Source organism: Litorivivens lipolytica (genome assembly GCF_014191715.1).
GTDB classification, from domain to species: domain Bacteria; phylum Pseudomonadota; class Gammaproteobacteria; order Pseudomonadales; family Spongiibacteraceae; genus Litorivivens; species Litorivivens lipolytica.
Genome location: NZ_JACHWY010000003.1, coordinates 56543 through 514534, shown reverse-complemented (window position 1 = coordinate 514534; position 457992 = coordinate 56543). Strand labels below are relative to the sequence as shown.

Genomic DNA, 457992 nt, shown 5'->3' with positions numbered 1-457992 from the left:
TCCTTTTAAAGGTGCTTGCTGGCACCGAGTGGGATATTGAGGGCCTTGAGCAGCTCAATCCAAAAGACTGGTATCTCGTAACCTGTAACCACCAATCCTGGGCCGATATTCTGGTGGTGCAAAAGGTTTTGCATCGGCGCATACCCATGCTGAAATTCTTTTTAAAACAGCAGCTTATTTGGGTTCCGGTGATAGGTGTTGCGTGGTGGGCGCTGGATTTCCCGTTTATGAAGCGCTACACCGCAGACCAGATTGCCAAAAACCCCTCGCTGCGGGGCAAGGACCTCGAAACCACGCGTCGGGCCTGCGAAAAATTTCGCTATACACCAGTGGCGGTGTTCAACTTTATGGAGGGCACCCGCTTTACGCCGGAAAAGCATGCGGCTCAGCAGTCACCCTACCGCCATCTGCTAAAACCTAAGGCCGGTGGCACCGGGTTTGTACTGGGTGCGATGGGTGAGCAATTGCATACCCTGCTTAATATCACCATCCACTACCCCTGCAAGGATATTGGTTTCTGGGCTTTGTTAAGTGGGCGACTTCAGCGGGTGGTGGTGCGGATAGAAGCGCTGCCGATCCCGGAAGAACTGCGCAACCGCAATTATCAGGAAGACGACGCCTTTCGCCTGCAGATACAGCAATGGGTGGGAGAGTTGTGGCAAGCCAAGGATGCGCAGTTGGACCAACTGCGCGCTGAGGGATAATGCAGAGGGCTGGCCTATCGCTGTCAGCCCTGTTTCGCGAACTGGACTTCTTTGCGGTAAAAATGAAAGCAGTTTCGACCCGCGTTTTTAGCGTCGTACATAGCCAGATCTGAACAGCGAATCAGTTCAGCCATATCGATGTCGGGGTGATCGAATTGGGTAATGCCAATACTGGCACCCACATGTGCGTTTACATCACCCTCTACGGGAATCGGTTCATTGATTGAGGCAATCACTTTCCGTGCGATATTTTCGAGAATGCTCTCTCGCTCTTCCCCATCAATAATCAGCGCAAATTCGTCCCCGCCCAGGCGCGCAACAAAATCGGTCTTGCGCAGGATCTTGCGAATTCTTTCAGTCACAGCAATCAGCACCTGGTCACCCGCCTGATGCCCGAGGGTATCGTTAACCTGTTTAAAGAGATCAAGATCAATCATAAACAGGGTGAAGTTATTCCCTTGATGTCGTCTTCTTGACTCCATCATCCACTGCAGTTTCCGTTCGAAGCCGAGGCGGTTGTTGGCTTGGGTCAGAGGATCGGTAATGGCTTGCTTTTCGGCAGCCGTCTGCGCCATTTTTCGATCGGTAATGTCATTGGCGACGCCCTGAAATTCACCTTCACTGATGGGGTTCAGTATCAGGTTCACCCAGCGCGTCTGGCCGGATTTCTGGTAACTCAGGTCGGCGCGTTGCGCGGTTTGGGTTTCATGCGCCCGTCTCATCAGCCGTGCGACTTCCTTGCGACTGGAATTGAGCAGGAATCCAATGCCACACTCTCCGGACGATGCGTCGCACATACCGTCTTCGAACAAGGTGCTAAAGGCGGGGTTAGCGGACTTGATGAAACCCTGACTATCCAGGACAAAAATACCGGTTTCTGCATTGTCGACGATCGCACGGAATTTTTTCTCGGCCTTCTCGCGTTCTATGCGCAAATGACGCTCTTTACCCAGAATATTAACCAGATAGTCGATCATGGTATTGACGTCGCCAACCAGTCGGCCGATCTCATCTTTCTCGTTACCGCGAGGAAACTCCAGGTGCTCACCGGATTCCACATTCAGTCCGTGTAATCGGCTGGAGATCTGCGAAATGGGCTGCGTGATCAATAAATAAATAACACCGACGATGCTGATGGCGACCGTGACTAGCAGGGCGATAAAGAGTTGCGTCACGAGTTGGGTTGACTGCGCCACCTGTTCGGTAATGGCGGTTTGATTGGGCAGTACGCGAATGGAGCCAACTGTTTCGCCTGCGGAAAAGGGCGATTCGAGAGTGCGTTCAATCCATTCGCCTTTTGAAGAGCTGGCGGCCTTATCTGAGCCAAGCTGTACCAGCTCACTTTCTGTCGTTTTGATTTGTACCGCACTTAAGATTTTATTTCCCAGAAGACCTTGGGCGACTTCGCTGGCTAACTGTTTGTCCCCAAGAAAAACGGCAATTTTGACCGTATTTTCAACGGTGTTAACCAAGCTTTGCAATTGTTGCTGTTGGCGATCGATCTCGTAGTCCGATACCGTGGAGCGGGCGATGGACAGAAACACAATACCGACCGCTGTCATGATAAACATGATCATCACGGTGGTGCGCAGTGCCAATTTGCTCTGAAAAATTTTCATTTCACACTACCTAGAGCTGGTTTTATTCGGCACCCGCATCAAGCACGTGCACCACAATGACATTGTCGGGAACCTGCCCGCCGTTGATGTAACCGATTGCGCCACGATTATTGGCAACAATATCGACCACTTCTGCCGGTTCAGGCACCTGACGGGGCGGCGAGGCGCGCCCGGAAAACATCAGTCTTGCCCAGTAGGAATTAATCTCCGGCAGGCCTTTGTCTACCAGCAGCCGATAAAAGGATTCTCGCTGGTTTTGGAGATCAATGGGAAAGGCTGAAATACCCGAAGGCAATTTCTGATAGCGCCCCATAAAGATATTGACCAACGTCGTCTGATCCAGCTCGTCGACGCCGCTTTCCGGATGGGCAATAACCACTAAATCTGCTCTGGCTGCGTTCAGGCCTAGTAGCAGAGTTAGAGCGCTTGCCCCTAGTAGACGTAACATACTCTGCTCACTCCTGAAAAATCATATCGAGGGCGATACTGAATACGGCGGTATCACCATCCCAGTCGGGTTCAACTTCCCGAAAATACGCATCCTGCGTTTCGTCGGCGTGAATGTACTCCACTTGAACCTTGAGGCTCATATTGTTGCTGATATCGAAGCGCACACCGGTGTGCCAATTTTCCTGCTCGAATAAAGTGCTTCGGAAAGGCGCCATCCCGGGTATCCCCAGTGGTATGAATGAGGCCTGAGCATCGGATTGGGCAAAACCCAGATACGGCATAAATCGCCCGAAGCGATGGCCGAGCAGCGCATAATAGGTATCAGCGTCTGCGAGAACTCGTGATTCAGATTGTCGTCGACCATACAGCAGCTGCAAGTACCAGTCCGAGCCGTTGTACAAGGTGCCAATATTCCAGTTGGTGAGGTGCGTGTCCTTGTTGTCGAGCTGATCCGCGGCAGCCACGGCAGGAGGGAAACCAGTCGCCTTAAGCGCGGCGCGAGAATCCGAGAGAGACGGCACGGTATTATTGAACTTCAAATTCGAGACTCCGGCTCGGACTCGCCAGTCAGACCACTGGTATTCCAGGTAGCCACCGACTACGGGAGTACCTTCAAGCTCCAGGTTTTCACCGTCCTCTAAGGGAACTTCTTCATCGTTATAACCGTAAAATAACTTGGCAACGCCGATTCCCTCACCTATCGGCCGCTGAAATACGACGTCAACACCATCAATATAGGTCATTTCAACGGTGCCGTAGTACTCAATTGGCGGTCGCACGGTCACGGTTGCAAAACCAATATTGCGAGAGTCGCCCTGCATATACGCATCGTAGCCAATGCGCCCGAAACGAACGGAAAAATCCGGGTTGGGTGAATAACGAGCGTAGGCCCAGGTAATTCTTGGTACGTAGTTGGAGGTGTAGTCGTAGGTGCTCACTGCCTGCAGCATGGCATCCCAGTTGGAATCGCCGAAATAGTGAAGCTGGCCACCGACAATGGTATCTGGCAAGGTGCTCCAGCTGCCTTCCGGGCCGCTCGGTTGGCTCAGGTTGCGGATAAATTTAACCTTGTCGTCTTGATTGTAAACCGCGCCCAGCGTCGCAAAGGCACTCCAGCGTAGCTCGGCATTCGCACTCAAGGGTGAGAACAGAGATGCTGCGACAAGCAGCGGGCTGAGTAAAAGGTGTTTTCGCATAATCTATCAACACTGTATTGTGCCGCCCTAGTGGCGGCGGGTTTTGTTAGGCAGCTCGCAGGTGAGCCACGATTTCAAATTGGCCCGCTTGATGGGCAGCGTTCAAAGCTTTCATGGCGATCTCGAGCGCTTCGTCCAGCGAGCTATTGTGATCGGGCGTGCCGACGGCAATGCCAACCGACATAATCAGTTCTACGTTTTTGCCGTCACCGACGGAATAATTCACACCGCGAAAACACTCCAGTAGACGATCCATTGCGATATGAGCGCCATCTTCCGTGGAGCCGACCAGCACAATGCCAAAGACATCGCCGTAGCGTGTTACCAAGTCATTGCCGCGCAAGGTCTTCAGAATGTTCCTGCCCACGACTTTCAACAGCAGCTGGGGGACCTTTTCACCGTAGTCTTCCTGGATCTGACGAATATTGTCGATACGCATCAGAGCGAGGTGCAGGGTCCCGGATTTTTCGGGTGTCTGGTGGGTTTTAATGGCTTTTTCAAATTCGTCTGCCGACAGGACATCCTGAAAATCGGCAGCCGATTTCAAAAAATCGGAGTTCCGGACATCGTCTAAAGTAATTGCACAATCACCGTCAGAGCCGGCGGTGTTGTTGAGTTCTGCTACCGTTTCATCGGACAGGGCCTCTTGCGCCTGAACGCGAAGAGCCTGTATTTCATCGGCATCGGCAACCAGTTTTTCCAGCACCCACGCCAGTGATTTGAGATCTTCCTGTACGGTTTTAAGAATATTTCGGCTGCCATCGCTGTCGATTCCCAGGCCGCGCTTTAAAAAATCGGCCATTCGGGCGGCGTGCTTCGCGCGGTTTTCACTGTCGAGGAAAACGTCGGCGACGATGCCGGAAATGGCGACGCAGGTGTTAAAGGGGTCTATTTCTTGGTTCTCGCCTTCCCGGGAGAAAGCAGGCGTGTGGCTCTGGGCAATGGCATTGACGATCTTGTCTGGCAGCCCCCACTTTTGCAGCATAAAGCCGCCGAACTTTGCGTGATCAATTTTGAGTTGACTGGCTTCGTGTGCGGCTACCAGGCTGTGATCGGTTTGCTTGTCGCTGATTTCCTTATAAATTTCGGGCTTGGCAAAACTGAGCCCGAGCATGCCGATATCCTGCAGCAAGCCTGCCAGAAAAAGCGGTTCCAGTTCACGCTCTCTAGCCTGTCGACCAATGGCCTTGGCGGCAATGGCGGACATTAAGCTACGGCGCCATAAGTAAGGTGCGTTCAACCCGTCATCGGTTCCCCGGCGACGCATGTCCAGCAGCGAAAAGGTTAAGGCGAGATTCGTGACTTCGCGGAAGCCCAGCGAGACGATCGCGCGCTGCACCGAGACAATCTTTTCGACTTGAGCATAGGCCGCAGAATTGACGTAGCGAAGAATGGTACTGGCGATAGCGGGGTCGGCGGATAGCGTAGAAGCCAACTGTTCCGAGCTGGTATTGGGGTTGTTGGCCATCGCCAATACCTGCTGGGCGACAGCTGGAATGCTGGGCAGCTTGGCTTGGCCCTTGAGCAATGCTTCCAGCGATTTATCCATTTAATGACTCCAGCGTTTCGTTTTTCCTTCCTGCCAACTTCTGTGTGTAAAAGCCGCAGGCGGAATGCCACGATCGCATTGTTAAGTGATTTTTGAATATTCGATATCGAGGCTTCTGCGTATACAGATAGTGGTTTATGGAAGCGTAGTCTATTTTTCAGCGTGTAGATTGGCCGCTACTGCGCGTCCGCTCAGAACTGTGTTTTTTGGTGTTGCCTTTAGCCGACAGTGAAGCCAATGGCCCTATTAAAGGTTGCGGGTAATCACATACAACATGCGTACTTATACGACTGCGATTCCCCGGTCGTTAGCTGATAAGGTTGCTAAATTAAAGCAAACCGAGAAGTAGACATGCTGGCGCCAAAATATCCCGAAAACGAAGCCGAACGTCTTGAGGAGTTGCTTGCACTCGAGGTTCTGGACACGCCCAATGAGGATCGCTTCGATCGGATTACGCGGCTGGCTTCTCGCCTGCTTCACAAACCCATTGCGCTAGTGAGCCTTGTGGATGCGGACCGGCAGTGGTTTAAATCCCGTACGGGTTTAAGTGCCACGGAAACATCGCGAGAAATTTCCTTTTGCGGGCATGTTGTTCAGAATGCCGAGCCGCTGATAGTAGAAGATACCTTACTCGACCCCCGCTTTGCTGATAACCCTCTGGTTGTCAGCGGTCTGGAGATGCGGTTTTACGCCGGCTTTCCGCTCTTTTCCAAACAGGGCTGCGTGCTGGGAACCCTTTGTGTTATCGATCAGAAACCTAGCGCTTTGTCGACATCCGACAGACGGGCACTGACTGAGCTCGCCCGTCTGGTGGAGCGAGAACTTTATTGCCAGATGCCCAACTATACAGACCCGGTTACGACCCTCGCCAGTCGCAGTGGCTTTTATGGCTTGGCGGGCAAGGTACTGCAAACGCCCTGCTCTTCGCTGTTGCCTGCAACTATGGTGAGTCTCGATATCAAGGGGTTTCGCGATATTAACGTGATGCAAGGCCGGGCCCAAGGGGACAAGATCTTGCATAGCTTTGGTGACGCGATTAGCCACTTTTTTCGGGGAACGGATCTGATTGGGCGAATCGGCGCGGACGAATTTGGTTTGCTTATGCTCGGTTGCAGTCGGACCTGGGCCAAGCGCCGGGTGCACGCTTTTGAAGAACATATGGTGTCGCGCGGTTTGGATGGCAATGGCTTGTGTCCCATTCACTTTTCACACACGGTGGTCGCCTATAGCCCCGAGACGCACAAATCTGCTGAGCACCTGATGATGGAGGTCAATCGTCAAATGTATTGGCAGCATCCGTCGACCGCGTTGGGCCAGCGGAAGAATGGTCGCCGGGTGTAACTAGAGGCGTCCTGCCCCCACCGTTTGCCTCGCGTATACTGCGCTATTCTTTCGACGAGATTGATGATGCGCAGCCTGCAAACCCACGTTCAAGCCAAGGATGTCGACTGGCGCGTTCTGCGCCAGCTCTGGCCGTATTTATTTGAGTTTCGCTCGCGTATTGCGCTGGCCCTGCTGTGTCTAATCGGGGCTAAGATCGCGAGCGTTGGCCTGCCGTTTATTCTGAAACACCTGGTCGACGATCTGGAAAGTGCCAGTGAGGTGATGATCGCGCTGCCGCTGGGCCTCCTTTTGGCCTACGGCGCGGTTCGCTTTGCCAATGTCTTGTTCGGGGAATTACGCGATACCCTGTTTGGGCGGGTTACCGAGCGCGCCATGCGGCGTATCGGTTTAAAGATCTTCGAACACCTGCATGCACTGGATCTTGAGTTTCATCTGAATCGCCGCACCGGCGGCTTGTCGCGGGATATAGAGCGCGGCACCAATGGCATCAGCTTTCTGCTGCGTTTTATGGTGTTCAATATCGTCCCGACCTTTATTGAGATCGGGCTGGTCATCGTTCTGCTTTGGGTTAATTACAGCATCTGGTTCGCATTGATCGTACTGCTTGCGGTCAGCTGTTACGTGGCCTTTTCCGTCTTTGCAACCGAGTGGCGAACCCGCTATGTGCGCGAAGCCAATGAAGCCGAGTCGCGTACCAGCACACGTGCGGTGGACAGCCTGCTCAATTTTGAAACCGTCAAATACTTTGGAAACGAAGGTTTTGAGGCGCAGCATTATGATCAGGAGCTGGCCGCCTGGGAAATGGCCCGGCGGCGCAACCGATTGAGCTTGTTTGTGCTAAACGGCGGCCAGGCATTTATTATCGCTGCCAGTATGACCGCGGCGATGATTCTTGCGGCGCAACAGGTGTTGGCGGGGCAGATGACGCTGGGTGATTTTGTGCTGATTAACGCCTTTATGATGCAGATATTCATGCCTCTCAATTTTCTCGGTTTTGTCTATCGAGAGATGAAAGGCGCGATGGCCAATATCGAAGCCATGTTTGGATTGCTGTCGCAGTCGCCCGCCATTCAGGACAAACCCGGCGCCCGCGAACTGGTAGTGAGTGAAGGACGCATTGATTTCGAGCAGGTGAGTTTTCACTATCAGCCCGAGCGCAGCATTATTGAAAACCTGAGTTTTTCCGTCATGCCCAAGCGCCGTTTGGCGATTGTGGGTGGCAGCGGCGGCGGCAAATCAACTCTCTTTAAATTATTGTTCCGCTTTTACGATGTCTGCGGCGGCCGCATTCTGATCGATGGCCAGGATATTCGCGAGGTCACTCAGGCCTCCCTGCGCCGCGCCATTGGCGTCGTACCGCAGGACAGTGTGCTGTTCAATATGAGTATCGGTGAAAATATCCGCTACGGCCGGGTTGATGCCAGCGATGAGGAGGTGTGGCAAGCCGTGCGCACCGCCCATCTCGAAGATTTTATCCTCAGTTTGCCACAGGGCCTCGATACGTTGGTGGGTGAGCGCGGACTGAAACTGTCGGGTGGCGAGAAGCAGCGAGTGGCCATTGCGCGTACCCTGCTCAAGCAGCCGCCCATTCTGGTGTTTGATGAAGCAACCTCATCGCTGGACAGCCGCGCCGAGCGCAGCATCGTTGACGCCATGCGGGATATTGCGCGCAATCACACCAGTCTGGTCATTGCCCACCGCCTGTCGACGATTGTCGATGCCGACGAAATTATCGTGCTCGACAAAGGGCGTTTAGTTGAACGCGGCAGCCACACCGAGTTGCTGATGCAGGGCGGTCAGTATGCCGCTCTGTGGGCTTTGCAGCAGGCTGAGCGGCGCGACACAGATCTTAGCCGTTAGCCGCCAAGGTTGTGACATTGCTGGGTTCGGCGCTGACCTCTTCCAGTGCTTCTACCTTGCCCTTGCAGGCCTGCACCAGCAGTTCTTTGTTACGGGCCAGCAAAATACCGAAGTCTTCGGCTTCTTTTTCATTGGCGCTGGGGATGTGTTTCTGTAGCAGCTCGGTCAGGTTTTCCGCCAGCTCGAGCATTTTGTCGTAAGCGTCGGCGTCTTTCTTGTTATCAAACATTGCGTTATCCCGGTCACACATCCACTTGGCAACAACAGCCATGGTCAGTCCCCTTGTCGGTGATTTTTGATAACTGTATATGTATACAGTTTTTGGTGCAAGGGGTTTAGCGCCCGTATTGTGGTGGATTACGCGTTGCGACGCGGCAGGGTCAGCACAAAGCGGCTGCCGCCCTCGGCATTGTCTTCGCACGTCAGGCCGCCGTTGAGGCGGTTTGCATTCTTAAAGGCGATTGCCAGACCGAGACCAGAACCGCTGTATTCACCCTTGCCGTGCAGGCGCGTAAAGGGTTCGAAGATCAGTTCGCGGTGGCGTTCCTCGATACCGATACCGTCGTCGCCCTGTTCGGCGGTCACCTCGATGCGGGGTGTATCGCTTTCGTTGTATTTCAGCGCGTTGCCCAGCAGGTTTTGCAGGATTTGTCTCAGCAGCAAGGGGTTGGAGTTGATCTCTGGCAGCGATTCCACGTCGATTTGAATAATGTCAGGTGCCACATTGATCTGACTGGTGAGCATATCGCGCAGCTCTTCCAGCATGGCTTGCAGCGCTACTGGCTCGAAGGTCAGTTCAATTGAATCGGCGCGCAGAAAATCCGTGAGCAGCCGAACCAGCGCATTGGCGTCACCGGCAGCCCGAACAATAAAGTCGATATAGGTTTCGATGTCTTTTTTATCGCCACCGTTCAGCTCGAGTCGCAGCATGTCGCAAAAATTATTAATCTGGTTCAGGGGCGCGCGCAGATCGTGGGACAGAATATGCGCAAACTGCTCCAGTTCGCGGCGGTTTTCGTCCAGCTTCTGCCGGAATGCCGCCTTGTCCATGGCATTGGTGATGACGTGCTCTAGAATGGGCGGGTCGATCTGGTGTTTGGGCAGGTATTCGTCGGCACCGGCGTGGATTGCCCGGGCCGCGAGCAGTTCGTCGCCGTAGCCGGTAATCAGCACGATAGGGAGAAAGGGTTCGACCCGGCGCATTTGTTCCAGCCCTTCGAGCTCCTCGACACCGGGCATTTGATAATCCAGGAGCACTGCATCAGGGGCACCGAAGCGAATCGCGTTCAAGGCTTCACCGAGCGCAGAGGCTTCTTCGACATCGGCGTTCAGCGTGGTCTTGCCGAGTGCGCGCTTCAGTGTGGCGCGATCCCCGCGATCGTCGTCTACCAATAGAATCTTCATTCAGTTTCCTGTGCGGCCTCAGTCGTCGGGAATCGTACAACCCGCCAGTAACAGTCGAGCAGCTCAATCAAATTGAGAAAGTCCTTGCCGGCATTGTCTTTGAGCACATAGCCCGCCACATTCAGATCATAGGCTGCAATCACGTCTTCGTCACGTGCCGATGTTGTCAGCACAAAGGCGATTGAGCGATTCAATCCGGGAAGGTTGCGAATGTGACGCAGGAACTCTATGCCGTCCATGCGCGGCATGTTGATATCGACCAGCAACAGCACAGGACCATGCACTTTCTCTTTGCCGTTGGTACCCTCGAGCATTTCCAGCGCTTCGACCCCGTCAATGGCGCGCTTGACCGGATTGAGCACTTTGGCTTTGTGCAGGGCGCGTTGAATGGCTTTGGCATCGCCGTCGTCATCCTCCAGCAGCAGGATGGTGACGTCATCGATCTTCATTGCGGTTTGGCTCCTGTGCGCGTTTTCGGCCAGATAATGGTGAAACGACTCCCTTCTCCGACCGTGGAGTGCAATTCGATCCGGCCGCCGTAGAGATCGACGTATTTTTTCACTACTGACAGCCCGATGCCACTCCCCTCCACTTGATCGCGGGGTTTCAGGGTGCGAAAAATTTCAAAGATTTTGCCATGGTAACGCGATTCGATGCCGGGGCCATCGTCTTCGATGCAAAATTCGTAATCGTCACCCAGCGTTCGGGCGCCGACGGTAATCGTGCCTTCTGGTTTGTCATGATGTTTGATGGCATTGCCAATCAGGTTGTACAGAATGAGTTGCAGGGGCATGCGTGGCGTGCTGACCTCAGCGAAGCCGTCATTGACCACAATGGAAAGGTGGTCGGGGGGCGACAGCAATTCCAGAATATTGTTCATCATGTCGCGGCCATTGATCTGTTCCTGAAAGCTGGCGTCGGTGACCCGACCGATACGCGAATACTGCAGCAGGTCATCGAGCAGCCGCTCCATGCGCTTCACCCGACTCTGTAGCAGATCCATATTTTCGCGATCTTCGTCGCGTAGGTGCTCTTCCAGGTCTTCGGCCAGCCACTCGGAGGCGTTGCTGATCACGCGCAGCGGCGCCTTGAGGTCGTGGGAGGCAAGATAGGCAAAACTCTCGAGCTCTTCATTAATGGCCTTGAGCTTGTTTTCCATCAACTTGAGGTCGGAAATATCTCTGAACACAACGACGGCGCCCTGTACCTCGCCGTTTTCGGCGGTGATGGCGGAGGCGGTATATTCCACCGGGAAGCAATGTCCGTTTTTGTGCCAGAACACTTCATCGCGCTCGAAGTGGGCGCCGCCGTGTTGCAGAACGCCGAATATCTTGCAGTCTTTTTGCGGGTAATCAGAACCATCGGCATGGGAGTGATGGATGATCGCGTGTTGTTTTTTCCCCACCATTTCGCTCGCGCTGAAGCCGGTTAATTGCTGAGCCGCTATGTTCAGGAAGGTAGTACGGCCCTCAGTATCGAGACCGTATATTCCCTCGCCGGCACTCTCCAGCAGCAGGCTTAAACGGCGCTCACTTATCGCGAGCTTGCGCGCGCTGAGGGCTGTGCGCTCCAGCAATTGCGAGGTGTACATCAGCAAAGCGACAATGATCAGGCCGGCTATCAGTACCATATCCTGCAAGTTGTCGCGGATATTGCTGTAGTAGTGCCGTGTCGGCCAGACCGTTAATTGCCACTGCCGGCCCATAATGTCCACTGATTGTATAACGGCCCAATAGCGGTAGAACTCAGAGCGTTGATCAGTGCTCTGGAACAGCTTTCGACCGTCTACGTTTAGCTCAAGGTGAAAGTGGCGCAGGTACTGTTCAGGGATAATACCGGTCAGCAGCGCATGACCTTCAAATATCGCTACCACGAAGTGGCGGCGTTGCTGATCGATCGGGGCAACCAGCAGAAAATAGCTGCTGTCTTCGAATACCCGCCCGGGCAGGGACATAATCAGCGGGCCATCGCCCAGATCCACACCACTCAGCAAGGTATTCAGGTCATTGCGACTGGCCAGAATAGTTGATGCGTAATCGTTGTAGATCCACTCCATCGAATCTAGGCCGGTCGTGTGATAACCGATGGCAATCATGCCCGGATGATCCTCCACGTACCAGCGGGCGTCACTGCGCCAGTCGTCGAGATTTGGTTCGTAACTGCGGGTCTGCCTCTGGGCCATCCGTCGAAGCGAGTGCGCCTGTGAGCGCATGGAGCGTTGCAGGCCGCTGGCGGTCATCGCGGTTTCCTGCGTCATGATCTCGCGGATATGGTTAGACTCGGTTTTCGCCAGTTCTGCCCATAACACGATGCTCGCGCCCATAATGAGCGGCACCAGCAGACGAATGACAACCTGCATGGCGCCGTCAAGATCGTCTTCACGGCGCTGCAGCGCAGAGAGGCCAAGACCCGCCGCCGCCAACAACAGGAAACAGAGCAGGCTGAGCGGCGCCATGCGCGCCATATTGCCCCAGCCGTAGTAGCCCTGTTGCTGGTCCAATATTCCCCAGCTGGAACCGGCAACGATTGCGAGTACCGCGAGACTGGCGGCTTGCAGGAGTTTGATGCCGCCCAGCCGGCTGCCGGGTTTGGCGGGGAGAAAAACTAAAGTTGCGTTAAACAGATACAGCGCGACCGCTGCGGTCGGTGCTAGGTTCAGTGCATCGATACTGCGGTCAGGCCCGAGTAGTTGCAGATACCAGAAATCAATATTCCAGCGAGCTTTGGTCAGATACTGCAAGAGGTGGACAGTGCCAATGAGGAGCGGCAGGGCGGCAAAAAAACGCATCAGAAGAATGCGATGAAACTGCAGGCTCAGTAAGGCGAGCCCACTCAGTACTGCGGCGACAGCAACGTTATAGTGCATGAGGATCGGGCTAAGGCCCAGCGTTACCATCGCCTGACTGTCTAGATGCCAGCCGATCAGCACGATCGTGGCGATACTAATCGTCAATGCCGCTGACAAGCTGGTCAGCCATGCCAGAGGTGAAATATGTCGCATCCGTGTCCTTGTTGATTACCCGTGCGTTGTTGCAGCGCTCAATGCCGCGACTGCGGACCCGGGTTAATGATAAGGCCTTCTCGAGACCAATAATGCTCGATGAACTTCAATTGCTCGATAAAACCGGCCGGCCCCAGTGCCTTGTCGATAAAGCCATCGGCACCCAGCTCGTAGGCCAGAGTGACATCCTCCGGATTGGAGGAAGAAGAGATGACCACCAGCGGCAACTGGCGGCAGGCCTCCTGTTGAGAGATCAGCTCCAGTGCCTTAAACCCGTCGAGCCGGGGCATGTTCAGGTCGATTAATACCAGATCCGGAAACGGCAGGCTGTTTTTGCCATCCAGCTTCAGCGCATCTACCAAATGGCTCAGCAGCGCTTCGCCGTGGCTGACCACCGTTAGCTCGAAAGGAACCTCGATGGCTTCAAGCGCCTTGCGCACCAGCACCACATCCCCCAGTGAATCCTCTGCCAGCAGGATCTGCACCGGGCGACGTTGACGTCTGGTCGGGTCTAATGAGTTTCCGGGAGCCATATCCACTGCGCGGGCCGAAGCTGGTTTTCAATGCAACACCCCGCTGTCGGGCCGCTGCTGCCTTGCTTCAGTATAGTTCAGCCCAGAAAAACTGCGCCGCGACGCGATGCCGCACCCGGCTCAAGCTTGTGGATTGGCATAGGCACTGCACTGCTCCAGTACGTGCTCGGCAAAACCGTGGCCGGCTTCTGCGTAGAGGTTAAAGGTGATGCAGCCGGCCTCGCGAATTTCCCGCTCTTCATCCGGGTACCGCGATACCACCGCGAGATCGCCGTAAAACTCTTGCGATTTCAGAAACTTGACTACCGACATATTCTCCTTGTGGTTGGTCAGGCTGACCAGAATCAGCTTGCGCTCGGCGAGGCAGGCGCGATTCCAGAAATCCCGATCGTTACCGTCGGCGTGTACGCAGTTAATTCCCTGGGCTTGCAGGGCGGCAACTTTATCGCCGTTTTCCTCGATACAAATGACATTGTTGGGATAGCGTTCGCTCAAAAAGCGATAGGCGCCTACACCCACGCGGCCCGCCCCGACAATCACAATGTCGCTCTGTCCCAGCGTGGCAATCGCCTCCTCGGTACTGCCAATGCCGCGCTCATTGGCCAGCAGAAAGTCGCCAAAGCGGCCGTAAATATCCCGCGCCCGGTTATTCAGGGGCGTTGCGATAAAGAAGGAGATGGCCAGTGCCAGTGCAATGGTGGTAACCCACTCGTTGCTGATGGTGCCGCCTTTGGCCGCAAGTTGGGCCACGATCAGCCCGAACTCGCTGTAGGTGGCCAGTGATAGAGCGGCCAGCAGCGCGGTTCGCGCCCGCTGCCGCAGCCACAATAGTAGAATCACATAGACGATTGGTCGCAGCAGCACCAGCGCACCCAGTGCCAGCGCTATTAGCAACATATTGCCGCCGGGCAGGCCGTTAAAGCCGATTTGCAGGAAAAAGCCGATCAGGAAAATATCTTTAAACTGAATCAGGTTTTTGTACAGCTCGGTGCTTTTCTTGTGGCTGTTAAGCAGCATGCCGATGACCAGCGCACCGAGGTCGCCCTTCATATTGACGGACTCAAACAGTCCGGCGCCACCGAGCGCCACTAGAAAGCCAAACAGTATCAGCAGTTCACCGTGCCCAACCCACTGCAGAATGCGCCCAAGCACCGGCCGCAGCAGCGGCAGCGCCAGCAGCCAGAGTGCGGAAGGTGTGGGGAATTTGCCTGAGGCGGCCACCAGATAGCCCACCGCGAACAGGTCCTGTACGACCAGAATGCCGATGGCGATGGCGGCGTGGAGGGCCACCGCTTCGCCCCGCTCTTCCAGCGTTTTGGTGGTAAACACCGTGCTTGAAAAAGAGAGTGCGAAAGCCAGCGTCAAGCCCGCTTCGGGCGAGAGCTCGAGCCCCGGGAGCAACTGGGTAAGCAGGATCAGCATGCCCCAGGTGAGCGGCACCACCAGCAGGGTTTGCAGAGTGGCCGTGCCCCAGACCTGGGGGGCAATCAGCTCTTTAAGATTCAGCTTGAGGCCAATGGTAAACAGGAGCAGGGTGATCCCCAGATCGGCGATGACCACGACCCCCGCGCCGTCACCTGCCAGGCCCAGCCCATGGGCAATAAAGCCCGCGAGCAGATAGCCGAGCAGTGGCGGATAGCCCAGCGAACGAAAGCCGAGGCCGGCAAAAAAGGCGAGCAGGATAACCAGAGGTTCCAAGGGGGCTCCTTGCAGCGGTGAATGAAGGCTCGAATGGGGAGTATAGAGGATCAGACCAGAACAGCGGATACCTGTTCGCGAAACCAGCGGTGGGCCGGGTCGTTGTCGAGAACGCGCGGCCAGTACATCTTCAGCGGGATCGGGTCTACACTCAGTGGAAAGGGGTGGCAGCGCAGCGGGTAGGCTCGCTCATACAGCTCTCCCAGTCGCTTGGGCACGGTTGCGAGGCAGTCGGTTTGCGCCACCACGATGGGCATTGAGGCAAAACTCTGCACGCTGGCCTGTACCCGTCGCTCCATCTGAATCTGACCGAGCGCATATTCCAGCGAGGTCTGCTTGCCGTGCCGGCGCGACAGGATGACGTGCGGCTCAGCCAGATAACGCTTGGTCGTTAAGCGCTTAATCCGCGGATGATCGCGGGCTGCAAGTACGACCAACTCCTCGGTTCCGGCGTGGGCCTGATGGATTTGCGGATGCTCATAGTTCACATAATCCAGCAGCAGGTCCGCCTCCAGGTTGATTAGCGTTTTGACAGGATCATTCGGGTGAATCGGCAGTGAGTCGATCCGAAGTTGGGGCGCAATTTCGGCAAAGCGGTTCAGCAAGTTACCCATGACCGCGCTTTCAAACATGACCTCGCCCAGCAGGGTAAAGCGCCGGTCGGCCGTCGTGGGGTCGAAGTGTGGCGCCGCACTGACGGCACGGCGCACCAGTTGCAGCGCTTCGCGAATATCGCCCTGCAATTGGCGAGCGCGTGGGGTGGGTTGCATGCCGCTGCGCTGGCGGAGAAACAGTTCGTCGTCAAAGGTTAGGCGCAAGCGCTGCAGGGCCGCGCTGACGGCCGGCTGACTCATACCCAGCTCGACCGCAGTCGCTGACAGTTTGCCGGTCTCCATCAGGCTGTCGAAGACGGTCAGCAGGTTGAGGTCAATGGAACGTAAATTCAGCTTCATGGATATTACATATACAAAACATTCAGTTTACAAATATCACGCCTGCGCTAGGCTGACAACATCGTCTTTGGAGGTGTGTGATGCCTGAAATCAAACCCGAACATCTGGTTATCGTGTTTATTTTGTTTGCCATGGTCTGGGAAGTGTTGGCCGGCCGCACTCGCGATGGGCGTAAATCCCGCGAAGACTGGAATATGGCTCTGCTCACCGGTGCGGCGATGGTGATTGTGCAGCGCCCGGCGCTGGTGTTGGCCACCGCCTTTATCGGCGGCCTGCTGGTACCCCAGTGGCAGGGGGCGCTAAATGAATTTGCTGCGGCCAACTTCTGGTGGGTGCTGCTGGCCTATATTGCGCTGGAAGAGCTGCTGCACGGCGCCGGCCACTGGTTTGCCCACGCGCGCCGCCCGAAAAGCAAAACTCTGCAGCGCGTGCAGGGGCTGTTCAAGATGGGCCACCGCCCCCACCACCTCTCCGGCGGCAATGATGGCAAGGGTCAGCTGTCGGTCACCCAGACCTTTGTTGAGCACTGGCTGTGGTGGTTCATCATGCCCAACTACTGGTTCCAGTTTTTCTGTGTCTATCTCGGCCTGACCGAAGTGTTTCTGGTGGGGACCGTGTTCAAGGGACTATGGGCGGCGCACAACCACGTGAACTGGAATTACGACCTCTATTTTCTCAACCACCGCTGGGCCTGGGTGCGCAAGACCATGTATGGCCTGTGTCATATCCTGACCTTCCCGACCCAGCACCATCACCACCACGCCCGCGGTAAAAACTCGGGCAGCAATCTGTGCAATCTGCTGGCGATCTATGACTGGCTACTGTTTGATTCGCTGGTGATCGAAAAGGAAAAGCCCAAGGTTTATGGCTGGAAGCAGTCGCCCGAGGAAGAGCACAGTATCTGGCATCGATTCTTTGCGACGGACTTGAAGAAGCTGGCGTAGTCGGAGTCTTTCAGGTTTGGCGGTTGGCAGATTGCTCCAGTCGCTCCGCCAACCACACTTTAATGATCGACTGGCGAGTGACACCGAGGCGGGCCGCTTCGTCGTCCAGGGCTTCTATCATCCACACAGGAAAGTCCACGTTTACTCGTCGCTGCCAGCGCGGTTCGTCTACCGTTCTGGCTCTAACTTCTATTAGGTTTGGGGCTTCCCAAAGTGACTGGGCGTCGATGGAGTCGATGCCATGTTTGTCACGGTTGGTACGACTCTTCCTTGGGTCGAACTCAAACTCATCAATGAGTTATTAATATGCCTTTTTTATACCATTGCCGAGGGTCTACTCCAGTTCAAACTCCACAAACACCTGCGAGCTGATTTTTACCTTGGCGGGTTTAAAATCATGCGGCGGTGGCTCAGGCGCGTCGCCACCCTTGGCGGCGTGGGCGACCATTTCTCGCATCTCAAAATGGCGCTGCACGTCCTGACGACCAATCTGGTGGACCCGCTCTACTTCCGTATCAAACTGGGCGGCAAGGAAATCGGCCTGCTGACGGGCCTTGCGGGCGGCGTCGGCGAGGGCTTTCTGTTTCAGCTCTTCAAGGTTGGAGACTTCCGGCTGAATATGGGTGATCTCGGAGATGCCGCTGTCGACCAGCACCTGCAGGGCGCGACTGTAGTCATTGGGGTTGCGTAAAACCGCTTCGACATTGCGCTGTACGCGGTGGCGGCGAGTGCGGGAACCGTCGTTGCGGTTGTAATCTTCCTGAATGCTGACGTGCAGGGCCGAGGAGGTGATGTCGCTCTCTTCCACACCAAGTTCCATCAGCGCGCGCACCGAGGCTGAAGCAATCTTGTCTACCTCGGCCTTGGCAATGGCCGGGTCACTGTCGTGGAGGCTGGACACGTTATAGTGCAGTCGAACAATGTCGGGCAGCACCTCAAACTCGCCCTGCCCTTCTACCGCAACGATGCGGGGTTTGGGCGGTACCAGCGGCGACTCGTTGAACTGGCTAAACAACACCAGCGCCAGCAGAAGAACCGTAACAATCAGCACAAACTGTCGCATAACAAGCTCCGTGTTCAGAAGGCGACATTATGCCAAAGCTGCGTCGGCGATAACGCTAGCGCTGAGAGGAAATATTGCCGCCGTCCACCACAATTTCCGAGGCTGTGATGTAACTCGCTTCATTGGACAATAAAAAGCGAACGACCCGGCCAATTTCTTCGGGTTCACCAATGCGGCCGAGCAGAATCCGGCGTTCGAATTCTTCTTTCAGGCCTGGTGCGTGGTCGACCGCCTGCTGGATCATGGGGGTAAGGATCTGCCCCGGCGACACGCTGTTGATGCGAATACCGTCGCGCCCAAGATCGTCGGCCAGAGCCCGATTTAGCGCCAGCATGCCGCCTTTGGAGGCGCTGTAGCTGGGGTTCATGGCGTTGCCCAGAGTCGCGTTGATGGAAGCGATGCCAACAATGGCCGAGCCGGGCAGGCTTTTCATATCAGCGCGCAGCGCTTTGGCCAGAAACACCTCGGCGCGCAGGTTAATGTTCAGCACGCTATCCCAGAGTTCAGGTTCCAGCTGATCCAGCATCCCTACACCGGCAATGCCCGCAGCATGCACCAGCCCGCCGATGGGCCCCAGTGCATCGCGTGAGTCACCGACCGCCCGTTGCAGGGCGTCGATATCGGCGACATCCACCGTCAGGCCGATGCAATCGACACCGCTTTGGCGCTGCAATTGCTCTGCGGCCGATATCACGTCCGAGCTGATATCCCAGAGTGCGACGGCGCGTCCCACCTCGGTTAAGGCGCGGGCGCAGGCGAGACCGATGCCGGAGGCAGCGCCGGTGATGATCACCGGGGTGGCGGGGCTGGCAAGTGGATTCATGGGCAATCCTTTTTTCTATCGATAATCATCAAAAGCTGTTTAAAGCTTATACAACCTACTGGTTTGTAGGATATAAAGTAACCTAACTGCCAAATCTATTGCCAGCCACGGTGTTTTCCCGGTGTGCCAGCGAACGTCATAAAAATTCAGCTTGTTAATAAATTACAACGGCTTATGATTGTTATTCCGGGTGACAAAGCCTTTTTACCTCATCTGGACTAGTCTGCATGCCAGTTATGACATGGGCGCCGAATCGTTAGTTTGCCTACTTCTTGGTAGACCAACCATTCGGGAGAATAAAATGCCGACTGCCCTGAACAAACCCCGTGACTCTGGCTTGCTGATTAGCCTCGCCTTGACCCTGCTGCCGAGCGCGGCCGTGGGGAGTGTCGCTCTTGAGGAAGTTGTGGTGACCGCCCAGCGCAAGGCAGAGTCACTGCAGGATGCGCCGATTTCGATCGCTGCCTTTTCGTCAGATGCGCTGGAAAAGAAAGGCATTTCCAATCTGGTGGATCTGCGCGCCAACGTGCCTAACCTCCAGCTCACTCCCCACCCGAACAGTGCGACCACCGCGCGTGTGTATATGCGCGGCGTGGGCAATAACGATGATCAGGTGACTCAGGACCCAAGCGTAGCGGTCTACATGGATGGCGTCTATCTTGCGCGCAACCTCGGTCTCGCCCAGGAAGTCGCTGATATCGAGCGCATTGAAGTGCTGCGCGGTCCCCAGGGTACTCTCTACGGCCGAAACGCCACCGGCGGTGCCATCAATGTGATTACCAAAGCGCCCTCACCGGAAGCGCTGGAGTTCACCCAGAAATTCAGCGCGGGCAATTTCGATTATTTCCGTAGCAAAAGCAGTCTCAACCTGCCGCTGAGCGATAGGTTGGCCGCCAAGCTGGCCTATATGACGATGCAGAAAGAGGGCTTTGTCGACAACGCTGGGACCGGTGTCGAGCGCTTTGGCGATCGCGAGCGCGAAGCCTGGCGGGTTGATGTGTTATGGGATGCCACAGATGCCGTTGAAGTGCGTTACGCCTACGACACCTCCCGCATAGAAGATACGCCAATGTTTGTGGAGCGTGTGCCGCTACACCCAGAGCAGCCGGATCGCCCTGAGCGCGGCTCCGAATCGGTGGAAGGCCTTAAAGCCAATGATGTAACACCCAAGGGCCACAGCCTGACCGTGAAATGATTGTTGAGCGAATCGCTGGAGCTGAAATATATCGGCGCCTATCGCGAGCTGGAAAACTTCACCCACCAGAACTACCACGCCGGTGAGCGCGGTGAGCACGCCACCTTTATTACCGAGTTTGATATCGAGCAGGAACAGACGACCCACGAACTGCAACTGCTAGGCAGTGGTTTTAACGATCGCCTGGACTACGTGGTGGGTGCCTACGCTTTCACGGAACGTGCCGACAGCTATGATCTTACCGTAGTGCCCGAGTTCGATATTGATCTGACCGGCGATGGCGTTAACGATGCCCGCGCCACCATCAACGCGATGCGCGACGTATCGATCGACAACGAGGCTCAGGCAATTTTCGGGCAGGCAACCTATACCCCGGAATGGCTGGACAGCCGCCTGCACGTCACGCTGGGCTGGCGCAGTTCCCGTGACAGCCGGCAAGCAACGCTGAAAAACGTCAATCGCCTGAGCAATATCCAGCCTGCGAGTGGCCTGCCCTTCCCGACGCCCACGGAAGTGGTGCTGGAAGATCCGCAAGGTCGCGGTGACCGGGATTTCAGCGACAGCAGTCCATCCTTGGTGCTGGCCTACGATCTGGCGGAAACCACCAACATCTACGCCAAGTGGGTCAATGGCTATAAAACCGGTGGCTATAACGTGCGCGCGAGTTCGGTGGAGCGGTTTAATGCGGGGTTTGATGCGGAGCAGCTGGTTTCTACCGAGCTGGGTTTGAAAGGGGAATACCTTGATCGACGTCTGCGTTTGAACGTGGCGGTGTTTGCGGCGGACTACGACGACATTCAGGTCAATGTCCAAACCGACCCCAATGACCCGACCGTGACCGACGTGCTGAATGCCGGTGAAGCTATTATCGAGGGGGTAGAGATGGATCTGACCGTCCTGCTCGGCGAGGCGACTACGCTAAGCTTCAGTTACGGTTATCTGGATACAGACTATGAAGTGGTGCGAGACGCCGAAGGGAATGATGTGACCGCAGAATTCCGCTTCGTCAACGCGCCGACGCATAGCGCCACCCTAGGTCTTGATTACACGTTTAGCGGGATTCAGTTTGCGGATGCCCGGCTGTCGATTGATTACAGTTGGCAGGACGACAAATTCACCAGCAGCAATATCAAGGACGGACACTATATCGTCGACAGCTACGGGGTATGGAACGCGCGCTTTTCAATGGCAGATATCCGCGCCTTGGGTGGCGGAATTGACGTTGCGCTTTGGGCACGCAACATCGCCGACGAGGAATACTACATCGCCCACTTCAATGCGCTGTTTCCTTCAGCGGTATTCGGTGATCCGCGCAGCTACGGCTTGGATTTGGCTTATCGTTTTTAAGAATTAAAAAGGCAATAAAAAAGGCCGACATCATGTCGGCCTTTTTGTTTAGCTCCGAAGAATAGTTAGGGCATGGTATGCACAAACTCTTTCCATTTACGCTGTGCCTTGATTACAAAACCCGGTGTGGCCGAGCCGGTGCCGGCGTTTCTCACCTGCGGGTGGCGAGCGATAACGCGTTGCAGGGCTGAGACCTGATTGGGTTCGATGTCGACAAAAAGAACATGCTTTCCGGACTTGAGTTCGTCGCGAAATTGTTTGAAGTCGTGGTGCATTTCCTGAATGCCAAACAATCCGCCTTCCCACGTGCAGAACCCGAGTGCGACGATGGCGAGAAAAATAAAGGGAACCCAGGTTACGGTTTCGGGTAGGCCGCTCATCCAGGCGATGAGTAGAACCAATGCTGCGGCGGCTACGCCAATCAGGGCGCCGAGCTCGGTGCCGTGCACTACGTCTTTCTTTAGCACCGCTTCCACGTTGTGCAGATGTTCGTGTGTGTCCACACCGGTGTCGTCTTCGCTATAGACGTGGATCTGAGGCTTATCTAGGCCCTCGGATTCCAGTTCGGCCTCCACGCGATCGAGTTCGTCCAGATCGTCACTGATGAAATAGTGGCGTTTCATACACCCTCCATTTTCTTTGCGTTTCTGAAACCTTTGCTACGCATTATCTGAAAGATCAGATTGCTCTTTAACTTTACATCAACTGGGGCTGCCCGCTATGAACGATTAAACCTATAAAATCTAATTCTTAGATGGTTTTCGTCTTACGAGTTCGCCGCGCCCATTACGCGCGTTACTACCGACGAGCATCAAAAAGATTTTTTTAAGTGCTTTTGATTATTAAGCGACTGATTCTTTGAACCTAATTGCCGGCCTTATAGGAAATCTGCACATCGGGTCTGTGCAACCTGCGATTTTCGTCTATAGTGACTTGAGCTGGTTCAAGGACAGATCGGCTGACCGTTGTGCTACCCAAACTCGAAGTAGTCATAATGTCAGCCCAATGATAATAACGATCCTGTCGGTATACCTCGCTGTAGTCTGTGCCCCGGTATGCGTCAGGCCAAACGCCATAGGGAAGCGACATGGTTATAGCGCTGATTATTCTGGGGCTGGTTGTCGTTACAATTGTGTTCCATCTGCTCAGTCCCTGGTGGCTCACGCCCATTGCCTCAAATTGGCAGGCCATCGATACCACAATTGAAATTTCATTTTGGGTGACCGGCGCCGTTTTTATTGCGGTTAACCTGTTTCTGGCCTGGGTGGTTTGGCGCTACCGTAAACACGGCAACAACAAAGCCCATTACGAACCAGAAAACAAATCCCTTGAAAGCTGGTTGACGATCATTACGACCATTGGTGTGGTCGCGATGTTAACGCCCGGTTTGATTGCCTGGGGAAAAATTATTCATGCGCCTGACGATGCGCAGGTGGTGGAAGCGATTGGTCAGCAGTGGCAATGGACGTTTCGCTTTCCCGGTGAAGACAATCAGTTGGGTGGTGCCGACGCGCGTTTTGTGACGCCGGAAAATCCCTTTGGTCTCGACCCTGATGACCCAGAGGGTCAGGATGACATTCTCGTTAACAGCCAGCGCCTGCACCTGCCGCTGAACCAACCGATAAAACTGTATCTGCGCTCGAATGATGTACTGCACAACTTTGCGGTACCGCAGTTTCGCGTAAAAATGGATCTGGTGCCGGGCACCGAAACCTATCAGTGGTTTGAGCCGACTCGCGAAGGTGAATTTGACATTCTCTGCGAAGAGCTTTGCGGTCTCGCGCACTACACCATGCGCGGCATGGTGGTGGTTGAGTCACAGGAGAATTTTGCTCAGTGGTTGAGTGAGTATCCAACTTTCGCGGAAACTCAGATAGAGAAAACGGCGGATCTTGCGGCGGGTAAGAAACTTTACGGAAATTGCGCGGCTTGCCACGGCGCCGATGCCGCTGGCAACGAAATGCTGAATGCGCCGAACCTCAGCATTCTTAGCGCAGATTATATGGCGCGTCAGCTTCGCTACTACCGAGACGGTATTCGCGGCGCTCACCCGCAGGACAACATCGGAAAGCAGATGGTGAGCATGGCGGGCATCGTCAGCAAGCCCGAGGACGAGCGCAACTTGCTCGCTTATATTCAATCGCTGCCGGCAATCGCATCGGCTCCTACCCGCGAAGGGGGTAACGCCAAAGCCGGGGCGGCAGTTTATGACGTCTGCGTCGCCTGTCACGGTGCCGAAGCTCAGGGCAAAGGTTTGCTGAGCGCGCCACGTCTTGCCGGTCAGGCCGACTGGTATCTGTATCGCCAGCTCAAGCATTACAGTATGGGGTGGCGAGGAACTCATCCCAAAGACCAGTTCGGCACCCAGATGCGCTTTATGACCCAGACTATTCAGAACCCTGAGCGTCTGGATGATTTGCTGGCTTATATTGCCACGCTGGCGCCGCAAGCATCGACCGAACTTTCCGTTTCATCAACCGGGGATGACCGCCTATGAGTCACGTCGCGATCGCCGATCAGGAAGCCCATCTCCACCATCCGAAAACCTTTATCGGCAAATACATCTGGAGCCAGGACCACAAGGTCATTGCCATTCAGTACGCAAGCACTGCAATCTTTGTGGGTCTGATTGCGCTGGTGCTGTCTGTATTGATGCGGCTGCAGTTGGGCTACCCGGATCAGTTTGATTTTATAAATCCCAATAGCTATCTGCAGTTTGTGACCATGCACGGCATGATCATGGTGATTTATTTGCTGACGGCCTTGCTGTTGGGTGGGTTTGGTAATTACCTGATTCCGTTGATGGTTGGTACACGGGATATGGTTTTTCCCTACCTCAACATGCTCAGTTACTGGTTCTATCTTTTGTCGGTGATTGTATTGCTCGCCAGTTTCTTTGCGCCGGGCGGTCCCACCGGCGCCGGCTGGACGCTGTATCCACCACAGGCGATCTTGGAGGGTACGCCCGGTGTCGGTAGCGGCATTGTGTTGATGTTATTGTCGTTAGCGATTTTTATTGTCGCCTTTACGATGGGTGGCCTGAATTACGTCACTACGGTGTTGCAGGCCCGCACGCGCGGCATGACCTTGATGCGGATGCCGCTTACCATCTGGGGCATTTTCACCGCGACTATCCTGGGTCTGTTTGCATTTCCTGCGCTTCTGGTCAGCGCCATTATGATGTTGTTCGACACGCTGGCGGGCACCAGCTTTTTTATGCCGGCGATTGTGTCACTGGGTGAGCCGCTGGAACACGAGGGCGGAAGTCCGATTCTGTTTCAACATTTGTTCTGGTTCTTTGGTCACCCGGAAGTCTATATCGTCGCCCTGCCCGCTTTCGGCATGATCAGCGATGTGCTGAGCGTCCATGCGCGCAAGAATATTTTCGGTTACCGGATGATGGTGTGGGCGATTGTGATTATCGGTGGCCTGAGTTTTATCGTCTGGGCTCACCATATGTATGTGAGCGGGATGAATCCTTACTTTGGGTTTTTCTTTGCGACCACCACGCTCATCATCGCGGTGCCCACGGCGATTAAAGTCTACAACTGGGTGCTTACCCTGTGGCGCGGCAATATTCATCTCACCGTACCAATGCTGTTCGCCATCGGGTTTATTTTTACCTTTACCCATGGCGGCTTGAGCGGCCTGTTTTTGGGCAATGTGGTGATTGACCTACCCCTGTCCGACACCTTCTTTGTGGTAGCGCACTTTCATATGGTGATGGGTGTTTCCCCCATCATGGTGTTGTTTGCGGCCATTTATCACTGGTTCCCCTTGATCAGTGGCAAGCAGTTGCACACGGGAATGGGCAAGATTCATTTCTGGGGAACCTTCCTTGGCACCTACGCGATCTATCTTCCCATGCACTACCTCGGCTTCCTCGGTGTGCCGCGTCGCTACTACGCGCTGGGTGACTCGTCGTTTATGCCCGACTCGGTGCATTCGATGAACGAGGACATTACCCTCGCTGCGATTATTGTCGCCCTGTTCCAACTGGTCTTCATTTTCAACGTGATCTGGACGCTGCGTAAAGGCCCGAAATCCGAACGCAACCCGTGGGGTGCGGCTTCGCTGGAGTGGCATACGCCGGATGTGCCACCGGATCAGGGTAACTGGGGTGACAAGTTGCCTACCGTGTATCGCTGGGCTTACGACTATAGCGTGCCCGGCGCGCGTCAGGATTTTATTCCCCAGCATGTGCCCGAAGAAGATGTGGATTACGAACCGGGTGGGCGCAAGAGTCACAAAACCTGATTAACAGCCTCGGAAAAAGGATGGCGGTATGAGCTGGACACAGATTTTTACCGATAAACCCTGGTTGCCTGAAGCGGCCGGTGAAGTGCCGGATACCGATACGGGGAAGGCCCCGGGACAAATCGCGCTGCGTATGTTGTTGGGCGCGATCACGATTCTTTTCCTGCTGTTTTTTGTGACCTTTATCGAGCGCTCCCAGTTTCAGGATTTCCACGCGCTGGCCGGTGAGCCGTGGCAACCCTTCACCGATTCTATGCGACTCTGGGTTAATACCGGAGTCCTGCTGCTGGCCAGTCTCTGTCTGCATTGGGCTGTTAGAACCTCGCAGAAACAGCAAGCCATCTTGCTTTTGCTGGGGGGTGGATTTTTTGCGGCCCTGTTTGTCGTGCTGCAGGTTTCGGTCTGGCAGTTTCTCTATAACCTGGGGTATGGCTTGGCGGAAAACCCGGCCAACAGTTACTTCTATATGCTGACCGGCGTGCATGCGACACACATCATTGGCGGGCTCTTTGCACTACTGCTGGTGGGTCGAAAATACCTTGCGGGCGCTGACACCGGTGTCGCACTGCGCGCCTGTGCTACCTATTGGCACTATTTATTTGTGTTGTGGCTGGTGCTGTTTTTCATGCTCACCCGCACACCGGAAACCTACGCAATCATTGCCGCGTTCTGCGGACTGGGGTAAGCCAATGGCCAACACATCTACCCAGGAAAATCTCACTTACTGGAAGCACATGGTCAACGACTGGTCTGCTGACAAGGAGACCTTCAAGCTCTCCTGGGGCAAGTTGATGATGTGGATTTTCCTGCTCTCGGATACCTTTATTTTCAGTATTTTTCTGATCAGTTACATGAATGCGCGCATGGCCAGCACCGATCAGTGGCCCTTGGCGAGTGAGGTGTTTGCCTTGCATGTGGGTGGGGTGAGTGTGCCCCTGCTGCTGATCGCGATTATGACCTTCATTCTGATTACCAGCAGCGGCACCATGGCAATGGCGGTTAACTGTGCCTATCAGAGGAATAAGTCCGCCACGTTTAAACTGATGCTGGCAACAGCCCTGCTCGGCGCCAGCTTTGTGGGTATGCAGGCCTTTGAGTGGAGCAAACTGATCGAAGAAGGTGTTCGGCCCTGGGGCAACCCGATGGGCGCTGCCCAGTTTGGCTCGGTGTTTTTTATGGTGACGGGTTTTCACGGGCTGCACGTGTCGGCGGGGGTAATTTATCTCGCCATTGTCGCCAACAAAGTCAGGCGTGGTGATTACGATCAGCGCGGCTTTCAGATTGTCGAAATAACCGGCTTGTACTGGCACTTTGTGGATCTGGTATGGGTATTTATCTTCGCGTTTTTCTACCTCTGGTAAGGAGCTGGCCATGAGTAATTCGACACAGGCTGCCGAAAGCCATGACGGACAGGAACATCCGATTGGACTGTATTTCAAAGTTTGGACACTGCTGTTTGTGCTCAGTGCCCTGTCTTACATGGTCGACTATTTCCAGTTTCAAGGTCTGCTCCGTTGGTCGCTGATCCTGTTATTTATGTTTCTGAAAGCCGGTTTAATCATTGCGGTGTTTATGCACTTTGCTTGGGAGCCGGCTACGCTCAAGGTTGCGCTTTTGCTGCCGACTTTGGCGATTGTGGTTTTCATAATTTTTATTGCGATTGAAGCCGATTACATCTATCTCAATCGACTGGAATTTCTTGCCGGGGGGAAATGAGCTCCGAGCGAAGCATGATGCGCTGGTGGCTTGCGAGTTTTCTGCTCCTGGGTTTTATCTCGGCGGCACTGCTTTTATGGCCATCCCAGCCGGTTGTGCCGAACATTCAGGGTGCGGTTCTGCCTCAGCCCAAGTTGCTAAAAAATATCGCATTGATCAATCATCACGGCGAAGGGCTAAAGGAAAGTGACTTTACCGGTCGCTGGCATCTGGTCAGCTATGGCTTTACTCATTGCCCTGATATCTGCCCCACCCTGCTGTCTGACCTAAAGCGCTTTCAAACGCTTCTCGAGAGTGAACCGGCCTATCGCGATATTCAGGTCTGGTTTTATACCGTCGATCCCCAGCGCGATAGCGTTGCCGCGCTGAAAAATTACGTGCCGTGGTTTGATCCGCGTTTTATCGGCGTGCGTGCTCGTGATCCAGATGCTGCCAAAGGTTTTGAGGAAAGCCTGGGGATCAATGCCAGCGTAAGCGGCGTTCCGGGTGACGAAGACTACCAGGTTAATCACGGCTTTCTGCTCTTTCTGATCGACGAGCAAGCGCAACTGCGCGCGGCACTGTCTCCCACCCGAACGCGTCAAGGTCAGCAGTTTTTTGAGCCCGAGCAGGTCTTGAAAGACTATCTTGCCCTAAGGGCGTGGGTCGGCGAATAACTCAGGCGAGTTTTGCTTCCGTGGGCGCCGGTTTCATCATGGCGTCCAGTTCCGCTTCTATCCAGCCCTCTACCTTGGCAGTGAGTTCGCGACTGCTGATATTGTCGGTGGCAATGGGCTCGCCGATCACAACCGTAATGGTGCCGGGGTATTTGAGGAATTTTTTGGGCGGCCAACAGACGCCGGCGTTATGGGACACGGGTACCACCGGCACGCCAGCGGCTATTGCCATATTGGCTCCGCTGCGGGCGTAGGTCCCTTTCTGGCCGACGGACGTGCGTGTACCTTCGGGGAAAATCAGCACCCGGCGACCGTCTTTCAGTCGGCGCGTGCCTTCGTCCATGATGTAGCGCAGGGCGGCTTTCGGGTTGCTGCGATCAATAGCGATGGGGTCGACCAGTTTCAAGCCCCAGCCAAAAAACGGCAGCTTTAACAGTTCGCGTTTCAACACAATGCCGATGGGAAAAAAGGCGTGCTGAAGATAAAACGTTTCCCACTGGCTCTGGTGCTTGGCCATGACTACGTAGTGGCCCTCGGGTACGCTGCCGACGACGTTGTATCTGACGCCACAGGTTAACCGCAACCAGATCAGTATCCATTGGTTCCAGGTAATCAGGTAGCGACCTCGAATCGACAGGGGCGTAAACCAGAAAAACAAAATGCCAGTCGTGCTGAACCAACCGGTGAGTAACACGTAGCCAATATAGAACAGCAAAGTTCTAACAAACAGTACCGGTCGTGTGAGTGAGAGATTCATTGTTTGGCCCGTGCGGCTAGCAGGTCATCAGCGAAGTCTGCGAGCGTAGCAAACACCTGCGTGTGGGACAGTGATCCATGTTCCGCTAACTGTGCAAAACTCTTCTCACCCTTGCCGGTTTTGACCAGCACTGGCTGGCAATCGCGGGCAACCGCGGCTTGTAAATCTTTTATGGAATCGCCGACAAAGGGCACGCCTTTAACTTTGGCGTTAAAGGCAGCGGCTGCCTGATCGATCAGCCCCGGCAGCGGTTTGCGGCAGTCGCACTCCGCATCAGGTAAATGGGGGCAGAAAAAGATGCCGTTGATGACGCCACCGTGGGCACCTACCAGCGCACACATTTTGCGGTGCATGGCGCTCAGATCGTCTTCACTGAAATAGCCGCGACCGAGCCCGGATTGATTGGTACACACGCCAATGGTGTAACCGGCCTGACTCAAACGCGCGATGGCCTCGATACTGCCCGGCACAGGAATCCATTCCTCGGCGCTGCGGATATAGTTATCCGAATCTTCATTGATCACGCCGTCGCGGTCGAGCAATATCAGGGGCATCAGTTTTTACCGGGCACCAGCAACGAGATATCGGCTACTTGCAAAAACAGTTCGCGCAATTGGCTGAGCAGGCTGAGGCGGTTTTTCTTCAGTGCGTCGTCGTCGGCATTTACCATCACCTCGTCAAAGAAAGTGTCGACGGGTGCGCGCAGGCTGGCCAGTGATTTCAGCGCGCCTTCGTAGTCGCCCTTATCCATCAGCGGTTGGAAGGCCGCACTCGCGGTGTTCAATGCGTCTGCCAGAGCTTTTTCTGCAATTTCTTGCAGCAGGCTGTCGTCAATCTTGCCGGCAGTGAAACCTTCCGCCTTGGCCAGAATATTGGATACGCGCTTGTTGGCCGCGGCTAGTGCTTCGGCCTCGCTCAAGGCAGTAAAGCTGTTCACGGCCTTGATGCGACGATCGATATCCAGCGGTACGCTCAGGTTTTTGGCGGTGACCGCCATAAACACTTCCGCTGCAATGCCTTGCTCGTCATAGACCGCACGCAGGCGCTCGATCATATAAGCCAGGATGGTGTTGATCAGCTCGTCGTCGGCTTTGACCGCGCTGTGCTGTTTTGCGGCTTGAGCGATCAGTTCGCGCAGATCCAGTTCCAGATTTTGCTCCAGAATAATGCGCAATACACCCAGACAAGCGCGGCGCAGGGCAAAGGGATCTTTCGAACCGCTCGGCGGCTGGCCGATACCGAAGATGCCGGTAATGGTGTCGAGGCGATCCGCCAGCGCAATCACGCTGCCGGTCTGAGTGGTGGGCAGACTGTCACCGGCAAAGCGCGGCAGGTATTGCTCGTCCATCGCTTTGGCAACGTCTGCCGGCTCGCCGTCGTTATTGGCGTAGTACAAACCGGCAATGCCCTGCATATCGGCAAACTCGTACACCATATCGGTCACGAGGTCGCTTTTGCATAAAAGCGCGGCGCGCTCGGCCAGAGCGACATCGGCGCCGATTTTTTCAGCCAGCACTTTACTCAGTGCGGCGATACGTTCGGTCTTGTCGAACAAGGTGCCGAGTTTTTCCTGAAATACGATGGACTTCAGTTTTTCACGGCGATCAAATAGCGAGGTCTTGCAGTCGGTTTCGAAGAAGAAGGCCGCATCGCTCAGGCGTGGGCGAATGACTTTTTCATTGCCATCGATGACTTGCGCGGGATCGAGGCTTTCGATATTGGACACGGTGATAAAGTTCGGCATAAGCCCACCGTTAGCATCCACTACGTGGAAATACTTCTGGTGTTCCTTCATTGAGGAAATCAACGCTTCGGCAGGTACTTTCAAAAAGCGTTCTTCAAAGCTGCCGGCTAGTGCGACGGGCCATTCCACCAGCGCGGTTACTTCGTCGAGCAGGTCGTCGCTGATCACCGCTTCACCGCCGAGTTTCTTACCTTCGGCAGAGACCTGTTCGCGAATCATCTCGCGACGTTTTTCAAAGCTGGCGACTACCTTGCCCTCTTCGAGCAGCAGGCTTTCATAGTCACCGGCGTTTTTGACTGTCAGCTCAGTGTTGGCGTGGAAACGGTGACCGCGAGTGGTATTGCCGGCCTTCAGGTTCAGGGCTTCACCGTTCAGGGTGTCACTGCCATACACGGCGCTGACCCAATGTACCGGGCGTACAAACTCAGCGCGGCTGGCGCCCCAGCGCATGCGCTTGGGAATCGGGAGTGCAGCGAGGGCTTTTTCAATGATATCGAAAATCACATCGCTAGTTTTGGCGCCTGCCTGTTCGTTTTTCACGAACAGTTTGTCCTGCTTGCCGTCGTTGGCGACGTGGTTTTTTAGGTCGGTAACATCGAGTCCGTTTTTCTGGGCGAAGGCTTCTGCAGCACGGGTGGGATTGCCGTCTTTATCAAAAGCGACTTTTGCTGGCGGGCCCCAGGCTTCCAGCGTCTGGCTGGGCGCCTGCTCGTTCAGCGCGCGCAGCAAAACCGCAAGACGGCGCGGGCTGGCAAAGCGCTCGGCACTTTCAAAGCTCAATGCAGCGTCGTTTAGTTGGTTTTCAATGCTATCGGCAAAAGCATCACGTAGACCTTTCAGCGCAACGGGCGGCAGCTCTTCGGTACCGATTTCAATTAACAGATCACGCGCGCTCATGACTTGCCCTCCTCTGCGGCCAATACTTCGTTGCGGAGAGTCTCCGGCGCCAGCGGAAAGCCCAGGGCCTTGCGCGCATCAAAATAAGCCTGCGCTACTGCGCGAGCCAAGGTGCGGACACGGAGAATAAACCGCTGACGCTCGGTTACGGAGATGGCGTGGCGGGCATCCAACAGGTTAAAGGCATGGGAGGCCTTCATCACCATTTCATAGGCAGGCAGCGGCAGGCCTTTTTCAATCAGTTTCTGACTCTGGGCTTCGCAGTGATCGAACTGCTTGAACAGTTCGGGCACGTCAGCTTCTTCAAAGTTAAAGCGCGACATTTCTACTTCGTTTTGGTGGAACACGTCACCGTAGGTCACAGGCCCGTCGGGACCGTTGGTCCAGATCAGGTCATAGATGCTGTCCACGCCCTGCAGGTACATGGCGATGCGCTCAAGGCCGTAGGTAATCTCGCCAGTCACCGGGTAGCACTCCAAACCGCCCACTTGCTGGAAGTAGGTAAATTGGGTGACTTCCATGCCGTTGAGCCACACTTCCCAGCCCAGACCCCAGGCGCCCAAAGTCGGCGATTCCCAGTTGTCTTCCACAAAGCGGATATCGTGGATGGCAGGGTCGATACCGAGGTGGCGCAGGGAATCCAGATACAGCTCCTGAATTTCCAGCGGCGAGGGCTTCATCACCACCTGAAACTGATAGTAGTGCTGCAGGCGGTTGGGGTTTTCGCCGTAGCGGCCGTCGGTTGGGCGGCGGCAGGGCTGCACATAGGCGCTGTTCCAGGTTTCCGGGCCGATGGCGCGCAAGAAGGTGCCGGGGTGGAAAGTACCCGCCCCTACTTCCATATCGAGCGGCTGCAGAATCACGCAACCGCGTTCTGCCCAGAAATGTTGAAGCGCGAGAATCAGCCCCTGAAATGTACTGACGTCTGCCTTGGTCACGTAAAACCCACCTGTCTTTCGCAAAAAGGCGGGAATTATAACGTCTGGCGGGGGCTTACGCGAAGGTGTTCTGTGTCAACACGCACAGGCTCCGGTCATTGCGGGGAACGCCGCTACCGTTGTCGCGATAAAGGGCGTGGAGTCAACCTGGTTGAACCTGCAGGTACTGATCGGCCCAATGGGTAAAACGGTCGGCGGGAATGGCGGGCGTAAAGAGGTAACCTTGCGCCATATCGCAGCCCGCCTCTCTCAGCAGGCGGCGCTGCTCAAGCTGTTCCACACCCTCGCCAACCACCTCCATTTGCAGGGAGTGGGCCATATTGACGATGGCTTGAATCAGTTGGCGACTCTGCTCAGAGTGCTGACAGTCGGCCACAAAGCTGCGGTCTATCTTGAGTACGTCGAAGGGGTATTGTTTGAGGTAACTGAGGGAGGCGTAGCCCGTGCCAAAATCGTCCAGTGAGAGGCGAATGCCCATGTTTTTGAGCCGGTAGAGAATACTCTTGGTCAAACTGTCGTTGCCCATCAGCAGACGCTCGGTGACTTCCAGTTCCAGGGCGCGCGGCGGCAGACCGGTTTTGCTCAAGGCGCGCTCCACCGCCGTAAGGATATGCCCCTTCTCAAATTGTCGGGCACAGACATTGACCGCCACCACAAAGTCCGGATCGTATGCTTGCCAGCGTTTTGCGTGCAGGCAGGCTTCCTCCAGCGCCCAGTCGCCAATCGGGAGAATCAGCCCCGTTTCCTCGGCGATCTGGATGAACTTGTCGGGTGACGGGTTTTTCAGCTCGCTGTTATGCCAGCGCAACAGCGCTTCGGCACCGACCAGGCGGTTGTGCCCAATATCGATGATGGGCTGAAAAGCCAAGGACATTTCATTGCGGGAAATGGCGTGGCGCAAGTGCGATTCAATGGCCAGTCGACTGGCCGCGCCGTTACCGGGTTTATGGCGGTAGCGGTAAAAACCGTCGCCACCCTGCTCGCGCGCATAATACATAGCCGATTCCGCACAGCGCATTAATTCAGGCGCCGAGTTTGCGTCGTCGGGGAAAATGGCGAGCCCGATACTGGCAGACAGGGTCAGTTCGCCCTCTTCCATCAGCAGCGGTTCGTTGACGGCAGATTTCAGTGCCAGCGCTGTGCGAACCGCGTTTTCGTCTCGCTGATTCTGCAAAAGAATCAAGAACTTGTCGCCGCCCAGGTTGCCGAGCAGGTCGCCGTCATACAGGGTGTTGCGAAGGCGCCCGGCGATCTGATTCAGAACCTTGTCGCCAAGACCGTGGCCGCGCGAATCATTGATCAGTTTAAAGCGATCCAGATTCAGGTGAATCAGGGTAAATGTGCTCTCCTTGGATTTCGCTGCGAGTGTGGCCTGCTCCAGCTTCTCAAGACTGTAGCTGCGGTTGGGTAGCCCGGTTACCGCGTCATAGTGAGCGTTTGTATACATGCGCTGGGCGAATACTTTCTCATCGCTGATATCGTCTATCAGGATGAGCATGTACATAAGCTTGTCGCCCTCGTCGTAGATCGGGCTACAGGTCGTGATGGTATGGCGGCCTGTGGGAGGGGCTTTTTCAAAGAACACCTCGCCGTGCCACTCTTCTTTTTTGCCGACGGCTGTCGAAATGTCCTGGAAGAGGCTTGAGGGTATCCCGAGGTCGGTGTATTCGAGCAAGCTGCGGCCGATCAATTTTTTTACCGGGATACCGATTAGCTCGCCCAGATTGCTGTTGGCGTAAGCCACGACGCCGCCGGCCTCTACAAACAGGATCGCCTGTGGGCTTTTCTCTAGGCCAAACAGAAGCTTATTCAGCTCAGACTTGAGGGCAGCAGCGCGAGATTGTGCGGTGTGTAGTTTGCGCAGCAGCAGAAGCGCCAGGGCGCACAGGGGAACAAGGCCGATAATCAGAGCCAGCCAAGCGCCAACCAGCCACAGTGCCAGCCCGCTGACCAGTACGGGCGCGATCACAGCGAAAAGCCACTGCTGGTTTCGCACTATAGACTCCCTTTTTGAAGCTGAGACAGATGCGAGGTCCCAACGCGAGCATGTTGTTATTTCGAGTATAGCTGCTGGTGCTAATACTTAATTCTGGTTTAGGGTTGCTTGAGAATCAAGTGCTTAGCCGGTTCTCGCCGTCAGGCCTTGCTGGGGAGCAAGCCTCTATGAGCGCGATAGCGCTCAGTATTCCGTATATTTTTTTGAGCTCCCGCGCACTTTGTCTGCCGGGTACTTGGCCTCGTTCTTCGCAATCTTCTGGTTGAGGGCGCTGGGGATATCAACATTCAATTTATCCGCCAGACGCACCAGATAGAGCTGGATATCGGCGATTTCGTCGGTGACAGCGGCCAGCTGCTCAGCGGTGAGGTTGCACGACTGCTCTTCGGTCAGCCACTGAAAACACTCTACGAGTTCGCTGGCTTCCACACTGAGGGCCATCGACAGGTTTTTAGGAGAGTGGAACTGATCCCAGTCGCGCTCGGCGGCGAAGTGTCGCAATCTTTGGCGGAGGTCATCCAGTTCTTTCATCGCGATCTCTTGTTATGGCTTGTCCGGTGACTGACCGACATAGAGGGTTTCAAAGCGGTTGCCCTGACCGGTGTTTCCAACCTGTTCATATTCTTGATAAAAGCACAAACGCAAGTTGGAGAAAACCCTTAGCAACTCACCTCGCTCCAGCAAGAAGTCGGGGTTGCTGGGGCCGCCCTCAGGCTTGGCGCGATTAAATGTTTGATAGAACAACAGGCCGCCAGGTTTGAGCGCCGTGGCCAGTGCTGGCAAGGTCGGTCGATGGAGAAAGCGGCTGACAACAATCACGTCGAAAGTGACGGGCTCGGGTGGTTGCTGCTCGACGTTGCGGGTGAGGGTTTCCAGCCTTAGTGATTGCGCTGCGGTGGTTTGCTGGAGCAGGTCTAGCGCGACCTCAGAGATATCCCAGGCTGATACGCGCAGGCCGTGTTCGGCCAAGAGTAGCGCATTCGCGCCGACACCGGAGGCCAAATCCAGCGCGGTACCGGCGGACGGCAGCAGCGCACGGTTGCGCCGAAGGACTTCGCAGGCCTGATCAACGGTGGGCCGTTCCGCGTTGGCGTAGCGCGCATTCCACCGCTCGCGCTGCGACATCAGTGCTTCCAGAAGGCTGGCGTAAACAGCACCAGCAGGGTGAATATTTCCAGACGGCCGAGCAGCATGGCGTAGCAAAGCACCCATTTGGCGCTGCGGCTGACATCGCCGTAGTGCGCCGACACGTCACCCAAACCGGGGCCGAGGTTATTCAGCGTGGCGGACGTGGCAGAAAAGGCAGTGGTGTAATCCATATTGCTCGCCATTAGCGCCAGCAGGATTAACAGAAAGGAAAACATGTAAACCGCGAAGAAACTCCACACGGCACTAACGGTTTTGGCATCCACCCGCTTGTTGCCGACTTTCAGGGGGATGATGGCGTGGGGGTGGATCAATTGCTTGAGTTCGCGAATGCCCTGCTTGGTGATCAGCATCACCCGCACCACCTTCATACCGCCGGCAGTGGAACCGCCGCAGCCGCCCATAAAAGACAGCAGAATCAGCATTACCGGCACAAAGGCGGGCCACACCGCAAAATCCGCCGCCGCAAAGCCAGTGGTGGTGGCGATGGAAATGGTGTGGAAAACTCCAAGTAACACACTTTCCTGCACCGTGTAGGTTTTGGTGTAGGCAAGAAAGCTGACAATGACGACGCAGGACACCAGCACCGCAAACAGGTAAAAGCGGGTCTCGGAGTCGCGCAGGTAGTGGTAGAAACGACGACTGCGCCAGGCAAAAAAGTGCACGCCGAAGTTGATGCCCGCCAACAGCATGAAAACCGACGCAATGATCAGAATCATTGAATTATCGAAATAGCCCAGGCTGGCGTCGTGGGTCGAAAAGCCGCCGATGGCGACGGTGGAAAAGGCGTGGCAAAGGGCATCAAAACCACTCATGCCGGCCAGCCAATAGGCCGCCGTGCAGGCAATGGTCAGGTAGAGGTAGATCAGAAACAGGGCCTTGGCGGTACCGGTGATGCGCGGCGTAAGCTTGCTGTCTTTAACCGGCCCGGGAGTTTCGGCGCGGTAGAGCTGCATACCACCGATCCCAAGTATCGGCAGAATCGCGACCGCGATCACGATGATGCCGATGCCGCCCAGCCATTGCAGAAACTGACGGTAAAACAGGATCGAGACCGGCAATTCGTCGAGGCCGGTGATCACCGTGGCACCGGTGGTGGTCAGCCCGGAAATGGATTCAAAAACGGCGTCACTCAGCGGCAGGTGCAGACCTTCCGCGAGTAGAAAGGGCAGCGAGCCAAAGCAGCCCAGTACCGTCCAGAACAGCGCCACCACCAGAAAACCGTCGCGGATATTGAGTTCGCTGCGTGCGCGCCTGACAAACAGCCAGACAATACCGCCGCAACCAAAACATAGAACAAACGCGATCAGAAAAGCCATCACCGCGCCATCGGCGGCGAGCAGGGAGATGATCGCCGGAATCAGCATGGTGGCACTGAAGACCATCAGCAGAATACCGACAATTCGGGCAATCACCGCAAAATGCATGTTGAGGCCTCGCCCTAGAAGAAAGTGAAACCGACCTGAAACAGGCGTTCCACTTCCTTGATCTTGTTTTTATCGACGAGGAAGAGAATCAGGTGATCCTCTGGTTCCACCACAATATGGCTGTGGGCAATCAATACCTCTTCACCGCGAGTAAGGGCGCCGATGGTTACGCCCTCGGGCAGGTCGATTTCATCGAGGCGGCGGCCCACCACTTTTGAGGAGCGGCTGTCGCCGTGGGCAATCACCTCTAACGCTTCTGCAGCGCCGCGTCGAAGGGAGTGGACGTTGGTAATGTCGCCGCGCCTTACGTGGGCCAGCAGACTACCGATAGTGATTTGCTGAGGCGAGAGAGCGATATCGATCTCGATGCCCTGCACCAAATCTACATAGGCGGGGTTGGTGATCAGGGTGATGACTTTTTTCGCGCCCATGCGCTTGGCCAGCAGCGAGCTCATGATGTTGGCTTCGTCGTCGTTGGTCAGGGCGCAAAACACATCGACATTGTCGATGTTTTCCGAGGTCAGCAATTCGTGGTCCGAGGCCTCGCCGTGCAATACCACCGCCTTGCTGAGTTCTTCCGACAGCACCCGGCAGCGCTGATAACTTTGCTCGATAATTTTTACCGAGTAGCGACTTTCAATCGCTCTCGCCAGGCGTTCGCCGATATTGCCACCACCGGCGATCATGATGCGTTTGTAGGATTCATCCAGCCGGCGCATTTCCGACATGACTGGCAGGATGTGATCCTTGGCCGCGATAAAGAAGACTTCGTCTCCCGCTTCAACAACTGTATCGGCTTTTGGCAGAATGGCTTCGCCGCGCCGGAAGATGGCCGCCACGCGAGTGTCGACCTTGGGCATGTGCTGGCGAATTTCCTGCAGCTCCACACCCACCATCGGGCCGCCGTAATAGGCTTTAACGGCAACCAGCTGCACCTTGCCATCGGCAAAATCCAGTACCTGCAATGAGCCGGGGTATTCCAGCAGGCGCATGATGTAGCGGGTGACCAATTGCTCGGGGCTGATGATGACGTCGATGGGGATGGAGTCGTCGGCAAACAGGCCGTCGTTGAGCAGATAGGCGCGCGAGCGAATGCGAGAAATCTTGGTGGGCGTGCGGAACATGGAGTAGGCGATCTGGCAGGCGACCATATTGATCTCGTCACTGCTGGTCACCGCGATCAGCATGTCCGCGTCGTCGGCGCCCGCCCGGCGCAAGACATCGGGGTGGGAGGCAAGGCCGGTTACCGTGCCGATATCGAGCTTGTCCTGCAATTGTTGCAAGCGCTCGCCGTCGCGATCGACGATGGTGATATCGTTGTGCTCGCTGGCGAGGTTGGCCGCCAGTGTGCCGCCGACCTGCCCTGCCCCCAGAATGATGATTTTCATCAGGAATCCTGACTCAATTTAGCCGCGATTGTAGGCGCATTACCTGAGCTTGTTAACCCGTGTGCCTGATTGCAGGCACATTTTCCTCTCAGGCCTATTAAACGTCTGCCTTGCTAAGTACAGCGTAGTAGAAACCGTCGTGGCCGTCTGTCTGTGGCAGCAGTTGTCGCCCGAAGGGCTGTGCCAGCCCCCAGTCTGCACTAATGGGCTGGTGACGGGCGCTTCCCTCTTCGGCCAAAAAGCGCTCTACGACCTCGGTGTTTTCCGTCGGCAGGATGGAGCAGGTGGCGTACAGCAGGCGACCGCCGGGTTTCAGGGTGGGCCACAGGGCCTTGAGCAAGCGCAATTGCGTGTCGGCCAGCGCGCGAATGTCGGCGCTCTGGCGATGCAGTTTGATATCCGGGTTGCGCCGCACCACCCCGCTGGCGCTGCAGGGAGCGTCGAGCAGAATCTGGTCGAAGGGTTGCTTGTCCCACCACTGCTCCGGGCGCGCCGCATCGCCGGCAATCAGTTCGGCGCTGAGATTGAGGCGCTCCAGATTGTCCTGCACCCGCACCAGGCGAGAATCGTCGATATCGAGGCAGGTCAGGTTCAGGTTGCCGCCGGTGGCTTCCAGCAGGTGGCCGCTCTTGCCGCCCGGAGCGGCGCAGGCATCCAGCACCCGCATGCCCGGTTGTGGTTGCAGCAGGCCGGCGCAGAGTTGGGCAGATTCGTCTTGCACGCTGACCGCGCCGTCGTCGAAATCGGGCAGCTTGCTGACATCGACGGGCTTTGCCAGCCGGATGCCGGTCTCGGCAAAGGCGCAGGCCTTGGCTTCCATGTCGAGTCCCGCCAGCTGTTCCAGGTAATTTTCTCGGGTCTGGTGAAGCACATTGTTGCGCAGGCACAGCGGTGGATGGCTGTTGTTGGCGGCAAAAATCGCCTCGGCCTGTTCCGGCCAGGCCTCGAGAATGGCCTGATGCAGCCACGCCGGGTGGGCGGTTTTCTCGGCCTCGTCCAGTGCGGCCAGCAGGGTTTCGCGCTCGCGCTGAAAACGGCGCAGTACCGCATTGGTGAGCCCCTTGGCCCAGTCCTTTTTCAGCTTGCGCACCGCGTTGACGGTGGTGTTAATGGCGGCGTGATCGGCAATGCGCATGTAGTCGAGCTGATAGATCCCGAGACACAGCAGCATATGCAGGTCGCTGTCCTTGTCCTTCATCGGTTTCTTGATGGACTGGCGCACCACCGCGTCGAGCAGCGGGTAAAAACGCAGGGTGCCATAGCAGAGCTCGCGCAGTAGCGGGCGTTGCTCGAACTTGACCTTCTGTTCCCAGCGCGGCAATTCCCGCGCCAGTGAATGGCCGTTAGCCACGGCCTGCAGACAGCGCGCGGCGGCCGCGCGAACTTCAGGCATGGGCTTCTCCGGCGTTTTCGCCGAGCACGGTGCCGGGAGTAAAGCGATCGGCACGGGCGTTGAGCATATCCTGGGCCGACATCGCGCGGGCGCCGGGCAGCTGCAGCTCGGTGAGCAGCAGTGAGCCTTTACCACAGGCAACCTGAATGCCGTCTTTGCTCGCAGCGAGAATTTCTCCGGGAGCGCCCTCGCCGGTGGCAAGGGTGGCGCGCTGAATTTTCAAGCGCTCATCGCCGAGTTGGGTATAGCTGACCGGGAAGGGGTTAAACGCGCGGATTTTCCGGTGCAGCAGCACGGCGTCTTCGGCCCAATTAATGAGGGCCTCGTCTTTCAGTATTTTCGGTGCGTAGCAGCTCAGGGCGTCGTTCTGCTGCTCGCCCTGCAAGGTACCGGCGGCGAGGTGATTGACTGCATCGATCAGTGCCGGGCCGCCCTGCTCTGCCAGTTTGTCATGGAGGCTGGCGGCGGTGTCATCGCTATTAATCGGGCATGTGGTCTTTAGCAGCATGTCACCGGTGTCCAGACCTGCATCCATTTGCATGATGGTGATGCCGGTTTCCAGATCGCCCGCTTCAATGGCCCGTTGAATGGGCGCGGCACCGCGCCAGCGGGGCAGCAGCGAGGCGTGTACATTGACGCAGCCGAGGCGCGGCGCATCCAGCACCACCTGCGGCAGGATCAAGCCGTAGGCCACCACGATCATCAGGTCGGCCTGATGGCTTTTCAGTTCGCTCACAGCGTCTTCGGTTTTGAAATTCAGCGGTTGATACACCGGCAGGTCGTGGGCGATGGCGAGTTGTTTAACCGGGCTGGCCTGCAGTTTCTTGCCGCGCCCGGCCGGGCGGTCAGGCTGGCTGTAGACGGCGACAATCTCGTGTCGGCCATCCTGAATCAGGGCCTTGAGATGGCTGGCGGCAAAATCGGGGGTGCCCGCAAAGATCAGGCGCAGGGTTTGGCTCACGGTATGTCCTTAACGGGGCTTCAGGAAGCGGCCCGGCGATGCTGTTTTTCCAGCTTGCTGCGGATGCGGTTGCGCTTCAGCGGCGACAGGTAGTCGACAAAGAGCTTGCCCTTGAGGTGATCCATCTCGTGCTGAATACACACCGCGAGCAGACCTTGAGGTTCTTCTTCAAAGCGATTGCCGTCGCGATCCAGCGCGGTAACGCGGATATGGGCCGGGCGCTCGACGGTTTCATAGAAGCCGGGCACCGACAGGCAGCCTTCGTCATAGCTGCCAAGGTCTTGATCCAAAACGGTTATTTCCGGGTTGATATAGACTTTCGGATCACTGTGATCTTCGCTGACGTCGATCACGATAATCTGTTCGTGCACATCGACTTGGGTCGCCGCCAGACCGATGCCAGGGGCGTCGTACATGGTTTCGAACATGTCGTCGATCAGTTTGCGGGTGCGATCGTCCACCTCGGCAACCGGTTTGGCTTCGGTGCGCAGGCGGGGGTCGGGGAATTCGAGTATGTCCAGAATCATGCTGTGTCCGTCGGGCTGCTCTCGGTCGTTGCAGCGGCTACTTGCGAGTGTTTGTGACCGAGTTGTCGTGAAATTTTAACGGTTGCTGCTAAGATTATGATCAACAAGCATTATTGACCCAATCTGTGCTAACGTAAGAGTTACGGTCGATTATACCACAGTGCGCCCTCCCGTCAGTGCGTGCAGGCATGGCAAAAGTCCGGCAAAAACTTCGGTATAACGGCGCGTTCAACACAGTGTGGCAAGGCATTCCGCCACCCGAGGATAACAAGATGAAACGACTGCTGCTTGGTCTGGCGCTCTCTGTAAGCTTTACTGCGGCTGTGCTGGCTGATGTTCTGGCATTGAAAGAGGATCACCCGCAAACCTACGTGGTAAAACGCGGTGATACGCTGTGGAGCATTTCCAATATCTTTCTGGAAGACCCTTGGCTCTGGCCGGAGTTGTGGCACTACAACCAGCAGCTGGATGACCCCCACCTTATTTACCCTGGCGATATTCTTTACCTGATCTGGGTAGACGGTAAGCCTCGGCTGGTTAAGAACATCGTCAAGAAAACCACCGTTAACCGCGACGTTAAGCTGACGCCGCAGATGCGCATTTCCGATGTGACTACGGCCATTCCCGCCATATCGCTGGATGTGATCGGCCCCTTCCTGAGCAATAGCCGGGTGGTCGATAAGGCCCTGCTGGAAGAGGCGCCTTATGTGTTGAGCGGTCGCGAAGGCCATATTGTGACCGGTGCCGGCGATACCCTCTATGCCCGTGGCAAGTTTGAAGATGAGAGCGTCTACGGCATTTACCGGCAGGCGCAGGTCTTTACCGATCCGGATACCGGCGAGCTGTTGGGCATTCAGGCCCGCGATATCGGCGCCGGCAAGCGCCTGTCAGTGGATGGTGACATTGCTACTTTGCAGGTTAACCGCAGCAATCAGGAAATTCGCCGCGGCGATCGCCTGTTGCCGCAGGAAGATCGGACCCTGAAACCGCGCTTTGAGCCGCGTGCACCCAGTGAGGAAATCGAAGGCCAGATCATCGCCGTCGAAGGTGGTGTCAGTCAGGTCGGTAGCATGGATGTGGTGATTCTGAACCGTGGCGAGCGCGACGGTGTGAAATCCGGCGACGTGATGGCGATCTATCAGCGCGGTGTGCTGGTGCGTGATGATATTGCTGAAGAAATTGTGCGCGTGCCCGACGTTGAGGCTGGCCTGCTGATGGTCTTCCGCAGCTACGAAAAGCTGTCTTTCGCGGTGGTATTGTCGGCGACTCAGGCTCTGCGCGTGGGCGACAAAGTCAAAAACCCCACCTGATAATGTAACTAACCCGCAGGCACAGGATGTGCCTGGAGAAAGAACATGGATGTTGCTTCGCTTTCCAGCCTGCAGTGGCTGCTGATCTCCCAGTGGCCCGGCCTTTCCCGCAGTGCCCTGCTGCGCTTGATGCAGCAGGCACCAAACCCAACTGATTTATTGATGCTGAGTGATTCGGCCTGTCTTGAGGCCGGTGCCCGGCAGAGTTGGCTGGCTGCCCGTTCATCTTATCTGAGTGGCCGCGATCACGCCGCGGAATTCCGAGCCGATGCCCAGTTGCAAGCGCTGGCTAGTATGGGCGCCCGCATTCTTCCCTATATGGATGAAGGCTACCCGGCCCTACTGCGGGAAATCCCCGATCCGCCGCCGTTGCTCTATGTGGCCGGGCGCACCGAATTGCTGGCGCAGCCCCAGCTGGCGGTGGTGGGCAGCCGCAATGCTTCGCGTGGCGGTTTGGCTCTGGCGGAAAGTTTTGCCTCGGACTTGGCTGGGCGCGGCCTCTGCATTACCAGCGGACTGGCTTGGGGAGTTGATTCCAGCAGTCATCAGGGCGCGTTGAAAGCCGGTGGCGATACCATTGCGGTATTAGGTACCGGCATTGATGTGCCCTACCCCCGGCGAAATCTCCGGCTTTACCACGACATTCTCGAGCGCGGCCTGCTGGTGTCTGAATTCCCGCCGGGCAGCCCGCCCCGGAGGGAGCAGTTTCCCCAGCGAAATCGTGTGATCAGTGGCCTGAGCTTGGGAGTACTGGTGGTCGAGGCGGCGCCCCGCAGTGGCTCCCTTATTACCGCCCGCTTTGCACTGGAACAGGGGCGGGAGGTGTTTGCCATCCCCGGTTCCATTCACAATCCACTGGCGCGAGGCTGCCACCGCTTGATCCGCGAAGGGGCAGCGCTGGTGGAATCCGCCGCAGATATTCTCGAAGCCTGGGTCGGCTGGCTGCCGCCGGCGCTGGCGGAACTGGAATCGAGCAACGCAAAGCCACCCACTCTTGAGCCCGGCCAGCAGCACCTGCTCAATGCGCTGGGCTTCGACCCCCTGCCCCTCGATCGTTTATCGGATCAGTGTCGAGTTGCCGTAGACGAGCTGTTACCGGAATTGCTGGCGCTGGAGCTGGAGGGTTGGGTCGAGCAGCAGGGCGCGTGTTGGGTGCGTTGTAAATGAAGCACTTGAACAACTTGCTGTACAGGTTAAAATTGTACAATTATCAGTACAAGTGGGTAGCTCCAATGCGAGTGATCAGTTTTTCGGAAGCGCGCAGCAAGCTCAAGAGCTTGCTCGATCAGGTCGTCAACGATGCGGATTATGCCATTATCACGCGCCGTGACGCGGAAGACGCCGTGGTCATGTCGCTGGATCACTTTAATGGCCTGATGGAAACGGTCTACCTCATGAAAAGCCCGGCCAATGCGGCTCACCTGCAGCGATCCATAGATCAGTATCGGGCGGGCGACGCACAGGAGCGCGCGCTCACGGATGATTGAAACGCTTTCATGGACGAAAGAAGCTTGGGCTGACTACCTGTATTGGCAGGGGCAGGACAAAAAAACACTCAAGCGCATCAACCGCCTGATTCGAGATACGCTGCGCTCACCTTTCGAGGGCATCGGCAAGCCAGAGCCACTGAAGGAAAACCTGAGTGGCTTCTGGTCGCGACGTATTGATGACACTCATCGACTGGTCTATGTCGTCGACGACTCACGGCTTACTATCATTGCCTGCCGCTACCACTACTGAGTCAGGCCGCTGCCCTTTTCTTGCATTACCGCCCCCGCTCCGGTATTTTCCGCGCATTTCCTGACCTTGGCCCCGATGGCCCAAGCTGGAGGCTTTTCCGGTGTCATCCCTGTCTGCATTTCGAATCCGGCGCGCCGCAGATATTTTGCTGTCCGGCGGGCTGATTACCCACCCCACCGAGGCGGTGTGGGGCTTGGCCTGTCTGCCGAGCTTTCCCGCGGCGACCGCCCGCCTGCTGGATCTCAAACAGCGCCACCCGGCCAAGGGGCTTATTCTGGTGGCTCACGATGCCAGCTGCTTCGCGCCCTTGATCGATCCGTTGCCGGCTGAAGTGCGTCAACGGATGCTGGATGCCTGGCCCGCCGCGGTGACTTTTGTGGTGCCAGATCCTCATGGCTGGGCGGCCCCGTGGGTACGTGGCAGCCATGATTCCGTGGCGATTCGGGTAAGTGGGCACCCACTCACGTCCGCTTTGAGCCGGGCGGTGGGCGGCCCCTTAATCAGCACCTCAGCCAATCCCTCCGGCGCCAATCCGGCGCGCACGGCCTTAAAAGCCAGACAGTATTTTGGGGAACGTCTGGACTACTATCTGGTCGGAGAAACCGGCGGCGCCAGCCGTCCGAGCCGCATTCTTGATGCCCTGACGGGCGAAGCCTTCCGGGAGTAAGCGTGGATATTCAGGCCGTTAAAGATTACCTGCTTGATCTGCAGGATCGCATCTGCCGGGAACTGGAGGCCGCAGATGGCAAGGCCGAGTTTGTAGAAGATGCCTGGGAGCGCGGTCGCAGTCGTATCCTGACCGATGGTGCAGTGATTGAAAAAGGCGGTGTGAACTTCTCTCACGTGGCGGGTGACAATATGCCCGCGACCGCTACAGCCCGCCGCCCGGAATTGGCCGGCCGCTCCTATCAGGCCATGGGTGTGTCGCTGGTGATTCACCCCCAGAACCCCTATGTGCCCACCAGTCATGCCAATGTGCGCTTCTTTGTGGCTGAAAAACCTGGCGAAGAGCCGGTGTGGTGGTTTGGAGGCGGTTTTGATTTGACGCCCTATTACCCCTTCGAGGAAGACGTGATCCACTGGCATCAGACGGCTTTTGACGCTTGCGCTCCCTTTGGCGATGACGTCTACCCGGCCCTGAAACGATGGTGCGACGAATACTTTTATCTGAAACATCGCGACGAAACCCGCGGTGTTGGCGGCCTGTTCTTCGATGATCTCGACGAAGGCGGCTTTGATCGCTGCTTTGGTCTGATGCGCAGCGTAGGTGATGCCTTTCTTAAGGCCTACGTGCCGATTGTCGAGCGCCGCAAAGCGACCGAGTGGGGCGAGCGTGAGCGCGATTTTCAGCTGTACCGCCGCGGCCGCTATGTGGAGTTCAATTTGGTTTTTGATCGGGGCACCCATTTTGGTTTGCAGAGTGGCGGGCGCACCGAGTCGATTTTGATGTCGCTGCCACCGCTGGTGCGATGGGAGTACAATTGGCAGCCCGAAGCGGGCAGCCCCGAAGCGGACCTCTACGACAACTATCTCAAGCCCCGGGATTGGCTGAAGGTAAACTAATGTCCAGTTCTGATCAGTATGCGGTGTTCGGCAATCCTATCCGGCACAGCAAGTCCCCCGAAATTCACGCCGCCTTTGCCGCCCAAAGCGGGCAGAACATGGTGTATCGCACTCATCTGGTCGATGACGGGATGTTTGCCGAAAGCGCCGGACGTTTTTTCGACAATGGCGGCAAGGGTTTGAATATCACCGTGCCGTGCAAGGTGGACGCCTTTCAGTTTGCCGATTCGCTCTCTGATCGCGCACGGCGGGCCGGTGCGGTCAATACGCTGGCGCTGCAGGACGACGGCACCATTTACGGTGATAACACCGACGGTGCGGGCATCGTTCGCGACATGCTGGAAAATCTGGCTTGGGAAATGACCGATCGCCGGGTGCTGATTCTCGGTGCGGGCGGCGCGGTGCGAGGCATTCTCAGCCCCTTGCTGGCGCGCAACCCTCGTCACATCGTGATTGCCAATCGCACCGTAGAAAAGGCGCGGCTACTGGCTCGTGAGTTCAGCGAGCTGGGCGAAGTCCGCGGTTGTAGCTATGAAGGCCTCGCTGGCAGCCAGTTCGATCTGGTGATTAACGGCACCAGCGCCAGCATGATGGGGGATCTTCCTCCGCTGTCGCCGGAGTTGCTCAGCGAAACTGCCTGCTGCTATGACATGATGTATTCCGCCGAGCCGACCCCCTTTATGCGCTGGGCGGCCAGTGAAGCGGCCTGGGCTGTGTCGGACGGTCTCGGCATGCTGGTTGAACAAGCGGCGGAATCGTTTTGTATCTGGCGCGGCATCCGGCCCAACACCGGGCCGGTCATCGAACAGATTCGCGCCTCGCTGAATAAACCCACGGGATAAGGAAACGCATTTTGCTGTTACAGATTGTTGGCCTGATTGCCGGGTTGCTGGCACTAGTCTGGAGTGCCGACAAATTCGTTTTGGGCGCCTCCGCCACCGCCCGCATTCTCGGCGTGTCCACCCTCGTCATCGGTATTCTGGTGGTGGGCATTGGCACGTCCGCACCGGAGATGCTGGTGTCTGCCATCGCCGCCTTTCAGGGGCAGGCCGGCTTGTCGGTGGGGAACGCGCTGGGTTCCAACATCACCAATATCGGACTGATTCTCGGTATCACCGCGTTGGTGGCGCCCTTGGAGGTTCGCTCCAAAATTCTGTTCCGCGAAATCCCCCTGCTGATTCTGGTAATGATTGGCGGCTGGTTCCTATTGCGCGATGGCGAGTTAAATCTGGTAGACGGCAGCATTTTGCTGGTGGGCTTTGCACTGGTGATACTGCGTCAGTTGTGGGAAGCCAAACACGGCATCGACGATCCGCTGGCGGGTGAGTTTGAAGAGTCGCTGGAAAAAGACCTGACTCTTGGCAAAGCGCTGTTCTGGCTGGCGCTCGGTTTTGCGGTGCTGCTGATTTCTGCCCGCGTCATGGTCTGGGCGGCGGTGGATATTGCGCAGGCGTTGGGAGTGAGCGAGCTGGTTATTGGTTTGACCATTGTCGCCATCGGCACCAGCCTGCCGGAGCTGGCCGCGTCAGTCGCCGCCGTGCGCAAAAACGAACACGATATTGCATTGGGTAACGTGCTCGGTTCTAACCTCTTTAACCTCTTGGGTGTAATGGCTTTGCCGGGTGTGATCTCACCGGGGAAAGTGGATGCCGCCGTACTGAGCCGGGATTATCCCATCATGATTGGCCTGTCGGTGATGCTGTTTATTGTCGCCTACAGCTTCAAAGGCAGCCGGCGCATCGAGCGCTGGGAAGGCGGCCTACTCACCGCCTTGTACTTCTCCTATCTCGGGCTGCTGGTTTACACCGCTTAACCGCGTTTACTTGGATAGCTCCGCAATATGCCGGTCTTTCAACTTGGCGTAATTGTTGGCGCTGTAGGTAAAATATTCTCGCTCCTTGTCGGTTAAGTCCCGAACCGGTTTCGCCGGGCTGCCGACATAGAGCTTGCCGGATTCCAGCGTCTTGCCCGGCGGTACCAAACTGTTCGCCCCCAGAACCACCTCGTCTTCAATCACCGCGCCATCCATCACAATACAGCCCATGCCGATTAACACCCGACTGCCAATCTCGCAACCGTGCAGGGTCACGCTGTGGGCAACAGTCACATCATCGCCAATGGTCAGCGGATAACCGTCCGGGTTAAACGGACCGGCGTGGGTGATGTGAAGAATGGAGTTGTCCTGAATGCTGGTGCGCGCACCAATGCGAATACGATGCATATCGCCGCGAATTGTGGTGTTGGGCCAGACCGAGCTGTCATCGCCCAGCGTTACATCCCCAATCACCGCAGCGCTGGGGTCGATAAAGGCGCCCTTGCCGAGTTGCGGGGTGTTGCCTTCGAAGGTGCGGATGTAATTTTTGGCTTTGTAAGGCATCTAGTTTCCGTGGTCTATTGGGATGCGCCCATGATAGCGAAGTGCGCGAATATATCGAACATCGCCGGCTGAGAGTTGTCCTGCATGACCAAGATAGTGATTGATATTGTTTGTGATTTGCATCACAATTTTTCGTGTAATTGATACCGTGTATTCGTAACTGGTGTTTTTACCAAAAATAATCCGGTAGTTTACGCAGCAGCGTAGTTATACGACTTTGTGGCAAGGAAGCCCGGCAGTGACTCTTCTCCGAGTTGCTGATGCAAAAGGAATTTGCAGCCCTCTCTTTCGGCTTTCTTTCCACGTTGATAACAAAAACCCAAGGACGTGGTGGGATTATGAGTGAGCATGGGCGCCGGTTCCCGGCATTCTCGGTAAAAGCCGTATTGATTGTTTTTTTGCTGGCCATTTTCAATGCCAGCGCACATGAAAGCGCACCCCATCAGGCCTCCGAAAACTCCGAAGCTATCAATCAGGCATTGCAATGGCTTGAAGCCTCCCGTTTGGAAAGCGGTGCAATTGTTACTGCATCGGACGAGGCTTCAGCTTTCCAAGCAACGGCCGAAGCATTTCATGCCGCAATCTCGGTTGGCCGCGATATTTTTGAGAGCAGTGACGTCCTGGCTTTTCTAGATAGCGCCCCCGCAGCGTTACCTACCGAAAACTTGTCCCGACTAATTATTGCCTTGCAGAGTGCTGAGCGCAGCACGACCCGAGCCGTCGAAGAACTGCTAATTCGGCAAGGGCAAGATGGCGGCTTTGGAGATTACCCTGGCTACGATAGCACCCCGCTTGATACGGCTTTTGCGCTGTTGGCCCTGCAAAAAGTACAGCGTGATGCCGCAGTGGCAGGCAGGGCATTAAGTTACCTCTCTTCCGCGCAGCTAACGACCGGCGGTTTCGGTTATTACGCCGATCAGTCTTCCGGAATGGTTACTGCGCTCGTGGTTAAAGCCCTCAAACCCTATCTCTATACCTTCAATATTTCTTCTGTGCTTAGCCGGGCCGCAGACTTTCTGTATGCAATTCAAGAGGAGAGTAATCGCTGGAGCAGTGATTGGGAAAGCGCTCTGATTCTGCAAGCGTTGATTCCCATAACAACCGACGTGTCGCGCTATCAGGAGTCTGTCGCAGTTCTCGAGAGCAACCAACGTGCTACAGGCAGTTGGGTGGACCAAGTTTACTCAACGGCTCTGGCGATTTCGACATTAGACCTGTTGGCCAATCTGGAGGTACCGGCCGACCCCGAAAAGGCGGTTGTGCGAGGCAGACTCATTGATGCAGTGGGTGGCTCGGCGCTGACGAATGCTCGGATTGATGTGAGGGATTTCGATCTTGAAGCGGTTTCCATTGATAGCAGTGGTCAGTTTGTACTATCCAATCTCGATCCGGGTGCCTACATCGTTTCTTACTCAGCCCCCGGCTATTTGTCTGCCTCCCAAAACCTGAATCTTCAGAAAGGCCAGTTTGCTGATGTTGGTACCATTCGCTTAACCGTGGCGCCCACCGCTTCACTGGTTAGCGGTGTGCTCACCGATACGACCACGGGTGAACCCGTGGCGGGTGCGATTGTTTCGGTAATCGTTAGTGGCACTTCTGCCAGCGCCATCAGTAATACGAACGGTGAATACCAGTTGTTGGCGGAATTGGGCGATGCGGTGCTCACCGTTACATCGGATGACTACCATGCCATATCGGCGACGGTGACGCTGACGGCGGGCACCGCAGTCAACTTTTCGCCGGGGCTTTTGCCCATAGCGGAGTCGCAGCCCGCCAATGCATCAATCTCGGGGCTCATCCTAGACGAAAGTAACCAGCCGTTAGAGGGAGTTAGCGTAAGCCTTGCTGGCGCTGGTTCCGTGGTAACCGAGAGCGATGGCTATTTTGTGCTTGAAAACCTGTCGGCCGGTGAAGTGCGAATTGAAATCGCAAAGACGGGGTACGAGACACTCAGCTCGACATTGATTCTTCCCGAAAAAACACGGGTCAATCTGGGTGAGGTCACGCTCAGAGAACAGGTTGTTTTGCCCGCCACGTCGATCAGCGGCCAGGTAATGGATTTAAGTACAGGCGCGCCTGTGGCGGGCGCGTCCGTTACCGTTGGTTCGGCAAGTACGACCACCGACAGCAACGGCTTTTACAGTCTTCGCGACATACCGGTACTTGAATTCACTCTGCAGGTGAATGCCTCGGGTTATCTTTTTACAAACAAGGATATATCCCTAACCGAACATAGCCAGTTATCGCTCAACATCAACATCCGCAAAGCGGATCTGGGCGGCGTTGAAGTCGCGGCCGTTACCAGCAATGCGTTCAGTTATGGTGCTTATGAGCCGGTGTTGATCAGGGCCAGCCTTGAGAACAATACCGCGCTGACGCTGGGCGCGAGGCTGTATGTAAAGGTGAAGAACGTCGCCGGTGAGGAAGTGGCGAGCTTTCCGGCTAGGTATTTGCCGCCGCTGGAGTCGGCTCTGGATGAGGAAGAGCTGGTGCACTACCAGCAGCATCTTGAAGAGTCCGTTGAACACCTTACGCCCGGTGAACAGCGCGATGTGCAACTTGAACAGTGGTGGAATACAGAGAATACAGCACCGGGTGACTACGTAGTGACGGTGCAGGCAGTTGATGCGGCCACCAGCAATCTCGTGTCGGAGAAAAGCCTTGTTGTAACGGTGGAAGATACGAGGGAACTCGCAGCGCTGCGTCTGGCCGCAATCCCCGGATATGTGCTGCTGAATCGTGATGCGGAAGTTGTAGTGAGCGCCGAGTTGCTTAATCGCTCCAACGTGTCATCAGTCCTAGCCTTCGATTATCAGCTGATTGACCCGCGTGGGCAGGTGCTCATTGATGGTCAGGGGAATATCGCGCTCTCGCCAGATCAAACCAATCTCATTGTTGAGTTGGATCGCTTGCTCCATCAATTCACGGCAAGCGGGGACTATGCACTTCAGCTATCCAATATTTCCGGCATGGATATTGTTGAATCGTCCGAGGGCAACGTTTTTGTGCCCCCTTCTATTCGGCTCGACATCCAGCAGTTACTAACACCCAACGAGGTTGTGCCATTAGAAGGTGTCGGTGTGACAAGCAATATTCAGATCAAAGGAGTTGATGGTGAATAGTCTGATGAAAACCGTTGGCGGCTTGAGCTTTTTCCGCATACTCGTTGTCGCCGGCCTGCTGCTGAGTGCGGTGCATACTCAGGCCAGTCACTTCCGCTTTGGTCACTTTACCTATCAGTCAAGGCAGGATGTTGCGCCGGCCGCTGCCGACTTTGCGATGACAGTCGCATTTAGAAGTAGCGCCTTTGGACACCCCGGTATTGGCCAGACCTTTCGGCCCGGCAGATACAATTTTGGTGATGGTCGTTCGGCAAACCTGAACTATCGGGTGATTGCCCGAAACCTTCAGGAAGACTGGATCGTTGGTCGCGCGATTGATTCTTCAGGCAATGACCTAATCAGGCATATCTACCCTTCGGTGGATAACAATGGAAACCCCTGGCTTGGTCAGTTCTCCAGTTGTTGCAAGATTGGAGGCATTCGCAATGCAAGTAATGCAAGTTGGCGCGTCTATACCCGGGTTGATCTCACCAGTGGCAATTCTTCTCCGCTCAGCAATCTGCCGCCGATCGTTAGTTGCTCTAAATATGACTGCCGATTTTTGATTCCGGCTGTTGATCCAGATAGGGACAAAATAACCTGGCGTTTGTCTACCCGTTCAGAGTCTGCAATTCCGTCCATTCCGAGTGGTATGCAGGTTGATCGTGACACCGGCGTATTTACTTGGGCTGGTGCACAGTCGTTTTCAAATGGTCTGTATTCTGTTCAGGTGACGCTTGAAGACCGCGATGACAACGATGTGGTGAAAAGTACGGCGGCAATCGACTTTTTGATTCGACTGCAGGATCAGGGGGCGAATATTGCCCCGGCTTTTGATCACCCGCCGACACCGGAAGCAGGTTCTCGTATCAAAGCTGTCGTGGGGCAAACACTCAGTATTGCGGTACAGGCAAGCGATGCCGACAGCAACGACACCGTTTATCTCAATCATGTTGGCTTACCGAATCGGGCTACCTTCGAGCAAAGCATTTCCGGTGGCCGGATCGGACTTGCACATCTTGAATGGACTCCCACTGAAAGTGACATTGGTGAGCATATCGTCACCTTCCTAGCCAATGACAATCGCGGAGGAGCGTCGTCACCCGTGTCCGTTACCATTGAGGTTATTAAGCCAGCCATCTCTGACGTTCGAGTGAGGAGCAGAATCTCGGCAGATGATGTCGATGTCGACACGTCGTCCTTGTCCAAACCACCATCGTCAATCGGCATTGAAGGTGATCGCACGGTCGTTACGTGGGAGTTCGCCACCTTCAGCGTGGATCAACTTGAGAATCTTTCGAAAAATCTGCGGCTGTACAACGTTGAGCCGGGTGAAATACGTGTTGTCACCGAGCAGCTAGAGGTTTCCTATATCGATATCGACGGAAACCCTGTGCACCAGAGTCTCGGTGAACAGCGAGTCAAGGTAGCGCCCACCTTGACCAGCGTATCGGTTGCCACGGATAAACCAAGCTATACACCCTCCGAGCAAGTGATCGTCAGCTCCACCATCATGAATCTGGCCAGCGTGAAAACCGATGCGCCAGTTTCAATCATCGTTACTGATACGCAACAGAACATTGCCGCTGATCTCGGCAGCTTCAATGTTGAGGCGCTTCAGGCGCAAGAAACGCGTGGCCTGCCCAATTTGAATTTCAGTGCCGCCGATGTTTATGCCGGTAGCTATCTCGCTATCGCGAGAATACTGGACGAGCGCGGCAAGGTGCTGCGTCAAGCCTCAGCCCCCTTTTCTGTTACGACACAGAGCGGTGAGCTGGCGACGATTTCAGCCCTTGTGAGCACAGACAAGCCGGTATATCGGGCGTGGGATCAGGCCATTGTTGATTTGCGAGCGCTTAATAATGCGAGCAATGCAACCTTCAATGGTGGTAACGGCGTGATGACTGTCTATCGCCCTGACGGCTCGCTGTTGGAGTCCGGAACCTATGTCATCAATAGTCTGGCACCGTCTGCGAATGAAGATCGCCAGCACATACTGCGGCTTGAAGACAGAGAGCCGGGAGCCTATCGGGTTGTCTGGCAAATCAAACAGGCGGAAGAAATTCTGGCAGAAAGTGAAACCCAGTTTACGGTTGAGCGCGCAGCGCTGGAATCACTGATTGGTGAGATCGAGGTTGAGCACTATCCGACCGGCGAGCCGAAAAGCTGCCAGTTTGTGGCAACCAACCGCAGCTCATCGGAGCTCGACAACGCGACACTGATATATCAGGTGATTGCGCTTGAAAGTGGCGAGGTGCTTTATCAAACCCGCGAGGGCAATCTGGCACTGGAAGCCGGAGCGAGTCACCCTTACACGCTGATTCTGTCCGACCCACCAGCCTATGGCGATTACGGCTGTATCCTGATGGCTGAGATTGACGAAGAGCTGCGCCAGCTTGCTGCTGCGGGCTTTCAGGTCATACCCCCGAACCTGGAGGTTCAGGTTCAGGCTGCCTCGAAAGGCCGCTTGCTGGTTCTGCTCGATGCGGACGACTATCAGGCACCCCGCGATACGGTGGCACCCGCTTTGCAGCGCGAATACCTCGAAAGGTTGCTCACAGAAAATGGCTGGAACTATACCCTTACCAGCACGCCTGAAAGCTTCGCAAATGAATTCAATAGCGGCGGATACAGCTCAATAGCCATACTGTCAGAAGCGACAACGCTGCATCCTCAAGTGGAGGCCTTGCTGGCTGAAGCGCAGAACAGCGCCACAGGCCTGCTGATTTCAGGTAGCTGGAACCGTCGCAATAGCCAGCTGGAGCGCAGTTTAGGGATAGCGCTCACGGGGAAAAACAACCAGGCACATTCCATCGATGTGATGGAGGGGGTTCTGGCTAATGCTGCAGAAGATAGCCCGCCGGTGAGTGCGGGGCTCGCGTTGGCGCATTGCGGAGCGCAAGTGTGGGCAGCATTTTCCGTCGGGAAAAATGCCAGTCACGAATGCGCCAACCTCGATGGGCCGGCGGCGGTAACAGTGGCTAGCTACGGTCTGGGTCGCCACGCGTACTTCGCCTACGATGCACTCGATTCCGCCGCGGCGCAGCAAGGGTTGCACGAGCAGTTGCTACTGGCCGCCTTGGAGACAATACAGCCCCGGACCTGGCCACTGGCACCCGGTCGCATTGTGCCGTTGGAAATCAGCATTGAGAACCAGAGTCGACGTGCTGCCCTTGATGTGGTGATTACGCTGCCCAATGGCGGGCAGGTGGTAGACACTACCGGCGTGTATAGACATGGCGACGACACCTGGTTATGGCAACAGGATCTTTCCGCGCCCACCGCCGTGCACAAAATTATTTATATCCAGCTACCGGAAAGCTCCTCGGATTCGCTACCTGTACTGGTGGATATCCATGCGGGCATCAATCGCTCCCTGATGGTGAATGACAGTGAATTTGCGCTGTCGCTTGCCCCGATTGACGCCGGACTGTCGTTCGGCAATGCGATCAGTCTTATGCAGTCCTTGTTGGATCAATACCCACAAGACAAGGACTACGATTTCATCGATAAAAAACTCCGCAGTGCCGAGGCAGATATCCACCAAGGGAAAACCGACAACGCCATCAAGTCGCTCCTGCTGGCGACCGACAGGCTGGAAAAGAAAGTCTCAGCGCAAGCGTTGGACTTGAGGCTTGCCGTTGATCGCGTCCTGTATCAGTTGCAGCGCACACGATCGAGCATCTCTTTCGCTAACGAATAACCCTAAAACAGCCGGCTTCTTGCAATTAGCCGATGGAATGATTGAGGAAAAAACAATGATTGGGCTGACACTGGATGTCTTCCGCAATGGCCGGGCCGCGAAGGGAATCTCTTTATTCACGGTCTGCATGTTTACCTTTGTGTTCTACCTCTCTCCCACAGGTGCGGCGGTAGCTAAAGAAGTTGGCAAGGACGACGAAAAGTCCAGACATATAGAGCAGCAGCTTGAAAGTACGCCGGAGAAAAAGCTGACGCATCGCTTGCAGAAACTGCAACAGAAGCTCGCTAGAGAACTGCCGGAATCGCGCGCGCAGCGTGAACAGTCTCGCTCTTGGCTGGAGCGCATGCTGGAGAAACTGGGTTTAGGCGGTGCACCCTTGAGCGCTGATGAACTGGCAGAGCTCTCTGAACTGACTGAGCAGGTCAGAGAAGCCTATGCCGAGGCGATCTTACTCTTGGAGCAGGAAGATCGACCCTTCAAGAAATCCAAAAAGTTGCCGCAGTCCGCCAAACGGCTGGTCGATGAACGCCACGCCAACACACTGAACACGGTCAAACAGAAATATCAGAAATTCGACGACAAGCTACGCCGCCTCACCGCAAGCGACAGCGCAGATGAGCAGGAAGAAATCCTGAACGAACTCGCCGACGAAATATCCGAAGAGCAGTTCAAACCGACGCACACACCGGTAGACCCCCAGAACCTTCCCTGGCGCTCACCATCAGAGCAAGTGCGGGAGCCAAAACTGAGCAAGGGTGAGATTCAGTTGGCGCTGGGCATAGACCCCTTGGAAGGTTATACCCAGATAGCCTCTACCGTCCTGACTCCGGATATGCTGAATCCGATGGGACAGCCCACGGACGCTGATCTGGCGGAAACGCTGGACGCAAATCTCACTGAAGAAATAAAGGCGCTGGCCGCGAGCCTGAATAACAACCCGGTCGAGATTTACACCTGGGTACACAACAACATTCGCTTTATCCCGAGTTATGGATCGATTCAAGGCGCGCAGTACACACTGGAAACCGGTAAAGGCAACGCGGTCGATACGGCCAGTCTCCTTATTGCTCTGTTGCGCGCAGCAGGCATACCGGCGCGCTATGCCTATGGCACGGTAGAGGTTCCCGTCGACAACGTGATGAACTGGGTAGGCGGTGTAACAGCGCCAGAAGCCGCCCAAAGTCTGCTGGGTCAGGGCGGTATTCCCAATGTCGCGCTGATCCAAGGTGGCGCCATAAAGAGCATTCGCCTGGAACATACCTGGGTTGAAGCCTGGGTTGACTTTGAGCCCTCGCGAGGGCTCAAAAACCGCGAGGGTGATCGCTGGATTCCTATGGACGCTTCCTTCAAGCAATACGAATTCACGCAAGACATGAATCTGACGAAGGCAGTGCCTTTCGACGCCGAGGGCCTGGTCACCCAGATAGAACAGAACGCGACTGTCAATGAAGAGCAGGGTTGGATCCAGAATGTACCCCAGGCGGAAATCGAAAACAGCTTGCAGGAATTCCAAAGCCAGCTTGAAGCCTACATCAACAACCAGAACCCGGACGCGACTGTTGGTGACGTACTGGGTCTGCAAGAAGTGAAGATACTGCCGCCCCGTCCCCTCGCCGCCGGATTACCCTATGAGCATATTGTTACCCAGCAATCTTTCACAAAGGTACCAGCATCGCTGCAACATCGATTCAAGTATGAGCTGGCGTCCCAAAATAGCGGCTATCCCGGTTCACCCTTTATTTCAATCAACGAACCCACGGTAAAACTCGCCGGTAAAAAACTCGCTCTGAGCTTTCGGACCGCAACAGAAGACGATCAAGCCATTATCGAAAGCTATATCCCCGAGCCCGACCCGGAAACCGGAGAGATCGACCCGAATGCCATCCCCGATACCCTGCCAGGATACCTGATCCATCTGGTTGCTGATTTCAGTATTGATGGTGTCACCAAGCAGAGTGGTGGCAATCAGACCATGGGCACCGAGCTGCATGAAACGCTGGGTTTGTATAGCCCCTCCCACGGTTGGGGTGTTTCCAATAACCACCCCATCGCGGGGGAATATCGGGCCATTGGCCTTGATTTGCAGGGTATCAGTCCGACGCAGGCCGCCAAACTGAAAACCAATCTCGAAACCACAAAACAAAAACTGGAAAGCGGTGACGACAATCAACTACTCACCTTAACCAAACACGATGTAATAGGTGATTTGATCTACGGCACCATCATGAGCTACTTCGCGCTGAATGATGTGCAGGAAGAAATACAGGCCCAGTCTGCGGACATGGTCACTTACCGCCTGCCCAGCTACGGCATATTCTCTACATCACTGCAGCCTCAGTACTGGTATGGTATTCCGAGGAATACCAGTTTCAGTGGCCTCAATATGGACGTAGACCGCGTTATGTTTCATGGCGCAGCCAAGGACAATAGCAAAGAAACGCGTATTGCCTTCACAAAAGCAAATGGTTCGCGCTTAAGTGCCATGGAGCACTTGGTTCCAGAGCAGATGTTTAGTACACCTGATGCCCCGGCCCATGGTATTTCAGCGGTTAAAGCTCTCGCGATAGCGGCTGCCGAAGGACAAAGAATTTGGACAATAACAAAAGAAAATCTTGACCTGGCTTTAGATAACACGAACCTCGGAACGGAGGTTGAAAATGAGATCAGGAATTCTGTGCTGGCAGGAAATGTTGCCACGGCGCATGAAAATCGACTTAACTACCATGGCTGGGTGGGAAGCGGATACTTGCTGGTTGATCCCTCAACTGGGGCGGGCGCTTATAAGATTTCTGGGGGTGCTAATGGCGGTGAGCTGGTGCTCTCCGTAGTTCAAGGCCTGCTAAACTTCTTGGGCTTTTCGGTGGATGTCGCCGGGCTTGTGAACGCATTAGCTGGGGGGCCATTTGGAGCGTTTCTTAAAGGCTTGGCAAAAGCATTAACTACATTGACTTTTGTTGTCGGAGTAATTGATATCGCTTCGAACGAACGATGTTCGGTTTTCTCTGCAAGGTATTTAATACTTGTGCAAACGGTATTTTCAGTTCTTTTAATTGCGGCGGCAGCAGGAGCAGCCTTACTGGCACTTCCGATTATATTTACATTCCTCTTACTATTAGCTGCGAGTTACGCGGCTGGACAGGCATTGGAACATGCTGAAAATTTAGTTTGTGATGAGTAGGAGGCCCAATGGCAGTCGTTAGTATGAGTGACTTACTTCAGTATATTAAGAAACTATCTTTGATTGTATTTGTAGCTTTACTGTTTTTTTTGGTTACATTTTATTTTTATTTTGAATTTGGAAGATTATATTCGGTGGCGTTCTCTATGCTTTTTTTTGCTTCATCTTCGGGGCTAATAGCTTCTAGGTCGGGCATGGGAACAGTTCGGTGGTTTTTTATTGGATTGGTCTTGGGCTTTGTCGGGCTCGCGCTTTTGCTTGCGTTAAAGTCGACTCCTCAAAGTTGACCCCAAGGAGGCTGGCGATGGAGTATCAGTTGGTCCGCCTTTCATTGCGTGACTACGAGGTTCGCAAGAATGAGTCCTTGCTGAGTAGCTTGAAGTTTCCTGCAAACTTCCCTGTCAGCTATGGATATCAGGCAGAGACAAGCACGGGTGAACTCTACGAGCTTAGATCGACAGGGCTTTTTTTTTGGAAAAAAATCCGGCTCTTTAAGGATGGCGTCAAGTTCGGAGAGTACTCATCGTGCGCAACCAGAATTTCCGGAAGGTTGCTGTACAGAGATCGATCGAACTCTATTTTTTATGATGGAGTGCTTGTCGCGAACGCGAGAAACCGTAATCTCAATTCCGGTCACAGCGGTATTGTCTCTCAGTGGCGCTGCGAAAATCCAGACCTAGAATGGGCTGTAATTACTCTGCTGGTGATGTCGCTTCAAGGAAAGGCGGCCTCGCCAGTTTCTGCAATTCCGTGAGTCAGTCGGGCGGAGAATTTATAGGCCGCCACGGCCATAGTGTTACTTGGAAATATTGATAAGAGTTAGCAGTATCGCTGCAGCATCAATTCAAGTATGAGTGGGCATTCCAAAATAGCGGTTACGTGTTTCTTCATTTATTTCCATCAACGAACACGCGCTAAGACTAGCTATAAGCTTTCAACCTGAAACTGGCGGTCATCAGGCCGTGGGTAGCGAATTATATAAAATTCCTAGTTTTGGGGCTGTTCTCTGGAGTCTTATACTCGATTTTGTTTGTCCTTATTGTATCGCAATAGATAGCATTCGAGATTTATATGGATTCTTGTATTCGGGTGGGAAAGAAATTCTTCATTAGATTTTTTGTTTTATTGCTCTTAATTCCCGGCCCTTTTATATATTCTTTGTATTCGGCAGCTGGCTGGTACTTTATAGGCTCCATTGTAATGATGGTCATATTTTTGTATCCCGCTTATGTCAGGGTGAGGTATCCACTCTATTTTATTGATGAAGGCCGTTTAACTTACACTGGTCATCTAGGGCACAAAATTTCTGTCGGCGATTTAGAGCATCTGGAGATTGAAATTTCATCTAAGATGTTAGTTTTAATAAATTCCGACGGTGATGTTCATACGATATTTCGCAACTCATTTTTTTTGTTCGAATGGATGGAGCTCTGTGATTTTTTAAAGAATAGTGGAGCAAAAATTAGCTGGGTTATGGTCAATGAGTAGAATGTTATTTCAGAATAGAATTAAGGGCCTGATAGCATGTAAGGCCCTCTTATAGTAGGGTCTGCTTCGATAAAATCCTTACTATTCCGAGTTACCAGCAGCGCTCTAAAGCACAGAGCGCTCGCCAATATAGTTGCGTCTGGCAGACGTATTCTATGCTGCCGTCGCAGAACAACGGCGCGCTCTGCAATCTCGGCATCGATAGCTACCTGTTTGAACTGACTCAAAAAGTTGTCGAATCGGTATTTCGTCATCGCCATTTGCACCGGTCATGACTTCCATCCAGATGTTCGGACTGATGTATGGATTCTGGTAACGTTGAATCTCTTCTTCGGCGGCCTCAACCTGTTCGTCCGGCAAGTCGATAATCCGTATCATATTGGCCCAATATATCGTAACTACGTCGTCATATAGCATGGCTCAAAATGTAAGTCAGGCAAAACGCACGATCGGCTCGGCTTGTATGGCTTTGCCGCGTTACAATGCCCCTTTGTCACCAAGACGACGAGGTTTGTATGTCGCTGTGTGTATTGCCGGATTTTGCCGGTGTGGAACTGGATAAGGTCGCTCCCCAGCTGGATGCCCTGCTGGACGAAGCGCGGGCGGAGATTAAGCGGCTGGAGACGGCGGAGCTGTCTGAGCTTTTGAGCAGCCTGGAAGAAATTGATGACTGTATCGACAAGTACTGGTCGGTGATCAGCCATCTCAACGGGGTGATGAACAGCCCGGAGTTGCGTGAGGTCTACGCCCAGTGCCAGCCGAAGTTGATGGCCTATGGCAATGAGGTGGGTCAGAACCGGGCGTTGTTTGAACGGGCCGAGGCGCTGGCCGCGAGTGATATTGAGCTGACGGCGGAGCAGCGTACCGGGCTGGAGCACCTGCTGCGGGATTTCCGTTTGGCGGGGGTGGCGCTGGAGGGCGAGGCCAAGGAGCGCTTTAAGGCGATCCGCTTGCGTTTAAGCGAGCTGTCTACCGACTTTCAAAACCGCCTGTTGGACGCGACTCAGGGCTGGTTCAAGCATGTGACCAATGTGGCCGAGCTGGCCGGTGTGCCGGATTCGGCGTTGGAGGGCTATGCCGAGGCTGCCAAGGCGAAGGAGCTGGCCGGTTACTGTATCTCATTGGATGTACCCGCCTATTTGCCAGTGATGCAATATGCCGAGAACCGCGAACTGCGCCGGGAAATGTACGAGGCCTACAGCACCCGCGCCTCGGATCAGGGCCCAACGGCCGGTGAGTGGGACAACAGCGAGGTCATGGTTGAGATCCTGCAGTTGCGCGCCGAACTTGCCGGTCTTCTCGGCTACAACAACTACGCGGAAGTTTCGCTGGCGCCGAAAATGGCGGACAGCCCGCAGCAGGTGATCGAGTTTCTGCGTGAGCTGGCGGCCAAGAGTCAGCCGCGGGCGAAAGCGGAATTTGCTGAACTGCAGGCCTTTGCTGCCGAGAAAGGCTGCAACGATTTGCAGGCCTGGGATGTGCCCTACTACAGCGAGCAGTTGCGCACCGAACGTTATGCGATTTCACAGGAAGAACTGAAGCCCTACTTCCCGGTCGATGTGGTTCAGGAAGGCCTGTTCAAGGTCACCGGCGAACTGTTTGGCATTACCTTTGAGCGCGACACGGCGGCAGCGTTATGGCATGACGATGCTCGCTGCTATCGACTGCTGCGCGATGGCAAGCAGGTGGCGACGGTGTACACCGATCTTTTCGCCCGCGCCAACAAACGCGGTGGAGCGTGGATGGCGGACTTCTGTGGACGCCGTAAAATACAGGGCGAAACCCAGTTGCCGGTCGCCTTTGTCACTTGTAACTTCACTCCGCCCACCAGCAAGCGCCCTTCCCTGCTGACCCACAATGATGTGACTACCCTCTTTCACGAATTTGGTCACGCTCTCCACCATATGCTCACGGAGGTGGATGTACTGGCAGTCTCGGGCATTAATGGCGTGGCCTGGGATGCGGTAGAGCTGCCCAGCCAGTTGCTGGAAAACTGGTGTTGGCAGCCTAGCGTAGTACCGATGATTTCTGGCCACTATGAAACCGGCGAGCCGCTGCCCGAAGATATGCTGCAGAAACTTCTCGCGGCAAAAAACTTTCAGTCGGGTTTGCAGATGATGCGCCAGCTGGAATTTGCCCTGTTTGATATGTTGCTGCACGCCGAAGCCGCGCCCGCGTCAGCGGCCGATATTCAATCTTTGTTGAATCGTGTGCGCGACGAAGTGGCCGTGTATCCGGTGCCGACCATTAATCGCTTCCAGCACGGTTTTGCCCACATTTTTGCGGGGGGCTATGCGGCCGGTTACTACAGCTACAAGTGGGCTGAGCTGTTGTCGGCGGATGTGTTTTCCCGCTTCGCGGAGGAAGGTGTGATGAACCGCGAGCTGGGGCAGGAATTTGTCGACAAGCTGTTGTCGCGCGGCGGCTCGGACGATCCCATGAAGCTGTTTCGGGATTTTCGTGGTCGCGATCCCCAGCTCGAGCCGCTGCTTCGCGATGCCGGTATTCTGGAGGACGCTGCATGACGACCGAATATCGCCCGCGCCGTTTTATTGCCGGTGCGGTTTGCCCCAAGTGCGCGGAGATGGACAAGACCGTGATGTATCGGGTGAACGACACCGAGCAGGTGCGCGAGTGCGTGCGTTGTGGCTTTAAGGAGACCATCAAGGACGATGTGTCGCCGGAAGAGGTGCAAACCCGCGTGAATCAGCCGCGCATAGGCGAAAAGCCGTTGCCCCATGAAGACGAAGTGCAAGTGGTTAATCTGCTGGACCCGAAAGATGGTCGCGGCCGGCGCGACCATTGAGTGCGCATAAGTCATTGTCGACGCGTGGGCTGGCGGAGTTATACTGAGCTTGAGTAAACGGTTTGGCACAGGTGGGCGAGGTAGTCATGGTGCGTGGTGTGTTGCTCGATATCAGCGGCGTGCTTTATCAGGACGACGAGCCGCTACCCGGCGCAGTGGCGGCGGTTCAGAAACTGCAGCAGGCGGGGATTGATTTTCGGCTGCTGACAAATACCTCACGGCGCACCGCCGAAGCGATCTACTACGATCTCAAGCGCATGGGCTTTGCCATCAGCGAGCAGCAGCTCTATACCGCACCGCGGGCCATGCTCGACTATCTGCAGTTGAAAGACCTGCGCCCCTACTGCCTGATGCACCCTAATCTTGAAACTGAATTTGCCCGTCTCAATCACACCAATCCCAACGCAGTGGTGGTCTGTGATGCGGGGGAGCGCTTCGATTACAAGGGTTTAAACAAGGCCTTTCAGGTGTTGATGAATGACGGCGCGGAGCTGCTGGCCATCGGTGAAAACCGCTATTTCCGCAGTCGCAATCGCTTGCAGCTGGATGCGGGCCCTTTTGTAAAGGCGCTCGAATATGCCAGCGGCAAACAAGCGAAGGTCTTGGGCAAGCCGGCCAAGGCGTTTTTCGACAGTGCCCTGCATTCACTGAATCTGCCTGCCGATGAGGTGCTCATGGTTGGCGATGATGTCGAGTCCGACGTGAGCGGTGCCCAGCGTGCCGGCCTGCGTGCCTGTCTGGTGAAAACCGGCAAGTACCGCGTTGGTGATGAGGCGAGCGCGCCTGACGCGCTGCTGGCCGATGATCTGTTGCAGCTGGTTGAGGAGCAGGTGTTGGCCGCTTGAATCGGCGGTGTTGCGGCGGGTGTCGCTAAGCAGCACATTTCTCGACCTGAAAGGACATTGACCACCGGGGTGCCCCTGCCCCTATGATGTGAGCCTAATTACAGGGGAATTCAGATGCAGGAAGTAGGCTTTGGCAAACTGGGGCTGCGCGATGCCGCGTTGGCGACGCTGGCGATTCTGGGTTGGTGGCTGTTTTCTCATCATTCGGCGGGCGTCGATCCGCTGGCAGATTTCACCGGTGTCGTGCTCGGTGCCGGTTTGGTTTTTTGTGCGCACACGGCCCACGAATGGGGTCACATCTTCGGTGGCTGGCTCGGTCGCAGTGCGATGCGTTCGGGTACCAGTCTCAGCTCTTTTTCCAATTTTATTTACGACTCCAAACGCAATAATCGCCCGCAGTTTTTGCTGATGTCGATTACCGGTTTTATTCCGACGGGTATTGCCGTGTGGCTGTTCTATACCCAATTACCGACAGGCGAATTGGCAACGGATGTGGCGCGCGGTGGGGTGTTGGTGCTCGTCGCTTTGGGGGTATTTCTGGAATTGCCGCTGGTGATCTGGGCGCTGGTGCGCAGGGATCTGCCGCCAGTGGATCGCGGCGCTCAGGCCTGAGCGCCGCTGAACAAACTTACTGAATCACTGCGGGTACCGGCACCACGGGCAGCGCGATATAGGAAGCCCGCAGCGGCTCGCTGTAAATGGTCAGGGCGCCCAGGGCGCTCTCGACCAGATTGGGAGCCGGTGGCAGGCCGTGGGGAAAATCGCTGGCACCTATGCTTACCCGCAGTCGATGCCCCTGCTTGATCACAAAACTGCTGGGGAAGACTTCCACGTTAAGCAGCATTGGGGTCATCTGTGCGACCGGGAGTTCTGACGCTTCAGTGAAGGGGTGCCAGGGCTGCAGCATTTCTGTACCGACAATCCGTGAGCGGGCGCGATTCACGCCGCGCATGGAAGCGGTGAGAATGCCGTTGGTCAGTTCGCGCGAACTGCCGTCCGGAGCCACCTCGGTAATGCGCACCACTACATTGGCATCGAAACTGGTGGTGCTGACCCACAGGTTGGCCTGAATCGGTCCGTTGATCGCCATGTCTGCGGGCATTTCTTCGGTGGTGAAGGTCGCCTCCGGAATTTCATTCAGACTGTTGTCGGCAAGGCAGCCAGGCGCATCGATGGGTGTGGCACCCAGCAGGCCCGCCGTCCATTGGGCGGTGCTGGTTGAGCATATGCCATTGGCCGGATTTTGCAGAATCACGCTGGTGTTGTTTTCGGTGGGCAGGCCGGGTTTCAGCTCGGCATCCGCCACACTGGCATCGCCGTGCAGGTACCAGCGCTGGGGTTGGAGCTGGGGATGGGGCCAGTCACTGGCCGTGGCGTAGCGCTCAGCGCCGTAGTAATACTGGGTCACGTTGGGGAAGTTTTCAGCACCGTTGGGTTCATCTTTCAGCCAGCGATCGAACCACATCAGCGCCAGCGTATTGAGATCCGGCACGCCGTCGCGAGGCAAGCCAATGCCACGGGAGCCTGCCACGTGCTGCCAGGGGCCAATCAGGAGTTTGGCGGTGGTGTGATCTTTCAATTCTTCGTACAGCAACGGTTCGCCGCGCTGGAAGATATCGTTCAGGCCGCCGACGATAAAGGTCGGCACCTTAATGTTTTCAACCTGCTCAATGGGGGAGCGGGTGCGCCAGAAGGCGTTGTCGTAGTTGTTTTCCCGGCCGGTAACAACGTTGGCAATGGTGGGTACCTGAAAATTGTTAACCGCGCTGACGATATGTTCCGCGGTGACGTTCAGGTAGTGCTGAAAGCCCTCCTGGCTGGCGGAATCCTGAGTTGGGACAACTCCCAGCGCGCTGACCAGCCCCATCCACAAGGGGATAAAACCAATATTGACCTGACCACCCGTCATCACGATATCGCGGTAGGCATCCGCCATCGGCACAATCGCAAATATGGCCTTGTGGGCCGGGTGTTGGGGAGCGCCGGTGTAGAGCTGGGTAATGCCCATAAAGGACGCGCCCCAGGTGCCGATGTTGCCGCAGTTGGCTCGGCTTGCTGCCCACTGCATGACCGCTAGGTAGTCGGCCTGTTCCCGATCGCTAAACGCTTCCCAACTGCCTTCGGAGTTGCCGGTACCGCGTACATCCACGGAAATATGGATGTAGCCACGCCTGATCAGAAATTCGTTGCGGGCGGGAATGGCTGGAGCGTTCTTGTTGTATCCGGTCTGCGTCAGCACACAGGGAAAGCGCCCGGCGGCGGGGCTGGTGCCTTCAGTATCGTTGGAGGGTACATAGAGCCTGGCGGATAGGCGTACTCCATCGTCCATCGTAATAAACTGCTCAGGGCCCTCAAAGACGCCGTTGTAATCCTCGGCGCGCGCCTGACCAACGTCGCTCCAGCTGCCTGAGCGAGCAACCGCCGGCCCGCTGTTACCCAGATACTCCGGCGGGCCAACGCTGCGGGTTGCTGTGGGCGTGGTGGTTGTCGAGTCATTGCAGGCAGCGACGAGAAAGCACAATCCGAGTGCGAAAAAAGTCCGTAATTTCATGATTTATCAGCGTGCGGTGTGGTTTGGAGGCCGCTTTATGCCTGAAGCCCGATGCCTCTGCAAGGCGTGGTGGCTGGATTTGCCAAGCAGGCGGCGATTTTTGGCTTCTATGTGTCAATCGTGCTTGTGGTGTAATCTTGAGGGTTGGTGTCGGCGATCCTCGTCCATTTGGCGTAGGCAATCGCACGGATTTGCAAAAAGTGATTAATTGTCGGCAACTTGCCTATATCTGCAGGTAACTGAACAGCGGCATGCGCCCTAACGCCTGCCTTTAGCCTCTGTACAAATTTTAATTTACTGCCAAACTGGGTTACAGGGTTATAGCTCGTTCGATACGCCAAAAATAATAAGTGAGGTCGAGATGAAAAAGCCGTTCTCCTTGCTGGCCGGTGCTGCGTTGTCGCTGGTTGGAAGCCCCGTCTTTGCGCAGAGCGCCGAGTCCGGCGCTGCCCCGTCGTCGGATCAGAAGGCCACCGCACTGGAAGAAGTGATTGTGACCGCCCGGAGGCGGGCGGAGAATATTCAGGAAACGCCCATCGCGGTCACCGCGATCAGCGGTGAAGCACTGCGTGAGCAGGGCATCGTCAACACCAGCGAGCTGACGAAGAGCGTGCCGAGCCTGCAGATCAACGAAGGCCAATCCAACCAGATCTATATTCGCGGTATTGGTGAGCGCTCCGGTTTTGCCCGGGTCGACCCGACGGTCGGCGTTTACCTCGATGACCTGTTTCTGCCGCGCACGGACGGCCAGCTCCTGGACACGGTCGATGTGCGCAGCATTCAGGTGCTGCGCGGGCCGCAAGGCACCCTGTTCGGCAAGAACACCACGGGTGGTGCGCTGGTGCTGACGCTGGAAAAGCCCAATGACACCTACGAAGGCTATGTAGAAGGCACGCTGGGTAACTATAACGCCCGCTCTTTCCGCGCCGGTTTAAATATGCCGATCACAGACAATTTCTACACCCGCCTTGCCATTACCGTGGACAAGGATGACGGCTTTTTTGAGGACAAGTTTCAGGGCTCGACCTATTCCTCCAATGACCGCAAGGCGCTGGTACTGCAGACTCGCTATGAGGGAGAAGAGAGTCTGGTGCTGGATACCCTCTTCTACGCGGGCAAGATTGATGAATCCTTCCCGGCCATCAACTGTGATTTCTCCAGTGAAAACGGTTTGTTTGGTGAGGGGCTCTATGTGATGTGGGCGGGTGATACTGATCCGTCTAACCCAACGGCCTACCGCGAGAACTGTGAAGCCAACTCTCGTACCAAGGGCAGTGTCGGAGATCTGGAAACCAATATGGGGGCCAACCCCATGCTGGATAAACGCCTCGACACCTTTTTATTCGGGCTTACTGCCGAGTGGGATTACAGTGACGATATCACTATGAAGGTGGTGTTCGGTGCGCGCAAGGAAACCGAGGGGCCGATTGCTTCCAGCGATAACGACGGTGGCCCGGAAAACTGGTCCGAAGCGATGAATACCGATGATGGTGAGCGGGATTCCTTCAGTCTGGAATATCAGGTCAACGGCTCAGCCTTCGACAGTCGCCTGAACTATACGGGCGGCCTGTTCTATATGCGCGAAACCAACTTCGAGCCCTTTGGCTTGCTGACCAATTTTGCGGGGGTGGATGCGGTCACCTTGGGTGAGCTCGCGGCGGGTCAGATTCCCAGTCAGCCGCCGCAGGGTGGGACGACACCTTTTGTCGGCATTCTAAGTGGGCCCTTCACCCTGTCCGAGTTCGATCTGGAGAACAATACCTTCGCGTCGTTCTTTCAGGGCTCGTATGACCTGACCGAAAATCTGCAGGTCACGGCGGGCATTCGCTACACGGCTGAAAAACGGGCCTCCGAGCTGGCCATTTTCCAAGCCGACACAGACGCAATTTCTGCGCGGGTGGTGGGGCAACCCTTTATCTCGCCCGCGACGAATAACGTCATCACCTTTGGGCCGAGTGCTGGTGGTTTTCATCAGTGTCTTGGTGGCTGCACCTGGCGTGATGACCCGGTTCGCGTCTTTCAAAACCAGTTCCTCGATAACAATGGCGACGGCATTCCTGATATCCCCATGCGCGATACGCCCACCTTCATAGACAAGAAGGAAAAAACCTTTTCCAAAGTCACGCCCATGGCCTCCGTGTCTTACAACCTGCCACCCGAGTGGCTGGATGACAGCGTGCTCGACAGCATGATGATTTACGGCACCTGGAGCACGGGTTTTAAATCCGGTTTCTTTGAACCGCGTCTGCTCGATGGCCTGCAGGAGGTTGCGGCTGAAGAAGTGGAAAACCGCGAGATTGGTTTCAAGATCGATGCCTTTGAGCGCAGCCTGCGATTTAACGTCGCTTTGTATCATATGGACTTCGACAATATGCAGCTGATTCAGGTCTCCACCGACTCAGCGGGTAACCTCGCGGTGATTTTCCGCAACGCCGGTGCATCGACCATTACCGGTGGTGAGATGGAGCTGACCTGGATGCCCTCGCCCATCGTTATGCTGAATGCTTCTTTCAGTAAAAACGACTACGAGTTTCAGGAATTTAAAGACAACGATCTGCTGACGGCTGCTGCGACCGGCAATTTTGTGCCCGAAGATCGCACCGATGAAACCTTTCCCGCTTCGCCGGAAACAACCGCTTCATTCGGCGCGCAGTTGATGCTGCCAACCGATTTTGGGCTGATCATCCCGCGTGTTGATCTGAGCTATAAAAGCGAGATTTTCTTTGGCTTGGATGAAGGCTCGTACAACGTGTACCAGCGAACCGGTGAGGGCTTGGGCGGTTCGGATGCCTATACGCTGGTGGATGTGCGCCTGTCCTGGCAGAACAACGAAGGCGATACAACCGTAGCGGCCTTTGTGAAAAACGTGACTGATGAGCGCTATGTCATCGGTACCGCATCGGTCTCCGATTCGGTCAGTACCTTTAATCAGACCTACGGCGATCCGCGTCGCTTCGGGCTGATGGTGCGCAAAACGTTCTGAGCATTGGTGTTCGGCTCTAGTCGAGCTTGAAGGTATCGCGACCAGTATTTTTGGCTGCGTAAAGCAGCACATCAGCTTCGTGTAGCAAGGCGGCGGGAGAACTTTGACGCTGGGGTAACAACCAGCGTGCTCCGGCCGACGCTGTGACCCTGTTGGCGCCGGTGCCGGTTTTTGCGTGTGGAATATTCAGGCGCCGAATATCTTCCAGCAGGGCATTGACCATATTGGTTGCGCTGTTTTTTTCCAAGCCAAACCAGACAACCGCAAATTCCTCTCCGCCGACGCGAGCTACGATATCGCTGGCGCGTCGGGTTTGCGTTTGCAGTAGCTCGGTAATTTGCTTCAGGCATCGATCACCTTCCGGGTGACCGTAGTGGTCGTTGTAGGCCTTGAAGTGGTCGAGGTCCAAAAGCACCACGCACAAGGGGCGTTGCTCGCGCTGCGCCAGCGAATAGAGGCGCTGGTATTCACGGTTGAACGCGCGCTTGTTCAAAAGCCCGGTCAGGGGGTCAATGCTCGACAGGCGGCGGAGATAATCACGTCGCAGCCACGTCAGTCGATTCTGTACTTCGACCACCCAGGCGCCACCCGCAAAGGTAATGACAAGCAGTGTGTAGGAGTACAAATACGCGCTCGCTTCCACGGTTGGTTGTCGAATCGCGAGTTCAGTAATAACGGTTAGCAGGTAGGTGCCGACGAGAGACGGAAGCATCATGTTCCAGCGGACGCGACACAGCAGCAAGCCGATAAAGATGGGCAGTGCGATCAGTGCCAGGGGAACGTCCAGCCCGAGCGATGCGCCGATATAGCGTTGAATAATCAACATGAGGCTAGAGGCGGCAACCGTAACGGTAACCAGCATTTCCGAGTGGCGACGAAAGCGCGGCAGATAAGCGCTGGCGGCGGCCAGCAATGGCAAGGGCACCATCACGCCAAAGACTTGGCGTTCGCGCATTTGAAGAAAGTCCGCGGGCAGGCCGGGCAGGAAATAATCAATGGCGAGCAGGCCTAGCGCGAGCGCCGAACCGGCCAGCATAAAGATGATACGGAAAACCGCTCGGCTCTCATCGCAGTAGACTTTAAAACGCTCTTCGTCCTCGGCGTTGAAGCGTGCGCGATAGACTTCGCCCATGCGCCGCCTGACGATGCGGCCCACCGGCGTAGCCCGTCGGTCACCAACACCCTGCATTGTGGGGTCGATGCCCAGACTAGGCATATTGATGCGCCTCACTCAGTGCGAGTTGATTGCGACCGCGCTCTTTGGCGGCGTAAAGATTCTGGTCGGCAATTTTAAGCGCGGCAAATCGGTTTATACTGCCATCTGGGACAAGGTGGATCGAGCCAATGCTCATGGTGACATAGCCGTTGTCGTCATCTCTAGCCGTGTGCTCAATGGCAAGATTTTCTACGGCAGCGCGAACCGATTGCAGAATCTTTGCATTCTCAAATTCGCTGGCCCCGTAAAACAACAGGACAAACTCTTCGCCGCCTATGCGCGCCACAAATCCGCCGTGTTTTTTAGCGATCTTGCGCAATACACGTCCGATGGCGGCGAGGCATTGGTCGCCTGCCGCATGACCGTAGTGGTCGTTGTAGTTCTTGAAGTAGTCGAGGTCCGCTATAGCGATGCTGATCGGACGCTGTTCTCGCTGCGCCAGCGAGAACAGTCGGCGATAGAGGCTGCGAAACTCCAAGCGAGTAAAGGTGCCGGTCAGGCCATCGTGCAATACCTTGCGTTGCAGATCGCGGGCTTCGAGCCAGTTCAGTCGATTGCTGGTTTCAATGCTGTAACAGCCGCAAACACCCAGCACAAAACAGATCACGATAATTTCCGCTTCATACACACTGTTTATAAAGTTGAGTTCGCTAGGGGTGTACTGCCCGATATGGAATTCTGTGGCGATATTCATCACTACGAGCACGGATGCCAGCGGCAAAATTCGCTTGAGGGGTAAACCGAAAAAGAAGAAGGAGGCCAGAATGGTGATGTTCGCCCAGTTGGTGGCGGTGACGTAGCCCAGCTCGTGGCCCAGCAGGCGCTGATACATAACACAGGCGCCAATGGCGAAGATGGTTACCATCGTGATGCTGGTAGATAGGCGGTGAAGTTTGGACCTGAGTGAGGCGGTAATTAACAGCAACAACAGTGGAACCACCAGCCCAAATTGCAAGGGGCGAACCTTTTCAGTAAAGGCGTTGGGCGGGTGGAAGAGTGTCAGTTCCAGCAGAGGGTAGCTGGTAAAAATCACCAGCAACAAGCCGCCGAACAGCAGGCGCGCGCGCAGCGACAGCCGCAGCAGATGCCGGCGGTAATCGGTTTCCAGGGCGCCTTCAAAGCGCAACTTGAGGTGCCGCCAATCCTTGATGTGTTGGCGGTATACACAGTCCTCGTCGCACGCAAGAAGTTTGCCTTTAGGATCTGGCTCCTGAATCGCTCTGTACCCGTGTCTGGTTTTTGGCACCTGAACTCTAGCGGATCCGGGCTTTCCCGGGCATCAGGGATACTACTACCACCAGTCTCGGCGATGCTGCAGCCTGGCAAAGACCAGGCCCAGCGACAAACCTCGGGCGAGATTGAATAATAGGAAGGCCAGCCACAGGCCATGGCTGCCTAGACCCTGCCCAAGATGCCAGGCCGGCAGGTAGACGGCTGCGACACACAACAGCATGGTGTGCTGCATCCAGCGGGTTTGCAGGGTGCCGATAAAGATGCCGTCCAGCAGGTAGCTGGCGACGGAAATCAGCGGCAGCGCCGCCAGCCAGAAAAAATGTTCGTGGGCACTGGTGGCGACCGCGGGCAGGTCGGTCATCAGGTTGATTATCGGGTCTTGGCCCAGCAGCAGGCCGATCGACAGCAGTACACCCATTGCCAGACTCCACTGGCCGCAGGCCCGGCACACAGCGGTGAATTCCTGCTGATGCTTGCGCCCGGCGCTCTCCCCCACCAGTGCTTCGGCCGCATGGGCAAAGCCATCGAGGCCGTGAGAGGTGAACAGCAGCAGGTTGAGCAGAATGGTGTTGGCGGCCAATACCGTCGTGCCATAGGTCGCGCTCTGGGCGGTAAAGAAGGCAAAGGCAAACAGCAGGGCAGCGGTTCGAATAAACAAAGCGCTGTTTGTCTGGAGTATGGCTCTATAGTTTGCGCTTACTAACATGCCGGCTAGGCGCTGGCGGGCAATGCCCCTCAGGGCGGGGCCCACCGCCCACAGGGCAATGCCAAGGCCGCTGTATTCGCTGATCACGCTGGCCCAGGCGGCGCCGTCACTGTTCAGGCCGGCGCCGAGTATCAGCAGGTAGTCGAGCACAATATTGAGGGCGTTGGTCGCCACCATCACCACTAGTGCCCATCGCGCCCGCTGCTGGCCAATCAGCCAGCCCACCGCCACGTAGGTGAGCAAGACAGCGGGAGCGCTGAGCAAGCGAATATCGAGGTAGCTGGCGGCAAATTCCCGGGCGCTGTCAGGGGTTTGCATGGCCGAAACCGCCAGGGGTGCCAGCCAGGGGCCAATCAGCATCACACTCAGGCCAAGCCCCAGTGCCAGCGCGGTGGACTGCAGCAGAACCTGCGCCTGTTGGTCTTCGTCCTCTGCGCCCCAGGCCTGGGCCGACGCGCCGGTGGTGCCCATCCGCAGAAAACCAAAGCCCCAGTAAAAGAAGGCGAGAATACTGCTGCCCACAGCCACGGCCGCCAGATAGGTCGGGCTGTCGAGATGGCCCAAAATGGCGGTATCCACCAGCCCGAGCAGAGGCACGGACAGGTTGGACAGAATCAGGGGGCCGGCGATCCGCCATATTTTGTGGTGCAGGCTCAATGGAACCTCATTCAATAGTAGTTGCCGCCCCGGGCAAGGCGGGAGTGGTGCATTTTAGCGCGCCCGGAGTGGCGCTGCCTTGGAAGAAGGGTTTATAATTGCGTCGTTTTGCCGCACCCAAAGTGAACTTTGGGCGGTGCGCAGACCGTTCCATGGCAGGGGAAGACACTCTCACTGACGCTCGTATTCGTACAGGCGACAGGGCTTTTTGTACTTTCGTTTCAACAATCCAAAAGAGATTGCTCAGGCTCCAGGGCCGCTTTTTGCCATGAAATTGTGCACCGTCTATCGCTCGCGATGGGGAAAATTAAACCCTTTGTACATGGAGACACGGGAGAATGTATTCACAAGCGAAACGGCTGTCTCAGCTGGCGCTTAGTCCTGTGCTGTTGGCGCTGACCCTGTTCAGCTCCGGTGCCTGGGCCTCTAACGGCCAGCGCTGGGAAACCAACATGACGACCAGCGTGACCGAAGTTGGCCAGAAAATCTATGACCTGCACATGCTCGTATTCTGGATATGTGTAATCGTAGGTGTCGTGGTCTTCGGCTTCCTCTTTTATTCCGTCTTTGCCTTCCGTAAATCGCAGGGCGCCAAGGCATCGAACTTCCACGAGAACACCACCCTGGAAGTTGCCTGGACGATTGTTCCCTTCCTGATTCTGGTTGTGATGGCCTGGCCGGCTACCACGACTTTGATCGAAATCTACGATACCGATGACGCCGATATCGACATTCTGGTGACCGGCTATCAGTGGAAGTGGAAGTACGAGTACATCATCCCCGAGGGTGACAATATCTCCTTCTTCTCCAACCTGCTGACCGATAAAAGCGAGATCTACAACACCGCTGAGAAAGGTTCCAACTACCTGCTGGAAGTTGATGAGCCGATGGTTATCCCGGTCGACAAGAAGATTCGTTTCCTGATTACCGCGAACGACGTTCTGCACGCCTGGTGGGTTCCGGCCCTGGCGGTGAAGAAAGACGCGATTCCCGGCTTTATCAACGAGTCCTGGACCCGTGCCGAGGAAACCGGCGTTTACCGCGGGCAGTGTGCTGAGCTCTGTGGTCGCGACCACGGCTACATGCCCATCGTGGTTAACGTTGTTGAGCAGGCCGAATACGATCAGTGGCTGGCAGGCAAGCAAGCCGAAGCCGCCGAGATCAAGCAGCTGATGGCTCAGACTTTCTCCATGGATGAGCTGATGCAGCGCGGCAAGGCCGTATACACCCGTTCCTGTGTGGCCTGTCATGGCGCCAACGGTGAAGGCGGTGTTGGTAAGCCTATCGCAGGCAGCCCGATCGCCACTGGCGGTGTTTCCGAGCATATCGGCCTCATGATCAATGGTGTCCCCGGCAGCGCGATGCAGGCCTTTGGTGGCCAGCTGAACGACGTCGAACTGGCGGCCGTTGTGACCTACTCCCGTAATGCCTTTGGCAACAACATGGGTGACAAGGTCCAGCCGATTGATATTTACAACTTCAAGAAAGGTCAGTAGGAGGAATCACCATGGGTGCCCACGGACCTGCTAAAGGTTTAAGTCGGTGGTTGTTTACCACCAACCACAAGGACATCGGCTCGATGTACCTGTGGTTCAGCTTCGCGATGTTCCTGCTTGGCGGTTCGTTCGCCATGATCATCCGCGCCGAGCTGTTCCAGCCGGGCCTGCAGATTGTAGAGCCTGAATTTTTTAACCAGATGACCACCATGCACGGTCTGGTGATGGTATTCGGTGCCATCATGCCGGCCTTTGTTGGTCTGGCGAACTGGATGATTCCGCTGATGATCGGTGCCCCCGATATGGCACTGCCGCGGATGAACAACTGGTCGTTCTGGATTCTGCCTCCGGCCTTCGCGCTGCTGGCTTCTACCCTGTTTATGGAAGGCGGCGGCCCCAACTTCGGTTGGACCTTCTACGCGCCGCTGTCGACGACCTATGCTCCGCCTTCGGTGACGTACTTCATCTTCGGCGTCCACATCATGGGTCTGTCGTCCATCATGGGTGCGATCAACATCATCGCCACCATCGTCAACATGCGTGCGCCGGGCATGACCTACATGAAAATGCCCCTGTTCGTATGGACCTGGCTGATCACCGCCTTCCTGCTGGTTGCGGTTATGCCGGTACTGGCGGGTGCAGTGACCATGATGCTGATGGATATCCACTTCGGCACCAGCTTCTTCTCAGCTGCTGGTGGCGGTGACCCGGTTCTGTTCCAGCACGTGTTCTGGTTCTTCGGTCACCCCGAGGTTTACATCATCATCCTGCCCGGTTTTGGTGTGGTTTCTCAGATCATCCCGACCTTCTCGCGCAAGCCGCTGTTCGGTTACGACTCCATGGTTTACGCAACTGCGTCTATCGCTTTCCTGTCGTTCATCGTGTGGGCTCACCACATGTACACGGTAGGTATGCCGATCGCTGGCGAACTGTTCTTCATGTACGCCACCATGCTGATTGCGGTACCGACTGCTGCCAAGGTGTTTAACTGGATCACCACCATGTTCAAAGGCTCTCTGACCTTTGAAACGCCGATGCTGTTCTCGATCGCGTTTGTGTTCCTGTTCACCGTGGGTGGTTTCTCTGGTCTGATGCTGGCGATTGCTCCGGCTGACTTCCAGTACCACGACACTTACTTCGTTGTTGCTCACTTCCACTACACCATGGTGGCGGGTGCGATCTTCTCCATGTCTGCGGCGGTTTACTACTGGTTGCCGAAGTGGACTGGCAAGATGTACAACGAGACCATGGGTAAAACCCATTTCTGGGTATCTTTCGTTGGCTTCAACCTGACCTTCTTCCCGCAGCACTTTGTGGGTCTGGCCGGTATGCCGCGTCGTATTCCTGACTACAACCTGATGTTTGCCGACTTCAACATGATGTCGTCAATTGGTGCCTTCATTTACGGCGCCAGCCAGTTGCTCTTCCTGTTCAACGTGGTGCGCACCATCACCCACGGTGAGAAGATCGACGATCCGAAGGTTTGGGACGGAGCCCACGGTCTGGAATGGACTGTACCGACGCCTGCGCCTTACCACACTTTCACCACTCCGCCGGAAGTGAAAGAGAGCGAGGCCCATGGCTGAACGCACTGACAAGGGTATTTTCTACACCACCGCCAAGTTGATGGCGGTGTGTGTGGCGATGTTCGCCTTTGTCTTTGTGGTGATGGTGCCCCTGTACAACGTGTTGTGCGATGTACTGGGCATTAACGGCAAGACCGGCGGCCGGTATGAGGTAACGGAAACCGTTGTCGATACCAGCCGCACTGTGAAAATACAGTTTGTGGCCAACTTCAACGAGCAGATGCCGTGGGAGTTCAAGCCCAACACCAACGTGGTGACTGTGCATCCGGGTGAAGCAACCAACATCACCTACTTTGCACGCAATACCCAACCCCGGGATATGGTCGCTCAGGCCATTCCCAGTGTTGTGCCCTCGCGGGCAGCGGAGTATTTTCACAAAACGGAATGTTTCTGCTTTAACCGTCAGCCTCTGGTTGCCGGCGGTGAAGCGGATCTGGGGTTGCAGTTTATTGTCGACCCGGATCTGCCGAAGGACATACACACCATCACCCTGTCCTATACGATTTTTGATGTAACAGAAATGGCGCAGCCGCAGAGCGATTCTGTCGCCGCGCGTTAAAACGAGTTTTCTCACACGAGAACAACGGAGAAACAAAATGGCAAGTCAAGGCAACACGGGGCACGAAGTGTATTACGTGCCCGAGAGCAGCAAACTCGCTGTGTGTGCGACTATTGGCCTGGTGCTGACGATCTTCGGTGCTGCCAGCGGCATCAACGACGGCACTTTTGGCGACCCGAATGAGTCAACCAACTCCTGGTTTATTTTCTGGGTAGGTCTGGCCTTCTTCGCAGCAACCCTGTTTGTGTGGTTCAAAACCGCTATTACCGAACACCTGGCGGGCAAGAACAGCGCTCAGCTGAAGCGTTCCTACGTGATCGGCATGCAGTGGTTTATCTTTTCCGAGGTGATGTTCTTCTTCGCCTTCTTCCTGGCCCTGTTCTACATCCGCTGGTTTGCGGCTCCGTGGCTGGCCGGTGAAGGTGATGCCGGACGCTCCAACTACCTGTTGTGGGGTGATTTCTCCTACAGCTGGCCGCTGATGCAAACGCCTCAGGATGCGATCGGTGGTGTGGCTAATCAGGTGATGGCGAACAACGGTGTGTTCTCGGGTCCCGAGCGCAGCATGGCTTTCCCCGGTTTCGGTGAACTGTTCAAGTGGCTGCCCTTCTACAACACTGTCATCCTGCTGACTTCATCTGTGACTGTTCACTGGGCTCACCACGCCCTGCTGCACGACGACCGCAAAAAGTTCCACCAGTGGCTGACTGTGACTGTGTTGCTGGGTGTTGTCTTCGTTGGTTTGCAGATTCTCGAATACTACGAAGCCTACGCTCACTACGGCCTGACACTGGAAACCGGTGTTTACGGCACGACCTTCTTCATGCTGACTGGTTTCCACGGCTTCCACGTGGCAATGGGTATGATCATGCTGCTGATTCAGCTGCTGCGCAGCGTGATGAAGGGCCACTTTACCAAGGATGATCACTTCGGCTTCGCCGCATCCAGCTGGTACTGGCACTTCGTAGATGTAGTGTGGATCTTCCTGATGCTGGTGGTTTACATCTTCTAAACCGCCGTATTACAGGTAGTTTCGACAGGGCCCAGACGCGCGAGTGTTTGGGCCTTTGTTTATATGGGGAAGGTTTGTGTGGAGAAGGGTTGTTCGGGCTTAGCTGCAGTCAACAAACCCCGTCATCGCGTACCCAAAGCACTTCGTGGGGCATGCTAAGGAGCGCAGCGACGCGGCGATCTGGTGGGTAAGGTGCCGAATTCAGGAGATTGCTTCGCGTTGCTCGCAATGACGGTGTGTTTTATGTGGCACGGTAGAATTACTCCTCCACCGGCACCAACTTATGCTGATCCCAAGGCGCGCCAAACTCCAGTTGACCGCTCTGAATGCCATAGGCAATCAAGCCCAGCATGCTGCCAGCGAGCAGCACGCGAATACCCAGGGCGTACCATTGGCGTTTTTTGCCGTCGCCCTGATCTTGCACCAGAAAGGTTAACCCCGAAAACAGACTGATGACGACGCCGATAAACAGGATGGCAATGGCAATTTTGAGCCCCATGGCGATAATACCCCCGGTTAAAAGCGGGCAGTATACACAATCGCCCATGACGGGGGTGAGCCGATGAGTCGCAGTCTCTGGCAAAGCAATTGGCCGCTGGCCCTGCTGGTCGCTGCGGTGTTGCCGGTCTTGCTGACGCTCGGCTTCTGGCAATTGGAGCGTGCCGCCGACAAGCGCGAAGTGCTCGCCCGGCAAGAGCAGCAGCAGGCCTTGCCGCCGCTGGCAATTGACAGTGTTGAGGGTGACTTGCCGGAATTTCGTGCGGTCACTCTGCGTGGACAGTTCGACAGCGAGCGCTATTGGCTGCTGGAAAACCGCATTTACCAGGGGCGCTATGGCTTTGAAGTGATCAGCCCCTTTCTGCTGAACAACGGCGAGACCGTGCTGGTACATCGCGGTTGGGTGCCGGGCGATCGCGGTCGCCGCGAATTGCCGGATATTGAAACACCGGGCGGCGAACTCAGCTTGAGCGGAATCATCGACAGTGGCAGCGCGAGTGGCTTCACGCTCGGTGAGGAAGCGTCTACCGACGCTTGGCCCAAGCGCCTGCAGTGGCTGACAACCGAGCGCGCCGAGCGCGAATTGGGTACCGCTCTGCCCGACCTGTTACTGCGACTGGAGCGCGGTCAGCCGGGTATGTTTGAACAGACCTATAGTGCGGTTAATATGCCGCCGGAAAAACACACAGGCTATGCCGTTCAATGGTTTGGCATGGCTGCCGTTATCGTTGCCCTGTTTGGCTGGCGACTTTGGCATCAGAATCGATCCCGAGGAGATCTGCGTGAGCAATCCTGACAACAGTTCACCCAAGTTGGTGTTTTCCCTGATTATCGGCATCCCGCTGCTGGTTATCGCCCTCTCGACGCTGGTCTATCAAATGGCCAACCGCGACATGCTGGCGCTGGGCACCGTCAATAACGGTACCCTGATTCAACCGCCGCTTGCGATCAGCGAATTGCAGCCGGTGCACCGCAACGGTGAAGCGGTGCAGTTTAATCAGATGGATTCCCAATGGCAGTTTGTGGTGGTCGGCGACGGCTACTGCGAAAGCACCTGCGAAGCGATGCTCTACCTGACCCGTCAGACCCACACCGCGCTGGGTAAGAAGATGGGCCGCGTTTCGCGGATGTACTTGAATACCTCCACTGAATTCAGTGCGGGGCTCGACAAGCTGCTGATTGATGAGCATGAAAAGCTGACCTCGGCGTTTATCGACGGCGATGCCTATCGCAATTCCAAACTACCCTTGGCAGACGAGGCCCCGGGCTTTTATGTGGTCGATCCCAAGGGTTGGGTCATGATGTTTTATCAGCTGCCGGATCTGGAGCAGGATACGTTGACCAGTACCGGTAAACTGGTGATCAAGGATATGAAGCGCCTGCTTCGCTAATGGCTTTGTTGGGGAGACGCACTCTGTGAACACGGGCATGAATCAAACAAAACCGGGCTATCGCCTGACCCTGCTGGCCTGCGCGCTTGCCGTTGTGGTGGTAGGTCTCGGCGCCTTTACCCGTCTGGTGGATGCGGGCCTTGGCTGCCCGGACTGGCCGACCTGCTATGGCCACGTACTGTGGCCTGACAGCCAGGAAGAAATTGCCGCCGCCAATGCCCATCCGGAATTTGAGGCGACACCGGTTGAAACCGACAAGACCTGGCCTGAGCAAGTGCACCGCCTGTTTGCCTCGAGTCTGGGGCTGCTCGGCCTGATTATTTTCGGTTTGAGCCTTAAACATCGCCCTGAAGGAACGCCCTGGGAAGGCACGGTTGCCCTCCTCGCGGTGCTGTTCTGTGGCACTGTGGCGCGCATTATTTATGGCGACGGCCTCGACCCCTATCTTTGGAAAATGGTGGCCGCCTATTTTGGCTGGTTGGCCTGGCTGGCGATCAAGACCGGAACCTCGCCGTCACAGCCGGTTAAACTGCCGGCCTTTATTGCGGGCTTTCTGATACTGCAGGGCCTGTTCGGCATGTGGACGGTAACCCTGAAGTTGTGGCCGCAGGTCGTTACTGCACACCTGCTGGGTGGCTTTACGGTATTTGCCCTGTTGTGGCTGCTGGCCCTGCGCTTGCGCAACCAACGCTGGGCGGTTTCCGCGGCAGGCTTGACGGCGATTGAGCGACTCAAGCCCTTTGCCATGGTGGCCTTGCTGGTCGTCATTGTTCAGGTCGCATTGGGTGGCTGGACGACCTCTAACTATGCGGCCGTGGCCTGCCCGGATCTGCCGACCTGTCAGAATGAATGGCTGCCGGAAATGGATTTCGCCGAAGGCTTTAATATCACCCAGCATATCGGCCCGAACTACCTGGGCGGCACGATGGACAATGCCGCGCGCGTGGCGATCCACTTTTCCCATCGCATCGGTGCCATTATCACCACGCTGGTTTTATTGATACTGGCCTGGCGTCTGCGCCAGACTGGCCTCGCGCCTTTGCAGCGCATGTCGGTGGTGGTGACGGCGGCGCTGGTGCTACAGGTCTGTCTGGGCCTCGGCAACATTCTGCTAAAATTCCCCCTTTGGGTGACCGTGTCCCACAACCTCGGCGGCGCGCTGCTGCTGCTGACGCTGGTGACCCTCAATTACGGCCTGCGCACTGCAGCGCCACAGGAGCAAACATCGTGACTGACAGCACGGCCAAAGGCCGCGCCACCTGGCGAGACTACTACGAAATGTGTAAGCCCAACGTGGTTTACATGATGCTGGTCACCGCCATGATCGGTATGTTTATGGCGGTACCGGGTATGGTGCCTTGGGAAGTGCTGCTGTACGGCAATGTCGGTATCGGTTTGTGCGCCGCCTCGGCGGCGGCGGTGAATCATCTGGTGGATCGGCGCATTGATCTGGTGATGGCGCGCACCCAGAACCGCCCGGTCGCTCAGGGCCGCATTGATACCCTGCACGCATCGATCTTTGCGCTGGTGCTGGGTCTTGCCGGCATGGCCATGCTGTTGATCAAAATTAACGCCCTCACCGCCTGGCTGACGCTGGCGTCACTGCTCGGTTATGCGGTGGTGTATACCCTGTGGCTGAAGCGCGCTACGCCACAGAATATTGTAATCGGTGGTCTCGCAGGGGCTGCCCCACCGCTGCTGGGCTGGACGGCCGTTACCGGTGAAATCCACGGCCACGCCCTGCTCTTGGTGCTGATTATTTTTGCATGGACGCCGCCTCACTTCTGGGCGCTGGCCATCGCCCGCAAAGAGGAATACGCCAAAGTCGATATTCCGATGCTGCCGGTCACCCACGGTGTGAAGTACACCGCCCTGCAAATCCTGCTTTACACCCTGATTCTGTTTGCGGTCTCGCTGATGCCCTTCGCCACCGGCATGAGCGGCTCACTGTACCTGTTAGGTGCAGTGGTATTCGGCGCCGGTTTTATCTATTGGGCGATTGTGCTGATGCGCGGCAAAAACCCCAAGGCGCCGATGGAGACTTTCAAGTATTCGCTGATTTACCTGTTGGCGATTTTTGTCATCATGCTGGCCGACCACTACCTGCTGCCGGCGGTTACGATCTACGAATTGGGAGCTTGACGTGGCCTATCCGGAACCTTTTGAAGAAGTGAGTAGCGAGCGCAAACGCGGCATTCAGATCACGGTGGTAACGATTGTGATACTGGCCACCTTGTTTGTCGGCGGTTTCTTCTGGGCCTTTACCCGCGAGCGCGTATTGAGTGCGGAAGAGCTTCAGGCCAATGGCGCACTGCTGTTTGAAAAAGCGCGCAAGCTACCCGCGTTTACACTGGCTAACGATCGCGGTGAGTCGGTTGATGCGAGCTGGTTCGAAGGTCAGTGGGATATTGTTTTTTTCGGTTATACCTTCTGCCCGGATATCTGTCCGACCACCTTGGCATTGCTAAAGCAGTACTATGATCAGTTAACGCCCGAGCAGCAGTCGGAAACCCGGATTGTGTTAGCGAGTGTTGATCCGGCGCGGGATACTGTCAGTCAACTGAGTCAGTATCTTGCGTTTTTCCACGAAGATTTCCGCGGTGTAACCGGGGAGTTTCTGGAGGTTCATCGTTTTGCGACAGGCCTTGGTGCACCCTTCACTAAAGTGCCAGGCGGCGGTGAAAACTATCTGGTGGATCACAGCGGCAATGTTGCATTGATCAATCCGAATGGGCATTTCGTCGGAATTCTGAAAGCACCGATTACGGTCGAGCAGATCAATCGGGTGATGCCAACCTTCAAGGCCCTGCGATAACGCCTACTGATTGACCTTTTCAATATGCCAGACCGGCTCGCCACAACGCGCGTCGGTTTGATGCAGCAGTTCCAGCGGTGACGATTCAAACGGCCGGAATTTTTCTCGCAGCAAGTTGGCGCACAAGGTTTCCGTCATTTCCACGCTGAAATGATCCAGCTGGTGGCGGATGGTTTGCCTCTCGGCGCCGGGCGAGGACAGGGCTTCGCGTATACTGCGTTCCTTGGCTGCCCAAACATTCACTAAATGCAGCGCGCCTAAGCCAATGCGTTTGGTGTAAAGCTCGTTCCCGAGCACCGCTTCCAGTGCCGCCAGTGCGCTGTCCAGCAAGATCCGCGTAGGCCCGTTCCAGGTGTAGTCCGACGCAATTCCGCTGGTACCCGGGTTGGTCAATCCCATCTTCTGAATAAAGCCGGCGTGATAGCAGTAAGGCAGACTGTGTTTGCACAGGTAGGCCCAGGCGCCGGTTAAGCCAAGTACCCGATAGTTTAAGTTCGGTGTGGCGGAATCGTGGTGCTCAAGCAATTCAAGATAGTGGCGACACCAATCGTTATAGGCTTTATAGCGGTATATGAAGGCCGCGTAGATCAAAGTGTCTTTGTCGCCATAATAGTGCTGAACCGCTGCGCCGTTGCGGGTGCCAGCGTTTTCCAGAATGCCGGCAATGCGTGCGCCATCCCGTCCGAGTAGTGCCACCTGCTTTTCGATAGACAGCAGCATGCGTTCCGGAATCGGCAGATCCTTGAAGTGGGCGACGAAGGCCGATGGGTTGTCATCAATCGCTATCAATGAACCACTCCGGCGGGATCGCTGTCATGTCATGGAATGCGGTGGCGAAGTCTGTATCAATGGGCTGGTAGTGTTCGCGCAATAGACTGGCGGTTAGTGACTCCACTACTTCACAGATAAAGCTGGTCAGGGACTGCGCCGCGTCGGCTCGAGTAAATTGACTGTCTTCAAAGGCCTCGCGCAGTTCGCGTTCTTGTTGGGTCAGCATACCGGCGGTCAGTGGCGCCACTAACTGCAGACGTTCCAGGGCGCGGTCGCCACCCAGCTGATCGCTCATTTGTTTGAACAGACCGGCGAAGCAGTTGCGCAGTGGTGCGAACCACGGGTGTCTGTCCTGATCGTTGATCCGGTCGGGCTTCAGTATTTCCAGCTGTTCTGCGCAAGCGCAGTAAAACGCGGCAGGCAGAGTGTGGTAGATGATCAGACAGCGCGGGGCGAAGATGGCAAACACATAGTGTTGTACGCGCATCTGATCGCGGACTTCCGCCGACCAGCGTTGCATGATGATATCGGCGTAGCGATTGATGGCTTTATAGCGGTAGAAAAATACGGCGTCCTGCAATCGTGACATGTCGCCGTAGTGATAGCGGATGGCAGAAATATTGGCCGAGCCGGCATCCTTCACAACGCGCTGAATGCGTGACCCGGGAAGGCTGTGCAGAGCGATATCTCTCTCCGCGGCGATCAGCAGACGCTCCTTCAATGCCAGGTCGGGAAAGAGGTGTGCTGTCCTCTTTAGTGCCAAAGCGGTTATGGCCTATTTAACAAATCATAATTTTGTGTGCGGTAAATTAAACTGTGAGCGCGGCTAATACAAGCTGTTTCAAGTCTTTGTGCGCTTGCCAAACGGTAGCAGCAGAAAAAACAGTGCGGCCGCAAATACCACGATGCTGGGCCCCGCGGGTGTGTCCAGTTGCCAAGCACTGAATAAGCCGCCAACAACGGCGATACAGCCGCAGCCAATTGCGCCCAGCGCCACCTGCTCTGGGGTGCGGCTCAACCGCCCGGCAGTAGCTGCCGGAATGATCAGCAGCGCGCTGATGAGTAGTACGCCGACAATTTTCATGCCGACCGCGACCAGCAGGGCCATCAGCACCATCTGCAGTATTTCCAGTCGCGCCACAGGGAGGCCTTCCACTTGTGCCAAATCGCGATGAGTGGCGATGGCGACCAGTGCATTCCAGCGCCACAGCATCAGCCCGCAGCACAGTACGGAAATGCCGGTCAGTAAGATCAGGTCGCTGCGCTGCACAGCGAGAATATCGCCAAACAAATACGCGTTCAGATCGACGGCGCCGCTCTGCATGGAAACCGCTACTAGGCCAAGTGCCAGGGAAGTGTGGGCGGCAATGCCGAGCAGGCTGTCCAGACTATTCCCGGAAATACGGTGCAGAGGGCCGAGTAACAGGGCGAGTAAGACGCAGACGCCGAGCACAGTGAGCTCGACGTGGGTATCCAGCAGCAGTCCGAGTGCGACCCCGAGTAAAGCTGAGTGCGCCAGCGTGTCACCGTAGTAGGCCATTCGCTGCCACAGAATAATGCTGCCGAGCGGCCCGGCGGGAATGACCAGCAGCAGTCCGGCAATAAACGCATAGAGCAGAATATCAATCATGCTGGCATCCACCCTCTACCACATCACCGTGCATGGAGTGGTCGTGGTCGTGCTCGTGCACATAGGGCGCCAGCACGGGCGTCTTCTGCTCGCCAAACAGGGTGAGGTAACCGGGGTCGTTGCTGATGGACTGCGGGTGACCGTGACAGCAGATATGGCGGTTCAGGCAGATCACCGAATCGGTTTGAGCCATAACCCAGTGCAGGTCGTGAGACACCACCAGCACCGCGCAGCCGAGCTGGTTTCGCAGTTCGGATATGCGTGCGTAGAGCTCTTCCTCGCCACTGATATCTACGCCCTGCGCTGGTTCGTCCAGCACCAGCAACTGCGGTTTGGCCAGCAGCGCTCGGGCCAGCAGAACTCGCTGGGTTTCGCCACCGGAGAGGCCGTGCATGGAGTGGTTGATAAGCTGGCTGGCGCCGGCCATGGTCAAGGATTGCTTGCGGGCTTGGCGATGGGCGCCGGTCAGCGCAAGAAAGCGGTCGACACTGAGCGGCAGGCCGGCATTGAGAGTCAGCTTCTGCGGCATATAGCCGATGCGCAGCCCGCGCTGGCGCTTTACTTTGCCGCTGGTCGGTTGGTTCAAGCCGAGAATCAGATTGACCAAGGTGGTTTTGCCGGCGCCGTTGGGTCCAATCAGGCTGGTTATTTCACCGGCCTTCAGCGACAGGGAAATTTCGTCGAGGATCTGCCGCTCGCTGGCGTGGAATGTCACCTTGTCGAGGGTCACGAGCGCGCTCATTGGGTGTGGTCTCGACAGTTGGGGCAGTAGCCCACAATTTCGACGTTGCTGTGGTCAATGCTGAAGTCGCGTTTTTCGGCGCAGCGGGACAGCGCCTTGCTGACCTCGGCTGCGGCGACCTCAACCGTTACCTGACATTGGCGACAGATCAGAAACTGGCAGTCGTGGGGTTTGCCGGGGTCGTCGCAGCCAATATAGGCGTTGAGGGACGACAGGCGGTGCACCAGGCCGAGCTCTTGCAAGAAATCCAGTGCGCGATAGACCGTCGGCGGCGCCGGATGCCCGAGTCCTTCTTTCGCGAGCATTTCAAGGATAGCGTAGGCGCCCAGCGGTCGGTGGCTCTGCCAGACCTTGGTCAGCACCCGTTCGCGCAATTCGGTCAGCCGTGCGCCCTTGGATTTGCAAATCCGGCGTGCGGCCAGCAGCGCGTCGTCGATGCAGCGGTGATGGTCGTGCCGTTCGTAGGCGGTTGGCCCGCTCATGGCGTGCTCCGGCTGAGAATAAAAATGTTATAATATTGCAATTTTTTCGGGAGTTCACGTGTTGCAGCGCGCTAAAGTCATGTTAATGGTGGTTTTTCTGGCCGTGGTTCAGCCAGTGCTGGCGCGCGAGCCTCTGTTGGTTGTGAGTAGTATCAAGCCCCTGCAGCTGCTGGTTACCGCGATTGGGGGTGAAGAGGTCGACAGTCGCCTGTTGCTGCCCGCCGGTTTCTCTCCCCATGATGCTCGCTTGAAGCCTTCCCATTGGCAGCTGCTGAAAGAGGCCGATATCGTGCTGTGGGTCGGCCCGGAGCTGGAGCAGTTTCTGGAATCGGCCTTGTCGCGCAATAAAAATGCTGTGGCGCTCGGTGCGGTGCTGGATGAAAAGTTCATGGCGGATGACCCCCACGTTTGGCTGAGTGTCGACAACGTGGCGGATATGGCGCGTGAAGTCAGTGAGGTGCTGGCCAAGCGGCGCCCTCTTCAGGCGGCCTTTTTCTATGCGCAGGCGGCCCGCTTGGTATCGGCGTTGCGACAGGAGCACCTGTTATTGAAACAGGTGTTTACCGCTGCCAAACCGCGTTACTTTCTGCCGCACCAGGGCTACACCCACTTTGAGCGGCAGTATGGCTTGCAGGCCTCGGCAGTGCTGGCGCCGCACGCGGAAACCATGCCGGGTGCTGCTCATGTGGTCGAATTGCGAAGTCGCCTGATGGCAGGGGAGTTTGATTGTGTCTTCCGCGAGCCCCAGCACGAGAGCCGGATGATGGTGCGATTACTCGAAGGCATTGATACCCCGCAAATCGCGCTTGATCCAATGGGGGCAGATATCGATGTTACCGAGACTGGGTACGTCGAGTACTACCGTCAGCTGGGGGGCGCTTTTACGCGCTGCCAGGGGCTGGCAAAGTAAGCTTTCGGGTCAGCGGGTTGCTGACATCAGGTTGATCCAAAGACGGGATCGGTGGCAGAGCAGAAACAATGGCGGCCATGCGAGATCGCACGACCGCAGAGCTTCTTATCTTATTCCGACGCTGTCATCAGGTCGGCAATGCGAGCGTCCAGCTCGGCGCCCAGTGAGGCAGAAACCTCATTCAGGGTGCGGTCCATTACCTTGCTGCTCACTTCAACCGCGATGGTTGATTCTTCGGCAGCGGAGACCGTTTTGGCTTCGGTGGTGTTGTAGGCCAGTACCAGCGACTCGTCGACGCGAACTTGCGAATCGGCGGCAGTCGCCAGCGTGCTGGCAATCATCAGAGTGATTACACTTGCAAGTCTTTTCATCGCTTGGTTCCTCCTAACTGGGCGTTGGTGCCCTTCATCAAATGCCTTGTTACATTTGATGTTACGCAAGGTAACACATTGCGGATCAGAAGTCCCCATTAAATCGGTGTAATTTTGCTCCAGGCCGGTGCTGTTATGCATAAAGTGTTACCTAGGGGTGTTTCGGGTAACACATCTGTAATGATTCGGTTGGGTTTTGGTCATGTTGGGACGTGATTTGGCCCCGTGCTACACTTCCGCGCTCCCCGAATAACAGGCTCTAAACACCCATGACTGCGCTTGATCCCGCCCTGGTTCTGGTCGACGGCTCGTCCTACCTTTACCGCGCCTTCCACGCCCTGCCCATGCTGACCACCTCCAGTGGACGCAATTCCGGGGCCGCCAAGGGGGTGATCAATATGATCCGGCGCCTGAAAAAGGATTACCCCAAGGCCACGATCGCCGTGGTGTTTGACGCCAAGGGCAAGACCTTTCGCGACGATATCTACCCGGAGTACAAAGCCAACCGTCCGCCCATGCCCGACGAGCTGCGTGAGCAGATCGAACCCATTCACGCCATTATCAAGGCGATGGGCTTGCCGCTGCTGGCGATTGAGGGCGTTGAGGCGGACGATGTGATCGGTACCCTCTCCGCTCAGGCCGCTGAGGCAGGTAAGTCGGTGCTGGTTTCCACCGGCGACAAGGACATGGCCCAGCTGGTCAACGAGCATGTCACGCTGGTTAATACGATGACAGATACCGTGATGGATCCGGCCGGGGTGAAGGAAAAATTTGGCTTGCCGCCGGAGCTGATCATCGATTATCTCGCCCTGATGGGCGACAAAGTCGACAATATTCCGGGCGTTCCCGGCGTTGGTGAAAAAACCGCCCTCGCCCTCCTCCAGAATCTGGGGAGCCTGCAGGACATTTACCAAAAGCTCGACCAGATCCCCGAGCTACCCATTCGCGGTGCCAAGAAACTCCCTGAGAAGCTGGAGGCCGAGCGCGAAAAGGCCGAGCTGTCCTATGAACTGGCAACCATCAAGCTAGATGTCGAATTGCCGCTGGCCTTTGATGAGATTCAGCAGGGCGACGAAAATGCCGACGAGCTGCTGCACTGGTACCGGGAGCTGGAATTCAATACCTGGATCGATGAGGTGCTGGCCGGCGGCGAAACCGCGCCCGCCGAAGAAATTCCGGTCGAATACGATGTGGTGCTGGATAAAGCCCTTTTTGAACAATGGCTTAAGCAACTCGACGCGGCTCCCCTCTTCGCTTTTGATACAGAAACCACCAGCCTCGATTATATGCAGGCGCGGGTGGTGGGCGTCTCCTTTGCGGTTGAGGCTGGCAAGGCCGCCTATGTGCCCTTTGGGCACGACTATCTGGGTGCGCCGGATCAGCTCAGTGAAGAAGAGGTGCTAGGTGCCCTCAAGCCTCTGCTGGAAAACCCGGACAAGGCCAAAGTCGGTCAAAACTTGAAATACGACGCCAACGTGCTGGTCAATCACGGCATTACCCTGCGTGGCATCAGCGAAGACACCATGCTGCAGTCCTATATTCTGGACGCCGCCGGCAACCGCCATGATATGGATTCGCTGGCCCTCAAATACCTCGGCCATTCCACGGTTCACTACGAGGATATCGCCGGCAAGGGCGCCAAGCAGCTCACCTTTAACCAGATTAAAATCGAAGAAGCGGGCTTCTATGCTGCCGAAGATGCCGACATCACCCTGAAACTCCACGAAACCCTGCGCCCTCAGGTAGCGGCTGAGAAGGAGTTGGACGACGTGTATCGGGCCATCGAAATGCCTCTGGTGCCGGTGTTGTCGCGGATGGAGCGTTTCGGTGCCAAGGTTGATCGCGCCCTGCTGGAGAAGCAGAGTCAGGAGCTGGCGGGAAAGATCGACGCTATTCAAAAAGAGGCTTACGAAGAGGCCGGCGGCCCCTTCAACCTCTCCTCCCCTAAACAGCTCGGCGAAATTCTGTTTGAAAAGCTCGAACTGCCGGTAGTGAAGAAAACCCCGAAAGGCGCGCCCTCCACCGCCGAGGAAGTGCTGGTCGAGCTGGCCCACGACTACAAGCTTCCCCAGTTGATTCTGGATTACCGGGGCATGGCCAAGCTCAAATCTACCTATACCGACAAGTTGCCGCAGATGCTCAGCCCCAAGACCGGGCGCATCCATACCTCCTATCATCAGGCGGTGGCGGCGACCGGGCGTTTGTCGTCAACCGACCCGAACTTGCAGAATATCCCCATTAAAACCCCCGAAGGTCGGCGAATTCGTCAGGCTTTTGTGGCAGAGAAAGGCTACAAGCTGGTCGCCGCCGACTACTCCCAGATTGAGCTGCGCATCATGGCCCACCTGTCCGGCGACGAAGGGCTGATTAAGGCCTTTGCTGAGGGTGAGGATATTCACCGCGCCACCGCCGCCGAAGTGTTTGGTGCGAGTCTGGACGAGGTCACTGACGAGCAGCGCCGCAACGCCAAGGCCATTAACTTTGGCCTGATCTACGGCATGTCGGCCTTTGGCCTGGCGCGCCAGCTGCACATCCCGCGCGGCGAGGCGCAGGACTACATCGACCGCTATTTTGACCGCTACCCCGGTGTGGCCAAGTTTATGGACGACATCAAGACCAGCGCGAAAGAAAAAGGCTATGTGGAAACGCTCTTTGGCCGCCGCCTCTACCTGCCGGATATCAAGGCCAGCAATGGCATGCGCCGTCAGGCCGCCGAGCGCATCGCCATCAACGCCCCGATGCAGGGTACCGCCGCCGATATCATCAAACGGGCCATGATTGACGTGGATCGCTGGCTGGAAAACAGCGATGTGGACGCGGCCATGATTATGCAGGTACACGATGAACTGATTCTGGAAGTGGCTGAAAATGAAGTCGAATCCGTATCCAAAAAGCTGGAAATGCTAATGGCCAATGCGGCCGAATTGTCGGTGCCGTTGGAGGTGGGTTTGGGCATTGGCGACAACTGGGATGAAGCTCACTAACGAGTCGGTAATTGCGCGCAAGCCCCTGAAATTGGATGGGTTTTGGGAATATTCCCATTTCTGAAATTTTGGGAACTAAAGATTCGGGAAACCTTCTAAGCTTGTACAACAGCACTATGCTGTTGGCCGACTTTCTCCATGAGTCGGTTTTTCCCCAGAGAAGCTGATTGCCCGGTACCCCCCCATGTACCGGGCCTTTTTTTATGTGGCCTCGGTTGGGTGTTGGGTTTGGTGCCATTGGCCCGGCTCGACGGATCAGCGCTTCTTTGCCTGATTCACAGGTTTAGCTGTCATTGCGAGCGCAGCGAAGCAATCTCTTTAAACTCGCTGCCCACTGGTGGCCGGATTCGGAGTGCCAAGCCTTTAAACTACATCCCTGCGTCGTCCTCAACAAACTCCTCATCCGCCTCGGTCGCATCCAGCCACACATCCAGCTGTTCTTTCAGGTCATCCAGCCCCTGCCCGTTCAGCGCCGAAAACAACTGTGCTTGTACCAGCGCCCCGAAGGGTTGTAAGTCCTTCCTTACCTTAAACAGTGTGTTCTTGGCCTGCCCGGTGCTTAGCTTGTCGGCCTTGGTGAGCAAGATACGCACGGGCATATCGCACTGGGCCGCCCACTGAATCATGGTTTCATCGAATTTCTGCAGGGGGTGGCGAATGTCCATCATCAGCACCAGCCCGCGCAGGCAGCGACGCTCGGCCAGATACTGCTCCAGATGGCGCTCCCACTTCTTTTTAACCTCCGGCGGCACCTTGGCGAAGCCGTAGCCGGGAAGGTCCACCAGCCGCTGGTTCTCGCTCAGGCTGAAAAAGTTGATCAATTGCGTGCGGCCGGGGGTCTTCGAGGTGCGGCACAGCTTCTTGTTTTCGGTCAGGCGGTTGATGGCGCTGGATTTGCCGGCGTTGGAGCGGCCTGCAAAGGCCACTTCGGCGCCAATATCGTCGGGGCATTCACGCAGACTGGGGGCGCTCTGTAGAAAGCGGGCGCGTCGATAGCTGATGGCCGGGATGTGGTCCATGGGAGTCTCTTGTTGGAACGTGGCTGCTGAAAGGGGTATAGTGCGGCCCCGCGCAGGGATGGCCTCCCCCCGCAGGCTTTGTGTATAATGCCGCAGTTTTTTTTCGCGGTCATCCTGCCCGGGTTTACTCCGCATTACAATCGTGAGTGCTGTTATGAAAAAATCACTGGTAGCCCTGTTGTTCTCCGCTGGCCTGATGAGCTTTGTGCAGGCAGATGCCCTGGAAGACCGTTACAATCGCACCTGTGCTGTTTGCCACGCCTCCGGTGCTGCCGGTGCGCCGCGCACGGGCGACGTTGATGCCTGGAACAAGCGTCTAGAAGAAAAAGGCATGGATACGCTGGTGGCCAACGCCAAAAATGGTATCAAGGCGATGCCGCCCAAAGGCATGTGTTTCGACTGCTCGGATGAGGACTTTAAAGCCCTGATCGAGCTGATGGCCAAGCCCAAGTCGTAGGCGCCCTCGCGGGAAGCTCGAACGAATTCAGAAATTATTGAGTAGGAACGATGAAAAAATCACTTCTGGTAATGCTGTCCACCCTGCTGCTCGCGGCACCCTCCTTTGCCGGTGATGCGTCCAAGGGCAAAGCCAAGTCACAGTCTTGCGCCGCCTGTCACGGAGCCGACGGCAACAGTGCCGCGCCGACCTTCCCCAAGCTGGCCGGTCAGAATGAGAAGTACCTGCTCAAGCAGTTGAAAGACATTAAATCCGGTGCCCGCTCGGTGCCGACTATGGCTGGTCAGCTCGATAATATGAGCGAAGCTGATATGGCCGATATTGCGGCTTACTACGCCAAGCAACAGGGTTCTGTTGGTCAGGCCAGCGCCGAACTGGCTGCCAAGGGCGAGGCGATCTACCGCGGCGGTATCATTGAGCGCGGCATTCCCGCCTGTAGCGGCTGCCACAGCCCCTCGGGTAAAGGCAACGCCTCGGCCGGCTTCCCTGCCCTGTCCGGTCAGCATGCCGCTTACACCGAAGCCCAGCTTAAAGCCTTCCGCGCCGCAGCTGATGGTGACGAGACTGGCCGCATGAACGACGGTGAAGAAACCAAAACCATGCGTACTGTGGCCTTTCAGCTGAGCGACAACGAAATCAAGGCGCTGGCCAACTACATTCAGGGTCTCTACTGAATTTCAGAGTGATCCATGAAAAAGGCGGCATTGGCCGCCTTTTTTGTCTGCTAGAACAATTTCGCCGGAACCCTTGCCAGGTAAAATAATCAGAACAGAACAACTATTCAGGAGACTGAGAATGCTGACTCGCCGATGGCTGATCGCCAGCCTGTTGACCCTGCTTTTGCCCGCTGCCGCCTGTGCCGATCAGTCGGCTAACCGCTTTGTGGAAGGTGAGCACTATATTCGCCTCGACAGCGAAGTGCGCACGGTCAATCCCAACAAAATCGAAGTAACCGAAGTGTTCTGGTACGGCTGCTCCCACTGCTTCCACTTCGAGCCCATGGTCCACGCTTGGTCTGAGAAACAGGCCGACGACGTGGTCTTTGTGCAGTCCCCTGCCATGTGGAACCGCATTATGGAAACCCATGCCCGCGCCTTCTACACCGCCAAGGCGCTGGGTGTGCTCGACAAGGTTCACCAGCCGATCTTCAACGCCATCAATATGGAGCGCAACATGCTGCGCGACGCCGACGCGCTGGCTGAGCTGTTTGCCCAACAGGGCGTTGAGCGTGCGAAGTTCATGAAAGTCTTCAATTCCTTCTCGGTGGATAGTCAGGTGCGTCAAGCGGACGCTCGCGCCCGCGGCTACGGCATCCAGGGCACGCCAGAGATGGTGGTTAACGGTAAATTCCGGGTCAGCACCCGCACGGCCGGCAGCCAGCGCGGCATGCTGGAAGTGGTTGATTATCTGGTTGAGCAGGAGCGCAAAGCTGCGCAGTAATTCCTGTTGAATACGTCTTCCGCAAGCGCACCGGCCTGGCTGGCCGCTGCGCTGAGTTTTGAGCCCCAGTCGCGTCACGTCGAGGTCGACGGCTGCACCATTCACTATCTGTGCTGGAACCCGGAGGCAAGCGATAAGCCGCCCCTACTGCTGGCCCACGGTTTCTGTGCCCACGCCCACTGGTGGGATTTCACCGTCCCCGCCCTGCTCGATCACTACCGTATTGTGGCGCTGGATTTCAGCGGCATGGGCGACAGTGCGCATCGCGAAAGTTACTCGCACCCCCAGTACTGCAAGGAAATCATTGCGGTTATCGAGGCCGAAGCCATGGCGCCGGTGAATCTGGTCGGCCACAGCTTTGGCGGTCTGGTCAGCATCCAGACCACAGCGGCCTACCCGGATAAAATTCAGACCCTGACCATCATTGATTCGCGGATCAGCCAGCCCCGCACGGGTGAGGAACAGCCTTCTCGCGGTGCTAGCGAGCTAAGGCCCAAGCGCGTATATCCCACGCTGGAACAGGCCATGGGGCGTTTCCGTCTGATCCCGGAAGAAAACTGCACCCACCCTGCTCTGTTTGCGGAAGTGGCAAAGGGCTCATTGCAGGAAGTCGATGGCGGTTGGGTATGGAAGTTTGACGATCGCATCACCCAGACGCTCAAGCCGGTAGACATTCCCGAAGCCGAGCTGCTGCCAGCTATCACCTGCCCCACGGCCTTTATCTACGGTGAACACAGTATTGTCGCGCCGCGCGATGTTGCTGAACAAACCGTGGGTTTTATGGGCAATGGGCGCCCGGCCATCGAGATTGCCGATGCCCATCACCACGTATTGCTGGATCAGCCACTGGCGCTGCGGGAGCATCTCAGGGAATTACTGCACGAACTTCGCGCCAAAATCTAACCGTTAGATATGAAGTTGGGTTTTGCCGAAAGACGTCAGGCTAGGCTGGGACGCATCGTGCTGGCGGCTTCCGCCAACTCTATCGCTCGCGCGCAGGCGCGATTATCGAACAGGCGTTCGCGCCAGCCACGGGCACTGAAGGCTTGCCAGCTTTCAGCACGCTGCTGCAGACGATCCGCCAGCAGGTACAGCACGACTGGGTTGTGAGTCAGCCCAACATGGCTCCCGGGCACGCGAATGTTCTCGCTTTGCTCCTGCTTCTGATCCACGCAGTAGTGCCAGTGCACGACGCCGTCGCTCTCAGTGTAAATGCTGGTACAGGGAACCGAAGGTGTGGTCTGCCAGAGTTCGGCCTTGCTAATCATCGCGTCTTCTTCACCACTGTTCAGCAGTTTGAAGGCGTGCCCGACAAAACCCGTTACCGCGCGGGCGCTGGACTCCACAGCCGGAATACCGAAGGGTGAACCCAGGGTAATCACCTGACGCACATGCTCGCTGTTCTCGGCGGCGAGGGCGCGGGCGTAAATGCCGCCCAGACTCCAGCCGATGATTGTGATTTTCTGCTGACGCTGGAGCACGATTTCCTTCAGCCGGCGGCGCAGCAGGGTCAGTTTCTGATCGTGCAGACCGGTGTTGAGTCCTTGCTGCCATGCGTGAACGTCGTAGCCCAGACTGGACAGGGATTTGCGCAGGGAGGCAGTAAAAATATCGCAGGTCAGGAAGGCGGGAATCACTAACACCGGGTGACCATCGCCGCGGGGCAGTAGTCGCTCAAAGGGCTTGCTTGAAAGGTGGGCGAGGGCCTCAACAGCGATCCGGCTTTCCAGTAAGGTATGCAGGGTCTTGGGCTTTTTATCGAGCATTCTCTGTAACTCCCTGACGCCTATGTCAGCGACAATGTTGCGATGAAAGTAACGAGTTGCCTGACATAATGCAAAGCCATGAGCGCACAATTTCGGTGCAGAAAGTGCTGTGCAAAACGGAAATTTTCCCGTTTTTGATTTAAGCTATTGTTTTTAAATAAAATAATTTCCCTGTAAGTAATTGCCGAGGAGCGGACGCTGATTGCCTCCGGAGTATAATTTGCTAAACCAATATGAGGCTGTCACGCCGCAGGATTGGGATGAGTGGCTTAAGGATGGCCAATCGACCATCGTGCTGGTCGATCATGATGGGGAGGCCGCTGATCTGCGCCGCCGGATTGCCGAGGCACAGGGGCAGGCCTACCTCGAATACCTGAGGGTGCTGCCCAAGGCTCAGTGGTGGGTTGAGCTTTGGGATAACAGTTTTCCCGAACTGCAGGTATTGCGCCCGGTGCAGGTATTGGCGCTGGCGGAGGCCTGTATTGAGGGAAGCGACTACTTGGCGCCCTCTGTAATAGGGGTGCAGGGTATTGCCCGCCAGTTTGTGGATGCTTTCGAACTGGCCGAGCGCTTTGGTCTGACCGTGGAAGCGGGGCCCTTTGCCGGCAATGAGCAGCGCGCCTTTTGCGATTGGCGGCAGCGGCTTCGCGAGCGATTGCTAGAGCAGGGCGCATTGACCGGCGGACAGCTGATCTCGGCCTTGGCAAAGCGGCTGGATGCACTGGAACTACCCGTCCGCTTAGTGCTGAGTAAGGAATTGGAGCTGACACCGCCCGAACAGCAGCTGTTGAAAGCTTTGCAGGGCGCAGGGGTGGCCTTGTTTCAGTTGCTCCCCGCCGATGTCGGGGATAATACCGCCTGCCAACAGGCGAGCTTTGCCAGTGTGCAGGAAGAGGTCGAAGCGGCGGCGCGCTGGGTTGCTTCCTGGCAGCGTCGCGCGGAATCACCGCGGCTGGCGCTGATCGCCAGTGACATGAATCGCTACGAAATGCCTCTGCAGCGGGCGCTGGAGCGTTTTGTCTATCCTGCAAGCCTGTTTCCTGCCAGTCAGTCCGAGGTGTTGAGCGAACCCTGGCGGGTGGGCACTGGCCGCCTGTCGGCTTACCCCATTATTGCGTCCGCGCTGGACGCATTGCAGGTAGCGCAGGGCGAGGTTGGGCTGGAGCAGCTCAGTCGGCTCTTGCGCAGCCCCTTTGTTGCCGGTGCCCATGAGCAGGCGGCGAGCCGCGCGCAACTGGACTGGCGCTGGCGAGAGCGTTTCGGCAACCGCGGCAGCCTGTCGCGAGCCTTGGCCTTATCGCAAGACGAGGAGGCGACCACAGCGTTTCAGGCGTTGTGTGAAACCGCACAAGGTCATGCCGGTCGGGCCCAGCCCTCGACCTGGGTGGCGCGGTTTGACGCCGAATTGCTGGCCTTGGGTTGGCCGAACCGGGACGCCGGTGACCCGGTGGTGGATCAGTGTCGGCAGGGCTTTAGTCAGGTCATGGATACCCTGCGTGCGCTGGATCGGCAGCTCGGTAAGATCGGGCGCAGCGAAGCGCTGCGCTGGCTGCAGCATGTGTTGCAGGGCAAGCGCTTTGAGTTGCGCCGCGATGAAGCGCCGCCCCTGCAGCTGCTGAATCTGGAGGAGGCCAGTGGTCAGCATTTTGATGCGATCTGGGTGCTGGGGCTAAGCGATGCGGCGCTGCCACAGGCGGTGCCGCCATCACCCTTCCTGCCGCGCGAGCTGCTGGTGGCGGCTGGCGTTCCGAGAGCGGATCACAGCGATGCGCTGCGCCGAGACACAGCGCTGCTGAAGACGGTACTGGCGAGCGCCGGGGAGGCCGTTATTTCCTACCCTGCCCAGTCCGACGACGCCGTTGCACAGGCGCCTTGTACCCTGCTGGATTGGAACTATCCACTTTGGGAACCTGTAGACGGTGAGCAGGCCTTTAGCGTCGACGCCGCGGTCGAAGTGCCTGAGGAGGAAAAGATTCGCCCGGTTTCCGCCAAAGAAAAATCGCAGCTGCGCGGTGGTACGGGCCTGTTTCGCGCCTACGCTCTCAGCCCCTTTTACGCCTTTCTGAAATATCGGTTGGGATTGCAGGCTTTGCCGGAACCGGTCGAAGGGCTCGACCCCAAGACTCAGGGCAACTGGATTCACCGCGCGCTGGAATTGTTCTGGCGTGAGGCGGGCGGCAGTGACATTTTTCAGAGTGAATCTGACGATCAAATTGAGGCGCGGTTGAACGATGCTATCGATCAGGCCATGAGCGAGGAGGGTGGTCATGGTGACGAACTGCGCCGCATCGAAAAACGTCGTCTGCTATCGCTGTTGAAAGAGTGGCTGGACTTCGAGCGCAATCGCGAAGAAGCCTTTCGCGTCAAAGCCGTCGAAGCGGCAGGGTCCGTAGACGCCTTTGGATTGCCTCTGCATATCAAGATCGACCGGGTAGACGAAATCGATGGGAAAACGGTGGTGATGGATTACAAAACCGGATCGATCGCGGCGAATAAATTAAATGCAGAAAATCTACTGGAGCCACAGCTGCCCATGTACGCACTGTTGGGGCGCAATCTGGTCAACTCCGATATTGATGGTGTGGTTCTGGCCCAGATTCATCCCCGTGGCATGATGGCGCATATGCGCTCCAGTTGGAGTGCCACGCTGGTGCCGGGCAAACCGCGCAACCCGGTCGACAGCCCGGACAAGTGGCAGGCCGAATGCGAGGCTTGGGAAAGGGTGTTGTCTGGTTACGCGCAGGGTTTTCTGGGCGGAGAGGCAGGGCACGATAGCACGCGCAAGGATGCGGATTTCAAGTTTGATCCCTTTGTGCCGGTGCTGGCGCGCGGCGGTGAGGTGGACGATGACTGAGCTGCGCATCCCCGATCAGCCTCACCGCGACCAGGCAATTGACCCCAGTGCGTCGGTCTTGCTTCGCGCACCGGCGGGTTCCGGTAAAACCGGCGTGCTGCTGCTGCGTTTTCTGAATTGTCTGCTGACGGTTGAGCAGCCGGAAGCAGTGGTAGCGATTACCTTTACTCGCAAGGCTGCTGCGGAAATTCGCGAGCGCATTGTGCACGCATTGCATCTGGCGGATACTCAGGCCGGTGGATACGAAGGCCAGTTGGCGGAACTTGCGGCGCGTGTGCGCGAGCGTGATCAAGCGCTCGGGTGGCAGTTGCTGCAGAATCCGTCGCGGTTGCGGATTTCCACTTTCGACAGTTTCTGTGCGCGCATTGCGCGGCGCTTGCCGCTGCTCTCAGGGCTCGGCCAGATTGCAACGACCGATGATCCCGACGCGCTGTATCGCGAGGCAATATTCAGCCTATTTTCGCGCTTGGAGGACGGCGATAACGCGTTGAGTCAGGCGCTTGGCAATGTGCTCGACTATGCCAACAACCGCCTCGAACAACTGTTGCCGCTGTTGTCGAATTTGCTCGCCAAGCGCGACCAATGGGTTGAAGGTATTATGGCGGATCGCCTTGATGCCATGGAGGCAGCGCTCGCCGATGCCGTTATGGACGAGTATCAGTCGATTGCGACCACACTGGCTGATTGCGATCTGCAGACTGTCATTCAGGCCGTCTGTGAACATTCCGCCATTGAAGAAAGCCTGAGCTGGGCGGCGGATCTGCGACATCTGTCAGAGCCTGCGCCGGAGAATCTGGAGGCCCATGCGCAACTGGCCTCACTGCTGTTGACCAACAGTGGAACACTGCGCAAGAACGTCGACAAGCGCAGCGGTTTTGCACCGAAGCAGGCGGCCACAGAAACCCTGAAGCACTGGCTGAAAACCGCCAACGACAGCCCGCAGCTCGAGACGCTAACGGTCAATCTAAACCGCCTTGCGGGGCTGCCGTCACCACAATTGCCAGAAGCCTCACGCGCGCTGATCGGCGATCTTGTTCTGGTTCTGAAAAACCTGCTGGCCGAATTGCACGTGGTATTTAACGACCGTGGTGTTCTGGATTTTCCCGAGGTGGCGTTTCGCGCGATTGGGGCACTGCAACCCTTGCCGGATACCGCAGGCGTCTATGGCGATGCACTACTGCAGGAAGATCGGATCCAGCACATGCTGGTGGACGAAATGCAGGACACCTCGGTCAATCAGATTGTTTTACTGCAGTATCTTATGCAGGGCTGGGAGCCGGGTGATGGGCGCAGTCTGTTTTTGTGTGGCGACCTGCAGCAATCGATTTACCTGTTTCGCGGCGCCTTGGTGGGAGAGTTTGAGCGCCTGCTTGAGATGGGCCATTTCAATGGGCACCCGCTAAGGCAACTGCAGCTGGAAGCGAACTTCCGTTCAGCGCCGGCTTTGGTCAACTGGGTCAACCGGGCTTTTGAGTCTGTTTTTGGCGGCGGTTATACCCCGGCGATTGCTCAGCGCGCGGACGAGGGCAGGGTGGCGGTACATCCGCTGATTGGCGACAGGCTCAATGCCCGCCCGGCAGAGGCAGAGCAAATCGTGACTCTGGTTCAGCAGGCCGAGGCAGAGAATCCTGAAGGCTCCATTGCGATTCTGGTGCGCAGTCGCAGTCATCTGCAGGCAATCGTTCCGGCCCTGAAAGCTGCAGGCATAGCTTTTGCCGGGCAGGATATCGACAAGCTCGCCAGTCAGCCGGCCGTTGCCGATTATCTGGGATTGCTCCGCGCCTGGTGGCACCGGGCAGACCGCGCCAGTTGGATGGCCTTGCTGCGGGCACCCTTTGTGGGTTTGAGCTGGGATGATTGCTGGGTGCTGGCAAACGCTGCGCCGGACCTTTCGCTCAGTGATCTTGTGCTCCATTTCGAACAGTATCGTGAGCGCTTTGTTGGAGACTTTGCGCTGAGTAATGATGGTCTGTCTCGAGTGCAGTGGCTCTCAACAGTATGGTTTGAGATAGCTTCTCAAGCGCGCTCAGTGGATTGCCGTTGGGCGATACCGGCGCTGTGGCACAGTCTCGGTGGGCCGGCCTGTGTGGACGAGGTTGAGCGCCGCAATATCGAGCGGGTGCATGGTCTGCTGGTGGCTCATGCACCGGCCGGTATTCTCAATGACTGGCAGGAATTTTCGCGTGCCCTCGACAAGCTCTATGCCGAGCCTGCACCCGCCCGTCTGGAGATTATGACCATTCATAAGTCCAAGGGTCTGGAGTTTGATACGGTCATTTTGCCGGGGCTCGGCGAGTCGGCTAGCAACAGTGATGCACCGCTGTTTCACTGGCGCCGCTTGAATGACGAATTGGTGATTGCGCCGCGCGCGCCACGGCGCGGTGATGCGGAAGCGGAGTGCTTTTACGATTACCTTAAAGCCCAGCAAAAACGAGACAGTGAGCGTGAACTGGATCGACTGCTCTATGTGGCCTTGACCCGCGCTCGACGTCAGCTACACCTGCTGGGTGTGGCTAAACCTGACGCCAAAGACGAACTAAGGCCAGCAAGCGGGTCCATGCTGGCTCGCCTGTGGCCACGCGTGTCCTACCTGTTTGACGGGGCGGAACCGCTGCCGGAAGTGGTCGCCGATAATACTTTGCAGGTACCTCGTGCACCGCGCCTGAGTGCGCCGCCACGTATTGTGCTGCACCGGCAGTGGCAGGGGCCTCAGGAATCGGAAACCCCGATCGATCGGCTGGCGCGACAGGAGCGGCAAGCGGTACTGGAAGCCAATATCGAAGAGCGCTGTGTCGGTCTGGTGTATCACGAGCTGATGCGGCGCCTGGCGGCGCGGGGAGAATCTGCGGAACAGCTCTTCAGGGCCGTGCCGACGCGACTGCGTCACTACTGTCACCCGGAGGCCGGGTTGGAGCAGAGCGCGGCGCACGTGTGCGAACTCGTCGAAAATACCCTGAGCTGCGAGCAGGGGCGCTGGATACTGAAGCACTACGCCACCAGTGGCGCGGAACAGGCCTTGCGCCGACAGCTTGGCGATCGCTGGCAGAAACTTATCGTCGATAGATTTTTTGTCGACGGCGATACCTGCTGGATCATCGACTATAAAACTGCGCGGGGCAGTGGCGAGGCCTTTCTGGCCTCACAACGGGAGCGCTATGGCGAGAAAATGCAGACCTACCGAGAAACGCTGGCTGAAGCACTGTCAGTAGAGAAGGTGCGCGCGGGTTTGTACCTGCCAGCCTGTCAGGCCTTGGTGGAGTGCTGAGGGTTGTAAAAGCCCATACATAACAATGGCTTGAGCTTGTTGGGAGGTATCCTAGAGAGGCTTGCTAGCGCTTGCGGCCGATAGCCTTAAGCAACACCGAGAAGCGCTCAATATCGCGGTTAAAGCGGGTTTCTGTCTGGTTCTTCTCGCGCTCGCGGATGGCGATCAAGTCTTCCACGTCGGCGATCTGGGATTTGAAGGTGGCAATGGTGTCTTTCTGAGCCTGGCTGACTTCCTGATTGCGGCGCTCAAGTTCTGCAGCACGGGATTCCTCGCGCTCAACCTGAGTTTTCAGATAGTTAAGGTTGCCCTTCAAAATGGATATGCGCACCTGAATATCACCCAGCGCACGCTTTTTGGCGTCTTCAATGTCGGCCACGCTGCTGTAGCGCAGCAACAGGGATTCGTCCCAGCGGCGCTGGGCTGCTTCCTGTTCCTGCCGCAGGCGCTCAGCTTCCATTTCTTCTTCCGGCAGGGCCGGATCGATGGATTCCAGCAGTCGCCCGTCCGGGCGGATGATTTCATAACCTCGCCCCGCCGCAGAGGCGGGCAGGGTATCGTTTAGTACCACGCGCCCCTCATCGTCCAGGTAGCGATACAGAACCTTGTCCGCCTGCGCTGTGCCACTGACCAGCATTACGAGCATAAAAGCGCTGAGAATACGGCGTAAGGGCAAATGATTTAACGGGTAAAGAGGCTGCATGGGGTTTAGGGTTAGACACCGTATTGTTGGCGATATTGCTCTATGTCTGACAGGTTAGCAGTTTCCAGCGGATTTGTGCGCAGGTAGTCCACAATATCGGCAAGTTTAACAATACTGAGCACGGGGAAACCGTAGGTCTGCTCCACTTCCTGAATGGCAGAGCGCTCGCCCTGACCGCGCTCCTCCCGATCAAGGCCGACGATAACGCCAGCCACTTCGGCGCCGGCCGCGCGAATAATATCCACCGACTCGCGAATGGCCGTGCCGGCTGTGATCACATCATCAATGATAAGAACTTTGCCCTCGAGCGGTGCACCTACCAGTACACCGCCTTCGCCGTGATTCTTGGCTTCCTTACGGTTGTAGGCGTACGGAATATCGCGGCCCTGCTGGTCGGCCATCGCACAACTGGTCGCGGCCGCCAGCACGATACCCTTGTAGGCGGGCCCGTACAGCACTTGAAACTCGGGAGCCTTAGCTGCAATTGCCGCCGCGTAGCAGCGCGACAGGGTGGCCAGCGCTGCGCCCTGATAAAACTTGCCCGCGTTAAAGAAATACGGGCTGGTGCGGCCCGATTTGAGGGTAAACTCACCAAAAGTGAGGGCTTTTGCGGCAATTGCCTGCGCTATAAATTGTTGTTGGTAAAGTTCCATAGTAACCTTTTGCCCCAGACTCAATATCGCAGCGCTGGCTGATTTTCGGACAGATCGCCCAAGCTGCGCTAAACTGCACATTGTAGCAGCCCAATGCAGGCAATAATAAATGGCTGCTGCTGACTCTGCTTCGCTGCAACGCGAGCATTATTTCTGACCGAGAGCTTTTTTGGATTATCAATGAGAATAATCAGCTTTTGTGCCAATGGCATTGAAGACGCCCTTGAACGCGGGTTTTTTGAGTGGATCGAAGAGCAGGACGCAGACATCATCTGTATCCAGAATATCGGTATTCAGGAATATAAGCTGCGCGATCCGAAATACTTTCCGTCAGAGTACAACGCCTATTTCTTTGATGCGGCCGAGCCCAACTCCAACGGCGTGGCCATCTATACTCGCCGCCTGCCCAAGGCCATCATGTACGGTCTGGGCTTTACCGACTTCGATATGGAAGGCCGCTACATACAGGCCGATTTTGACGAGTTGAGCGTCGGCTGCCTGCTGGCCCCCTCTGCCTATCCGAAAGATGCCAAGGCTCAGGCGCGCAAGGGCGAGTTCTTTGACCTGTACTACAACCACCTGAACAAGATCCGCAACAAGCGCCGCGAGTTCGTGATCTGTGGCAACTGGAATATGGTGCACCGCAATATCGACGTGCAGGATCCGGATGCCGCTCAAGGGCTGTCGGGCTTTCTCGGTGAAGAGCAACAGTGGATGGAGCGCCTGTTCCACGAGCTGGGCTACGTGGATGCCTTCCGTATGGTCAATCGCGACGCGGACGAGTTCACCTGGTGGCCGGATGGCAATCAGGACAGCAACGGCTGGCGCGTGGATTACCAGATCGTGTCCAACCGCTTCAAGCCCTATATCGAATACGGCGTGGTCTACAAAAACCAGCAGTTTGGTGATCACGCCCCGTTGATCATGGATTACGACTACGAATTGCCGGAAGCGGAATTCTGATCTGATCGCTTAATCGACGATGCGCGGCAATCCTCCGCCGCGCAGTTTGTCAGGGCTTACAGCGCAAACTGGGCCGTGGTATAACCCGCCATCAATTCCCCCACCACCGGAAAAATCACTTCGGCCTGAGCCGGGTGCACAGAGTAGGCTTTAAAGGCCTCTTCGCTTTCAAATACCGCGACAATGCCGAAGTGGTAGTTGCCTTCTAACAGGTTCAAATCCATACCGCAGTTGAAGCTTTTGATGCCGGGAATCAGCGTTGGCAGTTGGTTGTAGGCGTCGATAACTTTTTGCTGGGTGGCCGCATCCAGTTCGCGGTTGAAGTTGATCAGACAGAGGTGCTGAATCATGGTGGCTCCTTAGCGTGCGTAAATGGTGGCTTCAGTAATCTTTTGGTTTTCGACGGTATAAATGCCGCATAGCTTGAGTGTCAGTTGTTCGCCTTTTTTGAGTGAGACACCCATAAAGTCAGCGACATCGGCGCGAGCGGTAAACACATCGGTGATCTCAATGGCGGCGCGGTTGCCATCGATCAGAATGCTGTCGGGCGTCATCCGGTCTTCGAACTGGCTGATCAGCCAACCATAGGTTTGCAGAATCGCCTCCTTGCCGGTGCTGGTTCCTTGCGCGCTGGTGAACAGCACGTCGTCGGCATAAAACGCCGCGAGGGCTTCCGGGGCTTCGCTATTGTAGGTGGCGTAGTAACTTTCAAAAAAGCTTCGGTCGAGCGACATATCAGTCCTCCAGGGCAAAGGCGATCAGCGCGTCACCCGGTGCGCTGCCCAGCGGGCCGTGACCGCCAGCTGCAATTACCACGTACTGCTTGCTGTCTTTATGCAGGCGATAGGTCATCGACGTGGCATGGGCGGCGTAGGGCAGCTCCTGCTCCCACAGCAATTCACCGGTGTCGCTATCGAAAGCGCGGAAGTAATGGTCGAGGGTGGCGCCGATAAAGATCAGGCCGCCGGCAGTTTGAATGGAGCCGCCGGTATTGGGTGTGCCCCAGGGGAAGAATTTGCCGAGCCCCAGTGGCGCGAGTTTATTAAGATTACCCAGCTCGCGCTGCCAGAGAATGTCCCCGGTGTTGAGATCAATGGAAACCAGCTTGCCCCAGGGCGGCTCGACGCAGGGCTTCATGTCCGGGTACTCAGTCGCAAACACACCGCGAGTTACCGCATAGGGTGTGCCGCGCTGGGGCGCGAGGCCAACCAGATCGCTGCCGCTAACGTCTGTAACCTCGTCCTGTGGCACAACCTTCATGGTAAAAGGCGCGACCTGTAGATTGACGACCATGCGCTGTTTGACCGGGTCGACCGAGACCGAGCCCCAATTGATGCCGCCGCCGAGACCGGGGTAAGCCAGCGTGCCTTCGAAAGAGGGTGGTGTGAAAATACCCTCGTAGCGAAGGCTATTGAACAGTTCGCGGCAGTACTTTTTATCGGCGGGAGTAATACCCCAGATTTCGTCTTCGGTGAGTGTTGCCGGATGCAGAGGTTCCGGTTTTATCGGAAAAGGCTGAGTCGGCGCGGTGAATTCGCCGGGGATATCGGTTTGCGGTACCGGTCGCTCTTCAATCGGCAAGAGGGGTTTCCCGGTTTCGCGGTGCAGAAAAAATACATGCCCCATCTTGGTGGCGGCAATCACCGCGGGAATCTCTCCCCGAAAGCTGAAGCTGACCGGTTGGGCGGCAAGGTCGTAGTCCCAGATATCGTGATGCACGGTCTGGAAATTCCAGACTACTTTGCCGGTATCGGCATTCAGGGCGACGACCGAGCTGCCGTAATAATCCAGGTCGCTGCGTGCCGTGCCGGCGTAGTGATCGGGAGAGGGATTGCCGGTTGGCACGAAGACCAGATTGCGCGCTTCGTCGCCTGACAGTAGCCCCCAGGCATTGGGCGTGCCCGGGGTCAGTGTTTTACCCGCCTTAATATCGTCGGCGGTTACGGGTGTCCGGGTTGGCGGCACCGGATCCCAGGCCCACAGCAGTTCGCCTGACACTGCATCAAAGGCGCGAATGGCGCCGCTCGGCGCATCGACCCGCTGACCATCCTGGACGAAGGCGCCGGTAATGACTTTATCGCCCAGCACCAGTGGGGGCGAGGTCAGGTAGTACTCGGCCGTATTGACCTTGCCCAAGCCGGTGGTGAGATCGACGGCGCCCTGTTCGCCAAAGTTCGTGCAGGGCTTGCCGGTATCCGCGTCCAGCGCGATCAGGCGGGCATCGAGTGTTCCCACATAAATGCGGCGGTCGCATTGCTCGGCACCGTCGCCTTGCCAGTAACTCACGCCGCGACAGGCCGGGGTGTAGACGCCGGTCAGGTCGACTTGCGGGTCGTGTACCCAATTTTCGGTGCCATTTTCCGGGTCGAGTGAAATCACTCTGTTGTAGGGCGTGCACACATACATGGCGCCGTTTACCACCAGCGGTGTGAGCTGCAGTGCCGTGGCGCCGTGGCTCTCCCCGCCGCTGGAATAATCCTTGAGGTGGTAAGTCCAGGCCGGTTTCAGCTGGGCGACATTGTCGCGATCGATCTGGTTCAACGCTGAGTAGCGTTGGCCGCTGTTGTTCTGGCCAACGGCGGGCCAGTCAGCAATGGGACCGCTGAAGTTGATAGTCGGCTTGGAACAGCCTGCCAGAGCAAGCGTCAGGGCGCATATCGCAACGTTCTTTTGCATTATTATTCTCTGGTTTCCAGGTTCTGTTTTTCAGGTTCTGTTTTTCAGGTGAGGCAGCACGTGACGCGCAAAATCCTGCAATTGGCGCCAGCCCTGTTCCGGCGCCTGTCCGGCGATAAGCGGGTGCAGGCAGAGCTGGGCCTTATCGCCGAGAGATTCCAGATATGCGGGCACTGCCTCGGGTGTAATAATCGGGTAAAGGCCGGTTTCGCGCAGGGGGTCGGGGTCGGTCATCTCGACATATTGACCCTGCATGGCGGATGAGTTCTGCCACTTGCCATAGCTGTTGCATTCGTACAGCACGTAGGGTTTGAGTCGCTCCCATTCCGCGTCCGGGTCTTCGCTAACGACAAAAAAGCCGCTGCCGAGGTCGACAAAGGGAATCTCGGCTTTGCCGAGCCGTTGCCGCTCGTTATTAAACTCCTCAAACAGGGCGCGATTTTCGGTGTAGAAGTAATCGACCATGCGCGCCGCTCGGCGCGCGGCCGGTTTACTGGAACCGCCCATCCATAAGGGTGGATGGGGCTGCTGTACCGGGCGCGGCGTTACCTGAACTTTTCGCCCCTCGTACTCAAAGGGCTGTCCTGTCCAGGCCTGCTTGAGTGCATTGATCTTGCTTTCCATCAGCCGGCCACGATCTTTCAACTCAACGCCGAACATGGCGAATTCTTCTGGCACGTAGCCGGCGCCGACGACGACCTCAAGGCGCCCGTTGCTGACAATATCCAGCACGGCCAGATCCTCCGCCACGCGAATGGGATCGTGAAAGGGCAGAATGATCAGTGCCATGCGCAGGCGTATACGCTTGGTGCGCGCCGCCATGGCGGACGCCAATACGATAGGCGATGGCAGGTAGCCGTCGTCACAGCCGTGATGCTCACTGATTTGAATGCAATCAAAACCCTGCTCATCGGCCCACACGGCCATATCGAGGGCGGCTTCGTAGAGGGCGCGCTGATTGGCCCCGAAGTCAGGGTTGCGCATATCAAAGCGGAGCAGGGTTTGGGGCATTGGGTTTCCTTAGCTTTCGGTAACGGTGATAGCGGCGTTGGGACAGAATTTTTCTGCCTTCAATACCTTTTCTTTTTCCTCGTCGCTGATGTCTTCCTTGATCACTACCGTCTGAGGGTAGGGCGCATCGGTCTCCTGTAGTTCGAAAACCTCGCCGGCTTCGGCCTGACAGACGCCGTGACCCTGACACAAATCGAGATCAATGTTGATGCAGAGTTTTCCCATAGCTTACACCCCCTTTCTTCGCTTGTAGCGCAGCGTGCACGGATCGCTCGGGCGCAAAATCAGTGCGGGCATGATCTCCTGATAGTCCTCGGCGGGCATGGTCAGCTCGAACTCGAAGTTGCGCAGCAGCTCGCAAAAAATCGCTTTCACCTGCAGCAGGGCAAAGGCATTGCCGACGCACTTGCGGCGGCCGCCGCCGAAGGGGATTGCGGCAAAGACATTGTCCGGTGCTGGGCGTTTTGGATCGAAGGTTTCCGGGTTGGGAAAATACTCAGGCAGTTTGTGAGCGACCCATGGGCAGAGCATGACATTGCAACCGGGCTCGATCAGGTAATCTTTAAATTGGAAGGGTTTCATCACTCGCCGGGAAATGGCATTGAGCGGCGGGTGCAGGCGTAAGGCTTCGCGTATAAAACCTTCTAGCAGCGGAATTTCCCGCAGTGCGTTAAAGCTCAATTCCTGACCGCCATCGAACAGCTTGTCGATCTCGCCGACCAGTTCTGCGTGATATTGCGGGTGGCGGGCAATTTCCACCAGCGTCCAGGCAGAGGTGTTGGAGCTGGTGTGGTGACCGGCAAACATAAACCAGATCACCAGGCCGGTAATTTCATGCTCGGTCAGCTTGCGACCGTCTTCATATTCAGCGGTCATGTAGATGTTGAGCATGTCGTCCAGCGGCTCTTCGCCCTTGGCTTCGGCGTCGCGGCGGCGGTGAATTTCTTCGGTGATCAGTTCCTGCAGACGTTCGCGTGCGATATCGCGTTTTTTAAAGGTTTCTTTCTGCTGATTTGGGTCGAGCAGGGCCGAGGGATCAATGCCATTTTCAAGATCGCGGTATAGGTCGGCGAATTCGTCGGTCAGGCGATAGCGGAATACGGATCCGAGCAGACAGTGTGTTGACGTGCGCAGGGTAAGGTCAGTAAAGGCCTCGTAGAAATCCATCTCGCCTTCATCGCCCCAGTCTTTGGTGAAATCGATGACTTCCTGAGCGACCACGCCGGCGTAGCTCGACATTTTGTCGTGCTTCAAGCCCTGATATTGGATCTTCAACTGCTGGCGTTCGATATGGGGTTCGGCGCCGTATTGCACGCCCTCGCCAAATACCGGCACCATCATCTGGTAGGCTTCTGAGGCGCTTAGCTGATCATCCGGTGCGCGGAAAAAGGCTTCGTGGGCTTCGGGTCCGATCATCAAGACAGTGGGGAGGCCGCCCATATCAAACTGGCCGACTTCTCCGCACTCTTCAAAGACCCGTCTCATAAAAGCCAGCGGGGTATTGATGAACTCCAAATAGTGGCCGCCTTCGGTCTGGGCGCCGCTGGCCACCGGAATGGTTTTGCTCGTGTTGACTGCTTGTGTGCTCATGATTTCACCTCTCAGGAATTGCTGGCTTTTTTCTGTTTTTCAGCCATTTCCTGTTCGTGCTGGGCAATCGCAGTGTTGATGCCGCCCACGTATTCTTCCATAAAGCGATCGGCATTTTCTGCCGCCCAATTGAGTGAGGCGGGGCGGTTGTTATTGCAGTGCTGAAAGTGGGGCATCACTTCGCGGGCAAACAGTTCATAAGACTTTTTCGTCGCATCGAAGTCTGCCGCATTGTGGGCCAGTGCCAGGAAGGTTTCAAAGCCGCCTGATTGCTCCTGCAGTTTCTTGATGTGATTGACCATTGTTTCGGGGGTGCCCACCACGCCGACACCAAAAGCGCCGAGGCCGCCGGTGGTCCAGATTTCAATGGCTTCTTCAAAAGACTTGGCTTCCGGGAAGGCGCTGCCACCGAACTTCTTGAAGTAGCGCATCATATCCATCAGGCCGTATTCCAGATCCTTGTAGGCCTGCTCTTCGGTTTCGGCAATATGGAAGGGCGTGACGATGCGCCAGTTGCTGCGCGACACTTGTTTGCCGTGCTCAGCCGCTTTTTCTTCACAGATATCCCAGTGGTTCGCCAGTTGCTTGAAGCCCTCGGGGCTGGAGGCGGCTACGGAAATCATGCCGAGGCCGTGTTCGCCAGCTGTTCTGGCGCCGGTGGGGCTGATGGCCGATGCCACCGCCATATCTACGGTTGGGCTTTGGTAGGGCAGGATCTGACAGCGCGCTTCATTGAGGGTGAACCAGTCGGTTTGCATGGTGACGGTTTCGCCATTCAGCAGTTTCACCAGCGCAGTCAGGGATTCATTCATCCGGCGACGCAGGTCTTTCGGGTTAATCCCCATCATATAGGCATCGGCAACCAGCTGGCCGGGGCCGACGCCAAAGGTCAGGCGACCGCGCACCTGATGGTCGAGTTGGCAGATGCGATCCGCCAGCACCAACGGGTGGTGGTAGGAGAGGGAGCTGACGCCGGTAGCGAGACGAATATTGCGGGTGCGCTCGGCCACGGTCGCAATAAAAACCTCGGGCGAGGCGATACATTCATAGGCGCCGCTGTGGTGTTCACCAATCCAGGCTTCATCGTAGGCCAGCTTGTCCATCCACTGTATCAGCTCCATATCGCGCTCGATAGCGAGCGTCGGGTTGACAATGTCTTTGTGGAAGGGCGCAAAAAAAGCACCGAATTTCATTCGCTTAGGCTTGTATGTCATAACCTGTCCTCAGTTCTCAAGTTGGGGCTTACCCCTGTAATACAGACCACTATAAAAACAAAACATTTCGATAGCAATGTTTTGAGGGGTTAAATATTTCATGTGCAATGTTTTTGTGTGGGCGCTGATGGAAGTCCGCGGTAGGTGAAAACAGGTCTTGACGAAAAGTTGATTCGTCGATAGCCTGAAAAAACATTTCACGTGAAATGTAATTGCCGGGATCACAGCTCCACAATAATAAGGCTGTCGTTGAACAGTCGGGAGCTTCCGGAAGGGATACGAACAAGAGACCCAGGCAAGAGACATAACAAAAACGGCGGATAACAGAATGCACAATTCATCCAGGGCGTTATACCTGGCGGGAGGGTTGTTCCTGATGTCGGGACTGGCCCTTGCGCAGACTCAACCAGCGGCAGAACAGGGTGCAAGTCGCGAGGCCTCAACCAAGGTCTCGCTGGAGGAGGTCTACGTTACGGCTCGGCGCCGTGAAGAAAGCCTGCAGGAAACGCCCGTGGCGGTCAGTGCACTCGGTGCCGATGCGCTGGCAGAAGCGGGCGTCTCATCGATTACCGACCTGCAGCAACTGGTGCCTGGTTTGCAATTTGGCGAGAGTGGCTCAAAAACCCCGGCAATTTTTATTCGGGGTATTGGTCAGCGCGAAGCGTCGGCGGTGCTCGACCCCGGTGTGGGTGTTTATCTCAATGGAATCTTTCTGGCGCGCCAGGATACCCAGCTGCTGGATACGGTAGACACCCAATCGATTCAGGTGCTGCGCGGTCCCCAGGGAACGCTGTTTGGTAAGAACAATACCGGCGGTGCGATGCTGGTGAACACGCGAGCAGCGAACCTGTTTGAATCGGAATTTGGCGCCACTGTTAAAGCGGGTAACTTCGGTCGGCAGGATGTGAAGCTTTACGGCAACCTGCCGCTGCTTGAAGACAAAATGGCGACCCGTTTTGGAATCAGCAGCAAGCGCTTCGATGGCGATATTGAAAACGCCGACGGCGAGACCTTTGGCGATGAAGACCGCCTTGCGCTGTCACTGCGTACCCAATGGCAAGTGTCCGATCAATTCGGTATGGACTTGTTTGCCTACTGGAGCCGGCAGAGTGAGCGCAGCACGCCCCTCAACTGTATCCTGCAAAACCCGGAAGCCAATATTGTTCAGCTGATTTATCCCAATCAGCCGGCCTTTAGTGATTCCTGTGCGGCGAGTGAGCGCGCCGCAGACAAGCACGAGATAACCGTCAACAGCGATGACAGTATCATCGCCATGCAAAGCACGATGTTGGCGCTCACCCTGACCTGGGATTTTTTCGATTACGAAATCAAAAGCATTAGTGCCTGGAGTCATCAATATGATATCGAGCGCAACGATGATCAGGACGGCACGAGCATTCATGTTATCGACAACGGGACTCGCGCCCTCAACGATGTACTGCGGGCCGATGGCGAAGAAATTCGCGACGAAAAGCGCGATCAGTTCAGTCAGGAATTGCAGATTGTCGGCTCCGCCTTCGATGACCGCTTGAGTTATACCGTCGGAGCTTTTGCCTCACTTGAACGCATTGACGACAACCCCTTTGCGCAGGTTATTGGCCCCAAAGGTCTGGCGGGTATTGACCCTTCAACGGTGTCGGATGCCATCATTCCGGGTTTGCCTTCAGCGGGGGACGGTTTTGTTTTTCCGCTGACTACACTGTTCGGTGGCTTCAGTTCACTCGAAAACAAAAGCTGGGCCGTGTTCTCCCAGTTTACCTGGAGCATTACCGATACGGTGCAGCTGACCATGGGCGGCCGCTATACCTTTGAAGAGCGCGAGCGCGCTCTGACGCTGGTGGATATTGATGAGCAGACCTACGGTCAGCGCATCGGTGCGAGCTATATCGATCAGGCCGGTTTCTACACTCCGATCACCCGCGCCCAGTTTGATCAGATAGGACGCAATCTGCCGGATCTGCCGGTGGATGTACGGGAAGATGCCGACGTGCGCAGCGAGGAATGGAGCAACTTCACGCCGGCCGTCACCCTGTCTGTGCAGGCCAGTGAAGACTGGCTTGAGGTGATGAATCTCGACAGCGCCCTGTGGTATGCCACATACAGCGAGGGGTTTAAGGCCGGTGGTTTTGAGCCCCGTGGTCCGGAGCTGGTGGCTTTTGATCCCGAAGAAGTGGTGAATTACGAGCTGGGTGTGAAGCTGGACAGCCTCGATTCCACGCTGCGTTTTAATGCTGCCGCCTATGTAATGGACTACACCGATATTCACGTGCGGGTCGCTGAGCAGGGCGAGCGCATCAGCGATATCTTTTTGTTCCTGACCAATGCCGGTGAGGCGACGATTCAGGGTGTGGAAATGGAAACTACCTTCCTGTTGGGCAACTGGGTGTTCAGTGCCAGTGCCAACTACACCGATGCCTCCTACGACGAGTACACCGCAACGATCGTAACGCCCGGGCAGGGTGAGTCAGTGGTGGATCGCAGCGACGAGCCCTTCGCACTGGTGCCGGAAACCTCCTATTCCTTTACCGCTCAATACAACTGGATGTCTTCGGTCGGGCTAATCGTGCCGCGCTTGTCGCTCTACCATCGCGACGAGTTGTTTACCGGTATCGATTTTCTGGCGGTGGAATACGAGTCATCAACCGTCGATGCGTTGACGCTGGTGAATGCGCGCCTGAATTATTTTCCGAGTGAGAAGTTCCGGGTGGCGGCCTACGTCGACAACCTGACCGATGAAGAATACTTCAAAAGCGGTTTTGCGGTGAGTGCTCTGCTGGGCGCGGCAACGCTGGTGCAAGGCACCTCGCGCACCATAGGTATGGAATTTTCATACGATTTTTGAGGAAAGGCTTCTGAGTGCTGCCTGCAGTCAGCGCGATGGAGAACTCGCACACCTTCCAGCGTGTGAGTTTGGTGAACGGCTCTCCGCGTGCGGGTGGAGAGCCGTTTTTTTACGTTTCAATAACGTTGATCTTTAGCCGCGCTTGGGGCCACCTGACGTGCCGGGCCAGCGTGAGCCAGAGATGGTGTCGGCAAAAGGCAGAAAGCCTTCTGGATCCAGTTTACCGGCCAGTTTAATCTCGCGGTCGAGGAAGATTGGCCACCACAGGTGGGCAGAAATCTGCTCGCGCATGGGCAGGCGGCTGGCCAGCGGATCCCAGGGGCTGTCGCGCAGGACCAGCTCGCCTTCCACTTCTTCGCGCCAGGCGGTGCCGTACTTGCTGCGCACATGGACAACGTGGGGCGGGAAGTCATAGCCGGCGCTGGGCTCCCAGGACAAACCGGTGGCACGGGATACCTTGATCCACCACTCGTGCTGTTCGAACTCGTCTTGCGGTACGTTCTCGCCCTTTGACAAGCCTTTGAATTCGACAAAGGTATAGCCCTGGTGGGTGCAGCGCGCGCTAACGCTCGGGCCAAGGCGGAAGTATTCGGTGGTGCAGGGGTACTTGGGCTGACCGTTGGTTTCCTGGCTGATAAAGATCGCCGATTCCTGATCGATGCCATAGCCCAGCGTGTATTCGCCGGCAATACCGTTGTAGTTGGCGTTAACGGTGGTGACGATGCCGTACTCGGGCTCATCCGGCACCGGGAAGTTGTAGATGGTCAGATTGACGTGGGGGTCGGCGCCGGGCTCGATGCCGGGTGGCAGCAATTCGGCGATTTTGTCCGGGTCGGTGCGGTACACGATTTTCAGCATCGGCCAGTTGATGATATCGCCCGGATTGCCCTGGGGTTGGTTGCTCATCGGTGCTTCTCCACTGTTATGGTTGGAATGTCGGTTAGCAGAATTACGCCTCGGCGGCGTCGGGGTAGAACTGGCGAACCCACTTGCGGTAGGTCACCAGCGTGTGGTCTTCCTTGCAGAATATCGGGCGGCGGCGGTGCACCTTATTGGCCCAGATCGGGTAGTCCTGTTTGATGCCGTCGATGATGCCCTTGATCACCTCGTCGCCGGCCAGATCTTCGATCTCGCGGCGCACGGACAGGGTCCAGCGCAGCAGGGTGGTGCGGTCATCGATGGGCTGGGCGCTGTTGTAGACAATCATTTCCGCGCCCGGGGCGTAGGTGGTGCGCACCAGTGCCAAGCCTGGCTGGTGCAGGGTTACGTCCAGCTGGTGCGGGCGCGCGGTATGGCGCGCATCGGCGCGCAGGTAGAGGCGGCGGCCGTCGTCGTCCACGGTGACTTCGGAGGGCGGCGTTTCCAGCTGGCGGTGTACGTACTGAAAGTGCACCGGGTCGCAGGTATTTTCAGCGATGTCCTGAATGTGGGCCGGCACTTCAAACTCGGTCATGCGCGGTGGTGCCCAGTTGGCGTCGTTGAGCTCTGCAATGCGCGGCAGCTCATACTCTGGCGCGGTATTTTCCGGGTGGTACCACATATAGATTTCGCCGTTGGCCTCATCGGTGGGCCACATGCGGATGCGGGCGCGGTCGGGGATTTCTTCGCAGTAGGGAATTTCGACGCACTTGCCGCTGGTGTCAAAGCGCCAGCCGTGAAAGGGGCAGGCCAGCGATTCACCGACAACCCGGCCTTCCACCCCGAGGTGGGCGCCGAGGTGGGGGCAGAAGGCGTCCTGAATGACGGCCACGCCGGAGCGGCTGCGATAGAGGGCAAGCTCGCGGTCAAAGGCGCGCACGCGTTTTACTTCGCCCACCTGCAGTTCCTGACTGCGGGCGACCGAATACCAGCCCATCGGAAATTCCGGGGTTGTGGTGGTTTTGGATTCACAGACGGGAATGCGTTCTGCCATGGCGTTTAATCCTTATTATCAGCAACTGCGTACGCGCTCAAACTTACACACGTGTGTACAAATTAGTAAAGCCGTTCTTCACCTGCAAGACCGTTACGCAAATTTAACCTAGGGTTTGGTTTCAGAAAGCGCGCCGGGGATGACTGACGCGGAAGGATTGCGTGATAGTTCCGCAGCGCAGGCTATGTCTGCGCGCCAGTTATGAAATAATGCGCTTCCAAATAACGACAACGAGGTTGTGCGATGGCCGTATCCCATGAGTTTTCCGCGAGTGTAGATTCTGTCTATGAATTGCTGACTGACCCGGACTTTCTGGTCGAGCGCAGCGTGGCACTCGGCGAGGACTGTGAAGCCGAAGTTGAAGACTATGAAGACGAAACCGTAATCAAGCTGAAGCGCCGTGTAACCCGCGAATTGCCGGCGTTTCTGGCCAAGATGTTCAACCCGGTTCAGACCATCAACATGACCGAGACTTGGCGTCCGGACGGAGATGACTGGGAAGGGGATTTCGAAATGACCGTGGAGGGGCAGCCGGTCGTGATTCGCGGTGAATTTACCCTCAAATCTTCAAAGAAAGGCTCGGTTTACACCGTCAGCCATAGCTGCAAGGCCAAGATTCCGCTGGTTGGCGGCAAGGTCGAAAAGTTTGTGCTGTCGCAGACCTCCAGCGGCGCCGAAGATGAGCTGAATTACGCCGCTTCCCGGCTTATCTGAGTCGAGCTGAGAACCAAAGCGCAGGCAACTCCGTACTGTAACGCCACCTATTGACCGGCAGGCTGTCGAGTCTATACTGGGTAAATATACAGTTATGTGGAGTTGTCATGCTGCTCAACCTTCCTCTGGCCCTGCTCGATCTGGAAACCACCGGTGGCAACCCGGTGCGCGACCGGATCACCGAAGTAGGGCTGTGCCTTTGGCATGACGACGGCAGCGAGTGGTATTGGGAATCGCTGGTGAACCCCTATACCGTGATTCCGGAGTTCATCCGCAAGATCACCGGTATTTCCCAAGGCATGGTGGACGATGCCCCCGGCTTTGAAGATCTTGCCGCCGAGCTGTTCCGCTATCTCGAAGATTGCGTGCTGGTGGCCCACAACGCCCGTTTTGACAGCGCGTTCCTGCGCCGCGCCTTTGAAGGCTGCGGCTACAGTTACCGTCCCAAGGTACTTTGCACCCTGCGCTTGGCGCGCAAACTCTATCCCGACTGGCCCAGTCACAGCCTCGACAATATCTGCCGCCAGATCGGTTACCACCGGGATGTGAGTCACCGGGCGATGGCGGATGTGGTCGCCATGAAGGCCTTTCTGGAATTCGCCATTGAGGACTGTGGTCAGGATGCCGTTGAAGCCGCGGTGCGGCAGCAGTGGAAATTACCCTCACTGCCCGTCCATCTGTCGCGGGCGGATATCGACAACATTCCGGACGAGCCTGGGGTGTATCGCTTTTATGGGGACAATGGCGGCCTGCTGTATGTGGGCAAGAGCACCCAGCTGCGTACGCGGGTGCTGTCCCACTTCAACGCGGATCATGCGAGTGCCAAGGAAATGAAGCTCGCCCAGCTGGTGCGCAGCCTCGAATGGGAAACGACCGCCGGTGAATTGGGCGCCCTGCTCCGTGAAAACGAACAGATCAAACAACTGGGACCGGTGTTTAACCGCCGCCAGCGGCGTCAGCGTTCCCTTTGGTATTTCCGCTTGGAAGAGGTCGACGGCTACCTGCAGCCGGTATTGACGGAACAGGTGTTGGACGGTGGTTGGCGCTCCACCGAAACCGTCTACGGCCTTTACAAAACCCGCAAACAGGCCCGTGAAGCCCTGCTGAAAATAGCGACCGAACACCGCCTGTGTCAGCGTCGGCTGGGGCTGGAAAAGGGCCTTGAAAAGGGGCGAGGTGCCTGTTTTGGCTATCAGCTCAAACGCTGTGCCGGGGCCTGTGTTGGTGAGGAATCACAAACTGTCTACAACCTGCGGTTGAAGGAGTTGATGTCGAAACGGCGGCTCGATCCCTGGCCCTATGAGGGGCCGGTGGTGGCGCTGGAAGAGCGCGGCGAGCAGCGCGATTTTCATGTAATTGATTACTGGGCCTATCTGGGGACGGTGCAGCGGGCAGAAGAAATAATGCCACTATTTGCACAGAAATCCCGGCGCTTTGATTGGGACAGTTATAAACTGTTAATACGGCATCTGCCTGACGCCAGAGTGATGCCTTTGTCCAGCTTTGGGAGACTGTGTGATGGGTCTGCGTGAAAAAATGCTGTCGGATTCAGGAATGCCGGGCCTGCAGCCCCGGGTTGAAGAGATTGCCCAAACTCTGTGTGAGTGGACGGGCTCCGAAGATCAGGCTTACCAGTGGTATGTCGAGCACCCCATCGCCTCGCTCTGGAACAAAACGGCAGAGCAATTGGTTCAGGAAAAAGACCTGGTACTGGTGCTCGACTTTCTGCGCAGCTCCGATCAGCTGGCGCAGCATTGAACCGCGACTATTCGGCCAAAAAGCGCAGCAGTGCCGCCCAGCTGGCCTTGTCTGCTGCCTCATCGTAGGCCACCGGCAGGCCTGTCTCCTCGCCTTTCGCGGTGGCTTCCGGGTTGGTGAAGCTGTGCAACACACCGGGGAAACTCAGTAATTCCAGATTAACACCGGCCTGCCCCATCTCAGTGACAAAATCCCCAACTTGCTTCGGTGGCACCATCGGATCTGCACCGCCGGTGGCGACCAGCACCTTGGCTTTTACCTTGCCCGCTTCAGCCGGGTTTTCGGTGCCGAGGGAGCCGTGGAAGCTGGCTACGCCCGCGAGATCGGTACCCATGCGCGCCTGATTCAGCACCACCGCGCCGCCGAAGCAGTAACCGATGGCATAGACCTTGTCGAGTTGGGGGAGCTTCTCCAGTTCTGCCTTCGCAGCCTGAAAGCGGGCGTTCATTTTGTCGGGCTCAGCCAGCGCGGCGTTCATAAAGGCGGTGGCTTCTTTGGGATGGTCGGCGATCTTGCCATGGCCGTACATATCGACTGCGATAGCGGCGTAGCCCTCTTCGGCAAGTTGTTGTGCGCGACTGCGGGCGTAGTCGTTCAGGCCCCACCATTCGTGCACCACAATCACGCCGGTTTTAATCTGGCCGTTGCGAGGGGTATATAGCACCGCACTGCCGAGGTCGCCGGCGAGTGTAACAGGCTTTTCTTCGGTGAGGGCTTTGGCAAAGGCGTTAAGGGATGGCACGCCGGTAGCGAAGAGAACAAGCAGGACTAAACGCAGAATCATCTGAGAGCTCCAACAGAAAGGTTGCCCTCATTCTACCCGGCTCGCTCGAGAGCGCCAGCTCAGCTCTGGGCTTGTTCCATTTCTTCCTGTGCGAGCAGCCATTCCTCTTCCTGGCTTTCGAGTTGCTGCCGCAGTTCACCCTGTTCCTTCAGCAGTTCCTGCAGGCGAGCCTTGTTGGCGGCCTCGTAGAGACTGGTGTCGGCCAGCGATTCTTCCAGCTCCGCCAGCCGGCGCTGGGCTTTGTCCATGCCAGCCTCGAGGCCCTTGATTTGTTTGCGCAGGGGGGCTAGGCGGGCGCGGGCGGCGGCAGCATCCTGACGGGCCTGCTTTTTGTCCGGTGACTTGTTTTTGTCAGCGGATGGCGAAGGCTGCTGTGAGGCGTCCTTAGATGCGTTAGTGGTCTCGGCTGAGGGGCTGGTGCTATCGCGACTCAGCAGCCAGCGGCGGTAGTCGTCGAGATCGCCGTCGTAGGGCGTGGCGCGCCCCGCATTTACCAGCAGCAGGTCATCGACGGTATTGCGCAGCAGGTGACGATCGTGGGACACCACGATCAGCGCGCCCTCAAAGCCTTGCAGGGCCACGGTCAGCGCCTGACACATTTCCAGGTCCAAGTGGTTGGTCGGCTCGTCGAGCAGCAGCAGGTTGGGTTTCTGCCAGACAATAATGGCTAGGGCGAGCCGTGCTTTTTCGCCGCCGGAGAAGTTGCGGCAGCTGCCGCTGGCCATATCGCCACGAATGTTGAAGCTGCCGAGAAAATTGAGAATCTCCTGCTCGCGGGCCTTCGGTGCCAGTCGCTGGAGTTGCGTGGCCGGGCTGGCGTCCAGGTCCAGACTTTCCAATTGATGCTGGCTGAAATAGCCCAGCGCCAGATGCTCGCCGCGGGTGCGTTGCCCGGCAAGGAGTGGCTGCACGCCGCCGAGCGTCTTCAGCAGGGTCGATTTGCCCGCGCCGTTGGCGCCGAGCAGGCCGATTCGGCTGCCCGGATGAACACTCAGTTTAATGTCGCGGAGAATGGGGGTGTCTCCGTAACCGAGCGTCGCTTGCGTCAGGGTCAGCAGCGGGTCCGACATTTTTTCCGGCACCGGAAAGGTAAAGCTGAATGGCGAATCCACGTGGGCCGGGGCGATCTGGGTCATGCGCTCCAGTGCCTTGATCCGGCTCTGAGCCTGCCGGGCCTTGGTGGCTTTAGCCTTGAAGCGGCGGATAAAATTTTCCATGTGGGCAATTTCGGCCTGCTGCTTTTCATAGGCCGATTGCTGTTGCGCCAGTTTTTCCGCGCGCTGACGTTCGAAGGCCGAATAGTTGCCGCGATAGTGGGTTAGTGAGTGGTTGCTCAGGTGGGCGACCTGATTGCAGGTGGCATCAATAAAATCGCGGTCATGAGAAATCAGTAGCAGGGTGCCGCTGTAGGCCTGCAGCCACTGCTCCAGCCACAGGGTGGCATCCATATCCAGGTGGTTGGTCGGTTCGTCGAGCAGCAATAGGTCTGATGGGCGCATCAGTGCCTGGGCCAGATTCAGGCGAATACGCCAGCCACCGGAAAACTCTCGCACTGGGGTCTGCAGCTGATCGGGCTTGAAGCCGAGGCCTAGCAGCAATTGTTCTGCCTGGCTCGGAATGGCGTAGGCATTGAGCGCGTCGAGCTGGCCGTGGAGTTCTGCCAGCCGCATATCGTCGCCGCAGTCGGAGAGTTCGGCTTCTACCTTTCGAAACTCCTCGTGGCCGTCGATCACGTAGTCCACGGCCGCGCGGCTGCTGGCAGAGACCTCCTGCGCCATATGGGCGATGCGCCAGTTGGGGGGAATTCGTACACTGCCGGTATCCGGCTCGAGCTCACCGCGGAGCAGGGCGAACAGGCTCGACTTGCCACTGCCATTGGCGCCAATCAGCGCGACGCGCTCCCCGTCGTGCAGGCGTAAGTCGGCGTTTTCTAGTAAAGTTTTACCGCCGCGTAGTAAGCTTAACTGTTCGAATTCAATCATGGGCGGCGATTATAACGGAGGTTCTGTGGCCGACAATGCCCTTTGGCAATACAGTCTGCTGGTTTATTCCCAGCCGCCGGTACACCGGCTCTGCCAGAAACTGCAGGACGAATACGGTGCCGACGTTAATTTGTTGCTGAGTGCCTGCTGGTTAGGCAAGCGCGGCATTGTCTGGTCACCGGAGCAGGTGGCCGATATGGTCAAGCACAGCCAAGCCTTCCGCTCCGACTACCTGCTGCAGCTGCGTGCCCTGCGCCGCAAGATGAAGCAGCACGCGCCGCCGAATATCTATCAAGAGGCGCAGCGTTTCGAAATGGCGCTGGAGCGCTGGCAGCAGGACGATATCTACGCTTACTGGCAGAAGGCGACTGTTTCGCCGAAGAAGCAGTCATTTTCTCTCTGCGCGCAAACGAACCTGCACCGTTATTTCGATCAGCTGGAGCTGGCCTGGAACGGCCTTCTGAGCGAGCTGGTTGAAGCAATTACGGTGGTGCCGCCCGCCGAGGGCGATTAATCCACGTCGAAAATCGACGCCACCTTATCTGACTTGGCCTTGGGCTGACTGATGGTATCCGGCAGCACGGTTGCCTTGCGACGTGGTGGCGGCGGTGGTGGCTCCGGCTCCCGTCGTGGCGGGGCGGGCTGAGGCTTGCCGGCAGCCGGCGTCTTCTTCGCCGCTGTTTTTGTTGCAGGCTTTGCTGCTGGTTTTGGCTCAGCCGCTTTGGGTTCCTCAGGCTTGGGCTTGGCGGCTGCCTTCGCGGCAGGCTTTGCCTTGGCTGGGGCTTTCTCGCCAGAGGTCTTCTTGGTCGGAGTTTTTTTGGCCGGTGCAGCCTTGGTATCCGGCTTTGTGGGCTCAGACTTGCTGGCGGCCTTTTTCTTGGCAGGCGCTTTTTTGGCCGCAGCCTTTTTGGCAGGTGCCGGCTTGGGTAAATCTTTAATAGCTGCCTTTTCTGCCGCCTTGGCGGCTTTTTCGTCGGCGATGTCGGATTTTACCTGCTCGATCGTAGCTTTTGCCGCTTCCAGCGAGGCTTCAGCCTCGGCCACGGCCTTTTCCGCCTTGGCAAGGGCGCTGGCGGCGCTCTTCTGCTGGGCCGGGGTTTTCGCCGCGCGCGCCTGCTGATTGGCGACTTTCAGTGCATCTTTTCGCTTTTTGACGTCATTTGCCGCCTTATCCGCGGCATCTTTGGCTTTTTTTAGCTGCTGTTCCTGTGTGTTCAGCAGTTTGTCCCGTAGTGCAGCCAGCTTGTTTTCCAGAGCTTCCACGCTGCCCGCCTTCTTATTATTGCCTGGCATGCTTTCTAACCTTCCGAAAATGTTTAAAAAAACACCAATTCCATTATACAAACTTGAGACGCTTTATCTATTGTTGGCTGCCCAAAGTGTGGCAGACTGTCGTTTTTGCCGCACCCGCTACGGGTGCAAAATTCTGTTAAGAGTAGACGAGAAGGTACTGGAATGAAAAGAAAAGTCTTCGCCGTTATGACAATGGCCGCTGCCGTGGCCGCGTGTGACGGTGGCAAGGGTTCCTCTGAAGCCAAGCTGGATTCGGAAATGCAGAAAGTCAGCTACAGCTTCGGTGTGGATCTGGGCAAGCGCATCGGTGAGAACATGGAGCTGGACGTAGCGGCGTTCAGTGCCGGCGTCAGCGATGGTATTGAGGGTGGTGATCTGCGCATGTCCGAAGAAGACATGATGGCGACCCTGCAAGGCTACCAGCAGAAGAAGATGGCGGAAATGCAGGCCGAGGCCGAGCAGGAAGCCACCAAAAACCAGAAAGAATCTGAAGCCTTTCTCGCCAAGAACGCCGAGCAGGAAGGCGTTGTCGTGCTGGACAGCGGTCTGCAGTACAAAGTGGTTGAGGCCGGTGACGGCGCCACGCCAACCGCCGACGATGTGGTTGAAGTTCACTACCGCGGCACGCTGATTGACGGCACCGAGTTCGATAGCTCCTACGCTCGTGGCGAGAGCATTACCTTCCCCGTCGGCGGCGTAATCGCCGGCTGGACTGAAGCCCTGCAGCTGATGCCCGTGGGCAGCAAGTGGGAACTCTATATTCCCTCTGATCTGGCCTACGGCCCCGGTGGCACTCAGGGCGCGATTGGTCCGAATCAGGCGCTGATCTTTGAAGTTGAGTTGCTGGGTATTGAAGAAGAGCAGGGTGGCGAGGGCTAAGCCGCTCGCTACTGCTTGCGAATACTGAAGTTGTACAGGCTGTAACGCCCTCCGGTGACCGTCAGTGTGGCGGTCACCAAGGCTTCCCCCCCTTCAAACCGCGCCGGAAAGCTGTAACTCAGGCGTTGGTCTTCACCAAACACCGAGAGTGCCGCCGTCAAGGTGGAAAACTGTGGCTCGTCCATGGATTTGAATCGCCCCAGCTCCCGATACTGGTCCACGACCTGATACAGCTGTTCGTTGCTGACCGCGGCGCGCGCTTCGGGTGCCAGAAGACGCTGCAGCGCATCGGCCTGCCAGCTGGAAATATCGGCCAGGGTATCTTCCAGATAAAACCGGGCCTGCTGGGAGTGTTTCTCGTCCTGTTCTGATGCGTAGTAATAAAGTGCCGCAAAAATCAGCAGGCACAGGCCGACAAAGGCATGTAGCGGTTTGAACATGGCTCAGATCACACCAACGCTGTGCAGGAACACAACCAAAATACCCAGCGGCGCGACATAGCGCAGGGCAAAATGCCAGAGGGCGAAATAGCGCTCACTTTCGAAGGCGACTTCTTGTTTAACGCGATCGCGTGACAGCACAAAGCCCACAAAGATGGCGATCAACAGGCCGCCCAGCGGCAGGATGTAATTGGCGGTGACATGGTCCAGTGCATTGAAAAAGTCACCGGAATAAATACAGGCGATGCCGCCCAGCCAGCCAATGCCTGCGGCCAGCAGAGTGCCCAGCTTGCGGGGAATACCGTGGCCTTCCAGCCAGGCGACGCCGGGTTCAATCAACGAAATCGATGAGCTCAGCGCGGCAATGCTGACCAGAATAAAAAACACGCTGCCAAATATCACGCCGCCCGGCATCTGACCAAAAGCGATGGGCAGGGACACAAACATCAGGCCCGGCCCGGAACTGGGTTCCAGTCCGTTGGCAAACACCAGCGGGAAGATCGCCAGCCCCGCCACCAGCGCGATGCCGGTATCCAGTGCGCCGATCAGCATGACGGTTTTACCAATGGAGTGCTCGCCCGGCATGTAGGCGCCATAGGCCATGATCGCTCCCATCCCGAGGCTCAGGGTAAAGAAGGCGTGGCCGAGGGCGACCAGCACCGCCTCGGTGGATAGCTTGGAAAAATCTGGCGTAAACATAAAGGAAAGGCTGGGGCCGACCTCGCCAACAGACCAGCTGTATATCAGCAGGCCGAGCAGAAACAGCATCAGCAGGGGCATCAGAATTTCGACCGCGCGGCCGATACCGCCGGTTACGCCTGCGGCGATGACGCCGCCGGTAAAGACCACAAACAGGGTCTGCCAGAACCACTGCCGGCTGAAGCTGCCTGTCAGCGCGCCAAAATTGGCTTCAATGGTGTCGGCGCTGGACTCGTGGTAGGCGGCTGTCAGGCTCTGCCAGCTGTAGTCGAGCGCCCAACCGGCCACCACGCTGTAGAACATCAGGATCATCAAGCCGCCGATAACGCCGCCGAGGCCGACAATGCTCCAGATCTTCGGGGCGCCGGCCTGTGCGCTCAGGTCGAGCATGGCGTCTACCGGGTTGGCCCGGGCAGCGCGTCCGGCCATGATCTCCGCGATCATCACCGGAATGCCCACCGCCAGAATACAGGCGAGATAGACAATGACGAAGGCGCCGCCGCCGTATTCGCCGGTAATGTAGGGGAACTTCCAGATATTGCCGAGGCCAACGGCAGAGCCGGTAGCAGCGAGAATAAAGGTCCAGCGTTTGGTCCAGTTGGCGGTGGTGTTATGTGTCATAGGGGAGGCTTATCGTTAGATTGAGCCGATTGTAGCGGTATTGGTGTATCAAACCCAAGGCAGTTGAGCGTTTTATAGGCTATAATGCGCGCCGCTCAAAATCCGACGGGCCTTCACACCCCCGTCGACGACCGAATTTTCAACGAGGCCAGGTGGGTCTCGCGCATCCCCAGAGAACTCCCAATGATCGAAAAGTTACGCAATATCGCGATTATCGCCCACGTTGACCATGGTAAAACTACCCTCGTTGACAAACTCCTCAGCCAGTCCGGAACCCTAGACCGCCGCAGCGAAGGCGCCGAGCGGATCATGGACTCCAATGACCAGGAGCGCGAGCGCGGCATCACCATTCTCGCCAAGAACACGGCGATTAACTGGAATGGCTATCGCATCAACATCGTGGATACCCCCGGGCACGCCGACTTTGGCGGTGAAGTCGAGCGGGTGCTGTCGATGGTCGACAGCGTACTGCTGCTGGTTGATGCGGTCGACGGCCCCATGCCCCAGACGCGCTTTGTGACCCAGAAGGCTTTTGAGCGCGGCCTTAAACCCATCGTTGTGGTGAACAAGATTGACCGCCCCGGCGCGCGTCCGCACTGGGTGATTGATCAGGTGTTTGATCTGTTTGACCGCCTCGGCGCCACCGATGAGCAACTCGATTTCCCCATCGTTTACGCGTCGGCGCTGAACGGTTACGCCGGCCCGGAAGCTGACGAGCTGGCCGAGGATATGACCCCCCTGTTTGAAATGATTGTCGACAAGGTAAGCCCGCCGGATGTAGACGTAGAAGCGCCGCTGCAGATGCAGATCTCCGCGCTGGATTACTCCAGCTATGTGGGCGTTATCGGGGTTGGCCGTATCACCCGCGGTACCCTCAAGCCCAGTCAGCAGCTGGTGGTCGTGGATCGCCACGGCAAAACCCGCAAGGGCCGCGTGCTGTCGGTGATGGGCTATCTGGGGCTGGAGCGTGTCGAAGTTGAAGAGGCGCGCGCTGGCGATATCGTTTGTATTACCGGTATCGAAGGCCTGAGTATTTCCGACACCCTGTGTTCCCCGGACGCCGTAGAAGCCCTGCCGGCGTTGACCGTCGATGAGCCCACGGTGAGCATGACCTTCCAAGTTAACGATTCACCCTTTGCCGGCAAAGAAGGCAAGTACGTGACCACTCGCAATATTTCCGAGCGCTTGGAGCAGGAACTGATACACAACGTGGCCCTGCGCGTGCATCAAGGTGACAGCCCGGACAAGTTCATTGTTTCCGGTCGCGGCGAGCTGCACCTTTCGGTTCTGATTGAAAATATGCGCCGCGAAGGCTTTGAACTTGGTGTTAGCCGCCCGGAAGTCGTCCAGAGAGTCGTGGATGGTGAAGTGCAGGAGCCGTACGAGCAAGTCGTTATCGATGTGGAAGAACAGCATCAGGGCGCGGTCATGGAAGAGCTGGGTCTGCGCAAGGCCGAGATGACGAATATGGAGCCGGACGGCAAGGGTCGGGTGAAGCTGGAATTCATAGCGCCCTCGCGCGGGCTGATCGGTTTTCGCTCTCTGTTTCTGACCCTGACCTCTGGCTCCGGCATTCTGACCAGTATTTTCGATCACTATGGTCCGGTCAAAATGGGCGAAATGGGTGGCCGCATCAACGGGGTGCTTGTCTCCATGGTGCAGGGTAAAACGCTGAGCTATGGCCTGTTCAATTTGCAGGATCGTGGGCGCCTGTTCCTAGGCCACGGCGAAGAAGTTTACGAAGGCCAGATTATCGGTTTGCATTCGCGCGGCAATGATCTGGTGGTGAACCCGACCAAGGCCAAGCAGCTGACCAACGTGCGGGCGTCGGGTACCGATGAAGCACTGACCCTGTCGCCGCCGGTTCGTCACACACTGGAGCAGGCACTGGAATTCATCGAAGATGATGAGCTGGTAGAAGTCACGCCTGAGAGTATCCGCCTGCGCAAGAAGCTGCTCAAAGAGCACGAGCGCAAGCGGGCTTCCAATGCGGCTGCGGCCAAGGCCTAAGCTCGCCGAAGCCCTCACCATGAGCTAAGCTAAAGGCAGTGTTCGCAGACGCGGACACTGCCTTTTTCTTTTGCTCAGAGGTTGTTGTGCTGCCCCTCTTTCCCGATATCAAGCCCTACCGAAGCTCGCGGCTGGCGGTCGACCCACCGCACACCTTGCATGTAGAAGAATGCGGTAACCCCGACGGCGTTCCGGTGCTGTTTTTGCACGGCGGGCCCGGCTCCGGTTGCAGCTCCGCTTCCCGCTGTTTTTTTGATCCCAAGGCCTATCGCATTATTTTGTTTGATCAGCGCGGTGCGGGTCAGTCCGAGCCCCACGCCTGCACCGACAACAACACCCTGTCCGACCTGATTCGCGATATCGATACCTTGCTTGATTCACTCAACGTCGAGCAGTGCATGTTGTTTGGCGGTTCCTGGGGGGCAACGCTGGCGCTTGCGTATGCGCAGGCCAATCCCAAGCGTGTGCGCGGTTTGATTTTGCGCGGTGTGTTTCTCTGTCGGCAGCGCGACCTCAACTGGTTTTATCGCGAGGGTGCCAATCGCGTGTTTCCCGATGCCTGGGAGGCCTTAGTGAAAAACGCGCCGGACCCAAGCGATATCATTGGGGGCTATTATCGGGCGCTGCAATCCAGCAATGAAATTCAGCGCATGGCTGCGGCGCGGGCCTGGGCGGCGTGGGAAACGCACTGCTCGACGCTGCGTGTGCACAAACACGATATCCGCACTGACGTGGAAGAGCGCAATGCCCTGGCAATGGCGCGACTGGAAACTCACTACTTTATGCATAAGGGGTTTCTGTCAGAAAACCAGCTGCTTGAGCAGGCGGGTAAGCTGGCGGGGATTCCCGGCATCATCGTGCACGGTCGTTACGACATGGTGTGTCCGCTCGACAATGCCAGTGCCCTGCACGCAGTGTGGCCCGACAGTGAATTACGCATTATCCGTGAGGGCGGTCACTCGCCGTTTGAGCCGGTAATGACCGATGCGCTTGTTCACGCGACTAACGATATGCTGGAATGGCTGACCAATAAATCTGCCTGAGACAATAAAGTCAGTGAAAGTGTTAATTCAGCGCGTATGTCGCGCTAGCGTTACCGTCGATGAAGAAGTGACCGGTGAGATTGATCAGGGCATGTTGGTGTTCGTAGGGATTGAGCGCGATGACAACCCGGCAATGCTGGATAAGGTCGCTGAGCGCCTGCTGAACTACCGCGTTTTCGCTGACGAAGAAGGACGCATGAACGCGTCCCTGCGCGACATCAATGGCGGCCTGCTATTGGTGTCTCAATTCACGCTCGCCGCCGATACCCGCAAAGGTTTGCGCCCCGGTTTCTCGAGCGCTGCGACACCGGCCGACGCACAACTTCTCTACAACGCGCTGCTCGATACGCTGAAAGAAAAACATGACAAAGTAGCGGCCGGGCGTTTTGCCGCAGACATGCAAGTCTCGTTGGTGAATGACGGGCCAGTCACCTTTCTGTTGGAATTTCAGTAAATTCCCCGGCGCCTGTGCTAGTCTGAAGTCAGGCAAACCTAAGAGCGGCAGTTTGGGTTGCCGACAACTCTTTACTGGTGGAGACGAACGATGAAAAAAATTCTTATGGCGTCCGTACTGGCAACCGCCTCAGCAAGCAGTTTTGCCGTTGTACCTGGCGGCGACAGTTGTGGCTGGGGAAACATGCTGTTTGAAGGAAAATCCGGCCTGCCCGTGCATGTGGTGGCCTCAATCACTAACGGTACTTCCGGTAACAACACGCTGGGAATGACCTCCGGTACCAATGGCTGTTCGGCCAACGGCACCCTGACTTACGGTGGCAAGCCGCTGATCAACCTCGGGGCGATTCTCGATGAGTTCAGCGAGGATGTCGCGCGCGGTGATGGTGAGGCGCTGACCGCGGTTGCGGTTTCCATGGGCGTTGAAAACTCGGATCGCGCCCATTTCAAAACCCTGATGCACAACAACTTCGAAACCTTGTTTCCCAGTGAATCGGTTAACGCCGAACAGGTGATGGCATCCATGCTGGACCTGATGCGCGCCGATGCGCAGCTGGCCCGCTACGCCGCTTAAGCTATAAGGGTGCAGCGTTCTGCTGCACCCGTTTTACCTAAAGTGAACGATTCTTTTCAACATGCTACAACGCGTGTGCGTTGCATGATTTGTTTCTGCGTGGCTGCATACCTGTGGTTAGTTTCCGGTATCGCAAGTGCGCAGAACGAAATAAACATTGCTGCGCTCGCGCAAGACCCTCAGTGGCTGGCACTGCTGCACTTCGGTCGGTCGGGGGATGACTATCGCACCCGCAGTTACGTCGATGATTCCAAATTTTTTTTCGCGCCCGAGGGTGCTTCTAATCCCGAAGCGGAGCTAAAGCAAACGCTGGCGGTTTTGGAAAAAGTGCCAGCCGAGCGCTGCCGGTTTATGGCGCGCACACAGTGGCTGCAGGCGCGCGGTTTGTTGCCAGAGAGTGGCAGAGAACAGTGCAGTGATTACCAGCAATGGCGCAAACGGATAAATGTTGGGCAGGTGGCGCTGGTGTTTGCCTCCAGCTATTTGAACAGCCCCTCGTCCATGTACGGCCACACGTTTCTGCGGCTGGACCCAAAGGGCTATCGGTCGGAGTCGGCGCTGCTGTCCTATGCGGTGAACTACGCGGCCTTTGTACCGGAGAATGATGGCAGCCTGTTGTTCGCCTGGAGAGGCATGAGCGGCGGCTACCCCGGGCAGTTCAGTCTGCAGCCCTATGTAGAAAAACTGCAGGAATATTCGCGGTTGGAAAATCGCGATGTGTGGGAGTACCAGCTCAATCTGACCGACGCAGAAATCGACCGTCTGCTGGCGCATTTGTGGGAGCTGCAGGCAATTAATTTCGATTATTACTTCATGGATGAAAACTGCTCCTTCCGCTTGCTTGAGCTGCTGGAGGTAGCGCGGCCGGGATTAAACCTGACCGGCGATTTTCCCCTGCACGCCATTCCGGTGGATACGGTGCGCAGTGTGCGCGATGCCAAGCTGATCGACGAGGTGACCTATCGGCCCTCGCGTCAGCAGGAGCTAGAAACCTTGTTGCAGGATTTTGATCGCAGCGAGCGTCGGGCGGTGATTGCGCTGGCAGAATCCGAAGCCTACCTGACATCGGAGGCATTTCAGCGGCAAAGTGCTTCGCAGCAGTATCCACTGCTACTGGCCGCTTATCGCTTGCTGCGTTATCGCCACGACCGCGAGGCGCGTGATGCGAAGATTGCTCGCCACAGCTTTCGCTTGCTGAAAGCCATCAATGCTCTGCCGCGAGAGGCCAAACCCGATAAGCGCATTCATCGTCCGCCGCAGCCCGATGCAGGGCACGACACCGCGCTGGCGGCCTTGGCGGCGGGGCAATGGGAGTCGCAGGATTATGCCGAGCTGACGCTGAAACTGACCTATCACGATTTGTTGGACCCGATCGCGGGTTATCCCGTAGATGCCTCACTGAATATGCTTAGCGCTACCCTGCGTCAGACCGAAGATGAATCGCTTCGAGTACAGGAGGTGGACGTTGTCGACATTCGGTCGTTGGCGCCGCGCAATCGCTTTTTTCGACCGGTTAGTTGGCAGGCTCGGGCAGGGCTTGAGCGCGGCGCGTGGGACGACGAATTTCTCGCTAGCTTCGCTGAAGGCGGCGCCGGTGGAACCTGGCGAATGCTGGGGGGGCGGGGCTCCGTGCTGGCGACCCTGCGCGCGGAATACAACGAAAGTTTTGATCATAATTGGCAGGCGGCGCCTGGCCTGAGTTTGCGCTGGGGTTTGCAGGGGCAGCGCATTGCGCTGGAGCTGGAGGCAAGCCACTATCGTTTTAATAATGGCGTTGAACGTAATGATGTCGCGCTGAGCGCTCAGTGGCATGTGACGAGACAACAGGGCTTGCGCCTGAGGGCAGCGCGCAGAGGTGAATCAGGAGAGTGGGGTGAGCAGGTCAGTCTGCAGTGGCGGGTGTATTTCTAAGGGGCGCCTGATGCGGGCGGCGGTGATATTGATGCTTGGCCTCTGCCTCAGTGGTTGCGCCAGCCTCTTGTTTCACCCTATGAAAGAATTGGTCGCCACGCCTCTGGATCACGGTCGCCCCTATCGTGATGTCTGGCTGAAAGACGGCGGCCCGACCTTGCACGGTTGGTGGCTGCCCGCCGAAGGCGAGGCGCGGGCGACCGTCTACTTTCTGCACGGCAATGCGGAAAATATCAGCACCCACATGCACAGTGTGCTGTGGCTGCCGGAGCAGGGCTACAACGTGTTTCTGCTGGACTATCGCGGTTATGGGCAGTCGGATGGCGCGCCGGAACTGGCCGGTGTGATCGAGGACGTGAGACGCGGATACGACTGGCTGCGCGCCGACAATGATCTGCCGGTGGTAGTGCTCGGGCAGAGTATTGGCGGGGCGGTTGCCGGCTATGCCATGGCGACTAGTTCTTCTAAGCCCGAGGCGGTCGTGCTTGATGCAGCGGTGGCCTCCTTTCCGCGTATTGCCCGCGATGTGGCCGAGCGGCAGTGGCTAACCTGGCCCTTCTCCGGGTTGGCATCCCGGTTGATGCCTTCGGGTTATGATCTCGAGCCTGTGATTGGTGCCTTGGCCGGCGTTCCCCAGCTGTATTTTCACAGCCCTGACGACGCGGTAATCCCCCTTTCCCACAGCCAGTCTCTTTACGCCGAGGCCGGTGGGCCCAAGCAATTCCATCAGACCCACGGACCGCACATCGCTACCTTTGTGTTTCCCGATTACCGGGAGCAATTGCTGGTGTTTCTAACGACACATATTAGTGGCGCTGAGTAATAAGGATCGAACCGGGTTACATGCGCTGTGTGATCTGGCGCCGGTTTTGCGCATTTGCCGAGGTAAAGTGTGAAAATTTCACAGCGCCAGTGCAGGGGGCTGCCTATTCTCCGCTCGTTGCCAATGTAGTGTGAATAATGCCAATGCGAACGCTTCTCCGAGATAAGCAGGCTTGCCTCGCCTGCGTTGAAGGCTCTCCGGCCGCGGTTGCGGTGCATAACAAGCCAGAATGGCTGTCACTGTTTGCAGACTGTGCGGTGGTGGAAGATCCGGTGGGTTCCAAACCCCAGATCAATCTGCCGGACGACAGTGGTCAGAGCCCCTTGAGCCGATTTTACGAAACCTTTATTGCCGCCAACGACATCCGCTTTGATGTGGACTACGACGTGGTCTGTTCCGGCGCGGTTGTGCGTGATCTCGATATCGAGATTCGCATGTCGGAAAAAGTAAAGGTTCGGGTGCCGATGCATCTGCTTTACGAACTGACTACGGAAAACGGTGAAGTTCGTATCAAACGTCTGGCCGCCCACTGGGAACTTCAGCCCATGCTGCGTCAGCAAATGCAGTACGGTCTGGCGAGCGCCGTGGCAGGCATTTCCTCTTTCTGGCGCATGCTGCGCCATATGGGCCTGTCAGGCCTGTCCGGTTTTCTGCAGGCGCGGGAAACGGTCGGTGAGGCCGGCAAGGAAAAGGTGCAGACGCTGGTCAGTGCCTTTAACCAGAAGCAGAATCGTGCGCTGGAGCGGCTGTTTACCGATGATGGCATGATCGCCTGGCCCTATGGCCATGACGCCCGCGTTGCGTTTTGGGATATTCCGGCGGGCAGCCTGCGCGTTGAAAAGCTGTTGTCAGCCGGTCGGGTAACGACCGCGACGGTGTTTTACCGCGAGGGTAAGGTCGAGAAGCGCGGCGTCGCTATATTTCAATTCGATCGCCGCAATCTGCTGATCCGCAATGCCCAGTTCTTTTTAGAACAGGACAGCTGAGCCGATTGACCTCGTCGGCTCAGTGCTGATGGCCGCCCGGCCCATGAGCGTGGCCGTGAGCAATTTCCTCCGCGCTGGCCTCGCGGATATCCACAATCTCAATGGCAAAGCTCAGGCTCTTGCCCGCCAGTGGATGATTGGTATCCACGTCCACTGAAAACTTGCCCACTTTGATAACGGTGGCCTGCTGTATACCCTTGTCATCGCGAAAGCGCACAATCTGTCCCGGTTTCATTTTTCCCTCGTGCTTGAGGTACTTGGCGGGAATGCGCTGTACGCGGCCTTCCTGACGTTCGCCGTAGGCCTGTGCGGCGCTCAGATCAACGGTCGTACTGTCGCCAACGCCGAGCCCGGCCAAGGCCTTTTCCAGTGCGGGCAGAATATTGCGGGCGCCGTGCAGGTAGAGTGACGGTTCGCCGTTGTAGCTGTTTTCCAGTTCGGCGCCGCCCTGCTCACTCAATCGGTAGTGAAAGGACACAACGCGGTTTTTCTCGATTTTCATCAAACATTCCTCGGCGGGTGGCACGTCCGCAGGCGCTACGGTGGGCAGGCGCGTATACTAATCGCTGCCTGGGTGGCAGGGAAAGAGGTTTATGGGTGATGTGCTTGAGTTCCGGCCGGGCCGGAAAAAACCGGGTTCGGGAAAAACCACGCTATGCCGGGAAGGGCATCATCGGTGGAAGGTGGAAACGAAAAACCGGTTTGATGTGAAGCAGGGGAAATTGGTGACGGTGTATCGCTGTGAGCGCTGTGGAAAATCGAAAACCACAGCGCATTGAGGTAGATATCAGTCGTGTTTGATTTGACGGCTGATGCTGTTGAGAATTTCGGCCAAGGCCTCTGGGCCGTCAACGCTGTTTAGAATCGTTGCGATGTCGCGCATGTGCTCGACCAGCACCTTTTTGATGGGTAGACCATGCTCGCGAGCGGCATCGCGGACCAGAATAAAGGCTTCGGTGCTGATTTCGTCGATTACTTCCTGTCGGGACGTTTCCCGGTATTCCTGCAGTTGTACAATTTTGATGGGCGTGCGCATGGCTGACTCCCTTTAAGGGTGTAGTAATCGAATGTCTGAAAGTGTGTCTTAACTATAAGTCTTGAGGAACTGTTTGAAACTAAGGGAAAGTGCTTGCCGTATACGTACTTTCCGCAGTAAGGCCTTCACCTCACTGCGGAGTCCGCGTCAGGCGTTTGTGCCGTCGATTTGCTGGGCAATCTCGTTCAGCACGCGGGCAGATTCTTCCTGGCCTTCTACCGCTTTGATGACAAGCGCGATGCCGAGCAGGTGTTCCATTAGCACATCGCGCATGGGCAACTTGTTTTCCTGCGCTTGCTCGCGTAGAAACATAAAGGCTTGCGCACTGATATCATCAAGAGCAGCTTGCTGAGTTGCTGTCTGATGTTGTTTCAGGCTGACAACATTTCCGTTTTTCTGCATCATCTGCACCCCCCAAGGGTGATCTATTCAGCGTTAACTTGCAGGCTCAGTATAGGGGCGAGGTTGGCGGCAGAAACTAGGTAAATACCCGTAACACATGGGAAAATATTAATAAATGGCCGCTGAAATACGTGCCGGTCACTAGCCACAATCTGGATATAACTGATGGAAAATCAAACAACTATTGCCAACGATGGTGTCGAACAGCTGCCATTGAAGGCCTATACGGAGAAGGCGTATCTGGATTATTCCATGTACGTCATTCTGGACCGTGCGCTACCCAATATCGCCGACGGTTTGAAGCCGGTGCAGCGCCGTATTGTCTACGCCATGAGCGAGTTGGGCTTGAAGGCGACAGCCAAGTTCAAAAAGTCGGCGCGTACCGTCGGTGACGTTATTGGTAAGTTTCACCCCCACGGCGATTCGGCCGCGTATGAAGCCATGGTGCTCATGGCCCAGAACTTCTCCTACCGCTACCCGCTGGTGGATGGTCAGGGCAACTGGGGGTCGCCGGATGATCCGAAATCCTTCGCGGCCATGCGCTATACCGAATCGCGTCTTACGGCCTACGCCGATGTGCTGCTGTCAGAGTTGGGGCAGGGCACCGTGGACTGGGTGCCGAACTTTGACGGCACGATGGATGAGCCTTCGGTCCTGCCTGCACGCGTACCCAACGTGCTGCTCAACGGCACCACCGGTATTGCAGTTGGCATGGCGACAGACATTCCGCCGCATAATCTGCGGGAAGTGGTAAACGCCACCATTGCCTTGCTCGACAACAGCAAGGCCTCCGTCGCAGATCTGTGCGAGCATATTCAGGGGCCGGATTTCCCCACCGGCGCCGAGTTGATTACGCCGCGCGCCGACATTCAGAAGATGTACGAGACGGGCCGCGGTAGCCTGCGAATGCGCGCTACATGGCACAAGGAAGACGGCGATGTCATCGTAACGGCTTTGCCCTACCAGGCTTCGGGCTCAAAAGTGCTCGAGCAAATTGCCCAGCAGATGCAGGCGAAAAAACTGCCGATGGTGGCGGACTTGCGTGACGAGTCCGATCACGAAAATCCGACGCGCCTGTTGATTGTGCCGCGCTCCAACCGGGTGGACGTCGAGGCGATGATGAATCACCTGTTCGCCACCACCGATCTCGAAAAAACCTATCGGGTTAATCTCAATGTGATCGGCATTGACGGCCGGCCACAGGTCAAATCTCTGACCGGCATGCTGGGCGAGTGGCTGGAGTTTCGCACCGAAACCACCCGTCGTCGCTTGCAGTATCGCCTGGATAAAGTGCTTGCCCGGCTTCATATTCTGGAAGGCTTGCTGATTGCCTACCTCAATATTGATGAGGTCATTGCGATTATCCGCACTGAGGACAAGCCCAAGCCGGTGTTGATGGAGCGTTTTGGACTTAGCGATACCCAGGCTGAAGCCATCCTCGAACTGAAATTGCGGCACTTGGCCAAACTCGAAGAAATGAAGATTAGGGGCGAGCAGGACGAGCTGGCCGCCGAGCGCGACAACCTGGAAGCCACTTTGGGCTCGCCGCGCAAAATGAAAAACCTGATCCGCAAGGAGCTGAAAGAAGTCGCCGAGCAATATGGTGATGATCGCCGTTCACCACTGGTTGAGCGTACCGATGCCAAGGCCTTCTCGGAAGAAGAGCTGATGAGTGTTGATCCGGTCACGGTCGTGCTGTCTGAAAAGGGCTGGATTCGCGCCGCCAAGGGGCACGATGTCGACGCCGAAGCGCTCAGCTATAAATCTGGTGACAAGTTCAAACTGGCCGCCAAGGGGCGCAGCAATCAGCCGGTGATCATTTTCGACAACAGCGGCCGCTCATACACGGTGGCGGCTCATACCCTGCCGTCAGCAAGGGGGCAGGGTGAGCCGGTCACCGGCCGTCTGAATGCGCCTTCCGGGGCTGTGTTCAATGGCATGCTGATGGGCAGCGATGATCAGCGCGTACTGCTGGCCTCGGATGCGGGCTACGGTTTTGTGGCCAAGCTGGGTGACCTGCAGAGTAAAAACCGCGCGGGCAAGGCGGTGCTGACGCTGCCGAAAGGGGCTGAGGTATTGAATCCGGTGCCACTCGATGATGCGCATGGTCATGTGGTGGCGGTTACCACCGAGGGCCGGATGTTGGTGTTCCCGTTGGCCGAGTTGCCGGAAATGTCGCGGGGCAAGGGCAACAAGATGATTGGCATTCCGTCGGCGCGGGTAGCGGCGCGTGAGGAGTACGTAGTGGCGGTTGCGGTGATCAACGAGACCGATGTCCTGCGAGTATTCTCCGGCAAGCGCTATCTGAACCTGAAGTTCTCAGAGTTGGAGCACTACTTGGGTGAGCGCGGTCGCCGCGGCCACAAACTGCCACGCGGTTTCCAGAAGGTGGATGGTCTGGTAATCAATCCGGCGTAAGCAATGGCGCGGCGTGAGCCGCGCCCCTTCATTCCCCGCCGTTCAATTGTTCCTCAAGCTTGCGCTGCTGGCGGTCGAGCAGACTCTGAAAGCGCGCTTCAATCTGAATCCCGTTCCCGCTATCGCTGGCCCAGGCGGGCAGTGCTTCCTTGAGATCAAGGGGCAACTGATGGCGAATACCCTTGCCGTCTAGGGCGCTCAGGCTGTCGGCCAATGCCGCCTCGGTAGCTTCCAGTTGCAGCCGGGTGCCGCGATGACGAATCACGCCGAGTGCCGGCCGGGCGCCCAGTTTGGCGTCGAGCTGCAGGATCAGGTGGGCGCAGCACAGGGCGCGCAGCAGCGCGGGGTCGCCGCCCTCGGTCGCGGCAAAGCGAAGGGTCAGGCCATCGCGGCGATAAACCTTCAGTTCGCCGTGGTAAAGCCGACACAGGGCGAGGGCGGTGCTGTGGCTGCGGGTCAATCGGCGTTCCAGCTCAGCGCGGCCCCACTGCTGGGTCAGTCGGGAATAACTGCTCCAATATACTTGCACCACGATCCACTCAACGTCCAGGCTCGCCATCGGTGGCACAGCAACCGGGGGATCACTCAAGGTGCGCAGCAGGTCGCCGAGGCTGTCATTCCCGGCATAGGGGAGTGCTTCGGCCTGTTCGCCCGGGTGTAACAGGTTGGCTCTGGCGCGCTGCAGCAATTGATCGATGCGGCGTCCAAGTCCCAGTGTTAGAGCGGCTGCCAACGCGGCCAGTATCGCGCCGAGAATCAGCAACTGAGCATTGAGATTGAGTTGGGCCGATTCAGCGGCCGCCGGGTCCAGGGCGAGCGTCACGCTTCCTGCGAGGTCATTGCCAATCATTACCGGCGCAGAATAGCGGCGCCACTCGCCGCGATTGCGACCGATCTCAACCAGTACGCCGCCGTCGCTGTCGGTCACGCTCGCGTAGGCCAGCAGAGGGTTGTCGCGGTGTTGGTTGAGCACATTCAGCAGCGCGACCCGATCATTGCGGAGTAGCCCCTGTTGAACCTGAAAAGCCACTTGTTTGACCCACTGGCTGGCGAACACCTGGTGTTGTTCGCTCATCAGCTGGGCGTTGCCGCGGGCACTGGCGAGCAGCAGCAGGCTGCTGTGCAGGCCCAGCACGACAATAATCAATAACGCGCATTTTACCGGCAGCGATAGGCGCAGCAGGCCGCTGAGGGCGCGAGAGAAAAGCTGTGAAATCTGATCAGGCATGTTATCGGCTGTTATTTGGCTGGCGCCAGTATACCGAAGTTGCCGTTCGATGGTGTGAACTGCCCGCTGCCGCTACAATAGCCACCGGAAATTTTTACCGTGCGTTGTCTTGTCGGCGCACTCGGGCTGACAGAGGTTGTGGGTGAACGAAATCATTCTGATCAATATCGCAGGCGATGATCGCGCCGGCGTTACCAGTTCCATCACCAGTATTCTCGGCGCGCACAACGTCAATATTCTGGATATTGGTCAGGCGGTCATTCATGACACGCTGTCGCTGGGCATTCTGATTGAAGTGCCGACCAGCGCCGATTCCTCGTCCGTGCTCAAAGATATTCTGTTCCGCACCCACGAGCTGGGTTTTCAGGTGCGCTTCTCGCCGGTTACCGCAGACAGCTACGGTCAGTGGGTGGCCGGTCAGGGCAAGCAGCGCCATATTCTGACCCTGCTGGCGCGCAAAATCACCGCCGATCATCTGGCCAAGGTGACCGCCATCATTGCCAAGTACGGGCTGAACATCGACCGCATTGATCGCTTGTCCGGTCGGGTACCGCTGGAAGGCGTGAGCGAGCAGACCAAGGCCTCGGTGGAAATGTCGGTGCGCGGCAGTCTTGACGACAAGGCGACCTTCCGCAACTCCATCATGCAGCTGGCCAGTGAGCTGGATATTGATATCGCCTATCAGGAAGACAACATGTATCGACGCACCCGCCGACTGGTGTGTTTCGATATGGATTCGACCCTGATTGAGGCCGAGGTGATCGATGAGCTGGCAGCCGCGGCAGGCGTCGGTGAGCAGGTGGCGGCGATTACCGAATCGGCGATGCGCGGTGAGATTGAATTTGCGGAAAGCTTTCGCCGCCGCGTTGCCTTGCTGGAAGGCCTCGACGCCAGCGTGCTCGACAGTATTGCTCGCAGTCTGCCGCTGACCGAGGGAGCCGAGCGATTGGTGTCTACCTTGAAACAGCTGGGATACAAAACGGCAATTCTGTCCGGTGGCTTTACCTACTTTGGCAATTACCTGAAACACAAACTCGGCATTGACTACGTTTACGCCAACGAGCTCGAGATTGAGCAGGGGCGCGTCACCGGCAAGGTGTCAGGCCGGATTGTAGACGGGGAGCGCAAGGCGGAGCTGCTGCGCGAATTGGCTGAGCGTGAAAGTATTAATCTGGAGCAGGTGATTGCGGTGGGAGACGGCGCTAATGATTTGCCCATGCTCAGCATCGCCGGCCTCGGCATCGCGTTCCGCGCCAAGCCCATCGTTCGCGAAAACGCCAAACAGTCCATCAGCACGCTGGGGCTGGATGGTATTCTCTACCTGCTGGGGATTAGTGATCGCCACACGGAAGACTGATCCTTCCAGGCAGCTTTCTACCTATTCGTCACCGAAGTCGTAATCCAGTTCGGTGCTGGGGGCTTGCACGTAGCTGCCTTGCACATAGTCGGGCTTGAGCTGCCACAGCGTCGCCAGGGTGGCGGCGCTATCCACACCCTGAATCACCGTCTTGCTGCCTACCTCTTGCAGGTTGGTGATTGCCTCTTTCAGGGTTTCGCTGTCTTTGGGGCTGGCGCCCAGCTTGGTGAGTAAGGGGTTGAGTTGGCGAATTACCTGCAGATCATCCCCCCCTGCTGAGTCGGACTTCAGGGCGACGGCGGCGCCGAGCTTGCGCATCTGCTCGCTGAACGCAATGGCTGGTTTGAGCATGCGGGTGGTCGCGGTGGTTTCAAATTGCAGCACCAGTGTCGCGGGCGACAGCTGAGCCGCTTTTAAGGCCACGCCCAGCCAGCTTGGCAGATTGCGGTCGCGGAATACGTTGCAGGTCAGGTTGATGATCAGGCTGACTGGCTTGCCGCCCTGCTTGCTGCGGGTAAGCTGCTTGGTCGCCTCGACAATAATCCAGCGGTCGAGCTCGGTACTCTTGCCCTGACTTTCCAGCGCTCGCAGCAATTGCTCGCCGCTGATTTCGTCGGCTTCCTGATCCTTCAGAGACAGGGTGACTTCATAGTAGTGGCGATCTTCGTCTGCCAGGCTGACCACTGGCTGAAACAGCAGTTGCAGTCGGTTGTCGGCGCGAGCGTCTTCAAACAGCGTCATCGGATCGTTTTTCTGATCCAGTTGCTGGCGAGCCCGCACATAGAGGGCGGCGCCATTGCCCATACCGTTATCACCAGTTTCTTCGCGTATCTGTTCGCAGACGCTTACCAGGTTGTCGAGCAGATCGACTGCTGCTGCAAGTTTGGTTTTGGTGATGGGCAGAATGCCGATACTGAGCGTGTAATTGATACTGAGCTTGTCGACGGTGACGACCCGACCAGCGGCCTCTTTGCAGATTTTTTTAGCCTGTTTCAGAGCGTCGTCGGCGCTTATGTTGTTGAGGATAATCCCGAAAAGATCGCCATCAATACGACCGTAACTGGCCTTGGGGAAGTGAGACATCAACAGCTCGGCAATATCGGCGGCAATCTGGCCGCAGCCGCCGATGCCAACCTCATTGCGCAGCTCTAAATAGCGATCAAGGCTGACCAGCATAAAAGCGCCGTCGCCGCCTCCGCCAAGGCCGTGCGCGGTCACGTCTTCTAGCTGCTGAACAAAGCGCATGGCCGAGGCGAAGCCGGTGGTGTGGTCAATCGCGCCCACGCTACTGCCGGAGGTCTCGCCCGCTTCGTCGCGCAGGGTGATCTGGACGCACTGCTCGCCGTCCACAACCGAGGGCGCAAGCTTCATACCGGTTTCCGCTTCTTCGCCGTCTTGGCGGCACACCGTTACGCTGACGCGCGAGCTTTCGCCATCACTGATGCTGCGCAGGGCGACCTTGAGACGATCCTGATCCTGCTCGGCGATCAGATCGACGATGGGTTGAAAATCCAGATCGTCGGGATCGGCAAAGCCACAGAATTCCGCGAACAGTCGGTTGCTGCTGATAATCATGCCATCCGAGACGTAGGCAATGGCCTCTTCAGACTGCGACAGGATTTGCTCGCTGCGGGTCTCGGCAGCCTTGAGTTCCTGTTCGGTCGCTTTCAGGTTGCGGCGGGTATAGAGCGCCCAGAATTCGCGCAGACAGCTTCGGGAAATGCGCTCTATGCGGTCCGGGGGCAGCACGTCCGCGACTTGGTGGTCCGGCATCAGGCTTTCGCTGTCGCTGAGAACAATCACCGGCAAATCGAGTTGCTGGCTGGCAATGGCGTCGAGGCAGTGGCTCAGCTCAATCGCCGAGCCCTGTTCGTCGAACAGCACCAGATCCGGTTTGTCGTCGCGGATGGCGCTGCCCATGCGGCCCATCTCATCCACCGAGGTGTGTCGGCAGATGTAGCCGAGCTTGTGGAAGGCAGAGGTCAGCGCGGCGGCGCGATTGGCATCGATCCCAAAAAGCAGTGCGGTGAGCGTATTACTATTCATTACAGCTGTTTAGTACTCCATACGTTCGATCGCCGGCCCAAAGTCTTCCGGGTGCCCGGCCGCCGCACTAGTTTACGGTGCTACGATTTGCAGGAAAGCTGTGAAGATTACCATCTTGACGGTGTACCAATGCGGTGATCCGTCGCAATAAGATGGAGATTAACGATTACAGGTCTTTCCAGAGCGTATCGAACTCAGGCTTGTTTTTATGTTGCCCGCTATTGAGCGGGTCCAGTGTCTTGTTGCCCGCCGGGCTAGCCTGGCGGCGCTGATCCGTCTCACTGTTGTCGGCCCTGACCATGGTGGAGAACAGATAGGTTCCCACACCCAGCGTTTGTACCACGCAGGATTGCAGCTTGATCCGGGTGGTCTGTCCCGGTCGCCGCAGCTCGATGGCGTCGCCTTCCCTGAAGGCTGACTTTTGTATCAGAATTCGCTCTGGCAAGCCACTCTCGCGATCCGGTGGCAGCATGAGTGCGCGCTGGTATTCGCCGACCGCCAAGCCGGTGCGAACCAATCTGGCGCTGTAGGTATCGGCCACGCGGGCCAAGACTTCCAGGCCCAGTTGGTGTTCAGTCGCGCTGATTTGTTTAACCCAGCGGATCACGCCCACGCCCCAATTGCGGTCGTTGCGTTCGCGCAGGCCGACCACATCGCCGGTCTGCAGTTTTACCGATTCCTCGGGTGGCCAGTTGATGCAGTAGCCGCGTTCGCTGGCATTGACCATCCGGGCTTTATAGTAGCGATAGTTGCGAGTGCTTGGTGTAGGCGCCTGTTTGCTGCGAGGCTCGAAATCGATGCTTTTCGACAAAAGTGCCGGGGGCGTATAGCCTTTTTGATCCTTGTCGTTCACGTCGTGCTGATTGGCTTCGGCCCACGCATCCCGGTCCGGGTCAAAGCGTTTTCGCAGTCGGAAGTCGCCTTCTTCCACCACCATTTCCGAGGCTTTGCTGCCTTCCTGCATATACTCGCTAAAGGGCTCCTCGCCGGAAGCGAAAAAGTGCGTTGAAAACAAGCCAAGGGAAATCAGCAGCTCGTCGTTGCGATCGACGCGCACCGACTTGCGCTCCTGCATCATGCTCCAGGCCGAGTGCAGGTGCTGTAGCAGGGTGGGGGTCAGCTCTTCGGCGGCGGGCTTGGACTGCTCGTTGGCCGCTGTCAGTTGATGCTCCAGTGCTTTGCACAAGGCTTTGGCATCAATACCCAGCCAGCCGCTGGTGTCCTCGCACAGCTCGCGGTAGACCGGCGGCGCATCGCGGGTGGGCTTGAACAGGAAAACGCACTGCTCAAACTGGTCGCCGCGCACCCTGGCGTTCTGAGACCACTGGCTCAATGCGGTGAATACGTCGGCCTGGCTGGTTTGTCTGAGCTGGTGCGGGCGGGCGGTAAACAACAGCATCGGGCGCAGGTAACACTGCTCCAGTGTGCCGTTGCCCCAGAGTTCGTCGTCGACTTTTTCCCGCGAGATTTTATGCTTTAACGCCTGATAGAACAGCTCGTGGATGGTTTTCCAAAAGCCCGGCTCTTCATTGCGGTAGAGCTGAAAATTTCTCAGCAGAACCAGGCTGTGTTCGGTGATGGCCCGGTGGAAGGCCATGGCCAGCTGGTCCTTTGGCCGGCGCAGGCGATGCATGGACAGAAACTGGTTCGCGCAGAGGCTGTAACCAATGGCCATTTGTTTGTTCAGGGTGTCGGCCAGTTGAGCGACCTTACGTGAACGTTCCGGCAATATCACCGGCTGGTTTAGAAAGTGTTTTTCCAGCCCGCGATTGGCGACATGGGCTAAATGGCGGATTTGCTCGAGAATCAGCAGGCGATCCTTGGGGCTGCACTTGACCTTGTTCAATTCCACCAATGCCAGATAAAGCTGGCGGGTGGTTTCGCCGAGATTGGCGCTCGGCAGCGTGCGCAGCCAATCCGCGACCGCATCCGGGTGCAGGTCGAACAGGCTGTGACGTTCCAGACTCTGCCGGGGCAGAGGAATGTGAATTTCCGTGTAGTTTGCCGCGCTCATGGCAATATCCCGCCCGAGTGCCTTCTCGGGTCTAATAATGGTCTGTTTCCTCACTGGCTTCCCGCGGGGGTGGCCTGGACAAGAGGTGCCTTGTAAACAATATTGGGGTCTTCCCGTACCAGTCTAGGTACCAAATACCCGGGCAGCTGCTCCATCAAACGGGTGTGCAGCTGACGTGCCTGCTCGTCGGTTAGCTCAAAGTGTGCAGCTCCCTCTACTCGGTCAAGCTGATGCAGATAGTAGGGCAATACGCCGACATTAAAAAGCCCTCGACTCAGCGCTGACAGGGCCTCGGCGTTGTCATTGACGCCGCTAAGCAAAACCGTTTGATTGAGCAGGGTAACACCGAGCGCTCGCAATTTGCCAAGGGATCGCGCCAGCGCCTCTCCCAATTCTGCCGGGTGATTGCAATGAATAACAAAAACTACTTTCTTATCAATTGCTTGGAGGGTGTCGCATAGTTCGGGCGAAATCCGGTCGGGCAGCACCACCGGCAGCCGGGTGTGAAAGCGCAGCGTGGTGACATGGTCAATGGCGTTGATGGCGCCCACCAGCTCGGCCAGTCGCCGGTCGTTGAGTGCCAGCGGGTCGCCGCCGCTGAGAATGACTTCGGTGATATCCGGCCGTTGGCGTATATAGTCCAGCGCCTTATCCCAGTCCGCCCGGGAGGGAGTGTTGTCTTCGTAGGGAAAGTGGCGGCGAAAACAGTAGCGGCAATGCACGGCGCAGGCCGGGCTGGCAATCAGCAGCACCCGGCCGTGATATTTGTGGATCAGGCCCGGCACCGGGTTGGTATCGCGCTCCTTGAGCGGATCCTGGCTGAAACCTGGGGCCTGCTCGCTCTCCCGCGCCAGCGGCAAAACTTGCAGTAATAGCGGGTCAAACCAGTTGCCGGGTTGCATCAGGTCGATAAAGGCCTGGGGAACGCGCAATGGAAAGGCCGAGCGCGCTTCCAGCGGGTAGGGAGCCTCGGCCGGATCGAGCCCGAGCGCCGCCAGCAGGGCCGGCACCTCGCGACAGGCGCCGGCCAGCTGTTGCTGCCAGGAGTCAGTCGCTGCGCTGTCAGTAGGCCGGTCTTTTAACAGCCCTTCCTTTAACTGCCATTGTGGCTGGCTAAGCGGTATCATTGGCGCCTTTCGAATGTATCGTGTTTTTGAGGAAAGTTATGGCCACCTATTCTACCAACGAATTCCGCTCCGGGCTGAAAGTCATGTTGGAAGGCGACCCCTGCTCCATTCTGGACAACGAATTTGTCAAACCGGGTAAGGGCCAGGCCTTTAACCGGGTGAAGTTGCGCAATCTGAAAACCGGTCGCGTTTGGGAGCGCACCTTTAAATCCGGCGAATCGCTGGAAGGTGCCGACGTGATGGATACCGAGATGGAATACCTCTACAACGACGGTGAGTTCTATCATTTCATGGAGCCGGACACCTTCGACCAGCATCAGGCCGACGCCGCTACCGTGGGCGATGCCGCCCAGTGGCTGAAAGAGCAGGACATGGCCACCGTGACGCTCTACAACGGCGCCCCGCTGGCGGTGGCTCCGGCGAACTTTGTCGAGCTGGAAATTGTTGAGACCGACCCCGGCCTGAAAGGCGATACTGCCCAAGGCGGCACCAAGCCCGCCAAGCTGAGCACCGGCGCAGTGGTCAAAGTACCTCTGTTCCTGAGCGAAGGCGAGGTGGTTCGCGTGGATACCCGTACCGGCGAGTACCAGAACCGCGTTAAATCTTGAGTCAGTCTGACTGGCAACCCACCGCAGCGCTCTCCGCGCTGCGGGCTCGCGCCGAGCTGCTCGCGACGGTGCGTGAATTTTTCAAGCAGCGGGGCGTGCTCGAAGTCGAGACTCCGCTGCTGGCCTCAGCTCCGGTCACCGATCCGGCCATCGAAGCCTTCTCTCTCGCTCACGCCGAGCGTTATCTGCAAACCTCTCCCGAATACGCCATGAAGCGCCTGCTGGCGGCAGGCAGTGGCCCGATTTATCAGCTCTGCAAAGCCTTCAGGCAAGGCGAAAGCGGTCGGCGTCACAATCCGGAATTCTCCATGCTGGAATGGTATCGCCCAGGTTTTTCGCTGGATGATTTGATGGCGGAGGTGGGTGAGCTGCTGTGTGCCGTGCTGGGTGAGCGCCCGGTGCAGCGCTATGACTTTGCGGCATTGTTTGAGCGCGAGTTCGCCCTTGATCTGTTTGCCGTGGAGGCGACTGAATTAGGGGCGCTTGCTGAACAGCGCCACGGGATTCCAGCAGCTTCACTGGATCGGGACGAGGCGATCAATCTCTTATTCAGTCACGATATCGAGCCGAAGCTCGGCCGCGGCGAGTACAGTCTGGTTTGCAACTTTCCCCCCTCGCAGGCTGCCTTGGCAAAACGCGGGCGCGATGCGCAGGGGCGAGAGGTCGCCGTGCGTTTTGAAGCTTTTGTTGAGGGAATAGAGCTGGCCAACGGTTACGACGAATTGCTGGATGCCAGTGAGTTGAAGTCCAGATTTGAATCGGATTTGAAACTGCGCCAAGAGCGGGGTCAGGTGTGCCCGCCAATGGATGAAAAGCTGCTAGCGGCGATGGCTCACGGTCTGCCCGCGTGTGCCGGTGTGGCGATGGGCTTTGATCGCTTGCTGATGTTGCAGTTGGGGGCAGAGAATCTGGCGGAGGTCTTGGCCTTTCCGACAGCGCGGGCCTGAATCAGACCCGCGCGCTTAAAAAATCAGGACAGGGTCGCCAGTGCTTCGCCCATCCGGGTTGGGGTGCCCGCATCAAAGCCCGGCAGCCATTCCATCACTTCGTCACCAAACAGCAGGATCACAGTAGAACCGAGTTTAAAGCGGCCCATTTCCTCGCCTTTTTTCAGTTCGATGGTCTGTTGTTGGTCAAAGCGACGGGTCTGCACAGTTTTTGGAGGCGGCGCTACCTGACCGGCCCACACGGTTTCGATACCGGCTACGATCATGGCGCCTACCAGAATCACCGCCATCGGCCCGGCCGCGGTTTCAAAAAGGCACACCAAACGCTCATTGCGGGCAAACAGCTTGTCGACGTTTTCGGCAGTAGTCTGGTTAACCGAGAACAGCTGCCCCGGAATGTAGTGGCTGGCAATCAGCTTGCCGTCCATTGGCATATGTACCCGATGGTAATCCTTGGGTGACAGGTAGACGGTAGCAAAGCGGCCGTTTTTAAAAGGCAGGGCGTCTTCGTTGTTGCCGCCGAGCAGGGTGTACAGGCTATAGTCGTGACCTTTGGCCTGAAAAATTCGGCCCTCTTCAATCTTGCCTAGCTGGCTGATAGCGCCGTCGGCGGGGCAGGCAATTTCCTTTTCACCGCTGCAGATGCTGCGGGCGTCGGCTTTCAGGGCGCGGGTAAAAAACTCGTTAAAGTTGCGATAAACCCGCGGATCTTCTTCTTCGGCTTCCGACATGTCGACGCCGTAGTGCTTGATAAAGCGCTCGATCAGCAGGTTTTTCAGCCAGAAAGTGCGCGCCTCTGCCAGATGGCCGACCAGCCGGGAAATCAGGTGCTGGGGCAGCAGGTACTGCACAATGATGAACAGGGTATTCAATGCCTTCGTCCTTTTATTTGAGTGTATGAGTGCTCTTTGTATTCACGTCATTGCGCGCGAAGCTTTAAGGCTTATTGCCCGTGTTGATCGGGGTGTCTTCGCGGTTGCCCCACTCCGACCAGGAGCCGTGATAGCCCTTGATCTTGTCGTAGCCCAGAATTTTCATCGCCAGATAACTCAGCCCGGACCGGTGGTGGGTCTGGCAATGAGTGATCACGGTCTTGTCTTTGGTCAGTCCCAACTCGTTCAGGCGTTGCTGCAGGGCTTCAAGGTCTACCAGTCGCAATTGGCGCTCGCGATCCATCAGCTCCAGCCAGTCGATATTTACGGCGCCCGGAATATGACCGCCGCGCTGGGCCACCACTTTCTCGCCCCGGTATTCCTCGGGTGAACGGGCATCCCAGATCGCCTGATCCTCATCGTCGATTGCGTCGAGCACATCCACTGCCTCGGCGATCACGTCTTCATGCCATTCACCGCTGAAATTGCTGGGCACGGTGGTGGGCAGTTCCGTGGTAACCGGCAAGCCAGCCGCGAGCCAGGCATGCAGGCCGCCGTTTAGATAGCTGTACTTGCTGTGGCCGAGGACATCCAGCGTCCAGATCAGGCGCCCGGCCCAGCCGCCGCCTTCATCGTCGTAAACCACCACGTGCTTGTCGGCATTCAGGCCTGCCGCCGAGAATAGCGCATCGAGTCGCTTCTTTTCGGGAATCTTGCCCACGGCGGGTTTTGTGCCCGCCTGCAGCTCGGCCGGAGGAATGTAGATCGCACCGGGAATATGGTGGGTGCGGTAATTGTCGGCGGAGCAGGTGTCGATAATCAGCAGCTCTTCGCTGCCCAGCGCTTCCGCCAGCTGTTCGGGTTCAATCAGCAGTTCCAGATCTGCCATGACAATCCTCCTGTGTAGACGGCGCATTCTACCTGTGTTGACCGCCCGCGTCAGGCAGAGCCCGCGCCGTTCAGCCTTCGATTTCGGCAATAATTTGCCGATAACTCTGCAGCCGCGTTTCGCTGATCTCGCCGCGTTCATAAGCGGCGCGCAAGCCGCAGTCGGGCTCGCTCTCATGGCGACAGTCGCGAAAACGGCATTGATCAATATAGGGCTGAAATTCGCGAAAGCCGCGCTCGACCGCTGCGCGATCCAGATTCTGCACGCCGAATTCGCGAATCCCCGGCGAGTCAATCAAATCGCCGCCGTCCGGAAAGTGAAACAGGCGGGCGGTGGTAGTGGTGTGCCGGCCCTTGTCGGCGGCATGCGACAGTTCACCCACCGCGGTATTGGCTTCCGGCAGCAGCGCATTGACCAGCGAGGATTTGCCCACGCCGGATTGGCCCACAAAAATACTGATGGCGCCGCTCAGGCTTGCTTTGAGTTCGTCCAGGCCATCGCCGCTTTTGCTGGATGCCCGCAACAGGGAATAACCGGTGGCGTCATAGTTTTTCAGCATCGCCTCGGTGGCCTCATCGAGTGGGATATCGGATTTGTTCTGCACGATAACTGCCTTTAAACCGTGGGCTTCGGCGGCCACCAGATAGCGGTCAATCAGATTGGCGTAGGCTGGCGGTTGGGCGGCCACCACAATCAGCATCTGATCAATATTGGCGGCAATGGATTTGGGCTGGCCGTTAAAATCTGGTCGACTAAGTAGTGAGCGGCGCTCTTCGATGGCGACAATCACGCCTACCTCATCACCCGCTTGCCAGATCACCCGGTCTCCAGCGACGGGGTTTTCGAGGTTGGCGCGCAGGTGGCAGCGGGTCAGGGTGCCGTCTTCGCTTTCCACATTGACCTGGCGGCCGAAGCTTTCAATAACCTGGCCGACTTGCTCCGGGCCAAGCGAATCGCTGTCGATAACGTCCGCGTCGCGGGCACGCTGGGAGCGCTGGCGGTGCTTAGCCTGAATTCTGCGCTGCTGTTGTTTATTGATTTTGCGTTTTGCCATGCGTCCGCCGGACTGGGAGTTAGCGTTATTATCGCGCAGGGCTTTTGCTACAATCCAGCCTGACGAAAAACAATGGTGGCACTATGGCAAACGAAGACAACCTAATCTGGATCGATCTGGAAATGACCGGGCTCGATACGATCAATGACCACATTATCGAGATTGCGACCATTGTTACCGACGCCGAGCTCAATACCCTCGCCGAAGGTCCGGTTGTCGCCATTCATCAGCCCGACTCGGTGCTCGATGGCATGGATGAGTGGAATACCCGCCAGCACGGCAAGTCCGGCCTCACCGAGCGAGTGCGCAACAGTCAGTACAGCCTGCGCGACGCCGAAGAAATGACGATTTCCTTTCTGAAAAACTACGTGCCCGAGGGTGCCTCGCCCATGTGCGGCAATAGCATCTGTCAGGATCGCCGCTTTATGGCCCGCGAGATGCCGCGTCTGGAAGCCTATTTTCACTACCGCAATCTGGATGTCTCCACCGTGAAAGAGCTGGCCCGTCGCTGGCGGCCTGAAGTGCTTGAAGGGGTGAAAAAAGACGGCTCTCATTTGGCGCTGGATGATATTCGCGATTCTATTAATGAGTTGCGGCATTATCGTGAGCATTTTATTCGCTTGGATTGATGTTTGGTTGGGTGCCACTAGCTCGGTCGGGAGGGGTAGAACCTTTCGAATCGGGCATCGGCCAGCTGAAAAGACCAGCGCTGCGGAACTCGCTGAAAAGCGCTCAGACAGTCCTCGTCTCTTTTGTCGGTAAATTTTTGGCTCTGGCCTTTTCAGCTGGCCGAAACATGCCCTGACTGATTCGAAAGGTCCTCCCCCTCCCGCCCTCTTACGGAGGTATGTATCCCTCCCGTCATTGCGAGCATAGCGAAGCAATCTTTCTATTAATGGCGCGGGATTCGGGAGATTGCTTCACTCTGTTCGCAATGACGGGTATTGGCAGAAGAGTAGGTCCGGTGGCTGGGGGCTCTGCCCAGACCAGTCAGGCCGCGTTTAAGCCTTCCCAAAACCGTCTTGTGTTTCGCGAGGACTGTCTGAGCGCGCAGCGCGAGTTCCGCAGCGACAAGGCGGTTTTGGGAAGGCTTGCGGGCGGTCTGGGTAGAGTCACCAGTCGCCGGACCGGGGCCGACACTCCGAACCCTCCCTATCCAGAACCCATGCCCGGCAAGCCCAGCCTGCGACGCTATGCCGCATTTTCCAAGGCAAGAAAATCCGTAAGATGCACCGCCATCATGGTATGAGTCCGGGCCTTACGTTCCGGCAATGCAGGAATGGCAATGGTCCTTAGAAAAAGCATCTTCGGTTTGGCAGTTCTCGCCGCCTCACAAATATCCGTGGCACAAGGTCTGGGGCAGCGAACCAACGCTATCGAAGAAGTCGTAGTCTCAGGTGTAGCGGGCAGTGGTAGTCGCACCGCCCCCAGCCTGCAGGAAGCCCGCGCCGAACTGGAGCGCATCCCCGGTGGTATCGGCTTTGTGGAATCCAGCGATTTTCTGGATGACTTTGCCCAAAGCCTGGGCGACACCCTCGTCTTCACCCCCGGTATTTTTGCTGACACTTCTGCGCAGCGCGAAAACCGCATCTCTTTGCGCGGTTCCGGTCTGAACTCCAGTTACGAGCGCCGTGGTCTGACCGTCCTGCGCGATGGTGTGCCCATCACTCGCGCCAGTGGCTCTACCGAGTTTCAAGAAATGGACCCCTTGTCTGTTCACTATCTGGAAGTCTACAAAGGTGCCAATGGCCTCCGTTATGGGGCTGCCTCATTGGGTGGCGCAGTCAATATCGTCACTGCCACCGGTCGCACGGTTGAACCCGGTGCCAGCCTGCGCGTTGAAGCCGGCAGTGACGATACCCGCCGCAGCAACCTGAGTTTGGCCGCCGCCGGTGAACAGGTAGACGGCTACCTGACCGTGACCCGCCTGAACAGCGATGGTTATCGCGAGCACAGCGAGGTCGACAGCGAATACCTGTTCGGCAATATTGGCGTGCAACTGAGCGATGCGCTGGAAAGCCGTTTTTACTTCACCGCCCTGCGTGACACCTTTGAGTTGGCGGGCAGCCTGTCGCGGGAAACCGCGCTGGAAGACCGCGAAGCCACCGCCTCGCCCGTCATTATTGGCCCCTTCTTTCCCGGTGGTCCGGTCACGGTGCTCGATCCCGGCCCTGTGGCCGATGACTGGGATCGCAATCTTGAAGTGGTGCGCTTTGCCAATCGCACGGTCTACCGTTTTGAAAATGTCCAATTGGATGCGGGCGCCTGGTACAGCTATCGCGGACTGGATCACGCCATCACCCGCTTTGCGGGCATTATTGACCACGAAGAAACCGAGTGGGGCGTATTTTCCGAATTGTCCGGTACTTCACAGTTGGCGAATCTGCCGCTGGATTGGGTCGTTGGCGCGCGCCACAACCGAGGCGATAACGACGCTAAAACCTTCGAGAACAATAGCGGTCGTGAGGGTGCGCTGCGTACCCGTCAGGATCAGGAATCCCGCAACACGGTGGTATACAGTCAGGCCGACCTGAGAGTGCGCGATGATCTGTCGGTTGTTGCTGCACTGCAATATCTGCGTTCCACTCGCGATAACGACGCGGTTCTGAATGCAACGGCCGGTGAGGTGGATCACAGACAGTTCAATCCGCGTTTGGGCTTGCTCTGGGATGCGGCGGATGACGTTCAGGTTTTTGTCAATGCCAGTCGTGGCTTTGAGCCGCCCTCGATGACGGATCTAACCTCCGGTGGTGCTCTGCCCTTTACCGAACTTAGCGCTCAGCGTGCGTGGACACTGGAAGTCGGCACGCGCGGCCAGCGCGGTCCTCTGTCCTGGGATGTGGCGATTTATCGCAGCTGGCTCAATAACGAAATGCTGGATTTTGGCGCACCCGGTGCGCGAGGTTTTGTGTCCTTTACCGATAACGCGGAAGACACAATTCACCAAGGGCTTGAAGCCGGTTGGGACGTGGCCATCGCACGTGATGCGTTGGAGCGTCAGGGGCTGGCCCTGACCTGGCGCAATGCGCTGACGGTTAACGATTTCTATTTTGATGATGACGATACTTACAGTCACAACAAACTGGCCGGTGTGCCGGATGTGCTCTACGTGTCCGAGCTGCGTCTGAGTCATGCGCGCTGGTATGCGGGTGTGAGTGTGCGCCGGGTGCCAAGCGGCCCCTACGTGGATTTTGCCAACACCGAGCGTACACCGGGATACACCCTGCTGGGTCTGAATCTGGGTTGGCAAGTATCCGAATCCATTTCGCTGTTTGCGTCAGCAGAGAATCTGGAAGACGAGCATTACATTGCCAATATCACCACCGTGGCAGATCAGTCTCAGGAGAATTCCAACATCTATACCCCCGGTCAGGGCCGCGCATTTTTCGCCGGTATCAGCCTGAGTTATTGATGCCTGATGGCGGAGTGTTGATCGTATGACCACGAAAACTTTTATGCAGTGGCACCGCCGGTTGGCGTGGATCGGAGGTATTGCGATTCTGTGTTGGGCGGTTTCCGGCGTGCTGCATCCGCTGATGGCCTGGTTTGGTCCTCAGGGCGCGAAGATGTTTCCGCCGTCGGCGACCGTGCCTGACAATGCGCTGCGGCAGGTTGCAGAGATTGTTGCGTCAAACGTCTTTGCAGAGGCGCGAGTAGTTAAAGTTGTGCCGTCGGCCAATGGCGCCATGTTGCAGGTTGCCGAGAGTGAAGACAAGCCGCGTCGTTATTTTGCACTGGACTCTGGTTCAGAACTGGCCGGTCAGGATGAACGGCAGGCGCGATGGTTGGCGGCGTACTACACCGGTCGCGATCAAGGTGACATTGCGGATATTCAGTTTCAAACCGAATTTAATAGCGAATACCCCTCGGTAAATCGCCTGCTGCCCGTTTATCGGGTGACCTTTGCCGGCGACGATCAACTTACGGCCTTTATACATACTGAAACCCCGGCGCTAGCCTCGCTGAACAATCGCACGAAAGCGGCGATGCAATCGGTATTTGTGCAGCTGCATACCTGGGCCTGGCTGGACGCTTTTGGCGCTGGCCGCGTGCTGCTGATTGCCCTGTTTATGGTCAATCTGTTTTTGTTGGCCGGTGCCGGACTGGGGCTGGTATTGCTGTTGCCCTCGCGAAAAGTTCCTGACGGCAAGCGGCGCTGGCACCGCCTGCTGGGTTACGGTATCTGGTTGCCTTTGTTGGCTTGGAGTCTGAGCGGTTTTTATCATCTGATTCAATCAGAATATGTCGAACCGGAATCGGGTCTGAGTCTTGGTCAGCCTATGGTTTTTCAGGGTGATGCGGGAATTCAGAATACTGCCAGCGCAATCGGTAAACCGGTAACGGCAATTGCGCTTGTGCCCACCGAATCCGGTTGGCGGTATCGCGTGGAATTGCCGGCACAGGCAGAAGCCGTTGATCGCGAAGCGCGTTTTGCCGGCCGGGCGCAATCGGGTGGCTCCCAGTATCTGGATGCACAGGGTGAAGCGATTGAGTTAGATGACGCCACCTATGCTCGCTGGCTCGCGAATCAGTTTAAGCCCGGTGCGGAGATTGATTCGGTGACTCCGGTTTATCGTTTTGGCCCCAGCTACGATTTTCGCAATAAGCGACTGCCAGTCTGGCAAGTGACGTTGAATGACGACGAGGCAACAGAACTGTTTGTCGATCCAGCGAGCGGTGTGCTGGTCGATCAAAGCCGACGTATTGACCGGATCGAGCGACTGTCTTTTGCCTTGCTGCACAAGTGGAATTTTCTGACCGGATTAACCGGGCGTCAGGGGCGCGATGCCTTGATCGTGGTTACGCTGCTCATCAGCATCGGTATGACCGTGCTCGGTTTTATGATGCTGCTACGACACCGGGCTCGCTGAGGCCCGGGCGCGCTGCTGATTCAGCGCCCACTGAATATGCTCGTCTACCAGCTCACCCGCCGTTCCCTGCTTTTCTTCTAACGCTAAAATAATATCGCGGTTGTGTGGAGCATTGCCCAGCGCCACCGCAATATTGCGCAACCAGCGCGCGTAGCCGATGCGTCTGATTGGCGAGCCTTGGGTCTTGAGATCAAAATCCTTTTCTGTCCACGCAAACAGAGTCAGCAAATCGGTTTGATCCAATTGGTGGCGCGGCGAAAAATCGACTTCTGGTGTTGCCTCCGAAAATTTATTCCACGGGCACACCAGCTGACAGTCATCGCAGCCAAAAATCCGATTGCCCATCAAGGGCCGAAGGTCTTCCGGAATCGCGCCGTGCAGTTCAATGGTGAGATAGGAAATGCAGCGCCGTGCATCTACCTGAAAGGGCGCGACGATGGCGTCGGTAGGGCAGTCATCTAGGCAGGCGGTGCAGGAACCGCAGTGAAAGGCTTCCTGCGGTGGATCAATCGGCAAGGGCAGGTCGGTGTAAATCTCGCCGAGAAAAAACCAGGAGCCGGCCTTCGGGTTGATTACCATAGAGTTCTTGCCGATCCAGCCGAGACCGGCTTTTTCAGCGAAGCCGCGCTCCAAGACTGGCGCGCTGTCGACAAAGGCGCGGCAGTGTTCGCCACCTGCCTCGCGCAAACGCTCGGCAATCGTTGAAAGCCGCTTGCGAATCAGTTTGTGGTAGTCCCGGCCGAGGGCATAGCGCGACACATAAGCTTGTTCCGGTTGCTTCAAACGCTCGGCGGTATCGGCCTCATCGGGAAAGTAATCCATCCGAAAGCTGATCACACGCGCAGTTTCGGGCACCAGTTCTGAGGGGTTTTCACGCAGGCCCTCGCGTTCGCGCATATAGGCCATATCGCCGTGAAAGCCCTTGGCCAGCCACGCTTTTAATTTTTCCGCGTGGCTGTGAATATCGGCGTCGGTAATGCCTACTTGCTGAAAGCCCAGCTCCGCGCCCCAGCGTTTGATTTCGCTGGCCAGGTGACTCAGATCGGTCTGTGGAATCCTTGGCATGGGGCTCGTGGCACAAATGGCGCTTGCGTTAAGATAGGCGCTATTCTGCCAGATCGGGTTTGCGCATGCTGCGTTGCACAGATAATTTGCCGCTAGAACTCTACACCGCCGCACAGGTGCGTGCCCTCGACGCCCGGATTATCAATGATTTCGGCGTCCCGGGTATTCAGCTGATGTTGAAGGCGAGTCGGGCGCTGTTTTCCACCTTTGAAACCCAGTGGCCGGATTGCGATGCGCTGCAGGTCTTTTGCGGCAAGGGTAATAACGCCGGCGATGCCTACCTGATGGCGGCGCTCGCTGTTGAGCGCGGTTATACGGTAAGACTGTGGCAGGTGGGCGATGCGCCGAGTGCGGGTGATGCGCTTACGGCCCGCGAGCGCGCCGAGGCGGCAGGTGTTGTGGCAAAACCCTGGCGTGGCGAGCTGCCGGACGCTGGCGTAATCGTAGATGGCCTACTGGGCACCGGCCTAAAGGGCGATGTGCGGCCAGCCTTTGCCGAGGCGATTAACGCAATCAATGCCAGCGGCCTGCCGGTGTTGGCGGTGGATGTGCCGTCCGGGCTCTGTTCCGATAGCGGTCGGATATTGGGCGCAGCCGTGCGCGCCAGCGTGACGGTGAGCTTTATTGGTTTAAAGCAGGGTTTGTTTACCGCCGATGCCGCTGAATGTGTTGGTCATCTGTATTTCAGCGATCTTGAAGCGCCCGATGCGGCAATGAGCGATCCGCCATCCGTGAAACGGCTGTTGCTAGAGTGTCAGCACGAGGTTTTGCCCGCCCGCGCTCGCACTGCCCACAAAGGCCATTGCGGGCATGTGCTGGTGGTGGGCGGTGATGAAGGCATGGCGGGCGCGATTGTGCTGGCCGCCAGTGCCGCCGCGCGAAGTGGTGCCGGATTGGTCAGTTGTGCGACCCGCAGTGCTCACCTGCCGGGTTTGCTGGCCAGCCGACCGGAAGTCATGGGGCATGGTGTTGAATCGGTGTCGGCGCTTGCGTCTTTGCTGGCAAAGGCTTCGGTGGTGGTCATTGGCCCCGGTCTCGGTCAGCAGCGTTGGGGAAGAGCCCTGCTTAGTGAAGTTCTGAAAAGTGATTTGCCGGTGGTGCTGGATGCAGATGCCTTGAATCTGCTGGGTGCCAAGCCGGAGCTGCAGCGCAGAGCAGCAACGATTATGACGCCCCATCCGGGGGAAGCGGCGCGGCTGTTGGATTGCACGACCGCGGATATCCATCGCGACCGTTTTGCCGCCGCAGCAAAACTGAGAGAAATAACGGGCGCTTCGGTGTTGCTGAAGGGCGCGGGTACTGTGATTGCCGATGATCAGGGGCTGGCGGTCAGTCACTATGGCAACCCGGGTATGGCCAGCGGCGGCATGGGTGATGTTTTGAGCGGTGTGCTGGGCGCGCTGCTGGCGCAGGGTTTGTGTGCCAGCGACAGTTTGCGCCTTGGCGTCTGCGCCCACGGTGTCGCCGCCGATGCTGCAGCGGCACTCGGCGGTGAGCGGGGCATGCTGGCCAGTGATGTGATTGAACAGTTAAGAGGCGTACTCAACGGGTGAAGCAGTTTCTGGAAGGGGAGGCGGCGACAGTCGCCGCCGGTGAAAAGCTGGGCGCCATCGCCGCGCCCGGGAGTGTGTGGTTTCTGGAAGGCGATTTGGGTGCGGGTAAAACCACCTTCTGTCGCGGTTTTTTGCGCGCCTTTGGTCATTCAGGTGCGGTTAAAAGCCCGACCTATACGCTGGTGGAACCTTATGAGCTGGCGCGGGGTCTGATCTACCATTTCGACCTCTACCGACTTGGCGACCCCGAAGAATTGGAATACATGGGCATACGCGATTATTTTTCCGACAACAGTATTTGTTTGATCGAATGGCCCCAGCGCGGCGTCGGTGTTTTGCCTGTGCCGGATATCCGGGTTAGGATTGAAACCAGCGGCGCTGGCCGCTCCCTGCAACTGACGTCGGCAACGGCGCGCGGCGAGCAGATGATAAAACGCGTTCAGGCGGACTGAAGCCATAATGAGAAGATTGCACGGCCTGCTGGTTCTGATCGCAACGCTGCTGTTCAGCGCGGCGGGTTTCGCCGCCGACGTGAAAGATGTTCGCCTGTGGCGGGCGCCGGATCACACCCGGGTGGTGTTTGATCTCAGTGGTCCTGCTGAATATCAGGTATTCCCTTTGAATAATCCTGAGCGGCTAGTAGTCGACATCAGTCGCACCTCCCTGAACAAAATCCCCGATGATCTTAAATTTGATGACAGCCCGATCAGTCGTATGCGCCACGGCGTGCGCAACGGCAAGGATCTGCGGGTGGTGTTTGATCTCAGTCGGGAAGTGAAAATTGGCAGCTTTATGCTGGCGGCGAGCGGCGATCTGCACGACCGCCTGGTGATTGATTTTCACGACAAGGAAAGCTCTGCCCGCACCGTGAAAAAAGCGGTGGATATCACCAGCGGCCGTCGCCCGGTGGTGATTGCCATTGATGCGGGTCACGGCGGCGAAGACCCGGGTGCGATTGGCCCCGGTCGCCTCTATGAAAAACGGGTGGTGCTGGAAATTTCGAAAGAGCTGCAGCGGCTGTTTAACAATACCAAAGGCTACAAGGCCGAGCTGGTGCGCACCGGCGACTATTACGTAGGTTTGCGTCAGCGTCGGGATATTGCGCGCAAAATGCAGGCGGATTTGTTTGTGTCGATTCACGCGGACGCCTTTAAAACGCCCAATGCATCGGGCAGTTCGGTATATGCCCTGTCCCAGCGCGGCGCCACCAGTGCCTCGGCGGCCTTCCTCGCCCAGCGAGAAAACGATTCGGATCTGGTGGGCGGTGTCAGTCTGTCGGACAAGGACGATATTCTGGCCGGTGTGCTGACTGATCTGTCCATGACCGCGAGTATGGATGCCAGTCTGCGCGTTGGCGGCAATGTGCTGGGTGAAATGGGCAAGATGTCCAAACTGCACAGTAAACGGGTGGAGCAGGCGGCGTTTGCGGTGCTGAAATCCCCTGATATTCCGTCGATTCTGGTCGAGACCGGTTTTATCTCGAATCCAGGTGAGGCCAAGAAGCTGGCCACGTCCTGGTATCGACAGAAGATGGCGCAGGCAATTTTCAGTGGCATCGACAGTCACTTCCGCCGCAGCCCGCCACCAGACACCTATCTCGCCGCCCTAAAGCGCGGTGAAGTCAAACCGCGGCAGTACACCATTGCCAGCGGTGATACACTGTCGGAAATCGCCGCCCGCTTTGATGTGTCGGTGGCCCAACTGCAACGTGAAAATAAAATGGCGCACACCGATATCCGGGTGGGTCAGACATTGATTATTCCTGAGTCCTGATGTCTCGAATTCAATTGCTCAATCCCCGGCTCGCCAACCAGATTGCCGCCGGGGAGGTGGTCGAACGCCCCGCGTCCGTGGTCAAGGAACTGCTGGAAAACAGCCTCGACGCCGGTGCCACGCGGGTCGATCTCGATGTGGAGGCGGGCGGCGTCAAGCTGATCCGCATCCGCGACAACGGCAGTGGCATTGATAAGGATGATCTGCCGCTGGCCATGAGCAGACATGCCACCAGCAAAATCCGCGAGCTGGAAGACCTGGAAAAGGTCATCAGCCTCGGTTTTCGCGGTGAAGCACTGGCCAGTATCAGTTCGGTCGCCCGGCTGACCCTCACTTCGGCCACGGATCAATCCAATAGCGGCTGGCAGGTCAGCTGTGAAGGTCGCGACATGCAGGCTTCGGTCAAGCCCGCGCCCCATCCCTGCGGCACCACCGTGGAAATGCGCGATCTGTTCTTTAACACGCCCGCCCGCCGTAAATTTCTGCGCACGGAAAAAACCGAATTCAGTCATCTGGAAGAAGTCGTGAAGCGTCTCGCACTGAGTCGTTACGATGTGGCCTTTCACCTCCGTCACAACAACCGGGTGGTGCACAGCCTGCCGCCGGCGGCGAACCAGCTGGAGCAGGAGCGTCGCCTCAGTCGCGTGTGCGGCCCGGCCTTTCTGGAAAACGCCCTGCATATCGAAACCGAAGCGGCCGGATTAAAGCTCTGGGGCTGGGTCGCCTTGCCGACCTTCTCCCGCAGTCAGGCCGACATGCAGCACTTTTTTGTCAATGGCCGGATGATCCGCGACAAGCTGATCGCCCACGCTATACGTCAAGCCTATCGGGATGTGCTGTTCCACGGTCGTCACCCGGCCTTCGTGCTCTATCTGGAGCTCGATCCGTCGATTGTGGATGTGAATGTCCACCCGACCAAGCACGAGGTGCGCTTCCGTGACGGGCGCACCGTGCACGATTTTATTTTCCGCAGTCTGCATCGCCTGTTGGCGGAAGTGCGGCCCGACGATCAGGTCAATAGCGCTCGTCTTGAGCAGCAGCAACAGCCCGCCGAGATCGCGCCGCAGCAGGCGCCGATCAGTTTCCGTTCGGGCCAGTCTCAGCCCCAGATCAGCGAAGGGGAAGTGCGCGAGCAGTTACAGGGCTATACCGCGCTGCAATCCCGCGCGCCAACGCCCCCGGCTTTCCCGTCGGCCGCCCCTCGGCCCGTTATGGATGACAATGACGCCGAGATTCCCCCCTTGGGCTATGCGCTGGCCCAGCTAAAGGGCGTTTATATTCTGGCGGAAAACGCCCACGGTCTGGTGATGGTGGATATTCACGCCGCCCACGAGCGGATCACCTACGAGCGCATGAAGACTGCCCGCGACAGTCAGAGTATTCGCAGTCAGCCCCTGCTTGTGCCGATGACGCTGGCGGTGAGCGAGCGCGAAGCCGCCTGCGCGGAAAATTCCAGTGACATGTTTGCCCAGCTCGGTATGCGGGTGGAGCGCGTCGGCGAAGAGGCTCTGGTGGTAAGGGAGTTGCCGGTGCTGCTCGCCAACAGCGACGTCGAGCAGCTGGTGCGCGATGTGCTGTCGGACTTTATGGAATATGGCAGCTCGGACCGGATGCTGGCGCATATCGATGAAATTCTGGCGACCATGGCCTGCCATGGCTCCGTGCGCGCCAACCGCAAATTGACCCTTCCCGAGATGAACGCCCTCCTGAGGGATATGGAAGCAACCGAGCGCAGCGGCCAGTGCAACCACGGTCGACCGACCTGGGTGCAGGTGTCTCTTCCAGAGCTGGATAAATGGTTCCTGCGTGGCCAGTGACGATTCACTGAGGGGAGGTTCGCTGCCGCCGGCGATTTTCCTGATGGGGCCCACGGCCTCTGGCAAAACCCGGCTGGCCTTTGAGCTCTGTGATCACCTCAACGCCGAGATCATCAGTGTCGATTCGGCGCTGGTCTACCGGGGGCTGGATATCGGCAGCGCCAAGCCCAGCCCGGACGAGCTGGCGCGTTACCCCCACCGGCTGGTAGATATTCGCGACCCCGCTGACCCCTATACTGCCGCCGATTTTCGTCGCGATGCCCTGGAGGCGATGGCCGACATCACCGCCAGCGGCAAGATCCCGTTGCTGGTCGGCGGCACCATGCTCTACTTCAAGGCTCTGCTCGACGGGCTGGTGGAGCTGCCGGAAATCGATTCGGGCATTCGCGCTGCCATCGAAGCCGAGGCGGAGCGCTCGGGTTGGCCGGCCCTGCATATGGAGCTGGCGCAGGGCGATCCTGCAACGGCAGCCACGATTCACCCCAACCATTCCCAGCGCATTTGCAGGGCGCTGGAGGTGCTGCGCGGCACCGGCCGCCCCATCAGCGCGTGGCGGGCGGAGCAGGGTGAGGCGGAGCTGCCCTACCGGATTTTTCAGGCGGCGGTGGCGCCAGAACATCGGGCGGCGCTGCACCAGCGTATAGACCAGCGGCTGACGCAGATGTTTGCGGGTGGTTTTGTCGAGGAAGTGCAAAAGTTGCATCAGCGCGGCGATCTCGACAGGAACCTTCCGGCCATTCGCGCGGTCGGATACCGACAAGTCTGGGAGTATCTGGAAGGTGAGGTCAGCGAGACCGAGATGCGCGAACGCGCACTGGCCGCCACCCGGCAACTGGCCAAGCGTCAGTTCACCTGGCTGCGCAAGTGGCCAGAGTTAAACTGGATTCTATGGAAAGATGCCGAAAACAGTGTGCTACCTGAATTTTTGGCAATGCTGGCAGATGTTGATTTCCCAGTGGATGGGCTATACTAGAGCTTAAACTTCAAGTAAAACCGTATCCGGGTCTTATTTGATTCCGCTTGCGGAAGACGTAGGCGCCTGAGAACTGCTTTTCTCGGTCTCCATTCGGGCAAGTCGCCGTCTGTCGCTTTTTCTGGCCATTGGCCACCTAAGGAGGCTACACCATGTCAAAAGGGCATAGCTTACAAGACCCTTACCTCAATATTCTGCGTAAGGAACGAGTACCTGTTTCCATCTATTTGGTAAACGGGATCAAGTTGCAGGGCCAAATCGAGTCCTTTGACCAATTTGTCGTGTTGCTGAAAAACACGGTCAGTCAGATGGTATACAAGCACGCCATCTCCACGGTTGTCCCCTCGCGGGTCGTCCGGCTGCCGATGCAGCATCCGCCGGAAGACGATGAGAGCTGAGTTCCTCTCGTTTAACGGTACAGACTTTACACAACTGAACTCCTCTTTCAGCCGCCGGTGCCTGTGGGTATCTGGCGGTTTCGTCGTAGGAGACACCCTTGCTGTTTGAGCGTCCCGATACCGGTGAGCGCGCCGTGCTGGTACACATCGAATTCAGCGGTGTGACCGAGCGCGAAGATCCGGGTGAATTCATGCAACTGGTCACCTCCGCGGGAGGCGAGCCGGTGTATTTCGTGCGCGGCCAGCGCCCCATGCCTCACGCCAAGACCTTTGTCGGCTCCGGCAAGCTCGAAGAGATTCGGCAGATTGTGGTGGAGCACGAAGCCGAGTTGGTGCTGTTCAATCACGCCCTCAGCCCCAGTCAGGAGCGCAATATCGAGAAGGAGCTCAAGTGTCGGGTGCTTGATCGCACCGGCCTGATCCTCGATATCTTTGCCCAGCGCGCCCGCACCCACGAAGGCAAGTTGCAGGTCGAACTGGCCCAGCTGGAACATATGTCGACCCGCCTGATCCGCGGCTGGACCCACCTTGAGCGTCAAAAAGGGGGGATCGGTCTGCGCGGTCCGGGTGAAACCCAGCTGGAAAGTGACCGCCGACTGCTGCGCGCGCGTATCAAGAGTATTCAGGGGCGGCTGGAAAAGGTGCGCAAGCAGCGCGACCAATCCCGGCGGGCCCGCAAACGGGCCGAAATTCCGACGCTCTCATTTGTGGGCTACACCAACGCCGGCAAATCCACGTTGTTTAACTCGCTGACCGAATCACAGGTCTACGCCGCTGATCAGCTGTTCGCGACCCTTGACCCTACCCTGCGCCGGCTGCAAGTGGCCGATGTGGGCCCGGTGGTGGTGGCGGATACTGTGGGGTTTATCCGCCATCTGCCCCACAAGCTGGTGGAGTCCTTCCGCGCTACACTGGAAGAGGCGGTGAGCTCGGACCTGCTGGTCCATGTGATCGACTGCGCCGACGAAGAGCGTCAGGATCATATTCGGCAAGTGCACGAAGTGTTGGCGGAAATCGGCGCCAGCGAGCTGCCGATGCTGGAGGTTTATAACAAGATTGACCTGATCGGTCAGGCGCCACGTATTGAGCGTGACGGCGATGGTCGTCCGACGCGCGTCTGGCTGTCGGCCCGTCGTGGCAAAGGGCTGGACGAGTTGATGGAAGCTCTCAGCGAACTGCTGGCCGGTGATGTGGTGGATACCGATGTGGTACTGCCGCCACACAAATCCCGGCTGCGCTCGCGCCTGTTCGCCCTCGGCGGCGTGCAAACGGAAGAATATAACGAGCAGGGCTGCACCTTGCATATCCGCATGCCGAAGGCGGATCTGATGCGGCTGCTGGCTCAGGAAGGCGAAAAGCTGGAAAACCTGCGCGCCCACTGAGGAGTGTGGCACGGGTTAACCGCAGCCCAAAGTTTGGTAGACTTCGAGTCGCTTTTGGCGACGACATATTAGTTGGTTTAGGAGAATCGCATGGCCTGGAATGAACCGGGTGGCAATAACAACGACCCGTGGGGTGGCGGCAACAATCAGGGGCCACCGGATCTCGACGAAGCGCTGAAAAAGTTCAAAGAGCAGCTCGGCGGAATTTTCGGTGGCAACAGCGGTGGTCAGGGTGGTTCGCCCTCAGGCTTTGGGTTTGGCTCCGCGGGTGTCATTCTCGTCATCGCGGCCTTTATCTGGGCGGTGTTCGGCTTTTACCAAGTCGATGAGCAGGAAAAAGCAGTGGTTCTGCGTCTGGGGGTTTATAACACCACCCACGGTGCGGGTCTGCATTGGAGTCCGCCGCTGATCGATGTCGTGGAAAAGGTTAACGTCACCACCGTGCGTCAGGCTGAACACCGCGCTTCCATGCTTACCGAAGACGAAAACATTGTTGAAGTGCCCATGTCGGTGCAGTACACCGTGTCTGATCCAGTCCACTTCCTGCTGAAAGTGCGCAACCCCGAGCACAGCCTCGAGCAGGCGATGGAAAGTGCTCTGCGCCACGTTGTCGGCGGCTCGTCGATGGATGATGTCATTACCGCGGGCCGTGAAAAAATGGCCGTGGATGTCAAACAGCGTCTGCAGAATTATCTGGATACCTACCAGACGGGCATTCTGGTGTCGGAGGTCAACATCAAGGAATCCCGCGCACCCGAGCAGGTGCAGGACGCCTTTAACGATGTAACCAGGGCCAAGGAAGACAAGGTGCGTTTGAAAAACGAAGCCGAAGCCTACGCCAATACGATTATTCCGGAAGCGCGCGGTGCGGCACAGCGTCAGCTGGAAGAGGCCAACGCCTACCGGGATCAGGTGGTCGCTCGCGCCGAAGGTGAAGCCGCTCGCTTTACCAAGCTGCTGACCGAGTACAAGAAGGCCCCGGAAGTAACTCGCCGCCGCCTCTATATTGATGCCATGCAGGACGTCTACAGTAACAGCACCAAGGTGATGGTGGATGTCGAGGGCGGCAACAATATGCTCTATTTGCCCCTGGACCGTATTGCTAAAGGTGGCGCTGGCGGCAGCTATGGCAGCATCGACGATATTGATATTGAGGAGCTGACCAACCGTGTGGTGGATCAGTTGCGCCGCGAAACCCAGTCACGCCGTCGGGAGGGCCGTTAATCATGAATAACCGTGGAATGGGCGTTCTGATCATTCTCGGCCTCGCTATCATGCTGGGCGCACAAACGATGTTTGTGATCAAGGAAACCGAGCGCGGTGTGCTGCTCAAGTTTGGTCAGGTAGCCAACCCTGATCTGGACAAGGGTCTGCATTTCAAAATTCCCTTTGTGCACTCGCTGCACAAATTCGATGGCCGAATTCTGACTCTGGATTCTTCTCCCGAGCGTTTTCTGACGCTGGAGAAAAAGCCGCTGGATGTGGACTTCTACGCCAAGTGGCGCGTTATCGACACCTTCAAGTACTACACTGCGACGCAGGGTGGGGATGAATCCCGCGCCCACCGTCTGTTGGCGCAGCGTATTAACGACGGCCTGCGTAACCAGTTCGGTAACCGCACCGTGCATGAAGTGGTGTCCGGCGAGCGCGACCTGTTGATGGTGGAGTTGACCCAGAAGCTGAACGAGATCGCGACCACTGAATTTGGTATCGAAGTCGTCGATATCCGGGTTAAGCGCATCGATCTGCCGCAGCAGGTGAGTGAGTCCGTGTTCGACCGGATGCGCTCCGAGCGTCAGCGCGAGGCGCGTGAGCATCGCTCAACCGGTAAAGAGCAGGCGGAATTTATCAAGGCCGCGGCTGACCGCGAGCGCACGGTCATTGAGGCAAATGCCTACCGGGATGCCGAGCGCATTCGCGGTGACGGCGACGCCAAGGCCGCCGAGATTTACGCTCAGGCCTATACCCGCGACCCAGAGTTTTACAATTTCCTGCGAAGCCTCGCGGCCTACCGCGATTCCTTCAAGGGCAAGGACGACATTCTGGTGGTCGACTCAGAAGGGGAGTTCTTCCAGTACCTGAAGGAAGACAAGGCTAGTCGGCGCTAACATCCGCGCCGGATCATGTTACAATAACGCAACCGGGCAGTGCTTACCGTTTTACGGTTAAACGGATAAGAACTGCGCGGTTTTTTTGTGTGTGCGTGTTTTGAGCGCCAAGACGGGTAAGTGGTAACGAGCAATGTGGCAGGAGCTGGCAGTCGCCCTCAGCCTGGTGATGGTTATCGAAGGTCTGATGCCCTTTATCAGTCCCCGCCGCTGGCGTGAAGTTATCCTCAATGTCGCACAGAGCAACGACCGACAGATTCGCATTATAGGGCTGCTCAGTATGCTTTCCGGACTGGCCCTGCTGTACTGGGTAAGATAGGACGATTATGACCATTGCCGACCGCTGGTTGCTGCCCGATGGGGTAGAGGAATTGCTGCCGAAGGATGCGGCCAAGGTTGAGCACCTGCGGCGTGAGCTCCTCGACCTTTATCAGAGTTGGGGCTACGAGCTGGTGATTCCGCCGCTGATGGAATACACCGAGTCCCTGCTGGTAGGGCTCGGGAGTGACATCGATCTGCTCACCTTTCGCGTGACCGACCAGCTCACCGGCCGCATGATGGGCCTGCGCGCCGATATCACTCCTCAGGCCGCTCGCATCGATGCCCACAGTCTGGGGCGCGACGGTGTGACCCGGCTGTGTTATGCGGGCAGTGTGCTGCATACCCGACCCAAGGCGCCGCTGGCGTCGCGCTCACCGATTCAACTGGGTGCCGAACTCTACGGCGATTCCAGCACCGATAGCGATCTCGAAATCATCAGCCTGATGCTGCAGACCCTGACGGTGGCGGGTGCCCGCAACCTGACCCTCGATCTCGGTCATGTGGGTATCTACGAATCCGTAGTTTCGGCATTGGATGAAGCCACTGAACAGCGCTATTTCTCGATTCTGCAACGGAAAGCCGCCGCCGAACTCGACAGCCTGCTGGCGGAATTGCCACTGGATGACAAAATCAAACAGGCGATGGCCGGTCTGGCCGAGCTGCACGGCAACGACGATGTGCTGGACCGTGGGCGTGACTTGCTGAAAGCCTACCCTCGCGCCATTGCCGCTATTGAGGCCCTCGATCAGCTGGCCGGTGAAGTGCGCGAGCGCTTCCCCGGTGTGGCCCTGTATTTTGATCTGGCGGAACTGCGCGGATATCACTACCATACCGGCGCCGTATTTTCCGCCCTGTCCAGCGACTGCGACCGGGCGCTGGCCTCGGGTGGCCGCTACGACGATATCGGCCGGGTTTTCGGCCGCGCCCGACCGGCCACGGGTTTCAGTATCGACCTGAAAGCCCTGCTGGCACTTCTGCCCGATTGCGAGGAAGGTGCCGCTATTCTGGCGCCCAACAGCAAGGATGCCGCCCTGTGGCAGAAAGTGCAGTCACTGCGCGCTGCGGGCGAACAGGTAATTTTTGCCCTGCCGGGCGACACACAGGTATCGGCTTGCGATCGCGAGCTGGTGTTCAAAGACGGCGACTGGCACCTCGTGTCGCGCTGATAGTTTAACTCCGTAATTTTCGAGATGGATTCAATGAACAAAAACGTCGTGGTGCTCGGTACCCAGTGGGGCGATGAGGGCAAAGGCAAGATTGTTGACCTGCTGACCGACCAAGCCGCGGTTGTGGCGCGCTTTCAAGGTGGTCACAACGCCGGTCACACCCTGGTTATCGGCGGTGAAAAAACCGTCCTTCACCTGATTCCGTCTGGCGTGCTGCGCGAAGGCGTTACCTGCTTGATCGGCAACGGTGTGGTACTGGCGCCCGATGCCCTGCTGAAAGAAATTGGTGAGCTCGAAGCGAAAAACGTACCGGTACGCGAGCGTCTGCGCCTGAGCCCGGCCTGCCCGCTGATTCTGCCCTATCACATCGCGCTCGATCAGGCGCGTGAGATTCGCAAGGGCGAAGCCAAGATCGGCACTACCGGTCGCGGTATCGGCCCGGCCTACGAGGACAAGGTCGCTCGTCGCGGTCTGCGCCTTGGAGATCTGATGCACCCCGAGCGCTTCGCCGCCAAGCTCAAGGAAGTGATGGATTATCACAACTTTGTGCTGACCAACTATTTCAATGTTGAGGCGGTGGATTACCAGAAGACGCTGGACGAAACCCTGAAGATGGCCGAGCAGCTGCTGCCGATGATCGCAGACGTCACCAAGATGCTGCACGATTATCGAGCCAACGGGCAGAAAATCATGTTCGAAGGTGCGCAGGGCTCGCTGCTGGATATCGACCACGGCACCTACCCCTTCGTGACCTCATCCAACACCACCGCCGGCGGTACCGCCACCGGTTCCGGTTTTGGGCCGCTGTATCTGGATTACGTACTGGGTATTACCAAGGCCTACACCACCCGCGTCGGCTCCGGCCCCTTCCCCACCGAACTGTTTGACGATGTTGGCAAGCACCTCGCGGCCAAAGGTCACGAGTTCGGTGCCACTACTGGCCGCGCCCGTCGCTGCGGCTGGTTCGACGCCGTTGCCCTGCGTCAGTCGGTGTTGATCAACAGCATCTCCGGCATCTGTCTGACCAAACTGGATGTGCTCGACGGTCTGGAAACCGTGCGCGTGTGTACCGGTTACCGCAACGCCGCTGGTGAAGAAATCCCGGCGCCGATCGATTGCGATGATTACGGCACCCTGCAGCCGATCTACGAAGATCTGCCAGGCTGGAGTGAATCCACACTGGGTGCGAAAACACTGGAAGAGCTGCCCCAGGCTGCGCGCGATTACATCAAGCGTATCGAAGAGCTGGTGGGCGTGCCCATAGATATTATTTCTACCGGCCCTGACCGCGTAGAAACCATCGTTCTGCGCCACCCCTTCGGTTAATTGTTCGATAGGCCCGCTTTCGCGGGCCATTCACTCTCACGCTTATGCTGCGCGCGGCGCTGGGTTACACTCGCCTGCGTAACAAAAATAATCTTTGCGGAGAGTTTTCATGCCTGATTTCAATACTGCCCTCGATCCGATTCTCGGCCCCGTCATTGCCCTCGTTCTCTGGACCTGTTTTATGCTGGCCTGGATGGCGGGTACGCGCATTCCCTATCTGATTAAGAACCGCGTGCATCCGCAAAAAGGTGAGCGCACCGCTGAACTGGCCGGCTTGATGCCCAAGCAGATTCAGTGGAAGGCGGATAACTACAATCACCTGATGGAACACCCCACCATCTTTTACGCCACGGCAATGGTGTGGGCCTTTATCGGTACGGAAGGCACGCTGATGGTTCAGGTGGCTTGGGCCTACGTCGGCTTGCGTGTTATTCACAGTCTGATTCACGCGACCGTGAACAAGGTGATGCCGCGACTGATGATCTTTGCGGTCAGCACCCTGGCCTTGTTGTGGATGGCCGTTCAGGCAGCGCTGGTGGTGCTCTAGTAGAAGTCTCCGTTAGCGACTGCTCTGAAGGGCTCTATTTCAGGAAGGCGGGTAACGCTCAAGCTGTGGCCGCGCATTTCGCCGTAGGCTGGCAGTTCGGTGTCCAGCACAATCTGGCCTTTCTCGTCGACAACGCTGACGTCGTAGCCTTCGGCTTGGGCGTGAGGGTAAGAAACCAGTACAGCGTCATAGGCCGCGCTGGCCAGGCGACTTTCAGGGGTGTCGGAACGAAGCTTTACGAGATACTCACCCTCGGGGGTGGGTTCTCTGCCGGTGGGTTGCGAGGCCCACGGCGCTTCGCGCCTGCGTTGAATTGTCAGGTAAATCTTGATGCTCATGGCAGTACGCTCTCAATTGCCCTCCCAGACTAGCGTGTGGGGCGGGCAATACCATGCGTACTTCCCACGATGGTCTTACATCTCTGAGAGCTCGAGCCAGCGCTCCATGGCCTCATCCAGCGCGGTCTGTTTGGCCGAAATCGACTCCCAGTGTACCGTTATTTCCTCGTGGGGCAGGTCGGCAAAGTCGCTCTGCTGGCTACGCTCGCTGAGAGCTTCGATCTCCGCTTCCAGTGCGGCAATGGTGTCCGGCAGGGCGTCCAGCTCGCGCTGTAATTTATAGCTCAATTTCTTTTGCGCGGGCTTCGGGGCTGCCGGCGGTGGTGCCGTGGGCTTGGGTTCGGCGGGTTTTTCCTGTTCCGTGGCAAAGGCGGCCTTTAACTTGCGAGCGGGAATATCGCTGTAACCGCCGACAAAGTTATCTATCCGGCCATTGCCTTCAAACAGCAGGCAGGCGCTGGCGACATTATCCACAAAAGCCCGGTCGTGGCTTACCAGCAGCACGGTACCGTCAAATTCGGTGAGCAACTCTTCCAGCAGCTCCAGCGTTTCCATATCCAGATCGTTGGTGGGTTCGTCCAGTATCAGAATGTTGGCGGGTTGGCTGAAGAGGAGGGCGAGAATAACCCGCGCCCGCTCGCCACCGGACAGCACCCGTATCTGGGAGCGCGCCCGCTCGGCGGTGAAGAGAAAGTCTGCCAGATAGCTGATGATATGCTTTTGTTTGCCGTTGATAGTCAGGCTTTCCCGGCCCTGACCGACCACATCTACCACGGATTTGTTGTCATCGAGCACGGACCGCATTTGATCAAAATAGGCGATCTGCTGCTTGCTGCCCTGGCGGACGCTGCCTTCATTCGGACTCAACTCGCCCACGATCAAGCGCAGCAGGGTGGTTTTGCCAACTCCGTTGGGGCCAATCAGGGCCAGCTTGTCACCACGGCTAACGGTCAGGTCGAGGCGATCAATCAAGCATTTGTCGCCGTAGCCATGGCTGACATTCTCGAGTTCGGCAACCAGCTTGCCGCTGCGCTCGCCCTGATCAATGTTGAGGCGGGCATTGCCTTGCAGGTTGCGGCGCTGGGCATATTCCTCGCGCAGTCGTTTCAGGGCCCTTACCCGGCCTTCGTTGCGGGTGCGCCGGGCCTTGATGCCGGTGCGGATCCAGCGCTCTTCCTCGGCGAGGCGTTTGTCGAACAGGGCGTTTTGTTCCTGCTCGATCCGCAGGTCTTCTTCCAGTCGACGACTGTATTCTTCGAAGTTGCCGGGGTAGCTGCGCAGGTTGCCCCGGTCCAGCAGCACAATGCGGGTGGCTAGGCGGTTGATCAACGCCCGGTCGTGGGTAATAAAGAGTACGCTGCCGTCGTAGCCGAGGACCGCTTGCTCCAGCCATTCGATCGCGGCGATATCGAGGTGGTTGGTGGGCTCGTCCAGCAGCAGAATATCGGGCTGGGCAACCAGTGCCCGGGCCAGCGCGACGCGTCTGCGCCAGCCGCCGGAAAGCTCGCTCAGCGTCTGCTGGCCATCCAGATTCAAGCGGCTCAGGGTCTGTTCGATCCGCTGGTGGAATTCCCAGCCGCCTTCGGCCTCCAGTTGCTCTTGCACCTTGGCCAGTTCGTCAAGATTGCCCTCGGCGGCCAGCACTTCGTAGCGGGCCAGTAGCTGTCCGGCGCTGTCCAGGCCTTCGGCAACTGCCTGAAATACGGTTGTGCCCGGTGCGGCCTCAATGGGGGCCTGCGGCATGCTGGCGACTTTAACGCCTTGATCCAGCTGGATTTCGCCGCTATCCGGGGTTAGTTCGCCGGCAATGATTGAGAGCAGTGTGGACTTGCCGGAGCCGTTGCGGCCCACCAGGCAAACACGCTCCCCCGGGTCGAGCTGGAGGTCGGCTTTATCCAGCAGAACTTGCTGGCCGATGGCGAATTCAAGGGCTTTGGCGGACAGTAACGGCATGATAATTGGGGAACTTATAGCAAACAGCGCGCAGTGTGCCTGTAAAGCGTCCGCTGATAAAGCCCGGTGTTGAGTAGGTAGAAGTCGCGATGCCTAATTTATAGCCACTCCGTAGAATGGCATATCTGTGACATAGTCCGAGGCAGTACAAATTGTTGTTGCACATCGCGAGAGCGTTTTTCTTATTTGCTCTGGCCTCACTCAGTCTGGCCGGAGAACGGGTCGTATTGCAGTTGAAGTGGGAGCATCAATTCCAGTTCGCTGGCTACTACGCGGCTAAGTGGCAGGGCTACTACGCGGACGCCGGCTTGGATGTGGAGATTGTCTCGGCATTCGACGGTAACGGCAAGATTCGCAATGTGCAACAGGAGCTGATTGATGGGCGCGCTGACTTTGCTATCGGCGGCTCCGATATTCTGCTGGGGCGTGACCAGGGGCATCCTCTGGTGGTGTTGGCTCCCATGTTTCAACGCAGTCCGGGCGCGCTGATCACTCTCGGTGATCGCAAGCTGCAATCTCTGCGTGATATCTCTGGTCTGCGCGTCGCCGTTAATCCCAATGATTTTATCAACAAGGAACTGCAGTCGCTGATCGCGTCGAGAGTGAGCCGCGCACCGGCACCTATCCTCATTGCAGAACCCTTGAAACTTGAAACCCTGCTGTCAGGCAAGGCGGATGTTCTCCTGACCTATGGTCTGTCCGCCAATTTCGCAGCCAATGAGGCCGGCGTTGAGGTGCATACCCTCAATATTTCAGATATAGAACCGGCCTTTTTTGGGGATACGCTCTACACGCACGAACGCGTGATGAAACGCTCGCCGGAGATGGTGCGTAAATTTGTCGAGGCCAGTATTCAGGGCTGGCACTACGCGATGAAAAATCCGGAAGTGATGGCTACAAGAATCTCGGAAATTCCCCGCAGTGTGAGCCACTACGAATCCGCGCAGGACTACAACCGCTATTTCGCCAAGCATGTGGCGAGTCTGCTGTATTACCCCCATATACCCTTGGGCTTTAATGATCCCACGCGCTGGGAAAGTGTGCATCGGATGCTCCGTAGCGCCGGGCTGGTAAAGTCCGAAGCCCTCGATGCGGGGTTCCATTATCAGGCTGATGTTCAGGCACAGCCAAAGCAATCGTCTAGCCCTTGGTACCTGATGGCAGCAGGTGCTGCTGGCTTGCTGCTTCTGTTATTAGTCGCCCGTCTTTCCCCGGTCTTTGGCATGCCCTTGCTGATCTTCGGGGTTGTGATGGGTTTGGCGCTGATTATTGAAGCGCAGCAGAGAGGCCGATTTAACGAACAGCAGCGCCACGATGTGATGAGCCAGCTGGCGAGTATTCGGGTGCAGCTGGAAGGTCGGATCAATGGTCAGTTTGCCTTGTTGCGTGGCGTGGTGGGGCTGATCGCGTCGGAACCAGACTTGAGTCAACAGCGCTATGCCGACTTCGTTAGTGGTCTGATTGATCAAGACCCGCTGTTGGTCAACATTGCGGCGGCGCCGGACTTGGTGGTGCGCCATGTTTATCCGCTGGCGGGGAACCGCAAGGCGATTGGTCTTGACTACCGCACCAACGCTGAACAGATGCCCATGGTTGAGTTGGCCCGCGACCTGCGTCGCATGGTCGTTGCCGGACCCTTGGAACTCGTGCAGGGAGGGCGCGCCATTATCGGGCGGGCACCCGTCTTCCTGGATAAGGCTGGTGAGGATATCTTCTGGGGTATTGTTTCTGCCCCCGTCGATTTTGATGGCCTGGTGGATGATATCGGGCTTAACGCGCCGAATCTGGGCTTGGATGTGGCAATGCGCCATACGCGATTGGCGTGGGCGGTAGGTGACCCATTAATCCATGGTGACATCGGCGTGTTTGAGCGTGATCCGGTCAGTATGCGGGTATCCCTTGGGGTGGTGGAATGGGATATTGCTGCGACTCCCAAAGGTGGTTGGCAGAGCGCGCCCGCCTGGATGGTTTGGTTCTGGCCGGCGGCGATCGCCATTGGGCTGGTCTTGGGTCTGGCGGTGCATATTGCCTTTCGCCAGTTTGGCGCGCGCATTCGGCTGAGTGGTGACCTCAAGCGCAACGAAAGCATGTTGCGTAGAGTCAGCACGATTGCCGACGTCGGTGGTTGGCAGCTCGATCTTCGCAGTGGTTGCGAACATGTTGCTGACGAAGTATTTGCGTTGCACAGAATGCCGCCGCGCACCGCGGGGCAGTCACCCACAAGCTGGCTTGATTTTTACGACGAAACCAACCGGAATCTGATCAAAGAGCGTATTCGTGAGGCGGTCAGCAAAGGTAAGTCTCAAACTTTCGAAGTTGTGGTTGAAAAAGAAGGCGAGGATGCTGTTTGGCTGCGCCATATCATTGAGCCCGTAAAAGAGCAGGAGCGGGTCATCTATCTGCATGGCGTGGTACAAGATATCTCTGCCATACGACGAGCCGATGAAACTATTCGCCGTCAAGCAACCACCGATCCGCTGACTGGGCTGCCGAACCGGATACAATTTTCTGAGCGGCTCGCTGCGGTGTTGTCGACGCCGCGTATTGAAGAGCAGCACGTCGCCATTCTGTTTATCGATCTGGATCACTTCAAAGATGTGAATGATTCGCTTGGGCACGGTGTTGGCGATGAGTTGTTGGTGGCCTTGGGGCGGCGCTTTAATAATCTGTTGCGCAGCCGGGACATGGTGGCCAGGTTGGGAGGTGATGAATTTACGGTGATGCTGCCGGGCGTTGCCAGCGCGCGCGCTTGCTCTCGCGTCGCCGAACAACTGATTGCCTTGGCCAAGGAACCGGTTACGATTGGAGATCATCAGGTTTGCACCTCGGCGAGTATTGGTGTCAGCCTCTATCCTCAGGACGGGCGAGATGTTGAAACGCTGCTCCGGCATGCGGATCAGGCGATGTATGCCGCCAAGGCTGCGGGCCGAAACACCGTGCGCTATTTCACCAGCTCCATGCAGGAAGATGTTGATCGGCGCCATGGCCTTCATGTGAAGTTGGCTGCGGCGCTGAAAGAGAAAGAGCTGTCCGTGTTCTATCAGCCGATAATCGATGCAGCTAGCGGTCAGGTGGTTAAATGTGAGGCGCTGGTGCGCTGGGGTGATGTTTCGCCGGCTGAATTTATTCCGCTAGCCGAAGACACCGGCATGATTGTCGAGCTGGGTGAGTTTGTTATGCGCCAGTCTTGCGAAGACATGGCGATCATCAATGCCGAAACCGGGACTGATATTGCCCTGGCGTTCAACCGGTCGACCCGCGAGTTTCTCGATGAATCCCGCACGCAGCATTCCGTGTTGGACGTCCTGCATGACCAGTCGATTTTCCCCAACATCACCGTAGAAATCACCGAAAACCTGCTAATGCAGGACAGCAGTGAAATTATTGATCAGCTCGTAGAATTGCGCCGCGCGGGCATTAAAATTGCGATTGATGATTTTGGTACTGGTTACTCATCTTTGAGCTACTTGCAGAAGTTTCCGGTCGATGTGGTCAAGATCGATAAATCCTTTATTCGCGATATTGAGAACAGTGGCGATGCGCGCTCATTGGTACAGGCCATCATCTCCATGGCGCACAGCCTGCGCATTCTGGTTGTCGCCGAAGGTGTGGAAACGCCCGGGCAATTCTCGATCTTGCGGCAGCTGGGCTGCCATTACCTGCAGGGCTTTTACTATTCACGGGCGCTTTGCCGCGAAGAATTTATCGATTTTGTTATTCAGCACAATCGCAACTATCCGCGCATGATCGATAAATCCAGCAGTGCTTCACGCAACCATCGATTGGCCGGGTCGTGATCCACGCTTCGATGCCAGAACACCTGCAGTGCCAACTCAGGTGTTTCGAACGGCAGCTTGCGCACAGGAAACGGCCAGCCTCTGGTCGCCCCGGCGGGAATTGATGCCAGCAGGTCTGACTGTTCGAGAATCGCTGGCAGCGCCGTAAAGTGCTGCAAGCGCAGGGCAATGCGACGCTGTTCCCCCGCCGAGCGCAATGCCAGATCTACGTGACCGCTTCCCTTAACCCGACTGGAAACATGTACGTGTTCCGACGCAAGATACTGTTTCAGGGTTAACCGGCGCCGCGCCAGCGGATGACCGCTGCGGAAAATACACACGTACTCGTCTTTAAGCAGGGGGCGACTAATCAGCTCAGGGTGGCTAAGCAGCGGTGCGTCCAGCGCCAGATGCAGCTCCCCGCGCGCCATGGCCAGTGGCGCATCCCGTCGATTCAGAAACACAATTTCCAGACTGATACCCGGTGCCTGTTCGCCCAGTTTTTTTACCAGCTTGGGTAGTACGTGGGTTTCCGCATGCTCAGTGGCGTGAATGCGAAAGGTTTGGCGAGCGGTTTTCGGGTCGAACGCCAGGCGGTCGCTGACGCAGTTATCCAGCAGGCCGAGGGCTTCGCGCACCGGGCAAATCAATTGTTGGGCGCGGGGTGTCGGTGTCATGCCGCCCGGACTGCGGACAAACAATGGGTCATCAAACAGCTTGCGCAGGCGAGACAGGGAATTGCTCACGGCCGGTTGGCTGACATGCAGCACTTCGGCAGCGCGGGTCAGGCTGTGTTGGCTAAATACTGTTTCGAATACCACAAACAGATTGAGGTCGATGCGGGAGAGATTCACTGATATCACCTATAGTGATAAATATAAATAAAAATAATCAATTTAAATAATAGCTCGGAAAGCGGTAGTGTGTCTCGTCAGTAATAGGCGGGATCAAATCATGGCTGAAATTTTGATGGTGCGGCACGGTCAGGCGTCCTTTGGCACCGATAACTATGACCGGCTGAGCGAACTGGGCTGGGAACAGGCGCGGATTCTGGGTGAGCACTTTGCCGCCACCGAGCCGGCTTTCGATGCGGTGTTTACCGGCACCTTGCGGCGCCATCGCGAGACGCTGGCGGGAATACAGCAGGTACTTCCCGAACTGCCGGCGCCGAATGAGCTGCCGGGCCTTAATGAATTTGATTTCCACGCGCTCGTATCGGCCTATCGCAGTCAGCATTTGAACAGCGATGTCGAGGTAAGCGACGCGCGAGCCTTTTACGGCTGCTTGCGCGAAGCGCTTCTCGCCTGGAGTCGGGACGAGCTAAGCGACTTAAATGAAAACTGGGGCGGTTTTGAGACTCGTGTGCGTGGGACCTTGGAAGAGATTTCAGCGCTGCGCGGTCGTGTGCTGGTAGTCAGTTCCGGCGGGCCAATTAGTGCTGTCGTGCGGGAAGTCTTGTCGCTGGGCGTAGAGCAGATGGTGAACCTCAATCTACAAGCGATTAATACCGGCATTACGCGCTATTACGGCAATCGTGAGCACTGGCGGCTGAACATGTTTAATGCGGTGCCGCATCTTGAGCCGGCGCCGCATCGCCACTTGATTACTTATACCTGATGCGCGGCAGATGAATCCGTCATCGCGAATGTAGAGAAGCGATCTCGATATGCCTCTGCCATCTGGAAAAGATCGCCACGTCGCTTTGCGCCTCGCGATGATGGGCGCTCCGAAATTTACTAAACGGGACTAACGTAATGGACTTTCTACCCTCTCCAAAATCACAAGAGCTGCTGGGTCGCCTTCAGAGCTTTTTTGACCAGCACATCTATCCCAACGAACAGGAATACGCGCGCCAGCTGCACGCGTCTGAAAACCGTTTCGCGGCTGTGCCCTTAATGGACGAGCTGAAAGAGAAGGCTAAAGCTGCGGGCCTGTGGAATCTGTTTGTGCCCCCGTCCCATGCTGAATACTGCGGTGAATACGCCGATCACGGTGGCCTGAGTTTTTCCGACTACGCGCCATTGGCTGAAGTGATGGGGCGGGTGCAGTGGAGCCCCGAGGTGTTCAACTGCAACGCGCCTGACACCGGCAATATGGAGGTGTTTATGAACTTCGGCACCGAAGCACAGAAAGCACAATGGCTGACGCCTCTACTTAATGGTGAGATTCGCTCGTCCTACGCGATGACCGAGCCGCAGGTTGCCTCAAGCGACGCCACTAATATCGAGCTGCGCATTGAGCGTGAAGGCGATGAATGGGTATTGAACGGTCGCAAGTGGTTTATTACCGGCGCGATGTATGAGCGCACCAAAATATTTATCGTGATGGGCAAGACTGACCCAAATAATCCGAACCGCCATGAGCAGCAGACTCAGGTGTTGGTGCCGAAAGACACTGCAGGCCTCAGCATTATTCGCCCCCTGACTACATTGGGTTATGACGATGCGCCGATTGGCCATGCCGAGCTCGTATTTGACAATGTGCGGGTGCCGGTGGAAAACGTGCTGCTCGGCGAAGGCCGTGGTTTTGAAATTGCCCAGAGTCGGCTCGGGCCCGGTCGCATGCATCACTGTATGCGTTTGATCGGTGCCGCCCAGCGTGCGTTGGAGCTCGCCTGCAAACGCGCAGTTGCGCGCACCACCTTTGGTCGCCCGCTGAGCAAGCATCAGTCAGTGCGCGAAGATATTTCCAAAAGTTTTTCAGAGGTGGAAATGGCTCGCCTGCTGGTTCTGAAAACCTGTGACAAGATTGATCGCGAGGGCGTGCAGGCGTCCATTGATATGATTGCCGCCACCAAAACCACCGTGCCGTTACTGGTGCAGAACTTGATCGATCGCTGCATGCAGTTGCATGGTGCAGGTGGTCTGACCGAAGATTACTTTATGGCCGAAGCCTTCAACTACGCGCGCTGGTGTCGGCAAGCCGACGGTCCGGATCAGGTTCACCAGATGGCGCTGGGTAAAAAAATCATCGATCGTTACAGTGCATAGGATCTGTTATGTCTGCATTTGAACTCGACACATCGAAACTGGAAGGGTATCTCGCCGAGCATATCGATGGTTTTAAGGGGCCGATGACGGCCGAAAAGTTTGCCGGCGGTCAGTCCAATCCAACCTATTTGCTGAGTGCAGAAAGCGGTAGCTATGTGCTGCGTCGCAAGCCGCCTGGCGAGCTGCTGAAATCTGCCCACGCGGTGGATCGGGAATTTCGAGTGATGAGCGCATTGGCTGCTACCGATGTGCCTGTGCCGAAAATGCGCGTGTTGTGTGAGGATGACAGCATTATCGGCTCCATGTTCTATGTGATGGATTTTGTTGAAGGGCGTATCTTCTGGAATGCGGCCCTGCCGGAGCAGAGCAACAGCGAGCGCAGCGCAATTTATGATGCAATGAATCAAGTGTTGGTAGCGCTGCACAGTGTAGACGTCGATGCTGTGGGGCTGTCGGACTACGGCAAGCCCGGGAATTATTTTGAGCGCCAGATTTCCCGGTGGACCAAACAGTATCGCGCGAGCGAAACCGAAAAAATTCCGGCGATGGAAAAGCTCATACAGTGGCTTGAGGAAAACCGACCGGAGGGCGACGGTCTGGTGTGCATCAACCACGGGGACTTCCGGCTCGACAATATGATGTTCCACCCCAGTGAAAATCGCGTAGTTGCCTTATTGGATTGGGAACTGTCGACCCTCGGTCACCCCTATGCGGATCTTGCCTATCAGTGCATGCAGTGGCGGATTCCTACCGATGCCGCCATTCCCGGTCTCGGTGGCCTGGATCGTGAAGCCTTGGGTATTCCAAGCGAGGCGGATTATGTGGCGCGCTACTGCGAGCGCCGGGGTATCGCAGAGATTCCACATTGGACCTTTTACATTGCCTTCGCATTCTTCCGCTTGAGTGCGATCCTGCAAGGTATTCAAAAACGCGCGCTGGATGGCAACGCCTCCAGCGACAAGGCAACAGCCTATGGCGCATTAGCCCGACCTTTGGCGGAGTTGGGCCTTCAAACGATAGAGAAAGGATAAGCAAGTGTCGGCAGATAATCGATTTGATTTGAGTGGCAAGGTTGCGCTGGTAACCGGGGCTTCGAGTGGCTTGGGGGAGCATTTTGCGCGGGTGCTGGCACAGGCCGGCGCTAAAGTGGTGGTGGGTGCGCGCCGTGTTGAACGCCTGAAGGCTCTGGTCGACGTTATTAAGGTCGACGGCGGTGCTGCGCATGCGGTGGCGATGGATGTTACCTCGGCGGATTCCATTACCTCTGCCTTCGATGCTGCGGAGAAGGCTTTCGGGCTTGTGTCGATTGTGGTGAACAATGCCGGTGTGGCCGCGCCAAGTCGTTTTCTCGATGGTGACGAAGATGGCTGGGATTTCACCATGGATACCAATCTGAAAGCGGTTTGGCGGGTTTCACAGGAGGCCGCGCGGCGGCTGTCCGCCGTGGGTCAGGGCGGGAGCATTGTTAACGTCGCATCGATTCTGGGTTTGCATCCCGGCCTTGATCAGACCTTCTACGCCACCGCTAAAGCGGGGGTGGTGCAACTTACCAAGAACACGGCTCTAGAGTTGTGGCGTAAGAATATTCGTGTCAATGCGCTGTGCCCCGGTTATTTCGAAACCGAAATGAACAGCGACTTTTTCCATTCGGCAAAAGGGCAGGCCTACCTCAAAAAAATCCCGCCCCAGCGATTGGGTAACCTCGACGAGCTGAGCGGCCCGCTGCTGCTTTTAGCCAGCGACGCTGGCTCCTTTATGACGGGGGTTGCCTTGCCGGTCGATGGGGGGCACTTGCTGGGGGCGTTGTAAGCTTGGCCTCAGGGGCGAGGTAGCCCCGGCCCTATTCACCTGTTATCGCCCTCCTGCCACGCCTGCGCCTCGGGAAGTACTCATCCGAAGGCTGATATGGCAAAATGTGGCCGCTTTCCCCGTGTTTTCTGACTCAATTTCAGCGTGTTTCGGCGCCGGGAAGCGCTATAACAAATCCAACTCGATCAGGAAGGCAGGGGACTCGTGCAGCAACATTCACAAGACAGGGTATTGGCGGTCGATCTCGATGGCACCCTGCTCCGCTCCGACATGCTGCTGGAATCTTTTCTGGCCCTGCTTAAACAGTCATTCTGGAGCTGTCTCCTGCTGCCTTTTTGGCTGCTGGCGGGCAAGGCTCGGCTCAAGAGGGAAATTGCTTCCCGGGTGACTATTGATGCGGCCAGCCTTCCGTATTGCAAAACGGTCCTTGAATTTCTTAAGCAGGAAAAGGCTCAAGGGCGGCGGATAGTCCTGGCGACGGCAACAACGGAGATGCTGGCCCAGCCTATCGCTGACCATTTGGGGTTGTTTGACGAGGTGTTGGCCAGCGACGAAGCCAATCTTTCGTCGGAGACCAAGCGAGCGACGCTAGTTGAGCGCTATGGCGAGCAGGGTTTTGACTACATCGGCAATAGCAGCGACGATCTTGCGGTCTGGCGCTCGGCCGCCACGGCCTATACCTGCAACATCTCCGATGGCTTGAAGCGTAAGATCCAGGCTGGCGAGGCGGTAGTGGAGACGCGCCTCAAAACAGCGGTCAGTCTACGGATCTATCTGCGACAGCTACGCATCAAGCAGTGGGTCAAAAACTTCTTGATTTTTGTTCCTTTGCTCGCCAGTCATCAGGCAGACAATGCCGCGCTATTGGCGAGCGGCGTGCTGGCGTTTGTGTTGTATGGGCTCTGTTCTTCCAGCGTGTATTTGATCAATGACCTAATGGATCTGGCTGATGACCGTCAGCACCGGGTCAAACGCTTTCGTCCGCTGGCTTCCGGAGACCTTGGAATCGGCCGAGCGCTGTTGCTATTGCCGCTGTGTTTACTGCTTAGCTTCGGTACGGCAGTCGCCTTGTTACCCATCGGCTTTGCCATCAGTCTCGGTGTTTATTTTCTGCTGTCGCTGCTTTATACCTTTTACCTGAAGCAGCAATTGCTGGTTGATGTTTTGACGCTGGCTGGCTTGTATACGATGCGAGTGATTTGCGGTGCCTTTCTCTTCGCACTGCAACTGACCTTCTGGTTGCTCGCGTTCTCGATGTTTATTTTTCTGAGTCTGGCACTTATTAAACGCTACGCAGAGCTCCATAGTAGCCGCGAAGCAGGGCGCACTGAGAAATCACCGGGACGGGCCTATTACCCCGGCGATCTGGAAATGATCGCGGCCCTTGGCGCAGCATCAGGCTATCTGTCGGTGCTGATTCTGGCTCTCTATATTCACAGTGAGCATATCATCGCCCTCTATAGGCATCCCGAAATCCTCTGGCTGGCCTGCCCCATTTTACTGTTTTGGGTAGGCCGTATGTGGATGCTCGCCCATCGAGGCGAGGTCCATGAAGACCCGGTACTGTTTGCAGTAGCAGATCGTGTCAGCCTGATTTCAGGGTTCTGTTTTGCGGTTGTTTTCTGGCTGGCCACGGGGGCGGTTTGGTAGTGGTGAACCGTTACGGCAATTGGGGAGGTTTCCCTGCTTCAGCCCAGTCTGCGATAACGCCCAGCTGGCGTCATGAACTGGGGGATGTTTTTCAGCAGTTACCGAATGGCGCACTGCCCTACGGCCAGGGCCGCAGTTACGGCGATAGCTGTCTGGCTGATGCAGGAACTGTGGTTTCCACCGAAAACCTGAAGCGCTTTATCGAGGCAGACTGGAGTACTGGCTGCATTGTAGTCGAAGCTGGAATGACGCTGTCCGAGCTATTAATGGTGTGTTTGCCACGCGGATGGTTCCTGCCGGTTACGCCTGGCACTCGCTTTGTTTCTGTTGGTGGTGCGGTAGCCAATGATGTTCACGGCAAGAACCATCATGTTGCTGGCACGTTCGGTCGGCATGTGCGTGCACTTGAATTGTTGCGTTCCGATCGGGGATTGTTGAGATGCACAGCGCAGGAAAATGAGCGGCTGTTTGCGGCCACCGTCGGTGGTTTGGGTTTGACGGGATTGATCGTAACCGTCGAGTTGCAACTGATTCCGGTGGCGTCGTCGATGATGGATCAGCGCAGCACGCGCTTTGACCACGTGGATGAGTTTTTTGATCTGGCCGAACAGCACGACAGAGACTTTGACTACAGCGTGGCTTGGGTTGACTGCCTTGCAACCGGTTCCGCTCTCGGTCGCGGTCACTTTATTGCCGCGAACCACTCAGCAAAAGGTGAGTGCGTCGCACCCAGTGAAGGGCGTTTGGTGATGCCGCTGACGCCGCCAATTTCGCCTGTTAATCGTTTAACGCTGCGACTGTTTAATGAGCTTTATTTTCAGCGGCAGCAAAAACGCGTAGTGGATTCAATGGTCGCTGTTGCCCCGTTCTTTTATCCGTTGGATGGCATACGTCACTGGAATAGACTGTATGGCCGTCGCGGTTTTCAACAGTATCAGTGCGTGATTCCGGAAGCCGTAGAGCGCGATGTTATTCCCGCCATCCTTAAAGCGATCGCCGACAGCGGTTTGGGCTCTTTTCTTTCCGTGCTGAAAAAATGTGGCGATATCGCCTCGCCGGGTTTGCTGTCTTTTCCTATGAAAGGCACCAGTCTGGCATTGGATTTTCCGCGTCGGGAGCAGGAAAACTATCGTTTATTTGCGCGTCTCGATGCGATGGTTTCCGAAGCCGGTGGACGACTCTACCCGGCAAAAGATTCCCATATGCAGGCGCATAATTTTCAAGAGGCTTATCCGCAATGGGTAGATCTTGAGGCGCTGCGTGACCCTAAGCTGCTCTCGGCTTTCTGGCGCAGAGTGGCTCTTACAGAAAAAACAGACATAGAGAAAAACGCATGAATATTCTGATTTGCGGCGCCACCTCGGCGATTGCTCAAGCGACATTGAATCGCTATGCCGAGCGCGCGAGCCATGTGGTTCTGTTAGCGCGCAACGCTGAAAAGCTGGCTGCCGTTGAAGCAGACTTTAAAGCTCGCAGCAGCGCCGATGTCAGTAGCGTTTGCATCGATCTGGCCGATCACGTTGCGTTTGCAGAGGCTGTAGCGCAGGCGGCAGATCAGTTAAAGGGTTTTGATCTGGCGTTGGTAGCTCAGGGCAGCTTGCCTGATCAGGTCCGCTGCGAAAGTGATATCGATTATCTGCGCGAGGCGATGCAGGTGAACACTGAATCGGTGATTCTCTGCACCCAAACGCTGGCCAACGCCATGCAAAAGTCCGGTCGTGGCGTTCTGGCTGTGATTGGTTCGGTCGCCGGCGATCGTGGTCGTGCCAGTAACTTTGCCTACGGCAGTTGCAAAGCGGCCGTCGAAGCTTACTGCAGTGGATTGCGCGCGCGGCTGATGCCGTCGGGTGTTCAGGTTCTGCTGATCAAGCCGGGTATGGTAGCCACGCCGATGACGGCGGGTATGGACCTTCCCGGGCCCTTGGTGAGCAGTGCTGATCAGGTGGCCAAGAGTATTGAGAAAGCCATTACCAAACGTCGTGACGTGGTGTACGCCCCCGGTTATTGGGCGCTGATCATGCTGGTGATTCGATTGCTACCGGGCTTTATTTTCAAGCGGTTGAATTTCTGATGGGCTCCAGCGCATTGATACAAGCAGTACGTTACCTCGGTTGGGCATTGTTGCTGTCACTGCTGGCACTTGCCTGTCTGGCCATGTATCTGCCAGCGGCGCCGAGTATGCCAATTGATGATGTCGACCCGGCCTGGATAATGGGTATGGCCTATGCGTTGGCCAATAATCTGGTTATCGGGCGCGAGCTGATTTTCACCTTTGGCCCCTTTGCCGGGGTCTATACCAAGGCTTATCAGCCGGAGATCTTTCACTTCAGTCTGATCGCTGCCAGTATTTTGGCCCTAGGGCTGTTTCTCCTGCTGGCGTACCTGAAGCAGGGTGTTCGCTATTACTGGATTCTGCTGGTGGCGCTCGTGCCAATCGGCCTGAACTATATGGGCGACCCTGTTTTCCTTATGTACCCCTACCTGCTTGGGCTGTTTCTGAATCGCGCCTTGGAAGCTGAGCGAGAAGAACTGCACATCAGCTTGAACTGGCTGAACAAAGTTGCCTTCGTGCTTATGCTCTTGCCGCTCGGACTTTTGCCTTTAATTAAAGGCTCGTTCCTGGTGGGCTGTCTAGGGAGCGTGGTGTTATGCCTTGGGTACAGTGCCTGGCATCGCAATCGCTTTTTCCTGATCACCTTGAGTGTGGTGCCGTTGCTGGCCCTAATCACGGGCTGGATGCTGTCCGGTCATTCTGTGGCTGATCTGCCAAACTATTTTAGCGCGATGTCGCCCATCATTTCAGGCTACGCCCAGGCTATGTCTGACCCGGGTAACGAGGCACCGCTGCTGTTGTATGTAATCGCCTGCATTGTATTGGGCTGGCAGTTTTTGTTCCGCTCAGAAACTCCAGCTAGTGCCTGTTGGTTTCTGGCACTGAATGCCGGCATGTTCCTGTTTCTGGCCTTCAAGGCGGGTTTTGTTCGTTATGACTCCCATGCGCTGATTGCCGCGCTGAGTCTGTTGATCGCTGTCTTATCGATGCGTTTCGTTCGCGTTGAAGGCGCTAGTGCGGGCTTGATCGTGCTGGCCTTGCTGGCATGGATGTCGATAGATCGTCAGCATCGCGAAACCTCCACCAACGATTTTTATCAGCATTTGAAAGACGCGTTTAAATCGACGTCAAAAGTTATACGTGATTACGATGAGCTGGATGCTCAGTGGCGGCAGGATTACCACGCCGCTTTGGATAAGATTGTAGAGGGCTGTGGTCTGGATTCTGACCTGCAAGGTCGAGTGGATATCTACCCGTGGCGCATTTCCTGTGCCATAGCGGCTGATTTAAATTGGTCTGGGCGACCGATACTGCAGAGCTATTCCGTCTATACCGAAGAGCTGTTGGTGCTGAATCGGAATCACCTGAGGAGCAGCCGGGCGCCGGATACTCTTTTATTTGATGTCGCGCCTATCGATGGTCGTTATCCCAGCTTGGACGAATCGCTGAGCTGGCCAGTATTTGTGCAGCATTTTAAAGTCACTGAAAGCCTTGATCAGTTTTTGAAGCTCGAGCGCCGTGACACAAAGCGAGAACTGACGCGCGAGCGCCTGCGACGCAGCGAGGCGCGTTTGGGTAAAGTAGTCGTACTGCCGGAAAATAGAGGCAATCTGTGGGCCGAGTTTAAACTTAAGTCTACCTTTCTCGGGCGTTTGTGGGCACTGTTTATAAAGCCTCCGGAGTTGATGATGACGGTGATGCAGACAAGCGGGGAGCAGGAGGTTTATCGTTTGGTCCCGGAAATTGCCAAGGCGGGCTTTTTGCTCTCGCCGACTCTGGAGGATCGCGAGCAGTTTGCTGACTGGTTGCAACGGGGGGAGGCTGATACCGGCGTTGCTCAAATAACCATCGAAGCGCAATACGGTGCTGGGGTGTTGTGGCAGAGCGACTACCAACTGACCCTGTCGAGTTTTCAATTCCCCGCAGAAGTGCTTACACCAGAAGCAGGTGCAGATGAGGGCATAATTGAGCCCAAGGCGGAACAAAGCGATCCCGCGGTTCATGACGTTCATGCTGAAGAGGCTCCCGCGATATGAAAAAAATCATTCTCGCCGGGGGCGCAGGTCTGGTCGGTCAGAACCTGGTGGCGCGTTTGGTCGAGCGCGATGATCTTGAGCTCGTCGTGCTCGACAAACACAAAGCCAACCTCAGCATACTGCGAGATATGCAGCCCGGTGTGGTTGCCGAGTATGCCGACTTGGCCAAAGCGGGTGACTGGCAGGGACACTTTGACAATGCATCAGCGGTGGTCATGCTGCAGGCGCAGATCGGCGGTATCTACTACGAAGAATTCGAGCGCAATAATCTCGCGGCGACGGATCATGTGCTGGATGCAATGAAGCGCTACAACGTGCCAAATCTTGTCCACATCAGCTCGTCGGTGGTGAATTCTCAGGCCGACGATTTCTACACCCGCAGTAAAACCCTGCAGGAGCAGCGTGTATTGGAGAGTGGCGTTAACTGTGTGGTATTGCGCCCAACGCTGATGTTTGGCTGGTTTGATCGCAAGCATCTGGGCTGGCTGTCGCGCTTTATGCAGAAAGTGCCGGTTTTTCCCGTGCCGGGGCTCGGTCGCTATCCACGCCAGCCGCTGTATGCTGGGGATTTCTGCAATATCATCCTGCGTTGTCTGGAAAAGCCGGAGATCGCCGGTGTGTATGACATCAGTGGTTTGGAGCATATCGACTATATTGATCTGATCAAAACCATCAAGTCGATCACCAAAGCCAAATCACTGATCCTGCCAATACCTTACAGTGTGTTTTTCAGTCTGCTGTGGGTGTGGGCACTGTTCGACAAGAATCCGCCCTTCACGGTGCATCAATTGCGGGCGCTGGTCATTGATGAGTCTTTTGAGATCATCGATTGGCCGGGAATTTTCAATGTAAAAGCAACATCTTTTGAAGACGCTGTACGCGAAACTTTCACTCACCCCGTGTACAGCGATGTGGTTCTGGAATTTTAGTTATGAGTAAACGCAAGATCGCCGTTCTGGGTGCTGGTCCGATGGGGCTGGCCACCGCCTGGCAACTGGTTCAGGATGGCTACGAGCCGGTGATTTTTGAAGCCGGTGATCGAGTCGGAGGCATGGCCGCCAGTTTTGATCTGGATGGTCTGGCCATAGAGCGCTACTACCATTTTCACTGCACCTCAGATGATGGCTTTTTTACATTGCTGGAAGAGCTCGGGCTATCTGACAAGCTAAAGTGGTCTGTTACCACCATGGCCTACTATTTTCAGGGGCGCGTGCAAAAGTGGGGCAATCCGATTGCACTGTTGACCTTTCGCGGTTTGAGCTTTGTGGCCAAGTTCCGTTATGGCTTGCATGTGTTCCTCGCCACCAAGCGCCGCGACTGGAAGCCTCTTGATAATCAGGAGGCTAGCCAGTGGATAAAACGCTGGGTGGGAATGGAAGCCTGGAATGCCTTGTGGCAGAAGTTGTTTGATTACAAGTTTTATCAGTACGCCGACAATCTTTCTGCGGCATGGATCTGGAGCCGATTGCGCCGCATTGGCCAGAGCCGTTACAACTTGATGAAAGAAAAGCTTGGCTATCTTGAGGGCGGTTCAGATACCTTGCTGCTGGCATTGCAGGAACAGCTGCAGGCGCACGGCGCAGAGCTGCGATTGAACTGCGCCGCACAGCGAGTGGTGGTTGAAGACGGCGTACTCAAGGGCGTAGAAACTCGTGAAGGCTTCGAAACCTTCGATACCGTGATAAGCACCATTCCTTTGCCGTATTTGCCCAAGGTGCTTCGTGATTTGCCCGACGACATCGTTAACGGCTATCGCAGCGTCAATAACATCGCCGTGGTCTGTATCACGGTGAAATTGGCCAAGGCACTCACGCCTCACTTCTGGCTCAACGTGAATGACGACGAGATGGATATTCCGGGCGTCGTGGAGTACACCAACCTGCGGCCACTGGGAGAAGGTCAGCACATCGTTTACGTGCCCTACTATGTGCCCGGTGAGCACCCGGTCTATGCCGATAGCGATGAAGTGTTTATCGACAAGATCACGGGCTATTTCAAGCGCATCAACCCGGAACTGCAGGACAGCGATTTTCTTTCCTTCCATGTTCACCGCTATCGCTATGCCCAGCCCATCTGTGAGCCGGGCTTTCTGGAGCGTCTGCCACCAGTCGATCTTCCGGTTGAAGGTTTGTGGGCGGCCGATACGTCTTATTACTACCCGGAAGACCGGGGTATTTCAGAAAGCATTGATTTTGGCCGCGATATGGCCCGACAGGCGACCCGGTGATTTCCAGTTTTCGCGATCGTCAGTTTGCGATTTTCCTGCTGACCGGCGGCTTGGCGGCGCTGGTGAACTTTGGCAGCCGGATGCTCTACAGTCTGGCCATGCCATTTTCGCCGGCGATAATTCTTGCCTACCTCACCGGTATGGTAACGGCCTTTATCCTTGCCAAAATTTTTGTATTCAAAGATAGCGCCCAATCGACCGGCCAATCCTTTTTCCGGTTTACCGTGGTCAACGTTGCGGCGGTAGCCCAGACTTGGGCGGTGAGCATGGTGCTGGTGAAAAGTCTGCCGCTGTGGGGTGTGGAGCAGTTTGTGCCGGAAATTGCCCACGGCGTGGGCGTAATCGTTCCGGTATTTACCAGCTTTCTGGGGCACAAATACTGGAGTTTTCGTTAGCCCTTCAGGCTGAAATCATCCGCATCCAGATGCGCAGGAAATTTCTCCCTGAAAGCCATCAGTTCTGTTTTATCCAGCGTAGCCCTTAAACTCTCCGGTTCATGCGGCCGACTGCTTGCCAGCGGTTGGCCCTTGAAGTCGATAATCGCGCTATCGCCGCTGTAGGGGATGCCGTTGCCGTCTTCGCCCACCCGGTTTACGCCAATCACGAAGCTCAGATTTTCTATGGCGCGTGCGGTTAACAGCGATGACCAGGCGTGGCGTCGCGGCTCCGGCCAGTTAGCAACGTAGATCAATACGTCGTAGTCATTGCGATTGCGGCTAAAGACCGGGAAGCGCAGGTCGTAGCAGACCTGTAAACAAAAGCGCAGCCCTTTGTATTCCACAATTTTTCTTTCTGAGCCGGGCTGATAGTGTTCGTGTTCTCCCGCCATGCGAAACAGATGGCGCTTGTCGTAGTGGCAGTGTCCGTCGGGTGATACCCAGTACATCCGGTTTACATAATGGCCCTTGTCCGCTACCGCCACTGAGCCGGTAATGGCGCAGTCATGCTGCGCCGCTAGCGATTGCAACCATGGCAGCGTTGGGCCATCGGCGGGTTCAGCAATCAGCTCTGGCTGCATCGAAAAGCCGGTGGTAAACATTTCCGGCAGCACAATCAGATCGACGTCGGCATTGTCGGCGATCAGCTCGCTAAAATAAGCGCGATTTTTCTCGGCATCCTGCCAATACAGAACCGTTTGTAGAGCGGCGACTTTCATAGCGTTTTCAATCTCGCGGCAGCATCAATCAGGGTTTGTTCACGCTTGGCAAAGCAGAAACGCACTATGCGACTCTCCGGGGGTGTTTCGTAAAAAACCGAGAGGGGAATAGCGGCTACGCCGTGTTCGCGAGTTAGTTGGTGGCAGTAGTCCACATCGTTCAAGTCACTCAGTGCGCTGTAGTCGGCCAGTACAAAATAGGTGCCGGCACTGGGCAGCAATTCAAAGCGTGAGCCGCGCATGGCGTGGATAAAGCAATCGCGTTTGCGTTGATAGAACGCACCGAGGGCATGCACTTCGTCGCGCTTCTCCGTCAGCATATCCGCTACCGCATACTGGGCGGGGGTAAAGCTCGTGAAGGTTACGAACTGATGCACCTTGCGGAACTCTTCGCTCAAAGCGGGTGGCGCCACGCAATAGCCGAGCTTCCAGCCGGTCACATGAAAGGTCTTGCCAAAGGACGACACCACAAAGGTGCGCTCGGCCAGCCCCGGATAGCGGTGGGCGCTGTTGCGCTCGCGCTCAAACACAATGTGCTCGTAGACCTCGTCACTGATCACCAGCAAATTGTGCTTGTCGGCAATGCGTTCCAGTTCCCGCCAGTCACTGTCGGTAAAGGCCGTGGCGGTGGGGTTGTGCGGGCTGTTCACCATAATCAGCCGGGTATTGGGTTTGATGCTGTCTTCAATCTGCTGCCAGTCGGGCTGGTAGCGCGGCGGCACTAATGAAAGGCGAGTGCAGCTGCCTCCGGCGAGGGTAATGGCGGGCTCATAGCTGTCGTAGGCCGGGTCCAGCAGAATCACGTCATCGCCGGGGCGGATAATCGCCTGAACCGCAACAAACAGCGCTTCGGTGGCACCGGAGGCGAGGGTGATTTCGGTTTCGGCATCCACCTTTCTGCCGTAGCAGTCGCCAATCAGATCGGCGATGGCCTCGCGCAGCTCGGGCACCCCGTTCATGGGGGCGTACTGGTTGCGCCCAGCGGTAGCGTGGTAATTCAAACGCTCCAGCAGATACTCGCTGGCCGCAAAATCCGGGAAGCCTTGCGACAGGTTAATGGCCTTATTTTCATTGGCCAGCGCAGACATCACAGAGAAGATGGTGGTGCCCACGTGAGGCAGTTTGCTGTTGATCTTCATGAACTTCTGATACGTACGGGTGTGTGAGCATTCTGCGCGAGGCGGGATGCATCGTCCAGTTCTGCTATAGTGGCTGAACGCCCTTGAAGGGCATCGACGCAATCCCGGTTTCGGGGAAAATAACAGCGAAATACAAGGAGTCATTCATGCTTGCGCCCATGATGGAAAGCCCCCTGCTGATTTCAGGTCTGCTGGAATTTGGTGTTGTCAGCCACCCGGAGGCTGAAATTGTCAGCCGCAAGGTTGAGGATGGCAGTATTCACAGAATTACCCAGGGCGAGGCGGCCAAGCGCACTCGCCAGCTCGCCAATGCCCTGCTCAACTGGGGCATCAAACCCGGTGACCGAGTGGCCACGCTGGCCTGGAATACCTGGCGTCACTACGAGGTGTATTACGGCGTAGCCGGCATCGGTAGCGTATGCCATACCATTAACCCGCGCCTCTTCCCTGAGCAGCTCGAATACATCTTCAACCACGCGGAAGACCGCCTGCTGTTTATCGACATCAACCTCCTGCCCATCATTGAGCCCTTGATCGACAAACTGCCCCACCTGCAGGCCATTGTGGTGATGAGCGACAAGGAGCACATGCCTGACAGCAAGATCGACAACCTGATCTGCTACGAAGATTTTATTGCGCCGCACAGCGAAGAATTCGAATGGCCGCAGTTTGATGAAAGCACGCCCTGCTCGCTGTGCTATACCTCCGGCACCACCGGCAACCCCAAGGGTGTGATGTACACCCACCGCTCAACCGTACTGCACGCCATGGCGAGCCTGCATGCACAGGTGCTGGATATTCAGTCGGACACGGTCATTCTGCCGGTCGTGCCCATGTTCCACGTCAACGCCTGGGGCCTGCCCTATGCGGTAACCATCACCGGTGCCAAGCTGGTATTCCCCGGTGCGGCGATGGATGGCGCCAGTTTGTGGGAGCTGATCGAGTCTGAATCACCCACCCTGCTGGCAGGGGTGCCCACTGTTTGGCTCGGCCTCTTGAATCACCTCGACAGCATCAACCAAAAGCTCGACAGCGTTGAGCGGGTCATCGTGGGTGGCTCTGCTGCGCCGCTCTCCATGATCAAAGCCTTTGATGAAAAACACGATGCTTTCTTGCTGCACGCCTGGGGTATGACGGAGATGTCGCCCATCGGCACCGTCAACGCACCCAACAAAAAGCTGCTGAGCCTGCCCAAAGAGGAGCGCTACAAAAAACAGCAGAAGCAGGGCAAGCCGGTCTACGGCGTTGAAATGAAAATTATCGATGATGAGGGCAAAGAGCTGCCCCGCGACGGTAAGGCTTACGGCCGCTTGATGGTGCGCGGGCCGTGGATCGTAAACAGTTACTACAAGAGCGACAAGCTCGCGACTGAAGATGGCTGGTTTGATACCGGGGATGTGGCCACCATCGACACGGACAACATGATGCAGATCGTGGACCGTAGCAAAGACGTGATCAAATCCGGCGGTGAGTGGATCAGCTCCATCGATCTGGAAAACGTCGCCGTGGGTCACCCGGCCATTGCCGAGGCCTGCGTAATCGGCATTCCTCATGAGAAGTGGCAGGAGCGGCCATTGCTACTTGCCGTACTAAAAGACGGTGCCAGCGCCACCAAAGAAGAGGTGCTGGACTACCTCAAACCGCAGCTTGCCAGCTTCTGGTTGCCCGACGATGTGGTGTTCCGCGATTCGCTGCCCCACACAGCCACTGGCAAGCTACTGAAAGTGCCGCTGCGTGAAGAGTACGCAGACCACTATATCAAGTAGGCAATACCAAGTGAGCTATATCAGAAAGTCATGAGCGAGCGCAGCAATATCACGCTGATTGGAATGCCGGGGGCGGGTAAAAGCACTCTCGGCATTCTGCTTGCCAAAGCGCTCGCCAAGGACTTTCTCGATACCGATGTGCTGATCCAGCAGCGCGAGGGCCGCACCTTGCAGGATTACCAACAGGAACATGGGCTGGAGGCCTTTCAGGCTATAGAAGCGGATGTGCTGTGTAATCTCTCTGTCCACAACTGCGTTATCGCCACTGGCGGCAGCGCCGTGTATTCCGAAGCCGCCATGCAGGCCCTCGCGCTGCACTCTCGTATCGTGTTTATCGATGTGCCCCTCGACGTTCTGAGCAAGCGCATTCACAATATGGAGAGTCGTGGCATCGTTCAAAAACCTGGGCAGGATTTTTCAGCGCTCTACCGCGAGCGTTGGCCGCTGTATGAGCGCGCCGCGGAGATCAGGATAGACACCGACCACCATGCGATGGACGCCGTTCTGGCCCTGATGATTGATCGTTTGAATAAGCACGTATAAACCACTGCAGTACACGGATAGCACATGGCAGAAACACCCTACGTACTCACCTTCAAATGCCCCGACCAGCTCGGCATACTCGCGCGCGTGTCGAATCTGATGTATCAGCGCGGCGCGTTTATTACCGAAGTGGCACAGTACTCTGACCCCTACAGCAACGCCTTCTTCTCCCGAATGGTGTTCGACGATCGCAGTCTCGGTTGCGATATGCAGGATTTTGTCGAGGAGCTGAAAACTCTCGCCCAGCGTCTGAACATGGACTACCGCCTACGCCCTATTGCGCAAAAGCCGCGCATACTGCTGGCGGTATCGAAAGACGATCACTGCCTGAATGTACTGCTCACCAAATGGCGGTCAGGCGCTCTGCCTGCCGAGATTGTGGGTGTATTCTCCAACCACGAAGACTGCCGAGGTTTGGTTGAGTGGTACGGCATTCCCTTTCATCACTTGCCGATTACTGCAGAAACCAAACCTCAACAGGAAGCCCAAATCCTGGCCCTCATGGAACAGGAAAAGGCCGAGCTGCTGGTGCTGGCGCGCTACATGCAAATTCTGTCAGATGATCTATGCGGTAAACTCGAGGGCCGCGCCATTAATATTCATCACTCTTTCCTGCCCAGTTTCAAAGGGGCAAGACCCTACCACCAGGCTCACAGTCGCGGTGTAAAAGTGATTGGCGCGACCGCCCACTACGTCACCGCCGATCTCGATGAAGGCCCGATCATTGTTCAGGAAGTGAAGCCGGTTAACCACACCTTTACCATCGAACAACTGGTACACCTCGGACACGACATAGAAGCCACTGCACTCTCACATGCGGTGAGATTGCACTGCGAAGAACGCATTGTGTTGAATGGGGATAAGACGGTTATTCTGCAGTAAACCGCGCTGATTGCCTGAAAGATCTAAGCGTTAAATAGCAAAAGCTAGCGATATGTAAATCAGCAGGGTGCCCAGCTTAATAAATTATGCAGGGTGCGATTCTGTGGTCAGTTCAGCCGGGGCTGGCGGCTTTTGTGAGGAAAAATAGAGGTGGTTATGACATCTGACGAATCCGTAGGAGATCTGGTTCACTACATATACGCGAGTGCTGCGACAGAAGAGTTTACGCCGGAAGAATTGGATGAGCTTTTGTCGGTGGCCAGGTGGAACAATGAGGAGCTTGGCGTTACCGGCATGCTATTGTATGAAAAAGGTTCGTTCTTCCAGATACTTGAAGGCCGCCCCGAGGTGGTGGGGCCGCTTTACGAAAAAATTAGCGCCGATAAGCGGCATTCTAAACTCATAAAACTGATATTCGAACCGATCGAGGCAAGGAGTTTTGCGAACTGGAGCATGGGTCGTGCTGCGGTATCGACCAAGCAGCTTTCTGAAATCGAAGGTCTGAACGATTTCTTCCAGTCTGGCAGGTGTTTCACCGAGCTGGATGACGGACGTGCAAAGAAACTCCTGCAATCTTTCAAGGAAGGCCGGTGGCGTGCAGCTATTGGGGAGTAAATTATGAGTTTGTTGGCAAATCTGATCACTTTTCTTGTTGCGATATTTCATATCGCTATCTTGGTTCTGGAAATGTTCTTCTGGGATCACCCCGTCGGGCATAAGGTATTCGGTATGACGCCGGATGTGGCTCAAGCCTCAGCGGTGCTTGCGATGAATCAGGGGCTCTATAACGGGTTTCTGGCGGCGGGTTTGATCTGGGGGCTTATAGCGTCTCGCACTGATGTCAAAGTTTTCTTCCTTTGCTGCGTTGTGGTGGCCGGCGTTTTTGGTGGGCTTACGGCAAAGCCGAGCATTATTTTTACTCAGGGCTTGCCCGCACTTCTGGCACTGGTGTTGCTACTTCTAAGTAATCGGAATACGGCGAATGACAGTGCTGGGAAGTAAGGAATGGATCGAGAAGACATTCTCCTGGTGTACGACGGCGAGTGCCCGGTTTGTCATGCTTACTGCCAGCTTGTGAATATCCGTGAGAGTATGGGCTCTCTTCGACTAATTAATGCCCGAGAAAGTAGTCGTGTCACGGAAGAGATCACTGCGCTAGGACTGGATATTGATCAGGGCATGGTGCTTAAGGTGGGTGGAGAGTTCTACTACGGCGCGGATGCTCTGCACGCCTTGGCTTTAATGGGTAGCCGGTCAGGTGCGTTCAATCGCCTGAATTATTGGATGTTTAAATCCAAGGCCGTATCCACATTTCTCTATCCTGTACTCAGGTTCTTTCGGAACTTGTTGTTGAAGACTTTAGGTAAATCCAAAATCAACAACATAAAAGCTGAAGGCAATACAAAATTCTGAGTATTGCCGATAAAGGATCTGCCACTATGACGCGCGAAGAGTTTAATCGCTACTGTGCATCGCTATCGTCGACGACTCATGTCGTTCAATGGGGGGGAGCGGATGTGTGGAAGGTGGGTGGAAAGGTGTTCGCGATTGGCGGTTGGAGCAAGAGCGATTCGCTGGCAGTCACCTTCAAAGCTTCAGAGCACAACTACGAAGTGCTAAAAGATCGTAGCGGGTTTCAGCCGGCGCCTTATCTCGCGTCACGCGGTATGAAGTGGATTCAACAGACGGATACGTCAAGCGAGCTTGAGTACGAGCTCAAATACTATATCGATGAGTCTCACCGTATCGTTGCGATGGGCTTAAGTAAGGTAAAGCGGAAAGCGTTGGGGCTTTATCAAGAGTGATGTCTCCTCTCGATGCCCGCAAGCAAAGGCCTGCGGATATTGAGAGATCTAATCCAGCCTGAAACGTCAGTCCCGTACGCAGTCGATAAAGTACTCCACCTTGCCATCGCGCGATTCTTTTACGAGGCCGTGAATGTCGGTCTCAAAGCCCGGGAATTGCTCGTTAAAGGTTCGCGCAAAACGCAGGTATTCGACGATGGTTTTATTGAAGCGCTCGCCCGGAATAAGCAGCGGAATGCCGGGCGGGTAGGGTGTAACCAGCATGGCAGTAATGCGGCCTTCAAGCTCGTCGATCGGCACGCGCTCAATATCCCGGTGAGCCATTTTCGCCCAGGCATCGGAGGGGCGCATGGCCGGGGTCAGGTCGCTGAGGTACATTTCTGTGGTTAGGCGAGCAACATCATGCTGAGCATATACGCCGTGAATTTGATCGCACAAATCGCGTAGCCCCATGGCTTCGTAGCGCGGATGCTTGGCAATAAACTCCGGCATGCAGCGCCACAGGCGGGTGTTCTGGTCGTAGCAATCCTTGAACTGCTGCAGTTCGGTGACCAGTGTGTTCCAGCGGCCTTTGGTGATGCCGATGGTAAACATGATAAAGAAGGAATACAGGCCACACTTCTCGACAATGATGCCGTGCTCGCTCAGGTATTTGGTGAGTATGCCGGCGGGAATACCTTGTTCGGCGAAATCCCCATCCACGTCGAGGCCGGGGTTGATGATGGTCGCCTTGATCGGGTCCAGCATATTGAATCCATCGGCCAGATTGCCGAAGCCGTGCCAGCGATCATTGGGTTTTAGCGTCCAGTTTTCCTGCGGGCCCATGCCTTCTTCGGCTAGATAGTCGGGCCCCCACACTTTAAACCACCAATCAGCTCCCCATTCCTCGTCGACCTTGCGCATGGCGCGCCTGAATTCCATCGCCTCGGCAATGGATTCCTCGACCAGAGCGGTGCCGCCCGGCGGCTCCATCATCGCCGCCGCGACATCGCAGGATGCGATAATCGAGTACTGCGGTGAGGTTGAGGTGTGCATCAAATACGCTTCGTTAAACAGGTCTTTATCCAGTTTACGGTTGCTGGAATCCTGCACCAGGATTTGGGAGGCCTGTGAAATGCCAGCGAGCAGTTTGTGCGTACTTTGAGTGGCGAAGACCATGGACTCGTCGCAGCGTCTACGGTCTTCACCGATGGCGTGATAGTCGCCGTAGAAGTCATGGAAGGCCGCATGCGGCAACCACGCCTCATCAAAGTGCAGCGTATCGATTTTGCCATCCAGCTCTTCTTTGATTTCTTCGACGTTATACAGCACGCCGTCATAGGTGCTTTGGGTAATGGTCAGTACCCGTGGCTTGGCATTCTTGTCAGTGACAAAGGGGTTTTTGGCGATCTTCTTCTGAATGTTTTCCCAGTTGAATTCGCTTTTCGGGATAGGCCCGATAATGCCGAAGTTATTGCGCGTTGGCATCAGGAAGATCGGAATGGCGCCGGTCATAATGATTGAGTGCAGAATCGACTTATGGCAGTTGCGATCGACCACTACAATGTCGCCGGCGGCCACTGTCGAGTTCCAGACAATCTTGTTGGAGGTTGAGGTGCCGTTGGTGACAAAGAATAGGTGGTCGGCATGAAAAATCCGCGCCGCATTGCGCTCGCTGGCGGCGACTGGCCCGGTGTGATCCAGCAGCTGACCCAGCTCGTCTACCGCATTACAAACATCGGCGCGCAGCATGTTTTCACCAAAGAACTGGTGGAACATATGGCCAACCGGGCTCTTCAGAAAGGCGACACCACCGGAGTGGCCGGGGCAATGCCAGGAATAGGAACCATCTGCCGCGTAATCAACCAGCGCACGAAAAAACGGCGGCGCCAGATTGTTCATATAGGCGCGCGCCTCGCGAACCACATAGCGCGCGATAAACTCTGGCGTATCCTCAAACATATGAATGAAGCCGTGCAGCTCGCGCAGTATGTCGTTGGGGATATGCTGGGAGGTTCGCGTCTCACCATAGAGGAAGATCGGAATATCGGGGTTGCGATGACGCAGTTCCGCTACAAAGTCGCGCAACTGCTGCAGGGTGGTGTCGGCGTGCTCATCGCTGAACTCTTCGTCATCTATGCTGAGGATAAAACAGGAGGCTCTGGCCTGCTGTTGAACAAACGACGTCAGATCACCGTAGCTGGTAACGCCCAGCACTTCCATGCCCTCATCCTCGATGGGCTTGACCAGTGAGCGGATGCCCAGGCCGGAGGTGTTCTCGGACCGGAAATCTTCATCGATAATGATGATGGGGAACTGGAAGCGCATAAGTAAACCTTATCTTATCAAGTGGGGCTGCAAGGGAGGGCTTCAGGTTACGGCGGGCGTGGTAGCCCATGGCGGTATATCGTGTCCTTTTCCCCCCTATCAAGTCAAGCAAGCAGGCTGCGGCTGTCAGGGTTATTAACCCGAGTTTATATCGGGCTTGCATTACGCATCTTGTGTGGCTTAATCCCTCATGAAACCCTACTTTTCAGGCAGCCAAGATGGACACGCTTCGAGATAAACTCGCCATGGAGCGAACCGAGCTGGCCAACGAAAGAACCTTTCTGGCCTATGTGCGTACATCGCTGTCGCTGATTGCCGGGGCGGCGGTGCTTTTTCAGTTCTTTGCGAGCGTCGAGGCTTACGTTGTGCTGGCGTGGGTGCTGGCCGTTTTTGGGGTGGTCGTGCTGCTGGTTGGCATTTACCGTTTTCGCACCGTCAGCAAGAAATTGAAACAGCAGGCAGGTACAGATACCCGCTAATTTACCTTTAGGGATAGATAATGGAAGACATCAAGTTCTCGCCGGACGAGACAGACAGGATTGTAGCCAAGCTCAAGCGCTACTTTGAAGATGAGTTAGGGCAGGAGATCGGCGCCTTTGAAGCGGAGTTTCTGATGGAGTTTATTGCCAAGGAGATGGGGCCTTACTTTTATAACCGCGGTCTGATGGATGCCCATGCGTTGTTCGCTGAAAAGACTGAGGAAATTGGCTATCTGGTGCAGGAGTTGGAGCGCCCCGTTAGCTAGCCACTGCAACAATAATGAGGAGTTGCTGTGAACAAATGGACGGGCTTCATTTTTCTGTTAGGTGCACTGCTGCTGGCAGGCTTGTTCTTTGCCTTGAGGCCCGCCCCGCAACCGGATACCCTGGCAGCCCCGCTGCCCGCTCAAACCTTTGCTTTCACAGTTGAAGGAGGACACCTCGTAGGCGGGCCAGCCACCGTGCCCCTGACTCAGGGCACGCCGATTACGCTGCGCTTCCTCGCCAGTGGGAAAGATGAGGTCCATCTACACGGCTACGATCTGAAGGTAAAACTGGAACCGAGCGAGCCAGCAGACATCCACTTTCTTGCAGACAAGAGTGGCCGCTTTGAGGTGGAATTGCACAAATCGCACGCCACATTATTTGCGTTAGAAGTGCGGCCTCGCCACGACAGGATAAATTGATGTTGGATTTGCTCTACTTGCTGATAGGCGTCTTGCTGCTGACCGCCGGTGGCGAAGCACTTATCAGAGGTTCGCTCGCGGCGGCTAATCGCCTCGGTATTTCGCCCTTATTGAGTGGTTTGCTTATTGTAGGTTGCGGCACCTCGGCGCCGGAGCTGGTGGTGTCTATTGAGGCCGCACTCAGTGCCCAGCCCGATATCGCAGTGGGCAATGTGGTGGGTAGTAATATCGGCAATGTTCTGCTGATACTCGGCGTTTGTGCCTTGATTTCACCGTTGGCGGTCAAATCGCTGGTACTGCGTCGCGATGCGGTGACCGTGGTTATGGCCAGTATACTGTTTGTAGTGCTGGTGGGCGGTGAGGCCCTGGTCCGGTTTGATGCAGCGATTTTTCTTCTTGCGCTAGCGGCTTATTTTATCTGGGCTTATTCGACCGAGCGCTCCGGCGAGGCTCCCTCGGCGGAATTGCATATCGCAGAAGGCGAGGAAGTCTCGCTTCTTCCAAAAAGTACGCTCTGGATTGTGGCTGCCATTTTTCTGGGTCTGGTCTTATTGGTTTCCGGCTCTCAGGTGTTGTTGAAAGGGGCTGTGGGTATTGCCCAGTCAATGGGCGTGTCGGAAGCTGTTGTTGGCTTGACCATAGTGGCGGTGGGTACATCGCTACCCGAATTTTCTATCTCAGTCATCGCAGCTTTGCGCCGACATGCAGACGTGGCGATAGGCAATGTACTGGGCAGCAATATATTCAATCTCCTCGGTATACTCGGTGTTTCAGCTTTGCTCCAGCCGCTGCCGGTTCACGAGCGGATACTGCAGTTTGATCAGTGGGTGATGCTTGGAACCTCGCTGGTCCTGTTGCTTTTTCTCTATACCGGGCGCCGGCTCAGTCGGGTGGAAGGTGGCTTGCTGTTGCTGGGCTATGCGGCCTATGTGGGTTTCAGTTTTATATAGTTTGGTGCATAGCGGCGTTATGTGAAATGAAATCGTGACGTTGGCCGGTTATTCTTCTCATTTTCGGGGATTCTCCCGTCGAACTAGTTTCGGCGGATCTATGCTTAACGTCTAAATATTCTGAAGAAGGAGAGCTATCTATGAACTCGGAAGAAGTCGTTAATCAGGGGGTCGAACTGGTTCTGACCTACGGCCCTAAATTAGTCGCTGCCATCGCCGTCTTTGTTATCGGTGGCTGGGTCATTAACTTGCTCGTACGCGGTGTGCAGGCGGGAATGGAAAAGAGTGGCATTGATGCCTCCCTTCGTCCGTTTCTGGTCGGAATAATCCGCACGTTATTGAAGGTCATGCTGGTGATCAGCGTGCTTGGCATGCTGGGCATCGAAATGACCTCCTTTATCGCCGTGCTCGGTGCTGCCGGCTTGGCAGTTGGTATGGCCTTGTCCGGTACTCTGCAAAACTTTGCCGGCGGTGTTGTCATTCTCCTGTTCAAACCCTTCAAGGTCGGTGATTTTATCGACGCTCAGGGTTACAGCGGCACCGTGTCCCAGATACAGATTTTCAATACCATTCTGAAAACCCCCGACAACAAAACCATCATCATTCCCAATGGGGATCTCTCGACCTCCTCGATGACTAACTTCTCCGCCGAGCCCAAGCGCAGAGTCGACTGGACCATCGGAGTGGCCTACGGTGAAGACCTCGACAAAGTTCGCAGTGTGATCCAGAAATTGTGCGAAGAGGATGAGCGTATCTTGAAAGATCCGGCAGTGTTTATTGCTGTATCGGCGTTAGCAGACAGCTCGGTGAATTTTGCCGTGCGCGCGTGGGTGAATGCGGGTGACTTGTGGGGTGTGTTCTTTGATATGAACGAGAGGGTGTACAAAACCTTTACGCAGGAAGGTATCGGTATTCCCTTTCCGCAGGTGGATGTGCATATACAGCAGTAATCGCTTACCATGCTGAAAGCATGATCTTTGTGCAAGCCCGGGAAGTGCCCGCTTCGACGTGTTTCTCGGGTTCTATCTTCTGGATCGCGCCAGCCACGTACTGAAAAAATCTTTGAGCATAGGTGAAATCGTAATGGCCGAACAAATCATCAGGGTGTCTGACGATTTCTGGAACATCCGCGGTGATTTCAAAATCGGTGGTGTTTTGAATATCGGTACGCACACGTCACTGGTGCGTTTGCAGAATGGCCGCTTTGTCTTTCTGGATGCCTATACCCTGAGTGGTGACATTAAAGCCACGGTGGATGAGATCACCGAGAAAGGCGCGCTGCTGGATGCCATTATCAACCTACACCCCTTTCATACGGTGCATGTGTCAGCAGCTCATGCGATGTACCCTGAGGCGAAGCTGTTCGGCACCCGTCGCCATGTTGAGAAATTTCCCGATTTACCTTGGCAGCCTGTGCGGGTGGAGTCTGAGGAATTTGCGGCGGCTTATGCGGAGGATTTTGAATTTTCCATTCCTGCGGGTGTGGATTTTATTTCCAGCAATGAAAACTTGCACTTTTCTTCAGTACTGGCCTATCACAAGGCATCAAAGACCATTCATGTAGATGACACCCTGATGTATCTGCCGCTGCCGGGTTTGATTGGCAAGCTGCGTGCGCCCAGGGTGGGTTTGCACCCGACCCTGTCGCGGACGCTTGAGAAGCGTGCCGGGGCGGTTTCTGATTTTAGAAATTGGGCAAAGCAGTTGGCTTATGCCTGGGGCGACGCAGAGAATTTGTGCGCGGCCCATTCGGCGACAATTCTGCGCGAAGGAGATATGGCCGGGCAGATCCGTGCTGCATTGGGGCGCGTAGAAAAAACCTTGAAAAAGCACGAGAAGAAATACGGCTGACCCTGTGACCCCGCTTATTTTTGATCCGATCTACAGCCAGCTGGAGCTGCCGGATCGGCACCGCTTTCCCATTGAGAAATACCGTGCACTGCGCGATGCGCTGCTGGCCGGTGGTGCCTTGCCTTCACAGTTTATGCGGCCGAAGCCCGTGGCACCTGCGTTGATTGGTAACGAACTGAGTGAGCGCTATATTCAGCAGTTTGTGGCGGGAGAGCTAGATCGTCAGGCCATGCGTCGCATCGGGTTTCCCTGGTCGGATCAGTTGGTGAAGCGAACTTTCACGGCGGTGGGTGGCACCATTCTGGCGGGGGCTTTGTCACTGGAGCGCGGCCGCGCAATTAATTTGACCGGTGGCTATCATCACGCCTTTTACGATTACGGTGCGGGCTTTTGCATCGTCAACGATCTCTATCTTTCTGCGCTCAACCTGATTCAACATTACGGCATCAAGCGTGTACTGATTTTTGATTGCGATGTGCATCAGGGCGATGGCACTGCCAGCCTGGCGCAGGCGCGCGAGGATATTTTCACCGTGTCGCTGCACGGGGAAAAGAATTTTCCCTTTCGCAAAAAACAGTCGGATATTGATGTGGCTCTGCCGAAAGGCACGACGGATGACGACTACCTTGCTGCTGTCGAAGCAACGCTGGAGCAGGCGCTGACCGAATTCAGGCCGGAGGCGGTGATTTACGACGCTGGCGCCGATGTTCATGTGAACGATGATCTCGGGCATTTTGAGATCAGTACACAGGGTGTGTATGAGCGCGATCGCTTGGTATTTGCGCGCTGCGAAGCGGCTGGCTTGCCGGTATCGGCGGTGATTGGTGGTGGTTACCAGCGCGACATTGAGGCGCTGGTAGAAGTACACAGCCAGTTGTTTTACGCGGCCGGAGTGTGTCCGCGGTTAACAGGCGATCAGACTCAGGCGGTCAGCGCGCCGCTGCGGTAGTCCTGAATCGCCTGTTCGATTTCTTCGGCGGTATTCATCACAAACGGTCCGTAGTGGGCGATGGGTTCGCCCAGCGGCTCGGCGGCCAGCACCAGTGCGCGGCTCTTTTCGCCACCTCCTTTCAGCACAATCTCGTCGCCGCCTTGCAGTCGGGCCAGCTCACCGCGTTCGACAACACGCTCGCCCCCTGCGGCGGGTAGTGATACACCACCTTCGTACACATAGACCAGAACCGTAGCGCTGGCGCTGACCGGAATGCGGGCCTGTACTGTTCCGCTAATGTGCAGGTCGATGGCCAGGGGGTGGGTGGCGACGCCCTGCACCGGTCCCTGAACGCCCTTGACTGCGCCGGCAATGACGCGCCCATTGACGCCGGGTTCCGGTTGCCAGTTCGGAATGTCGTGTGCCTGATATTCCCGGTACTGCGGATCGTCCATTTTGTTGCGCGCGGGCAAGTTGAGCCACAATTGAAAGCCATGCAGCCGGCCTTCGCTTTGTTCCGGCATCTCGGAATGCAAAATACCGCGCGCGGCACTCATCCATTGCACCCCGCCGGCTTCGATCACCCCTTCATTGCCGAGGTGGTCGCGATGGCGCATGCGGCCTTCCAGCATCAGTGTGACGGTTTCAAAGCCGCGATGCGGGTGCTCGGGGAAGCCGCCGATGTAATCGCTGGCATCGTCGCTGGCAATTTCGTCGAGCATCAGAAACGGATCGAGGATGCCGAATTGACCGGGTGGTGCGACCCGCTGAATGCGAACACCGTCCCCATCGCGGCTGGGCCGGCTGGGGTAGATCGCTTGCAGTTGTCGTGTGGCCATGGAATGCCTCCTCTGTTGCCTTGCAATTCTCCACGTCTGAGCCCCGGAAAGAAGTCATGATTTTTGCAAAACTGCTTCGGTATTTCTGCAAAGCCTCGCGCCAGCAGCGGTGCTGGCCTCTGTGGATTGGCCCCGGTATCATCCCGGGCTTTTAAGCCAAATCCTGCCTTATGACTGTCTCGCGCCGAGAACTTAACGCCCTGCTTGCTCTTGCCGTGCCGATTCTCGGTGGCCAGCTGGCGCAGACGGCCAATGGCTTTGTCGACACGGTTATGGCGGGGCGGGTCAGCGCCAACGATCTGGCGGCGGTGGCGGTGGGCGCCAGCGTTTGGGTGCCCCTGTACTTATTTATGACCGGTGTGCTGATGAGCGTGACGCCGATCCTGTCGCGGCATCTGGGCGGTGAGCGCCACGAGCGCATTAATCCGCTGGCCCAGCAGGCCTTGTGGCTGTCGCTGGGGCTGGGGGCGCTGGGCTTTTTGGTGCTGCGCAGCATGGGCCCGGTGCTCAACATCATGGATGTCGATGCGGCTATTCGACCGTTGGTGGATGATTACCTCAAGGCCCTGAGCTGGGGTATGCCCGGAGCGGCCCTGTGGCTGGCGTTGCGCAGTTATACCGAGGCCATGTCGCATAGCCGGCCGGTGTTGTGGATCAGTGTGATCGGTCTGCTGGTTAACATTCCCTGCAATTACGTTCTGATCTACGGCAAGTTCGGTTTTCCCGAGCTGGGCGGTGTCGGTTGCGGCTGGGCGACATCGCTGGTGTTGTGGCTGATGGCGCTCCTGATGGCAGGCTATATCGCCGTGAACCGGGTCTACCAGCAGGCGCGATTGAGTCTGCGTGAGCGGCACCTAGAGTGGAGCACTCTGTTTTACATGTTGCGCTTGGGTTTGCCGGTGGGGCTGTCGATTTTTTTCGAGGTCAGTATTTTCTCGGTCATTGCCCTGCTGATTAGTCGTCTGGGCGCGGAGACGGTAGCCGGTCATCAGATCGCATTGAATTTTACGGCGCTGATTTTTATGGTGCCATTGAGCTTTGCGCTAGCGACAACTGTGAGAGTCGGAAGAGCGCGCGGGCGGGAAGATCGCGACGCGCTACGTGCGGCGGTGAAAACCTCGATGCAGGTCAGCATTGCAATTGGTTTGCTGGCGTCGGTATTACTGTTGCTGGCGCGGCATCATATTCCGCTTATTTACACGGACAACCACGCGGTACATGCGCTGGCAGCCCACCTGCTGATATTTGCTGCGCTGTATCAAGTGTCGGATGCGATACAGGTCTGGGCCAGCGGTTGCCTGCGAGGTTTTGAAGATACCGCCTGGCCGATGGTGCTGACCCTGCTGTCCTATTGGGGTATCGGATTGCCGCTGGGTTATGTGCTGGGACTTACTGACATTCTGGTGCCAGCGATGGGGCCGAGTGGTTTCTGGATTGGTTTGGTGGCCGGACTCAGTGGTGCGGCCATACTATTGGGTGTTCGGCTGATTTGGCGTATGCGGCAGCCCTTGTCGCAATGACGGACTGGAGGGTAAGGCTTAAGTACCACAGAAAGTTTGCTTTACCACTTCCTGTGGCGCTGCCGGGCGCGCGTAGTCCAGATTATCCGGGTTGTCGGTGAAGGGCTCGCGCAGCACCTCCCGCAATGTGTGAAAAACAGAGAAGTCGCCTTGGTTGCCCGCCTGAATGGCCTCTTCTACCCGGTGGTTGCGGGGAATAAACAGGGGGTTGCTGGTGCGCATGGTTTCGATGCGCTCGCTTTCTGGCTGTGTGCTGTCAGCAAAGCGTGTTTGCCAGCGCGCCAGCCAGCTATCAAAGGCGGGGCTGAAGTCCCAGAGGGTTTTTACGCTGCTTGTGCCGGCGGCGCGTTCGTACAACCGGCGAAAGGCGAGTGTGAAATCAGCGCGTTCGGTTTTCAATAATTCCAGTAAGTCAGTCACCAGCGCATCGTCTTCGTCGCGGTAGTCACTGAGCCCCAATTTGCGGGTGAGTACATGTTGGTAGGCCGCTACATGCAGGTCGGGGTAGCTATTGATTTCGGCCTGCGCAATTTTCACTGCCTCGTCTTCATCGTCGTGCAGCAACGGTAATAGCGCCTGAGCCAGCCCCGCCAGATTCCAGTGGCCTATGTGTGGCTGGTTGCCATAAGCATAGCGGCCGCCGTGATCGATCGAGCTGAATACGGTGGCTGGATCAAACGCTTCCATAAAGGCGCAGGGGCCGTAGTCGACGGTTTCACCGCAGAGCAGCATATTGTCGGTGTTCATGACGCCGTGAATAAAGCCGAGCCCCTGCCACTTGGCGATCAGTTTCGCCTGCCGCTCAATGATATTGCGTAGCAGCGCCTGAGTAGGGTTGTCAGATTCGCGGCAGTCGGGGTAGTGGCGCTCGATGACGTGATCGCACAGGGCGCGCAGTCCGTCGGTATCTTTGCGCGAGGCAAAAAACTGTACGGTGCCGACGCGAATATGACTGCTGGCCACGCGGGTGAGGATGGCGCCGGGCAAGGCAGAATCCCGATACACTTCTTCGCCGGTAGTGACAGCGGCCAGTGCGCGGGTGGTGGGCACGCCGAGGGTGTGCATAGCTTCGCTGAGCAGATATTCACGCAACACCGGCCCGAGCGGTGATTTGCCATCGCCGCCGCGAGAATAGGGCGTGCGACCGGAACCTTTCAGCTGCACATCGTAACGCTGCTGGTTTTGCGCAATCACTTCGCCGATCAGCAGGGCGCGACCGTCGCCGAGCTGGGGGTTCCAGTTGCCGAATTGAAAGCCGGCGTAGACGGTCGCGATGGGGTCTGCGGAATCCGGGAAGGCCTTGCCGCTGAGCATGTCGAGACCGGCGGCGGAGCGCAGCCATTCCGCGTCTATCTCCAGAAACTTTGCAAGCTCGTCGTTCACCGCGATCAGCTCCGGCGCGGGAACGGTGTCGGCTCCCTGACGGTGAAAGAAATGGTCAGGGAGGGTGGTGTATAAGTTCTGAAATGCGGGCGCTTTTGACATAGAAATTCATGCGGGAAATGGAAGGCATCACTTTACCATTTCAGGGCCCTTACTTGCGAAGGGCGCGTGCCTTGCGCAGAATGGGCGCGCAATGACGGTTTTGTCTAAAACCTCTTTAAACAATAACAACAGGTAGTTCCATGACGCTGCTCGCTCCCACCGATTCCATGGCTGTTCTCGCCCTTGTGCTTGTGATTGTTGCGCTGGGCATGGCGATGGAAAACCGGCCGCGCATCGGCCAGTTTGGTGTGCTCTTTATTATTCTGTTTCCGGCGCTGTTGAGTGCGCTGGATATACTGCCGAGAGCGGCGACGGTCTACGGCATTGTGGTGCAGGACTTTGTGCCGTTGTCGCTGCCGATGCTGCTGTTTCAGGCGGACCTGCGTCGTATCTGGCGCGAATCCGGACGCGTCATTATCGCCTTTTTGGGGGCGGCGCTGGCGACGGTTATTGGCGCCCTGATTGCACTGCCGCTGGTAAACCTGGGGGCCGAGGAAGGCGTCTGGGTGGGTATTCTGACCGCGGGCTTTATTGGCGGCAGCGCCAATGCCGGTTCGGTGGCGGTGGCTATGAACAAGGCCTCAGACCCGATGATGGGCGTGGCGGTCGCGTCGGTGTTTGCGGTGGCAGTGCCTTTTCTCGCCTTGCTGCTCAGTCTGCCCAATATGCCGCGCCTGTGGCGCTTGTTCAGCCCTCAGCCTTTAGAGCATGTGACCTTGCCGGGCGCGGGCGGCGGCGTCAGCAGCCGGGGCATCACATCCTTGAGTTTGGCGAGCTCGCTGGCCTTGAGTGCGGTGATTGTGGCGGTGAGCGATATCACCGCCCAGTGGCTGGATTACGGGCCCGCCAAGTTTCTGATGATCACCTTGTTGAGTGTACTGTTTGCGACTTTACTGCCGCGTCAGGCTGCGCGCCTGACTGGCCACTACGAGCTGGGACAAATTCTGATTTACTGCTTTTTTGCGGTGATTGGGGTGCAGATCAATTTTGTATTGGCGATGACGGAAGGTGCGGAGATCATGCTGTTCACCGCCATTCTACTCACGGTGCATCTGGTGCTGCTGTCGGTGTTTGGCCGCCTGCTGAAACTGAACGGCGCGGAACTGGCTGTGGCGTCCAACGCCTGTATTCTCAGCCCGCCAACGGCGGCGGCCATGGCGGTGGCACGGGGCTGGCATGCGCTGGTGACCCCCGCCATTCTCTGTGGCGTATTTGGCTACGCCATTGCCAATCTGGTTGGCATTACGCTGGCTGAGTTTTTGTAGGGCTTAACTTTGCGCCCTCAGTCGTCCAGATCGTCTCCGCCCATACCCAGTTCCTTGATCTTGCGAGTCAGGGTATTGCGGCCCCAGCCCAGCAGGTTTGAGGCATCCCGGCGCCGGCCCTGAGTGTAGTGCAGGGCGGCTTCAATCATGATGCGCTCAAACTGTGGTACCGCTCTGTCCAGCAAGCGGTCGCGTCCCAGCAGCAACTCCTGATCAGCCCAGTGTCGCAGGTTGTCCTGCCAGTGCACGCTGGGCAGGCCGGGGCTTGCTTCGTCGTCTTTGGCCGGTTGCTCCAGCATTTCCGGCGGCAGATCGTTGATGTGAATATCGCGACCTGAGGCCATAACCGTCAGCCAGCGACAGGTATTTTCCAGCTGGCGCACGTTGCCCGGCCAGGGCAGTTTCATCAGGTATTCTTCTGCTTCCGGACGCAGCCGTTTCGGTTCCACGTTGAGTTCGGTGGCGGCCTGTTTGAAGAAATGTTTCACCAGCATCGGAATATCTTCGCGCCGCTCGGCGAGCCGCGGAATGTGGATGCGGATAACGTTCAGGCGGTGAAACAAGTCTTCCCGGAATTTGTGGGCCTGCACCAGTTTTTCCAGATCCTGGTGGGTGGCGGCGATGATGCGCACGTCCACCTTGACCGAGGTGTGGCCGCCAACCCGGTAGAACTCGCCGTCGGCCAGCACGCGCAGCAGGCGGGTCTGGGTTTCGGCCGGCATATCACCGATTTCATCGAGAAACAGGGTGCCGCCGTTGGCCTGTTCAAAGCGACCGCGACGCTGGGCGCCGGCGCCAGTGAAGGCGCCTTTTTCGTGGCCGAACAATTCCGACTCCATCAGGTCGCGCGGAATAGCGGCCATGTTCAGGGCGATAAAGGGCTTGTCGGCACGGGGGCTGTGACGGTGCAGGGCGTGGGCGACCAGTTCCTTACCGGTGCCCGATTCGCCGTTGATCATTACGGTGATATTGGAGTGGGCGAGGCGGCCGATGGCGCGGAAGACCTCTTGCATCGCCGGGGCTTCACCAATGATTTCCGGTGTTTCGTAATTGTCTGCGGCAGGGGCCGCGCCTTTCCGTTTGTTGGTATGTTCCAGCGCACGCTGAACCGTGGCGACCACTTCGTCCACGTCAAAAGGCTTGGGCAGGTATTCAAAGGCTCCGCCCTGATAGGAGGCGACGGCGCTGTCGAGATCCGAGTGGGCGGTGGTGATAACGACCGGCAGGCCCTGATAGTTTTCGGTGATTTTGGTGAGCAGATCCAGCCCATCGATGCCGGGCATGCGGATATCGCTGATGATGGCGTCGGGGATGCCGGTATCCAGTTGAGTCAGCAGTTCGTCGCCGCTTTCAAAGCTTTGGGTGGTGATGCTGGCCTGATTGAGGGCTTTTTCCAGTACCCAGCGTATTGATCGGTCATCGTCTGCGATCCAGACGGTATGCGGCTTGCTCATGCGGCGGACTCCAGAGGGATATTGAGCGTGAACACGGTGTTGCCGGGTTCGCTCGAGCATTCAATCAGTCCACGGTGACGGTTTATGATGGACTGTGAGATAGACAGGCCCAGGCCGGTACCTTCGGGGCGACCGCTGACCATGGGCAGGAAAATGGCCTCGCGCACGCTGTCGGCGATGCCGGGGCCGTTGTCGATAACGTCGACCCGACACACCAGCTTGTAGCGATGCGAGCCAATGGTGAATTGGCGCAGGGTGCGGGTGCGAAGCACGATGCGCGGATTGTCGACTTGGTTGTTCTGTTGCTGCAGAGCCTGCACGGCGTTGCGTACGATGTTTAGCGTCGCCTGAATCAGCTGCTCGCGGTCGGCAACCAGCTCGGGGATGCTGGGGTCATAGTCGCGTACAACCTGAATACCGCCGGCACCTTCCGCCTCCACCAGATGCCGCACCCGCTCCAGCACCTCGTGAATATTGGTGGGCTCCATTTTCAGACTCTGGTTGGGGCCGAGCATGTTGTCGACCAGATTGCGCAGGCGGTCGGCCTCTTCAATGATGATATTGGTGTAGTCGGAGAGGCTTTCGTCGGGCAGTTCCCGGGCCAGCAGCTGGGCCGCTCCGCGCAGGCCGCCGAGCGGATTTTTGATCTCGTGGGCCAGTCCGCGCACCAGTACCCGGGCGTGCTCCTGACTGGAGAACAAACCCTCTTCGCGGCTTATCCGCAGCAGGCGGTCCAGCGGTTGCAGTTCAATGATCAGGGATTTGCGGCCATTGGCCTCGTAGACCGGCGTCACCGCAAAATCGACGGTGATCTTGTCGCCGGTCTGCAGTGACAGCTGGGCTTCGCGCTTGGTATAGGCGTTGAAGTTGTTGATGGCGTCGAGCAGGTTGATCATGGCGTCTTCCGGCTCGTAAAACAGCTTGGTAACCGAGTGACCAGTCATGCGCAGCCGCGAAACCGCCAGCAGGGCTTCTGCGGCTGGATTCAGGTAACTCACCGTCAGATTCGGTTCGACCAGAATGATCGCCGTCTTGAGGTTATCGAGTATGCGGTGGTGCAGGTTGTCCGGTGCCATGCGGGTGTTTGAACTCCTTTCTATCCTAGCGGTGCTAGCAATATCCGGGCCATCGGGGTGGGGCGGAGTTAGGGGCTTGTTCCGCGTCGTTGGCGCCCCGGGGCGGCGGGAGGAGCGGAGGGGTGACTAAAATGAGGCTCCGCGCTATCCAGTATAGCGCACGAGCACCAAAATGGTGCATGGCGAAGGGTTTATTTGCCGCCGGGCCACTGAGCGGTTACAGAGACGGGTGCCGACTGCCCCAGAACGTTGCCGTCGCGATCCAGTACGCGAGCACTGATCTGGTGCCCACCGGGAGTTAGACGCTCGATCCGGGCCGTGTAACTGGATCCCTTACTGACAGAGTTGCCGTTGTGCAGAAACTCCAGCTGATGCTTGGGTAGCATGGGTGGGTGGACATTGGCGCTGACATTGATACCGAGCAAACCGTTGCGGACGAACTGGCCCTCGGAAGGGTTCGTTATCTGAACCTCGTAGCCGCTGCTGTCGTTGTCTGGTGTTGAGGTCTTGGGTTCCGGGCGAGGGCGTGGCCTGACCGCGGGAGTGCGGTTGGGTTCTTTAACATTGACCCGCTCGGCGTCGCGGCTTGGCTGGTCGCTGAAAACGGGGCGTCCCTGGGCATCGGTGGAGCGATAAATGACCGGGCCGTCGTCTTCGGGCTCGGGGGCAGCCTGTGCCGTGAAGGCCAGTAGGGCGGTGAATAACAAGGCAGTCAGTGTTTTCATGCTCTCATCATAGGCCAGTTGCGCTGAAAAATACGCGAAGTCTTAAGCAAAACCTCAAGCGCAGCCCTGTGTGCAAAACGCGGGCAAAAAAAAGCCCGGCACAGGGCCGGGCTTTCGATTAGCGCTGGAAATTACACGCTGTAGTACATGTCGAACTCGACCGGGTGAGTGGTCATGTTCAGGCGCTCAACTTCGCCAGACTTCAGGCCGATGTAGGCATCGATCATGTCGTCGTCGAATACGCCGCCAGCAGTCAGGAACTCACGGTCTGCGTCCAGAGCCTGCAGGGCTTGCTCCAGTGAAGAAGCAACGGTCGGGATTTCGGCCGCTTCTTCGGCGGGCAGGTCGTACAGGTCCTTGTCAGCAGCGTCGCCGGGGTGGATCTTGTTCTGGATACCGTCCAGACCAGCCATCAGGTAGGCAGCAAACATCAGGTACGGGTTGGCAGACGGATCGCCAAAGCGTACTTCGATGCGGCGTGCTTTCGGGTTGGAAACGTACGGGATACGGATAGAAGCCGAGCGGTTACGGGCAGAGTAAGCCAGCATAACGGGGGCTTCGAAGCCGGGTACCAGACGCTTGTAGGAGTTGGTAGAAGAGTTCGCGAAGGCGTTCAGCGCGCGAGCGTGCTTGATGATGCCGCCGATGTAGTACAGGGCAGTTTCAGACAGGCCGCCGTAAGCGTCGCCAGCAAACAGGTTCTTGCCGTCTTTGCTCAGAGACATGTGGCAGTGCATGCCGCTACCGTTGTCGCCAACCAGAGGCTTGGGCATGAAGGTTGCGGTTTTGCCGTAGGCGTGAGCAACGTTGTGTACGCAGTACTTCAGAATCTGTACTTCGTCAGCTTTCTTCACGGCAGAGTTGGGGCCAACGCCGATTTCACACTGACCGGCAGTACCCACTTCGTGGTGGTGTACTTCGATGTCCAGACCCATGGCTTCCATGGCGTCACACATGGCGGCGCGCAGGTCGTGCAGGCTGTCGACCGGCGGTACGGGGAAGTAGCCGCCTTTAACGCCGGGACGGTGACCGAAGTTGCCGTCTTCGAAGACTTTGTTGGAAGACCAAGCGGCTTCGTCAGAGCTGATGGCGTAGCCGGCACCAGAAATGTCAGCGTGCCATTTAACGTCGTCAAATACGAAGAACTCGGGCTCGGGACCAAACAGGGCAGAATCCGCAACGCCAGTAGACTTCAGGTATTCTTCAGCGCGGGCAGCGATGGAGCGAGGATCGCGGTTGTAGCCTTGCATGGTGGAAGGCTCAACGATGTTACAGCGAACGATAACGGTCGGATCGTCGGTGAACGGGTCGAGAACCGATGCGCTGTCGTCAGGCATCAGGATCATGTCGGATTCGTTGATGCCTTTCCAGCCGGAGATGGAGGATCCGTCAAACATCTTGCCTTCTTCAAAGAAAGAGTCGTCGATTTCTTTGACGGGCAGGGTAACGTGCTGCTCTTTACCTTTGGTATCGGTGAAGCGCAGGTCGACCCATTTGACTTCATTGTCTTTAATCAGTTTCAGAGTGTTCTCTGACATTAGGGCTTTCCTCCAATAGAGAGTCGGTTGTATCGGCCGGGCCGAAAGTGGGCGATTATATGCCGTTCGTTCAGAGGCGCATAGCTCCCCTGATTGTGCCCACACTGAAAGCAAAAGCTGTGCCACCTAAAAACCGTCTCAGGGAGCTGAAAAATGCCTTCTGTGGGCGATTTGCGCGCATCGCGCGCCTGCTATGCACCAATATAGACCATGGGTGGTCGATTGTGGTGCATTGTTGGGTCTGATTTGGTGCGCTTCCATTCTGCCGGAGCGGCGCACTACCGTGGGGATTGGCTGGTATACTAGCGTCTTTTCTTTCCCGTCATCCGCCAAGTCTGGGCTGCCATGAAGTTTATCGTCAAGTTTTTCCCCGAAATTACCATCAAGAGCCGCCCGGTTCGCAAGCAGTTCGTTAAACAGTTGCACACCAATGTGAAGCGTCTGTTGCAGCCGCTCGACCCCGAGGTTCACGTGGCGCGGGAGTGGGACAAGATGGTGGTGGCGACCCGCAGTACCGACCCGGAAACGCTCGCCAGCTTTGTCGAGGTGTTGCGCAATACCCCCGGCATTGCTTATTTCATGGATGTGGCTGAGTACCCGCTGGTCAGCATCGACGATATTTATCAGAAGACCCTGGCGCTGTGGGCTGAGCGTCTGGCGGGCAAGCGTTTCAGTGTGCGCTGCAAGCGTACCGGCACCCACGACTTTCAGTCGCTGGATGTGGAGCGCTATGTGGGCGGCGGCCTTAACCAGCATACCGACGCCGCAGGGGTGGATCTGGCGAATCCCGAGGTGGTGGTGCGTATCGAAGTGCGCGACGAGACGGTGTTTGTGGTCAATCAGCGCTACCCCGGCTTGGGCGGCTTTCCGCTGGGTAGCCTCGACCCGGTGCTGTCATTGATTTCCGGCGGCTTTGATTCGCCGGTTGCCAGTTACCTGATGATGAAGCGCGGCCTGCGCACCCATTTCTGTTTCTTTAATCTTGGTGGGCGTGATCACGAAATCGGCGTAAAGGAAGTCGCGCTCTATCTGTGGATGAAGTACGGCGCTTCGCACCGGGTGAAGTTCGTCACCGTGCCCTTTGAAGATGTGGTCGGCGAGATTCTGAAGAATGTCGACAACTCGCAGATGGGTGTGGTGCTCAAGCGCATGATGCTGCGCGCTGCGGAAAAGGTGGCCGATGAGCTGAATGTGCAGGCGCTGGTGACGGGGGAAGCTATTGCCCAGGTGTCCAGCCAGACGCTGACCAATCTGTCGGTGATTGATGCGGTTACCGACAAGTTGGTATTGAGACCGCTGATCGCCGCCGACAAGGGTGACATCATCCGTACCGCCGCAGAGATTGGTACCGAGGAATTTGCGGCGAATATGCCGGAATATTGCGGCGTTATTTCCGTGAAGCCTACCACCAAGGCGCGTCCGGAGCGTGTTGCCGAGCAGGAGGCGAAGTTTGACTTTGCGGTGCTGGAGGCGGCGCTCGCCAAGGCGCGCTATACCACCATCGATGAGCTGGCTAACGAAGAGCTGGAGCGGATAGAGGTGGAGGTGCTGCCGGTGCCCTTGCCCGATGCCATTGTGCTGGATGTGCGCCACCCGGATGAGGCCGAGCGCTCGCCGCTGAAGCTTGCGGGCGTGACGGTGCAGAACCTGCCCTTTTACGAGCTGCACAGCAAATCCTCCGAGCTGAGCAGTGACATCACCTACCTCCTGTATTGCGATAAGGGGGTGATGAGTCGTCTGCATGCGGCGCATCTGGTGGAGCAAGGCTTTGCCAATATCAAGGTCTACCGTCCCGCCTGAGGGGTGGCTGTCGATTATTTGATCGCTAACGACGCAATCTTTAGTGATGCGTGTCACATTTTTTATGCGACTAATTTACATTAGTTGTGCTGCGTGTCACTAACGGCGCGACTATTTCGCGACCCTATACCCTCGATTCATTTCCCTTATTGGTGACAGTGATCACATTCAGCTTCACTTGAAGCACCAACATTGTGCGCACGATGCTTTGGCGACCCTAGTGGTCAACCCGAAACGCTATAAGTAAAAATTAAAATTGAAGAGGGAATCATCATGCGATACCTGTCCGCGTTGCGCGCGGTGGTTGGGGCGGTGCTGTTTTCAGCAGCCTCTCAATCGTTCGCTGCCGACTGTCTGATTTTTGTTCACGGCAAACAGACGGATACCAATACCTACACCAGCTACACCGCCGCCCGAAATTACTGGGTAAATGGAAGTAAGGACTTCATCAGAACTGCAACCAAAAACTTTGCCACCGATTTCTATGTGGTTGGCTACAACGGCACTCGCCCCTACTGGGAATCCCAGTCAGCCGGCGAAGTGGCAAACGAAATTGTGGCGGCCACTAACGGCGTGGCTGATGCGGGCGGCAACCGCTGCAGCAAGACCTACGCGCAGGGCGGAACCTTCTGGATCGTAGCTCACAGCATGGGCAGCACCATCACGGACTACATTTTGGGCAACAACGACCCGTCAGACCCAAACTACAACTACAACGGCCCCTATGACACGGTTGCGCAGCGCGTCAGTCTGGCAATGACCATTGGCGGCGCCCACCGGGGTTCTGAAGGTGCCGATGCGGTATGCGGCCAGTCAAGTGGTGGTTGTAACTGGTTCGCGGGCTGGATCCAAGACTGCGATGACGCCACCTACTGGCTTCGCAGCTCTAACGACGTACAGGTTCGAACCTATGCCAGCGCGCCAGCGAAAAATATTTACCTGACTGGCGGCTATGAGGCAATCTTCGGTGCCAGCGCCTGTCTGAGCGGTGAAGATGATGGTGTGGTGCAGTACGCGTCGATCTATGCCTGTGACGGCAGCGCAAGCGCGAGCTACAACAACAGCAATGCCTGTAATAACAGCTACAAACAGGAAGTCTCCGGTTTCCGTAACCTCGATGCGGCCCACGAAAATCATGGCGACGAGCGCGATGACAGCGACTCGGATACCCGTCGCCAGATTCCTGATGGTATCTGGACCTGCAGTGGCAGCCCTTGCTCGCCGAACACGTCGGTCCAGAGCTCCATGACCACTGCTAAATTCATCAGCATTTTGTACTGATCCACTGCCAAGGAGACACGAGATGAACACGTTTTCGAAAGTTGCAGTGCTGTCGGTACTGCCCTTTATTTCTTCCGTCGCGAGCGCGGCTGACGCGCCCAAGCTAGCTGATCAGGCTGCGGCGGAATACCGGAACCTGTCCAAATACCCGGAGTGGACGCTGCCGGTCCCCGCTGGTGCGCCGAATCCGATTCTGTCAGAGCGCGAGCCCGACACGGTTACCCGGCCCGGCCCCAATGGCGCTGGCCCGGCCCTCTCTGTGTGGGCGGGCGAAATCCGTTATCAGCGTGGCGATACGGTCGAGCTGTTTGCCCAGCTGCAATCGCGGCCGCAGAAAGACGAGGACATCCTCACGGCGCCCTCTGCTGATGCCAAAGGTCCTTGGACGGTCACTGGCGAAGTGGTCACGCAAGGCGGCGATTCGCTGGCCAGTGTTACCTTTGCCGATGACGGCAAGGGTGCCGATCAGACCGCAGGTGACGGCATTTACTCTGCGTCCTACACCCTGGGTGAAGCGGGGCAGCCCGCTGTCGGTCAGGCGACCAGCCTCGGCTTTCGCGTAACGGCGGAAAACGATGCCCAGGAGCAGCGCGTGGCGATGAACGGCTTTCAATACAGCCATCCTGCCGCCACCTTGACCGGCAAGTTCGCGGACAGCATCGTCAACGGCAATCTGGTGATTGCGGCGCAGGTTGACGTTGTGAAGGCGGGCCGAGTGCATCTGTCCGGTGTTATCAACAGCCCACTGGGTGAGCCTCTGGTGATTGCCCAAACCGCTGCGGTGCTGGGTGAAGGCGAGCAATGGGTGGAACTGCCGGTTTACGGTCTGCCCCTGCGTGAAGCTGGTGTGGCCGGCTCACTGTCGCTGGGAGCAGTTACACTGACCACAACCCACGGCATGCCTAACGCACTGGGTGAGGTGTTGGAAAACGCCCACACTACCGCGCCCATCCTGCCGACTGCCTTGACCGATAAGCCCTTCGGTCGAAGTGATCTGCTGGATACTGCAGCGCGCCTGCAATAAGCGTTCAGCTTGCTGACAAAGGCTCCTTCGGGAGCCTTTTTTATTTTTGAGGGATTAGCGAAACCACTGCAACGCCAGTGGAATAAACACCGCGCTGTAACTCCCGGTCAGACAAAGCGCAAGACTGGAAAATGCACCGGCCACCGGGCTGCGTTCAAAAGCGCGGGCGGTGCCAATAGCGTGGGCGCTGAGGCCGAGGCAGAAGCCCCAGATCCTATCGTCGTCAATGCGGCATAGTTTCATCGTTATATTTACAAACACGATGCCGACAATGCCGGTAAGAATTACGGCGCTGGCGGTAATAGTTGCAAGACCGCCCATGCTTTCGCTGATGCCGATGGCAATCGGTGTGGTGACGGACTTGGCGCTGAGTGAAAGCAGCGTCGTTGCGCTGCCGCCAAGCAGCCAGGCAATAGCCAGCGCCGACAGGCAGGCAAAGGCCGCGCCGGCGATAAGGGTTAATAGCAATGGCTCTGCCATTTTTCGGATCAAATGCCACTGCTGGTACAGCGGAATTGCCAGCGCAACCGTGGCCGGCCCAAGCCAGAAAGTCAGCCAGTAAGCGGCGTCGCTGAAACGGTGGTAATCGATATCGAGCAAGGCGAGCACAGCCGCCACTACCAGTGCACCGCTGATGGTCGGGTGCAGCCACACCAGTCGGTCACTTTTTTCATAGAGCCAGACGGCGGCTTGATAAGCGCCAAGCACAACGGTGATGGCGAACAGGGGTGAGGTGAGCAGCTCAGTCATTGGGCTTCACCATCAGCTTCATCAGCAGGGCGCAGAACACCAGCGTCAAAATCGTACCGGCGACGATGGCACCGGCAAAGGCGAGCCATTGATCGCTAAAGGCCTCACCTAAAAAAAAGATACCGGCAGAGGAAAGTATCAACAGCAGAGGCAAAAAACCGATCAGGGTTTTGCTGGACTGTTCCAGCCCGCTCGACAGTTGCCCACGAATCAGCAGAGTGAAAAATAGTAGCAACAGACCGACCACGGCGCCGGGAATAAACAATCCGGTGGCGCGCACAATGGCCTCACCGAGTAGGTGAAAAATCAGCAGCGTGAGAATGCCGGAGACTTTCATTTGGCGCGTAGTGAAACCAGTGCAGTCAGGATAAGAATCACAAACCAGATTAGTGACCAGGTGGGCATGCTCTGACCGAGGAAGGTCCATTGCACCTCGGCGCAGTTGCCGTCACCCATCATCAGGGTGGTAAAGGCATCAGCCAATGGCAGCGTGTCGAGGATGTATTCCAGGCTGGGGCCGCAGGCGGGCACCTGATCTTCCGGCAGGTGTTGGAGCCATACCTGGCGTCCGGCAACGCCGGCGCCAAAACCGCTGGCGAGCACCATCAAGCCGGAGTAAATCCGGCGGCCCAAGGTTGCGGGGTTGTGAATCGCGGCGATCAGGGCAACCGCGCCCGTGCACACGTAAAAGAAACGCTGGGTCATGCACAGGGCGCAGGGGATCAGGCCCAGATAATATTCGGTGTACAGGGCGTAGCCGAGCAGGGCGGCGCACACCAGAGTGATGGCTAGGTAAAGTTGTCGGGCGCTGAACGGCATGTGTGTTATCCCCGGCGCAGGCTACCCATCAGCTCGGGGTAGAGGCGCAAAAAATGTAGTTCGATGGCAGGCAGATAATCTGCCAGTACCTCGGCGCTGTCGGCGAGCGGATTCTCGCGTCGCAGCCGCTGACCAATACGGGCCAGCATATTGGTTACGGTTTGCCAGTGGTGCATGCTGCCCAGTACATCGTACTGGCGCAAGCGCTGCGCCTGCTGTTTCGCTTTGAAGGGCAGGTGCTCTTCGGCGTCGGCCAGTACCGCATACACCTGACCGGTAAAATCCGGCAGCGATTCGCTGCAGAAGTTCCCCCACTGGTGAGTCAGGCAATAGTCGAAGCAGACATCCAGCATGATGCCTCCGTAGCGGCGGTAGTCTGCCGGAAGCTGTTCCAGCAGCGCGATTACCTCCGGGTGGGTATCGGTGAGGGCGTCGATGCGACGGTGCAAGGCAATGCCAGCCTCAAGCCCCTCCGCCCATTCGCCCTTGAGCGGCCCTTTGACAAAGTCACCGAGCAGGGCGCCCACCAGCATCTCGTCTCTTGAGTGGTCAACAGTGTCCGCGACCACGGCAGCTAGATGAAAATGGGCCAGATAATTCACAGTGTGTCGTATTGGCTGTAGTACTTGCTCAGGTAGTCATCAAAGCTGAGGCTGTCGCTTTCTTCCACAACTTTTTGCTCGCTTAGCGACGTGGCGCTAGTGGCTTTGGCCGCTGCAATTTGTGAATCGCTTAAGGCCGGTTTGCTGAACCAGTCGCGATGGGCTTCGGCGCGTTCCATCATGTAGGCGTAATAGGAGAGGCCGCGCTGGCGCAGGGTGTCGATCATTTTTGCCGAGGGCGTATTGTCGGGCTCGCTCAGGCTGCGCTTCCAGTCCGCCAGCACCTGTAGGTAGCTGGGATGCTCGCCGCTCTCAATGGCGGTGTCGAAGGCTTCGGCAACATCGGCCATATCGTCAAAGATGCGCTGGGCCCAATCGCCTAATGTGATGGCTTGGCCGTGATCGTTCAGGGTCAGGCCGGGCTCACGACCTTGTTCCACTACCTTGTGAAGGTTGGCACCGATTTCCGCGTAGACCTTTTCATTGCACAGGGGGCTGTCGCTGAGGAGACAGTAAACCAGAAACACATCGAGAAACTGGATTTGCTCGCGGGTGATGCCGAGGGGGCTTTCCGGATTTACATCGACGCAGCGTACCTCGATATATTCCACGCCGCCGCGCTTGAGTGCGCCAAGGGGAATCTCACCGGATTGGGTGACCCGCTTGGGTCGGATCGGGCTGTAAAACTCGTTCTCTATCTGCAGTAAGCCGCCGGAAAGCTGTTCGGTTTTCGGAATGCGGGCGTAGTCCGGGTGGGGTGTCTGGATTGCCTGCTTCAGCGTCTGGATATAGTTATCGAGGGTGTTATAGCAAATGTTCAGCGGGCTCTGGGCCGCACTCTGGTAGCCGAAATCCCCCATGCGCAGCGAGGTGCCAAAGGGGTGGTAGAGGGTGCCACCGTTGAGGCTGTCGAGCTTGTGCTCCTTGCCGTCGAGGAAGCAGCGGCAAACTGCCGGTGCAGCGCCAAACAGGTAGATAAGCAGCCAGGACAAACGGCGGAAGTTGCGGATCAGCCCAAAGTAGCGCTCAGTGATGAAATCCTGATTCAGCTCCCGGCCGCTGGCTTCGGCCAGCCACTGCCACAGTTCGTCCGGCACGGAAAAATTGTAGTGAATGCCGGAGATGGTCTGCATGCGACGGCCGTAACGCTGCCCCAAGCCAAGGCGGTACAGGGTTTTCATTCGCGCGACATTGGAGCTGCCGTACTGGGCCACCGGAATCTCGTCGTCCGGGCCGAGCAGGCAGGGCATGCTGCCCGGCCATAGCAACTCATCGCCGAGGTTGGCGTAGGTCCAGCGGTGAATGTTGTCGAGCTGTTTCAGGGTGGTATCGATGTCGGTGCTGACCGGTGTAATAAACTCCAGCAGCGCCTCGGAAAAATCAGTGGTGATCTCCGGGTGGGTCAGGGCCGAGCCCAGCGCGGTTGGATGCGGTGTTTTTGCCAGCTCGCCGTCCGCATTGATGCGCAGGCTTTCTTTTTCAATGCCGCGTCGGATACGACTCAGGGTGGCAACATTGGCATTCAATGCGGCCAGTATCTCTGGGGCTGTGCGGGTCAATGCATTGTCCTCTACGACGCGGCAGGCAAGTGTAATCGTCGCTTACCACAGGGACAAGTTGCAAATCGGCAGAGGATTTGTGCGGCGCGCACGCGGAAAAAGTCTGCTAGGGTAAGGCACTTTAATTTTGCCAGAACATTTCAGTCGGAGGTTTGCCCGTGAGTGACCAGTCAGCCTATGTTCCGCCCCGTGTGTGGCAGTGGGATTCCCAGAGCGGTGGTGCCTTTACCAATATTAACCGCCCCATCGCCGGGCCAACCCACGACAAGACCCTGCCGGTAGGTGAGCACCCGCTGCAGCTCTATTCGCTGGGTACGCCCAATGGGGTGAAAGTCACCATTATGCTGGAGGAGCTGCTGGCGCTCGGCCATGAAGGGGCGGAGTACGATGCCTGGTTGATCAATATTCTCGAGGGCGATCAGTTCGGCAGTGGTTTTACCGCCCTCAACCCCAATTCAAAAATCCCGGCACTGGAAGACCGCAGTGGCAGCGAGCCGGTGCGGGTGTTCGAGTCCGGTGCCATCCTGATGTACTTGGCCGAAAAGTTTGATGCCTTCCTGCCCAAGAGTCTGCCGCTGCGCTCGGAAACCCTGTCCTGGCTGTTCTGGCAGATGGGCGCGACGCCCTACCTCGGCGGGGGCTTTGGTCACTTCTACGCCTATGCGCCTGAGAAATGGGAATATCCTATCAATCGCTTCACGATGGAGGTGAAGCGTCAGCTCGACGTGCTGGATCGCAATCTGGCCGAGCGCAAGTTCCTGGCGGGTGATGAATACACCATCGCCGATATGGCGACCTATCCGTGGTATGGCGGTTTGGTCGAGGGCAAGCTCTACGAGGCGGCAGAGTTTCTCGACGTGGAATCCTACACCCATGTGCGCCGCTGGTCTGCCGAGGTTGGTGCACGACCGGCGGTGCAGCGGGGGCGCCGGGTCAACAGAACCTGGGGTGATGAAGAACGGCAGGTGAAAGAGCGTCACAGCGCGGCGGACTTTGACTGAGCTGTGAATGTCGACGTGAAAAAATCGTCATGGCCGCGCGCTGTAGATCGCGAATAATGCGAGTTTTCCGGGCTAAGAGCAGGCAAGATGCAACTCAGCGATATTGATATCTATAACCCCGACAACTATGTGGCAGCGGTGCCCCACGAGCAGTTTACATTGCTGCGCGATGAGGCGCCGGTGTATTGGCATGCACACCCCGATGGCGGTGGTTACTGGGTAATCAGCCGCTACGAGGATGTGCGCGCCGTCTCCCGCGATCACGCCACCTTTTCTGCCCAACGCGGTTTTGTGATGGTGGATGAACTGCCGCCTGAAATTCTCGGTATGGCTCAGGGCCAGTTGTTGGGGATGGACCCGCCCAATCACGGGCCAATTCGCCGGGCCGTGATCGAGCGCTTTACCTCAAAAATGCTGGTGCAGATGGAGCCCATGGTGCGCGAGATCGCTCGCGATGCTCTGTTGGCTGCAAGAGAAAAGCCCGACTGTAACTTTGTCTTCGATGCGGCTGGCAACCTGCCGACCGCGGTGATCTGCAGCTTGATGGGCGTGCCCAAGGATATGTGGGGGCAAATCCGGCATTGGTCCGACATGCAGACCTCGGCGGGTGACCCGGACCTTGGCGCCAGTCCGGAGGAGACCCAGCAGATCAGCATGGAAATGGGCATGTATGGCTATCAGCTAGCCACCGAGCGCCAGAACAGTGATGCCGACGATCTCATTTCCCTGTTGATCAATGTGGAAGTGGACGGCCATAAGGTCACCGCCGAGGAATTTGCTTCCTTGTTTATCCAGATTACGGTGGCGGGCAATGAAACCACGCGCTCCATGATCGCCAGCGGCATGTACGAACTGCTGAAGCGCCCGGAGCTTTACCGCAAGCTGGAAGCCAACCCCGAGTTGTTGCCGGGAGCGGTGGAGGAAATGCTGCGCTGGTCTACCCCGCTGCACTATTTCCGCCGTACGGCAACCTGCGACACGGAGTTGCACGGCCAGCAGATCAAAGAGAACGACAGAGTGGTGATGCTGTATTCATCGGCCAACTTTGATGAGCGGGTGTTTGAAAACCCACAGGAATTCGACATCGAGCGCAGCCCCAACCCCCATCTGGCCTTCGGCCACGGTATTCACCTGTGTCTGGGTGCGAACCTGGCGCGGCTGGAAGCGAAAATCTTCTTCGAAGAGTTTTTCAAACTGTTTGCCGGCGCCGAGCTTACTGGCGAACCCAAGCGGATTCGCTCGAATCTGGTGAATGGCTTTAAAGACCTGCCAGTGCGGCTGATGCCTCGCTAGCCGGCCTGTCGCAGCGCTTCCTCGCCACCAGCGGCGTCGAGCGCCAGCTTGTGGCGAACCTTTTCCGCCCACTGTTTCTGGGCAGTTTCCCGGGAGGGGTAGAGCTCAATGCCGGAAAGGTGCTCCTCACCCTCCTGACGCGTCCACTTTACTTCGCCAACCAGCGTCAGCGGGTAGTCTTCGCCGTTATCCACAAAAATACGCAGTATGCGGTTGGCGGTCAGGGCTTCCTGAGTCGCAATCTGCAGCCCCTTGGCTGAGATATCCAGCGTTCTTGCTAGCGCCAGTTTGGTGGGGGCGAGCGTGCCCGGCTGGGCGGATTCGGTTTCTACAAAGACAAGAGATTGATCGTCAAAGCGGGCGTCCTGTCGGCGTTCAATCGTCATATTATTATTACTCAACATAATCAAACAGCTCCCGGACTATATACCAATGGTCTCAATATGTGAACTTTTCCCGTTTTTGCTTTTGGTGGGGTATAGGACAGCATTAGGCACCCATTTCGGGCTGAATTTTGGGTAAAAAGACCGTAAATCGGCTGCCAAGGCCCGGGGTTGATTCCAGTTCGATCGAGCCGCCGAGCTCAGTGGCGATCTTGTTGCAGATGGCCAGACCAACGCCGGTGCCGGGGTATTCCTCGGCGTTATGCAGGCGCTTGAAGGGCTGGAATATGCGCTGGTGGTAGCGCTCATCAATACCAATACCGTTGTCGGATATGGCGATCTGCCACTGCTCGTCGGTTTCTCTGGTGCTGACGGTAATCTCAGGGGGGCGATCGGGTTGCTGGTATTTCAGGCCATTGCCAATCAGGTTCTGGAACAGGCTGCGCAGGCGGGTCGGATTGCCGCTGAGGCTGGGTAGGGGGTTGAGCAAACTGACGGTGCCCTTGCTGCCGCTAATCGCCGTGCGTAAATCCTCGCAGACAGCGTTAAACGTCTGATTGAGGTCGACCAGCTGGTTGCTCTCAGCTTCGTGATCAAGGCGGGCGTACTCAAGCAGATCGCTGACCATGGCCTGCATGCGCTCGGCCGCTTCCCGGGCCGTGCGGATATACAGCGTGGCGGTTTCGTCCAGCTGCCCACCGTAGTCTTCTTCCAGCAGTGAGGTAAAGTTACTCACCATGCGCAGCGGCTCTTTCATGTCATGTGAGGCGATGTGAGCGAACTGCGACAGCTCCTCGTTGGCCTTGAAAAGCACCTCCACCATGCGCTCACCTTCAATGACCTTCTGCTTCAGCGCCTGTTGTGCCTCTTGCAGTTCCGCGGTTCGCTCGGCGGCGATTCGCTCGGCGCGGATCTGTGAAGTCTGCAGCGCGCGCAAGATGGAAAACAGCAGCAGTTCGACGATCAGGCCGGCCAGCGCAATCAGGCTGGGCTGCAGGCTTCGCGCCTCACCGAGTAGCTGGGTGGTCGTGCTGCCGAAAACCACGTGCCAGCGACGCCCCTGCAGGTTTAACGTCCTTACCGTTTCCAGATCGGGTGTTGTTGAAGTGGGCTTGTCGTAGAGCAGGTTTTCGTTGTCGATGGCCGTGTCGTAGATGCGAAAACCAATATCGTCCCGGGTGCTGCCCAGAATGCCCTGCATCAGATTGTTCATGCGAAAGGGGGCGTAGACCCAGCCGACGATGGCGGCGCGCCGCTGTTCAACCGTGTCCAGCTGTGCACCTTTGGCGTAGAGGGGAGTGTAGGTAAGAAAACCGCGCTGTTTGTCCCGGCTGGTTTCCTGCACCAGGGTGATGACCCCAGAGGTGTGGGCCTTGCCGCTCTCCATGCTCCGCTTCATGGCTTCGCGTCGCACGGGGTTGCTCCACATGTCGTAGCCAAAGGCGCGCTGATTGCGCCAGTCAAAGGGCTCAAGGTAGACAATTGCGCTGTAAAAATCGCGCGGCCCGGCTGGCTTTACCTGATAGTCGGGAAAGCCCTCTGCGCGCACCGCCAGAGTATGGGGGACCAGCAGGTCAGGCGACAGGGCGCGGGAAAAGCCGATGCCCTGCACGCCAGGCCAGTGGGTGTCCAGATCAAGGGTGTCGACATAGGCGCGAAAGGCACTGCGACTGACATCGCCGGTGGCATTGAACAAACCAATGCCACCCCACAGCACTTGCTCATAGAGAATCATGCGGGATTCGATGGCGTTGGCGATTTCTTCGCTGCGAAGATGCAGTCGTTCGTGCGCGGCCTGTTCCGTGGCTCGGACCGAGGTGTACCAAGCTGCGCCGGTTACCACAAGGCCAGTCGCAAGCACCAGCCACGCGGTTACCGCGCCATGAAAGAGGCTGGCTAGAGAAACACCAAACGGAATGCGGGGCTTAGCGTAAGGCGCCTGATTTGCGAGCGGCCCAGAGGTCATGGCCGCCCTGCATCAGGCCTTACACTGAAGCAGTCAGTCGGCTGGTATCCAGCCCTGCCCGGGCTTGATTGAGCAGCAATTTGCTTAAGCGGTTTTGCCAAAGTAGGTAGTCCGTGCCGAGGGTATCTTCCAGCAGCAGACCAAGCAGGTAATTGCCGGAGCCGTCGGGCACACTCCAGCGAACCGTACCGTAGAGCGTCAAATCATTGCCGGAATCAAGATGCATGCGCAAGCGGAAACGCTCAAAGGTAGCCAACGTTGTTTTGCAGCGCACCATCAGGCCGTGTTTTGAGATGTTAGTAATCTCACACTCCTCGCGGCTGGCGAGTACCCGGAAACTTTCACCGTCCTGATAGATATCGAGGCAATCGGCTTCCACGGTATCGAACCTGGGTTCGCTGCGACTTTCTGCGTTGTCTGCCATTGTTGGTTACCACACTTGTTCAGATCTTCACTGTAATCCGCAGGGCTAAAACAGCTACCCGTACTTCTACCTACCAACCCAGTTTAGGTGATGATCGGCCGCTAGCGGGAAGAACTTTCCAAAAGGGTGAAATAATCACCTTAAAACAGTGAGTAAACGATCGAGCAGGCGTTCCAGTTTGGCCAGTGAATTGCACTCAGCCACAAAGTGGCAGGCGCTCTGGTAGCGTTTAATTTCCGAGTCGCCGGTATTCCAGGCGCTGCGGGGCTCGGGATTGAACCATAGTAAGTACTTACTTTTATCGTATAGCTGGCGCAGCTCGTTCAGACCCGGGTCGGCGCTGTTGGCGCGGCCATCACCGAGAATGATCAAAGTGGTATTTCGGTCGATCTGGGCGCCGAAGTCTCGCACAAAGTGCTTGAAGCTGTTGCCGTAGTCGCTGCTGCCCCGGCCCCATTTCTGATTCACCATCTCGACCGCCTGCTCGGGCGGGTGGCGGTCGAACAACTCGGTGACCTCATAGACTTCGCTGGTGAATACGAAGCTGCGGATGCGCGGCATCACGTCGGTCAGGCTGTACAGGAATAGCAGCAGGAAGCGGGCGTAGGTAGAGACCGAGCCGCTCACGTCACACAGCACATAGAGTTTGGGCTGGTCCTTGCGTTTTTGCTTCCAGTAGGTGTGAAAAGGCACCCCGCCGTAGGCCAGATTGCGGCGCAGGGTTTTGGCCATATCCAGCTTACCGCGCCGGTCTACCCTGCGGCGCTGGCGGTGACGGGTGGCGAGTTTTTTGGCCAGCGCCCGGATCAGGGTAGGTAGCTGCTTGAGGTGATAGCCTTCCAGCGCCGACAGTTTGGTATTGCGCAGCATCTGCTGCTGAATGGCGCGGCCGGCGGCATTGGCGTTGAGCAACAGCTGGTGTTCCACCTCATCCCGTGCCGCCATATCAAGGGTATTGCGCTGTTGTTCCAGCCATTCAATTGGCCCCGCCAGTTCCTCCTCATCGATCGCCTTGAGCACCTCAATGGCCTTGTCGAATTCCCCGGTGCCGGCGGCTTCGGCCAGGCGGCGACGAAAAATGCCCTTTTGGGTGTTGAAGCGGATGGTGTCTAGGCTGACGCCTTCGGCGGCTTCCTCAATGGCCATGGTCACCGCGTCCTGATTGCCGTCGATGGCCGCCTGAACCATGGGGGCGCTGAGCGCTGCCTGCACCGCGGCGTCGCCCGCGACCGCATCGGGCAGTTCGAACTGGGTGGGGTGGGCGCTTTCCTGCTGCTTCTGTTGCTGTTCGCTGTGGCGCTCGCCCTTGGCCAGAAAATACAAATCAAAGCAGCGGTGGAAAGTGGCCTTTTCTTCCCGCGTTTTGGTCAGGGCGGCGGCCAGCGCATTGCGCAGTAACTCGCGCTCGCCATAACCCACCACATCGGCGGTGTGCAGGGCGTCCAGCGTTTCGCTGGTGGAAATCCGCACATCGTGCTGGCGCAGGGTGTTGATGAATCCCAATAGGGCCTGTTCCATGCCGGGCCTCTAGCGGTCCTTCAACAATTGACGGATATCGGGGCTGACCAGCTGAATGTCTTCCTCGAATTTGAGAATGACATTCAGGGTGCTCTGCACCAGCTCCGGTGACAGGCTGGTGGCGTGCAGCAGCAGAAGGGCGCGGGCCCAGTCTAGGGTTTCGCTCACCGCCGGCGCCTTTTTCAGATCCAGCTCGCGCACCTGCTGAATAAAGCTGACCAGTTGCTGGCTGAGGGATTCGGGAATCTCAGGCACCCGGGTATGCACAATGCGCTGCTCCAGCTCGCGGCTGGGGAAGTCGATATAGAGGTGGAGGCAGCGACGCTTTAGGGCATCGCTCAGATCACGAGTGTTATTGCTGGTCAGAATCACCACCGGTTTGGTGGTGGCTTTGACGGTGCCGATCTCGGGGATGGAGGCCTGAAAATCGGACAGGATTTCCAGTAGCAGAGACTCAAACTCGTAGTCGGCCTTGTCGATTTCATCGATCAATAGCACCGCGCCATTGGGTTCGCGCAGGGCTTTCAGCAGGGGCCGGGGTTCGAGGAATTCTTCCGAGTAGAAAATATCGCCAAAGGTTTTCAGACGCTCGACGGATTCGACCAGACCTTTGGCACCCTGCAGGATATCGTGCAGCTGTTCTTTCAAGACCTGGCTGTAGAGTAGCTGTTTGGAGTATTTCCAATCGTAAAGCGCCTTGCTTTCATCCAGGCCTTCGTAGCATTGCAAGCGCACCAGCGGCAGGTCGTTATGCAGGGCGGTGGCTTTGGCTAGCTCGGTTTTGCCAACGCCGGGTGGGCCTTCCACCAAAATCGGGCGCTGCAGTTGTTGCGCGAGAAAGACGGTGGTGGCAATGGCCTCGCTGGCGATATAGCCGGCGGCGGCAAAGCCTTCAATCAGCTGGGTCACGGCCGTGCTGGCCGGAGTAGGTTGCACGTGGTGGCTCCTTATTCGGGTGTTGCTTATGGGCCTTTGCAGAGCGCTTTGAGTTCTGGCCAGTGGTCAGGGTAGCGCTGTTTTATCTCGTCGGCGCGGGCCATGGCGTGGTCGTCGTAGTCAAAGCCGGGGCAGACCGCTTCCGAGATCAATCCAAACTCGCCACAGACTAATTGAGAGGCCTTCCAGAATCCACCGGGAACGGTCAGTTGCAGTTGCTCGCCCGCATCGAGATTGGGGCCGAGCGTGAATGTCAGTCGTTTACCTTCCGGGCTCAGCAGGGTGTAGCGCAGCGGTGAGCCGGCCTGCCAGTAGTGGACGATATCGGAACGGTTGCGGTGCAGGTGGCCGGTGGGCGAATCGTCAGTCAGCAGATAAAAAATGCTGCTCATCAGGCGTCGGCCTTTTTGTACCTGGCTGCTTTCGTAGGTGCGGCGGAAATAGCCGCCCTCGGGGTGAGGCTCCAGCCGCAGCTGGGTGATCAGCAGCTGTTTATCCACCGGTCATATTCATAAAGCGGACGATCTGGGGTTCATCGTCGTTCAGCTCGAAATAATGGCGCTCGGGTTTGATTGCCATGGCGCTGCGAATGGTCTGCTGCAGGCGCTCGCCATCACCGGGATGTTGGTCGAGCACCTCTTTCAAATCCACCGAGTGTTCATTCCCGAGGCAGAGCAGGAGGCGGCCTTCCACGGTGACCCGCACCCGGTTACACAGGTGGCAGAAGTTGTGGCTGTGGGGCGAGATGAAACCGACGCGAATCGGACTGTCGACCATACGGTAGTAATCCGACGGGCCGCCGGTGCTTTCATGGCTGTTGCTCAGAGGATAGCGGGTTTCGATGATCTGGCGCAGTTCGTCACTGGAGCAGAAGCTCAACGCGCGGCTGTGTTCGTCAATCAGGCCCAGTGGCATTTCTTCGATAAAGGAAATATCCACGCCCTTGTCGCGGGCAAAGTCCACCAGATCCAGCACTTCGTCATCGTTGCGGCCTTTAAGAATTACCGCATTGAGTTTGATGCGGGAAAACCCGGCGTCGATGGCCGCGTCGATACCACGCAATACCTTGTTCAGATCGCCGGTGCGCGTCAGCTGTCGGAAGCGGTCTGCCCGCAGGCTGTCGATGCTGATATTGATGCCCGTCAATCCCGCAGCCTTCAGCGGCGCTGCGAATTTATCCAGCTGGGCGCCGTTGCTGGTGAGGTGAAGTTCGCGCAAGCCGTTGAGCGCGCCGAGGCGTTCAACCAGCGACAGTACGTTATTGCGTACCAGCGGTTCGCCGCCGGTCAGGCGGATCTTTTTCACGCCGAGGTCGACGAAGGCCTTGCCCACATCAAACAACTGTTCCAGCGTCAGAATCTGGTTGCGGGGCAGAAAGGTCATATCTTCTGCCATGCAATACACGCAGCGGAAATCGCAGCGGTCGGTGACAGACAGCCGGACGTAGTCGATACGGCGATCGAAACGGTCGATCAGGGAAGGGGTGCTACTCATAATCCCCTGATAGTATCACAACCGCTTAGAAGTCAGAGGCTCCAACACTCACTGCTTTGGGTTGCTCCAGCACAAATTGGTCAGCGCTAACGGGTTTGCCGAACAGGTAGCCCTGAAAGTAGCGGCAGCCCATTTCCTGCAGTGCCCGGTGTTGGTTTTCGCGCTCAATCCCTTCAGCAAGGACCTTCAAATCCAGCGACTGACCAATATTCATCAGGGCTTTTAGCAGGGCGTCACCCTTGCGCGTACCGAGTTGATCTACGAAGGCCTTGTCGATTTTAAGCGTATCGATGGGCAGTCGACCAAGATAGGACAGAGATGAAAAGCCGGTGCCAAAGTCATCGATGGCGATGGTCACGCCGGCTCGGCGCAGCAGGGGCAGCCCGGCCAGGCTGCTGCTGGCCTCTTCCACCATGCCGGATTCGGTCAGCTCGAGACCAATAGAGGAGGGGGGGACGTCATAGGCCTTTAGCGTGTCCAGCACCTTCTGGCCGTAGTTGTAGGCTTGCAACTGATAGGGGCTGACGTTAACCGACAGGCGACCGTTAAAGCTGCCGCGTTGCTGCCAGGCTTTGAGATCACGACAGGCCTGTTCGAGAACCCATTGGCCAAAGGACACCATCTGTCCGCGCCGCTCGATAAGGGGGATAAAGGTGTTCGGTGATATCCAGCCATGATCCGGATGGCGCCAGCGCAACAGCGCTTCTGCACCAATCAGGTGCCCGGTGCTGTCCACCTGGGGCTGGTAATGCAGCGCGAGCTGATTGTCTTCAATCGCGCGATCAAGCTCTCGCTCCAGCGAAAATCGGTGCTGTATTTTTTCGGCGAATTCGCCATCGTAGTGAATAACCTGATTGCCACCGTTGGTAATCGCTTCTTCCAGTGCCAGTTCGGCGTGGTAGAGCATGTCCGATACGCTGCTTTCATTGCCCAGACCAACCAGTGCAATGCTGTAAGTCAGATCCAGGGTCTGCTGGCCGACGGTAAAGGGCCGGGTCAGCGCTGAGGTTGGGCTGTGGCTTTTCCCCGCTGTGTACAAATAGCGCTCCGGCTCGCTGGTGAGAATGGCGAACTGGGCTTCGGAAATCCGCGCAGCCAGCTCCGAGTCACTGTTACCGCTGGACAGCCGTTCGGCCAACTGCAGCAGTAGCTGGTCGGTCTTAGCCTCACCAAAGGTTTTTTTCAGTTCCCGGAAATAATCGATCTGGAGCAGTAGAAGTCGAGCGTTAGGAATTTCTTTTGGAAACCATTCCAGCGTTTTTTTCAGGTTTCGGATGTTCGACAGCTTGGTTAGTTCGTCGCTCAGTGCCAGCAGGCGGGCGCGGCGCTCAGCGGCGTTGCGGCTGGAGACTTCCCGGGTCAGAGACTGGTTTTTCGCGACCAGCTCGAGAACCGTATCTTCGTGGTCACGGGCGAACAGAATGGCGGTGATCACAAAAAACCAGATATAGGTCATGCCGCCGGGGAGAACCGGTATGGCTGTCAGTCCGAAAAAGTAGTGCAGAGACTGAGACACATGGGTAATGATCTGCAGAGCAATGAAGCTGCTAAACAGCAGCGCGGCCAGTGGTTGTTTGCGACGCAATGCCCGAATGCAGTATATGCACCAGCCAACACCGATCAGGCCGAATACCTGAAAAATAACGGAGGCAGGACGATAGTCAAAGCCGAAGGTGATGAGCCCGCCGGGCTCCATCGGCCACAATCTCGCCGCGAAAAAGCCCGCCGGCAAAAACAGGCTGTACAAGCCCAGAGCCCCTGCGGTGACGGAGAATGTCAGCAGAAAGCGTCGGGCGGCGCCGCGCCAGGGGATGTTGGCGTAGCGTGCCAGCAACCAGTTGAGCGCGATGAGATACGCGAAGGCTGCCGCACCCTGTAGTTTGGTGGTCAGCGTGGCTACGGCAAGCGTGGGCGCAATCGTAAATACGGATGTGCTGACCAGAAAAACGGTAATGATGACGCTCAGCGCGGCATAGGCGCGATAAATATGCCGATTGGGCCCGAGCCGGCTCAGCCAGAGAGCTTGAATGGCGGTGTACAGCGCAATAACGCTGGCCGAGAAATACAGAATTAGCATTGGGAGAAAGGCTAATCGTTAGGTAGTAGATAGATTCTGGCAGAACTTTGCCGGTCTTGCTTGCCTCGCAGGCAGAAAATGAGGGGTTCCACCGTCTTACGCGTGTCATTGCACCCTTTTGGTGATGGGGCGACGATATAAAAAAGGGTATGCTGCTTCAAACGAATAAGAACCTGACCTTATGAGTATTGCCGCCCTTGCAGCCCTGATTGTGATGGCCCAGCTTGCCTTGCTGGTGGCCATGCTGCTGATGATTGCCGAGCCTGCCATGCGTGTTGCCAACCGCTTGTTGGCGCTGATTCTGCTGATCATTGGCAGCAGTTTGCTGCTGTTTTTTTGGAAAGAAACGGGCACCACGCCCTTTCCCGGTTATTACCGGCGGGTTGTCGCGGTCACGGGTTTGGCGATTTCTCCGCTGATGCTGCTTTACACCCGCGCCATGGTGCAGCCGGGCTTTCGCCTGCGGCGGGGCGATCTGCTGCATTTTGTACCGGTGGCACTGGTATTGATCGCCAGCCTGCCGGTGTTTGGATTGATGACCGATCCGGAGGCGGGGGTGGCGATTGCCACCGATGACAGCCCGCATTTGATGTGGCTCACCAGTCTGATCGCCTTGCTCGGCAGTGCCTGGGGGCTGGCTTATGTGATTGCCAGCCTGCGCGTGGTGAGTCGCTATCAGCGGGGCTTGCGCGATCGCTTTTCCAGTCTGGAGGCCATCAGTTTGCGTTGGCTGCGGCGTATTCTCTATCTGTTTGGGGTGATGAATCTGGTGATGGCGCCGGTTGCCCTGCTGCGGGTCGAAGTGGGTGGCAGCCTGCATCCGGTGCTTTACGTGATTCTCCCGACTGCCGTTATCTTGCTCAATTACGTGGCCATCGCCGGCTTTCGTCGTGCCCAGCTGTTTTACGCCCTGCCGGAGCTGGCCACGCTGCTGGATGAGAAGCTGGACAAGCCCAGTACACCGGCCACTGCGCCGGATACCCCTATTCAAGATGAAGTTTCTTCCGATAACGCGACCAAGTACGCGCGTTCCGGGCTTGATGAATCCGCCTGCCGCCAGCTGTGGGCGGAAGTCGAGCGCATTATGCGAGAGAGCAAACCCTATCTGGATGACAGCCTGCAGCTAGCCAGTCTGGCACGGGAAGTGGGGATCAGTACTCAGGAGCTGTCGCAGGTATTGAGCACCTGCGCCGGCCAGAACTTCTACGACTACGTTAACAGCTACCGGGTGCGCGAGGTGCAGGCCTTGATGGCAAACCCGGACTATCGCGAGTCTTCCCTGTTGTATCTGGCGGAAGAAGCCGGGTTTCGAAGCAAATCTACCTTTAACAAGTACTTCAAGGCGGCGGTCGGGCAGACTCCCGGAGCCTATCGCGCGGCGCTGCTATCGCCCGAAACGACAGAAAAATAGGGGTGCGCGGGGTCGCGCCGGTCGGCGAGGTCGCCTGAGAGAGGGGTTTCCGGGCAGAGTAGGGCGTACAGCTATAAATGTAAGGAGTTTTCCGTGATTGAAAGTATTCTGGCTTGGGGCGCGGATTTTATCGTCGCTCTGCAGCAATTTACCTTCGCTCCCTGGGATTGGGTGCTGCGCTTTTTCACCTGGCTGGGAGGCATAGGTTACCTGTTCACCGTACCGCTGGTATTGTGGTGTATCGATCGTCGTTTGGGCTTGCGTCTGCTGCTGATGGTGATACTGACCATGTATCTCAATACGGTGATCAAGGAATGGTTTGCTCTGCCGCGCCCTTTCGAGGTGGATACCCGGATTATTTCCGAGGGCGAAATGGGCTTCAGCTTTCCCAGTGGTCATGCCCAGCTGGTGGCGGTGTTCTGGGGCCTGCTCGCGATGGAGGTCGGTCGACGCTGGTTTACCGGTGTGTGTCTCTTGGTCATATTCCTGACCGGTCTGTCGCGTTCTTACCTGGGGGTTCACTACCCCACCGATGTGATGGTGGGTTGGTTGTTCGGAGGCCTGACCTTGTGGGCCTGGCATCGTTGGGGCGAAGCGCTGGAGCGTTGGTCGACCCGTCAGCGACTGATTGGTCTTTTGCTTGCCTGCGCGGCGATGACGGGGCTGGCTTTTTTGCTGGGTTCAACGGAGATGGTTTATGGCAGTGTCGGCATGGGGCTGGCGGCCGGGTTATACGGGCTGTGGGTGCGCGATGATGTGGCGGCAGCCAGCCTGCTTAAGCGAGGTGTTCGCTATGGCATCGGGGTGGCGGCCATGTTCGGGTTGATGATGTTGCTGCAGAAAGCGGCGGCTTGGAGCCAGCTGCCTTCGGTTGTTGACGGTTTTGTGCTCATGGCGGTATTTGGCGCGGTGATTGTCGGACTGCTGCCCTGGCTGTTTCAGAAAGTGCGATTGTAGGCGTCACATAGATTGGAAAACCGGGGCCACGAAAGTCGCCCCGGTTTTTTTATGTCCGCTTAATACTGGTAAGCCAGACTGATCCCAACGGTGCGTGGGGAGTTGGGCCCGAGGTTGGTAATTACGCCTTCAACGCCCAGTCCGAGCGGTACCGGCCGGAAGAACAGTTGATCATTGTCCTCAAGGCTTTCAATAAAGGCATCCACCGTAAAGGAGGTGCTGGGGCTGATCCAGCTCAGGCGGATATCGGTATTGGTGTAGCTGGCAAAATGGTCTACGTCTTCGCGATTGTAATGGCGCAAGAAGTAGTCATCGGTCCAGGTGGTTTTCAACACCGCGCGCAGTGAGCCCCATTCGCCCAGCGGGCGCTGGTAGTTTACGAGCAGCGAGGCCTTGTAGCGCGGGGTATCCTGCAGGTCGTTGCCGGTCAGATCCTGTTCGCCCTCGGGGCAGCTGGGGTCCGACAGGCTGGGAAAGGCGGGGTCGGAGGAGCAGAACTCATCAAAGGTGCCTTTCAGGTAGCCGAGCGAGATCACGCTGTAGAGGTTTTCGGTGGCGGCCACGGTCATATCGATTTCCAGTCCGGACAGGCTGGCGCTGGCGGCATTTTCGGTGACGGTGGTGGTGTCGCGTACCTGTTGCACCTGCAGGTTCTGATAGTCGTAGGTGAAAGCTACGGCGTTGAGCTGGAGGCGGCCGTCGAAGAAGCGGTTCTTGCTACCGATTTCGATGGCGTCCAATTGCTCGGCCTCAACCTCGTTCAGACTACCGTCGTCCTTCACCTCACCGAAACCGTTTTTATAGCCCCGGGCGATTTTGGCGTAAACCATGTGCTCGTCGCTCATAAACCACTTGGCACCGAACTCGCCGGTGGGCTCTTTGAAGTCCACGTCAAAATTCGTGGTGCCTCCGGAGATGCTGGCAGCGCGGGTTCGGTTTTCCCGGTCGGGCAGCACAATGGCGACGTCGTTCACCTCAAACAGCTCCTGGCTGTCGCGGTTCTGGCGCAGACCACCGAATACTTCTACATCCGGGAGATCGCTTAGCCACTGCTTCAGGCGGAAGGTGCCGTTGAAATAGACGGCTTCACTGGTAAAGGTGACGTCGCTGTCCGGGGTGGAGGTGTCGAGGTCGTAAACGCTGCCGCCGGTGGGAGATGGGATGCCGGTGACCGCGCCGGCCAGATCAATTTTGGCTTTGACGAAATTGAGGGCTGTCAGGCGAGCTTCCTGCTCCGCGCGAAACACTCCGAAGATCCAGTTAAAGGCACTGTCGTTCTGGGAGGCCAGACGAAACTCCTGAATCACCGCGTCGTCGCGCTCCTCGCGCAGCACATCGACAATGGTGGCTTCAGTGCCATCGATATCCAGCGGGCGGAAGGCGTAGTCAGAGCTTTTGCCGACCAGCAAGGTCATATCCACGTTGCCGAACCCGGGCAGGTCTTCCAGCGCCCAGACGATCTCGGCGTCCACTCGCTCAACGTCAATTTTGTAATCGCTGTAGTCCACGTCGCCAAACAGTTCGCGAGCCTGATCGCTGAACACCATCTGGTGGGCGCGGGCTTTCACCAGTGTCAGATCCTCGGGCAGCGGCTCGGCGCCAAATTCCTGCAGCGAACCATTGCGACGGGTCAGCGCCGAGGGGCTGGAAATGCGGTACTGGTCGCGCTGGAAATATTTGTAACGCAGGTTTAGCTGGAGGGCGTCGGTGGGCTGGGACTGGAGCCACAGCCGGGCCATCTGGTCGTCCTTGGTGTCGCCGTTGAAGCGGTCCTTTTCCGCCAGCAGATTAGTTACCAGACCGTCGCGACGATGATCGCTGATCACCAGTCGGGCATTGAGCCAGTTATTCGGCAGGATCGGAGTATTAACGGCAGCGCGCAGGCGGCGTTCGTTAAGGCTGGCGGCGCGGGTATCGATCTTGAACTCCAGCGCGTCGACCGGTGGATTCCAGCGTAGATTCAGGGCGCCGGCGGTGGCGTTGCGACCATAGACCGTGCCGGAGGGGCCGCGCAGTAGCTCTATGGCGGCGAGATCGTAGTAATTACCCCCCACATTGTTGTTGGGGATAAACAGCCCGTTTTCGTGGAAGGCTACCGGCGGCACCCCGATCAGATCCACGCCTATGCCGCGGATGGTCATATTTTCACGGCCCCGGGTAACCACGCCGGGGGTCATTTCGGCAAGATTAAAAGGGTCTTCAATATTGGCGGCTTCAAGCATGTCGGCGTCCAGCGCGGTCACTGAGGCGCCCACATCCTGCAGGGATTCCTCCCGCTTGTTGACCGTGACAATCACTTCCTCGATATAAAGCCCGCCACGAGTCTGCTCGGCCAGCAGGGCGGGGCTGGCGGTGCTCAGGCAGAGCGCCGCCACGGTGATCCGTTTCAGCATGGAATACTCCCGGTTGTTGTTATTTGGGAGCTTCACACTAGGCGCGGTGCGCGTGCCAGGCGACCTCGCCGACCGGGACGCACCGGGAAAACCTCAATAAAGCGACGTAATTGCGGTGGGCCAGCGCTGGAAAACCATGAACACGGCTGTGAAAACCGTTATGGTAGGCCCTAATTCAACGCGAGACGGGAGCGCCATGTTCACCCTGCTGATTGCCTATTTTGTGCTGGCTATTGGTTTTTCCTTTTTATGTTCCCTGTGGGAAGCGGTGCTGCTCAGCATTACCCCGGCCTATGCCCAGATCAAGTTTCAGGAGGGGGCCGGGATTGGCCGTCAGCTGAAAAGCTTCAAAGACAATATCGACCGGCCGCTGGCGGCTATCCTAACTCTCAACACAGTGGCCCACACCGCGGGCGCGATCGGTGTCGGCCAACAGGCGACCCTGCTCTGGGCCGAGACCAATCCGATGATTACCGGGGTGGTGATTCCGGTGGCGCTGACACTGGCGATCCTGATTCTGTCGGAGATCATTCCCAAAACGTTGGGAGCCAACTACTGGAAAGAACTGGCGCCGTTCACGGTGTATTCGCTCAAAGTGATCATTACCGTGCTGCTGCCGCTGGTGTGGTTGAGTCAGCAGCTCACCGCCATCCTGCGCAAGGATAAAAGCCGCAGTGTATTCTCCCGCCGCGATTTTCTGATGCTGGCGGAGATCGGTGAAAAGGAAGGGGTAATCGAGAAGAACGAATCTGCCTTTATCGCCAACCTGCTGCGATTCAAGAATATCCGCGCCAAGGATGTGATGACCCCGCGCACCGTCGTTAAAGCTGCGCCCATGAGCCTGAGTCTGCAGGAGTTTCACGAGCGTGAAGGCAATATCGTGTTCTCACGGATTCCGATCCATGAAGAGGGCAGCAAGGACAAGGTGGTGGGTTACATCCTTAAGGATGAGTTCCTGGTGGAACTGGTCGATAACCACGGCGAAAAGCTGTTGCGCGACCTCAAGCGCGAGATTATCACCATCCACGAGTCCTGCCCGCTGCCGGATATTTTCAGCCGCTTCCTGGAGAATCAGGAACATATCGCGCTGGTGGTGGATGAGTATGGCGGGACCGCCGGTATCGTGACCATGGAAGACGTGATTGAAACCCTGATCGGGATGGAGATCGTGGATGAAATGGACAGCGTCGATGATATGCAGAAACTGGCGCGCGAGCGCTGGATGCGCCGGGCCCGGCAGATGGGTTTGAACGTGGACCCGGAAGCCGCGGCCGAACCGCCTAACCCAGCGCCGCCCGCGTCAGCCCAACCAGACTGATCACCAGCAGCGCAGTGCCCAGAAAACGCATAAACACCGCCGCATCGGTCTGCAGCATGTGGCGGTGAAAGCGCAGGCCAATGAGATGGCCGATAAAAGCGCAGGGCAGCAGCCACAGGTGATGGATCAGCTGCAGGTCTACCTCAAAATAAACAAAGGCCGCCATCTTGATGGCGACCAAGACCAGCCATAAGGCAAACAGGGTGTCGCGCAACTGCTCCCGTGCCACATGTTGGGCCGCCACCGCGATGATCAGTGGAGCACCGATCAATGAGGTGCCGCTGATATAACCGCCGAGCAACAGAAACAGAGTGTCCACCACCTTGCTGTTGCTCTTGAAGGGACGGTTGAAAATATAGGACAGCGAATATACCGCCACGATGGTGAAGATCACCCCGCTCATAAGGCTGGACGGTAGCGTCACCAAGCCGAACACCCCGATCAGTTTCGGAATCAGCATGATCAGCAAGAGGTAGCGCAGGTAGGGCCAGTTTACTGTGCCGCCTTCGCTCGACGGTTTGCGGTTGTTCTGGATCACGGTGATCGAGGCGAACACCAGCAGGTGGACGGATATCAGCGGTAGAAAGACCAGCGCGTCGTTGTGTACCAGCAGCAGAAAGGGCAGCGACAGTACCGCGCCGCCAAAGCCCAGCCCGGAACGGACAAAGCCACTCCAGATGAAGATCAGGCCGATAAGTAAGTATTGATAGGAGAGGAGGTTTTCCAAGGAGGTTCCGTAACAAAGTCAGAACGCGTTGCGTTCACCGCCAATGCAGCGAACGCAACGGTTTCGACGTTTAGCCCAGCAGTGGCGGCAGTTCCTTCTGCAGAGCCATCTTCTGCTTGATGCCGTCACCGGTCAGGGCGAAGCCCTGCAACTGACCGCTCTTGTCGCGGAAGGTGGCGACCACGTTGTTGCCGTCTTCCTGAATATCCCAGTCGCCTTCCATATCGCGTGGCGGCGGGTTGACGGTCACCGGGCAGGCCGGAGTTTTGATGGTCACCGGCATGGCGGGGTAGCTGACCTCGGTTGCTTCGCCGGCCAGAGTTTTACCCAGCGCGCGGGCCTGAGCCATCAGCGGTGCAACGTAGACCAGCACGTGGCCGTCTACTTCCACGCAGTCACCCATGGCGTAAACGTTCTTGGCGCTGGTTTCCAGCAAGCGGTTGGTGGTGACGCCGCGGTTAACATTGATGCCGGCATCGCTGGCCAGTTGGGTGCGCGGACGCACGCCTACAGCCGATACCACCAGATCACAGTCGATCGTGTCACCGTTGTTGAGCGTGACGGTCAGGCCAACATCGCCGGCAGCCTTGTTGACTTCGGTAACCAGCGGCCCGAAGTGGAACTTGGCGCCTTTTTCTTCCAGCGCGCGCTGCACGGCGCGACCGGCGGGCTCGGGCAGCAGGGTGGGCAGGCAGTAACCCATGGGGTCGACGGCTTCCACGGAGAAGCCGCCGTTGATCAGATCGTTGGTGAACTCACAGCCGATCAGGCCGGCACCGATGATGCAGACTTTTTTCACATCGTTCTTTTTGATCGCGGTGCGGTAGTCGTCGTAGTCCAGTAGATCGTTGACAGAGTAGACGTACTCCAGTGCATCACCCTTGATCGGCGGGGTAATGGTGTCGGCGCCGAGGGCCAGTACCAGTTTGCCGTAGTGAATCTGGGTTTCCGCATCGCCGAGCTTGATAGTCTGGTTCTCGGTGTCGATGGCGGTGACGTGAGTCATGGTCCAGACGCTGGCTTTGAGCTGCTTGCCCATGGTGCCCGCATCGGCCTGAGCCAGATCGTCGGCGGTGGTGTCTTTGGTGTAGCCGGTCGACAGCATCGGCTTGGAGTAGGAGCGGCCGTCGTCGGCGGTGATCATGATCACCGGGGTGTCCTGATCGTGTTTGCGGAATTCGCGCACCAGACCGTAACCCGCCAGACCGGTGCCGAGTACCACAATCGGCGCCTTGGTTTCGTCGGCGGTTTCTTCTTCGTGGTGAGGCGTAGCTGCCGGCTCGCTGGTTTCGATCAGCTCAAAATCTTCCTTGCCAACGCCGCAGTCGGGGCACAGCCAGTCATCGGGAATATCTTCCCATTTGGTGCCCGGCGCAATGCCGGAATCCGGATCGCCCTTCTCTTCGTCGTAGACCCAGCCGCAGACAATACATTCCCACTTACTCATTACTTATCCTTCCTCATAGTCAGTGCGTGGCGCTTGCAGTTTGTGAGGGAATCACGCATTCTGCCGCCACTTTCAATAGGGCGTCTCTTGTGCGGTCGACCGCTTAAAAGCGAGCCGTGGACGCCTGAAATCAGGGTTTTGCAGTATTCAGGGAGCCGGTAATTGTACGCTGTTCGCCACTGCCGATACCAGCCTGACGAGCCACAGTGGCGGGATCACCGGTGCCTCACCGCCAGCGAACTACCCCAGTCGATTCGTCCCTGGTTGCTTGACCGGGGGTCCCTGACAGCCCGGCTGGTAAGGGCTAGCGGCGGAGATTTTCGGGTTCAGGTGCTGGAGCAGTCCTGGCAGCGCCCCCGATTGACCGAAAGGCGCCTACTCGAAATGGGTGACCGCGAACAGGGGATAATCCGGGAAGTTCTACTGATTTGCCGAGGCGAGCCCTGGGTCTATGCCCGCAGTGTGCTGCCGGCCCGGAGTCTTGAAGGACGCCTTCGTCATTTGCGAAAGCTGCGCGACTCAGCCCTCGGCGCCCTCCTGTTCAGCGACCCCAGTATGCGGCGCGCCTCTTATGAAGTTGCCGCCATCGACGGCCTGTCGCCGCTTATTCCCGCAGACCAGCAAGCCGATGCCACCCTCTGGGGGCGGCGCTCCTGTTTTTACCTCAGCGGTCTGCCGCTGATGGTCAGCGAAATCTTTTTGCCGGCGTTTCGGCCTTAGGTTCTGCCTTTAATAGGTCGTCAGTACTAGAGAATCCAGCCACTCACCGCTTTCAGACAAGGCCATCACTCCATAGCCGTAGCGGCCCTGAAAGCGAACCAGTTTGCCCGGTAGCTGCTCGATAGCATCGGCTTTGTCCGGAAATTCCTGTTTTAGCGCATCGGCGGAAAGCGCCTCTACCGCGTCCATGTTGTCTGTGAGTGGTTCCCAAAGAAAGACGAGCTTGCTTGGAGGGATGCCTTCCAGCATTTCGTAGGCCGCAACACCAGCGGACTCTTCCCCGTTTGCGGGCTCACGGCCAAAGATCAGCACGGGGGAGGGACCAAAGTTTTCGATATCGGCCGGGGATTGCTCCTGAATTTCCAATTCTTCGGCGACAACGGATTGGAAGGCGCCGTTGCCGTAGGCTAGTGCGAGTGGTTTCACGTGATTTACCGCCCAGAAGCCCCAGCAAAGCGCGGCGATTTGAACCAATGCGATCAGCGAGAGGTCGAGCTTTATCTCACGTTTTGGCTTCGACGGATTAAAAACGATAAAGGTCAATAGTGGACCGAGCACCAGATCCACGGCAATCATGATTCTGACGCCTTGCCAGCCGCCATCAATATGAAATAGTAGTCCGGGGTACCAGACTGCGAGGATTAGATAGAGCGCAACGGCAAAGACAGCGAGTGACAGGCTTAAATGGATGCCAGTGGCCAGACATTTGTGTTTTAGGATGGCGGTGTTCATCTTTTCCTCTTTATAAACTGAAACCCCGAATCGCCGTTTTGACGAACCATGCTTATAAATTGGGGTTGCTTGATATACTTTCAAGCCTGACCTTTTTACAGTAGCGTCATGCAGATAAAACAACGACTACCCATCTATTTTCGCTTGATGCGCTTCGACCGCCCGATCGGCACCTTTCTGGTGCTGTGGCCCACGCTGTGGGCGCTGTGGTTGGCGGCGGAGGGCATTCCCCCACTGTCGACGCTGGCGATCTTTGTGGCCGGGGTGATCTTGATGCGAGCAGCGGGCTGTGTGATCAATGATTTTGCCGACCGGAAGATCGACGGGCATGTTGAGCGCACCAAGGCGCGGCCGTTGGCGACTGGGGAGATGCACTCACGCGAAGCGCTGCAGCTATTTGTCGGGCTGTGCATGCTGTCTTTTATTCTGGTGCTTTTTACCAATCGACTGACAATTTATCTGTCCTTCGGTGCGGTGGCCTTGGCGGCGACCTACCCCTTTATGAAACGCTATACCCACTTCCCTCAAGTCGTGTTGGGGGCGGCTTTTGCTTGGAGCGTACCGATGAGTTTTGCGGCGGTGCAGAACACGGTGCCGCCCGAGGCGTGGCTGGTGTATCTGGCGGTGGTGATCTGGACCGTCGCCTACGACACCTTCTATGCGATGGTGGATCGCGACGATGATCTCAAGATCGGGGTGAAATCCACAGCGATCTATTTTGGTGACGAAGATCGGCTGATGACGGGCATGCTGCAGGGCAGCGCGGCCTTTATTCTTGTGCTGATGGGCTCGCGTTTTGGTTTGGGCTTTATCTACTTTGTCGGCGTGGCAGTAGCTGCGGGTTTGTTTGTCTATCAGCAGCGCCTGATCCGTCATCGCCAACGCGAGCAATGCTTTCAGGCCTTTCTCAATAATAACTATGTGGGTATGGCGGTGTTTGTAGGCATCGTGGCACATTATTTGATCGCGCCTGCATGACCGATTTCCGGTTTGTGGATTCCATTGATGCGGTGCCTGCGGCGCACTGGGACAACGTGCTCGGCAGTGACTACCCCTTTCTACGGCACAGCTTTTTGCAGGCGCTGGAGCACAGTGGGGCGACCCAACGTAAAAGCGGCTGGCAGCCTCATCATCTCGTTATTGAAGATCAGGGCAAACTGATTGGTCACTTGCCCCTGTATTTGAAATATCACAGCTACGGTGAATATGTCTTTGATTGGTCTTGGGCTGATGCCTGGCATCGCAATGGTCTCGATTACTACCCGAAGCTGCTTTCCGCGATACCCTTTACGCCGGCCACCGGACCTCGATTGTCGCTGACAGCGGAAAGGGATACTTCGGCCTTGCGCGTCGAAATCGGTCGCTTTTTGTGTGAGCACACAGAGGCCAGCGCCTCGTCTTTGCATGTTTTGTTCACAACCCCGCAGGAAGATGCCGCCTGGCAGCAGGCGGGGCTGGCGCAGCGGATCGCACCTCAGTACCACTGGTTTAATCGAGGATATGAGAGCTTTGACGATTTTCTCGCCACCTTCAGTTCCCGCAAGCGCAAAAGCCTGCGGCGGGAGCGGCGACTGGTTGATGAGGCTGGCGTAAGCCTGCGGCGCATTGAAGGTCCGGATATCACGCCACAACTCTGGCGCCATTTTTATCACTGTTATCAAATGACCTACGCCAAGCGCAGTGGTCATGGTGGCTATCTCAATCAGGCTTTTTTTGAGGTCATCGGCCGGGCTATGCCGGATAGCCTGCTGCTGGTGCTGGCCGAGCGGGACGGGGAGCCGATTGCCTGCGCGCTTAATTTCAAGGATGCCAATACCCTGTACGGGCGCTACTGGGGCTGTGTGCGAGAGGTGGAGTTCCTGCACTTTGAAGCCTGCTACTACCAGGGCATCGAATACTGTATTGAGCAGGGGCTGAAACGCTTTGATCCCGGTGCACAGGGTGAACACAAAATCCAGCGCGGCTTTGAGCCCATTGAAACCCGCTCGCGACACTGGATAGTTGATCCGCGCTTCCGGCAAGCCGTCGAGCGCTTCCTTGGTGATGAGTCACCAGCGATCGAGCGCTACCTAGCGGAAGCCCGGCAGTTATTGCCCTTCAAGTGCACAAAAGCCTGATTGATTCAGAAGCTTGAACCAGCCTGCTTGCGCGCCACCAAGCCCTGTGCGAGCGTGTATTGAGACTATAAAAATGCTAAGTGAGGGTCCCCCGGATGAGCTGGATCGACGATTCCTGCCGCACCTTCGAAGAGGTCTTTGCCTTGCGCGAGAACCTGTACCGCGACTATCAGGCCTTCGAAAGTGTTTTCTCTGAGCAAAAGTTGTTGGACAAGCAGCTTATGGCCTTGTGTAAACAGCGCTGTGCTCAGCTGCATCGCAGTGCGCACAGGGTTGCTTCGCTATCGAACGAGCAGATTGAAGCCTTGCCACAGTGGTATAACCGGGCGGAGTTTACATCGCTGGAAAAGGCCGCCCTCCAGCTAACAGAATGCTTTTGCCTCGACCCACACAGTATCAGTGATGCCATGGCGGCTGCGGTGGTAGACGAGATCGGTGACGAGGGCTTGGTTGCCTTGTTGGAATATTTGGCACTCTGCGATGGCTTTACGCGTTTTCGGGTGATGCTGCAGGTGGAGGAGGCGGCATGAGTGCTTCCCGCGTGCGTCTGCCGGAGTCAGCGGGCGATGATCCCATCAGTGGCAGCGCGTTGGCATTACAGCCGGAAGCGCTGTCAGCCTTTAATCAACTCTATGGCACGCTCTGGAGTCGCGGCGTGCTGGACCACCCGAGCAAGGAACTGGCGCGGCTGCGCAATGCCCGCAAGACCAACTGTGTGTTCTGCCGTAATGTGAGGTTCGCGACCGCACGCGCTGAGGGTTTGAGTGAAGCGCAAGTTGAGCAGATTCAGGATGACTATGAAAACAGCAGCTTGTCAGATCGGCAAAAGCTGATTTTGCGCTATACCGATTGTTTTCTAACAGACCCCGGCGGCCTCGATGCCGACTTAAAAGCTGCGATGGCTGAAGAATTCAGTCCAGAGGAGGTGGTTGAGCTAACGGCGGGGCTAGCGCTCTTTATGGGCTTTTCCAAAATTGCGGTCTCTCTGGGGGGAATGCCGGATTCCCTGCCGACCTTTGAAATGCCGACCCCGGAGTAGACGAGGGTCAGACGGGGTCGGCGCGCGCACTCTGCAGGGCCTGTTTCAGCACGCGTTCGAGCATCATCAAGCAGGCAATGGGGATCAGAAAGCTCACACTGAAGCGCAGAAACAGTAACCAGCCACTGATCGACCAGTCGCCCTCCGTGGCGGACAGGGCCATCAGAATCAGTGGTCCGAACACGAACACCAAGGTCGGTACATAGCGCCAGAGATAGTACTCGCGACTGGCGGAGATTTTCTGATCCGCGCGGCGGTAGCAGTAGAGGGTAATCAAAACCGTGCCGACGCCCACGACTATACTGTAGAAGGTGCTGAACAGGCCGCTCATCACTGTCAGTACGGCACCGAGCAGCAGGCTGAGCAGTGCCGTACTGGTCAGGGCCCGCAATATATGGATCTGTCGTACTGTCATCAGAACGTCTCCTTTTCCTGTTAGCCTCGGTTATAGAATAGACGATTGATCGTGGCCGTGAGTCACAAAACGAGGCGCAAAGCCGCCTGTGGCGTACATTTTGACGGTGCTGCGCAATTGAAAAAAAACGCAGATAGTGCGAAGGTACGCGCAACAAGAACAATGACTGCCTAACTAGGGGTTTTCAATGACTACGTCAATTCAGTGGGCGCGCTGGCGCACCTGGGCTGCAGGTGCTGTGCTGGCCTGTACGACTCTGCCGACACTGGCAGAAAATAACTGGTACATCAGTGCCGAATACGGCCGGCAGCGTATTTTTGCCGCCGAAGACGACAAGGTTTATCAGCCGTCTACAGCGCCATCAGGCGCCTGCTTGGGTGGCGCATTCGCTATTCCAGGTGTGGGTAATTGTGGTAACCCAAGTCTGTTTGATGATCGGATTCATAACTACGATGATGACGATGGCTTTGGTCTGTCGGTGGGCTATAACTTTGAAGGTCCGGTACGGGTTGACCTGTCAGCGAAACAGATGAAAAACGAAGCTGACTACGTGCGCATCGATGGTGGCCCCCGCCAGGATGTGGACTTCACTCAGGAGGCTCAAGCCCTGCTGACCAACCTGTGGTTCGATTTTAACGAAGACGGTGTGGTGCAGCCCTATGTGGGTTTGGGTGTGGGCGCGGCTAAAATGAAGCTGGCCGGTGCTCAAGCCAACAATCTTGATGATACCACCCTGTTTGCTCAGGCCGGCTTTGGGATGAATTTCGTCGTAACCGACAGCTTTATGATGGATTTCGGTGCCCGCTATTTCGAAGCCGACAAGCCCGAGTACGAGAACTTTCTGGCCGAATACCACGGCGCCGGACTGGTACTGGGCTTCCGCTACAACTTTGAAGGCAAAGACAGTGCCGACGGGGATTCCGATGGCGACGGTGTGCGCAACGCCGATGATCGCTGTCCGCACACTCCACGCGGTGACCGGGTTAACAAATTCGGTTGTTCCGATAGCGATGGCGATGGCGTAGCCGACAATCTAGATCGTTGCCCGAGCACTCCGCCCGGCACACCTGTCAACGAATTCGGCTGTTCAGACCTGGATGGTGATGGCGTGGTGGATGGTCAGGATCTGTGCCCCGGTACCCCGGTAGGTACGCAGGTTGATGGTAATGGCTGTTCTGACGTCGACGGTGACGGTGTCACTGACCGTGTCGATGCCTGCCCGGATTCAGTGCCTAACAAACCGGTTATGTCCAACGGCTGCGGCGTGCAGCAGAGTGTTGTGCTGGAAGGTGTGAACTTCGAGTTCGACAGCGCCCGCCTGCAACCCAATGCGCAGCGCATTCTGGATCTGGTAGCCAAGTCTCTGAAAGAGTCGCCGAACTTTGTGGTGGAGATCCAGGGGCACACCGACAACGTCGGCAGCGATGCCTACAACCTGATCCTGTCGCAGGATCGCGCAGGCGCCGTAAAAGCCTACCTGATAAGCAAAGGCGTAGACGCCGATGCGATGGTGGCGCGCGGTTACGGTGAGCGTCAGCCGGTTGCGGATAACGGTAGTGAAGATGGCCGTGAGCGTAACCGTCGGGTAGAGATGAAGGTGATTCAGGAGCGTTAAGCGCGCTCCTTTTTACTGGTTATAAGAGGCCCTCTTTGGAGGGCCTTTTTTTTGGCTTTCAGATAGTGGTTGTGGGGTTGGGTTTTAGGTGTGAGGTTATAGCGGGCAGTGGTTTCGCCCTGCTGGGCGAGTTACCTTTCTTGCTTGTCCAAGAAAGGTAACCCAAAGAAGGACACCCCTGTCTCCCTTCGGGTTCCCTGCGATGCTCGATCAACAATCTACGCAACTCGACCTCCGCGGCTATCGCCGCTCCGGGACTCGAACAGTGCTCGCTCTGGCCCGTTGTTGCTCTGCGCTTCTCGGCACCTCCAAAGGGGGTTCAGGGTGCCTTTTTTCTTGGTTACTTCTTTTTGGGCATGCAAAAAGAAGTCACTCGCCCAGCAGGGCGAAACCCATGCTTAATCCAAAACACAATTAACCGAGCGCACCGCTCCCTGCCTACCCCCGCACAAACTTCAACAACCGATTATTTGCTGGCATAGTATGATCCGCCCTCAAAACCAGCCCGGCGCCAGCCGCTAACTCAACAATCGCCTCAATATCCCTGATACCGCTACCCGGATCCCGTTCCCGCAAAAATCGATCAAACTGCGCATTGCTATCGCTGGTATAGCGGCCTTGAAAGTTGAAGGGGCCATACAAGCAAAACACGCCCTCCTCGGTTAGCACCGCCCCAAGCCCCTCAAAAAAAGCTTCAACCATAGGCCATTGCATAATGTGAACGGTATTGGCCGAAAATACGGCCGGCGTTCGGGTCACTGGCCAGGTCGCGCAGACGTCAAGCTCCAGCGGGCGGCGCAGGTTTTCCAGTCTGGCGTCGTCGCACCAGGCGGCGATGCCGTCGAGGTATTCGCGCTGGTCGCTGGGCTGCCAGATCAGGTGGGGCAGGTTGGCGGCAAAGTGGACAGCGTGTTGGCCGGTGCCGCTGCCGATCTCAAGCACGTAATCAACACTCGCGAAAGCGTCGTGCAACACGCTGAGAATGGGTTGCTTGTTGTTTTCGCAGGCCTGTGAAAAGGGTTTGCTCATGAATTAATGCTTGCCAGTAATTGTCGTAAGTGACTATAAAGGAGGCTGCTTTGCTCTGGGGAAAGCAGCAAAACCATAAATTCACAAGAACCATAAATCAAAGTTCAAGGACGTGTCACGTGCTGGTCAGCAATATCGAAATCATTCCCGGTAAGCGTATCGCTAAACATCTTGGTCTGGTGCAGGGCAACACTGTGCGTACCAAGCATTTGGGGCGCGATCTGATGGCGGGCCTGAAAAATATTTTCGGTGGTGAACTCAAGGGTTACACAGAACTGTTAAATGATGCGCGTGAAGAAGCGGTGCAGCGCATGATGCAGCAGGCGGAGTCGATGGGGGCCAATGCGATCATCAACGTGCGTTTCTCCACCTCGTCGGTTGCGGCCGGTGCCGCGGAGCTGTTTGCCTACGGGACAGCCGTTATTCTGGAGTAGACGCGTGATTGATCTGATTGTCTTTCTGGTTTTGCTGGCGCTCGGTTATGTGTTTGGGCGCTTTGCGGAATCCCGTCATTTCAAATCCATCCAGCAGCGCGAGCAGGAGTTTGCCGGTGTGCTGGCCTTCAGCGAGCGACTGCCGCCGCCTTCTATGGCGCATCGCGAGGTGGCGCTGGTCGGTGGCAATGTCGTGATCTCGGTGGACTACTTCAAAATGATCGCCGCCGGTCTGCGCAGTCTGTTTGGCGGTCGGGTTCGCGCCTTTGAAAGTCTAACCGAGCGCGCTCGCCGGGAAGCGCTGCTGCGAATGAAGCAGGAAGCTCGTGATCTGGGGGCGCAAATGGTCGTCAACGTCAAACTCGAAACCGCCTCCATTTCCAAGGGCAACAAAGGTCAGGTGGGAGCGGTGGAGGTGTACGCCTACGGCACCGCATTGATCGAACAAGCGCTGACCTGATTACGCATGGCCGACTACGAAAACCGCCCGGTTCCCGAAGGCATAAACTACAGCCGGGAAAATCCGCTGAAAGAATTTCTATTGCTCTGTGTGGCACTAGCTGGCGCGCTGGCGGTGCTGCTGTTTTCGCTGTCACTGGCGGCACAGAAACTGGCACCGCTGATTCCGTTTAGTGTGGAAAACCGGCTGGTTGAACAATTCTCCTCGTCGCTACCAGCGCCTGCCGAAAGCGAGCGCGCTCAGAAAATTGACGCTTATCTGAGCGAGCTCGCTGAGTCGTTGCTTTCCGGTCAAAAATTGCCTGAAGGTTTTAATTTGCAAGTTGCCTACGTGGATTCGCCAATGACGAATGCCTTCGCCACGCTCGGTGGGCGGGTGTTTATCATGAAGGGCTTGATTCAAGAGATGGGTAGTGAGAATGCGCTGTCGATGGTGTTGGCTCACGAGCTCGCCCATATTCTTAATCGCGACCCGATTGTAGCGATGGGGCGGGGTGTCACTGTGTCACTGGCCTTGGCCAGTCTCACGGGGCTTGGCAATAGCGGCGCGGCCGATTGGTTGATTCAGCAGATGGGGGTGGCAACGCTCTCCGGGTTTACCCGCGAACAGGAGCGTGATGCAGACGCCATGGCATTGAAAATGCTGCAGGCACGTTATGGCAACGTGCAGGGTGCTGATCAGATCTTTACCCTGTTTGAGGGCGGTGAACCGCCGGAACTATTCAGCACGCATCCACTGAGCAGCAAGCGTATCTCGGCGGTGCGTGAATTTGCAGCGACTCATCCCCAGGCGGGTAACGCGGTGCCATTGCCGGCGTTTTTACATGAACAAGAGGCAGGCGAATGAATTACTGGCTGATGAAATCCGAGCCCGATGCCTTCAGCATTGATGACCTTGTCGCGCGGCCGGGCAAGCGCGAACACTGGGATGGTGTGCGCAACTATCAGGCGCGTAATTTTATGCGTGAGATGAAAAAAGGCGACGAGATTCTGTTCTATCATTCCAGCTGCCCCGAGCCGGGGGTGGTTGGCGTGGCCAAGGTCGTAAAAGAAGCGTATCCGGATTTCACGGATCTTGATCCCGAGTCAAAGTACTACGATCCCAAATCGTCCGAAGAAAAGCCTCGCTGGTTTATGGTGGATATTCAGTACAAGAAAAAACTGAAACGCACTGTGACGCTGAAGGAGCTGAAGCAGAATCCTCAGCTTGAAGGAATGCAGTTGCTGCGCAAGGGCAACCGCTTGTCAGTGATGCCGGTAGCAGCGTCGGAGTTCGACGCTATTCTGGCTATGGTGTGATGTGAAATGCCTGCGAGAAAAATCAGGCAATTTCTTTGCGGGTAAAAACCAGCTCCCCAGCCGATGATTGATCCGGCTGATAACGATAGCCTTCCCAGTCAAAGTCCTTCAGCCCTTCCACGGTTTTTACCCGGTTTTTAATGATGTAGGCGCTCATCAGGCCGCGCGCCTTTTTGGCATAGAAGCTGATGATCTTGTACTGACCGTTCTTCTGATCCTTGAATACCGGCGTTACAATCTCGCCGTTGAGTTCTTTCTTCTTGATCGACTTGAAGTATTCGTTGGACGCCAGATTGACCAGCGTGTCTGATTTAACTGCCTTCAGGGATTCATTCACGGCTTCGGTGATTTTGCTGTCCCAGAAGGTATAGAGGTCCTTGCCCTTGCTGTTCTCAAAGCGGGTGCCCATTTCCAGGCGGTAGGGCTGGATCAGGTCCAGCGGGCGCAGCAGGCCGTAAAGGCCAGATAGAATGCGCAGGTGCTTCTGGGCAAAGTCGAAATCCCGTTTGCCAAAATCCTCGGCGCTCAGTCCCTGATACACGTCGCCCTTGAAGGCCAGTACGGCAGGTCGGGCGTTGCTGGGCTTAAAAGGTGTTTTCCAGTTCATAAAGCGGCTATGGTTGAGTTCGCCCAGCGCCGGGCTGATTTTCATCAGGCTGGAAATATCCTCCGGCGAGAGTTCGCGCAACTCCTTGATCAGCTGTCGGGATTCCTTCAGAAAGCCCGGTTGGCTGAAATCTTCAGTGGGCAGAGGTGATTCAAAATCCAGGGTTTTGGCAGGTGAAATAACCGTCAGCATACTGTGTGTCCGTGCGAGCCGTGTAGAAATGATTTACTACGCTATAATGCCGGGTCTCGATTTTAGCCGGTTCAGCGCATGCGAATAATAACAGCCCTGTCCTCAACACTCGACGCCTACAGCGAATCCGTCGGCCGATTGCTGGCGTGGCTTTTGCCGCTGCTGATGCTAAATACCTGTGTGGTGGTGTTTCTCCGCTATGGTCTGGAGCTGGGCTCTACCTATCTGCAGGAACTGTCGACCTACTTACATGCAACCGTCTTTATGCTGGGGGCCGGCTATACCCTTAAGCGCGATGGTCACGTGCGAGTGGATGTGCTCTATCGCCGCATGAGCCCTTATCGACAGGCTTGGGTGAATGCCATCGGCACATTGGTCTTTCTGTTGCCGCTATGTGGCTACGTGCTGATCAGCAGCTGGGACTTTGTGCAGCATGCCTGGCTGATTCGTGAGGGGTCGGCTGAGCCGGGTGGTATTCCGGCAGTTTATGCGCTGAAAGCGCTGATCCCGCTGATGGCGGTGAATCTGGCCCTGCAGGGCATCTCGGAGTTCTGCAAGTCGCTGGCGGTTCTGCTGGAGGCACCGGCCCATGATTGAATGGATTCCCTTGATCATGTTCGCCGCGGTCTGTCTGGCGTTAATCGCGGGCTATCCGGTGGCCTTTTCTCTGGCCGGTACCGCCATGCTGTTTGCCGGCGTCGGCATTATCGCGGGCTGGTTTGATCCCAGTTACCTGTCAGCCCTGCCGGCACGCCTGTTTGGCACCATCAATAACGTAACGCTGATGGCGGTGCCGCTGTTTATTCTGATGGGCGTTTTGCTTGAACGCAGCCGCATCGCCGAAGAACTGCTCGATACTATGGCACGCCTGTTTGGGCGCATGCCCGGTGGGCTCGGCATCTCCGTGATTCTGGTGGGGGCGTTGCTGGCGGCCAGTACCGGGATCGTGGGGGCGACGGTGGTGACCATGGGTTTGTTGTCACTACCGACCATGCTGCGCCGCGGCTACGCACCTTCCATTGCCACCGGTACTATCTGCGCTACTGGCACCCTCGGCCAGATTATACCGCCCTCGATTGCGCTGGTACTGCTCGGTGATACGCTATCGACCGCCTATCAGCAGGCGCAGCTTAAAATGAATGTCAGCAACCCGGAAACGGTCTCCGTGGGTGACCTGTTTATGGGAGCACTGGTGCCGGGGCTGATTCTGGTTGGGCTCTACCTTATCTACATTATCGTGATTGCGCTGCGTGACCCCGAGCGGGTGCCGCCGGCAACGAATATTGGGGAGGTGCCCACCTCCCGGCTGATCGCCAATCTGTTGCCGCCGGTCGCGCTGATTGTGACGGTGCTTGGCTCCATTCTGATCGGTGCGGCTACGCCAACCGAAGCTGCTGCAGTGGGGGCGTTGGGTGCCGCCTTGCTGGCGCGCATGAAAGGCGAATTACCCCTGCGCCGCTTGCGCGAGGTGGGCGAGTCGACCCTCGAAGTCACTTGCATGGTGTTTATGATCCTGATCGGTGCGGCGGTCTTTTCACTGGTTTTTCGCGGCTACGGCGGCGACGAATTGATTCAGTCCCTGTTTGAGCAGCTTGGCGGTGGTGTTGGCGTTGCCGTATTTGTGGTGATGCTGGCGATCTTTCTGTTGGGCTTTATTCTCGATTTTATTGAGATCACCTTTGTGGTGGTGCCTATTGTTGGCCCGATCCTGTTGGCAATGGGCGTCGACCCGGTTTGGCTCGGGATTATGATTGCACTTAATCTGCAAACCTCCTTTTTGACCCCGCCTTTCGGTTTTGCCCTGTTTTACCTGCGCGGTGTAGCCCCGGATTCGGTGCGCACGACCGACCTGTATCGGGGCGTTGCGCCCTTTATTGTGCTGCAATTGCTGATGCTCGGCATGTTGGCCCTGTGGCCCGACCTTGCCACCGCACTGCCGGATTGGGTGCGATCCCTGCGTTGAGGGCAATGTGCGAATCCACCTAGTGCCTGTTATAAAAAGGCACAGGGATTGCTTAACGATTTCGGTTGGCGCTGATTGACAGGGCTGATGGAAGCACATACCGTGCCTTTTCCAATGGAAAGCTCTCTGTACGGAAGGAATCACCGATGCGTGATATAGACGATACCCCCCTGCCCAAGGGTGAGCTGGCGTTGCAGACGCTGGCCATGCCCGCTGATACCAACCCCAGCGGCGATATCTTCGGCGGCTGGCTGATGTCACAGATGGACTTGGCAGGATTTATTACGGCCTCACGACGCGCGCAGGGGCGCACCGCCACGGTTGCCGTAACTGGCATGGCTTTTCTGACACCGGTAAAGGTGGGCTCGGTCGTTAGCTGTTATACCGATATTCTCGAAGTAGGTCGCAGCTCGATCCGCATCAATGTGGAAGTCTGGATTAACCCCCACAAAAACCCGGTTAAGGTCACCGAGGGCGAGTTTGTCTTCGTCGCGATCGATGACCGCGGCCACACCCGTGTGGTTCCCGACGAAGACGAGTGACCTTCGAGTTTACAACTTCGTAATGCGGCGGCTCCGGCCGCTGTAGTCTTATAGCGCTTTCCCACAGTGATAATAATCAGGAATGGCTATGAATCTGAAAGGTAAAGTCGCGCTGGTCACCGGCGCCACCAGCGGTATCGGTTCGGCGACCGCCGAAGCCATGGCGGCTCAGGGTGCGGAATTATTTATCGTCTGTCGCAATGCCGCCAAGGGTCAGGCGCTGCTGGATGAGATTCAGCAGAAGACCGGTAACACTCAGCTCAACAAGATTGTGGCCGACCTCAGTGTGCTGGCCGATGTGCGTCGCGCGGCAGAGGAATTTCTGCAAACCGGTAAGCCCTTACATCTGCTGATCAATAATGCGGGTGTGATCTACACCGAGCGCAAGATTACCGCCGATGGTCTGGAAGAAACCTTTGCGGTTAATCATCTGGCCTACTTTCTGTTTACAGAGTTGCTGCGTGAGCGCATTGTCGAGAGCGCGCCGGCGCGCATTGTCAGCGTGGCGTCAGGCGCACACGCATTCTGCAAAGAGATTCATTTTGATGATCTCAATTATGAGCGTCGCGCTTACAAAACCTTCGAAGTCTACGGCCATTCCAAACTGGCCAATATTCTGTGGACGCGGGAGCTGGCGCGGCAACTCGAAGGCACGGGTGTAACCGCTAACTGTGTGCATCCGGGAGCGGTGCGCTCAGGGCTTGGCAAGCAGAATGGTCTGTTGGGTAAATTGATGACGGCCATCGTGGCACCGTTCTTTCAGACGCCAGAGAAGGGCGCCTCGACCTCGGTGTATCTGGCGACCTCACCTGAGGTGGAGGGTGTGACCGGCAAATACTTCGCCAAATGCAAGCCGTTAGAACCGAAGCCCTGGGCCAAGGACAATGTGGCAGCGAAACGCTTGTGGGATGTGAGTCGCGAACTGACAGGGCTCAATTAACACGACTGAGCTGACGGGGCTGGCTGAAGCCGCCCCGGGTATCAATCAAATTTCTATCTGCGCAATCGCCCAGCCTTCCAGAAACGGTCCTACCACTTTTTCCAGCAGCTCGGCATGGGCCGGGCTGGCGACGTAATCGTCCAGATCGGCCTTGTTGTCGAAATCCAGCATCAGCACGTAGTCGTAATTACCCGGATAAAACTGTTTGTCCGGGCCGTGGGCGATGTTGCGAATGCTGGTCACTTGTTCGGGCAGCGCTGCGTAGGCGGCGTTAAAGGTGGTGAGCTGTTCTTCGCTGAGAGTCTGATTCCACTTCAGCAATACAAAATGACGGATCATGGGGCTTCCTTAATTACTCTTCCAAATCGCGGGTATTAATATACGCCTGCTCGGAAATACGGTGGTAATTGCTGGCGCCATCGAGGAATTTTTTCCAGCTCTGGTACACTTTTTTGGCCGTCGGGTCGCTTTCCGTCACCTCGCCATAATAATCGTAGGCCGCTTTCCGCAGATGCCGCAGTACATCATTCGGCAACTTCTTGACTTGAATATCGTGTTGATCAAGCAGGCGGTTGAGCGCGGCGTTGTTGCGCGCGGTGTACTCGTCGAGCATATCCTGATTGGCGTAGCGCGCGGCGATTTCGACAATGCGCTGCAGGTCTTTCGGCAGGCTTTCGAAGGCTTTCTTGTTGACGGTGATTTCCAGTGTCGGGCCCGGTTCGTGCCAGCCCGGGTAATAGTAATAGCGCGCAACTTCGTGCAGACCGAGCGCCATGTCGTTGTAGGGCGCGACCCACTCGGTGGCGTCGATCACTCCTGTTTGCAACGAGGTATAAAGCTCGCCGCCGGGCAGCGTCACCGCGGTTCCGCCGGCCCGTGAAAACACTTCACCGCCCACACCCGGGATGCGCATTTTCAGGCCTTTCAAATCGTCCACCGAGTTGATTTCCTTGTTGAACCAACCGGCCATTTGCACGCCAGTATTGCCGCCGGCGAGCGGAATCACATTAAAAGGCGCGTAGACCTCGCGCCACAGCTCAAGACCGCCGCCGTAGTGCAGCCAGCCATTCATCTCCTGAGCGGTCATGCCAAACGGTACGGAGGTGAAGAACGGCGCGGCGGGCATTTTGCCTTTCCAGTAATAGGCCGCGCTGTGCCCCATTTCGACACTGCCCAGCGACACGGCATCAAACACGCCCAGCGGTGGTACCAGCTCGCCGCCGCCGTAGACCTTGATCAGCAAGCGGCCACCACTCATTTCTTTTACCGCTTTGGCAAAGTTTTCCGGCGCGGTGCCGAGGCCGGGATAATTTTTGGGCCAACTGGTGACGAGCTTCCAGTGGTAGACCCGCTGATTGCCGGAGGCCGTTAGGGTGTCACTGCTGAAATCTTCCGCTTGCTCGCCAACATAGAGCCAGAACAGGCTGACGAGTGCGGCGACCAGCAGCAGAATAACGATCGATTGCTTGCGTGAATTCATAGGTTTTTATTCTTTGTTTGATTAAATCGCTTCCAGCTTGGCATAGGCCAGCACTAACCACTTACTGCCCTCGCTTTCAAAGTTCACCTGCACTCGCGCGCTGGCGCCTTGCCCTTCGAAGTTCAGGATAGTGCCCTCGCCGAAGATGGAGTGCAGCACGCGCTGCCCCAGCGTCAGCCCGCTGTCTTCGTCGGTGCTGTGCATGCTGGTATTGGCAAAGCTGACCGGCCGCGAGATCTGGGTATTGCCGCGCACTTCGCTCATTAACTCGCGGGGAATTTCCGACAGGAAGCAGGACGGCGAGTTGTAGTTGTCCTGACCGTGCAGACGTCGGGTTTCAGCGTAGGTTAAATAGAGCTGCTGTTCAGCGCGGGTAATACCCACATAGCACAGGCGCCGTTCTTCCTCGAGGCTTTGCTCTTCCATCGACATGCGGTGGGGGAACAGGTTCTGCTCCATGCCGGCGATAAAGACCACCGGAAACTCCAGGCCTTTGGCCGAGTGCAGTGTCATCATCTGCACACTGTCTTCGTATTCATCGGCCTGTTGCTCGCCTGCATCGAGGGCGGCCTGATCGAGAAAGGCGCGTAGTAGCGGTACATCTTCGTCGTCGGTTTCAAAACTGCGGGCCGCGCTGACCAGTTCCTGCAGGTTTTCCACCCGCGCCTGACCCTTTTCGCCTTTTTCCTTTTTGTGAAACTCGATCAGTCCTGAGGCTTCAATAGCGTGATCGACCTGTTCGTCCAACGGCAGCTCGGCGATGCCCTGCTCGATACCGGCGATCAGATCCACAAAGGCCTGCAGGGCGCCACTGGCGCGGGCGGGCAAGACTTTTTCACGCAGGCAAAACTGAGCGGCGGCCCACAGTGAGCAGCCCTGCTCCCGGGCAATCAGTCTAAGTTGCTCAACGGTGCGAGCGCCGATGCCGCGGGTCGGTGTATTGATTACCCGTTCCAGTGCGGCGTCATCGTCGCGGTGCAGGCTCAGGCGCAGATAGGCGAGGGCGTTGCGGATTTCTAGGCGATCGTAAAAGCGCTGGCCACCGTAGATGCGGTAGGGCAGGCCGGCACGAATCAGGTTTTCTTCCAGCACCCGTGACTGTGCGTTACTGCGATAGAGGATGGCGGTGTCGCTGCGGCTGTAATCGCCGCCGCTGGTGAGGCTGTCGATGCGCTCGGTAATAAAGCGCGCCTCATCCTGCTCGTTAAAGCCGGCGTAAACCTGAATCGGATCGCCTTCATCACCCTGACTCCACAGTTCCTTGCCGAGACGGTCGCGGTTGTTGGCGATTACCGCATTGGCCGCTTTCAGGATGGTCTGGGTGGAGCGGTAGTTTTGCTCGAGGCGGATGGTTTCAACGCCGGCAAAATCTTGGGAGAACTGCTGGATGTTTTCGATGCGGGCACCGCGCCAGCCGTAGATGCTCTGATCGTCATCACCTACGGCCGTGATGGGCACCTGCTTGCCCGCAAGCACGCGCAGCCAGGCGTATTGAATGGTGTTGGTGTCCTGAAACTCGTCGACCAGAATGTGGCGGAAGCGGCTCTGGTAGTGACCGAGTAAGGCAGGGTGGTTCAGCCAGATTTCGTGGGCGCGCAACAGGAGCTCGGCGAAGTCCACCACGCCTTGCTGTTGGCAGATTTCCTCGTAGCGGCGATAGACCTTGAGCATGGTCGTGATAAACAGGTCGTGGCCGAAGTCTTCAATATGCTGTGAGCGTTTGCCCTCGTCCTTTTGGCCGTTGATAAACCACTGTGACTGACGCGGTGGCCAGCGGCTTTCATCCAGCTCCAGCTCGCGGTGAATGCGCTTGAGCAGGCGCAGCTGGTCGTCGCTATCGAGAATCTGGAAGTTGTCCGGCAGCCCGGCTTCCTTGCTGTGAGCTTTTAACAGGCGGTGTGCGAGGCCGTGAAAGGTGCCCACCCACATGCCGGCATAGCTGTGACCCAGCAGCTCTTCAATGCGGCCGCGCATTTCCCGGGCGGCCTTATTGGTGAAGGTCACGGCCAGAATACTATGGGGTGAGTAGCCCTCGGCCTGAATCAGCCAGGCGATACGATGCACCAGAACCCGGGTTTTGCCTGAGCCGGCGCCTGCGAGTACCAGTGCGTTGCCGGGTGGGGCTGCAACGGCCTGGCGCTGAGCATCGTTAAGGTGGTTCAGAATATGAGATACGTCCATGGGGGAGCATTCTAGCGGATTTTGCCCGTGGCGAGCAGGGCTCGGCAGCCTCAATCCGGGCGGAGTCGTACGATTTCAGGAACCTTGCCGGGCTTTCCGCTACAATCCGCTCATCAGGCAGACGCTCAAGCCGAGACACCGCAACATGAAGCCCCGCAATATCATCCGCGCCATCGAAAATGGCCGCCACGAGCTGCGCAAGTCCGAGCGCAAGGTGGCGGACTTTGTGCTGGCCAAGGCCGAGGATGTTATTCATATGCGGATTGTGGATCTGGCGCAGGAATCCAATGTCAGCGAGCCGACCGTGGTGCGCTTCTGTCGGGCGATTGGCTGCGACGGGTTTCAGTCTTTCAAACTGGCGTTGGCCCAACACGTAGCTCACAGTCCACGCTATCAGCATTACCGTTTTACCGAGCAGGACTCCGCTCACGAATATACCTTCAAGGTGTTTGACGCCACCATGGAAACCCTCAAGCGGGTGCGCGACAACATTGATGTGAAGGCCATTGAAAAAGCCGTGGATGCGCTGGGCTCGGCCAATCGCGTGGAGTTCTATGGGTTTGGTGCCTCCAGTGCGGTGGCTACCGACGCCCAGCACAAATTTTTCCGGCTGCAGATTTCGTCCAGCGCCTATTCCGATCCGCATATTCAGGCGATGTCGGCCATGTCGCTGCGGCGTGGTGATGTGGTAGTGGCAATCTCTCAGTCCGGTCGGACTCAGGCCCTGATCGACGCGATTCATCTGGTGCGTGAAACCGGTGCCACCGTGATTGGTTTGGCGCCGAGTGCCACACCGGTGGCCAGAGTCTGTGATCTTGCTATCCATATCGACGTGGAAGAAGACAATGAAAACTACACGCCGCTGCCGTCGCGCATCGCCCATATGGCGGTGATCGATATTCTGGCGGTGGGCGTATCGCGAGCCAAGGGGCCGTCGGTGCGTGAGCATCTGGCCACCCTCAACCGCGGCTTGCAGTCACTGCGAATATCCCGTGAACCCTGAGTTGGGAGGCAAAAGTTGCAACCGGCAGGGCGCTGGGCTAACGTTCTCTGGTCAATGATTTCCTGTAAGGGGGAAGCTGAATGAAACTGGTAACGGCCGTCATCAAGCCTTTCAAACTGGACGATGTGCGCGCGGCACTTTCTGAAGTGGGCGTGCAGGGTATTACTGCCACAGAGGTGAAGGGCTTCGGTCGGCAAAAAGGTCACACCGAGCTCTACCGGGGTGCGGAATATGTGGTGGATTTTCTGCCGAAGGTGAAATTGGAAATCGCCGTATCTGACGATCAGGTTGAGCGCGTAATTGAAGCGGTCGCAAAGTCGGCTAACACCGGCAAAATTGGTGACGGCAAAATCTTCGTTAGCGCACTGGAGCAGGTTATTCGTATCCGCACCGGCGAAACTGGCGAAGAAGCTATTTAAAGTGTTCCCCCCAGCCCGCCTGTCCTGGCGGGCTGTTGTTTTATCTCTCCCCGCAACCGTACTTCTTAGCTTGATATAAGCGCACCTTCGAATAGAACAAAATAAACTAGCGCGCGCGACATTTGCCTATTGTGTTTTGTGCCGCGAACGGGCAATTTGCGCGAAAAAGCTTCATGTGGTGATGTAGGCAAAAAGCGAGGTTTGCATCATGGGGAGTAGTCGAAGAGACCGGTCGTTTGATGACGACTTTACCGACAGTGTAGAAGAACCGTGGGATAGCACTAACGATACTCATACACTGACCGCGCGCGAGCGCATCCGCCGCCAGTTGGCTTCAGACGTTGAAGCGTTTCTGGCCCAGGGTGGACAGATTCAACATCTGGATACCACGGCTCACGCGGAAAACTACGCGGAAAAGGTTGGCGATAACGATCTTTTTTAGGCGCATTTTTCAGCGTTCGGTCTGATCCAGTTGCTGGATCTGTCGCGGCACCTGTCGCCAGTCTGAAAAGGCAGGCCCGGTTGCCGGGTGTTTGTCGGTGATGCAGGCCTGCAGGGTGTGCATCCCCAAAGCCATTGCCGGTTCGATATCGTAGTAGGGGTCGTCGCCGATATGCAGTGTCTGTGCCGCCGTTACTCCCGCCGCCTCCAGTGCCGCCTCAAACAGTTCCGGGGCGGGTTTGCTGATTTTTAGATCCTCCGCCCGAAACGCCCCGAAAAAATAAGGTCCGATAGGCATGCGATTCACATCCGCGTTGCCATTGGTTACCGCGATCAGTCGATATTTTCCCGATAACTCAGCCAGTACCTGTTCGGCGTGGGGGAATAGTGCAACGTCCTGCCGTGCTTCCAGAAAGACCTCAAAGCTTTGCTCGGATAACTGTTGTGCCTGTACGGCATTGAGCCCGGCTTCCTGTAGCTGACAGCTAAGGCTGTCGAGTCGCCAACGGCTGATGTCGTGCTGCAGTTCCGGGTGCTTCTTCAGGTGTTGTAATCGGTAATTGCGCAGGTCTTCCTTGTCGAGCTTTGTGAAAAGCTCCGGGGCCTGCTTGCAGAGAAAATCGTAATAGATCGCCTCTGCGCGGGTGATCACATCGTCCACCGGCCAAAGGGTGTCGTCCAGGTCGAGGGTGATCAGTTTAATACTCATATGAACTCTTTCTGGTTAGCTTTCTAATTCGCTGAAAGCGCTTTACCTAATCCGCTGAGGGCTCTCCACCTATTCCGCTGAAGGCTCTTTCTTGCGTCGTGCTGCTCGCGGGTGAGCCTTGTCGTATACCTTGGACAGGTGTTGAAAGTCGAGATGGGTGTACACCTGGGTTGTCGACAGGTTGGCGTGTCCCAAAAGTTCTTGTACGGCGCGAAGGTCACTGCTGGATTCGAGCAGGTGGCTGGCAAAGGAGTGTCGCAGCATATGCGGGTGCACCGGCTGATAAATACCTTGCTTCTGCGCCATGTTTTTCAAGCGGAGCTGGATGCTGCGGGTGCTGAGGCGCTGACCGCGCTGACTGATAAATAGGGCCGGTTCGCTGCGGTCTTTGCAGTGCAGCGGCCGAACCTTGAGCCACTGCTTTAGTGCCTGCAGCGCGAGGCGTCCAATGGGCACGGTGCGGGTCTTGCTTCCCTTGCCGGTGACCGTGACCAACGCGCTTTGAAACTGAATATCGTCGCTGTTCAGCGAGACCAATTCCGACAAACGCAGGCCAGAGGAATAAAACAGTTCGGCTATGGCTTGATCGCGTTGGCTGTGCCAGTCGTCGTCCGGGCTGGCCAGCATCTGCTCCATATCTTCGGGGCTCAGGGCCTTGGGCAGGCGCTTGGGCGCTTTGGGGGCCTGGATGCCGGTGGCGGGATTGTTTTCGCAGACACCGGTTTTTACCAGGTAATTGAACCAGGTGCGCAGGGCTGAGAGCTGGCGCTGCAAGCTGCGGCCACCGGTACCACCGGCGCGGCGCTGGCTGACAAAGTGGCGCACCGCCGCCATATCAATGTCGTTCGGGCGGCGAAAGTGCTGCTGTTCGCAGAAGTCGAGAAACTGGGTGAGGTCGCGGCGGTAGCCGCTCACGGTGTGCGGGCTCAGGCGGCGAGCGGATTGCAGGTAGTCGAGAAACTCACTGACGCTCGCGGCAAGGTGCATATCACGCTTTCAGCAGCCGCGGCAGGCAGCGGTTGATGACTTCGGCGATATAGCCGAGGAACAATGTGTCCATGCTGCTCTGGAAGTGCTGTGGGTCGCGACTGCCGATGGCGATTACGCCCAGTGGTCGGTCACGGTGCAGGGGAACCACGGCCGCGGAGCCAACCTTGTCGACATTGCGCTCGCCGAACAGAAATTGAATTTCTGATTCGCGGAGGTTGCCGCAGATGGCTTTGTTGTTTTTCAGGATGCTACCGATATGGGCGCTGGCTTCGGATTCGGTGGTAACGCGCAGGCGCGAGTTACTTACTACGGGGTTGCCAAAGACGATGACGCTGGCGGCATCGATCTGGAAATTTTCGGTGAGGTGCTGGCAGAAGGCATTGGACAGTTCATCGGCGCGGCGGGCATCGACCAGCGCCAAAATGAGAGCCTTGGTTTTTTCGAATAGCACGTCGTTGCGCTGGGCGTTTTCCAGCAGGCTGCTGAGGCGGGTGCGCATTTCCATATTGCGTTCGCGCAGAATGCTCGCCTGACGTTCTGTCAGCGACACGGCCTTGCCCCTGTCCTGGGACAGCTTCAGATCTGCCAATAGATCTTCATGCTTGAGAAAAAAGCCGGGGTGATTGCGCAGGTAGCGCGCGACATCTTCTTCAGTCAGGTTGTCTTTCTTTTTATCGGTCGATGTATCCACGTCGAGATTACCTGTCACCCGGTCTATTGGATTTATATGCGCACCTGGCCTTCAAAGACGGTGGTGGCTGGCCCGGTCATGATAACGGGATGGCCTTCCCCCTGCCAGCTCAGGATCAGTTCGCCGCCATTGAGTTCGGCGGTGGCATTGCTGTCGAGCAGGCCGCGCTGCACGCCGGCTACCATAGCGGCGCAGGCGCCGCTGCCGCAGGCCAGGGTTTCGCCCACGCCGCGCTCAAACACTCGTAGCCGGAAGCGCTGGCGGTCGAGCACCTGCATAAAGCCGACATTCACGCGCTTGGGAAACCGGCCATGAGCTTCCAGAATGGGCCCCAGCGTGGCCACCGGTGCGTAGCGGGTATCGTCCACTTGCAGCACTACGTGGGGGTTGCCCATGGAGATGGCGCTGACGGTGTAGTCTCTGCCATCGGCTTCGAGGGTATAGGTCGTGGCGCGGGCGTCGGCAATAAAGGGAATCGCGTCGGGCTCGAGAATGGGGGCGCCCATGTCCACGCGCACCCGCTTCTGTTCGTCGATTTCGAGGCTGATGATGCCGCCGGCGGTCTCGACCCGGATGGGGTTGTTGCCGGTCAGTTTCTTGTCGCGTACAAAGCGGGCGAAGCAGCGTGCGCCGTTGCCGCATTGCTCCACTTCGCTGCCCTCGGCATTGAATATGCGATAGCGAAAATCCACATCCGGCCGGCTGGGAGCCTCTACAACCAGCAACTGGTCGCAGCCGACGCCGAAATTGCGGTCGGCAATTTTGCGCACATGATGGGGTTTGAGGTTGAAACGCTGGGTGATCAGGTCAACGACGACGAAGTCATTGCCCAGCCCGTGCATCTTGGTAAATTTGAGCAGCATAATCCGGCACCTGTGCGCCTCGCCGTTGGCGCGCTGTGTGATTGATGCCGGCGCTGGACTCCAAGTTGACCCCTGTCTGAGCGACGAGGGATCAGGGGAGCAGCTGTTCGCCCAGCATCAGGTCGGCGAGTGATTCCCGCGCCCGGATCAGGTGAACCTGGTCGCCATCGACCATGACCTCTGCGGCGCGTCCTCGGCTATTGTAATTGGAACTCATGGTAAATCCATAGGCGCCGGCGGAAGCCAGTGCCAGCAGATCCCCTTCTTCAATCACCAACTCCCGGTCTTTCGCCAGAAAGTCGCCGGTTTCGCACACTGGTCCCACCACATCATAAGCATTGGCGCCGCCCTCGCGCGGCCTGACCGGCAGAAGATCCATCCACGCGCTGTAGAGCGCGGGACGCAGCATGTCGTTCATGGCGGCGTCGATAATCGCGAAGTTCTTGTGCTCGTTATGCTTGAGGTATTCGACCTTGGTCAGCAACACGCCGGCGTTAGCGACCAGTGAGCGGCCCGGTTCAAACAGGAGCTTTACCTTGCGCTCGCCGAGGCGTTCGCGGATGGCGCCGATGTACGCGGCCGGGGTGGGTGGCGTCTCATCACGGTATTTCACACCAAGACCACCGCCCAGATCCAGGTGGCTGATGCTGATGCCGAGTCCGGCCAGTTCATCAATCAGCAGTAGTACCCGGTCGAGGGCGTCGAGGAAGGGGCTGACGTCGGTGAGCTGGGAGCCGATATGGCAATCCACGCCGATCACATTGATGTGTTCAAGATCGCGGGCACGGGCATAGACCTGTGGCGCTTCCTTGATATCAATGCCGAATTTATTGTCGCGCAAACCGGTGGAAATATAGGGGTGGGTCTGGGCGTCGACATCCGGATTGACGCGGATGGAGACCGGCGCCAGCAGTTTCAGGCTGCCGGCGACGCGATTCAGGCGTTCCAATTCCGATGAGGATTCCACATTGAAGCAGCCAATCCCGGCCTTGAGGGCCTCGGCCATTTCGTCTTCGGTTTTGCCGACGCCGGAAAATACGACTCTTTTGGCATCGCCACCGGCAGCCAGTACACGCGCCAATTCACCGGCAGAGACGATATCAAAGCCGGCGCCGAGGCGCGCCAGTACGTTCAGCACACCGATATTGGAGTTGGCTTTGACCGCATAGCAGACCTGATGATCCATACCTGCCAGGGCGTCGGTGTAATTGCGGTAGGCGGTTTCGATATGGCGGCGGGAATAGACATACGTGGGGCTGCCGAAGGTGCCGGCGATGTCGCTCAGGGCCACATTTTCGGCGAACAGCTCGCCGTTCTGGTAAGTAAATTCAGCGCTCATTGGGCCTGTTCCTGTGTATTGCCGGCGGCGTTCCCATTGGAATTGTCATCGGGCAGACGCAGCGGGCCTTTCTGGCCGCAGCCTGCAAGCAGTATCAGGGCAAAAAAGAGGCAGAAAACACGCATGGTACTGAGCCTGATTGTGGGGGCGTTCCCGCAAGAACGCGCCGCTGAAAGTAAAAGGCCGGCATTATACCGAAAAGCCCGGCGGTTGCCTGCCCGTGGCGATTGCTGAACAATAGCCTTCTTTTTCAAATTCAGGGATTTTTAACAGTGGCAGCAGGCATGAAGCGCATTCTGGTAACCGGTGGTAGCGGTTATATCGGCAGTCACACGGTGGTGGAGCTGCTCAAGACCGGTTGTGAGGTGACGATTGTCGATAACCTCAGTAACAGTCATCGGGTGGTGTTGGAGCGCATTGCGGCCATCAGCGGTCAGTCGCCGGATTTTATCGAGGGCGATATCCGTGACCGGGCGCTGCTGGAACGCGCGTTGAAGCATTCCAAGGCGGAGGCGGTGATTCACTTTGCCGGGCTCAAGGCGGTGGGCGAGAGCATTGAGCTGCCGCTGAAATACTACGACAACAACGTTAACGGCACCCTGGTGTTGTGCGAAGCCATGCAAACGGTGGGTGTGAAAAATCTGATCTTCAGTTCCTCGGCCACGGTATACGGCTCAGAGGCGGAGGTGCCCTACCGCGAAGATATGACCTTGGGCCGCGCCACCAATCCCTATGGCGCCTCCAAGGCCATGATCGAGCGCATACTTGATGATCTGTGCGCCGCCGACAGTGACTGGTCTGTGGCAGCCCTGCGCTACTTCAATCCCATCGGGGCCCACGAGTCGGGCCTGATTGGCGAGGATCCGCAGGGTATACCCAACAATCTGATGCCCTTTATCAGCAAGGTCGCCGTGGGGCAGCTGCCGGAGTTGGCGATTTTTGGTGATGACTACGATACGCCCGACGGCACCTGTATTCGCGATTATCTGCATGTGGCGGATCTGGCTGACGGACACGTTAAGGCGCTCAAAGCCTTGTCCAAGCCGGGTTACCATGTATTCAATCTCGGTACCGGCCGTGGATATTCGGTGAAGGAAATGGTTGAGGCCTTCCAGCGGGTAACCGGTCAGCCGGTAGCGCATCGGATCGCGCCGCGTCGGGAAGGTGATCTGGCAGCGGTGTGGGCCGATGCCGATAAGGCCAAGCGCGAGCTCGGCTGGTCAGCGGACACACCGCTCGACAAGATGATGGAAGATACCTGGCGCTGGCAGAGCGGGAATCCCCGCGGATACGCCCAATAAGCTCGTTTGCGGGTTGCTCCCAAGGGGCAACCCAAGACCACAGTCGCGCTTAGCCTTTCGGTCTGACGCGCTCGCCCATCAGATAAATCCCTTTCAGCAGGTTCAGCGCTTCAAATAGCTGATTGTCGTCTTCGGCTAGTGAGTTGCCGCCTTCAACTTTCCGTCGTGTGCTGCTTGAACTTTCATTGCCATCTGCGCGGGTCAAGTGGCCGTGCAAGTCGGCCTCGGTGACTTCATCGCCTTGCCCCAGCGTTTGCACCCGCGCACGTTCCAGTACGATATCCGGGCTGATGCCCTGCGCCTGAATGGAGCGGCCATTGGGTGTGTAGTAGCGCGCCGTGGTGATCTTGATCGCGCGGTCGCGACTGAGTGGCAATACGGTTTGCACCGAGCCCTTGCCAAAGCTCTGGGTGCCCGCAATCAACGCGCGTTTGTGATCCTGCAGGGCGCCGGCCACAATTTCTGACGCCGAAGCTGAGCCGCCATTAATCAACACCACCAGCGGTGTGTCGTCGGCGGGCTCCGTGGCACTGGCTTCGAAAATGGTTTTGGAGCTGGGAATGCGGCCCTCAGTGTAGACAATCGTGCCTTCGTTCAGAAAGATATCGGCCAGCTCGATGGATGATTGCAGCAGTCCGCCGGGGTTGTTGCGCAGGTCGAGCACCAGTCCTTTCAGCGGCTGATTACTGCGCTTGAGTTTATCCAGTTCGCGGCGGAAGTCGTTGGCGGTTTTGGTCTGGAACTGGGCGATACGGATATAACCGAAACCCGGTTCCAGAGTTTTGGAGCGCACGCTGGCGACGGTAATAATGTCGCGGGTCAGCGTGATATCAAAGGGCGCGTTGACACCTTCGCGCACTACCGTCAGCACGATTTTTGTACCCTTGCGGCCGCGCATGGCGTCCACTGCTTCCTGCAGGCTCATGCCTTTGACTGGCTTGTCATCCAGTTCGATGATCAGGTCGCCGGCGCGAATGTCGGCCCTTTGGGCGGGGCTGTCATCGATGGGCGAAATAACTTTGACGAAGCCGTTTTCCATGCCCACTTCTAGGCCCAGGCCGCCGAATTCGCCGGTGGTATTGGTTTGCAGGTGGTCGTAGGAGCTGGCGTCGAGAAAGGCCGAGTGCGGGTCGAGGCCGTTGAGCAGGCCGCGGATGGCGTCTTCCAGCAGCTCGCGGTCGTCGACTTCGTCCACATAGGCACTGCGCACCTGATTAAACACGTCCGCAAACAGTCGTAGATCTTCCAGCGGCAGTTCGGTCTCGGTTGGCGCTTCTTGGGCGCCGGCATTCAGGCTGAGGCAGCCCGCCAGGGCTAGGGTCGAAAATAGTCGCTTCATTGCGTGGGTATCACTCCGCTTGCATGCAGTGTTTCAGGCATTTCCAAACCATTTTACTGGGGTAAGTGTACCTGCTTGCAAGGCTCTACAGTGAAAAGACGAAAGGTTGTCAGCCGCGACACCACTGTGAGGGGTTGGTGGGCCGCCCGTTTTTGCGGATTTCAAAATACAGCGAAGCCTCGCTACGGCCGCCGCTGTTGCCAACGGTAGCAATCGTTTCCCCGGCCTTCACCCAGTCGCCAGTATCGAACAGCAGGGACTCATTGTGACCGTAAAGGCTCATATAGCCACCACCGTGATCGACAATGATCAGCAGGCCGGCGCCGCGCAGCCAGTCGGAAAAGACTACCCGACCGTGGTGGATGGCGCGCACCGGGCTGCCTTTGGTGGAGCCGATAACAACACCGTTCCAGTTCAGGCTGGAACCGTCGCGGCGGCTGCCGAAGCGATGGAGCTGTTTGCCGCTGGCTGGCCAGGCCATTTTGCCTTTGCGGGTGTGAAAGGGACTGTAAGAGTCGGGCAGGCTGATATTGGCGACTTCTTCCTCGATGGCTTGCAGCAGTTTCAACAGATCGTCCTGCTCAGCGCGCATGGCGTTGAGTTTCTGGTCGCGGGTGCTGATCTGGGCGTCAAGGGCGGCGAGGGTAGCGGCGCGTTCGCGCTGCTTTGCCGCCAGCTCATTGCGCTGAGCTGACAATTGCTCTTTGCTGGCTTCGAGTGCTTCGGTTTCTTTCTGGATGGCCGGTTCAATCGCGCTGATTTCTTCGATGGTGCTGCGGTAGGACTCAATCTCTTCGGCGCGGGCGCGATTGAAATAGTCGTAGTAAACCAGTGCGCGACTGAGGGTATCGGGTGACTCCTGATTCAGCAGCATTTTCAGTTTCTTTTCCTGACCGAGCTGGTATGCCGCGAGAATTTGCTGCTCGATCAGTTTTTCCTGCTGCTCGCGCTGGCGGTTGAGGCTGCGCTTGCGAGTGGCGAGCTCATCGAGCTTGCGCTGCTGCCTGTCCAGATCGTTCTGGGTGTTGCGCAGTTGTCGTTGCAGCTCACCGAGTCGCGTTTCAATCGTGCGCAGGGCTTTCTGTTCGCTGCTGCGTTTTTCGCGCTGACTGTTCAGTTCGCGCTGGACGCTGGCAATGCGGCTTTTCAGGTTTTTAAGCTGTTCTCGCTTGTCGGCGTCGGCCAGCGTTGCCGATTGCCCGCCAAAGGCAATCAGCAGTATCAGAACAAGGCGCCGCGCCAGCACCGTTTCAGGCTACTTCAACGAGCGATTGGCCGGTCATCTCCGGAGGCTGATCCAGGCCCATCAGCGCCAGCATGGTAGGCGCAACGTCCGGCAAGCGGCCCGGCTTCAGAGTCAGTTGACGGGGGCCGACATAGATAAAGGGCACCAATTCCGTGGTGTGTTGGGTGTGTGGCTGCTCGGCGTCGTAGTCGAGCATCTGCTCGCAGTTGCCGTGATCGGCGGTGATCAGGCAGTCTCCGCCCACTTCCATCACGGCGTCAGTAACCCGGCGCAGGCTTTCGTCGATGGCCTCGGCCGCCTTGACCGCTGCCTCAAACACGCCCGTATGGCCAACCATATCGCCATTGGCGTAGTTGACGATGATGGCATCGTATTTGCCGCTCTTGATGGCCTCGACCAGTTTGTCGGTGACTTCCGGCGCACTCATCTCTGGCTTCAGATCGTAGGTGGGGACATCCGGCGAAGGTACCAGAATCCGCTCTTCACCCTCGTATAATTCTTCGCGACCGCCACTGAAGAAAAAGGTTACGTGGGCGTACTTTTCGGTTTCTGCAATGCGCAACTGGGTTTTGCCCTGCGCCGCCAGCAGTTCACCAAAGGTGTTGTGCAGATCTTCGTTGGGGAAGGCAATGCTGGTTTCCAGGCTGGAGGCGTATTCGGTAGTGGCGACAAAGTCAGCCAGCTTCGGGGTGGCCTTGCGTGCAAAACCGTCGAACTCGGCATCGGTAAAGGCGCGGGTGATTTCCCGGGCGCGGTCGGCGCGGAAGTTCATGAAGAGGATGCAGTCGCCGTCTTCGATTTTCACCGCGCTCTCACCCTCGGGAATAATCAGGGTGGGTTTGACGAATTCATCGTCTTCATCGCGGTCATAGGCCGCTTTCAGGCCTTCGATTGATGAGGTGGACTGATAGGGGGCTTCGCCCAGCGTCAGCATGTCGTAGGCTGCCTGTACGCGGTCCCAGCGGTTATCGCGATCCATGGCGTAATAACGACCAACCAGACTGGCAATGCGGCCTTGGCCAAGTTCCGCAAACTTTTCGTCCACCCGCTTGAGCGAGGCTTCGGCGCTGCGCGGCGGCGTATCGCGGCCGTCGAGGAAGGCGTGTACATAGACCTTGGTGGCGCCTTGGGCGACCGCCAGTTCAGCGGCGGCCAGAATATGATTCTCATGACTGTGAACCCCCCCCGGCGACAGCAGGCCGAAGATATGTACGGCCTTGTCGTGCTTCACCGCACGCTCAACCGCTTCCACATACACCGCGTTGCGGAAGAAGTCGCCGTCTTCGATGGCTTTGTCGATCTTGGTGATGTTCTGGTACATGATGCGGCCGGCACCGAGGCTCATATGGCCGACTTCGGAGTTGCCCATCTGGCCGTCTGGCAGGCCGACATCCAGACCCGAGCCCGAAATCAAGTTGTGCGGGCGTTCCGCCCACAGTCGATCCCAGGTCGGGGTGTTGGCGTGATAAATGGCATTGTCTTGCGGCGCTTCGCGGTGGCCCCAGCCATCGAGGATGACCAGTACCATGGGTTTTTTCGCAGTCATGTACGTCGGTTTCGTCGCTGTGGTTGCTCGTAGGGGCGCCTATTGTAGCGGCTCCGGCAGGCCGTCGCCACGCGGCTGGGTCACACCGGTGCGGCTCGTGTATAATCGCCGCTTTGCCGAATTTGAGGGTTGTATCGGGCATGGAGTCTTTCATTCTGTTCCTTGGCCAGCAGTGGATGCTGGTTGGCGCGCTACTGGTATGCGTGATGATGCTGGTATTTCACGATTCCAAGCGTGCGGGGGCTGCGCTCAGTCCGCAGGCGGCGGTCAATCTGATCAATCAGGAAGATGCGTTGGTGGTGGATCTGCGCGAGGCCAAGGACTTCAAAGCGGGTCACATCGTGAATGCCGTTAATATTCCCTATAACAGCTTCGACAAACGCAAGACCGAGCTGGAGAAGCATAAAGACAAGCCGCTGATTCTGGTTTGTCGCCTCGGTCAGCACTCCAGTGCCATTGGCAAAAAGCTGGCGGCCGATGGCTTTACCGGGGTGCGCCGCATGAGTGGCGGGATGATGGAATGGCAGGCTCAGCAGCTGCCGGTTGTTAAAGGCTGAAACCAACATGAGTCGTGCGCGTATTTACACTACCCGCTTTTGCCCCTACTGCATTCATGCCAAACAGTTGCTGCAGCAAAAGGGCGCGGACTTTGAGGAAATTCCCGTCGACGGCGATCGCGCCATGCGCGCCAAGTTGGTGGAGATGAGTGGCGGCAGCACCACTGTGCCCCAGATCTGGATTGGCGAAACCTATGTGGGTGGTTGCGATGAACTGGTGGCGCTGGAACGGCGCGGCGAGTTAAACGCACTGCTCGCACAATAAATTTTTAACGCACTAATAACAGGATTTTTCATGGCTGACGTACCACAGACCTTTGCCCTGCAACGCATTTACCTGAAAGACTGCTCGCTGGAGTCTCCAGCCAGCCCAATGATTTTTACCAAGGCCTGGAAGCCCAAGTTCAAGGTGGATCTGAATACCCGCAGTCAGCACATTGCGGAGAAAAGCCACGAGGTTATTCTGACTGTCACTCTGACCGCTGAGCTGGATGATGAGAAGGTGCTGCTGATCGAAGTGCAGCAGGCCGGTCTGTTTGCTATCGAAGGCATTGAAGGTGACACCCTGAAGCAGGTGCTGGGTATTGCTTGCCCGAACCTGCTGTTCCCCTACGCTCGCGAAGCCGTTGACTCGCTGGCACTGAAGGGTGGCTTCCCGGCGGTCGGTCTGCAGCCAGTGAATTTTGAAGCCCTGTTTCGCGAGGCCCAGAAACAGGCTCAGGCGCAAGCCGCTGCGCCGGCAGCTTCTGAAGCCAAGCACTAAGCCCCCCGTCATTGCGAGCCGCAAAGCGGCGAAGCAACCTCCTGATGCTCGCAGCATGATTCGGGAGATTGCTTCCTCGCTACGCTCCTCGCAATGACGTAAGAGTTAGCTATCTAAGTGCCACCCTCAAAGCCCAGCTGGCGCCACGCTTCGTAAATAAAAATACTGACCGCATTCGATAGATTCAGGCTGCGGCTGTCAGTGCGCATCGGCAATCGCAGGATGCACTCTTTGTCCAAGGCGCCTAAAAAGTCGGCGGGTAAGCCACGGCTTTCCGGTCCAAAGACCAGGCAGTCTCCCTTCTGAAAGTTCGCCTCGCTATGCAGGCGCTTACCCTTGGTTGAACAGGCGAACACCCGCTGTGGTTGCTCGCTGTCCAGATAATCCTCCCAGCAGGCATGGGTTTTGACTTGTGCCCACTCGTGATAGTCCAGCCCGGCGCGGCGCAGGCGTTTATCGTCGAGCACAAACCCCAGCGGTTTGATCAAATGCAGGCGCATGCCGGTATTGGCGCAGAGGCGGATAATGTTGCCGGTATTGGGCGGGATTTCCGGTTGATACAGCACAATATCGAGCATCAGTCGCGAGCTCCGAAAATCTCCGTGCCGATACGCACGATGGTGGCGCCTTCGGCGATGGCGGCGGGGAAGTCCCGCGACATGCCCATCGACAGGGTATCCATATACGTGTGCTGTTTGGCGAGCTGCTCGAAACACTGTCGCACCTCGGCAAATACCGCCCGCTGCTCTGCCAGCTCGCTGCGTGCCGCCGGGATGGCCATTAAGCCGCGCAGGCGCAGGTTGGGCAGGCTGGAGACTGCCTCGGCCAGCTCGGCAAGCTGTTCCGGTGCGACCCCCGCCTTTTGCGGTTCGCGATCAATATTCACTTGCAGGCAGATATTGAGCGGCGGCAACTCGGGTGGGCGCTGCTGGCTGAGGCGTTTGGCCAGCTTCAGCCGATCGACCGTATGCACCCAGTCGAAGTGCTCGGCTACCGTGCGGCTTTTGTTGGATTGAATCGGACCGATGCAATGCCAGCAGATCGCTTCGCTGCTCAGCTCTTCCTGCTTGGCCCGGGCTTCCTGGATGTAGTTCTCGCCGATATCGGACAAACCGCCCGCCAGTGCGGCGCGGATGGCGCTGGCGGGGCGCGTCTTGCTCACCGCCATGAGTTTGACAGAGTGTGGGCTGCGTCCGCTTTCTTGGGCGCAGGTGCGGATACGCTCCAACAGCTCTGCTATATTGCCCTTTATGGAGGCTTCGTCGATCATGGGGCTCTATTCTACGAAAAGTCTGTGTGCCAACGTCAGAAGAATAAACAGATTTTTCAGTTAGCTATAACAACGTCGGGCAGTAAAGCCTGCGCATTGCAGTAGGGAAAGTCATGGATATTACAGAATTACTGGCCTTCAGTGCCAAGCAAAACGCGTCGGATCTGCATTTGTCGGCGGGTCTCCCGCCCATGATCCGGGTAGACGGTGATGTGCGCCGAATCAATCTGCCGCCGCTGGAGCACAAGGATGTCCATGGTCTGATCTACGAGATCATGAGTGATAAGCAGCGCCGCGATTTTGAAGAATTTCTGGAAACGGACTTCTCCTTTGAGGTGCCCGGTGTTGCCCGTTTCCGGGTTAACGCCTTTAACCAGAACCGGGGGGCCGGTGCGGTATTCCGGACTATCCCGTCCAAGGTCTTGACCATGGACGAGCTGGGTATGGGCGATGTGTTCAAGAAAATTTCCAATTACCCGCGCGGTATTGTGCTGGTGACCGGGCCGACGGGCTCCGGTAAGTCGACCACACTGGCGGCGATGATGGATTACATCAACGACAATCGCTTTGAGCACATCCTGACCATCGAAGACCCGATCGAATTTGTCCACGAATCCAAAAAATGTCTGGTTAACCAGCGGGAAGTTCACCGGGATACCCACGGTTTTAACGAGGCCTTGCGCTCGGCCCTGCGGGAAGACCCCGACATCATTCTGGTAGGTGAGATGCGGGACCTTGAAACCATTCGCCTCGCGCTGACTGCGGCCGAAACCGGCCACCTGGTTTTCGGTACCTTGCACACCACCTCGGCGGCCAAGACCATCGACCGGGTAGTTGACGTATTCCCCGCCGAAGAGAAAGCTATTGTGCGCTCCATGCTGTCGGAATCCCTGCAGGCGGTTATTTCCCAGACGCTGCTGAAAAAGCAGGGCGGTGGCCGGGTCGCGGCTCACGAGATCATGCTGGGTACGCCGGCGATTCGAAACCTGATCCGCGAGGACAAGGTGGCGCAAATGTACTCTTCCATTCAGACCGGCGGTGACCTCGGCATGCAGACCATGGATCAGTGTCTGGAAGGTCTGGTGCAGCGCAAGGTTGTCACTCGCGAAGCGGCGAAATCGAAAGCCCGCTTCCCGGAAAACTTCTGATCAGCCTCTGAGGATTTGTTGTGGCTATCGATAAGATGCTTAAGATCATGTCCGATAAGGGCGCGTCGGACCTGTTCATAACGGCCGGTGTGCCGCCGTCGATCAAATTGAACGGCAAGATGACCCCGATTTCGACCCAGTCACTGTCGCCGGATCAGTCGCGCGAGCTGGTGCTGGGTATTATGAACGACGCCCAACGGCAGGAATTTGCGCAGAAGCGCGAGTGCAACTTCGCGATCAGCTCGCGCGGAGTGGGTCGTTTCCGGGTCAGCGCCTTTCAGCAGCGCAATTTTGCGGGCATGGTGCTACGGCGCATTGAGACCAATATTCCCGAAGTGGATGATCTGGGCTTGCCGGAGATCATCAAGGATCTGGCCATGACCAAGCGCGGCCTGATTATTTTTGTGGGTGCGACGGGCACGGGTAAGTCCACATCCCTGGCTGCGATGATCGGCCACCGCAATCGCAACTCCAAGGGTCATATCATTTCGATCGAAGACCCGATTGAATTTATCCACAAGCATCAGGGCTGTATCGTGACCCAGCGCGAAGTCGGGATCGATACGGAGTCCTTTGAAGTCGCCCTGAAAAATACCCTGCGTCAGGCGCCAGACGTGATCCTGATCGGCGAGGTGCGAACCCGCGAGACCATGGAACACGCCTTGGCCTTCGCCGAAACCGGCCACCTTTGCCTGTGCACCCTGCACGCCAACAACGCCAACCAGGCGCTGGACCGGATTCAGCACTTCTTCCCGGCGGAACGCCACGGTCAGTTGTGGATGGATCTGTCGCTTAACCTGAAGGCCATGATTGCCCAGCAGTTGATCCCGACCCCGGACGGTGAAGGTCGACGCGCTTGTGTGGAGGTGCTGCTAAATACCCCGCTCGCGTCGGATCTGATCCGCAAGGGTGAGGTGCATGAGCTGAAGAGCCTGATGGCACGCTCCAATGAGCAGGGGATGCAGACCTTTGATCAGGCCCTGTTTGAGCTCTACACCGATGGTCAGATTACCTATGAGGATACGCTGGCCCACGCCGACTCGCCCAATGATCTGCGCCTGATGATCAAGATGGGCGGCGCCGATGCGGAAGAACTCGGCGAGATGTCGAAGAAGCTGTCGATTATGGAAGACGATAGCAGTGACAATAATCGTGGCGGCGGCATGCGCCGCCGCTGATATCGACGGAATCAGGAGTCCTGGCTGCGCAGCCAGGATTCCAGAATGAGCTGCGCGCTGAGGCTGTCGACCCCTTCACGCTTGAACTGCTTGCTGTGGCGGTTTTCCATAATTTCGCCCTTTGCTTCAAATGAGCTGAGGCGTTCATCCCAGTGTTCCACAGGAAGACCGAAACGGCCGTGAATGCGCTTGCCAAACTTGCGGGCGCGGGCGCTGAGTTCTGATTCGCTGTCGTCCATATTCAGCGGCAGGCCCACGATCACGGCGGTGGGTTTCCATTCTTCCAGCAGTTTGCCTAGCTCCTCCCAGTCGGGAATGCCGTCGCGGGCGCGCAGTGCCGGGAGCGCTGTCGCGGTGCCGGTCAGGGTCTGTCCGGCGGCGCAACCTATCCAGCGAGTGCCGTAGTCGAAAGCAATGATAGTTTGTGTTTTCACGCGTGTCCGGTATAGGGGGCCAGTTTGCCGAGATCGATGCCCAGCTTGCTTAGGGCGGCATCAAACTTCTTGTGGTGGGGAACTTCAAACAGCAGGTGCAGGTCGGCGGGCACGGTGAGCCAGACATTTTCTTCCAGTTCTGACTCCAGCTGTCCCGGCGCCCAGCCGGCATAGCCCAGTGCAATCAGTGCGTGGCTGGGGCCGCTGTTATGGGCAATGTCGGTCAGAATGTCGAGGGAGGTGGTGAGTTGGATGTCGCCGCTGACTGCCACCGAATCCTGCCAGCGTCGGCGCCGGTCAAAGCCGTGAAGGACAAAACCGCGTTCGGTGTGCAGTGGCCCGCCGGCGAGCACAGGTTCGTTGTGGGGGTGTGCTTCATTGGCGAGCGAGAGCTGCGCGAGGATTTCCTCTACCCGTACATCCATCGGATGGTTGATGACCAGCCCCATGGCGCCGTCGCTGTCATGTTCGCAGACGTAGGTCACGCTGCCTGCGAAGAAGCCGCCATTTAACTGGGGGGTGGCCAGCAGGAGGTGGTTTTTCAGGCTGTCGGGTGAGTCGCTCATTGTCGGAATTATGGGCGTGTTCCAAGGGAAGGCAAGGCACTTGTTCTCACCCCGGTTCTAACAGGGGGAGTCAGCCTTCCGAGGTCAGTGTGCTCTGCTCAAAGCGCCAGGTGCGAATGATTTCCAGTACGTCCACTTCCCGCTTCAGTTCGGGGGGAAAGGGCGGAAAGGGGGCGGCGAGTCGCACGATGCGCAGGGCAGCATTATCCAGCAGCGGGTGGCCGGATTTTTGCAGGATTTCTACCTCGCGCACGCTGCCGTCCGGCAGCAGTGCCACCATCAGTCGCAGGGAGCCTTCCAGCCCCAGTCGTTTGGCCTGCTCGGGGTAGTTGTTGTTGCCGATGGTTTCGACCTCGGTGCGCCAGTTGTGCAGGTATTCGGCCTCAATGGCGCGCTTGGTGGATGACGAGGTCAGAGTGCGGATGCGCGGCCGTTTGGCGTAGGCCTGGCGCTGCAGATCCAGCTTGGCCTGCAGGCTGGCAATTTCGCGGCTGAGGCGGGTGCTGTCGGCCGGTCCGTCGATAATTTCCGGTACTTGTTCCTTTTCCTTGTCTGCCTGAGCGGTCTGCCGGTCGGCTTTGGCGCTGGTGCTCAGCAATTTCTGGTTGTCCGCGGCCAGTTTGCGCTTGGCCAGCGTCAGGGTTTCCGGATTGGAGTGCAGGGTGTCGCGCATCGGGCGCTGCTTGTCAGTGGTGAGCAGCGCTTTTTCTTCCAGCGTGCCGCTGCCCTGCTGGTCCTGCTGGGCGAGAAAATCGGCGTCGGGGTTGGGGTCGGACTTGTGCTTGGCGAGGGTGATTTCCAGGCGTGGCGCCGAGCGCTGGCGCAGCTCTTCGGTAAAACCCACGCCGAGAATAATGGCGGCGTGAAGGGCCGCAGCCAGACAGAAGAAAAAGCCCAGTTTGTCGTTTGGCTTGGGGGCTGTTGTAGCCACAGCACTCATCTTATGGTTTTAATCCCGCGTCGGTAGTCTGGCTTCAATGGCATCCATCAGCCGGTCGGCTATGCCGGTATTATATGCCCTGTCGATTTCGCGGATACAAGTGGGGCTGGTCACATTTATTTCGGTCAGGTAGTCGCCAATGATATCCAAGCCGACAAAAATCAGCCCCTTTTCCTTCAGTACAGGCGCCACCTGGGCGGCAATCCAACGATCCCGGTCGCTCAGTGGCTGGGCTCGTCCTGTGCCGCCGGCGGCCAGGTTGCCGCGGGTTTCACCCTGGGCGGGGATGCGGGCCAGGCAGTAGTCGACGGGTTCGCCATCGATCAGCAGCACCCGTTTGTCACCGTCGCGGATTTCCGGCAGAAAGCGCTGGGCCATCACCGTTTCTTCGCCGTGGCGGGTCAAGGTTTCGATAATGACACCGAGGTTGGGGTCATTTGGACCCACCCGGAAGATGGAGGCGCCACCCATGCCGTCCAGCGGTTTCAGAATCACGTCGCCGTGTTCGGCATGAAAGGCACGCAGCCGTTTGGCGCTGCGGGTGACCACCTGGGGTGGGATGCACTCGGGGAATTGGGCGGCGAACAGTTTTTCATTGCAGTCGCGCAGGCTCTGAGGGCGATTGACCACCAGGGCGCCTTGTTTTTCCGCCAGTTCCAGAATGTGGGTGCTGTAGAGAAACTCGTTATCGAAGGGTGGGTCCTTGCGCATCAGAATGGCGTCGAGGGAGCCCAGTGGGATTTCCTGCGTGTCGCCCAGCTCATAGTAATGGTCCGGGTTTTCAAAGACTTGCAATTGGCGCGACGATCCGTAGGCTTTGCCGTCCGCCACGTAGAGGGCATCGGGCGTAAAGTAGTGCAGCTGCCAGTTGCGGCGGCTGGCGGCCCACAGCATGGCCAGGGTGGAGTCTTTCTTGTAGTGGATGCGCTCGATGGGGTCCATCACCACGCCAAGGTGTATCGTCATGGTTACTGTCGCCTGCCTTTTTGAGGGGGTCGGAAGCCGGTGGGCTAACTTACGGCCTCGCCGTCGGGCTGGCAAGTCATAATCGCCGTGCGGGGCTGAAACCAGCCTGTAATACGGGCCGGATAAAGTGCTGGCCGGGCTCAAGTTATGGATTAAAGCTGGAATCCGTGTTAAACAGGAACGCTGTTTGGAAAAGCTGTCAGGGCGAATGGTTGGCTGTGACGATATCAGGCCGCAAGTAGATCAGACAGCAACAATAATAAGGCCCACTGCTCGCTGAAGGCATTGGGCGATGAGTCAAGGTGACCCAATGGAAGCAAACTTCGAAAACCTGAAAGTCATGGTGATTGACGACAGTAAGACCATACGTCGCACCGCGGAAACCTTGCTCAGCAAGGTAGGTTGTGCGGTAATTACCGCTACAGACGGATTTGATGCGCTGGCAAAGATTGCCGACTCAAAGCCGGACATCATCTTTGTGGATATCATGATGCCCCGCCTGGACGGCTACCAGACCTGCGCGTTGATCAAAAATAACAGTGAGTTCAAGAAAACTCCGGTGATTATGCTGTCCAGTAAGGATGGTCTGTTTGACAAGGCGAAGGGGCGCATTGTCGGCTCTGATCAGTATCTGACCAAGCCTTTCAGCAAGAACGAGCTGCTGGATGCGATTCAGTCACACGTGGCTGCGGCATAACAATAATAAATCGGTAAATGGAGAAGTAAGATGGCTCGAGTTTTGATCGTCGACGATTCGCCGACGGAAACCTATAAGATTTCCCAAATGCTCAGCAAGCACGGTTATGAAGTTCTCACCGCCGAGTCCGGTGAAAAAGGCATTGAGCTGGCCCGATCTGAAAAACCCGACGTAGTACTGATGGATATTGTCATGCCCGGTATGAATGGCTTTCAGGCTACCCGTCAGCTGACCAACGATGCCGCGACCAGTGCCATTCCCGTTATCATCGTTACCACCAAAGATCAGGAAACCGACCGCCTGTGGGGTAAGCGCCAGGGCGCCAAGGGTTATCTGACCAAGCCGGTGGATGACAGTACACTGGTTAAGACGATCAAGTCAGTGATGACCGCCTGAGCGGCGGAGTTGATTCATGCAGTTGCCTGACGAACCCTTCGATCAGCTGGTCGCACTTGCCAACCGCAGTGTCGCGGTGTCCAGTGGTCTGCCCCAGCAGACAGAGATCGTGCCGGAATGGACCGGTATCTCGTTTGAGCTCGGCGGTGCCCGTCTGGTGGCGCCCATGGGTCAGGTCACCGAAATTCTGACGCTGCCACCCTATACCCGCTTGCCTTCGGTGCAGGACTGGGTGCGCGGCGTCGCCAATGTGCGTGGTCGTCTGTTGCCGCTTATGGATATGGAGGCCTTTCTCGGCGGCAGCCTGGATCGCAGCCGCAAGTCTCACCGGGTGTTGGTGCTGGAAATGGGCGAGCTCTACAGCGGCTTGATCGTCAGTAGTGTGCGCGGCATGGAAACCTTTCCGGTCGACCAATACAGCCCGGAAATGCCTGACGGAATACCCGAAGTACTGCAGCCCTACATCGATGGTTCCTACGTCCAGGAAGATGGGGTGCGCGCGGTATTCAGTCCTGAAAAACTGATTCAGGACGACAAGTTTTATAACGTGGCGGCCTGACGGCCGTTATTGGGGAAACACAAAAGCAACAAAAGCTAGAGTCTATACGGCCTGGAGTCCGGATAATGAAATTGAGTAAAGACAGCGGCATGTCGCGCCTGCGCGGCAATCGCTCCATCGGCGTGTTTGTGGTTCTGATGCTGGTCGGCTTTGTCGGCGCCGGCATCAACGCCTACTTCGTTCTGCGGGATGCCGGTTACGACCAGCGCTACCTGGAACTGGCGGGTGATCTGCGTCTGTATACCCAGCAGATTGAAACCAGTTCGCGTGAGGCCGCTGCCGGTGAAGGTGAAGCCTTTGAGGCTTTGGCGGAAGCCCACGATCGTTTCGAGCAGGCTCAGACCGTGCTGGAGCGCGGCAGCAGTGATTTGCCCTCGCCGCGCGAGTTGCTGAAAAGCGAGCTGGCCGCGGTTGATAGTGTGTGGGAGCGGGTCAGTGAAGCAGCCCAGACCATCATCACCAACAAAGAGCGGATCATCTTCCTGCACGAAGTTGCCTTGACTCTTAACGAGTCGATTCCTGTACTCCAGCAGGAATACAACAACGTCGTGGAAATTCTGCTCGATCGCAACGCGCCGGCCGATCAGGTGGCGGTGGCCCAGCGCCAGTCCTGGCTGGCGGAACGGATCGCCCGAAACGTCGACCGGATGCTTGAGGGTGGACAGGATGCGCCGATCGCAGCCGACCAGTTCAACATCGATGCGAGTACCTTCGGTACGGTTCTGCGCGGCATGATTGAAGGCAACCCGGCGATGCAGGTCAGCCGCGTGCGCGACGCCGAGGCCCAGCAGAGTCTGCAGGAAATCAGCCAGCTGTTTGAATTCGTGGCCAGCTCGGTTGACGATATCTTCCAGGCCTCGCCCAGCCTGCTGGAGGCAACCACCGCAGCTGAATCCATCATTGTTGACGCGCCAAAAGTACAGGACGCGACCAACCAGCTATCCACGGCGATCGACAATCTGGAAAGCAAGCGCCTGCTGTCGACCACCACCATTCTCGGCTTTGTGATTCTGATCCCCATTTCACTGGCCCTGCTCGGTATTCAGTCATTCCGTAACACCCAGAGCCGACTGCAGGAAACGGCACAAACCAACGAGCGAAACCAGAACGCGATCCTGCGACTGCTGGACGAACTGGCTGACCTCGCAGACGGTGACCTGACCACGACGGCAACGGTATCGGAAGACTTTACCGGTGCGATCGCTGACTCTATCAACTACACCATTGACCAGCTGCGGGTGCTGGTTTCGCAGATTAACGATACGGCTCTGCGGGTATCCACCGCGGCCCAGAACTCTCAGCAAACCGCTCTGACGCTGGCCGAGGCCTCCGAGAATCAGGCCCAGGAAATTGCCGGTGCCTCGGCAGCGGTTAACGAGATGGCGGTGACCATCGATCAGGTATCGTCGAACGCCGTTGAATCGGCCGCGGTTGCGAAGCGCTCGGTATCCATCGCGAATACCGGCGCCGAAATGGTACAGAACACGATCAAGGGTATGGATAACATCCGCGAACAGATTCAGGAAACCTCGAAGCGGATCAAACGACTGGGTGAATCGTCGCAGGAGATCGGGGATATCGTATCGTTGATCAACGACATCGCCGACCAGACCAACATCCTCGCACTGAACGCCGCGATCCAGGCCTCTATGGCCGGTGATGCGGGTCGAGGCTTCGCGGTTGTTGCGGACGAGGTACAGCGCCTTGCGGAACGTTCCTCTGGTGCGACCAAGCAGATTGAAGCGCTGGTAAAAACCATCCAGTCGGATACCAACGAAGCGGTTATCTCGATGGAACAAACCACTACGGAAGTGGTGCGTGGTGCCCGTCTGGCCCAGGACGCCGGTGCGGCACTAGAAGAAATCGAGAAGGTATCGCAGGAACTGGCGGAATTGATCCAGAACATCTCGAACGCGGCACGCCAACAGGCGGCGTCGGCGGGCCACATCTCCAACACGATGCACGTTATCCAGGAAATTACCTCGCAGACTTCTGCCGGTACCACGGAAACGGCGCGCTCGATTGGTAACCTGTCCGAGATGACAGACGAACTGCGTCGCTCGGTAGCCGGTTTCAAACTGCCGCAGCAGCATGCTGAGGTTGAAGCCAAAGAAGAGCAGGACGGTATCGCTGAGGAAGCCTGATTTCGACGCAGGCGGGCGTAATGTGGTCGCAGAAAAACATCATGGCTGAGGTAAAGCAGGAGCAGTTGGGGCGTTGGCAGGCCGTGCTGGAAGCGCAGACCGGTATTAACCTGAATCAGCACCAGCACATCCTGAGGAAGGGGCTGAAGCCCTGGTTGCAGGACATGAGCGAGGCCGAGGCGGAAAAGGCATTGGCCTCACTTGAAACGCGACCTTGGCACGGTATGGGCGAGTGGTTGATCGATCATCTAGCCGTCAAGGAAACCCGCTTCTATCGAACGCCGTCTGCCTATCGAATTCTTGCCCGCTATCTGCAAAAGCGGCTGGATGTTGCGCAGAAGGAAGAGCGGAGGCTGGCGCTGGATATGTGGAGCGCGGGCTGCTCGACCGGCGAGGAGGCCTATACCATGGCCATGATCGCCAGTAACTTGATTGAGGGCTCAGGGCAGCAGGCGTATTTTGGCGTGATGGGTAGCGATGTCAGCAGCGCGGCGATTAAGGTTGCGCGCCAGGGCAGTTACCACGTGCGGCGCATTCAAGAGCTGCCGGAAACCCTGCGTCAGCGCTACATGCAATCTGAGCAGGGCTTGAATTACAAGGTGACGCCAGAGCTGGCTTCCCGGGTGTGTTTCATCCAGTCCAACCTGCTGGATCCAAACAGCACCCCGCGCTCGGCCATGGACGTGATTTTTTGCCAGAACGTATTGGTGTATTTCCGGGCCTGGCGTCAGCGCCAGGTTCTCGACAGTCTGGTTAACAGACTGAAGCCGGGGGGCATTCTGTTGATCGGGCCCAGTGAAGGCTCGGGCTGGAAGCACCCCGCGCTGATTCGTAGAGGGGGCGACAATGTACAACTGTTTGAGCGCCGCCGCGACGGCAACGAATAAGATGAGACAATAATGACTGAACGTCGCGATTACGTAGGCCTGGATTGGGTCGCCGGTGAAATTGCGGAGTCGCTTCAGGCGGCTCAAACGGCCCTGCAGGCCTATCTGGACGACCCCAACGACAGTACCCGCCTGCATTTCTGTCTGGCGCATATCCATCAGGTGCAGGGCAGCCTGCAGATGGTTGAATTCTTTGGCATCGCGTTGCTGGCCGATGAAATGGAGCGGCTGGTCAACGCGGTTCTGGACCGCGCGATTCCCGATTCACTGCTCAGTGACGCTCTGCTGGCACTGAAGCGCGCTCTGGGTGAGATGCCACGCTACCTTGAAAAAGTACGCGATGCCCATCGCGAATTTCCCGCCGAATTGATCCTGGCTCTTAACGAGCTGCGCGCGGTTCGCGGTCAGCCCCTGATGGCGATCAGCGGTATTTTTTCGCCGGACCTGGCCGGTGGCACCCAGCCAAAAGAATCGCCGCTGCAGCTTGGTGATGCAGAGTTTCTCGACGTGGCGAAAAAGTTGCGTCAGATGTATCAGGTGGCCCTGTTGGGCTACTACCGAGGCCACGAGCAGCGCAAGAACCTGAATTACATGGCCAAGGTCTGCGCTCGTGCAGCGAAAATCTGCCGGGGCTATCCGGTGCAGGATATGTGGGTGGTATGCATCGCCCTGCTCGAAGGCCTGCTGAACAATTCCATCTACAGCGGCTTTGCCGTGCGCTCGCTGCTGCGCAGGATTGACCGCGAGATTCGCCTGTTTGTTGAGGCTGGGCCGGCGGTGCTGGCGCGGCCGCTGCCGGAAGCGCTGCTGCGTGACATGCTGTTTTACGTGGCCAACAGCAAGGCCACTTCAAACTACATTCGCGATGTCAAAAAACGCTACAACACCAGCGCCAGTCTGCCGGCGCTGGACAGTGGCGACAATCGCGAAGCGCTGGCCGGCGTTCGCGCATCACTGGCGAAACAATTGAATCAGCTGGCGACCCAGCTGGCTGCGGGCGAGTTCGATACCGACAGCCGCCATCACTTTGATCAACTGAGCCAAAGCGTCGCCGTACTTGGCCTGACTCAGGACTACCAAACCCTGAGAGCCCTGCAGCAGCGGCTGCCGGAGGATCCCGGCGCCGACGATGGTCTGGCGGCGGAACTGAATCAGGTGGCGGCCGCGTTGCGCGAACTGCCGCCGGAGGCAGCCTCTGGTGGTCTGTTTAACGACAGCGAAGAGGCCCAGCAACAGCTGGATCGCGCTCATCTGGCGGTGGTGCGCGAGTCGCGCAACGGTCTGGAGTTGGCCAAGGAAGCGGTGGTTAATTTTGTCGCGAACCAGTGGCACACCGATTATCTCAAGGAGCTGCCGGATCTGATTGGCAGCATCAGTGGCAGTTTGCGAGTCGCACAACTGGAGCGGGCGGCGCATGTGCTCGATGCCTGTCGCCAGTTCGTCTGCGAACAGCTGTTGGACGACCCCCATACCCCGGACTGGCAGACCCTTGACGCACTGGCCGATGCACTGACGTCGGTAGATTATTATCTGGAGCGCTGCGCCAGTGACTTCAGTCACTCGGACCCGGAGGTGCTGAGCCTGGCCGAGCGCTGTGTCGGTCTGCTGGGATACCCGGTGGCCGGTACAGAAACTACGGTTGCGGAAGAGACTGTTCCAGAAGAAGTCGCGCCGGAAGCGGTTGAGACTGCCCCGGTGGAAGGTGTGCCCGCCGCACCGACAATTGCGGCCACTCCTGAACTATCGGTCGTCCCCGTTGTAGAACCTGAACCGGCCCAGGCAGAAGCTGACGACGACGCTGAAGACCTTCCCGAAGTCGACGATGAGCTGGTCGAAATTTTTGTCGAGGAAGCCGAAGAGGTACTCGATACCCTGCGCGAGTTCCGCCCGGTACTCGACGAGAAGCCGGGCGATGAGGAGGCCCGCGCTGAAGTGCGACGCGGCTTCCATACGCTCAAGGGCAGCGGTCGCATGGTGCAGGCGACCCGCATTGGTGAGCTGGCCTGGTCGGTTGAGAATATGCTCAACCGGGTTGTTGAAGGTCGCTTTGAGCTGGATGCCGCGCGGCTGAATCTGGTTGATCAGGTCATGGAGGAGTTGCCCTCCTTGATCGACGCCTTTAAGCGAGGTAAGGCCGGTGCGCCCGAACCGGCTGGCCAGTTGGCCGCTCAGGCCGAGGCGCTGGCCGTGGAGCAGTCGCCAGACCTGTCGGCATTTGCCAGCAGTAGTGATGCGCCGGAACCTGCGGCACCCGCAGAGCCGGATGATACCTTGGCCGACATTTTTGTCTCAGAAGCCCGTATCCATCTGCAGATGCTGGAGAACTTTCTGGCCCATGCTGAGGCACCCATCGATGTGCCAGATTCGGTGCAGCGCTCCCTGCATACGCTCAAGGGCGCGGCCAATATGGCCGAGATGCAACAGATCGCCAAGCTGATCTCACCGTTGGAGAGTTACATCAAGGAGATGCGAGCGCTGCGGCATCCGGCGGATGTCGACGCCTTGATGCTGCTGCGTGATGCCAGCGGCGCGGCGTCTGCGGCCATTGATCGAATTGAACTGGGGCAGGCCGAGCAGGTCTCCAATCTCGATGTGCTGCTGCAGCGAATAGAAAACCTGCACCGACGTTTGCTGCTCAATGCGCAGGACAGTGAAGTGAATGCGGCCGAGCAGCAGTTGGCGCCCGGTGAACTGGACGCCTTTCTGGTAGCTACCGGTGAAACGCTGGCGGCGGTTGAGCACACACTCGCCAACTACGCGGATGCGGCTAGCCTGCACCGACTTGCAGATACCTGTGGCCAGATTGCCCGGCGAGCGGAAAGTATCGCCAGTCTGGATGCCATTGCCGAGCTGGCGGATGCGCTGGCTGAGGTCATGCGCGAGGCCCGCAATCCAGTGCCGGAAGAAGCGGTGCAGCTTTGTCAAAATAGCGCTGAAGCCCTCGACGGCATGCTCAACCAGCTCGCTGCAGAGCAGAAACCGGTGGAAGACGCGGAACTGCTGGAACGCCTGCGCGCTTTTGACTACAGCACGGCACTGCCGGCCAATACGGAACAGCTCGAAGCCGATGACGATGAGTCCGGCGACGATGAGTCTAATGACGAAGAGCCGGGGGATGACGAGATTCCTTTGGTCGAAGACGCGATCGAGATTGGCCTGCCGGCTGAGCCAGAGCCAGAGCCAGAACCAGAACCAGAACCAGAACCAGAACCAGAACCAGAACCAGAACCAGAACCAGAACCAGAACCAGAACCAGAACCAGAACCAGAACCAGAGCCGGCCACCGTCGCGCCTGCGGAAATTGGAGACGCCGGCGCTGAGGAGATAACGCTGTCCTCGCCGCCTCTGGAAGAGGACGATGTTGACCCGGAAGTCGCGGCAATTTTTCTGGAAGAGGCTGACGAGTTGCTGGAAGGCGTTGATGAAGCCATCAATGCCTGGTCGGAAAGCGATGGCAGCCAGAGCGACCTGAATAACCTGCTGCGCCATCTGCACACCATCAAAGGTGGTGCGCGCATGGCGGGTCTCAGTTCACTGGGCTCCTATACCCACGAATTTGAAAGCTTCGTGGAGGCGGCGATTGCCAATGGCGATTCGCAAAGCGATCAGTTCCTGCCGCGCCTGCACGCCTTTCAAGACAGTCTTGTCTCTGGTTTAGCTGCAGTGCGTCGTGGCGAGGCCTTTAACGCGGTTGTGCCCAGTGCCGATTCGGGGCGTAAGAAAGACGCTGCGCCAGCGCCCTCAGGCAATCTGCAAGCCAGTCAGCCGGAAGCCGAAGTGGCGTCCATCTTCCTTGAAGAAGCCGAGGATCTGATTGAGGCGATTGATGACGCCATTCAGTACTGGACGGGCGATCGCGGCAATACTGAACATCTTGAGTTGCTGCAGCGCCACCTGCATACCTTCAAGGGTGGTGCCCGCCGAGCGGGGATGGCCGGGCTCGGTGATATCTCCCACGAGTTCGAATCCTATGTTGCCCAGACGACCGCGCGCGACGATGGTTTTCTGGCACAAATGCTGTCCTATCAGGATCGTATCAATGAAGGCCTGGATGCGGTGCGCAAAGGTAACCGCAATTGGGTTAGCGAACCGCTGCTGCCGTCACTGCCGACCGACGACAATGAGCCTCCGACTGAGCTGATCGACGCGGAAGAGGCGATGCCCTTGCGCTCGGGGGATCGGGCACCGGCGACGATGGAGTCGCAGATGCCGCAGGAGATGATCAAAGTCTCCGCCCAGCTCATGGAAAACCTGGTTAACCTGGCGGGTGAGACCTCGATCTCCCGCGGCCGGGCCGAGGAGCAGGTCGCCGAACTGGCCGGCTCGCTCGATGAAATGGCGATGACCGTTGAACGTCTGCAGGAGCAGGTCCGACGTCTCGACATTGAAACCGAAGCCCAGATTCTGTTCCGTCAGGAGCAGGTGGAAAGTGAGGGCCAAGATGGTTTCGATCCGCTCGAATTTGACCGCTATTCCCAGTTGCAGCAGCTATCGCGCTCGCTGATGGAATCATCCTCGGACCTGTTGGATATTCGCAATACGCTCGGTGAACGCACCCGGGATATGGAGACCCTGCTGTTGCAGCAGGGCCGTATCAACACCGAGCTGCAGGAAGGTCTCATGCGCTCGCGCATGGTGCACTTTACCCGCATGATTCCGCGGCTGCGCAGGATTGTACGGCAGGTCAGTCTGGAAGTTGGCAAGCGGGTTGAGTTCAAGGTGTTCAACGCCGAAGGCGAGCTCGACCGGCAGGTGCTCGAGCGCATCATTCCGCCGCTGGAACACATGCTGCGCAACGCGGTCGACCACGGTATTGAAACCACTGAAGCGCGCCGCGCTGCGGGCAAATCGCCGGTGGGGAATATCCATATGCGTTTCGGCCGCGAAGGCGGCGATGTGCTGATCGAGCTCCGCGACGACGGCGGCGGCATCAACTTTGGTGCGGTGCGCGCCAAGGCCGTCAAGTTGGGCTTGATCGGCGAGAACGATTCGGTCACCGAGGAGCAGTTAAGCGACTTCCTGTTTGAAGCCGGCTTCTCTACCGCCTCGGAAGTCACCCAGATTTCCGGCCGCGGTGTTGGCATGGATGTGGTGTACAGCGAAATCAAACAGCTGGGCGGCAGTATTGCGGTTGATTCCAAGCGCGGCCAGGGCACCCGTTTTACTATCCGTCTGCCGTTCACCGTGTCGGTTAACCGCGCTCTCATGGTTAATATCGGTGGCGATATTTTTGCGATCCCGATTAACACCGTGGAAGGCGTGGTGCGGGTCAGCCCCTACGAACTGGAAGTTTATTATCAGGACGACGCGCCGCCCTTTGAATACGCCAACCAGAATTACATGCTGCGCTATCTGGGCGGGCTGCTGCGCACTCAGGCCGTGCCGCATCTCGAAGGTCAGACCGAACCGCGACCGGTGTTGTTGGCGCGCGGTACCGACCGGCCGATTGCCGTTCAGGTAGACAGTATTCTCGGTTCCCGCGAAATTGTGGTGAAGGCGCTCGGACCCCAGTTCAGTCACGTACACGGTCTGTCCGGTGCCACGGTGCTCGGTGACGGTAGCGTGGTCGTGATCGTCGATATCCCGGCGCTGGTGCGGGCAGAAGTTCAGCGCGGTCGCGACGGTCTGCTGGAAAACAAACCGCAGCAGGTAGAGCAGAACAATCCGCTGGTGATGGTGGTGGATGATTCGGTCACGGTGCGCAAGGTCACCTCGCGACTGCTTGAGCGTCAGGGCTTCGACGTGCTGCTGGCAAAAGACGGGGTCGATGCGGTGACTCAGCTGCAGACCATCGAGGAACTGCCAGATGTGATATTGCTGGATATCGAAATGCCGCGCATGGACGGTTTCGAGGTGGCGAGCCGGGTACGCCATACCAGCCGTTTGCAGGATATTCCGATCATCATGATCACCTCGCGTACTGGTGATAAACACCGGGAGCGTGCGCACCACCTGGGCGTTAATAAATACCTCGGCAAGCCCTATCAGGAAATTACTCTGCTGCAGGTGATCTCCGAGGTAATGGGAGAGACGGCCACACCTTGAGTTATCGAGGCGGGCAAGGGGCAAGGTTTAGCCAATGACGCATTTGGCGCTGGTCGTCGACGACGTCAGGCAGCGGCACTGGTTAGAGAATCAGCTGGTCAAGGCGTCGCATTACGTGCTGCTCAGTTGCTCTGCCGACGAGCTTGAAGCTGTCCACGGTGGGCTGGAGGAAGAGCCGCAAATTTGGCTGGTGTTGCTCTCAGCTAAACGCATTGAGCGCGCCTTGGGTTATATCAGTGCGGTTTCCAGTGCGCCGACCCTGGTATTGGATGACTGGCCAGGCGAGCGCGATCACTTGGTGCGCTGGTACACCCAGCTCCTAGGCAAGCTCGACGCGGCGCTGTTGCCACGATCTGCGCCGAGTGAAGTCGCGGAACTGGAGCAGGTCTGGCTGCTGGGCGCATCGCTGGGTGGGCCGGAAGCGGTCACCGAGTTTCTTGCGGCCGTGCCAGTATCGCTGCCCGTGGGGTTTGTTTACGTGCAGCACATCGAGGAGGCCTTCGATAAGGCCCTGTCGACTCAGCTGCAGCGCAAGACGCCCCACAACATTGCGATGTTTACTGGCGAGGCGCGACTGCGGGCTGGGCAGGTGCTGATCATAGCGCCGGAAACCAAGCCGCGTTTTCTGCCCTTTGGGCGAGTCATCGCCTCCTCGAAGGGGTGGCGTAGCGGTTATCGGCCCTGCATCGACGAGGTAGCTGAAGGGTTGGTGGCGCAGTATCGGAATCGCCTAGGCCTGCTGATTTTTACCGGCACCTGCAACGATGGCGAGCAGGCGGCACTGCGGGTGCGTCAGGCGGGCGGTCAGGTGTGGACACAAGCCATAGAGACCTGCGTTAGCGATACCATGCCGGAGGCGGTGAATCGTACCGGCGTGGTCAGTGTGAGTGGTACGCCGGCACAGCTGGCGGCAACACTGAGCAGTCGCTTGCGCGGCAAGGCGAAAAAATAGAGAAGGCGTTCATCATGGAACAGGATATCAAGCAACTGCAGTTCACCGATACCGTGCCGGTACTGATGCTGCCCATCCAGCGTAAAAACCTGTTACTGCCCAACGTGAATGTGGCGGAGTTTGTGCCGGCCTCCGTGATCGAGCCCCTCGATTCTGCGCCGCCCTGGCTGCTGGGGATGATGGAGTGGCGCGGCCAGCGCGTTCCGCTGATTTCTTTTGAGCAGCTCAATGGGGACGCTATTGATCCCACATCTCGGGGCAGTGGTCAGGTGGCGATTCTCAATGGCATCAGTGACCGGGAAGAATTGAAATTCTACGGGATTCGCTGCTTCGGTATTCCCCGTCAGGCCCGTATCGTCAAAGAAGATTTGAAACCCGACAACGAAGCCCAGCCGGGTCGGGTAGAACTTTCACAGGTTGAATTGGCGGGTGACCCGGCGGTGATCCCGGATCTGGAAATTATCGAAGCCCAGATTGCGCGCGTTCTGATGGGGCAGTGAGTCAGCTTCAGCCCTGATCGAAATCACCCCAGCAAAATTGCAGAATACTGATTGCCGCCAGCGGTGCGGTTTCGGTTCTGAGAATGCGGGGGCCCAGCTGCAGCGCTTCAAAGCCTGCGTTGAGCGCCAGCTTCACCTCATCGTCCTCCAGGCCGCCCTCGGGGCCCACCAGCAAGGCGGCACTACTCGCCGATTGCGATGGTCTTAGCCCGCCTTCATGAGCGGGCGATAACACCCATTTCTGATCGGCTTCCACTTCCCCCAGCCAGTCCTGCAGGGTCTGTGGCTCCGCTAGCTGTGGCAGACGATTGCGACCGCATTGTTCGCAGGCACTGATGATCACCTGCTGCCAATGACGCTGTTTTTTCTCGGCCCGCTCGCGGTTCAGTTTTACATCGACCCGTTGAGTCTGCAGCGGGGTAATTGCGGTAACCCCCAGCTCGGTGGCTTTCTGCAAAACCCAGTCGAAGCGGTCGCCCTTGGACAAGGCAATGCCCAAATGAATCGGAAACGGGGATTCCAGAGCGCGCTGATCGCAGTCTTCCACGGTGACCTGCGCTTTTTTCTTGTCGGCGTGTGAAATGCGCGCCGGGTAGCTGCAGCCGTCGCCGTTAAAAAGCACCAGCACATCACCACGGTTCAGGCGCAATACCTGACAGAGGTGGCGCGAGGCGCTGTCGTCGAGCTGCAGCTCTGCGCCCTTGCTCAATGGCTGGTCTGTGTAGATTCTCGGGATACGCATCGCGGGCCGCTCAGAGTGTTTTGGCAAACACCTTGGAATTGCGCTGGAAGTTATAGAGCTGCTGTTTGCCCGGCGGCAGCGCATCGACGCTGCTCGGCACAAACCCCTGCTCCTGAAACCAGTGAGCGGTGCGAGTGGTCAGCACAAACACCGAACTCAGCCCCATTTGCCGGGCCTGCTTTTCCAGCGAACGCAGCAGCCGCTCACCGCGATCCGAGCGGCGATAGTCCGGGTGGGTGGCCACGCAGGCGATTTCGCCACTGCCTTGTTCCGGGTAGGGATACAGGGCCGCGCAGGCGATAACCACACCATCGCGTTTGATCACTCGGAAGCAGTGAATTTCGGTTTCCAGCACTTCGCGCGAGCGCTTCACGAGAATGCCGTCTTGCTCCAGCGGGGCGATGATTTCGAGAATGCCGCCGACGTCGTCGATGGTCGCGGTGGCCAGTTCTTCGTAGTCATCGGTGGAAACCAGCGTGCCGGCACCGTCGCGGGTATAGAGTTCTTCCAGCAGCGCGCCGTCCTCGGAATATCCGATCAGGTGACAGCGCGGAACGCCTCGCTCGGCCGCGCGGACGATGGTATGCAGACCGTAGGGGTTATCGATGCGGCTCAGCAGACTCCTGGCCTCACTCAATTCGCATTCTCGAATCAACTCGCCGTCATCGATGGCGCCGGCCATTTCGTCAAACACGATCAATTTGTCGGCGCGAATGGCAGCGGCGGTTTCCACCACCACATCCTCGAGGGTGACGTTGAAAATCTCGCCGGTGGGGGAGTAGCCCAGCGGCGAAATGAGCACGACGTTGTCCTGCGCTAGCTGCCGGTGAATGGCTTCTGCGTCTACTCGTCTCACCTGACCGGTATGTTCCAGATCGACGCCATCGATCACGCCGATAGGCCGGGCGGTCACGTAATTGCCGGAAACCACGCGGATGGCGGCACCGTGCATGGGAGAGTTGGCTACGCCCATCGACAGCAAGGCCTCGATATGGGCGCGCACGGAACCCGCCGCGTCGCAGACACAGGCCAGGGTGCCGGCATCGGTAATCCTTAAGTCCTGATGAAAGCGGCTTTCAATGCCCTGTTGTTGCACCCGCGCTTCGATCTGGGGGCGGGCGCCGTGAATCAGCACCAGATTAACGCCGAGGCTATTGAGCAGGGCGATGTCGTGGATGATATTGTCAAAATTGGGATGAGCGATGGCCTCGCCGCTGATCATCAGCACGAAGGTTTTGCCGCGGTGCGCGTTGATGTACGGCGCGGAATTGCGGAACCACTTGATGTAGGGGGTATCGTCGGCCATGGGTATCCCTTGTTTCCGAGCTATTTTGCGCACAGTAACAAGGGGATACAAGCGCTTTTTAAGTGAGTCCCTTGGTCAGCTCAGCTGGCCGCGCTGAGCTGAACCGGCAGCGCATTCAGTGCTGCATTGCCTGACAGGGCATCGATGGCTTGTTCATCGGTTAGATCATTGACGCTCACGCCGGCGTGTTCTTTGGCCACCGATAGCTGTACGCCTTCGCGCTGATGGCCCCAACCGTGGGGTACGCTGACCACGCCGGGCATGATTTCGTCGGTTACCTCGGCCGGCACTACCAGTGAGCCGACCCGCGAGGTAATGCGCACATTTTGCCCCTCGTTAACGCCCATCCGCGCCGCATCGCGAGGATGAATCTGGGCGGTGCAGCGGGGTTTTCCTTTGACCAGTCGCTGGCTGTTGTGCAGCCAGGAATTGTTGCTGCGCACATGGCGGCGGCCGATCAGCAGAACCTGTTCGTGGCGCTCCGTATCGGCCAGCAGAGTCTTGAGGCGTTCAAGATCCGACAGGAAAAACTCGGTGTTCAGGTGAATCCGCTTGTCTTTGTGGTGCAGGCCTTCGGGTAGCTGTGGCTGCAGCGGACCGAGGTCGATACCGTGGGGCTGGGCCCGGAGTTTTTTCAGGCTGAGTTTGTAGGGGCCGCGTTTGAGCAGGGCGTCCAGTGTTCGCTTCGGCGTCAAAATGCGGCGGCCCAAGTGGCTGAACTTCTGCTTCAGGCCGCGGGCCGGTGATAGCCTTTCTGCCAATGCCAGGAAAATCTCCCAGTCGTGCTTGGCGTCCTTGGGTTTTTCAAACAGGGCGTCGGCGTAGCGACTGCTATTGCGCACTGCCAGCAGGTGGAAGATGACATCGTAGTGCTCGCGCTCCAGCGGGCTCACGGGCGGCAGAATAATATCTGCGTGACGGCTGGTCTCGTTCAGATAGAAGTCGATGCAGACCATAAAGTCGAGCTGCTCGAGGGCTTTGTCTAGCTGGCGCCCGTTGGGTGTCGACAGCACCGGGTTGCCGGCGACGGTCAGCAGGGCGCGGATTTGTCCTTCACCGGGCGTGAGAATTTCTTCGGCCAGTGTCGCCACCGGGTATTCACCGGAAAAGGCGGGCAATTGGCGCACCCGACTGCGGCTGCGGTCAAAATTGCCGGGGCCGGTAACCGAGAGGGTGTCGATGGCGGGACGGGTAAACATCAGGCCGCCCGGTTCATCCAGTCTGCCGCAGAGTAGATTGAACAGCATGATCAGGTATTGGCTAAGTGTGCCAAAGGGGTGCACCGAGACGCCCATGCGACCGTAGGCAACGGCGTTTTTGGCGCTGGTGAATTCACTCACCAGACGGCGAATTTCCAGCGCGCTGATGCCGGTGGCTTCGGCGACGGCTTCGGGGCTGAAGGGGCTAAACTGCGCCTCGAGGCCTTCGAGTTCGTCGGTATGGTCGTGCAGTCGATGTGTGGCCACCTTGCCGGAAGCGTAGAGGTCGTGAATCATGGCTGAAAGGAGCAGGGCGTCGCTGCCGGGGCGGACAAACAGATGCTCGCTGGCGACTTCGGCGGTCTCACTGCGGCGCGGATCAATCACCACAATCTTGCCGCCCCGCTGGTTAATGGCCTTAAGCCGATGGCGCACATCGGGCACGGTCATGATGCTGCCGTTGGAGGCCATGGGGTTGGCGCCGAATACCAGAAAGTAGTCGCAGTGATCGATATCCGGCACCGGAATCTTAAGCTGGTGGCCGAACAGTTTGTGGGCAATCAGGTGGTGGGGCAGTTGATCTACCGACGTCGCCGAAAACCGGTTGCGGGTATTCAGGGCATGCAGCAAGTGGCGGCTGAACAGCATGGAACCGGTGTTGTGTACGTTGGGATTGCCGAGGTAGACGCCGACGCTGTCCTTGCCGTGGGCTTGCTGGATGGCGCCGAGCTTTTCGGCGACCTCATCGAGTGCCTGATCCCAGCTAATGCTCTGCCATTGGCCGTCGACTTTTTTCAGGGGTTGGCGCAGGCGGTCCGGGTCTTCGTGAATATCCTTGAGAGCTACGGCCTTGGGGCAGACATGGCCGCGGCTAAAGGGGTCCTGCTTGTCGCCCTTGATGCTGAGGATCTGACTGCCATCGTGCTCAATCTCGAGACCGCATATCGCTTCACACAGATTGCAGGTTCGGTGATGTATAGTGGTGGCCATCGAATGTGTTCCCTGATTATTTTCGGACTCAGTCTGCCTGATCCCTCGTCGACCCGCAAACATTGAGCATGCCTGACACCAGCCCACCCCGCCTGACCCGTGACGAATGGGAATCTCGCCTTAATGCCATGCTGGATGCGCATTTCTCGGCGGCGAGGGAACGTGTGCCGGACGTCTGCGCGCGCCACTTTCATTCTCTGGGCGGAGTAGCCAAGCGTCACTGGCAGCATCGACGGGATATTCCCCGCGATCTCGCAACCATTCCGCGGTTCACCTGGCGCGCGCTGCGCCGTCTGGGTGGGCGCAAGGTGGCGACTGAGCCGCGCTACAGTGCCAAGGAGCTGGCATTGGCCGGGGTGATTGCGGGAGAGCTTTTGCATCTGGCCTCTCTTGAGGAATCCCTGCTGAAGCATCTGGGGCAGCACCCGGAGCTGGACCCCTCCAAGCAGCGCGAAGTGGAGGCCTTGCTCGCACGCTATTCCCCTGCCGAACTGGAGCGGCGAGTGCGCGCGGCGGTAGCGCGCCTGGCGGTAGATCACGAGGGCAGTCGGGATATCATTCTGTTTATCACGCTAGGGGTGGCCGGGCGTCTGCTCAGCGACAAGATCGCCTTTGGCAGTGCCGGCATTCTCGGGGCAACGGCGGCGAGCTCGCTCTACTTGTCCCAGCAATCCTATTTTTCCGCGCTGTGGGCCAAGTGGTTTGGTTTGCCCGGCTGGGTTTCGGTGACCGGTGGCGCGGTGGGTTTTATGGCGCTGATTCTACTGACGCCTGTGGTGGCGCCGCTGGTGGAATGCGGTATTAATCGCTTTCGGGCCGAGCGCACCTTGCTGCGACTGATTGATGAAGTGCAGCGCCAGTTGCAGTCACCCGGCAGCGACGGCTATACCCTCGCCGCCTATGCGGGCACTTACGTGCAGCTATTGCCGGATTTGCTGAATATTCTGCGCAGCCTGCGTTGAGCTACCCAGGGGTAGCGACTCAGTTGATTTCGAGCTGGCGCAGTTTGTGAAGGGCGTCTTCGAGTTTCTCGTTCACGCGTTTAATGCTGTCTTGCTCGGCCTTGCTCGGCTCGTTGCTGCCATTGAGCAGTTCGTAGGTGGTGTTCAGGGCCACCATAATGGCTATGCGCTCAAGGCCGATGACCTTGCCGCTGGAGCGAATTTCACGCATTTGCTTGTCGAGACGGGCTGCGGCCTGATGCAGGCCCGGCTCCTGGTCGGGCGGGCAGGCCACCTGAAATTCCTTGTCCATAATGCGGACCACAACGGTATTCTGGCTCATGATTCCTGCTCCAGGGCGCGCAGGCGTTGAATCATGGATTCCACCTTATTGCGGGCGATATTGGTTTTTTCCAGCAGGGTCTCGCGCTCGCGCTGCCAGGCTTCGGTGTTGGTCTTAAGCATCTGGTTTTCGCGGTTTAATTGCTCGCAGAGCTGAATCAGCTCGTCGATTTTCCGTTCAACCGACTTGATCGATAGGTCTGGCATGAGCTTCCCCTGCGAGTGTTTCGTGGGTGTTTGTAATGATTGCGCTAGTCTAGAGCTGCTCGCAGGGGGGGTCAATTGCCCAAATAGTGCAGTATTTCAAATGCCTGCCATTATCACTTGAGAAAGCTCTGAAATGGGTGGCTAAAAGTCGCGAAATGCCTAAGTGATCGATTTTGGCCAAGGGGGCGGGTACTATGCGCAGCTGATTTTTATAAGGCTTGCTTTAACAGGAGACTTGCAGGGCAATGGCAACCGCACTACCCGATCACGACGATATCGCCGATTTGTTTGTTCGCCTCGGCGCGCTCTACCCCCCTGCCGAGTTGCATGGTTTTTTTGTGGGGCAGGTGGTTGTCGGTGAGCGCATCGATGAGAAACAATTGCGTGAGCAGGCGGCGCAGCTGTTGGATGTCGACAGTTTTGGCGACGCGGATTGGCCTCACCTGCTGCGCCTTTATCAGGTTGCGGTTGAGCAGCTAGGCGGCGATATCGGTGCCATGACTCTCTTTTTACCCGGCGACGATGTCGATCTCGATCAGCGAGTCAGTGCAGTGGGCAGTTGGTGTCAGGGTTTTCTTACGGGGTTTGCCATGGCCGGTAAACAGCGTGAAAAAAACGAAGGTGCGCAGCAGTACAGCACCACGGTCTCGGAGGTGTTGACCGATATTGCGGCCATCTCCCAGGCCGGACTTGATACCGAGCAGAGCGAAGAAGCCGAGCGGCAGTTTTCCGAACTGGTGAGCTATCTGGAAATGGCCGTGGTTTCGGTCTTTGTTGAGTGTTGTAGTCAGGCACGTCGGGCGGGCGAGCATCCGGCGCCGAAACAGGTGCACTGAGCGGCATCGTCCACACTACAGAGCGGTGTTGTTGCCACTTTTTTGCTAACCTGCTGAGCGGTAGCAGTCGTCGTTCAGTATGAGAGACCCCATGAAGGTGACCAAGCAGGAATACGCCCGTCGTCGCAGCAACCTGATGGCGGTGATGGAACCCAACAGTATTGCCATTATTCCGGGCGCGGTGGAAAAAGTGCGCAGCCGCGATACGGAATACCCCTTTCGTCAGGACAGTGATTTTTATTATCTGAGCGGCTTTGTCGAGCCGGACGCGGTCATGGTCTTGCTGCCGGGTCGCGAGCACGGTGAGTTTGTGATGTTCTGTCGCGACCGCGACCCCACCATGGAGTTGTGGACCGGGTACCGGCAGGGGCCGGAAGGTGTATGCGCAAATTTCGGTGCCGATGATGCCTTTCCCATCGGTGATATCGACGAGATTCTGCCCGGACTTATCGAAGGTCGGGAACGTGTTTACTACGCCATGGGGCGACACGCCGACTTTGATGCCCACCTGATGCAGTGGGTTAATGCCATCCGCGCCAAGGCGCGCACCGGCGCCCATCCCCCCGGCGAATTTATCGACCTCGATCATTTCCTTCACGACATGCGGCTATACAAAAGTGCGGCGGAACAGCGCGTGATGAAACGCGCCGGCGATATCAGTGCCAGCGCCCACCTGCGTGCGATGCAGGCGTGCAAGCCCGGGATGTTCGAGTACCAGCTGGAGGCGGAAATTCTGCATGAATTTGCCACCCACGGGGCGCGCTTCCCCGCCTATAACACCATCGTGGGAGCGGGCGCCAACGGTTGTATTCTTCACTATGTTGAAAACGCCAGCCAGATTCGAGATGGCGATCTGATACTGATCGACGCCGGCTGCGAACTCGAAGGTTACGCGGCCGATATCACGCGCACCTTTCCCGCCAACGGCCGTTTTAGCAAAGAGCAGAAAGTGCTGTATAACGTTGTGCTTAAAGCGCAGCTGGCCGCCATTGCGGCGGTAAAACCCGATAATCACTGGAATCAGCCTCACGACGAAACCGTGCGCGTGATTACCGAAGGGCTGGTCGAGCTGGGATTGCTCAAGGGCAGTGTCGACAAGCTCATTGAAAGTGAAGCCTATCGCGATTTTTACATGCACCGGGCCGGGCATTGGCTAGGGCTGGATGTGCACGATGTAGGTGATTACAAGGTGGGTGACGAGTGGCGCCTGCTGGAGCCGGGTATGGCCTTGACCGTGGAACCCGGTATCTATGTGTCGCCCAATAACGAGAACGTTGAAGCGCGCTGGCGCGGTATCGGTATTCGCATTGAAGACGATGTGGTTGTCACCAAAGACGGCTGCGATGTGTTGACCAGTGATGTTCCCAAAACGGTCGAAGAGATTGAAGCGCTGATGGCGGAGGCTAGCTGAGTGAGTCTCGAACTTCAGCGTGACTATGATGTGGTTATTGCCGGCGGCGGCATGGTCGGTGCCAGTTTGGCTCTGGCCCTCAGTCGCTATGCTGAGGGTCGCCTGTCGGTGCTGCTGGTGGAGAGTTTTCCTTTTCCCAAGGCGGGCAGTGCACCGGTGTATCGGCCGAGTTTTGATGCCCGCTCCACGGCGCTGTCCTATGGTAGCCAGCAGATTCTGCAGAGCATTGACGTCTGGGAAAATCTCACGGAACACCTGACCGCCATCGATCGGATTCACGTCTCCGATCGCGGCCATATCGGCAGCAGCTTGCTGAAAGCCAGCGAGCAGGGTTGGCCCGCACTGGGCTATGTGGTTGAAAACGCCTGGTTGGGCAGCGTGCTGTTAAATGCCCTGCGAGACGCGCCGGGACTGACCTGCCTGTCGCCGGCCACGGTCGGTCGCGTTGAGCAGTCTGAGGACTTGGCGGCCCTGAGCTTGCAGCCGAAAGAGGGCGAGGCGATGTCGATTCGCTGTCGCCTGCTGGCGGTGGCCGATGGCGCCCAGTCCGGTTTGCGCAGTGCGCTTGGCATTGCCAGCCATACGGTCGACTACGGCCAGTCAGCGTTGATAGCCAACGTCACTTTCGAAAACCCGCATGAAGGCATTGCCTACGAGCGCTTTACCGACGAAGGGCCGCTCGCACTGTTGCCGCTGGCCGATAGTGAAGAGGGGCAGGCGCGTGCGGCGCTGGTGTGGACGCTGTCGCCGGAGGATGCGGATGACTTGCTGGCGGCTTCGGAAACAGATTTTTTGCGTCGCCTGCAGGAGCGCTTCGGTTACCGCCAGGGTCGCCTGTTGCGCTGCGGCGAGCGCGCCGTGTTCCCGCTGCAGTTGGTTGAGGCTGAAGAGCAGGTGAGGCCCAATGTGGTGGTGGTGGGTAACGCCGCTCACGCTTTGCATCCGGTGGCCGGGCAGGGCTTCAACCTTGCGCTGCGCGACGTGGCGCGGCTAGCGGAGCATCTGGCCGGCCAGACTGCAGAGACTTTGGGCAGTCTGGGGCAACTTCGCGCCTACCTGGAACAGCAGCGGCAAGATCAGCAATCCACCGTTCAGTTTTCGCATCAGCTGCCGAAACTCTTTGCCCAGAAAAATCCTGCGTTCAGCTTGGGGCGCAATCTCGGCCTGCTGGCACTGGATGTACTGCCGGGCCTGAAGCGTCGCTTTGTCGAACAGGCGGCGGGGCTGGCGCCGGGCAATGCCCGTGGCCAGGCGGGAGATAGATCACGAGGCACTTCGCTATGAGTCGCAACCGGCACTACGATATTGTGATTGTGGGCGGCGGTTTGGCCGGGCTGGGCATGGCGGCAGGGCTTGTCGATCTGCCTTTGCGGGTAGCGCTGGTAGAAGCAGGCAGTGTCACGGCGGAGTGGCCCGAACTGGGGGATGGCGTTCACGACTACGATCCGCGGGTCAGTGCGATTACGGCGGCCAGTCAGCGGTGGCTTGAACAGGTGGGGGCCTGGCCGGCGATTGCCAGTTCGCGCATCTGTCACTACACCGATATGCAGGTGTGGGACGCCGAAGGTACCGGTGAAGTGCATTTCGAGGCCGGCGAGGTCAATGTCGATAACCTTGGTCATATCGTCGAAAATCGCATTTTGCTGGCCGCACTGGCCGATCAGGTGCACAACGCGACCAATGTCCGCGTGTTTGAAAACAGCCCGGTTGGGAGCCTGAGTTACGCGGGTGCCGTGGCAACCCTTGTATTGGAAAACGGTGATCGCCTCGAGGCGGATCTGCTGGTGGCCGCCGACGGCGCCAATTCTCGGGTCCGTCAGTGGGCGGACTTTGCGACTCGCGAATGGAGTTACAAGCAGCAGGCTTTGGTGACCACGGTGAAAATGTCGGCCAGCCATGAGTACACCGCGTGGCAGCGTTTTTTGCCGACCGGGCCGCTGGCCTTTCTGCCGCTGGCCGCCGGTGATGCGCCCGATCGTTACTGCTCCATTGTCTGGTCTGCCGATACCGATTACGCGGCGCAGTTGCAGGCGCTGGATGATGACGCGTTCAAGATCACGTTGGCAGAGGCCTTCGAAGGGCGACTGGGAGCGGTGGAGGACGTCAGTCGTCGTTTCAGTTTTCCGCTGCGCCAGCGCCACGCAATTAATTACGTCAAACCCGGCGTTGCACTGGTGGGCGATGCAGCTCACAGCATTCACCCGCTGGCCGGGCAGGGAATCAATCTCGGTTTTAAAGATGTGGCAGCACTGCAGGACGAAATCCGTCGCGCGCTGTCGCGAGAAGAGGCCATTGGCTCGCTGACGGTATTGCAGCGCTATCAGCGCCGTCGCAAGGGCGACAATCTGGCGGCGATGGCGGCGATGGATGGCTTTAAGCGCTTGTTTGGCGAGACCGCTTTGCCCGTGCGCTGGCTGCGTAATACCGGTATGAAGCTGGTCAATCAGGCGGCACCACTTAAGCGTCAGCTGATTCGCAAGGCCATGGGCTTCTAAGGTGGCCTGCGTTGTCGTGAGGAGCGCAGCGCCGATCTTTTAACTTCACCGCCATTTCAGAAAGGTTGCTTCGCGGTGCTTAGCATGCCCCACGAAGTGCTTTGGGTACGCAATGACGGTAGTTTTGAGTAAGCCGGGCATTGTTATCTGAAATGATAATAATTATCATTCGACACTTTCTTTCTTACTATTCTTATTTCGAGGAGATGTTCATGCGTTCCGTGCTGGTGATTGGCTTGGCGCTGTTGCTCGCCGCCTGTGGCGAGGGCCCTGAAAGCCAGAAGGCTGACGAAGGGCTGGTAGTGTATACCGCGCGAAAGGAGCATCTGATCAAGCCTCTGTTTGATCGCTTCACCGCGCAGACGGGTATCCCTATACGCTATGTCACCGACGCCGCTGGCCCCCTGTTGGCGCGCCTGCAGGCCGAAGGCGAGCGCAGCCGCGCCGATCTGCTGATTACGGTTGATGCGGGCAATCTCTGGCAGGCCGCTGAGGCGGGCGTGCTGCAGCCCATTGAATCCGACGTTCTGGCCAGCAATATTCCCTCTGCCCTGCGCGATGAAGGCAATCGCTGGTTCGGTTTGAGTATTCGGGCGCGCACCATCATTTACTCCACCGAGCGGGTTAAGCCCTCTGAGCTGAGCACCTACGAGGCGCTGGCTGATGAGCAGTGGACTGGTCGGCTCTGTTTGCGCACGGCGAAGAAGGTCTATAACCAGTCACTGGTTGCCACCATGATTGCTGCCCGCGGCGAAGCCGAGACCGAAGAAATCGTAAGTGGCTGGGTCAAGAACCTGGCGGTACCGCCTTTCTCCAATGACAACAAGGTGGTTGAAGCCATTGCCGCTGGCCAGTGCGACGTGGGCATTGTGAATACCTATTATTTGGCGCGTATGGTCGCCGATGACCCAAGCCTTCCGGTCACCATGTTCTGGCCCAACCAGCAGGGTGAGGGCGCTGATGGTCGCGGGGTGCATCTGAATATCTCCGGGGCCGGTATCACTCGCGCCAGCCAGCACGTGGCCGAGGCCCAACAGTTGATCGAATGGCTGTCCGGTACTGATGCTCAGTTGCAGCTAGCCCTGCTGAATCAGGAATATCCGGTCAACCCGCAGGTCAGCCTGCCCGAGCCACTTACCCGCTGGGGTGAATTTGAGGGTGACGATATTCCGGTTGCCGAAGCGGGCCGCCTGCAAGGTGAGGCCATACGCGTGATGGATCGCGCCGGTTATCGCTAAGCCGGTTGATCTCCCGTGAATGAGGCGCCGGCGGCCCGCCTGATCAGCGCAGGTCAGAAAAGCCTGCGACCCCTATCGCGCATCGCTGCCTCGGTTGCGGTGCTGGCGGTATTGGCGCCTATTCTGGTGGTGATTTTCAGCTGGGGATCGGATCAAACCGAAATCTGGCAGCACCTGATCGCCACCCAGCTCTCCTCCCTGCTGCGCAACACGCTGGTGTTGCTGATGGGTGTCGGCCTGTGTGTGTCGGTGCTCGGTATCAGTCTGGCGTGGCTGGTGGTGATGTGCGATTTTCCCGGGCGCGCCAAGTTTGAATGGCTGCTGATGTTGCCGATGGCGGTGCCCGCGTACGTCCTCGCGTTTGTGGTGCTGGGGCTGTTTGATTTCAGTGGCCCGCTGCAGAGCTTTCTGTCGCGGGAGTTGGGCCTGCCACTGATCGACGTGCGCCATGAGGCGGTGGTGGTATTGGTGTTGTCACTGGTGCTCTACCCCTACGTGTACATGCTGGCGCGCAGTGCCTTTCTCTCCCAGAGCAGTGACACCATTGAGGCTGCACGCAGCCTGGGCAGCGGTGCCTGGGGCGCCTTTTTTCGGGTCGCTCTGCCGATGGCCCGACCGGCCATAATCGCCGGCGTCTCACTGGCACTGATGGAAACACTCGCCGATTTCGGTACGGTCGCGGTGTTCAACTATGACACCTTTACCACCGCCATTTACAAAGCCTGGTTTGGCTTTTTCAGCCTGCAGGCAGCGGCCCAATTGGCCTCCCTGTTGCTGTTATTTGTTGCGCTGACCCTGTTTGCCGAAAAGCGCCTGCGCGGTCGCCGCCGCTATGTGCAGGGCTCGCAGTTGCACCATCACTTTCGCCACCCTCTGACCGGGCTTCGGGCCTGGGCGGTTACCGCTTACTGTTTACTGGTGTTGAGTGTGGCCTTCTTCCTGCCGGTGTTGCAGATGCTGATCTGGGCCTTTGAGGTCGGCGCGGCGCAATTGGATGCACGCTTTGGCGCCTTGCTGTGGCATTCCCTTTCACTGGCCCTGCAGGCCTCGGTGCTGACCGTCGCCATTGCCACCCTGTTGGCCTTCAGTCGCTGGCGGGCGGGCCCCCGGCAGCGGGCTTTTTTTGACCTTGCGCAATTGGGTTACGCCCTGCCGGGGTCGGTGTTGGCGGTGGGCGTGGTGATTTCCTTTTCCCGCATTGAGCAGCAGTTGTTGTTTCCCTTGCAGGCGTGGCTGGGCATGGAGGCGCGCTCGGTGCTGGTGGGCACCGTGCTGGCTTTGCTCGCGGCTTACTGGATTCGATTTCTGGCGGTGGCGAGCGGGCCGATCGATGCCAGCCTGCTGCGTATTCGCCCGTCCATTCCCGATGCGGCGCGCACCCTCGGTGCACGGCCGTTGGAAGTGCTGTGGCGGATTTATTTGCCGATGTTGAGGCCGGGGCTACTGACCGCCGCCATTCTGGTCTTTGTCGATGTCATCAAGGAAATGCCGGCGACCTTGCTGTTGCGCCCTTACGGTTGGGACACGCTGGCGGTTCGAATTTATGAAATGACCTCGGAAGGGGAATGGCAGCGGGCAGCGCTGCCGGCGCTGACCATTGTGCTGCTGGGGCTGGTTCCCGTGATCATCAGCATCAAGCGCACCCTGAAATAGCCGCTATCAGCTTAGATTGTTTTTATTTGAAACAAGCGGCGTTAGAATGCGCCTTTTGCCAGCAGCGGGAAAATCTCATGAGCAATTCGCCCAGCGAACTGAAATACGCCAGCAGCCACGAATGGGCGCGTCTGGAAGCCGACGGAACCATCACGGTAGGTATAACCGACCATGCGCAGGACGCATTGGGTGACGTGGTTTTTGTGGAACTGCCGGAAATCGGCAACACCTATTCCGCCGGCGAAGAAATTGGCGTAGTGGAATCGGTGAAGGCCGCTTCTGACATCTACTCACCGGTGAGTGGCGAAGTCATTGCCATTAACGAGTCGCTGGAAGAGTCGCCGGAAGTCATCAACGAATCGCCTTACGACGACGGCTGGTTCTTCAAGCTGCAGCCCAGTGAACCGGGTGAGCTGGAAAACCTGCTGGACGCGGAAGCCTACGACGCCGAGTGCGAAGACTGATCGTTCTTCGTGTTTGAGAGAAGCCGGCCACGAGCCGGCTTTTTTTTGTGTCTGTCTTATAACTATTTGATTATAAAAAGATAATAATTTCATTCTGTTGCAGTCATTTTGAATTACCTCAGATAGCTAAAAATGCCTGCGGGATGTACTTAGTCCCTTCTGCACGTAATTCGGCTATAAACAAGTCTTAAATAGAGCCGCCTGAGGCTTGTTATGCAGCAAGAGAGAATTCTCGATCCAAAAGCGATGATAGCGACTGCGAGAGCGGAATCGCTGGATAAGGTATTGGCGTGTCTGGCTGTTGTTGGTTTGTTTGGTGCGCCATTGTCAGCTATGCGCGCTACCGTTACGGGTTGGCAAGCGATGTACAGCTACCACCTTTTGATGGGCTTTGCCGTGGTGATGCTGTGGCTGTTTCGCGCGCGGTTTTCACAAAAAGCTCGGTTTTGGATGGTGATCGCCTTGATGTGGCTGATCGGCACCTTGGGTGTGGTCTCTCTTGGCATGATGGGCGCTGGCACGTGGTGGCTGGCGTCGAGCGCGCTGGTGGGCGGAATGAGCATGTCCTTGCGCGTGGGGATGGGTTTGGGCTGCGCGGCGATTGTATTCCTGTTGTGTGTGGCGGCGGCGTTCTCCCAGGGGCTTCTAACGGTTTCTCTGGAGCTCGACACATACATGGCCGCCTACTCTACGTGGGCAACTTATATATTGGTGGCAGCTTGGCTACCCATGGTGATTTTTAGCGCCTTTGTGAAGCACGCCGATATCGTAACTCAACTGGCAGAAGAGACTGCTCGCGCCCAGCTTGCGCTGCAGGAGGTTGCCAATACCGATATGCTGACCGGCGCCGTCCGCCCCCATGTGCTGGAACAGCAATTGCGCGCCGCCTTATCCACGCGTGATGAGAATAAAAAATCGATCGGGGTGATCTTTATTGATTTGGATCAGTTTAAACCGATCAACGATACCTACGGTCATGCAGCGGGGGATGCCGTCCTCAAGGCTGTTGTTGAACGATCTCGCACGGTGTTGCGCTCTGGCGATGTGATCGCTCGTGCGGGAGGTGACGAGTTTGTGGTGGTGATACCTGGGGTGAGCTTGGATTCAGAAGCGGAGCTTGTGGCGCGCAAGCTGCGCAAGGCTATTACTCGGCCATTTACTTTCGATGGTCACGAGCTTGAAATCCGTCTCAGTATGGGCGTTGTCATCGGTGCGAAGGAAAAAGTTGACTGTGCAGGTTTGATGAAAATCGCCGACGAGCTGATGTATAAGGCTAAACGCAGCGGCACAAATAATCTGGTTTGCCAGAAACTGGATAGGACATTCGCCGCATAACAGGAATCTACAAGGATGGGGGCTCAGTCCCGCAGCAATATCACCTTATCTTCCTGAAAAAAAGGTGTGCCCACAGGTTTCCCGGTATAGCGGCCATCGATCACTTCTGCTTCCGAGCTGATAATGTCCGGTATTCCCAAGCTTTCGGCTATCGACGCCGAGTACGAAGGCTGAGTACAGGTGTGAAGGTTTTCAGAAAGCCGGCTGCGAGCCGGCTTTTTTGTGCGCGGGTTGGGCCCGCGAGAGGCTCGCGTAATTACCCGTATTTCGTGAGGGGCGATTAAATTTCCGCGGGATGTTTGTAACCATTAGAAAAATAAGCATTATTTTAGTTGTCTTGCGCTTGGCGCGGTGCCGTATGGCTCGCTGCTTTTCCCCAACATGCGTAAAAATACGTAAGTAATTTTTGTGTGTCTTGCGCTAAAACGTGATCTAGTTCACGTTCAATGTGGGGATTGAGCTGTGCCAGACGATGAGTTTCTAGATCCTTCAGCCTTTATAGCTCGGGCGCGCGAAGAGGCGCTGGACCGAGTGCTGGCGGGGATGGCCATTGTAGGGGCGGTCGGTGCGCCGCTCTCCGTGATGAGATCGTCTGTGACCGGGTGGATGCCTGTCTATGGCTTTCACCTATTAGTTGGTTTGACCGCTGTGGGCCTCTGGCTCTTCCGCAAACAACTCCCGGTTAAAGTTCGCTGTGGCGCTTTGATTGCCATGATGTGGTCAGTTGGTCTGCTGGGTGTGTTTACATTGGGGATGCTCGGCGCCGGTACCTGGTGGCTGGCGGCCAGCGCCCTGATCGCCGGCATGGCGATTTCATTGCGGCTGGGGACGATTCTGGGGGCTTGCGCGCTGGTGCTGCTGGTTCTGGTCGCAGGAGGGTTTACCAGCGGTCTGCTCACGCTCGGCATCAACCTCGACGCTTTTATGTCCACCTACAGCACGTGGGCGACTTATATCCTAGTGGCGGCCTGGCTGCCGATGGTTATTTTTAGTGCTTTCCTTAAGCACTCTGAGTTGATTGCGCTGCTCGCAGAAGACACCGCCAAGGCCCAGCAGAAACTGCGTGAGTTTGCCAACGTGGATACGCTGACCGGAGCGGTTCGCCCGCATGTGCTTGAAGAAAAGCTGCAAGGCGCCATTGAGCAAAGCGAGCGGGAGAGCTCCTGTGTCGGCGTGGTGTTTATTGATCTGGACCGCTTTAAACCGATCAACGATACCTACGGCCATGCGGCCGGCGACTTGATCCTGAAAACGGTTGTGGAGCGAGCCGGCAAACTGCTGCGCTCCGGCGATACAATCTCCCGCATCGGCGGTGATGAGTTTGTGGTTGCCCTGCCTGGTATTCAGTCGGAAGCCGAGGCCGAGCAGGTGGCTGAAAAACTGCACAAGGCCCTTGTGCAGCCAGTGGAGTTCGAGGGGCAGTCTATCGACGTTGGGCTCAGTATGGGGGTGGCCGTGGCAACCCACGGCTGCGCTAGCGGGCCGCAGCTGGTTAAAGCTGCAGATGAGCTTATGTACGAAGCTAAGCGCAGCGGCAGAAATTGCTTTTTCAGTCGCAAGCTGTCGGCGGATGTCTGTGCGGCCTGATAATTAATCTCTAAGCGATATCACTGGCCAACCCTGGCGCAGTGCTTCCTTCAGCAGTTTTTCGTCCGGGTCCACCACCACCGGGTTTTCCACCAGTCGCAGTAGCGGCAGATCGTTGTGTGAGTCTGAGTAGAAGGTGCTACCGGCAAGTTTGTAGCCTTTTTCTTGAATTCGCTGCTTCAGCAAAATCACCTTACCTTCCTGAAAACACGGTGTGCCGGCAGGTTTTCCGGTATAGCGGCCATCGATCACTTCTGCTTCCGAGCCGATAATGTCGGGTATTCCCAAGCTTTCGGCTATCGGTCGCGTGATAAAGGTGTTGGTCGCGGTCATGATCATGCAGTGATCGCCCGCGGCCTTGTGTTTGGCGATCAAGGCGTCTGCCTTCGGCAGGCGCATGGGGGCAATATAGTGGGTCATGAAATCGCGGTGCAGCTCGGTCAGCTCTTCCGGGCTGAATCGCGTCAATGGCTGCAGGGCGAATTCGAGATAGGCCTGAATATCGAGATTGCCATCCTTGTACTGCTGGTAAAAACGATCGTTGGCTTCGCGGAAGGCGTTTCCGTCCACCAGTTTGCGATCAACCAGAAACTCGCCCCACGCATGGTCGCTGTCGCCACCGAGCAGGGTGTTGTCGAGATCAAAAATTGCCAAAGCCACGCTGTGTCTGCCACTGTGTTTACAAGGAGGCGCTAGCATAGCGATTGCGGGCGCGCATTTCACGGGGTTGCCAGCGGGATTTGTCCCGATTCCCTGAATCCGGGAATTGTGGAACAATGAAATGTCTGCGACAGTAGCAAAAATGTCGCACTAACAATAAATTACGGAAGAATTGACGAGAGAGTTCGAGTGATAGACGCGGAAGGATTCAGACCCAATGTCGGCATGGTACTGGCGAATGGCCGGGGCCAGGTGCTGTGGGCGCGTCGTGCCGGGCAGAATGCCTGGCAGTTTCCCCAGGGCGGGATCAAGCAGGGCGAGAGCCCCGAGCAGGCCCTGTTTCGGGAGCTGGAGGAAGAGGTCGGACTCAAGCCCGAGCATGTGCGCCTGTTAGGAGCCACGCGAGGCTGGTTGCGTTATCGCCTGCCGCAGCGTCTGGTGCGTCGCAACGGTAATGGGCCGGTGTGCATCGGCCAGAAACAGAAATGGTTCTTGCTGGAATTTCTCGGCGCCGATAGCGACGTCCATCTTGCGGGTGATCCCGCCAAGCCTGAGTTTGATGCCTGGGATTGGGTGAGTTACTGGTACCCGGTCAATCAGGTGGTTACCTTCAAGCGCGATGTGTATCGCCGGGCAATGAAAGAACTCTGTCCCCGTCACAGTCGTTTGGTCAGTGGTGAGGCAGGGAGGTCCGGCAGATGATGCTCGACGCCCTGCGGCGGATTGTTCAGGCGGTCAATACGGCTGACGATCTGCAATCGGCGCTGGATATCATGGTGCAGCGCATTGCCCAGGTGATGGGCGTTGAAGTCTGCACGGTCTACCTCAAGGATTTCGAAACCGGCCGTCTGGTAATGATGGCCAACCAGGGCTTTAACCCCGAATTGGTGGGTGTGGTCAGCCTGGCGGAAGACGAAGGTCTGGTTGGTGTGGTTGCCCGGCGTGAAGAACCCCTCAATCTGGACAACGCCGAAGAGCATCCGAATTACTTCTACCTCGAGGGTATAGGCGAAGAGCTCTACCACTCCTTTCTCGGTGCGCCGATTATCCACCAGCGTCGTCTGCACGGGGTTTTGGTTGTTCAGCAGAAAGACAGCCGCCGCTTTGATGAAGACGAAGAAGCCTTTCTGGTCACCATGTCGGCCCAGTTGGCTGGCGTCATCGCGCACGCCAAGGCGACCGGTGCGATTGGTGGCAAGAACCGTCAGCGGGATGCGTCGCGCAGTGCAGAATTTACCGGTATTGCCGGTGCGCCCGGTATTGCCATGGGTACCGCTGTACTGGTGATTCCGGAAGCGGATCTCTATGCGGTGCCAAGCCGGCCTTGCGAGGATATTGAGGCCGAGGTCGCCTTCTTCTTTCAGTGTCTGCAGGCGGTGCGGGAAGACATTACCAATATCAAGAACCGGCTCCAGGACAAGCTGGCGAAGGAAGAGCGGGCCCTGTTCGACGTTTACCTGAGCATGCTCGATGACCGCGCGCTGGGGATGGAAATTGAGAGCCGTATTCGCGAGGGCGAGTGGGCTCAGGGCGCGCTGGCACAGGTGGTGATTTCGCACGTTCGCACCTTTGAAGGTATGGAAGATGCCTATCTCAAGGAGCGGGCAACCGATGTGAAAGATCTCGGTCGGCGAGTGCTTGCTTACCTGCAGACTGCTAATACGAGAGATATTGAATACCCCGAGCGCACCATTCTCGTTGGGGAAGAACTGACCGCCTCGATTATGGCAGAGGTTCCGCGCGAGAAGTTGGCCGGTCTGGTCAGCGTGCGCGGCTCCAGCAATTCTCACGTCGCCATTCTGGCGCGGGCAATGGGTGTGCCCACCATCATGGGCGCGGTCGATCTGCCGTTCACTCAGGTCGAGGGTGCCAATCTGGTGCTCGACGGCTACAACGGCATAGTTCACTACAATCCGGCGAAGGAGCTCTATGCCCGCTTCGAGGCGATTTACGCCGAGCAACAGGAGCTGAGTAAGGGGCTGGAAACCCTGCGCGACAAGCCCAGCGAAACGCTGGACGGTCACCGGATGCCGCTCTGGGTCAACACCGGCTTGATGGCGGATGTGGCGCGCTCGATCGACCACGGCGCCGAGGGTGTCGGCCTGTACCGAACGGAAATTCCTTTTCTGCTGCGCGAGCGTTTTCCCAGTGAGGAAGAGCAGCGGGTGATTTACCGCGAGCAGTTACAGGCTTTTTCGCCGCTGCCGGTCACCATGCGCACGCTCGACATCGGTGGAGACAAATCCCTGCCGTACTTCCCGATTGACGAAGAAAACCCCTTCCTCGGCTGGCGTGGTATTCGGGTTACCCTCGACCATCCGGAAATTTTTCTGGTACAGGTTCGGGCCATGCTCAAGGCCAGCGTCGGTATGGATAACCTGCGCGTCATGCTGCCCATGATCAGTAATGTGCCTGAACTGGAGGAGGCGCTGGAACTGATTTACCGGGCTCACGACGAGCTGGTGGATGAAGGCATCAAGGCCAAGTTGCCGCCGATCGGAGTGATGGTCGAGGTGCCCTCGGCCGTCTATCAGGCGCGTGAAATGGCGCGGCGGGTCGATTTTCTTTCTGTTGGCTCGAATGACCTGACTCAGTACTTGCTGGCGGTTGATCGCAACAACTCCCGGGTGGCGGACCTGTATCACTCCCTGCATCCGGCCATACTGCGCGCTCTGTATGAGGTGGCCAACGCCGCGCAGGCAGAAGGCAAGCCAGTGGGTATCTGCGGTGAGTTAGCGGGTGATCCGGGCGCGGCGATTCTGCTGTTGGCCATGGGGTACGACATGCTGTCGATGAATGCCAGCAGCCTGCTGAAGGTGAAATCGGTTATCCGCAGTCACAGTCTGGCAGATGCCAAGAAACTGCTGGAAAAGGCCCTGGAGCAGGAGTCGTCGGCGGACGTCAAAGACCTGGTACGCGAGGCCATGACAGCCGCCGGCGTTGATAAGATGCTGCAGCCGTCCATGGGCGATCAGTTGCGCGCCAAGCGTTGAAGCTTGGTTCAGGCGTTCTCGGCGGCGGCCAGATCAAAGCGATTAAAGGCGATATCGACGGCGCGACCGGGCTTGCCTTGCTCGTCGAAGGGTTGCTCGAAAAACCTGATATTGCCGAGCGTATCGAACAGCACTACGGTTGTCGCACGGGTGCCGTAGCCATGCTCTCTCAGGTCGACGAAAAAGGCGGATAGCGCCTGTTCTCGTTTGTCGTCAGAGCTCAAGGTGGGCTCGCTGTCACCCAGAAGCTCGATCAGACGCTCAGGCGTCGGGGACTTGTGCAGGCATCGGGCCATTGCCGCGCGGGCGACATCGACCTTGCGCTCATCGGCATCGATGCGGGAGTTGCCGATTACATGAATGCCCGGGTCCAGTAATTTCTTTTGAGGATTATTGTCGGCGGTAAAGGCTAATTGCTCGCCGTCGAACAGCAACAGGTTGAAGGGATTGTAGAGACTCTGTTCCTTTGAAATCTGTTTTAGAAATACCTCGCAGGGCGTGTCGCTGAGTAGATAGCGAGCCACGAGTTCGCCGCGGGAGCGTCCGTTGGCGGGTAGGTCGCCGCCGCGATAATTGGTCACGGCAGCAAGATGACCATGGCGATTGACGCCCAGCCAGGTGCCGCCTTTTTCCATGTCGCGGCCGCCGAGCACCGACGGGGAATCTTTCCAGAAATGGGCCGGAATGCTGGGACGCTGAAAAAACTCATCGCGATTGGCGGCGATGATCAGCGGAAATTTGGGATGGCTTTTCCAAGCTGCAATAATCAGGCACATAAGAACAGTTTACTCACGCCCATTTAAAAACATGATAGCAGGCAAAGTGTGAAACAGAGCAAGTTTTCTCGGGTATCTGTCCTGATTTTCGTCGAAATTTACAGAACTAAGTCATGGTGTTAGTTAGCTATCTTCTGGTCGGAGCGATTGCCGGGCTAACCGCAGGGCTGTTTGGGGTCGGCGGTGGTTTGATTATTGTGCCGGCGCTGGTGTTCAGTTTTACCCTGTTGGAATTTCCTGCGGCGATATTGATGCAGCTCGCCATTGGTACCTCGCTGGCGACCATTGTGTTTACCTCGATCAGTTCGGTTCGCGCCCATCATCTGTATGGCAATGTGGACTGGCCCCTATTCTGGAAACTGGCGCCCGCCATCGCCCTTGGCGTCATATTGGGGGTGCATACAGCAGCGGGTATGGCAGGGGCACTGCTGCAGCTGTTATTTGGTGCGTTCGCCCTGCTGGTTGCCTTGCAGATGGGGCTCAACTTTAAACCCAAGCCCGGGCGGGTGGTGCCGGGGCGTTTGGGTTCGTCCCTTGCGGGCACTGTGATTGGTTATGTATCGGCCTTGTTTGGCATCGGCGGGGGTTCGCTGACGGTACCCTATTTGAGTTGGTCCAATGTGCGGATGCAGCAAGCGGTCGGTGTGTCGGCGGCTTGTGGCCTGCCGATTGCGCTGGTGGGTTTTGCCACTAATATCTGGGCGGGCTGGGGTCGAGAGGGCTTGCCCACCTACAGCACCGGTTTTGTCTACTGGCCGGCCTTTCTTGGCATCGTGTCAACCAGTACCCTGTTTGCCCGCGCCGGCGCCCGTTTGGCCCAGCGATTGCCCGAACGGCACCTGAAGCGTGTATTTGCGCTGTTTCTCGGTATCATCGGCCTTCAGTTTATTCTCAGGAATCTGTAAATGTTGACTCACCCTGCCTTTGACCCGGTAGCTGTTCAGCTCGGGCCAATCGCTATTCACTGGTACGGCCTGATGTATCTGGCCGGTTTCGCCGCCGCCTGGTGGCTGGCGCGTCAGCGCAGCGCCCAGTCCTGGCGACCCGTCAATCGCGATCAGGTTGACGACATTATCTTCTACGGTGCATTGGGCGTGGTCCTCGGCGGCCGACTTGGCTATGTGCTGTTTTATGGCTTTGATCGCCTGCTGGCGGATCCCCTGTGGCTGTTCCGGGTAAACGAGGGCGGCATGGCCTTTCATGGCGGCTTGATCGGGGTGATCGTTGCGCAGTGGTGGTATGCGCGCAGCCAAAAATTGCGCTTTGGCGAATTGATGGATTTCGTGGCGCCATTGGTGCCCATTGGTCTGGGGCTCGGCAGGCTCGGTAACTTTATCGGTCAGGAGCTGTGGGGGCGGGCCAGTGATGTGCCCTGGGCCATGGTGTTCCCGCGCGACCCTTCGCAATTGCCCCGGCATCCGTCCCAGTTGTATCAATTCGCCCTTGAAGGGGTAATATTGTTCGCCATCGTTTTCTGGTTTTCGCGCAAGCCCCGCCCGGAGTGGTCGGTGGGTGCGGTGTTTGTCCTGTTTTACGGGCTGTTCCGCTTTATGGTGGAATTTTTCCGCGAGCCGGACGCGCATATCGGCTTTGTTGCCTTTGGGTGGCTGACTCGTGGGCAACTCTTGTCATTGCCGATGATTGTGGCGGGAATCGTTATTCTGGTTTGGGCGTATCGCCGCGCGGCGGCTGTGCAGGCGCTATCGAAGCAAGGTAAAGGAAAAGCATGAAACAGTATCTCGATCTGATGCAGGATGTGATCGATAACGGCGTAGACAAGTCGGACCGCACTGGTGTGGGCACGCGATCGGTTTTCGGGCGTCAGTTGCGCTTCGATTTGCGTCAGGGCTTTCCACTTTTGACGACCAAGAAAGTCCATTTGCGCAGTGTTATCTATGAATTGATCTGGTTTCTTAACGGCAGCTGCGACAATAACTGGCTGCGCGAGCGCGGCGTTAGCATTTGGGATGAGTGGGCGCTGGAAGACGGCGACCTCGGACCGATCTATGGCAAGCAATGGCGCAGTTGGGCCTGCCCTGATGGCTCTACCATCGATCAGATCAGTGAACTGATTCGGATGATTCGCACCAAGCCCGACTCCCGGCGTTTGATCGTTAGCGGCTGGAACCCGGCAGATCTGCCGGACGAAACCCTCAGCCCGCAGGAAAATGCGCGCCGCGGCAAGGCAGCGCTACCACCCTGCCATACCCTGTTCCAGTTTTACGTGGCGGAGGGGCGCTTATCCTGCCAGTTGTACCAGCGCAGCGCCGATCTATTCCTTGGGGTGCCGTTCAATATCGCAAGTTATTCCATGCTGACCCATATGGTCGCTCAGCAGTGTGATCTGGAGGTGGGTGAGTTTGTGCACACCTTTGGTGACTGCCACCTTTACCTCAATCATCTGACCGATGACATTGTCTACGAGCAGCTGAAACGCAAGCCCGGTCCGCTGCCAACCCTGCGTTTTGCCCGGCGTCCGGAATCCATCTTCGACTACGAGTTTGAAGACTTCATTTTTGACGACTACAACCCGCAGCCGGCGATCAAGGCGCCGATTGCCGTATGAGCGGCCTGCGCCTGGCGATGATCGCAGCCATGTCACGCAATCGGGTGATCGGGCGCGACAATGCGCTGCCCTGGCATATCTCGGCTGACCTCAAGCACTTCAAGCGGACAACGCTCGGCAAGCCGGTGGTGATGGGGCGCAAGACCTATGAATCCATCGGTCGGCCGCTGCCGGGCCGCACCAATATTGTGGTTACCCGCCAGCAAGGCTATCAACCCGACGGTGTTCGCGTGGCCACCAGCACCGAGGCGGCGCTGGCGCTGGCCGAAGAAGTGGCTGTGACCGACGGCGCCGAGGAAGTGATGGTGATCGGCGGAGAGCAGCTTTACCGTTCCCTGCTGCCTCATGCAGATCACCTCTACCTGACGGAAGTGGATGCGGAGGTAGAGGGGGATGCCTTTTTCCCTGAGCTTGAGTCTTGCTGGGTTCCTGTCAGTGAAGAATCCGGTGAAGAAGCGGGCTGGCGATTCCGTTTTGTGGAGTACCAGCGCCGGGGCTGAGCCGCAGAAAATTCGTTAGGCAATTGTTCACAAATCTCTCTTAAAAGGTGTTACCGCAAAAAAACCTTAAGCTTTCCTAGCCTAATATCAGGAGCGAAAAGCTTAGATACGTGAATTATTTGTGTCATATACCGTAGGCGCCTGTTTAATAAGTGAGCAAAAGCTGCGACTTCTGCTCGAAAAGTGGTCAGGTACTTGTGTCAGGTTGATAAAGTGTTACCGAAAAGTGGATTTTTCGTAACTTGAGTACACGTTGCGTCGCGAAGTTTTGGAGTCTGGGGCCGCGCTGGCCGGGTCGTTGATTCTTAAGAATGCTCGTGATTAAAATGTGGTTCGCTGTGACTAATTACAGGTTTGTAACTTGCAGCTCTTTTTTAGAATAAAACGGTCTGCTTTACACACATGTCCCTAATAGGAAAAGCAATCCCCATGAATATGCATCGATTGAAATCAGTCGCGCTGGCAGTGTCGCTAACCATGCTGACTCTGTCTGCCGCACAAGTTCATGCTGCATCGTCTGATGAAGAAGCAGGCGAGGAGGCAGCGGCTGCGCCGCCAGAGCCGAAAACCACCGTTAAGGAGGTTCTGTCGGTCGGCCACAAGAAAAACGAAGCCGCGCGCAAGTCTCAGGTTCGCATTGACAAAATCGCCGCTGAGACCCGCGATCTTCTGACCGACTACAAAACGGTCATGAAGCAGGTTGATGGCCTCAAGGTATACAACGCCCGCCTTGAGAAGCAGATCACCAACCAGATTCGTCGCATCAAAGAGCTTGAGGCATCAATTGGTGAGGCAACGGTTATCCAGCGTCAGATGATGCCGACCATCATCAAGATGATCGACGGTCTGGAAGAGTTTGTGCGTCTCGACGTTCCCTTTCACAAGGAAGAGCGTGAGCAGCGCATTGAGTTCCTGCGCGCCAACCTGGATCGCTCCGATGTGTCTATTGCGGAGAAATTCCGTCAGGTGCTGGAAGCCTACAAAATCGAAACCGAGTACGGTCGCAAGATCGACACCTATGCGGGTAAAGCCGAGGTTGATGGCGTCGAGCGTGACGTGAACTTCCTTCGAATCGGCCGTATCGCTCTCCTGTACCAGACAACTGATACTGAGAAATCCGGCATGTGGAACAACGAGGCTCGTGAATTCCAGGCTCTGGGCAACGACTATAAGAGCGCAATCCTGAAAGGTCTGCGTATCGCCCGTAAGCAAGCCTCTATCGATATTATGAAACTGCCGATCGCTGCGCCGGAGGATGTTCAGTAATGAAAAAGACAATGTTGAAATCCGCATTGATCGCTCTGGGCAGCGCGCTGGCAATTGTGTCCGCGCCGGTTGTCGCCCAGGAAGCGAAATCCCTTGATGAACTGCTCCGCTATGTCGAGCAGGGTCGCGTCAAGGAAGCCCAGGAAAACCGTGCTCGTGAAGAGCGTTTCAAAGCTGCCCGTTACCAGCAGAAAGAAATGCTCGACGAAGCCCGTGAGATGCTGAAGAGCGAAGAAAAGCGCTCAGCGGCTCTGGAAGGCAAGTTTGAAGAGCTTGAGCTGATCCTGACCGACAAGCAGCGTCAGCTGAAAGAGCGTCTGGGTACCCTGACCGAACTGTTTGGTCACCTGACTTCTACCGCTGGTGATCTGCGCTCCAACTACCAGAACTCACTGGTCAGCGTTCAATTCCCTGGGCGTGAAGAGTTCGTAAACAAGCTGATCGAGAAGATGACTGGCGCAGAGCAGCTGCCAAGCATCACTGAGATCGAGAAAATGTGGCACGCCCTGATGGTCGAAATGACTGAATCAGGCAAAGTGGTGCGTTTTGAAACCGACGTGACTGACGCTTCTGGTGAAACTACCTCTCAGAAAGTTACCCGTGTCGGTACCTTCAACATCGTTAACAGCGACGGCATGTACCTGAAGTACGAGCCCGAAACTGAAAGCCTGCAAGTGCTGCCGCGTCAGCCGAGTGGTCCTTTCATTGGCTGGGCTGAAGAGCTGGCGAACGCCAACGAAGGTATCCACGCCTTTGGTGTTGACCCGACAGGCCCGACAGGCGGTACCTTCTTGTCTGCCTTGATCGACAGCCCGACTCTGACCGAGCGCTGGCACCAAGGTGGCGTGGTTGGTTACATCATCACCGGTGTTGGTGTGGTAGCGCTGATCATTGCCCTGTGGCGTCTGATTGCCCTTAGCCTGGTAGGTTCGAAAGTGAACGCACAGCTGAAGTCTGGCTCTGCGAACGACAACAACCCGCTGGGTCGTGTGCTGAAAGTTCACGAAGAGAATCCGAACATGGATTCCGAGACCCTTGAGCTCAAGCTGTCTGAAGCGGTACTGAAAGAACTGCCGAGCCTCGAGAAGTCGCTCAACCTACTCAAGATCATTGCTGCGGTCGCCCCGCTGCTGGGTCTGCTGGGTACGGTTACCGGTATGATCATCACCTTCCAGGCGATCACCATCTTTGGTGCTGGTGATCCGAAAGCGATGGCAGGCGGTATCTCCGGTGCACTGGTAACTACCGTACTGGGTCTGTGTGTTGCGATCCCGACGGTACTGCTGCACACCGTAGTAAGTGGCCGTTCCAAGAAGATCATCCACATCCTGGAAGAGCAGAGCACAGGTCTTGTTGCTCAGCACACCGAGGGTAAACAGGGAGCATAATCCATGTATCAGCTGTACGAATGGGCAGACATCATTCGGCGCTTCATGGATGCCGGTGGCGATGTACTCTGGTTGATCGCCGCCGTGACCTTCCTGATGTGGACACTGCTGTTTGAGCGCTTCTGGTTTTTCCGGTTCGGCCTCGGCGGCGAAGTTGACCAGGTCATGCAGGTCTGGGAGGGCCGCAGCGAGCGGAAGTCGTGGAATGCCCACGCTATTCGCGAATTGCTGATCTCCCAGGTGAATCTCAAGATTCGCGAATCCCTGCCGCTTATTCAGACTCTGGTGGCGCTTTGTCCGCTGCTGGGTCTGCTGGGCACGGTGACCGGGATGATCGAGGTGTTCAACATCATGGCCGTTACCGGCGGTGGCGATGCCAAGTCCATGGCAGGCGGTGTTTCCAAAGCAACAATTCCGACCATGGCCGGGATGGTTGCAGCGCTGTCAGGCGTATTCGGGAATACCTATATCACCCGAATTGCCGAGCGCGAAAGTGAATTGCTGAAAGACCACCTGACCACAGATCATTAAGAGATTCCAACATGCGCAGAATGAATAGAGCTGGAGCTGAAGAAAACGCTTCCGAAATTGACCTGACGCCGATGCTCGACGTGGTCTTTATCATGCTGATCTTCTTCATTGTGACCGCGTCCTTTATCAAAGAGGCGGGCATTGAGGTGAATCGGCCGGAGGCTTCTACAGCCAATAAGAAAGAGAACGTCAACATCCTGGTGGCGGTAAACGGCACCAACGAGATCTGGATTGACAAGCGACGCGTGGACAAGCGTTCAGTGCGTTCGGTGATCGAGCGTATGCACGCCGAGAACCCGAAAGGTGCGGTTGTCGTGCAGGCCGACAAGGCCTCTAACACCGAAACCGTGACTGCGGTAATTGACGCAGCGCGGGCAGCAGGTGTTTACGACGTGTCACTGGCCACTGATGATGATTAAAGGCTTATGAATAGACTTAGACTACTCATAGGCGCTGCGCTTGGCTTTGTCGTAACCGCCGCCTTGTTCGTGCTGATGCCGACGCTGATCGAAACAGCCGACAAGTCGCTGGATGAAAAGCCGGCCACCCGCATCGCCGATATCGATATGCCGGACCGGGATATTGAAACCAATATCGACCGCAAGCCGGACAAGCCACCGGAGCCGGAACAGCCGCCGCCGGATATGGAACAGCCGGAAATGGAAGATGTTAATCCTGACGTGGAAGCCGTGAACATGGCGCCCAGTCAGCAGATCTCCCTGACCAATGCCCAGGGCGGCCTGTCAGCGTCAGACGGTGAATATCTGCCTATCGTTAAGGTAGCGCCGATCTACCCCCGTCGCGCCCAGAGCCGTGGTGTGGAAGGTTACTGTACGGTCGAGTACACCGTAACCAAATCCGGCACCACTCGGGACATTACTCCGGTTGACTGTTCGCCGCCGGGCTATTTTGAGCGCGCTTCTGTGAAAGCTGCAGAGAAGTTCAAGTACAAGCCGCGGGTTGTGGATGGTGATCCGATCGAAGTGCCCGGCATCCAGAACCGTTTTACCTACGAGTTGGATAAATGAAGACTGACAACATGATACAGAGCAAACCGTGTAGCCGTGTTCAGTCAGTCGGTCGCTGGCTGTCAGCGGCCGCGCTGGGGGCCGCCGTCACCTTTTCGGTGCCCCTGGTCACGACTGCGGTCGAGCCGCTGCTGGGTCAATCTGCCTTGGGTAAGCTTCAGGCGCAGGAAAAGAAAAAGCAGCAGACTCGCCGTACGCCGGCGATTCGCGCCAAGGTTTTTGAAAAGCTTAATGAAGCGCAGGTACTGGCTGAAGAGAAGAAGTACAACGAAGCGCTCGGCAAGCTGAATGAACTGCGTGACAAGGAAGGTCGTGGCGCGCTGAACAGCTACGAGATGGCCAACCTGTACAACCTGTACGCCTTTATCTACTTCACCAAGGAAGATTACGACAAGGCGTTGGGTGCGTACGAACAAGTTATCAAGCAGCCCGACATCCCCTACGCAATGGAAGTGAACACCAAGTTCACAATTGCTCAGCTCTACTTTGTAAAAGAAGACTGGAAGAAGGGCGTTAACACGCTGCTGAACTGGTTCAAGCTGAAAGAAGAGCTGGGTGAGCCGGTGGGTGCCAACGCCCACGCCCTGTTGAGTCAGGGTTATTATCAGCTTCAGGATCTGCGCAAGTCATTGCAGCATATCGAGATTGCCATCAACGACTACAAGTCGAAGGGCAAGATTCCGAAGGAGCAGTGGTGGGGCTTGCAGCGTTACCTCTACTTCGAGAAAAACGACGTTAAGAAAGTGGTCGAGATTCTTGAAGAGACGCTGAAGTACTATCAGAAGAAGGCCTACTGGCAGCAATTGGCTGCAATGTATGGTGAGCTCAAGCGTGAGAAGGACATGGTTTCAGCCATGGAAACGGCTTACGTGCAGAAGCTGCTGGAAAAAGAGAAAGAGCTGATCAATATGGCCTATCTCTTCCTTTCCATTGAGGTGCCTTACAAGGCGGCCAAGGTTATCGACAAAGGTATCAAGGCCAAGCAGATAGACCCGACCTCCAAGAACCTGGAACTGCTGGCTAACTCCTGGCGTCAGGCTCAGGAAATCAAGCGCGCCATTCCCGAAATGCGTGCGGCGGCAAGCAAGTCGGACAAAGGCGAGCTGTGGGCCCGTCTGGGTAATATCTACCTTGATAACGACGAGTTCGAGAAGGCTGCCGAGGCGGTGCGCAACGGCCTGAAGAAAGGTGGTGTGAAGCGTCCGGACAGCGCCCAGCTGGTACTCGGTATGGCTGAGTTCAACCTGAAGAACTACGACGAAGCCCGCAAGGCCTTTAAAGAAGCCAAGAAGAGCGATCGCTCCAAAACCTATGCCGAACAGTGGCTGCAGTTTATGGAGCGCGAACTGGCTCGAGAGAAGGCACTGGCACAGGAAGTGTGAGTTTCTCTTTCCATTAAAAAAGGCGCCTCAAGGCGCCTTTTTTGTTGCTCGTTTTTTTGTGAAAAAGCGGGCAGGGCGTATCAGCCGCCCACTTGTGACAGGTCGCGCACCGCACCGCGGTCGGCACTGGTTGCCATTAATGCGTAGGCTTTCAGTGCAGTAGATACCTTGCGCGGTCGCACTTTAACCGGCTTCCAGGCAGCATCACCCTTCGCTTCCATCGCCTTGCGTCGAGTCGCGAGCTCTTCGTCGCTCAGCTTCACATTGATGCTGCGGTTTGGTATGTCTATCTTGATAATGTCGCCCTGTTCTACCAGCGCGATCGCGCCACCTGAAGCGGCTTCCGGTGAGACGTGGCCAATCGACAAGCCGGAGGTGCCGCCGGAAAAGCGGCCATCAGTCAGCAGAGCACAGGCTTTGCCCAGGCCTTTCGACTTGATGTAGCTGGTCGGATAAAGCATTTCCTGCATACCCGGGCCGCCTTTGGGGCCTTCGTAGCGAACGACAACAACATCTCCCGCTTTAACCCGGTCATTCAGAATGTCATCGACGGCATCTTCCTGACTTTCACAAATATGCGCCGGGCCTTCAAAGACCAGAATGCTTTCATCGACGCCCGAGGTTTTAACTACACAGCCGTTCTCCGCAATGTTTCCGAACAGAACCGCTAATCCACCTTCCAGCGAAAACGCGTTGTCGATGGAGCGGATGCATCCGTTGGCACGATCGCTGTCGAGGCTCGGCCAACGCGTGGCCTGGCTGAAGGCTTCCTGTGTCGGAATACCTGCGGGACCGGCTTTGTAGAAGGTTTTAACGGCGTCGTCTTGCGTCTGGACGATATCCCACTTGGCCAGGCCTTCCGCCATTGTCGGGCTGTGTACTGTCGGACAGTCGCCGTGCAGCAAGCCGGCGCGATGCAGTTCAGACAGGATGCCCACCACACCACCGGCGCGGTGCACGTCTTCCATGTGATACTTCTGGGTGTTGGGCGCGACCTTGCAAAGCTGGGGCACTTTACGCGACAGGCGGTCAATGTCCTGCATGGTAAATTCCAGCTCGGCTTCCTGTGCGGCTGCCAGCAAATGGAGAATGGTGTTGGTCGAGCCGCCCATGGCGATATCGAGGCTCATGGCGTTTTCAAAGGCCTTGTAGCTGCCGATGTTACGGGGCAGTACCGAGGCGTCGTTGTCTTTGTAAAAACGCATGGCAAGATCCACGATGCGTCGACCGGCTTCCAGAAACAGCTCGCGGCGATCCGCGTGCGTTGCCAGCAGCGAGCCGTTGCCGGGCAATGACAGGCCCAGGGCCTCGGTTAGGCAGTTCATGGAGTTGGCGGTAAACATGCCCGAGCAGGAACCACAGGTAGGGCAGGCGGAACGCTCGTACTCCTCGACGACTTCGTCGCTGACGCTGCTGTCGGCAGCGATCACCATCGCGTCGACCAAGTCCAGACCGTGATCTGCTAGTTTGGTTTTACCGGCTTCCATCGGACCGCCGGAAACGAAAATAGCCGGAATATTCAGCCGCATGGCGGCGTTGAGCATGCCGGGAGTGATTTTGTCGCAGTTTGAAATACACACCAGCGCGTCGGCGCAGTGGGCATTGACCATGTATTCCACCGAGTCGGCGATCAGGTCGCGCGAGGGAAGGCTGTAGAGCATGCCGTCGTGACCCATCGCAATGCCGTCATCGACGGCAATGGTATTGAATTCCTTGGCAACGCCGCCGGCTCGTTCAATTTCGCGCGCGACCAGTTGGCCCATATCCTTGAGGTGAACGTGGCCGGGCACAAACTGGGTAAAGGAGTTGGCGACGGCGATAATAGGCTTTTTGAAGTCTTCATCTTTCATGCCGGTGGCGCGCCAGAGCGCACGCGCACCCGCCATATTGCGTCCGGCGGTAGAGGTTTTTGACCGGAAATCAGCCATGGGTGTACACCTGTGTTACGTGAAATTTGAGGGCCAATAGTCTACCACAGCGCGGGTTTCAGGGCAGGAAACGAGCGACCACATCGTCGAGGAATCGGCGGCCGGTTTCGGTGCAGCGGAATCGATCACCGTACTCTTCGAGCAAGCCCTCTTCATAGAGCGCATGCACCGTGCCGCTTATCGTGCTGAAAGGTAAACCGGTGCGGGCTTCGAAATGCTGTGGTGTAAAGCCCTCGTGCAGGCGCAGGGCATTCATCAGATATTCGAAGGGCAGATCTTCTGTGTTAACCGTATGCTGCTGGGCTGTGCGGGAGCCTGCGCGCTGCAGGTAGTGCTCTGGCAGGCGGGTTTTCTGATAGCGGAGAATGCTGCCGCCCATGGAAATCTTGCCGTGGGCGCCCGCGCCCAGTGCAAGGTAATCACCGAATCGCCAGTAATTCAGGTTATGGCGGCTTTCCTCGCCGGGTATTGCGTAGGCCGACACTTCATAGGCCTTGAGGCCTGCCTCGCTGATAGCTTCCAGACCGCACTGTTGGATATCGGCCAGCGTGTCTTCTACTGGCAGCAGTGGTGGCTGTTTATGGAAATGGGTGTTCGGCTCTATGGTCAGTTGATACCAGGAGAGATGGCTGGCGCCGACTTGGAGCGCGGTTTTAATATCACTGACTGCTTCGCGTGTGGTTTGGTCGGGCAGACCGTGCATAAGGTCGATATTAATGCGCTCGAATCCAGCCTCGCGAGCAGTGTGAACCGCCGCGACCGCATTGGCACTATTGTGAATGCGGCCAAGCTTTTCCAGTTGCCGGTTTTGAAAACTTTGCACGCCCAGGGATAGACGGTTGATGCCGGCCTCGCGGTAGCCAAGGAATCGCTCCTGCTCTACCGTGCCCGGATTTGCTTCAAGGGTGATTTCACAGTTCGCGCTGAAGTGAAGCTGCTGTCGCAGCAAGTCAAAGAGGCGCTGGTAGGCTTCGCCGGAAAACAGGCTCGGCGTGCCGCCACCGATAAACACCGATTCAATCGTGCGATCTTGTGCCAGATGAAGATCGGGTTGGAGGTCTTCGATCAGCGCGTCGACATACGCTGTCTCCGGCAGGGCTTGGGCCTTTTCGTGGGAATTAAAATCGCAATAGGGGCACTTGCGAACACACCAGGGCACATGGATGTAGAGCGAAAGTGGCGGTGGCGTGAGCGCACTCACAATCCCAGCTGTTGCCACAGTTCGTCGACGCGCTGCTTGGTGGCGTCGTCCATCGCGATGGTGCGCCCCCACTCGCGGGTGGTTTCGCCTTCCCATTTATTTGTGGCGTCAAAACCGATTTTGGAGCCCAGCCCGGAGACCGGTGAAGCGAAATCCAGATAGTCGATGGGGGTATTCTCGACCATGACTGTGTCGCGCGCCGGGTCCATCCGGGTTGTCATCGCCCAGATTACATCTTTCCAGTCTCGGGCATTCACATCGTCGTCGGTCACGATCACAAACTTGGTGTACATGAACTGCCGCAGGAAGGACCAGACGCCGAACATCACGCGCTTGGCGTGACCGGGATACTGCTTCTTCATGGTGACCACGGCCATGCGGTAGGAGCAGCCTTCGGGCGGCAAATAGAAGTCGACGATTTCCGGGAATTGCCGCTTGATGATCGGTACGAACACTTCGTTTAGAGCGAGGCCCAACACCGCTGGCTCATCCGGTGGTCGACCGGTATAGGTGCTGTGATAGATCGGGTTCGGTCGATGGGTGATATGGGTGACGGTAAATACCGGGAAGCGCTCGACTTCGTTGTAATAACCGGTGTGATCACCGAAGGGGCCTTCATCGGCCATTTCATCGGGAGCGATGTAGCCTTCCAGAATAATCTCGGCACTGGCAGGCACCTGCAGATCATTGCTGAGTGACCTTACAACCTCGGTCTTGCCGCCGCGCAAGAGGCCGGCAAACCCATATTCGCTGATGGTGTCCGGAACCGGTGTCACCGCGCCGAGAACGGTGGCTGGGTCAGCGCCCAGTGCGACCGAGACAGGATAATTCTCGCCCGGATGCTGTTGTTTGAATTCTTGAAAATCCAGCGCACCGCCGCGATGTGACAGCCAGCGCATGATCAGCTTATTGCGGCCGATCAGCTGCATTCGGTAAATGCCGAGGTTCTGACGTTCTTTATTGGGGCCGCGCGTAACGACCAGAGGCCAGGTTACCAAAGGGCCGGCGTCTTCCGGCCAGCAGGTTTGAATGGGAATCTTGTACAGGTCGACCGCGTCGCCTTCGATCACCACGTCCTGGCAGGGTGCGCTACGCAATTGTTTGGGTGCCATATTTAGCACCTGTTTGAAGATCGGCGCTTTGCTCCAGGCGTCGCGCAGACCTTTGGGCGGATCGGGCTGGCGCAGAAAGGCGAGCACTTCGCCAACTTCACTTAACGCGTCGATGGAGTGCTGCCCCATGCCCAGTGCCACCCGTTTTTCCGTGCCGAACAGATTGGTCAGCACCGGCATGTCATAGCCGACAGGGTTTTCAAACAGAAGGGCGGGGCCACCAGCGCGCAGAACGCGGTCGCTGATTTCCGTCATTTCCAGATTCGGATCGACGGACTGGGTGATGCGTTTCAGCTCACCGATGGATTCGAGATAGGCGATAAATTCTCTGAGGTCGCGGTATTTCATCGGTGCTTTCTGTATTTCCTGTGGGAGCGAGTGGGCTCGCTCCCACACGCCGTAATTACTTACGCTTCATCGAATCGAAAAACTCGTTGTTGGTTTTGGTGTCTTTCAACTTATCCAACAGGAATTCGATAGCTGGTGTATCTTCCATGCCGTGCAGCAGCTTGCGCAGAATCCACATGCGTTGCAGCTCGTCCTCACCGGTCAGCAGCTCTTCACGGCGAGTGCCTGAGCGACGGATGTTGATGGCCGGGTAGACGCGCTTCTCGGCGATCTTGCGATCAAGGTGCAGCTCCATGTTGCCGGTGCCCTTGAACTCTTCGTAGATAACCTCGTCCATTTTCGAGCCGGTATCAATCAGCGCGGTCGCGATGATGGACAAGCTGCCGCCTTCTTCAACGTTACGGGCGGCACCGAAGAATCGCTTCGGGCGCTCCAGAGCGTGAGCATCGACACCACCGGTCAGTACCTTGCCGGAGCTGGGTACGATGGTGTTGTAGGCGCGAGCCAGACGAGTAATGGAGTCCAGCAAAATCACGACGTCTTTTTTGTGCTCTACGAGACGCTTGGCCTTTTCGATGACCATCTCTGCAACTTGCACGTGACGCGAGGGCGGCTCGTCAAAGGTTGATGCAACTACTTCGGCACCTTTGATACCTACGGAGCGCTGCATCTCGGTCACTTCTTCCGGGCGCTCGTCGATCAACAGAACGATGACATAACACTCGGGGTTGTTGCGAATAATGGCGTTGGCCATATTCTGCAGCATCAGGGTTTTACCGGCTTTCGGTGGTGCAACCACCAAACCGCGCTGACCTTTACCGATCGGAGCGCAGAGATCGATGATGCGGCCGGTCAAATCTTCGGTTGAGCCATTACCTGCTTCCAGCACCAGTCGCTCGTTGGGGAACAGCGGCGTCAGGTTTTCAAACAGAACCTTGTTCTTGCTCTGCTCGGGTTTGGTGAAGTTAACGTCACTAACCTTGAGCAGGGCGAAGTAGCGTTCGCCTTCCTTGGGTGGGCGAATCTTGCCCGCGATAGTGTCACCGGTGCGCAAGTTAAAGCGGCGGATTTGGCTGGGAGACACATAAATGTCATCGGGGCCGGCCAGATAAGAGCAATCCGCGCTGCGCAGAAAACCAAAGCCATCCTGCAGGATTTCAAGTACGCCGTCGCCGTAAATGTCTTCGCCGCTTTTTGCGTGGCGCTTCAGGATGGAGAAAATAATGTCCTGTTTGCGGGAGCGGGCGACATTATCCAGGCCAATTTCATTGGCGATATCTAATAGTTCTTGGGTGGATTTGGTCTTTAAATCGGTAAGGTTCATAGTTTTTTTGGAGGTGACTAGTGAGAAAAGTTGGAGTACGTGCGAAGCACACAGAAGTGCGAGCGCGGGATTCGATGGTTAAGTAAAGAAGGATTACGGGAAGCGATGGAAACAATCTAGCACTTGGGTGCCGGAGCGTCCAGCCCTGTCTGCACTATAACCCCGCCTGCCGGGGATGGCAAGCGGGGACAGCAGATCAGGGAATTACAGGGCTGAATCAATAAATTCAGCGAGTTGGCTCTTGGAAATCGCGCCAACTTTGGTGGCTTCGGCATTGCCGTCCTTGAAGATCATCAGGGTGGGGATGCCGCGCACGCTGAACTTGGCCGGTGTGTCAGAGTTGGCGTCGACGTCAATCTTGCACACTTTTACCTTGCCAGCGTATTCCGTGGCGATTTCATCCAGAATGGGGGCGATCATTTTGCAGGGGCCGCACCACTCCGCCCAGAAGTCCACCAGCACGGGGAGGTCGGACGACAGGACTTCTGAATCAAAACTGCTGTCGGTGACGTGGGTAATGTTGTCACTCATAAGAGTTCTCCAAATGTTTCAAATGACGGTCTGAAATTACAGGGTGGCGATAATAGCATAGACCCTCTGAGCGTGCGAAAGACGCAAACGCTCTATGCTTACAACCTGTAGTCATCAGCGGTTGGGGCCACGATGCGCTGTTTACGCAGCCAGTGTCGAGCTTGGATCAATGCGTGCTAGTAGCTTTCTTTGCGTTGATGGCTGAGGTGGCGGTTAACGAATATCGTGTTGCTCGGACCAAACCCTTAGATCATCAAGAATCTTGAGCGCGCTGCGGCCAAACTCTGTCAGTTCATAGGTGACGGCTATGGGGCGATCATTAATGACGGTTCGCACGATCATGCCGCGGGCTTCGAGTTCTTTGAGGCGCTGATCAATCATTTTCTTACTGGCGCCGCCCAGCATGCGCGTTAGGTCATTAAAGCGAACCGGACCATCTTTCAGGTGGTAGATCAGTGAGCCGGTCCACTTCCCGCCGATGATGCGCATGCCGCGTTCAATCGCGCAGGGTTCCATGCAGGCATCAAAAACTTTTTTCCTGCCGTAATTGTCTGTTTCTACGCGGCTTTTCATTCTTTCGGACTCAATCCTATATAGGTTACTAAAAGTATACTAATTGAGAATGGTGACTTGAAAACCATAGTATACCGCCGACTGACATACAACCACTAGCAAAAGCAGGCGGAGGCCCTTAATGAGCAATATCCTGATTATTAACGCACACCATTACTATCCCTTCGCCGAGGGGAAACTCAACGGCACTTTGGTCCATATGGCGGATGAGCTGCTGAGGGCTAAAGGTCACAAGACGCGTATCGTCGAAGTGGACAAGGGCTGGGATGTTGAGCAAGAACTGGAAAATCACCAGTGGGCAGACATCGTTGTACTGCAAACTCCGGTCAATTGGATGGGAGTGCCCTGGAACTTTAAGAAGTATATGGATGAAGTTTATACCGCAGGCATGAGTGGCGCGCTGTGCAACGGTGACGGTCGCACGGAAGAAAAACCCAAGGCCAATTACGGCGGTGGCGGTACGCTGACGGGAAAGCAGTACATGCTCTCCTTAACGTTTAATGCACCAGAGGAGTCATTCAGCAATCCGGACGAGTATCTCTTCCGGGGTAAGAGTGTTGATGATTTGCTCTTTCCCATGCACATGAATTTCCGTTTCTTCGGTATGACGCTACTGGAAACCTTTGCCTGTTACGACGTGATGAAAAACCCTGAGGTAGAGAAAGACTTTCAGCGCTTCATTCAGCATCTCCAAGCGAACATCACGGGATAAAAGGAGTCAGCCATGTTGTTCAAGAATCTGCATCGGGTTCTCGCGTTTTTGGTATGTCTGGCTGTCAGCGCTAGCGTTATCGCAGGAGCCCGACAGCACCGCGCCGCCCATATTGCCTCGCCGGGGCAGTACACCGTGCTTCACGAAAACGAACACGTGTTAGTACTGAAGATGGTATTAAAGCCGGGCGAGTCAGATTCGATGCACAGGCATCACAATGAAACGGTCTACTTCCAGAGAGGCGGTAGTCTCAACATCACGCTGTCAAACGGGGAGGGGATGCGCGTAGATGTTCCTGATGGGCATGTGATGTGGCATGAAGCCTGGGCGCACCAAGTGAAAAATGTTGGTGGTAATGTGGTGGTAGCAATCATTGTCGAATCAAAGCCGAGCTAAAATGTTTGGCGAGCAAGGCTGGAGCGATCTGCTCCGGTTTCCGAGAGGAGAGGGCGATGAAAGAACAGTATCAGGTGCGCTGTGATTGCGGTGGAGTGGAAGTCGCCATGACGGGTTCACCCAAGGTTCATGCCTACTGTCATTGTGAAGATTGTCGAGAACTTCTTCAGGTGCCGTATCGCTCAGTGCTGGCTTGGGAGGTTGATCAGGTTGAAGTAACCCGGGGGCAGTCGAAGATAAAAGTCTTCAAGCATCCCGCTAAAAATATGACGCGCGTCTTTTGTCTGGAATGCGGTGAGGTGCTGTACAACACGAATGCGATGGGCTGGAAGTTGGTTTCACAACTTTTGTTTCTCAAAAGTAATGAGAACGAGCTTCCCGAGACCTTTCAGCCCAATGCGCACTTTTTCTATGATCGGCGAGTCGTCGAGATTGATGATTCACTTCCAAAGCGATGAGTGGAGCTAGTATCAGGTTTGGAGCAATGCCCGCTGACAAGCCTCCGCATTCTCGCGCAAGTGTTCGGGATTAATCGTGCCGACAATGGCGCTGGTGACTCCGGGATGCGATAGCGCGAAGTGCATCGCTGCTTGGGCAGGATCCTGCTCACTGATCAGGTGGCCGCTACCAAGCGCTTTTTTTAGGATGGCGGCCTTGCCGTGGCGTGCGCAGTAGTCCAGCACCGGCGATTCTTCCTGGTGCGCAGGGTTGTAGGCCACCATCACGGCATCACTCAGCTCGGCGGCGAGCAATCCGCCCGATACGGTTTTGGTGGACATGCCTATGGCGCGGATCAGGCCTTCCTGCTTGCATTGCTGCAGGGCTTCCAGTGCGCCTTCGTGCTGGATAATGTGCTCATCGCGACCATCGGAGTGAATCAGCACAATATCGATATAGTCGGTTTTCAGCCGGTCGAGGCTGCGCTCGATGCTCTGGCGGGTGTGGCGATGACTGAAATCAAAGTGTGAGTCGCCGCTGTCATTATTAAATTCTTCGCCGACCTTGGAGCAAATGACCCAGTCCTGTCGTTGGCCTTGCAGTAATTTGCCCAGGCGTTCCTCACTGCGCCCGTAGGCTGGTGCGGTATCAATCAAGTTAATGCCAAGGTCGCGGGCCAGTGCGATCAGATCGGCAGCGGCCTTGTCGTCGGGAATGGTGAAGTCCTTGGGGTATTTGACGCCTTTATCGCGCCCCAGTTTGACCGTGCCGAGCCCGAGCGGGCTGACCATCAGGTCGCTGCTGCCAAAGCGGCGGTGGCTTAGTGCGCTCTCCATATCCACTCCTTAAAACAGGGTTTCCCAGCAGGGGGTGGCGATCTCGGGTCGTGGCAACGACTGAAGTTCCGTCGGCGCCTGAATGCCGTTGTCAGTATTGATCGGTGCCAGTAGCTCGCCTACCTGATTGGCCATATCCGGGGTCAGGGTCAGTTTGGTGGGCCAGCACACCAGCAGGTTGTCGCAGGCGCGCTCGGCATAGGCCTTGTCCGGCTTGATCAATTGACTCTGCTTGGGTTCGGCTCTATCCACTACCAGGGTCGCCCATTCCGTGCGACCGAAATCGACCCAGGGGAATAGCTCAAACAGCTCTTTTCTGGCCTTGTCGATAAGAGCGTCGGAATTCATGCCGACACCTTCGGTGGCCAGATCACCGCCCAGATACCAGCAGCTTCGACCATCGCTGCAGCGGTGACTGGAAATGGTCAGCCGGGGCGAGGGGTTGGTGCCCATGCAATGCGCATATAAAGGTGAATGGAAATCGTGTTTCACCAAGACCTGCTGCAGCGGCCGGCGCTGCATGGCAGGTTGTTGTAACTCAACTTGGGCGAGCAGGGATTCGTTGCCGGCGCCAGCCGAGAAAATAAAATTATCGGCGCTGATGCTGAGGCCATTGTTCCAGCGCAGCGCGGCCACACGATTGCCTTCGCGTTGCAATTGCGCCTCCGACCAGTCGATCTTGAATATCCGATCACTGTGCCGCGCCGACAGGGTATGCAGCAGGGAGGGGACATCCAATACCAGATCGGCCAGTCGATACAGCGAGCCTTTGAATTTCGAGCTGTCGAAGGCCGGGGGGCGGTCATCAGCCTTGACGCTGTCGACCCGGCCGCGCAGCATTTTGCTGGCAAAGAAAGACGACAGTCGAGAGGTCAGCGAGCGGGTGGACCACAGATAGAAGTGGCGGCTCAGCACGTTGCAGGCGCTGATATCCACATCGCCCTTACCTTCCAGGCAGCGCGCCCAGTGCTCGGGCATGGCGGCAATGGCCTCGGATTCGCCGGTCAGTGCGCCGCCCAGCGCGTATTTGATGCCGCCGTGAATCATCCCCTGTGAGGCAATGGTTTGCGAACTGCCGAGATCATTCTGCTCGAACAGGATCGCATTGCGGCCCTCTGCTACCAGCCGGTTAAGCAGCCAGAGGCCGGCGACGCCACCGCCGATTATGATTGTATCCACGCGCAGGCGAGAGTCTGTCATAGGTTCTCCTTCAAGGGGCGCAGTATAGCAAAGAGCTTCACATGTTTCGGGCTGCTCGCTATGCTTGGCCGCACAATTCCCACCCGATTACTGTCATGCCGCTGTTCATCTATACCTGCCTGTTCTATCTGATTTCACCGCTGCTTTTGCTGCGGCTGCTGCAGCGTTCAGTGAAAGCACCGGAATACCGGCGTCGCATGGCTGAGCGCTTTGGCTTTTTTACCGCGCCACCAAAGCGGGGTGGCATCTGGGTGCATGCGGTGTCCGTGGGGGAAGTCATCGCCGCGGTGCCGATGATAAAAGTCCTGCAAGAGCGCTACCCGGAGCAGGCGATTACCGTCACCACCATGACCCCAACCGGTTCCGAGCGGGTGCAGGCCATGCTGGGTGACAGCGTGTTTCATGTGTACGCGCCCTACGATATGCCCGATGCCATTGGGCGCTTCTTACGCAGAACAGGGCCGCAAACGCTAGTGATCATGGAAACCGAAATCTGGCCCAATATGGTCTGCTGCGCGCGCCGGGCAGGGCTTGAGGTGGTGCTGGCCAATGCTCGGTTGTCAGAAAAGTCAGCGCGGGGTTACGCGCGTTTGCCGGCACTGACAAAGCGGGTTTTTTCGGCTATTTCCATGGTTGTCGCCCAGCATCGCAGTGATGCCGAGCGCTTCCGTTCGCTGGGGGTGCCCGACGCGCAGCTGAGTGTATCGGGCAGTGTGAAGTTTGATATTGATGTGCCGGAAAGCTTGCGCCAGCAGGCGCAGGATGAGCGCAGGAAGCTGGGTTTGGCTGGGCGCCCGGTCTGGTTGTGCGCGAGTACCCATGAGGGCGAGGAAACCCTGATTTTAAAGGCGTTTTCGCAGATCCGGGAACAGGTGCCAGAGGCGGCCCTGTTAATTGCACCGCGTCACCCGGAACGCTTTGATCAAGTTGCCGCCCTGATTGCGAGCGGAAACTGGTCAATGGTGCGTCGTAGTTCCGGTGATCATCCGGAAGGCGCAGACATCCTGCTGCTCGATACCATGGGTGAGTTAATGCTGCTATTCGGTTGCGCCGATGTGGCTACCGTGGGCGGCAGTCTGATTGAGCGCGGTGGTCACAACAGCCTTGAGCCGGCCGCCTGGGGTTTGCCGCTGGTCAATGGCCCCAGCGATTTCAACTTCGCGGCTATTTCAGAGCTGTTGCAGCAGGCCGGGGCGCTTTCCATAGTCGATACCGCTGAGGCCCTTGCTAGTGAGGTGGCTGAACTGTTGAAGAGCGAAGCACTGAGAGAACAACGGGGTGCCTTGGCGCGCCAGGTTGTGGCCGAGAATCGCGGAGCACTTGAGCGTCTGCTCGAACATATCGATCGCTTGCATCACTGATTTACGGGCATAAAAAACGCTGCCGTTGCAGCGTTTTTTAGTCGTTCGGCAGGGTTTTACAAATCCTGTTTTTTCGCCTTGTCAGCGATCAACCACTTATCCAGATTGTAGATATCCTGCGGGCTCAGGTTGCCGGCCTGCTGCTTCAGTTTCAGCATATTCAGCACGTAGTCGAAGCGCGCGTTGGCATAGTCGCGAATCGCGGCGTACAGCGAACGCTGGGATTGCAACACGTCTACGATATTGCGTGTGCCCACTTCATAGCCGGCCTTGGTGGCATCGAGTGCGCTTTGCGCCGAAACAATATTTTGTTTGCGCGCCTTGATACGCTGCACATCGGTGCCAACGGTCAGGTGAAGTGAGCGAGTCTGTTGTACTACGCGACGCTGGGTGCCAATGCGGTTTTGCTCAGCCGCGAGATATTGATTGTAAGCCTGGCGTCGAGAGGCGCTAACACCACCACCGGAGAACAGGGGTACGGAAAGCTGAACCTGAATCGTTTCGGTATTGGCGTGTTCGTCAACAATGTCTGAAGCCAGAGGGTTGCTGGTCTTTGATGTGCCTTCAGTGTCATCGGTTGAATAGCTGTAACTGCCGCTCAGTGTGGGCAGGTGTTCTGCTTTTTTCGAGCGTGCGTTTTGGTAGGACGATTGGGTCGCATATCGCGCTGCTGTCAGCAGATGATTGTTGGCAATAGCGAATTCGACCCACTCCGCGCGATCCGCTGGTACCGGCTGTGTTACAGGAAATTCTTCCGACAGGCGGTTCAGCGAGGAATGGCCCTGATTGGTCAGTACCGACAGGGCTTCGAATGCTGTGCCGAGTTGGGCCTCAAAGCTCAGGCGTTGTGCGACGGTGTTGTCAAAAACCGCGCGTGCTTCATGAACGTCGGTAATGGCGATCAGGCCGACGTCAAAGCGTTGCTGAGTTTGTTCCAGTTGGCGCTTGGCCGCACGTTCTTCTGCACGCGCCGCTTCAAGGTTTTCATTGGCGCGTAGTGCATTGAAATAGGCCTCGGCGGTGCGGATGATCAGATCCTGCTGGTCAGCAGCAAACTGGGCGCGGGCTTGTTTGCTGGTGGCCTTGCCGGCGCGAAAGCTGAACCAGGCTGAAAGGTCGAACAGGGGTTGCGACAGGGTGACGCTGTGGGTCAATGTGTCGGTGTCGCGTTCGCTGGGGACTTTACCGTATTGGGGGGGTTGAAAGTTTGTGATGCCAAAACTCTCGCCTTCAAACTCTGTGTCGCGGTAGGTGCTGGTCGCGCCAATCTGTGGCAGCAAAGCCGAGCGCGATAGTTTTTCGGTTTCGAGATTGGCCCGATACGTCGCCTCCGCAGCCTTCAGGGTGGCATCGTTTTTCAGTGCCAGTTCGTATATCTGGCTCAGGCTCTCACCGAAACCCAGAGAACTGCTCAGACTGAAAAGCCCGGCCAGCGCCAGAGGCAGTGCGCGTTGTTTCATGCGGAATTCCATCCCATCTACACCCGAAATTGGCAGCGAGTTTAGCAAATTGGCCCCAAAACCCCCATCCGAATTCACATTAATTAAGTATTTTTAAGTCTGGCGGCAGCAGGTATGATGAGGCGTTGGCAGGCAATTTCGCTTGGCGCAAACAGCAGGAAATCGCGGTAGAACACGTGGCAAAATCCGTCTATAACGTCGATCTTTCGGCGCACCTGGCTGAGTGTGAACTCAACTTTGTGCGCTTGTGCAGATTGCTTCCGCGCATGGAGGCGGGTGACGAGCGCGTGTTTGGTATTGGTGAGGGTTTGCAGGTGCGCATCGATGTTAGCGAGCGTACGCCCTACACCAGCCTGCTTAAGATCTGTCAGGAGCACCGCGCACTGGCTGATTTGAATAACGAAATGACCGTGCGGGTCTATCACGACGCCGGAGTGGCCGAAGTGGCCAGTTTTGCCGGCTGTTATCGGGTGTTGGGTAAGAACGAATACCCCAATCGACGGATGCACCAGCGCGACGAGAAGCAGCAGTGGAACCGCTTTCTCGGCGAGTGGTTGCAGCACTGTCTGGCGCAGGGCCATAGCTTGGGCGATCCCGCCGCGTTGCTGACGCTTTAGTGTCTTGCCGGTTTTACTCTGGTAAAAATGCGACCTGGTAGCTGGCAGCCTTCCCTCGAGTATGTCTCAATCGCGATAATACAGCGATTCTCGCAATGCAATTGTCAGAAGCAGGACTGAACGGGCCGATGGAGCCAATCCGGATACTTCAACTCAGCGATACTCATCTCGGGCAAAATCCGGGATATGAGCTTCTGGGCATGGATACTGACCATAGCCTGGGGCAGGTATTGCGCCTGGCAGAAACCCTGTCGGAACCGGATATCTTTCTGTTCAGCGGTGATATTTCGAACAACGCCTATGCCGAGGCCTACGAGCGCCTGTACGCCATGATGAATGGTCGCAGCAATGTGGTCTGGCTGCCGGGCAATCATGACAGCATTGAGGCCATGACAGCGGTCTGTGGTGGGCGCTGGTATCGCCCTCGCATTGAGCTGGGTGACTGGCAGCTGGTTTCACTGGATTCCTCTGTGGCCCATACCCCGCGCGGCACTCTGGCTCAGACAGAGCTGGATTTTCTGCGTCAGCAGCTGGATCAACACCCGGATAAATACACCCTTGTTGCGCTCCATCACCATGTGCTGCCGGTGGGTTGCGAGTGGCTCGACGAGCAATTGCTGAGCAATCAGTCCGAGTTCCTTGAATTGGTATCGGCCTACTCTCAGGTGAAGGCGGTCACGTGTGGCCACGTGCATCAGGCACGGGACGTGGAATATCAGGGCACGCGCTTTTTGAGTACGCCCTCTACCTGCATTCAGTTCGCCCAGCACAGCGCGGATTTTCTGGTCAGCAGTGAGGCGCCGGGGCTTCGTTGGCTGGAACTGCATCCTGATGGCCGCATCGACACCGGAATCCATCGCGTTGCCGATGTGCGCTTCAATGTAGATCTGGCCGCTAAGGGTTATTGATTGTCTTCGGCCATTCTCTACATTCACGGTTTTATTTCTTCTCCCCAATCCATAAAAGCCCAGCAGAGCAAGGCCTACGCCGAAGCGCTCGGTATCGACTGTGTCATACCCGATCTGCCCAATACGCCGGGTGCGACCTTCAAGCGGGTCGAGGCTGTGTTGCAGGACATGCTGGGCCAGTACCAGCGCGTGGGTTTAATCGGCAGTTCACTGGGTGGTTTTTTCTCGACCGTGCTGGCAGAAAAATATGCGTTGCCGGCGGTGCTGGTGAATCCGGCGGTGCGCCCCTACCATTTGATTGCTCACTACATAGGGGATAATTTCAATCCCTACACGGAAGAGCACTTTCAGATCACCCCTGCGCACACGCGGGAACTGGAACAGCTGGAGCCTGCCAGCGTCACGCCGGAGCGCTATTGGGTGTTGCTGCAAAGCGGTGATGAAACCCTCGACTACCGGGACGCGCAAAGCTACTACAGTGCGTGTAGAATGACCGTCGAAGAGGGCGGGGATCATTCTTTTACGACCTTTGAATCCTATCTGCCCGAGATCGTCACGTTTCTGCAATTGACGGAAAAATAACAGTTTATGAGCGACTATACCGCTGAATCGATTGAGGTTCTCACGGGGCTAGAGCCAGTGCGCAAGCGCCCCGGCATGTACACCGATACCACTCGCCCCAACCATCTGGCACAGGAAGTCATCGATAACAGTGTCGATGAGGCGCTGGCCGGCCATGCCAGTGAAATTACCGTCACCCTGCACAAGGACGGCTCGTTGAGCTGTGTCGACAACGGCCGTGGCATGCCGGTCGACATCCACAAGGTGCAGGGCAAGCCGGGGGTGGAAGTTATCCTCACCACCCTGCACGCGGGTGGTAAATTCTCCAACAAGAACTACCAGTTCTCCGGTGGTCTGCACGGCGTGGGCGTGTCGGTGGTGAATGCCCTGTCGGCCTCGCTGGAAGTGACCATCCGTCGCGACGGTCAGGTCTACCGGATGACCTTTAAGGATGGCGAAAAGGCCTCCGAACTCGAGGCTATTGATACTTGCGGCAAGCGCAATACGGGCACTGAGGTGCGCTTTTTGCCGAACCCGAAGTACTTCGATTCGGCCAAGTTCTCCATCCTGCGCCTGAAGCACGTACTGCGCGCCAAGGCGGTACTGTGCTCTGGCCTGCGCGTTATCTTCAAGGATGAAACCGGCGATGCCAGTGAAGAGTGGTATTACGAAGACGGCCTGACCGATTACCTGCTAAGCAGCACGCGCGGTTGGGAAACCCTGCCGGCGGAACCCTTTGTGGGTACATTCTCCAGTCACAACGAAGCGGTCGACTGGGCGGTGCAGTGGTTGCCGGAGGGCGGCGAGCCCACCACGGAATCCTACGTAAACCTGATTCCGACGGCTCAGGGCGGAACCCACGTTAATGGATTGCGCACGGGCTTGTTGGAAGCCATGCGCGAGTTCTGCGAATTTCGCAACTTGCTGCCGCGCGGCGTCAAACTGACGCCGGAAGATATCTGGGACAAGTGCAGCTATGTGCTCTCGTCCAAGCTGGAAGACCCGCAATTTTCCGGTCAGACCAAAGAGCGACTCAGTTCGCGTGAAGCAGCGGCCTTTGTTTCCGGTGTAGCTAAAGATGCCTTTAGCCTCTGGTTGAACCAGCATACCGGCGAAGCGGAAAAGCTGGCGGAGCTGTGTATTTCCAATGCCCAGACCCGTATGCGCAAAGCGAAAAAAGTGGTGCGCAAAAAAGTTACGTCCGGTCCGGCACTGCCCGGAAAGCTGGCGGACTGCTCCGGCGATGATCCAGAGCGCGGCGAACTGTTTCTGGTAGAGGGTGATTCGGCAGGTGGTAGTGCCAAGCAGGGTCGCAACCGCGAGTTTCAGGCGATACTGCCGCTGCGCGGTAAAATTCTGAATACTTGGGAAGTGGATTCACAGGAGATTCTCGCCTCGCAGGAAGTGCACGATATTTCGGTGGCGATTGGTGTTGATCCGGCGTCCGATGATCTGAGCGGTTTGCGCTATAGCAAAGTCTGCATTCTTGCGGATGCGGATTCCGATGGTGCCCACATTGCCACCCTGATCTGCGCGCTGTTTGTTCGTCACTTCAAGCCGCTGGTGCAGGCGGGGCACGTTTACGTAGCCATGCCGCCTCTGTACCGGGTGGATATCGGCAAGGAAACCTATTACGCGCTGGATAACAGCGAGCGTCAGGGCATTCTTGATCGGATTGAGGCCGAGAAAAAGCGCGGCAAGGTACAAGTCACCCGCTTTAAGGGCTTGGGTGAAATGAATCCGCTGCAGCTTAGAGAAACGGTTATGGATCCGGATACTCGCCGGCTGGTGCGCCTGACCGTTGAGCCCGGCGACGATACCGCCACCTTGATGGATATGCTGCTGGCCAAGAAGCGCTCTTCCGATCGCAAGGCGTGGCTTGAGACCAAGGGCGATCTGGCGGAAGTGGTTGGTTGATCGCTAAACGCGATCGGAAATAAAAAGGCCCGCCATTTGGCGGGCCTTTTGCGTTGTGGCTGCTAAAACCTCAGGGATATTTGGCGGTAAAGGTAATGCCCACTAAGCGGTCCGGGCCGGGAATGAAGGTTGGCAGGCCAAAACTGTCTCCGGTGTTGCCGGCGTCGAGCAGATAGTCCTCGTCCCGAATGTTTTTGCCGTATAGCTCGACCACGTAGTTGCCGCCCATGGATTCATAGCGCAGTGACAGATCCCAGATGGCGTAGCCTGGCTGCGTTTCATCCTGCGTGTCATCGAATTCCTGCAGGTCCGGACGGTCGTTGTCATCGTCGAAGAAGATTTCAGACTTGTAGGTGTAAGACGGGGTGATCGAGAACAAGCCGACGTCAGTCGGGAAGCTCAGGGTCGCGCCGATCGCGACACTGTGATCCGGGCTCAGGCGGAATTTATTGCCAGCAAATTCCTGAGGGTTGCCATCTTCATCTTCGCTGCTGAAACGACCGTAGTTGTAGCCGTAGCTGAAGAAGGTTTGCAGATTGTCCAGCGGCTGGGCGTCAATCTGCAGCTCCAGACCGTGGGCCGTTGCCGAGCCCGCATTCAGCACGATCACCGCAGCTTCACCCGGTGCAAACAGGGTGGTTTGGAAGTTGGCGTATTCGTAATAGAACACGGAACCGCTGATGTTGATGCGGTTGTCCATCAGGCTGTAAAAGCCACCGATCTCGTAGGAGTCGACTTCCTCCGCGTCGAGAGTTTCTCGCGCCACAAAGTCTTCGCCCTCGGGGGTGTTAAACGCAATAACTTCCGGGCGGCGGCCGCGTGAGTAACTGACCCAGCCATTAAGATCTTCGGAAAAGGCGTAGGACGCCACGGTTCGCCAGGAGAAGCCTTCAAAGGTGTCGCTGGCGCTGACCAGTTCACCGCCGGGAGACGCTGCGATAAACAGGGTATTGCCTGGGTCGTTCGGTACCGGGATCGGACCGGGCACAGGGCTGCCCAGCGTGCGGCCGAAGTACGACGTTTTCTTGTCGTCTTTGGTCCAGCGGATACCGGCGGTCAGTTGCAGCTTGTCGTTTACGTGGTAGGTCGCATCAGCAAATAAATCCACAGAGGTGGTATCGCTGCGGTTGGCAAACTCCTCCATATATAGCTCGCCGGAGGGTGGGTTGCTGGGCTCGCTGCCTTCGCCCCTGGCGAGAAACTCGAGGAAGAAGGGCAGACCTTGCTGTTTGTCCGTTGCGACGGGAACGTATTGCTCACCTTCCTCTTCCAGATAATTGGCGCCGAAGAAAGCTGAGAGCATGCCGCCCGCATCGTAGTTGAATCGAATTTCCTGACTGAACTGTTCGCCTTCTGCAATCTCGGAGGCGATCAGGATGTCGTACTGTGAGCCATCGCCGTCAAACACTTCATCGGACTCAAAGTCGCGCTTGCCCGAGATGGAGGTGAATGACCAGTCTTCATTAATATCCCACACCAGAATACTGGTCAGGCTGTCCAGTTCCCGCTCCAGTCCGAGTTCTTTGCCGCCCCGGTAACTGGGCGAGCTTTTTAGGGCCGCGCCGGTGAAGGGGCTGGTGTCGCCGCCGGGAGGTGCAAAGCGATTGTTCTTAAAGCCGGTACCGGGAGGCGTGTCTTTCTGGTGATTGGCGATAATGTCCCAGCGCAGTGTCTCCATCAGGTTGGCGCGCAGGGCGATGCGGTAGGCCTGAACATCGGCGCCGTTGTAGCCTTCGCCACCGAGCAGGTTTTCCATGTAGGGGTCGCGCTCCTTGTCGACAAAGGCGACGCGGCCAGCCAGTCGCTCATCAATTATGGCGCCGCCCAAGTGACCGCTGACTTCCTTGTACTTGGTGTCGCGTACACTTTCGCCGTAGCCGACTTTGATCTGGGCTTCGGTCTCGTAATCTGCCTTGCGCTGAATAACGTTGATGCCGCCGATCAATGCAGCGCGGCCGAAAAGGGTGCTTTGTGGGCCTTTGACGACCTCGACCCGCTCCAGATCATGTAATTCAAAAAAGGAGCCGCGCGAGCGGGAGGAGGGCACGCCGTCCTGAAACACGGCGATGCGAGGCTCAATATTGGATTCACCGCTGTCCGAAGTGATCCCGCGAATAACAAATGCTGGGTTGTTGGCGCTCTGTTCCTGTACTTCCAGGCCGGGAATGAAGTTGGCCAGCTCATCAAACTGCTGGATATTTAGCTCTGCCAACTTATCGCCACTCATGGCGTTGATATTGATGGGCACGTCTTTCAGTGACTGTTCACGCTTCTGGGCCGTGACAATCACTTCCTCGATCTGTGCCTGCAAGGGCAGTGTTGATGCGGCTAACACAGCTACCGTGCCGCAGCGAAGAGCTGATTTCATGAGCTTGGTTTTTGGGGTTTTAGAGCGCTTCATTTCCCGGATATCCCGTTTATTCGTGCAGCCAATAGGGCTGGTTATTGTTTATAGCGCGGCGCGTAAACGTGCCGGCGGATGAACCTGGGCGAGTGTAAGCAGTGAATATGACATTTCTGCAACAGCGCGACAAGGCGGAAGCGGGTAATCCCGTGCGTGCAGCTCGACAGCAGTGTAATAGTGCGTATTCGCTAAGTGAATGATCCGCCGAATGTGGCATGCTCGCCACTCGGGATGGGCGCAAGAATCGGGTAAACTGTGTTCAACTTGTTGATGGGAGCAAACCATGTCATTGGAAACCCTGCTGGCCAAGGATGCCATTCGCGATCTGGTACTACGCTATTGTCGGGCGATCGATCGGCGGGACTATGGAGCGTTGGCGGCTCTCTATCACGAGGATGCGACAGATGATCACTCGCCCATGTACTGCGGCAGTGCGGCGGGCTATCTCGAGTGGTTGCCTTCGATGCTGGAGACCATGACGGTGACCTCGCATATGGTGCAAAACCATTTGATAGAGGTGGATGGTCAGCGTGCAGAGGGTGAGGTGGTGATGGTTTCTTATCACCTGACCCAAGATGAAAATGGCAATGATATTGAGATCATTATCGGCGGCCGCTATCTCGACAAGTACGAATGTCGCGATGGTGTGTGGCGCTTCAGTCATCGCAAGATTGTGATGGACTGGAATCAGATTCAGGAGTCCACCTGTCAGTGGGATTCACCGATGGTGGAGGGCACACCAGTGGGTTCGCGCTGTGAACAGGATCCGGCCCATACCTTTTTTGATCTGCTGCGCTTTAGCCGGAGTCATTAATGGCCGCGGACATTTCGATAATTACCATCACGCAGGCGATTCAGCAGGCAGTGGCGCCGGTATTTCTGTTGGCGGGCATTGGCGGTCTTCTCAATGTTTTGACTGGCCGGTTGGCGCGCATCATTGATCGCAGCCGCTCTCTTTATCAACGACTCGAACACGCTACCGATGAGCGGGCCGACGGTATTCGGCAGGAACTGGAGACCCTGACGCGACGCGGGCGGGTGGTGCATCGCGCCATTGGTTTCAGTACCGGCAGTGCGTTATTGGTTTGCGTGGTGATTGCCCTGCTGTTTATCAACGCGGTGATGGGCTGGCACAGTGATACATCGATTGCGGTGCTCTTTATTCTGGCGATGGTCTGTCTGATTATTTCCCTGACGGGGTTTCTGCGCGAGATTCAACTGGCAACCCGGGTCATGTTGAATGGGCCTTAAACGCGCGGATGTCTTGCTGGTTGAGTGCGGGCTGGCGGAATCACGTGTCCAGGCTCAGCGCTGGATCAGTGAAGGCAAGGTCAGCGCAGGTGGAGCAGCCGTTACCAAAGCCAGTCAGAAGTTTGCCTCGGACGTTGCCTTCACCGTTCGTCGCGATGAGCAGGATCGCTTTGTATCTCGCGGTGGCTTGAAGCTGGCCGCTGCCCTTGAGAAAAACTACTTTCCTGTGACCGGCGTTGCCTTGGATGTGGGTGCATCGACCGGCGGCTTTACCGACTGTTTGCTGCAGTCCGGAATCGATCGGGTGGTCTGTGTCGATGTGGGTCACGATCAGCTGGCGGAGAAAATTCGGTCGGATGCGCGTGTCATCAACTATGAGGGCATTAATGCCCGCGAACTTCCCATTGAACTACTGCAACACTCAAACGATGGCTTTGATGTGGTAGTGATGGATGTGTCGTTTATTTCCCAAACCAAAATATTGCCCGGCCTCCCTGCATTTATAAAGTCGGGTGGCTGGTTAGTGAGTCTGGTTAAACCGCAGTTTGAGGTTGGTCGGGACTATATTGGAAAGGGTGGGCTGGTGCGCGATAGTTCGCGCTATGCGATTGTCGAGTCTGATATTCGCAACTGCGCCGAAGCGGCAGGGCTGAAAATAGTCGATTTCTTTGACAGCCCCATCGAAGGTGGCGATGGCAATCGGGAGTTTCTGTTGATTGCCACCAGGCCCTAGCCCCCCCCGACACGCTCTGCCGGATCAATAGATCGGCGGTTCTGCTTCTTCGCTGGAGTCTGATTTTTCAGTGTCGGGCTCATGCTGCTCATTAAAGGCCTCAACCCGCGAGTACACCCGATCGATATGTGTGTTGTACTTGGCGATATGGAACAGCGCCTCGCCCTCATGCACCAAGGGTAGATAGGTTCGTCCGATAACGATCCCTTCAGTCGGTGCGGTGATCTCCTGACTTTTGCTGCCGAAGGGGTCTGATACCAGCGCCAGAACTTCGCCTTTTTCGACCTTGGCTCCGTTGGGTACCAGAGCGCGTAAGATGCCACTTTCCAGTGCTCGCACCCAATAGGATTCGTCAGAGACAATGGGTGCCGCTTTTTTACGCTTGCTGCGAGATGCTGGCAGCATACCAATGTGGCGCATCACATTGATCACCCCTTTCACACCCGCGCGGATGGCGACTTCATCAAAACGCAGTGCTTCGCCGGCCTCGTAAGTCACCACTGGGATGCCGTTGTCCGCCGCGACTTCTCTCAGTGAGCCATCGCGCAGACGGGAGTGCATGACGACGGGTACGCCGAACACTTCAGCCATTTCTCGGGTGGCTTCGTCGTTCATATCGGCACGGATCTGCGGCAGGTTACCGCGATGTCGCGCGCCGGTATGCAGATCGATGCCGTGGGTGCAGTGGGTCACAATTTCATTCATGAAGGTGTGTGCCACGCGCCCGGCCAGTGAGCCTTTGGGTGAGCCGGGGAAGGAACGGTTGAGGTCGCGCCCGTCGGGCAAGTAGCGTGAGTTATTCAGAAAACCGTGCACGTTGACGATGGGGATAGCCAACAGTGTGCCGCGCAAACTTTTCAGCGCCGGGTGTTGCAGCAGGCGGCGTACGATCTCCACGCCGTTAATTTCATCGCCGTGAATGGCGGCGCTGACAAAGAGGGTTGGCCCTTTGCGTTTGCCGCGAATGGCTTGTACATCAATTGATAAATCGTTGTGGGTGTATAGCCGCGCGACCGGCAGGTGGATTAGCTCGCCACTGCCGGGTGAGAGATCAAACGGATCACTTTTCACGTTCATCCCTTGCCGCGGGTTCGGGTCTTGGAAGGTGCCGAGTTGTTTTCGATAAATTCGATGATCGCGCTGGCCACATCCTTGCCTGTGGCAGTTTCGATGCCTTCCAGGCCGGGTGAGGAATTCACTTCCATCACCAGCGGGCCGCGGGATGAACGCAACAGGTCGACGCCCGCGACATTCAGGCCCATGATTTTCGCCGCTTTCACCGCCGTGGCGCGTTCTGAAGGAGTCAGTTTGGTCAGCTGGGCGACACCGCCGCGGTGCAGGTTGGAGCGGAAGTCGCCATCCTGAGCGGTACGCTGCATGGCCGCTACCACGCGATTGCCAATGACCAGACAGCGCACATCCGAGCCGCCGGCTTCCTTGATAAATTCCTGTACCAGAAAGTCTGCCTTCAATTCGCGAAAGGCTTCAATAACCGACTCCGCCGCTTTTGCAGTTTCTGCCAGTACCACGCCTTTACCCTGGGTGCCGGACAGCAGTTTGACGACCAAGGGCGCGCCGTTAACCAGTTTGATCAGCTCTTTAGTGTTGTGAACTTCGTGGGCGAAGCTGGTGCGTGGCATGCCGACTTTCTTACGCGACAACAGTTGCAGTGAGCGCAGTTTGTCACGCGAGCGGACCAGCGCGACGGACTCAACAAGGCTGTAACAGCCGGTCATTTCGAACTGACGTATAACGGCTTGGCCATACTGGGTAATAGAGGCGCCAATGCGTGGAATCACGGCGTCATAGCCTTCCAGTTTATCGCCCTTGTACCAGATTGCCGGCTCGTCGGAACTGAGTTCCATATAGCATTTCAGGGTGTCGAGTACATGCACCTCGTGACCGCGCTGTTTCGCAGCTTCAACCAGTCGTCTGGTGGAATACAGTTTTCGGTTGCGCGACAGAATACCTATTTTCATTACAGATCCTTATTCGCTGGCAGCGATTTCGGGGGATGTACTTAGACAGTAGGAGCGGGCCGGGTCGACCACATAACGACCTTTTAACGCCGTGCGTCCGATCAGCATGCGAAACAACATAGTCGAACGATTGAACAGCGACAACTCGGCCAGAAAGGTGTCTTTGCCTATTTTAAACTGAGTTTCGATAATGTACCGCATGGTTTTGTGGCCGCCGGAGTCGGTAATACTGCGGTAATCTTTAACGCGCGCTTCACAGCTGATCACGTTTTCGTCGCTGTGCTGATCCGGGTGGATGGCAAAGCGTACCCACGTTTCGCTGTCGCGTTCGAACTCTTCGATATCGTAGGCGTGAATAGACGAGCTGCGCGCGCCGGTATCAATTTTGGCCTTGATTTTGCCGAGGCCGAGTTCGGGCAGTTCAACCCATTCGCGCCAGCCGATAATGTCTTTGTCCACGCCTACCTCAATGATTGGAGTACTTGCTGAGGATAGCGATAAGAGACTGTAATTCAAAGGTATTTTGCGATATTGACAGATTCTGGGTGGAAATGAGTCGCAAATTGCGGGCAAAAAAAAGCACCCAAAAGGGTGCTAAGAGGGGGTTCGGTTGTGATAAAGACCATGGATGAACACTGAGAACTAGGTTAGTGGCTCGATCCGGCCCGCTGTATTCGTATTTATACCTACAAGGTCGCCGGGGGCCGTATTACGCAGATTTGAACTGAAGAAGGTCTTCGGGTCTATCCGTAAAGTCCCTGTTGGTGTCGGGAAGGCGAATGGCTTGCTGTACCCGGCCTTCCGAATAGGTGTGGCAGGCGCCCGGAATATAGGGCAATTCGTCGCCGCGGGTACCTGCCATGGCGCTTGCGTCATAGCGCCGGGCTGAAGACACGAAGTAGCCTTTGTGTAGCACGAAAGCCGCCTCGCAGAGGTCACCGCTAAAGGTTTCGTTGGCCCATGCGGCAAAGCCCTTGAACAAGGGGCGCCCGGCATAGCACTCAGGGCCCACTATCTGCCATTCCTGAGTGGTAAAGCGCAGCATTTCCTCACCGTTGCACCAGACGACGGATTGGGCCGGCTGGCCGTCAACTTCATCGTCGACTTGTACCTCATACAGACGCTCGGTCTCCCGGCGGCCCGCGTGCACAATCGCGAGCACGCTGAGATCGAACAGGTGGGTGCAGTTGCTGAAGGGACTGACCTGGCTGTTGATCGATCGTGCATCGCTGCCCACGGCGACGCCGCGCAATGCGCGCAGTGGCTCGGTGGCGCCGGGGCAGGTAGTGTAGGGAACGCGAAGGGTTTCGCCCTGAACGTCGGTTATCAGGGTGCCGTCGTGGCGCAGCGTAACGCGAAAGCCGTGGCAATCATCTTCCAGCGCTGCGACAACCTGTCCGGGTTCGTTGCGCAACAGAATCTGGCGGCGAAAGCAGCCTTTGCCGTAGTTTGGGTTGATTGCAAACTCGCGATCGACGTTGGTGTAGGTGTTTTCGGACATGGAATCTCACACAAGCGTAAAGAGTGTCCACAGGCTAACACTGTCAGGGCTGGTGATTTACTTACGCTCGGTTAAGATTTGCGTCATTGTGCACATCCCGTTTTGAATGGAGCTAAGCGCTTATGGCAATTCGCATTTTACTTCTGGTACTCGCCGTCGGCTGGACACCCTATGGCATGTACTGCCTGGTTTTTCCCGAATTTCTTGGTCCGATAGCCGGCGTTGAGGCTACAGCGGCTACCGGTGTCGCGGAACTGAGAGCCATGTATGGCGGTCTTCAGATAGCGGTGGGACTGGCGGCTCTCGTCGGATTTCTGCGCAGCGACTATATTGAAAGAGCGCTGTGGGTGCAGGTGGTTGCGGTTGGCGGTATTGGCGGTGGCCGTTTGATTGGCCTGCTGGTCGGTGGCGATGCGAGTGGCTACACCCTTGGCGCGCTGGCTTTTGAGGGCTTGACCCTGGCACTGTGTGTCGCGGCGTTGAGGGCCCGGCCGAAAACCGCCTGATCCACCTTTCATCAATTAAAACAAGGAATTGCCGTGAGTGAATTTGAGCAGGTTGCCGCACTTATCTCGCTGAGTATGGGGGTGGCTTGGGCATCCGGCCTGAACCTGTATGCGGCCATGCTGGTGCTCGGTTTTGCCGGCAGTACCGGCAATATCGATCTGCCGCCGGGCCTGGAAGTCCTGCAGGACCCGATGGTGATGATGGCGGCGGGCCTGATGTACGGTGTGGAATTCTTTGCCGATAAAACCCCGGGGGTGGATACCGCCTGGGATTCTCTGCACACCTTTATTCGTATACCCGCCGGGGCACTGCTCGCCGCAGGCAGTGTGGGAGATGTGACGCCGGCTCTGCAGGTGGCGGCCGGGGTGCTTGGCGGTTCGCTGACCACGGTCACCCACGCGGCCAAGGCCAGCTCCCGGGTCATGATCAATACCTCACCTGAGCCCTTTACCAATTGGGGCGCCTCTATCGGTGAGGATGTGGCGGTTTTTGCCGGTCTGTGGGCGGCCCTCAATCACCCGGTGCTGTTTTTGGTGTTGCTGGTGCTGTTTATCCTGCTGTTGATCTGGATGCTGCCGAAGCTCTGGCGCGGCGCCATGCTGGTGCTGCGCAAGCTGGGGCAGTGGTTAGGGGTGGTGGATAAAGATTCGCCACCGGCTGCGGTGGAAACGGACGATCCGGTGGCGAAGCTCCAGCGCCTGCAGGAGCTGAAGCAGAGTGGTGCGCTGACGCAGGAGGAATTCGAGATCGCCAAGGCCCGAGTGCTGGGCACGGGCGTCAAACCCGCCGCAGAGGCGGGCGACGCAGGCTGACCTGCCCTTACTGGGGCAGGGTATCCATCAGCAATACGGCGCTGGCAATCGCCAGCGTCATCCAGGTGCCGAGGGTGCCGATAAAGCGGGGCATGCTGACACCAGCGGTGCCTGTCAGGCCGACGGCATGCAGTACCCGCGAAACTACTAAGGCAATGCCCAAGCCGTGTACCAGCTCGGCGCTATTACCGTTCATTTCCACTAGCAGAATCAGCACCAGTATCATCGGTACGTATTCGACAAAGTTGGCCTGCACCCGGATCAGGCGTTGCAGTTCTTCATTGCCGCCATCGCCCAAACCGATTTTGTGGGTGCGACGACCGTTGACCACGCGCGATGACAGGGCCAATAGCAGAATGCCGCTGAGGGCGGCGTAGAGCGAGGTAATCATGGGTTTTCCTTTGATGTTATGAACTTGTGGGCGGAGTTTACCCTTCGCGACACAGATCCAGCCAGCGCTGGATACCGGCGCTGCGGTACTTCTGTTTGTGCAGCACAAAATAAAAGTGACGTCGGAAATCCTTGGGTTCGGTCTGCAGCGGCACCAGTCGGCCGCGGTGGAAGGCCTCTTCAAGGGTAATGGCCGACAGGCAGCCTAGCCCCAGATCGGCCGCCACTGCCCGCTTGATCGCTTCGGTATGCTGCAATTCCAGCGCAATCTGCAACTGCGGGAGCAGGCCGTGCAGGGCGCGGTCGAAGGCCTGGCGCGTGCCCGAGCCGCGTTCGCGCAGAATCCAGGGCTGGGCGATCAGCTCCGCATCGCTGACTCGGCGGCGCTTGGCTAGGGGGTTATCCGGGCTGCAGAAAACTACCAGCTCATCGTCGCGCCAGGGCACGATGTCGAGATCCGGGTGGTGGTAGTCGCCCTCGATCAGGCCAATATCCAGCTCAAAATCCAAAACCTTGCTGGTAATGGCCTCGGTGTTGGCTACCTCCAGATGGACCCGGGCGCCGGGCTGCTCGGCCATGTAGCGGGCGACAATTTCCACCGCGAGATAATTGCCGATGGTCAGGGTGGCGCCCACCTTGATCTGGCCGATATCCGTGTGCTGTGCCAGCGCCTGCTCAAAGGCCTTGGCCTGCTCCAGCAGCCGCTCGGCTTCCGGGCGCAGGGCGCGGCCAAGCTCATTGATCTGCAATCTTTTTCCAACTCGGTCAAACAGTTGCACGTCGAACTGCTGTTCCAGCTCTTTCAGGGCGCCGCTGGCCGCGGACTGGCTCATAGACAGGAGTCCTGCCGCGCGGGTGATGTTCTCGGTGTGGGCGGCGGCCAGAAAGACCTCAAGCTGGCGCAGGGTGTATTTCATAATCGGTAAAACCGCTAAGAGATATTTGAATAACCCATTTTACCGATGTTTGGTGGCGGGTCTATAGTGGCTCCCACATTCAGCGAGGAGAGATGGATCGCCATGACCAGCCTTGTTACAGAGCGAGTAACGGATATTCACCACTGGAACGACACGCTGTTCAGTTTCAAGACCAGTCGTGACACCGGGCTGCGTTTCGAAAATGGACACTTCGTGATGATCGGTCTGCCGGTCGACGGCAAGCCTCTGCTGCGCGCTTACAGTATCGTGAGCGCCAACTACGACGAAGAGCTGGAGTTTCTCAGCATCAAAGTTCCAGATGGCCCGTTGACCTCGCGTCTGCAGAACATTCAGGTGGGTGACGAGATCTTTGTCAGTCGCAAGCCCACTGGCACACTGGTGGCGGATCACCTGTTGCCCGGTCGCAACCTGTACCTGTTCTCCACCGGCACCGGTTTGGCGCCGTTCATGAGCATTGTCAAAGACCCGGAGGTTTACGAGCGCTTTGACAAAATCATTCTGTGCCACGGGGTTCGCTATGCCAGCGAGCTGGCGTATGCCGACTACTTGAACAATGAACTGCCGGAGAACGAGTTTTTCGGCGATGTGGTGAAAGAGAAGTTGGTGTACTACCCCACGGTGACCCGCGAGCGCTTTCGCAATCAGGGGAGGCTGACGGACCTGCTGGTCAGCGGTCAGCTGGCCGCAGATGTGGGGCTGCCAGAACCCAACCTTGAAGATGATCGTTTTATGCTCTGCGGCAGTCCGTCGATGCTGAAAGAAATGACGGCCCTGCTCGACGAGCGCGGCTTCCGCGAATCCCGCAACGGCTACCTCGGCCACTATGTGATTGAGCGGGCATTTGTTGAGAAGTAAAGACTGAAAAGTAAGTCACAGGTTTCAATGCTCTTGGGCGGTTACGGCGCGCGGCTGTAATCGCCCTTTTTTTGTTTTGGTACGCGCAAGTGGTAGGCTAAGCCGCATATTTTTTATCGAACGTTTGCGGGTTTAGGGGAGATGCGTGTGAAACGTCTGTTGCTGGTAGTTGCGGTCGTCATTGTTGCCTTGGGTTTACTGCTGACCTTTTCCAAGCGCCCTGAACCGCTCGATGCCGCACTGGAAAGTGCCCAGCGTCTGCAGGATGGTCCCCACCCGGTAAGTAGTTTTGATATCACGCTCGAAGACACAACGCGCCCAAGCCAGCCCCACGGCGACTTCGCAGGGCGGGACTCGCGCACACTGAAAACGCGGATCTGGTATCCGGCCGACCTGTTAAAAGAAGGGCGGCCGGCCGCAGATCCCCTGCCACTGTTGATCTACAGCCACGGCTTTATGTCCATGCGCACAGGAGGTGCCTATATGGCCGAACATATGGCGAGCAAGGGTTATATTGTGGCGTCCATGGATTATCCGCTCACCAACTACAACGCACCGTATGAGCCTTACGTGGTGGATGTGGTGAATCAGCCGGGCGATGTTAGTTTTCTACTGGATCATTTGCTGAGCTGGCATACTGAAGCCGGTAACCTGTTTGAAGGCGCCGTAGATGAATCACGCATCGGCTTGTTTGGATTGTCTCTCGGCGGCATGACGACCACCATGGCCGCCTTTCATCCGCGGCTGCACGACCCTCGCGTCGATGCTGCGGTATCGATTGCCGGGCCGAGTTTTACCTTTACCGAACGCTTTTATGCCCAGCGCGGACTGCCCTACCTGATGATTGCCTCAGAGATCGATGCGCTGGTCGACTACGAGGCCAACGCCTTGCCCACGCTCAAGGTGCCGGGTGCCATGTTGCTGAGCATTGAGGGTGCTTCTCATACTGGCTTTGCCGATATGGCTCGCTTTCTGCGCTGGATGAAAAACCCCGACAAGATTGGCTGCGATCAGGTGAAGGCTAATCTCGAAAGTTCCAGCGAAGAAACCTGGTTTGAGGCGATTGGTACGCCAGACGAGGGTGTTGTGCCACGCGATCCGCCGCCGCTGTGTGAAATGGATCCGCTGCCAGAAAGCATGAACCCGATTCGTCAGCAGTGGCTGACCCAGCTCGCGGTCGCCAGTTTTTTTGACGCACAGTTTGCGAAAGAGCCCAGCGTTCGCGCAGCCAGTTTGCGCTATCTGACGCAAACTCTGCCGGCCGAGATTGCCGAGGTCAGCATTGCCATGAATAATAACTGAGCGGGTATTTCAATCCGGTAACGATTCCGCTTCCAAAAATACAGCAAACTGAAAATAACACTAACCAAAAAAAGGAACTTGCTATGACAACTGCACTCTGGTGCCTGATGATTACCGCGTTGATTCCCACGCTGCTCTCTTTTATCGGCGGCTTTCTGCGCCACAAGGAATTAGGTGGTGCCGACAACAAAAATCCGCGACAACAGTACGCGCAGGCAACCGGCGTCGTGTCCCGGGCATTTGCCGCCCAGCAAAATGCCTGGGAAGGCCTGATGTTGTTCACCGCTGCACTGGTCGCCGCGTTTGTTTCCGGTGTGCCGCAGGAACAATTGGCGACGGTTTCTATCGTGTTTGTTGTGGCGCGTGTGCTGCACGCGGTGTTTTATCTGGCGGATCGCGACGCGCTGCGTTCACTGTCGTATCTGGTTGCGCTGGGTAGCGTGATCTGTATTTTCATTATGGGAGCGTAATTGTCGGCGGTGGTCAGTATGACAGGACAGCACGCAAACCGGGGCCGGGCATTCTTGCTCGGCCTTGTTTTTCTGGGCGCTACGGCTAATGTTTGCGCGGGTTTGGCAGAGCGTTACCGAGCCTTTCAGCTTGATGGTGCTAACGTTGACACCGTGCCGCGGTCCGGGCCGGATGCTATTGCCGGGCGCGGTGATTGGTGGCTGAGTGACGGCCATTTGTGTGCCGCGGTCAGTGCCGTAGAGCACGATTCGGGTATTGTGGCCGGTGGCGGTACCCTGATTGATTTCGGCTTCTGTGATCGCGCCGATGATCAATGGACTTACACCAACCTGCTGACCGGGCTGGCCAAGGAAAAAGCAATTCGCGCCCAGCATATTGCCGCTACCCAGAGTAAAGGGCGGGCCGAAATTGCTGTTACCGGTGAAGATAGTGGTCTGCGGCAAACGGTGCGTTATGTGTTGGACAAGCAAGACCCCGACGCGCTGTCGATGTGGATTGATATCGAGCGCGTCGCACCCGGCCGCGCCGTGACCATGAGTGGCCTGCTGACCGTTTACCCTCACCGCGCCATGTCGGCCTACACCCTGTCTACCCGCAATTCAGAATACAGTCTCGGCTTTGATCACCCTTATATAGATCGCAACGATGTGTTTTCGCTGGTGAGCGGCATGATGCCGGCGGACTGGAGCATTCTGGTGGGCAGTCATGCTGCCGACGCGCCGATCAGTTATGGCCTGCAGATGGTGTCAGCCTACCTGACGGATACTGAGGGTAACGATCACGCCTTGCCCCGTTTTCTGATTACCTTGCCGGAATACAACCTGCACGGCTGGATGACGCGCCCGCTGTGGTGGGATAGTGAAAAGCCGGGTATGTGGCAGATGCTGCAAAGCCAGTTTATGGATCTGAAAGTCGGCGAGCGGATGGTTGTGCACCTGCGCGTGGTGCCCGGCCAACACGCGGATGTGGCGGCGGTTACCGACCAGATGTATCAGGGTGCATTGCTGGAAGGTAGTGTCAACGCGGCTCCGGTTTCGCTGGCCCTGTTTAATGCCGAAGGCCAGCCGCTGAGCCAGCGCCGAGTTTCCGAGCCGGGGCGTTTTTCCCTGCGTCTGCCGAAAGGGCTTGAGCGGGTGAAGCTGGTTGCACGCAGTCCCTGGGGCGAAATACTTGAGCGCGAACAGGACCTCAGTCAGGGGCAGGATCTGGGCGCGCTTACATTTACCCAGCGCAGTGAATTGCGACTGCCCAGCGGTTCGCCGATGAAGCTGACCTTTCATGGCGTGAACGGCACGCCGAACCCCCGTATTGGCGATGACCTGCTGAATTTTCGCGAAGATGGTCAGCCGGTTGAGCATTCGCTGGTCAGTCAAACCGTGTCGCTCGCAGGTGTTGAGTCTGACCCACCGTCCGTATTCTTGCCGCCGGGTGATTACGAGGTGCTTGCCAGTCGTGGGCTGGAGTACGACGTTTCTCAGTTGCGCGTGGCCGTGCGTCCCGGAGAAGTCTCCCGGTTAAACATCGAACCGCCAAAACGGGTGCTCGACAATGACTGGGCGTCAGCGGATTTTCATGTTCATGCGGAGGCCAGCTTTGATTCCACTCTGCCTCTTTTGGAACAGATGCGCAGTTTTGTCGCGCAGGATGCGGATATTCTGGTGCTCGCCGAACACAACCGCATTGTTGACGGACAGGCGATACTCGAAGGCAGTGGCCTCGAAGAGGCACTGCACCTGATTACAGGTTCGGAGCTAACCGGCATGGCGCGCACAACGACGGTGCCAAGCTCTATCGGTCACAGCAATATCTTTCCGGTGTCGGAGCGTTCGGATTTGTTTGCCGGCGGTGTGCCGCAAGTGGAAGATCGCCGCCTACGAAGCCTGATCGCAGAAACCCGTTACCGCTATCCCGCGGCAATTTTTCAACTGAACCATCCGCGCTCCGATGGTGCGCTGGACGACGACTTGGCCTTTTTTGATCACCTGTCTCAAGGCATGCCCTTTGAGCCCTCTCTGCCCATTACGCATTCGCGCAACTTGCCTTTGGTTGAAAGCGGGCCGAGCGGCTTTCGCGATATCGACTTCGATGCCATGGAAATTCTTAACGGTGACGAAGTGGCGGCCTACCATCGCATTCTCCGCGACTGGTTGGCGCTGTTAAATCAGGGCTATCGGATTCGCGCCACCGGTAACAGTGACTCCCATGAGCTTGCGGAATTCGTGGGTATTCCGCGCAACTATCTGGATGTGCCCAAGCGCGGTCAGGGGCGCACCGATGCGGCGGTGGTCGAGGCGATACGCAAGGGCGCCCTCTACCTGTCGAGTGGCCCCCTGCTGAGCGTCAGCCAGTCGGGTGGGTCGGTTATTGGTGAGCAATTGACGGGCGCGGAGCAGTCGCTGGATATTGCGATCGCGGCGGCGCCGTGGGTCGCTGTGGATACGCTGAATGTCTATGTCAACGGCCGCCTGCACAGCTCCCGCAACGTTGAAGCGAACCAGGCCTATTCAGAATCGATTCATGTTCGTCGTGATAGCGTCGTGGTCGTTGAAGTGACAGGCCCCGCGACAGCAGTCTACCGCAAGCTGCTGCCGGGCTTGGAACCGATAGCACTGGCCAACCCGGTGTATATCGATGCTGATGGCGATGGTCGATGGACTGCACCGGGCTTGTAAGTCGCAGAATTTAGTCGCCCGATTTTGCGGTGTGAGAAAAGGCGGGCGCTATGAAGGCAGAGTGAAAAATTCGGCAATAGTACGCAGAATGGAAAGGCGACAGTTTCTACACTCGCATATTGTTCTTTGTGTCGGTAATTTTTAATCACAATTTCTCAAAAAGGGGAGTCCTCCTATGAAATCAACATGGCTTGTACGCGCAGCTAGCATTGCGCTGGCGTTGATCGTTGCCGGTTGTACCATTGATCCGTACACCGGTGAAAAGAAAACCAGTAACACTGCGAAAGGCGCTGGCTTGGGTGCGCTGGCGGGTGCGGCGATTGGTGCCGCAACCGCAGGTAAAGACAAAAACAAGGCAATCAAGCAAGGTGCTCTGGCCGGTGCTGCTGTGGGCGCAGGTGCGGGTTATTACATGGATACCCAGGAAGCCAAACTGCGTCAGCAGCTTGAATCGACCGGTGTTCGCGTTGAGCGAATCGGTGACACCATCAAGCTGATCATGCCCGGCAACATTACCTTTGATACCAGCAGCTCATCGCTGAAGCCTTCGTTCACTGACGTGCTGAACAGCGTGGTTATGGTGGTTAAGGAATATGACAAGACCCTGCTACAGATTAATGGTTACACCGACTCAACCGGCAGCTTTGAGTACAACCAGAACCTGTCTGAGCAGCGTGCGGAAAGTGTGGCTCGCTTCTTCCTGAACAGTGGTGTAGCCGCCAGTCGCGTGCGCACCGCCGGTATGGGGCCGCGTGACCCGATTGCCAGCAACGACACTGCGGCGGGCCGCGCCCAGAACCGTCGGGTTGAACTGAGCCTGATCCCGACCGGCCAGTAAGATGTCATTGCGTTCGATCCTGAAACCGCTCGCCAAGACGAGCGGTTTTTTTGTGCTCGCCCTGGCCCTGCTCACCAGTGGCTGTGCCTGGATGCGCGATGCCGCTAAGCCCGAGGTCAGCTTGACCTCACTGTCGCTGGAACCGCGTCAGGGCTTTTCCCAAACCTTGAATGTGGGTGTGCGGGTGCGCAATCCGAACGGTTTTGCATTGAATATCAACAAGCTCAACTACCGGATTTTTCTCGAAGACAGCGAGCTGGCGTTCGGTCGCCGGGATGAATTGCTGTCGGTGCCGGCCAATGACAGCGTCAACCTGACGGTGCCGGTGGAGTTGAATCTCTTCAGTGGATTAAAACTGGCGGAGAAATGGCTGCGCAATCCCAAGGATGCGCTGGACTACCGTCTGGAAGTGGATGCGGATGTGGCTAACTTCGGGCTGGGTCTGATGAAGATCCGCAAGGAGTCCACTATCAAACTGACACCGGAGCGCTAGCGCTCCGGTTGTTTTGTCTATGCTCAGGCCGTTTTCTTGCGGCCTTTTTTCTTACTGTTATTTTCCAGGTCGCTGTGAATCGCCAGCAGCTGTTGCGTCAGCTTGTGGGATTGCGCCATATAAATCAGGGGGGTCTGGCGGGTACGCGATTCCTTCATTTTCACCGAACTGCTGAGGAAAGTCTCAAACAGGGGTAGCCCCTGTTCGGTCAGTTCGCTGGTGAGCTGGGCGGGTAGTGAGGCCTGGGCCTGAAATTGATTGACCACAATGCCTTCGAGTTCCAGCTTGGGGTTATGGTCTTCCTTGATCTCGGCGACGGTATCGAGCAGCCCCATCAAGGCGCCGGAAGAGAAACTGTCGCAGTCGAAGGGAATCAGCAGCGAATCACAGGCAATCAACGCTGAGCGGCTATAAAAGTTGAGCGCCGGAGGTGTGTCGATGTAGATGTGCTCGTATTCGTCGCAGAGGTTGTCGAGGGCGTCACGCAGCTTGTAGATCTTATGGCGGGATTCCAGATCGCGCTCGATGCTGGCCAGCTCCGGGCTGGAAGGCATCAGGAAAAGGTTTTCGAACTCGGTGTTGTAGATGAAATCACGGGGTTCTTTGCCCTTGCCGAAGAAGGAGAGCTTCTGCCGGAAAAAATCCGCAGCGTTGTCGTTCAGCTCCCGAAACTGGGTGCCGATCAGATACTCGCTGCTGTTGCCTTGCACATCTAGGTCCACCACCAGGGTTTTGTAACCCTTCCAGGCGCTGATAGCAGCCAGATTACAGGTAATACTGGTCTTGCCGACGCCACCCTTCTGGTTGAATACGACTCGCTTCATTGACAGCCTCAATTCTTACTGGGTCAAAAGCGCAATCCTACCAATATGCGGTGGCGTTCTCCATCGCGGCGGTGAGTCTGGTGCCTGATCTTTCGCGCTCAGGCCTTGGATTTATTCATCCACTGGCCGCTGTGCAGCACACCGAACAGCAGGACCAGCAGGTAGCCCTGAAACGCGGGCACCTTGGGATCGGCCTGAATATGCTTGCGAAAGACAATACATTCAATGGCGTGTGCGACCAAAAGTGCGATGGCGATGCCAGTGACCCACGGAGCAGCGGCGCCAAAGGGAGTGATCAGATTGATAACCGCGGCAACCCAGAAAGCGAAGGTGGCAATCTTGCCCAGAGTGTTTCCCATGATGTGATCCTTATTATGTGCCCGGCGATGTATTTGCCGAGGCTGAGCTTGTTATGCGGTGGGGCATGGTAAACAATATTCCTTCTTTACCCAAGACAGGATGCCCCATGTTGCCCACTCCGGTTCAACTTCCTGCCCTGATCTGTTTGCTCAGTGTAGCCTTGCTGCTCGTCTTCGAGCGGCAGGGCCTGCGCCGCGCCGAGTGGCTATTTAAACCGCTGGCTGCGCTGGCCTTTATCTGGGCTGGCCTCGCCTGCGGTGCGCTCGACAGTGTCTACGGTCAGTGGATTCTCATGGGGCTGGTGCTCTGCATGGCGGGGGATGTCTTGCTGATTCCGCGCGGGCAAGGGCCCGCCTTTCTCGCCGGCATGGCCGCTTTTTTGCTCGGGCACCTGGGCTATGCGATAGCCTTCCTCCAGTTGCCGCTGGATATGCGCGCACTGCTGGGCGCTGTCGTTGGAATGGGGCTGGCAGCGGCGCTGGTGCTGCGTTGGCTGTGGGCCTACCTCGATGCCCAGTTCAAGGTGGCGGTGGTGGCCTATGTGTTGGTGATCTCGGCCATGGTGTGTCTGGCAGTGGCGACCGGGCACTCGTGGGTCATTATTGGTGCCATTGCCTTTGCCGTGTCTGACCTGTCGGTGGCTCGCAATCGCTTTGTGGCGCCGGGGCTGTTCAATCGGCAGTGGGGCTTGCCTCTCTACTTCGCCTCGCAATTGGTTATCGCCGCGACCATTGTGATGGTTTGAGTCTGTGACCAAGTAAGGCATTTAAAACGAATTTGGATAGTTTATGTACACAGGAATTGTCGCCGGCGCGTTTCCGCTGGTGGAACTGACCCAAAAACCGGGTTTGAGCCAGCTGGTAGTCGAGCTGAATGAGGCGCTGGTTGCTGGGCTGACCATTGGCGCCAGCGTGGGATTGAACGGTGCCTGCATGACCGTGACAGCCATCGACGGCGTGAAGGTACACTTTGATGCGATGCAGGAAACCCTGTCGCTGACGACGCTGGGCCAGTTGCGTGAAGGCGATTTACTGAATGTCGAGCGCTCGGCGAATCAGGGCGCCGAAATCGGTGGCCATCTGATATCCGGTCATGTGGATGGCACGGCCGAATTGATCGCGCTGGAAACGCCGGAAAACAATTGCACCATGACCTTTCAGTTGCCGCCGGAGCTGGTCAAATACGTGTTTAAAAAGGGCTTTATCGGCTTGCACGGTTGTAGCCTGACGGTGGCGGACTTTGATCGGGAGCGAAGGCGCTTTTCTGTGTGTCTGATCCCCGAAACCCTGCGCGTCACTAACCTGTCTGATTTGCAGCTTGGCGATCGGGTCAATATCGAAGTGGATCGCCAGACTCAGGTGATTGTCGATACCGTGGAGCGGGTATTGGCAGAGCGAGAAGTGCATTAGCCGGCGCTGTGGCCGGTGAATCAGCGCCCGGCAATTGTGCCCTCCCGGCGCGGATCGGCGCCGCCTTCAATGCTCTGTTCCTTGATCTGAATAGCGTGCAGCCCTGAGGTTTGATCCTTCAGGCGAACGTTGTGCCCGAGCGCTTCCAACTGCTCTACCAAGGGTGGTTTAACGCGGCCTTTTTCCAGCTCAAGTCCCCGTCCCATCGCGATGATATGGGGCGCTGCGACGGCGTCGGCGACGGTTTGACCGTTTTCCAGAATATCCCAGATCGTTCGGGCGACATAGTTGATGATGCGCGAGCCGCCGGGGGAACCGATAACCAGGCGCGGCTGCTCGCCTTCAAACACGATGGTCGGCGACATGGACGAGCGCGGCCGTTTGCCGCCCTGCGCGCGGTTAGCGATCAAGCCCTTGGCGTTATCCGGCTCGAAGGAAAAATCCGTGAGCTGGTTGTTCAGCAAAAAGCCGCCGACAAATACCCTCGAGCCGAACGCGGTTTCAATACTGCTGGTCATGCTGACGATATTGCCCTCGGCGTCGACAATGGAAACGTGGGTGGTCGAAGGTAACTCTGGCGAGCTGGCGCTGACCAGTCGGCTGTTGCCAGCGCCGGGCGGCTGGCCTACCGGGGCTTTGCGCATCGGCGCATCGTGTTGAATCAGGCGGCTGCGCTGCTTGAGATAGTCATTCTCTACCAGACCCTTGGTGGGCACTGATACAAAGTCCGGGTCGGCAACGTAGTGATTGCGATCCGCAAAGGCCAGCTGAGAGGCTTCCGCGAAGTTGTGCCACTGCTGATAGAGCGGGTCGCGCTTTGAGGTGACGTGCTGCAGTGTGCCGAGAATGGCGCCGACGGTAGTGCCGCCCGATGATGGCGGTGGCATGCCACAGACGCGGTATTGTCGGAAGCTGCTGCAAATTGCCGGGCGTTCAATGGCGCGGTAGTTTGCCAGATCGGATTCGCTTAGCAGGCCGGCACGGTTAGGGTCGTTCGCGACCGCCGCAACCATCGCTTTCGCGAGCTTGCCCTTATAAAAGCCGTTGCGACCTTGCCGCGCGATCAATCTCAGGCTGGCCGCGTACTCGGGATTTTTGAGCAGCGAGCCCACCGGTTTCGGCGTTGTGCCGTCGGCCTCAAAAAAATACGCAGTGATGGCGGGGTTCACCGCAACCTTGGGCATTCTTTCCAGCAGAATGTGGAGGCGGGGAGAAATCTCAAAGCCTGTCTCTGCCAGTTTAATAGCGGGCTGAAACAGGGATTTCCAGGGCAGCTTGCCGTGGCGCTGATGCAGGTCTTCCAGCAGGGCGATAACCCCCGGCGTACCGACAGAATGGCCGCCGATCACGGCCTCAAAAAACGACATGGCGTTGCCGTCTTTCAGAAAATGCTCGTCGGTGAGGCGAGCAGGCGCTGTTTCCCGGCCATCCCAGCTACTGAGTTTTTTCTGATCCGCATCCCAGTGCAGCACAAAAGCACCACCGCCGATGCCAGAGGATTGTGGTTCTACCAATCCCAATACCAGTTGCGCGGCAATCGCGGCGTCAACGGCGCTGCCCCCGCGTTCGAGAATCGCGCGGGCGGCGTTGCTGGCGTGGGGGTTGGCGGTCACCGCCATAAATTCGCGGGCGGTGGCGCGTTTTACATCAGAGAATCCTGAGGCAGCTTCGGGAACGATATCCGTTTTGGGTTCTTCCGGGGGCTCTTGTGGAGGCTTAGCCGAACAGGCAAGAAGTGTGGCAGTGAGGGCGATAAGCAGAAAGCGCATGGCGCGGCTCCGTAGGCAATAACCGGCTACAACTGCTGGATAGCGATGTACTTTTCTTGCAGCTGTTCTTTGGTTTCCACGTGGTTTGGATCAACCGGAATGCAATCGACCGGGCATACGGTTACGCACTGGGCCTCGTCAAAGTGGCCGACGCATTCGGTGCAGAAATCCGGGTCGATTTCGTAGATTTCTTCGCCCATGTATATAGCGTTATTCGGGCACACCGGCTCGCATACGTCGCAGTTGATGCATTCGTCGGTGATGTATAACGCCATGATTAGTTGAACTTGCCGTTCAGGGCTTCCAAAACGTGAGGCGGTACAAAGCGCGATACATCGCCACCCATGGAGGCGACTTCGCGCAGCAGCGACGATGATACATGCGACAGGCCTTCGCCCGGCGTCAAAAACAGGGTTTCTACCTTCGGGTTCATGGCGCGATTCATGCGCGCCAGCTGAAGCTCGTATTCGTAGTCAGAGACCGCGCGAACACCGCGCAGGAAGGTGTGGCAGTCGAGGCGGTCGGCCAGATCAATGGTTAAGCCTTTGAAGCTGACATATTCCATGCCCGGGATATCCGAGAAGCACTGACGACAGAGTTCGATGCGGTCTTCGAGAGAAAACAACGGGTTTTTCTTGTCGCTCTGCGCCACCGCAATGATGATGCGATCGAACAGTTTGCTGGCACGGCGTACCAGATCAACGTGGCCCAGAGTAATGGGGTCGAAGGTGCCAGGGTAGATGATTCCCGCCATAATCTGCGTGTCTGCTGCTGTGTAACAAGGGCCGGCAATGGTAGCACGGGCCAGCCTTCAGCCAAAACTCAGCGCTTCTGGCAGCTGGGGCAGAATACAGTGGCGCGCTGGCCCAGACGGATTTCCTTGAGCAGGGTATCGCAGCGCAGACAGTGCAAACCGCCGCGACCATACACCGACAATTCCTGTTTGAAGTAGCCGGGCTTACCGTCGCCACCGAGAAAATCCTTGAGTGTGGTGCCGCCCTGGGCGATGGCTTCCGCCAGCACCTGTTTGATTTCGGTAGCGAGCTTCTCATAGCGCGGTCGCGATACTTTGCCGGCTGCGAGTTTGGGGTGGATGCCGGCGCGAAACAGCGCTTCGTTGGCGTAAATGTTGCCCACGCCCACGACGATGCGGCCATCCATAATGAAGGTTTTTATCGCGCTGCTGCGTTTGCGCGAACGCTGGTAGAGGAGTTCGCCGCTGAAATCCTCGGACAGGGGTTCCGGCCCTAGATGATCGAGCAGCGCATGGCCGCTGGCATCCGGCAGCAACCAGTGCACCGAGCCAAAGCGGCGGGGATCGGTGTAGCGAAGCGCCTGACCGTTACCCAGCTCCCAGTCGATATGGTCGTGTACGCCGGCTGGCGTGCCCGCGGGTACAAAATAAAGGCGCCCGGACATACCCAGGTGCACCATCAATCGACCGCGATCGGTTTCTACCAGCAAATACTTGGCGCGGCGGCTGACACCGGACACCGTCGCCTGCGCGATCTGTGCCGGCAGCGCCTCATCCACCGGCCAGCGCAGGCGCGGGTCGCGAATGATCATGCGGGTGATTTGCTGTTGGCGCAGGGGGGCTTCTATCCCCCGGCGCACAGTTTCGACTTCAGGCAGTTCGGGCATTCTTTCTCTTTACAAATGAAGTGTTACGACAACAGTTTGGCGAGGCGCTCCACTTCCTTGATATCAGCGGTGGCGGGCACCAGCTGGATTTCCTCGGCGCCGAGTGCCTCGATGGCTTTAATGCCTTCGGCGATGGCTTCCGGGGTGTGCATCTTCATGGTCTTGGCGATGGAGGTGGCCTCCTTTTCCCCGAAAATCTTAAGGTAGTCGAACACGTAGTTCTGCAGAGACTGCTCCGCGCCATCGGCGAGAGAATACCAGAAACCGCCCATCAGGTAGGGCTTTTCGCTACGACCGGATTCGGCCCAGGCATCGGTTGCTGAATCGAAGAAGTGTTTGATCAGGTCCGCGTTGCCATCCATCGCAAAACCGTAGAGACCGTCGGCCCATTTCGAGACGCGTTTGATGCTTTTCGGGCCCATGGAGCCTGCCAGAATTGGCGGGCCGCCGGCCTGCACCGGATCGGGACCGACGATATCGGCGCCCTCGAAGGGGGGCTCGCCTGACCAGATGCGTTTCATTTCGGCAATCTGATCATCCATGCGCTGGAAGCGGTTTTTGAACGAAGCGCCCACGGCTTTGTAGTCATCCTCACGGCCGCCGACACCAACGGTCACGGTAACCCGGCCTTCGGAAATAACGTCCAGCGTCGCCAGTTCCTTGGCGGCCCACACGGCATTGTGCATCGGCAGCACGTAAAGCGAGGGAATGATGCGCACGCGCTCGGTAACTGCCGCTGCCGCGGCCAGAAAGTTGCGCATTTCATAGGTATAACCGGTGATGCGCTCGCCACAGGAGAGGCTGTCGAAGGGGCCGTCGTCGATGGCGCGGCACCAATCCAACAGGGTTTTGCGGTCAATGCCGCGTTTCATATAGGGAATGCAGATACCGATTTTCATGCTTATCTTGGCTCCTGTGCAACAGAGTGCGCATTGTAGGCGGGCTTCGCGGCAGGGCGAGAGCGTCAGGCCAAATGCTGTGAAAAAGTATGATTCATTGTACTCATCAATGGCGAATTATTGCCTTAGAACCCCTGCTCAGGTTTCTATAGCGGTAGTGAACACGAGGAGATGAAGGATGCTCGACGGACTGATCTATGCGTTTCTGTTTGACGGCGACGGTGGAGCGAAGGAGCTGCAGGCCGAGGAGATTGAGGGGTGGGCGCCGGATCAGGGCTTGCTCTGGCTGCATTTCGACTACAGTAAAGCCGAAGCCCAGCACTGGATCACCGAGAAGAGTGATCTCGACCCCATTGCGGTTTCCGCGCTCTTAGCCGAAGAAACCCGGCCGCGGGCCTCGGTCGCTGGCAAGACGCTGCTGATGGCCTTGCGCGGTGTGAATATGAACCCCGGTGCCGATCCCGAGGATATGGTCTCGATCCGGCTGTGGAGTGACGGCAAGCGCATTATCTCGTCTCGCCGCCGAAGGCTGCTATCGGTCGATGACATTATCAGCAAGATTCGCAACGGAACGGGCCCGACAACCGCCGCTGAGTTTATCGCGTTGTTGGCGGCCCAGTTAACCGCCCGCATGCATGACGCTATCGATGAGCTTGAGGATCAGGTGGCTGAGCTGGAAGAGCAGGTATTAACCGAAAGCCGGCAGGCGATGCGCGCCGAACTTTCGGATATGCGCCGTGAACTGATCGCCCTGCGCCGCTACATCGCCCCCCAGCGCGAAGCCCTCAACCGCATCCAGCTCGACGCGCCCTCCTGGTTTGACGATATGCAGAAGCTGAGAATGCGCGAGACCGCCGACCGGCTGACCCTCTACATCGAAGTGCTCGACAGCGTGCGTGAACGCGCGGGTGTCGCGCAGGAAGAATTGAATAACCAGATATCGGAAGAAGCCAACCGGCGGATGTATGTACTGTCGATAGTTGCAGCGATCTTTCTGCCTCTTGGATTTTTTACCGGTTTGCTCGGGATTAATGTGGGTGGGATGCCGGGGGCCGATAATGGCTGGGCGTTTTGGTTTGTGTGTGGGATTTGTGTGGCGGTTGTGGTTTGGGAGGTGTTGTTGTTTCGGAGGAAACAGTGGTTGTAGGGGGTTGGCGGGAGTCGCCTTGTTCTTGTGACTGAGAGCACGGGTTTCGCCCTGCTGGGCGAGTTACCTTTCTTGCTTGTCCAAGAAAGGTAACCCAAAGAAGGACACCCCTGTTCCGGCGCCCTTCGGGTTCCCTGCGATGCTCGATCAACAACGGTCGCTGCGCAACTCGACCTCCGCGGCTATCGCCGCTTCGGGACTCGAACAGTGCTCGCTCTGGCCCGTTGTTGCTCTGCGCTTCTCGGCGCCTCCAAAGGGGATTCCGGGTGCCAGCTGCAAGTTCGGTGGCACCGTTCGTTCCAGCCCGGCGAGTCCCTTTGGAGCAGCTGAGCACTGGAGTAGCCGGCGGATGAAGCAAACGGGTGTCTGAGCCCGATAGGGCGAGTTTCCGTTTGCGCCGCCGGATGCGAAGCGCGCAAGGGATCGGTTGGAGCGCAGCGGAGACCGACTGCGGAACAGGGTGCCCTTTTTCTTGGTTACTTCTTTTTGGGCATGCAAAAAGAAGTCACTCGCCCAGCAGGGCGAAACCTGCAATTAAACATTAAGACAATAATGAAGAAGTGGCTCCCTAGCTGATCCTGAGAGCCTTTTTCGATCAGCCTTTAGGCGTCAAAGTCTTCACACCATTCTGTGTCCCCAACAACAAAACATCCGCTGCCCGGTTAGCAAAAATCCCATTAGTCACCACGCCCACAATATTGTTGATCGCTTCTTCAGTCTTGCGCGGCGTGGCAATCGGGAAGTTGTACACATCCAGAATAATATTGCCGTTATCGGTGACTACACCTTCGCGGTATACGGGATCACCGCCCAGTTTCACCAGTTCACGCCCCACATGGCTACGGGCCATGGGGAGTACTTCGATAGGCAGGGGGAAGGCGCCGAGCTGATCGACCAGTTTGCTTTCATCGGCGATGCAGATAAAACGCTTGGCGACCGCCGCGACAATTTTCTCGCGGGTCAGCGCAGCGCCACCGCCTTTGATGAGTTCGAGTGCGTGATTAGACTCGTCGGCGCCGTCTACGTAAACCGCAATGCTGTCGACCGCATTCAGGTCATAGACCTCGATGCCGTGTTTTTTCAGGCGTTCGGCGGAGGCTTCCGAGCTGGCGACGGTGCCTTTGATGTCGTCGCGGTATTCAGCGAGCAGGTCGATAAAACAATTGGCGGTGGAGCCGGTGCCGATGCCGATAATTTCGCCGTCGAGGATGGCTTGTTTCACTTCTTCAATGGCAGCAGCGGCTACGGCCTGTTTGAGTTCGTCCTGGGTCATGGGGGCACCTGCGCGGTAAAAGCGCGCATTATAAAAGCTCGGGCTCCGGGTAGCGAGCCTGTTGGGGTTCACGGTAGACTGCGCCTTTATTCACGCGCATTTACCTGTAAGGAACCACTGTGCCTCAGCAATACATTAAAAAGATTCTCGAAGCCCGGGTTTACGATGTGGCGATCGAGACCCCGATTGACGAGGCCCGGCTGCTGTCGGCGCGTATCGGCAACCGGGTATTGCTGAAGCGCGAAGACCTGCAGCCGGTGTTTTCCTTCAAGCTGCGCGGGGCCTACAACAAGATGGCGAGCCTCTCCAGAGAGGAGTTGGCGCGCGGTGTGGTGGCGGCCTCGGCCGGTAACCACGCTCAGGGTCTGGCGCTGGCCGCCAGCAAGATGGGGGTCAAGGCCACCATCGTCATGCCTCGCACCACGCCCCAGATCAAGGTCGACGCGGTGCGTTCGCGCGGCGGCAAGGTCATTCTACAGGGCGATGTCTACGACGAGGCCTCGGCCTACGCCAAGAAACTGACCGCCGAAAAGGGCATGACCTACGTTCACCCCTACGACGATCCGGAAGTGATCGCCGGGCAGGGCACCATCGGCATGGAAATCCTGCGCCAGCACACCGGACCGCTGGATGCGGTGTTTGTGCCGGTAGGCGGAGGTGGCTTGGCGGCCGGTGTCGCAGCCTACATCAAATATGTTCGTCCAGACGTGAAAGTGATTGCGGTGGAGCCGGAAGATGCGGCTTGTTTGAAGGCGGCGTTGGAGGCCAATCGCCGGGTGACGTTGAAGGAAGTCGGTCTGTTTGCTGACGGCGTGGCCGTGGCCCAGATCGGTAAGGAAACCTTCCGCGTGCTGAAGAAAACCATCGACGGGGTGATCACTGCGTCGACCGATGAGATCTGCGCGGCGATCAAGGATATCTTCGACGATACCCGCTCCATTGCCGAGCCGGCCGGCGCGCTGGCGCTGGCGGGGTTGAAAAAATATGTCGAGGAAAATAATTGCGAAGGTCAGACTCTGCTTGCCATCGACAGCGGTGCCAATACCAATTTTGATCGCCTGCGCTATATCTCAGAGCGTACCGAAATTGGTGAAAAGCGCGAGGCCATTCTGAGTGTGCAAATTCCGGAAAAGCCCGGCAGCTTCAAGCGTTTCTGCGCAGCGTTGGGCAAGCGCAATATCACCGAGTTCAACTATCGTTATAGCGATACTACTGACGCCCAGATTTTTGTGGGCGTGCAGATTTCACCGGAAAATAACGACCGGGAAGATCTGGTGCGCGAGTTGAAAGAACTGGGTTATCCGGTGTGGGACATGACCGATAACGAAATGGCCAAGCTGCATATTCGCTATATGGTTGGCGGTCACGCGCCGGGCAGTGTTAAGAATGAGCGGCTCTACCGTTTTGAGTTTCCGGAGCGCCCGGGCGCGTTGATGAAGTTTTTGAAAACCCTACCTCAGGCCTGGAATATTTCCCTGTTCCACTATCGCAATCACGGTTCGGCTTACGGTCGGGTGCTGGTGGGCATGCAGATCGAAGAAAAAGACCGGCGCAAGGTCGGGGAATTTCTGGAGAAGCTGCACTACCCCTATCATGAAGAAACGGATAACCCGGCTTATAAGCAGTTTTTGAGTTAGTCCGTCATTGCGAGCGCAGCGAAGCAATCTCCATCAGTAGGCGCCATATTTACGAGATTGCTTCGCGTTACTCGCAATGACTAGAGTAGTTCAGGATTTATGAACCGCCGCTTTCAAATCGCTCTGCTGCAGGCGTTCGCAGATAGCGCTATACACGCCTTCGCTGCTGAGTCCGCAGCTTGCCAGCATTTCCGTGTGGTTACCGTGATCGGTAAATTCGTCGGGCAAACCGAGATTCAACACCGGGTTGTTGCGTGAAGTAGCGTGCAGGAATTCGTTAGCGGCGCTGCCGGCACCTCCGGCAATGGCGTTCTCTTCCAAAGTCACAATCAGATCGTGGCTGTCGGCCAGTCGCAGAATCAGTTCTTCATCCAGTGGTTTAACAAAGCGCATATCTGCCACACTGGCATCCAGTTTCTCCGCTGCTTCCAAGGCGGCGGGCAGCAGGGTACCGAAACTGAGGATCGCAACGCTTTTGCCTTCGCGCTTCAATACCCCTTTGCCAATCGGCAGCTCGCGCATTTCGCGCTCGATCAAGGCGCCGGGGCCGGTGCCGCGAGGATAGCGGATAGCGGCGGGGCCATTGAAACAAAAACCGGTGTAGAGCAGTTGCCGGGTTTCGTTTTCGTCTGACGGCGCCATGATGAGCATGTTAGGAATACAGCGCAGATAGCTCAGGTCAAAGGCGCCTGCGTGCGTCGGCCCGTCTTCGCCGACGAGGCCAGCTCGGTCAATGCCGAAGGTGACGTCCAGATTCTGCAGGGCAATATCATGAATCAGCTGGTCGTAGCCGCGCTGCAGGAAGGTCGAGTAAATTGCCACGACAGGTTTCAGGCCTTCGCAGGCCATGCCAGCAGCGAGTGTCAGCGCGTGCTGCTCGGCGATTGCGACGTCGTAGTAGCGGTCGGCAAAACGCTCGGAAAATTCCACCATGCCCGAGCCTTCGCACATGGCCGGAGTAATGCCCACCAAACGCTGGTCGATAGCGGCGGTATCGCACAGCCAGTCACCGAATACCTTCTGGTATTTCGGGCCTTTGGGCTTGGTGACCGGTTTGGGCTGGGCAGGTTTTGGTTCGATCTTGGTAATGGCGTGGTAGCCGATCGGGTCTTTCTCGGCGGGCTCAAAGCCCTTGCCCTTGCGGGTGATGATGTGGAGCAGTTGCGGGCCTTCCAGATCGCGCATATTGCGAATGGTCGGTACCAGCACATCGAGATCATGACCGTCGATGGGGCCGATGTAGTTAAAGCCCAGCTCTTCAAACAGGGTGGCAGGGGCCACCATGCCTTTCATATATTCTTCCAGCCGGCCTACGAGTTCTTTCGGGTTGCCGGGGAGTTTGGCGAGAATCTCTTTGCCGCCATCGCGGATATTGTTGTAGACCTTGGAGGCCCAAATCTTCGAGAAGTAGGTGTTAAGCCCGCCTTCGTTTTTGGAGATCGACATCTGATTGTCGTTCAACACCACCAGCATATTGGCCCGGCAGTGGGCGGCGTGGTTGATGGCTTCAAAGGCCATGCCGGCGGTCATGGCGCCGTCGCCGATTACAGCCACGGTACGGCGATCTTCGCCCTTCTGTCGTGCAGCCAGTGCCATCCCCAGCGCAGCGCTGATGCTGGTGCTGGAATGACCCACACCGAAGGTGTCGTAGTCACTTTCGGCGCGTTTCGGAAAGCCCGCCAGACCATCGGCCATGCGCATGGTGTGCATTTGCTCGCGGCGGCCGGTAATAATTTTATGGGGGTAGCACTGGTGGCCCACATCCCAGACCAGACGGTCTTCCGGGGTGTTATAGACATAATGCAGGGCCAGCGTCAGCTCGACCACGCCCAGACCGGCGCCAAAATGTCCGCCGGTGCGACCGACGGTGTATAGCAGGTATTCGCGCAGCTCCTTGGCGAGGGCACTCAGGGATTCCTCGCTCTGGCCTCTCAGGTCAGCGGGAGCCGTAATGCGATCCAGCAGCGGTGTGTTGGGGCGCTGTAGGGGAATTTCTTTAAACATGAGCACCGTTGTGGGTCGTGTATTGAGTCAGGAGCCGGGTCGAGGCCAGTGGGCGCTATTGTAACTGAAAGTTCATCTTGAGTGTCCCCATCGGGGGTGCGGCGACGGATCAGTGCTCGCGCTGGACGATAAACTCGGCGAGTTCCCGCAGTCGCTGGGCCTGATCATCAAAATTGGCAATAGCCGCCATGGCTTCCTCAAACAGGGCCTGAGCACGCTGTTTGGCGCCCTCCAGACCCAGCAGGGCCGGGTAGGTGGGCTTATTGCGAGCGATATCGGCACCCTGGGTTTTACCGAGCTTCTCCGTGCTGCCCTCTATATCGAGGATGTCGTCCTGAACCTGAAAAGCTAGACCGATGGCGCGGCCGTAATCGTCGAGTCGGCGCAGTTGGTCATTGTTGGCTCCAGCGTATTGAGCGCCAAGACGCACTGCGGCGCGCAGCAAGGCGCCGGTTTTGAGCTGGTGCATGGCTTCCAGCGTTTCCAGCGTGGGCGACTGGTTCACTGCGCCAAGATCAATGGCCTGACCGCCGACCATGCCGCGTGGGCCAGAGGCAGCTGCCAGTGTGCGAATCAGCGCCAGCCGGCGGTTGTCGGCCAAATCGGGAACCGACGCCAGCAATTCAAACGCCAGACTTTGCAGACCGTCCCCGGCGAGAATGGCCGTGGCCTCGTCAAAGGCAATATGACAGGTTGGTTTGCCCCGGCGCAGATCATCGTCGTCCATGGCGGGGAGATCGTCATGCACCAGTGAATAGGCGTGTATGCATTCCACGGCAGCCGCTACATGATCCAGTGCCTCGTCATTGGCAAAGCCCGGATTAACAGCGCGAGCCGCCGCGTACACCAGTACCGGGCGCACCCGTTTGCCGCCGTTGAGTGTGCTGTAGTGAATCGACTCGAAAAGCCGCTCCAGATGAGGTGCCGCATGCTCAGCGTATTCGGAGGCTGCTTTGCCAATCAGGCGCGGCAGGGCATCGTCAATGCGCTGTTGGCACTGACGCAAATAATCGGGGAATGGGCGGCTCATCGTGACGGGGTATCAGGCTTTGGATTCAATGTCAGGCTTCGGGATCAAAGTCGTCGAGGTGGAGTTCGCCCTGCTGCTCGGTGAGCTTCTGAACTTTCAGCTCCGCGGCACTTAAGGCCGCCTGCGCGTCGCGGCTTAGCTTCATGCCATTTTCAAAGGCTTCCAGCGAGGCTTCGAGGCTCAGTTCGCCGGATTCCATGCGCTCCACGATGGCTTCCAGTTCGGCGAGTGACTCTTCAAAACTTTGCTTTTTGGCTTTGGCCATCGGGCGCCCCGTCGCGTTGGAAATTTTCCGCGAGTTTAACATAGTGGCCGGCGTAACATAGTAGTGGGCTCGCCGTGCAGATTCTTACCAAGGGTGTAAACTGCGGCCACACATCCGTAACGAGTGGAGATTTCCTGTGGGAGAAAAAGCCATTGCCTTGGTAACAGGCGCATCGTCTGGCCTCGGAGCCGAATTTTGCCGTCAACTGGCGCCGCGCTGCCGAAAAATGATTCTGGTGGGGCGCCGCCGAGAACTGCTGGATGAGGTGGCCGCTTCACTGCAGGCTCAGGGGCTCGAGACCGTCGTTATCGCTGAGGACCTCACCACCGAGCTGGGTGTTACCGAAGTGGTCGAAAAAATCCGCCAGCAGGGCCCAGTCACCATTCTGGTGAACAACGCGGGCTTTGGCACCTACGGTTCCTTTGTGGAGACCGATTTTGACCTGCAACAGAAAATGGTCGATCTGCATATCTCCACCACACTGCGCCTGACCCGCGCTGTTATTCCCTTTATGAAAGAGGCCGGTGGTGGCGCTATTATCAATCTGTCATCCCTCGGCGCTTTCTTTCATATGAAGGATTGTGCGGTCTATGGCGCGAGCAAGCTGTTCCTCAACAGCTTCTCTGAATCTCTGCAGCAGGAAGTGGCATCGGACAATATTCGATTGCAGGCCCTGTGCCCCGGCTTTACCCACACCGATTTTCACGGCCGCGATGAGTTTACTGGTTTCGATAAAAGCGCGACGCCGGAATCCATGTGGATGAGCGTCGATGCAGTCGTGAGTGAAAGCCTTCAGGCCTTGGATGATGGTGGTCCGGTGGTGTTTGTGGCGGGCGAGAATAACCGGGCGCTTGTTCAGTCTAATTAAGGTGGGTTAACAGCAGGCGTTGACACGCCTGCTGTTAATTGAATTTTCAGTCCGTCTCAAAGGCGGTATCTATCCACCTTGGCTACCGATGCTCAGGGTCGTTCTCCTTGCTTTGCGAGGTCTGTTCCTTTGAATTCTGTTGCTCAAATAGCCTCAGTTGAGTGTTTTGCGGATTTCAATGCCGTACATGCGTGGTTCGCCGATCGCTTGTGTGAAAGTACCAATAGAATCGCCTGTGGCGACTGCGCCAATGAAATATCTCTCATCAGTCAGGTTTTTAATGTAAGCGGCGACATTCAGGTCGCCTTCGCTATTCTGCCAGTTCAGACGGAAATCGACCAAAGCGCGGCTGGGTGCGTATACCGCCTCACGGTTGGTGTGACGCAATTCCCAGCTGCCATCGTCAAACCCTAGATATATTTCGTCCTTGTAGCTGATGTCTAGCCTCGGTGAGAAAAGCCCGAGCGTCGTCGGCAGCGTATATTGAATGCCGAAGGAGGCGGTAACCTCCGGAGAGACCGGAAACGTTTCATCCGAACGGTCTATCGAAACCTGTCTCCCCTCAATGGCGAGTGCCGCCAAATCCTGATCCATGAACTCTTCAAACTTGTAGTTGTTGTTGCTGTAGCTAAAGTTCAGCATCCAGTTGGGCGAGGGCAACCAGGTAACTTCCAGCTCGCCGCCTTCAATCATGGATTCGCCGGCATTGTCAGTAGTAACCACAAGTGAACTGGCGGAATCGACGTCCACAGTAATCAGCTGCATGTCCTCAAAAATCATGGAATACAGGGCGAGGTTGATTCGCAGCGAACGTTGCAGTGCGTCAATTTTGAAACCGATCTCACGGTTTTCCAGTAGCTCGGGTTTTATTGCGACCAGTCCGTCCACGCCGCTGGGTTCCAGAAAGCCAGATTTAAAACCGTTGCTCCAGGTGCCATAAACCAGCATGGAATTGAAGAAGCCATCGCCGAGCAACTCCGGCGGCACAAACCACGACAGAGACGCCATCGGTGTGAACGCTCGAAAAGTCTCTTCGCGTTCGTCTTCCTGGCCCGGTAACAGGGGGGTATTAATAAAACCATTGGTAGCGTTGCGCGAGCCGAGAATTCGGTTGGCAATACCTACAGGGTCCTGAGCCCAAACACCGGAGAACTGCATGATGGCCAGGGAGTCTCGCGCCTGGGCACCGCCCCCGGGCAATGTGCCCAGTATCGGCAGCGTTGCATTGTCCACTGGGGTAAACCGCGGGTCGGCCATTTGAATCATGGCGGCGACTTTGGCGTTGTCGGCACTAAAGGTGGTCAGAGTAGAATCCCGCTCTTCCTCCGTGTAGCGGCCGCCAAAGCTAAACTCGAGATTTTCGGTAATATGCCAGGTAGCCTGGGCAAAAACCGCCGCCGTTTCGCCGTCGATATCGAAGTCCTGAACCGTGTTCAGTGGAAGAATCGCGCCAATGATCGGGCGGTTGGCATCCGAGCCCGGTGGCGGCCTGTCAGGCTGTTGTCCTGCCAGAATGGCAGTGAGCACCGAGGCGTCCACCCCCACCAGGGCATCGCCGGTCATAAAGCGTTCGGATTTGTACTCATCCTGCCAGAAAAAACCAGCGGTGTACTCAACAGCCGAGTCAAACAACTCGCCATTGAGCTGGAATTCAAAGGTGTAGGAGTCTTGGTCGGCGCCGCCCAGTGTATAGCCCACTTGAAATTCTCCGGGGCCGCCCTCGTCACTCTGCGTCTGAGGGCCTCGCTTGTAGGCGTTGCGTGCGCCAACGATAGTTTTCAGGCTGTGCGTGTCGTTAATCTCCCAGTTGAGTGTTGCGCCTATCATCAGATTGTTGATGTACTTGTTGAACTGTGCGGTATTGCCTTGATTGGTTGTCAGGTCTGGCAGATTGTCCGCGCTGTTAGCCGCACAGTTGTCGCGATACGCGGACAGATTTTCGATGCTGGTGTCACCGGGCCACGCCAGATAAAGACCGTCTATAAACAATGCGTCCTCGTTAACGAGCTCGCAGTTGTACGACGGGTAGCGCTCACGGATCTTCCCGAAAAAAGCAAAGGTATCCAGCGTCAGGCTGTCACTCACCAGCCAGTTGGTTTGTAAAATGCCCGACATGCGGTCCACTGACTGATTATCATGGCCTGACAAGTCTTCCAGGTAGCCGTCGCGCTGATTGCTGTTAAATGCCACCCGGGTGCTGAAGCGATCCGTCACCGGAAAGCTGTAGCCAGCCCGAATCCGTCGCGCATTGTAGTTGCCCAGTCCGCCCTCCACATAACCGCCGCGCTCTTCGCCGGGTTTCTCCAGGGTAAAGACGAGCGCACCGCCGGTATTGTTTTTGCCGAACAGTGTGCCTTGGGGGCCACGCAATACCTGCACGCTCTCGATATCCACCGTATCAAGCAATTGCCCATCGGCGCGCGGGATAAAAATGCCGTCCAGATAGACGCTCACGGAAGGATCCTGGCGCGCCAGCCCCGAGCGCTGGCCAATACCGCGGATAAAAATCTGCGCCGTGGTACCGTTATTGATCTGCAGGCTTGGTACTGACTTGGCCAGCTCATCCGTATTGACGATGCCGCGATCGCGCAGATCGGCGCCGGTGATCGCAGTGACTGCAACCGGCGTTTCCTGAATGTTCTCCGCCCGCTTACGGGCGGTGACCACCACTTCCTCCAGCATGCCTGAACCGGATTGGGCTAAGGCCGCTGGCGGTAGCAGAGTCAGCAACACGGTGGCGAGCGTTAGCTTTCTTGTCATGAGGAACTCCAGTAAAACTTATTGTTATAGTAAGAAGCGCCGTATTTGCTTCGATGCGCTGCAGCAGAGGCTTGTCGCCTGGCTGGAATGATTCGGCCTGGCGCTTGAGATTTCGTCGGCACTGCGAAAAACGCCGCTTTCAATATTCTGGGACGAGATAGAATGCCATTTTTGAATGCTTCGCCAGAGCAGGCTATTCTTTTTGTCTCACATTCTGTTATTGGTTATGGGTAATATTGAAGCGAGCAATTACTTCGCTGAAACCCTATCAGAAACAGGCCTGCCAGTAAGCCGGCCGCTCATTAATTATTGTATATATTTAGTTGTCACCTTCCGGCGAATACCAGATGGGTGATGTCCAGGCTCGCTCCTGAATCACCGGGCGATGCGTGTCAGCACAGCAGGCTTCCAGACCTGCGGGAATAGACGCGCTGCTGCTGCAATCTACCCGGTTGGCCGCACAGATATACTGGCTCCAGCGACAGCTTGGGTTTTCAACCACGCGCGCGTAGTAGTAGGCCCTCTGGCTCGCGTCGAATTCCGGATCTTTCCAGACTTCGCAGAGTTGCTTGTATCCATCGCCTTCGCGCCTGCATGACTTGAGGTCGACGCTGGCGCCGTTGTCTGGGTTGCCTGCCACCGTATGCACTTTCTGGCGTTTGTTGCCTTTCTGATCGATCCAGCCCTTGATAATCTGAATCTGCTGTAAGGGCGTGCCTTGGCTGGCGGGCGTGCCGGAATCCATGGCGGCAGATACGAGAAAGGCCGGCGCGGACCCGTCGCTCAGAGGAGGGAGTACGCCGCCCATGGGAACACCATTTTCATAGGCCTCGGCAACATAATTGCTAGAGCTACAGAGGTCTTTATCCAGTTCTTTCGCGGCAAAAAAGCGAACTACCATACGCGGGCCACTGGTACCGTAAGTTTCCTTGCGACGCATCGCAGAGAATATGGCATCCCGGCTATTCTCTTCCGCCCAGACCACCGCAAGACCACCCGGGTTGTATTCAATGTCATCTGGAAGGCCGCGCATGGTTGTCTCACTAGCGGGCGCACCGGCGCCACCGTGCCCCAGGTAGTTGTCCTCCGCTACACCCCCGGCTGCGCCAATATGTGTATCGGTACTGGCGATAAAGCCAAATTGAAAAGGATTTATGCCGGTATCCTGTTCTAGTATTAGACCGTTGTTAAGTACGTCTCTCAGAAAGCCATCCGTTGGTTTTGGGGATTTCTGCAGTAAGCTAAAGAATTTACCGGCAAACCTGCTGTACGGTAGCTGCTCAAAGGCACACAGTTCGTCTTCGGTTTGCCCTGTGCTAAAAAAGCATTCCGAGCTTCCTTTATGCTGCATAACTTCTACGATCGGCTCGTACTGCTGTCTTTTGCTGCGTGTCCCAGTTTCTACGGGGTTTCCGTCCAAATCAGCGACAGAAAACATCTTTCCCGCACTGAGGTTGGAGTTGTGGGGGATGATTAAGGCGTCACAGCCGTCTTGCCGCTCAAGGCATTCTTTGTCGAGCCCGGACCACAGCGTTTCGGCTGAGGGATAATCGACAAAACTTAAGGGCTGGTCTGGAACAGACGCATTCCGGAAAATCACATTGCGGTGTAGGTTCGCCATATCGCCGGCGCCAAGCCCCGTCCACTCATAGCCGACAAAGGACGTAAATTCGCAGTGCTCCGATCGGTCATAGGCGTCCTCAGCGGCATTTTGCATTGCTTGCCACGGGCCACTACCGGCGTCCCGACACAGGCTGCCATCTTCACCACAAAAACCCAATCGCCCCGAACGCGAACCGGCTTTGAAGTTAAACATAAAGAAAGCCGCTCGCGGGTACTTGCGGTATAGCTTGCATTGCCAGGCTGAATAACCTTCCATGTCGGGAGAGTTGCAGATTGCCGTTTCGCCAAAGAGTTCAGCGTGGTCAGTGACCACTGCGAAGTCGAGTGGTCGATTGAGTTTCAGGCTCCTCAGTGTGTTGCCTTCTTTGTCCCAAGGCTGCACTCCCAAAGTTTTACCCTTTGCGAAATCATAGGCCTGCTTGGGCGTAGTCCGGGTATCCTGGGTACTTGCGTCAAGTGAGTAGCGAGTATGAATGTGGGTGTCGCCAAATAAGGGTATCTTTAGTGGGTTGTGATGAAGACAGGGCGAGCGGCTTTCCGTCTTCTGATACGGTTCTGCCTCAAGGGGAAGAGTAGGCAAAAAAGCCAAAGCTAATGAAATATAAAACACTCCGAACTTGATCTGCATAACTAATCACCACATATTCTCGTTTTTATATAGTGTAACGAGCTCAAGTCATTCTACTTGAGCCCGCCAATGCTGGCAGTGTCTCCTACTCCGGCCTATCAAGAGATGACGGAAAATTTACTAAGTAAAATAGGCAATGTAGTTTTTGGGCTAGCAGTCCGCACTTCCAGTTTCTTCTGATGCGAGACTAGATTTGTAATTCACAAGAAGTCCATCAATCATTGCAATAGCCATGGAGTGGTCTCCGTAGCACTTGGATTTAAGATTTGCATGGAGTTGATGAGTGAATAGCTAGCTGGATTCGGCTTCCGAGGAAATCCATGCCTCGTTATCCTCGCCATCCAGCGTCAGCAGTTTGACCGGGCGTTTCCACACCGCTGCGATGTACTGAAGCACCTTTCGGGCGCGCTCAATCTCCAAGCCGCGCCCGTCAATACCGCTTTCGTGGCGCAGGATCAGAGTGCCATCGTTTTTCAATTCCTCGACGAACACGCGGGGCGCGCCGAAGTTGAATTTGGGCGCGAGAATATTTTCGTGCAAGGCATCGAGGCTATTTTCAGCGACCTTAATCTCGCCGTTGCGTTTGGCGTTAAAGGAAAACAGCTTCATATCGTCGGCCAGCTCGCGACTAAGGTGGTTGCGAATAAAACCGAAGTCGTCTTCCTGTTCCATAATGCGGCGTGCCGACTCGACGCCTTGTTCCTTGATGATTTTTTCCCACATGACATAGCCCACATGGTAGGGGTTCAGCTTGAGGGCGACCTGCTGGTCGCCGGCGTAGGGGCTGACGACATCGGAATGGGTTTTCATGCAGTCCACGTACATGGAGGAGGGCAGAAAGTCGGCCTCGCGTAGCAAGCGAGAATGCCAATAGCTGGCCCAGCCCTCATTCATGATCTGGCAGTTAAACACTGGCTGGAAGTACCAGGCTTCCTTGCGCACCGCCAGAAAGATATCCCGCTCCCATTCCTCCATTTCCGGGGCGTAGTGGGCGATAAACCACAACAGGTCTTTTTCCGGCTTGGGCGGAATCGGCGCGTTGCTGACCCGCGGTTCGCTCGGCGCGCTTTCCTCGCCGGGGAGGTCGGCATAGCGGGCATGAAAACCTTCGGCAGCTGGCTTGTCTTCCACCACATGTTTGCGGGGAAATTCCTTGCGGTTAAAAGGCTGCTGAGTATCAATGTGGGGTTCGAGTGACAGGGCGCAATCAAGCACCTGCTCCACCCGCTGTTCGCCAAATTCCTTGATTACTTCTTCAATGCGATGGGCGTGCGATGCCGCTTGTTCAACAATGTGATAGCCCACTTCATCCTGACTGCGGGCAAAGGCGATATTGTTGCGCGAGAAATCTGCATGACCTAATACGTGCGCCACGACCAGGGTGTTTTCGTGAAGGCTGTTGGTGTTAACCAGATAGGCCCGGTTGGGGTTGCCGGGGAATACCACTTCGAAGATTTTGGAGTGGCCCATACGGTGCTGAATCATCTGGTAAATCCAGCGCAGTCCGAAGGACCAGTGCGGCATGCGAACGGGGAGGCCGTAAACCGCAACCTCCATCATAAAACTGGGCGGCACCAGCTCGAAATCCACGGGAAAGAATTTCAAGCCCTGCTCAACCGCCAGCGCTTCCATGCGGGGAATCGTTTCGGCCAGAGAGTGGCTCATGTCGCTCATACGTCCACCTGTTGCTGCGCGGCCTGATCGGTAAAAAACGCTTTAATGGCTGGCCAGATGTCGTTGTCATTGGACAGGGAATAACTGCCACTGGGGTGACCGTTATCGGCCAGTTGTTGCCACAGGCGACCGACTTCCGTATTCAATCGACGGGTGTTGCTGTGGGAAACCTCCGCATAACCGGCAAAATTCAGCAGCGGTGCCAGCCGGGCCAGACTGGCCGACGACTGCTCCCGGTCGTTGCTGAAGTTCTCGCCGTCGGTGGCGTAGAACAGATAGCTGTTGTACTGGGAGTTGTCGAAACGCTCCTGCAGGATTTTCTCCGCCAGTTCGAGTGCGGTGGAGGATTTTGTGCCACCTTGCCCGCTGACCTGAAAGAATTCCTCTTCCTCAAATTCAAAGGCCTCGACGCTGTGGGCAATAAACACGGTGTCGATATGGCTGAACTGGCGTCGAATACCCTGCAAGGCCCAGAAGAAAAAACTTTTGGCGAGCTTGCGGCAGTGCTCGTCCATGCTCGATGAGACATCCAGCAGGAAAATAACGACGGCGTTGGTTGTCGGTTGCCGCTTGCGGGCGAGTTGGCGGAACCGTAGATCGTCATTGCTGATAGGGACGGGGGTGTCCGGGATGGCGGTACGGCGCTTGATTGCTTCTTTCATGGTGCGGCGGCGGTCGAGTCGCGAGCGGGCGCCGCGTTTATCCCAGCCCTCGCGCACATACTCGTCCACGTCGACGTTGCTGCCTTCCTTGGGCTGGAGGTTGGGAAGTTTCAGTTCTTCCCAGAGCCAGTCGAGAATTTCGTCGGTTTTGAATTCGAGCACAAATTGAAAAGCGCCTTCACCATCGCCACCGCCTTCCCCCTGACCACCGGGCTGGCCGGGTTTTCCCTGTCTCAGAGTATCGCCTTGTTTGGCTTTGCCCTGTCCGGCACCACTTTGTTCGTCGCTATTGCGAAGGGTGAAGCGGTAGTGCTCCAGAAATTTGACCGGGACCTGTACCGTGCGGTTTTCAGGTTTCGATAAGACATCGGATTTTGCGATCATCTCGGGGAGATGTTCGCGTACAGCTTCGCGCACTTTTTCATTGTGCCGCAGCCAGTCGCGGGTGCCTCGTGAAAACAGATCGTACCAGTGCTTGTGGCTGTTTCCCTGACCACCATCCTGCAGAAACATGCCTCCTCCCGGCCCGTAATGGGCATATGGTGTGCGGCTGGCAGGCCGCACCGCTGGCTCGCTATTCCTGCGAGAGCAGCGTTGTTACATAGTTCAGCGCTTCGCGGGCGCTGTGCCTGTCGTAGCCATAGTCCTGAATCAGGCGCTCTTCTACGGCAGCAATTTTTTCCTGGGTTTCGTCATCAGGTCGTGAAATGGAGCTGACCAACCGCAATACGTCGCGGCGTTCCTCGAACAGGTATTTTTCCATCGCCTCTTTCAAACGGGCGTGGGAATCGAGGGTGAATTTCTCGCCGTTCTTGTAGGCCACCATGGCCTTGCGAACCACTTCCTGGCGAAAGGTCTGCTTGCCCGCGTCGGAGACGTTGATCTTTTCCTCAACAGCGCGCAAAAAGCGCTCGTCCGGATCGCGGGTTTCGCTGGTAATCGGGTCTTTTACTTCGCGTTTGTCGAGCGCTGCTTCCACCTCGTCGAGGTATTTCTCCAGCAGGTTTTCGCTCTCTTCCTCGAAGGAAACAAACAGCGCCTTGTGCACATCTTCCTTGACCCAATGGTTGTAGAAATCCTTGCGGGCGGTAACCAGAAAGTCTACCCACTCGCGTTTCTGTTTTGCGTCCATGCGCGCATCGCTCTCGATGGCATCTTTCAGAGTGACTAGCACTTCCATGCTGGTCAGGCTTTTGGCTTCGGAACGGGAGATCGCGTTGGACAGGGCGTTCACCACAAAACGCGGCGATACCCCTGCTAAGCCCTCGTCCGGATACTCGGCGCGAATCTTGTCGACCTCGTTGCGGGAAAAACCTTCTACATCCTCGCCGGCATAGAGTTTTACTTTTTTCGACAGGTCCAGGTCTTCGCGTTCTGATGCTTTCAGTCGCGACAGTACTGCGAACAAAGCGGCGAGTCGCAAGGCGTGGGGGTCGAGGTGAACGTCGCGGAAGGTTGGTGCCTGGGCAATCAACTTCTTGTAGATCTTGGCTTCGTCCCGATAGTTCATGGTGTAGGGCACCTGCACGATCACCATGCGGTCGAGCAGGGCCTCGTTTTCTTTTTCCTGCAGGAATTTTTTAAACTCGGCGAGGTTGGTGTGGGCGACAATGGTTTCATCCACATGGATCAGCGGGAAGCGCGAAACCTTGACGTTTTTTTCCTGAGTCAGGGTGAGCAGTAGATACAGAAACTCCCGTTTAACTTTGAGAATTTCGATCATTTCCAGCAGGCCGCGACTGGCAGAGTACACTGCGCCGGACCATGACCAGGCGCGCGGATCCCCTTCGTCACCGAACTCTGACACTTTGGCCAGATCTACCGAGCCGATCAGGTCCGCAATGTCGGCGGTGGTGGGGTCATGAGGCGCATAGGTGCCGACGCCGACGCGTTTGGCTTCCGACAGGAAAATTCGCTCCACCGGGAACTGCATGAAGTCGCCTTCGTATTTTTCCTCCAGCAGGGCTTGGCAGTAGGGCGACAGTTCGCCCTGAATATCCACGCCGTAGGTTTCGCGAAATTCAGCGCGCAGCGTGTGTGGCACCAGCGTAAGCGGGTTTTCGTGTAGTGGTGATCCTTTCAGGCCGTACAGCGCGCCTTCGTCCGTGTGACTGTATTCCTCCATGCCGCGTTTCATCAGGATCACCAGGCTGGATTTGCCGCCAGAAGGTGGGCCCAGTAACAGCAGCAGTCTGCGGCCAACTTCGGAGCCGGCAGCCGCAGCTTTAAAGTAATCGACAATGCGGCGCAGGGCGGGGTCTATACCGTAAAGTTCATGGGAAAAAAGCTTGGGGGTTTTACTGTCGCTGTTTTCCTCTCGCGCTTGCATCCAGCGCAGCATATCCCAGGTGTACTGGTGGCTGTTGCGGGTGGCTAGCGCCGAGTTGGGTTGAACAACCTGTTCCAGGTAGTCAGCAAAGGTTCCTTCCCACTGGCGGGAACGGTGCTGGTGGGTGAATGATTGCAGAGACTGAACAAATGCATCGTGTCCATTGCTGCTAGCCATGAGAACCTCCATGCCAACGCCGGTGTGAAAGCGACCACGGAAAGGCGGCGTTTTGAGTTTGTGGCTCTTAACAGCTTAGAGCGGAGAATCCCTTCGGGGGTTCAAATAAACGTCGCGGTTTTTCCGCACTCTTAGTTTGTTCTAGCACAGTTTTTCTCTACGTGGGATAAGTAGTATCCGATTTTGCTGTTTTTTGGAAAGATGCGAATAAAACGCTTCACGTCGCGTTTTTTTGCCGGCATACTGGTTTTTTGTGGAGGCGGCGATTTTCCCTATCTGCCGTACTTTCTCGACGCGAATTTCTACGCGTTTTCTTTTTTCTTATTCGCTATCAAGCTTGCTTAATTCGCCTTTACGATTGATTTCGTAGCGGTCCAGATCCCGCGCAACCAGTATGTTTCCACGATAGTATTCGGCGGCTTCGGCGCGCAGCTCATCGATATGGCGTTTGCCGGGTGAGGATTTTTCCCGGTAGCGCTGACTGAAATGGGTGAGAGCGAGATGGGGCACGCCCGCGCGCTCGGCCGTCTTGGCCAGCATGGCGGCGGTACTGTGCATATACTGGGGGCCAACCTGCTGCAGTATGTCCTCGGTAAAAGTTGACTCATGTACCAGAAGGTCAGTGTTTTTAAGCGCAGATAGCAACAGATCTGGCTGGTCATTATCGCCGCCGACCACGATGACCCGTGCTCGCCAGGCCGGTTCACAGACCTGCTCCGGGGTAACCTGCCGGCCGTCTGTCAGTGTCACGGGGTTGCCGTGCTGAAGCTCGCCCCACTGCGGCCCGCGAGGCACGCCGAGTTCACGCAGGCTGTCCTGATTCAGAGTGTGCGGTGGTTTCTCTTCAAAGCGATAGGCAAAGCTAGGCACCCGATGTGAAAGGGCGTGAGCGCTCACGCGAACCAGCTCATCTTCGTACACGGCGTTTTCCAGATCCGAGCGCACAAAGTGCAGCGGATAGCGCAGGGTGTGCAGATCAGTGTATTGGCGAACGGCGGTAACAAACTGCTCGATACCGTCCGGTGCGCAGATGGTCAGCGGCTGGGTACGACCACTCATATTGGCGCTGGCAATCACGCCGGGAAGACCGTAGCAGTGATCACCGTGAACATGGCTGATGAATATCGCGCGCAGTCGCGCCAGACTGTGGCGGCTTTGCAGTAAGCGGTGTTGGGTGCCTTCGCCGCAGTCCACTAAATACCAGTCGCGGTGATCGTCGATGGAAAGCGCAAAGCCGCTGACGTTGCGTTGCCGGGTAGGGACACCGGCTGAAGTGCCGAGAAATGTAAATTGCATGCTGCAAGTATAGCGCTTACGAAACCTTGGCGTCGCTGTTGTTAAGCAGGTGATGGGTGCGTTTTGACGGCGCCATTGAGAGCACGGCGACAATGCTGTCGATCAGATTGCTTGCCATAAATTCCGTATCAGCCGCGGTGTATCGCTTCATTTTGCGCAGCCGGGCGTGATCCGATACGCCGTGGTAGGCCAGTATGTTCATGTGCAGTATGCGTTGTTCCACCACGGCTTGCGGCAGGTTGGCAAATTGCCGCGCGGTGAATTCCGCGATCTTGGTTTCTCGCACCAATTGCAGCGGGTAAGTCTCTGGCGACTGATAGCCGAGGGTGTTGGCCGAAATCAGTTCGGCGCTGATATGAACGTAGGCTTCGCCGCCGTCCGGATCGCTCAGCTTTTCAATCAGTGGTTGAACCATGGCCGTTGCGACGATGACTTCGGTGGCCTCTCCCTGATCAGCCAGCTCGTCAATGATGGCAGCGCGACGGCCCGCGACGCCGGGTGAGTGCTTGTCGAAAATTGCCTGCAGCAGACCATTCTTGCCGCCAAAGTGGTATTGAATGGCATTGCGGTTGCTTTGCCGTGCGGTGCGGGTAATGGTGTTGAGAGACACGCCGTCTATGCCGTGGCGGGCGTACAGGTTTTCCGCCGCGCGAATAATGGCCTGTTTGGTGCGGTTGCTGCGATTATCGCCCTGGGTCACGCGGAGTCCTGCTGGCTGTGCGGGGTGTTTGCGGCGAAAGCCCCCCCTACATACGGGTGAGGCGCCGGATATCAGATTCCATATTATGGTGCACAGTTTTAAGATGACCAACTTAAATAGACGATAAATCGGAACCCTTTTTGTCTGGAAGGGGTATCTGATCTGGCTGGATTTCCGTAACAGGGGGCGAGCAAACGCCGCCACCCAACGAATTTTAGGAAGGAGCATTCCATGAAATACGCCTACCACCACAGCATGTGTCCGCCCGAGCAGTATATTCCCCTGACCAAGGCGGCAGAGGAAATCGGTTTTGACACAGTCACCTTCCCCGACAGCATCTGCTACCCGAAAGAAGCCAGTTCCAAGTACCCCTACAATGCTGATGGCAGCCGTGAGTTTCTGGACGGTGTGCCCTTTATTGAGCCCTTCCTGCTGATGTCGCATTTGGCGGCAATCACAACCAAGATCCGGTTTTCCACGTCTGTACACAAAACTGCCGTACACGAGCCGGCGCTGCTGGCCAAGATGATGTCCAGTCTGGCCGTGCTGAGCGGCAACCGCTTTGACTATGGCGCGGGTATCAGCCCTTGGGGAGAGGATTTCGACGTTACCAACACCCCCTGGGAAAAGCGCGGCAAGCGTCTGGATGAAATTATTGAAATCGTGAACGGCCTGATGAGTGGCGACTACTTCGGTTACGAAGGCGAGATCTTCCAGATGCCGGCCATCAAACTCTGCCCGGTGCCCACAGAGCGTCCGCGCATTTTTGTAGGTGGTCACTCCAAGCCGGCCCTGCGCCGCGCCGCCCGTCTGGGCGACGGGTGGATCGCCGCCGGTGGTGATGCGGAATCCATCAAGGTGATGGTCGACCAGATCAATGAGTTCCGTAAGGAATACGGTCGCGACCACCTGCCCTTCGAGTTCCAGGCCATGACTCAGGACGCCTACAGCCCGGATGGCATCAAGAAGCTGGAAGAGATCGGCATTAATGAAGTGCTGGTGGCCTTCCGCAACGTTTACGACGCCGAGCCTGACGATAAGTCTGTCGAAGAAAAAATCGGCATGATGAAATGGTTTGCCGACGAGGTTATTGCCAAGTCTGCCCAGTAAGCGCCTACAATGCCTCCACGCTGAATAGTAAAGGGTGGGGGTAATGAAGAAGCGCATCTGGCTGGGTTCAACCTTCGTGCTGCTGGTGATCGCCTTGCTGGCAGCGCGTTCCTTTCTCGCTCCCGGCGTTGTCCGTCTGCCGCAACTGAGCGGTGAACTGCAATCACTTTCCCTGCAACATGGCGGCATTGAACGCCACTATCACCTCTATAAACCGGCCAAGCTGCCGCCAAATCCACCGTTGTTGCTCGTCTTTCACGGCTCGATGGGCTCGGGTGAATCCATGCGCGAAATGTCTGCCAGGCAGTTTGATCGCTTGGCCGACGAGCAGGGGCTATTGGTGGTTTATCCGGATGGATTCGATCGGCACTGGAATGACTGCCGCGCTTCCGCCAGCTATGAGGCCAATCGACAAAACATTGATGATGTGGGTTTTGTTCGACAACTGATTACCGAGCTGATTCAGCGTCACGGCGTAGATTCTGAGCAGGTCTATGGCACCGGACTGTCCAATGGCGGCCATATGGTGCTGCGACTCGCGCTGGAAACGCCCGAACTGCTGGCGGGCTATGCGCCGATCGTGGCCAACCTGCCGGTCGATGCCAACCTGGATTGCGACAAGCGTGGCGCGCCGGTAAATATTGCGCTGATTGAAGGCACGAATGATCCGGTAAACCCCTATGACGGCGGGTTGGTGAAGCTGTTGTGGGATGAGAGTCGGGGCGAGGTGCTGTCAGCGGCAGCGACAGCGCAATACTTTGCGGGTCTGGTGGTTTACGGGGAGGGGCCGGAACCCTTCGATCTGGCCGACACCGATGCCAGTGATTCAGGCTACATCACCGCCCAGCTCTGGTATGGCAAATCGCATCGGGTGGGCCTGTTTACCATGCAGGGTGGTGGTCATGTGCTGCCCAGTGTGGATGCGCGCTTTGGCATACTCGGTGGCGATATTCGGGATCTGGATGCGGCGGATTTAATCTGGGCCTTTCTGCGGGCTGAGCCTGCAGCGGCGGGGCTGCCGGACTAAGCGCCTCAGGCGGGGACTGCGGTGATGGTCGGTGTTTTGACGGGCCGCAGCTTCTCGACAATAGCAAACAGGTAGGCCGCGTGAGACTGACGCTCGGGCATGGGCACCATCAGCAGGTTCTGGGCGGCGCCCATGACCATGTCGAAGGCCATTTTGGTGATCAGCTCCGGGTCGATATCGCGGCGTACTTCGCCTTTCTTTTGCAGGGTGCGGATAAATTCATCCATCAGAACCCGGAACTGGCTGATCTTTTCGATCTGTTCTTTCAGGCCCTTGCCGCCCTTGGTCAGGCAGTAATGGTAGAGGTTAAAGCGCACTCGCCACTCCCGGTCTGAAGCCTCATCCAGCGGCAGGCCGGCGGTGATCATGGGAATAAAGTAGTCCAGTGAGATCTCATCCAGCTCGGCAATGGCGTTCTGCATGCGCTGGTCGATGCGCTGGTCAGCCCATTTGAAGGCTGCCATCACGATCTCTTCCTTGCTATTGAAGTAGTGCGACAGTACACCGATCGAGCAGCCCAGCTCTTTCGCCAGTGCGCGGGTAGTGAGTGCTTCCAAACCCTTTTCGGCAATCAATCTGGATGCTACCGAGGCGACTTCCTCCCGGCGACTGTCGTGGTCTACTTTCCGCACTGCCTTTACTCCAGCATGTTTTTTGATCAACTGTGACAGTATACCCGGGTTCGGGACTTTTTCATATCGAACGCTTGATATGTAAAAAACTATTACATATCATCTGTTCAAAATAAACCGATGAACCTCGGCAACGACCGCAGGAGGAAGGGACCTATGACTGAAGCAGTCGCCAACTACAAGCTGGCTAAAGACAACCACCAGCTCTCGCACATACCCGGCTCATTTGGCTGGCCGCTGATTGGCCACACCATTTCGCTGGTTAAAGACCTGTACGGCACCATCGACAAGCAGTACAAGGAATTTGGGCCGGTTTCCAAGTTCGGTCTGGCGGGCTTCAAGGGTGTTCTTCTATGTGGTCCGGATCTGTACCAGCAGGTTTACCTCGACAAGGAAAAGAATTTTTCAGCCGAGATGGGCTACATGGGCTCGTTGGGGCGCTTTTATAAAGGTGCGCTGCTGTTGCGTGACCACGAAGAACATCGCTTTCAGCGCCGCATGATGCAAACGGCGTTTAAGAACGATGCGATGAAAGGCTACATCGATACCATGGGTCCGATGCTGGCTGAGGCGGTAGAGAGCTGGGACGGACAGGAAGATTTTCATTTCTTCCCGGCCATCAAGCAGGCCCTGCTGGACGTCGCCGCGACGATTTTCGTCGGTCTGGAAAAAGATGATGATCGCGCGGAAAAACTAAACCAGGCGTTTACTGATGTCGCCAACGGATTGATGGGGCTAGTCACCAAGGAAATTCCGGGTACGCTCCATGCCAAAGGTAAAAAAGGCGAGCGCTACCTGCATGAATTCTTTGGCAGCCTGATTCAGGATCGTCGTAACAACGACGGCAAGGATACATTCAGTTACTTTGCCAAAGAGCTGAATGAAGACGGTGAGTATTTCAGCGATCAGGATATTGTGGCGCACATGAGCTTCCTGCTGTTTGCGGCTCACGACACCACAACCTCGGCCCTGAGCCACATGCTGTACCACTTGGGCCAAAACCCCGAGCTGCGTCAGCGCCTGCGTGAAGAAGCTCAGGCGATTGGCAAGGACTACCTCGAATACGAAGATCTCGACAAAATGCCGCTGGCCGATGCTGCTGTACGCGAAGCGCTGCGCCTGCACCCGTCCGTTATGATGATGCAACGCCGCACCATCAAGGACTGCGAGATCGGTGGTTACCATATTCCTGCCAACACCATTCTGTTTCTGGCACCGCAGTATGTGCATCGCATGCCCGAGTACTGGGATGAGCCCGAGAAGTTCGATCCGGACCGCTGGCTGGAACCGCGCAACGAGCACAAACGTCACTCCTTCAGCTTTGTTGGCTTTGGTGGCGGTGCCCACAAGTGTATCGGTATGCACTTTGCACTGATGCAGACCAAGAACTTCCTGCACCAGTTCTTGACGCGTTATGACTTCGAACTGCCGGCTAATTTCGGCACGGAAATGCAGACGGTTCCCCTGCCCAAGCCCGCTGACGATTTGCCTATGGTGTTAAAGCGACTGAATGGGTAAACTTCCCCCCGCAAATAACCCGGCCTCGCCGGGTTATTTGCTGTTAACCCGTTTAAAACACTAAGAAAAGGCTATCGCGGGTTGGCCTGATACAGTCTCCTCATATTTGGATTTTGAGATGCTTAAATCCCATTGTGCGCGCGCCGTTTTGGCCGTGTTGACGCTCTCTGTTTGTCCGCTTGCATCGGCCTCAGAGGTAAACGAATTCCAAGACTTTCTCCCTCGCGTGGAATGGCTTCCTGCGCCCCATCATCCGGCTGCCCGTATCGAGCTGGCCTCGACAGATGATTTGTCGCCCATGCTCAATTCCATGCTGGCCCTTTACAGCCAGCTGTTGACGCTGAGTGGCGGTGGCAGCAGCGGCATTGAGCTGACGCGCCTGCAAGCGCGTATTGGCAATGATGTTGGCAAAACGACAGACTTGATCGACATTAATGATGTGCTGGCGGCAGATTTGACTCGTGTAGAGCTGGTTGCCATCAGTGCAGATCAGTTACAGTCTCTGGGTGTGTCGGCAGCCGATGTACAGAAACTGCCGGCGCTGAGCCCGCTTACCGATCAGGTCAAAAATGCGATGATGGAGCTGCCGCAAGGGCTGACGAGTATTCAAGGCCCGGTAGCTTTGGCTGTGTGGGGGCAAGGCGGACTTGCGTCCATGGTGATCAGGGCCAATTGATCGAATAGAACACCCGCGAAACCACGCACAAAATCGAAAGGAGCCGCTGGCATGACTCAGAGATCCGACAACCCGGAACTGGCCCCCAATACTCCGGTATTGGTTGGCATTGGTGTGATTAACCAGCGCGAGGCCGACCCGGCCAAAGCCGACGAGGCCGTTGAGTTGATGGTGCGCGCGGCGCGCGCAGCCGGAGAGGACTGCGGTGTGCCGGGGCTGCTCAAAGATGTGCAGCGGATCAGTGTTCCCAAGGGGGTCTGGACCTATGCCAACCCGGCGCAGCGCGTCGGTGAAGCCATCGGTGCGCCTAACGCAACTACCCTGCTTGCCGAGATCGGTATTTTGCAGCAAAGCCTGTTTGCAGATGCCTGCCAGCGTATTAACGGTGGGGAAATTGAGGCCGCCTTAGTCGTGGGCGGCGAAGCGAAGTTCCGCGCTCTGCAGGCTACGATACAGGGCCTCGAAGCACCTGAGACCCAACAGGATTCAGCGCCCGACGTACACCTGGAGCCGGAGCAGGAAATCTGGTCTGAGGTGGAGTCCGCCGCCGGTCTCGGTATGCCGGTGGGGTTTTATGCGCTGATGGAAAGTGCGCTACGCCACGCTCAGGGTGAAGATCTGGAAAGTCACCGCGACCGCGTGGCGAAGCTCTACGAGGGCATGGCGGACGTAGCGAAGCAAAATCCCCACGCCTGGAATCGCGATGGCATGGCGGCTGAGCAAATTCGCAATGCCTCACCCAAAAACAAAATGCTGGCCTTCCCCTATACCAAGTATCACAACAGTCAGTGGAACGTGGATCAGGCCGGCGCCCTGTTGTTCTGTTCCGTGGCCAAGGCCGAGGCGCTGGGTATTCCGCGCGACAAGTGGGTCTTTCCCTGGGCCAGCACAGAAAGCAATTTTATGGTGAATACCTCCCAGCGTGTCGATCTCGCCGGTTGTCCGGGCGCGCGTCTGGCGGGTAAAAAAGCGCTGGAACTGGCGAATATGACCGTCGACGATATCGACGTGCTCGAGCTTTACAGCTGTTTCCCCTCCGCCGTTCAGATCTACGCCCGCGAGATTGGTATTTCGCTGGATCAGCAGATTACCGTTACCGGCGGCATGACCTTTGGCGGCGGCCCGCTGAATAACTATGTGCTGCAATCCACGGCGCGCATGGCTGAATTGCTGCGCGAACAACCGGGCAAAAAAGGCTATATCACGTCCGTATCCGGTATGTTGACCAAGCAAGGTTTTGGCGTCTGGTCCACCGAACCCGGCCCGAATGGTTTTGGTTTCGCCGATCTGACCGCCGAAGCCCGCGCCGAAGCGCCGCCGCTGGAGATGGTCAAGGTTGATCAGGGTGAGGGTGAAATTGTCGGCTGCACTGTTCTGTTTCAGGGTGACAATCCCTGGCGCGCAGTGGTGGTTGTCACCCTGCCGAATGGCAAGCGAACCATTGCCTACAATGAAAATGCCGAGCTGATGAACGCGATGATGACGGAGGAATTTGTCGGTCGCCGCGTGCAGCTGAAGGACGGGGTTTTTTCGCTTTAAGCCAACGACGTCATTGCGAGGGTGTTCCTCGCAATGACGACAGTCGCTTTCTTATCTCAACGCTGGTGGTATTCCACGCAGCACTTCACTTCATTGGCGGAGCCCAGAATCACCGGCACTCGCTGGTGAATCTGCTCCGGCTGGATATCCAGAATCCTGACCGAGTCTGTCCACGCTTCACCACCGGCCTGTTCTACCAATAGCCCCATCGGGTTGGCTTCGTACATCAGGCGCAGTTTGCCGGCCTGATCCGGCTTGCGTGAATCCCAGGGGTAGGTAAACAGGCCGCCGCGACACAGAATGCGGTGTACATCGGCGACCATCGCCGCGACCCAGCGCATATTGAAATTCTTGCCGCGTGGACCATCGCTGCCTTTTAGCAGATCATCAATGTAGGCGCGCATTGGCTCGGCCCAGAAACGATGATTGGACATGTTGATGGCAAATTCTTTGGTGTCTGGGGCCAGCTCAACCCGCTCCACCGTTTGCAGCCAGCTGTTCTGCTCCGGGTCAAAGGTAAACATGGTGACGCCGTCGCCGGTGGAAAATACCAGCATCATCGAGGGGCCGTAGAGAACGTAGCCTGCGGCTTTCTGGTCGCGACCCGGTTGCAGGAATTCGGCCTCTGTCACCGGGCCGCTGGCCTCGCTGCCCAGCACTGAGAAGATGGTGCCAACCATGCTGTTGATATCAATGTTGGAGGAGCCGTCGAGCGGATCGTAGGTCACCAGAAAGCGGCCGTCGGCATTGGCACCTACCACTTCATCCTCTTCTTCGGATGCAATTCCACGTACCGAGGGGCAGGCTTTCAAGGCCTCCTTCAGCAAATCGTTGGCGATAACATCCAGCTTCTTCTGGGTTTCACCCTGCACGTTGGCTGCGCCGGCGCTGCCAAGGATGCCCGCCAGTTCGCCGCGCTGCAGTTGGGTGTTGATGGTTTCGCAGCAGTGCGCCAATTTTGAGATTACCTTGGCGAGGTCGCTATCGATGGCGCTGTCTTGGAGGAACGCGTCCAGCGTTTTCATGCGGTGTCCTGTGGCTGTGGGGGAAAGCGGCGCATTATGCCATCTGCAGCTTTGGGGCTCCAGTTGGACGCCGTCGCTGGGAAGTGGTCCCGTCGAAATTAAAAAAAGGTAACAAGTGTGTAAAAATTTTCGCGGCTGTACTAGAGTCCTTGCAAAGAGCATAAACCCAAACTGTGTAAGAGGTGTCCTGTGAAAGATTTCAATAACAAGGTGGCTGTCATTACCGGGGGCGCGAGCGGCGTCGGTCGGGCGCTCGGTGAGGCGCTGGCGGCTGAGGGGGCGAAAATTGTACTCGCGGATGTGGATGCCAAGGGACTCGACGTCGCCGTGTCTGCGCTGAAAGAGCGCGGTACACAGGCCATTGCGGTGAAGACCGACGTCTCCAAGCAGGAAGACCTGAACAACCTCGCTGACAAGGCCTTCGCCGAATTCGGTGCGGTGCACCTGATGTTTGCCAATGCCGGCATTGGTGCCGGTGAGGCCGGCGACATGTGGGACTACAACCTCAACGACTGGAAGTGGGCTTTTTCAGTGAATATCTGGGGTGTTATCCATTCTATCAATGCCTTTATGCCGCGCCTCGTGGAGCAGAATGAAGAAGCGCATTTTGTGGTCACAGGTTCCGGTAACGGCGCCTTTCTGATGCTGCCCGATGCGCCGATCTACACCACCACCAAGGCCTCGGTCATGGCGATCACGGAAACCCTGTATTACCAGATGCTCGCCAAACAGTCGCCGGTCAAGGTGAACGCTCTTTTCCCCGGCCCCCACGTGGTAGACACCGGGTTGTTCAACTCCGAGCGCGTACGTCCGGAAGATCTGCCGGGCACAGGTGTGAAAGCGTCGGGTATCAGCTCGGTCGACGATATGAAGAAAATGATGGAGCAGTTCGGCATGGAACTGGAAACCACGTCACCTCACGAGGTGGCTGACTACGCGCTCAAGGCGCTGAAAGAGGACAAATTCTGGATTCGTCCCAGCACGGAAAAATCCGATCAGGCCCTGCGCGAGCGAACAGAGGGTATAATCAATCAGGTCAATCCGGCGCCGCCGAATGTTTTGTAATTAGAGACTTATGACCAACGTATCCGCAATCAAATCGGCGGCCGAGCCAGGCCTTAGCCGCCGTGAGCAGCGAAAGCTGGAAGTTCGTGGCCGCATCAATGAGGCTGCACTGACCCTGTTTGCCGACAAGGGGGTGGAGTCAACGACGGTTGAGGAGATCTGTGAAGCGGCGGAGGTGGCCCGCAAGACCTTCTACAACTACTACAGCTCAAAACAGGATTTGATTCGTGATTTGAGCGATTCCATGCTCTATGACGAAACCTCCAACGTGATAGAGCTGGCCTTGGAAAAGTTTGATACCACGCGCGAACGTATTGAATATATTTACGGCATCATGGCCGACAATCTTCAGCGTTACGCTGAGCTGGAACGTTGTCTGGTGCACCAGACGCTGCTGGATCTATCCAGTGAAAATAGCCAGATTGGCAAACGGCTGGGCGATCTCAACGCCGCCTTTGGTGAACTGGTAGGCGCTGGTGTAAGACTGGGAGATGTGTCGCCCCAGTACAGCGCCGCCTTTATTGGTGAGATGATCGTTGGTCTGATCAATGCCACGATCATTAACTGGGTCCATGATACGTCCTACCCGGTTATTGAACGGATTGAAGAAGTTAAACGGCTGACCTTAAACAGCTTTTTAAAATCCTGATCGCTTACCTCGATGAGCGTAGTGCGCTCGATCGGTTCAGTTAAGGTTCAGTTGCGAAAGTGCAGCATGTGATCACACCGTCTGAGGTTTGCTCACATGAACAGAATCCTGCTGATCGGGGCACTGTGCCCCCTGCTAAGCTCGCTTTCTCTTGCCGACCACTACCGCTCGCCGACACTGAATTTTCACGTGGATGTGGGGCAGGCGCGGCAAGATATTGATCCCGCCGACTTCCCGCCCGGTACGGATATCGACGACCAAGATATCGCCTTTCGTGGTGGTGTCGGTTTTCACTCCGGTCTGTTGGGCGGCAGCATTTCCTATATTAACTTCGGCCAATCGGCAGTCGCGACACCCACGGCTTCGGCGGAAGCTGAAACCTATGGCATCGGATTTGATGTACAAATGGAACTGCCTCTCAGCGAGTACAGCAGCTTCTTTGTCAAAGGCGGCATTCTGAGCTGGGAGCAAGTTACCGATGAGCATCAGGCAGGCGCCAACTTCGTGACCCGCTACTACGAAGACGGCGTTGATCCTTTCTGGGGTGTAGGCTTTCGATTCAGTGGTGCACCGGGGATGAATCTGAAGATTGAATACGACCGCTTCGAGTTCAAAGACAATGGCTCGGACGTCGTGGCCGACTACGATCTGGTGACTGTCGGTCTGGAGTTTTTCCTGTAAACTGAAATGCTTGCATAAATGACAGGGAGGTCATGATGAAGCGGTTTCTGATAATTGGATTATTGAGTTGGAGTTGTCTGGCACAGGCCGTCGATTGGTCGGATTGCCGGCGAGGCAAACTTGATGCCCTGTCGCTGGAACAGGCACTGCGTAAAGGTCACATGCTGCGGGGCTATCCGGATCGCAGTGCCATGCGCGAAGCCTTGCGTGAGCGCAACGACTGGCTGTGGCGAAACTGCCGTCGCTACAGCGGTAAAATGCGCGATCTGTCGATCCGCCGCTGACTGGCTATTAGCGGTGAATCGCTTATACTCATTTCATAGTGTCGTAGGTGCTGCCGGGAGGCGGTGCGCCTTATGTGTTATGAGCGACAGGGGCCGAGCTACAGCGTTGTAAAATTAATAACTACAGGTAAACGCAAGGCATGTTGAAATACGCAGCCCGATCGGATGTTGGTTGTCGTCGCAGTAATAACGAGGACAACTTTGCCGCGGCGCCTGAACACAATCTCTGGATTCTTGCAGATGGTGTTGGCGGTCACGATGCCGGTGAAATCGCGAGCGAGATTGCGTGTCAGGTGATTCGTGATCAGGTGGCACAGGGCCACGATCTTGAAGTTGCGATTGTTAAGGCTCACGAAGCCATTCTTGCCGCTCCGGAAAAAGGTCATGGTCGGCCCGGCATGGCATCCACTGTTGTTGCGCTGACAGCTGATGATTCCGGTTTTGAAGTCGCCTGGGTCGGCGATTCCCGCTGCTACTTGTGGAGCGAGGAGCGCGGCCTTGAGCAGATATCTCGCGATCACTCTCTGGTGCAGCGGCTGCTCGAAGAACAGCACATCAACGAGGAGGAGGCGGCCAATCACCCGGGGCGCAATATCGTGCTGCAAGCACTCGGTCAGGATAATGTCGAGAAGCTGCAGGTTGATGCTATTCGTGACAGTTTCGAGCCCGGTCAGATCCTTCTTATGTGCAGCGATGGTCTTAACGACTACGTACCACACGACGATATTGTTGCCAGCTTTCGTGCATCCGACGACGTCGATGAAATTGCCGACAGTCTGGTCGCAAAAACACTCGCCAACAACGGCGCAGACAACGTAACGGTGGTGCTGGTACAGGCACCTTCCGAAACCGAACGTCGTGAGCGAGAGCAGGCCGAAAACGTCGCCACCGGCGGTAAGTCAGCGTCGCGGCAGTCTCTATTGTTGGTTGCCGGGCTGTTGGTGCTCGGTGCCTTATATTATTTTTTTCAGGGCTCAGTATGACCGAAGGTGCTCGCGCTGTTTCAGCCTGGGGACTGCGGCCACATCAGGCTGATGCCGACGTAATATCACTGACAAATGAATTTACCGTGGGGCGTGAGCGCCAGTGCAATCTGGTGCTGACCGAGCCTCATGTGTCGCGCAAGCACGCCACCTTTTTGGTCAAAGAAGACAAGCTTTACCTGCAGGACACGGGTTCGGCCAACGGGACTTTTGTTAACGGCCAGCGCATCACGGTGACGGTGCTCAAGCCGGGTGATCTGGTCCGTTTCGACTCTATGGATTACGAAGTCGTGCAGAAGGCGATCTCCGAAAAGTCGCTTTCCCAGAGACCTATAGCTCAAAAATCTATGCCCCAGAAGCCGAGTGCCCAGAAACCGACAGCGCGAAAGCCTGTGGCGCAAGCAAACGCGGGGGCCGCAGTGAAAGGCGTGGCGGCTAAGCCTGCGCCAGCCAAGGCGCCACCTGCGACCTTCTCAAGCCGTGGTGAAGGGGTGGTTATCGTTAACCGCAGTCTGCGAGAAGAAGCCCCGCAAACGCGTGGCCCGGTGGCATCTCTTGTGGTGAGTGGCGGGCTGGTGGCAGGCCAACGTTTTACCTTGAATGACGGCTTGACCAGCATCGGTCGCGAGGCCGACTGTGACATTACGCTTAATACGCGAGCGGTGTCTTCCAGGCATGCAGAAATCGAGTGTGTAAACGGGGGCTGGTTGCTGCGCGATTGCGATTCGTCCAATGGCACGCAGCACAACGGTCAGCGTGTCACCGAAGCTCACCTGAGCGATGGTGACCAGCTGGTGTTTGGTGATGTCGAACTGGTGTTCGGACTGTCTCCCTCAGCTTAAATCCTTTTCGCCGTTTAATAGCGCGCAGCGTTGGCGCTGGCGCGCAAGGCTCGCAGCCTGTCCATCAGATCCTGGTTCTCAATATAAAACGTAATCTGCGAACTCTGATTCAGAAAGGCGTCCGCGCGTTTAAGGTCACTGCTGGCGATGGCCTGTTCGGCTTCATTCAGGTAAGTCTCGAACAATTGCGTGATTGCGGCCTTGGCTTCCGGCGAATGTGGGTTTCGGGCCATCAGTGACGTCAGATAAAACTGGGCGTTGTCCCCTGGCGGCGAGTAGAAGCGGCCTTCGCTGGCAGCCAGGTTGGCATTGTTCAGGAGTTGCTGCTCGGCGCTGCTGAGTGAGCTGGTCAGAGCGCTCGCGGCGCCCGGATTCTGTTGCAGGTAGTGCCAGCCGCCGCCAGCCAGCAAGGCGACGACCGCGACCCCGGCCGCAATCCAAGCGCCTAAGGTACGTTTCGCTTTCGCCTTGCGCATTTCGCCGGGCCTGATCAGTGTTTCGTTGCCGTCATCATGGACGGTTGCGGGAAGCGGTTGATCTGCGTCGTTACCGCTGTGCACGACGGTGGCGGCTACTTCCTCGCTAAAGCCTTCAATCGCTTTTTCCAGTTCAGCAATGAGTTCAGCTCCGGTCTGGAATCTCTCGTCGCGGTCTTTTGCCAGTGCCTTGTCAATGAATGCTTGAAAGTGGGCAACCTGTGGCGGCAGCGCCGGAGGTGGCGCAGTAATGTGTTTGATCCCAATGGAGATCGCCGATTCGCCTTTGAAAGGTACTCGACCTGTCAGCATCTCGTAGAGAATGATGCCAAGGCTATAGAGATCTGAGCGGCTGTCCAATTGGGCGGCTTCCGCCTGCTCTGGGCTCATGTAATGAGGCGACCCGATGACGGTGCCTGTCTTGGTCATTTGAGTCTGGGAGTCCGTGTCGCGGGCGATGCCGAAATCACAGATCACCGGACTGCCGTCTCCGCGAAACAGAATGTTTTCGGGTTTGATATCCCGGTGAATGAAATTCTTCTTGTGAGCGTAATCGAGACCGGCCGCGACCCCGCGCACGATGTCGAGGCCGTCGCGAATCTGTATGCCCTTTTTCATTCGGGTTTTCAGATCGCCGCCGCTCAACACTTCCATGGCCATATAGCGGTAAGACTCGTGCTGGCCTACATCGTAGATGGCGATAATATTTGGGTGTTCCAGTTCCGCGCAGATTCGAGCCTCGCGTAAAAAACGTTCGCTGAAACTGGGGTCGGCTTGCAAATGCTTGGCCATCAACTTAAGGGCCACTTGGCGCCCGCTGCTGTCCTGTGTGGCGAGGTAAACAACGGCCATGCCGCCCTTGCCCAGGGGGCGACTGATGGTGTAGCCGGGAATAATTGGAAATTCCACTGCGCGTTCCCCGTGTTGCGTGTTTTTGTTGTTAATAATGCGCTTTTGTTTGATTTAAGCGCTTTGGGTATGACTATACCACCCTTGTAAGCGCGGTACAGCGCGGCTTTGGAACATTAAGCTGTTGTTAAGCTGCTCCCGTTAGACTGCTGTCATCCGCTGAATGTTCAGCGTCGTACAACAAGGTCAAACGACCAACTCGCTTGAAGGAGGTTATTGTGAAAACGTGGCTTACAGGTTTGATTGTGCTCTCATCGGCTTTGCTGGTGGCTTGCGCATCGGATACACCGTACAAGCCAGCCGAAGGACGAGGGGACTACGGTTACACGGAAACATCGCTGGGTGACAACCGTTATCGCGTTACCTTTGAAGGTAACAGTTCAACGCCTTCAGAAACCGTGCAAGATTATGCGCTGCTGCGTGCTGCCGAACTGACCATGGCCAAAGGTTATGACTGGTTCGAAACGGTAGATCGCAACGAAGACAAGAAAACGCGCACTACGACAACCGACTCAGGTTTTGGTGCGACGTATCAGCAGAGTCAGACCTACTATCGCAACTGCGACATGCTGGGTAACTGCGACACCGTCGTGACGGGTGGTACCGTTGTTTCTCCGGGCTCTGGCTTGTCGACGTCAACGAGCCGTTCGTCGTACAAGTACAGCCTGGAAGTTTTGATGCGCAAAAATCCGATGCCGGATCAAGCCAACGCTTACGATGCGCGTAAGCTGGCTAACGCATTGCGCCAGCGCCTGATTGAAAATCAGTAATTGTTAGCTGATATCAGTCGCAAAAACACAGCCCCGCATCGCGGGGCTTTTTTTATTTTATGAAAAGTGGTTTGTGAGTCTGAGCAGTTCAGGCAACGGATTCGCTGCCAATCATGTCCAAAAGCTTCTGTTGAAAGTCGAGCTGATTCTGCACCTCGCCTTCACACAAGGGGTCGAGATTAAAAATTCGCGCATGCAGCGGTGCCAGAGTGATATAGCCGAGAATCATGCAGTGAAAGGTCATGACAGAGGGAATGTTGATCCAGCTTTTTTCCGACGTTTCCGCCAGTTGTGAGATATAACTGAAGAAAGGTCGATACCATTTGTCGGCCAAAATTTTCAGGGTTTCGTCATTGGCAAGTGTGGCATGCTGAATGAGTTTGGCCATGTTCGGGTGTTCCGCGTGGTTACTCAGTACCGCCTCAATCTGCCGCATCATATCCTCAGGTGTATCGCCGTGACTGAGCTTTTCAATCACATCGTGCAGCGGGTCAAACAGGCGTGCCAGCACGCACTCGTAAATATGCAGTTTGTTGCGATAGTGCTTGTAGACGCCGGGGCCGCGAATCCCCACCTTGTCGGCAATATCGGTGATCGACGTGGCAGCGTAGCCGTAGCGTGCAAACAGCTGCTCGGCGGTATCGAGAATGCGCTCGCGTGTGTCAGTTGTTTTGCCCATAGCCTGCGTTACCGCTCAGTCGCTTTTGTTATTTAGTGAATTATTAACAAAAACGATTATAGCAACGGGTGGAAAAATGTTTACGCCGACTGCATCACTAAAATGGGGCGGGGTTTACAACCACTGCCAGGCCTGCCACGCGCCAGGCAACAAGAACAAAAAGGTCAGTGTGCAGCCGATTGCGGCCACACCGAGGCCGATAAATTGCCAGCGATAGCGACGGCTCAAGGCCTTGGGCTCACGCGTTGAGATCAGAAAGGGCTGGCGCTTCACCGGGCTATAGCTCATGACATTGACTGGCGTATTGTCGTAGTTGTCAGAGGCGTCTTGCAGTGCCTGCCGATGCGCTGCCTCTCGCACCGCTTCCCATTCCTGCAAATCAATTTCACCGTCAGTATTGGTGTCGAAGCGTTCAATAAGCTGGTCGTAGTCGCGTTTCCACGCCGTGATCAGCGCATTGGTATTGCTCCTAGCCTGACTCTCCATCGAAGGTGGATGCAGGGTTTCAAAGTGGCCCAGCGCATAGAGCATCTGGCCGGGCTCGATCACGCTTTCGGTGTAACGGTAGCGGCGCCCAAACAGGCTGCTGGTATTCTTGGGTGAGCTTGGGTAGCGGGAATTGCCGTGCCAGGTACGAGTGTGTCGCGGCGAGACATCGGCGCCATCCGGGTGCACAAAACAGCGTCCGGTTTGATCGTTGAGCACGATAGGGGTTTTGCTGGACTGGCTTTCCAGTGTGCGCCAGCGACTGTTTTTGCCGCTGGATTCATAACGCTCGATTTTATAGCGGTACCAGACGCAGGGGTTGCCTGTTAGTTTGGCGTGCAGCGGTCCGTTTTCCGGGTGCACTTCACACAGGCCGATAATCTCTACGTAGCCCTGCGGCGCCGAGCGAATCTTCGAGGTTGGAGTATCTTCGATCAGGCGCGCCTTCTTGAGCGCGCTGAAGCTGCCTATCCAGGCAAACAGGCCAAAGCCGAGGGTGAAAAGCTCCACCCACAGGTAGTCGCTGAATGTATCCATGGTGAACTATCGAATACGGTGAGCGGCGCTGTCAGCGAAACAGCGCTTTCATATCAACGTCTTTTAACTCTTCTTCGCTGAATTCCAGCAAATCGAAAGCTTCGAAATTCATAAAACGGGCGATGAGTACATCGGGGAACTGCTCGATGCGCACGTTATTGTTGTTTGCAGCCTCGTTATAGGACTCGCGGCGATCGGCAATGCCGTTTTCCAGTGCCGAGATGCGCTGCTGAAGATGTTGAAAGGACTTATCGGCTTTCAGCTCCGGGTAATTCTCGGCCAGTGCAAACAGGTTGCCGAGCCCTGCGCGCAGAGAGGTTTCCGCTTCGCCCAGAGCTTTAACGTCGCGCCGGGCCTGCGCCTTGGCCACCATCGAGCGGGCTTCGATCACGTTTTCCAATGTTTGCTGTTCGTACTGCATGTACTGGCGGCAGGTTTCTACCAGTTTGGGCAGCTCGTCATGACGCTGTTTGAGCAGCACATCGATATTGGAGAAGTGTTTGGACACCGAATGTTTGAGCGCCACCAGATTGTTGTAAATGGTAACGGCGTACATCAGCAGAAAGGCTGCCACTACCAGAGTAATGATGCTGGTCATGTCCATGAAGTTTCCCCGTTGTTATGTATTTTCTTGTTGAACTGGGGCCTTCAGACCCGCAGCCAGTTCGGTACTGGCAGATCGACCTGCTCTAGGTATACCGGGTTATAGAGTTTGCTCTTATAACGATCGCCGTAATCGCAGAGGATGGTGACCAAAGTATGTCCCGGCCCCATCTCTTTAGCCATGCGCACGGCGCCGGCGATGTTGACTGCCGATGAGCCGCCTAGGCATAGCCCCTCATGGCGCAGGATGTCGAATATGTGAGGCAGCGCCTCGGCGTCAGAGATCTGGAAAGGCATATCAATATCAATGCCTTCTAGGTTGCCGGTGACGAAGCTGATGCCGATACCCTCGGCGATGGAACGCCCCTCGGCTTTCAGTTCGCCATTGACGTAGTGGTTGAACAGGGCAGAACCCTGTGGGTCGGCGATACCAATCTTGATATCGCTGTTGCGCTCTCGCAATGCCATTGCCGTACCGGCCAAGGTGCCGCCGGTGCCAACGGCGCAGATAAAACCGTCGACCTTGCCATTGGTCTGCTCCCAGATTTCGGCGCCGGTGGTCTGATAGTGGATGTCGCGGTTGGCGGTATTATCAAACTGTCGCGCCCACACCACGCCGTTAGGATCTTTGGCGGACAGCTCCTTGGCGAGACGCTCGGCGGTGTGAATGTAATGATTTGGGTCGTCGTAGCTGGTGGCCTTGACCAGACGCAGATCTGCGCCATAGAGGTCCAGTAGCTCGATTTTCTCCTTGCTCAGAGATTGGGGCATGACGACAACCGACTTGTAGCCCAGTGAGTTGGCCAGCAGCGTCAGGCCAATACCGGTGTTGCCGGCGGTGCCCTCGACGATAGTGCCCCCGGGCTGCAGCTCGCCGCTGCTTTCCGCGGCGCGTACAATGCCGAGCGCGGTACGATCTTTTACACTGCCGCCTGGATTCAGAAACTCGGCTTTGCCGTAAATGTGGCAGCCGGTCATTTCAGAGACCCCACGCAGGTAGATCAGCGGAGTATTTCCAATAAGATCAGCAAATTGGCGGGTCTGGGCGGGGGCTTGGTGGGGCATGAAGATCTCCTGACAGCAGGCTTTTATGGTATCGCTGTGCGGCAGGCGATGGCAACGACTACGGTGGCTTGTGCTGTAGTCGCTGGCCGGTCAAATATGCTCTACTTGGACTTGAATAAAAGTTGATCCATTTGCCGCAGACTCGCGTAAGAGCGGCACTAAGGAGTAGGAATGACAGACAGCCTCGGCGAAAGTATCGATCCCAAGTACTGGATCGAGTGCATGGCCAAGGTCGCTGAAGGTAGGGATAAACAGAGTTTTATGGCCCTGTTTGACTACTTTTCTCCACGGGTAAATGCGTATTTGCTGGGGCAGGGGGTTGATGCCGGAATGGCGGAAGACCTGACTCAGGAGGCGCTGCTTGCCTTGTGGAACAAGGCGCACCTGTACCAGCCCAAAAAGGCCGCGGTTAGTACCTGGCTGTTTCGGGTCGCAAGAAATCTATGGATCGATCGTCTGCGTAAGCAGAGGGCGAAGGTCTACGAGCTCGAAGATGAGTATCTGGAAGCGGGCGTCGGGGCGGAAGATCCGGAGGAAGATAGCGGCGAACTGGATGCCGATCGCATTCAGGACGCCCTGGCAGCCTTGCCCCAGAATCAGGCCCAAGTGGTCTACAAGGCTTACTTCGAGGGTAAGAGCCACAGCGAAATTGCCGGTGAAACCGGTATGCCGCTGGGAAGTGTTAAGTCAAGTTTGCGTCTGGCCCTGCAGGCCCTGCGCAAGAAGTACGGAGAGGAAGGATGAACGTAGAACACCATCTACAGGCGGATACGCTGGCGGCTTACGCTGCGGGCTCACTGCCTGCCGCTATGGCGCTGGTGGTGACTTGCCATACGGAAGTATGTGCAAGCTGTCGCAGTGAGCTGCGGCGCGCCGAAGCATTGGGTGGTCATATGCTGGAGCGTCTGCCGCTGCAGCCGGTGTCGGCTTCGGCCCGGGACGCCATGTTGGCATTGTTGGACAGCCAGCCCGAGCCGGCTGCAGCGCCTGCGCGTCCGGCACCTTCCGCTCAGCAGTCTGCCGTTAAAGGCGGTATTTTCATGCCCAATGCCCTGAAGAACCTGCTGCAGGCTGACTCTTACGAGCAGTTGAGATGGCGGAAACTGGCGCCGGGGATTGAAAAGCTTGAGCTGCCCTTGAGTGAAGGTCGTTCCTTTATGCTGCGTATCGCGGAAGGCAAAAGCATGCCGGTGCATACGCACAAATCCTCCGAGCTGACGCTGATCATGCAGGGTGGCTATAGCGATGCGTTAGGCGACTTCAATGTCGGAGATATTGCCGATCTGGATGGCAGCGTGGAACACCAGCCGGTGGCCTTCGCCGATGAGCCCTGTATCTGCCTCGCGGGTATGGACGGTGGCTTGCGCTTCCGGGCGTTGATCCCGACACTGCTGAAGCCTTTCACCCGTTTGTAGGTGATGAACTGCGCGTTTTCCAAAGGGCCCTATTGGGCCCTTTTTGCTTTCTGGTGATTCAAACGCTGCGCGCCAATTGCCGGCCAATCAAGCGGTACACACGCGGATTCATTGCAAAACCCAAATGGCTCGAGTTGACCGCCAGATGATTTACATCCGCATGGCGTAGCGTGGCGACTTCCTGACTGACGATGCCGTCGGTCGGGCTGAAGATCACTGTCACCGGCACAGTCACGGCTTCCATGTTGGTGCCAAGCCAGCCGGAGACATCCTGTACTTCTTCCGGGACCTCACTGTTGTAGAGGCGGCGCATAATATCCCAGGCCGCGGTGCCGCGCGGATCCCCGTGAGGGGTGCCCAGAGTGATAACCTGTCGCACCCATTCCGGGTGTTTCTGACCGAGTTCATGGGCATAAAGGCCGCCCATGCTCCAGCCGATCAGGCTGACTTTCTGGCCGGTCTCCTTGAAAACCTTTTCCAGCTCGCGACCGGCGCGCATTACCATCTTTTCCCGAAACACCATGGCCGCGTCAAGGGAGTCCATGCGGTATTTCGGAAAATTGCGGCCGAGATTCCATGGCCGTGCATCGTAGCCCCAGCGATTGAGCCAGCCGCGCAGGAGCGCCATGCTGCCATCGGCACCGCCAAAACCGGGCAAGGTCATCACCGGATGGCCGTCACCGCGCGGAATGCGTTTCAGCAGTGGGCGTGAAAGGAGGAGCTGATTGACTTCCATCAGGGCGCGCATGCCCTCGGACAGCGAATGCCAGAGCTCAGGGGGTTCCGGGTGGACAGGCTGCACAGCGATTCCTCTTGGTCGACGAGTCGCTTCAGTGTCGAATTGGCCGCAGCGGCGGTCAAGGACAAATAGGGTCAGTACTTTCCGCAATAGTGGCCGTCAGGCCATCACGGTGCGGTCGTTGGCCCAATCGCGCAGCGCCTGAATCTTTTCACCCATCACTACAGACAGGGGGCGCGTATTGGCGATGGCGTGCAGCAGGGTTTCCGTGGTCAGGTCTGTGCCCTGTGCGGCACAGGTATAGAGGCCAGACACAATGGCCTGCTCGATCTCGGCACCGGAAAACCCGGCGCTCGCCGCGCTCAGCAGCGGCAGGTCAAACAGGCCTGGACTCTGGTCGCGTTTTGTTAGATGTATTTCAAAAATATCCCGTCGCACCGCTTCATCGGGCAGATCCACAAAAAAGATCTCGTCGAGACGGCCCTTTCGCACCAGCTCCGGCGGCAGTCCGCTAATGTCGTTGGAGGTGCAGCAGACAAAAACCGGCTTGCTGCGCTCCGACAGCCAGGTCAACAGCGTGCCCTGAATGCGGCGGGAGGTACCGTCATCACTGCCGCCGTTCGCCAGGCCTTTTTCGATTTCATCGATCCACAGCACGCAGGGCGACATTAATTCGGCGAGCTCCAGCGCTTCGCGCAGGTTCTTTTCGGTTTCCCCGATGTACTTGTTATAGAGCGCCGCAAAATCCAGGCGCAGCAAGGGCAGGCCCCAGACACCGGCGATGGCCTTGGCCGCAAGACTTTTGCCGCCGCCCTGCACACCGAGCAGCATGACGCCCTTGGGTGTGTCCTTGCTGCTGCCATTGAGGAAGGCGCCTTTGCGTTGCTCAAGCCAGTGCTTCAATCCGTGCAGGCCGCCAACACTGGAAAACTTTTCGGTGTTGTACTCAAAACTCAGCACGCCTTCCATATCCATCAGCTGGAACTTGGCGCGGTTGATTTCCGGCAGGTCGCTTTCATCGATGGCACCGTCGTCGCGAATGGCGCTACGAATCAGGCGGCGACTGTCGTCAAAACTCAGGCCCTTCAGATTGTTCATCAGCTGCGACAAGGTCTGTTGGTCTGTACGCACCCGGTGACCGCCATTCTCGCCGGCCCAAAGGCGGGCTTCCTCGCGAATAACCGCTTCCAGTTGGGCTTCTGTGGGTAGGCGCATGCGAAAGTAGGCGCTGAGCCGCGTCAGTTCCGGCGGCATCTTCAGACTGTGGCTGATCAGCACCAGCGTGGGGCGCGTTTTTTCATCGCCCAAGGCAATGTCTTTGACCAGCCGCACGATCAACGGATTGGTGAGGTAGGGGTGAAAATCGCAGAGAGCAATGATGGCCGGCTGATTTTGTTTTTTGATCGCTCGCAAGGCCCGCTCCGGGTCTGCGAGATCGTCATCGCTCTCAATCTTGTGACCAAAGCCCAGGTAGTTGATGCCTTCGGTCGCTGACCAGCAGTGCAAGGCACAGGCGCGTTTGACGGCGACTCGCGTTAACAATTGGAGCGCACGGGTTTCTTCAAAGGTCTCCAGCACCACCAGCGGTGTGCGGGCTTCGAGTATTAGATTCAGATCATGAGCGTCATTCATGGGCGACAAACATAAGCGGCGCTGCGGATTCTGACAAGCAAAAGCTGATTCGCTAGGGTGTCATTGCGAGGAGCGTAGCGATGAAGCAATCTCATGGGGTTGGGGACGCACTGGTCGAGATTGCTTCACTGCGTTCGCAATGACGTGGATAGATGGGCGTAAAAAAGTGGTTCCTAAAGTAAAAGAGCTGCGAGTGCTGACAAGCAAAAGCTGATTCGGAAGGTCGTCATTGCGAGGAGCGCGGCGACGAAGCAATCTCATGGGCGTGGGTGACACACTGGTCGGGATTGCTTCACTGGGTTCGCAATGACGTGGCTACGTGAGGATAAAGGGTGATCCCTAAAATAAAAAAGCGCCGGGGCCAAACAGCCGCCGACGCAAGGGGGATCTCAGTTTCAGGCGTGAGCGATGCGGGCTTGAGCTTCGCGATCAACCGCAAAGGCCCCTTCGCCCTGCAGCGCTACCACGGCAGTGGCGACGGTGAGAAACAAGGGGTATTCCCAGCCACCGCCCTGAGCGCTGAACACCCAGCCAAAACCCGCGTGGGCCCAGGTGGCGCCGAGGGCGACCGGAATCAGGGCCAGTGCAACAACGCGGGTCTGGAAGCCAATCAGCAGGGCGAAACCACCCACCGCTTCAGCCAGAAAAGTGGCGTAGGCAATAAAGGGCGGCAGGCCAAGGGATTCAAAGAAAGCCACGGTGCCGGGCAGAGTAAATACAAACAATTTCAGGTAGACACTGTGTGCCAGATAGATAACGCCGAGGCTAATGCGGAGCAGGGCGGTGCCTGCGTGAGATGGGTTGATGCTTTGCATAATCGTTCTCCGAAATAGGGTTTGGGGTGACAACGCTGTGCATTTTTGCCTTTGCGAAGAAGAAATAAAATTAGCGATAATCGCTAATTCAATTTGCATAAATGCAAAAGGCGGGCGACTCTGCGGTATGTTTCACTGGTCACCTTTCCGGCTGCCTGCGTAAAGATGGCTGTCGGTATTGACCACGAAAGGAGCGGCACATGGGTTTACTGGTAGAAGGCAAATGGCAAGACAAGTGGTATGACACCAGCAAAAGCGGCGGCAAGTTTGTGCGTGAAGAGAGCCAGTTTCGCGGTGCTCTTGGCGACAGTGAGCACCCACTTGAGAAGGGGCGCTATCAGCTGTACGTCTCCCTGGCCTGCCCCTGGGCGCACCGCGCGCTGATCTTCCGGGAGTTAAAAGGCCTGCAAGATCTGATCGATGTATCCGTGGTAAGTCCGCTGATGCTGGAACAGGGCTGGACCTTTGATGCCCGCAGCGGTTCAACGGGTGATGCGCTCTATCAGAGTGACGTAATGCATCAGATTTATACCCGCCACAAAGCCGATTACACGGGGCGGGTTACTGTGCCGGTCCTTTGGGATGCTCAGCGGGAATGCATTGTGAACAACGAATCCTCGGAGATTATTCGTCAGTTCAATTCGGCTTTTAACGAGGTCACCGGCAATCATGACGATTATTATCCCGAAGACTTGCGCGCCGAGATTGATGAGATCAATGAGTTTGTCTACCACCGTATCAACAACGGCGTCTACAAAGCGGGTTTTGCAACCACCCAAAGTGCCTATGAAGAAGCCTATAACAGCCTGTTTGAGGCGCTGGATACGATAGAGCGCAAGCTTGTGCATCAGCGTTTTCTGGTCGGCGATCGAATTACCGAAGCAGATTGGCGCTTGTTCACCACGCTGATTCGCTTTGATCCGGTCTACCACGGCCACTTCAAATGTAACCGTCAGCGGCTGGAAGATTTCCCGGCAATTGCCGAGTATGTGCGCGAGCTGTATCAGTGGCCGGGGGTGGAAAAGACCGTGAATTTCGACCATATCAAACAGCATTATTACCGCAGCCACGGCACGATCAATCCGACGGGCATTGTCCCCGTTGGCCCCGACATTGATTTCAAACGGTCGCATACGCGTGGACTGATGGCCGGCGTAAACGCGGCGGGGAAAAGCCTGTGAAAGACTGGGACGATATGCGCTTCTTTCATGCGGTCGCCGAGGGTGGCTCACTGAGTGCCGCCAGTCGCTCGCTGGGCGTAAATCACTCCACGGTGTTTCGCCGCATTAATCAGTTGGAAGAGCGCTTGCAGACCCGCCTGTTCGATCGACTGGATAATCGCTACCAGCTGACCGACCTCGGCCTGCAATTATACGAGCGCGTGCGCCAGGTCGCCGATGTGATGGACGATGTAGAGCGGCAGGTAGCGGGCCGTGATACCTTGTTGGAAGGTTCGATCCGCCTGACTTGCCCGGATACCTTTCTCGACTGGATCGTGCCGGGGCTGATCGCCGAATTCTGTCGGCAGTACCCGCAGATTACGGTGGAATTACGCGCCGATCAGGAGCATCTCGATCTGGCCCGTCGCGAAGCGGATATCGCCCTGCGCGCCACCAATTTGCCGCCCGAGTATTTGATTGGCAAGCGTCTTGGGCAAATGGACTGGGGGTTTTACGGCATCCCGTCGCTGGGCGAATTTCCGGAATCACTACCCGCCAGCAGCGTTGCGTCGGTAATTGCCCCCGAAGGCAAGCTGCTGCAGGTCCCGGCCTGTCAGTGGCTCGACAAACAGCTGCCCCGCTTTAGTGTGAGCGCCCGCGCCGGTTCCTTGCGCGCTGCAGCGGCATTGGCGCGACAGGGTTTGGGCTTGGCGCTATTGCCCAGTGAAGCCGCCGAAGGCTTGGTGCGACATGCCAATCCGGCTAAAAACTTCGATACCGGTATCTGGATTCTGCACCATCCGGATATGCGTCAGAATGCGCGGCTGACCTGCTTTGTTCGCTTTATGAGTGAGGCCTTTACGCAATGGTTTGCGGCGCAGAAAAAGGCTTAGGACTTTTTGGTCTGATCCTTTCGCGCCAGCGATTGGGCGCCTTCCATAATCATTTTGATCATGATGACGGTCTCTTCGATGATCGGGCCCCGCGCTTCCGGAGACAGTTCCGCGGCGGAGGCGCCCATGGTAAACACCAGTCGGGTGATGGCCTTGGAGGCCAGCGCGGGTTCAAAGGTATCGTGGCCGGTGAGTTCCGCCATACGAACCAGTTCGTCGCACAGCTCATCTTCAAAGTAACGGAGCTCGCGCTCAACCGCTTGGCGAAAGGCGACTGATCCAATCGACATTTCCCGCAGCAGAATGTGCAGCGTTTTCTGCTCCGCATCGAGCTGGTCCATAAACGCTTCAACCGAGGTGCGAATGGCGCTGCGTTCGGGCGACAGGCGTTGGCGCGCTTCGCGAATTACTCCGCGCAAGCTGCGACCGGCCTGGTCGATCAGCGCCACGGCCAGTTCGTCCACATCGCGAAAATGTCGATAAAAGGAGTTAGGCGCAATGCCAGCAGCGCGGGCGATTTCCCGCAAACTCAATGACGAAACGCTGCGGTGGGAATCCAGCAGCTCTACAGCTGCATTCATCAAGTCCTGCGCGGTAATCGCTTTCTTCCGCTTTGCGACGGCGGTTTTGACGGCGGTACTCATTCCTTTCATCCCATTGCCGAGGCGGGCTTTAACTGCCTGATGTGCCTCTAGTTTCGTCTAGCCTAGCGCAGCCTCCGTGCCGTGTATATGTGGATGCATAGACAATCGCAAAGACAATTGTATTGACGTATGTATATACACGTGTATAGTGCAAAAAATAACCATGCTCGAGAGGCACTTGTCATGTTGGGAGTCAATACCGAAAAACGCTGGCTAGGGGCGATTGTCAGCCGTGATCAGTTCGACTTCTGGGCGCAGCAGCTGGGCTCGACTGCAGCCTGGGAGCGCTGTTTTGCCCGCGTTGTCAGCCGTTGCGAGGAAGCGGACGATACGATCAGTCTGACGTTGAAGCCCAATGCCAACTTCGCCGGTTTCCGTGCCGGCCAGCATATGAACCTGTCGGCGATCATTGCGGGCCGGCGGGTAACGCGGAGCTACAGCTTTACCGGTTTGCCCTGTGCCGATTCGAAGCAAGAAAGCGTATCGATCACTGTGCGCCGCGATCCCGCCGGTGTGATGAGCGACTGGCTCTACCGTCATGCGCAGCCGGGTACGGTACTGGAAATCGGCGGCGTCTTCGGTGAGATGACGCTGGAAGAGATTCAGCCGGCAGCGACCGAAGATCTGGTTTTTCTGGCGGCGGGCAGCGGCATTACACCGATGATCAGTTTGATCAAAGCGCGCCTAGCGCAGGGTGTCAGCAGCCTTGTGACCCTGCTGTACTGGGGCCGCCGCCCTTCAGCGTTTTGTTTCGATGATGAGCTCAATGCGCTACTGAACGCGCATCCCAACTTTCGTGTACACCGCCTGACCACGCAAGAGCCTTTTGTGGGGCAGCCCCTGGCCGGCCGTATTCATTCCGAGCAGCTGGAGCAGGTGCTCGGGGCGGACAGCAGTGCGCCCCGAGCCTTTATTTGTGGCAACGCGGAGTTTGTCGAAACCGCACGCCAATTGATGAATGAGCGCGCTTCAACCTGCCATGTGGAATCCTTTTCGCCGCCAGCAAGGGCGCCACAAAACGCGGTGGTGGAATCCATCACGCTCACGTTGCGCAAGAGCCGTCAGGTATTGACGGTTTCGAATCAGGACACATTGCTCGATGCCCTTGAAGCGCAGGGTATTGCGGTTGAGTCGGGCTGCCGCATGGGTATCTGCAACACCTGTACCTGTACGGTTACCGAAGGTCAGACCCGCGATATCAGCACCGGGCAACTCAATGATGGCCCTGCGACGCGACTCTGTGTGAGTCAGCCCGTCAGTAACCTGCAACTAGATCTTTAACCTGAATTAACACGAGAGAATCGAGATATGACATCTTCACTCAGCCGCGCGCTCAGTTCTGAAGAAGTTGCCCGTTTAGGGGAAGAACTGGATGCCTTGAAGCAGCGAACTCTGGCCGATGTCGGGGAGGCGGATGCGCGTTATATTCGCCGGGTCGTTAAAGCCGTTCGCTATACCGAGTTACTGGGTCGCGCTCTGCTGTTCGTCGGAATCTTTCCTCCGGCCTGGGTGCTGGGCACCCTGCTGTTGGGTGTGTCCAAAATTCTTGAGAACATGGAACTTGGCCACAACGTGATGCACGGTCAATACGACTGGATGAACGAGCCTTCGCTTAACGGTAAAACCTATGAGTGGGATATCGTCGGCACCTCGGATATGTGGCGGAAAACCCACAACTATGAGCATCACACCTATACCAATATCCGCGGTATGGATAACGATATTGGCTACGGCCTGCTGCGCCTGTTTCCGGAGCAGCGCTGGCGCCCATTTTATCTCTTACAGCCTTTGTGGGCGGCGTTATTGGCGCTACTGTTTCAGTGGGGCGTTGCGATTCAGGATCTGGAGCTGGGTAAAGTATTTAGCGGCAGGAAATCAAAAGCCGAATTAAATGCTCAGTGGCAGCCCTTGAAGAAAAAAATCCGATACCAGTTGCTCAAGGATTACCTGTTTTTCCCGCTGCTGGCCGGCCCCTTCTTTCTGACCGTGCTGAGCGGCAATCTAGTGGCCAACCTGATCCGCAACCTGTGGACGTTTATGATTATCTTTTGCGGTCACTTTACTGCGAAAGCGGAAGTGTTTCCGCGTTCCGTATTGGATAATGAAACCCAGGGGCATTGGTACCTGCGCCAGTTGCGCGGATCGTCTAATCTGCGAGGTAGCAAACTGTTCCACATTCTGTCAGGGAATCTCAGTCACCAGATCGAGCACCACTTGTTCCCGACGGTGCCGGCCAGACGCTACCGCGAATTGTCGGTGGAGGTGAAGGCCATCTGCGAAAAATATGGTCAGCACTACAACACCGGTTCACTGCTCTCCCAGTTCGGGCAGGTGGTGTATCGCATTTTCCGGCATGCCTTGCCGTCGCGTCCGGAGCGCACCACGGCGCTGTTGTCAGCATAATCTCTGTACTATTTCTTGGTTATAGCCTTTGGAGGCTATACTGCGCGCACACGGTTTAGAATAAGAATAGCGCCATGGAAAATATGACTGAGATTGAATTTCTTGAGGATGCCGGTCGGCAGATCGCTTATCGACAGTGGCCGATTTCATCGCCGAAAGCGGTGATTCATATTGTGCACGGGATGTCGGAGCACTCGGGCTGTTATGCCGATATTGCTCCGCAATTAAATGCCGCGGGTTACAGCGTCTTTGCTCACGACCACTGCTGCCATGGTGCCAACGTGCCTGAGGCGGAGTTGGGTAATCTCAGTGAAACCCAGAACTGGGACAATATTCACGCAGATATGCTCCGAATCAATACGATGATTCGGGAGCGCTATCCAGATCTGCCACTGGCTTTGCTAGGACACAGCATGGGTTCGTTTATTGCTCATCGCTTCGCTCAGCAGCATCCGCAAAAGCTGGATGCACTCTTGCTGGAAGGCAGTTCCTTTGAGCCGCGCTGGCTTACCGCCATTGCCAGTCGACTTGCCGCACTGGAATGCTTCAGGCAAGGCGAAAATGGTCGCAGCGCCCTGCTGTATGCGCTGACCTTCGGTGGGTTCAATCGTCGAATAAAGAATCCGCGGACGCCCTTTGACTGGGTCACTCGAAATACGCAATTTGTCGATGCCTATCATCGGGACCCGCGCTGCGGCATGCAGGTGGCGAACGGCTATTGGCGCGATATGTTTCGCTTTCTCAATACGCTTTATAAAACGGATTCCCTGAAGCAGTTGCGCTCTGATTTGCCGGTGTATGTATTTTCCGGTGATCAGGACCCGGTGGGGCACGAAGGCAAAGGCGTCTTGCGTCTGGTAAGTGAACTCACCTCAACGGCGGGCTTAAAGCATCTCACTCACCGTCTCTATCCGGGAGCCTGGCATGATTTGTTGCATGAAACGAACAGCGACGAAGTGATAGGCGATCTTCAGGCGTGGTTGGCGGATCACTTACCGGTGCGAGCTTAAAGGGGGGCAGTTAGAAAACCGCTTGCGCCGAAGGGTCCATACCCAAAAGACTAATCCCACAGTGGCTATGCCCAGTAGCCAAACGCCTTGGTGCTGCCAAAGCGGTCTCGTCAGCGTGATCTCGGGCGATTCGGGTTTGAGCAGGATAATGTCTGATTGCCCCGTGATTTTTGGGGGGTGTGTCAGCACCGCCCGGTGAAGACTGTCATTGGCGAACAGCAGCTTGTATTCGATTGTTAGCGGTTTAAGCGCGTTTAACGATTCCGGACACTGCCAATCGATTTGCCAGCTGGTGAACATTTCATCCTCATAATCGCTTAGCCCTTTGAGATCAGCGCGCAATGTGCAGAGGCTTTGACCCCGGCGGATAAGCAGCCCGTCGTTGAGTTGCCGAGCTATCGTCGTGGACTGGCGCTGTAGCGCTTCCCAGGTTAATACGTCGGGGGTATCGGGTAGCAGATGTAAGGCAACATCCGTTAGCGCAATGTCCAGTCGCAGATTGGGTGAGGCCTTGTCCTGCCAATACAGGTAGGCGGTGCTGGCTTCGTGGCCGTAGCTGCTGAGGGCAAGACTAAGCAGCAGTGTCAGAGTCGCGCAGCGGCCCTTCACGGCATTTGCTCCAGTGTTCTGCGCGCGCGTTGCAACAGTTGAAGATCAGCGCGTTCTTTCTGAATCGCAAAATTGCGCTCTGCGAGTTCTAGTGCCGCTCGTGGGTTATTTTCCACATCAAGCAGGAAGCGCGCGCGTTCATAAAGGTGGAGGGTTTCGTCGCGCTGGCTGGCACGTTCAAAGCGTTGCTGTAACTCGCGCTGCAATGGCTCCGACCCAGGGCGCTTGCTCTGACGCAAGGCAATCAAGCGCAGCAAATCGAGTCGGTCAGTAGAAGGTCTTCCGCTGAGTACTGTCAGCGCTTTGTCAGGTGCCCCTTGCCGCAGATGCCAGTCAGCCAATCCCGCGGCGCTGTAATGGTCTTTTGGCGAAAGGGCGAGTGTTGCCGAATAATAGCGCTCGGTTTCCGGGTGATTAATCGCGGCGGCAAGTTCCGCCAGTGTTCCCATCGCCCAGGCCGACTCGAGTTCGGAGTGGGCTGGCGGGTTTTGCAAAATGCTCTGTAATCCGGTGAACGCTTTTTCAGGCTGGCCTTCAAGACCGATAAGATTGTAGTGACAGCTTGCCTGTATCAAGCGGTAGCCGATTTCCCCAAGTCGGTTGCAGGTGCTTAGCGCCAGCGCATAGTTGCCTTGCACCAGCGCCACGTTGTGCAGGGTGAAGTTTGCCTGCGGGTGCCGAGGTGCTTGTGCCAATACCTGTTTCAGCATCACAGTGGCTTCAGAGAACGCGTGTTTGCGCTGGGCAATCACGGCTTTCAGTACTGCAATTTCAGTTGTGGATTCAGTTGGCTTGGCGAGTAGCGCTTCTGCTTGTCCCAGAGCGCGCAGGTCACCCTGTTCTCGTGAGTGTTCGATCAGGCGTTTGACCTTGGTAAGCAGGTCGCGATTTGGTGGTGCGTTGTGAAGCGTGCGCCGCCAGACAATATCGCTGCCTTCGGGTAGCCGAACTTCTGGTGCAACATTGCCGAACGCGGAACCGGGGGCTGCTCCGAATGCCGCGCAAATAAAAACGGCCAGCGCCAAGGCGCCAGCCGTATCCAGACGAAGAACAGCCTTCATTGCAGTTGACTGTCAAAGGCCTTCGGGTTGGTGTTGTCGAGGAAGGTGAAATCCACGTCATTAATCTCCGTCGGCGTTGCCGTGGTCGGATCTTTCCCGAACAAGTCTTTCACAAAGCTTGAGAAGTTCGTGGCGGTTGGCACGAACTGCAGCTCGAAACCGTCGCTGTCCCCGTTACAGCCAACCAGAGCGGTTACTACTACCGCTAGCCCGAACATTTTCACTGTGGAGCGTTGCATCTTCGTCTCCTTAGTTAGCCGGTGAACCCGCTATCGGCGTCTTCAGATAGGGGAAGGATTCGTCGAAGTCGCTTGCACTGACAATAGCGCCGTCGGTGTAAGGCAGTGTGTTATCACCAGCATCCGGGTCGTTGCCGAGCAGCACACCCATGGCGGCGCGCAGTGCAATATCCACCACATCGTCACCGGGGCGACGGCCGTTCGGAAAACCAGCGTTGTCGCCTGCCAATACACCAAGGCTGTCCTGACTGGCAGTCGCGGTTACTGGAGTGCTGGTGTTCAAACGCAGCATTTCAGAAGCCGTGACAGACGCAGGCTGATTCAATCCTGTTACACCGGTCAGAAATACTGACACTAAATCGGTGCGCGGGAATTTGTTCGGCGCGGTTACCCCAAACAAAATCTCCAGCAATTCCGGCAACGCGGGGTTGGTGACATAGGTTGCGAACTGGCCATCTGCGGATGGATGGCTCGCATTAAAACGGTCCTTGTCTTTCAAGCCGATAACTACTTCATTGACCAGCGGCATGCCGAGACGCGATACCTGCGTAAAGGCGCCACCCTGTACGGAAGCTTTCTTGCCATTGTTACCGCCGGTGAAGGCATCTGCGGTAGGCGATGGGTTGAGAATTCGGGCCTGACGCAGCGAGGCGGTTGTCCAGGCACCGATCACCGGTTCGGTTCCCTGAGTGACACAACTGATCGGAAGCTGCAGTGCCAGCGAGGTCACATTCTTGTTGGCGATGGTATTGGTTTCGCCGTCGCGGGGACCCACCGGGTTGGTATTCACGAGGTCGAAGATCTCACCCAAGTTAACGGCAAAACCCTCGCGACGCTGACCAACAAACACTTTGCCGGTATCGGTGCAGCCGGGAATGGTGATGCTGTAAACGTGATCTGCGGCGTAGGCGGCGTAGTCGGAAATCGACTTGTTCCCGATATTGTCCAGCGGCTTCATAAAGGTTGCCGAACCATCTGAGCTGTTCGTAACCGAGCTGGAATTGCCGGAGCGGCGAACGCCGTTGATGCGCGTGACGGTATAGGTCTGGCGTGAAGTGACATTGTCGGTGCCGTTAGCCAGCGGGCCGATGGCGCCGATATTTTTCAGTGGCACCGACACCATTTCACCGCCAGCGGGTACCTTCAGGTCGTTGATTACGTCGTTAAAATCAAACTGAAAGGTAATGTCCTCAACCGCGTCGCCGTCATTGTCGATATGAATCTCGTAGACGGCTTCAGTGTCGAGATCAAAATAATTGGGGCCGCCGTAGGCGTCCTGCAGCGGCAGATAGTTGGCGATAAAGGTAACTGTGGAATCGCTTTCGCTGCCGTAGCTGCGAAACATATAGAAGTCAGTGCCGTCGACTTTTGGTGAGTGGGTGAGAAAAGGTGCTTCCCGGTGACTGGATGCGTGGGCAGGGTTGCCCGCAGCGAAGGCCAGGCTGAGCAGCGCGGCCGTTAACTTAATATTTGTTTGCATAATCCCCTCGGTGCCGGTGGCATGTGAAAGGTTGCTTACGGTTGAGGCGCTGTATCCGATCAGGTTTTCATCAAAAAATTTGGAGCGGGTATGCAAGTCGTTGAATTCGCTGAAAACTGTAATTTAACAGGGCGCGAAAGAGGTCGGTCGGAATCGGATTGAGTATCTGCTGGCCATGCGCAAGCGTATTCGGCCTGACCAGCAGGATTTGCAGAGCTCTGCGTGAGCTTGCTTAAAAGGTATATCTGACGCCGCTCTCGATATTTCTGCCCGCCTCAGGCGCGAAGTTTTTCAGCAGCGAGGTGTGATTCCGGACCTCTTCATCCAGCAGATTGCGCGCTTTCACAAACAAGGTCATCTCACCCTTGCCGAGGCTCAAGTGATAGTCGCCGGCAAATTCCAGCAGCGTATAAGCGGGGGTCGCATTTTCGTTATCGGCGACGCGGTCCTGCTCGCGTACCTGCGTCAGACGCAAGTGAGTTGACCAGTTGCCTGCGTGGTAGTGCAGGGCGCTACCGAAGCGCTGGGCCGGAATGCGCGGCACATCACCATCGCCTTCCGTAAATCGCGCACGGGTATAGTCGCTGAAAACCTCGACGCTCAAATTTTTATGGATCAGGGGCAGTGGCAGCCCAATCTGGAACTCGTAACCCGAAAACGCGGCATTGCGCTGACTGAAGTTGGCGACTTTAACCTCGTCCACTTCGGCGCCGGTGTCCTGCAGGTAGGTGTAGTTCTGAATTTCGTTATAGTACAGGCTTAACTCGGCAGTCACCGGGCCGGCGGTTTTGCGCAGGCCAAGCTCAAAGTTATGGGAAAGCTCTTTGTCCAGTTCCGGATCGCCCACTTCAATGCGCGCGGTGGCGGCGTGCTCAACGGCCTCATTGAGGTTGCTGGCCCGAGCGCAGTTCTGGCTGTTGGAGTAGAGCTCCTCAACTGTGGGTGCGCGTTCGGAGCGGTTCAGGGCGAACATGGCATTGCTGTCGTCGCGGAAATTCCAAAGGGCCGATGCACTGGCTGACAGAGTGTCGCGTTCGTCTTTGCAGTCACCAATATCAATGCGCTGTTGCTCGCCACGCAGACCGAATTCATAAGTCCAGCGGTCTAGGCTCAGCTCTTCAACCAGAAACAGGGCGTGATGGGTAATGTCTGCCGGGGGAATAAAGGCCTCCTCACCCACTGCCGAGAAATCCCGATCACCCAGTTGTAGGCCAATGGCGCCGCGCCAGTTGCCGAGCGGTTGGTGGCGCATGACCAAGCGGCCTTCATGGGCCTTGTTTTCAAACACGGTGCCGACCTCGGTGCCTTCGTCAGACTCTTCCAGCTCCTTGTGCTGGTAATCGTTGTGGCTCAGGCGCAAATCCAGCTGCTGAAAGAAGCCATCCAGTTCGAGGCCAGCTTTCAGGTCGACGCGATCCTGCTCCATATCCAGACGGATATTGGATTCGTGGTGTTCTTCTTCCGCGGCACCTGCTCCGGCTCCAGCGCCGGCACCCGCATCGTGTTCATGTTCTTCGTGAGCACCCGGTGGCAAGCCGTAATTGTTATTTGCACGGTTGAAAGACAGGCCGACAAAACCGCGCTCGCCAATCCACGAACCGCCAACCGTCCAGGCATCGGATCGTTTGTCACTGTTGCCGATGTAGCCGCGCGTATTTTCTTCCGGTAGCTCTTCTTCGCCTGCCGCGCGCAGGGCATCCAGATCAATGGCTACGCCGGGGATATCCAGATTGTTGCTTTCGCGGTAGAGGCCATCCATATGCCAGGCAAACTGACCTGCGCCGCCATCGAGTGAAAAGACACTGCTGTCCTGATCATTGACGGTGGCGTGGCGAACCTCGAAGGCGCCGTTTAGGGTGGCTGGCACAGATTCGGGAATGCGCTTGTCGATAACATTGATCACGCCGCCGATGGCGCCATTTCCGTAGAGCAGGGTGGCTGGACCACGAATGATTTCAATGCGCTCGGCCAATAGAGGTTCAGCGGCGTAGCTGTGGTCGGGGCTGACGTCGGCGGCATCCAGCGTGCCAATACCGTCCTGCAGTACCCGTACCCGATTACCGCCCTGACCGCGAATCACCGGATTGCCCACGCCACTGCCAAAGCTGGCACTGTGCACACCGATTTCATTGCTCAGGGTTTCGCCGAGACTGGCGGCGGCTTCCTGACGCAGGGCCTCGCCACTCAAGACGCCGATGGGCAGGGCGGTGTCTGCGGCGGCTTTGCCCAGCGGGGCAGAAACTACGATTTCTTCAATATGTTTGTCGCCCGCCCACACTGGCAGGCTGGAGGCGATCAGGGACGCTGCCCAAAGGGATTTGGTTTTCATAAGTCACTCTCAATACTACAGGTACGGCGCAGACGCCGAGGTTTATTCGGTTATTTAACAATCAGGCTAAGAGAGTGTTTGCCGGTGGAGCGCGGGCGGCGAAGGCATTGATCGCGGGTAGCAGGGCGGAAGCGGGCGACTGAGGTGTCCAGATTTGATAGCCCGGATTCAAGGTTTGAGCCGACCCGCCGCTCAGCGCGCCGGTCTGGGCTTGAATCTGCAGGCAGCTGTCACAATCGCTGTAGTGCGGAAGCCCGTCCTGGTGCACGTGCACTGCTGCCGCATTGCCGGCAATCAGCAACAGGCTGACCAGCAACGCGAGCAGAGTTGACTTGTAAGGGCGGTATCCGGGCACGACGGAACTCGGGCTTGGGTAAAAATGCAATATTATAACATTTTGGTCTTGCTGCAAATTACCGTGTGTTCAGCCCGGTTCTCGCTCAAGTTCCCGGATGATGGCGACGTTTGATCTCAACCACCTGCAACTGCGCCGACCGGCCATTCAAGAGCGGCCAGGTGATCGTGGCACCCAGCGGCTCGCCGATCAGGGCTGTACCCACCGGTGACAGAATCGAAATATGCATCCGGGCTACACTGGATTCCCAGGGCATCACAATGGTAACCGTGCGGCGAGCATCGGTTTTCAAATCTCGAAAGACCACGGTGTCGTAGAGGGCAACCACGGTTTCCGGCAGCGAGTCGTCCGGGCAGATATCGGCCTTGGCCAGCTCCACATCCAGATCATAGGTCGCGGTGGAGCGGCTCACCTCTACGAGATGGGCAAGTTTGCGGTAATCAGATTCAGACACAATCAGTCCGTTGTTCATTTCCATAGGCATACGAAATCCTCATGCGACGAATGGCCGTCGAACGAATACAAAAACTCCGCGGAATAGCGCGAAGCAGTCAGTGTTGGATTGGGTTTGTGGCGGTTAAGTAAACGGCGACTTAACCGCCCATAGTGAGGAAGGCACTAACTGGGTTAACCTGTGTGCTAGAGGGCGAAACAGAAATGAATGACGGTGTGACGTTCATGAAGCAAAGATTAGCCTTCCCGAAAAATAAAGCAATATCGCGGGCGCCGAATTGAAAAAATTTATTCCCTTATGCGACGACGTTTGCACTTGGCTAGCGCTGGAAATTGTTGCTGATAGCCAACAGGTTTTGTCTGTTTTTACCGGGTAAAACGTAAAAAATAACGCCGCCTGAGTGCGCTGGTAGTTTTTCGCAGTCATCGAGCTGAATACCCTGATAAACCTGTATCCGAATTCACGGAATACAGCGAAAGGAGGATTCCATGCGTACGATGAATTCAGCAGCACTGGTTCTTGCAATGTCTCTGGTGGCTGCACCGGCTTTGGCCGTTGGTGGCCTGAACGGTTCGGGTTCTGGTGCGACCTCGGGCGGCGTGGACAATAGCTCTATCGACGGCGCTCAGAATCGCGGCAACACCGATCCCATGATGGAAGAACGGGAAGACTTGGACAACCGCAAACCCCATGCGGATCGCGGTTCTATCAATGAAGCCGATCGGGCGGCCAGTGAGCGCGATCGTCAGGCCAGTGGTGATGCGCGTTTCTCCGCTGACCGTGACGGCGCCAGTGGCAGCGCTAGCGCAGATACCGAAGAAGCTGAGGAATAATTGCTCCCTACCCCATCCCCGCCTGCGGGCGGGGATTTTTCTTTTCCGTCATTCTAAGGCTTACAATCGCCCCCCCTGAACCAGTAAGCTGCCTTTATGAGTGACGATTCAAAAACGCCCCCGGATACATTAAAACGCCTGAAAACCAGTGCCCTGTCTCGGCGCTGGCAGTTGTCCCGTGCCAGTATGCAGTATGGGCGCCGCGCCATGGGTAGCGCGATCCGTTCGCGGTTGGGTGCCAGTGAGGAGTCGCAGCAGGCGGCCCGGCAAGCCAATATTGACGCCTTTGTGCAGGAGCTCGGCAAGCTCAAGGGCAGCATCGTCAAAATTGGTCAGATCATGGCGACATATGGCGACTACCTGATGCCGCCAGAGGTGGTAACTGCCTTGCACCGCCTCGAAGACAACACCCCGCCCATGCACTGGTCTGCCATAGAAAAGCAGCTGAAAAAAGAATTGGGCGAAGCCCGGCTGGCGGATTTGGATATCGAAACCGAGGCGGTGGCAGCGGCTTCGCTGGGGCAGGTGCATCGGGCGACGCTCCTCAGTACGGGTGAGTCGGTCTGCCTTAAAATCCAGTATCCGGGGGTGGATCAAACCATCGATGCGGATTTCAATGATCTGATCCGTTTGTTCAAAGTTTCGCGCGTTCTTGAATCCACCCGCAGCGTGGATGAATGGTTCAGTGATATTCGCAACTTGCTGCGCCGGGAAGTGGATTACACCAACGAGCGCGCGGAGCTGGAGTTTGCCCGCGGTCATCTGGACGGCGATTCGCGCTTTATTGTGCCGGCGGTCTACGGTGATTACTGCTCGCAACGGGTGTTGTGCATGTCCTGGGAAGAGGGCGTGTCGATCAAGCATCCCGATGTTGCGGCGCTGCCTCAGGGTACGCGCAATGAACTGGGTGAGGCGATTCTCGAACTGTTTCTGATCGAGCTCTACGATTGGCAGCGGATGCAGACCGACCCTAACTTCGGCAACTACCGGGTGCGGCTGAACGGCGAGCAGGCTCAGCTGGTGCTGCTTGACTTCGGCGCGATCCGACCCTTGCCGGATGCGTTTGTTGCGGATTTTCAGCGCATGATTCACGCGGCCTATCGCAGCGACAAAGTCGATTTTCTCGATGCCTCGATCAAGCTCGGTTTTATGAAGCCCCACTTCCCGGAAAGCGTGCTGGAAAACTTTGCCGAAATCGGGATCGATATTCTCGAACCGCTGCGCCCCCGCTCGGACAGTATTCCGGAGTCAGCGCTGACCGACGGTCAATACGACTGGCAGCAGAGCCAGCTGCCCAAACGCATTGCCAAGCGAGCGCTGGCGGCATCCATCAGTAAATACTTTGCCTTGCCGCCGAAAGAGTTTCTCTATGTGATGCGCAAGTTGATGGGAGTGTATGCGCTGATCGCCGCCTTGCGCGGACAGTTTTTTGCCGACCACTTGCTTGCAAGGCGGGTAAATGAGCAAAAAACCTCATCGCCTCAGTAGCTTACTCCCGCTTCTCTAAAATATGACCAGAGGGCGCTGGCGGCACATTCTCCTGCTCAATCGGGCCGTGAGTCATGCTAGAGTGTGTTCAAATAACACATTACAGCGCGAGGTAATCGGTGGCCGTTAATCAAGCACATACCTGGTGGGATCAGCTGCAGGCCGAGGCTGATCGGCAATCGGATCAGACCGATATCAGTCGGCAACGCCTGTTGAGTATTGCCGCAACAGCGGCCATGGACCGGGTGGCTCGTACCGGTCTCGGGGCCATGGTCTGCTCGGCGCTGGCGCCGATGCTGCTTGGCAGTGGCAAGTTGGAGCGCGAGGCTGAAAAGCTGCGCTTTTATGCCCGCTTTGCCGATGCCGCCAATATCGAAGAGACCTTTGTCGCGCCCCCTCCGGTTAACGTGGTAGAGGAGGCGCCCTCGCTGTTGTCACGCCATCGCCGTTTCGCGCCCAAAGGTGTGAATTGCCGCTACCTCAGTTTTCAGTCGCCCTTCACTCCGCTGAATCCGGCTTTAAATGAGGATTATCTGGCTCACAACGCCAATCGCACTGCTCGCGCATTACACTTCGAGCATGGTGACAAACCGCGACCGACCCTGCTTTTTATTCACGGTCAGTCGGTGGACAGTTATCGGATCAACAACTGGTGGTTCTCCCTGACCCAGATTTACGATCAGGGTTACGACGTGCTTCTGATAACGCTGCCCCACCATGGTCAGCGTGCCGGCGCATCGCACCCGGTTAGCGGCATTGGCTTTTACACCAACGGGCTGGCCGGCACTAATGAGGCCATGCTGCAATCCATCAGTGACGCGCGATCGTGGCTGAATTACCTGTTTGAACGCGGTGTGCCGCAGATTGGTGTGTCGGGCGTATCGCTGGGCGGATACCTGTCAGCCCTGCTGGCCTGTGTGGATGATCGTCTGTCTTTTGTTATCCCGAATTCGCCAGTGGTGGCGCCGGTGGATATGGCGCTGCAATGGCAGCCGGTAGCGCCGATGTCGAAAATGATGTTTGCGTTGGGCGATCTGACGATGGCCGAATTGCGGCACTGCATGGCCCTGCACAGCCCGCTGACCTATCAGCCGCGTATCGACAACGACCGCCTGTTTATCATCAGTGGTGCCGGCGATCGTTTTACCTCGCCGCGCTTTGTGCGTCTGCTCCATGAGCACTGGCAGGGCGGCCGAATTCACTGGTTCCCCGGCAACCATCTGCTGCATCTGGAGCAGGTGCACTACCTGCAGGATATGCACAACTTTATTGATCGCAGTTTCGGGATGGTGCCATGAGTCGGGGAAATGTTTCGGCTGTGGTCAACAGTCTGCTGTCGCTGGAATCCGACGACACCCCTATGCACATTGGGATGTTATTTCGGTTCGCGCTACCGAAAGGCGGCGATCGGCACTTTGTGGCTGAGCTTGCCGCCGCCTTCCGACAGCAGAGTGCGCTGAACGCTCCGTGGCATTGGCGCCTCAAAGGGCGTTCTGGCCTCAAACCCCAGTGGCAGGAATGCGCGCAGGTGGATCTGGATCATCACTTTCGCCAGCTGGGTTTGCCCTCGCCGGGCGGTGAGCGCGAATTGGGTGTGCTCGTCTCCCGCTTGCACAGTCAGCTGCTGGATTCGCGCCGTCCGCCCTGGGAGTGTTATCTGATCGAGGGCTTGGAAAACGGCCGGTTTGCCCTCTATTTCAAAGTGCACCGGGCGCTGGTTGATGCCGCCGGCGGGGCCGAAGTGTTGCAGGCGTTTCTCAGCGCCAGCGATGCTGACGACACGATCAAAGCGCCCTGGACCTGTGCCATCGACAGCGAAGTCATGGGCGGTGAGCAGGGCAGCTGGCCCAGCCCATTGGCCGCCGCCGGCAATTTGGGTAAGGCGGTCAGCCGTCTGGTGGGCGCGGGTTTGCGCCGCAAGAGCGAATTGGCGGTACCGTATAAGGCGCCGCGCACGGCGCTTAATGGTCCGGTTAATCGGCAGCGCCGCTTTGCCACGCAGCATTATTCGCGCGCACGAATCCGCCAGCTTGGCGAGGCGCTGGGCGAGTCCGACGACAACGTGGTGCTGCTCTATCTTTGTGGCAGCGCATTGCGCCGCTTCCTGAAGGAATACAACGCGTTGCCGGATGAACCCTTGATCGCGGCGGTGCCTCAGAGTCGGGTGCATCTGTCAGATTTCAATCTCGCTTTTGTGGCTCTGGGTAGTGATGAAGCCGATCCGCTGACACGTTTTCAGTCGGTGCAGCGTAGCTATGCCGCAGCCATTGCGCACCTGGAATCGGTCGCGCCCGAGTTGCGCATGGCCTACAGTCTGGCCGCCAGTGCTCCTTTTATTGCGGCTCAGATCAGTGGCGCCCAGCCCTGGATGCCTGCCATGTTTAATCTGAGTTTTATCACCATGCCCGGCCCAACCGGCCCGCGCTATCTCGGTGGGGCCGAGCTGGAATCGTTGCACAATTTATCGCTGTTGATGCCGGGTTCTGCCTTAACCGTCAGCTGCGTGCCTTGTCACGAAGGCTTTAACATCGGTCTCACCGGAGCCCGCGATACCCTGCCGCACTTGCAACGTATTGCGGTGTATATGGGGCAGGCTTTGGAGCAATTGGAGGTGGCCGTGCAGGCCCGGAGTAGTGAGCAGAATCGTAAAGTGGAGGAGGCCAAGTGAACCCACTGGCTAAACGTGTACTGGATCAGGGGCTGGCGGCCAACCAGCGTCTGGCGCAGGCGGCCGGCAATGGTTTTGACTGGTTATTTCGCAGAAACAATCTGGTGAAGTCCGGGCACACTTGGTTTGAGTTGGTGTACGACGGCGACCCGATGGCGGTGCGCTACTACGAACTGCCCGACGAAGACGAGATCGAACTCAGCAACGGTGACAGTCTGCCGATCGTGCGCGAGCAGCATCGGCGACCGCTGATACTGGTGCCGCCGCTGGGCGTGACCACGGAAACCTTTGATCTGCTGCCCCAGCGCAGTCTGGTCAAGTACATGGCGGCGCGGGGCTTTAAAACCTACCTGATTGACTGGGGCAAGCCGAAGAAGCAGCACGGCCACCTCGGTATGCAGGACTATGCCGAGCACATGATGACGCAGGCGCTGGGGGAAGTGCGGCGCCATTCCGGTTCGGAAGAAGTGTCGCTGATGGGCTGGTGTATGGGCGGCCTGATCAGCCTGCTTTATATGGGTATTACTCAAGATCCGAAGGTGAAAAACCTGATCACCGTTGCCAGCCCGATTGACCTTCGCGGTGGTGGTCTTGCCACCGGTGTGGCGCAGGCTTTGAATGTGCCGGCCCAGCTGATTCGGCGCTATACGGATTTTCGCCTGCATTTGCTCAATCCCTCGGCGCTGTCGGCACCGCCGTGGCTGACCACGCTGGCCTTTAAGCTCACCGATCCGCTTAGCAGCGTCACCACCTACTGGGATCTGGTAACGCGCTTGTGGGACAGGGAATTTGTGGAATCTCACTCCACCACGTCTGACTATCTCAACAATATGCTGCTGTATCCGGGTGGCGTGGTGCAGGACATGGCGGTAAAGGTCGCGGTGGATAACAAACTGGCCACCGGCGAAATTGATATTGGCGACAAGATCGCCCACCTCAATCACATCAGCTGTTCCATGCTGGTATTTGCCGGTGAAACTGACTCGCTGGTGCCGCCGAGTATTGCCGAGCGCATCATGGATATCGTCCCCAGTACTGACAAAGCCTTTTATGTGGTGCCCGGCGGACACATGGGGGTGATTCTCGGCAGTCGCGCACAGGAGGCGGTGTGGAGTGAGGCCGCAGACTGGCTGATCCAGCGCGACCGCAGTCGACCCCGTAAAAAAACCGCTGCCGCTCAAGGAAAATCCCGCACTAAAAGAGTGGTTCCTCCGAAAAAACAGCGGGCCCGCAAGGTCAAGAACATTCAGAACAGAGAATAAGCATGTCGACGATTGAGATTTCCAGCGCCACCATCCGGGTGGGGCTGCTGGATATGGCCTATAGAGAAGCCGGAGAGGGGCCGCTGGTGATCTGCCTGCACGGCTTTCCGGATACCGCCCACAGTTTTGATGGCCTGTTGCCGGTGCTGGCAAAGGCAGGTTTTCGGGCGGTTGCTCCTTTCATGCGCGGTTACTATCCCACGGCTGTTCCCGCCGACGGGGATTATGCGGTGACCACGCTGGCGGCCGATGTGCTCGGTCTCATTCAGGCCTTGGGAGAAGACGAGGCGGTTTTGATCGGCCACGACTGGGGTGGTTTTACCGCCTATGCTGCTGCCAATCTTGCACCCGAGAAAGTCCGTCAGCTGGTGGTGATTGCGGTACCGCATATGGGGGCGTCCCGGAACTCCTTCGCGCAACTGCGCCGTTCCTGGTATGTGTGGACGTTTCAGCTGCCATGGTTGCCGGAGCGTTTGGTGAGCAAGCGCAACTTTCACTTTATTGATCGCCTGTATCGCAGCTGGTCACCCAACTGGCCGGAATCCGAATTTCAGCTGGCTCCCCTCAAGGCTGCACTTGCGGCGCCGGGTGGTCTGCGTGCGGCCCTTGGCTACTACAGACGGATGATTCGGGGTGCCAGCCGTGACGTATATGATGTTTTGTCAAAAACCACCTCCGTGCCCGCGCTCTGGTTTGTGGGTGAGGCTGACGGCAGTATTGGCCCGGAGGTTTTTGTCGATACCGCCAAGGCCTGCAGTGGCCCCTTTGAACTGGTAAGTCTTCCTGACGTAGGACACTTTGTTCACCGAGAGGCACCGCAGGTTTTCCAGCAGAAGGTTTTGCAATTCCTGGCGTCGACACCATCAGAATAAGGTAAGCGCATGAGCACTGAACAGAAATGGGATCACAGCGTTGACGTACTGGTTGTCGGCAGCGGCAACGGTGCGCTGACGGCGGCACTCAGCTGCTACGAAATGGGCACCCGGGACGTGCTGGTCATTGAGAAATCAGATCTCGTCGGCGGTACCAGTGCCAGCTCCGGTGGCGGTGTCTGGATTCCCTGCAACCGCTATGCAAAAGCCGAGGGTGCGCAGGATTCTTTCGAAGATGCCAAAAAGTATCTGCTCAATACCACCCCCGAAGGTGACGTGCCGGAAGAAATGGTCGATGCCTATCTGACCAACGGCCCCAAGATGGTCGACTTTATGCACGAGCGCACCCATATGCGCTACGAGTCGCTGGAGCACTACCCCGACTACTACACCAACGTAGAGGGTTCGCGTACTGGGCATCGCTCCATGGAGCCCGCTCGCTTCGATTCCTCCCTGCTCGGTGAGGATGTAAAGCGTCTGCGCCCGACCCACCACATGATGCGACTGTTTAACCGCATTTATTTCACTCAGGTGGAAGCGGCTTTGCTCACGGTGCAGGGACCGGGCTGGATCAAACTGACGATGAAACTGCTGGCCAGCTATTTTCTGGATCTGCCCTGGCTGTTGCGCGGTCGTCCGCGCAGCCGAAAGATCTGTACTGGGGCGGCGGGCGTCGCCCGACTGTGGTACTCGATGAAAGAACGCGACATGCCGTTGTGGACTGAAACTGCAATGGAGTCGCTGATCGACGAGGACGGCAAGGTGGTCGGCGCGGTCATCAAGCGCGATGGCAAGACACTGCGGGTGCAGGCTCGCAAGGGTGTTGTACTGGCGGCTGGTGGTTTTGAAAAGAACCAGAGCATGCGGGAAGAGTATTTGCCGGCGCCCACCAGTACCGACTGGAGCGGCGGCGTCGCTACCAACACCGGCGACGCGATCAAGGAAGGTTTGCGTCTGGGCGCGGCAACGCGTCTGATGGACGGCGCGTGGTGGTGTACCACCATTTCGGTGCCCGGCGAGCCGGCTCCCCGCCTGAGCGTAATGGAAAAGTCCTATCCGGGTTCATGCATCGTCAATATGCGCGGCGAGCGCTTTGCCAATGAGTCTCAGAACTATATGGCTTTCCAGAAAGACCTGTACAAGGTGCACACGGATGAAACGCCCTGTTCACCTATGTATCAAGTGTTCGACGCCCGTTTTCGTCGCGACTACATCGTCGGCCCGTTGATGACGGCCTCGCTCAAACCCGATTGGACCATCCCCAAAGAGTGGTACGACACCAAACTGGTCGGGAAGTCTGACACCGTGCGCGGGCTGGCTGAGCAGCTGGGCATTGATCCGGATAATCTGGAAAAGACCGTGGCGAATATGAACGCCTACGCCAAAGACGGCAAGGACCCGGAATTCCAGCGCGGCGATTCGGCCTACGACCGTTACTACGGTGATCCCCGCTTTGAGCCCAATCCCTGCCTCGGTGCGATTGATGAAGCGCCGTTCTATGCGATCCGGCTGGATGCTGGGGACTTCGGTACCCAGGGTGGTTTGGCGACCAACCCGGATGCCCGTGTACTGCGTGAGGACGGGAGTCCTATCGAAGGGCTCTACGCGGTGGGTAACTGTTCTGCGGCGGTGCTTCCGACCTATCCCGGCCCCGGCTCAACGCTGGGCCCGGCCATGACCTTCGCCTATCAAGCGGCCAAACATATCACTGGAACACAGGACTAAAACGCACCGCCGTGGTGCCTCGGGCATCGTGGCGGTGCGCCACCAGCCCGCGTCGCCATTAAGTATTGACGTTAGTCAATATTTTGCAAGTCTTGGCAATTTCTGACAAACCTTGGCCGAACGATCCGGTAGAATAGTTCTCTCAGTTTGCTGTAACACTCCCGCCGTATACTCACGGTATGCCACGATTATGACAATCGCGCGCTTGCAGCATTTCAAGGGATTAAGATCGGATAGGACGGCCGTAACACGATGAAACAGCTAGGCATTATAGATTCAGCCTTTGTAAACCTGGAACACCCACTCACTCCCCAGCACATTGGTGGTCTCGGTATTTACGACCAGTCTACGGCGCCCGAGGGCAAGGTTCGCTTCAAGGGGGTGATTGCCAACTTTGAACAGCGCCTGATGAAGCAGCCGATCTTTCGTTCGCGGCTGGTGAAAACGCCGGGCAATCTGGATCGACCCTACTGGGTTCAGGATGCGAACTTCGATGTGGAATTCCATATTCGCCATATCGCCCTGCCCAAGCCCGGTGACTGGCGTCAGCTCTGCATTCTGGTGTCGCGCCTGCACGCCCGCCCGCTGGATATGACACGCCCCCTGTGGGAGGCCTATATCATTGAAGGGCTTGATAATATTGTCGACGTTCCCAAAGGCGCGTTCGCCATCTACACCAAGATGCACCACTCGCTGGTGGATGGTGCCGGTGGCGCCTCCTTTATGTCAGCCATTCACGATCTCGAGCCCGACCCGAAACCGGACACCAGTCGAACCACGATCATGGTCGACACGCCGCCTAGCGCGGGTTACCTGGCTGCGGCAACGGCGGTCAATCAGGTTAAGAACACCTTCTCCATGGCGAAAGGCGCGGTTGGTCTGGCCAAGGATATCGGCAAATTTGCCCTCGGTGTTGCCCGCAAGGAAATCCCGGTGCCGTCCATCAACTCCCCGAAAACCCGCTTTAATACGCCGGTGGGGCCTTACCGGGCGTTTGATGCGGCCGAATTTCCGCTGGACGAGATCAAGGCGATCAAAAATGCCGTGGGCTGTAAGATCAACGACGTCGTGCTGGCCATTGTCGCCGGTGGCATGCGGGGTTATCTGGAAAGCATTGGTGAGCTGCCGGAAGAGAGTCTGGCGGTTTCCGTTCCCCTGAACATGCGCACTCGCCGCGGTGTCACCGACGATAACAATCAGATCGGTTCGGTTTTTCTGGATGTTCATACCAACATCAAGGACCCGATCGAGCGCATCAAGGCCGTAATGAAAAGCGCGGACGAAGCGAAATCCTACGGTGAAGCCTCGCCGCTGGTTGATGTGCTGAAAGTGACCGGCATGTTTTCGCCGGCGCTGACCAAGCCGCTCATCAACATGTATATCGACAATCAGTTGTGCAAGCACGTACCGGCCAATATTTCAGGTGTGGTCTCCAACGTGGCTGGGCCTCCCTTCCCTCTGTATTCCGCGGGCGCGAAGATGGTTCGCTACTACGGCATGGGCCTACTGACGCCGGGCATGGGTATGTTCAATCTGGCTTTCAGCTCCAGTGGTCTGCTGACTCTGTCGGTGCTGGCGGATCGCGACACCATGAACGATCCATCGGTATACGTCGGCTTCCTCTACGAAACTTTCGAAGAGATGAAAGAGGCGGCCAGCAAACTGGCTGCAGGCGAAGCGGCCAAACCCAGTAATGTGAAGCCGCTGGTGCAGGCCAAGCCGGCACCGAAAAAGCGAGTGGCCGCCAGTGCCAAAGGCGCTGCGACCGAAAACAAGAAGGTCGCCAAACCCGCGCCGAAGGCACCGCCGCGCAAGGCCAAGGCCGTGAAAAGCTCTGCCAGCAAACGCAAGCAGGCCAGCCCCTCTGAGCTGGACAATGCGTACGTTGCGGCGACCGAAGCCAAGGCTGCCGCTGTGGCTAAAACGGCCGAGCGCCCCAAAACCAAACCGGCGCCGAAAGCGCCCGTTCAGAAGGTAAAAGGCAGTGGGCAGGCGGTGTCGTCGATCTTCGCCGAGAGCGATGACAAGCGAAAGGATAACGCCCTGCATTAAGTCTTGCGAAAGGTGTTTCATTAGAACCCGGTTGCGAAGTCGCAGCCGGGTTTTTTATTGCTCTGGATATAGCGGCCAGGCCACCTTATTGGGTTTTAATGGCTGGCGCTGCAAGAAAGGATTCCAGTGCGCAAACCAACTGTTCAAACATAGCGGCATCGGGTCGTTTGCGCTTGTTAGATTTGTCCTGGGCCGAGGCACGATAAATATCGGCAATGCCGTGGAAGGTGATATTCACCGCCAGAAAGATGCGCTGTTCCTGCTCCGCTCGGCTCAGATGGGTCATCGCCTCGACGAGCAGTTCGCGGAGTCTTGGTATTGCCGGAAACTGGATGCCCAAGGCGTTCTCGCTGTTTCCCTGGATCTTATTCAGGGCCGACAGCTGCGAGACGATTTTCACAAAGTTGACGGCTTTTGGGGTGTCTCTGACGTAGTCAACGAGGGGCATGATCAAGCAGCGCGCGGCGGCCTCGGCTGCGCGCCACTCGCCGGCTTCGGCGCGCTGAAAGTAGTCTTCCCGCAAGATTGCAACGTGGTGCGCATGTTTTTCGACGATCGCCTGCAATAAGCCGCTGCGATTTTTGAAGTGATATTGCAAGGCATTGCGGTTTTTCTGACCGGCCGCTGCGGTAATTTCACTTATCGAAACGGCGTCGATGCTCCTTGAGCCGAATAGTTGTTCCGCCGCCTCTATAAGTCGGTCGCGCGTGGCTTGGGAGTTCTGCTGGTGTTTATTGGCTGCGGTCATCGCCATTACATGCCCACGGTAAAACCGCCGTCGACGGGCAGCGTTTGCCCCGTAATCCAGCTTGCGGCAGGCGAGGTCAGGAATAGAACCGCGGCCGCAATGTCTTCGGCTTCGCCTAGACGTTTGATGCCCTGTCGTGTCAGGGTTTCATCCACCATGTCAGGCATATGTTCGATTACCGGTGCCACCAGATTGGTGCGGGTCAAGCCGGCGGCCACAGCGTTGGCGCGAATGCCGTACTGCCCCCAGTTGTGACCAAAGGTCTTCATCAATTGCACGATCCCGGCCTTGGCCGGGCCGTAGGCTGGTGTCCACGCGCTGCCGAAGTAGGAGGTCATGGAGGCGATGCCAATAATGCTGGCACCGCCTTCCCACTCGCTGGCTTCCAGCAGTGGGCGGCAGGCGGTGCTGAGATGAAAGGCGCTGTTCAAGTTGATTGCCAGCGACTGATCAAAGCCGTCGTGCTCCCACTCATCCGCCTGAGTCCCCCCGGCGTTATTGATAAGAATATCGAGGGTGTCGAGGCTGTTTGCCAGATCGATCAGGGCGCTGCGGTCGGATACGTCGAGGGGGGTGTAGATAAAGCCGCTTAGATCGTGGTCGTAGTCTTCAGCCTTGGGCCGACGACCGGTAAGGATCACCTCTGCTCCGGCGTCGCGATAGGCTTTGGCACAGGCGAGGCCGATGCCGTTGGAGCCGCCGGTAATCAGCACCGTGGCACCCGTGTAGTCGAACGAAATCCCCTTAAACATCGCCGCCTCCGAAAACGCGCATCAATTAATATGCTTGAATTAATAATATGGGTGAATTACATTTTGGTCAACGCGTGTCCGCGACCGCAAGTTATATTTGATGGGAGTTTCTCATGTCAGCGACCCTGCAAGCAGCACTTAATCTCGGTCCAATCGATCAGGTCGGTTTTGTTGTGAGCAATCTGGAAGAGGCCATGGAGCGCTACCGGCCGCTGTTTGGCGACTTCAGCATAATGGAAGCGCCGGATATGGACTGGAATTATCGTGGTCGTCAGGAAAACAGTTCGCTGCGACTGGCGTTCGCCCGCAGTGGCGACATTGAAATCGAACTGATCGAATGGCTGGAGGGTGAGACGCCCCACAAAGAGTTTCTGGACGCAGGCAGGGAAGGGCTGCATCACCTGCGCTTTCGCGTGACCAATCTCGAAGCCAAAGTCAGCGAAGCCGAAGCCTTGGGTTACCGCGCCATCTGGACCAAACGCTTTGCCGATACGATTGCCGCCGCCTATCTCGAGCGCGATGGCGACCCTCTGCTTATCGAGTTTTACGAAAATACGGCGAGCGAATGATGAGCAGGATTTATCTTCAGGATCTGGCGCAACCTCAATACACCGAGCAGCAGCGTGCGATTCTCGATTTCGGCAACACCCTGTCGGTAACTCTGGATGGTGACGATATCCTGAGTGAGGCCAAAAGTGCGTTGGGGCTGGATGATTTTGGCGACGACGAGTTTCGCGAACGGCTGGATCTTCTCTGTGATGCCTGGAACCGCAACCCAAGCTTGAATTCCCTCGGTAAGTTCAATCTTCGCAACAAGCTGCTGGTCTTCGCCAAGAACCGCCTGCTTATTCAGGACCTGCTAAAACGCCACCCGGAAATTCACCAGGTGCAAATCAGCAAGCCGATTATTGTTGCCGGTTTGCCGCGTTCGGGAACAACGCATCTGCTGAATCTGATGGCGGCGGACCACAGGTTGCGGGCGCTACCCCTGTGGGAGTCCTATGAACCTGTGCCGACGCCTGGAGAGGCCTTGCTGCCCGATGGAACCGATCCCCGCTACCAGCGCTGCGCTGACGAGTGGGCGGCGATGCAGCAGACCGTGCCCCACCTCGCCGCGATGCACCCCATGGAGCCTGATCATATTCACGAAGAGCTGGAATTGATGGGGCCGGATTTCGCCTCATACAACTTCGAGTGGCTCTGCCATGAGCCGCGCTGGCGCGACCACTATTACCAAAGCGATCAAACCCCTCACTACGACTACATGAAGACGGTGCTCAAGATTCTCACTTGGCAGGATGGTGATCTCTCCGGCGAGAACACCCGCTGGGTGCTGAAATGTCCTCAGCACATGGAGCAATTGCCGGTGTTGAACAAGGTATTTCCCGATGCCACCGTAGCGGTTACCCACCGCGATCCGGTCGCGGTTATTCAATCGGCCATCACCATGCTTGCCTATGGGCAGCGTATGTCGCGTACAAGAATTGGTCTTGCTGAGCTGGCCGATTACTGGATCGATCGCATTGAACACCTTTTGCAGGCCTGCGTGCGCGACCGCGACTGCCTTCCGCAGGCGCAAAGTATTGATGTGCCCTTTCATCGTTTTATGGCAGACGACATCGGCATGGTCGAGAAAATCTACACCAAGGCTGACTTGCCGATGACGGCCGAGGCGCGCGAGCAGCTAAAGGCGTTTATGGATAACCATCCCCGTGGCAAACACGGCCAGGTGGTCTACGACCTGCAAGGGCAGTTTGGTATTGACCCCGACGCCTTGCGTGAGCGTTTTGAATTTTACTTTAAGGCTTTCCCAGTTGAGGCGGAGCGCAAGTGATGCGTCAGGCAATATACAAAGAACGTCCCATTGAACCGAATCCGTCGCGCTTTGATAGCGGAAAACGAATAAACGATTTTATAAGCCTGAGCGAAGCCTTCTCCAATGTGTATCGCATAGAAACGTCGGAAGGCATCGTGCAACTCAATGCCGGTATGGGCATGGAGGCGCCGGTTATCGACGCCAATCTTGCGAGTTTTTCAGAGCAGCCCTTACACACCTTGATCTTGACGCAGGGGCATGTGGATCATGTAGGCGGCGTGGCCTATTTCCGCGAGAAGAATCCTGGTTTAAGGGTTATCGCGGGTGCGAATAACCCGGAGCATCAAGCCTATGATGGAAGGCTGGGGCCGTTTCGGGGTAACCGTTCTGCCTTTGCGTTTACCAGTAAGTTTATGAAGGCCTTTGCGCATTATCAGGAGCACGGCTATACCGAGTATCCGGCGCAGGACACCCCGGTGCCAGACCTGCTGGTTGATGAGCGGTATAGCTTTGAGCTGGGCGGTATAGCGTTCGAGATTATTGCGGTGCCGGGCGCCGAAACTAATGACTCTGTGATTGTCTGGTTGCCGAAGCAGCGAATCTGTTTCACCGGCAATTTATTCGGTTGCCCCTTCGGGCATTTCCCCAATCTGGTCACGATTCGTGGCGATCGCTATCGGGAGGCTTTGGTCGTGGCTCGCGCTGTCGAGGTAGTGCGAGAACTGGAGCCCAAGATGATTCTTTACGGTCATCATGGTCCGATTGTCGGCAGCGCGATAATTCAAGACGAACTCAAGGCCTTGCATGGCGCTATTCTGCATGTGCACGACGAAACCGTGAAGGGAATGAATAGCGGTAAAACAGTCCACCAACTGATGCAGGAAATCCGTATTCCTCCCGAGCTTCATGTGGGAGAAGGTTACGGCAAGGTGAGCTGGAGTGTTCGTGCCATCTGGGAAAGCTACGCGGGTTGGTTTCATCACGAGTCAACCACCGAGCTTTACAGCGTTCCGGCAAACAGTGTGCATACGGATATTGTGGAGCTGGCGGGCGTCGATAATCTGCTGACGCGGGCGCAGGAAAAATATCGCGGCGGCCATTATGAGCAGGCGCTGCATTTGTTGGATTTGATTCACAATGCCAGGTCGGGGACGAGCGCGAGTTATGCCTTGGCGCGCGACATCCATCAGGCGCTACTAAAGCAATCTGAAAATTTCTGGTTATCGTCCTGGCTGCGCCATCAGATTGATCTGCTTTCAGAAAAAGCCGAAGCCGCCAACAAGGAAAACTGATGCCATGAAAATGCCCCTGGTTAATGTACATGGCCCTGACGATGTTCGGATTGATCAGGTTGATATCCCTGAACCCGGTGACGACGACGTGCTGGTCAAGGTGTCACTGTGCGGCATCTGCGGTTCGGATCTTGGTTATATCCGAATGGGGGGCTTGGGAGGTACTCAACCCATGCCGCTCGGACACGAGCTGGTGGGGACGGTGGCCGCGCTGGGGGAAAATGTAGGTTCGCTGTCGGCGGGTGATCGGGTGGTTATCAATCCGATGGCGAACGCCAATGCCATTGGCAACGGCGGTCCTGAAGGCGGTTTTGCGCCATTTTTGCAGGTGCGCGGCGTAGCGCGAGATCCTCGCGCCCTGTTGAAAGTGCCCGATACCTTGCCTTCGGAGCACGCTGCTCTGGTCGAGCCGCTTTCGGTTGCGCTTCACGGCTGTCACAAAGGGCAGGCCAAACAAGGTGACAGAGTGGTTGTTTTTGGCGCAGGGCCGATCGGCTTAAGCGCCATCGTTGCCCTGCGTTACCTGGGTGTATCCGACATTGTTGCAGTCGATCTTTCGGAGTTCCGGCTGTCGATTGCCCGCCAACTGGGCGCGACCACGATTCAGGCGCAGACCGATCTGGCAGCGGCATTGATGGAACACCAAGGTCGTACTGATCTGATGGGAATGTCGGTCCCGAACACCGATCTCTATCTGGAAACCACTGGCGCCGGTCCGGTGTTCGAACAAATTACCTCACTGGCTAAAACCGGGGCGCGCGTTGTTGTGCTCGGTTTGCATAAGGCGCCGGTTTCCTTCGATCTCGTCAATCTGCTGATGCGTGAGCTGGTGGTCACGGGCTCGATGGCTTACGACAACGAGTTTTCAGACGTCATTTCGATGTTGAGTCGTGGTGACATCGACGTTTCTCCGTTGATCAGTCATTGCCTTCCTCTGTCGAAATTTACCGAGGCCTTGGCGCTGGCTGGAGATATCAGCACTGCCGCTAAAGTACTCATCGATTGCCAACAGTAAAGACTGTTGCGGAGGCTGTATGAAATTCTGGCAACCTATCACCTGGGCCGAGACCGATCAGTTAATTGAGATTGCCCGTTTTGCGGAAGAGGTCGGTTTTCACGGCGTGATGAGTGGCGACCACGCGCTTTACCCCGGCGTGATGGAGGCGGGTTATCCCTATTCAGACAGCGGTTACCCGCCCCAGACCGAAGACTCGGAATACCCGGATCAATGGGCCCTGTTTGGGGCTGTGGCTGCGGCCACCACAACACTGCGCTTTACCTGCGGCGTGTATGTCTTGCCACTGCGTAATCCCATCGAAGTCGCCAAGGCATGCGCCACGCTGGATATTCTCAGTGACGGCCGTTTTGTCCTGGGTGCGGGCGCAGGCTGGATGCGGGAAGAGTTTGATATTTACGGCATTGATTTTAAAACCCGCGGCAAGCGGCTGGATGAATGTCTCGAAGCACTGCGGGTATTGTGGAAGCCTGAACTTGTCGAGTATCACGGTGACTACATCGACTTCCCGCCCATCCGACTGGCACCAGCACCCAAGAATGACATTCCAATCTATATCGGGGGTGCTAACAAGTTGGCACTGCGGCGGGCTGCGCGTTATGGCGATGGTTGGATTGGCGCTGGCAATACGCCCGAGGAGGTTCCGCAAGTGCTTGCGGAGCTCAATCAATTGCGCAGCGACTACGGTCGAGCCGATCGCCCCTTTGATACCTTGATTGGTTTAATGGCTGAACCCGATCTTGCAATGTTTCAGCGGTTGGCCGAACACGGTATGAGCTCCGGGCTGAATATGCCCTTTGAATACGCGCTCGGTAAAGGCTCCAGTCTCGATGACAAAAAGCGAATGATGGAGCAGTTTGCCAATCGAATTATTCGCCCCTATTCATAAGCGCAATTCGCGCGTTCTGCGGGTGTCAGGAAATTCGAATATAGCCCATCAAGCCGGTTTTCATATGCTCAATCACATGGCAGTGATACATCCAGCCGCCGGGGTTGTCAGCGACAAACGCTATGGTGGCGCGTTCATTTTTTTCGAGCAGAATCGTGTCGGTAAAAAACGGCGTGATGTTTTTCTTGTCTGAACTTAACACTTTGAAGATCAGCCCGTGCAGGTGAATCGGGTGCCCGTGCGGCGTCGCGTTGTGCAACTCGAAGATATAACTCTTGCCCAGCTCAAGTTCCGCCAGTGGTTCGGGCAGGTTGGCGCTGTGCATGCCAGCCCAGGCGCGGCGGTTGATGGTCCAGAACTCGTGGTGGGTGTGACCGCTGGCTGACACCGGTGTCATGGCGCCGGCCCACTCAAATACAAAACGGTGAGTTTCGGCCTTGCTCACGTCGGGCTCGGAAACCGGGTTGGGTGGCAAGGTTGGGATGGCTGGCGGCGCCGTGCTTCGAATCGGCGCGGTGGTGCGCAAGCTGCAGACCTTTTGATAGAAGCGACCTTTAACATCGTAAATCGGAATTTCTACACCTGCGTCGGCAGGTGTGTGCAAGCCCAGGTCGAGGCGCATACCCACGCCCAGTTGATGAATATCGAGCGCTTTGTTCGGTACCGGCATGGCGTCGATCGCTATGATACTGGCGTTGTCTTGCCCGAGATGCTCGCCGAGGCTGATAGCGAACTGCCGACTGTTATCCATATTCAGTAAGCGCACGCGAACGGTTGCGTTGGCGGGCACTTCTATTTCTGGCAGCAATTCGCCGTTAACGGTCGCGACATTGCCAAGGGTGCCGGCGCGCGCAGCGTGGCGTGGTTCTGACAGAGTTTTGAAACTGCCGTCTTTGTTCAGGCGCCAGTCTTTAAAACCCACAATGACATCCGCGTCAAAGGCCGGTTTGTTTTTCTCTTCCACAATTAAGGCGCCCACCAAGCCTTTACCCAGTTGCTCGACACTGTGCATGTGGGGGTGGTACCAGAAGGTGCCGGCGTCGGGGCAGACAAATTCGTAGTCAAAGCTGGCGCCGGGTTTTACCGGTAACTGAGTGAGGTAAGGTACTCCGTCCATGGCGTTGTCGAGCCGGATGCCGTGCCAGTGGATGGTGGTTTCCTGGGACAATTTGTTGGTGAAATGAACGCGCAGCTTTTCGCCCTGGCGAGCGCGAATTACCGGCGCCGGAAATTCACCATTAAAGGCGAGTGCCGGACTGGTAGTATTCGGCAGAATAGACAGGGGCTTTTCTTCAGCGGTGAGAATGTAGTCGTAGTCCGGGCGTCGTGACAGGCTCAAACTGAGCTGCGGGCTCATCGCCAGAGTGGCCGCTGCGGCGGCCTGCAGTGAGTGCTGTAGAAAGCGGCGTCGCTTCATGTGCTCAATTCCATATGGTTGTCCCAGCGCAGATCGGCAACGCGGCCAGTCAAGCTGAGCCCTTGCTGATCTACGTGTACCAACTGGCCGCGACCGTTACTGGTTACAAAGGCATTGCGCTGCGGGTCGAAAGCGACGCCGGCGACATCATTCAAATGTTCGAGTTTTTCGAATTGGCCGTTGCGCCAGCGGCTGATGCAGTTGCCGCGGGGCGAGGTGGCAATAACCGTATCGCCAGCACTGGCAACGCTGGCGATATAGTGGTTGTGGCTTCGCCATACCGTGTCACTGGCGCTGAGTGGCTGCAGTGTGTCTTCGCCCCAATGACGAAATAACAGCGGCAGGGTTTGTGCCGTATCACCCTCAAACTGAGCGCCGACGGTCACCTCACCGGCGTTGTTTACATCCAGGTGGCGCAGACTTAATTGTGGGTGCGGCGGTTGATACTGGCCGAGCAATTGCCCCGTGCGACTATCGATATAACTCAGGTTCGGTTGCATGGAATCCAGATTCAATTTGTCGCGGTTTGATCCCGGTAGCGTCAGTATGCCGCCATTGGCGACAACCAGAGTTCGGCCATTCGGCATCGTGGCGATCTGATGCGGGCCGATTCCGCCGCTGGCGAATTCTCCGATACGCCGATAGTTATCGCGACAATCGTAGATACCGATCACACCCTGACCGCCATTAGCGAAATCATTTTCGCTGGTCAGCAAAATCTCACCTTGCTGAATCAAGGTGCCGTGGCCATAAAAATGTCGGCCGGCCGGGCTGGTGACACTCGCCTGAAGTTCACCGCTGTGAGCATCGAGCACCGTCAGCCAGGTACCCGGGCGGCGCGCAAAATAGAGCGCGCTATTGGTGTGCACATTCAGAAGGACATCGTGGCCGCGACCGGAGCTGGCTACTTTGAACTGCAATTCGCCCTCTGCCCAGCAGCACAGAAAATGACGATTATTACGATCGCTGGCCGCCGAATAAATCCGGCGCTTGCTGCCTGCGGCGACCGTGCCGGTCAGGCTCAGCGCAAGCCCGGCGAGGCAGCCGCCCAGAATCTGACGGCGGGAAAACTCAGTCGCCGTCATTGGCGTTAAAGCCCAGGGTAATGCCTAAAGTCGACGGGATTTCGCGTTTAAAGGCCGCCAGCAAATCAGTGAGTGTTGCGTAAAGCGTTTCTAAAGACTCGGCGTTTGCGGCTTTGGCATGGTTCTGTTCGAGGCTGCCTTCAAGGCTGGCGATGGCACTGATGGCGCGATCAAACTGGGTGGTCACAGTGTCGCTGAGTTCGGTGGCGCCGCGCGCTTGCAGCAGTTCGTTCAAACCGGCGCCATTTCCCGCGCTGTAAAGTAGTTGCAGGCTGTGCAGGTTGATCAGAATGGCTTCACGAGATTGCTGGCTGCGCCACCACTCCAGTAGAAAGGTGTTGGCTTGTCCGCCTTCAAGGCCAAGGGGGCGCTGCAGCTTGTCGCGCTTGATGCGCTCTAGGCCGTAGACAATGGTTTCGATCAAGGCGCCGATGGCTGCGTTTTCATCCGGGTAATCCAGATTGTCCGGGCCGGGTGACTGCCACGTGCCGAGGTAGTTTTTACCGCTCGGGTGCCAGCCTTCATGCAGGAAATCCGCAACCTGCTGCAGATTGCTGGCGGCGGCGTTCAGGTGGTCGCAATATCCTTGCCCGTCGGGGCCGATCAGTTTGGCTGCGGGTTTGTCGTAGAGCAGATATTCCATGGCCGAAAGGCCCTGAATGACCACGCTGGAATCCTGTAGGGCGGGCAGGGTGATGGCTTCGTCGCCGATGACGAACTGTTCGGTTTTGCGGGCAATCAGGTTTTTGCGGTCGGGCCAGAACTGTACTTTCCAAGCCTGGTTGTCGTCGGTAACCGGGCCAAACTGAATGCTTTGAATGCCTTCCCAGCCGTTCATGGCGGCTACCCAGCGATCGCGCAGGGCGGCGAGATCTTCCGCCGAACGTGAGTTTTGGGCGCAAAAGGCACTGGTGTTTTGCGACAGGCTCAGGGACTCCGCCAGAAACTTTTCATGTAAGGGCAGGATGGCTTCGCTGCCGGTGGCGTCGAGCAATTGCTGCTCCGGCGCCTTACCGCAGGCGGCGAGAAAACAGAAGGCCAGACTCAGGCTGACTCGGGAAAAAGTGTGTGTCATTGCGTTTTTGCCAGTCAATGGATTGCCCCTGAAAACGATTTGCTAGAGCGCGCGTAAGAATTCTATCAGCGCGGCGCGCTGCGTGCCGGTGAATTGCCTTACAGCATCCACACTCTGTTGGGCTTCGCCGCCATGCCAGAAAATGGCTTCCAATACAGTGCGGGCACGACCGTCGTGCAGATACGGGCCGTCACCCAGCGCCCACAGCGACGCCGTGCGCCACTCTCGGGCATCTGCGCTGGCAGGGTCAGACAGCGCTTCACCCATATCGTGCAACAGAAAATCACTGAAGGGGTAAATGGTCTGTTCGTTGAGTTGGGGCTCGGCGTGCTGCCCGGTTTGCCATGAGGGAGTATGACAGCTCCCGCAGCCGGCGATTTGAAATAGCGTCCAGCCTTCGCGGTGCTCATCACTTAGGCGAGCTGGAGGCACATTCAGTCGAGCGAGATAGCCCACCACTTGCTCCAGGCCCTCGTCGCTCAGTTCCGGATCGCCGCCGCTGATCGCTTCACAGCGCGCCGGGTTTTGCTCGCAGCCTGCGGTGTGAGAAAACAGGGTGTTCGTGATGCCCAAGTCTTCGGCAAAGGCTTTGGCCACCTGGTCGCGCAGCGTGGGCTGTTCACCCTTCCAGCCAAAGCGACCGGCGTAGCGACCACTGATGCCGTCGCGATTGCGATCGTCGGGATCGGCATTAGCCGCGAGCGCTTTCTGCGGTATCGCATCGATCAAGCCCATGCCGATCAGTCGCGGCGCCAACCTGGGAGACAGTCCCGGGTGTTCGGAAAGATAGTTCGGCTTTCTCAGCGCAATCGTTTCCCCGTCCGCTAGGCGGAGCGTCTGCTCTTTGTAGGACAGGCCCACCTGTCCCTCTGCGATAAAGCCCGGCAGCGCCCGCGTTTGTAGCTGTGCGCCAAACGGGCCGCCGGTATTCGCGAAACGAAACAGCAGACCGCCGCGCTCGGCAGTACTGGCACCCGGCAATAGCCCGCGCCCGGCGCGGGGGTGGCAGCTGCTGCAGCTATGGGCGTTAAACAGGGGGCCGAGGCCGTCGCGGTCGTGGGTGGTGCTAGGTGCTGTTACCCAAGGTTTGTTGAAGAAGGAGGCGCCGAGGCTGTATTGCAGGCGTTCCTCCGGAGTGAAAGTGGACGACACTTGATGGGGCGGCGCTGACGAGGTGAGTGCACCGCCGAGGGTATTGGCGGGCAAGTGTTGTTCGACCGACTGGCAGGCGCCCTGCAATAGCAGGGCGGTCAGAGCAAACAGGTGAAGCGTAACGAAAAGAGGCTTAGTGCGAGGCATCGCTGTTCTCTGAGCCCAGTCCCAGGGTGCGGGCCAGATCTTCCAGTGCGGTGGTCTGTGCAACCAGCGCGTCAATCGCGTTCATGACTAGTGCGCGACCCTCGCGGTTGCCTTCGGCAATCATCTGGTCAAATTTCATAGGTTTTATTTTGTGTTCGGCGGCCTTCACCAGAGCCTGAGTTTTTTCTACGCTGACATTCATGGCACGTCGCAGATGCTCGGTAGCTTCCGGTGCACGCTTGCGCGCAAAGTCTGCGAGCGAGGGGCCGCCGACGCTGTCGCCATTGATACGCTGATACTGTCCCGTAAACAGGTTCTGCATGCCGAGGGCGTTGTAATAGTGCGACCAGTGGGTGTTGTCGCTGAAGCAGTCGTGCTCGTCTTCGGTGGAATTGGCTTCCAGAGGCACTTTCATGCGCTCGCCAGCCAGTTCTCCCAGTGACAGGGAACCGATACTGAACACAATGCTGTTGGCCACTGCTTCCTCAGACATCGTGCTGTATTTCTTGTGTAGATCACCGCCGGCCTGCCAGCGAGCGACCATGGCCTCAAGATCGCTGACCAGCAAGGTGGTCACGGCCTTCAGGTACTGGCGGCGACGCTCGCAATGACCGTTGCTGCAGTTATCATCCACGACAAAGTCGGTATAGGGGCGCTCACCCGCACCGGCTTGGGTGCCGTTCAGATCCTGCCCCCAAAGCAAAAATTCGATGGCGTGGTAACCGGACGCCACATTGGCTTCACTACCGGCAAATTCGTGAAAAGACTGAATCAGTTCGGGGGAGATCTCTCTGGCGTCGATTTCCTGCCCGGCAAGCTGGATCGTGGGGTTGGCAATGATATTCAGCTGCGCGCCCAGGTTGCCCATTTCATGAAAGTAGTCGTCGCTGACGTAATCAATCAGCCCCTCGTCTAAAGGCCAGGCATTGAGTGCGCCTTCCCAGTCGTCAATTTCCGGGTTGGCAAAGCGGAAGGTTTCGCTCTGCTGGTAGGGCACGCGCGCCTTGCGCCAGGCATCGCGAGCGGCGCTCAGGGTCTTGGGCGAGGGCTGTGCCAGCAGGGCGTCGATGTGGCTTTGCAGATCCCGGGCGCTGATCAGGGAGTCTTCATAGACCGCTGACGCCAGCGTGATATAGGTGGTATTCAGGTTTTCGCCGCGCACCAGTGAGGCGCTGAATAAGAGAACAAGGGCGAAAAAGCGCAGGAATACAGGCATGGTCAGGCGGGCTCCCAGTGTGCAGGCGTGTCGAAATAGCGCGTCATTGTATTTTTAATGAGAATTATTCGCAATTACCGAGTCTGGCCCAGCAGGCGGCTCCAGAATTGCTCGCGGGCACTTTTATCGATTTGTCTCAATCGCACAAAGTCGACGCCGGACTGTGGCTTTGTCGGCGAGTAGGTAATTCCCCACAACGGGCGCGCACTGGCTGGATCAATGGCGTAGCGGAAGTCGCCTACAAAGACGTCATCGCTGTCAGCTGCGGGAGGGTAGCTGAACAACCAGCCCGCAGAAAAATGATCAAACCGCTCCAGATCGCGGCGCAGTCTGCTGCCGGCTGGCGCCTGTGTTTCCAGGCGCAAGGCCGTGACTCTGTCACCGGGGGTAATCGAGGGATCCTGACCGGGCACCAGCCGAATGGCGAGCGTCTGAAAATGGCTGCCGGTATCAATCAGGCCGCGCCATAAAATGATATTAGCGAAAGAGGGCTTGGCGACGATGCGTTCAACTTGCAGACCGCGGGAGTGAACCCATTGCTTGGTTGCCTCCAATGCCTGCTGATGCTGCCAGCCGGCGGCGCCCAGATACAGCGTGGCCCACAGCGCGCCGCCCCATAACCAGCTTCGCTGCTTGGTAAGCATTGCGATGGCCAGCAGTATGAGCAGGGGCAGGGTAAACAGCGGGTCGATAACACTGATCCAGTTAAAGGCCACCCGTTCGGTGCTGAAGGGTAGATAAAGCGAGGTTCCATAGGAGGTAAAGGAATCGAGCAGACCGTGTGAGAGGTAGCCGAGAAAGCAGCTTAGATAGAGTGCACCGAAGCCCATAGTGCGTTTCATCAGCGGCGACAGGGCGAGGCCAACGATTAGCCCGCCAACGGGCGCAAAGGCGATGGAATGAGTGAAGTGACGGTGGTAATCCAGTGCCAGCAGCGCATCGTCAGAGGAGCGGATCAATACGTCCAGATCGGGCGCCATGCCCGCCAACCAGCCCGCGATGACAGTCTGTTTCAATGGTGCCCGGCGGCTACCCGCCTGTGCCCAAAGACTGCCAAAAACTCCTTGTGAAACCGGATCCATAGCGCGTGTTACCAACGTGGAAAGTTAAAAAGTTCAGATTCAGGACATGTCATGTCATGGCCTGCGCGTGTACGCGTCGCCAGAATACCTGCAAATTCAGCAAGACACGAGATCGATATGGCTGCTCCAATTCTTTGTGAACGCGACCTGGAATTCATGCTCTACGAGCTGTTTGATGCCGAAGCTATGATCGCCCGCGAGCGCTACGCGGATCATAGTCGTGAAACCTTCAATGCGACCATTAATACCGCGCGTCAGATAGCCGAGAAGTATCTGGTGCCGATCCGGCAGAAGGTCGATACCGACCAGCCGACTTTTGATGGCAAAGAGGTTCACCTGATTCCTGAAATCAAGACAGCAGTGGATGCGGCAACAGAAGCCGGCTTTGTATCGGCAACTGCCGACTACGAGCTCGGTGGGATGCAGTTACCCCTAGTCGTAGCGGCAGTGGCCAACAGCTACCTGTCGGCGGCCGGCAGCACGACCACGGGCTACCTGTGGCTGACCTCGGCGAATTGCAACCTGATTGAAGCCCACGGCTCGGCGGAGCAGATTGAAAAATGGGTTAAACCCATGCGGGCCGGTCGCTTTGCGGGCACCATGGCCATGACCGAGCCCGGTGCGGGTTCGGGCTTGGCCGACCTGACAACCTCGGCAGTAAAAGCCGAAGACGGCAGCTACCGTGTTACCGGTTCCAAAATTTTTATTTCCGGTGGTGACCACTCCCTGAACGAAAATATCGTACATCTGGTGTTGGCGCGGGTAAAAGGAGCGCCCAAGGGTGTGAAGGGAATTTCCCTGTTTATTGTGCCCAAATTCCTGGTTAACGAAGACGGGTCGCTGGGCGATCGCAATGATGTCGCACTCTCTGGCCTGTTCCACAAAATGGGAGGTCGCGGTCAGACTTCCACCGCGCTCAGCTTCGGTGAAAAAGACGGCGCCGTCGGCTATCTGGTGGGCGAGGAAAACAAAGGCCTCGCTTACATGTTCCACATGATGAATGAAGCGCGGGTTATGGTGGGCACTGGCGCCGCGGCTACGGCGCTGACCGGCTATCAGTATTCCCTGCACTATGCCCGCGAGCGTCCTCAGGGTCGTGTGCCTTCGCAGAAAGATCCACTTTCACCGCCGGTGAATATCATTGAGCACGCGGATGTAAAACGGATGCTTCTTGCGCAAAAGGCCTACTCCGAAGGTGCATTTGCCTTGTGTTTGCTCGGTGCTCAACTGGCAGATGATGAGAAAACGGCTCCCACTGAAGAGGAACGCAAGGCGGCCCACCTGCTGCTGGACTTCCTCACTCCCATGATCAAAACCTGGCCCTCGGAATACGGCCCGGAAGCCAACGATCTGGCGATTCAGGTTTTGGGCGGTCACGGTTATATCAACGAGCACCCGGTGGAAATGTTCTACCGCGACAACCGCCTCAACCCGATTCACGAAGGGACCACCGGCATCCAGTCGCTGGACCTGTTGGCGCGTAAAGTGCCGATGAAAAATCTGGCAGGCTACAAGGCCTGTCTGGCGGAAATCCAGAAGACCATCGATGCGGCCCAAGGCGGCGAGCTTGCGGCCGAGGCCGAGCAGTTGAGTGCTGCGCTGGCGACCCTGCAGCGCACCACTGAAAGCCTGCTCGGTGCGATGATGGAGAAACCCATTGATCTGGCACTGGCGAATTCAGTGAAATACCTGGATCTGTTTGGTCACGTGGTCATTGCCTGGCTGTGGCTGAAGCAGGGCTTGATTGCGGCGGCCAAATTGGAGGCAGACGCGAACTTTTATCAGGGTAAACTGCAGGCTATGCGCTACTTCTTCCGCTATGAATTGCCGCTGATTGAGGTTTGGTCAAAAATTCTGACCGACCTCGACGGCACCTGTTATGAAATGCAAGACGCGTGGTTCTGATTCGATATTAATAAGGAGAGATACGATGCAAACCGTTAAGAAAGAAGACCTGCAATCGATGATTGGCAAAACCTCCGAGCCTTCGGAGTGGCTGGCAGTAACGCAGGATCGCGTTAACCAGTTTGCGGACTGCACGCTGGACCACCAGTTTATTCATATTGACCCCGAGCGCGCCGCGCAGACACCTTTCGGTGGTCCGATTGCTCACGGTTTTCTGAGCCTTTCACTGCTGTCACATTTTGCCGAGCAATACAGTTTTGTGATTGATGGCTTTCAGATGGGCATTAACTACGGTTTTGACAAGGTTCGCTTTCTGGCGCCGGTACGAGTTGGCAAGCGAGTGCGTGCCGCCGCCAAAGTTATGTCGATTGATGAGACCCGTCCCGGACAGTTTCGCTTGAAGTCTGAAGTTACTGTGGAAATCGAAGGTGAAGACAAGCCCGCCTTGATTGCCGAGTGGCTGACGGTTCAGATTGTCGCGTAGTTTTTCAGACATCCAAAAAGTTCAGTTAAGGAGAAAATCATGTCAGTACGTTTTGATGGCAAAGTCGCCATTGTAACCGGTGCCGGTAACGGTCTGGGTAAATCTCACGCGCTGGAACTGGCCGCGCGCGGTGCTAAAGTGGTGGTCAACGATCTGGGCGGTGCCCGCGACGGTAGCGGTGCTTCGTCGGATGCGGCGAAGGCGGTTGTTGCGGAGATAGAGTCCAAGGGTGGTGAAGCCTTTGCTCACGGCGCCAACGTTGCCGTTATGGCAGAAGTCGAAGACATGGTTAAGCAGGCCATGGATAAGTGGGGTCGCGTTGATATTCTGATCAACAACGCCGGTATTTTGCGTGACAAGTCCTTCTCAAAAATGGAACTGGCGGACTTCCAATTGGTGATGGATGTTCACCTGATGGGTTCTGTGAACTGCACCAAGGCTGTTTGGGAAATCATGAAGCAGCAAGAGTACGGCCGCATCGTGATGACCACCTCTTCCAGTGGCCTGTACGGCAACTTCGGTCAAACCAACTACGGTGCTGCCAAAATGGCGGTGGTGGGCTTTATGAATACCCTTGGTCTGGAAGGTGCTAAATACAATGTGCGCTGCAACGCGCTGGCGCCGACCGCGGCGACCCGGATGACTGAAGATTTGTTGCCACAGGAAGTGCTGGATATGCTGGTTCCGGAAGCGGTAACCGCCGGTGCGCTGACACTGGTAACTGAAGAGGCTCCAAACCGCATGATTCTCGCGGCCGGCGGCGGTGGCTACGCCAGCGCGCGTGTCTTTGAAACCGACGGTGTGTATCTGGCGCCCGCGGATCAGACGCCGGAAGGTGTGCTGGCCAACTGGGATGCCATTAACGACACCAGCCGCCAGGCCACCATTGAAGCCGGTATGAAGCAAAGCGAAAAGTTTTTGCTCAAGGCTCAGGCTTATCTTGAATCCCAGAAGTAATTAATCACAGGCCCCTCTCTTTGGGAGAGGGGCGGAATGGAAGTGCCCCCAACAGCAGTACTGCCTTTTATTCCGTCCTTTTCCCAAGGGGAGGGGCACGCCTACACAATTCAATCGATTTAGGAAGGGAACATGAAAGACGCTGTTATCGTATCCGCCGCCCGTACTCCCATTGGCAAAGCCTACCGAGGGGCTTTCAATAATCTTGAAGCGCCCTCGCTGTCATCGTTTGCAATGAAGGCCGCGGTTGAGCGCGCCGGTATTGATCCGGCTGAAATTGATGACTGTATTATCGGCGCCGCCCTGCAGCAGGGTACGCAGGGCATGAACCTGGCCCGCCACGTAGCCATGGCTTCAGGTTTGCCAACCAGCGTTTCCGGTATGACGATTGATCGTCAGTGCTCTTCGGGCCTGATGAGCATCGCGACCGGTGCCAAGCAAATTGTGATGGACGGCGCGCCAATGCTGGTTGCAGGTGGTTGTGAATCCATCTCCTTGGTGCAGAACGAGCACATGAATGCTCATCGCATGGTTGACCCCTTGTCGATCGGCAATGCGCCGCACATTTACATGGCGATGCTGGACACTGCTGAGGTCGTCGCTAATCGCTATAACGTCTCCCGTGAGGCGCAGGACGAGTACGCTCTGCAAAGCCAGCAACGCACCGCCGCTGCTCAGGAAGCGGGCAAGTTTGACGATGAAATCGTGCCAGTGACTGCCAACAAACTGGTGATGAATAAAGAAACCGGTGAGACCAGTGAAGAGCAAGTGACTCTGAGCAAGGATGAAGGCAACCGCCCGTCGACCACGCTGGAAAGCCTGCAGGGTCTGAACCCGGTGCGCGAAGGTGGCTCTATTACTGCCGGTAACGCCAGTCAGCTGTCTGATGGTGCGGCCGCCGTAGTGATGATGGACGGCAAGCTGGCCGAGCAACGCAATGTTGAGCCGCTGGGCATTTATCGCGGTATGGCGGTTGCGGGTTGCGAGCCCGACGAAATGGGTATCGGGCCGATCTACGCGATACCCAAACTGCTGGCGCGCACCGGCCTGAAAATGGATGATATCGGCCTGTGGGAACTGAACGAAGCCTTCGCAGTGCAGGTTGTTTACTGTCGCGACAAACTGGGCATTCCCAACGAAAACCTGAACGTAAATGGTGGTGCTATTTCCATCGGCCACCCCTATGGCATGAGTGGCGCTCGTATGGTGATGCACGCCTTGATCGAAGGTAAGCGTCGCGGCGTGAAGTATGTCGTAGTCACCATGTGTGTTGGTGGTGGCATGGGCGCAGCCGGTCTGTTTGAAGTTGTCTGACCGGTAAGTTAAGGAGCGGTTGTGAGCAAAAAATCCGAAGAACGCCTGATCGATGCCGGTGGTGTCGAACTCAATGTGCAGGAATTTGGTGATGCTTCACAGCCTGCCCTCTTACTGATCATGGGGCTGGGCATGCAGATGATTTCCTGGCCGGAAATCTTCTGCAAACGCCTGGCTGCCGAGGGTTATCGCGTTATCCGCTTCGACAATCGCGATGCGGGTTTGTCGCAGAAATTCGACGGTAAGCGCGCCCCCGGTCCGATCAAGTTGTTGGCCGCGAGCAAGCTTCGCCTGCCGGTGAAAGTGCCCTATCGATTGCACGATATGGCTGCCGATGTGGTCAACCTGTTGGAGGCTCTGGACATCGATGCTGCGCATATTGTCGGCGCCTCGATGGGTGGCATGATCGCCCAATTGGTAGCCGCGCTGTATCCAGAACGCGTCAGCAGTCTGACCTCGATTATGTCTTCCAGCGGCAATCCCAAATTGCCGCAGCCTCGGCCAGTGATTCTGGCCACGCTGATGACACCAGCGGCTGACAATGAAGAAAGTTATCTGAAAAATGCGATAAAGACCTGGGCGCTGATTGGTAGTCCGGCTTATCCGCCTGAAGACAATGAGCTGCGTGAGCGCTTGCGCTTTGCCTATCGTCGCAGCTACTGCCCCGGCGGCACGGCGCGGCAACTGGCGGCCATAGCTGATTGCGGCAGTCGAGCACGAGAGCTGCAAACCATTATCGCGCCAACGTTGGTTATCCACGGCAAAGACGATCCGTTAGTGCCGGTGGAAGCGGGTATCGACACTGCCGAGCTGATTCCCGGTGCCCGCCTCGAACTGATCGAGGGTATGGGGCATGATTTGCCCCAGCCCCTGTGGTCGCGTTTCGTTGAGCTGATCAGCGATCACGCTCGCAGCGCGATCGCCAACTGAGTCGGTGTTTCATCTCTTTCTACACGCGGCAGTTCCCCTGTTGGTGGCGCTGCTGTTTTTTCGTAAGCGTTGGAAACACGCCTTACTGATCATGTTGGCCACCATGCTGGTAGATGTGGATCACCTGCTGGCAAACCCTATCTACGACCCTGAGCGCTGCAGTATCGGTTTTCATCCGCTGCACAAATCCGGCTTTATCCTGCTCTATTTCGCGCTCTGCTTCTTTCCCAAAACCCGCCTGGTGGGGCTGGGCTTGAGTATTCATATGGCTCTGGATTGGCTCGACTGCGGCTAATGGATTTCCGTGCCTAGCTTGCGTCTGGTGTTTCGCTATGTCTTACGCTGCTGATGGTGCGCTCAGGCTCGTCCCAGGCTTCCTCAGCGCGCGGGCGATAGAAACGGTCATACCATTTTCGGAGTTTGTTGATTGGACCGTCGCCATCGCAAAGAATCGGGTCATTGCGATATTTTTTGGTTTCCCAGACTTCGACATCTGAGCCGAACGCCGCGATGGCAGATAGCGGGTATTGATCAACAAAATCTTGCGGAAGCGGGTCGTCGGTTAGGCTGGCGACGATGACGCCTGAGGTGAGCTCAACTTCGTCGTCGTTGATCGGCGTGTGGTAATTCAGCCACCAGCTTGCATAAGACAGTTCAGGACTTTTTGAGGTGGTGTAGTAGTACATAACGCTGGGGCCGTGATAGGTGGCAACGCCCCAGCTTTCAGCGTCGACCCCGCGTTCCCGTCTGGCAGCATTGATATCGAAATCAATGCCGCGGGGCTGAATCATATCCAGTTCCAAATCGGATTGTATGCGCGATTCCTGACTGACCGAATAAGGAGTGAAGCGGTTGTCGAACTGCAGGGGGTAGCCGCCGTGTACCGAAGGGAAATGGCCGGCATCAACGATATTTTCGATAATTTCTCTGCCGTGCGATTTGATGATCGTGCGATTAAAGCGCCAGTCACCCCAGCCGGGCAAGTTCCACTCCGGGATGTCTGGGAGCTCCCAATTGGGTGCGCCCCCCTCGCTGTCATACCACAGCGCGATAAAGCCGTTTTTTTCAGTCACGGACCAGCTTTTAAGCGCATTTTTCGCTCGCTCGGGAATTTTGTTGGCGTAGGGGATGGCGGTGCAGGAACCGCTGCAATCAAATTGCCAGCCGTGAAACGGGCAGCGAATAGTATCGCCAACGACCCGACTGCCGGTACCACCCAGATGAGCGCCGAGGTGTGGGCAATAGGCGTCAAGAATGACCACTTGCCCGTTTTTACCGCGAAATAGAACGAGCTCTTCGTTGAAATAGTGCAGTGCTTTTATTTGTTCCGGGCCGAGCTCCTGACTTAGCGCGACAATGTGCCAGCCGCGAGCAAACCGTCCGTTCTCCTCAAAGGCGTAACGTCTTTCAGGCATGAGTACTCTCCCTCTCTGGTGCATTTGCGGTGTGACGACGGGCTGCGTGCCGAGCGGCTAGATAGGCAAAGGTCATAGCCGGGCCAATGGTGGAGCCGGCGCCGGGGTAGCTATCCCCCATTACCGCACCGGAGCAGTTGCCGGTTGCGTAGAGTCCGGGGATTGGCGAGCCTTTAACATCCATAACCTGTGCATGTTCGTTGGTTTTCAGGCCGCCTTTGGTGCCTAGATCGCCGGGATAAACTTTCAATGCGTAAAATGGTGGCTCTGCAATGGGGGCTAAACTCGGGTTCGGCTGTACTGACTGATCGCCATAGTAGCGATCGATAGCGCTCGCTCCGCGCTGGAAGTCCGGGTCTTCACCGCGGAGCGCATAGTCATTGTGTCGCACAATGCTTTCACTAAATACCTGGGCCGGTACGCCAATCTGTTCAGCAAGCTGATCCAGTGTCACAGCCTTGCTCAGGAAGCCGGACTCAAACCATTCTGGAGGCAAGCGGCTATCTTTCTGAATTTTTCCGGGCGGTATGGGCCCCATCATGTACTCGCGGCGGGCTCTCGCATCGAACACCATGTGGCATGGGACTGAATCATTGCCCTTGCTGTGGTTGTCCCAAAGCATCTTTATCACGTCTTCGTAAGGCGCCGCCTCGTTACAGAAGCGTTTGCCGCGACTGTCGATAAATATAGAACCGGGCATGGCCTTGCCCGAGATTAAGGCGAGAACGGAACCGTCGGGGAACTTCACCGAGGGCGTCCACCACGCACACTGCATAAAGGCCAAATCGGCGCCGACTGCCTGCCCCAGTCTGACGGCGTCTCCGACATTCCCGGGAGCGTCGCTGCTGAAGGTTTCTCCCGTGGGCAGCTGCCCGAATTGCTGGCGCAAGGCGACATTCTGTCCCATGCCGCCACTGGCGAATAAGACGCCGTGCCGCGCTCGCAGTGCTTGCTGTTTGCCGTCGCGAACAACAGACACTCCGACCACGCGCCCCTCTTCAGTGAGCAATTGCTGCACTTCGGTATTCAACCAAAGAGGCACGCGCCAGCTGAGCAACGCGCGCCGAAGTCGAACCACCAGGGCTCGGCCGAGTGTTTGTCGATTGTCGGGTAGCCCTTTGAGGCGGCTAGGAATATCCAGGTAGTAGCGCAGGATATTCCGCAGCATCAGCATCTTGCCTTTGAATGTCATATCCATGACTTCTCGGCTTTCTTTGACCGTTATCGCGAAGCGCATGACACCGCTTTTGAGGAAATCGGGGAATCGTTGTTCTGCGGCATGTTTGCCGATTCGACGGCGACTGATCGGTTCCGGCTCCATAGAGCGGCCGCCGGGCTTTGCACCCGGAACCGTGGGGTAGTAATCCGAATACTTGAGCGCGGCGTCGAATCTTAGATCAGCGTGTTGATCAAAAAAATCGAGCATCTCAACACCGCCGCTGATATACGCGCGCAGTTTTTCCTCAGGAACATCTGGACCCACGACGTGCTTAAGATAGTCGAGTGCCTCGGCTTCGCTATCATTGATGCCGCCGGCCTTCATTGAAGCGTTGTTGGGTATCCAGATGACGCCGCCAGACAGGGCAGTCGTGCCCCCGAACTGATCCGTTTTTTCGAGTACTAGCGCTTTAAGGCCGAGTGCGGCTGCAGCAACGCCGCCACTCATGCCGCCGGCACCACTGCCGATGACAATAAAGTCGTATTCGTCGTGCCACTTGGGAGTTGTTGTCGCCATGCCGCTCGTTCCCAACCCATGTGATTCTGAGCATAGCAAGGCGCAGGTGAATCGATATTACCGCTATGTCATACAAGGTAGATCAGCGCGCTGTACGCGCCCTGTTTGAGGGTTGACTTTACGAGGTGGGAATGGGCTCAGGTCTGCCGAAGAAATAGCCCTGAAAATAATCAATGCCCATCTCGCGGCAGGATTCGGCGACTTCGGCGGTCTCGATACCTTCAGCCAGTGTAGGAATCCCCATTTCCTGAACCAGATTGTTGAGGGAGGCCAGCAGTCGGTATTTAGGGGTGTCGGGGGCAATGCCGGCCACCAGGCCGATATCGAATTTGAGAATATCCGGTGGTACTTCTGCCAGCTCTAGCAGGCGCGCCTGACCAGCACCGAAATCGTCGTAGGCGAGCCGAATGTTCATCTCCCGCAACGCCACCTTCATGTCCGCCATCATTTTCAGGTCGGTCACCGCACCTTCGTGCACTTCAAATACGAGATTCAGCGAGGCGTGCTTTTTCGACAGGCGAGACAGTCCTTCCAGCAGGCGGTCGGGCTCGTGATTTTCTTTTGGGTGTGAGTTGAAGAACAGCGGAGCGGTGATGCCGGCGGCTTCCGCTTGCTCGAAACTGCGTTCACGAAGCAGTTCGCTCAGTTCAACTTCCATGTCCAGCGATTTGGCGAGGTTGAACATTTCATAGGGGCTGGAGCCGAGGGTTGGGTGGGTGCCTCGACCGAGCAGCTCGTAACCGTAAAATTCGCCGTTATTGCGGGTAATAATCTGGCGGAAGCCACAGACAAGGCGCTTGCTGAGCAGTTCGCCAAATTCGCGAGCCTGAGTCGGGAAGTTGGTCGGTAGCGTGCTGCTGCCCACCATGGTCTGGTCGCCAAAAAATTCACTGGCGGATGTGGTTTTTTCGCTGGTGCGAACCAGAAATTCCTGTTGTGCGAAGTGCAGCACATCGCCGTTGGAAATGATGGTCGGAGCGGAAATGCGCTCGCGATTGACGAAGGTGCCGTTCGTGCTGCCGAGATCGGTCAGAATCACATCTTCGTCATTGAGCGTGAGTTCGGCGTGAATGCGTGACGCCTGAGAGTCTGTAAGAACGATAGTACATTCGGGCAGACGGCCCACGCGTGCCGGAAAATCAGTCACGTCGATACGCCGCGGAGTCCGGTTCTCGCCTTCAAAGTGTTCAAGATAAACGCTTACAGCCACAACGCCACCGGTGCCTGTGAAGAAATAGGCTTTTCATCGTTATTGTTAAGCAGTGCAGACGTGATCATGCCTGCTCCCTAGCTATCCTTAAGTAACAATAGCAAATCCTGTGCGGCTTGGCAGCGTCTTTGTGTTTGTCAGGCTGGCCGGGTGTTTGGTGCTTCGGCTTGGGTCGACCACCAGATGCAATACAGCAGGAATACCTGGATCACCAAGCGTATCGAGAGGAAGGCTTCCGATACATCGGGAAAATCCTGTGGATTGAGCCACATGTGCACGTTAACCGGTGTTACCACCAGCGTCAGCACGAACAGACCAATACCGGCCGCACGCCGCAGGGGCGGATACAGCAGCGCCAGTGCGCCTATCAGCTCAAACACGCCGCTGATATACACCGCCGGGTAATGCCAGGGCAGGTAGTCCGGCATGATATTGGCAAAGAAATCCGGGCTGAAAAAGTGCCCGAGCCCACCGGCGAAGAACCAGAGAAAAACAAACAGCAGGGCGGCGGTGCGCAGCTTGGATTGGGGCAGAATGGGCATAACGGGCGTCCTTGAATTTTGCCGGCAGCTTACCGGCTCTGGCTCAAGGCTGCCAGCTTCGGCACTACTCTCCGGGTGAGGGGATGCGTGTAGCCAGTCCTCTAACAGCGCAAGGTTTCTCAAATTGCGGTGCAAGGCGACATCGGCGAGATCGCCAATGACCGGGATGCTGCCGAGGGCAAAATCCAGCGCAATATTCGACAGCATTCTAGCCTGTAGCGAGGTAGGTGCCTGAAGTTTGCGCGCCTGCCATACCAGCGTTAGTGATAGCAGGGCGCTCAGCAGATCGCCCACCACGGGTATCAAACCCAGCAGAGGGTCCAGGCCAATACGCCAGCGCGTGAAGGGTACCTGCCACGCGCCGTCCAGCAGCACGGCGAGCTGGCGGACGCCGCGCAGCGGGTCTTGCTTGGATGCCGTCATTTTTTGGCGATGATATAAACCGCGTGGATGATGCCGGGCAGATAGCCGAGCAGTGTCAGCAGTATGTTGAGCCAAAAGTGCTTGCCAAGGCCTACTTGCAGAAAAACGCCGAGGGGCGGCAGTAGTACGGAAAATAAGATACGTATGAAGTCAGCCATGTAATGTCCTCTTGAGTTATTTGCGCCGGTAAATCATCGGCAATTTCATCGCGTTTGCACAGGTAAAAAAGTGGGCACAGTCCGCATTTCATCGGTAGATCGCGCAGGCCTCCACCAGATAGTCTGCCAGCGCTGACACGGCTGGCATCAGTCCGCGACGGGAGGGCAGCAGCAGGGAGACTTCTGCATCACCGGCTGTCCAGTCCGGTAGCAGGCGTATCAGCTCGCCACGCTCTACTTCCGGCCGACACAGATAGGCGGGCAGGGCAACAATACCGTGCCCGTCTATCGCGGCCCGTTTCAGGGTTTCGATATCGTCGCTGCAGAGTCGAGGCTGGAAGGGGATGCTGGCTTTCACACCTTGAGTGTTGCGTAACTGCCATTGCCCGCTGGCTGGCTTCCAGCCCAGCTTCAAGCCGCTGTGTTCATGCAGTGACTGGGGTGACTCGGGGCTGCCGAATTCCTGCAGGTAACGGTAACCGGCATACAGGTGCCAGGGTGCTGGCATCAGCTGACGCTGAATCAAATTAGAGTCCGGCAAGGGGCCGGTGTGGGCCCGAATCGCCAGATCAATGCCGGATTCCAGCAGATCCACATGCTGGTTGGTCACCTGCTCGATGAGTGAGACCTTGGGGTGCAGTTTGAGAAAATCGAGGAACATATCCTGTAACACCCACTGGGCCATGGCTACCGAGCAGGAAACTCTCACCGGTCCGGCTAAGGTGGTGGTCTGACGATTAACCGTCGCTTCGGCTGCTTCCATCTCATCCACCATCGCGCGGGCGTGACGGAAAAAGGTTTGCCCCACGTCGGTGATGGCAAAGCGACGGGAGGTGCGCTGCAGCAAGCGCGCGCCAAGGCGCTCTTCCAGTTGTTGGATATGACGGCTGAGACGGGATTTCGGGATGTCCAGAGCCCGTGCAGCCGGCGCGAAGCCCCGGTGTTCCACCACGTACACAAAATAGAAGTAGTCGTTGAGATCAATCATGCCCTTATCTTTATCGTTCTATTTATAGAACGCAAGTTGCTGCTTATGGTTATTTTCAGGCTTATCGTTCTGCTGATAAATTCTCCTCATGGTTTTGAATGCAACCCGAGCCCGCATCATTCAGAAAGGCAGGCTCTTCGATACGAGGAGAACAGACATGAAAATACTTGCCATTCCCGCCAGTAACAGCCGCAAATCCATCAACCGACAGCTGCTGACCTACGCTGCGACCCTGCTTGATGGGCACGCGGTTGAACTGCTGGATATCAACGATTTTCCTTTGCCGATTTATGGCGAGGATCTGGAGGCAGAACAGGGTATTCCAAAAGCGGCTCACGACTTTCTCGCCAAAATCGCGGAGTTTGATGCGCTGCTGATTTCCTTCGCGGAGCACAACGGCGGTTACGCCGTGGCCTATAAGAATCTGTTTGACTGGGCGACGCGCATCAATCGCGATGTCTACCAAAACAAGCCCGTGGTCATGCTGGCGACCTCTCCGGGCCCCGGCGGCGCGAGCAGTGTGCTGGGCAGCGCAGTGAACTCTGCGCACTTTTTTAGCGGTGAGGTGCTGGCTTCACTGTCCGTGCCGAATTTTTACGACAATTTCGATACGGACGCGGGGCGTTTGCATGAGGGTGAGTTGAACGACCAGCTGCGAGACACGCTGGCCTATCTCGATGAATTGGCTGTGGTTTAGAACATGACCCACTTTAGCTGCAGCTGGGGGACGGATTCGGTGACGCCGTCCAGACCGAACTTATTGTGCCAGTAGCTGTATTCAACGCCTGCAAAGAGCCGGCCGCGCGATATGTTGAGCCATTGCCCGACATCCAGCAGCAGGCGCGGCACAACGAGCTGATGACTGACTCGGCCCGGGCCCTCGCCGCCGGCCAGATCGGCAAAACCTTCCGCGAGCCAATAAGCACCGAAGCCGCTGAATGTTGCTTTCCACACCAGCGTGAACTGGAAGGTATTGCCCTTCAAGGTAGGGTCGTCGCGCTGATAGAGGTGGGTGTTGAAAACTTGAAACCCGGGTAGTTTCAGGTCTACCCCAAAACCGTACAGACGGCGCGGTGTAAGCCCTTCCGGTTTCTCGATATTGAGCGCCAGCAGAACGTTTTTGATGTACTTGCTGTTGTTCCAGTCAAATCCCGGTAGCGATAGTCTGGGTGAGAGCTCGGAGTAAAAACCCGAATCACCCCCTCTGACTTTGCTGCTGTCGATAAAGAAGAACAGATCGCCAACACGGTTGGCCTGAAAATACTCACCGGTAAAAATATGCTTGTCGTCATCCCCGGGTTCAAAGCCCTCACCGTACAGTGCCTGAACGTTGGCGCTGTGAAAGCGGATGAATGACTCGTTTGCGAAGAGAGGAGAGCAACCAAAAAAAATCAGCGATATCAAAAGTAAGCGCACGCGCAATGGCTCTTCTTGAATGAAAACCACACCTTAGGATCATCGACGCCTTGGTTATAGCCGTGAATGTACCTAAGGGGAGGCTTTTGGTATCGCGGGCCTCGAAAGATTTGTAAGGGAAATCCGCCATTGCATCTCTTTAGCGTTCGGGTAAAAGTCGGGAATTGTTCAGTTTTGTACGATCTGGAGGGGCCGGTGACACTGTGGCCTTTGCGCAGCACACTTTTCGTTTTGGTGCTTTTATTGGCAGCTTGCGGTTCAACGCCGCCGCAGGTCGCCTATGAGCGCGAGCCGGTTGGACCATCGGATGTTAGCGAAGTTGAATTGGCGCTCTATCAGCAACATCGGGAATGGCGCGGCACCGAGTACCTGCACGGGGGCTTGAGCAAAGCGGGAGTGGATTGCTCTGGCTTTGTTTATCTTACCTATCGCGATCGTCTGGGTGTAACGCTACCGCGAACGACCCAATTTCAATCCCGGGTCGGGCAGCAGATATCGGTCGCCCAGTTGCAGCCCGGCGATTTGGTGTTCTTTAAAACCGGGGGCAAAACCCGGCATGTGGGTATCTACGTTGCCGACAATCGCTTCCTGCACGCTTCCAAGTCGCGCGGCGTGATCTTGTCTGATTTGGCAAATCCCTACTGGCGAGAGGTTTTCTGGCACGCCCGGCGGATCTAACCGCGTCAGGTGACTATCAGAGTGCGGCTTCCGGGTCGCCGAGCTTTGCCAATACCTTTAACAATCGATGACGACTTAGCAGGCGGGGCAATTGCATCATCATGCGGTTGCTGCGCCCGGTTACCACAATGGCGTGGCGCCGCTTTTTCAGCGCAACTAGGGCTTCCTTTACCACCGCTTCAGGGCTTTGTACTAAGCTGGCTGGCAGGTTGTCACCATTGGCTTCGCCGCGTGTGGCCTGCTCAATAAATTCGGTGCGGGTGATGCCGGGGCAAAGGCCCATCACATACACACCCCGGTGGCGTTGTTCTTCCCACAAACACTCAGAAAAGGCGGCGAGAAAAGCCTTGCTGGCGCTGTACATGGGCTGGGCCGGAGTGGGCAGAAACGAGACGATTGATGCTACGTTGATCAGGGTGTCACCGGCTTCGGCCTGCTGCAAAAAGCGGTGGGCCAGGGTGACGGTGGCACCACAATTCAGGTTGAGCAGGTTCTGTTGAGTGCTCAGTTCCGATTCATGAAAGGGCTCCAGAATACTGGCGCCGGCATTGTTGATCAGTAGGTTAATGTGTTGCTGGTCGAAGCGCGATAGCAGACTCTGAAGATCCGTCGGGTTTGCCAGATCAGCCACCTGCATTTGATGCCCGGCTTCGTGCTGTGGCAGGGAATCCAGTAAAGCTTGTAGTCGCTCCACGCGCCGGGCAACGGCGATCACCTGATAACCCTGCTCGGCCAGTGCGACCGCAAAGGCGCGTCCGATACCCGAGCTGGCGCCGGTGACCAGCGCCGTTTTTGTCGCACTCATATTACGGTGCTCCTGACGCGAGCGTTTCCGCTTTGACGCGCTGCACCAGTAACCACAATCCGCCGATGGCGGCGGCCGGACTCAGCACCGACCACTGCAGATTGAGCCCGACCCATTTCAACCAGAAGCCCCAGGCGCCATCCTCAAGATTGCGGTAGTCCACCAATATCTCACCCAGATAAATAACCGAGGTATTGCCGTAAAAGGCGCCCCAGTTCGCCAGTATTGCCATGCCCAGTGCGGTTTTATAACGCTTGCCTTTAGCGAGCCACCAGGCTGCTAATAGCTCGAAGAAACCTGAATGCGACAGCAGCGCTTCGTGAGCCAATTGCGCCTCGTGAGGGCGCATATAGCGTGTGTCGGCAACGGAATAGAGCCACCAGGGCCAGAAAATCAGTTGGTCTGGCTGCAGTTCCGACCCGAGTTGGTAGAGGTATTCCACCTTCATATACACCGCTGGAAGCTCCCAGCCAATCTGGGCGCCGCCGCTCGTTATCAGCCAGATCACCAGAAATTCATGCCATTTCTGCGTCCATGTTCGGGTTTCGCCGGGGTTGTCGACAAAGGCAAACAGGGCTGCCCAGTAGCCGATAAACAGACTGATCGATACATATTTATCGGCGGGAGACGGGGCGATTACACCGGTGAGAATCAGTGTCCAGGCGATACAAAACGCGCCGGGGACCATGATGGCGGAAGCGATATAGGCCGAGTGGCGAATATTGAATCCGGTGTGCGGGCTGCTGGCCTGCCAGTCGAGTAGTGAGGGTGTGCTCATAGGTGTCACGCTCTGTGGCTTATCTGACATGTGTGTACGATTGATTTAGTCTGACATTCATATCAGATAATCGTCAAGTGGAAAGACGTCAGGGCGCTGCCCGCGTATACTCGACGTTTTAACAAATTGGGTTTAGAGGCTCATTGTGCCGGCAGCAAAAGCGCAGACATCAGCCAGGGCGAAGAAGCGCCCCGGTCAGGAAGAGCAGGCCAAGGTGATACTGGAAGCGGCGGTCGAGCTGTTTGGCGAGCGCGGTGCCAAAGGCGTATCGGTATCGCAGATCTGCCAGCGGGCTGCGGTCTCGCGGGATACCTTTTACCGCTGCTTTGCGGATAAAGATGCCGTTATCTATCAGCTCTACCAAAGCTCCATCAACGACCACGTGGAGTCCGTGCTAAAAAGCTGGGAGTTGGACTACAGCAATCGGGCCTGGCTGGAAGAGGTCTGTAACCGCACCGTCGACGGCATTCTGGCCCAGCACAAAATTGCCCGGTTCCTGTTTGTGGAGTCTGCTGATCCGGAATCCCATGCTGCCGAAGTAATCAACCGGGCGTATGATCGCGCCGCCCGGCGCCTGCAGCGCTGGTGTCGGCAGAATCAGCAGAGTGTGCCGTCGCGGGAATACTTTGTCGCGCTGCTGGTGGCCACCCAATGGCTGGTGCACAACGCGATTAACAAGGGGATGGCGCCGCGTGAAGTCACCAAGGCCAAGGAGGCGACGGTGCAGTTGTTCTACGCGGCGTTGGCCGATCAGCCCATCAGTGGTGGCGGGTGATCTTGTCGAGGTAGCCCATGGCAAAGGCTGAGGCCACAAAGGTCAGGTGGATGATCACGTACCATTTCAGGTAGGTAGGGTCGATATTCTCGGTATTCACAAACACCTTCAGCAGATGAATCGACGAGATGGCGACGATGGAGGCGGCCACTTTATTTTTTAGGGTGCCTGAGTCGACCTTACCGAGCCAGCTCAGCTTTTCCTTGTCGTCGGAGATATCCAGTTGCGAGACAAAGTTCTCGTAGCCACTGAACATCACCATCACGACGAGGCCGCCCACCAGCGCCATGTCGACCAGTGACAGCACCAGCAGAACAAGATCGGCTTCCTTGGTTTCCAGAATAATCGGCAGGTAGTGAAATACTTCCTGAAAGAATTTGATGCCCAGCATCAGCAGGGCCAGACTCAGACCGATATAGATCGGCGCCAGAATCCAGCGGGCACCGTACATCAGGTTTTCAACAAAACGTTCCAACGTATCCTCCAGCGGAGCTCAACGACAAAGCCGCAATTATATAGGCTTTGCCGGTGGGTAAAAGGCCGTGTTGGCCTTTTACTGTTGGAGTTCGATCACTGTAGAAACGGCTTGAGGTGATCGAGCAGTTGACGCTCGGCTTCGCTAAGGGGTTGAGTTTGCTCGCAGCGTGGATCAACTTTCTGAACTACCTTTATCATCGCACCAGTCAGCGGAATAGGGTCGCAGCCATGGCCGGTCTCACAGATCATGTCCCACTGGGGTTCGGCTTTGGCATGACACTCCAGACAATTACCGCCGAAGCGGTTTTTAACGTCTTCAAAGCCCCGAGTCACAATCTCGCTACCCGCGTCGCTCACTTTCAATTCGAAAAACTCCCAGTCGTTAGTGGCCGGGCTGACGCCTTTCGGGTGTTTGACCATCACTTCAGTGGGAACCAGCTGAACCACACTACCGGCGGGATAGGTTGCACCTTTGGGGGCTTCTGCGGCGGCTTGGGTTGCCTCCAGGTCACCGTTCAGGTTATCGATAAAAAAGCCGCGCACGGGTGTCATTTCGCTCAGGCAATCAAAGTCGGTTGCTTCAATATCCAGCGCCGTCGGTTGCGCATGCAAGGGTGACAGCAGCGCCATTAACAGTCCTGCAAGCATAAGATGTCGGTTCATGGTCGGCCTCGGAATTTAGGTTGACGGCAAATAGTTTGTGCGCAATATAAATTACCGGGTGCTGGCTGTCAATCTGTTTGCGCACAAAGTAAAATGTGGCAGGTGCTGTCTTCGGTGTGTTTATGTCCTATCTTAATCTTGATGTTCAGATCTGCCACTCCCTGTACTCGGCGACGAATGCGCTGATCCGCGCGTATCGCCCCCTGCTGGAACCTCTGGGTTTAACCTACCCCCAGTATCTGGTGATGTTGAGCCTGTGGCAGGAGGACGGTGTCTCGGTGAAGCATTTGGCTGAACATACGCGACTGGACTCGGGCACCCTGACACCCATTCTGAAGCGGCTGGAGAGCAAGGGTTGGCTGCAGCGGGTCGTGTCAGACCAAGATGAACGGCAAAAATCGATTCAGCTGACAGCGGCCGGCCGGCGCCTGAGAAAAAAAGCGGAATCGATTCCGGAAACACTGGCCTGTCAGGTGATCGGCAATCCCGAGGAGGCCCTGCAGCTGAAAGCCCTGTGTGAATCGCTGTATTCAACCTTGAGTGGCGCAGATAAGCCATGAGGCTATGGCTTGTCCTGTTATTCTTAGTGTCGCTTTTCTTTGTGCCATTGCGCGGGCAGGCAATGTCCGAGGATTGCGCTAGCTGCCATCCCGCTGAAACAAAACACTGGCAACAGTCCCATCACGCTCGCGCCATGTTGCCCGCCTCTGCCGACAGCGTTCTTGCGGAGTTTGACGGTTCGGTAACGCGTTTCAATGGGCAAGCTTTCCGGTTTATTTATCAGAATGAGCAGTATCAGGTCCGCGTGGGTGAGGGCAATGAGGCCGTCACTTACCCAATAGATTACGTGTTCGGTTTCGTCCCCCTGCAGCAATATCTGGCGCGTTTGCCGGGCGGGCGTTATCAGGCAATTCCGGTGGCCTGGGATACGCGGCCTAAAGGGAAAGGTGGTCAGCGCTGGTATGCCCTGGATTCGGATTTGAACTGGGATCACCCCGGCTTTACCTGGAATACCTCCTGCGCCGAGTGTCATTCGACTAAGCTCGAAAAAGGCTACCAGCCATACTCCAATACCTTTGTTACGCACTTTGACGCGGTCAATATCACCTGCGCTGCCTGTCATGGTTCGTCTGAGGGCCACCAACAATGGCTGGCGGCGGGCCAACCGGCACAGTCACATGCGGGTTTCTCGGCGACCTTGAAAGAGCGTGGACAGTGGTTGTGGCTTGAGGGGGAAACTATCGCCCGGCGGCAGGGCGAACCGGCCGGGCGGCAGTTGTCGAGCTGCGGCCAGTGCCATTCACTGCGGCAAAACATTGGCGAGTGGCACCCGGATACCCGTCTCACCGATCACGCCACGTTGACCTTGCCTAATCCGCCTCACTACCATGCCGACGGGCAGATTCGCGAAGAGGTTTTTGTTATGGGGTCGTTTCTGCAAAGCCGCATGCATGGCGCCGGCGTGGTATGCAGCAACTGTCACGAGCCTCACAGTGGTGAACTGCGCGCGGAGGGCGACGCCGTCTGTCTGCAATGTCATCAACCCGCGACCTATTCGGCGACAACGCATCACCGTCACCAGGTGAGCGATATGCATTGTGTCGACTGCCATATGCCCGCTACGGTTTATATGGGAGTCGATGCCCGGCGCGACCATCGCTTTGGTGTGCCGGACCCTGAGCTGAGCCAGCAACTGGGTAGCCCCGATCCGTGTTTAAGCTGCCATGCGGATCTTTCACTTGAGGTTTTGCAGGCCCGCCTTCCTGAAGCGGTGACCGAATCGCAGCAACGCGCTCGGACCTTTGCGCGTGTTCAGCGGCAGGGCTTTAGTGACAGTGATCGCTATCGCTTGGACAGCGACTATTTTCCCGATCTGCGGGAAGCCAGCCTGTTACATCTTCTATCTCTCCGAATCGCGACTGATCGTGCGTTGCTGACCAGCCGCTTGAAAGATTCTTCGCCGCTAGTGCGTGCCGCCGCGATCCGGGCGTTTGCGTCGGCGCCTCCAGCAGAACGATGGGATCTGTTGTCACCACTGGTAAACGATCGAAGTCGGGCCGTGCAGATGGAGCTTGTGCCAGCCTTGGCCGGTGCGGTCCCGAGCGCAGTAGCGGCGCCTGTTCGCGAACGGCTCAGCCAGCTGTTCAAAGACTATGAAGCGTTGATGCGTGCGAATACCGACAGCCCTCAAATTGCGGCGAATTTTGCCAACTATCATCTGGCGCAAGGCAGCCCGTCTCAAGCCGAAGCGCTGTTCCTGCGCGCGATCAAACTTGATCCGGGCTTTGTGTATCCCTACCTGCAACTTTCAGCACTCGCTGCCGGTACCCCGGCAGAACTCGACTGGTTAAACAAGGCAAAAGCCGTTGATCAACGTGGAGAGGCGGATTATCAGCGGGCTCTCTACCATGTGCGGCAGCGTGATTATCAACAAGCCTTAGCGGACTTTGAGCAGGCACTTAAAGTCGCGCCGGCGCGAGAAGATTTTGCCTACGCATACGCGATTGCCTTGGAAAATACCGGGCAAATAAATCGGGCACTAACCGTGTTGTCGCAATTGGAAGCGAGAGGTCACGCCACAACGCGCAGCCGTGATCTTCAGCTGCGGTATCTGCTTAAATCCGGGCAAAGGAAAAAGGCCGACGAATTTCTACAACAGTGGCTCGCTCGCGAACCGGATAATCCCACTGCGCG

The 457992-nt window shown here is 56.9% G+C and carries 434 protein-coding genes (2 of these 434 only partly in view); 237 read left to right on the top strand and 197 right to left on the bottom strand.

Annotation, left to right across the window (positions count from 1 at the left end):
* A protein-coding gene (locus FHR99_RS14580) for an acetyltransferase (protein WP_183411438.1) crosses the window boundary here: on the top strand, nt 1-704 show its 3' portion. It extends 193 nt beyond the left edge of the window; only the last 704 of its 897 coding nucleotides appear in the window; its start codon lies off the left edge, out of view; it ends in the stop codon at nt 702-704.
* A 23-nt stretch (nt 705-727) separates the two neighbouring features.
* Here FHR99_RS14580 and FHR99_RS14575 read toward each other — a convergent pair whose 3' ends face one another.
* From FHR99_RS14575 to FHR99_RS14560, 4 genes are read right to left on the bottom strand one after another with little or no spacing between them, the layout of a single operon-like run.
* Entirely contained in the window at nt 728-2323 is a 1596-nt protein-coding gene (locus FHR99_RS14575; protein WP_183411437.1) for a sensor domain-containing diguanylate cyclase, read from the bottom strand.
* 22 nt (nt 2324-2345) lie between these two features.
* Complete coding sequence (locus tag FHR99_RS14570) at nt 2346-2771, bottom strand: type 2 periplasmic-binding domain-containing protein (protein ID WP_183411436.1); 426 nt, start codon at nt 2769-2771, stop codon at nt 2346-2348.
* 7 nt (nt 2772-2778) lie between these two features.
* The gene (locus FHR99_RS14565) at nt 2779-3969 is read right to left on the bottom strand and encodes a hypothetical protein (protein ID WP_183411435.1); all 1191 of its coding nucleotides are present in this window, start codon (nt 3967-3969) and stop codon (nt 2779-2781) included.
* A 46-nt stretch (nt 3970-4015) separates the two neighbouring features.
* Entirely contained in the window at nt 4016-5518 is a 1503-nt protein-coding gene (locus tag FHR99_RS14560; protein ID WP_183411434.1) for an HDOD domain-containing protein, read from the bottom strand.
* Nucleotides 5519-5869: 351 nt separating this feature from the next.
* Here FHR99_RS14560 and FHR99_RS14555 point away from each other — a divergent pair, with 351 nt between their 5' ends.
* Nucleotides 5870-6859 (top strand): sensor domain-containing diguanylate cyclase, encoded by a 990-nt coding sequence (locus tag FHR99_RS14555; protein WP_183411433.1) that lies wholly within the window; start codon nt 5870-5872, stop codon nt 6857-6859.
* A 66-nt stretch (nt 6860-6925) separates the two neighbouring features.
* Complete coding sequence (locus FHR99_RS14550; RefSeq protein WP_183411647.1) at nt 6926-8722, top strand: ABCB family ABC transporter ATP-binding protein/permease; 1797 nt, start codon at nt 6926-6928, stop codon at nt 8720-8722.
* Here the strand turns inward: FHR99_RS14550 and FHR99_RS14545 are convergent.
* The 7 genes from FHR99_RS14545 to FHR99_RS14515 all read right to left on the bottom strand — a co-directional run bounded on the left by FHR99_RS14545 (nt 8712) and on the right by FHR99_RS14515 (nt 16311).
* The gene (locus tag FHR99_RS14545; RefSeq protein ID WP_183411432.1) at nt 8712-8993 is read right to left on the bottom strand and encodes a YebG family protein; all 282 of its coding nucleotides are present in this window, start codon (nt 8991-8993) and stop codon (nt 8712-8714) included. The genes FHR99_RS14550 and FHR99_RS14545 overlap by 11 nt on opposite strands.
* Before the next feature lie 86 nt (nt 8994-9079).
* Nucleotides 9080-10126, bottom strand: coding sequence for a sensor histidine kinase (locus FHR99_RS14540; protein WP_183411431.1), 1047 nt, complete (start codon nt 10124-10126; stop codon nt 9080-9082).
* Nucleotides 10123-10575 (bottom strand): response regulator, encoded by a 453-nt coding sequence (locus tag FHR99_RS14535; protein ID WP_183411430.1) that lies wholly within the window; start codon nt 10573-10575, stop codon nt 10123-10125. Before FHR99_RS14535 ends, FHR99_RS14540 begins: the two co-directional genes overlap by 4 nt.
* Entirely contained in the window at nt 10572-13127 is a 2556-nt protein-coding gene (locus FHR99_RS14530) for a sensor histidine kinase (RefSeq protein WP_183411429.1), read from the bottom strand. Before FHR99_RS14530 ends, FHR99_RS14535 begins: the two co-directional genes overlap by 4 nt.
* A gap of 38 nt (nt 13128-13165) precedes the next feature.
* Nucleotides 13166-13660, bottom strand: coding sequence for a response regulator (locus FHR99_RS14525; RefSeq protein WP_183411428.1), 495 nt, complete (start codon nt 13658-13660; stop codon nt 13166-13168).
* A 120-nt stretch (nt 13661-13780) separates the two neighbouring features.
* Entirely contained in the window at nt 13781-15358 is a 1578-nt protein-coding gene (locus FHR99_RS14520; protein WP_183411427.1) for a cation:proton antiporter family protein, read from the bottom strand.
* Nucleotides 15359-15408: 50 nt separating this feature from the next.
* A complete protein-coding gene (locus FHR99_RS14515) occupies nt 15409-16311 on the bottom strand; it encodes a LysR substrate-binding domain-containing protein (RefSeq protein WP_183411426.1) in 903 nt (300 codons plus the stop codon).
* An 80-nt stretch (nt 16312-16391) separates the two neighbouring features.
* On the opposite strand from FHR99_RS14515, the gene FHR99_RS14510 reads away from it, so the two are divergent.
* The gene (locus FHR99_RS14510; RefSeq protein ID WP_183411425.1) at nt 16392-17255 is read left to right on the top strand and encodes a sterol desaturase family protein; all 864 of its coding nucleotides are present in this window, start codon (nt 16392-16394) and stop codon (nt 17253-17255) included.
* 10 nt (nt 17256-17265) lie between these two features.
* Here the strand turns inward: FHR99_RS14510 and brnA are convergent, their stop codons facing one another.
* From brnA to FHR99_RS14495, 3 genes are read right to left on the bottom strand one after another with little or no spacing between them, the layout of a single operon-like run.
* Nucleotides 17266-17550 (bottom strand): type II toxin-antitoxin system BrnA family antitoxin, encoded by a 285-nt coding sequence (gene brnA, locus FHR99_RS16245; protein WP_425488638.1) that lies wholly within the window; start codon nt 17548-17550, stop codon nt 17266-17268.
* A 39-nt stretch (nt 17551-17589) separates the two neighbouring features.
* Nucleotides 17590-18318 (bottom strand): SIMPL domain-containing protein, encoded by a 729-nt coding sequence (locus FHR99_RS14500; protein ID WP_183411424.1) that lies wholly within the window; start codon nt 18316-18318, stop codon nt 17590-17592.
* A 55-nt stretch (nt 18319-18373) separates the two neighbouring features.
* Nucleotides 18374-19141: an SDR family NAD(P)-dependent oxidoreductase gene (locus FHR99_RS14495; protein ID WP_183411423.1), complete on the bottom strand. Its 768-nt coding sequence runs from the start codon at nt 19139-19141 to the stop codon at nt 18374-18376.
* 301 nt (nt 19142-19442) lie between these two features.
* On the opposite strand from FHR99_RS14495, the gene FHR99_RS16405 reads away from it, so the two are divergent.
* Both FHR99_RS16405 and FHR99_RS16400 read left to right on the top strand, forming a co-directional pair.
* On the top strand, nt 19443-20336 hold the full coding sequence (locus tag FHR99_RS16405; protein ID WP_246386953.1) for a TonB-dependent receptor: 894 nt from the start codon (nt 19443-19445) through the stop codon (nt 20334-20336).
* Between the two features lie 3 nt (nt 20337-20339).
* Entirely contained in the window at nt 20340-21683 is a 1344-nt protein-coding gene (locus tag FHR99_RS16400) for a TonB-dependent receptor (RefSeq protein ID WP_246386951.1), read from the top strand.
* A gap of 65 nt (nt 21684-21748) precedes the next feature.
* Here FHR99_RS16400 and FHR99_RS14485 read toward each other — a convergent pair whose 3' ends face one another.
* On the bottom strand, nt 21749-22306 hold the full coding sequence (locus tag FHR99_RS14485) for an NAD/FAD-utilizing enzyme (RefSeq protein WP_183411422.1): 558 nt from the start codon (nt 22304-22306) through the stop codon (nt 21749-21751).
* Nucleotides 22307-22770: 464 nt separating this feature from the next.
* On the opposite strand from FHR99_RS14485, the gene FHR99_RS14480 reads away from it, so the two are divergent.
* From FHR99_RS14480 to FHR99_RS14455, 6 genes are read left to right on the top strand one after another with little or no spacing between them, the layout of a single operon-like run.
* The gene (locus FHR99_RS14480; protein WP_183411421.1) at nt 22771-24180 is read left to right on the top strand and encodes a c-type cytochrome; all 1410 of its coding nucleotides are present in this window, start codon (nt 22771-22773) and stop codon (nt 24178-24180) included.
* The gene (locus FHR99_RS14475) at nt 24177-25940 is read left to right on the top strand and encodes a cytochrome c oxidase subunit I (protein ID WP_183411420.1); all 1764 of its coding nucleotides are present in this window, start codon (nt 24177-24179) and stop codon (nt 25938-25940) included. Before FHR99_RS14480 ends, FHR99_RS14475 begins: the two co-directional genes overlap by 4 nt.
* A 28-nt stretch (nt 25941-25968) precedes the next feature.
* The gene (locus tag FHR99_RS14470; protein WP_183411419.1) at nt 25969-26625 is read left to right on the top strand and encodes a cytochrome c oxidase subunit 3; all 657 of its coding nucleotides are present in this window, start codon (nt 25969-25971) and stop codon (nt 26623-26625) included.
* Nucleotides 26626-26629: 4 nt separating this feature from the next.
* Nucleotides 26630-27301 (top strand): heme-copper oxidase subunit III family protein, encoded by a 672-nt coding sequence (locus FHR99_RS14465; RefSeq protein ID WP_183411418.1) that lies wholly within the window; start codon nt 26630-26632, stop codon nt 27299-27301.
* Between the two features lie 10 nt (nt 27302-27311).
* Nucleotides 27312-27656 carry a cytochrome C oxidase subunit IV family protein gene (locus FHR99_RS14460; protein ID WP_183411417.1) on the top strand — a complete coding sequence of 115 codons (345 nt, stop codon included), beginning with the start codon at nt 27312-27314 and terminating at the stop codon, nt 27654-27656.
* Nucleotides 27653-28312, top strand: coding sequence for an SCO family protein (locus FHR99_RS14455; protein WP_183411416.1), 660 nt, complete (start codon nt 27653-27655; stop codon nt 28310-28312). The genes FHR99_RS14460 and FHR99_RS14455 overlap by 4 nt, the downstream gene beginning before the upstream one ends.
* A 1-nt stretch (nt 28313) precedes the next feature.
* Here the strand turns inward: FHR99_RS14455 and FHR99_RS14450 are convergent, their stop codons facing one another.
* From FHR99_RS14450 to def, 12 genes are all read right to left on the bottom strand, one after another.
* Entirely contained in the window at nt 28314-29069 is a 756-nt protein-coding gene (locus FHR99_RS14450; protein ID WP_183411415.1) for a lysophospholipid acyltransferase family protein, read from the bottom strand.
* Nucleotides 29066-29623, bottom strand: coding sequence for a D-glycero-beta-D-manno-heptose 1,7-bisphosphate 7-phosphatase (gene gmhB / locus FHR99_RS14445; protein ID WP_183411414.1), 558 nt, complete (start codon nt 29621-29623; stop codon nt 29066-29068). The genes FHR99_RS14450 and gmhB overlap by 4 nt, the downstream gene beginning before the upstream one ends.
* Nucleotides 29623-31710 carry a glycine--tRNA ligase subunit beta gene (glyS, locus tag FHR99_RS14440; RefSeq protein ID WP_183411413.1) on the bottom strand — a complete coding sequence of 696 codons (2088 nt, stop codon included), beginning with the start codon at nt 31708-31710 and terminating at the stop codon, nt 29623-29625. The genes gmhB and glyS overlap by 1 nt, the downstream gene beginning before the upstream one ends.
* A complete protein-coding gene (gene glyQ, locus FHR99_RS14435) occupies nt 31707-32648 on the bottom strand; it encodes a glycine--tRNA ligase subunit alpha (RefSeq protein ID WP_183411412.1) in 942 nt (313 codons plus the stop codon). Before glyQ ends, glyS begins: the two co-directional genes overlap by 4 nt.
* 142 nt (nt 32649-32790) lie before the next feature.
* Nucleotides 32791-34644, bottom strand: a complete 1854-nt coding sequence (locus FHR99_RS14430; protein ID WP_183411411.1) for an EAL domain-containing protein — start codon at nt 34642-34644, stop codon at nt 32791-32793.
* Nucleotides 34645-34827: 183 nt separating this feature from the next.
* Entirely contained in the window at nt 34828-35175 is a 348-nt protein-coding gene (locus FHR99_RS14425) for a nucleotide pyrophosphohydrolase (RefSeq protein ID WP_183411410.1), read from the bottom strand.
* Between the two features lie 12 nt (nt 35176-35187).
* The gene (locus FHR99_RS14420) at nt 35188-35769 is read right to left on the bottom strand and encodes a class I SAM-dependent methyltransferase (protein WP_183411409.1); all 582 of its coding nucleotides are present in this window, start codon (nt 35767-35769) and stop codon (nt 35188-35190) included.
* Entirely contained in the window at nt 35769-37217 is a 1449-nt protein-coding gene (locus tag FHR99_RS14415; protein ID WP_183411408.1) for a TrkH family potassium uptake protein, read from the bottom strand. Before FHR99_RS14415 ends, FHR99_RS14420 begins: the two co-directional genes overlap by 1 nt.
* Before the next feature lie 14 nt (nt 37218-37231).
* A complete protein-coding gene (gene trkA / locus FHR99_RS14410; RefSeq protein WP_183411407.1) occupies nt 37232-38605 on the bottom strand; it encodes a Trk system potassium transporter TrkA in 1374 nt (457 codons plus the stop codon).
* A 97-nt stretch (nt 38606-38702) separates the two neighbouring features.
* The gene (gene rsmB, locus FHR99_RS14405) at nt 38703-39998 is read right to left on the bottom strand and encodes a 16S rRNA (cytosine(967)-C(5))-methyltransferase RsmB (RefSeq protein WP_183411406.1); all 1296 of its coding nucleotides are present in this window, start codon (nt 39996-39998) and stop codon (nt 38703-38705) included.
* Nucleotides 39991-40947, bottom strand: a complete 957-nt coding sequence (gene fmt / locus FHR99_RS14400) for a methionyl-tRNA formyltransferase (RefSeq protein ID WP_183411645.1) — start codon at nt 40945-40947, stop codon at nt 39991-39993. The genes rsmB and fmt overlap by 8 nt, the downstream gene beginning before the upstream one ends.
* Before the next feature lie 32 nt (nt 40948-40979).
* Nucleotides 40980-41486, bottom strand: a complete 507-nt coding sequence (gene def / locus FHR99_RS14395) for a peptide deformylase (RefSeq protein ID WP_183411405.1) — start codon at nt 41484-41486, stop codon at nt 40980-40982.
* 272 nt (nt 41487-41758) lie between these two features.
* Between def and FHR99_RS14390 the strand changes: the two genes are divergently transcribed.
* The 8 genes from FHR99_RS14390 (at nt 41759) to FHR99_RS14355 (ending at nt 47912) form a co-directional block, all read left to right on the top strand.
* Nucleotides 41759-42796 carry a LysM peptidoglycan-binding domain-containing protein gene (locus FHR99_RS14390; RefSeq protein ID WP_183411404.1) on the top strand — a complete coding sequence of 346 codons (1038 nt, stop codon included), beginning with the start codon at nt 41759-41761 and terminating at the stop codon, nt 42794-42796.
* A 45-nt stretch (nt 42797-42841) separates the two neighbouring features.
* Nucleotides 42842-43963, top strand: coding sequence for a DNA-processing protein DprA (gene dprA, locus FHR99_RS14385; protein ID WP_183411403.1), 1122 nt, complete (start codon nt 42842-42844; stop codon nt 43961-43963).
* Nucleotides 43964-44028: 65 nt separating this feature from the next.
* On the top strand, nt 44029-44283 hold the full coding sequence (locus FHR99_RS14380) for a type II toxin-antitoxin system Phd/YefM family antitoxin (RefSeq protein WP_183411402.1): 255 nt from the start codon (nt 44029-44031) through the stop codon (nt 44281-44283).
* Entirely contained in the window at nt 44276-44536 is a 261-nt protein-coding gene (locus FHR99_RS14375; RefSeq protein ID WP_183411401.1) for a Txe/YoeB family addiction module toxin, read from the top strand. Before FHR99_RS14380 ends, FHR99_RS14375 begins: the two co-directional genes overlap by 8 nt.
* A gap of 100 nt (nt 44537-44636) precedes the next feature.
* The gene (locus FHR99_RS14370; RefSeq protein WP_343067612.1) at nt 44637-45203 is read left to right on the top strand and encodes an L-threonylcarbamoyladenylate synthase; all 567 of its coding nucleotides are present in this window, start codon (nt 44637-44639) and stop codon (nt 45201-45203) included.
* Between the two features lie 2 nt (nt 45204-45205).
* On the top strand, nt 45206-46099 hold the full coding sequence (gene hemF / locus FHR99_RS14365) for an oxygen-dependent coproporphyrinogen oxidase (RefSeq protein WP_183411400.1): 894 nt from the start codon (nt 45206-45208) through the stop codon (nt 46097-46099).
* Nucleotides 46099-46941 (top strand): shikimate dehydrogenase, encoded by an 843-nt coding sequence (aroE, locus tag FHR99_RS14360; protein ID WP_183411399.1) that lies wholly within the window; start codon nt 46099-46101, stop codon nt 46939-46941. The genes hemF and aroE overlap by 1 nt, the downstream gene beginning before the upstream one ends.
* An 11-nt stretch (nt 46942-46952) precedes the next feature.
* Complete coding sequence (locus FHR99_RS14355) at nt 46953-47912, top strand: calcium/sodium antiporter (protein ID WP_183411398.1); 960 nt, start codon at nt 46953-46955, stop codon at nt 47910-47912.
* A gap of 6 nt (nt 47913-47918) precedes the next feature.
* Here the strand turns inward: FHR99_RS14355 and FHR99_RS14350 are convergent, their stop codons facing one another.
* Nucleotides 47919-48476: a gamma carbonic anhydrase family protein gene (locus tag FHR99_RS14350; protein ID WP_183411397.1), complete on the bottom strand. Its 558-nt coding sequence runs from the start codon at nt 48474-48476 to the stop codon at nt 47919-47921.
* A gap of 260 nt (nt 48477-48736) precedes the next feature.
* On the opposite strand from FHR99_RS14350, the gene FHR99_RS14345 reads away from it, so the two are divergent.
* The 4 genes from FHR99_RS14345 to FHR99_RS14330 all read left to right on the top strand — a co-directional run bounded on the left by FHR99_RS14345 (nt 48737) and on the right by FHR99_RS14330 (nt 59212).
* A complete protein-coding gene (locus FHR99_RS14345; protein ID WP_246386949.1) occupies nt 48737-51598 on the top strand; it encodes a carboxypeptidase regulatory-like domain-containing protein in 2862 nt (953 codons plus the stop codon).
* Complete coding sequence (locus FHR99_RS14340; RefSeq protein ID WP_425488631.1) at nt 51588-55280, top strand: putative Ig domain-containing protein; 3693 nt, start codon at nt 51588-51590, stop codon at nt 55278-55280. Before FHR99_RS14345 ends, FHR99_RS14340 begins: the two co-directional genes overlap by 11 nt.
* 37 nt (nt 55281-55317) lie before the next feature.
* On the top strand, nt 55318-58458 hold the full coding sequence (locus FHR99_RS14335; protein ID WP_246386946.1) for a transglutaminase-like domain-containing protein: 3141 nt from the start codon (nt 55318-55320) through the stop codon (nt 58456-58458).
* A 304-nt stretch (nt 58459-58762) separates the two neighbouring features.
* Nucleotides 58763-59212 (top strand): hypothetical protein, encoded by a 450-nt coding sequence (locus FHR99_RS14330; RefSeq protein ID WP_183411396.1) that lies wholly within the window; start codon nt 58763-58765, stop codon nt 59210-59212.
* Between the two features lie 754 nt (nt 59213-59966).
* On the opposite strand, the gene FHR99_RS14325 is transcribed toward FHR99_RS14330, so the two are convergent.
* Nucleotides 59967-60137 carry a PIN domain-containing protein gene (locus FHR99_RS14325; RefSeq protein ID WP_343067636.1) on the bottom strand — a complete coding sequence of 57 codons (171 nt, stop codon included), beginning with the start codon at nt 60135-60137 and terminating at the stop codon, nt 59967-59969.
* 324 nt (nt 60138-60461) lie between these two features.
* Here FHR99_RS14325 and FHR99_RS14320 point away from each other — a divergent pair, with 324 nt between their 5' ends.
* The 4 genes from FHR99_RS14320 to FHR99_RS14305 all read left to right on the top strand — a co-directional run bounded on the left by FHR99_RS14320 (nt 60462) and on the right by FHR99_RS14305 (nt 64209).
* Nucleotides 60462-62471 carry a M3 family metallopeptidase gene (locus tag FHR99_RS14320; protein ID WP_183411395.1) on the top strand — a complete coding sequence of 670 codons (2010 nt, stop codon included), beginning with the start codon at nt 60462-60464 and terminating at the stop codon, nt 62469-62471.
* Complete coding sequence (locus FHR99_RS14315) at nt 62468-62752, top strand: YheV family putative zinc ribbon protein (RefSeq protein ID WP_183411394.1); 285 nt, start codon at nt 62468-62470, stop codon at nt 62750-62752. The genes FHR99_RS14320 and FHR99_RS14315 overlap by 4 nt, the downstream gene beginning before the upstream one ends.
* A gap of 86 nt (nt 62753-62838) precedes the next feature.
* Nucleotides 62839-63597, top strand: coding sequence for a TIGR01458 family HAD-type hydrolase (locus FHR99_RS14310; protein ID WP_183411393.1), 759 nt, complete (start codon nt 62839-62841; stop codon nt 63595-63597).
* Nucleotides 63598-63711: 114 nt separating this feature from the next.
* Nucleotides 63712-64209 carry a hypothetical protein gene (locus FHR99_RS14305; RefSeq protein ID WP_183411392.1) on the top strand — a complete coding sequence of 166 codons (498 nt, stop codon included), beginning with the start codon at nt 63712-63714 and terminating at the stop codon, nt 64207-64209.
* Between the two features lie 16 nt (nt 64210-64225).
* On the opposite strand, the gene FHR99_RS14300 is transcribed toward FHR99_RS14305, so the two are convergent.
* The gene (locus FHR99_RS14300) at nt 64226-66148 is read right to left on the bottom strand and encodes a CocE/NonD family hydrolase (protein ID WP_183411391.1); all 1923 of its coding nucleotides are present in this window, start codon (nt 66146-66148) and stop codon (nt 64226-64228) included.
* 361 nt (nt 66149-66509) lie between these two features.
* Here FHR99_RS14300 and FHR99_RS14295 point away from each other — a divergent pair, with 361 nt between their 5' ends.
* A complete protein-coding gene (locus FHR99_RS14295) occupies nt 66510-69131 on the top strand; it encodes a TonB-dependent receptor (protein ID WP_183411390.1) in 2622 nt (873 codons plus the stop codon).
* Between the two features lie 16 nt (nt 69132-69147).
* Here FHR99_RS14295 and FHR99_RS14290 read toward each other — a convergent pair whose 3' ends face one another.
* The 3 genes from FHR99_RS14290 to FHR99_RS14280 all read right to left on the bottom strand — a co-directional run bounded on the left by FHR99_RS14290 (nt 69148) and on the right by FHR99_RS14280 (nt 72943).
* The gene (locus FHR99_RS14290) at nt 69148-70347 is read right to left on the bottom strand and encodes a GGDEF domain-containing protein (protein WP_183411389.1); all 1200 of its coding nucleotides are present in this window, start codon (nt 70345-70347) and stop codon (nt 69148-69150) included.
* Nucleotides 70340-71473 carry a GGDEF domain-containing protein gene (locus FHR99_RS14285; protein WP_183411388.1) on the bottom strand — a complete coding sequence of 378 codons (1134 nt, stop codon included), beginning with the start codon at nt 71471-71473 and terminating at the stop codon, nt 70340-70342. The genes FHR99_RS14290 and FHR99_RS14285 overlap by 8 nt, the downstream gene beginning before the upstream one ends.
* A 165-nt stretch (nt 71474-71638) precedes the next feature.
* The gene (locus tag FHR99_RS14280; protein ID WP_183411387.1) at nt 71639-72943 is read right to left on the bottom strand and encodes an MATE family efflux transporter; all 1305 of its coding nucleotides are present in this window, start codon (nt 72941-72943) and stop codon (nt 71639-71641) included.
* A 338-nt stretch (nt 72944-73281) separates the two neighbouring features.
* Between FHR99_RS14280 and coxB the strand changes: the two genes are divergently transcribed.
* Genes coxB through FHR99_RS14260 form a run of 4 tightly spaced genes read left to right on the top strand, consistent with a single transcriptional unit; the run spans nt 73282 to nt 77596 of the window.
* Nucleotides 73282-74439, top strand: a complete 1158-nt coding sequence (gene coxB / locus FHR99_RS14275) for a cytochrome c oxidase subunit II (RefSeq protein ID WP_183411386.1) — start codon at nt 73282-73284, stop codon at nt 74437-74439.
* An 11-nt stretch (nt 74440-74450) separates the two neighbouring features.
* On the top strand, nt 74451-76025 hold the full coding sequence (ctaD, locus tag FHR99_RS14270; RefSeq protein ID WP_183411385.1) for a cytochrome c oxidase subunit I: 1575 nt from the start codon (nt 74451-74453) through the stop codon (nt 76023-76025).
* Nucleotides 76018-76584, top strand: a complete 567-nt coding sequence (locus tag FHR99_RS14265; RefSeq protein WP_183411384.1) for a cytochrome c oxidase assembly protein — start codon at nt 76018-76020, stop codon at nt 76582-76584. Before ctaD ends, FHR99_RS14265 begins: the two co-directional genes overlap by 8 nt.
* A 37-nt stretch (nt 76585-76621) precedes the next feature.
* Nucleotides 76622-77596, top strand: a complete 975-nt coding sequence (locus FHR99_RS14260) for a cytochrome c oxidase subunit 3 (protein ID WP_183411383.1) — start codon at nt 76622-76624, stop codon at nt 77594-77596.
* A gap of 259 nt (nt 77597-77855) precedes the next feature.
* On the opposite strand, the gene FHR99_RS14255 is transcribed toward FHR99_RS14260, so the two are convergent.
* Nucleotides 77856-78095 (bottom strand): DUF2909 domain-containing protein, encoded by a 240-nt coding sequence (locus FHR99_RS14255; RefSeq protein WP_183411382.1) that lies wholly within the window; start codon nt 78093-78095, stop codon nt 77856-77858.
* A 63-nt stretch (nt 78096-78158) separates the two neighbouring features.
* On the opposite strand from FHR99_RS14255, the gene FHR99_RS14250 reads away from it, so the two are divergent.
* The 5 genes from FHR99_RS14250 to FHR99_RS14230 are packed head-to-tail and all read left to right on the top strand — an operon-like array spanning nt 78159 to nt 82300.
* Nucleotides 78159-78890, top strand: coding sequence for an SURF1 family protein (locus FHR99_RS14250; protein WP_183411381.1), 732 nt, complete (start codon nt 78159-78161; stop codon nt 78888-78890).
* Complete coding sequence (locus FHR99_RS14245; protein WP_183411380.1) at nt 78877-79485, top strand: hypothetical protein; 609 nt, start codon at nt 78877-78879, stop codon at nt 79483-79485. Before FHR99_RS14250 ends, FHR99_RS14245 begins: the two co-directional genes overlap by 14 nt.
* Nucleotides 79486-79522: 37 nt before the next feature.
* Nucleotides 79523-80716: a COX15/CtaA family protein gene (locus tag FHR99_RS14240; RefSeq protein WP_183411379.1), complete on the top strand. Its 1194-nt coding sequence runs from the start codon at nt 79523-79525 to the stop codon at nt 80714-80716.
* Nucleotides 80717-80763: 47 nt separating this feature from the next.
* A complete protein-coding gene (cyoE, locus tag FHR99_RS14235) occupies nt 80764-81627 on the top strand; it encodes a heme o synthase (RefSeq protein ID WP_246387068.1) in 864 nt (287 codons plus the stop codon).
* Between the two features lies 1 nt (nt 81628).
* Nucleotides 81629-82300: an SCO family protein gene (locus FHR99_RS14230; RefSeq protein WP_183411377.1), complete on the top strand. Its 672-nt coding sequence runs from the start codon at nt 81629-81631 to the stop codon at nt 82298-82300.
* Nucleotides 82301-82303: 3 nt separating this feature from the next.
* Here FHR99_RS14230 and FHR99_RS14225 read toward each other — a convergent pair whose 3' ends face one another.
* The 5 genes from FHR99_RS14225 to FHR99_RS14205 all read right to left on the bottom strand — a co-directional run bounded on the left by FHR99_RS14225 (nt 82304) and on the right by FHR99_RS14205 (nt 85925).
* Entirely contained in the window at nt 82304-83089 is a 786-nt protein-coding gene (locus FHR99_RS14225) for a hypothetical protein (protein ID WP_183411376.1), read from the bottom strand.
* Nucleotides 83076-83792, bottom strand: a complete 717-nt coding sequence (locus tag FHR99_RS14220) for a hypothetical protein (RefSeq protein WP_183411375.1) — start codon at nt 83790-83792, stop codon at nt 83076-83078. Before FHR99_RS14220 ends, FHR99_RS14225 begins: the two co-directional genes overlap by 14 nt.
* Nucleotides 83793-83912: 120 nt before the next feature.
* Complete coding sequence (locus tag FHR99_RS14215; RefSeq protein WP_183411374.1) at nt 83913-84701, bottom strand: metal ABC transporter permease; 789 nt, start codon at nt 84699-84701, stop codon at nt 83913-83915.
* Complete coding sequence (gene znuC / locus FHR99_RS14210) at nt 84694-85443, bottom strand: zinc ABC transporter ATP-binding protein ZnuC (RefSeq protein WP_183411373.1); 750 nt, start codon at nt 85441-85443, stop codon at nt 84694-84696. Before znuC ends, FHR99_RS14215 begins: the two co-directional genes overlap by 8 nt.
* A complete protein-coding gene (locus FHR99_RS14205; RefSeq protein WP_183411372.1) occupies nt 85440-85925 on the bottom strand; it encodes a Fur family transcriptional regulator in 486 nt (161 codons plus the stop codon). Before FHR99_RS14205 ends, znuC begins: the two co-directional genes overlap by 4 nt.
* Nucleotides 85926-85983: 58 nt before the next feature.
* Between FHR99_RS14205 and FHR99_RS14200 the strand changes: the two genes are divergently transcribed.
* Entirely contained in the window at nt 85984-86835 is an 852-nt protein-coding gene (locus tag FHR99_RS14200) for a metal ABC transporter solute-binding protein, Zn/Mn family (RefSeq protein ID WP_183411371.1), read from the top strand.
* 110 nt (nt 86836-86945) lie between these two features.
* Here FHR99_RS14200 and FHR99_RS14195 read toward each other — a convergent pair whose 3' ends face one another.
* On the bottom strand, nt 86946-87206 hold the full coding sequence (locus tag FHR99_RS14195; RefSeq protein WP_183411370.1) for a hypothetical protein: 261 nt from the start codon (nt 87204-87206) through the stop codon (nt 86946-86948).
* 269 nt (nt 87207-87475) lie between these two features.
* Between FHR99_RS14195 and polA the strand changes: the two genes are divergently transcribed.
* Entirely contained in the window at nt 87476-90190 is a 2715-nt protein-coding gene (gene polA, locus FHR99_RS14190; RefSeq protein WP_183411369.1) for a DNA polymerase I, read from the top strand.
* A gap of 368 nt (nt 90191-90558) precedes the next feature.
* Here polA and yihA read toward each other — a convergent pair whose 3' ends face one another.
* Nucleotides 90559-91209 carry a ribosome biogenesis GTP-binding protein YihA/YsxC gene (gene yihA, locus FHR99_RS14185; protein ID WP_183411368.1) on the bottom strand — a complete coding sequence of 217 codons (651 nt, stop codon included), beginning with the start codon at nt 91207-91209 and terminating at the stop codon, nt 90559-90561.
* Between the two features lie 154 nt (nt 91210-91363).
* On the opposite strand from yihA, the gene FHR99_RS14180 reads away from it, so the two are divergent.
* From FHR99_RS14180 to FHR99_RS14165, 4 genes are all read left to right on the top strand, one after another.
* The gene (locus tag FHR99_RS14180; protein ID WP_183411367.1) at nt 91364-91666 is read left to right on the top strand and encodes a c-type cytochrome; all 303 of its coding nucleotides are present in this window, start codon (nt 91364-91366) and stop codon (nt 91664-91666) included.
* 50 nt (nt 91667-91716) lie between these two features.
* Nucleotides 91717-92340, top strand: a complete 624-nt coding sequence (locus FHR99_RS14175; protein ID WP_183411366.1) for a c-type cytochrome — start codon at nt 91717-91719, stop codon at nt 92338-92340.
* A 121-nt stretch (nt 92341-92461) separates the two neighbouring features.
* Nucleotides 92462-93106 carry a thiol:disulfide interchange protein DsbA/DsbL gene (locus FHR99_RS14170; RefSeq protein WP_183411365.1) on the top strand — a complete coding sequence of 215 codons (645 nt, stop codon included), beginning with the start codon at nt 92462-92464 and terminating at the stop codon, nt 93104-93106.
* 6 nt (nt 93107-93112) lie between these two features.
* Entirely contained in the window at nt 93113-94009 is an 897-nt protein-coding gene (locus FHR99_RS14165) for an alpha/beta fold hydrolase (protein ID WP_183411364.1), read from the top strand.
* 35 nt (nt 94010-94044) lie between these two features.
* On the opposite strand, the gene FHR99_RS14160 is transcribed toward FHR99_RS14165, so the two are convergent.
* Nucleotides 94045-94872, bottom strand: a complete 828-nt coding sequence (locus tag FHR99_RS14160; protein WP_183411363.1) for an esterase/lipase family protein — start codon at nt 94870-94872, stop codon at nt 94045-94047.
* Nucleotides 94873-95092: 220 nt separating this feature from the next.
* On the opposite strand from FHR99_RS14160, the gene FHR99_RS14155 reads away from it, so the two are divergent.
* Nucleotides 95093-97726, top strand: coding sequence for a PD-(D/E)XK nuclease family protein (locus FHR99_RS14155; RefSeq protein ID WP_183411362.1), 2634 nt, complete (start codon nt 95093-95095; stop codon nt 97724-97726).
* Nucleotides 97719-100991, top strand: a complete 3273-nt coding sequence (locus FHR99_RS14150) for a UvrD-helicase domain-containing protein (protein ID WP_183411361.1) — start codon at nt 97719-97721, stop codon at nt 100989-100991. Before FHR99_RS14155 ends, FHR99_RS14150 begins: the two co-directional genes overlap by 8 nt.
* Nucleotides 100992-101055: 64 nt before the next feature.
* Here FHR99_RS14150 and FHR99_RS14145 read toward each other — a convergent pair whose 3' ends face one another.
* Nucleotides 101056-101637: a hypothetical protein gene (locus FHR99_RS14145; RefSeq protein ID WP_183411360.1), complete on the bottom strand. Its 582-nt coding sequence runs from the start codon at nt 101635-101637 to the stop codon at nt 101056-101058.
* A 68-nt stretch (nt 101638-101705) separates the two neighbouring features.
* Nucleotides 101706-102347: an orotate phosphoribosyltransferase gene (pyrE, locus tag FHR99_RS14140; protein WP_183411359.1), complete on the bottom strand. Its 642-nt coding sequence runs from the start codon at nt 102345-102347 to the stop codon at nt 101706-101708.
* A 180-nt stretch (nt 102348-102527) separates the two neighbouring features.
* On the opposite strand from pyrE, the gene FHR99_RS14135 reads away from it, so the two are divergent.
* Nucleotides 102528-103310: an exodeoxyribonuclease III gene (locus FHR99_RS14135; RefSeq protein WP_183411358.1), complete on the top strand. Its 783-nt coding sequence runs from the start codon at nt 102528-102530 to the stop codon at nt 103308-103310.
* Between the two features lie 56 nt (nt 103311-103366).
* Here FHR99_RS14135 and FHR99_RS14130 read toward each other — a convergent pair whose 3' ends face one another.
* Genes FHR99_RS14130 through FHR99_RS14100 form a run of 7 tightly spaced genes read right to left on the bottom strand, consistent with a single transcriptional unit; the run spans nt 103367 to nt 109801 of the window.
* A complete protein-coding gene (locus FHR99_RS14130; RefSeq protein ID WP_183411357.1) occupies nt 103367-103660 on the bottom strand; it encodes a Dabb family protein in 294 nt (97 codons plus the stop codon).
* A 9-nt stretch (nt 103661-103669) separates the two neighbouring features.
* Complete coding sequence (locus FHR99_RS14125; protein WP_183411356.1) at nt 103670-104044, bottom strand: nuclear transport factor 2 family protein; 375 nt, start codon at nt 104042-104044, stop codon at nt 103670-103672.
* 1 nt (nt 104045) lies between these two features.
* The gene (locus FHR99_RS14120; protein ID WP_183411355.1) at nt 104046-105986 is read right to left on the bottom strand and encodes a pyrroloquinoline quinone-dependent dehydrogenase; all 1941 of its coding nucleotides are present in this window, start codon (nt 105984-105986) and stop codon (nt 104046-104048) included.
* A gap of 30 nt (nt 105987-106016) precedes the next feature.
* Nucleotides 106017-106997, bottom strand: coding sequence for an LLM class flavin-dependent oxidoreductase (locus FHR99_RS14115; RefSeq protein WP_183411354.1), 981 nt, complete (start codon nt 106995-106997; stop codon nt 106017-106019).
* Nucleotides 106998-107006: 9 nt separating this feature from the next.
* On the bottom strand, nt 107007-107222 hold the full coding sequence (locus FHR99_RS14110) for a ferredoxin (protein WP_183411353.1): 216 nt from the start codon (nt 107220-107222) through the stop codon (nt 107007-107009).
* Nucleotides 107223-107225: 3 nt separating this feature from the next.
* Nucleotides 107226-108587 carry a cytochrome P450 gene (locus tag FHR99_RS14105; protein WP_183411352.1) on the bottom strand — a complete coding sequence of 454 codons (1362 nt, stop codon included), beginning with the start codon at nt 108585-108587 and terminating at the stop codon, nt 107226-107228.
* An 11-nt stretch (nt 108588-108598) separates the two neighbouring features.
* Complete coding sequence (locus FHR99_RS14100) at nt 108599-109801, bottom strand: LLM class flavin-dependent oxidoreductase (protein WP_183411351.1); 1203 nt, start codon at nt 109799-109801, stop codon at nt 108599-108601.
* Between the two features lie 376 nt (nt 109802-110177).
* On the opposite strand from FHR99_RS14100, the gene FHR99_RS14095 reads away from it, so the two are divergent.
* Nucleotides 110178-112643 carry a TonB-dependent receptor gene (locus FHR99_RS14095; RefSeq protein ID WP_183411350.1) on the top strand — a complete coding sequence of 822 codons (2466 nt, stop codon included), beginning with the start codon at nt 110178-110180 and terminating at the stop codon, nt 112641-112643.
* Nucleotides 112644-112775: 132 nt separating this feature from the next.
* Here the strand turns inward: FHR99_RS14095 and FHR99_RS14090 are convergent, their stop codons facing one another.
* Both FHR99_RS14090 and FHR99_RS14085 read right to left on the bottom strand, forming a co-directional pair.
* Nucleotides 112776-113549 carry an acetoacetate decarboxylase family protein gene (locus FHR99_RS14090; protein WP_183411349.1) on the bottom strand — a complete coding sequence of 258 codons (774 nt, stop codon included), beginning with the start codon at nt 113547-113549 and terminating at the stop codon, nt 112776-112778.
* Nucleotides 113550-113592: 43 nt separating this feature from the next.
* Nucleotides 113593-114555, bottom strand: coding sequence for a Rieske 2Fe-2S domain-containing protein (locus FHR99_RS14085; protein WP_183411348.1), 963 nt, complete (start codon nt 114553-114555; stop codon nt 113593-113595).
* 243 nt (nt 114556-114798) lie between these two features.
* Here FHR99_RS14085 and FHR99_RS14080 point away from each other — a divergent pair, with 243 nt between their 5' ends.
* From FHR99_RS14080 to FHR99_RS14070, 3 genes are all read left to right on the top strand, one after another.
* A complete protein-coding gene (locus FHR99_RS14080; RefSeq protein WP_183411347.1) occupies nt 114799-115269 on the top strand; it encodes a DUF2505 domain-containing protein in 471 nt (156 codons plus the stop codon).
* Nucleotides 115270-115376: 107 nt separating this feature from the next.
* Nucleotides 115377-116801: a 3'-5' exonuclease family protein gene (locus tag FHR99_RS14075; RefSeq protein WP_183411346.1), complete on the top strand. Its 1425-nt coding sequence runs from the start codon at nt 115377-115379 to the stop codon at nt 116799-116801.
* Nucleotides 116785-117027 (top strand): hypothetical protein, encoded by a 243-nt coding sequence (locus tag FHR99_RS14070; RefSeq protein WP_183411345.1) that lies wholly within the window; start codon nt 116785-116787, stop codon nt 117025-117027. Before FHR99_RS14075 ends, FHR99_RS14070 begins: the two co-directional genes overlap by 17 nt.
* 7 nt (nt 117028-117034) lie before the next feature.
* On the opposite strand, the gene FHR99_RS14065 is transcribed toward FHR99_RS14070, so the two are convergent.
* Nucleotides 117035-117811, bottom strand: coding sequence for a dienelactone hydrolase family protein (locus tag FHR99_RS14065; protein WP_183411344.1), 777 nt, complete (start codon nt 117809-117811; stop codon nt 117035-117037).
* A 59-nt stretch (nt 117812-117870) separates the two neighbouring features.
* Nucleotides 117871-119793, bottom strand: a complete 1923-nt coding sequence (locus tag FHR99_RS14060) for an ABC-F family ATP-binding cassette domain-containing protein (protein WP_183411343.1) — start codon at nt 119791-119793, stop codon at nt 117871-117873.
* A 25-nt stretch (nt 119794-119818) separates the two neighbouring features.
* Between FHR99_RS14060 and FHR99_RS14055 the strand changes: the two genes are divergently transcribed.
* A complete protein-coding gene (locus FHR99_RS14055) occupies nt 119819-120307 on the top strand; it encodes a TIGR02444 family protein (RefSeq protein ID WP_183411342.1) in 489 nt (162 codons plus the stop codon).
* On the opposite strand, the gene FHR99_RS14050 is transcribed toward FHR99_RS14055, so the two are convergent.
* Complete coding sequence (locus FHR99_RS14050; RefSeq protein ID WP_183411341.1) at nt 120304-121086, bottom strand: hypothetical protein; 783 nt, start codon at nt 121084-121086, stop codon at nt 120304-120306. The genes FHR99_RS14055 and FHR99_RS14050 overlap by 4 nt on opposite strands.
* A gap of 162 nt (nt 121087-121248) precedes the next feature.
* Here FHR99_RS14050 and bamJ point away from each other — a divergent pair, with 162 nt between their 5' ends.
* Nucleotides 121249-121965: a BamJ family beta-barrel-assembly machinery protein gene (gene bamJ / locus FHR99_RS14045; RefSeq protein ID WP_183411340.1), complete on the top strand. Its 717-nt coding sequence runs from the start codon at nt 121249-121251 to the stop codon at nt 121963-121965.
* 8 nt (nt 121966-121973) lie between these two features.
* Here bamJ and FHR99_RS14040 read toward each other — a convergent pair whose 3' ends face one another.
* Nucleotides 121974-122405: a hypothetical protein gene (locus FHR99_RS14040; RefSeq protein ID WP_183411339.1), complete on the bottom strand. Its 432-nt coding sequence runs from the start codon at nt 122403-122405 to the stop codon at nt 121974-121976.
* A gap of 3 nt (nt 122406-122408) precedes the next feature.
* A complete protein-coding gene (locus FHR99_RS14035; protein WP_183411338.1) occupies nt 122409-123725 on the bottom strand; it encodes a sodium-dependent transporter in 1317 nt (438 codons plus the stop codon).
* A 183-nt stretch (nt 123726-123908) separates the two neighbouring features.
* Here FHR99_RS14035 and typA point away from each other — a divergent pair, with 183 nt between their 5' ends.
* From typA to FHR99_RS14000, 7 genes are all read left to right on the top strand, one after another.
* Nucleotides 123909-125735, top strand: a complete 1827-nt coding sequence (gene typA / locus FHR99_RS14030) for a translational GTPase TypA (protein ID WP_183411337.1) — start codon at nt 123909-123911, stop codon at nt 125733-125735.
* 86 nt (nt 125736-125821) lie between these two features.
* Complete coding sequence (pip, locus tag FHR99_RS14025) at nt 125822-126778, top strand: prolyl aminopeptidase (RefSeq protein WP_183411336.1); 957 nt, start codon at nt 125822-125824, stop codon at nt 126776-126778.
* A gap of 13 nt (nt 126779-126791) precedes the next feature.
* On the top strand, nt 126792-127232 hold the full coding sequence (gene dtd, locus FHR99_RS14020) for a D-aminoacyl-tRNA deacylase (protein WP_183411335.1): 441 nt from the start codon (nt 126792-126794) through the stop codon (nt 127230-127232).
* A gap of 90 nt (nt 127233-127322) precedes the next feature.
* Complete coding sequence (locus FHR99_RS14015) at nt 127323-127805, top strand: DUF3015 domain-containing protein (RefSeq protein ID WP_183411334.1); 483 nt, start codon at nt 127323-127325, stop codon at nt 127803-127805.
* Nucleotides 127806-127904: 99 nt separating this feature from the next.
* Nucleotides 127905-129716, top strand: a complete 1812-nt coding sequence (locus tag FHR99_RS14010) for a lipoprotein N-acyltransferase Lnb domain-containing protein (RefSeq protein ID WP_183411333.1) — start codon at nt 127905-127907, stop codon at nt 129714-129716.
* Nucleotides 129679-130539: an alpha/beta fold hydrolase gene (locus FHR99_RS14005; protein ID WP_183411332.1), complete on the top strand. Its 861-nt coding sequence runs from the start codon at nt 129679-129681 to the stop codon at nt 130537-130539. The genes FHR99_RS14010 and FHR99_RS14005 overlap by 38 nt, the downstream gene beginning before the upstream one ends.
* A 143-nt stretch (nt 130540-130682) precedes the next feature.
* Nucleotides 130683-131525 carry a nuclear transport factor 2 family protein gene (locus FHR99_RS14000; protein WP_183411331.1) on the top strand — a complete coding sequence of 281 codons (843 nt, stop codon included), beginning with the start codon at nt 130683-130685 and terminating at the stop codon, nt 131523-131525.
* Nucleotides 131526-131544: 19 nt separating this feature from the next.
* Here the strand turns inward: FHR99_RS14000 and FHR99_RS13995 are convergent, their stop codons facing one another.
* The 3 genes from FHR99_RS13995 to FHR99_RS13985 all read right to left on the bottom strand — a co-directional run bounded on the left by FHR99_RS13995 (nt 131545) and on the right by FHR99_RS13985 (nt 132963).
* A complete protein-coding gene (locus FHR99_RS13995) occupies nt 131545-132027 on the bottom strand; it encodes an FKBP-type peptidyl-prolyl cis-trans isomerase (protein ID WP_183411330.1) in 483 nt (160 codons plus the stop codon).
* Between the two features lie 285 nt (nt 132028-132312).
* Complete coding sequence (locus tag FHR99_RS13990) at nt 132313-132561, bottom strand: hypothetical protein (RefSeq protein ID WP_183411329.1); 249 nt, start codon at nt 132559-132561, stop codon at nt 132313-132315.
* A 147-nt stretch (nt 132562-132708) separates the two neighbouring features.
* Complete coding sequence (locus FHR99_RS13985) at nt 132709-132963, bottom strand: hypothetical protein (protein ID WP_183411328.1); 255 nt, start codon at nt 132961-132963, stop codon at nt 132709-132711.
* Between the two features lie 165 nt (nt 132964-133128).
* Here FHR99_RS13985 and parC point away from each other — a divergent pair, with 165 nt between their 5' ends.
* Nucleotides 133129-135381, top strand: coding sequence for a DNA topoisomerase IV subunit A (parC, locus tag FHR99_RS13980; protein WP_183411327.1), 2253 nt, complete (start codon nt 133129-133131; stop codon nt 135379-135381).
* Between the two features lie 28 nt (nt 135382-135409).
* On the opposite strand, the gene FHR99_RS13975 is transcribed toward parC, so the two are convergent.
* Nucleotides 135410-136609, bottom strand: coding sequence for a hypothetical protein (locus FHR99_RS13975; RefSeq protein ID WP_183411326.1), 1200 nt, complete (start codon nt 136607-136609; stop codon nt 135410-135412).
* 142 nt (nt 136610-136751) lie between these two features.
* Between FHR99_RS13975 and serB the strand changes: the two genes are divergently transcribed.
* Nucleotides 136752-137966 carry a phosphoserine phosphatase SerB gene (gene serB, locus FHR99_RS13970; protein ID WP_183411325.1) on the top strand — a complete coding sequence of 405 codons (1215 nt, stop codon included), beginning with the start codon at nt 136752-136754 and terminating at the stop codon, nt 137964-137966.
* A gap of 21 nt (nt 137967-137987) precedes the next feature.
* Here the strand turns inward: serB and FHR99_RS13965 are convergent, their stop codons facing one another.
* From FHR99_RS13965 to epmB, 3 genes are all read right to left on the bottom strand, one after another.
* A complete protein-coding gene (locus tag FHR99_RS13965; protein WP_183411324.1) occupies nt 137988-140012 on the bottom strand; it encodes an EAL domain-containing protein in 2025 nt (674 codons plus the stop codon).
* A gap of 166 nt (nt 140013-140178) precedes the next feature.
* On the bottom strand, nt 140179-142026 hold the full coding sequence (locus tag FHR99_RS13960; protein ID WP_183411323.1) for a hypothetical protein: 1848 nt from the start codon (nt 142024-142026) through the stop codon (nt 140179-140181).
* A 50-nt stretch (nt 142027-142076) separates the two neighbouring features.
* Nucleotides 142077-143153 (bottom strand): EF-P beta-lysylation protein EpmB, encoded by a 1077-nt coding sequence (gene epmB, locus FHR99_RS13955; protein ID WP_183411322.1) that lies wholly within the window; start codon nt 143151-143153, stop codon nt 142077-142079.
* 38 nt (nt 143154-143191) lie between these two features.
* Between epmB and efp the strand changes: the two genes are divergently transcribed.
* Nucleotides 143192-143761, top strand: a complete 570-nt coding sequence (efp, locus tag FHR99_RS13950) for an elongation factor P (protein WP_183411321.1) — start codon at nt 143192-143194, stop codon at nt 143759-143761.
* A complete protein-coding gene (gene epmA, locus FHR99_RS13945) occupies nt 143758-144708 on the top strand; it encodes an EF-P lysine aminoacylase EpmA (RefSeq protein WP_183411320.1) in 951 nt (316 codons plus the stop codon). Before efp ends, epmA begins: the two co-directional genes overlap by 4 nt.
* A gap of 23 nt (nt 144709-144731) precedes the next feature.
* Here epmA and asd read toward each other — a convergent pair whose 3' ends face one another.
* The 3 genes from asd to rsgA form a co-directional block, all read right to left on the bottom strand.
* On the bottom strand, nt 144732-145580 hold the full coding sequence (gene asd / locus FHR99_RS13940) for an archaetidylserine decarboxylase (RefSeq protein ID WP_183411319.1): 849 nt from the start codon (nt 145578-145580) through the stop codon (nt 144732-144734).
* A gap of 64 nt (nt 145581-145644) precedes the next feature.
* Nucleotides 145645-146469: a sulfurtransferase gene (locus FHR99_RS13935; protein ID WP_183411318.1), complete on the bottom strand. Its 825-nt coding sequence runs from the start codon at nt 146467-146469 to the stop codon at nt 145645-145647.
* A gap of 70 nt (nt 146470-146539) precedes the next feature.
* Nucleotides 146540-147523 carry a small ribosomal subunit biogenesis GTPase RsgA gene (gene rsgA / locus FHR99_RS13930; protein ID WP_183411317.1) on the bottom strand — a complete coding sequence of 328 codons (984 nt, stop codon included), beginning with the start codon at nt 147521-147523 and terminating at the stop codon, nt 146540-146542.
* Nucleotides 147524-147606: 83 nt separating this feature from the next.
* On the opposite strand from rsgA, the gene orn reads away from it, so the two are divergent.
* The 4 genes from orn to FHR99_RS13910 all read left to right on the top strand — a co-directional run bounded on the left by orn (nt 147607) and on the right by FHR99_RS13910 (nt 152394).
* A complete protein-coding gene (orn, locus tag FHR99_RS13925) occupies nt 147607-148152 on the top strand; it encodes an oligoribonuclease (protein ID WP_183411316.1) in 546 nt (181 codons plus the stop codon).
* 335 nt (nt 148153-148487) lie between these two features.
* Nucleotides 148488-148772, top strand: coding sequence for a hypothetical protein (locus tag FHR99_RS13920; RefSeq protein WP_183411315.1), 285 nt, complete (start codon nt 148488-148490; stop codon nt 148770-148772).
* Nucleotides 148773-148808: 36 nt separating this feature from the next.
* A complete protein-coding gene (locus tag FHR99_RS13915; protein WP_183411314.1) occupies nt 148809-150935 on the top strand; it encodes a TonB-dependent receptor family protein in 2127 nt (708 codons plus the stop codon).
* 25 nt (nt 150936-150960) lie between these two features.
* Entirely contained in the window at nt 150961-152394 is a 1434-nt protein-coding gene (locus tag FHR99_RS13910; protein ID WP_183411313.1) for a PepSY domain-containing protein, read from the top strand.
* Here the strand turns inward: FHR99_RS13910 and queG are convergent.
* Nucleotides 152374-153459, bottom strand: a complete 1086-nt coding sequence (gene queG, locus FHR99_RS13905) for a tRNA epoxyqueuosine(34) reductase QueG (RefSeq protein WP_183411312.1) — start codon at nt 153457-153459, stop codon at nt 152374-152376. The genes FHR99_RS13910 and queG overlap by 21 nt on opposite strands.
* 65 nt (nt 153460-153524) lie before the next feature.
* Between queG and FHR99_RS13900 the strand changes: the two genes are divergently transcribed.
* The 13 genes from FHR99_RS13900 (at nt 153525) to FHR99_RS13840 (ending at nt 166823) form a co-directional block, all read left to right on the top strand.
* Nucleotides 153525-155012 (top strand): NAD(P)H-hydrate dehydratase, encoded by a 1488-nt coding sequence (locus FHR99_RS13900; protein WP_183411311.1) that lies wholly within the window; start codon nt 153525-153527, stop codon nt 155010-155012.
* Nucleotides 155009-155464, top strand: a complete 456-nt coding sequence (gene tsaE, locus FHR99_RS13895) for a tRNA (adenosine(37)-N6)-threonylcarbamoyltransferase complex ATPase subunit type 1 TsaE (RefSeq protein ID WP_183411310.1) — start codon at nt 155009-155011, stop codon at nt 155462-155464. Before FHR99_RS13900 ends, tsaE begins: the two co-directional genes overlap by 4 nt.
* Before the next feature lie 7 nt (nt 155465-155471).
* Nucleotides 155472-156785, top strand: coding sequence for an N-acetylmuramoyl-L-alanine amidase (locus FHR99_RS13890; RefSeq protein ID WP_183411309.1), 1314 nt, complete (start codon nt 155472-155474; stop codon nt 156783-156785).
* Nucleotides 156785-158602, top strand: coding sequence for a DNA mismatch repair endonuclease MutL (mutL, locus tag FHR99_RS13885; protein ID WP_183411308.1), 1818 nt, complete (start codon nt 156785-156787; stop codon nt 158600-158602). The genes FHR99_RS13890 and mutL overlap by 1 nt, the downstream gene beginning before the upstream one ends.
* A 43-nt stretch (nt 158603-158645) precedes the next feature.
* Nucleotides 158646-159575, top strand: a complete 930-nt coding sequence (miaA, locus tag FHR99_RS13880; RefSeq protein WP_183411640.1) for a tRNA (adenosine(37)-N6)-dimethylallyltransferase MiaA — start codon at nt 158646-158648, stop codon at nt 159573-159575.
* Nucleotides 159576-159727: 152 nt separating this feature from the next.
* Nucleotides 159728-159973 carry an RNA chaperone Hfq gene (gene hfq, locus FHR99_RS13875; protein WP_183411307.1) on the top strand — a complete coding sequence of 82 codons (246 nt, stop codon included), beginning with the start codon at nt 159728-159730 and terminating at the stop codon, nt 159971-159973.
* A 98-nt stretch (nt 159974-160071) separates the two neighbouring features.
* Complete coding sequence (hflX, locus tag FHR99_RS13870; protein ID WP_183411306.1) at nt 160072-161355, top strand: ribosome rescue GTPase HflX; 1284 nt, start codon at nt 160072-160074, stop codon at nt 161353-161355.
* 90 nt (nt 161356-161445) lie between these two features.
* Nucleotides 161446-162579, top strand: coding sequence for an FtsH protease activity modulator HflK (hflK, locus tag FHR99_RS13865; RefSeq protein WP_183411305.1), 1134 nt, complete (start codon nt 161446-161448; stop codon nt 162577-162579).
* A gap of 2 nt (nt 162580-162581) precedes the next feature.
* On the top strand, nt 162582-163463 hold the full coding sequence (gene hflC / locus FHR99_RS13860) for a protease modulator HflC (RefSeq protein ID WP_183411304.1): 882 nt from the start codon (nt 162582-162584) through the stop codon (nt 163461-163463).
* A 133-nt stretch (nt 163464-163596) separates the two neighbouring features.
* Nucleotides 163597-163782, top strand: coding sequence for a DUF2065 domain-containing protein (locus FHR99_RS13855; RefSeq protein ID WP_183411303.1), 186 nt, complete (start codon nt 163597-163599; stop codon nt 163780-163782).
* Nucleotides 163783-163789: 7 nt separating this feature from the next.
* Nucleotides 163790-164950: an ATP phosphoribosyltransferase regulatory subunit gene (locus FHR99_RS13850; RefSeq protein WP_183411302.1), complete on the top strand. Its 1161-nt coding sequence runs from the start codon at nt 163790-163792 to the stop codon at nt 164948-164950.
* Nucleotides 164951-164983: 33 nt separating this feature from the next.
* On the top strand, nt 164984-166276 hold the full coding sequence (locus FHR99_RS13845) for an adenylosuccinate synthase (protein ID WP_183411301.1): 1293 nt from the start codon (nt 164984-164986) through the stop codon (nt 166274-166276).
* Between the two features lie 109 nt (nt 166277-166385).
* On the top strand, nt 166386-166823 hold the full coding sequence (locus tag FHR99_RS13840; RefSeq protein ID WP_183411300.1) for an MAPEG family protein: 438 nt from the start codon (nt 166386-166388) through the stop codon (nt 166821-166823).
* On the opposite strand, the gene FHR99_RS13835 is transcribed toward FHR99_RS13840, so the two are convergent.
* Both FHR99_RS13835 and FHR99_RS13830 read right to left on the bottom strand, forming a co-directional pair.
* Nucleotides 166820-167161, bottom strand: coding sequence for a hypothetical protein (locus FHR99_RS13835; RefSeq protein ID WP_183411299.1), 342 nt, complete (start codon nt 167159-167161; stop codon nt 166820-166822). The genes FHR99_RS13840 and FHR99_RS13835 overlap by 4 nt on opposite strands.
* Nucleotides 167162-167236: 75 nt before the next feature.
* Nucleotides 167237-169114: an ATP-binding cassette domain-containing protein gene (locus FHR99_RS13830; RefSeq protein WP_183411298.1), complete on the bottom strand. Its 1878-nt coding sequence runs from the start codon at nt 169112-169114 to the stop codon at nt 167237-167239.
* A 152-nt stretch (nt 169115-169266) separates the two neighbouring features.
* Here FHR99_RS13830 and FHR99_RS13825 point away from each other — a divergent pair, with 152 nt between their 5' ends.
* Entirely contained in the window at nt 169267-172911 is a 3645-nt protein-coding gene (locus tag FHR99_RS13825; protein WP_183411297.1) for an EAL domain-containing protein, read from the top strand.
* Here the strand turns inward: FHR99_RS13825 and FHR99_RS13820 are convergent.
* Nucleotides 172848-173744, bottom strand: a complete 897-nt coding sequence (locus tag FHR99_RS13820; protein WP_183411296.1) for a LysR substrate-binding domain-containing protein — start codon at nt 173742-173744, stop codon at nt 172848-172850. The genes FHR99_RS13825 and FHR99_RS13820 overlap by 64 nt on opposite strands.
* A gap of 100 nt (nt 173745-173844) precedes the next feature.
* On the opposite strand from FHR99_RS13820, the gene FHR99_RS13815 reads away from it, so the two are divergent.
* From FHR99_RS13815 to FHR99_RS13765, 11 genes are all read left to right on the top strand, one after another.
* The gene (locus FHR99_RS13815; protein ID WP_183411295.1) at nt 173845-174507 is read left to right on the top strand and encodes a histidine phosphatase family protein; all 663 of its coding nucleotides are present in this window, start codon (nt 173845-173847) and stop codon (nt 174505-174507) included.
* A 137-nt stretch (nt 174508-174644) separates the two neighbouring features.
* The gene (locus FHR99_RS13810) at nt 174645-175880 is read left to right on the top strand and encodes an acyl-CoA dehydrogenase family protein (protein ID WP_183411294.1); all 1236 of its coding nucleotides are present in this window, start codon (nt 174645-174647) and stop codon (nt 175878-175880) included.
* Between the two features lie 8 nt (nt 175881-175888).
* A complete protein-coding gene (locus FHR99_RS13805; protein WP_183411293.1) occupies nt 175889-176911 on the top strand; it encodes a phosphotransferase in 1023 nt (340 codons plus the stop codon).
* Between the two features lie 4 nt (nt 176912-176915).
* Entirely contained in the window at nt 176916-177689 is a 774-nt protein-coding gene (locus FHR99_RS13800) for an SDR family oxidoreductase (RefSeq protein ID WP_183411292.1), read from the top strand.
* Between the two features lie 204 nt (nt 177690-177893).
* A complete protein-coding gene (locus FHR99_RS13795; RefSeq protein WP_343067601.1) occupies nt 177894-179339 on the top strand; it encodes a UbiA family prenyltransferase in 1446 nt (481 codons plus the stop codon).
* A complete protein-coding gene (locus FHR99_RS13790; protein WP_343067600.1) occupies nt 179339-180676 on the top strand; it encodes an FAD-binding oxidoreductase in 1338 nt (445 codons plus the stop codon). The genes FHR99_RS13795 and FHR99_RS13790 overlap by 1 nt, the downstream gene beginning before the upstream one ends.
* Nucleotides 180673-181410 carry an SDR family oxidoreductase gene (locus FHR99_RS13785; protein ID WP_183411291.1) on the top strand — a complete coding sequence of 246 codons (738 nt, stop codon included), beginning with the start codon at nt 180673-180675 and terminating at the stop codon, nt 181408-181410. The genes FHR99_RS13790 and FHR99_RS13785 overlap by 4 nt, the downstream gene beginning before the upstream one ends.
* Complete coding sequence (locus tag FHR99_RS13780) at nt 181410-183428, top strand: hypothetical protein (RefSeq protein WP_183411290.1); 2019 nt, start codon at nt 181410-181412, stop codon at nt 183426-183428. The genes FHR99_RS13785 and FHR99_RS13780 overlap by 1 nt, the downstream gene beginning before the upstream one ends.
* Nucleotides 183425-184357 carry an NAD-dependent epimerase/dehydratase family protein gene (locus FHR99_RS13775; RefSeq protein WP_183411289.1) on the top strand — a complete coding sequence of 311 codons (933 nt, stop codon included), beginning with the start codon at nt 183425-183427 and terminating at the stop codon, nt 184355-184357. The genes FHR99_RS13780 and FHR99_RS13775 overlap by 4 nt, the downstream gene beginning before the upstream one ends.
* A gap of 2 nt (nt 184358-184359) precedes the next feature.
* Nucleotides 184360-185655, top strand: a complete 1296-nt coding sequence (locus FHR99_RS13770; RefSeq protein WP_183411288.1) for an NAD(P)/FAD-dependent oxidoreductase — start codon at nt 184360-184362, stop codon at nt 185653-185655.
* Nucleotides 185652-186050, top strand: a complete 399-nt coding sequence (locus FHR99_RS13765) for a GtrA family protein (protein ID WP_183411287.1) — start codon at nt 185652-185654, stop codon at nt 186048-186050. Before FHR99_RS13770 ends, FHR99_RS13765 begins: the two co-directional genes overlap by 4 nt.
* Here the strand turns inward: FHR99_RS13765 and FHR99_RS13760 are convergent.
* Both FHR99_RS13760 and FHR99_RS13755 read right to left on the bottom strand, forming a co-directional pair.
* A complete protein-coding gene (locus FHR99_RS13760; protein WP_183411286.1) occupies nt 186047-186811 on the bottom strand; it encodes an amidohydrolase in 765 nt (254 codons plus the stop codon). The genes FHR99_RS13765 and FHR99_RS13760 overlap by 4 nt on opposite strands.
* Nucleotides 186808-187950, bottom strand: a complete 1143-nt coding sequence (locus FHR99_RS13755) for a methionine aminotransferase (RefSeq protein WP_183411285.1) — start codon at nt 187948-187950, stop codon at nt 186808-186810. Before FHR99_RS13755 ends, FHR99_RS13760 begins: the two co-directional genes overlap by 4 nt.
* A 146-nt stretch (nt 187951-188096) precedes the next feature.
* Between FHR99_RS13755 and FHR99_RS13750 the strand changes: the two genes are divergently transcribed.
* From FHR99_RS13750 to FHR99_RS13720, 7 genes are all read left to right on the top strand, one after another.
* Nucleotides 188097-189716: a long-chain-fatty-acid--CoA ligase gene (locus FHR99_RS13750; protein ID WP_183411284.1), complete on the top strand. Its 1620-nt coding sequence runs from the start codon at nt 188097-188099 to the stop codon at nt 189714-189716.
* Between the two features lie 30 nt (nt 189717-189746).
* Nucleotides 189747-190259 carry a shikimate kinase gene (locus tag FHR99_RS13745; RefSeq protein ID WP_183411283.1) on the top strand — a complete coding sequence of 171 codons (513 nt, stop codon included), beginning with the start codon at nt 189747-189749 and terminating at the stop codon, nt 190257-190259.
* A 24-nt stretch (nt 190260-190283) separates the two neighbouring features.
* Nucleotides 190284-191141, top strand: coding sequence for a formyltetrahydrofolate deformylase (gene purU, locus FHR99_RS13740; RefSeq protein WP_183411282.1), 858 nt, complete (start codon nt 190284-190286; stop codon nt 191139-191141).
* Nucleotides 191142-191297: 156 nt separating this feature from the next.
* Complete coding sequence (locus tag FHR99_RS13735; protein ID WP_183411281.1) at nt 191298-191756, top strand: BLUF domain-containing protein; 459 nt, start codon at nt 191298-191300, stop codon at nt 191754-191756.
* Nucleotides 191757-191759: 3 nt separating this feature from the next.
* Nucleotides 191760-192143 carry a DUF1304 domain-containing protein gene (locus FHR99_RS13730; RefSeq protein WP_183411280.1) on the top strand — a complete coding sequence of 128 codons (384 nt, stop codon included), beginning with the start codon at nt 191760-191762 and terminating at the stop codon, nt 192141-192143.
* Nucleotides 192144-192146: 3 nt separating this feature from the next.
* Complete coding sequence (locus FHR99_RS13725) at nt 192147-192554, top strand: DCC1-like thiol-disulfide oxidoreductase family protein (protein ID WP_183411279.1); 408 nt, start codon at nt 192147-192149, stop codon at nt 192552-192554.
* 26 nt (nt 192555-192580) lie between these two features.
* Nucleotides 192581-192946: an MmcQ/YjbR family DNA-binding protein gene (locus tag FHR99_RS13720; protein WP_183411278.1), complete on the top strand. Its 366-nt coding sequence runs from the start codon at nt 192581-192583 to the stop codon at nt 192944-192946.
* A 66-nt stretch (nt 192947-193012) separates the two neighbouring features.
* On the opposite strand, the gene FHR99_RS13715 is transcribed toward FHR99_RS13720, so the two are convergent.
* A complete protein-coding gene (locus FHR99_RS13715) occupies nt 193013-195253 on the bottom strand; it encodes an arginine/lysine/ornithine decarboxylase (RefSeq protein WP_183411277.1) in 2241 nt (746 codons plus the stop codon).
* A 218-nt stretch (nt 195254-195471) separates the two neighbouring features.
* Between FHR99_RS13715 and FHR99_RS13710 the strand changes: the two genes are divergently transcribed.
* The 7 genes from FHR99_RS13710 to FHR99_RS13680 all read left to right on the top strand — a co-directional run bounded on the left by FHR99_RS13710 (nt 195472) and on the right by FHR99_RS13680 (nt 200168).
* Nucleotides 195472-195732: a DUF202 domain-containing protein gene (locus tag FHR99_RS13710; RefSeq protein ID WP_183411276.1), complete on the top strand. Its 261-nt coding sequence runs from the start codon at nt 195472-195474 to the stop codon at nt 195730-195732.
* A gap of 20 nt (nt 195733-195752) precedes the next feature.
* Nucleotides 195753-195998 (top strand): DUF2164 domain-containing protein, encoded by a 246-nt coding sequence (locus tag FHR99_RS13705; protein WP_183411275.1) that lies wholly within the window; start codon nt 195753-195755, stop codon nt 195996-195998.
* Nucleotides 195999-196025: 27 nt separating this feature from the next.
* On the top strand, nt 196026-196418 hold the full coding sequence (locus tag FHR99_RS13700; protein ID WP_183411274.1) for a hypothetical protein: 393 nt from the start codon (nt 196026-196028) through the stop codon (nt 196416-196418).
* Nucleotides 196418-197368, top strand: a complete 951-nt coding sequence (locus FHR99_RS13695) for a calcium/sodium antiporter (protein ID WP_183411273.1) — start codon at nt 196418-196420, stop codon at nt 197366-197368. The genes FHR99_RS13700 and FHR99_RS13695 overlap by 1 nt, the downstream gene beginning before the upstream one ends.
* A gap of 140 nt (nt 197369-197508) precedes the next feature.
* Nucleotides 197509-198318 carry a mechanosensitive ion channel family protein gene (locus tag FHR99_RS13690; RefSeq protein WP_183411272.1) on the top strand — a complete coding sequence of 270 codons (810 nt, stop codon included), beginning with the start codon at nt 197509-197511 and terminating at the stop codon, nt 198316-198318.
* 133 nt (nt 198319-198451) lie between these two features.
* On the top strand, nt 198452-199219 hold the full coding sequence (locus tag FHR99_RS13685; RefSeq protein WP_183411271.1) for a hypothetical protein: 768 nt from the start codon (nt 198452-198454) through the stop codon (nt 199217-199219).
* Nucleotides 199220-199223: 4 nt separating this feature from the next.
* Entirely contained in the window at nt 199224-200168 is a 945-nt protein-coding gene (locus FHR99_RS13680) for an arginase family protein (RefSeq protein WP_183411270.1), read from the top strand.
* Here the strand turns inward: FHR99_RS13680 and FHR99_RS13675 are convergent.
* On the bottom strand, nt 200141-200989 hold the full coding sequence (locus FHR99_RS13675) for a pirin family protein (RefSeq protein ID WP_183411269.1): 849 nt from the start codon (nt 200987-200989) through the stop codon (nt 200141-200143). The genes FHR99_RS13680 and FHR99_RS13675 overlap by 28 nt on opposite strands.
* A 170-nt stretch (nt 200990-201159) precedes the next feature.
* Here FHR99_RS13675 and FHR99_RS13670 point away from each other — a divergent pair, with 170 nt between their 5' ends.
* Complete coding sequence (locus tag FHR99_RS13670; RefSeq protein ID WP_183411268.1) at nt 201160-202509, top strand: MATE family efflux transporter; 1350 nt, start codon at nt 201160-201162, stop codon at nt 202507-202509.
* Nucleotides 202510-202527: 18 nt separating this feature from the next.
* Here the strand turns inward: FHR99_RS13670 and FHR99_RS13665 are convergent, their stop codons facing one another.
* Entirely contained in the window at nt 202528-203994 is a 1467-nt protein-coding gene (locus tag FHR99_RS13665) for a protein adenylyltransferase SelO (protein ID WP_183411267.1), read from the bottom strand.
* Between the two features lie 140 nt (nt 203995-204134).
* Between FHR99_RS13665 and FHR99_RS13660 the strand changes: the two genes are divergently transcribed.
* Nucleotides 204135-205259 carry a DUF819 family protein gene (locus FHR99_RS13660; RefSeq protein ID WP_183411266.1) on the top strand — a complete coding sequence of 375 codons (1125 nt, stop codon included), beginning with the start codon at nt 204135-204137 and terminating at the stop codon, nt 205257-205259.
* Between the two features lie 17 nt (nt 205260-205276).
* Here the strand turns inward: FHR99_RS13660 and ntrC are convergent, their stop codons facing one another.
* From ntrC to glnA, 4 genes are all read right to left on the bottom strand, one after another.
* Nucleotides 205277-206713, bottom strand: coding sequence for a nitrogen regulation protein NR(I) (gene ntrC, locus FHR99_RS13655; RefSeq protein WP_183411265.1), 1437 nt, complete (start codon nt 206711-206713; stop codon nt 205277-205279).
* The gene (gene glnL, locus FHR99_RS13650) at nt 206710-207789 is read right to left on the bottom strand and encodes a nitrogen regulation protein NR(II) (RefSeq protein ID WP_183411264.1); all 1080 of its coding nucleotides are present in this window, start codon (nt 207787-207789) and stop codon (nt 206710-206712) included. The genes ntrC and glnL overlap by 4 nt, the downstream gene beginning before the upstream one ends.
* A gap of 191 nt (nt 207790-207980) precedes the next feature.
* Nucleotides 207981-208514, bottom strand: coding sequence for a DUF4124 domain-containing protein (locus tag FHR99_RS13645; RefSeq protein ID WP_183411263.1), 534 nt, complete (start codon nt 208512-208514; stop codon nt 207981-207983).
* 131 nt (nt 208515-208645) lie between these two features.
* Nucleotides 208646-210052: a glutamate--ammonia ligase gene (gene glnA, locus FHR99_RS13640; protein ID WP_183411262.1), complete on the bottom strand. Its 1407-nt coding sequence runs from the start codon at nt 210050-210052 to the stop codon at nt 208646-208648.
* Between the two features lie 345 nt (nt 210053-210397).
* Here glnA and thiI point away from each other — a divergent pair, with 345 nt between their 5' ends.
* From thiI to FHR99_RS13625, 3 genes are all read left to right on the top strand, one after another.
* Nucleotides 210398-211852, top strand: coding sequence for a tRNA uracil 4-sulfurtransferase ThiI (thiI, locus tag FHR99_RS13635; protein ID WP_183411261.1), 1455 nt, complete (start codon nt 210398-210400; stop codon nt 211850-211852).
* A gap of 273 nt (nt 211853-212125) precedes the next feature.
* The gene (locus FHR99_RS13630) at nt 212126-213133 is read left to right on the top strand and encodes a hypothetical protein (RefSeq protein WP_183411260.1); all 1008 of its coding nucleotides are present in this window, start codon (nt 212126-212128) and stop codon (nt 213131-213133) included.
* Nucleotides 213134-213155: 22 nt separating this feature from the next.
* Nucleotides 213156-214157: a choice-of-anchor X domain-containing protein gene (locus FHR99_RS13625; RefSeq protein WP_183411259.1), complete on the top strand. Its 1002-nt coding sequence runs from the start codon at nt 213156-213158 to the stop codon at nt 214155-214157.
* A 54-nt stretch (nt 214158-214211) separates the two neighbouring features.
* Here the strand turns inward: FHR99_RS13625 and FHR99_RS13620 are convergent, their stop codons facing one another.
* The 5 genes from FHR99_RS13620 to gshA are packed head-to-tail and all read right to left on the bottom strand — an operon-like array spanning nt 214212 to nt 217887.
* Nucleotides 214212-214907 (bottom strand): LrgB family protein, encoded by a 696-nt coding sequence (locus tag FHR99_RS13620; protein ID WP_183411258.1) that lies wholly within the window; start codon nt 214905-214907, stop codon nt 214212-214214.
* On the bottom strand, nt 214900-215244 hold the full coding sequence (locus FHR99_RS13615; protein WP_183411257.1) for a CidA/LrgA family protein: 345 nt from the start codon (nt 215242-215244) through the stop codon (nt 214900-214902). Before FHR99_RS13615 ends, FHR99_RS13620 begins: the two co-directional genes overlap by 8 nt.
* Nucleotides 215241-215726 carry a disulfide bond formation protein B gene (locus FHR99_RS13610; protein ID WP_183411256.1) on the bottom strand — a complete coding sequence of 162 codons (486 nt, stop codon included), beginning with the start codon at nt 215724-215726 and terminating at the stop codon, nt 215241-215243. The genes FHR99_RS13615 and FHR99_RS13610 overlap by 4 nt, the downstream gene beginning before the upstream one ends.
* Nucleotides 215727-215731: 5 nt before the next feature.
* A complete protein-coding gene (locus tag FHR99_RS13605) occupies nt 215732-216328 on the bottom strand; it encodes an ACP phosphodiesterase (protein ID WP_183411255.1) in 597 nt (198 codons plus the stop codon).
* Complete coding sequence (gene gshA / locus FHR99_RS13600; protein ID WP_183411254.1) at nt 216325-217887, bottom strand: glutamate--cysteine ligase; 1563 nt, start codon at nt 217885-217887, stop codon at nt 216325-216327. The genes FHR99_RS13605 and gshA overlap by 4 nt, the downstream gene beginning before the upstream one ends.
* Nucleotides 217888-218045: 158 nt before the next feature.
* Between gshA and yghU the strand changes: the two genes are divergently transcribed.
* Together yghU and FHR99_RS13590 are read left to right on the top strand one after the other, a co-directional pair.
* Nucleotides 218046-218888: a glutathione-dependent disulfide-bond oxidoreductase gene (gene yghU, locus FHR99_RS13595; RefSeq protein WP_183411253.1), complete on the top strand. Its 843-nt coding sequence runs from the start codon at nt 218046-218048 to the stop codon at nt 218886-218888.
* An 87-nt stretch (nt 218889-218975) separates the two neighbouring features.
* Nucleotides 218976-220181, top strand: coding sequence for a cytochrome P450 (locus FHR99_RS13590; RefSeq protein WP_183411252.1), 1206 nt, complete (start codon nt 218976-218978; stop codon nt 220179-220181).
* Here the strand turns inward: FHR99_RS13590 and FHR99_RS13585 are convergent.
* The 8 genes from FHR99_RS13585 to FHR99_RS13550 all read right to left on the bottom strand — a co-directional run bounded on the left by FHR99_RS13585 (nt 220178) and on the right by FHR99_RS13550 (nt 228979).
* Nucleotides 220178-220585: a PilZ domain-containing protein gene (locus tag FHR99_RS13585; RefSeq protein ID WP_183411251.1), complete on the bottom strand. Its 408-nt coding sequence runs from the start codon at nt 220583-220585 to the stop codon at nt 220178-220180. The genes FHR99_RS13590 and FHR99_RS13585 overlap by 4 nt on opposite strands.
* An 85-nt stretch (nt 220586-220670) precedes the next feature.
* Nucleotides 220671-222530, bottom strand: coding sequence for a CHASE domain-containing sensor histidine kinase (locus tag FHR99_RS13580; RefSeq protein WP_183411250.1), 1860 nt, complete (start codon nt 222528-222530; stop codon nt 220671-220673).
* A 19-nt stretch (nt 222531-222549) separates the two neighbouring features.
* The gene (locus FHR99_RS13575) at nt 222550-222954 is read right to left on the bottom strand and encodes a PilZ domain-containing protein (protein WP_183411249.1); all 405 of its coding nucleotides are present in this window, start codon (nt 222952-222954) and stop codon (nt 222550-222552) included.
* A gap of 135 nt (nt 222955-223089) precedes the next feature.
* Complete coding sequence (locus FHR99_RS13570) at nt 223090-224472, bottom strand: VWA domain-containing protein (protein ID WP_183411248.1); 1383 nt, start codon at nt 224470-224472, stop codon at nt 223090-223092.
* Nucleotides 224473-224481: 9 nt separating this feature from the next.
* Nucleotides 224482-225408 (bottom strand): AAA family ATPase, encoded by a 927-nt coding sequence (locus FHR99_RS13565; RefSeq protein WP_183411247.1) that lies wholly within the window; start codon nt 225406-225408, stop codon nt 224482-224484.
* A gap of 26 nt (nt 225409-225434) precedes the next feature.
* Nucleotides 225435-225908: a cupin domain-containing protein gene (locus tag FHR99_RS13560; protein ID WP_183411246.1), complete on the bottom strand. Its 474-nt coding sequence runs from the start codon at nt 225906-225908 to the stop codon at nt 225435-225437.
* Nucleotides 225901-226902 carry a GTP 3',8-cyclase MoaA gene (gene moaA, locus FHR99_RS13555; protein ID WP_183411245.1) on the bottom strand — a complete coding sequence of 334 codons (1002 nt, stop codon included), beginning with the start codon at nt 226900-226902 and terminating at the stop codon, nt 225901-225903. Before moaA ends, FHR99_RS13560 begins: the two co-directional genes overlap by 8 nt.
* A 25-nt stretch (nt 226903-226927) precedes the next feature.
* Nucleotides 226928-228979, bottom strand: a complete 2052-nt coding sequence (locus FHR99_RS13550) for a putative bifunctional diguanylate cyclase/phosphodiesterase (protein WP_183411244.1) — start codon at nt 228977-228979, stop codon at nt 226928-226930.
* 181 nt (nt 228980-229160) lie between these two features.
* Here FHR99_RS13550 and FHR99_RS13545 point away from each other — a divergent pair, with 181 nt between their 5' ends.
* Nucleotides 229161-230390 (top strand): helix-turn-helix domain-containing protein, encoded by a 1230-nt coding sequence (locus tag FHR99_RS13545; RefSeq protein ID WP_183411243.1) that lies wholly within the window; start codon nt 229161-229163, stop codon nt 230388-230390.
* Nucleotides 230391-230483: 93 nt separating this feature from the next.
* Nucleotides 230484-231347, top strand: coding sequence for a phosphatase PAP2 family protein (locus tag FHR99_RS13540; RefSeq protein ID WP_183411242.1), 864 nt, complete (start codon nt 230484-230486; stop codon nt 231345-231347).
* 59 nt (nt 231348-231406) lie between these two features.
* Here the strand turns inward: FHR99_RS13540 and FHR99_RS13535 are convergent, their stop codons facing one another.
* Nucleotides 231407-233740 carry a TonB-dependent receptor gene (locus FHR99_RS13535; RefSeq protein WP_183411241.1) on the bottom strand — a complete coding sequence of 778 codons (2334 nt, stop codon included), beginning with the start codon at nt 233738-233740 and terminating at the stop codon, nt 231407-231409.
* A 196-nt stretch (nt 233741-233936) separates the two neighbouring features.
* On the opposite strand from FHR99_RS13535, the gene FHR99_RS13530 reads away from it, so the two are divergent.
* Nucleotides 233937-235058, top strand: a complete 1122-nt coding sequence (locus FHR99_RS13530) for a CNNM domain-containing protein (RefSeq protein ID WP_183411239.1) — start codon at nt 233937-233939, stop codon at nt 235056-235058.
* Here the strand turns inward: FHR99_RS13530 and FHR99_RS13525 are convergent.
* Both FHR99_RS13525 and FHR99_RS13520 read right to left on the bottom strand, forming a co-directional pair.
* The gene (locus FHR99_RS13525) at nt 235021-235785 is read right to left on the bottom strand and encodes a sulfite exporter TauE/SafE family protein (RefSeq protein ID WP_183411238.1); all 765 of its coding nucleotides are present in this window, start codon (nt 235783-235785) and stop codon (nt 235021-235023) included. The genes FHR99_RS13530 and FHR99_RS13525 overlap by 38 nt on opposite strands.
* A 70-nt stretch (nt 235786-235855) precedes the next feature.
* Nucleotides 235856-237232 (bottom strand): FAD-dependent oxidoreductase, encoded by a 1377-nt coding sequence (locus tag FHR99_RS13520; RefSeq protein WP_183411237.1) that lies wholly within the window; start codon nt 237230-237232, stop codon nt 235856-235858.
* Nucleotides 237233-237394: 162 nt separating this feature from the next.
* Between FHR99_RS13520 and FHR99_RS13515 the strand changes: the two genes are divergently transcribed.
* Nucleotides 237395-237952, top strand: a complete 558-nt coding sequence (locus FHR99_RS13515; protein ID WP_183411236.1) for a chorismate--pyruvate lyase family protein — start codon at nt 237395-237397, stop codon at nt 237950-237952.
* Between the two features lie 9 nt (nt 237953-237961).
* Here FHR99_RS13515 and FHR99_RS13510 read toward each other — a convergent pair whose 3' ends face one another.
* On the bottom strand, nt 237962-238684 hold the full coding sequence (locus FHR99_RS13510) for a hypothetical protein (protein ID WP_183411235.1): 723 nt from the start codon (nt 238682-238684) through the stop codon (nt 237962-237964).
* A 108-nt stretch (nt 238685-238792) separates the two neighbouring features.
* Here FHR99_RS13510 and ubiA point away from each other — a divergent pair, with 108 nt between their 5' ends.
* From ubiA to FHR99_RS13490, 4 genes are all read left to right on the top strand, one after another.
* Nucleotides 238793-239662 (top strand): 4-hydroxybenzoate octaprenyltransferase, encoded by an 870-nt coding sequence (ubiA, locus tag FHR99_RS13505; protein WP_183411234.1) that lies wholly within the window; start codon nt 238793-238795, stop codon nt 239660-239662.
* Nucleotides 239659-240801, top strand: a complete 1143-nt coding sequence (locus FHR99_RS13500; protein WP_183411233.1) for a GNAT family N-acetyltransferase — start codon at nt 239659-239661, stop codon at nt 240799-240801. The genes ubiA and FHR99_RS13500 overlap by 4 nt, the downstream gene beginning before the upstream one ends.
* A 95-nt stretch (nt 240802-240896) precedes the next feature.
* On the top strand, nt 240897-241331 hold the full coding sequence (locus FHR99_RS13495; RefSeq protein WP_183411232.1) for a carboxymuconolactone decarboxylase family protein: 435 nt from the start codon (nt 240897-240899) through the stop codon (nt 241329-241331).
* A complete protein-coding gene (locus tag FHR99_RS13490) occupies nt 241328-241840 on the top strand; it encodes a carboxymuconolactone decarboxylase family protein (protein ID WP_183411231.1) in 513 nt (170 codons plus the stop codon). The genes FHR99_RS13495 and FHR99_RS13490 overlap by 4 nt, the downstream gene beginning before the upstream one ends.
* 7 nt (nt 241841-241847) lie before the next feature.
* Here the strand turns inward: FHR99_RS13490 and FHR99_RS13485 are convergent, their stop codons facing one another.
* Nucleotides 241848-242255, bottom strand: a complete 408-nt coding sequence (locus tag FHR99_RS13485) for a hypothetical protein (protein WP_183411230.1) — start codon at nt 242253-242255, stop codon at nt 241848-241850.
* A gap of 187 nt (nt 242256-242442) precedes the next feature.
* Here FHR99_RS13485 and FHR99_RS13480 point away from each other — a divergent pair, with 187 nt between their 5' ends.
* Entirely contained in the window at nt 242443-243870 is a 1428-nt protein-coding gene (locus FHR99_RS13480) for an OmpA family protein (protein ID WP_183411229.1), read from the top strand.
* A gap of 438 nt (nt 243871-244308) precedes the next feature.
* Here the strand turns inward: FHR99_RS13480 and FHR99_RS13475 are convergent, their stop codons facing one another.
* Nucleotides 244309-244899 carry a DUF938 domain-containing protein gene (locus tag FHR99_RS13475; RefSeq protein WP_183411228.1) on the bottom strand — a complete coding sequence of 197 codons (591 nt, stop codon included), beginning with the start codon at nt 244897-244899 and terminating at the stop codon, nt 244309-244311.
* Nucleotides 244900-245018: 119 nt separating this feature from the next.
* On the opposite strand from FHR99_RS13475, the gene FHR99_RS13470 reads away from it, so the two are divergent.
* From FHR99_RS13470 to FHR99_RS13455, 4 genes are read left to right on the top strand one after another with little or no spacing between them, the layout of a single operon-like run.
* Nucleotides 245019-245333, top strand: coding sequence for a heavy metal-binding domain-containing protein (locus tag FHR99_RS13470; RefSeq protein WP_183411227.1), 315 nt, complete (start codon nt 245019-245021; stop codon nt 245331-245333).
* 4 nt (nt 245334-245337) lie between these two features.
* Nucleotides 245338-245793: a heavy metal-binding domain-containing protein gene (locus tag FHR99_RS13465; protein WP_183411226.1), complete on the top strand. Its 456-nt coding sequence runs from the start codon at nt 245338-245340 to the stop codon at nt 245791-245793.
* Between the two features lie 6 nt (nt 245794-245799).
* Nucleotides 245800-246639, top strand: a complete 840-nt coding sequence (locus tag FHR99_RS13460; RefSeq protein ID WP_183411225.1) for a M48 family metallopeptidase — start codon at nt 245800-245802, stop codon at nt 246637-246639.
* Nucleotides 246636-247091: an EVE domain-containing protein gene (locus FHR99_RS13455; RefSeq protein WP_183411224.1), complete on the top strand. Its 456-nt coding sequence runs from the start codon at nt 246636-246638 to the stop codon at nt 247089-247091. The genes FHR99_RS13460 and FHR99_RS13455 overlap by 4 nt, the downstream gene beginning before the upstream one ends.
* Nucleotides 247092-247113: 22 nt before the next feature.
* Here FHR99_RS13455 and yaaA read toward each other — a convergent pair whose 3' ends face one another.
* Nucleotides 247114-247890, bottom strand: coding sequence for a peroxide stress protein YaaA (gene yaaA, locus FHR99_RS13450; RefSeq protein WP_183411223.1), 777 nt, complete (start codon nt 247888-247890; stop codon nt 247114-247116).
* Between the two features lie 78 nt (nt 247891-247968).
* Between yaaA and FHR99_RS13445 the strand changes: the two genes are divergently transcribed.
* The 4 genes from FHR99_RS13445 (at nt 247969) to FHR99_RS13430 (ending at nt 251335) form a co-directional block, all read left to right on the top strand.
* Entirely contained in the window at nt 247969-248487 is a 519-nt protein-coding gene (locus FHR99_RS13445; RefSeq protein ID WP_183411222.1) for a TRAP transporter small permease subunit, read from the top strand.
* Complete coding sequence (locus tag FHR99_RS13440; protein ID WP_183411221.1) at nt 248480-249853, top strand: TRAP transporter large permease; 1374 nt, start codon at nt 248480-248482, stop codon at nt 249851-249853. The genes FHR99_RS13445 and FHR99_RS13440 overlap by 8 nt, the downstream gene beginning before the upstream one ends.
* A 146-nt stretch (nt 249854-249999) precedes the next feature.
* Complete coding sequence (locus FHR99_RS13435) at nt 250000-250395, top strand: acyl-CoA thioesterase (RefSeq protein ID WP_183411220.1); 396 nt, start codon at nt 250000-250002, stop codon at nt 250393-250395.
* A gap of 88 nt (nt 250396-250483) precedes the next feature.
* Nucleotides 250484-251335 carry an SDR family oxidoreductase gene (locus FHR99_RS13430; protein ID WP_183411219.1) on the top strand — a complete coding sequence of 284 codons (852 nt, stop codon included), beginning with the start codon at nt 250484-250486 and terminating at the stop codon, nt 251333-251335.
* 45 nt (nt 251336-251380) lie between these two features.
* Here FHR99_RS13430 and FHR99_RS13425 read toward each other — a convergent pair whose 3' ends face one another.
* The 3 genes from FHR99_RS13425 to uvrD are packed head-to-tail and all read right to left on the bottom strand — an operon-like array spanning nt 251381 to nt 254996.
* Nucleotides 251381-251674 (bottom strand): Dabb family protein, encoded by a 294-nt coding sequence (locus FHR99_RS13425; protein WP_183411218.1) that lies wholly within the window; start codon nt 251672-251674, stop codon nt 251381-251383.
* A 13-nt stretch (nt 251675-251687) separates the two neighbouring features.
* Nucleotides 251688-252815: a TRAP transporter substrate-binding protein gene (locus tag FHR99_RS13420; RefSeq protein ID WP_183411217.1), complete on the bottom strand. Its 1128-nt coding sequence runs from the start codon at nt 252813-252815 to the stop codon at nt 251688-251690.
* 21 nt (nt 252816-252836) lie between these two features.
* Nucleotides 252837-254996: a DNA helicase II gene (gene uvrD / locus FHR99_RS13415; RefSeq protein ID WP_183411216.1), complete on the bottom strand. Its 2160-nt coding sequence runs from the start codon at nt 254994-254996 to the stop codon at nt 252837-252839.
* Between the two features lie 145 nt (nt 254997-255141).
* Here uvrD and hexR point away from each other — a divergent pair, with 145 nt between their 5' ends.
* The 3 genes from hexR to FHR99_RS13400 all read left to right on the top strand — a co-directional run bounded on the left by hexR (nt 255142) and on the right by FHR99_RS13400 (nt 256860).
* Entirely contained in the window at nt 255142-255999 is an 858-nt protein-coding gene (gene hexR / locus FHR99_RS13410) for a transcriptional regulator HexR (RefSeq protein WP_183411215.1), read from the top strand.
* An 80-nt stretch (nt 256000-256079) separates the two neighbouring features.
* Complete coding sequence (gene glnK, locus FHR99_RS13405; protein ID WP_183411214.1) at nt 256080-256418, top strand: P-II family nitrogen regulator; 339 nt, start codon at nt 256080-256082, stop codon at nt 256416-256418.
* A 208-nt stretch (nt 256419-256626) separates the two neighbouring features.
* Entirely contained in the window at nt 256627-256860 is a 234-nt protein-coding gene (locus FHR99_RS13400) for a hypothetical protein (RefSeq protein WP_183411213.1), read from the top strand.
* A 9-nt stretch (nt 256861-256869) separates the two neighbouring features.
* On the opposite strand, the gene FHR99_RS13395 is transcribed toward FHR99_RS13400, so the two are convergent.
* From FHR99_RS13395 to lptM, 6 genes are all read right to left on the bottom strand, one after another.
* On the bottom strand, nt 256870-257568 hold the full coding sequence (locus tag FHR99_RS13395; protein ID WP_183411212.1) for an HAD family hydrolase: 699 nt from the start codon (nt 257566-257568) through the stop codon (nt 256870-256872).
* Between the two features lie 69 nt (nt 257569-257637).
* Entirely contained in the window at nt 257638-258555 is a 918-nt protein-coding gene (gene xerC / locus FHR99_RS13390) for a tyrosine recombinase XerC (protein WP_183411211.1), read from the bottom strand.
* A 1-nt stretch (nt 258556) separates the two neighbouring features.
* Nucleotides 258557-259249 carry a DUF484 family protein gene (locus tag FHR99_RS13385; protein ID WP_183411210.1) on the bottom strand — a complete coding sequence of 231 codons (693 nt, stop codon included), beginning with the start codon at nt 259247-259249 and terminating at the stop codon, nt 258557-258559.
* 32 nt (nt 259250-259281) lie between these two features.
* Nucleotides 259282-260112: a diaminopimelate epimerase gene (dapF, locus tag FHR99_RS13380; RefSeq protein ID WP_183411209.1), complete on the bottom strand. Its 831-nt coding sequence runs from the start codon at nt 260110-260112 to the stop codon at nt 259282-259284.
* 91 nt (nt 260113-260203) lie between these two features.
* On the bottom strand, nt 260204-261451 hold the full coding sequence (gene lysA / locus FHR99_RS13375) for a diaminopimelate decarboxylase (protein ID WP_183411208.1): 1248 nt from the start codon (nt 261449-261451) through the stop codon (nt 260204-260206).
* Nucleotides 261448-261576: an LPS translocon maturation chaperone LptM gene (gene lptM, locus FHR99_RS13370; RefSeq protein WP_183411207.1), complete on the bottom strand. Its 129-nt coding sequence runs from the start codon at nt 261574-261576 to the stop codon at nt 261448-261450. The genes lysA and lptM overlap by 4 nt, the downstream gene beginning before the upstream one ends.
* 159 nt (nt 261577-261735) lie before the next feature.
* Between lptM and galE the strand changes: the two genes are divergently transcribed.
* Nucleotides 261736-262752, top strand: coding sequence for a UDP-glucose 4-epimerase GalE (gene galE / locus FHR99_RS13365; RefSeq protein WP_183411206.1), 1017 nt, complete (start codon nt 261736-261738; stop codon nt 262750-262752).
* A 49-nt stretch (nt 262753-262801) separates the two neighbouring features.
* Here the strand turns inward: galE and FHR99_RS13360 are convergent, their stop codons facing one another.
* The 3 genes from FHR99_RS13360 to gpmI all read right to left on the bottom strand — a co-directional run bounded on the left by FHR99_RS13360 (nt 262802) and on the right by gpmI (nt 266883).
* Nucleotides 262802-264091 carry a S41 family peptidase gene (locus tag FHR99_RS13360; protein ID WP_183411205.1) on the bottom strand — a complete coding sequence of 430 codons (1290 nt, stop codon included), beginning with the start codon at nt 264089-264091 and terminating at the stop codon, nt 262802-262804.
* Between the two features lie 109 nt (nt 264092-264200).
* A complete protein-coding gene (locus tag FHR99_RS13355) occupies nt 264201-265337 on the bottom strand; it encodes a peptidoglycan DD-metalloendopeptidase family protein (protein ID WP_183411204.1) in 1137 nt (378 codons plus the stop codon).
* 4 nt (nt 265338-265341) lie between these two features.
* Entirely contained in the window at nt 265342-266883 is a 1542-nt protein-coding gene (gpmI, locus tag FHR99_RS13350; RefSeq protein WP_183411203.1) for a 2,3-bisphosphoglycerate-independent phosphoglycerate mutase, read from the bottom strand.
* 140 nt (nt 266884-267023) lie between these two features.
* Between gpmI and FHR99_RS13345 the strand changes: the two genes are divergently transcribed.
* From FHR99_RS13345 to secB, 3 genes are read left to right on the top strand one after another with little or no spacing between them, the layout of a single operon-like run.
* On the top strand, nt 267024-267440 hold the full coding sequence (locus FHR99_RS13345; RefSeq protein WP_183411202.1) for a rhodanese-like domain-containing protein: 417 nt from the start codon (nt 267024-267026) through the stop codon (nt 267438-267440).
* Nucleotides 267441-267447: 7 nt separating this feature from the next.
* Entirely contained in the window at nt 267448-267705 is a 258-nt protein-coding gene (gene grxC, locus FHR99_RS13340; RefSeq protein ID WP_183411201.1) for a glutaredoxin 3, read from the top strand.
* Nucleotides 267706-267735: 30 nt separating this feature from the next.
* Nucleotides 267736-268203, top strand: a complete 468-nt coding sequence (gene secB, locus FHR99_RS13335; protein WP_183411200.1) for a protein-export chaperone SecB — start codon at nt 267736-267738, stop codon at nt 268201-268203.
* 113 nt (nt 268204-268316) lie between these two features.
* Here the strand turns inward: secB and trmL are convergent, their stop codons facing one another.
* The gene (trmL, locus tag FHR99_RS13330) at nt 268317-268781 is read right to left on the bottom strand and encodes a tRNA (uridine(34)/cytosine(34)/5-carboxymethylaminomethyluridine(34)-2'-O)-methyltransferase TrmL (RefSeq protein WP_183411199.1); all 465 of its coding nucleotides are present in this window, start codon (nt 268779-268781) and stop codon (nt 268317-268319) included.
* Nucleotides 268781-269473, bottom strand: a complete 693-nt coding sequence (locus tag FHR99_RS13325; RefSeq protein WP_183411198.1) for a YggS family pyridoxal phosphate-dependent enzyme — start codon at nt 269471-269473, stop codon at nt 268781-268783. The genes trmL and FHR99_RS13325 overlap by 1 nt, the downstream gene beginning before the upstream one ends.
* Before the next feature lie 113 nt (nt 269474-269586).
* Between FHR99_RS13325 and FHR99_RS13320 the strand changes: the two genes are divergently transcribed.
* Nucleotides 269587-270621: a type IV pilus twitching motility protein PilT gene (locus FHR99_RS13320; RefSeq protein ID WP_183411197.1), complete on the top strand. Its 1035-nt coding sequence runs from the start codon at nt 269587-269589 to the stop codon at nt 270619-270621.
* 35 nt (nt 270622-270656) lie between these two features.
* Nucleotides 270657-271799 carry a PilT/PilU family type 4a pilus ATPase gene (locus FHR99_RS13315; protein ID WP_183411637.1) on the top strand — a complete coding sequence of 381 codons (1143 nt, stop codon included), beginning with the start codon at nt 270657-270659 and terminating at the stop codon, nt 271797-271799.
* 11 nt (nt 271800-271810) lie between these two features.
* On the opposite strand, the gene ruvX is transcribed toward FHR99_RS13315, so the two are convergent.
* From ruvX to gshB, 4 genes are all read right to left on the bottom strand, one after another.
* Nucleotides 271811-272233 (bottom strand): Holliday junction resolvase RuvX, encoded by a 423-nt coding sequence (ruvX, locus tag FHR99_RS13310; RefSeq protein ID WP_183411196.1) that lies wholly within the window; start codon nt 272231-272233, stop codon nt 271811-271813.
* The gene (locus FHR99_RS13305; protein WP_183411195.1) at nt 272230-272799 is read right to left on the bottom strand and encodes a YqgE/AlgH family protein; all 570 of its coding nucleotides are present in this window, start codon (nt 272797-272799) and stop codon (nt 272230-272232) included. The genes ruvX and FHR99_RS13305 overlap by 4 nt, the downstream gene beginning before the upstream one ends.
* A 70-nt stretch (nt 272800-272869) precedes the next feature.
* Complete coding sequence (locus FHR99_RS13300; RefSeq protein WP_343067585.1) at nt 272870-273730, bottom strand: energy transducer TonB; 861 nt, start codon at nt 273728-273730, stop codon at nt 272870-272872.
* A gap of 18 nt (nt 273731-273748) precedes the next feature.
* Entirely contained in the window at nt 273749-274705 is a 957-nt protein-coding gene (gene gshB / locus FHR99_RS13295; RefSeq protein WP_183411193.1) for a glutathione synthase, read from the bottom strand.
* 310 nt (nt 274706-275015) lie between these two features.
* Here gshB and pilG point away from each other — a divergent pair, with 310 nt between their 5' ends.
* The 8 genes from pilG to FHR99_RS13255 all read left to right on the top strand — a co-directional run bounded on the left by pilG (nt 275016) and on the right by FHR99_RS13255 (nt 286885).
* Nucleotides 275016-275402 (top strand): twitching motility response regulator PilG, encoded by a 387-nt coding sequence (pilG, locus tag FHR99_RS13290; RefSeq protein WP_183411192.1) that lies wholly within the window; start codon nt 275016-275018, stop codon nt 275400-275402.
* Nucleotides 275403-275432: 30 nt separating this feature from the next.
* Nucleotides 275433-275798 (top strand): twitching motility response regulator PilH, encoded by a 366-nt coding sequence (pilH, locus tag FHR99_RS13285; RefSeq protein WP_183411191.1) that lies wholly within the window; start codon nt 275433-275435, stop codon nt 275796-275798.
* A 16-nt stretch (nt 275799-275814) separates the two neighbouring features.
* A complete protein-coding gene (locus FHR99_RS13280; RefSeq protein ID WP_183411190.1) occupies nt 275815-276357 on the top strand; it encodes a chemotaxis protein CheW in 543 nt (180 codons plus the stop codon).
* A gap of 65 nt (nt 276358-276422) precedes the next feature.
* On the top strand, nt 276423-278501 hold the full coding sequence (locus tag FHR99_RS13275) for a methyl-accepting chemotaxis protein (protein ID WP_183411189.1): 2079 nt from the start codon (nt 276423-276425) through the stop codon (nt 278499-278501).
* 20 nt (nt 278502-278521) lie between these two features.
* The gene (locus FHR99_RS13270) at nt 278522-279388 is read left to right on the top strand and encodes a CheR family methyltransferase (protein ID WP_183411188.1); all 867 of its coding nucleotides are present in this window, start codon (nt 278522-278524) and stop codon (nt 279386-279388) included.
* A 12-nt stretch (nt 279389-279400) separates the two neighbouring features.
* Complete coding sequence (locus tag FHR99_RS13265; protein WP_183411187.1) at nt 279401-285433, top strand: hybrid sensor histidine kinase/response regulator; 6033 nt, start codon at nt 279401-279403, stop codon at nt 285431-285433.
* Between the two features lie 34 nt (nt 285434-285467).
* Nucleotides 285468-286385, top strand: a complete 918-nt coding sequence (locus tag FHR99_RS13260) for a chemotaxis protein CheB (protein ID WP_183411186.1) — start codon at nt 285468-285470, stop codon at nt 286383-286385.
* A gap of 14 nt (nt 286386-286399) precedes the next feature.
* Nucleotides 286400-286885, top strand: a complete 486-nt coding sequence (locus tag FHR99_RS13255) for a chemotaxis protein CheW (protein ID WP_183411185.1) — start codon at nt 286400-286402, stop codon at nt 286883-286885.
* Between the two features lie 7 nt (nt 286886-286892).
* On the opposite strand, the gene FHR99_RS13250 is transcribed toward FHR99_RS13255, so the two are convergent.
* The 3 genes from FHR99_RS13250 to FHR99_RS13240 form a co-directional block, all read right to left on the bottom strand.
* Nucleotides 286893-287627 carry a 16S rRNA (uracil(1498)-N(3))-methyltransferase gene (locus tag FHR99_RS13250; RefSeq protein ID WP_183411184.1) on the bottom strand — a complete coding sequence of 245 codons (735 nt, stop codon included), beginning with the start codon at nt 287625-287627 and terminating at the stop codon, nt 286893-286895.
* A 10-nt stretch (nt 287628-287637) separates the two neighbouring features.
* Entirely contained in the window at nt 287638-288933 is a 1296-nt protein-coding gene (gene argA / locus FHR99_RS13245; protein WP_183411183.1) for an amino-acid N-acetyltransferase, read from the bottom strand.
* An 80-nt stretch (nt 288934-289013) separates the two neighbouring features.
* Nucleotides 289014-291122, bottom strand: a complete 2109-nt coding sequence (locus tag FHR99_RS13240; RefSeq protein ID WP_183411182.1) for a molybdopterin oxidoreductase family protein — start codon at nt 291120-291122, stop codon at nt 289014-289016.
* A 68-nt stretch (nt 291123-291190) separates the two neighbouring features.
* Between FHR99_RS13240 and FHR99_RS13235 the strand changes: the two genes are divergently transcribed.
* Nucleotides 291191-292084: a hypothetical protein gene (locus FHR99_RS13235; protein WP_183411181.1), complete on the top strand. Its 894-nt coding sequence runs from the start codon at nt 291191-291193 to the stop codon at nt 292082-292084.
* Between the two features lie 19 nt (nt 292085-292103).
* Here the strand turns inward: FHR99_RS13235 and FHR99_RS13230 are convergent, their stop codons facing one another.
* On the bottom strand, nt 292104-292406 hold the full coding sequence (locus tag FHR99_RS13230) for a cell division protein ZapA (RefSeq protein WP_183411180.1): 303 nt from the start codon (nt 292404-292406) through the stop codon (nt 292104-292106).
* A complete protein-coding gene (locus FHR99_RS13225; protein WP_183411179.1) occupies nt 292403-292612 on the bottom strand; it encodes a TIGR02449 family protein in 210 nt (69 codons plus the stop codon). Before FHR99_RS13225 ends, FHR99_RS13230 begins: the two co-directional genes overlap by 4 nt.
* 245 nt (nt 292613-292857) lie before the next feature.
* On the opposite strand from FHR99_RS13225, the gene FHR99_RS13220 reads away from it, so the two are divergent.
* The 9 genes from FHR99_RS13220 to FHR99_RS16620 all read left to right on the top strand — a co-directional run bounded on the left by FHR99_RS13220 (nt 292858) and on the right by FHR99_RS16620 (nt 303631).
* Complete coding sequence (locus FHR99_RS13220; protein WP_183411178.1) at nt 292858-293448, top strand: UPF0149 family protein; 591 nt, start codon at nt 292858-292860, stop codon at nt 293446-293448.
* A 91-nt stretch (nt 293449-293539) separates the two neighbouring features.
* A complete protein-coding gene (gene pepP / locus FHR99_RS13215; RefSeq protein WP_183411177.1) occupies nt 293540-294859 on the top strand; it encodes a Xaa-Pro aminopeptidase in 1320 nt (439 codons plus the stop codon).
* Entirely contained in the window at nt 294860-296143 is a 1284-nt protein-coding gene (gene ubiH, locus FHR99_RS13210; RefSeq protein WP_343067583.1) for a 2-octaprenyl-6-methoxyphenyl hydroxylase, read from the top strand.
* The gene (locus tag FHR99_RS13205) at nt 296140-297354 is read left to right on the top strand and encodes a UbiH/UbiF/VisC/COQ6 family ubiquinone biosynthesis hydroxylase (protein WP_183411176.1); all 1215 of its coding nucleotides are present in this window, start codon (nt 296140-296142) and stop codon (nt 297352-297354) included. Before ubiH ends, FHR99_RS13205 begins: the two co-directional genes overlap by 4 nt.
* Nucleotides 297355-297560: 206 nt before the next feature.
* On the top strand, nt 297561-298592 hold the full coding sequence (locus tag FHR99_RS13200) for an extracellular solute-binding protein (protein ID WP_183411175.1): 1032 nt from the start codon (nt 297561-297563) through the stop codon (nt 298590-298592).
* A 39-nt stretch (nt 298593-298631) separates the two neighbouring features.
* Nucleotides 298632-300245 carry an ABC transporter permease gene (locus FHR99_RS13195; RefSeq protein WP_425488637.1) on the top strand — a complete coding sequence of 538 codons (1614 nt, stop codon included), beginning with the start codon at nt 298632-298634 and terminating at the stop codon, nt 300243-300245.
* A 77-nt stretch (nt 300246-300322) separates the two neighbouring features.
* On the top strand, nt 300323-300709 hold the full coding sequence (gcvH, locus tag FHR99_RS13190) for a glycine cleavage system protein GcvH (protein WP_183411174.1): 387 nt from the start codon (nt 300323-300325) through the stop codon (nt 300707-300709).
* A gap of 213 nt (nt 300710-300922) precedes the next feature.
* Nucleotides 300923-302044 (top strand): GGDEF domain-containing protein, encoded by a 1122-nt coding sequence (locus tag FHR99_RS13185; protein ID WP_343067582.1) that lies wholly within the window; start codon nt 300923-300925, stop codon nt 302042-302044.
* 462 nt (nt 302045-302506) lie between these two features.
* Nucleotides 302507-303631, top strand: coding sequence for a diguanylate cyclase domain-containing protein (locus FHR99_RS16620; protein ID WP_183411172.1), 1125 nt, complete (start codon nt 302507-302509; stop codon nt 303629-303631).
* A 3-nt stretch (nt 303632-303634) separates the two neighbouring features.
* Here the strand turns inward: FHR99_RS16620 and FHR99_RS13175 are convergent, their stop codons facing one another.
* Nucleotides 303635-304291 (bottom strand): histidinol-phosphatase, encoded by a 657-nt coding sequence (locus FHR99_RS13175; protein ID WP_183411171.1) that lies wholly within the window; start codon nt 304289-304291, stop codon nt 303635-303637.
* 189 nt (nt 304292-304480) lie between these two features.
* On the opposite strand from FHR99_RS13175, the gene FHR99_RS13170 reads away from it, so the two are divergent.
* Together FHR99_RS13170 and ptsP are read left to right on the top strand one after the other, a co-directional pair.
* Nucleotides 304481-304993: an RNA pyrophosphohydrolase gene (locus FHR99_RS13170; protein ID WP_183411170.1), complete on the top strand. Its 513-nt coding sequence runs from the start codon at nt 304481-304483 to the stop codon at nt 304991-304993.
* Entirely contained in the window at nt 304993-307284 is a 2292-nt protein-coding gene (ptsP, locus tag FHR99_RS13165; RefSeq protein ID WP_183411634.1) for a phosphoenolpyruvate--protein phosphotransferase, read from the top strand. Before FHR99_RS13170 ends, ptsP begins: the two co-directional genes overlap by 1 nt.
* An 8-nt stretch (nt 307285-307292) precedes the next feature.
* Here ptsP and FHR99_RS13160 read toward each other — a convergent pair whose 3' ends face one another.
* Nucleotides 307293-308060, bottom strand: coding sequence for an NRDE family protein (locus FHR99_RS13160; protein ID WP_183411169.1), 768 nt, complete (start codon nt 308058-308060; stop codon nt 307293-307295).
* A gap of 113 nt (nt 308061-308173) precedes the next feature.
* Here FHR99_RS13160 and FHR99_RS13155 point away from each other — a divergent pair, with 113 nt between their 5' ends.
* From FHR99_RS13155 to FHR99_RS13110, 10 genes are all read left to right on the top strand, one after another.
* The gene (locus FHR99_RS13155; protein ID WP_183411168.1) at nt 308174-308965 is read left to right on the top strand and encodes a sulfite exporter TauE/SafE family protein; all 792 of its coding nucleotides are present in this window, start codon (nt 308174-308176) and stop codon (nt 308963-308965) included.
* Entirely contained in the window at nt 308966-309790 is an 825-nt protein-coding gene (lgt, locus tag FHR99_RS13150; protein ID WP_183411167.1) for a prolipoprotein diacylglyceryl transferase, read from the top strand.
* The gene (locus FHR99_RS13145) at nt 309787-310626 is read left to right on the top strand and encodes a thymidylate synthase (protein ID WP_183411166.1); all 840 of its coding nucleotides are present in this window, start codon (nt 309787-309789) and stop codon (nt 310624-310626) included. The genes lgt and FHR99_RS13145 overlap by 4 nt, the downstream gene beginning before the upstream one ends.
* Nucleotides 310623-311126 (top strand): dihydrofolate reductase, encoded by a 504-nt coding sequence (locus tag FHR99_RS13140; protein WP_183411165.1) that lies wholly within the window; start codon nt 310623-310625, stop codon nt 311124-311126. Before FHR99_RS13145 ends, FHR99_RS13140 begins: the two co-directional genes overlap by 4 nt.
* Before the next feature lie 429 nt (nt 311127-311555).
* Nucleotides 311556-312392 carry a DUF3450 domain-containing protein gene (locus FHR99_RS13135; RefSeq protein WP_183411164.1) on the top strand — a complete coding sequence of 279 codons (837 nt, stop codon included), beginning with the start codon at nt 311556-311558 and terminating at the stop codon, nt 312390-312392.
* Nucleotides 312392-313780 carry a MotA/TolQ/ExbB proton channel family protein gene (locus FHR99_RS13130; RefSeq protein WP_183411163.1) on the top strand — a complete coding sequence of 463 codons (1389 nt, stop codon included), beginning with the start codon at nt 312392-312394 and terminating at the stop codon, nt 313778-313780. Before FHR99_RS13135 ends, FHR99_RS13130 begins: the two co-directional genes overlap by 1 nt.
* A gap of 3 nt (nt 313781-313783) precedes the next feature.
* The gene (locus FHR99_RS13125) at nt 313784-314311 is read left to right on the top strand and encodes a MotA/TolQ/ExbB proton channel family protein (RefSeq protein WP_183411162.1); all 528 of its coding nucleotides are present in this window, start codon (nt 313784-313786) and stop codon (nt 314309-314311) included.
* Between the two features lie 11 nt (nt 314312-314322).
* Nucleotides 314323-314730 (top strand): ExbD/TolR family protein, encoded by a 408-nt coding sequence (locus tag FHR99_RS13120; protein WP_183411161.1) that lies wholly within the window; start codon nt 314323-314325, stop codon nt 314728-314730.
* A 6-nt stretch (nt 314731-314736) separates the two neighbouring features.
* On the top strand, nt 314737-315339 hold the full coding sequence (locus tag FHR99_RS13115) for an energy transducer TonB (RefSeq protein ID WP_183411160.1): 603 nt from the start codon (nt 314737-314739) through the stop codon (nt 315337-315339).
* Nucleotides 315336-316721 (top strand): tetratricopeptide repeat protein, encoded by a 1386-nt coding sequence (locus FHR99_RS13110; protein WP_246386932.1) that lies wholly within the window; start codon nt 315336-315338, stop codon nt 316719-316721. Before FHR99_RS13115 ends, FHR99_RS13110 begins: the two co-directional genes overlap by 4 nt.
* A gap of 80 nt (nt 316722-316801) precedes the next feature.
* On the opposite strand, the gene ilvD is transcribed toward FHR99_RS13110, so the two are convergent.
* The 6 genes from ilvD to FHR99_RS13080 all read right to left on the bottom strand — a co-directional run bounded on the left by ilvD (nt 316802) and on the right by FHR99_RS13080 (nt 323738).
* Nucleotides 316802-318649 (bottom strand): dihydroxy-acid dehydratase, encoded by a 1848-nt coding sequence (gene ilvD / locus FHR99_RS13105; RefSeq protein ID WP_183411159.1) that lies wholly within the window; start codon nt 318647-318649, stop codon nt 316802-316804.
* Nucleotides 318650-318707: 58 nt separating this feature from the next.
* Nucleotides 318708-319850, bottom strand: coding sequence for a radical SAM family heme chaperone HemW (gene hemW / locus FHR99_RS13100; protein WP_343067579.1), 1143 nt, complete (start codon nt 319848-319850; stop codon nt 318708-318710).
* Complete coding sequence (gene ubiD, locus FHR99_RS13095) at nt 319847-321310, bottom strand: 4-hydroxy-3-polyprenylbenzoate decarboxylase (protein ID WP_183411157.1); 1464 nt, start codon at nt 321308-321310, stop codon at nt 319847-319849. Before ubiD ends, hemW begins: the two co-directional genes overlap by 4 nt.
* A 55-nt stretch (nt 321311-321365) precedes the next feature.
* Nucleotides 321366-322634 (bottom strand): transcription termination factor Rho, encoded by a 1269-nt coding sequence (gene rho, locus FHR99_RS13090; RefSeq protein WP_183411156.1) that lies wholly within the window; start codon nt 322632-322634, stop codon nt 321366-321368.
* Between the two features lie 204 nt (nt 322635-322838).
* Nucleotides 322839-323165, bottom strand: a complete 327-nt coding sequence (trxA, locus tag FHR99_RS13085) for a thioredoxin TrxA (protein WP_183411155.1) — start codon at nt 323163-323165, stop codon at nt 322839-322841.
* 213 nt (nt 323166-323378) lie between these two features.
* Complete coding sequence (locus FHR99_RS13080; RefSeq protein ID WP_183411154.1) at nt 323379-323738, bottom strand: winged helix-turn-helix transcriptional regulator; 360 nt, start codon at nt 323736-323738, stop codon at nt 323379-323381.
* A gap of 121 nt (nt 323739-323859) precedes the next feature.
* On the opposite strand from FHR99_RS13080, the gene FHR99_RS13075 reads away from it, so the two are divergent.
* Genes FHR99_RS13075 through FHR99_RS13065 form a run of 3 tightly spaced genes read left to right on the top strand, consistent with a single transcriptional unit; the run spans nt 323860 to nt 325304 of the window.
* On the top strand, nt 323860-324450 hold the full coding sequence (locus FHR99_RS13075; RefSeq protein WP_183411153.1) for an NAD(P)H-dependent oxidoreductase: 591 nt from the start codon (nt 323860-323862) through the stop codon (nt 324448-324450).
* Between the two features lie 12 nt (nt 324451-324462).
* The gene (locus FHR99_RS13070) at nt 324463-324846 is read left to right on the top strand and encodes a hypothetical protein (RefSeq protein WP_183411152.1); all 384 of its coding nucleotides are present in this window, start codon (nt 324463-324465) and stop codon (nt 324844-324846) included.
* Between the two features lie 56 nt (nt 324847-324902).
* Nucleotides 324903-325304, top strand: coding sequence for a GFA family protein (locus FHR99_RS13065; RefSeq protein WP_183411151.1), 402 nt, complete (start codon nt 324903-324905; stop codon nt 325302-325304).
* 12 nt (nt 325305-325316) lie between these two features.
* Here FHR99_RS13065 and FHR99_RS13060 read toward each other — a convergent pair whose 3' ends face one another.
* A complete protein-coding gene (locus tag FHR99_RS13060; protein WP_183411150.1) occupies nt 325317-326120 on the bottom strand; it encodes an aldo/keto reductase in 804 nt (267 codons plus the stop codon).
* Between the two features lie 9 nt (nt 326121-326129).
* The gene (locus FHR99_RS13055; RefSeq protein ID WP_183411149.1) at nt 326130-327320 is read right to left on the bottom strand and encodes an FAD-dependent oxidoreductase; all 1191 of its coding nucleotides are present in this window, start codon (nt 327318-327320) and stop codon (nt 326130-326132) included.
* A gap of 41 nt (nt 327321-327361) precedes the next feature.
* Here FHR99_RS13055 and waaA point away from each other — a divergent pair, with 41 nt between their 5' ends.
* Nucleotides 327362-328681: a lipid IV(A) 3-deoxy-D-manno-octulosonic acid transferase gene (gene waaA, locus FHR99_RS13050; protein WP_246386929.1), complete on the top strand. Its 1320-nt coding sequence runs from the start codon at nt 327362-327364 to the stop codon at nt 328679-328681.
* Nucleotides 328682-328737: 56 nt separating this feature from the next.
* Here the strand turns inward: waaA and FHR99_RS13045 are convergent, their stop codons facing one another.
* Complete coding sequence (locus tag FHR99_RS13045; protein WP_183411148.1) at nt 328738-330141, bottom strand: TolC family outer membrane protein; 1404 nt, start codon at nt 330139-330141, stop codon at nt 328738-328740.
* A 125-nt stretch (nt 330142-330266) separates the two neighbouring features.
* Here FHR99_RS13045 and FHR99_RS13040 point away from each other — a divergent pair, with 125 nt between their 5' ends.
* The 4 genes from FHR99_RS13040 to parE all read left to right on the top strand — a co-directional run bounded on the left by FHR99_RS13040 (nt 330267) and on the right by parE (nt 334144).
* Nucleotides 330267-330758: a DUF1249 domain-containing protein gene (locus tag FHR99_RS13040; protein ID WP_246386926.1), complete on the top strand. Its 492-nt coding sequence runs from the start codon at nt 330267-330269 to the stop codon at nt 330756-330758.
* 95 nt (nt 330759-330853) lie between these two features.
* Nucleotides 330854-331666, top strand: a complete 813-nt coding sequence (cpdA, locus tag FHR99_RS13035) for a 3',5'-cyclic-AMP phosphodiesterase (RefSeq protein ID WP_183411147.1) — start codon at nt 330854-330856, stop codon at nt 331664-331666.
* A complete protein-coding gene (locus FHR99_RS13030; RefSeq protein ID WP_183411146.1) occupies nt 331667-332248 on the top strand; it encodes a YqiA/YcfP family alpha/beta fold hydrolase in 582 nt (193 codons plus the stop codon).
* 6 nt (nt 332249-332254) lie between these two features.
* A complete protein-coding gene (gene parE, locus FHR99_RS13025) occupies nt 332255-334144 on the top strand; it encodes a DNA topoisomerase IV subunit B (protein ID WP_183411145.1) in 1890 nt (629 codons plus the stop codon).
* Between the two features lie 70 nt (nt 334145-334214).
* Here parE and FHR99_RS13020 read toward each other — a convergent pair whose 3' ends face one another.
* Nucleotides 334215-336512, bottom strand: coding sequence for a TonB-dependent receptor (locus FHR99_RS13020; protein ID WP_183411144.1), 2298 nt, complete (start codon nt 336510-336512; stop codon nt 334215-334217).
* A 319-nt stretch (nt 336513-336831) separates the two neighbouring features.
* Between FHR99_RS13020 and FHR99_RS13015 the strand changes: the two genes are divergently transcribed.
* From FHR99_RS13015 to FHR99_RS13005, 3 genes are read left to right on the top strand one after another with little or no spacing between them, the layout of a single operon-like run.
* On the top strand, nt 336832-337362 hold the full coding sequence (locus tag FHR99_RS13015) for a nuclear transport factor 2 family protein (RefSeq protein ID WP_183411143.1): 531 nt from the start codon (nt 336832-336834) through the stop codon (nt 337360-337362).
* Nucleotides 337362-337799, top strand: a complete 438-nt coding sequence (locus FHR99_RS13010) for a DUF2721 domain-containing protein (protein WP_183411142.1) — start codon at nt 337362-337364, stop codon at nt 337797-337799. Before FHR99_RS13015 ends, FHR99_RS13010 begins: the two co-directional genes overlap by 1 nt.
* Complete coding sequence (locus FHR99_RS13005) at nt 337789-338532, top strand: TlyA family RNA methyltransferase (protein ID WP_183411141.1); 744 nt, start codon at nt 337789-337791, stop codon at nt 338530-338532. The genes FHR99_RS13010 and FHR99_RS13005 overlap by 11 nt, the downstream gene beginning before the upstream one ends.
* Before the next feature lie 24 nt (nt 338533-338556).
* On the opposite strand, the gene FHR99_RS13000 is transcribed toward FHR99_RS13005, so the two are convergent.
* The 4 genes from FHR99_RS13000 to FHR99_RS12985 form a co-directional block, all read right to left on the bottom strand.
* On the bottom strand, nt 338557-339603 hold the full coding sequence (locus tag FHR99_RS13000) for a succinylglutamate desuccinylase/aspartoacylase family protein (RefSeq protein WP_343067575.1): 1047 nt from the start codon (nt 339601-339603) through the stop codon (nt 338557-338559).
* Between the two features lie 2 nt (nt 339604-339605).
* Nucleotides 339606-340511, bottom strand: coding sequence for a 30S ribosomal protein S6--L-glutamate ligase (gene rimK / locus FHR99_RS12995; protein WP_183411139.1), 906 nt, complete (start codon nt 340509-340511; stop codon nt 339606-339608).
* A gap of 9 nt (nt 340512-340520) precedes the next feature.
* Entirely contained in the window at nt 340521-340970 is a 450-nt protein-coding gene (locus tag FHR99_RS12990; RefSeq protein WP_343067574.1) for an ATP-dependent zinc protease family protein, read from the bottom strand.
* A gap of 250 nt (nt 340971-341220) precedes the next feature.
* The gene (locus FHR99_RS12985) at nt 341221-342012 is read right to left on the bottom strand and encodes a DUF2889 domain-containing protein (RefSeq protein WP_183411137.1); all 792 of its coding nucleotides are present in this window, start codon (nt 342010-342012) and stop codon (nt 341221-341223) included.
* 122 nt (nt 342013-342134) lie between these two features.
* On the opposite strand from FHR99_RS12985, the gene FHR99_RS12980 reads away from it, so the two are divergent.
* Nucleotides 342135-342518 (top strand): DUF4345 family protein, encoded by a 384-nt coding sequence (locus FHR99_RS12980; protein ID WP_183411136.1) that lies wholly within the window; start codon nt 342135-342137, stop codon nt 342516-342518.
* Between the two features lie 33 nt (nt 342519-342551).
* Complete coding sequence (locus FHR99_RS12975) at nt 342552-343331, top strand: DUF4126 family protein (RefSeq protein WP_183411135.1); 780 nt, start codon at nt 342552-342554, stop codon at nt 343329-343331.
* A gap of 7 nt (nt 343332-343338) precedes the next feature.
* On the opposite strand, the gene FHR99_RS12970 is transcribed toward FHR99_RS12975, so the two are convergent.
* On the bottom strand, nt 343339-343722 hold the full coding sequence (locus FHR99_RS12970) for an MAPEG family protein (RefSeq protein WP_183411134.1): 384 nt from the start codon (nt 343720-343722) through the stop codon (nt 343339-343341).
* A 37-nt stretch (nt 343723-343759) separates the two neighbouring features.
* The gene (locus FHR99_RS12965) at nt 343760-344638 is read right to left on the bottom strand and encodes a LysR family transcriptional regulator (RefSeq protein ID WP_183411133.1); all 879 of its coding nucleotides are present in this window, start codon (nt 344636-344638) and stop codon (nt 343760-343762) included.
* A gap of 102 nt (nt 344639-344740) precedes the next feature.
* Between FHR99_RS12965 and FHR99_RS12960 the strand changes: the two genes are divergently transcribed.
* The 6 genes from FHR99_RS12960 (at nt 344741) to FHR99_RS12935 (ending at nt 351290) form a co-directional block, all read left to right on the top strand.
* Nucleotides 344741-345514: a ferredoxin--NADP reductase gene (locus FHR99_RS12960; RefSeq protein WP_183411132.1), complete on the top strand. Its 774-nt coding sequence runs from the start codon at nt 344741-344743 to the stop codon at nt 345512-345514.
* 147 nt (nt 345515-345661) lie between these two features.
* On the top strand, nt 345662-346816 hold the full coding sequence (locus FHR99_RS12955; protein ID WP_183411131.1) for an alpha/beta hydrolase: 1155 nt from the start codon (nt 345662-345664) through the stop codon (nt 346814-346816).
* An 83-nt stretch (nt 346817-346899) separates the two neighbouring features.
* Complete coding sequence (locus FHR99_RS12950) at nt 346900-347286, top strand: MAPEG family protein (RefSeq protein ID WP_183411130.1); 387 nt, start codon at nt 346900-346902, stop codon at nt 347284-347286.
* Nucleotides 347287-347304: 18 nt separating this feature from the next.
* On the top strand, nt 347305-349959 hold the full coding sequence (locus FHR99_RS12945) for a CehA/McbA family metallohydrolase (protein ID WP_183411129.1): 2655 nt from the start codon (nt 347305-347307) through the stop codon (nt 349957-349959).
* A 175-nt stretch (nt 349960-350134) separates the two neighbouring features.
* Complete coding sequence (locus tag FHR99_RS12940) at nt 350135-350797, top strand: YiaD family glycine zipper/OmpA-like lipoprotein (RefSeq protein WP_183411128.1); 663 nt, start codon at nt 350135-350137, stop codon at nt 350795-350797.
* Nucleotide 350798: 1 nt separating this feature from the next.
* Nucleotides 350799-351290, top strand: coding sequence for an LEA/WHy family protein (locus tag FHR99_RS12935; RefSeq protein WP_183411127.1), 492 nt, complete (start codon nt 350799-350801; stop codon nt 351288-351290).
* A gap of 23 nt (nt 351291-351313) precedes the next feature.
* Here the strand turns inward: FHR99_RS12935 and FHR99_RS12930 are convergent, their stop codons facing one another.
* On the bottom strand, nt 351314-352114 hold the full coding sequence (locus tag FHR99_RS12930; protein ID WP_183411126.1) for a ParA family protein: 801 nt from the start codon (nt 352112-352114) through the stop codon (nt 351314-351316).
* Between the two features lie 98 nt (nt 352115-352212).
* Entirely contained in the window at nt 352213-352473 is a 261-nt protein-coding gene (locus FHR99_RS12925) for a DUF1145 domain-containing protein (RefSeq protein WP_183411125.1), read from the bottom strand.
* Nucleotides 352474-352580: 107 nt separating this feature from the next.
* Here FHR99_RS12925 and FHR99_RS12920 point away from each other — a divergent pair, with 107 nt between their 5' ends.
* Nucleotides 352581-353219: a lysoplasmalogenase gene (locus FHR99_RS12920; protein WP_183411124.1), complete on the top strand. Its 639-nt coding sequence runs from the start codon at nt 352581-352583 to the stop codon at nt 353217-353219.
* 43 nt (nt 353220-353262) lie between these two features.
* Complete coding sequence (locus tag FHR99_RS12915; protein ID WP_183411123.1) at nt 353263-353883, top strand: riboflavin synthase subunit alpha; 621 nt, start codon at nt 353263-353265, stop codon at nt 353881-353883.
* Between the two features lie 20 nt (nt 353884-353903).
* Here the strand turns inward: FHR99_RS12915 and ggt are convergent, their stop codons facing one another.
* The 5 genes from ggt to FHR99_RS12890 form a co-directional block, all read right to left on the bottom strand.
* Nucleotides 353904-355652, bottom strand: coding sequence for a gamma-glutamyltransferase (gene ggt / locus FHR99_RS12910; RefSeq protein ID WP_183411122.1), 1749 nt, complete (start codon nt 355650-355652; stop codon nt 353904-353906).
* Nucleotides 355653-355678: 26 nt separating this feature from the next.
* A complete protein-coding gene (locus tag FHR99_RS12905) occupies nt 355679-355927 on the bottom strand; it encodes a YfhL family 4Fe-4S dicluster ferredoxin (protein ID WP_183411121.1) in 249 nt (82 codons plus the stop codon).
* Between the two features lie 2 nt (nt 355928-355929).
* The gene (coaD, locus tag FHR99_RS12900) at nt 355930-356406 is read right to left on the bottom strand and encodes a pantetheine-phosphate adenylyltransferase (protein ID WP_183411120.1); all 477 of its coding nucleotides are present in this window, start codon (nt 356404-356406) and stop codon (nt 355930-355932) included.
* Nucleotides 356407-356474: 68 nt separating this feature from the next.
* The gene (gene mutM, locus FHR99_RS12895) at nt 356475-357293 is read right to left on the bottom strand and encodes a bifunctional DNA-formamidopyrimidine glycosylase/DNA-(apurinic or apyrimidinic site) lyase (RefSeq protein ID WP_183411119.1); all 819 of its coding nucleotides are present in this window, start codon (nt 357291-357293) and stop codon (nt 356475-356477) included.
* A gap of 23 nt (nt 357294-357316) precedes the next feature.
* Nucleotides 357317-358192, bottom strand: coding sequence for an LLM class flavin-dependent oxidoreductase (locus FHR99_RS12890; RefSeq protein WP_183411118.1), 876 nt, complete (start codon nt 358190-358192; stop codon nt 357317-357319).
* Between the two features lie 178 nt (nt 358193-358370).
* Between FHR99_RS12890 and FHR99_RS12885 the strand changes: the two genes are divergently transcribed.
* A complete protein-coding gene (locus FHR99_RS12885) occupies nt 358371-359339 on the top strand; it encodes a zinc transporter ZntB (RefSeq protein WP_183411117.1) in 969 nt (322 codons plus the stop codon).
* A 595-nt stretch (nt 359340-359934) separates the two neighbouring features.
* Here the strand turns inward: FHR99_RS12885 and rpiA are convergent.
* Nucleotides 359935-360612, bottom strand: coding sequence for a ribose-5-phosphate isomerase RpiA (rpiA, locus tag FHR99_RS12880; protein WP_183411116.1), 678 nt, complete (start codon nt 360610-360612; stop codon nt 359935-359937).
* A gap of 119 nt (nt 360613-360731) precedes the next feature.
* Here rpiA and ilvA point away from each other — a divergent pair, with 119 nt between their 5' ends.
* Entirely contained in the window at nt 360732-362249 is a 1518-nt protein-coding gene (gene ilvA, locus FHR99_RS12875) for a threonine ammonia-lyase, biosynthetic (protein ID WP_183411115.1), read from the top strand.
* A 90-nt stretch (nt 362250-362339) separates the two neighbouring features.
* Here ilvA and dxs read toward each other — a convergent pair whose 3' ends face one another.
* From dxs to FHR99_RS12860, 3 genes are all read right to left on the bottom strand, one after another.
* On the bottom strand, nt 362340-364253 hold the full coding sequence (gene dxs / locus FHR99_RS12870) for a 1-deoxy-D-xylulose-5-phosphate synthase (protein WP_183411114.1): 1914 nt from the start codon (nt 364251-364253) through the stop codon (nt 362340-362342).
* 109 nt (nt 364254-364362) lie between these two features.
* Nucleotides 364363-365283 carry a (2E,6E)-farnesyl diphosphate synthase gene (gene ispA, locus FHR99_RS12865; protein WP_183411113.1) on the bottom strand — a complete coding sequence of 307 codons (921 nt, stop codon included), beginning with the start codon at nt 365281-365283 and terminating at the stop codon, nt 364363-364365.
* Nucleotides 365284-365314: 31 nt separating this feature from the next.
* The gene (locus FHR99_RS12860; RefSeq protein WP_183411112.1) at nt 365315-365548 is read right to left on the bottom strand and encodes an exodeoxyribonuclease VII small subunit; all 234 of its coding nucleotides are present in this window, start codon (nt 365546-365548) and stop codon (nt 365315-365317) included.
* 136 nt (nt 365549-365684) lie between these two features.
* Here FHR99_RS12860 and FHR99_RS12855 point away from each other — a divergent pair, with 136 nt between their 5' ends.
* Nucleotides 365685-366416, top strand: a complete 732-nt coding sequence (locus tag FHR99_RS12855) for an SDR family NAD(P)-dependent oxidoreductase (protein WP_183411111.1) — start codon at nt 365685-365687, stop codon at nt 366414-366416.
* 153 nt (nt 366417-366569) lie between these two features.
* Here the strand turns inward: FHR99_RS12855 and FHR99_RS12850 are convergent, their stop codons facing one another.
* The 7 genes from FHR99_RS12850 to FHR99_RS12820 all read right to left on the bottom strand — a co-directional run bounded on the left by FHR99_RS12850 (nt 366570) and on the right by FHR99_RS12820 (nt 378265).
* Nucleotides 366570-369176, bottom strand: a complete 2607-nt coding sequence (locus FHR99_RS12850; RefSeq protein WP_183411110.1) for a TonB-dependent receptor — start codon at nt 369174-369176, stop codon at nt 366570-366572.
* 319 nt (nt 369177-369495) lie between these two features.
* The gene (locus tag FHR99_RS12845; protein ID WP_183411109.1) at nt 369496-371427 is read right to left on the bottom strand and encodes a DUF3604 domain-containing protein; all 1932 of its coding nucleotides are present in this window, start codon (nt 371425-371427) and stop codon (nt 369496-369498) included.
* Between the two features lie 291 nt (nt 371428-371718).
* Nucleotides 371719-373101 (bottom strand): SpoVR family protein, encoded by a 1383-nt coding sequence (locus FHR99_RS12840; RefSeq protein ID WP_246386922.1) that lies wholly within the window; start codon nt 373099-373101, stop codon nt 371719-371721.
* Nucleotides 373098-374276 carry a DUF444 family protein gene (locus FHR99_RS12835; RefSeq protein WP_183411108.1) on the bottom strand — a complete coding sequence of 393 codons (1179 nt, stop codon included), beginning with the start codon at nt 374274-374276 and terminating at the stop codon, nt 373098-373100. The genes FHR99_RS12840 and FHR99_RS12835 overlap by 4 nt, the downstream gene beginning before the upstream one ends.
* 61 nt (nt 374277-374337) lie before the next feature.
* Nucleotides 374338-376269 carry a serine protein kinase gene (locus tag FHR99_RS12830; RefSeq protein WP_183411107.1) on the bottom strand — a complete coding sequence of 644 codons (1932 nt, stop codon included), beginning with the start codon at nt 376267-376269 and terminating at the stop codon, nt 374338-374340.
* A 321-nt stretch (nt 376270-376590) separates the two neighbouring features.
* Complete coding sequence (locus FHR99_RS12825; protein ID WP_183411106.1) at nt 376591-377565, bottom strand: ribonuclease Z; 975 nt, start codon at nt 377563-377565, stop codon at nt 376591-376593.
* Nucleotides 377566-377581: 16 nt separating this feature from the next.
* Nucleotides 377582-378265 carry a TetR family transcriptional regulator gene (locus FHR99_RS12820; RefSeq protein WP_183411105.1) on the bottom strand — a complete coding sequence of 228 codons (684 nt, stop codon included), beginning with the start codon at nt 378263-378265 and terminating at the stop codon, nt 377582-377584.
* Nucleotides 378266-378496: 231 nt separating this feature from the next.
* Here FHR99_RS12820 and FHR99_RS12815 point away from each other — a divergent pair, with 231 nt between their 5' ends.
* Both FHR99_RS12815 and FHR99_RS12810 read left to right on the top strand, forming a co-directional pair.
* On the top strand, nt 378497-379375 hold the full coding sequence (locus FHR99_RS12815) for an LLM class flavin-dependent oxidoreductase (RefSeq protein ID WP_183411104.1): 879 nt from the start codon (nt 378497-378499) through the stop codon (nt 379373-379375).
* 43 nt (nt 379376-379418) lie between these two features.
* Nucleotides 379419-380402, top strand: coding sequence for a CE1 family esterase (locus FHR99_RS12810; protein ID WP_183411103.1), 984 nt, complete (start codon nt 379419-379421; stop codon nt 380400-380402).
* 5 nt (nt 380403-380407) lie between these two features.
* Here FHR99_RS12810 and FHR99_RS12805 read toward each other — a convergent pair whose 3' ends face one another.
* Nucleotides 380408-381034: a TetR family transcriptional regulator gene (locus FHR99_RS12805; protein ID WP_183411102.1), complete on the bottom strand. Its 627-nt coding sequence runs from the start codon at nt 381032-381034 to the stop codon at nt 380408-380410.
* 156 nt (nt 381035-381190) lie between these two features.
* Here FHR99_RS12805 and FHR99_RS12800 point away from each other — a divergent pair, with 156 nt between their 5' ends.
* The 3 genes from FHR99_RS12800 to FHR99_RS12790 all read left to right on the top strand — a co-directional run bounded on the left by FHR99_RS12800 (nt 381191) and on the right by FHR99_RS12790 (nt 384767).
* Nucleotides 381191-382552, top strand: a complete 1362-nt coding sequence (locus FHR99_RS12800; RefSeq protein ID WP_183411101.1) for a cytochrome P450 — start codon at nt 381191-381193, stop codon at nt 382550-382552.
* Nucleotides 382553-382670: 118 nt separating this feature from the next.
* Nucleotides 382671-383228: a hypothetical protein gene (locus tag FHR99_RS12795; protein ID WP_183411100.1), complete on the top strand. Its 558-nt coding sequence runs from the start codon at nt 382671-382673 to the stop codon at nt 383226-383228.
* 51 nt (nt 383229-383279) lie between these two features.
* Complete coding sequence (locus FHR99_RS12790; protein WP_183411099.1) at nt 383280-384767, top strand: acetyl-CoA acetyltransferase; 1488 nt, start codon at nt 383280-383282, stop codon at nt 384765-384767.
* 56 nt (nt 384768-384823) lie between these two features.
* On the opposite strand, the gene FHR99_RS12785 is transcribed toward FHR99_RS12790, so the two are convergent.
* Complete coding sequence (locus FHR99_RS12785; protein WP_183411098.1) at nt 384824-385792, bottom strand: class 1 fructose-bisphosphatase; 969 nt, start codon at nt 385790-385792, stop codon at nt 384824-384826.
* Nucleotides 385793-385981: 189 nt separating this feature from the next.
* On the opposite strand from FHR99_RS12785, the gene FHR99_RS12780 reads away from it, so the two are divergent.
* The 6 genes from FHR99_RS12780 (at nt 385982) to FHR99_RS12755 (ending at nt 390296) form a co-directional block, all read left to right on the top strand.
* Entirely contained in the window at nt 385982-386857 is an 876-nt protein-coding gene (locus tag FHR99_RS12780; protein ID WP_183411097.1) for an SDR family NAD(P)-dependent oxidoreductase, read from the top strand.
* Between the two features lie 10 nt (nt 386858-386867).
* The gene (locus FHR99_RS12775) at nt 386868-387506 is read left to right on the top strand and encodes a TetR/AcrR family transcriptional regulator (RefSeq protein ID WP_183411096.1); all 639 of its coding nucleotides are present in this window, start codon (nt 386868-386870) and stop codon (nt 387504-387506) included.
* A gap of 96 nt (nt 387507-387602) precedes the next feature.
* Entirely contained in the window at nt 387603-388187 is a 585-nt protein-coding gene (locus tag FHR99_RS12770; RefSeq protein ID WP_183411095.1) for an outer membrane beta-barrel protein, read from the top strand.
* A 35-nt stretch (nt 388188-388222) separates the two neighbouring features.
* Nucleotides 388223-388471 carry a hypothetical protein gene (locus FHR99_RS12765; protein WP_183411094.1) on the top strand — a complete coding sequence of 83 codons (249 nt, stop codon included), beginning with the start codon at nt 388223-388225 and terminating at the stop codon, nt 388469-388471.
* Between the two features lie 140 nt (nt 388472-388611).
* The gene (locus FHR99_RS12760) at nt 388612-389454 is read left to right on the top strand and encodes a PP2C family protein-serine/threonine phosphatase (protein WP_183411093.1); all 843 of its coding nucleotides are present in this window, start codon (nt 388612-388614) and stop codon (nt 389452-389454) included.
* Entirely contained in the window at nt 389451-390296 is an 846-nt protein-coding gene (locus FHR99_RS12755; protein ID WP_183411092.1) for an FHA domain-containing protein, read from the top strand. The genes FHR99_RS12760 and FHR99_RS12755 overlap by 4 nt, the downstream gene beginning before the upstream one ends.
* A gap of 14 nt (nt 390297-390310) precedes the next feature.
* On the opposite strand, the gene FHR99_RS12750 is transcribed toward FHR99_RS12755, so the two are convergent.
* The gene (locus tag FHR99_RS12750; RefSeq protein ID WP_183411091.1) at nt 390311-391681 is read right to left on the bottom strand and encodes a protein kinase domain-containing protein; all 1371 of its coding nucleotides are present in this window, start codon (nt 391679-391681) and stop codon (nt 390311-390313) included.
* Between the two features lie 218 nt (nt 391682-391899).
* Here FHR99_RS12750 and FHR99_RS12745 point away from each other — a divergent pair, with 218 nt between their 5' ends.
* Entirely contained in the window at nt 391900-392451 is a 552-nt protein-coding gene (locus FHR99_RS12745; protein WP_183411090.1) for a CC0125/CC1285 family lipoprotein, read from the top strand.
* A gap of 88 nt (nt 392452-392539) precedes the next feature.
* Here FHR99_RS12745 and FHR99_RS12740 read toward each other — a convergent pair whose 3' ends face one another.
* From FHR99_RS12740 to FHR99_RS12725, 4 genes are all read right to left on the bottom strand, one after another.
* Nucleotides 392540-393130 (bottom strand): TetR/AcrR family transcriptional regulator, encoded by a 591-nt coding sequence (locus FHR99_RS12740; RefSeq protein ID WP_183411089.1) that lies wholly within the window; start codon nt 393128-393130, stop codon nt 392540-392542.
* A 114-nt stretch (nt 393131-393244) separates the two neighbouring features.
* The gene (locus tag FHR99_RS12735; RefSeq protein WP_183411088.1) at nt 393245-394153 is read right to left on the bottom strand and encodes a GIDE domain-containing protein; all 909 of its coding nucleotides are present in this window, start codon (nt 394151-394153) and stop codon (nt 393245-393247) included.
* A gap of 31 nt (nt 394154-394184) precedes the next feature.
* Complete coding sequence (locus tag FHR99_RS12730) at nt 394185-394757, bottom strand: LemA family protein (protein WP_183411087.1); 573 nt, start codon at nt 394755-394757, stop codon at nt 394185-394187.
* Nucleotides 394758-394801: 44 nt separating this feature from the next.
* Complete coding sequence (locus FHR99_RS12725) at nt 394802-395821, bottom strand: cysteine synthase A (protein WP_183411086.1); 1020 nt, start codon at nt 395819-395821, stop codon at nt 394802-394804.
* 171 nt (nt 395822-395992) lie between these two features.
* Between FHR99_RS12725 and FHR99_RS12720 the strand changes: the two genes are divergently transcribed.
* On the top strand, nt 395993-396565 hold the full coding sequence (locus tag FHR99_RS12720) for a sigma-70 family RNA polymerase sigma factor (protein ID WP_183411085.1): 573 nt from the start codon (nt 395993-395995) through the stop codon (nt 396563-396565).
* The gene (locus tag FHR99_RS12715) at nt 396562-397236 is read left to right on the top strand and encodes a ChrR family anti-sigma-E factor (RefSeq protein WP_183411084.1); all 675 of its coding nucleotides are present in this window, start codon (nt 396562-396564) and stop codon (nt 397234-397236) included. The genes FHR99_RS12720 and FHR99_RS12715 overlap by 4 nt, the downstream gene beginning before the upstream one ends.
* A 58-nt stretch (nt 397237-397294) precedes the next feature.
* Here the strand turns inward: FHR99_RS12715 and FHR99_RS16615 are convergent, their stop codons facing one another.
* The 3 genes from FHR99_RS16615 to FHR99_RS12700 all read right to left on the bottom strand — a co-directional run bounded on the left by FHR99_RS16615 (nt 397295) and on the right by FHR99_RS12700 (nt 400422).
* Nucleotides 397295-398038, bottom strand: a complete 744-nt coding sequence (locus tag FHR99_RS16615; protein WP_183411083.1) for a PGAP1-like alpha/beta domain-containing protein — start codon at nt 398036-398038, stop codon at nt 397295-397297.
* 96 nt (nt 398039-398134) lie between these two features.
* Nucleotides 398135-399607 carry an AAA family ATPase gene (locus FHR99_RS12705; RefSeq protein ID WP_183411082.1) on the bottom strand — a complete coding sequence of 491 codons (1473 nt, stop codon included), beginning with the start codon at nt 399605-399607 and terminating at the stop codon, nt 398135-398137.
* Between the two features lie 395 nt (nt 399608-400002).
* On the bottom strand, nt 400003-400422 hold the full coding sequence (locus FHR99_RS12700; RefSeq protein ID WP_183411081.1) for a DoxX family protein: 420 nt from the start codon (nt 400420-400422) through the stop codon (nt 400003-400005).
* A gap of 200 nt (nt 400423-400622) precedes the next feature.
* On the opposite strand from FHR99_RS12700, the gene FHR99_RS12695 reads away from it, so the two are divergent.
* Together FHR99_RS12695 and FHR99_RS12690 are read left to right on the top strand one after the other, a co-directional pair.
* On the top strand, nt 400623-401603 hold the full coding sequence (locus FHR99_RS12695) for a glutathione S-transferase family protein (RefSeq protein WP_183411080.1): 981 nt from the start codon (nt 400623-400625) through the stop codon (nt 401601-401603).
* The gene (locus FHR99_RS12690) at nt 401600-402475 is read left to right on the top strand and encodes a LysR substrate-binding domain-containing protein (protein WP_183411079.1); all 876 of its coding nucleotides are present in this window, start codon (nt 401600-401602) and stop codon (nt 402473-402475) included. Before FHR99_RS12695 ends, FHR99_RS12690 begins: the two co-directional genes overlap by 4 nt.
* Here FHR99_RS12690 and fabR read toward each other — a convergent pair.
* Nucleotides 402472-403119 (bottom strand): HTH-type transcriptional repressor FabR, encoded by a 648-nt coding sequence (fabR, locus tag FHR99_RS12685; RefSeq protein WP_246386917.1) that lies wholly within the window; start codon nt 403117-403119, stop codon nt 402472-402474. The genes FHR99_RS12690 and fabR overlap by 4 nt on opposite strands.
* Before the next feature lie 183 nt (nt 403120-403302).
* Here fabR and FHR99_RS12680 point away from each other — a divergent pair, with 183 nt between their 5' ends.
* The 3 genes from FHR99_RS12680 to FHR99_RS12670 all read left to right on the top strand — a co-directional run bounded on the left by FHR99_RS12680 (nt 403303) and on the right by FHR99_RS12670 (nt 406532).
* Nucleotides 403303-404400, top strand: coding sequence for a flavin reductase family protein (locus FHR99_RS12680; protein ID WP_183411077.1), 1098 nt, complete (start codon nt 403303-403305; stop codon nt 404398-404400).
* A gap of 27 nt (nt 404401-404427) precedes the next feature.
* Nucleotides 404428-405522 carry a fatty acid desaturase family protein gene (locus FHR99_RS12675; protein WP_183411076.1) on the top strand — a complete coding sequence of 365 codons (1095 nt, stop codon included), beginning with the start codon at nt 404428-404430 and terminating at the stop codon, nt 405520-405522.
* A 74-nt stretch (nt 405523-405596) separates the two neighbouring features.
* Nucleotides 405597-406532 (top strand): alpha/beta fold hydrolase, encoded by a 936-nt coding sequence (locus FHR99_RS12670; RefSeq protein WP_183411075.1) that lies wholly within the window; start codon nt 405597-405599, stop codon nt 406530-406532.
* On the opposite strand, the gene FHR99_RS12665 is transcribed toward FHR99_RS12670, so the two are convergent.
* The 7 genes from FHR99_RS12665 to FHR99_RS12635 form a co-directional block, all read right to left on the bottom strand.
* A complete protein-coding gene (locus FHR99_RS12665) occupies nt 406515-407141 on the bottom strand; it encodes a hypothetical protein (RefSeq protein ID WP_183411074.1) in 627 nt (208 codons plus the stop codon). The two genes, FHR99_RS12670 and FHR99_RS12665, sit on opposite strands and share 18 nt — an antisense overlap.
* Complete coding sequence (locus FHR99_RS12660) at nt 407138-408202, bottom strand: tetratricopeptide repeat protein (protein WP_183411073.1); 1065 nt, start codon at nt 408200-408202, stop codon at nt 407138-407140. The genes FHR99_RS12665 and FHR99_RS12660 overlap by 4 nt, the downstream gene beginning before the upstream one ends.
* Nucleotides 408199-408441: a hypothetical protein gene (locus FHR99_RS12655; protein WP_183411072.1), complete on the bottom strand. Its 243-nt coding sequence runs from the start codon at nt 408439-408441 to the stop codon at nt 408199-408201. Before FHR99_RS12655 ends, FHR99_RS12660 begins: the two co-directional genes overlap by 4 nt.
* Nucleotides 408442-408451: 10 nt before the next feature.
* Nucleotides 408452-409921: a DUF4331 domain-containing protein gene (locus FHR99_RS12650; RefSeq protein WP_183411071.1), complete on the bottom strand. Its 1470-nt coding sequence runs from the start codon at nt 409919-409921 to the stop codon at nt 408452-408454.
* Between the two features lie 232 nt (nt 409922-410153).
* On the bottom strand, nt 410154-412250 hold the full coding sequence (locus tag FHR99_RS12645; RefSeq protein WP_183411070.1) for a TonB-dependent receptor: 2097 nt from the start codon (nt 412248-412250) through the stop codon (nt 410154-410156).
* Nucleotides 412251-412311: 61 nt separating this feature from the next.
* A complete protein-coding gene (locus FHR99_RS12640) occupies nt 412312-412605 on the bottom strand; it encodes a hypothetical protein (RefSeq protein WP_183411069.1) in 294 nt (97 codons plus the stop codon).
* Nucleotides 412606-412690: 85 nt separating this feature from the next.
* Complete coding sequence (locus FHR99_RS12635) at nt 412691-413089, bottom strand: GreA/GreB family elongation factor (protein ID WP_183411068.1); 399 nt, start codon at nt 413087-413089, stop codon at nt 412691-412693.
* Between the two features lie 458 nt (nt 413090-413547).
* Here FHR99_RS12635 and FHR99_RS12630 point away from each other — a divergent pair, with 458 nt between their 5' ends.
* From FHR99_RS12630 to FHR99_RS12595, 8 genes are all read left to right on the top strand, one after another.
* Nucleotides 413548-413892, top strand: coding sequence for a hypothetical protein (locus FHR99_RS12630; RefSeq protein WP_183411067.1), 345 nt, complete (start codon nt 413548-413550; stop codon nt 413890-413892).
* Between the two features lie 96 nt (nt 413893-413988).
* The gene (locus tag FHR99_RS12625) at nt 413989-415380 is read left to right on the top strand and encodes an ABC1 kinase family protein (protein ID WP_183411066.1); all 1392 of its coding nucleotides are present in this window, start codon (nt 413989-413991) and stop codon (nt 415378-415380) included.
* A 119-nt stretch (nt 415381-415499) separates the two neighbouring features.
* The gene (locus FHR99_RS12620; RefSeq protein ID WP_183411065.1) at nt 415500-416678 is read left to right on the top strand and encodes an alpha/beta hydrolase family protein; all 1179 of its coding nucleotides are present in this window, start codon (nt 415500-415502) and stop codon (nt 416676-416678) included.
* A complete protein-coding gene (locus FHR99_RS12615) occupies nt 416675-418048 on the top strand; it encodes a wax ester/triacylglycerol synthase domain-containing protein (RefSeq protein WP_183411064.1) in 1374 nt (457 codons plus the stop codon). The genes FHR99_RS12620 and FHR99_RS12615 overlap by 4 nt, the downstream gene beginning before the upstream one ends.
* Nucleotides 418045-419310, top strand: coding sequence for an alpha/beta fold hydrolase (locus FHR99_RS12610; RefSeq protein WP_183411063.1), 1266 nt, complete (start codon nt 418045-418047; stop codon nt 419308-419310). The genes FHR99_RS12615 and FHR99_RS12610 overlap by 4 nt, the downstream gene beginning before the upstream one ends.
* Nucleotides 419311-419312: 2 nt before the next feature.
* Complete coding sequence (locus FHR99_RS12605) at nt 419313-420182, top strand: alpha/beta fold hydrolase (protein WP_183411062.1); 870 nt, start codon at nt 419313-419315, stop codon at nt 420180-420182.
* Between the two features lie 9 nt (nt 420183-420191).
* Nucleotides 420192-421907 (top strand): FAD-binding protein, encoded by a 1716-nt coding sequence (locus FHR99_RS12600; RefSeq protein WP_183411061.1) that lies wholly within the window; start codon nt 420192-420194, stop codon nt 421905-421907.
* 252 nt (nt 421908-422159) lie between these two features.
* A complete protein-coding gene (locus tag FHR99_RS12595) occupies nt 422160-423959 on the top strand; it encodes a WS/DGAT/MGAT family O-acyltransferase (RefSeq protein WP_183411060.1) in 1800 nt (599 codons plus the stop codon).
* A gap of 85 nt (nt 423960-424044) precedes the next feature.
* Here the strand turns inward: FHR99_RS12595 and FHR99_RS12590 are convergent, their stop codons facing one another.
* On the bottom strand, nt 424045-424713 hold the full coding sequence (locus FHR99_RS12590) for a TetR/AcrR family transcriptional regulator (protein WP_183411059.1): 669 nt from the start codon (nt 424711-424713) through the stop codon (nt 424045-424047).
* Entirely contained in the window at nt 424713-425459 is a 747-nt protein-coding gene (locus FHR99_RS12585) for an SDR family NAD(P)-dependent oxidoreductase (protein WP_183411058.1), read from the bottom strand. The genes FHR99_RS12590 and FHR99_RS12585 overlap by 1 nt, the downstream gene beginning before the upstream one ends.
* 113 nt (nt 425460-425572) lie before the next feature.
* Between FHR99_RS12585 and FHR99_RS12580 the strand changes: the two genes are divergently transcribed.
* Genes FHR99_RS12580 through FHR99_RS12560 form a run of 5 tightly spaced genes read left to right on the top strand, consistent with a single transcriptional unit; the run spans nt 425573 to nt 430471 of the window.
* A complete protein-coding gene (locus FHR99_RS12580; RefSeq protein WP_183411057.1) occupies nt 425573-426028 on the top strand; it encodes a VOC family protein in 456 nt (151 codons plus the stop codon).
* The gene (locus FHR99_RS12575; protein WP_246386914.1) at nt 426025-427293 is read left to right on the top strand and encodes a sulfotransferase family protein; all 1269 of its coding nucleotides are present in this window, start codon (nt 426025-426027) and stop codon (nt 427291-427293) included. Before FHR99_RS12580 ends, FHR99_RS12575 begins: the two co-directional genes overlap by 4 nt.
* Entirely contained in the window at nt 427293-428567 is a 1275-nt protein-coding gene (locus FHR99_RS12570) for an alkyl sulfatase dimerization domain-containing protein (protein ID WP_183411056.1), read from the top strand. The genes FHR99_RS12575 and FHR99_RS12570 overlap by 1 nt, the downstream gene beginning before the upstream one ends.
* 4 nt (nt 428568-428571) lie before the next feature.
* Nucleotides 428572-429582, top strand: coding sequence for a zinc-dependent alcohol dehydrogenase (locus FHR99_RS12565; RefSeq protein WP_183411055.1), 1011 nt, complete (start codon nt 428572-428574; stop codon nt 429580-429582).
* Nucleotides 429583-429601: 19 nt separating this feature from the next.
* Nucleotides 429602-430471, top strand: a complete 870-nt coding sequence (locus tag FHR99_RS12560) for an LLM class F420-dependent oxidoreductase (protein ID WP_183411054.1) — start codon at nt 429602-429604, stop codon at nt 430469-430471.
* Between the two features lie 25 nt (nt 430472-430496).
* Here FHR99_RS12560 and FHR99_RS12555 read toward each other — a convergent pair whose 3' ends face one another.
* From FHR99_RS12555 to FHR99_RS12530, 6 genes are all read right to left on the bottom strand, one after another.
* On the bottom strand, nt 430497-431888 hold the full coding sequence (locus FHR99_RS12555; protein WP_183411053.1) for a multicopper oxidase family protein: 1392 nt from the start codon (nt 431886-431888) through the stop codon (nt 430497-430499).
* A complete protein-coding gene (locus tag FHR99_RS12550; protein ID WP_183411052.1) occupies nt 431885-432973 on the bottom strand; it encodes a DUF1513 domain-containing protein in 1089 nt (362 codons plus the stop codon). Before FHR99_RS12550 ends, FHR99_RS12555 begins: the two co-directional genes overlap by 4 nt.
* A complete protein-coding gene (locus FHR99_RS12545; RefSeq protein WP_183411051.1) occupies nt 432960-434048 on the bottom strand; it encodes an imelysin family protein in 1089 nt (362 codons plus the stop codon). The genes FHR99_RS12550 and FHR99_RS12545 overlap by 14 nt, the downstream gene beginning before the upstream one ends.
* A gap of 42 nt (nt 434049-434090) precedes the next feature.
* The gene (locus FHR99_RS12540) at nt 434091-435347 is read right to left on the bottom strand and encodes a di-heme oxidoredictase family protein (RefSeq protein WP_183411050.1); all 1257 of its coding nucleotides are present in this window, start codon (nt 435345-435347) and stop codon (nt 434091-434093) included.
* Nucleotides 435334-436563, bottom strand: coding sequence for an imelysin family protein (locus FHR99_RS12535; RefSeq protein WP_183411049.1), 1230 nt, complete (start codon nt 436561-436563; stop codon nt 435334-435336). The genes FHR99_RS12540 and FHR99_RS12535 overlap by 14 nt, the downstream gene beginning before the upstream one ends.
* Before the next feature lie 74 nt (nt 436564-436637).
* Nucleotides 436638-437645, bottom strand: a complete 1008-nt coding sequence (locus tag FHR99_RS12530; protein ID WP_183411048.1) for a metal-dependent hydrolase — start codon at nt 437643-437645, stop codon at nt 436638-436640.
* Nucleotides 437646-437762: 117 nt separating this feature from the next.
* Here FHR99_RS12530 and FHR99_RS12525 point away from each other — a divergent pair, with 117 nt between their 5' ends.
* From FHR99_RS12525 to FHR99_RS12500, 6 genes are all read left to right on the top strand, one after another.
* Nucleotides 437763-439550: an acyl-CoA dehydrogenase gene (locus FHR99_RS12525; RefSeq protein ID WP_183411047.1), complete on the top strand. Its 1788-nt coding sequence runs from the start codon at nt 437763-437765 to the stop codon at nt 439548-439550.
* 25 nt (nt 439551-439575) lie between these two features.
* A complete protein-coding gene (locus tag FHR99_RS12520) occupies nt 439576-440034 on the top strand; it encodes a MaoC family dehydratase (protein WP_183411046.1) in 459 nt (152 codons plus the stop codon).
* Nucleotides 440035-440073: 39 nt separating this feature from the next.
* Nucleotides 440074-440991: an SDR family NAD(P)-dependent oxidoreductase gene (locus FHR99_RS12515; protein WP_183411045.1), complete on the top strand. Its 918-nt coding sequence runs from the start codon at nt 440074-440076 to the stop codon at nt 440989-440991.
* A gap of 132 nt (nt 440992-441123) precedes the next feature.
* On the top strand, nt 441124-442305 hold the full coding sequence (locus tag FHR99_RS12510) for an acetyl-CoA C-acyltransferase (protein WP_183411044.1): 1182 nt from the start codon (nt 441124-441126) through the stop codon (nt 442303-442305).
* A 21-nt stretch (nt 442306-442326) separates the two neighbouring features.
* Nucleotides 442327-443235, top strand: coding sequence for an alpha/beta fold hydrolase (locus tag FHR99_RS12505; protein ID WP_343067567.1), 909 nt, complete (start codon nt 442327-442329; stop codon nt 443233-443235).
* A 4-nt stretch (nt 443236-443239) separates the two neighbouring features.
* Complete coding sequence (locus tag FHR99_RS12500; RefSeq protein ID WP_183411043.1) at nt 443240-443530, top strand: DUF6122 family protein; 291 nt, start codon at nt 443240-443242, stop codon at nt 443528-443530.
* Nucleotides 443531-443543: 13 nt separating this feature from the next.
* Here FHR99_RS12500 and FHR99_RS12495 read toward each other — a convergent pair whose 3' ends face one another.
* The 6 genes from FHR99_RS12495 to FHR99_RS12465 form a co-directional block, all read right to left on the bottom strand.
* The gene (locus tag FHR99_RS12495; protein WP_183411042.1) at nt 443544-444650 is read right to left on the bottom strand and encodes an aromatic ring-hydroxylating dioxygenase subunit alpha; all 1107 of its coding nucleotides are present in this window, start codon (nt 444648-444650) and stop codon (nt 443544-443546) included.
* A complete protein-coding gene (locus FHR99_RS12490) occupies nt 444643-446385 on the bottom strand; it encodes an FAD-binding protein (protein ID WP_183411041.1) in 1743 nt (580 codons plus the stop codon). The genes FHR99_RS12495 and FHR99_RS12490 overlap by 8 nt, the downstream gene beginning before the upstream one ends.
* Before the next feature lie 118 nt (nt 446386-446503).
* Complete coding sequence (locus FHR99_RS12485; protein WP_183411040.1) at nt 446504-447595, bottom strand: EAL domain-containing protein; 1092 nt, start codon at nt 447593-447595, stop codon at nt 446504-446506.
* 137 nt (nt 447596-447732) lie between these two features.
* Nucleotides 447733-448560: a DUF4112 domain-containing protein gene (locus tag FHR99_RS16610; protein WP_343067565.1), complete on the bottom strand. Its 828-nt coding sequence runs from the start codon at nt 448558-448560 to the stop codon at nt 447733-447735.
* On the bottom strand, nt 448557-448718 hold the full coding sequence (locus tag FHR99_RS12470) for a YqaE/Pmp3 family membrane protein (RefSeq protein WP_183411039.1): 162 nt from the start codon (nt 448716-448718) through the stop codon (nt 448557-448559). The genes FHR99_RS16610 and FHR99_RS12470 overlap by 4 nt, the downstream gene beginning before the upstream one ends.
* Nucleotides 448719-448806: 88 nt before the next feature.
* Nucleotides 448807-449706: a LysR substrate-binding domain-containing protein gene (locus FHR99_RS12465; RefSeq protein WP_183411038.1), complete on the bottom strand. Its 900-nt coding sequence runs from the start codon at nt 449704-449706 to the stop codon at nt 448807-448809.
* A gap of 157 nt (nt 449707-449863) precedes the next feature.
* Between FHR99_RS12465 and FHR99_RS12460 the strand changes: the two genes are divergently transcribed.
* Nucleotides 449864-450403, top strand: coding sequence for an NADPH-dependent FMN reductase (locus FHR99_RS12460; protein WP_183411037.1), 540 nt, complete (start codon nt 449864-449866; stop codon nt 450401-450403).
* Here the strand turns inward: FHR99_RS12460 and FHR99_RS12455 are convergent.
* Nucleotides 450400-451122 (bottom strand): hypothetical protein, encoded by a 723-nt coding sequence (locus FHR99_RS12455; protein ID WP_183411036.1) that lies wholly within the window; start codon nt 451120-451122, stop codon nt 450400-450402. The genes FHR99_RS12460 and FHR99_RS12455 overlap by 4 nt on opposite strands.
* A 195-nt stretch (nt 451123-451317) precedes the next feature.
* On the opposite strand from FHR99_RS12455, the gene FHR99_RS12450 reads away from it, so the two are divergent.
* Nucleotides 451318-451800: a C40 family peptidase gene (locus tag FHR99_RS12450; RefSeq protein ID WP_343067564.1), complete on the top strand. Its 483-nt coding sequence runs from the start codon at nt 451318-451320 to the stop codon at nt 451798-451800.
* Nucleotides 451801-451816: 16 nt separating this feature from the next.
* Here the strand turns inward: FHR99_RS12450 and FHR99_RS12445 are convergent, their stop codons facing one another.
* The gene (locus tag FHR99_RS12445; RefSeq protein WP_183411034.1) at nt 451817-452605 is read right to left on the bottom strand and encodes an SDR family NAD(P)-dependent oxidoreductase; all 789 of its coding nucleotides are present in this window, start codon (nt 452603-452605) and stop codon (nt 451817-451819) included.
* A gap of 1 nt (nt 452606) precedes the next feature.
* On the bottom strand, nt 452607-453383 hold the full coding sequence (locus FHR99_RS12440; protein WP_183411033.1) for a hypothetical protein: 777 nt from the start codon (nt 453381-453383) through the stop codon (nt 452607-452609).
* 145 nt (nt 453384-453528) lie between these two features.
* Here FHR99_RS12440 and FHR99_RS12435 point away from each other — a divergent pair, with 145 nt between their 5' ends.
* Nucleotides 453529-454158 (top strand): TetR family transcriptional regulator, encoded by a 630-nt coding sequence (locus FHR99_RS12435; RefSeq protein WP_183411032.1) that lies wholly within the window; start codon nt 453529-453531, stop codon nt 454156-454158.
* On the opposite strand, the gene FHR99_RS12430 is transcribed toward FHR99_RS12435, so the two are convergent.
* The gene (locus FHR99_RS12430; RefSeq protein WP_183411031.1) at nt 454142-454633 is read right to left on the bottom strand and encodes a TIGR00645 family protein; all 492 of its coding nucleotides are present in this window, start codon (nt 454631-454633) and stop codon (nt 454142-454144) included. The two genes, FHR99_RS12435 and FHR99_RS12430, sit on opposite strands and share 17 nt — an antisense overlap.
* Nucleotides 454634-454728: 95 nt before the next feature.
* Nucleotides 454729-455265, bottom strand: coding sequence for a hypothetical protein (locus tag FHR99_RS12425; RefSeq protein ID WP_246386910.1), 537 nt, complete (start codon nt 455263-455265; stop codon nt 454729-454731).
* A 155-nt stretch (nt 455266-455420) separates the two neighbouring features.
* Between FHR99_RS12425 and FHR99_RS12420 the strand changes: the two genes are divergently transcribed.
* A complete protein-coding gene (locus FHR99_RS12420; protein WP_183411029.1) occupies nt 455421-455858 on the top strand; it encodes a MarR family winged helix-turn-helix transcriptional regulator in 438 nt (145 codons plus the stop codon).
* Nucleotides 455859-455920: 62 nt separating this feature from the next.
* Nucleotides 455921-457992, top strand: partial view of a tetratricopeptide repeat protein gene (locus tag FHR99_RS12415; protein WP_183411626.1) — the 5' portion only. The gene runs 28 nt beyond the window's last position; the window shows 2072 of its 2100 coding nt (coding positions 1-2072); it begins with the start codon at nt 455921-455923; the stop codon falls past the right edge of the window.

Coding starts and splice junctions, on each gene's coding strand:
- FHR99_RS14575 (WP_183411437.1), bottom strand. CDS start 2,323: ATGAAAATTTTTCAGAGCAAATTGGCACTGCGCACCACCGTGATGATC.
- FHR99_RS14570 (WP_183411436.1), bottom strand. CDS start 2,771: ATGTTACGTCTACTAGGGGCAAGCGCTCTAACTCTGCTACTAGGCCTG.
- FHR99_RS14565 (WP_183411435.1), bottom strand. CDS start 3,969: ATGCGAAAACACCTTTTACTCAGCCCGCTGCTTGTCGCAGCATCTCTG.
- FHR99_RS14560 (WP_183411434.1), bottom strand. CDS start 5,518: ATGGATAAATCGCTGGAAGCATTGCTCAAGGGCCAAGCCAAGCTGCCC.
- FHR99_RS14555 (WP_183411433.1), top strand. CDS start 5,870: ATGCTGGCGCCAAAATATCCCGAAAACGAAGCCGAACGTCTTGAGGAG.
- FHR99_RS14550 (WP_183411647.1), top strand. CDS start 6,926: ATGCGCAGCCTGCAAACCCACGTTCAAGCCAAGGATGTCGACTGGCGC.
- FHR99_RS14545 (WP_183411432.1), bottom strand. CDS start 8,993: ATGGCTGTTGTTGCCAAGTGGATGTGTGACCGGGATAACGCAATGTTT.
- FHR99_RS14540 (WP_183411431.1), bottom strand. CDS start 10,126: ATGAAGATTCTATTGGTAGACGACGATCGCGGGGATCGCGCCACACTG.
- FHR99_RS14535 (WP_183411430.1), bottom strand. CDS start 10,575: ATGAAGATCGATGACGTCACCATCCTGCTGCTGGAGGATGACGACGGC.
- FHR99_RS14530 (WP_183411429.1), bottom strand. CDS start 13,127: ATGCGACATATTTCACCTCTGGCATGGCTGACCAGCTTGTCAGCGGCA.
- FHR99_RS14525 (WP_183411428.1), bottom strand. CDS start 13,660: ATGGCTCCCGGAAACTCATTAGACCCGACCAGACGTCAACGTCGCCCG.
- FHR99_RS14515 (WP_183411426.1), bottom strand. CDS start 16,311: ATGAAGCTGAATTTACGTTCCATTGACCTCAACCTGCTGACCGTCTTC.
- FHR99_RS14510 (WP_183411425.1), top strand. CDS start 16,392: ATGCCTGAAATCAAACCCGAACATCTGGTTATCGTGTTTATTTTGTTT.
- FHR99_RS14500 (WP_183411424.1), bottom strand. CDS start 18,318: ATGCGACAGTTTGTGCTGATTGTTACGGTTCTTCTGCTGGCGCTGGTG.
- FHR99_RS14495 (WP_183411423.1), bottom strand. CDS start 19,141: ATGAATCCACTTGCCAGCCCCGCCACCCCGGTGATCATCACCGGCGCT.
- FHR99_RS16405 (WP_246386953.1), top strand. CDS start 19,443: ATGCCGACTGCCCTGAACAAACCCCGTGACTCTGGCTTGCTGATTAGC.
- FHR99_RS14485 (WP_183411422.1), bottom strand. CDS start 22,306: ATGAAACGCCACTATTTCATCAGTGACGATCTGGACGAACTCGATCGC.
- FHR99_RS14480 (WP_183411421.1), top strand. CDS start 22,771: ATGGTTATAGCGCTGATTATTCTGGGGCTGGTTGTCGTTACAATTGTG.
- FHR99_RS14475 (WP_183411420.1), top strand. CDS start 24,177: ATGAGTCACGTCGCGATCGCCGATCAGGAAGCCCATCTCCACCATCCG.
- FHR99_RS14470 (WP_183411419.1), top strand. CDS start 25,969: ATGAGCTGGACACAGATTTTTACCGATAAACCCTGGTTGCCTGAAGCG.
- FHR99_RS14465 (WP_183411418.1), top strand. CDS start 26,630: ATGGCCAACACATCTACCCAGGAAAATCTCACTTACTGGAAGCACATG.
- FHR99_RS14460 (WP_183411417.1), top strand. CDS start 27,312: ATGAGTAATTCGACACAGGCTGCCGAAAGCCATGACGGACAGGAACAT.
- FHR99_RS14455 (WP_183411416.1), top strand. CDS start 27,653: ATGAGCTCCGAGCGAAGCATGATGCGCTGGTGGCTTGCGAGTTTTCTG.
- FHR99_RS14450 (WP_183411415.1), bottom strand. CDS start 29,069: ATGAATCTCTCACTCACACGACCGGTACTGTTTGTTAGAACTTTGCTG.
- gmhB (WP_183411414.1), bottom strand. CDS start 29,623: ATGCCCCTGATATTGCTCGACCGCGACGGCGTGATCAATGAAGATTCG.
- glyS (WP_183411413.1), bottom strand. CDS start 31,710: ATGAGCGCGCGTGATCTGTTAATTGAAATCGGTACCGAAGAGCTGCCG.
- FHR99_RS14425 (WP_183411410.1), bottom strand. CDS start 35,175: ATGAAAGAACTGGATGACCTCCGCCAAAGATTGCGACACTTCGCCGCC.
- FHR99_RS14420 (WP_183411409.1), bottom strand. CDS start 35,769: ATGTCGCAGCGCGAGCGGTGGAATGCGCGCTACGCCAACGCGGAACGG.
- FHR99_RS14415 (WP_183411408.1), bottom strand. CDS start 37,217: ATGCATTTTGCGGTGATTGCCCGAATTGTCGGTATTCTGCTGATGGTC.
- trkA (WP_183411407.1), bottom strand. CDS start 38,605: ATGAAAATCATCATTCTGGGGGCAGGGCAGGTCGGCGGCACACTGGCG.
- rsmB (WP_183411406.1), bottom strand. CDS start 39,998: ATGCCTGAAGTTCGCGCGGCCGCCGCGCGCTGTCTGCAGGCCGTGGCT.
- def (WP_183411405.1), bottom strand. CDS start 41,486: ATGATTCTGGACATACTCGAATTCCCCGACCCCCGCCTGCGCACCGAA.
- FHR99_RS14390 (WP_183411404.1), top strand. CDS start 41,759: ATGAAACGACTGCTGCTTGGTCTGGCGCTCTCTGTAAGCTTTACTGCG.
- dprA (WP_183411403.1), top strand. CDS start 42,842: ATGGATGTTGCTTCGCTTTCCAGCCTGCAGTGGCTGCTGATCTCCCAG.
- FHR99_RS14380 (WP_183411402.1), top strand. CDS start 44,029: ATGCGAGTGATCAGTTTTTCGGAAGCGCGCAGCAAGCTCAAGAGCTTG.
- FHR99_RS14375 (WP_183411401.1), top strand. CDS start 44,276: ATGATTGAAACGCTTTCATGGACGAAAGAAGCTTGGGCTGACTACCTG.
- aroE (WP_183411399.1), top strand. CDS start 46,099: ATGTCCAGTTCTGATCAGTATGCGGTGTTCGGCAATCCTATCCGGCAC.
- FHR99_RS14350 (WP_183411397.1), bottom strand. CDS start 48,476: ATGCCTTACAAAGCCAAAAATTACATCCGCACCTTCGAAGGCAACACC.
- FHR99_RS14345 (WP_246386949.1), top strand. CDS start 48,737: ATGCAAAAGGAATTTGCAGCCCTCTCTTTCGGCTTTCTTTCCACGTTG.
- FHR99_RS14340 (WP_425488631.1), top strand. CDS start 51,588: ATGGTGAATAGTCTGATGAAAACCGTTGGCGGCTTGAGCTTTTTCCGC.
- FHR99_RS14335 (WP_246386946.1), top strand. CDS start 55,318: ATGATTGAGGAAAAAACAATGATTGGGCTGACACTGGATGTCTTCCGC.
- FHR99_RS14330 (WP_183411396.1), top strand. CDS start 58,763: ATGGAGTATCAGTTGGTCCGCCTTTCATTGCGTGACTACGAGGTTCGC.
- FHR99_RS14320 (WP_183411395.1), top strand. CDS start 60,462: ATGTCGCTGTGTGTATTGCCGGATTTTGCCGGTGTGGAACTGGATAAG.
- FHR99_RS14315 (WP_183411394.1), top strand. CDS start 62,468: ATGACGACCGAATATCGCCCGCGCCGTTTTATTGCCGGTGCGGTTTGC.
- FHR99_RS14310 (WP_183411393.1), top strand. CDS start 62,839: ATGGTGCGTGGTGTGTTGCTCGATATCAGCGGCGTGCTTTATCAGGAC.
- FHR99_RS14305 (WP_183411392.1), top strand. CDS start 63,712: ATGCAGGAAGTAGGCTTTGGCAAACTGGGGCTGCGCGATGCCGCGTTG.
- FHR99_RS14300 (WP_183411391.1), bottom strand. CDS start 66,148: ATGAAATTACGGACTTTTTTCGCACTCGGATTGTGCTTTCTCGTCGCT.
- FHR99_RS14295 (WP_183411390.1), top strand. CDS start 66,510: ATGAAAAAGCCGTTCTCCTTGCTGGCCGGTGCTGCGTTGTCGCTGGTT.
- FHR99_RS14290 (WP_183411389.1), bottom strand. CDS start 70,347: ATGCCTAGTCTGGGCATCGACCCCACAATGCAGGGTGTTGGTGACCGA.
- coxB (WP_183411386.1), top strand. CDS start 73,282: ATGTATTCACAAGCGAAACGGCTGTCTCAGCTGGCGCTTAGTCCTGTG.
- ctaD (WP_183411385.1), top strand. CDS start 74,451: ATGGGTGCCCACGGACCTGCTAAAGGTTTAAGTCGGTGGTTGTTTACC.
- FHR99_RS14265 (WP_183411384.1), top strand. CDS start 76,018: ATGGCTGAACGCACTGACAAGGGTATTTTCTACACCACCGCCAAGTTG.
- FHR99_RS14260 (WP_183411383.1), top strand. CDS start 76,622: ATGGCAAGTCAAGGCAACACGGGGCACGAAGTGTATTACGTGCCCGAG.
- FHR99_RS14255 (WP_183411382.1), bottom strand. CDS start 78,095: ATGGGGCTCAAAATTGCCATTGCCATCCTGTTTATCGGCGTCGTCATC.
- FHR99_RS14250 (WP_183411381.1), top strand. CDS start 78,159: ATGAGTCGCAGTCTCTGGCAAAGCAATTGGCCGCTGGCCCTGCTGGTC.
- FHR99_RS14240 (WP_183411379.1), top strand. CDS start 79,523: ATGAATCAAACAAAACCGGGCTATCGCCTGACCCTGCTGGCCTGCGCG.
- cyoE (WP_246387068.1), top strand. CDS start 80,764: ATGTGTAAGCCCAACGTGGTTTACATGATGCTGGTCACCGCCATGATC.
- FHR99_RS14215 (WP_183411374.1), bottom strand. CDS start 84,701: ATGATTGATATTCTGCTCTATGCGTTTATTGCCGGACTGCTGCTGGTC.
- znuC (WP_183411373.1), bottom strand. CDS start 85,443: ATGAGCGCGCTCGTGACCCTCGACAAGGTGACATTCCACGCCAGCGAG.
- FHR99_RS14205 (WP_183411372.1), bottom strand. CDS start 85,925: ATGAGCGGGCCAACCGCCTACGAACGGCACGACCATCACCGCTGCATC.
- FHR99_RS14195 (WP_183411370.1), bottom strand. CDS start 87,206: ATGAAAAGACTTGCAAGTGTAATCACTCTGATGATTGCCAGCACGCTG.
- polA (WP_183411369.1), top strand. CDS start 87,476: ATGACTGCGCTTGATCCCGCCCTGGTTCTGGTCGACGGCTCGTCCTAC.
- yihA (WP_183411368.1), bottom strand. CDS start 91,209: ATGGACCACATCCCGGCCATCAGCTATCGACGCGCCCGCTTTCTACAG.
- FHR99_RS14180 (WP_183411367.1), top strand. CDS start 91,364: ATGAAAAAATCACTGGTAGCCCTGTTGTTCTCCGCTGGCCTGATGAGC.
- FHR99_RS14175 (WP_183411366.1), top strand. CDS start 91,717: ATGAAAAAATCACTTCTGGTAATGCTGTCCACCCTGCTGCTCGCGGCA.
- FHR99_RS14170 (WP_183411365.1), top strand. CDS start 92,462: ATGCTGACTCGCCGATGGCTGATCGCCAGCCTGTTGACCCTGCTTTTG.
- FHR99_RS14160 (WP_183411363.1), bottom strand. CDS start 94,872: ATGCTCGATAAAAAGCCCAAGACCCTGCATACCTTACTGGAAAGCCGG.
- FHR99_RS14150 (WP_183411361.1), top strand. CDS start 97,719: ATGACTGAGCTGCGCATCCCCGATCAGCCTCACCGCGACCAGGCAATT.
- FHR99_RS14145 (WP_183411360.1), bottom strand. CDS start 101,637: ATGCTCGTAATGCTGGTCAGTGGCACAGCGCAGGCGGACAAGGTTCTG.
- pyrE (WP_183411359.1), bottom strand. CDS start 102,347: ATGGAACTTTACCAACAACAATTTATAGCGCAGGCAATTGCCGCAAAA.
- FHR99_RS14135 (WP_183411358.1), top strand. CDS start 102,528: ATGAGAATAATCAGCTTTTGTGCCAATGGCATTGAAGACGCCCTTGAA.
- FHR99_RS14130 (WP_183411357.1), bottom strand. CDS start 103,660: ATGATTCAGCACCTCTGTCTGATCAACTTCAACCGCGAACTGGATGCG.
- FHR99_RS14125 (WP_183411356.1), bottom strand. CDS start 104,044: ATGTCGCTCGACCGAAGCTTTTTTGAAAGTTACTACGCCACCTACAAT.
- FHR99_RS14120 (WP_183411355.1), bottom strand. CDS start 105,986: ATGCAAAAGAACGTTGCGATATGCGCCCTGACGCTTGCTCTGGCAGGC.
- FHR99_RS14115 (WP_183411354.1), bottom strand. CDS start 106,997: ATGCCCCAAACCCTGCTCCGCTTTGATATGCGCAACCCTGACTTCGGG.
- FHR99_RS14110 (WP_183411353.1), bottom strand. CDS start 107,222: ATGGGAAAACTCTGCATCAACATTGATCTCGATTTGTGTCAGGGTCAC.
- FHR99_RS14105 (WP_183411352.1), bottom strand. CDS start 108,587: ATGAGCACACAAGCAGTCAACACGAGCAAAACCATTCCGGTGGCCAGC.
- FHR99_RS14100 (WP_183411351.1), bottom strand. CDS start 109,801: ATGACATACAAGCCTAAGCGAATGAAATTCGGTGCTTTTTTTGCGCCC.
- FHR99_RS14095 (WP_183411350.1), top strand. CDS start 110,178: ATGTCGGGACTGGCCCTTGCGCAGACTCAACCAGCGGCAGAACAGGGT.
- FHR99_RS14090 (WP_183411349.1), bottom strand. CDS start 113,549: ATGAGCAACCAACCCCAGGGCAATCCGGGCGATATCATCAACTGGCCG.
- FHR99_RS14085 (WP_183411348.1), bottom strand. CDS start 114,555: ATGGCAGAACGCATTCCCGTCTGTGAATCCAAAACCACCACAACCCCG.
- FHR99_RS14080 (WP_183411347.1), top strand. CDS start 114,799: ATGGCCGTATCCCATGAGTTTTCCGCGAGTGTAGATTCTGTCTATGAA.
- FHR99_RS14075 (WP_183411346.1), top strand. CDS start 115,377: ATGCTGCTCAACCTTCCTCTGGCCCTGCTCGATCTGGAAACCACCGGT.
- FHR99_RS14065 (WP_183411344.1), bottom strand. CDS start 117,811: ATGATTCTGCGTTTAGTCCTGCTTGTTCTCTTCGCTACCGGCGTGCCA.
- FHR99_RS14060 (WP_183411343.1), bottom strand. CDS start 119,793: ATGATTGAATTCGAACAGTTAAGCTTACTACGCGGCGGTAAAACTTTA.
- FHR99_RS14050 (WP_183411341.1), bottom strand. CDS start 121,086: ATGCCAGGCAATAATAAGAAGGCGGGCAGCGTGGAAGCTCTGGAAAAC.
- bamJ (WP_183411340.1), top strand. CDS start 121,249: ATGAAAAGAAAAGTCTTCGCCGTTATGACAATGGCCGCTGCCGTGGCC.
- FHR99_RS14040 (WP_183411339.1), bottom strand. CDS start 122,405: ATGTTCAAACCGCTACATGCCTTTGTCGGCCTGTGCCTGCTGATTTTT.
- FHR99_RS14035 (WP_183411338.1), bottom strand. CDS start 123,725: ATGACACATAACACCACCGCCAACTGGACCAAACGCTGGACCTTTATT.
- typA (WP_183411337.1), top strand. CDS start 123,909: ATGATCGAAAAGTTACGCAATATCGCGATTATCGCCCACGTTGACCAT.
- FHR99_RS14015 (WP_183411334.1), top strand. CDS start 127,323: ATGAAAAAAATTCTTATGGCGTCCGTACTGGCAACCGCCTCAGCAAGC.
- FHR99_RS14000 (WP_183411331.1), top strand. CDS start 130,683: ATGCGAACGCTTCTCCGAGATAAGCAGGCTTGCCTCGCCTGCGTTGAA.
- FHR99_RS13995 (WP_183411330.1), bottom strand. CDS start 132,027: ATGAAAATCGAGAAAAACCGCGTTGTGTCCTTTCACTACCGATTGAGT.
- FHR99_RS13990 (WP_183411329.1), bottom strand. CDS start 132,561: ATGCGCACGCCCATCAAAATTGTACAACTGCAGGAATACCGGGAAACG.
- FHR99_RS13985 (WP_183411328.1), bottom strand. CDS start 132,963: ATGCAGAAAAACGGAAATGTTGTCAGCCTGAAACAACATCAGACAGCA.
- parC (WP_183411327.1), top strand. CDS start 133,129: ATGGAAAATCAAACAACTATTGCCAACGATGGTGTCGAACAGCTGCCA.
- FHR99_RS13975 (WP_183411326.1), bottom strand. CDS start 136,609: ATGCCTGATCAGATTTCACAGCTTTTCTCTCGCGCCCTCAGCGGCCTG.
- FHR99_RS13965 (WP_183411324.1), bottom strand. CDS start 140,012: ATGAATAGTAATACGCTCACCGCACTGCTTTTTGGGATCGATGCCAAT.
- FHR99_RS13960 (WP_183411323.1), bottom strand. CDS start 142,026: ATGAGCGCGGCAAACTACACGGAAATTCACATTCCTCTGCCCCGGCAG.
- epmB (WP_183411322.1), bottom strand. CDS start 143,153: ATGATACCGCTTAGCCAGCCACAATGGCAGTTAAAGGAAGGGCTGTTA.
- efp (WP_183411321.1), top strand. CDS start 143,192: ATGGCCACCTATTCTACCAACGAATTCCGCTCCGGGCTGAAAGTCATG.
- FHR99_RS13935 (WP_183411318.1), bottom strand. CDS start 146,469: ATGGCAGATCTGGAACTGCTGATTGAACCCGAACAGCTGGCGGAAGCG.
- rsgA (WP_183411317.1), bottom strand. CDS start 147,523: ATGGCAAAACGCAAAATCAATAAACAACAGCAGCGCAGAATTCAGGCT.
- orn (WP_183411316.1), top strand. CDS start 147,607: ATGGCAAACGAAGACAACCTAATCTGGATCGATCTGGAAATGACCGGG.
- FHR99_RS13915 (WP_183411314.1), top strand. CDS start 148,809: ATGGTCCTTAGAAAAAGCATCTTCGGTTTGGCAGTTCTCGCCGCCTCA.
- FHR99_RS13910 (WP_183411313.1), top strand. CDS start 150,961: ATGACCACGAAAACTTTTATGCAGTGGCACCGCCGGTTGGCGTGGATC.
- queG (WP_183411312.1), bottom strand. CDS start 153,459: ATGCCAAGGATTCCACAGACCGATCTGAGTCACCTGGCCAGCGAAATC.
- FHR99_RS13900 (WP_183411311.1), top strand. CDS start 153,525: ATGCTGCGTTGCACAGATAATTTGCCGCTAGAACTCTACACCGCCGCA.
- FHR99_RS13890 (WP_183411309.1), top strand. CDS start 155,472: ATGAGAAGATTGCACGGCCTGCTGGTTCTGATCGCAACGCTGCTGTTC.
- mutL (WP_183411308.1), top strand. CDS start 156,785: ATGTCTCGAATTCAATTGCTCAATCCCCGGCTCGCCAACCAGATTGCC.
- miaA (WP_183411640.1), top strand. CDS start 158,646: ATGGGGCCCACGGCCTCTGGCAAAACCCGGCTGGCCTTTGAGCTCTGT.
- hfq (WP_183411307.1), top strand. CDS start 159,728: ATGTCAAAAGGGCATAGCTTACAAGACCCTTACCTCAATATTCTGCGT.
- hflK (WP_183411305.1), top strand. CDS start 161,446: ATGGCCTGGAATGAACCGGGTGGCAATAACAACGACCCGTGGGGTGGC.
- hflC (WP_183411304.1), top strand. CDS start 162,582: ATGAATAACCGTGGAATGGGCGTTCTGATCATTCTCGGCCTCGCTATC.
- FHR99_RS13855 (WP_183411303.1), top strand. CDS start 163,597: ATGTGGCAGGAGCTGGCAGTCGCCCTCAGCCTGGTGATGGTTATCGAA.
- FHR99_RS13850 (WP_183411302.1), top strand. CDS start 163,790: ATGACCATTGCCGACCGCTGGTTGCTGCCCGATGGGGTAGAGGAATTG.
- FHR99_RS13845 (WP_183411301.1), top strand. CDS start 164,984: ATGAACAAAAACGTCGTGGTGCTCGGTACCCAGTGGGGCGATGAGGGC.
- FHR99_RS13840 (WP_183411300.1), top strand. CDS start 166,386: ATGCCTGATTTCAATACTGCCCTCGATCCGATTCTCGGCCCCGTCATT.
- FHR99_RS13835 (WP_183411299.1), bottom strand. CDS start 167,161: ATGAGCATCAAGATTTACCTGACAATTCAACGCAGGCGCGAAGCGCCG.
- FHR99_RS13830 (WP_183411298.1), bottom strand. CDS start 169,114: ATGCCGTTACTGTCCGCCAAAGCCCTTGAATTCGCCATCGGCCAGCAA.
- FHR99_RS13815 (WP_183411295.1), top strand. CDS start 173,845: ATGGCTGAAATTTTGATGGTGCGGCACGGTCAGGCGTCCTTTGGCACC.
- FHR99_RS13810 (WP_183411294.1), top strand. CDS start 174,645: ATGGACTTTCTACCCTCTCCAAAATCACAAGAGCTGCTGGGTCGCCTT.
- FHR99_RS13805 (WP_183411293.1), top strand. CDS start 175,889: ATGTCTGCATTTGAACTCGACACATCGAAACTGGAAGGGTATCTCGCC.
- FHR99_RS13785 (WP_183411291.1), top strand. CDS start 180,673: ATGAATATTCTGATTTGCGGCGCCACCTCGGCGATTGCTCAAGCGACA.
- FHR99_RS13780 (WP_183411290.1), top strand. CDS start 181,410: ATGGGCTCCAGCGCATTGATACAAGCAGTACGTTACCTCGGTTGGGCA.
- FHR99_RS13775 (WP_183411289.1), top strand. CDS start 183,425: ATGAAAAAAATCATTCTCGCCGGGGGCGCAGGTCTGGTCGGTCAGAAC.
- FHR99_RS13770 (WP_183411288.1), top strand. CDS start 184,360: ATGAGTAAACGCAAGATCGCCGTTCTGGGTGCTGGTCCGATGGGGCTG.
- FHR99_RS13760 (WP_183411286.1), bottom strand. CDS start 186,811: ATGAAAGTCGCCGCTCTACAAACGGTTCTGTATTGGCAGGATGCCGAG.
- FHR99_RS13755 (WP_183411285.1), bottom strand. CDS start 187,950: ATGAAGATCAACAGCAAACTGCCTCACGTGGGCACCACCATCTTCTCT.
- FHR99_RS13750 (WP_183411284.1), top strand. CDS start 188,097: ATGCTTGCGCCCATGATGGAAAGCCCCCTGCTGATTTCAGGTCTGCTG.
- FHR99_RS13745 (WP_183411283.1), top strand. CDS start 189,747: ATGAGCGAGCGCAGCAATATCACGCTGATTGGAATGCCGGGGGCGGGT.
- purU (WP_183411282.1), top strand. CDS start 190,284: ATGGCAGAAACACCCTACGTACTCACCTTCAAATGCCCCGACCAGCTC.
- FHR99_RS13735 (WP_183411281.1), top strand. CDS start 191,298: ATGACATCTGACGAATCCGTAGGAGATCTGGTTCACTACATATACGCG.
- FHR99_RS13730 (WP_183411280.1), top strand. CDS start 191,760: ATGAGTTTGTTGGCAAATCTGATCACTTTTCTTGTTGCGATATTTCAT.
- FHR99_RS13725 (WP_183411279.1), top strand. CDS start 192,147: ATGGATCGAGAAGACATTCTCCTGGTGTACGACGGCGAGTGCCCGGTT.
- FHR99_RS13720 (WP_183411278.1), top strand. CDS start 192,581: ATGACGCGCGAAGAGTTTAATCGCTACTGTGCATCGCTATCGTCGACG.
- FHR99_RS13715 (WP_183411277.1), bottom strand. CDS start 195,253: ATGCGCTTCCAGTTCCCCATCATCATTATCGATGAAGATTTCCGGTCC.
- FHR99_RS13710 (WP_183411276.1), top strand. CDS start 195,472: ATGGACACGCTTCGAGATAAACTCGCCATGGAGCGAACCGAGCTGGCC.
- FHR99_RS13705 (WP_183411275.1), top strand. CDS start 195,753: ATGGAAGACATCAAGTTCTCGCCGGACGAGACAGACAGGATTGTAGCC.
- FHR99_RS13695 (WP_183411273.1), top strand. CDS start 196,418: ATGTTGGATTTGCTCTACTTGCTGATAGGCGTCTTGCTGCTGACCGCC.
- FHR99_RS13690 (WP_183411272.1), top strand. CDS start 197,509: ATGAACTCGGAAGAAGTCGTTAATCAGGGGGTCGAACTGGTTCTGACC.
- FHR99_RS13685 (WP_183411271.1), top strand. CDS start 198,452: ATGGCCGAACAAATCATCAGGGTGTCTGACGATTTCTGGAACATCCGC.
- FHR99_RS13675 (WP_183411269.1), bottom strand. CDS start 200,989: ATGGCCACACGACAACTGCAAGCGATCTACCCCAGCCGGCCCAGCCGC.
- FHR99_RS13670 (WP_183411268.1), top strand. CDS start 201,160: ATGACTGTCTCGCGCCGAGAACTTAACGCCCTGCTTGCTCTTGCCGTG.
- FHR99_RS13665 (WP_183411267.1), bottom strand. CDS start 203,994: ATGTCAAAAGCGCCCGCATTTCAGAACTTATACACCACCCTCCCTGAC.
- FHR99_RS13660 (WP_183411266.1), top strand. CDS start 204,135: ATGACGCTGCTCGCTCCCACCGATTCCATGGCTGTTCTCGCCCTTGTG.
- ntrC (WP_183411265.1), bottom strand. CDS start 206,713: ATGAGCAAGCCGCATACCGTCTGGATCGCAGACGATGACCGATCAATA.
- glnL (WP_183411264.1), bottom strand. CDS start 207,789: ATGGCACCGGACAACCTGCACCACCGCATACTCGATAACCTCAAGACG.
- FHR99_RS13645 (WP_183411263.1), bottom strand. CDS start 208,514: ATGAAAACACTGACTGCCTTGTTATTCACCGCCCTACTGGCCTTCACG.
- glnA (WP_183411262.1), bottom strand. CDS start 210,052: ATGTCAGAGAACACTCTGAAACTGATTAAAGACAATGAAGTCAAATGG.
- thiI (WP_183411261.1), top strand. CDS start 210,398: ATGAAGTTTATCGTCAAGTTTTTCCCCGAAATTACCATCAAGAGCCGC.
- FHR99_RS13630 (WP_183411260.1), top strand. CDS start 212,126: ATGCGATACCTGTCCGCGTTGCGCGCGGTGGTTGGGGCGGTGCTGTTT.
- FHR99_RS13625 (WP_183411259.1), top strand. CDS start 213,156: ATGAACACGTTTTCGAAAGTTGCAGTGCTGTCGGTACTGCCCTTTATT.
- FHR99_RS13620 (WP_183411258.1), bottom strand. CDS start 214,907: ATGACTGAGCTGCTCACCTCACCCCTGTTCGCCATCACCGTTGTGCTT.
- FHR99_RS13615 (WP_183411257.1), bottom strand. CDS start 215,244: ATGAAAGTCTCCGGCATTCTCACGCTGCTGATTTTTCACCTACTCGGT.
- FHR99_RS13610 (WP_183411256.1), bottom strand. CDS start 215,726: ATGCCGTTCAGCGCCCGACAACTTTACCTAGCCATCACTCTGGTGTGC.
- FHR99_RS13590 (WP_183411252.1), top strand. CDS start 218,976: ATGCAACTCAGCGATATTGATATCTATAACCCCGACAACTATGTGGCA.
- FHR99_RS13585 (WP_183411251.1), bottom strand. CDS start 220,585: ATGTTGAGTAATAATAATATGACGATTGAACGCCGACAGGACGCCCGC.
- FHR99_RS13580 (WP_183411250.1), bottom strand. CDS start 222,530: ATGACCTCTGGGCCGCTCGCAAATCAGGCGCCTTACGCTAAGCCCCGC.
- FHR99_RS13575 (WP_183411249.1), bottom strand. CDS start 222,954: ATGGCAGACAACGCAGAAAGTCGCAGCGAACCCAGGTTCGATACCGTG.
- FHR99_RS13570 (WP_183411248.1), bottom strand. CDS start 224,472: ATGGAACAGGCCCTATTGGGATTCATCAACACCCTGCGCCAGCACGAT.
- moaA (WP_183411245.1), bottom strand. CDS start 226,902: ATGAGTAGCACCCCTTCCCTGATCGACCGTTTCGATCGCCGTATCGAC.
- FHR99_RS13550 (WP_183411244.1), bottom strand. CDS start 228,979: ATGCTAATTCTGTATTTCTCGGCCAGCGTTATTGCGCTGTACACCGCC.
- FHR99_RS13545 (WP_183411243.1), top strand. CDS start 229,161: ATGAGTATTGCCGCCCTTGCAGCCCTGATTGTGATGGCCCAGCTTGCC.
- FHR99_RS13535 (WP_183411241.1), bottom strand. CDS start 233,740: ATGCTGAAACGGATCACCGTGGCGGCGCTCTGCCTGAGCACCGCCAGC.
- FHR99_RS13530 (WP_183411239.1), top strand. CDS start 233,937: ATGTTCACCCTGCTGATTGCCTATTTTGTGCTGGCTATTGGTTTTTCC.
- FHR99_RS13520 (WP_183411237.1), bottom strand. CDS start 237,232: ATGAGTAAGTGGGAATGTATTGTCTGCGGCTGGGTCTACGACGAAGAG.
- FHR99_RS13510 (WP_183411235.1), bottom strand. CDS start 238,684: ATGAACACCGCCATCCTAAAACACAAATGTCTGGCCACTGGCATCCAT.
- ubiA (WP_183411234.1), top strand. CDS start 238,793: ATGCAGATAAAACAACGACTACCCATCTATTTTCGCTTGATGCGCTTC.
- FHR99_RS13500 (WP_183411233.1), top strand. CDS start 239,659: ATGACCGATTTCCGGTTTGTGGATTCCATTGATGCGGTGCCTGCGGCG.
- FHR99_RS13495 (WP_183411232.1), top strand. CDS start 240,897: ATGAGCTGGATCGACGATTCCTGCCGCACCTTCGAAGAGGTCTTTGCC.
- FHR99_RS13490 (WP_183411231.1), top strand. CDS start 241,328: ATGAGTGCTTCCCGCGTGCGTCTGCCGGAGTCAGCGGGCGATGATCCC.
- FHR99_RS13485 (WP_183411230.1), bottom strand. CDS start 242,255: ATGACAGTACGACAGATCCATATATTGCGGGCCCTGACCAGTACGGCA.
- FHR99_RS13480 (WP_183411229.1), top strand. CDS start 242,443: ATGACTACGTCAATTCAGTGGGCGCGCTGGCGCACCTGGGCTGCAGGT.
- FHR99_RS13475 (WP_183411228.1), bottom strand. CDS start 244,899: ATGAGCAAACCCTTTTCACAGGCCTGCGAAAACAACAAGCAACCCATT.
- FHR99_RS13460 (WP_183411225.1), top strand. CDS start 245,800: ATGGCCGACTACGAAAACCGCCCGGTTCCCGAAGGCATAAACTACAGC.
- FHR99_RS13455 (WP_183411224.1), top strand. CDS start 246,636: ATGAATTACTGGCTGATGAAATCCGAGCCCGATGCCTTCAGCATTGAT.
- yaaA (WP_183411223.1), bottom strand. CDS start 247,890: ATGCTGACGGTTATTTCACCTGCCAAAACCCTGGATTTTGAATCACCT.
- FHR99_RS13445 (WP_183411222.1), top strand. CDS start 247,969: ATGCGAATAATAACAGCCCTGTCCTCAACACTCGACGCCTACAGCGAA.
- FHR99_RS13440 (WP_183411221.1), top strand. CDS start 248,480: ATGATTGAATGGATTCCCTTGATCATGTTCGCCGCGGTCTGTCTGGCG.
- FHR99_RS13435 (WP_183411220.1), top strand. CDS start 250,000: ATGCGTGATATAGACGATACCCCCCTGCCCAAGGGTGAGCTGGCGTTG.
- FHR99_RS13430 (WP_183411219.1), top strand. CDS start 250,484: ATGAATCTGAAAGGTAAAGTCGCGCTGGTCACCGGCGCCACCAGCGGT.
- FHR99_RS13425 (WP_183411218.1), bottom strand. CDS start 251,674: ATGATCCGTCATTTTGTATTGCTGAAGTGGAATCAGACTCTCAGCGAA.
- FHR99_RS13420 (WP_183411217.1), bottom strand. CDS start 252,815: ATGAATTCACGCAAGCAATCGATCGTTATTCTGCTGCTGGTCGCCGCA.
- uvrD (WP_183411216.1), bottom strand. CDS start 254,996: ATGGACGTATCTCATATTCTGAACCACCTTAACGATGCTCAGCGCCAG.
- hexR (WP_183411215.1), top strand. CDS start 255,142: ATGAAGCCCCGCAATATCATCCGCGCCATCGAAAATGGCCGCCACGAG.
- glnK (WP_183411214.1), top strand. CDS start 256,080: ATGAAACTGGTAACGGCCGTCATCAAGCCTTTCAAACTGGACGATGTG.
- FHR99_RS13400 (WP_183411213.1), top strand. CDS start 256,627: ATGGGGAGTAGTCGAAGAGACCGGTCGTTTGATGACGACTTTACCGAC.
- FHR99_RS13395 (WP_183411212.1), bottom strand. CDS start 257,568: ATGAGTATTAAACTGATCACCCTCGACCTGGACGACACCCTTTGGCCG.
- xerC (WP_183411211.1), bottom strand. CDS start 258,555: ATGCACCTTGCCGCGAGCGTCAGTGAGTTTCTCGACTACCTGCAATCC.
- dapF (WP_183411209.1), bottom strand. CDS start 260,112: ATGCTGCTCAAATTTACCAAGATGCACGGGCTGGGCAATGACTTCGTC.
- lysA (WP_183411208.1), bottom strand. CDS start 261,451: ATGAGCGCTGAATTTACTTACCAGAACGGCGAGCTGTTCGCCGAAAAT.
- lptM (WP_183411207.1), bottom strand. CDS start 261,576: ATGCGTGTTTTCTGCCTCTTTTTTGCCCTGATACTGCTTGCAGGCTGC.
- galE (WP_183411206.1), top strand. CDS start 261,736: ATGAAGCGCATTCTGGTAACCGGTGGTAGCGGTTATATCGGCAGTCAC.
- FHR99_RS13360 (WP_183411205.1), bottom strand. CDS start 264,091: ATGAAGCGACTATTTTCGACCCTAGCCCTGGCGGGCTGCCTCAGCCTG.
- gpmI (WP_183411203.1), bottom strand. CDS start 266,883: ATGACTGCGAAAAAACCCATGGTACTGGTCATCCTCGATGGCTGGGGC.
- FHR99_RS13345 (WP_183411202.1), top strand. CDS start 267,024: ATGGAGTCTTTCATTCTGTTCCTTGGCCAGCAGTGGATGCTGGTTGGC.
- grxC (WP_183411201.1), top strand. CDS start 267,448: ATGAGTCGTGCGCGTATTTACACTACCCGCTTTTGCCCCTACTGCATT.
- secB (WP_183411200.1), top strand. CDS start 267,736: ATGGCTGACGTACCACAGACCTTTGCCCTGCAACGCATTTACCTGAAA.
- trmL (WP_183411199.1), bottom strand. CDS start 268,781: ATGCTCGATATTGTGCTGTATCAACCGGAAATCCCGCCCAATACCGGC.
- FHR99_RS13325 (WP_183411198.1), bottom strand. CDS start 269,473: ATGATCGACGAAGCCTCCATAAAGGGCAATATAGCAGAGCTGTTGGAG.
- FHR99_RS13320 (WP_183411197.1), top strand. CDS start 269,587: ATGGATATTACAGAATTACTGGCCTTCAGTGCCAAGCAAAACGCGTCG.
- FHR99_RS13315 (WP_183411637.1), top strand. CDS start 270,657: ATGCTTAAGATCATGTCCGATAAGGGCGCGTCGGACCTGTTCATAACG.
- FHR99_RS13305 (WP_183411195.1), bottom strand. CDS start 272,799: ATGAGCGACTCACCCGACAGCCTGAAAAACCACCTCCTGCTGGCCACC.
- gshB (WP_183411193.1), bottom strand. CDS start 274,705: ATGACGATACACCTTGGCGTGGTGATGGACCCCATCGAGCGCATCCAC.
- pilG (WP_183411192.1), top strand. CDS start 275,016: ATGGAAGCAAACTTCGAAAACCTGAAAGTCATGGTGATTGACGACAGT.
- pilH (WP_183411191.1), top strand. CDS start 275,433: ATGGCTCGAGTTTTGATCGTCGACGATTCGCCGACGGAAACCTATAAG.
- FHR99_RS13280 (WP_183411190.1), top strand. CDS start 275,815: ATGCAGTTGCCTGACGAACCCTTCGATCAGCTGGTCGCACTTGCCAAC.
- FHR99_RS13275 (WP_183411189.1), top strand. CDS start 276,423: ATGAAATTGAGTAAAGACAGCGGCATGTCGCGCCTGCGCGGCAATCGC.
- FHR99_RS13270 (WP_183411188.1), top strand. CDS start 278,522: ATGTGGTCGCAGAAAAACATCATGGCTGAGGTAAAGCAGGAGCAGTTG.
- FHR99_RS13265 (WP_183411187.1), top strand. CDS start 279,401: ATGACTGAACGTCGCGATTACGTAGGCCTGGATTGGGTCGCCGGTGAA.
- FHR99_RS13260 (WP_183411186.1), top strand. CDS start 285,468: ATGACGCATTTGGCGCTGGTCGTCGACGACGTCAGGCAGCGGCACTGG.
- FHR99_RS13255 (WP_183411185.1), top strand. CDS start 286,400: ATGGAACAGGATATCAAGCAACTGCAGTTCACCGATACCGTGCCGGTA.
- FHR99_RS13250 (WP_183411184.1), bottom strand. CDS start 287,627: ATGCGTATCCCGAGAATCTACACAGACCAGCCATTGAGCAAGGGCGCA.
- argA (WP_183411183.1), bottom strand. CDS start 288,933: ATGGCCGACGATACCCCCTACATCAAGTGGTTCCGCAATTCCGCGCCG.
- FHR99_RS13240 (WP_183411182.1), bottom strand. CDS start 291,122: ATGGCCACCACTATACATCACCGAACCTGCAATCTGTGTGAAGCGATA.
- FHR99_RS13235 (WP_183411181.1), top strand. CDS start 291,191: ATGCCTGACACCAGCCCACCCCGCCTGACCCGTGACGAATGGGAATCT.
- FHR99_RS13230 (WP_183411180.1), bottom strand. CDS start 292,406: ATGAGCCAGAATACCGTTGTGGTCCGCATTATGGACAAGGAATTTCAG.
- FHR99_RS13225 (WP_183411179.1), bottom strand. CDS start 292,612: ATGCCAGACCTATCGATCAAGTCGGTTGAACGGAAAATCGACGAGCTG.
- FHR99_RS13220 (WP_183411178.1), top strand. CDS start 292,858: ATGGCAACCGCACTACCCGATCACGACGATATCGCCGATTTGTTTGTT.
- pepP (WP_183411177.1), top strand. CDS start 293,540: ATGAAGGTGACCAAGCAGGAATACGCCCGTCGTCGCAGCAACCTGATG.
- FHR99_RS13205 (WP_183411176.1), top strand. CDS start 296,140: ATGAGTCGCAACCGGCACTACGATATTGTGATTGTGGGCGGCGGTTTG.
- FHR99_RS13200 (WP_183411175.1), top strand. CDS start 297,561: ATGTTCATGCGTTCCGTGCTGGTGATTGGCTTGGCGCTGTTGCTCGCC.
- gcvH (WP_183411174.1), top strand. CDS start 300,323: ATGAGCAATTCGCCCAGCGAACTGAAATACGCCAGCAGCCACGAATGG.
- FHR99_RS13185 (WP_343067582.1), top strand. CDS start 300,923: ATGCAGCAAGAGAGAATTCTCGATCCAAAAGCGATGATAGCGACTGCG.
- ptsP (WP_183411634.1), top strand. CDS start 304,993: ATGCTCGACGCCCTGCGGCGGATTGTTCAGGCGGTCAATACGGCTGAC.
- FHR99_RS13160 (WP_183411169.1), bottom strand. CDS start 308,060: ATGTGCCTGATTATTGCAGCTTGGAAAAGCCATCCCAAATTTCCGCTG.
- FHR99_RS13155 (WP_183411168.1), top strand. CDS start 308,174: ATGGTGTTAGTTAGCTATCTTCTGGTCGGAGCGATTGCCGGGCTAACC.
- lgt (WP_183411167.1), top strand. CDS start 308,966: ATGTTGACTCACCCTGCCTTTGACCCGGTAGCTGTTCAGCTCGGGCCA.
- FHR99_RS13145 (WP_183411166.1), top strand. CDS start 309,787: ATGAAACAGTATCTCGATCTGATGCAGGATGTGATCGATAACGGCGTA.
- FHR99_RS13140 (WP_183411165.1), top strand. CDS start 310,623: ATGAGCGGCCTGCGCCTGGCGATGATCGCAGCCATGTCACGCAATCGG.
- FHR99_RS13135 (WP_183411164.1), top strand. CDS start 311,556: ATGAATATGCATCGATTGAAATCAGTCGCGCTGGCAGTGTCGCTAACC.
- FHR99_RS13130 (WP_183411163.1), top strand. CDS start 312,392: ATGAAAAAGACAATGTTGAAATCCGCATTGATCGCTCTGGGCAGCGCG.
- FHR99_RS13125 (WP_183411162.1), top strand. CDS start 313,784: ATGTATCAGCTGTACGAATGGGCAGACATCATTCGGCGCTTCATGGAT.
- FHR99_RS13120 (WP_183411161.1), top strand. CDS start 314,323: ATGCGCAGAATGAATAGAGCTGGAGCTGAAGAAAACGCTTCCGAAATT.
- FHR99_RS13115 (WP_183411160.1), top strand. CDS start 314,737: ATGAATAGACTTAGACTACTCATAGGCGCTGCGCTTGGCTTTGTCGTA.
- FHR99_RS13110 (WP_246386932.1), top strand. CDS start 315,336: ATGAAGACTGACAACATGATACAGAGCAAACCGTGTAGCCGTGTTCAG.
- ilvD (WP_183411159.1), bottom strand. CDS start 318,649: ATGGCTGATTTCCGGTCAAAAACCTCTACCGCCGGACGCAATATGGCG.
- ubiD (WP_183411157.1), bottom strand. CDS start 321,310: ATGAAATACCGCGACCTCAGAGAATTTATCGCCTATCTCGAATCCATC.
- rho (WP_183411156.1), bottom strand. CDS start 322,634: ATGAACCTTACCGATTTAAAGACCAAATCCACCCAAGAACTATTAGAT.
- trxA (WP_183411155.1), bottom strand. CDS start 323,165: ATGAGTGACAACATTACCCACGTCACCGACAGCAGTTTTGATTCAGAA.
- FHR99_RS13080 (WP_183411154.1), bottom strand. CDS start 323,738: ATGAAAAGCCGCGTAGAAACAGACAATTACGGCAGGAAAAAAGTTTTT.
- FHR99_RS13075 (WP_183411153.1), top strand. CDS start 323,860: ATGAGCAATATCCTGATTATTAACGCACACCATTACTATCCCTTCGCC.
- FHR99_RS13070 (WP_183411152.1), top strand. CDS start 324,463: ATGTTGTTCAAGAATCTGCATCGGGTTCTCGCGTTTTTGGTATGTCTG.
- FHR99_RS13065 (WP_183411151.1), top strand. CDS start 324,903: ATGAAAGAACAGTATCAGGTGCGCTGTGATTGCGGTGGAGTGGAAGTC.
- FHR99_RS13060 (WP_183411150.1), bottom strand. CDS start 326,120: ATGGAGAGCGCACTAAGCCACCGCCGCTTTGGCAGCAGCGACCTGATG.
- FHR99_RS13055 (WP_183411149.1), bottom strand. CDS start 327,320: ATGACAGACTCTCGCCTGCGCGTGGATACAATCATAATCGGCGGTGGC.
- waaA (WP_246386929.1), top strand. CDS start 327,362: ATGTTTCGGGCTGCTCGCTATGCTTGGCCGCACAATTCCCACCCGATT.
- FHR99_RS13045 (WP_183411148.1), bottom strand. CDS start 330,141: ATGAAACAACGCGCACTGCCTCTGGCGCTGGCCGGGCTTTTCAGTCTG.
- cpdA (WP_183411147.1), top strand. CDS start 330,854: ATGCAATTGTCAGAAGCAGGACTGAACGGGCCGATGGAGCCAATCCGG.
- parE (WP_183411145.1), top strand. CDS start 332,255: ATGAGCGACTATACCGCTGAATCGATTGAGGTTCTCACGGGGCTAGAG.
- FHR99_RS13020 (WP_183411144.1), bottom strand. CDS start 336,512: ATGAAATCAGCTCTTCGCTGCGGCACGGTAGCTGTGTTAGCCGCATCA.
- FHR99_RS13015 (WP_183411143.1), top strand. CDS start 336,832: ATGTCATTGGAAACCCTGCTGGCCAAGGATGCCATTCGCGATCTGGTA.
- FHR99_RS13010 (WP_183411142.1), top strand. CDS start 337,362: ATGGCCGCGGACATTTCGATAATTACCATCACGCAGGCGATTCAGCAG.
- FHR99_RS13005 (WP_183411141.1), top strand. CDS start 337,789: ATGGGCCTTAAACGCGCGGATGTCTTGCTGGTTGAGTGCGGGCTGGCG.
- rimK (WP_183411139.1), bottom strand. CDS start 340,511: ATGAAAATAGGTATTCTGTCGCGCAACCGAAAACTGTATTCCACCAGA.
- FHR99_RS12985 (WP_183411137.1), bottom strand. CDS start 342,012: ATGTCCGAAAACACCTACACCAACGTCGATCGCGAGTTTGCAATCAAC.
- FHR99_RS12980 (WP_183411136.1), top strand. CDS start 342,135: ATGGCAATTCGCATTTTACTTCTGGTACTCGCCGTCGGCTGGACACCC.
- FHR99_RS12970 (WP_183411134.1), bottom strand. CDS start 343,722: ATGATTACCTCGCTCTACGCCGCCCTCAGCGGCATTCTGCTATTGGCC.
- FHR99_RS12965 (WP_183411133.1), bottom strand. CDS start 344,638: ATGAAATACACCCTGCGCCAGCTTGAGGTCTTTCTGGCCGCCGCCCAC.
- FHR99_RS12960 (WP_183411132.1), top strand. CDS start 344,741: ATGACCAGCCTTGTTACAGAGCGAGTAACGGATATTCACCACTGGAAC.
- FHR99_RS12950 (WP_183411130.1), top strand. CDS start 346,900: ATGACAACTGCACTCTGGTGCCTGATGATTACCGCGTTGATTCCCACG.
- FHR99_RS12945 (WP_183411129.1), top strand. CDS start 347,305: ATGACAGGACAGCACGCAAACCGGGGCCGGGCATTCTTGCTCGGCCTT.
- FHR99_RS12940 (WP_183411128.1), top strand. CDS start 350,135: ATGAAATCAACATGGCTTGTACGCGCAGCTAGCATTGCGCTGGCGTTG.
- FHR99_RS12935 (WP_183411127.1), top strand. CDS start 350,799: ATGTCATTGCGTTCGATCCTGAAACCGCTCGCCAAGACGAGCGGTTTT.
- FHR99_RS12930 (WP_183411126.1), bottom strand. CDS start 352,114: ATGAAGCGAGTCGTATTCAACCAGAAGGGTGGCGTCGGCAAGACCAGT.
- FHR99_RS12925 (WP_183411125.1), bottom strand. CDS start 352,473: ATGGGAAACACTCTGGGCAAGATTGCCACCTTCGCTTTCTGGGTTGCC.
- FHR99_RS12920 (WP_183411124.1), top strand. CDS start 352,581: ATGTTGCCCACTCCGGTTCAACTTCCTGCCCTGATCTGTTTGCTCAGT.
- FHR99_RS12915 (WP_183411123.1), top strand. CDS start 353,263: ATGTACACAGGAATTGTCGCCGGCGCGTTTCCGCTGGTGGAACTGACC.
- ggt (WP_183411122.1), bottom strand. CDS start 355,652: ATGCGCTTTCTGCTTATCGCCCTCACTGCCACACTTCTTGCCTGTTCG.
- FHR99_RS12905 (WP_183411121.1), bottom strand. CDS start 355,927: ATGGCGTTATACATCACCGACGAATGCATCAACTGCGACGTATGCGAG.
- coaD (WP_183411120.1), bottom strand. CDS start 356,406: ATGGCGGGAATCATCTACCCTGGCACCTTCGACCCCATTACTCTGGGC.
- mutM (WP_183411119.1), bottom strand. CDS start 357,293: ATGCCCGAACTGCCTGAAGTCGAAACTGTGCGCCGGGGGATAGAAGCC.
- FHR99_RS12890 (WP_183411118.1), bottom strand. CDS start 358,192: ATGAAAATCGGTATCTGCATTCCCTATATGAAACGCGGCATTGACCGC.
- FHR99_RS12885 (WP_183411117.1), top strand. CDS start 358,371: ATGCTCGACGGACTGATCTATGCGTTTCTGTTTGACGGCGACGGTGGA.
- rpiA (WP_183411116.1), bottom strand. CDS start 360,612: ATGACCCAGGACGAACTCAAACAGGCCGTAGCCGCTGCTGCCATTGAA.
- dxs (WP_183411114.1), bottom strand. CDS start 364,253: ATGTTTAAAGAAATTCCCCTACAGCGCCCCAACACACCGCTGCTGGAT.
- ispA (WP_183411113.1), bottom strand. CDS start 365,283: ATGAGCCGCCCATTCCCCGATTATTTGCGTCAGTGCCAACAGCGCATT.
- FHR99_RS12860 (WP_183411112.1), bottom strand. CDS start 365,548: ATGGCCAAAGCCAAAAAGCAAAGTTTTGAAGAGTCACTCGCCGAACTG.
- FHR99_RS12850 (WP_183411110.1), bottom strand. CDS start 369,176: ATGACAAGAAAGCTAACGCTCGCCACCGTGTTGCTGACTCTGCTACCG.
- FHR99_RS12845 (WP_183411109.1), bottom strand. CDS start 371,427: ATGCAGATCAAGTTCGGAGTGTTTTATATTTCATTAGCTTTGGCTTTT.
- FHR99_RS12840 (WP_246386922.1), bottom strand. CDS start 373,101: ATGAGCGACATGAGCCACTCTCTGGCCGAAACGATTCCCCGCATGGAA.
- FHR99_RS12835 (WP_183411108.1), bottom strand. CDS start 374,276: ATGTTTCTGCAGGATGGTGGTCAGGGAAACAGCCACAAGCACTGGTAC.
- FHR99_RS12830 (WP_183411107.1), bottom strand. CDS start 376,269: ATGGCTAGCAGCAATGGACACGATGCATTTGTTCAGTCTCTGCAATCA.
- FHR99_RS12825 (WP_183411106.1), bottom strand. CDS start 377,565: ATGCAATTTACATTTCTCGGCACTTCAGCCGGTGTCCCTACCCGGCAA.
- FHR99_RS12815 (WP_183411104.1), top strand. CDS start 378,497: ATGAAATACGCCTACCACCACAGCATGTGTCCGCCCGAGCAGTATATT.
- FHR99_RS12810 (WP_183411103.1), top strand. CDS start 379,419: ATGAAGAAGCGCATCTGGCTGGGTTCAACCTTCGTGCTGCTGGTGATC.
- FHR99_RS12800 (WP_183411101.1), top strand. CDS start 381,191: ATGACTGAAGCAGTCGCCAACTACAAGCTGGCTAAAGACAACCACCAG.
- FHR99_RS12795 (WP_183411100.1), top strand. CDS start 382,671: ATGCTTAAATCCCATTGTGCGCGCGCCGTTTTGGCCGTGTTGACGCTC.
- FHR99_RS12790 (WP_183411099.1), top strand. CDS start 383,280: ATGACTCAGAGATCCGACAACCCGGAACTGGCCCCCAATACTCCGGTA.
- FHR99_RS12785 (WP_183411098.1), bottom strand. CDS start 385,792: ATGAAAACGCTGGACGCGTTCCTCCAAGACAGCGCCATCGATAGCGAC.
- FHR99_RS12775 (WP_183411096.1), top strand. CDS start 386,868: ATGACCAACGTATCCGCAATCAAATCGGCGGCCGAGCCAGGCCTTAGC.
- FHR99_RS12770 (WP_183411095.1), top strand. CDS start 387,603: ATGAACAGAATCCTGCTGATCGGGGCACTGTGCCCCCTGCTAAGCTCG.
- FHR99_RS12765 (WP_183411094.1), top strand. CDS start 388,223: ATGAAGCGGTTTCTGATAATTGGATTATTGAGTTGGAGTTGTCTGGCA.
- FHR99_RS12760 (WP_183411093.1), top strand. CDS start 388,612: ATGTTGAAATACGCAGCCCGATCGGATGTTGGTTGTCGTCGCAGTAAT.
- FHR99_RS12755 (WP_183411092.1), top strand. CDS start 389,451: ATGACCGAAGGTGCTCGCGCTGTTTCAGCCTGGGGACTGCGGCCACAT.
- FHR99_RS12740 (WP_183411089.1), bottom strand. CDS start 393,130: ATGGGCAAAACAACTGACACACGCGAGCGCATTCTCGATACCGCCGAG.
- FHR99_RS12735 (WP_183411088.1), bottom strand. CDS start 394,153: ATGGATACATTCAGCGACTACCTGTGGGTGGAGCTTTTCACCCTCGGC.
- FHR99_RS12730 (WP_183411087.1), bottom strand. CDS start 394,757: ATGGACATGACCAGCATCATTACTCTGGTAGTGGCAGCCTTTCTGCTG.
- FHR99_RS12725 (WP_183411086.1), bottom strand. CDS start 395,821: ATGCCCCACCAAGCCCCCGCCCAGACCCGCCAATTTGCTGATCTTATT.
- FHR99_RS12720 (WP_183411085.1), top strand. CDS start 395,993: ATGACAGACAGCCTCGGCGAAAGTATCGATCCCAAGTACTGGATCGAG.
- FHR99_RS12715 (WP_183411084.1), top strand. CDS start 396,562: ATGAACGTAGAACACCATCTACAGGCGGATACGCTGGCGGCTTACGCT.
- FHR99_RS12705 (WP_183411082.1), bottom strand. CDS start 399,607: ATGAATGACGCTCATGATCTGAATCTAATACTCGAAGCCCGCACACCG.
- FHR99_RS12700 (WP_183411081.1), bottom strand. CDS start 400,422: ATGCAAAGCATCAACCCATCTCACGCAGGCACCGCCCTGCTCCGCATT.
- FHR99_RS12695 (WP_183411080.1), top strand. CDS start 400,623: ATGGGTTTACTGGTAGAAGGCAAATGGCAAGACAAGTGGTATGACACC.
- fabR (WP_246386917.1), bottom strand. CDS start 403,119: ATGAGTACCGCCGTCAAAACCGCCGTCGCAAAGCGGAAGAAAGCGATT.
- FHR99_RS12680 (WP_183411077.1), top strand. CDS start 403,303: ATGTTGGGAGTCAATACCGAAAAACGCTGGCTAGGGGCGATTGTCAGC.
- FHR99_RS12675 (WP_183411076.1), top strand. CDS start 404,428: ATGACATCTTCACTCAGCCGCGCGCTCAGTTCTGAAGAAGTTGCCCGT.
- FHR99_RS12670 (WP_183411075.1), top strand. CDS start 405,597: ATGGAAAATATGACTGAGATTGAATTTCTTGAGGATGCCGGTCGGCAG.
- FHR99_RS12660 (WP_183411073.1), bottom strand. CDS start 408,202: ATGAAGGCTGTTCTTCGTCTGGATACGGCTGGCGCCTTGGCGCTGGCC.
- FHR99_RS12655 (WP_183411072.1), bottom strand. CDS start 408,441: ATGCAACGCTCCACAGTGAAAATGTTCGGGCTAGCGGTAGTAGTAACC.
- FHR99_RS12650 (WP_183411071.1), bottom strand. CDS start 409,921: ATGCAAACAAATATTAAGTTAACGGCCGCGCTGCTCAGCCTGGCCTTC.
- FHR99_RS12645 (WP_183411070.1), bottom strand. CDS start 412,250: ATGAAAACCAAATCCCTTTGGGCAGCGTCCCTGATCGCCTCCAGCCTG.
- FHR99_RS12635 (WP_183411068.1), bottom strand. CDS start 413,089: ATGCCTATGGAAATGAACAACGGACTGATTGTGTCTGAATCTGATTAC.
- FHR99_RS12630 (WP_183411067.1), top strand. CDS start 413,548: ATGCGTACGATGAATTCAGCAGCACTGGTTCTTGCAATGTCTCTGGTG.
- FHR99_RS12625 (WP_183411066.1), top strand. CDS start 413,989: ATGAGTGACGATTCAAAAACGCCCCCGGATACATTAAAACGCCTGAAA.
- FHR99_RS12615 (WP_183411064.1), top strand. CDS start 416,675: ATGAGTCGGGGAAATGTTTCGGCTGTGGTCAACAGTCTGCTGTCGCTG.
- FHR99_RS12605 (WP_183411062.1), top strand. CDS start 419,313: ATGTCGACGATTGAGATTTCCAGCGCCACCATCCGGGTGGGGCTGCTG.
- FHR99_RS12600 (WP_183411061.1), top strand. CDS start 420,192: ATGAGCACTGAACAGAAATGGGATCACAGCGTTGACGTACTGGTTGTC.
- FHR99_RS12595 (WP_183411060.1), top strand. CDS start 422,160: ATGAAACAGCTAGGCATTATAGATTCAGCCTTTGTAAACCTGGAACAC.
- FHR99_RS12590 (WP_183411059.1), bottom strand. CDS start 424,713: ATGGCGATGACCGCAGCCAATAAACACCAGCAGAACTCCCAAGCCACG.
- FHR99_RS12585 (WP_183411058.1), bottom strand. CDS start 425,459: ATGTTTAAGGGGATTTCGTTCGACTACACGGGTGCCACGGTGCTGATT.
- FHR99_RS12580 (WP_183411057.1), top strand. CDS start 425,573: ATGTCAGCGACCCTGCAAGCAGCACTTAATCTCGGTCCAATCGATCAG.
- FHR99_RS12575 (WP_246386914.1), top strand. CDS start 426,025: ATGATGAGCAGGATTTATCTTCAGGATCTGGCGCAACCTCAATACACC.
- FHR99_RS12570 (WP_183411056.1), top strand. CDS start 427,293: ATGCGTCAGGCAATATACAAAGAACGTCCCATTGAACCGAATCCGTCG.
- FHR99_RS12565 (WP_183411055.1), top strand. CDS start 428,572: ATGAAAATGCCCCTGGTTAATGTACATGGCCCTGACGATGTTCGGATT.
- FHR99_RS12560 (WP_183411054.1), top strand. CDS start 429,602: ATGAAATTCTGGCAACCTATCACCTGGGCCGAGACCGATCAGTTAATT.
- FHR99_RS12555 (WP_183411053.1), bottom strand. CDS start 431,888: ATGAAGCGACGCCGCTTTCTACAGCACTCACTGCAGGCCGCCGCAGCG.
- FHR99_RS12550 (WP_183411052.1), bottom strand. CDS start 432,973: ATGACGGCGACTGAGTTTTCCCGCCGTCAGATTCTGGGCGGCTGCCTC.
- FHR99_RS12545 (WP_183411051.1), bottom strand. CDS start 434,048: ATGACACACACTTTTTCCCGAGTCAGCCTGAGTCTGGCCTTCTGTTTT.
- FHR99_RS12540 (WP_183411050.1), bottom strand. CDS start 435,347: ATGCCTCGCACTAAGCCTCTTTTCGTTACGCTTCACCTGTTTGCTCTG.
- FHR99_RS12535 (WP_183411049.1), bottom strand. CDS start 436,563: ATGCCTGTATTCCTGCGCTTTTTCGCCCTTGTTCTCTTATTCAGCGCC.
- FHR99_RS12530 (WP_183411048.1), bottom strand. CDS start 437,645: ATGGATCCGGTTTCACAAGGAGTTTTTGGCAGTCTTTGGGCACAGGCG.
- FHR99_RS12525 (WP_183411047.1), top strand. CDS start 437,763: ATGGCTGCTCCAATTCTTTGTGAACGCGACCTGGAATTCATGCTCTAC.
- FHR99_RS12520 (WP_183411046.1), top strand. CDS start 439,576: ATGCAAACCGTTAAGAAAGAAGACCTGCAATCGATGATTGGCAAAACC.
- FHR99_RS12515 (WP_183411045.1), top strand. CDS start 440,074: ATGTCAGTACGTTTTGATGGCAAAGTCGCCATTGTAACCGGTGCCGGT.
- FHR99_RS12510 (WP_183411044.1), top strand. CDS start 441,124: ATGAAAGACGCTGTTATCGTATCCGCCGCCCGTACTCCCATTGGCAAA.
- FHR99_RS12495 (WP_183411042.1), bottom strand. CDS start 444,650: ATGCCTGAAAGACGTTACGCCTTTGAGGAGAACGGACGGTTTGCTCGC.
- FHR99_RS12490 (WP_183411041.1), bottom strand. CDS start 446,385: ATGGCGACAACAACTCCCAAGTGGCACGACGAATACGACTTTATTGTC.
- FHR99_RS16610 (WP_343067565.1), bottom strand. CDS start 448,560: ATGACGGCATCCAAGCAAGACCCGCTGCGCGGCGTCCGCCAGCTCGCC.
- FHR99_RS12470 (WP_183411039.1), bottom strand. CDS start 448,718: ATGGCTGACTTCATACGTATCTTATTTTCCGTACTACTGCCGCCCCTC.
- FHR99_RS12465 (WP_183411038.1), bottom strand. CDS start 449,706: ATGATTGATCTCAACGACTACTTCTATTTTGTGTACGTGGTGGAACAC.
- FHR99_RS12460 (WP_183411037.1), top strand. CDS start 449,864: ATGAAAATACTTGCCATTCCCGCCAGTAACAGCCGCAAATCCATCAAC.
- FHR99_RS12445 (WP_183411034.1), bottom strand. CDS start 452,605: ATGAGTGCGACAAAAACGGCGCTGGTCACCGGCGCCAGCTCGGGTATC.
- FHR99_RS12440 (WP_183411033.1), bottom strand. CDS start 453,383: ATGAGCACACCCTCACTACTCGACTGGCAGGCCAGCAGCCCGCACACC.
- FHR99_RS12425 (WP_246386910.1), bottom strand. CDS start 455,265: ATGGCGCTGCTGTCACCCTTGCATGCGCAACCGACGGCGCTGGATATT.
- FHR99_RS12420 (WP_183411029.1), top strand. CDS start 455,421: ATGTCCTATCTTAATCTTGATGTTCAGATCTGCCACTCCCTGTACTCG.